Source organism: Streptomyces sp. NBC_00510 (assembly GCA_036013505.1).
Taxonomy (GTDB): domain Bacteria; phylum Actinomycetota; class Actinomycetes; order Streptomycetales; family Streptomycetaceae; genus Actinacidiphila.
In genome coordinates this window covers 8374539-8832935 of record CP107851.1, presented here as the reverse complement: position 1 = coordinate 8832935, position 458397 = coordinate 8374539, and the positions used below count along the sequence as shown (strand labels likewise).

At 70.0% G+C, this 458397-nt stretch carries 422 protein-coding genes, 1 tRNA gene and 18 pseudogenes (2 of these 441 running past the window's edge); 216 read left to right on the top strand and 225 right to left on the bottom strand.

Features of this window, described 5'->3' with window-relative positions; genetic code table 11:
* Positions 1-128, top strand: the 3' portion of a protein-coding gene (locus OG937_40175) for a hypothetical protein (GenBank protein WUD77492.1). 319 nt of this gene lie to the left of the window's left edge; 128 of the gene's 447 nt are visible here — the last part of the coding sequence; its start codon lies beyond the left edge, outside the window; the stop codon is at positions 126-128.
* A 48-nt stretch (positions 129-176) separates the two neighbouring features.
* The gene (locus tag OG937_40170; GenBank protein WUD77491.1) at positions 177-380 is read left to right on the top strand and encodes a hypothetical protein; all 204 of its coding nucleotides are present in this window, start codon (positions 177-179) and stop codon (positions 378-380) included.
* A 39-nt stretch (positions 381-419) separates the two neighbouring features.
* Here OG937_40170 and OG937_40165 read toward each other — a convergent pair whose 3' ends face one another.
* The 4 genes from OG937_40165 to OG937_40150 all read right to left on the bottom strand — a co-directional run bounded on the left by OG937_40165 (position 420) and on the right by OG937_40150 (position 2184).
* The gene (locus OG937_40165; protein ID WUD77490.1) at positions 420-635 is read right to left on the bottom strand and encodes a hypothetical protein; all 216 of its coding nucleotides are present in this window, start codon (positions 633-635) and stop codon (positions 420-422) included.
* Positions 636-743: 108 nt separating this feature from the next.
* Entirely contained in the window at positions 744-1121 is a 378-nt protein-coding gene (locus OG937_40160) for a helix-turn-helix transcriptional regulator (protein WUD77489.1), read from the bottom strand.
* A 266-nt stretch (positions 1122-1387) separates the two neighbouring features.
* On the bottom strand, positions 1388-1549 hold the full coding sequence (locus tag OG937_40155) for a hypothetical protein (protein ID WUD77488.1): 162 nt from the start codon (positions 1547-1549) through the stop codon (positions 1388-1390).
* Positions 1550-1575: 26 nt separating this feature from the next.
* Positions 1576-2184, bottom strand: a complete 609-nt coding sequence (locus tag OG937_40150; protein WUD77487.1) for a helix-turn-helix domain-containing protein — start codon at positions 2182-2184, stop codon at positions 1576-1578.
* 130 nt (positions 2185-2314) lie between these two features.
* Here OG937_40150 and OG937_40145 point away from each other — a divergent pair, with 130 nt between their 5' ends.
* The gene (locus OG937_40145; protein WUD77486.1) at positions 2315-3316 is read left to right on the top strand and encodes an alpha/beta hydrolase; all 1002 of its coding nucleotides are present in this window, start codon (positions 2315-2317) and stop codon (positions 3314-3316) included.
* A gap of 92 nt (positions 3317-3408) precedes the next feature.
* On the opposite strand, the gene OG937_40140 is transcribed toward OG937_40145, so the two are convergent.
* The 3 genes from OG937_40140 to OG937_40130 all read right to left on the bottom strand — a co-directional run bounded on the left by OG937_40140 (position 3409) and on the right by OG937_40130 (position 4504).
* Entirely contained in the window at positions 3409-3840 is a 432-nt protein-coding gene (locus tag OG937_40140) for a hypothetical protein (protein ID WUD77485.1), read from the bottom strand.
* A gap of 366 nt (positions 3841-4206) precedes the next feature.
* A complete protein-coding gene (locus tag OG937_40135) occupies positions 4207-4377 on the bottom strand; it encodes a hypothetical protein (protein WUD77484.1) in 171 nt (56 codons plus the stop codon).
* Positions 4378-4429: 52 nt separating this feature from the next.
* Positions 4430-4504, bottom strand: a tRNA-Trp gene (locus OG937_40130).
* A 394-nt stretch (positions 4505-4898) separates the two neighbouring features.
* On the opposite strand from OG937_40130, the gene OG937_40125 reads away from it, so the two are divergent.
* The 3 genes from OG937_40125 (at position 4899) to OG937_40115 (ending at position 8679) form a co-directional block, all read left to right on the top strand.
* Entirely contained in the window at positions 4899-6107 is a 1209-nt protein-coding gene (locus tag OG937_40125) for an acyltransferase (protein ID WUD77483.1), read from the top strand.
* 512 nt (positions 6108-6619) lie between these two features.
* Positions 6620-8314 carry a SpoIIE family protein phosphatase gene (locus OG937_40120; GenBank protein ID WUD77482.1) on the top strand — a complete coding sequence of 565 codons (1695 nt, stop codon included), beginning with the start codon at positions 6620-6622 and terminating at the stop codon, positions 8312-8314.
* Positions 8315-8460: 146 nt separating this feature from the next.
* Positions 8461-8679 (top strand): hypothetical protein, encoded by a 219-nt coding sequence (locus tag OG937_40115; GenBank protein ID WUD77481.1) that lies wholly within the window; start codon positions 8461-8463, stop codon positions 8677-8679.
* Between the two features lie 30 nt (positions 8680-8709).
* On the opposite strand, the gene OG937_40110 is transcribed toward OG937_40115, so the two are convergent.
* Positions 8710-8853 carry a hypothetical protein gene (locus tag OG937_40110; protein ID WUD77480.1) on the bottom strand — a complete coding sequence of 48 codons (144 nt, stop codon included), beginning with the start codon at positions 8851-8853 and terminating at the stop codon, positions 8710-8712.
* A gap of 669 nt (positions 8854-9522) precedes the next feature.
* On the opposite strand from OG937_40110, the gene OG937_40105 reads away from it, so the two are divergent.
* Complete coding sequence (locus OG937_40105) at positions 9523-10188, top strand: helix-turn-helix transcriptional regulator (protein ID WUD77479.1); 666 nt, start codon at positions 9523-9525, stop codon at positions 10186-10188.
* A 23-nt stretch (positions 10189-10211) separates the two neighbouring features.
* Positions 10212-11087 (top strand): NAD(P)H-binding protein, encoded by an 876-nt coding sequence (locus tag OG937_40100; GenBank protein ID WUD77478.1) that lies wholly within the window; start codon positions 10212-10214, stop codon positions 11085-11087.
* A gap of 96 nt (positions 11088-11183) precedes the next feature.
* Here the strand turns inward: OG937_40100 and OG937_40095 are convergent, their stop codons facing one another.
* Positions 11184-11774: a TetR/AcrR family transcriptional regulator gene (locus tag OG937_40095; protein WUD77477.1), complete on the bottom strand. Its 591-nt coding sequence runs from the start codon at positions 11772-11774 to the stop codon at positions 11184-11186.
* A gap of 160 nt (positions 11775-11934) precedes the next feature.
* Here OG937_40095 and OG937_40090 point away from each other — a divergent pair, with 160 nt between their 5' ends.
* The 3 genes from OG937_40090 to OG937_40080 all read left to right on the top strand — a co-directional run bounded on the left by OG937_40090 (position 11935) and on the right by OG937_40080 (position 14245).
* Positions 11935-12894: an SDR family NAD(P)-dependent oxidoreductase gene (locus tag OG937_40090; GenBank protein ID WUD77476.1), complete on the top strand. Its 960-nt coding sequence runs from the start codon at positions 11935-11937 to the stop codon at positions 12892-12894.
* 66 nt (positions 12895-12960) lie between these two features.
* Positions 12961-13722 carry an SDR family oxidoreductase gene (locus OG937_40085; GenBank protein ID WUD77475.1) on the top strand — a complete coding sequence of 254 codons (762 nt, stop codon included), beginning with the start codon at positions 12961-12963 and terminating at the stop codon, positions 13720-13722.
* A 22-nt stretch (positions 13723-13744) separates the two neighbouring features.
* Positions 13745-14245 carry a VOC family protein gene (locus OG937_40080; protein WUD77474.1) on the top strand — a complete coding sequence of 167 codons (501 nt, stop codon included), beginning with the start codon at positions 13745-13747 and terminating at the stop codon, positions 14243-14245.
* Positions 14246-14437: 192 nt separating this feature from the next.
* On the opposite strand, the gene OG937_40075 is transcribed toward OG937_40080, so the two are convergent.
* The 3 genes from OG937_40075 to OG937_40065 form a co-directional block, all read right to left on the bottom strand.
* Positions 14438-15043 (bottom strand): Fic family protein, encoded by a 606-nt coding sequence (locus tag OG937_40075; protein WUD77473.1) that lies wholly within the window; start codon positions 15041-15043, stop codon positions 14438-14440.
* Positions 15030-15728 (bottom strand): hypothetical protein, encoded by a 699-nt coding sequence (locus OG937_40070; GenBank protein WUD77472.1) that lies wholly within the window; start codon positions 15726-15728, stop codon positions 15030-15032. Before OG937_40070 ends, OG937_40075 begins: the two co-directional genes overlap by 14 nt.
* A gap of 152 nt (positions 15729-15880) precedes the next feature.
* Positions 15881-16063, bottom strand: a complete 183-nt coding sequence (locus OG937_40065) for a hypothetical protein (protein WUD77471.1) — start codon at positions 16061-16063, stop codon at positions 15881-15883.
* A 165-nt stretch (positions 16064-16228) separates the two neighbouring features.
* Here OG937_40065 and OG937_40060 point away from each other — a divergent pair, with 165 nt between their 5' ends.
* Both OG937_40060 and OG937_40055 read left to right on the top strand, forming a co-directional pair.
* Complete coding sequence (locus tag OG937_40060; GenBank protein WUD77470.1) at positions 16229-16396, top strand: hydrophobic protein; 168 nt, start codon at positions 16229-16231, stop codon at positions 16394-16396.
* 687 nt (positions 16397-17083) lie between these two features.
* Complete coding sequence (locus OG937_40055; GenBank protein WUD77469.1) at positions 17084-20485, top strand: S8 family serine peptidase; 3402 nt, start codon at positions 17084-17086, stop codon at positions 20483-20485.
* An 88-nt stretch (positions 20486-20573) separates the two neighbouring features.
* On the opposite strand, the gene OG937_40050 is transcribed toward OG937_40055, so the two are convergent.
* The 5 genes from OG937_40050 to OG937_40030 all read right to left on the bottom strand — a co-directional run bounded on the left by OG937_40050 (position 20574) and on the right by OG937_40030 (position 26475).
* Positions 20574-20774 carry a cold-shock protein gene (locus tag OG937_40050; GenBank protein WUD77468.1) on the bottom strand — a complete coding sequence of 67 codons (201 nt, stop codon included), beginning with the start codon at positions 20772-20774 and terminating at the stop codon, positions 20574-20576.
* A gap of 213 nt (positions 20775-20987) precedes the next feature.
* Positions 20988-22814 carry an acyl-CoA dehydrogenase gene (locus tag OG937_40045; protein WUD77467.1) on the bottom strand — a complete coding sequence of 609 codons (1827 nt, stop codon included), beginning with the start codon at positions 22812-22814 and terminating at the stop codon, positions 20988-20990.
* 121 nt (positions 22815-22935) lie between these two features.
* Positions 22936-23880, bottom strand: coding sequence for a patatin-like phospholipase family protein (locus tag OG937_40040; protein ID WUD77466.1), 945 nt, complete (start codon positions 23878-23880; stop codon positions 22936-22938).
* Positions 23877-24689 carry a thioesterase family protein gene (locus OG937_40035; GenBank protein ID WUD77465.1) on the bottom strand — a complete coding sequence of 271 codons (813 nt, stop codon included), beginning with the start codon at positions 24687-24689 and terminating at the stop codon, positions 23877-23879. The genes OG937_40040 and OG937_40035 overlap by 4 nt, the downstream gene beginning before the upstream one ends.
* Before the next feature lie 325 nt (positions 24690-25014).
* Positions 25015-26475, bottom strand: a complete 1461-nt coding sequence (locus OG937_40030; protein ID WUD77464.1) for a PLP-dependent aminotransferase family protein — start codon at positions 26473-26475, stop codon at positions 25015-25017.
* Positions 26476-26738: 263 nt separating this feature from the next.
* Between OG937_40030 and OG937_40025 the strand changes: the two genes are divergently transcribed.
* Together OG937_40025 and OG937_40020 are read left to right on the top strand one after the other, a co-directional pair.
* Positions 26739-27233 (top strand): GNAT family N-acetyltransferase, encoded by a 495-nt coding sequence (locus OG937_40025; protein ID WUD77463.1) that lies wholly within the window; start codon positions 26739-26741, stop codon positions 27231-27233.
* A gap of 71 nt (positions 27234-27304) precedes the next feature.
* Positions 27305-28114, top strand: a complete 810-nt coding sequence (locus tag OG937_40020; protein WUD77462.1) for a LuxR C-terminal-related transcriptional regulator — start codon at positions 27305-27307, stop codon at positions 28112-28114.
* Between the two features lie 376 nt (positions 28115-28490).
* Here OG937_40020 and OG937_40015 read toward each other — a convergent pair whose 3' ends face one another.
* Positions 28491-28853 (bottom strand): hypothetical protein, encoded by a 363-nt coding sequence (locus tag OG937_40015; GenBank protein WUD77461.1) that lies wholly within the window; start codon positions 28851-28853, stop codon positions 28491-28493.
* 388 nt (positions 28854-29241) lie between these two features.
* Here OG937_40015 and OG937_40010 point away from each other — a divergent pair, with 388 nt between their 5' ends.
* Positions 29242-29850: a DJ-1/PfpI family protein gene (locus OG937_40010; GenBank protein WUD77460.1), complete on the top strand. Its 609-nt coding sequence runs from the start codon at positions 29242-29244 to the stop codon at positions 29848-29850.
* Between the two features lie 52 nt (positions 29851-29902).
* Here the strand turns inward: OG937_40010 and OG937_40005 are convergent, their stop codons facing one another.
* The gene (locus OG937_40005) at positions 29903-30517 is read right to left on the bottom strand and encodes a TetR/AcrR family transcriptional regulator (protein WUD77459.1); all 615 of its coding nucleotides are present in this window, start codon (positions 30515-30517) and stop codon (positions 29903-29905) included.
* A 106-nt stretch (positions 30518-30623) separates the two neighbouring features.
* On the opposite strand from OG937_40005, the gene OG937_40000 reads away from it, so the two are divergent.
* A complete protein-coding gene (locus tag OG937_40000) occupies positions 30624-31325 on the top strand; it encodes an SDR family oxidoreductase (protein WUD77458.1) in 702 nt (233 codons plus the stop codon).
* A 669-nt stretch (positions 31326-31994) separates the two neighbouring features.
* Complete coding sequence (locus OG937_39995) at positions 31995-32645, top strand: cysteine hydrolase (protein ID WUD77457.1); 651 nt, start codon at positions 31995-31997, stop codon at positions 32643-32645.
* A 54-nt stretch (positions 32646-32699) separates the two neighbouring features.
* Here the strand turns inward: OG937_39995 and OG937_39990 are convergent, their stop codons facing one another.
* A complete protein-coding gene (locus tag OG937_39990) occupies positions 32700-33662 on the bottom strand; it encodes a helix-turn-helix domain-containing protein (protein WUD77456.1) in 963 nt (320 codons plus the stop codon).
* 113 nt (positions 33663-33775) lie between these two features.
* On the opposite strand from OG937_39990, the gene OG937_39985 reads away from it, so the two are divergent.
* Together OG937_39985 and OG937_39980 are read left to right on the top strand one after the other, a co-directional pair.
* The gene (locus tag OG937_39985; protein ID WUD77455.1) at positions 33776-34807 is read left to right on the top strand and encodes a saccharopine dehydrogenase NADP-binding domain-containing protein; all 1032 of its coding nucleotides are present in this window, start codon (positions 33776-33778) and stop codon (positions 34805-34807) included.
* A 73-nt stretch (positions 34808-34880) separates the two neighbouring features.
* Positions 34881-35390 (top strand): SMI1/KNR4 family protein, encoded by a 510-nt coding sequence (locus OG937_39980; GenBank protein WUD77454.1) that lies wholly within the window; start codon positions 34881-34883, stop codon positions 35388-35390.
* 212 nt (positions 35391-35602) lie between these two features.
* Here OG937_39980 and OG937_39975 read toward each other — a convergent pair whose 3' ends face one another.
* Positions 35603-36016, bottom strand: a complete 414-nt coding sequence (locus OG937_39975; GenBank protein ID WUD77453.1) for a hypothetical protein — start codon at positions 36014-36016, stop codon at positions 35603-35605.
* Between the two features lie 267 nt (positions 36017-36283).
* Positions 36284-36655: a DUF1801 domain-containing protein gene (locus OG937_39970; protein WUD77452.1), complete on the bottom strand. Its 372-nt coding sequence runs from the start codon at positions 36653-36655 to the stop codon at positions 36284-36286.
* Between the two features lie 538 nt (positions 36656-37193).
* On the opposite strand from OG937_39970, the gene OG937_39965 reads away from it, so the two are divergent.
* The 8 genes and pseudogenes from OG937_39965 to OG937_39930 all read left to right on the top strand — a co-directional run bounded on the left by OG937_39965 (position 37194) and on the right by OG937_39930 (position 44055).
* Positions 37194-37913, top strand: coding sequence for an alpha/beta hydrolase (locus OG937_39965; GenBank protein WUD79024.1), 720 nt, complete (start codon positions 37194-37196; stop codon positions 37911-37913).
* A 123-nt stretch (positions 37914-38036) separates the two neighbouring features.
* Complete coding sequence (locus tag OG937_39960) at positions 38037-38780, top strand: isochorismatase family protein (GenBank protein WUD77451.1); 744 nt, start codon at positions 38037-38039, stop codon at positions 38778-38780.
* Positions 38781-38815: 35 nt separating this feature from the next.
* A complete protein-coding gene (locus tag OG937_39955; protein WUD77450.1) occupies positions 38816-39160 on the top strand; it encodes a MarR family transcriptional regulator in 345 nt (114 codons plus the stop codon).
* A gap of 321 nt (positions 39161-39481) precedes the next feature.
* On the top strand, positions 39482-40285 hold the full coding sequence (locus OG937_39950; GenBank protein WUD77449.1) for a patatin-like phospholipase family protein: 804 nt from the start codon (positions 39482-39484) through the stop codon (positions 40283-40285).
* A 9-nt stretch (positions 40286-40294) separates the two neighbouring features.
* A complete protein-coding gene (locus OG937_39945; protein WUD77448.1) occupies positions 40295-41770 on the top strand; it encodes a phosphatase PAP2 family protein in 1476 nt (491 codons plus the stop codon).
* A complete protein-coding gene (locus OG937_39940) occupies positions 41767-42000 on the top strand; it encodes a hypothetical protein (protein ID WUD77447.1) in 234 nt (77 codons plus the stop codon). Before OG937_39945 ends, OG937_39940 begins: the two co-directional genes overlap by 4 nt.
* Before the next feature lie 131 nt (positions 42001-42131).
* Positions 42132-43358, top strand: coding sequence for an ABC transporter permease (locus tag OG937_39935; protein ID WUD77446.1), 1227 nt, complete (start codon positions 42132-42134; stop codon positions 43356-43358).
* Between the two features lie 154 nt (positions 43359-43512).
* Positions 43513-44055: pseudogene (locus OG937_39930) on the top strand (sigma-70 family RNA polymerase sigma factor).
* A 330-nt stretch (positions 44056-44385) separates the two neighbouring features.
* Here the strand turns inward: OG937_39930 and OG937_39925 are convergent.
* Entirely contained in the window at positions 44386-44985 is a 600-nt protein-coding gene (locus tag OG937_39925) for a TetR/AcrR family transcriptional regulator (GenBank protein WUD77445.1), read from the bottom strand.
* A gap of 192 nt (positions 44986-45177) precedes the next feature.
* Between OG937_39925 and OG937_39920 the strand changes: the two genes are divergently transcribed.
* Together OG937_39920 and OG937_39915 are read left to right on the top strand one after the other, a co-directional pair.
* Positions 45178-45843: a nitroreductase gene (locus tag OG937_39920; protein ID WUD77444.1), complete on the top strand. Its 666-nt coding sequence runs from the start codon at positions 45178-45180 to the stop codon at positions 45841-45843.
* A gap of 399 nt (positions 45844-46242) precedes the next feature.
* A complete protein-coding gene (locus tag OG937_39915; protein ID WUD77443.1) occupies positions 46243-47274 on the top strand; it encodes a magnesium and cobalt transport protein CorA in 1032 nt (343 codons plus the stop codon).
* A gap of 26 nt (positions 47275-47300) precedes the next feature.
* On the opposite strand, the gene OG937_39910 is transcribed toward OG937_39915, so the two are convergent.
* From OG937_39910 to OG937_39900, 3 genes are all read right to left on the bottom strand, one after another.
* The gene (locus OG937_39910) at positions 47301-47738 is read right to left on the bottom strand and encodes a hypothetical protein (protein WUD77442.1); all 438 of its coding nucleotides are present in this window, start codon (positions 47736-47738) and stop codon (positions 47301-47303) included.
* A gap of 93 nt (positions 47739-47831) precedes the next feature.
* Positions 47832-49046 (bottom strand): Ig-like domain-containing protein, encoded by a 1215-nt coding sequence (locus OG937_39905; protein WUD77441.1) that lies wholly within the window; start codon positions 49044-49046, stop codon positions 47832-47834.
* A gap of 680 nt (positions 49047-49726) precedes the next feature.
* A complete protein-coding gene (locus OG937_39900; protein ID WUD77440.1) occupies positions 49727-49936 on the bottom strand; it encodes a hypothetical protein in 210 nt (69 codons plus the stop codon).
* Between the two features lie 565 nt (positions 49937-50501).
* Here OG937_39900 and OG937_39895 point away from each other — a divergent pair.
* The gene (locus OG937_39895) at positions 50502-53879 is read left to right on the top strand and encodes a S8 family peptidase (GenBank protein WUD77439.1); all 3378 of its coding nucleotides are present in this window, start codon (positions 50502-50504) and stop codon (positions 53877-53879) included.
* A 66-nt stretch (positions 53880-53945) separates the two neighbouring features.
* Here the strand turns inward: OG937_39895 and OG937_39890 are convergent, their stop codons facing one another.
* On the bottom strand, positions 53946-54788 hold the full coding sequence (locus OG937_39890; protein WUD77438.1) for an SDR family NAD(P)-dependent oxidoreductase: 843 nt from the start codon (positions 54786-54788) through the stop codon (positions 53946-53948).
* A gap of 116 nt (positions 54789-54904) precedes the next feature.
* Here OG937_39890 and OG937_39885 point away from each other — a divergent pair.
* A pseudogene (locus OG937_39885) lies at positions 54905-55060 on the top strand (GNAT family N-acetyltransferase).
* A 39-nt stretch (positions 55061-55099) separates the two neighbouring features.
* Here the strand turns inward: OG937_39885 and OG937_39880 are convergent.
* From OG937_39880 to OG937_39860, 5 genes and pseudogenes are all read right to left on the bottom strand, one after another.
* Positions 55100-57412 carry an FdhF/YdeP family oxidoreductase gene (locus OG937_39880; GenBank protein ID WUD77437.1) on the bottom strand — a complete coding sequence of 771 codons (2313 nt, stop codon included), beginning with the start codon at positions 57410-57412 and terminating at the stop codon, positions 55100-55102.
* Between the two features lie 35 nt (positions 57413-57447).
* A complete protein-coding gene (locus tag OG937_39875) occupies positions 57448-57966 on the bottom strand; it encodes an SRPBCC family protein (GenBank protein ID WUD77436.1) in 519 nt (172 codons plus the stop codon).
* A gap of 215 nt (positions 57967-58181) precedes the next feature.
* Positions 58182-59675, bottom strand: a complete 1494-nt coding sequence (locus OG937_39870; GenBank protein WUD77435.1) for a PepSY domain-containing protein — start codon at positions 59673-59675, stop codon at positions 58182-58184.
* A 193-nt stretch (positions 59676-59868) separates the two neighbouring features.
* Positions 59869-60486, bottom strand: a complete 618-nt coding sequence (locus OG937_39865) for a hypothetical protein (GenBank protein WUD77434.1) — start codon at positions 60484-60486, stop codon at positions 59869-59871.
* Between the two features lie 105 nt (positions 60487-60591).
* Positions 60592-60797: pseudogene (locus tag OG937_39860) on the bottom strand (GNAT family N-acetyltransferase).
* Between the two features lie 314 nt (positions 60798-61111).
* Here OG937_39860 and OG937_39855 point away from each other — a divergent pair.
* Positions 61112-62089: a helix-turn-helix domain-containing protein gene (locus tag OG937_39855; protein WUD77433.1), complete on the top strand. Its 978-nt coding sequence runs from the start codon at positions 61112-61114 to the stop codon at positions 62087-62089.
* Positions 62090-62119: 30 nt separating this feature from the next.
* On the opposite strand, the gene OG937_39850 is transcribed toward OG937_39855, so the two are convergent.
* Positions 62120-63175, bottom strand: a complete 1056-nt coding sequence (locus OG937_39850; GenBank protein WUD77432.1) for a serine/threonine-protein phosphatase — start codon at positions 63173-63175, stop codon at positions 62120-62122.
* Positions 63176-63603: 428 nt separating this feature from the next.
* Entirely contained in the window at positions 63604-64125 is a 522-nt protein-coding gene (locus OG937_39845; protein WUD77431.1) for a cupin domain-containing protein, read from the bottom strand.
* A gap of 368 nt (positions 64126-64493) precedes the next feature.
* On the opposite strand from OG937_39845, the gene OG937_39840 reads away from it, so the two are divergent.
* Together OG937_39840 and OG937_39835 are read left to right on the top strand one after the other, a co-directional pair.
* The gene (locus OG937_39840; GenBank protein WUD77430.1) at positions 64494-65162 is read left to right on the top strand and encodes a TetR/AcrR family transcriptional regulator; all 669 of its coding nucleotides are present in this window, start codon (positions 64494-64496) and stop codon (positions 65160-65162) included.
* Positions 65163-65319: 157 nt separating this feature from the next.
* Positions 65320-66174 carry a SigB/SigF/SigG family RNA polymerase sigma factor gene (locus OG937_39835; GenBank protein ID WUD79023.1) on the top strand — a complete coding sequence of 285 codons (855 nt, stop codon included), beginning with the start codon at positions 65320-65322 and terminating at the stop codon, positions 66172-66174.
* Positions 66175-66200: 26 nt separating this feature from the next.
* Here the strand turns inward: OG937_39835 and OG937_39830 are convergent, their stop codons facing one another.
* Positions 66201-67370, bottom strand: coding sequence for an SRPBCC family protein (locus tag OG937_39830; protein ID WUD77429.1), 1170 nt, complete (start codon positions 67368-67370; stop codon positions 66201-66203).
* 4 nt (positions 67371-67374) lie between these two features.
* The gene (locus OG937_39825; protein ID WUD77428.1) at positions 67375-68169 is read right to left on the bottom strand and encodes a histone protein; all 795 of its coding nucleotides are present in this window, start codon (positions 68167-68169) and stop codon (positions 67375-67377) included.
* 453 nt (positions 68170-68622) lie between these two features.
* On the opposite strand from OG937_39825, the gene OG937_39820 reads away from it, so the two are divergent.
* From OG937_39820 to OG937_39810, 3 genes are all read left to right on the top strand, one after another.
* The gene (locus OG937_39820; GenBank protein WUD77427.1) at positions 68623-69279 is read left to right on the top strand and encodes a hemolysin III family protein; all 657 of its coding nucleotides are present in this window, start codon (positions 68623-68625) and stop codon (positions 69277-69279) included.
* 252 nt (positions 69280-69531) lie between these two features.
* Positions 69532-69987 carry an SRPBCC family protein gene (locus tag OG937_39815; protein ID WUD77426.1) on the top strand — a complete coding sequence of 152 codons (456 nt, stop codon included), beginning with the start codon at positions 69532-69534 and terminating at the stop codon, positions 69985-69987.
* A gap of 302 nt (positions 69988-70289) precedes the next feature.
* Positions 70290-71561: a SpoIIE family protein phosphatase gene (locus OG937_39810; protein WUD77425.1), complete on the top strand. Its 1272-nt coding sequence runs from the start codon at positions 70290-70292 to the stop codon at positions 71559-71561.
* 60 nt (positions 71562-71621) lie between these two features.
* On the opposite strand, the gene OG937_39805 is transcribed toward OG937_39810, so the two are convergent.
* The 5 genes from OG937_39805 to OG937_39785 all read right to left on the bottom strand — a co-directional run bounded on the left by OG937_39805 (position 71622) and on the right by OG937_39785 (position 74182).
* Positions 71622-72230: an alkaline shock response membrane anchor protein AmaP gene (locus OG937_39805; GenBank protein ID WUD77424.1), complete on the bottom strand. Its 609-nt coding sequence runs from the start codon at positions 72228-72230 to the stop codon at positions 71622-71624.
* 19 nt (positions 72231-72249) lie between these two features.
* Positions 72250-72780 (bottom strand): DUF6286 domain-containing protein, encoded by a 531-nt coding sequence (locus tag OG937_39800; GenBank protein WUD77423.1) that lies wholly within the window; start codon positions 72778-72780, stop codon positions 72250-72252.
* Between the two features lie 212 nt (positions 72781-72992).
* Positions 72993-73406, bottom strand: a complete 414-nt coding sequence (locus OG937_39795; GenBank protein WUD77422.1) for an Asp23/Gls24 family envelope stress response protein — start codon at positions 73404-73406, stop codon at positions 72993-72995.
* Positions 73403-73594: a hypothetical protein gene (locus OG937_39790; GenBank protein WUD77421.1), complete on the bottom strand. Its 192-nt coding sequence runs from the start codon at positions 73592-73594 to the stop codon at positions 73403-73405. The genes OG937_39795 and OG937_39790 overlap by 4 nt, the downstream gene beginning before the upstream one ends.
* 93 nt (positions 73595-73687) lie before the next feature.
* Positions 73688-74182, bottom strand: coding sequence for an Asp23/Gls24 family envelope stress response protein (locus OG937_39785; GenBank protein ID WUD77420.1), 495 nt, complete (start codon positions 74180-74182; stop codon positions 73688-73690).
* 152 nt (positions 74183-74334) lie between these two features.
* Between OG937_39785 and OG937_39780 the strand changes: the two genes are divergently transcribed.
* Genes OG937_39780 through OG937_39770 form a run of 3 tightly spaced genes read left to right on the top strand, consistent with a single transcriptional unit; the run spans position 74335 to position 75988 of the window.
* Positions 74335-74967, top strand: a complete 633-nt coding sequence (locus OG937_39780) for a sigma-70 family RNA polymerase sigma factor (GenBank protein ID WUD77419.1) — start codon at positions 74335-74337, stop codon at positions 74965-74967.
* A complete protein-coding gene (locus OG937_39775; protein ID WUD77418.1) occupies positions 74958-75617 on the top strand; it encodes an Asp23/Gls24 family envelope stress response protein in 660 nt (219 codons plus the stop codon). The genes OG937_39780 and OG937_39775 overlap by 10 nt, the downstream gene beginning before the upstream one ends.
* Positions 75614-75988 carry a hypothetical protein gene (locus OG937_39770; GenBank protein ID WUD77417.1) on the top strand — a complete coding sequence of 125 codons (375 nt, stop codon included), beginning with the start codon at positions 75614-75616 and terminating at the stop codon, positions 75986-75988. The genes OG937_39775 and OG937_39770 overlap by 4 nt, the downstream gene beginning before the upstream one ends.
* A gap of 56 nt (positions 75989-76044) precedes the next feature.
* Here OG937_39770 and OG937_39765 read toward each other — a convergent pair whose 3' ends face one another.
* Together OG937_39765 and OG937_39760 are read right to left on the bottom strand one after the other, a co-directional pair.
* Positions 76045-76446 (bottom strand): hypothetical protein, encoded by a 402-nt coding sequence (locus OG937_39765; GenBank protein ID WUD77416.1) that lies wholly within the window; start codon positions 76444-76446, stop codon positions 76045-76047.
* 214 nt (positions 76447-76660) lie between these two features.
* The gene (locus OG937_39760) at positions 76661-76867 is read right to left on the bottom strand and encodes a cold-shock protein (GenBank protein ID WUD77415.1); all 207 of its coding nucleotides are present in this window, start codon (positions 76865-76867) and stop codon (positions 76661-76663) included.
* A 286-nt stretch (positions 76868-77153) separates the two neighbouring features.
* Between OG937_39760 and OG937_39755 the strand changes: the two genes are divergently transcribed.
* On the top strand, positions 77154-77405 hold the full coding sequence (locus tag OG937_39755) for an SCO5918 family protein (GenBank protein WUD77414.1): 252 nt from the start codon (positions 77154-77156) through the stop codon (positions 77403-77405).
* Positions 77406-77418: 13 nt separating this feature from the next.
* Here OG937_39755 and OG937_39750 read toward each other — a convergent pair whose 3' ends face one another.
* Together OG937_39750 and OG937_39745 are read right to left on the bottom strand one after the other, a co-directional pair.
* Positions 77419-77850: a DUF5994 family protein gene (locus OG937_39750; protein ID WUD77413.1), complete on the bottom strand. Its 432-nt coding sequence runs from the start codon at positions 77848-77850 to the stop codon at positions 77419-77421.
* Between the two features lies 1 nt (position 77851).
* Entirely contained in the window at positions 77852-78103 is a 252-nt protein-coding gene (locus tag OG937_39745) for a hypothetical protein (GenBank protein WUD77412.1), read from the bottom strand.
* Positions 78104-79194: 1091 nt separating this feature from the next.
* Between OG937_39745 and OG937_39740 the strand changes: the two genes are divergently transcribed.
* Positions 79195-80484: a tachylectin-related carbohydrate-binding protein gene (locus OG937_39740; protein ID WUD77411.1), complete on the top strand. Its 1290-nt coding sequence runs from the start codon at positions 79195-79197 to the stop codon at positions 80482-80484.
* Positions 80485-80607: 123 nt separating this feature from the next.
* Positions 80608-80964 (top strand): VOC family protein, encoded by a 357-nt coding sequence (locus OG937_39735; GenBank protein ID WUD77410.1) that lies wholly within the window; start codon positions 80608-80610, stop codon positions 80962-80964.
* 142 nt (positions 80965-81106) lie between these two features.
* Here the strand turns inward: OG937_39735 and OG937_39730 are convergent, their stop codons facing one another.
* Entirely contained in the window at positions 81107-81280 is a 174-nt protein-coding gene (locus OG937_39730) for a hypothetical protein (GenBank protein ID WUD77409.1), read from the bottom strand.
* Between the two features lie 171 nt (positions 81281-81451).
* Positions 81452-81760, bottom strand: a complete 309-nt coding sequence (locus OG937_39725) for a hypothetical protein (protein WUD77408.1) — start codon at positions 81758-81760, stop codon at positions 81452-81454.
* 160 nt (positions 81761-81920) lie between these two features.
* On the opposite strand from OG937_39725, the gene OG937_39720 reads away from it, so the two are divergent.
* From OG937_39720 to OG937_39695, 6 genes are all read left to right on the top strand, one after another.
* Positions 81921-82916 (top strand): helix-turn-helix transcriptional regulator, encoded by a 996-nt coding sequence (locus OG937_39720; GenBank protein ID WUD79022.1) that lies wholly within the window; start codon positions 81921-81923, stop codon positions 82914-82916.
* Between the two features lie 747 nt (positions 82917-83663).
* A complete protein-coding gene (gene alr / locus OG937_39715; GenBank protein WUD77407.1) occupies positions 83664-84845 on the top strand; it encodes an alanine racemase in 1182 nt (393 codons plus the stop codon).
* Positions 84842-85894 (top strand): D-alanine--D-alanine ligase, encoded by a 1053-nt coding sequence (locus OG937_39710; protein ID WUD77406.1) that lies wholly within the window; start codon positions 84842-84844, stop codon positions 85892-85894. The genes alr and OG937_39710 overlap by 4 nt, the downstream gene beginning before the upstream one ends.
* On the top strand, positions 85891-86160 hold the full coding sequence (locus OG937_39705) for a hypothetical protein (GenBank protein WUD77405.1): 270 nt from the start codon (positions 85891-85893) through the stop codon (positions 86158-86160). Before OG937_39710 ends, OG937_39705 begins: the two co-directional genes overlap by 4 nt.
* A 65-nt stretch (positions 86161-86225) precedes the next feature.
* Positions 86226-87371 carry a histidine kinase gene (locus tag OG937_39700; GenBank protein ID WUD77404.1) on the top strand — a complete coding sequence of 382 codons (1146 nt, stop codon included), beginning with the start codon at positions 86226-86228 and terminating at the stop codon, positions 87369-87371.
* Positions 87368-88015: a response regulator transcription factor gene (locus tag OG937_39695; protein WUD77403.1), complete on the top strand. Its 648-nt coding sequence runs from the start codon at positions 87368-87370 to the stop codon at positions 88013-88015. Before OG937_39700 ends, OG937_39695 begins: the two co-directional genes overlap by 4 nt.
* 28 nt (positions 88016-88043) lie before the next feature.
* Here the strand turns inward: OG937_39695 and OG937_39690 are convergent, their stop codons facing one another.
* From OG937_39690 to OG937_39675, 4 genes are read right to left on the bottom strand one after another with little or no spacing between them, the layout of a single operon-like run.
* Positions 88044-89237, bottom strand: a complete 1194-nt coding sequence (locus tag OG937_39690) for an ABC transporter permease (GenBank protein ID WUD77402.1) — start codon at positions 89235-89237, stop codon at positions 88044-88046.
* Positions 89234-89947, bottom strand: a complete 714-nt coding sequence (locus OG937_39685; GenBank protein WUD77401.1) for an ABC transporter ATP-binding protein — start codon at positions 89945-89947, stop codon at positions 89234-89236. Before OG937_39685 ends, OG937_39690 begins: the two co-directional genes overlap by 4 nt.
* Positions 89944-91068 (bottom strand): efflux RND transporter periplasmic adaptor subunit, encoded by a 1125-nt coding sequence (locus OG937_39680; GenBank protein WUD77400.1) that lies wholly within the window; start codon positions 91066-91068, stop codon positions 89944-89946. The genes OG937_39685 and OG937_39680 overlap by 4 nt, the downstream gene beginning before the upstream one ends.
* A complete protein-coding gene (locus OG937_39675; GenBank protein WUD77399.1) occupies positions 91052-91648 on the bottom strand; it encodes a hypothetical protein in 597 nt (198 codons plus the stop codon). Before OG937_39675 ends, OG937_39680 begins: the two co-directional genes overlap by 17 nt.
* A 124-nt stretch (positions 91649-91772) precedes the next feature.
* Here OG937_39675 and OG937_39670 point away from each other — a divergent pair, with 124 nt between their 5' ends.
* Together OG937_39670 and OG937_39665 are read left to right on the top strand one after the other, a co-directional pair.
* Entirely contained in the window at positions 91773-92483 is a 711-nt protein-coding gene (locus tag OG937_39670) for a response regulator transcription factor (protein ID WUD77398.1), read from the top strand.
* A complete protein-coding gene (locus OG937_39665; protein ID WUD77397.1) occupies positions 92480-94297 on the top strand; it encodes an ATP-binding protein in 1818 nt (605 codons plus the stop codon). The genes OG937_39670 and OG937_39665 overlap by 4 nt, the downstream gene beginning before the upstream one ends.
* A gap of 45 nt (positions 94298-94342) precedes the next feature.
* Here OG937_39665 and OG937_39660 read toward each other — a convergent pair whose 3' ends face one another.
* A complete protein-coding gene (locus OG937_39660; GenBank protein ID WUD77396.1) occupies positions 94343-94918 on the bottom strand; it encodes a TetR/AcrR family transcriptional regulator in 576 nt (191 codons plus the stop codon).
* Positions 94919-95045: 127 nt separating this feature from the next.
* On the opposite strand from OG937_39660, the gene OG937_39655 reads away from it, so the two are divergent.
* Positions 95046-95894 (top strand): SDR family NAD(P)-dependent oxidoreductase, encoded by an 849-nt coding sequence (locus tag OG937_39655; GenBank protein WUD77395.1) that lies wholly within the window; start codon positions 95046-95048, stop codon positions 95892-95894.
* 948 nt (positions 95895-96842) lie between these two features.
* Positions 96843-98792: an N-acetylmuramoyl-L-alanine amidase gene (locus OG937_39650; GenBank protein ID WUD77394.1), complete on the top strand. Its 1950-nt coding sequence runs from the start codon at positions 96843-96845 to the stop codon at positions 98790-98792.
* Positions 98793-98904: 112 nt separating this feature from the next.
* Here OG937_39650 and OG937_39645 read toward each other — a convergent pair whose 3' ends face one another.
* The gene (locus OG937_39645) at positions 98905-99339 is read right to left on the bottom strand and encodes a VOC family protein (GenBank protein ID WUD77393.1); all 435 of its coding nucleotides are present in this window, start codon (positions 99337-99339) and stop codon (positions 98905-98907) included.
* Positions 99340-99654: 315 nt separating this feature from the next.
* Here OG937_39645 and OG937_39640 point away from each other — a divergent pair, with 315 nt between their 5' ends.
* Positions 99655-100722, top strand: coding sequence for a helix-turn-helix domain-containing protein (locus OG937_39640; protein WUD77392.1), 1068 nt, complete (start codon positions 99655-99657; stop codon positions 100720-100722).
* A 13-nt stretch (positions 100723-100735) separates the two neighbouring features.
* Here OG937_39640 and OG937_39635 read toward each other — a convergent pair whose 3' ends face one another.
* The 3 genes from OG937_39635 to OG937_39625 all read right to left on the bottom strand — a co-directional run bounded on the left by OG937_39635 (position 100736) and on the right by OG937_39625 (position 104953).
* Entirely contained in the window at positions 100736-101263 is a 528-nt protein-coding gene (locus OG937_39635) for a YbhB/YbcL family Raf kinase inhibitor-like protein (protein ID WUD77391.1), read from the bottom strand.
* 19 nt (positions 101264-101282) lie between these two features.
* On the bottom strand, positions 101283-102677 hold the full coding sequence (locus OG937_39630) for an NADP-dependent succinic semialdehyde dehydrogenase (protein ID WUD77390.1): 1395 nt from the start codon (positions 102675-102677) through the stop codon (positions 101283-101285).
* A gap of 74 nt (positions 102678-102751) precedes the next feature.
* The gene (locus OG937_39625; protein WUD77389.1) at positions 102752-104953 is read right to left on the bottom strand and encodes an FUSC family protein; all 2202 of its coding nucleotides are present in this window, start codon (positions 104951-104953) and stop codon (positions 102752-102754) included.
* A gap of 519 nt (positions 104954-105472) precedes the next feature.
* On the opposite strand from OG937_39625, the gene OG937_39620 reads away from it, so the two are divergent.
* Positions 105473-106483: an NAD(P)-dependent alcohol dehydrogenase gene (locus OG937_39620; protein WUD77388.1), complete on the top strand. Its 1011-nt coding sequence runs from the start codon at positions 105473-105475 to the stop codon at positions 106481-106483.
* A gap of 95 nt (positions 106484-106578) precedes the next feature.
* Here OG937_39620 and OG937_39615 read toward each other — a convergent pair whose 3' ends face one another.
* Positions 106579-107823, bottom strand: a complete 1245-nt coding sequence (locus OG937_39615) for an alpha/beta fold hydrolase (GenBank protein ID WUD77387.1) — start codon at positions 107821-107823, stop codon at positions 106579-106581.
* 289 nt (positions 107824-108112) lie between these two features.
* Between OG937_39615 and OG937_39610 the strand changes: the two genes are divergently transcribed.
* The gene (locus OG937_39610) at positions 108113-109477 is read left to right on the top strand and encodes a carotenoid oxygenase family protein (protein WUD77386.1); all 1365 of its coding nucleotides are present in this window, start codon (positions 108113-108115) and stop codon (positions 109475-109477) included.
* 77 nt (positions 109478-109554) lie between these two features.
* On the opposite strand, the gene OG937_39605 is transcribed toward OG937_39610, so the two are convergent.
* Positions 109555-110466 carry an NAD-dependent protein deacetylase gene (locus tag OG937_39605; GenBank protein ID WUD77385.1) on the bottom strand — a complete coding sequence of 304 codons (912 nt, stop codon included), beginning with the start codon at positions 110464-110466 and terminating at the stop codon, positions 109555-109557.
* 210 nt (positions 110467-110676) lie between these two features.
* On the opposite strand from OG937_39605, the gene OG937_39600 reads away from it, so the two are divergent.
* Positions 110677-111567, top strand: coding sequence for a phosphotransferase (locus OG937_39600; protein WUD77384.1), 891 nt, complete (start codon positions 110677-110679; stop codon positions 111565-111567).
* A 99-nt stretch (positions 111568-111666) separates the two neighbouring features.
* Here the strand turns inward: OG937_39600 and OG937_39595 are convergent, their stop codons facing one another.
* Entirely contained in the window at positions 111667-111789 is a 123-nt protein-coding gene (locus OG937_39595; GenBank protein WUD77383.1) for a hypothetical protein, read from the bottom strand.
* A 54-nt stretch (positions 111790-111843) separates the two neighbouring features.
* Here OG937_39595 and OG937_39590 point away from each other — a divergent pair.
* Positions 111844-112589, top strand: a pseudogene (locus OG937_39590) (SDR family oxidoreductase).
* A gap of 127 nt (positions 112590-112716) precedes the next feature.
* Here OG937_39590 and OG937_39585 read toward each other — a convergent pair.
* A complete protein-coding gene (locus OG937_39585; GenBank protein WUD77382.1) occupies positions 112717-116541 on the bottom strand; it encodes a S8 family serine peptidase in 3825 nt (1274 codons plus the stop codon).
* Between the two features lie 450 nt (positions 116542-116991).
* Between OG937_39585 and OG937_39580 the strand changes: the two genes are divergently transcribed.
* On the top strand, positions 116992-117540 hold the full coding sequence (locus OG937_39580; GenBank protein WUD77381.1) for a GNAT family N-acetyltransferase: 549 nt from the start codon (positions 116992-116994) through the stop codon (positions 117538-117540).
* Positions 117541-118096: 556 nt separating this feature from the next.
* Here OG937_39580 and OG937_39575 read toward each other — a convergent pair.
* A complete protein-coding gene (locus tag OG937_39575; protein ID WUD77380.1) occupies positions 118097-118450 on the bottom strand; it encodes a phosphoglycerate mutase family protein in 354 nt (117 codons plus the stop codon).
* 105 nt (positions 118451-118555) lie between these two features.
* Here OG937_39575 and OG937_39570 point away from each other — a divergent pair, with 105 nt between their 5' ends.
* Positions 118556-118942: a nuclear transport factor 2 family protein gene (locus OG937_39570; GenBank protein WUD77379.1), complete on the top strand. Its 387-nt coding sequence runs from the start codon at positions 118556-118558 to the stop codon at positions 118940-118942.
* Between the two features lie 256 nt (positions 118943-119198).
* Positions 119199-119609, top strand: coding sequence for a cupin domain-containing protein (locus tag OG937_39565; GenBank protein ID WUD77378.1), 411 nt, complete (start codon positions 119199-119201; stop codon positions 119607-119609).
* 107 nt (positions 119610-119716) lie between these two features.
* On the opposite strand, the gene OG937_39560 is transcribed toward OG937_39565, so the two are convergent.
* The 3 genes from OG937_39560 to OG937_39550 form a co-directional block, all read right to left on the bottom strand.
* On the bottom strand, positions 119717-120223 hold the full coding sequence (locus OG937_39560; protein WUD77377.1) for an MEKHLA domain-containing protein: 507 nt from the start codon (positions 120221-120223) through the stop codon (positions 119717-119719).
* Complete coding sequence (ilvC, locus tag OG937_39555; protein WUD77376.1) at positions 120216-121214, bottom strand: ketol-acid reductoisomerase; 999 nt, start codon at positions 121212-121214, stop codon at positions 120216-120218. The genes OG937_39560 and ilvC overlap by 8 nt, the downstream gene beginning before the upstream one ends.
* A gap of 341 nt (positions 121215-121555) precedes the next feature.
* Positions 121556-122185: a TetR/AcrR family transcriptional regulator gene (locus OG937_39550; GenBank protein ID WUD77375.1), complete on the bottom strand. Its 630-nt coding sequence runs from the start codon at positions 122183-122185 to the stop codon at positions 121556-121558.
* Positions 122186-122250: 65 nt separating this feature from the next.
* Here OG937_39550 and OG937_39545 point away from each other — a divergent pair, with 65 nt between their 5' ends.
* The 3 genes from OG937_39545 to OG937_39535 all read left to right on the top strand — a co-directional run bounded on the left by OG937_39545 (position 122251) and on the right by OG937_39535 (position 124989).
* A complete protein-coding gene (locus OG937_39545; protein WUD77374.1) occupies positions 122251-123138 on the top strand; it encodes an NmrA/HSCARG family protein in 888 nt (295 codons plus the stop codon).
* Positions 123139-123605: 467 nt separating this feature from the next.
* Positions 123606-123983, top strand: a complete 378-nt coding sequence (locus tag OG937_39540) for a DoxX family membrane protein (GenBank protein WUD77373.1) — start codon at positions 123606-123608, stop codon at positions 123981-123983.
* 91 nt (positions 123984-124074) lie between these two features.
* Complete coding sequence (locus tag OG937_39535) at positions 124075-124989, top strand: zinc-binding dehydrogenase (GenBank protein ID WUD77372.1); 915 nt, start codon at positions 124075-124077, stop codon at positions 124987-124989.
* Between the two features lie 406 nt (positions 124990-125395).
* Here the strand turns inward: OG937_39535 and OG937_39530 are convergent, their stop codons facing one another.
* On the bottom strand, positions 125396-126304 hold the full coding sequence (locus tag OG937_39530) for an NADP-dependent oxidoreductase (GenBank protein ID WUD77371.1): 909 nt from the start codon (positions 126302-126304) through the stop codon (positions 125396-125398).
* A 709-nt stretch (positions 126305-127013) separates the two neighbouring features.
* Here OG937_39530 and OG937_39525 point away from each other — a divergent pair.
* Positions 127014-127700: a TetR/AcrR family transcriptional regulator gene (locus OG937_39525; GenBank protein ID WUD77370.1), complete on the top strand. Its 687-nt coding sequence runs from the start codon at positions 127014-127016 to the stop codon at positions 127698-127700.
* A 78-nt stretch (positions 127701-127778) separates the two neighbouring features.
* The gene (locus OG937_39520; GenBank protein ID WUD77369.1) at positions 127779-129284 is read left to right on the top strand and encodes an MFS transporter; all 1506 of its coding nucleotides are present in this window, start codon (positions 127779-127781) and stop codon (positions 129282-129284) included.
* A 99-nt stretch (positions 129285-129383) separates the two neighbouring features.
* Here OG937_39520 and OG937_39515 read toward each other — a convergent pair whose 3' ends face one another.
* From OG937_39515 to OG937_39480, 8 genes are all read right to left on the bottom strand, one after another.
* Positions 129384-130073, bottom strand: a complete 690-nt coding sequence (locus OG937_39515) for a type 1 glutamine amidotransferase domain-containing protein (protein ID WUD77368.1) — start codon at positions 130071-130073, stop codon at positions 129384-129386.
* Positions 130074-130226: 153 nt separating this feature from the next.
* Positions 130227-131015 (bottom strand): alpha/beta hydrolase, encoded by a 789-nt coding sequence (locus tag OG937_39510; protein WUD77367.1) that lies wholly within the window; start codon positions 131013-131015, stop codon positions 130227-130229.
* Between the two features lie 80 nt (positions 131016-131095).
* Positions 131096-133372, bottom strand: a complete 2277-nt coding sequence (locus OG937_39505; protein ID WUD77366.1) for an ATP-binding protein — start codon at positions 133370-133372, stop codon at positions 131096-131098.
* Positions 133373-133495: 123 nt separating this feature from the next.
* Complete coding sequence (locus OG937_39500) at positions 133496-135397, bottom strand: MBL fold metallo-hydrolase (GenBank protein WUD77365.1); 1902 nt, start codon at positions 135395-135397, stop codon at positions 133496-133498.
* A 118-nt stretch (positions 135398-135515) separates the two neighbouring features.
* Positions 135516-136832, bottom strand: a complete 1317-nt coding sequence (gene nhaA / locus OG937_39495) for a Na+/H+ antiporter NhaA (protein ID WUD77364.1) — start codon at positions 136830-136832, stop codon at positions 135516-135518.
* Positions 136833-137006: 174 nt separating this feature from the next.
* Positions 137007-137771: an SDR family oxidoreductase gene (locus OG937_39490; protein WUD77363.1), complete on the bottom strand. Its 765-nt coding sequence runs from the start codon at positions 137769-137771 to the stop codon at positions 137007-137009.
* A 202-nt stretch (positions 137772-137973) separates the two neighbouring features.
* Positions 137974-138177: a hypothetical protein gene (locus tag OG937_39485; GenBank protein WUD77362.1), complete on the bottom strand. Its 204-nt coding sequence runs from the start codon at positions 138175-138177 to the stop codon at positions 137974-137976.
* 21 nt (positions 138178-138198) lie between these two features.
* On the bottom strand, positions 138199-139272 hold the full coding sequence (locus tag OG937_39480) for an alpha/beta fold hydrolase (protein ID WUD77361.1): 1074 nt from the start codon (positions 139270-139272) through the stop codon (positions 138199-138201).
* Between the two features lie 588 nt (positions 139273-139860).
* On the opposite strand from OG937_39480, the gene OG937_39475 reads away from it, so the two are divergent.
* The 3 genes from OG937_39475 to OG937_39465 all read left to right on the top strand — a co-directional run bounded on the left by OG937_39475 (position 139861) and on the right by OG937_39465 (position 144599).
* A complete protein-coding gene (locus OG937_39475) occupies positions 139861-140286 on the top strand; it encodes a hypothetical protein (GenBank protein ID WUD77360.1) in 426 nt (141 codons plus the stop codon).
* Positions 140287-140470: 184 nt separating this feature from the next.
* Positions 140471-141913 carry an NADP-dependent phosphogluconate dehydrogenase gene (gene gndA, locus OG937_39470; protein ID WUD77359.1) on the top strand — a complete coding sequence of 481 codons (1443 nt, stop codon included), beginning with the start codon at positions 140471-140473 and terminating at the stop codon, positions 141911-141913.
* Positions 141914-142148: 235 nt separating this feature from the next.
* Positions 142149-144599 carry a SpoIIE family protein phosphatase gene (locus OG937_39465; GenBank protein WUD77358.1) on the top strand — a complete coding sequence of 817 codons (2451 nt, stop codon included), beginning with the start codon at positions 142149-142151 and terminating at the stop codon, positions 144597-144599.
* On the opposite strand, the gene OG937_39460 is transcribed toward OG937_39465, so the two are convergent.
* The 9 genes from OG937_39460 to OG937_39420 all read right to left on the bottom strand — a co-directional run bounded on the left by OG937_39460 (position 144566) and on the right by OG937_39420 (position 154288).
* A complete protein-coding gene (locus OG937_39460) occupies positions 144566-145477 on the bottom strand; it encodes an endonuclease/exonuclease/phosphatase family protein (GenBank protein ID WUD77357.1) in 912 nt (303 codons plus the stop codon). The two genes, OG937_39465 and OG937_39460, sit on opposite strands and share 34 nt — an antisense overlap.
* Positions 145478-145565: 88 nt before the next feature.
* Positions 145566-146639, bottom strand: coding sequence for a D-alanyl-D-alanine carboxypeptidase (locus tag OG937_39455; GenBank protein WUD77356.1), 1074 nt, complete (start codon positions 146637-146639; stop codon positions 145566-145568).
* A gap of 152 nt (positions 146640-146791) precedes the next feature.
* On the bottom strand, positions 146792-148054 hold the full coding sequence (locus tag OG937_39450; protein ID WUD77355.1) for a HAMP domain-containing histidine kinase: 1263 nt from the start codon (positions 148052-148054) through the stop codon (positions 146792-146794).
* Position 148055: 1 nt separating this feature from the next.
* Entirely contained in the window at positions 148056-148715 is a 660-nt protein-coding gene (locus OG937_39445; GenBank protein WUD79021.1) for a response regulator transcription factor, read from the bottom strand.
* A gap of 232 nt (positions 148716-148947) precedes the next feature.
* Positions 148948-150276 (bottom strand): ABC transporter permease, encoded by a 1329-nt coding sequence (locus OG937_39440; GenBank protein ID WUD77354.1) that lies wholly within the window; start codon positions 150274-150276, stop codon positions 148948-148950.
* Positions 150273-150995, bottom strand: coding sequence for an ABC transporter ATP-binding protein (locus tag OG937_39435; GenBank protein ID WUD77353.1), 723 nt, complete (start codon positions 150993-150995; stop codon positions 150273-150275). The genes OG937_39440 and OG937_39435 overlap by 4 nt, the downstream gene beginning before the upstream one ends.
* Positions 150992-152353 carry a peptidoglycan-binding protein gene (locus tag OG937_39430; protein WUD77352.1) on the bottom strand — a complete coding sequence of 454 codons (1362 nt, stop codon included), beginning with the start codon at positions 152351-152353 and terminating at the stop codon, positions 150992-150994. Before OG937_39430 ends, OG937_39435 begins: the two co-directional genes overlap by 4 nt.
* Positions 152354-152367: 14 nt before the next feature.
* Positions 152368-153309, bottom strand: coding sequence for a hypothetical protein (locus OG937_39425; protein WUD77351.1), 942 nt, complete (start codon positions 153307-153309; stop codon positions 152368-152370).
* Positions 153310-153442: 133 nt separating this feature from the next.
* On the bottom strand, positions 153443-154288 hold the full coding sequence (locus OG937_39420) for a DUF3152 domain-containing protein (protein WUD77350.1): 846 nt from the start codon (positions 154286-154288) through the stop codon (positions 153443-153445).
* A 184-nt stretch (positions 154289-154472) separates the two neighbouring features.
* Here OG937_39420 and OG937_39415 point away from each other — a divergent pair, with 184 nt between their 5' ends.
* The 3 genes from OG937_39415 to OG937_39405 are packed head-to-tail and all read left to right on the top strand — an operon-like array spanning position 154473 to position 157353.
* Positions 154473-155162, top strand: a complete 690-nt coding sequence (locus tag OG937_39415; GenBank protein ID WUD77349.1) for a response regulator transcription factor — start codon at positions 154473-154475, stop codon at positions 155160-155162.
* A complete protein-coding gene (locus OG937_39410) occupies positions 155159-156766 on the top strand; it encodes a HAMP domain-containing histidine kinase (protein WUD77348.1) in 1608 nt (535 codons plus the stop codon). The genes OG937_39415 and OG937_39410 overlap by 4 nt, the downstream gene beginning before the upstream one ends.
* A complete protein-coding gene (locus OG937_39405; protein ID WUD77347.1) occupies positions 156763-157353 on the top strand; it encodes a hypothetical protein in 591 nt (196 codons plus the stop codon). The genes OG937_39410 and OG937_39405 overlap by 4 nt, the downstream gene beginning before the upstream one ends.
* A 27-nt stretch (positions 157354-157380) precedes the next feature.
* Here the strand turns inward: OG937_39405 and OG937_39400 are convergent, their stop codons facing one another.
* Positions 157381-158133, bottom strand: a complete 753-nt coding sequence (locus tag OG937_39400) for a glucose 1-dehydrogenase (GenBank protein ID WUD77346.1) — start codon at positions 158131-158133, stop codon at positions 157381-157383.
* 52 nt (positions 158134-158185) lie between these two features.
* Complete coding sequence (locus OG937_39395) at positions 158186-158623, bottom strand: TIGR03618 family F420-dependent PPOX class oxidoreductase (protein ID WUD77345.1); 438 nt, start codon at positions 158621-158623, stop codon at positions 158186-158188.
* Between the two features lie 323 nt (positions 158624-158946).
* Here OG937_39395 and OG937_39390 point away from each other — a divergent pair, with 323 nt between their 5' ends.
* Positions 158947-160269 (top strand): epoxide hydrolase 1, encoded by a 1323-nt coding sequence (locus OG937_39390; protein ID WUD77344.1) that lies wholly within the window; start codon positions 158947-158949, stop codon positions 160267-160269.
* A gap of 153 nt (positions 160270-160422) precedes the next feature.
* Here the strand turns inward: OG937_39390 and OG937_39385 are convergent.
* Positions 160423-160874 (bottom strand): annotated as a pseudogene (locus tag OG937_39385) (DUF6228 family protein).
* A gap of 300 nt (positions 160875-161174) precedes the next feature.
* Between OG937_39385 and OG937_39380 the strand changes: the two are divergent.
* The 3 genes from OG937_39380 to OG937_39370 all read left to right on the top strand — a co-directional run bounded on the left by OG937_39380 (position 161175) and on the right by OG937_39370 (position 163622).
* Positions 161175-162050: a glycosyltransferase gene (locus OG937_39380; GenBank protein WUD77343.1), complete on the top strand. Its 876-nt coding sequence runs from the start codon at positions 161175-161177 to the stop codon at positions 162048-162050.
* Between the two features lie 60 nt (positions 162051-162110).
* Complete coding sequence (locus tag OG937_39375; protein ID WUD77342.1) at positions 162111-162932, top strand: MBL fold metallo-hydrolase; 822 nt, start codon at positions 162111-162113, stop codon at positions 162930-162932.
* A gap of 288 nt (positions 162933-163220) precedes the next feature.
* Positions 163221-163622 (top strand): YciI family protein, encoded by a 402-nt coding sequence (locus OG937_39370; GenBank protein WUD77341.1) that lies wholly within the window; start codon positions 163221-163223, stop codon positions 163620-163622.
* A 50-nt stretch (positions 163623-163672) separates the two neighbouring features.
* Here the strand turns inward: OG937_39370 and OG937_39365 are convergent, their stop codons facing one another.
* Positions 163673-164017, bottom strand: coding sequence for a DUF6188 family protein (locus OG937_39365; GenBank protein WUD77340.1), 345 nt, complete (start codon positions 164015-164017; stop codon positions 163673-163675).
* Between the two features lie 259 nt (positions 164018-164276).
* Complete coding sequence (locus tag OG937_39360; GenBank protein WUD77339.1) at positions 164277-165059, bottom strand: DUF899 domain-containing protein; 783 nt, start codon at positions 165057-165059, stop codon at positions 164277-164279.
* 371 nt (positions 165060-165430) lie between these two features.
* Here OG937_39360 and OG937_39355 point away from each other — a divergent pair, with 371 nt between their 5' ends.
* Positions 165431-166912 carry a CoA-acylating methylmalonate-semialdehyde dehydrogenase gene (locus OG937_39355; protein WUD77338.1) on the top strand — a complete coding sequence of 494 codons (1482 nt, stop codon included), beginning with the start codon at positions 165431-165433 and terminating at the stop codon, positions 166910-166912.
* Between the two features lie 137 nt (positions 166913-167049).
* Here OG937_39355 and OG937_39350 read toward each other — a convergent pair whose 3' ends face one another.
* Positions 167050-167652, bottom strand: a complete 603-nt coding sequence (locus OG937_39350; GenBank protein ID WUD77337.1) for a VanZ family protein — start codon at positions 167650-167652, stop codon at positions 167050-167052.
* A gap of 273 nt (positions 167653-167925) precedes the next feature.
* Here OG937_39350 and OG937_39345 point away from each other — a divergent pair, with 273 nt between their 5' ends.
* The 3 genes from OG937_39345 (at position 167926) to OG937_39335 (ending at position 170616) form a co-directional block, all read left to right on the top strand.
* Positions 167926-169185: a histidine kinase gene (locus tag OG937_39345; GenBank protein WUD79020.1), complete on the top strand. Its 1260-nt coding sequence runs from the start codon at positions 167926-167928 to the stop codon at positions 169183-169185.
* On the top strand, positions 169182-169835 hold the full coding sequence (locus OG937_39340; GenBank protein ID WUD77336.1) for a response regulator transcription factor: 654 nt from the start codon (positions 169182-169184) through the stop codon (positions 169833-169835). Before OG937_39345 ends, OG937_39340 begins: the two co-directional genes overlap by 4 nt.
* Before the next feature lie 94 nt (positions 169836-169929).
* Positions 169930-170616, top strand: a complete 687-nt coding sequence (locus tag OG937_39335; GenBank protein WUD77335.1) for a hypothetical protein — start codon at positions 169930-169932, stop codon at positions 170614-170616.
* Positions 170617-170683: 67 nt separating this feature from the next.
* On the opposite strand, the gene OG937_39330 is transcribed toward OG937_39335, so the two are convergent.
* Positions 170684-171325 carry a DUF6518 family protein gene (locus OG937_39330; protein WUD77334.1) on the bottom strand — a complete coding sequence of 214 codons (642 nt, stop codon included), beginning with the start codon at positions 171323-171325 and terminating at the stop codon, positions 170684-170686.
* Between the two features lie 64 nt (positions 171326-171389).
* The gene (locus OG937_39325; GenBank protein ID WUD77333.1) at positions 171390-172208 is read right to left on the bottom strand and encodes a hypothetical protein; all 819 of its coding nucleotides are present in this window, start codon (positions 172206-172208) and stop codon (positions 171390-171392) included.
* A 247-nt stretch (positions 172209-172455) separates the two neighbouring features.
* Here OG937_39325 and OG937_39320 point away from each other — a divergent pair, with 247 nt between their 5' ends.
* Positions 172456-172983 carry a hypothetical protein gene (locus OG937_39320; protein WUD77332.1) on the top strand — a complete coding sequence of 176 codons (528 nt, stop codon included), beginning with the start codon at positions 172456-172458 and terminating at the stop codon, positions 172981-172983.
* Between the two features lie 184 nt (positions 172984-173167).
* Here OG937_39320 and OG937_39315 read toward each other — a convergent pair whose 3' ends face one another.
* Positions 173168-173668, bottom strand: a complete 501-nt coding sequence (locus OG937_39315; GenBank protein ID WUD77331.1) for an SMI1/KNR4 family protein — start codon at positions 173666-173668, stop codon at positions 173168-173170.
* A gap of 113 nt (positions 173669-173781) precedes the next feature.
* Between OG937_39315 and OG937_39310 the strand changes: the two genes are divergently transcribed.
* Positions 173782-174171, top strand: coding sequence for a hypothetical protein (locus OG937_39310; protein ID WUD77330.1), 390 nt, complete (start codon positions 173782-173784; stop codon positions 174169-174171).
* A gap of 75 nt (positions 174172-174246) precedes the next feature.
* Here the strand turns inward: OG937_39310 and OG937_39305 are convergent, their stop codons facing one another.
* From OG937_39305 to OG937_39295, 3 genes are all read right to left on the bottom strand, one after another.
* A complete protein-coding gene (locus tag OG937_39305) occupies positions 174247-174855 on the bottom strand; it encodes a hypothetical protein (GenBank protein WUD77329.1) in 609 nt (202 codons plus the stop codon).
* 32 nt (positions 174856-174887) lie between these two features.
* Positions 174888-178550: a S8 family serine peptidase gene (locus OG937_39300; GenBank protein WUD77328.1), complete on the bottom strand. Its 3663-nt coding sequence runs from the start codon at positions 178548-178550 to the stop codon at positions 174888-174890.
* Positions 178551-179001: 451 nt separating this feature from the next.
* Positions 179002-181932, bottom strand: a complete 2931-nt coding sequence (locus OG937_39295; GenBank protein WUD77327.1) for an AAA family ATPase — start codon at positions 181930-181932, stop codon at positions 179002-179004.
* Positions 181933-182344: 412 nt separating this feature from the next.
* Here OG937_39295 and OG937_39290 point away from each other — a divergent pair, with 412 nt between their 5' ends.
* Positions 182345-182719, top strand: a complete 375-nt coding sequence (locus OG937_39290) for a YidB family protein (GenBank protein WUD77326.1) — start codon at positions 182345-182347, stop codon at positions 182717-182719.
* Between the two features lie 230 nt (positions 182720-182949).
* Entirely contained in the window at positions 182950-183615 is a 666-nt protein-coding gene (locus tag OG937_39285; GenBank protein ID WUD77325.1) for a nitroreductase, read from the top strand.
* Between the two features lie 371 nt (positions 183616-183986).
* Here OG937_39285 and snpA read toward each other — a convergent pair whose 3' ends face one another.
* From snpA to OG937_39235, 10 genes are all read right to left on the bottom strand, one after another.
* Entirely contained in the window at positions 183987-184751 is a 765-nt protein-coding gene (gene snpA, locus OG937_39280) for a snapalysin (GenBank protein ID WUD77324.1), read from the bottom strand.
* Positions 184752-185238: 487 nt separating this feature from the next.
* Positions 185239-185727, bottom strand: coding sequence for a hypothetical protein (locus OG937_39275; GenBank protein ID WUD77323.1), 489 nt, complete (start codon positions 185725-185727; stop codon positions 185239-185241).
* Between the two features lie 247 nt (positions 185728-185974).
* Positions 185975-186646, bottom strand: coding sequence for a DUF4097 family beta strand repeat-containing protein (locus OG937_39270; GenBank protein WUD77322.1), 672 nt, complete (start codon positions 186644-186646; stop codon positions 185975-185977).
* A gap of 274 nt (positions 186647-186920) precedes the next feature.
* Entirely contained in the window at positions 186921-187856 is a 936-nt protein-coding gene (locus OG937_39265; protein WUD77321.1) for a hypothetical protein, read from the bottom strand.
* A gap of 278 nt (positions 187857-188134) precedes the next feature.
* Positions 188135-188380, bottom strand: coding sequence for a hypothetical protein (locus OG937_39260; GenBank protein ID WUD77320.1), 246 nt, complete (start codon positions 188378-188380; stop codon positions 188135-188137).
* Positions 188377-188523: a hypothetical protein gene (locus tag OG937_39255; protein ID WUD77319.1), complete on the bottom strand. Its 147-nt coding sequence runs from the start codon at positions 188521-188523 to the stop codon at positions 188377-188379. Before OG937_39255 ends, OG937_39260 begins: the two co-directional genes overlap by 4 nt.
* A gap of 235 nt (positions 188524-188758) precedes the next feature.
* The gene (locus OG937_39250; GenBank protein ID WUD77318.1) at positions 188759-189313 is read right to left on the bottom strand and encodes a hypothetical protein; all 555 of its coding nucleotides are present in this window, start codon (positions 189311-189313) and stop codon (positions 188759-188761) included.
* A gap of 66 nt (positions 189314-189379) precedes the next feature.
* Positions 189380-189799: an arsenate reductase ArsC gene (locus tag OG937_39245; GenBank protein WUD77317.1), complete on the bottom strand. Its 420-nt coding sequence runs from the start codon at positions 189797-189799 to the stop codon at positions 189380-189382.
* Between the two features lie 14 nt (positions 189800-189813).
* On the bottom strand, positions 189814-190542 hold the full coding sequence (locus OG937_39240; protein ID WUD77316.1) for an aquaporin: 729 nt from the start codon (positions 190540-190542) through the stop codon (positions 189814-189816).
* A complete protein-coding gene (locus tag OG937_39235; GenBank protein WUD77315.1) occupies positions 190539-190928 on the bottom strand; it encodes a metalloregulator ArsR/SmtB family transcription factor in 390 nt (129 codons plus the stop codon). Before OG937_39235 ends, OG937_39240 begins: the two co-directional genes overlap by 4 nt.
* A 103-nt stretch (positions 190929-191031) precedes the next feature.
* Between OG937_39235 and OG937_39230 the strand changes: the two genes are divergently transcribed.
* The 3 genes from OG937_39230 (at position 191032) to OG937_39220 (ending at position 193262) form a co-directional block, all read left to right on the top strand.
* A complete protein-coding gene (locus OG937_39230) occupies positions 191032-191565 on the top strand; it encodes a VOC family protein (protein ID WUD77314.1) in 534 nt (177 codons plus the stop codon).
* 157 nt (positions 191566-191722) lie between these two features.
* A complete protein-coding gene (locus OG937_39225) occupies positions 191723-192214 on the top strand; it encodes an RDD family protein (GenBank protein ID WUD77313.1) in 492 nt (163 codons plus the stop codon).
* 91 nt (positions 192215-192305) lie between these two features.
* Entirely contained in the window at positions 192306-193262 is a 957-nt protein-coding gene (locus tag OG937_39220) for a hypothetical protein (protein ID WUD77312.1), read from the top strand.
* A gap of 104 nt (positions 193263-193366) precedes the next feature.
* Here OG937_39220 and OG937_39215 read toward each other — a convergent pair whose 3' ends face one another.
* The 3 genes from OG937_39215 to OG937_39205 form a co-directional block, all read right to left on the bottom strand.
* A complete protein-coding gene (locus OG937_39215; GenBank protein WUD77311.1) occupies positions 193367-194290 on the bottom strand; it encodes an NADP-dependent oxidoreductase in 924 nt (307 codons plus the stop codon).
* Positions 194291-194428: 138 nt separating this feature from the next.
* Positions 194429-195682: an MFS transporter gene (locus OG937_39210; GenBank protein WUD77310.1), complete on the bottom strand. Its 1254-nt coding sequence runs from the start codon at positions 195680-195682 to the stop codon at positions 194429-194431.
* A gap of 85 nt (positions 195683-195767) precedes the next feature.
* Entirely contained in the window at positions 195768-196406 is a 639-nt protein-coding gene (locus OG937_39205; GenBank protein ID WUD77309.1) for an HD domain-containing protein, read from the bottom strand.
* A 137-nt stretch (positions 196407-196543) separates the two neighbouring features.
* Between OG937_39205 and OG937_39200 the strand changes: the two genes are divergently transcribed.
* Complete coding sequence (locus OG937_39200; protein ID WUD77308.1) at positions 196544-197521, top strand: DJ-1/PfpI family protein; 978 nt, start codon at positions 196544-196546, stop codon at positions 197519-197521.
* 288 nt (positions 197522-197809) lie between these two features.
* Here the strand turns inward: OG937_39200 and OG937_39195 are convergent, their stop codons facing one another.
* The gene (locus OG937_39195) at positions 197810-198556 is read right to left on the bottom strand and encodes an aminoglycoside phosphotransferase family protein (GenBank protein WUD77307.1); all 747 of its coding nucleotides are present in this window, start codon (positions 198554-198556) and stop codon (positions 197810-197812) included.
* Between the two features lie 104 nt (positions 198557-198660).
* Between OG937_39195 and OG937_39190 the strand changes: the two are divergent.
* The 4 genes and pseudogenes from OG937_39190 to OG937_39175 all read left to right on the top strand — a co-directional run bounded on the left by OG937_39190 (position 198661) and on the right by OG937_39175 (position 200627).
* A pseudogene (locus OG937_39190) lies at positions 198661-198884 on the top strand (IS5/IS1182 family transposase).
* A 69-nt stretch (positions 198885-198953) separates the two neighbouring features.
* On the top strand, positions 198954-199199 hold the full coding sequence (locus tag OG937_39185) for a DUF2283 domain-containing protein (protein WUD77306.1): 246 nt from the start codon (positions 198954-198956) through the stop codon (positions 199197-199199).
* A 324-nt stretch (positions 199200-199523) separates the two neighbouring features.
* Positions 199524-199862: a YciI family protein gene (locus OG937_39180; protein WUD77305.1), complete on the top strand. Its 339-nt coding sequence runs from the start codon at positions 199524-199526 to the stop codon at positions 199860-199862.
* 264 nt (positions 199863-200126) lie between these two features.
* Positions 200127-200627: a GNAT family N-acetyltransferase gene (locus tag OG937_39175; protein WUD77304.1), complete on the top strand. Its 501-nt coding sequence runs from the start codon at positions 200127-200129 to the stop codon at positions 200625-200627.
* A gap of 323 nt (positions 200628-200950) precedes the next feature.
* On the opposite strand, the gene OG937_39170 is transcribed toward OG937_39175, so the two are convergent.
* The 6 genes from OG937_39170 to OG937_39145 form a co-directional block, all read right to left on the bottom strand.
* Positions 200951-201304: a DUF1622 domain-containing protein gene (locus OG937_39170; GenBank protein ID WUD77303.1), complete on the bottom strand. Its 354-nt coding sequence runs from the start codon at positions 201302-201304 to the stop codon at positions 200951-200953.
* A 158-nt stretch (positions 201305-201462) separates the two neighbouring features.
* A complete protein-coding gene (locus OG937_39165; protein WUD77302.1) occupies positions 201463-202110 on the bottom strand; it encodes a cysteine hydrolase in 648 nt (215 codons plus the stop codon).
* A gap of 260 nt (positions 202111-202370) precedes the next feature.
* Positions 202371-202715, bottom strand: coding sequence for an SDR family oxidoreductase (locus OG937_39160; GenBank protein ID WUD77301.1), 345 nt, complete (start codon positions 202713-202715; stop codon positions 202371-202373).
* A gap of 151 nt (positions 202716-202866) precedes the next feature.
* Complete coding sequence (locus OG937_39155; protein ID WUD77300.1) at positions 202867-203088, bottom strand: helix-turn-helix transcriptional regulator; 222 nt, start codon at positions 203086-203088, stop codon at positions 202867-202869.
* The gene (locus OG937_39150) at positions 203088-203579 is read right to left on the bottom strand and encodes a DUF2975 domain-containing protein (protein WUD77299.1); all 492 of its coding nucleotides are present in this window, start codon (positions 203577-203579) and stop codon (positions 203088-203090) included. Before OG937_39150 ends, OG937_39155 begins: the two co-directional genes overlap by 1 nt.
* 144 nt (positions 203580-203723) lie before the next feature.
* Positions 203724-204170, bottom strand: a complete 447-nt coding sequence (locus tag OG937_39145) for a GNAT family N-acetyltransferase (protein WUD77298.1) — start codon at positions 204168-204170, stop codon at positions 203724-203726.
* Between the two features lie 185 nt (positions 204171-204355).
* On the opposite strand from OG937_39145, the gene OG937_39140 reads away from it, so the two are divergent.
* The 4 genes from OG937_39140 to OG937_39125 all read left to right on the top strand — a co-directional run bounded on the left by OG937_39140 (position 204356) and on the right by OG937_39125 (position 207179).
* On the top strand, positions 204356-204931 hold the full coding sequence (locus tag OG937_39140; GenBank protein WUD79100.1) for a hypothetical protein: 576 nt from the start codon (positions 204356-204358) through the stop codon (positions 204929-204931).
* Positions 204850-205416, top strand: coding sequence for a S41 family peptidase (locus tag OG937_39135; protein ID WUD77297.1), 567 nt, complete (start codon positions 204850-204852; stop codon positions 205414-205416). Before OG937_39140 ends, OG937_39135 begins: the two co-directional genes overlap by 82 nt.
* A 102-nt stretch (positions 205417-205518) precedes the next feature.
* Complete coding sequence (locus tag OG937_39130) at positions 205519-206493, top strand: GNAT family N-acetyltransferase (protein WUD77296.1); 975 nt, start codon at positions 205519-205521, stop codon at positions 206491-206493.
* A 218-nt stretch (positions 206494-206711) separates the two neighbouring features.
* Complete coding sequence (locus OG937_39125; protein WUD77295.1) at positions 206712-207179, top strand: GNAT family N-acetyltransferase; 468 nt, start codon at positions 206712-206714, stop codon at positions 207177-207179.
* Between the two features lie 70 nt (positions 207180-207249).
* Here the strand turns inward: OG937_39125 and OG937_39120 are convergent, their stop codons facing one another.
* Both OG937_39120 and OG937_39115 read right to left on the bottom strand, forming a co-directional pair.
* Positions 207250-207591 (bottom strand): cytidine deaminase, encoded by a 342-nt coding sequence (locus OG937_39120; GenBank protein ID WUD79019.1) that lies wholly within the window; start codon positions 207589-207591, stop codon positions 207250-207252.
* Positions 207592-207619: 28 nt separating this feature from the next.
* Entirely contained in the window at positions 207620-208210 is a 591-nt protein-coding gene (locus OG937_39115) for a GNAT family N-acetyltransferase (GenBank protein ID WUD77294.1), read from the bottom strand.
* A gap of 201 nt (positions 208211-208411) precedes the next feature.
* On the opposite strand from OG937_39115, the gene OG937_39110 reads away from it, so the two are divergent.
* Together OG937_39110 and OG937_39105 are read left to right on the top strand one after the other, a co-directional pair.
* On the top strand, positions 208412-209284 hold the full coding sequence (locus OG937_39110) for an NAD(P)-dependent oxidoreductase (GenBank protein ID WUD77293.1): 873 nt from the start codon (positions 208412-208414) through the stop codon (positions 209282-209284).
* A 129-nt stretch (positions 209285-209413) separates the two neighbouring features.
* On the top strand, positions 209414-209968 hold the full coding sequence (locus OG937_39105) for a TIGR00730 family Rossman fold protein (protein ID WUD79018.1): 555 nt from the start codon (positions 209414-209416) through the stop codon (positions 209966-209968).
* Here OG937_39105 and OG937_39100 read toward each other — a convergent pair.
* Positions 209961-211415, bottom strand: coding sequence for a PLP-dependent aminotransferase family protein (locus tag OG937_39100; protein WUD77292.1), 1455 nt, complete (start codon positions 211413-211415; stop codon positions 209961-209963). The genes OG937_39105 and OG937_39100 overlap by 8 nt on opposite strands.
* A 47-nt stretch (positions 211416-211462) precedes the next feature.
* Here OG937_39100 and OG937_39095 point away from each other — a divergent pair, with 47 nt between their 5' ends.
* The 5 genes and pseudogenes from OG937_39095 to OG937_39075 all read left to right on the top strand — a co-directional run bounded on the left by OG937_39095 (position 211463) and on the right by OG937_39075 (position 216229).
* Positions 211463-211963: a carboxymuconolactone decarboxylase family protein gene (locus tag OG937_39095; protein WUD77291.1), complete on the top strand. Its 501-nt coding sequence runs from the start codon at positions 211463-211465 to the stop codon at positions 211961-211963.
* 272 nt (positions 211964-212235) lie between these two features.
* Positions 212236-212775 (top strand): annotated as a pseudogene (locus OG937_39090) (aquaporin).
* Positions 212776-212913: 138 nt separating this feature from the next.
* Positions 212914-214176, top strand: a complete 1263-nt coding sequence (locus tag OG937_39085; protein WUD79017.1) for an MFS transporter — start codon at positions 212914-212916, stop codon at positions 214174-214176.
* Between the two features lie 71 nt (positions 214177-214247).
* The gene (locus OG937_39080) at positions 214248-215231 is read left to right on the top strand and encodes a nucleoside hydrolase (protein WUD77290.1); all 984 of its coding nucleotides are present in this window, start codon (positions 214248-214250) and stop codon (positions 215229-215231) included.
* 11 nt (positions 215232-215242) lie between these two features.
* Complete coding sequence (locus tag OG937_39075) at positions 215243-216229, top strand: TDT family transporter (protein WUD77289.1); 987 nt, start codon at positions 215243-215245, stop codon at positions 216227-216229.
* Between the two features lie 53 nt (positions 216230-216282).
* Here the strand turns inward: OG937_39075 and OG937_39070 are convergent, their stop codons facing one another.
* The 4 genes from OG937_39070 to OG937_39055 form a co-directional block, all read right to left on the bottom strand.
* A complete protein-coding gene (locus tag OG937_39070; GenBank protein WUD77288.1) occupies positions 216283-217311 on the bottom strand; it encodes an alpha/beta hydrolase in 1029 nt (342 codons plus the stop codon).
* 330 nt (positions 217312-217641) lie between these two features.
* A complete protein-coding gene (locus OG937_39065) occupies positions 217642-218838 on the bottom strand; it encodes an amidohydrolase family protein (GenBank protein WUD77287.1) in 1197 nt (398 codons plus the stop codon).
* A gap of 99 nt (positions 218839-218937) precedes the next feature.
* The gene (locus tag OG937_39060; protein ID WUD77286.1) at positions 218938-220128 is read right to left on the bottom strand and encodes an aminotransferase class I/II-fold pyridoxal phosphate-dependent enzyme; all 1191 of its coding nucleotides are present in this window, start codon (positions 220126-220128) and stop codon (positions 218938-218940) included.
* Positions 220129-220343: 215 nt separating this feature from the next.
* Positions 220344-221402 carry a TDT family transporter gene (locus OG937_39055; GenBank protein WUD77285.1) on the bottom strand — a complete coding sequence of 353 codons (1059 nt, stop codon included), beginning with the start codon at positions 221400-221402 and terminating at the stop codon, positions 220344-220346.
* 546 nt (positions 221403-221948) lie between these two features.
* Here OG937_39055 and OG937_39050 point away from each other — a divergent pair.
* Both OG937_39050 and OG937_39045 read left to right on the top strand, forming a co-directional pair.
* Positions 221949-224696, top strand: a pseudogene (locus OG937_39050) (multifunctional oxoglutarate decarboxylase/oxoglutarate dehydrogenase thiamine pyrophosphate-binding subunit/dihydrolipoyllysine-residue succinyltransferase subunit).
* Between the two features lie 108 nt (positions 224697-224804).
* On the top strand, positions 224805-225077 hold the full coding sequence (locus tag OG937_39045; GenBank protein WUD77284.1) for a hypothetical protein: 273 nt from the start codon (positions 224805-224807) through the stop codon (positions 225075-225077).
* Positions 225078-225111: 34 nt separating this feature from the next.
* Here OG937_39045 and OG937_39040 read toward each other — a convergent pair.
* From OG937_39040 to OG937_39030, 3 genes and pseudogenes are all read right to left on the bottom strand, one after another.
* Positions 225112-225509, bottom strand: a pseudogene (locus OG937_39040) (ATP-binding protein).
* A gap of 300 nt (positions 225510-225809) precedes the next feature.
* Entirely contained in the window at positions 225810-226826 is a 1017-nt protein-coding gene (locus OG937_39035; GenBank protein ID WUD77283.1) for a GlxA family transcriptional regulator, read from the bottom strand.
* A gap of 259 nt (positions 226827-227085) precedes the next feature.
* Positions 227086-227700, bottom strand: a complete 615-nt coding sequence (locus OG937_39030; GenBank protein WUD77282.1) for a TetR/AcrR family transcriptional regulator — start codon at positions 227698-227700, stop codon at positions 227086-227088.
* A 199-nt stretch (positions 227701-227899) separates the two neighbouring features.
* Between OG937_39030 and OG937_39025 the strand changes: the two genes are divergently transcribed.
* Positions 227900-228412 carry a hypothetical protein gene (locus tag OG937_39025; protein WUD77281.1) on the top strand — a complete coding sequence of 171 codons (513 nt, stop codon included), beginning with the start codon at positions 227900-227902 and terminating at the stop codon, positions 228410-228412.
* Positions 228413-228499: 87 nt separating this feature from the next.
* Here OG937_39025 and OG937_39020 read toward each other — a convergent pair whose 3' ends face one another.
* Positions 228500-229807 (bottom strand): UDP-glucose/GDP-mannose dehydrogenase family protein, encoded by a 1308-nt coding sequence (locus OG937_39020; protein WUD77280.1) that lies wholly within the window; start codon positions 229805-229807, stop codon positions 228500-228502.
* A 232-nt stretch (positions 229808-230039) separates the two neighbouring features.
* Complete coding sequence (locus OG937_39015; protein ID WUD77279.1) at positions 230040-230213, bottom strand: CsbD family protein; 174 nt, start codon at positions 230211-230213, stop codon at positions 230040-230042.
* 180 nt (positions 230214-230393) lie between these two features.
* On the opposite strand from OG937_39015, the gene OG937_39010 reads away from it, so the two are divergent.
* Entirely contained in the window at positions 230394-231245 is an 852-nt protein-coding gene (locus tag OG937_39010; protein ID WUD77278.1) for an RNA polymerase sigma factor SigF, read from the top strand.
* Positions 231246-231290: 45 nt separating this feature from the next.
* Here OG937_39010 and OG937_39005 read toward each other — a convergent pair whose 3' ends face one another.
* A complete protein-coding gene (locus OG937_39005) occupies positions 231291-231674 on the bottom strand; it encodes a VOC family protein (GenBank protein WUD77277.1) in 384 nt (127 codons plus the stop codon).
* Positions 231675-231799: 125 nt separating this feature from the next.
* Between OG937_39005 and OG937_39000 the strand changes: the two genes are divergently transcribed.
* Positions 231800-232276 (top strand): MarR family winged helix-turn-helix transcriptional regulator, encoded by a 477-nt coding sequence (locus OG937_39000; GenBank protein ID WUD77276.1) that lies wholly within the window; start codon positions 231800-231802, stop codon positions 232274-232276.
* A gap of 17 nt (positions 232277-232293) precedes the next feature.
* On the opposite strand, the gene OG937_38995 is transcribed toward OG937_39000, so the two are convergent.
* Positions 232294-232956: a TetR/AcrR family transcriptional regulator gene (locus OG937_38995; GenBank protein ID WUD77275.1), complete on the bottom strand. Its 663-nt coding sequence runs from the start codon at positions 232954-232956 to the stop codon at positions 232294-232296.
* A gap of 336 nt (positions 232957-233292) precedes the next feature.
* Here OG937_38995 and OG937_38990 point away from each other — a divergent pair, with 336 nt between their 5' ends.
* Together OG937_38990 and OG937_38985 are read left to right on the top strand one after the other, a co-directional pair.
* Positions 233293-233910, top strand: coding sequence for an ester cyclase (locus tag OG937_38990; protein ID WUD77274.1), 618 nt, complete (start codon positions 233293-233295; stop codon positions 233908-233910).
* Between the two features lie 156 nt (positions 233911-234066).
* Positions 234067-234834 carry an SDR family oxidoreductase gene (locus OG937_38985; GenBank protein WUD77273.1) on the top strand — a complete coding sequence of 256 codons (768 nt, stop codon included), beginning with the start codon at positions 234067-234069 and terminating at the stop codon, positions 234832-234834.
* Positions 234835-234938: 104 nt separating this feature from the next.
* Here the strand turns inward: OG937_38985 and OG937_38980 are convergent, their stop codons facing one another.
* Complete coding sequence (locus OG937_38980; GenBank protein ID WUD77272.1) at positions 234939-235889, bottom strand: oxidoreductase; 951 nt, start codon at positions 235887-235889, stop codon at positions 234939-234941.
* 174 nt (positions 235890-236063) lie between these two features.
* Here OG937_38980 and OG937_38975 point away from each other — a divergent pair, with 174 nt between their 5' ends.
* Both OG937_38975 and OG937_38970 read left to right on the top strand, forming a co-directional pair.
* On the top strand, positions 236064-236480 hold the full coding sequence (locus OG937_38975; GenBank protein WUD77271.1) for a MerR family transcriptional regulator: 417 nt from the start codon (positions 236064-236066) through the stop codon (positions 236478-236480).
* 129 nt (positions 236481-236609) lie between these two features.
* Positions 236610-237680, top strand: a complete 1071-nt coding sequence (locus tag OG937_38970; GenBank protein WUD77270.1) for a hypothetical protein — start codon at positions 236610-236612, stop codon at positions 237678-237680.
* A 146-nt stretch (positions 237681-237826) separates the two neighbouring features.
* On the opposite strand, the gene OG937_38965 is transcribed toward OG937_38970, so the two are convergent.
* The 3 genes from OG937_38965 to OG937_38955 all read right to left on the bottom strand — a co-directional run bounded on the left by OG937_38965 (position 237827) and on the right by OG937_38955 (position 240858).
* Positions 237827-238471 carry a dihydrofolate reductase family protein gene (locus OG937_38965; protein WUD77269.1) on the bottom strand — a complete coding sequence of 215 codons (645 nt, stop codon included), beginning with the start codon at positions 238469-238471 and terminating at the stop codon, positions 237827-237829.
* 473 nt (positions 238472-238944) lie between these two features.
* Positions 238945-240033, bottom strand: a complete 1089-nt coding sequence (locus OG937_38960; protein WUD77268.1) for a hypothetical protein — start codon at positions 240031-240033, stop codon at positions 238945-238947.
* Between the two features lie 237 nt (positions 240034-240270).
* Positions 240271-240858, bottom strand: coding sequence for a PadR family transcriptional regulator (locus tag OG937_38955; GenBank protein ID WUD77267.1), 588 nt, complete (start codon positions 240856-240858; stop codon positions 240271-240273).
* A 215-nt stretch (positions 240859-241073) separates the two neighbouring features.
* On the opposite strand from OG937_38955, the gene OG937_38950 reads away from it, so the two are divergent.
* Positions 241074-242066, top strand: a complete 993-nt coding sequence (locus OG937_38950) for an NADH:flavin oxidoreductase/NADH oxidase (protein ID WUD79016.1) — start codon at positions 241074-241076, stop codon at positions 242064-242066.
* Positions 242067-242221: 155 nt separating this feature from the next.
* Positions 242222-243454 carry an alkene reductase gene (locus tag OG937_38945; GenBank protein WUD77266.1) on the top strand — a complete coding sequence of 411 codons (1233 nt, stop codon included), beginning with the start codon at positions 242222-242224 and terminating at the stop codon, positions 243452-243454.
* A gap of 79 nt (positions 243455-243533) precedes the next feature.
* Here the strand turns inward: OG937_38945 and OG937_38940 are convergent, their stop codons facing one another.
* A complete protein-coding gene (locus tag OG937_38940) occupies positions 243534-244079 on the bottom strand; it encodes a hypothetical protein (GenBank protein ID WUD77265.1) in 546 nt (181 codons plus the stop codon).
* Between the two features lie 360 nt (positions 244080-244439).
* Between OG937_38940 and OG937_38935 the strand changes: the two genes are divergently transcribed.
* Positions 244440-245027 carry a TetR/AcrR family transcriptional regulator gene (locus OG937_38935; protein ID WUD77264.1) on the top strand — a complete coding sequence of 196 codons (588 nt, stop codon included), beginning with the start codon at positions 244440-244442 and terminating at the stop codon, positions 245025-245027.
* A 70-nt stretch (positions 245028-245097) separates the two neighbouring features.
* Here the strand turns inward: OG937_38935 and OG937_38930 are convergent, their stop codons facing one another.
* On the bottom strand, positions 245098-245970 hold the full coding sequence (locus tag OG937_38930; protein WUD77263.1) for an alpha/beta hydrolase: 873 nt from the start codon (positions 245968-245970) through the stop codon (positions 245098-245100).
* A 252-nt stretch (positions 245971-246222) separates the two neighbouring features.
* On the opposite strand from OG937_38930, the gene OG937_38925 reads away from it, so the two are divergent.
* From OG937_38925 to OG937_38915, 3 genes are all read left to right on the top strand, one after another.
* Positions 246223-246867, top strand: coding sequence for an aldo/keto reductase (locus OG937_38925; protein WUD77262.1), 645 nt, complete (start codon positions 246223-246225; stop codon positions 246865-246867).
* Positions 246762-247241, top strand: coding sequence for an aldo/keto reductase (locus OG937_38920; protein ID WUD77261.1), 480 nt, complete (start codon positions 246762-246764; stop codon positions 247239-247241). Before OG937_38925 ends, OG937_38920 begins: the two co-directional genes overlap by 106 nt.
* A gap of 177 nt (positions 247242-247418) precedes the next feature.
* Positions 247419-248207 carry a class I SAM-dependent methyltransferase gene (locus OG937_38915; protein WUD77260.1) on the top strand — a complete coding sequence of 263 codons (789 nt, stop codon included), beginning with the start codon at positions 247419-247421 and terminating at the stop codon, positions 248205-248207.
* On the opposite strand, the gene OG937_38910 is transcribed toward OG937_38915, so the two are convergent.
* Positions 248204-248599, bottom strand: a complete 396-nt coding sequence (locus OG937_38910) for a VOC family protein (protein ID WUD77259.1) — start codon at positions 248597-248599, stop codon at positions 248204-248206. The genes OG937_38915 and OG937_38910 overlap by 4 nt on opposite strands.
* 162 nt (positions 248600-248761) lie before the next feature.
* Between OG937_38910 and OG937_38905 the strand changes: the two genes are divergently transcribed.
* Entirely contained in the window at positions 248762-249196 is a 435-nt protein-coding gene (locus OG937_38905; protein WUD77258.1) for a VOC family protein, read from the top strand.
* A gap of 51 nt (positions 249197-249247) precedes the next feature.
* Here the strand turns inward: OG937_38905 and OG937_38900 are convergent, their stop codons facing one another.
* Positions 249248-249835 (bottom strand): TetR/AcrR family transcriptional regulator, encoded by a 588-nt coding sequence (locus OG937_38900; protein WUD77257.1) that lies wholly within the window; start codon positions 249833-249835, stop codon positions 249248-249250.
* A 353-nt stretch (positions 249836-250188) separates the two neighbouring features.
* Here OG937_38900 and OG937_38895 point away from each other — a divergent pair, with 353 nt between their 5' ends.
* Both OG937_38895 and OG937_38890 read left to right on the top strand, forming a co-directional pair.
* Positions 250189-250878 carry a hypothetical protein gene (locus tag OG937_38895; GenBank protein WUD77256.1) on the top strand — a complete coding sequence of 230 codons (690 nt, stop codon included), beginning with the start codon at positions 250189-250191 and terminating at the stop codon, positions 250876-250878.
* Positions 250879-251166: 288 nt separating this feature from the next.
* Positions 251167-251751: a 2'-5' RNA ligase family protein gene (locus tag OG937_38890; protein ID WUD77255.1), complete on the top strand. Its 585-nt coding sequence runs from the start codon at positions 251167-251169 to the stop codon at positions 251749-251751.
* Between the two features lie 319 nt (positions 251752-252070).
* Here the strand turns inward: OG937_38890 and OG937_38885 are convergent, their stop codons facing one another.
* Positions 252071-252694 (bottom strand): hypothetical protein, encoded by a 624-nt coding sequence (locus OG937_38885; GenBank protein ID WUD77254.1) that lies wholly within the window; start codon positions 252692-252694, stop codon positions 252071-252073.
* Positions 252695-252882: 188 nt separating this feature from the next.
* A complete protein-coding gene (locus OG937_38880; protein WUD77253.1) occupies positions 252883-254529 on the bottom strand; it encodes an alkaline phosphatase D family protein in 1647 nt (548 codons plus the stop codon).
* A gap of 402 nt (positions 254530-254931) precedes the next feature.
* On the opposite strand from OG937_38880, the gene OG937_38875 reads away from it, so the two are divergent.
* A complete protein-coding gene (locus OG937_38875) occupies positions 254932-256185 on the top strand; it encodes a DUF1624 domain-containing protein (protein WUD77252.1) in 1254 nt (417 codons plus the stop codon).
* Between the two features lie 67 nt (positions 256186-256252).
* Here OG937_38875 and OG937_38870 read toward each other — a convergent pair.
* Positions 256253-258781 (bottom strand): annotated as a pseudogene (locus tag OG937_38870) (phosphopantetheine-binding protein).
* A gap of 863 nt (positions 258782-259644) precedes the next feature.
* On the bottom strand, positions 259645-262098 hold the full coding sequence (locus OG937_38865) for a SpoIIE family protein phosphatase (GenBank protein WUD79015.1): 2454 nt from the start codon (positions 262096-262098) through the stop codon (positions 259645-259647).
* 275 nt (positions 262099-262373) lie between these two features.
* Between OG937_38865 and OG937_38860 the strand changes: the two genes are divergently transcribed.
* The 3 genes from OG937_38860 to OG937_38850 all read left to right on the top strand — a co-directional run bounded on the left by OG937_38860 (position 262374) and on the right by OG937_38850 (position 265405).
* Entirely contained in the window at positions 262374-263636 is a 1263-nt protein-coding gene (locus OG937_38860) for a helix-turn-helix domain-containing protein (GenBank protein ID WUD77251.1), read from the top strand.
* 489 nt (positions 263637-264125) lie between these two features.
* A complete protein-coding gene (locus OG937_38855; GenBank protein ID WUD77250.1) occupies positions 264126-264269 on the top strand; it encodes a hypothetical protein in 144 nt (47 codons plus the stop codon).
* A gap of 29 nt (positions 264270-264298) precedes the next feature.
* The gene (locus tag OG937_38850; GenBank protein ID WUD77249.1) at positions 264299-265405 is read left to right on the top strand and encodes a serine/threonine-protein phosphatase; all 1107 of its coding nucleotides are present in this window, start codon (positions 264299-264301) and stop codon (positions 265403-265405) included.
* Between the two features lie 56 nt (positions 265406-265461).
* Here the strand turns inward: OG937_38850 and OG937_38845 are convergent, their stop codons facing one another.
* Both OG937_38845 and OG937_38840 read right to left on the bottom strand, forming a co-directional pair.
* Entirely contained in the window at positions 265462-267459 is a 1998-nt protein-coding gene (locus OG937_38845; GenBank protein WUD77248.1) for a SpoIIE family protein phosphatase, read from the bottom strand.
* Between the two features lie 288 nt (positions 267460-267747).
* Complete coding sequence (locus OG937_38840) at positions 267748-268542, bottom strand: nucleotidyltransferase domain-containing protein (GenBank protein ID WUD77247.1); 795 nt, start codon at positions 268540-268542, stop codon at positions 267748-267750.
* 452 nt (positions 268543-268994) lie between these two features.
* Between OG937_38840 and OG937_38835 the strand changes: the two genes are divergently transcribed.
* Entirely contained in the window at positions 268995-272723 is a 3729-nt protein-coding gene (locus tag OG937_38835; GenBank protein WUD77246.1) for a S8 family serine peptidase, read from the top strand.
* Between the two features lie 103 nt (positions 272724-272826).
* Here OG937_38835 and OG937_38830 read toward each other — a convergent pair whose 3' ends face one another.
* Positions 272827-273837: a winged helix-turn-helix domain-containing protein gene (locus OG937_38830; GenBank protein ID WUD77245.1), complete on the bottom strand. Its 1011-nt coding sequence runs from the start codon at positions 273835-273837 to the stop codon at positions 272827-272829.
* A gap of 135 nt (positions 273838-273972) precedes the next feature.
* On the opposite strand from OG937_38830, the gene OG937_38825 reads away from it, so the two are divergent.
* Together OG937_38825 and OG937_38820 are read left to right on the top strand one after the other, a co-directional pair.
* Complete coding sequence (locus OG937_38825) at positions 273973-274938, top strand: hypothetical protein (protein WUD77244.1); 966 nt, start codon at positions 273973-273975, stop codon at positions 274936-274938.
* Positions 274939-275289: 351 nt separating this feature from the next.
* Positions 275290-276384 carry a serine/threonine-protein phosphatase gene (locus OG937_38820; GenBank protein ID WUD77243.1) on the top strand — a complete coding sequence of 365 codons (1095 nt, stop codon included), beginning with the start codon at positions 275290-275292 and terminating at the stop codon, positions 276382-276384.
* A gap of 140 nt (positions 276385-276524) precedes the next feature.
* On the opposite strand, the gene OG937_38815 is transcribed toward OG937_38820, so the two are convergent.
* The 4 genes and pseudogenes from OG937_38815 to OG937_38800 all read right to left on the bottom strand — a co-directional run bounded on the left by OG937_38815 (position 276525) and on the right by OG937_38800 (position 279495).
* Positions 276525-277412: an NmrA family NAD(P)-binding protein gene (locus tag OG937_38815; protein WUD77242.1), complete on the bottom strand. Its 888-nt coding sequence runs from the start codon at positions 277410-277412 to the stop codon at positions 276525-276527.
* 297 nt (positions 277413-277709) lie between these two features.
* Positions 277710-278273 (bottom strand): TetR/AcrR family transcriptional regulator, encoded by a 564-nt coding sequence (locus tag OG937_38810; GenBank protein WUD77241.1) that lies wholly within the window; start codon positions 278271-278273, stop codon positions 277710-277712.
* Positions 278274-278932: 659 nt separating this feature from the next.
* Positions 278933-279283 (bottom strand): hypothetical protein, encoded by a 351-nt coding sequence (locus tag OG937_38805; GenBank protein ID WUD77240.1) that lies wholly within the window; start codon positions 279281-279283, stop codon positions 278933-278935.
* 18 nt (positions 279284-279301) lie between these two features.
* A pseudogene (locus OG937_38800) lies at positions 279302-279495 on the bottom strand (IS5/IS1182 family transposase).
* Between the two features lie 432 nt (positions 279496-279927).
* Here OG937_38800 and OG937_38795 point away from each other — a divergent pair.
* Positions 279928-280743 carry an alpha/beta hydrolase gene (locus OG937_38795; GenBank protein ID WUD77239.1) on the top strand — a complete coding sequence of 272 codons (816 nt, stop codon included), beginning with the start codon at positions 279928-279930 and terminating at the stop codon, positions 280741-280743.
* Between the two features lie 271 nt (positions 280744-281014).
* The gene (locus tag OG937_38790) at positions 281015-281872 is read left to right on the top strand and encodes an alpha/beta hydrolase (protein WUD77238.1); all 858 of its coding nucleotides are present in this window, start codon (positions 281015-281017) and stop codon (positions 281870-281872) included.
* Positions 281873-282164: 292 nt separating this feature from the next.
* Here the strand turns inward: OG937_38790 and OG937_38785 are convergent, their stop codons facing one another.
* Positions 282165-283043: a helix-turn-helix transcriptional regulator gene (locus OG937_38785; protein ID WUD77237.1), complete on the bottom strand. Its 879-nt coding sequence runs from the start codon at positions 283041-283043 to the stop codon at positions 282165-282167.
* A 188-nt stretch (positions 283044-283231) separates the two neighbouring features.
* On the opposite strand from OG937_38785, the gene OG937_38780 reads away from it, so the two are divergent.
* The 7 genes and pseudogenes from OG937_38780 (at position 283232) to OG937_38750 (ending at position 292218) form a co-directional block, all read left to right on the top strand.
* Positions 283232-283993, top strand: a complete 762-nt coding sequence (locus tag OG937_38780) for an SDR family NAD(P)-dependent oxidoreductase (protein WUD77236.1) — start codon at positions 283232-283234, stop codon at positions 283991-283993.
* A 312-nt stretch (positions 283994-284305) separates the two neighbouring features.
* On the top strand, positions 284306-284653 hold the full coding sequence (locus tag OG937_38775; protein WUD77235.1) for a carboxymuconolactone decarboxylase family protein: 348 nt from the start codon (positions 284306-284308) through the stop codon (positions 284651-284653).
* A gap of 163 nt (positions 284654-284816) precedes the next feature.
* On the top strand, positions 284817-285230 hold the full coding sequence (locus OG937_38770) for an SHOCT domain-containing protein (protein WUD77234.1): 414 nt from the start codon (positions 284817-284819) through the stop codon (positions 285228-285230).
* A 170-nt stretch (positions 285231-285400) separates the two neighbouring features.
* A complete protein-coding gene (locus tag OG937_38765; protein WUD77233.1) occupies positions 285401-286990 on the top strand; it encodes an MFS transporter in 1590 nt (529 codons plus the stop codon).
* A gap of 75 nt (positions 286991-287065) precedes the next feature.
* On the top strand, positions 287066-287842 hold the full coding sequence (locus OG937_38760; GenBank protein ID WUD77232.1) for a YihY/virulence factor BrkB family protein: 777 nt from the start codon (positions 287066-287068) through the stop codon (positions 287840-287842).
* A gap of 97 nt (positions 287843-287939) precedes the next feature.
* Positions 287940-288269: pseudogene (locus OG937_38755) on the top strand (VOC family protein).
* A gap of 709 nt (positions 288270-288978) precedes the next feature.
* A complete protein-coding gene (locus tag OG937_38750; GenBank protein ID WUD77231.1) occupies positions 288979-292218 on the top strand; it encodes a glycoside hydrolase family 78 protein in 3240 nt (1079 codons plus the stop codon).
* A gap of 258 nt (positions 292219-292476) precedes the next feature.
* Here OG937_38750 and OG937_38745 read toward each other — a convergent pair whose 3' ends face one another.
* Positions 292477-293409, bottom strand: a complete 933-nt coding sequence (locus OG937_38745; GenBank protein WUD77230.1) for an SDR family oxidoreductase — start codon at positions 293407-293409, stop codon at positions 292477-292479.
* A gap of 164 nt (positions 293410-293573) precedes the next feature.
* On the opposite strand from OG937_38745, the gene OG937_38740 reads away from it, so the two are divergent.
* The gene (locus tag OG937_38740) at positions 293574-294131 is read left to right on the top strand and encodes a TetR/AcrR family transcriptional regulator (protein WUD77229.1); all 558 of its coding nucleotides are present in this window, start codon (positions 293574-293576) and stop codon (positions 294129-294131) included.
* Positions 294132-294357: 226 nt separating this feature from the next.
* Here the strand turns inward: OG937_38740 and OG937_38735 are convergent, their stop codons facing one another.
* Positions 294358-295398: an aldo/keto reductase gene (locus OG937_38735; GenBank protein ID WUD77228.1), complete on the bottom strand. Its 1041-nt coding sequence runs from the start codon at positions 295396-295398 to the stop codon at positions 294358-294360.
* A 119-nt stretch (positions 295399-295517) separates the two neighbouring features.
* Between OG937_38735 and OG937_38730 the strand changes: the two genes are divergently transcribed.
* Complete coding sequence (locus OG937_38730; protein ID WUD77227.1) at positions 295518-296069, top strand: TetR/AcrR family transcriptional regulator; 552 nt, start codon at positions 295518-295520, stop codon at positions 296067-296069.
* Between the two features lie 93 nt (positions 296070-296162).
* Here OG937_38730 and OG937_38725 read toward each other — a convergent pair whose 3' ends face one another.
* On the bottom strand, positions 296163-296963 hold the full coding sequence (locus OG937_38725; protein WUD77226.1) for a glucose 1-dehydrogenase: 801 nt from the start codon (positions 296961-296963) through the stop codon (positions 296163-296165).
* 87 nt (positions 296964-297050) lie between these two features.
* Between OG937_38725 and OG937_38720 the strand changes: the two genes are divergently transcribed.
* The gene (locus tag OG937_38720; GenBank protein ID WUD77225.1) at positions 297051-297902 is read left to right on the top strand and encodes a helix-turn-helix transcriptional regulator; all 852 of its coding nucleotides are present in this window, start codon (positions 297051-297053) and stop codon (positions 297900-297902) included.
* 4 nt (positions 297903-297906) lie between these two features.
* On the opposite strand, the gene OG937_38715 is transcribed toward OG937_38720, so the two are convergent.
* Positions 297907-298665: an SDR family oxidoreductase gene (locus tag OG937_38715; protein WUD77224.1), complete on the bottom strand. Its 759-nt coding sequence runs from the start codon at positions 298663-298665 to the stop codon at positions 297907-297909.
* A 353-nt stretch (positions 298666-299018) separates the two neighbouring features.
* Between OG937_38715 and OG937_38710 the strand changes: the two genes are divergently transcribed.
* The gene (locus tag OG937_38710) at positions 299019-299924 is read left to right on the top strand and encodes an RNA polymerase sigma-70 factor (GenBank protein WUD77223.1); all 906 of its coding nucleotides are present in this window, start codon (positions 299019-299021) and stop codon (positions 299922-299924) included.
* A gap of 34 nt (positions 299925-299958) precedes the next feature.
* Here OG937_38710 and OG937_38705 read toward each other — a convergent pair whose 3' ends face one another.
* Positions 299959-300711 carry an aspartyl/asparaginyl beta-hydroxylase domain-containing protein gene (locus OG937_38705; GenBank protein ID WUD77222.1) on the bottom strand — a complete coding sequence of 251 codons (753 nt, stop codon included), beginning with the start codon at positions 300709-300711 and terminating at the stop codon, positions 299959-299961.
* Positions 300712-301142: 431 nt separating this feature from the next.
* Here OG937_38705 and OG937_38700 point away from each other — a divergent pair, with 431 nt between their 5' ends.
* Genes OG937_38700 through OG937_38690 form a run of 3 tightly spaced genes read left to right on the top strand, consistent with a single transcriptional unit; the run spans position 301143 to position 310119 of the window.
* Complete coding sequence (locus OG937_38700) at positions 301143-308261, top strand: amino acid adenylation domain-containing protein (protein ID WUD77221.1); 7119 nt, start codon at positions 301143-301145, stop codon at positions 308259-308261.
* 9 nt (positions 308262-308270) lie between these two features.
* Positions 308271-309185 (top strand): pyridoxal-phosphate dependent enzyme, encoded by a 915-nt coding sequence (locus tag OG937_38695; GenBank protein WUD77220.1) that lies wholly within the window; start codon positions 308271-308273, stop codon positions 309183-309185.
* A 25-nt stretch (positions 309186-309210) separates the two neighbouring features.
* Entirely contained in the window at positions 309211-310119 is a 909-nt protein-coding gene (locus tag OG937_38690) for a fatty acid desaturase (protein ID WUD77219.1), read from the top strand.
* A gap of 70 nt (positions 310120-310189) precedes the next feature.
* Here OG937_38690 and OG937_38685 read toward each other — a convergent pair whose 3' ends face one another.
* A complete protein-coding gene (locus OG937_38685; protein ID WUD77218.1) occupies positions 310190-310924 on the bottom strand; it encodes a translation initiation factor IF-2 in 735 nt (244 codons plus the stop codon).
* A gap of 136 nt (positions 310925-311060) precedes the next feature.
* Positions 311061-311495 carry a VOC family protein gene (locus OG937_38680; GenBank protein ID WUD77217.1) on the bottom strand — a complete coding sequence of 145 codons (435 nt, stop codon included), beginning with the start codon at positions 311493-311495 and terminating at the stop codon, positions 311061-311063.
* A 325-nt stretch (positions 311496-311820) separates the two neighbouring features.
* Here OG937_38680 and OG937_38675 point away from each other — a divergent pair, with 325 nt between their 5' ends.
* The 5 genes from OG937_38675 (at position 311821) to OG937_38655 (ending at position 315429) form a co-directional block, all read left to right on the top strand.
* Positions 311821-312264, top strand: coding sequence for a peptidoglycan-binding protein (locus OG937_38675; GenBank protein ID WUD77216.1), 444 nt, complete (start codon positions 311821-311823; stop codon positions 312262-312264).
* Positions 312265-312664: 400 nt separating this feature from the next.
* Positions 312665-313168 carry a GNAT family N-acetyltransferase gene (locus OG937_38670; protein WUD77215.1) on the top strand — a complete coding sequence of 168 codons (504 nt, stop codon included), beginning with the start codon at positions 312665-312667 and terminating at the stop codon, positions 313166-313168.
* An 84-nt stretch (positions 313169-313252) separates the two neighbouring features.
* Positions 313253-313474, top strand: coding sequence for a hypothetical protein (locus OG937_38665; GenBank protein WUD77214.1), 222 nt, complete (start codon positions 313253-313255; stop codon positions 313472-313474).
* Positions 313475-313584: 110 nt separating this feature from the next.
* A complete protein-coding gene (locus OG937_38660; GenBank protein WUD77213.1) occupies positions 313585-314577 on the top strand; it encodes an MBL fold metallo-hydrolase in 993 nt (330 codons plus the stop codon).
* Positions 314578-315000: 423 nt separating this feature from the next.
* The gene (locus OG937_38655) at positions 315001-315429 is read left to right on the top strand and encodes a cupin domain-containing protein (GenBank protein ID WUD77212.1); all 429 of its coding nucleotides are present in this window, start codon (positions 315001-315003) and stop codon (positions 315427-315429) included.
* Between the two features lie 164 nt (positions 315430-315593).
* Here OG937_38655 and OG937_38650 read toward each other — a convergent pair whose 3' ends face one another.
* The 3 genes from OG937_38650 to OG937_38640 are packed head-to-tail and all read right to left on the bottom strand — an operon-like array spanning position 315594 to position 318845.
* Positions 315594-317294 (bottom strand): FAD-binding oxidoreductase, encoded by a 1701-nt coding sequence (locus tag OG937_38650; protein ID WUD77211.1) that lies wholly within the window; start codon positions 317292-317294, stop codon positions 315594-315596.
* A 12-nt stretch (positions 317295-317306) separates the two neighbouring features.
* Positions 317307-318014 (bottom strand): 1-acyl-sn-glycerol-3-phosphate acyltransferase, encoded by a 708-nt coding sequence (locus OG937_38645; protein ID WUD77210.1) that lies wholly within the window; start codon positions 318012-318014, stop codon positions 317307-317309.
* A gap of 39 nt (positions 318015-318053) precedes the next feature.
* A complete protein-coding gene (locus OG937_38640; GenBank protein ID WUD77209.1) occupies positions 318054-318845 on the bottom strand; it encodes an SDR family oxidoreductase in 792 nt (263 codons plus the stop codon).
* Positions 318846-319299: 454 nt separating this feature from the next.
* Between OG937_38640 and OG937_38635 the strand changes: the two genes are divergently transcribed.
* The 4 genes from OG937_38635 (at position 319300) to OG937_38620 (ending at position 323726) form a co-directional block, all read left to right on the top strand.
* On the top strand, positions 319300-320127 hold the full coding sequence (locus OG937_38635; protein WUD77208.1) for a hypothetical protein: 828 nt from the start codon (positions 319300-319302) through the stop codon (positions 320125-320127).
* Positions 320127-322439 carry an SDR family oxidoreductase gene (locus OG937_38630; protein WUD77207.1) on the top strand — a complete coding sequence of 771 codons (2313 nt, stop codon included), beginning with the start codon at positions 320127-320129 and terminating at the stop codon, positions 322437-322439. The genes OG937_38635 and OG937_38630 overlap by 1 nt, the downstream gene beginning before the upstream one ends.
* A complete protein-coding gene (locus tag OG937_38625; GenBank protein WUD77206.1) occupies positions 322439-323233 on the top strand; it encodes a ferritin-like domain-containing protein in 795 nt (264 codons plus the stop codon). Before OG937_38630 ends, OG937_38625 begins: the two co-directional genes overlap by 1 nt.
* Positions 323234-323315: 82 nt before the next feature.
* Positions 323316-323726, top strand: coding sequence for a hypothetical protein (locus OG937_38620; GenBank protein ID WUD77205.1), 411 nt, complete (start codon positions 323316-323318; stop codon positions 323724-323726).
* A gap of 56 nt (positions 323727-323782) precedes the next feature.
* On the opposite strand, the gene OG937_38615 is transcribed toward OG937_38620, so the two are convergent.
* A complete protein-coding gene (locus OG937_38615) occupies positions 323783-324208 on the bottom strand; it encodes a VOC family protein (GenBank protein ID WUD77204.1) in 426 nt (141 codons plus the stop codon).
* Positions 324209-324358: 150 nt separating this feature from the next.
* On the bottom strand, positions 324359-327088 hold the full coding sequence (locus OG937_38610; protein WUD77203.1) for a carbohydrate-binding protein: 2730 nt from the start codon (positions 327086-327088) through the stop codon (positions 324359-324361).
* A 431-nt stretch (positions 327089-327519) separates the two neighbouring features.
* On the opposite strand from OG937_38610, the gene OG937_38605 reads away from it, so the two are divergent.
* The gene (locus OG937_38605) at positions 327520-328119 is read left to right on the top strand and encodes a hypothetical protein (protein WUD77202.1); all 600 of its coding nucleotides are present in this window, start codon (positions 327520-327522) and stop codon (positions 328117-328119) included.
* A gap of 128 nt (positions 328120-328247) precedes the next feature.
* Here the strand turns inward: OG937_38605 and OG937_38600 are convergent, their stop codons facing one another.
* Positions 328248-329591 carry an MHS family MFS transporter gene (locus OG937_38600; protein ID WUD77201.1) on the bottom strand — a complete coding sequence of 448 codons (1344 nt, stop codon included), beginning with the start codon at positions 329589-329591 and terminating at the stop codon, positions 328248-328250.
* Between the two features lie 137 nt (positions 329592-329728).
* The gene (locus OG937_38595; GenBank protein WUD77200.1) at positions 329729-330394 is read right to left on the bottom strand and encodes a TetR family transcriptional regulator; all 666 of its coding nucleotides are present in this window, start codon (positions 330392-330394) and stop codon (positions 329729-329731) included.
* A 126-nt stretch (positions 330395-330520) separates the two neighbouring features.
* On the opposite strand from OG937_38595, the gene OG937_38590 reads away from it, so the two are divergent.
* Both OG937_38590 and OG937_38585 read left to right on the top strand, forming a co-directional pair.
* Positions 330521-331399 carry a shikimate dehydrogenase gene (locus OG937_38590; GenBank protein WUD77199.1) on the top strand — a complete coding sequence of 293 codons (879 nt, stop codon included), beginning with the start codon at positions 330521-330523 and terminating at the stop codon, positions 331397-331399.
* 37 nt (positions 331400-331436) lie between these two features.
* Positions 331437-333242: a sugar phosphate isomerase/epimerase and 4-hydroxyphenylpyruvate domain-containing protein gene (locus OG937_38585; GenBank protein WUD77198.1), complete on the top strand. Its 1806-nt coding sequence runs from the start codon at positions 331437-331439 to the stop codon at positions 333240-333242.
* A gap of 66 nt (positions 333243-333308) precedes the next feature.
* Here the strand turns inward: OG937_38585 and OG937_38580 are convergent, their stop codons facing one another.
* Positions 333309-334220: a helix-turn-helix transcriptional regulator gene (locus OG937_38580; protein WUD77197.1), complete on the bottom strand. Its 912-nt coding sequence runs from the start codon at positions 334218-334220 to the stop codon at positions 333309-333311.
* 210 nt (positions 334221-334430) lie between these two features.
* Between OG937_38580 and OG937_38575 the strand changes: the two genes are divergently transcribed.
* The 4 genes from OG937_38575 (at position 334431) to OG937_38560 (ending at position 338260) form a co-directional block, all read left to right on the top strand.
* Positions 334431-335408: an aldo/keto reductase gene (locus tag OG937_38575; protein ID WUD77196.1), complete on the top strand. Its 978-nt coding sequence runs from the start codon at positions 334431-334433 to the stop codon at positions 335406-335408.
* 82 nt (positions 335409-335490) lie between these two features.
* Positions 335491-336525, top strand: a complete 1035-nt coding sequence (locus OG937_38570) for an alcohol dehydrogenase catalytic domain-containing protein (protein WUD77195.1) — start codon at positions 335491-335493, stop codon at positions 336523-336525.
* A 53-nt stretch (positions 336526-336578) separates the two neighbouring features.
* Positions 336579-337433, top strand: coding sequence for an aldo/keto reductase (locus tag OG937_38565; GenBank protein ID WUD77194.1), 855 nt, complete (start codon positions 336579-336581; stop codon positions 337431-337433).
* A gap of 125 nt (positions 337434-337558) precedes the next feature.
* On the top strand, positions 337559-338260 hold the full coding sequence (locus OG937_38560) for a hypothetical protein (GenBank protein ID WUD77193.1): 702 nt from the start codon (positions 337559-337561) through the stop codon (positions 338258-338260).
* A 47-nt stretch (positions 338261-338307) separates the two neighbouring features.
* Here the strand turns inward: OG937_38560 and OG937_38555 are convergent, their stop codons facing one another.
* The 7 genes from OG937_38555 to OG937_38525 form a co-directional block, all read right to left on the bottom strand.
* On the bottom strand, positions 338308-339309 hold the full coding sequence (locus OG937_38555; GenBank protein WUD77192.1) for a LacI family transcriptional regulator: 1002 nt from the start codon (positions 339307-339309) through the stop codon (positions 338308-338310).
* A gap of 144 nt (positions 339310-339453) precedes the next feature.
* Positions 339454-342660, bottom strand: a complete 3207-nt coding sequence (locus tag OG937_38550) for a glycoside hydrolase family 78 protein (GenBank protein WUD77191.1) — start codon at positions 342658-342660, stop codon at positions 339454-339456.
* A gap of 272 nt (positions 342661-342932) precedes the next feature.
* Positions 342933-345140: a hypothetical protein gene (locus OG937_38545; protein ID WUD77190.1), complete on the bottom strand. Its 2208-nt coding sequence runs from the start codon at positions 345138-345140 to the stop codon at positions 342933-342935.
* A 157-nt stretch (positions 345141-345297) separates the two neighbouring features.
* A complete protein-coding gene (locus tag OG937_38540) occupies positions 345298-346560 on the bottom strand; it encodes an extracellular solute-binding protein (protein WUD77189.1) in 1263 nt (420 codons plus the stop codon).
* A 28-nt stretch (positions 346561-346588) separates the two neighbouring features.
* Complete coding sequence (locus OG937_38535; protein WUD77188.1) at positions 346589-349327, bottom strand: glycoside hydrolase family 78 protein; 2739 nt, start codon at positions 349325-349327, stop codon at positions 346589-346591.
* Positions 349324-350145, bottom strand: a complete 822-nt coding sequence (locus tag OG937_38530; protein WUD77187.1) for a carbohydrate ABC transporter permease — start codon at positions 350143-350145, stop codon at positions 349324-349326. Before OG937_38530 ends, OG937_38535 begins: the two co-directional genes overlap by 4 nt.
* On the bottom strand, positions 350142-351089 hold the full coding sequence (locus OG937_38525) for a sugar ABC transporter permease (protein ID WUD77186.1): 948 nt from the start codon (positions 351087-351089) through the stop codon (positions 350142-350144). Before OG937_38525 ends, OG937_38530 begins: the two co-directional genes overlap by 4 nt.
* Before the next feature lie 261 nt (positions 351090-351350).
* Here OG937_38525 and OG937_38520 point away from each other — a divergent pair, with 261 nt between their 5' ends.
* Positions 351351-352388 carry a LacI family transcriptional regulator gene (locus tag OG937_38520; protein ID WUD77185.1) on the top strand — a complete coding sequence of 346 codons (1038 nt, stop codon included), beginning with the start codon at positions 351351-351353 and terminating at the stop codon, positions 352386-352388.
* 205 nt (positions 352389-352593) lie between these two features.
* Here the strand turns inward: OG937_38520 and OG937_38515 are convergent, their stop codons facing one another.
* Both OG937_38515 and OG937_38510 read right to left on the bottom strand, forming a co-directional pair.
* Positions 352594-353319, bottom strand: a complete 726-nt coding sequence (locus OG937_38515) for an RNA polymerase subunit sigma-70 (protein WUD77184.1) — start codon at positions 353317-353319, stop codon at positions 352594-352596.
* 130 nt (positions 353320-353449) lie between these two features.
* Positions 353450-356266, bottom strand: coding sequence for an AAA family ATPase (locus OG937_38510; GenBank protein WUD77183.1), 2817 nt, complete (start codon positions 356264-356266; stop codon positions 353450-353452).
* Between the two features lie 459 nt (positions 356267-356725).
* Here OG937_38510 and OG937_38505 point away from each other — a divergent pair, with 459 nt between their 5' ends.
* From OG937_38505 to OG937_38465, 9 genes are all read left to right on the top strand, one after another.
* The gene (locus OG937_38505) at positions 356726-358453 is read left to right on the top strand and encodes an FAD-binding protein (protein ID WUD77182.1); all 1728 of its coding nucleotides are present in this window, start codon (positions 356726-356728) and stop codon (positions 358451-358453) included.
* 550 nt (positions 358454-359003) lie between these two features.
* Positions 359004-360212, top strand: coding sequence for an acyltransferase (locus OG937_38500; protein ID WUD77181.1), 1209 nt, complete (start codon positions 359004-359006; stop codon positions 360210-360212).
* Between the two features lie 337 nt (positions 360213-360549).
* A complete protein-coding gene (locus tag OG937_38495; GenBank protein WUD77180.1) occupies positions 360550-361779 on the top strand; it encodes an ROK family protein in 1230 nt (409 codons plus the stop codon).
* A 54-nt stretch (positions 361780-361833) separates the two neighbouring features.
* On the top strand, positions 361834-361986 hold the full coding sequence (locus OG937_38490; GenBank protein WUD77179.1) for a hypothetical protein: 153 nt from the start codon (positions 361834-361836) through the stop codon (positions 361984-361986).
* Positions 361987-362162: 176 nt separating this feature from the next.
* Positions 362163-363236, top strand: a complete 1074-nt coding sequence (locus OG937_38485; protein WUD77178.1) for an ABC transporter substrate-binding protein — start codon at positions 362163-362165, stop codon at positions 363234-363236.
* Positions 363236-364090 (top strand): ABC transporter permease, encoded by an 855-nt coding sequence (locus OG937_38480; protein ID WUD77177.1) that lies wholly within the window; start codon positions 363236-363238, stop codon positions 364088-364090. Before OG937_38485 ends, OG937_38480 begins: the two co-directional genes overlap by 1 nt.
* Entirely contained in the window at positions 364066-364845 is a 780-nt protein-coding gene (locus OG937_38475; GenBank protein WUD77176.1) for an ABC transporter ATP-binding protein, read from the top strand. The genes OG937_38480 and OG937_38475 overlap by 25 nt, the downstream gene beginning before the upstream one ends.
* Positions 364842-366176, top strand: a complete 1335-nt coding sequence (locus OG937_38470; GenBank protein WUD77175.1) for an LLM class flavin-dependent oxidoreductase — start codon at positions 364842-364844, stop codon at positions 366174-366176. The genes OG937_38475 and OG937_38470 overlap by 4 nt, the downstream gene beginning before the upstream one ends.
* Before the next feature lie 18 nt (positions 366177-366194).
* Positions 366195-367085, top strand: a complete 891-nt coding sequence (locus tag OG937_38465) for a TauD/TfdA family dioxygenase (GenBank protein ID WUD77174.1) — start codon at positions 366195-366197, stop codon at positions 367083-367085.
* Positions 367086-367236: 151 nt separating this feature from the next.
* Here the strand turns inward: OG937_38465 and OG937_38460 are convergent, their stop codons facing one another.
* Complete coding sequence (locus OG937_38460; protein WUD77173.1) at positions 367237-367977, bottom strand: SDR family oxidoreductase; 741 nt, start codon at positions 367975-367977, stop codon at positions 367237-367239.
* A gap of 95 nt (positions 367978-368072) precedes the next feature.
* On the opposite strand from OG937_38460, the gene OG937_38455 reads away from it, so the two are divergent.
* Entirely contained in the window at positions 368073-369038 is a 966-nt protein-coding gene (locus OG937_38455; protein ID WUD77172.1) for an AraC family transcriptional regulator, read from the top strand.
* Positions 369039-369194: 156 nt separating this feature from the next.
* Here OG937_38455 and OG937_38450 read toward each other — a convergent pair whose 3' ends face one another.
* From OG937_38450 to OG937_38435, 4 genes are all read right to left on the bottom strand, one after another.
* Complete coding sequence (locus tag OG937_38450) at positions 369195-369467, bottom strand: DUF3253 domain-containing protein (protein ID WUD77171.1); 273 nt, start codon at positions 369465-369467, stop codon at positions 369195-369197.
* A 250-nt stretch (positions 369468-369717) separates the two neighbouring features.
* Positions 369718-370533 carry a Fic family protein gene (locus tag OG937_38445; GenBank protein WUD77170.1) on the bottom strand — a complete coding sequence of 272 codons (816 nt, stop codon included), beginning with the start codon at positions 370531-370533 and terminating at the stop codon, positions 369718-369720.
* Between the two features lie 375 nt (positions 370534-370908).
* Positions 370909-371445, bottom strand: a complete 537-nt coding sequence (locus tag OG937_38440) for a hypothetical protein (GenBank protein WUD77169.1) — start codon at positions 371443-371445, stop codon at positions 370909-370911.
* A 410-nt stretch (positions 371446-371855) separates the two neighbouring features.
* The gene (locus OG937_38435) at positions 371856-372404 is read right to left on the bottom strand and encodes a GNAT family N-acetyltransferase (GenBank protein ID WUD77168.1); all 549 of its coding nucleotides are present in this window, start codon (positions 372402-372404) and stop codon (positions 371856-371858) included.
* 7 nt (positions 372405-372411) lie between these two features.
* Between OG937_38435 and OG937_38430 the strand changes: the two genes are divergently transcribed.
* On the top strand, positions 372412-372672 hold the full coding sequence (locus OG937_38430; GenBank protein WUD77167.1) for a hypothetical protein: 261 nt from the start codon (positions 372412-372414) through the stop codon (positions 372670-372672).
* A gap of 306 nt (positions 372673-372978) precedes the next feature.
* Here the strand turns inward: OG937_38430 and OG937_38425 are convergent, their stop codons facing one another.
* From OG937_38425 to OG937_38410, 4 genes are all read right to left on the bottom strand, one after another.
* Positions 372979-373419, bottom strand: a complete 441-nt coding sequence (locus tag OG937_38425) for a VOC family protein (GenBank protein ID WUD77166.1) — start codon at positions 373417-373419, stop codon at positions 372979-372981.
* Positions 373420-373429: 10 nt separating this feature from the next.
* Entirely contained in the window at positions 373430-373780 is a 351-nt protein-coding gene (locus OG937_38420; protein ID WUD77165.1) for a hypothetical protein, read from the bottom strand.
* Between the two features lie 198 nt (positions 373781-373978).
* Positions 373979-374542: a hypothetical protein gene (locus OG937_38415; GenBank protein WUD77164.1), complete on the bottom strand. Its 564-nt coding sequence runs from the start codon at positions 374540-374542 to the stop codon at positions 373979-373981.
* Positions 374543-374576: 34 nt separating this feature from the next.
* Entirely contained in the window at positions 374577-375029 is a 453-nt protein-coding gene (locus tag OG937_38410) for a hypothetical protein (GenBank protein ID WUD77163.1), read from the bottom strand.
* A 361-nt stretch (positions 375030-375390) separates the two neighbouring features.
* Between OG937_38410 and OG937_38405 the strand changes: the two genes are divergently transcribed.
* From OG937_38405 to OG937_38370, 8 genes are all read left to right on the top strand, one after another.
* Positions 375391-375897, top strand: a complete 507-nt coding sequence (locus tag OG937_38405) for a hypothetical protein (GenBank protein ID WUD77162.1) — start codon at positions 375391-375393, stop codon at positions 375895-375897.
* A gap of 193 nt (positions 375898-376090) precedes the next feature.
* The gene (locus OG937_38400; protein ID WUD77161.1) at positions 376091-376459 is read left to right on the top strand and encodes a hypothetical protein; all 369 of its coding nucleotides are present in this window, start codon (positions 376091-376093) and stop codon (positions 376457-376459) included.
* A 487-nt stretch (positions 376460-376946) separates the two neighbouring features.
* Positions 376947-377213: a hypothetical protein gene (locus tag OG937_38395; protein ID WUD77160.1), complete on the top strand. Its 267-nt coding sequence runs from the start codon at positions 376947-376949 to the stop codon at positions 377211-377213.
* Positions 377214-377353: 140 nt separating this feature from the next.
* Positions 377354-378706, top strand: a complete 1353-nt coding sequence (locus OG937_38390) for a hypothetical protein (protein WUD77159.1) — start codon at positions 377354-377356, stop codon at positions 378704-378706.
* 497 nt (positions 378707-379203) lie between these two features.
* Positions 379204-379548 carry a hypothetical protein gene (locus tag OG937_38385; GenBank protein ID WUD77158.1) on the top strand — a complete coding sequence of 115 codons (345 nt, stop codon included), beginning with the start codon at positions 379204-379206 and terminating at the stop codon, positions 379546-379548.
* Positions 379549-380324: 776 nt separating this feature from the next.
* The gene (locus OG937_38380) at positions 380325-380858 is read left to right on the top strand and encodes a hypothetical protein (protein WUD77157.1); all 534 of its coding nucleotides are present in this window, start codon (positions 380325-380327) and stop codon (positions 380856-380858) included.
* Positions 380859-381020: 162 nt separating this feature from the next.
* The gene (locus OG937_38375; protein WUD77156.1) at positions 381021-381257 is read left to right on the top strand and encodes a hypothetical protein; all 237 of its coding nucleotides are present in this window, start codon (positions 381021-381023) and stop codon (positions 381255-381257) included.
* 589 nt (positions 381258-381846) lie between these two features.
* Positions 381847-382638, top strand: a complete 792-nt coding sequence (locus tag OG937_38370) for a class I SAM-dependent methyltransferase (GenBank protein ID WUD77155.1) — start codon at positions 381847-381849, stop codon at positions 382636-382638.
* 303 nt (positions 382639-382941) lie between these two features.
* Here OG937_38370 and OG937_38365 read toward each other — a convergent pair whose 3' ends face one another.
* Complete coding sequence (locus tag OG937_38365; protein WUD77154.1) at positions 382942-383322, bottom strand: hypothetical protein; 381 nt, start codon at positions 383320-383322, stop codon at positions 382942-382944.
* The gene (locus OG937_38360) at positions 383319-383675 is read right to left on the bottom strand and encodes a hypothetical protein (GenBank protein WUD77153.1); all 357 of its coding nucleotides are present in this window, start codon (positions 383673-383675) and stop codon (positions 383319-383321) included. Before OG937_38360 ends, OG937_38365 begins: the two co-directional genes overlap by 4 nt.
* Before the next feature lie 681 nt (positions 383676-384356).
* On the opposite strand from OG937_38360, the gene OG937_38355 reads away from it, so the two are divergent.
* Entirely contained in the window at positions 384357-384905 is a 549-nt protein-coding gene (locus OG937_38355; GenBank protein WUD77152.1) for a hypothetical protein, read from the top strand.
* A gap of 108 nt (positions 384906-385013) precedes the next feature.
* Here OG937_38355 and OG937_38350 read toward each other — a convergent pair.
* The 3 genes and pseudogenes from OG937_38350 to OG937_38340 form a co-directional block, all read right to left on the bottom strand.
* Positions 385014-385196: pseudogene (locus OG937_38350) on the bottom strand (NUDIX hydrolase).
* A pseudogene (locus tag OG937_38345) lies at positions 385195-385449 on the bottom strand (4-hydroxy-2-oxovalerate aldolase). The pseudogenes OG937_38350 and OG937_38345 overlap by 2 nt, the downstream one beginning before the upstream one ends.
* 18 nt (positions 385450-385467) lie before the next feature.
* Positions 385468-386010: a hypothetical protein gene (locus OG937_38340; protein ID WUD77151.1), complete on the bottom strand. Its 543-nt coding sequence runs from the start codon at positions 386008-386010 to the stop codon at positions 385468-385470.
* A gap of 640 nt (positions 386011-386650) precedes the next feature.
* Between OG937_38340 and OG937_38335 the strand changes: the two genes are divergently transcribed.
* Together OG937_38335 and OG937_38330 are read left to right on the top strand one after the other, a co-directional pair.
* The gene (locus OG937_38335; GenBank protein ID WUD77150.1) at positions 386651-387421 is read left to right on the top strand and encodes an aminoglycoside phosphotransferase family protein; all 771 of its coding nucleotides are present in this window, start codon (positions 386651-386653) and stop codon (positions 387419-387421) included.
* A gap of 49 nt (positions 387422-387470) precedes the next feature.
* A complete protein-coding gene (locus OG937_38330) occupies positions 387471-387614 on the top strand; it encodes a hypothetical protein (protein WUD77149.1) in 144 nt (47 codons plus the stop codon).
* A 195-nt stretch (positions 387615-387809) separates the two neighbouring features.
* Here the strand turns inward: OG937_38330 and OG937_38325 are convergent, their stop codons facing one another.
* Positions 387810-388985, bottom strand: a complete 1176-nt coding sequence (locus OG937_38325) for a GTP-binding protein (GenBank protein WUD77148.1) — start codon at positions 388983-388985, stop codon at positions 387810-387812.
* A gap of 5 nt (positions 388986-388990) precedes the next feature.
* On the bottom strand, positions 388991-389161 hold the full coding sequence (rpmF, locus tag OG937_38320; protein WUD77147.1) for a 50S ribosomal protein L32: 171 nt from the start codon (positions 389159-389161) through the stop codon (positions 388991-388993).
* 416 nt (positions 389162-389577) lie between these two features.
* On the opposite strand from rpmF, the gene OG937_38315 reads away from it, so the two are divergent.
* The 3 genes from OG937_38315 to OG937_38305 all read left to right on the top strand — a co-directional run bounded on the left by OG937_38315 (position 389578) and on the right by OG937_38305 (position 392299).
* On the top strand, positions 389578-390507 hold the full coding sequence (locus OG937_38315; GenBank protein ID WUD77146.1) for a zinc ABC transporter substrate-binding protein: 930 nt from the start codon (positions 389578-389580) through the stop codon (positions 390505-390507).
* Positions 390508-390587: 80 nt separating this feature from the next.
* The gene (locus OG937_38310; protein ID WUD77145.1) at positions 390588-391400 is read left to right on the top strand and encodes a metal ABC transporter ATP-binding protein; all 813 of its coding nucleotides are present in this window, start codon (positions 390588-390590) and stop codon (positions 391398-391400) included.
* Positions 391397-392299, top strand: a complete 903-nt coding sequence (locus OG937_38305; protein WUD77144.1) for a metal ABC transporter permease — start codon at positions 391397-391399, stop codon at positions 392297-392299. The genes OG937_38310 and OG937_38305 overlap by 4 nt, the downstream gene beginning before the upstream one ends.
* Before the next feature lie 206 nt (positions 392300-392505).
* On the opposite strand, the gene OG937_38300 is transcribed toward OG937_38305, so the two are convergent.
* The 3 genes from OG937_38300 to OG937_38290 all read right to left on the bottom strand — a co-directional run bounded on the left by OG937_38300 (position 392506) and on the right by OG937_38290 (position 395104).
* The gene (locus OG937_38300; protein ID WUD77143.1) at positions 392506-393015 is read right to left on the bottom strand and encodes a hypothetical protein; all 510 of its coding nucleotides are present in this window, start codon (positions 393013-393015) and stop codon (positions 392506-392508) included.
* Between the two features lie 745 nt (positions 393016-393760).
* Positions 393761-394312 carry a hypothetical protein gene (locus tag OG937_38295; protein ID WUD77142.1) on the bottom strand — a complete coding sequence of 184 codons (552 nt, stop codon included), beginning with the start codon at positions 394310-394312 and terminating at the stop codon, positions 393761-393763.
* 198 nt (positions 394313-394510) lie between these two features.
* On the bottom strand, positions 394511-395104 hold the full coding sequence (locus OG937_38290) for a DUF6193 family natural product biosynthesis protein (protein ID WUD77141.1): 594 nt from the start codon (positions 395102-395104) through the stop codon (positions 394511-394513).
* A gap of 380 nt (positions 395105-395484) precedes the next feature.
* Between OG937_38290 and OG937_38285 the strand changes: the two are divergent.
* Both OG937_38285 and OG937_38280 read left to right on the top strand, forming a co-directional pair.
* Positions 395485-395709, top strand: a pseudogene (locus OG937_38285) (pyridoxamine 5'-phosphate oxidase family protein).
* Positions 395710-395912: 203 nt separating this feature from the next.
* Positions 395913-396173 (top strand): hypothetical protein, encoded by a 261-nt coding sequence (locus tag OG937_38280; protein WUD77140.1) that lies wholly within the window; start codon positions 395913-395915, stop codon positions 396171-396173.
* 185 nt (positions 396174-396358) lie between these two features.
* On the opposite strand, the gene OG937_38275 is transcribed toward OG937_38280, so the two are convergent.
* From OG937_38275 to OG937_38220, 12 genes and pseudogenes are all read right to left on the bottom strand, one after another.
* Positions 396359-397555: a beta-lactamase family protein gene (locus OG937_38275; protein WUD77139.1), complete on the bottom strand. Its 1197-nt coding sequence runs from the start codon at positions 397553-397555 to the stop codon at positions 396359-396361.
* 56 nt (positions 397556-397611) lie between these two features.
* A complete protein-coding gene (locus OG937_38270) occupies positions 397612-398397 on the bottom strand; it encodes a response regulator transcription factor (GenBank protein WUD77138.1) in 786 nt (261 codons plus the stop codon).
* Positions 398394-399617: a histidine kinase gene (locus tag OG937_38265; GenBank protein ID WUD77137.1), complete on the bottom strand. Its 1224-nt coding sequence runs from the start codon at positions 399615-399617 to the stop codon at positions 398394-398396. The genes OG937_38270 and OG937_38265 overlap by 4 nt, the downstream gene beginning before the upstream one ends.
* Positions 399617-399894, bottom strand: a pseudogene (locus OG937_38260) (SAM-dependent methyltransferase). The gene OG937_38265 and the pseudogene OG937_38260 overlap by 1 nt, the downstream one beginning before the upstream one ends.
* A gap of 326 nt (positions 399895-400220) precedes the next feature.
* Positions 400221-400784, bottom strand: coding sequence for a dihydrofolate reductase family protein (locus OG937_38255; protein ID WUD77136.1), 564 nt, complete (start codon positions 400782-400784; stop codon positions 400221-400223).
* A 357-nt stretch (positions 400785-401141) separates the two neighbouring features.
* Positions 401142-402338 (bottom strand): MFS transporter, encoded by a 1197-nt coding sequence (locus tag OG937_38250; protein ID WUD77135.1) that lies wholly within the window; start codon positions 402336-402338, stop codon positions 401142-401144.
* 398 nt (positions 402339-402736) lie between these two features.
* Entirely contained in the window at positions 402737-403123 is a 387-nt protein-coding gene (locus OG937_38245; protein ID WUD77134.1) for a nuclear transport factor 2 family protein, read from the bottom strand.
* 588 nt (positions 403124-403711) lie between these two features.
* Positions 403712-405097, bottom strand: coding sequence for a dihydrolipoyl dehydrogenase (gene lpdA / locus OG937_38240; GenBank protein WUD77133.1), 1386 nt, complete (start codon positions 405095-405097; stop codon positions 403712-403714).
* Positions 405098-405321: 224 nt separating this feature from the next.
* Complete coding sequence (locus tag OG937_38235) at positions 405322-405882, bottom strand: TetR/AcrR family transcriptional regulator (GenBank protein WUD77132.1); 561 nt, start codon at positions 405880-405882, stop codon at positions 405322-405324.
* 338 nt (positions 405883-406220) lie between these two features.
* Complete coding sequence (locus OG937_38230; protein WUD77131.1) at positions 406221-406562, bottom strand: N-acetyltransferase; 342 nt, start codon at positions 406560-406562, stop codon at positions 406221-406223.
* 98 nt (positions 406563-406660) lie between these two features.
* Positions 406661-407573: pseudogene (locus tag OG937_38225) on the bottom strand (NADP-dependent oxidoreductase).
* 430 nt (positions 407574-408003) lie between these two features.
* A complete protein-coding gene (locus OG937_38220) occupies positions 408004-409047 on the bottom strand; it encodes an alcohol dehydrogenase catalytic domain-containing protein (GenBank protein ID WUD77130.1) in 1044 nt (347 codons plus the stop codon).
* Between the two features lie 733 nt (positions 409048-409780).
* Between OG937_38220 and OG937_38215 the strand changes: the two genes are divergently transcribed.
* Positions 409781-410410: a TetR/AcrR family transcriptional regulator gene (locus OG937_38215; GenBank protein ID WUD77129.1), complete on the top strand. Its 630-nt coding sequence runs from the start codon at positions 409781-409783 to the stop codon at positions 410408-410410.
* Positions 410411-410441: 31 nt separating this feature from the next.
* Here OG937_38215 and OG937_38210 read toward each other — a convergent pair whose 3' ends face one another.
* Entirely contained in the window at positions 410442-410747 is a 306-nt protein-coding gene (locus OG937_38210) for an N-acetyltransferase (GenBank protein ID WUD77128.1), read from the bottom strand.
* Between the two features lie 575 nt (positions 410748-411322).
* Between OG937_38210 and OG937_38205 the strand changes: the two genes are divergently transcribed.
* Positions 411323-413287 (top strand): SpoIIE family protein phosphatase, encoded by a 1965-nt coding sequence (locus tag OG937_38205; protein WUD77127.1) that lies wholly within the window; start codon positions 411323-411325, stop codon positions 413285-413287.
* A 284-nt stretch (positions 413288-413571) separates the two neighbouring features.
* Here OG937_38205 and OG937_38200 read toward each other — a convergent pair whose 3' ends face one another.
* The 3 genes from OG937_38200 to OG937_38190 all read right to left on the bottom strand — a co-directional run bounded on the left by OG937_38200 (position 413572) and on the right by OG937_38190 (position 416153).
* Entirely contained in the window at positions 413572-414588 is a 1017-nt protein-coding gene (locus OG937_38200) for an alpha/beta hydrolase (protein ID WUD77126.1), read from the bottom strand.
* A gap of 352 nt (positions 414589-414940) precedes the next feature.
* The gene (locus OG937_38195; GenBank protein ID WUD77125.1) at positions 414941-415609 is read right to left on the bottom strand and encodes a peptidase E; all 669 of its coding nucleotides are present in this window, start codon (positions 415607-415609) and stop codon (positions 414941-414943) included.
* Between the two features lie 130 nt (positions 415610-415739).
* Complete coding sequence (locus OG937_38190; GenBank protein ID WUD77124.1) at positions 415740-416153, bottom strand: hypothetical protein; 414 nt, start codon at positions 416151-416153, stop codon at positions 415740-415742.
* A gap of 400 nt (positions 416154-416553) precedes the next feature.
* Between OG937_38190 and sigJ the strand changes: the two genes are divergently transcribed.
* Complete coding sequence (sigJ, locus tag OG937_38185) at positions 416554-417402, top strand: RNA polymerase sigma factor SigJ (protein ID WUD77123.1); 849 nt, start codon at positions 416554-416556, stop codon at positions 417400-417402.
* A 144-nt stretch (positions 417403-417546) separates the two neighbouring features.
* Here sigJ and OG937_38180 read toward each other — a convergent pair whose 3' ends face one another.
* Together OG937_38180 and OG937_38175 are read right to left on the bottom strand one after the other, a co-directional pair.
* The gene (locus OG937_38180) at positions 417547-418533 is read right to left on the bottom strand and encodes an aliphatic nitrilase (GenBank protein WUD77122.1); all 987 of its coding nucleotides are present in this window, start codon (positions 418531-418533) and stop codon (positions 417547-417549) included.
* A 367-nt stretch (positions 418534-418900) separates the two neighbouring features.
* The gene (locus OG937_38175; protein WUD77121.1) at positions 418901-419350 is read right to left on the bottom strand and encodes a MarR family winged helix-turn-helix transcriptional regulator; all 450 of its coding nucleotides are present in this window, start codon (positions 419348-419350) and stop codon (positions 418901-418903) included.
* 349 nt (positions 419351-419699) lie between these two features.
* On the opposite strand from OG937_38175, the gene OG937_38170 reads away from it, so the two are divergent.
* Positions 419700-420770, top strand: coding sequence for an alpha/beta fold hydrolase (locus tag OG937_38170; GenBank protein ID WUD77120.1), 1071 nt, complete (start codon positions 419700-419702; stop codon positions 420768-420770).
* A gap of 232 nt (positions 420771-421002) precedes the next feature.
* Here OG937_38170 and OG937_38165 read toward each other — a convergent pair whose 3' ends face one another.
* Positions 421003-421371 carry a hypothetical protein gene (locus OG937_38165; protein WUD77119.1) on the bottom strand — a complete coding sequence of 123 codons (369 nt, stop codon included), beginning with the start codon at positions 421369-421371 and terminating at the stop codon, positions 421003-421005.
* Positions 421372-421902: 531 nt separating this feature from the next.
* Between OG937_38165 and OG937_38160 the strand changes: the two genes are divergently transcribed.
* The 12 genes from OG937_38160 (at position 421903) to OG937_38105 (ending at position 435105) form a co-directional block, all read left to right on the top strand.
* Positions 421903-422121: a PLD nuclease N-terminal domain-containing protein gene (locus OG937_38160; GenBank protein WUD77118.1), complete on the top strand. Its 219-nt coding sequence runs from the start codon at positions 421903-421905 to the stop codon at positions 422119-422121.
* 731 nt (positions 422122-422852) lie between these two features.
* Positions 422853-423377: a cupin domain-containing protein gene (locus OG937_38155; protein ID WUD77117.1), complete on the top strand. Its 525-nt coding sequence runs from the start codon at positions 422853-422855 to the stop codon at positions 423375-423377.
* A 153-nt stretch (positions 423378-423530) separates the two neighbouring features.
* Entirely contained in the window at positions 423531-424373 is an 843-nt protein-coding gene (locus tag OG937_38150) for an alpha/beta hydrolase (protein WUD77116.1), read from the top strand.
* A 409-nt stretch (positions 424374-424782) separates the two neighbouring features.
* Positions 424783-425889 carry an amidohydrolase family protein gene (locus OG937_38145; GenBank protein WUD77115.1) on the top strand — a complete coding sequence of 369 codons (1107 nt, stop codon included), beginning with the start codon at positions 424783-424785 and terminating at the stop codon, positions 425887-425889.
* A 213-nt stretch (positions 425890-426102) separates the two neighbouring features.
* Positions 426103-427320 carry a hypothetical protein gene (locus tag OG937_38140; protein ID WUD77114.1) on the top strand — a complete coding sequence of 406 codons (1218 nt, stop codon included), beginning with the start codon at positions 426103-426105 and terminating at the stop codon, positions 427318-427320.
* A gap of 586 nt (positions 427321-427906) precedes the next feature.
* Positions 427907-428701: an isocitrate lyase/phosphoenolpyruvate mutase family protein gene (locus tag OG937_38135; protein ID WUD77113.1), complete on the top strand. Its 795-nt coding sequence runs from the start codon at positions 427907-427909 to the stop codon at positions 428699-428701.
* An 81-nt stretch (positions 428702-428782) separates the two neighbouring features.
* Positions 428783-429412: a nitroreductase family protein gene (locus OG937_38130; GenBank protein WUD77112.1), complete on the top strand. Its 630-nt coding sequence runs from the start codon at positions 428783-428785 to the stop codon at positions 429410-429412.
* 52 nt (positions 429413-429464) lie between these two features.
* The gene (locus tag OG937_38125; GenBank protein WUD77111.1) at positions 429465-430382 is read left to right on the top strand and encodes an NADP-dependent oxidoreductase; all 918 of its coding nucleotides are present in this window, start codon (positions 429465-429467) and stop codon (positions 430380-430382) included.
* 127 nt (positions 430383-430509) lie between these two features.
* Positions 430510-430893, top strand: coding sequence for an MmcQ/YjbR family DNA-binding protein (locus OG937_38120; GenBank protein ID WUD77110.1), 384 nt, complete (start codon positions 430510-430512; stop codon positions 430891-430893).
* A gap of 55 nt (positions 430894-430948) precedes the next feature.
* Entirely contained in the window at positions 430949-431836 is an 888-nt protein-coding gene (locus tag OG937_38115) for an SDR family oxidoreductase (GenBank protein ID WUD77109.1), read from the top strand.
* 523 nt (positions 431837-432359) lie between these two features.
* A complete protein-coding gene (locus OG937_38110; GenBank protein WUD77108.1) occupies positions 432360-433499 on the top strand; it encodes an NADAR family protein in 1140 nt (379 codons plus the stop codon).
* A gap of 442 nt (positions 433500-433941) precedes the next feature.
* A complete protein-coding gene (locus OG937_38105; GenBank protein ID WUD77107.1) occupies positions 433942-435105 on the top strand; it encodes an IS701 family transposase in 1164 nt (387 codons plus the stop codon).
* A gap of 592 nt (positions 435106-435697) precedes the next feature.
* Here the strand turns inward: OG937_38105 and OG937_38100 are convergent.
* Positions 435698-436111, bottom strand: coding sequence for an Imm10 family immunity protein (locus OG937_38100; protein ID WUD77106.1), 414 nt, complete (start codon positions 436109-436111; stop codon positions 435698-435700).
* Between the two features lie 458 nt (positions 436112-436569).
* Here OG937_38100 and OG937_38095 point away from each other — a divergent pair, with 458 nt between their 5' ends.
* Complete coding sequence (locus tag OG937_38095) at positions 436570-437454, top strand: GNAT family N-acetyltransferase (GenBank protein ID WUD77105.1); 885 nt, start codon at positions 436570-436572, stop codon at positions 437452-437454.
* A 389-nt stretch (positions 437455-437843) separates the two neighbouring features.
* Here the strand turns inward: OG937_38095 and OG937_38090 are convergent, their stop codons facing one another.
* Complete coding sequence (locus OG937_38090; GenBank protein WUD77104.1) at positions 437844-441179, bottom strand: S8 family peptidase; 3336 nt, start codon at positions 441177-441179, stop codon at positions 437844-437846.
* Between the two features lie 515 nt (positions 441180-441694).
* Positions 441695-442318 carry a helix-turn-helix transcriptional regulator gene (locus tag OG937_38085; protein WUD77103.1) on the bottom strand — a complete coding sequence of 208 codons (624 nt, stop codon included), beginning with the start codon at positions 442316-442318 and terminating at the stop codon, positions 441695-441697.
* 112 nt (positions 442319-442430) lie between these two features.
* Between OG937_38085 and OG937_38080 the strand changes: the two genes are divergently transcribed.
* Positions 442431-443270: an SDR family NAD(P)-dependent oxidoreductase gene (locus OG937_38080; protein ID WUD77102.1), complete on the top strand. Its 840-nt coding sequence runs from the start codon at positions 442431-442433 to the stop codon at positions 443268-443270.
* Positions 443271-443487: 217 nt separating this feature from the next.
* Here the strand turns inward: OG937_38080 and OG937_38075 are convergent, their stop codons facing one another.
* The 3 genes from OG937_38075 to OG937_38065 all read right to left on the bottom strand — a co-directional run bounded on the left by OG937_38075 (position 443488) and on the right by OG937_38065 (position 445436).
* Complete coding sequence (locus OG937_38075) at positions 443488-443802, bottom strand: hypothetical protein (GenBank protein ID WUD77101.1); 315 nt, start codon at positions 443800-443802, stop codon at positions 443488-443490.
* Positions 443803-444007: 205 nt separating this feature from the next.
* Positions 444008-444532: a GNAT family N-acetyltransferase gene (locus tag OG937_38070; GenBank protein ID WUD79014.1), complete on the bottom strand. Its 525-nt coding sequence runs from the start codon at positions 444530-444532 to the stop codon at positions 444008-444010.
* Between the two features lie 103 nt (positions 444533-444635).
* The gene (locus OG937_38065) at positions 444636-445436 is read right to left on the bottom strand and encodes a DUF2470 domain-containing protein (GenBank protein WUD79099.1); all 801 of its coding nucleotides are present in this window, start codon (positions 445434-445436) and stop codon (positions 444636-444638) included.
* A gap of 66 nt (positions 445437-445502) precedes the next feature.
* Here OG937_38065 and OG937_38060 point away from each other — a divergent pair.
* Positions 445503-445728, top strand: a pseudogene (locus OG937_38060) (Cro/Cl family transcriptional regulator).
* A 238-nt stretch (positions 445729-445966) separates the two neighbouring features.
* Here OG937_38060 and OG937_38055 read toward each other — a convergent pair.
* The 4 genes from OG937_38055 to OG937_38040 form a co-directional block, all read right to left on the bottom strand.
* Positions 445967-446107, bottom strand: coding sequence for a hypothetical protein (locus OG937_38055; protein WUD79098.1), 141 nt, complete (start codon positions 446105-446107; stop codon positions 445967-445969).
* 50 nt (positions 446108-446157) lie between these two features.
* Complete coding sequence (locus tag OG937_38050) at positions 446158-446655, bottom strand: transmembrane transport protein (GenBank protein WUD77100.1); 498 nt, start codon at positions 446653-446655, stop codon at positions 446158-446160.
* On the bottom strand, positions 446652-447134 hold the full coding sequence (locus tag OG937_38045) for an RNA polymerase sigma factor (GenBank protein WUD77099.1): 483 nt from the start codon (positions 447132-447134) through the stop codon (positions 446652-446654). Before OG937_38045 ends, OG937_38050 begins: the two co-directional genes overlap by 4 nt.
* A gap of 481 nt (positions 447135-447615) precedes the next feature.
* Positions 447616-447987 carry a hypothetical protein gene (locus tag OG937_38040; protein ID WUD77098.1) on the bottom strand — a complete coding sequence of 124 codons (372 nt, stop codon included), beginning with the start codon at positions 447985-447987 and terminating at the stop codon, positions 447616-447618.
* 127 nt (positions 447988-448114) lie between these two features.
* Between OG937_38040 and OG937_38035 the strand changes: the two genes are divergently transcribed.
* Positions 448115-448438, top strand: a complete 324-nt coding sequence (locus tag OG937_38035) for a hypothetical protein (protein ID WUD77097.1) — start codon at positions 448115-448117, stop codon at positions 448436-448438.
* 133 nt (positions 448439-448571) lie between these two features.
* Here the strand turns inward: OG937_38035 and OG937_38030 are convergent, their stop codons facing one another.
* Together OG937_38030 and OG937_38025 are read right to left on the bottom strand one after the other, a co-directional pair.
* Positions 448572-449231, bottom strand: coding sequence for a response regulator transcription factor (locus OG937_38030; protein WUD77096.1), 660 nt, complete (start codon positions 449229-449231; stop codon positions 448572-448574).
* On the bottom strand, positions 449228-450412 hold the full coding sequence (locus OG937_38025; GenBank protein ID WUD77095.1) for a histidine kinase: 1185 nt from the start codon (positions 450410-450412) through the stop codon (positions 449228-449230). The genes OG937_38030 and OG937_38025 overlap by 4 nt, the downstream gene beginning before the upstream one ends.
* A 209-nt stretch (positions 450413-450621) precedes the next feature.
* Here OG937_38025 and OG937_38020 point away from each other — a divergent pair, with 209 nt between their 5' ends.
* From OG937_38020 to OG937_38005, 4 genes are all read left to right on the top strand, one after another.
* On the top strand, positions 450622-451221 hold the full coding sequence (locus tag OG937_38020) for a DUF308 domain-containing protein (protein ID WUD77094.1): 600 nt from the start codon (positions 450622-450624) through the stop codon (positions 451219-451221).
* Between the two features lie 575 nt (positions 451222-451796).
* Positions 451797-451997 (top strand): hypothetical protein, encoded by a 201-nt coding sequence (locus OG937_38015; GenBank protein WUD77093.1) that lies wholly within the window; start codon positions 451797-451799, stop codon positions 451995-451997.
* The gene (locus OG937_38010; GenBank protein ID WUD77092.1) at positions 451997-452578 is read left to right on the top strand and encodes a sigma-70 family RNA polymerase sigma factor; all 582 of its coding nucleotides are present in this window, start codon (positions 451997-451999) and stop codon (positions 452576-452578) included. The genes OG937_38015 and OG937_38010 overlap by 1 nt, the downstream gene beginning before the upstream one ends.
* Positions 452578-453396: a hypothetical protein gene (locus tag OG937_38005; GenBank protein WUD77091.1), complete on the top strand. Its 819-nt coding sequence runs from the start codon at positions 452578-452580 to the stop codon at positions 453394-453396. The genes OG937_38010 and OG937_38005 overlap by 1 nt, the downstream gene beginning before the upstream one ends.
* Positions 453397-453989: 593 nt before the next feature.
* Here OG937_38005 and OG937_38000 read toward each other — a convergent pair.
* On the bottom strand, positions 453990-454997 hold the full coding sequence (locus OG937_38000; protein WUD77090.1) for a hypothetical protein: 1008 nt from the start codon (positions 454995-454997) through the stop codon (positions 453990-453992).
* A 296-nt stretch (positions 454998-455293) separates the two neighbouring features.
* Between OG937_38000 and OG937_37995 the strand changes: the two genes are divergently transcribed.
* Positions 455294-455887, top strand: a complete 594-nt coding sequence (locus OG937_37995; protein ID WUD77089.1) for an AAA family ATPase — start codon at positions 455294-455296, stop codon at positions 455885-455887.
* A gap of 128 nt (positions 455888-456015) precedes the next feature.
* The gene (locus OG937_37990; protein ID WUD77088.1) at positions 456016-456501 is read left to right on the top strand and encodes a hypothetical protein; all 486 of its coding nucleotides are present in this window, start codon (positions 456016-456018) and stop codon (positions 456499-456501) included.
* Between the two features lie 195 nt (positions 456502-456696).
* Here the strand turns inward: OG937_37990 and OG937_37985 are convergent, their stop codons facing one another.
* Both OG937_37985 and OG937_37980 read right to left on the bottom strand, forming a co-directional pair.
* Complete coding sequence (locus OG937_37985) at positions 456697-457362, bottom strand: epimerase (protein ID WUD77087.1); 666 nt, start codon at positions 457360-457362, stop codon at positions 456697-456699.
* 16 nt (positions 457363-457378) lie between these two features.
* The gene (locus tag OG937_37980; GenBank protein ID WUD77086.1) at positions 457379-457933 is read right to left on the bottom strand and encodes a TetR family transcriptional regulator; all 555 of its coding nucleotides are present in this window, start codon (positions 457931-457933) and stop codon (positions 457379-457381) included.
* Positions 457934-458101: 168 nt separating this feature from the next.
* On the opposite strand from OG937_37980, the gene OG937_37975 reads away from it, so the two are divergent.
* Positions 458102-458397: the 5' portion of an aldehyde dehydrogenase gene (locus tag OG937_37975; GenBank protein ID WUD77085.1), read on the top strand. 1138 nt of this gene lie beyond the right edge of the window; 296 of the gene's 1434 nt are visible here — the first part of the coding sequence; it begins with the start codon at positions 458102-458104; its stop codon lies off the right edge, out of view.

The window sequence follows — 458397 nt, the reverse complement described above, 5'->3', positions numbered from 1 at the left end:
TCGGATTCGCCCTGGGTACGGTGGTGGGTCTGCCCCTGGGGGCGGCTGTGTTCGTGTGGAGGATCAACCATCGCGGCCGGGAGGGGAGCAGCCCCCGCCCGGTCCTGGAGGGGAGCCGTCCCGGGTGAGGGGGCGCCGCCGTGCGCCCATCGCGGTCGCTGTTGCAGGCTGGGGTTATGCGCACCGAGGGACCGCCGGTGATCGTGGAACCGCCGGTCGACGGACGAAGGGTCGTGATCCGGGGCGAGTACTTCGGCACCGCGCACTCCCTGGCGGACCTGTTGCGGTACCTGTGGCTCGCCGGGTACGACGCGGGGACGGTCAGCTTGGCCGACCCGGGTCAGGTGGAGTGGCATGGGGGCGGCCCGGAGGCGTGGTGACGGCGCCCGGCGCACCCGTGAGGGCGGGCGGGCGCGGGGTCAGCGGGGCGAGCTGTAGCGGGAGCCCGGCCGTAGGCGTACGGCCCTGACGCGCTGCTGCTCGGTGAGCCCGTCGTCCTGGCAGTCCCCGCAGAGTTCGTGTCGGCCTTGGTCGGTGATGACGGTTCCCCAGCCGAAGCAGGCTCCGCATTCGCGGGCCAGGTCGACGTTCGCGCGGGGAGTGGGGTACGGCAACCCCTCTGCTCCTCGGATCATGAGACACCCCTCTGCACTACCTCCGGAGATTTTGCGTGGTTATTACCCACTCGCCACGACATACACCCATTTCGGGTGATTTCTGTGGCAGCGGTCCGTCCTCCCCTGCTACCGGGCGCGGCGCAACCGGCGTGCGCTCCACTGCGCGAGGGGCTGCAGGGCGGCGATGAGCGCCTGGCCGTCGGGGGCGAGCGCGTAGCGGACCTGCACGGGGGTGCTCGGGATGACGGAGCGCTCGATGAGGCCCTCGGCCTCGAGTTCCTTCAGGCGCTGGGCGAGCAGCCGGTCGGAGATGCCGGCGATGACGGCGCGGTACTCGCCGAACCGGCGCGCGCCCTGGGCCGCCGCGGCCAGGATCGCGCCCGTCCAGCGGCGTCCGACGAGCTCGACGGCACCTTGGAAGCTCGGGCACGCCTCGTCGTGGACCGAGCCGCGCTCCAGGCGCAGCGGCTGGGGGCTGATCGTCTCGTGGGATCGCGTGGTCATCCCTCGGAGCGTAGTTCCGCCCTGCCGCCCGGGCGGCCGTCGTGCCTGGTAAGGCCGGCACCAGGACGGGTCTTCCCTGGCGGCCGGGCATGTTCGCGCCGCAGCCTGGGAGCCGCCCGGCGCCCGGGCCCGGCGCCGTACGGCGAGCCGGACGGCACACCCCGCCTCCGTCCGTGACGGGTGACTCCCGTACCCGGGTGTCACACGCGCGGGCCCGCCGGTGTCCTCATGCAGCACGGCCCGACGGGCCCACGGGATATGGGAGGTCAGCCGGTGCAGCCGGGGACGGGAACGGGCCCACCGCAGTTGTTCGGGCGGTTGTTGCGCACCGTGGAGCCGGTCAGTGTCACCGTGCCGTCCTTGTGGTAGATGCCGCCGCCGTCGGTTCCGGCCGTGTTGTCGGCCACCGTGGAACCGATCAGCGTCACCGTGCTGTCGATGTCATTCCAGCACCTTAGAGGCGGTCGTAGGGGGCCGTCGGCTGGACGCGGGGACGTAGGCGTTCGCCTTGAGGCCCGTACATGATCAGGTATTCGACTGGTGCGCCGAGACCGGCGTTGGCGAATCCATGAGGGGTGCGGGTGTCGAACTCGGCGACCTCGCCGGAGGTCAGGACGAGGTCATGGTCGCCGAGTGCCAGCCACAGCCGCCCCGACAGCACGCAGAGCCATTCGTATCCTTCGTGCGACGACTGGCGCGGCCGTGGGGGCTGTTCGTCGGTGGCCGGCAGGACGTGCTTGTGCGCGTGCAGCCCCCCGACATAGCGGGTCAGCGGCAGTACCGCCTTGTCGTCGACGCCACGCTGCCGCGCAGAGCTGGACGGCTTCTGCGTCGCTGCGGGGGTGGTGCCGGCCAGCGCGTCCAGGGAGACGCCATACGCCTTCGCCAGGCGCAGCAGCAGTTCCAGATTCGGTTTGCGCAGGCCGTTCTCGACCCGTGAGAGCGTGCTGGAGGCGATCCCGGTCGCCCGGCTGACCTCAGAGAGCGTGTCTCCGCGTTTCTCGCGCGCGGCCCGCAGGCGCGGCCCCATGGCGGCCAGGACTGCGGCGACGTCGTCCGCCATCCCACTTCACCTCCCTCGCGTATCTCCTGACCTGCCATTTTGCCAGTTTGTCAACGCCGCTCGCATCCCCGTCCGTCGACAACGCATGATCGACGGGTACCACGGCCACCGGGGAACCCGAGGAGAAGCCATGCACCAGCCCACGCCGTCCGGCGACCTGCGCCACCACACCGTCGACGCGCCTGCCGGACGGCTGCACCTGGTCGAGCAAGGCAGGGGGCCGCTGGTCCTGCTCGTCCACGGCTTCCCGGAGTCCTGGTACTCCTGGCGCCACCAGCTCCCGGCCCTGGCAGCGGCGGGATACCGGGCGGTGGCGCTGGACGTGCGCGGCTACGGCCGCTCCTCCAAGCCGACGGAGACGAGCGAGTACCGCATGCGCGCCCTGGTGGAGGACAACGTCGCCCTGGTGCACGCGCTGGGCGAGGAGACAGCGGTGGCCATCGGGCACGACTGGGGTTCGAACATCGCCGCCGCTTCCGCCTTGCTGCACCCCGGCGTGTTCCGCGCCGTGGGCCTGCTCAGCGTCCCCTACGCCCCGCCCGGCGGACCGCGCCCCAGCGACGTCTTCGCGCAGATGGGCGGAGACCAGGAGTTCTACGTCTCCTACTTCCAGCAGCCGGGCCGGGCCGAGGCCGAGATCGAGCCCGACGTCCGGGGCTGGCTCGCGGGCTTCTACGCCGCCCTGTCCGCCGACACGATGCCGGCCCAGGGACAGCCCGACCCGCACTTCGTCAGCGACGGCGGAACCCTGCGCGACCGCTTCCCCGCCGACCGGCTCCCCTCCTGGCTCACCGAGGCCGACCTCGACCACTACGCCGGGGAGTTCGAGCGCACCGGGCTCACGGGAGCACTCAACCGCTACCGGAACATGGACCGCGACTGGGAGGACCTCGCCCAGTTCAACGGCGCCCCCCTCACCCAGCCGTCCCTGTTCATCGGAGGCACCCTGGACGCCTCCACCACCTGGATGTCCGACGCGATCGACGCCTACCCGACCACCTTGCCCGGCCTGATCTCCTCCCACCTCCTGGACGGCTGCGGCCACTGGCTCCAGCAGGAACGGCCCCAAGAGGTCAACCACCTGCTGACCACGTGGCTCGCGGCACTGCCCCAGCCGGCACTCCGGCGATAGCGGATCAGGACGCCGGCGAGGCCGAAGCAGGCGAGGAAGCGCTGCACTCGGCCTGGCTGCCGTTACTCACCGAACGGGATACGGAGCCCCGTTCAGTGGCCGCCGCTGGACCCTACGTGGAACCTGGTCAGCGTGAACACGATGATGAGGTCCAGAACCATCACAGGAATCGCCCATGCGGGGTAATACGGAACGAACATGAACTGCGTGATCAAACTGATCCCTGCCACAGCTGCGCCGGCGCCGCGACCCCAGCTTTGGTTCATCAGGACACCGAACCCCGCGATGACGAGCGCCACTCCGATGACAAGGTGGATGACTCCCCAGGCGGTCAGGTCGAACTCGTAGGCGTAGTGGGACGACGTGACGAACAGCGTGTCCTTTGCAATGGCGGCTGCACCCATGAGGATGCTGAGCGGCCCGCTGAGCATCAGCAGGGACCCGGCGGCCACGGACGCGCCACTGAGCGTTTCGCCGCTGCCCTTGCCCCCGTCTCCTTGCCGTGCTGTGGGCATCGCTGTCATGACCGCCGCCTTTCCTGTACGGCGCGGCCACCGACGCACACTGCTTGTGCGAGAGCGGCCACGCTGTCTCTGACAGCATCACCACAAACGTCCGCTACCGCGACCGGATGCGTCCGCAGGGGTTTTCGGCGATTCGCGGGAGGTAAGGCGACCCGAGGAGCCGCAGCCCTCCTGCCCCTACCGCGTTCCCCAGAGGGCGGCGCCCCGCCCCTTCGGGCCCCGATCGGCGAGGAGGGCGTGACGGACGGGAAAGCCCACACGCCCCGGGGGAGAAAGCCACGTTGGCCGACGTCATAGCAGCCCGTTGCCGCGACCTGTCGCCGACTGAAAGCGCTGGGAACGCGGCCAGGTGTCAATCGCGCCGGTTCACAGTCCGGCCATGACCCGGGCGGCCGACTTGTCGCTGGCATGGCCTTCCAGTGCGGCCCACTCGGCGACGTCGAAGGGCCAGCGCGTGTCGGCGTAGGCGATGACGACGTGGCGGCCGTCCTGCCGGACGGTGTGCTGCGGGTCGCCTGGCTCGGTCCCGGCGGGCAACTGAATGTGCGCCGTCCGCCGCTCTCCGCCCCGGACGCACGGCTGGGTCGGGCGAAGCCGACCGGATTCGAACCGGCGTCCTCGCGATTTTGGAGACCGCGCGCGACTACCTCTGCGCTACGGCTTCGCCCGGCTGGGATCCTAGTCCCGCCATCCGTGCGCGGGGCGTACGGGCGCTCTCCGCCAGGACCCCACACGCTTTCCGAGTTTGTTGGTGCATGTCAGCGGCCGGTCTGTGGCCGTTCGCCTGCGTCACCTCTGTTCGGTGACGGTGAACGGCGCTGCTGCCATGTCGAGTTGAACGAGCCCCGGGGCCAGCGAAAGAGAAACCGTGCCGGGGGGCGTCGTTCGATGACCCGTGGGTCCGGAGCACTGAAGTCCGGCGGATGGCGCCGACAGAGGTAGGACCAGGGCGTGTATCGAAAGTCGATCTTCGAGGTGAGCGGAGTCCGTTGCGGGGGTGGCGCCCGGCGGCCGTCTTTCCAACACTGGTGACGTACAGGCGACGGGGGGGCACAGACATGGCGACGCGCACAGAACCGGCGCAGGCACCGCTACCGGAGCGGCGGCCGGAGCTGGACGCGATCCGGATGCTGGTCGTGATCGGGCTGGTCTTCTTCCACTCGGCGCTCGTATTCGCTGCCGACGACGATTTCTACGTCAAGAACGCCGAGACCACCGAAGCCATCATGATCATCGCCGGGTTCGGGGTCGTCTGGGCCATGCCGCTGCTGTTCCTCATCTCCGGCCTCGGTGCCTGGCACTCGCTTCAGCGCCGCGGCGCGGTCGGTTTCGCCAGGGAGCGGCTGCTGCGGCTCGGCGTTCCGCTGGTCTTCGCGACCCTCGCACTGAACCCGCTGCCGCAGTGGCTGCGGCTGCGCTCGGCCGACACCGACTACCACGAGTCGTACCTCGGCTTCCTGCCCCGCTTCTACGACGTGCACCTGGAGCCCGAAGAGTTCCCCTTCCTCCTCCAGGGCGAGCACTTCGAGACCGGCCATCTTTGGTTCGTCGTGCTCCTCCTGACGTTCTCCCTCATGCTGGTGCCGTTCCACCGGTGGTTGCCGCGCGAGCACGTCCGCCGCATCGGCGACCGGGTGGCGGAGGCGACCCTGCACCGGCGGGGCGTCGTGTTCCTGCCGGCCCTCGCCTTCGCGGCGATCTGTGCCTTCGCACGGCTGGAGGAGGACTACGCGGGCTGGCACCGCTGGTCGTACCTGCTGTTCTTCGTCGCCGGCTTCGCGCTCGCCACCGACGACCGCTTCCGCACCGTGATGCGGCGCGACGCCGGGACCACAGCCTGGCTCGGCGCCCTGCTGTTCGCGGCAGCCGGCCCCGGCTTTGCCCTGGCCGACGAGCCCTTCACGGAGATGACCGCCCTGGCCACCGCCTCACGGGCGCTGTTCGGTGCGGCCGGATGGTGCCTGGTGGTGGCCATCCCGGGCCTCCTCGACCGTCGGCGGCCAGAGCAACCGCGTGCGGCGCCAAACCCGACTCCAACGACGCGTCTGCGCCTGTATGGCTATCTCGCCGCAGCCGTGCTGCCGCTGTACGTCCTGCACCAGCCGATCGTGGTCGCCGTCGCGTACTTCGTGATCGGCTGGTCTGCGCCGATCCTGGTTGAGTACGCCGTGCTCGTGGTGATCGCCCTCATCCTCACCCTCACCGCGTACGAGCTGCTGGTCCGCCGCACGCGGGTGACCCGCTTCCTGTTCGGAATGCGACCCTAGGGGCGTCTCGAATGTGCTGGTCACAGCCACTCGTTGACAGCCGCTACGAGGACGGACGCCTCGTGGCGGGTAGGCGCGGTTCTTGCGGGAGGCGTACGCCTTGTCGGCGCGCACCCGCCTCGGCCGGGTGCGCGGTGATCGTCGGGCTCGGTGGCGACACCGCCGGTCAGCTCCTTCTGCAGGTCCCCCCTTTCCCGCGCTCCGGCGGGGCGTGCTGGTGGGCCCGCCGCACCTCGTAGGCACCCGATCGGGTGAAGCGACGCGTCCCCGGAGCCGCGGCACGTGTGGGCCGCGCAGGCGCGTGCGGCCTCGACTGAGGCCGTGCCACGACGGGTTCGTCCCCGGGTCGCGCACCGGCCGAGGGCCGGAGGCGTGCGCGCCGGCGCACCGTCGTGTCGGCCGCGGTCGGGCTCCCACAGGCGGGACCATGGAAGGACGGTCGGCATGCGCGGTGTCCCCTATCCGGGCAGACGCTCTGTGTGGCGAACGGCAGGGGCGATCAGGGAGGCGCGGTGTCGGACGGTGCTGGTGAGGGTCGGCAGTGGGCGTCCCAGCCGGGTTTCTGGCGGCAGGTCGTCGAGCATCTGGGCGTGTCCCTGGTCGTGATCGACCCTGCCGGGCGCGTCGTCGCGGTCAACCCGGCCGCCGAACGGCTGCTGGACCGCGCCGCCGACGCGATGGTCGGCGAGGACTTCCACGACCTCGTGCACCGGCACACGGATCGTGAGCGCGCCGGGGCCCGATGCAGGCTGCTCGAAGCCCTGACCCTCAAGGGTGCGGGGCGTGCGGACGGCGACAGGTACCTGTGCGGTGACGGCAAGCTGGTCGAGGTCTCCTGGTCCGCGGCGCCGGTGACGGACGGCACCTCGTTCAAGGGCACCGCGATGCTGTTCGCCGGCCTCACCAACTACGGCAGTGAACGTGCCGAGCAGATGAACGCCTTGGAGGACCTGACCGGCCGCCTGACGCTGGTCGCGCAGATCACCGCGGTGCTCGGCCAGACGCTCGAGACCGACGAGGCACTCGCCCGCCTCGGGCGCCTGCTGGTCCCCGGCCTCGCCGACTGGGTGGCGGTCGACCTGCTCGTCGACGACAGCGAGACGCACCGGGTGGCGGTCACCGGACCCGGGGGCAGGGACCGTGGGCAGGAAGGCTGGCGCGCCCAACTTCCCTCCGCGGGCGAATCCCGTTCCCCGCTGGTCCAGGCGGTGCGCGGGGCGGTGCCCGTCCTGCAGGACCCAGCCGGCACTGCCGCACGGCCGGACTCTCCACTGGCCGCCCTGTACAACGGCTTCCTCCAGGCGGTGGGCGCGGCATCGGCACTCACCGTGCCGCTCGGCTCGGGAAGGAATTCCACCGGCGCCCTGACCCTGGTCCGCACCGACCCCGCCAACCCCTTCGGCAACGACGACCTGCAGGTCGTCGTGGACATCGGCCGCCGGGTCGGCCAGGTCCTGGAGAACACCCGCCGTTTCGGCCGTCAACGAGACGTCGCCGAGGCCATGCAACGCAACCTGCTCACACCCCTGCCCCAGCCCGGACGGCTGCTCATGTCCGCGCGCTACGAGCCCGCACCTGCCGCGTCCCAGGTCGGTGGCGACTGGTACGACGCGTTCCAGCTCAAAGACGGCGCGACCGCGTTGGTCATCGGCGACGTCGTCGGCCACGACCTGACCGCCGCCGCCGGGATGGCTCAACTCCGGGGCATACTGCGGTCCTTGGCGTGGGATCGCACCGAACCCCCCGGCGCCGTCGTCGACCGCCTCGACGACGCCATGCCCGTGATCACCACCGTTCCCATGGCCACGCTCGTCCTCGCCCGCGTCGAAGGCCCCCAGAACGGCCCCTGGACCCTGCGCTGGACCAACGCCGGACATCCCCCGCCACTGCTGCTCACCCCGGACGGCCCAGGCCGCTACCTCGACGACGCACGAAGTCCGCTGCTGGGCGCCCGCATCGGCGTCCGCGAGCCCCGGCCCGACGCCACCACACCCCTGCCGCCGGGGTCCACGCTCCTGCTCTACACCGACGGCCTCATCGAACTCCCCGGCGCCGACCTCGACACCGGCCTCAGCCGACTCCGCCGCAACGCCCTCGCACTGGCCGACGAGCCGCTGGACGACTTCTGCGACCAGCTCCTGAGCCGCATGCCCCCCGGCAACGTTGACGACATCGCCCTCCTCGCCCTACGGCTGCCCCCGTCATGACGGGCATCCCCGGTCCTCCCGGACCGCAGGGACCGGCCGGTCCCGCAGGTCCCCCCGGCCAGAGCGGCCAGACCGGGCCCGCCGGGCCTCAGGGCAACCCCGGTGTCGCGGGCGCCCCCGGCGGGCTCTCCGGTGCCCATACCCTGATGTTCACGTACACGGCGGACGGCGCCGACCACACGTTGTGCTGCCCCACGGGCGAGTTGGCCATCAGCGGCGGATTCCAGGTCACCAGGGCCACGATCGTGACCAGCGTCCCCTTCGCGAACCCCTCCACCGGGTGGACGGTGAACGCGGTGCCCTCCGGAGTGGGCCCTCACACCGTGACCGCGGTCGTCGCCTGTGCGCTCAGGGCCACGCCCTGACATGAGCCGGACGGGCCCGGCCGGTGCGGGTCAGGCGTTGCGGAAGGCGTCGCGCAGCCGCATCTCGTTGTGGCCGTTCTGGTCGTAGTCGTCGGAGTACGTCAGCGCGAGCCGGCCGCTGGGCGCGACCGTCACCGCCGGGCCGCCCTGGCCGCCGCCGGTCACGACGTTCATCGACGTACGGACCGCTGTCGGAGCCGTCCGGCGTGGTCCGCTGTTCGGCGGCCGACGGCGTGCCCGCGGCCGACCAGAGCCGGTGGTGGACCCGCTCAGGACGGACGAGCGTGCCGGTGCCGGTGGTGTACTCGTCGGTCCACGCGGCGACCAGTCGTCCGTCCGCGGTCATCGCCACGGAGGGCCTGGTCTGCCGGCCGTCGGTGAGGGTGTTGGCCACCCGGCGGGTGAGGCGGAAGGTACCGGTCGGGGTGAGTTCGGCGAGGCCGACGTTGATCCCGCCGTTGCCGTCCGCGTCCTCCTCCCACACGACGGCGGCGTTCCCCGCGCGTCGATCGCCACGTCCGACCGCCTGTTGGAGCCCGCCGCACCGGAGTTGATGGTGCTGACCTGCGCGTCGCGGTAGCGCTGCGCGCCGACGGCGTCCCAGCTGCTCGCGAAGACCTGGTTCAGCGTCGAGCCGTCGGCGGTGTTCTCCGGTCCGGGCATTCGTTGACGAGTGAACAACTCGCGAAGGGCCCGCAGGTCCCCCGCCCCGTGTTCCGGCCCACCGGCACACGGTGCGGATTGATGCCCGCGTTCGGGAAGACTTCGGCTTGCCGCTCAGTTCTAAAACACGTAGCTCTGACTACGTGATGTAGAAGTGCCAGCGCTCCTGGAGGAGGCCACATGAGCCGCTCTTACGAACAGATCTGCCACATCGCCCGGGCACTGGACGTCCTCGGGGAGCGATGGACACTGCTGATCGTGCGAGAGCTCACCTTGGGGCCCCGCCGCTACAGCGATCTGCTCGACGCCCTCCCGGGGATGGGCACCAGCCTCCTCGCCGCACGGCTGAAGCACCTGGCGGATCACGACGTCGTACGCCGGACCACGCTGCCCGGCCCGGGGCGTGCTGCGGCCTACGAGCTCGGGGCCCGAGGTGCGGCCCTGATGCCCCTCCTGGGCTCCCTCGCCGAGTGGGGCGGAGGGCTGGAAGATCCACCGCCGGGATACGCCGACCGCGCCGCCTGGAGCGTGGTGGCCATGCGCCTGACGGCGCCGGGCGAAGCGGCAGGATTCGCCACGCTGACGGAGCTGGTCGTGGGCGAGGAGACCTTCTGGCTCCAGGGCGACGGTGAGCGGGTGCGGGCGGAGATCGGGGCCGCACCGGTCACGCCCGGTCTGCGGCTGACCTGCGAGAAGGAGACCTTCTACGCCCTGGCCAAGGGCCGGGTGTCCGTCGGCGACGCGATGGCGTCCACGGACCTCGCGGTGGACGGCGACCCCGGAACCGCCCGGCTGTTCTTCGAGCTGTTCACCCTGCCCGACGGCCATCCCACGACCGCCCGATGACCTTGTACGAACAGGAAGATGCCATGACGAACCGCACACTTCTGGTGATCGGAGCCACCGGCCAGACCGGCAGGTACACCACCGAATCGCTGCTGCAGCGCGGCCACCGCGTCCGCGCCCTGGTCCGCCGCGTCGACGGACGTTCCGAGGCGCTCGCCGAGCTCGGCGCGGAGGTCGTGGTCGGCGACGTCCACGACCTCGACTCCCTGGCCCACGCGACCGAGGGCATCGACGCCGCCTACTTCGCGTACCCCATCTTCCCCGGCCTGATGGACGCCACAGCGAACCTCGCCCAGGCGGCCGAGGAGAACGAGGTGGGAGCGATCGTGAACATGTCGCAGATCTCCGCCCGCCGCGAGGCCGCCAGCAACGCGGCGCGCCAGCACTGGGTCGCCGAACGCCTGTTGGACCGCTCCCCTGTCGCGGTCACCCACCTGCGTCCCACCTTCTTCGCGGAATGGCTGACCAACATGTGGAACGGGACCGGTGAACTGCGCTTCCCCTTCGCCGACGGGCGGCACGCCCCGATCGCCGCCGAAGACCAGGCGAAGGTGATCGCGGCCATCCTCGAGGACCCCGCCCCGCACGCCGGCAAGATCTACCCGCTCTACGGAGCCGTCGAACTCGACCACTACGAGATCGCCGAGGCCATGTCACGCGACCTGGGGCGTCACGTCGGCTACGTGCCGATCGACCTCGACGAATTCGCCGCCATCCTGGAGAAGCGCGGCGCCTCCCCCCACCTCATCCAGCATCTCCTCGCCGTCGCCCTCGACTACCGCGACGGCGTCTTCTCCGGCATGAACGACCTGGTGAAGCGGATCGGCGGCGACGACCCCCTGGACGTCGAGAGCTTCGTCCTCCGGCACCGGGCCCTCTACGACGACCACTCCGCCTGAGCCTGGTCGAGCCGTCCGCCGCTCCGGGGACGCGCGGCAGCGCGCAGCCGTACGGCATCCGGCCCGACCCGCACCGCCGGGCCCGGCCGCGGCGTATCAGCTGCGCACGATGCCGTGGAGCAGCAGGTCGATGAGCCGGGTGGCCAGGTCGCGGTGTTCCTCGCTGGCGGCCATGAGGCTGATCCCGCCGAGGGCCATGAGGACGTCCTGCGGGTCGACGTCCGGGCGGGCCATCGGCCCGTCTCCCCCGCCCCTGGGGGCGAGCAGGTGGGTGATGGCCTCGGCGAGCAGGGCCCGGGTGTGCATCTTCTCGCTGTCGTCGGTCAGCACCACGCGCAGCGCGTCGGCCATGCCGTGCTTGGCGGCCATGAAGTCGATGAAGGACTCCATCCAGGTGCGCAGGGCCTCCTCCGGTGGGTGCGTGGCCGCCAGGTGGGGCGCCGCCTCGCACAGGCGCTGCACTTCGTGCCGGTAGGTCGCCTCGACCAGCAGTTCCTTGGAGGGGAAGCGGCGGTAGAGCGTTCCGACGCCGACGCCGGCGTCGCGGGCGATGTCCTTGACGGAGGCGCCGATGCCGTCCTGCGCGAAAGCCGCGGCCGCCGCCTCCAGCACCCGGTCCTCGTTGCGCTGCGCGTCGGCGCGCAGGGGTCTGCCGCGCCGTGCCGGGGCCTCGTCGTCGCCGGTCAATCCCGTCTCCCTTCCCGCCGCCACTTGCAAGCGGAACCGGTTCCGCTTACAGTCCTGAAGCGAACCGGAACCAGTTCCGGATACGAGAGTACGGCGGCACCGTGCCCGTGCGCCACCGGCCGCACGCGTGCCCCGCATCACCGCCTTCCTGGAGAACGTCATGACCGACCAACTCATCACCACGCCCTTCGGAGCGCAGACCACCGCCGCCGACGTGCTCGCCGGCGTCGACCTCGCGGGCCGGCGTGCCATCGTCACCGGGGCGGCCTCCGGCATCGGCCGCGAGACCGCGCGCACCCTCGCCGCCGCCGGGGCCGAGGTCACCATCGGCGTCCGCGACCTGGCCGCGGGCACCCGGGTCGCCCGGGAGATCACTCCGGCGAGCGGCCCGGGAAGCGTGCGCGCCGCCCTGCTCGACCTCGCCGACCAGGGATCCGTGCGTGCCTTCGTGGATTCCTGGACGGGACCGCTGCACGTCCTGGTCATCAACGCCGGGGTGATGGCCTCGCCGCTGGAGCGGACCAAGGAGGGCTGGGAGCTGCAGTTCGCCACCAACCACCTCGGCCACTTCACCCTCGCCACCGGCCTGCACGACGCCCTCGCCGCGGCACGCGGGGCACGCGTGGTCGCCGTCAGCTCGGTCGGCCACGTCAACGGCGATGTGCTGTTCGACGACTTCCACTTCGAGCACCACCCCTACGACCCCTGGGCGGCCTACAGCCAGTCCAAGACCGCCAACGTCCTGTTCACCGTCGAGGCGGCCCGCCGGTGGGCAGCGGACCTGATCGCCGTCAACGCCCTCAACCCCGGCCGGATCACCACCACCCGCCTCGGCCGCCACATCGGTGACATCTCCAACAGCCCCACCACCTTCGATGCCACCAGCACCGACGTGTCCTGGAAGGACATCGAGCAGGGAGCCGCCACCTCCGTGCTGCTCGCCGCATCGCCGCTGGTCGAAGGGGTCTCCGGCCGCTACTTCGAGGACTGCAACGAGGCCGCCCCGCACACCCCCGGGGTACGCCGCGGCGTCGCCGCCCACGCCGTGGACCCCGACCGGGCGGCGCTGCTGTGGCAGGTCTCCCTCGACATGATCGCGTCCTCCGTGACCAGCGCCTGACACCACCTCCGCACGAGCGGCGGGCCCGCCCGGGAATGGGCGGCCCGCCGGGAAGGGCACCACGAGATGCCTGACGAATTCAACGGCACCACGGCCCTGGTCACCGGCGGCGGCACCGGCATCGGCCGGGCGAGCGCCATCGCCCTGGCGGCGGCCGGCTGCACCGTCACCGTCGCCGGACGCACCCCGGCGACCCTGGAAGAGACCGTGCACCTCATCGACCGGGCCGGCGGCACCGCACGCGCCGTCGAGTGCGACGTCACCGACGAGGACTCCGTGGCACACGCCGTCCGTACCGCTGTCGGTGAGACCGGACGCCTCGACTTCGGGGTCAACAGCGCCGGCATCAGCGGCGGCGACGACCTGCGCACGACCGCCGACTACCCCACCGGCACGTTCGACCGCATGATCGCCACCGACCTGCGCGGGACGTTCCTGTCCATGAAGTACCAGCTGCGCCGGATGCGGGCCCAGGGCTTCGGCTCCGTCGTCAACATCGCCTCCGGGGCCGGTGTCGTCGGCGTCGCGGGCTTCGCCGGGTACACGGCCGCCAAACACGGTGTCATCGGGCTCACCCGCACCGCGGCCCTCGACCACGCGGCCGACGGCATCCGCGTCAACGCCGTCGTCGCCGGACTGGTCAGCACCCCGCTCATCGCCGAGGGACGTTCACCGGAGGTGATGGCGGCCCGGGTGGCGGCCCACCCCCTCGGCAGGATCGCCGAACCCGAGGAGATGGCCGACGCCGTGATGTGGCTGTGCTCGCGGCGGTCCAGCTTCGTCACCGGCGCCGCCCTGCCCGTCGACGGCGGATACACCGCCCGCTGAGCCGCACGGAGGACAACCCGCCATGACCATCCGCTCGTCCTTCCACCACATCGGGCTCTCCGTCGCGGACCTCGACCGGCAATGCCGTTACTACACCGAGGCGTTCGGCTTCCAGGAGGAGTACCGCACCGTCATCCCCGAGGCGGGCGTCCGGATCTCCTTCCTCACCGGCCCGGGCGGCGCGGCGCTCGAACTCACCGAACGCGCCGGGTCCACGCCCCAGCGGTTCGGCGACCCCCTCGACGGCGCGGGCACCCAGGGGTACTTCCACTGGGCCCTGACCGTCGACGACCTCGGCGCCGTCCTCGCCGCCGCGGCCGCCCACGGCGGCCGCACCGTCACCCCGCCGGCCCCGGCGCTGCGGCCCGGAACCCGCTTCGCCTACCTCGCGGACCTCGAGGACAACCTCATCGAACTGCGGCAACCCGCGCGATCCCGCGGCGGGAGGAGCACTGCCGGGGCCCGTCACGGTCTCGTGGCACCTGACCGGTCCGGACGTCCCGGCGCTCGCCGTCGGCCCTGACCGATGAGCGGCCTCGCCGGCCAGGGCGGAAGGTGGCGAGGCCGCACGTCCAGGATGCGGCGCCATCGGCTCTCGGGCACGCTGGAGAGGCGAGCCGGGGCATAGGCTCGCACCGGTCGGCGCGTCGACGGCGACCCCTTGGAGCCCTTCGAGGTCCCGGCGGCGCGCCGACCTCGCCATCCCGCCCTCGCGCTACCAGCGCCGGTTGAGCACGCCGATGAGCGTGGCCAGGTCGGCGGCGCCCGCCGGGTCGTCCGCGTAGCGGGTCGTCTGGAGCGGGCCGACCTCCGGGAGGACGATGTCCTCCCGGGCCAGGACGTGGACCAGGGTCAGCAGGGCCGCACGGGCATTGCCGTCGGTGAAGGGGTGGAAGAACGCCACGTCGAGGTACGCGCGGGCCGCGCGTGCCGCCGGCGGGATCTGCGGGTCGGTCGCCTCGCGCAGGCAGGCGGCGAAGTCGGCCTGGGTCGTCGACGTCAGGCCGTAGCGTTCGCGGCCGGCCTTCGCATGTGCGTCCGTCTCGCGGAACGGCGCCTGTCCCCCGCCGAAGACCTCGCGCTGCCAGCCGGCCAGCAGGGCGAAGTCCAGCGGGGCCCGGCGGGCGGCGTCGGCGCGGGCCAGGGTGTGGGCGGCGAGCAGGCGCTCCGCGCGGACGGGGTCGTGCCGGCGTACCGGCCCTTCGCACCAGGCGCGGAACCCGTCGCGCGCGGGCTGCACCCGTCGCAGGGCGGGTGCCTGGTGCCAGGCGGACTCGCGGCGTACGCGCAGCCAGGTCGCGAGGCTGTCAGGAGCGGTCATGGCGGTCCTCCAGGTCCGCTCGCTCACGGTGGTCCTGGTAGGGGGCGTGGCCGGTGAGGCCGACGGCGAGGTCCTCACCGACCGATTCGACCAGTGTCCGCGCAGGGGCGACCCAGCTCTGGAACCGGCCGCCGATCGCGGCCTCGACCGCCCGTCCGGCGTCGGCCTGGCTCATGCCGTTGGTGGTCAGGTACCAGCGCAGGAGCAGACCTGCCTGCCCGTGCCAGCCGCCCTCCGCGCCGGAGTCGAGTGCGTACGTCACGAGCCGGACGCAGGCCCGCTCAAGATGCCAGCTGAGATCCTCCGGGGAGGCATCCGGCGGCGGTGCCAGCTCGACGAAGCGCCGAGCCGTCGTCTCCAACCACTCCCGCCACTCCAGCAGCGCGGCGACGACGCGGGCGGCGGTCTCGTCGGGGGTCGTCACCGAGCCGGCTCCGGTGACCCAACTGCCGATCACCCCGCCGTACCGGTAGCACCAGTTCCATCCCTGCGCCCAGGTCCCGTACCGCTCCCGGATGATCGCGTCCACCTGGCGTTCGCACCAGTGCTCGCCCTCCCACCAGCCCGCCATACCGGAGAGCACGGGTGGCACCCATTCACGGACCAGCGCACGGAGACGGGCCTCCTCTTCCTCGTCCCAGGCGAAGGGGTGGCGACCCGGGTCGAGATCGGCCCAGTCGTGCATGCTCGTGAGGGAGGCGGGAGGCACGCGGTTCTCGGGAAAGGGAAGGGTGTCCCGGTTGTACGTCAGTTCCGGCCCCGTTCTGTCCGTCCGGCGTGATGAGCCCTTCAGTCTCGGCCCTCGGTCACCAGGTCGACCAACGGTTTTCGCGGGGCTCAGGCGAAGTCGTCCCTGTCGACCGCCGCCTCCTCCATCGCCTTGCGGAGGGCGTCCCCGACGGTGCCCTGCTCACGGGGCGAGGAGTCGCGGCGTCCTTCGTCCTGGGATTCCGTACGGGGTCGCAGGGTGACGTCGTCGGTCCTGGCGCTCTTCCGGCGGTCTTGTTCTGGCGTGGCCATGAGTCCTCCTCGGTGCGTGGCCGGTGACGGCCATGACCTGCCCCTTTCCGGCCCTTGGGGTTCCATGCCGAAAACGGCGGGCCCGTTCGCACGCCATCCGGTGCCCTGTGGTTCACGCATGGCGATCGCGCGTCGGGGCAGACGCGGGGTCAGGAGGTTGACGACATGGTTCCTTTGCTTCTCGTCCTGCTGCTGGCCCTGATCCTGTTCGGCGCCGGGTTCGCCCTCAAGGCCCTGTGGTGGATCGCCATCATCGTGCTGGTGGTGTGGCTGCTCGGGTTCGTGTTCCGGGCCGCCGAGGGCGGCGGGCGCCGCCGCTGGTACCGATGGTGACCTGACGCCTCTCCCCCGTGCCAGGGTGGGGTTCGCGCTGCCGGAAGGGCCGCGAACCTCACCCTTTGCACTGCCCGGACGCGTCGCGGTAGGCGCGCCACGGGTGGCTCGCCGGCGCCACGTTCGCCATCAGTGCGGAGCCTCCCCGGCGGCCACACCGCCGTTGGAGTGACAACCACCCAGCACCCCGCCACGCCGCCCGGTTTCACACCTGCTGATCGGGTTGACTCGGAATGCCGCATCGGTGGCGATGACCACCGATGCACATGGCCCTGTGAGCGGTGGGTTGCAACTGCCGGCCACCCACCGCCGCAGGCAGCCACCCGAAGGGCCGCTCGCCCTGCGCGCGTTGGGCGCCAGGCTGCCGGGCCAGACCCTCCCGTTCCAACGGCCGCGGCCTCCCCCTCCTTCGGGTTCATGCGGCCCGTTCCGGGATCCGTCGCTCACCTCCGGGCCGGCCTGCGCCCTGACCAGCGGTAACACACGCTCACCCCTATGCATCCTTGATCAAGTGTGGTTTTCTCATCGCTCGTGACCAAGGACTCGGTCGGGCGTTCGACCTGAGGGGCAACTCGCCCCGGCGCAGGCCTGCCCAGGCCGTCTCCCGGGTGGCCGGCGACCGCCGGGCACCTCTCTGTCCGCCGCCCGCGTCCCAGGTCTCCCCGGGCGGCCAAAAGGTACTCATACATGCGTATACGAGCCGGATGGGCCCTGGCGTTGGCCGGGCTGGTCGCCGGCGCCGTACCAGGCGCCGCGCAGGCATCCCCGAACTCCGCACCGCCCGTACCCGTCCTGGGCTCCGCCTCGCCCAGTGCCAAGGCGGTCCGCACCCTGACTCTGATCACCGGTGACAAGGTCACCGTCACCCGCGGTGCCGGCGGCGTCCCCGCGGTCAGCGTCACACGCGGCCCGGGCCGCGACCGCATCGGTTTCGACATGTCCCACCAGTGGAAGGGCACGGACCACCACATCCTCGTGGTCCCGTCCGACGCACAGCCGCTGTTGACCGCCGGGAAGCTCGACCCGCGTCTCTTCGACGTCACCGAGCAGCTCGACGCCGGCTACGACGACGCCTCGAGCGACTCACTGCGGCTCATCTACTCCAGCCGCAGCGCCTCTTCCTCCGCCGCTCGTGGAGCGATCCAGCGGCACGGCGCCAGGATCACCCGGACCCTGGACGTCCTCCACGGAGGCAGCCTCGCCCCGGCCAAGCGCGACGCCACCGCGTTCTGGACGTTCGTCAGCGGGACGCAGGGCCTCCGCGGCCCGCTGGACAAGCTGTGGCTCAACGGCCGCAGCCGCGTCGCCCTCGCCGAGAGCACCGCCATCATCGGCGCCCCGAAGGTCTGGGACAGCGTCGACTCCACCGGCGCGCACATCACCGGGCAGGGCGTCACCGTCGCCGACCTCGACACCGGCTACGACCCCACCCACCCCGACCTGTCGGACACGGCCTCCACCGGCGAGACCAGGGACTTCACGGGCACCGGTTCGGTGGTGGACGGCAACGGGCACGGCACCCACACCGCTTCCACCATCGCGGGCACCGGCGCTGCCTCCGCCGGCAAGTACAAGGGCGTCGCGCCCGACGCCGAGCTGCTGATCGGCAAGGTCTGCACCGACGACGGCTTCTGCCCCGACGACGCCGTCATCAACGGCATGACGTGGGCGGCCGAGGCGGGCGCCAAAGCCGTCAACCTCAGCCTGGGGCAGGCCCCGTACGCGAAGACCGACCCGCTCACCGAGGCGGTCGACACGCTGACCGCCGAGCACGGCACCCTGTTCGTGATCGCGGCCGGCAACGAAGGCGCCCCCGCGGCCGACTACTTCGGCGGCACCGTGGGCTCCCCCGGCATCGCCGACTCCGCGCTCACCGTGGGCAGCACCACCAAGCAGGACACGCTCAGCACCTTCTCCAGCCGGGGCCCGCGGATCGAGGACTTCGCCGTCAAGCCGGACATCGTCGCGCCCGGCCAGGACATCACCGCGGCCCGCGCGACGGGCACCACCATGGGCGACCCGGTCGGCTCCTCCTACGTCACCGCGTCCGGCACCTCGATGGCGACCCCGCACGTCACGGGAGCGGTGGCGCTGCTCGCCCAGCAGCACCCGGCCTGGAAGGCCGCCGACTTCAAGGCCGCCCTCACCAGTGCCGCCAAGGGCCTGCCCGGCCTGACCGCGTACGACCAGGGCACCGGCCGGCTGGACGTCGCCCGGGCCAGCGCGCAGAACGTACGCGCCACCTCCGGCAGCATCAGCCTGGGCAAGGCCGACTACCCGCACCAGGACGTCACCCGGACCGGCACCGTCACCTACACCAACGACGGCGCAGCCGACGTCACGCTCCACCTCTCCGTCGACGCGTACGGGCCCAGAGGCACAGCCGCTCCCGCGGGGGCCTTCGCACTGTCGGCCGACACGGTGACCGTCCCGGCCGGCGGCACCGCCTCCGCCACCCTCACCGCCTCCGTCGACGACACGATGGCGGGTGCCTACGGCGGTTCGATCGTCGCCACCACGGACGACGGCACGACCACCGTCCGCGACGCCTTCGGTGTCTACGCCGAGCCGCTCACCCGCGCCCTGTCGCTGACCGTCCTCGGCCTCGACGGCAAGCCCGTCGGTCCGGACATCAACGTCGCCGCCTTCGACAGCCGGACCGGTCTGCAGTACAACGCCTCCACCGACACCGACGGCAAGGTCGCGATGCAGCTGCCCGAGAGCGAGTACGACATCTCGGCGAGCAAGTTCGACCCCGTCGCGCAGACCTCGGTCCTCTTCTCCCGGCCCGGCGTGGACCTCACCGTCGACACCACGCTCGTCCTCGACGGCCGCACCGCGAAGCCGGTCAACCTCACCGTCGACAAGGGCACGGCGCAGAACGACGGCATCTTCGCCAGTACGACGTCGATCAGCGCGGACGGCCGTTACGGCACCCAGAAGTTCGTGCTGGGCTTCCCGGGCAGCCGCGTCTACGCCACCCCGACCACGACGAAGGTCACCAGCCACCCGTTCTGGTTCCTCGCCACCCAGCGGTGGAGCGGCACCGTCCCCAGGACCGCCACCAAGCCGGCCTGGAGCTACGCCTACAACCTGGCCGTCAACACCAAGGGCAGCGTCCCGGCCACCCTCACCCGCCCGATCCACGACAGGTCCCTCGCCCGGGTCGAGGAGACCTACGCCGACCAGGGCGGCAAGCCGCTCGGGGTCCGGATCGACACCCCGGTCCCGACCTACGGCGCCATCACGTTCGTGGACGGCAACCAGATCCCGGTCCCCGGCAGGCAGACCCGCTACTACACCGACGACTCCGCGATCGTCTGGGACCGCACCCTCGGCATGCGCGCCCAGGGCACGGCGGGCTACGACGAGATCCAGTTCGCGGGCACCACACGATTCACCCCGGGCAAGGCCTACACCCGAGGGTGGAACCAGGGACCGCTGCGTGCCCGGTCGGTGGACGCCCTGCGGCTCGAGGACGGGCTGTACCTCACCCCTGGCCTGTTCTCCACGGCCGCCGAGAACACCGCGACGCACTCGGGCGAGGCCCGGGACACCACGGGCTCGTCGACCCTGTACCGCGACGGCGAGAAGATCGCGTCGCTGGACTCCCTGGGCCGGCTGCAGGCGGCGGTTCCCTACGAGAAGGCGACCTACACCCTGACGTCGTCCGGCACCCGCAAGGTCGGCTGGTCGAGTCTGGGCAGCAAGGCCTCCGCCACCTGGACCTTCACCTCCGGACGCCCGACCGGCCCGGGACCGGCCGAGCTGCCGCTGATGAACGTCCGGCTGGGCGGCCCGCTGAACGCCTCCGGAACCGTCACGGGCGGCCGCACGTACCTCTTCACCGTCGCCGCCGAGCGCGGCAGCAAGGCCGTCACCACCTCGCTGGGCCTGCGGGTCTCCTTCGACGACGGCAGAAGCTGGAAGGCCCTCAAGGTCTGGCGCGCAGGCGACCGCGGCTTCGTGAAGCTGACCACGCCCTCGGCAGGCGGTTACGCCTCGATCCGCCTCACCGCCAAGGACGCGGCGGGCAACGCAGTCGACCAGACGGTCATCCGTTCCTTCCGGATAGCCCCCCGACGGTAGGGGGACTCCCGCACGAGGCGGCCTCGCCGACGGCCGGAAACCGTGGGCGAGGCCGCTTCGTGTCCGTGCTGCATCGGCAGCACCAAGGTCAGCCGCGGACGATGTTCTCCGCCTGCGGGCCCTTCTGCCCCTGCGTCACGTCGAACGTGACACGCTCACCCTCCACGAGCTCGCGGTATCCGGTGCTCTGGATGTTGGAGTAATGGGCGAACACGTCCGGCCCGCCGTCCTGTGCGATGAAGCCGAAGCCCTTCTCCGAGTTGAACCACTTCACAACGCCAGATGCCACTGAGTTCGTCCTTTTCATGCTGCTGAGGCGCGCCCTTGGTGCGCCGGCGGACCCCCGTAGTCGGGCCACCAGGGCACTAAATACCGCATGTCCCTGCCACAGCGCTACCGAATACGCCGATGCAGGACCAAGTGGTCGCTCGAGTGGCCTGCCACCGCGCACCGACAACGTACCGACCCGGGAGGGGCGCAATCGGGACGATCGGGGCGCAGGTCAAAAAGCCGCTTCGGCCAGTTCCATCAGCGAGCCGTCGACGGACTCGGCGCTGCGGCGGGCGGCGGTGACCTCGGGCAGGATGTCGGCGGCGAAGAACTTCGCGGCGGCGATCTTGCCGGTGTAGAACGCCTTGTCCTCGGTGGACGCCTGCGCCAGTTTCGCCTGCGCCACGGCCGCGCCGCGGAGCAGCAGGTAGCCGACGAGCACGTCACCGGACGCCATCAGCAGGGGGGTGGTGTTCAGGCCCACCTTGTAGATGGACTTCACGTCCTGCTCGGTGGCGGCGAGGTCGGTGAGCATCTTGCCGACGATGGCCTCCAGATCGGCCGCGGCCTGGGCGAGCCGGTCGCGGGCGGCGGCCAGCTCGTCGCCGCCGGTACCGGCCGCCAGGAACCTCTCGATCTCCTCGGTGAGGGTGTTCAGCGCGGCGCCCTGGTTGCGGACGATCTTCCGGAAGAAGTAGTCCTGGCCCTGGATCGCCGTGGTGCCCTCGTAGAGGGTGTCGATCTTGGCGTCGCGGATGTACTGCTCGATCGGGTACTCCTGCAGGAAGCCGGAGCCGCCGAAGATCTGCAGAGACTGGGCGAGCTGCTCGTAGCCCTTCTCGGAGCCGTAGCCCTTGACGATCGGCAGGAGCAGGTCGTTGACGCTGTGCAGGGCCGAGGCGTCCTCGCCGGCTGCTTCCTTGACCTCGATTTCGTCCTGCACGGTGGCGGCGTGGAGCACCAGCGCGCGCATGCCCTCGGCGTACGCCTTCTGCGTCAGCAGGGAGCGCCGTACGTCCGGGTGGTGGGTGATGGTGACCTTGGGCGCGCTCTTGTCCCTGAAGTCCGCCAGGTCGGTGCCCTGGACGCGGTTCCTGGCGTACTCCAGCGCGTTGAGGTAGCCGGTCGACAGCGTCGCGATGGCCTTGGTTCCGACGGTCATGCGGGCGAGCTCGATGATGCGGAACATCTGGCGGATGCCGTCGTGCTTGTCGCCGATGAGCCGGCCCTTGGCGGGGTGCTGGTCGCCGAAGGTCATCTCGCAGGTGTTGGACACCTTGAGGCCCATCTTGTGCTCGACGTTCGTGGCGTAGACGCCGTTGCGCTCGCCCAGCTCGCCGGTCTCGACATCGAAGAGGTACTTCGGGACGAGGAAGAGGGACAGGCCCTTGGTGCCGGGGCCGGCCCCCTCGGGGCGGGCGAGGACGTAATGGAGGATGTTGTCGCTGAGGTCGTGCTCGCCGGAGGTGATGAAGCGCTTCACGCCCTCGATGTGCCAGGAGCCGTCCTCCTGCTCGACGGCCTTGGCGCGACCGGCGCCCACGTCCGAGCCGGCGTCCGGCTCGGTGAGGACCATCGTGGAGCCCCACTGCCTCTCCACGGCGAGGGTGGCGATCCTCTTCTGTTCTTCGGTGCCCTCCTCGAAGAGCACCATGGCGTAGGCGGGGCCGGAGACGTACATCCACACGGCCGGGTTGGCTCCCAGCACCAGCTCCGCGTAGGCCCACAGCAGGGAACGGGGAGCGGGGGTGCCGCCGATCCGTTCGGGCAGGCCGAGACGCCAGTAGCCGGAGTCCATGAAGGCCCGGTAGCTGTTCTTGAAGGTGTCGGGCAACGGTGCGCTGCCGGTGGAAGGGTCAAAGACGGGCGGGTTGCGGTCACCGTCCTCGAAGGACGCGGCGAGGTGGTTCTCCGCGAGACGGGCGACCTCTTTGAGGATGGTCGTGGCGGTGTCCACGTCCATCTCCGCGAACGGGCCGGTTCCGTAGACCCTTTCGCGGCCGAGGACCTCGAAGAGGTTGAACTCGATGTCGCGGAGATTCGACTTGTAGTGCCCCATGGTGCGAGCTCCGTAAGTGTCGGGAAGGCCCTGAGGAGGGGCCCGCCGGTGGGTGTCGGGGGCGGGGGGTTGTCCAGGTGTGCGTCGAGGCGCCACCGCGGCCCGCTGATGGTGCGTCGGTTCAGCCCGCTACCAGGGGCTCCTCGTTGCAGCCCGCCAGTGCGTCCAACGCCGCCTGCCGGCCGGTGTCGACCGCTGCACGGAGCGGGCCCGGGCGTCGTTCGGTGTTGCCGATCGGCACGCTGCCGAGAGGGGGGCGGATCTGCAGGGTCGCGGGGTGCGAGGCGAGGAGCCGTTCCTCCTCCGTCCTGATCGCCTCGCGTTGCAGCCATGGCATGAGGGCTCCCGGTGCGCGCCGGGCGAACCAGCGCGACATCACCAGGCGTTGGCCGAGCGGCGGGGCGGACGGGGTCTCGTCCGTACGCCGTGTGCGCAGGGCCACGATGTGGGTGGCCTGCTGCGCGAGTGCCGTGCGTACGGGGACGGCTTCGCTCACGCCGGCGTCGACGAAGGACCGCCCGTCGATTTCGACGGGTTCGCCCGCGAGGAGGGGCATGGCGGCCGACGCGCGCAGTGCTGCCTGCAGGCTGGCCTGGTCACGGATCTGCTCGTGCAGATCCGTGGGCCGGCCGGTGAGGGCGTCCGTGGCGATCGGGTGGAACTCGACGGTGCTGTCGAGGATCTCCTGGAACCCCATCGGCATGATCTCGGTGTACACGGTGTGGACCAGGAAGCGGGTGTCCACCACGGGCCGGCGGCTCAGGGCGCGCCGTGGGTTGATGGTCGCCCTCATGATCATCGGAGTCCACCAGGCGTGCATGGTGGACTCGGCGCGTCCGCACAGCAGCCACGCCGCGTTCAGCGCTCCCGCGGAGCTGCCGTAGACGGCGTCGAACAGGGGCAGGAGCCCGAGTTGCTCGATGGCGATCGCCATGCCGCTGGAGTAGGCGCCGCGGGAGCTTCCTCCTTCGACCAGGAGGACCAGGCGCGCGTCGTCGCGGCGGTGTCCGGGGGTGCTGCCTTGCCGCTGACGCTCGCGCAGCAACTGAAGGACGGTTTCGCTCATCGTTGGCTGCCTTCCCGCGGGCGGACGGTGAGGATCTGCTGGACGTGGCCGACCGGGCCGCCGGCGTCGTGGAGAACGGCGCTGGTCAGGCCATGCCCATCGGGGCCGAAGCTGACGGTGGTGTCCAGGCCGGTCCAGCTCCCTTCGGGCCGGCGGTGGAAGTGGAGGGTCATGTCCACGTTGGGGTACGTCCACTTCGTGGGGGGCTGCTGCACGGCCATGCCGTTGACGACGTCCACGCGGGCGACGAACGCCGCAAGGGAGCTGCTCGGTTCGCCGGCGACGAGGCCGACGTGGCTGCTGACCCACGCGGCGGCACGGCCCGCCTGGCCGGATGCCCGTCGGCGGACGTGAAGGGAGCGGGTGTAACCGCAGTCCCACAGCTCGCTCATCGCCCAGGGAGCGAAGGTCTCGGGTGGGGCGAGCCGTTCGAAGGGAGTGTCGGCGACCGCGGCGGTGTCGAGGGCCGTGAGGAGCCAGGCACGGGCCCGGATCACCGGACGTCCCGCCACGGCGACGACGGCCTCCACGAGTTCGACGGTGCGGCCGGGACGGATGGTCTGCACGGTGATCTCGCACTCGTCGAGGGCGAGGAAACCGAGGATGTCGTAGCTGATCCGGGCCAGGACCAGGTCGTTGGCGGGGCCGGCAGCCCGGTGCCCGTCGATCGCGTTGACGACGATACCGGCCAGGGGACCGAAGTGGTGCTCCCCCGCGTTCCAGGCGCCTTCCGCGTGGGTGGTGGGTGTGTAGCGATGCTCGCCCGTGCGGTGGTAGTAGCTCTCACCGGGAGCGGCGGTCGGGGTCAACGGGTGTTCTCCTCAGCTGAAGCACGGGGGCGAGCAGGATGAAAAGGCTCGCCGCGGCGGGGCCGGGATCGAAGGACCGGCAGAGCGAGCGCGGCTCCCCACACCCCTTGAAGGGGTCGCCGGTTGTGCCGCCTCAGCATCGGAGACAGTGAACCTACTCGCGGGTAACGCGCACTTCAATGAGTGTCCGCCGGCAAATCGCTACTGTCAAATAGCAAATTTTGAGTAGCGCTATCAAAAAATACGTGTAGCGGTATGCGGTGAGGTCGCACCCTGGGCAATTCCGTCGCATTCCACGACGTCGTTCCGGCCATAGGCCATCGCGTCAGACACCGGTCGCGATACCGGAGTCGGCGCAGACGGCGGCGATGCGGTGAATGCCCTCGGCGATCTCCTCGGTGCCGGCGATGTCGGCGAAGCTGAGCCGGATGTACGGGCCCGGTGCCTCGGCGGCGAAGTAGGGGCGGCCGGGGGACACGGCCACGTCGGCCCGGAGAAGAGCGGCGGTGAACGCGGCCTCGTCGGTGCCGTCCGGCAGGCGGAGCCACAGGTGGTAGCCGCCCGCGGGAGCGCGGACGCCGGCGGCGACACCCGGCAGGTAGCGGTGCAGTGCGGCGAGCATGGCTTCGCGGCGCTCGTGCAGGGCGGAGGTGATCGTGCGCAGATGACGGGGCCAGGCAGGGGTCCCGACGAGTTCGAGGGCGGCCTCCTGGAGCGGTCGCGGCACGAAGAAGCTGTCGACCAACTGGATGGCGCGCAGTCGCTCCATGACCGGACCGCGGGCGACGAGCGCGCCGACTCGCAGGTTCGGCGAGGCCGGCTTGGTCAGCGAGCTGACGTGCACGACGGTGCCGTAGGCGTCATCGGCCACGAGCGGCGGAGGGAGTTGCCCGCCGTGGCCGAGACGGCGCGCGAAGTCGTCCTCGATGATGAAGGCGCGTGCGGCGTGCGCGATCTCGGTGATGCGGCGGCGCCGGTCCGGAGCGAGGACCGCGCCCGTGGGGTTGTGGAAGAGCGGCTGGCAGTAGAAGACGCGCGCGCCGGTGGCGGCGAAGGCGTCCTCCAAGAGGTCGACGCGCACGCCGTCGTCGTCCATCGGCACCGGCACGGGGCGCAGCCCCGCGGCCCGGGCGGCGGCCAGCATGCCGGGGTAGGTGGGCGACTCCACGAGCACCGGGGAGCCGGGGGGAGCGAGCGCCTGCAGGGCGGTGGTCAGCGCGGCCTGACCGCCTCCGGTGATGAGCACCTGTGAGGGGATGACGCCGCCCGCTGATCCGCCCACCTCGCGGGCGAACCAGGTGCGCAGCGCGGTCAGGCCCTCCAGCGGTGGGCGCACCCACGCGTCGGGACGGCGGGCGGCGCGGGCGAAGGCCGCCCCCAGGGCTTGTTGGGGCTGGAGGGAGGAGTGCAGGTAACCGCCGTTGAAGGCGATCACGCCTGGAGGAGGAAGCGCGAGGCCGGCGAAAATGGAGGAGGCGTCGACGATCCGCGGGGCGGGCTCGGCGTGTTGCTGGTCCTCGGCCGTGAGCGCGATCTGCTGCCAGGACGTGTCGACGGCCCTGGTGTCGACGACGCTGTGGTGCGCACGGTAGGCCCCGGCCCCGGGCCGGGTGATCACCAGCCCCTCGGCGGCGAGCGCGGCCAGCGCGCGCGAGACGGTGACCGGGCTGACCGCGAAGCGCTCGACGAGGGCCCGGCTGGACGGCAGCTTCTCTCCCGGGGAGTAGCGCTCGAGCTCCTGCCGCAGGGTCGCCGCGATAGTGTCGGATCTGCTACTTCTTTTCATGACAAACAAGGATAGTGCTTCCGATCACACGCGCGATCGCGTAGCCGCCTTGTGGTCGGTGTCCGACCTGCGGCGCCATGGTTGCAAGTTGACACGTGTCCATCAATACGCCTACCCGCTTTTGAGGGGAGCGACGGGCCCGCCCGTCGCCGCGTGGCCCACATTGGGAAAGCGCCAAGGGTGGGCCCCGGTTCGGCGGGCCCGCGCTGCGGTCTGCGGCGCGGAGGATCTTCATCGCTCTGCGAAGGGGAGGCACGGGCGTCATGGCGGCCGAGTCGGAACATATGGACCGGATCTCCGTGCGGCAGGCCCGCCACCAGGATGGCGAGTCGGTCGGCGCGTTCCTGGCCGGGCTGTCCGTGGACAGCCACCACCGGCGGTTCTTCTCTCCCATCCGGCATGTCAGCCCCGCTCTGGTCCGGAAGTTGGTCACCGTCACGCCCCGTCAGTTCGTCCTGCTCGCCCTGGACGGGGACGCGGTCGTCGGGCACGTGATGGCGGCCCGCACCGGCGAGCGCACCGTCGACGTGGGGATCGTCGTCGCCGAGGCGTACCGGTACCGGGGGATCGGTCGCCGGCTGGTGCGTGAACTGGGCAGCACCCTTGAAGCGTTGGACTGCACGCAGGTGTGCTGCGACGTGCTCGGCGAGAACCGCTTCGTGCTGGAGTGGCTCCGTCGTTTGATGCCGGACCTTCGGCTCGAGCGCAGCGGCGCGACGGTGACCGTACGCGGCAGTCTCACCCCGCACGCCGCTTGACAGGGCACAGGCGCTATCATTTTTTATGAGGCTTATGAGTAGTGCTACTACTGCGATGCGGGTAGCGGTCGGTGGACGAACGTATTGAGGCCCGGCAGCTGATGGACGCGCTGCTGCCCGAGTGGCTGGAACGGCTGCGGGAGGCGACCGGCGTGCCGGTCGCCCTCGGAGGCACCACTCGGCACAACGTCAAGGGCCTGTGCCTGGTGCTCGACTGTCTCCTGGGCACGGTGGGCGACTCGTTGCGTGGACTGGTCGTGCAGTCGGGCAAGGGGCTCGGTGGGTGCGTATTGCGTCGCCGTGCTCCGCTTCGGGTCAACGACTACCTCACCACCATGGCGATCACCCACGAGTACGACCGGGTCGTACGGGATGAGCGCCTCACCTCCGTCTTCGCCGTACCCGTGCTGATCCGGGGCGAGGTCGGAAGCGTCCTGTACGGCGCGGTGCGCGGCCGGAGTCCCCTCGGCGAGCGGGCGCTCCGCACCGCCGCCGTCGTGGCCGACCAGCTGCGGCGTGACGTCGAGGACCGGCTGAGCTTCACCCCCGGGGCGGGCTCCCCGCAGACCCGCGGCGCACTGGCCGAGCTCGCCGCCGTCATCCGCGACACGGGCGACCCCGCGCTGCGTGCCCGGCTGGTGCGGATCCAGCAGGTCCTGTCAGGTCAGTCGGCGCGCGGTGAGGTGAAGCCGCTGCTCTCGCCCCGGGAGACCGACGTGCTCCGGCTGGTGGAAGTGGGGGCGGGCAACGTGGAGATCGCGGACCGCCTCGGGCTGAGCCTGGAGACGGTCAAGACGTACCTGCGGTCGGCCATGCGCAAGCTGGAAGCACGCAACCGTACGGCCGCGGCGCACCGCGCGCGGCTGAACGGACAGCTTTGACGCCGGCTCCTCAGCAGAGCGGCCGGCGGTGATCCGCGCGGACGGGGCCGGTCAGGGCGGCGGGAGCGGGGTGCCGGCCTCGTCGCCCTTCGAACGTACGCGCCGACCGCTCGCGGCCGCTGAGGCGGCTCACCCGTGTCGGCGGTTCAAGAGACAGGCCCCCGGCGCTTCACAGCGGCGGGGGCCCGGCTCTCGGCCGAGGGGACGTCTGGGGGAGGTCGACGGACCCTCAAGCACGAAGCCAAGCCTTGCTCTCGCCACCCACGGTTGCCAGTCGAGAGGGGCAATCGGGTGAGGGGCGGCCCCACACTCACGGGCCATGTCTCATCGGACGTGGGGTCGCCACCACTCCAGGATGCACCTACTTGCGCTCAGTTCAGCAGCAGCGATGGCGCGCCGCTTTCATCTCCGCTTCGTAGAGATGGTCGCGCCCCTCGGCGAGTTCGGCGAGCAGGCGGCGTTCCAGATCCACGAACGGTCGGTAGTACGTGCGGTTGTAGGCCTCGATGATCTGAAAGGTCCAATGCCCGGGGATGACGTTCCGCCCGAGGATCTCGCGCTCCACGGCGTCGGCTTGTGACCCATGACCGGCCTCCCGCAGCAGACGCACAGCGCGGTCCAATTCGAGGTCCGCGGTACCGGTCAATTGGTGGAAGCCGTACAGGTGCCCGCGGGCGCGCTCGGTGGTCTCCAAAGCCTTCGACAAGGACCCGAGGGCCTCGACCGTCAGGTCGTCCACCCCTGCCGGACGCCGGTGCGCGGCGTCCGGCGGCTCCCGCTGTGCCTCTGGTTCTTCGCTCACCCCTGCCGTATGCCACGCGAGGAGGCAGATCTATCCCCCGCCTCACCCGCAGGGCGGTGTCGAGGTGGCCCCCTCCCCCAGCTGAGCTGTGGCACTTACGGTGCCGGCCATGCGGACCATCGTGCGGACTGTCCTCGCCCTGGTTCTCACTGGTATGCGGACAAGCCCTGACCTCGGACTCACGGAATCGCCCGGGCCTGAAGGACAGCGGGGGCCCTCGGCCGTGTGGCGACCGCCATACGCCGGGTCCTCCGCCTCCTCCTAGACTCGGCTCTGGTGAAAACCCGCTGACTTCTGGCGGTCGCCGATGCCCAGAGGAGTTGCGATGCAGGTAGCCGTGGTGACGTTCGACGGGTTCAACGAGCTCGACAGCTTCATCGCCGCCTCCTTGATCAACAGGTGCCGCAAGGACGGCCTGGAGGCCTTCATCACGACACCGACGCCGGTGGTCACGTCGATGAACGGCGTCGAGGTGACCGGGCAGCGCCCGATGGAGTTCGTGCGCGAGGCCGACGTCGTACTCATCGGAAGCGGCGTGAGGACGCGCGACGTGGTCGCCGACGACCGGTTGCTCTCGATGCTGCCCCTCGACCCTTCGCGACAGCTGATCGGTGCGCAGTGCTCCGGCGCGCTGGTGCTGGCGCGCCTCGGGTTGCTGGGTGACATGCCGGCGTGCACCGACAAGAAGAGCAGGCCTTTCGTCGAGGCCTGCGGCGTCACCGTGCTGGACGCGCCGTTCCACGCCGAGAGGAACATCGCCACGGCGGGCGGCTGCCTGGCGTCCCAGTACCTCGCGGCATGGGTGATCAGCCGGACGCTCGGGGCGGACGCGGCGCGCGGCGTCATCGACTACGTGGCTCCGGTCGGTGAGAACCAGGAGACCGTCGAGCGCGCCATGCGGGCCGTCCGCGCGGGCGAGGTCGCACTGCACTGACACCCCACGGTCCGCGGGCTTCGCGCCTGAGGGCCCGAGGGCGCGCGGGCGCTCAGGCCATGCCTGCCGCGTCCAGCATGGCCGCGGCGGTGGCGACGGCCAGCCCGCCCAGACCTTGGGTCTGGGCTACGGCGCGGGAGCTGGATCCGTCGAAGGCGATGGTGAGCTGGCGGGCCAGCACATCCGGATCATGCGCGTCACCGCGGCTCGCCTCCTCACGGAAGAAGTCGGTGAGCGCGTCCTTGTAGCGTCGCGCCACCACCCTGGCGGGGTGGACGGGGTCCTTGAGTTCGAACGCGGTCGCCAGGAAGGGGCAGCCCAGGTACTCCGGCGACGCGGACAGCGACTCGAGCCGTTCGAAGACGTGCATGATGCGGCCGCGCGGTGGCAGGTCGGCCCCGGGGGCGGGCAGCAGCTGGGCCAGGTAGCGGGACCCCGCGCGCTCCAGGCTGGCCGCGAGGACGTCGTCCTTGCTCGTGAAGAGCTGGTACATCGACCGCTTGGAGACTCCGGCCGCCCGGCACAGCGCCTCGACGCCGATGTTCACGCCCTCCCGGTAGAAGAGCGCGGCTGCGGCGTCGAGGAGCCGCTCACGGCTTGGGCTCGTCGCAGCCGCAGCCGCAGCCGCAGCCGCGGAATCGGACGAGGCCCGTGCGGTCGAAGTCATACGCCACAGGCTACGCCCGCTGCTTGCCAGGGAGAAACCGATCGGTTTACGGTACAGAAAACCGATCGGTTTCCACCGTCGGCCGCAACGCAACTGGGAGCAGCTCATGACCGCAATCGCAGGTTCGACCGTTCTCGTCACCGGGGGGAGCCGGGGCATCGGCAAGGCCCTGGTCGAGTCCCTGTACGCCCGGGGCGCCAAGAAGGTCTACGCCACCGCCCGCGACCCCCGCAGCGTCACCCACCCCGGCGCGGTCGCACTGCCCCTGGAGGTCACCGACCCCGCGTCGGTCGCCGCCGTCGCGGCACAGGCACAGGACGTCACCATCCTGGTCAACAACGCCGCGGCGGCCGTGGCGGCGTCCTTCCTGACCGCCCCGGTGGACGACGTCCGCCGCGAGTTCGAGACGAACTTCTACGGCCCCCTGCAGATGACCCGGGCCTTCGCCCCGATCATCGAGGCCAACGGCGGCGGCCACCTGCTCAACGTGCACTCCGTCCTGTCCTGGGTCGCTCTCGCCGGTTCCTACAGCGCCTCCAAGGCAGCGCTGTGGTCCCAGACCGACTCGCTGCGCCTGGAGCTGAAGCCACGCGGCGTCAACGTGACCGGGCTGCACGTCGGTTACGTCGACACCGACCTGGCGGCGCACATCGACGCCCCGAAGTCGTCGCCGGAGAGCGTCGCCGAGCAGGCGCTGGACGGCATCGAATCCGACGCCTATGAAGTGCTGGCCGACGATCTGTCCCGCCAGGTCAAGGCGGGCCTGGCGGCGGGCCCCGCCGCCCTGTACCCGCAGCTGGCTTCCTGAGCGAACGCCTTGAGCGGCGGACCAGCGTAAAAGCATCGGCCCCGGCGGCGTCGGATCGTCGACCTGTAGGAGTTTCCTCACCGAACGAGGTCGGTGAGATCGTGTGCGACGGAAGCGGCTGCGCCTGATCCCCGGCGGGCGCTTCGACCCGTACGTCGGCCGGTTCGAGCAGGCGAGCGCCACCGCCCTCGCCTGGTTCGGTGAGCACCTCGCCTGAGGGGCGACCGCCGGTCGTCTTGCGACGGGCCGGATGGGGCGCCCTCCTCGTGCAAGGTCAGGGCAGCTCCCTGAGCTGGGCGTTTACATGGCCCAGAGCGCCGGTCGATGACCGGCTCAGCGCGTTCGGCGATGCGGTCTACGCCCCCTCGGAGCGCCTGCATGTGCGCCGATACCGTGAGCCGCGGGACGCATGATCACCCGCACAACCGGCGGAGAGCGGGCTCATCGGCACCGTTTTAGACTGAGATTTCGGGCATCACGGCGTTTCCCACGTCGCGTATTCGGGTTCCAAGCCGGGTGCGCCGTGTCACGACGCTCGCGATGTGCTCACTCCATCGCGACGCACCAAGCGAAGAGCCCCGTCCTCAGCCAAGGGAGTGCACTTCAACCTCATCGGTCACATTGGTGCGCAGGTGCCGGCATCTGCGACGAGACAGGAGCGAGGAAACGATGGACGTCCAAGCGAACACCTACGCGCCGGACGAGACGGCCCTGCTGATCATCGACCCGTACAACGACTTCCTGTCCGAGGGCGGGAAGCTGTGGCCGGCCGCCAAAGAGGTGGCGGAAGGCATCGGCCTGCTCGACAACATGCGCGCCATGCTCGGTGCGGCACGTGACCTGGGCTTCCACGTCTTCATCGTGCCTCACCACCAGACGACACCCGACGACTACCGCACGTGGGACCACCTCTCCCCGACCCAGCAGCGCGTCGTGCAGGGGCAGACCTTCGCCGCCGGCAGCTGGGGAGCCGAGTGGCACCCCGACTTCGTGCCGCGCGAGGACGAGCTGGTCATGCGCCAGCACTGGGCGTCGAGCGGCTTCGCCAACACCGACCTGGACATGCTGCTCAAGCAACACCGCATCCAGAAGGTCATCTTCATCGGCATGAAGGCCAACACCTGTGTCGACACCACCGCGCGCTTCGGCCAGGAACTCGGCTACCACGTCACGCTCATCCGCGACGCCATCGGCGCCTTCAACTGGGACGAGATGAAGGCGACGTTCGACATCAACGGTCCCGCGTACGCGCACGCCATCCTCACCACCGACGAATTCCTGACGCTCGTGGGCAAGCAGCCGCAGGCCATGGCCATGTGACCCGGCTCAGGAGGCCGGGCGCCGGCTCCGGGGTCCGTCTTCGCGCAACGGCGGTCAACTGCCGTTCGGGGCGGGACGGCTGCGCAGACGGAAGGTGCGGCGGTAGGTGTCGGGAGGCACGCCGACCGTGCGGTGGAAGTGCCGGCGCAATGTTGTGGCGGTCCCCATGCCGGTGGCCGCCGCGATGGAGTCGACGCTGTCGTCGGTGGTCTCCAGCAGCACCTGGGCGTGGCGGATCCGCTGGGTGAGCAGCCACTGCAGTGGCGTGGTGCCGGTCACCGACCGGAAGTGGCGTCCCAGGTTCCGTGAGCTCATCCGTGCCCGGCGGGCCAGGTCCTCCACGGTCAGGGGCTGGTCGAGCCGTTCGATCACCCAGGGGAACAGTTCGGCGAGGGGGTGATTGTCCGGGGCGGGCGCCGGGGCCGTGACGAACTGGGCCTGTCCGCCGTCCCGGTGAGGTGGCACGACCAGGCGGCGGGCGACGGCGTTGGTGACCGACGAACCGTGGTCCAAGCGGACGATGTGCAGGCACAGGTCCATGGCGGCGGCCTTGCCCGCGGAGGTGAGCACGCTGCCGTTGTCCACGTAGAGGACGTCCGGGTCCACCGTCACTTTCGGGTAGCGGGCGGCCATGACCTCGGTGTGCGCCCAGTGCGTGGTGGCGCGCCTCCCGTCGAGCAGGCCCGCGGCCGCCAGTACGAACGCGCCGGTGCACAGGGAGGCCACGCGCGCGCCGGCCTCGTGCGCCGCGCGCACCGCGTCGACCAGTTCGGCGGGCGGGTCCTCGTCGACGTCGGCCCAGCCCGGGACGATCACGGTGTCGGCGCCCGGGAGCCGGTCGAGGCCGTGATCCGGCTCCAGCGCGAACCGGCCGGCCCGCACGGCGCCCGGCCCGCAGACGACCAGGTCGTACCAAGGACCTGCCACGCCGTCCGGGGCGGAGCCGAAGACCTCGTACGCGAGGGAGAGTTCGAAGTGCAGCATCCCGTCGGTAACGGCCAGCGCCACAGTGCCCATGTCCGGAATTGTACGGGGCATGGCGTTCCGGACACTCACGTTCCGGTGCCCGCCCCGGACAGGATGTTCCTCGGCCGATCGCAACGGATCATTCCCATACGGGGGAGGAACCCATGGGTTCAGGGCTCAAGGTGGCGGTGTTCGGCGCGTACGGACACACCGGGCGCTTCGTGGTGGCACATCTGCGGGATCGCGGGTTCGTCCCGGTGCTTTCCGGGCGCGACGCCGACAAGTTGAAGGAGCTCGCGACATCCGGACCCGGGCTGGACGCCCACCAGGCGTCGGTCGACGACCCGTCCTCCCTCGACCGCGCACTTGCCGGTACGGCTGCCGTGGTCAACTGCGCCGGGCCCTTCGCGACGACCGCCGCCCCCGTGATCGAGGCGGCACTGCGCGCCGGAATCCCGTACGTGGACGTGGCCGCCGAGATCGAGGCCAACGCCGATACGTTCGCGCGCTTCAACGGCCGCGCCCGCGCGGCGGGGACTGTGATCGTCCCTGCCATGGCCTTCTACGGCGGCCTCGGCGACCTGCTGACCACCGCCGCCATGGGCGACTGGACGGCGGCGGACGAGGCACACGTCGCGTACGGGCTGAACAGCTGGCACCCCACCGCCGGCACGCGTGCCGCGGGCGCGGTCTCCCGGCAGCGGCGGGGCGGGCGACGCGTCCGTTTCACGAACGGGCAGCTGGAGTACCGCGACGACGCCCCGCCGACCCTGACGTGGCCCTTCCCCGACCCGATGGGCCCGCGCACCGTCATCGGGGAGTTCACCATGGCTGACGTCGTCACCGTTCCCAGCCACCTGTCCATCCCCGAAGTGCGCACCTACATGACGACCGAGGCGGCCACGGACCTGGCATCCCCGGACACACCGTCGCCGGCCCCCGTCGACGAGCGCGGGCGGTCCGCGCAGACCTTCCTCGTCGACGTCGTCGTGCGCTCCAAGGGCGACGAACGGCGCGCCACGGCGAAGGGCCAGGACATCTACGCCGTCACCGCGCCGCTGGTCGTGGAAGCGGTCGACCGCATCCTCTCGGGACGGACCACGACAGTCGGTGTCGCCTCCGCCGGAGCGATCTTCGACGCGCCCGACTTCCTCCGCGCGCTGTCCTCATACCTGTCCGTGGACCTGGACGCGTAGCGGTCTGAACCGGTGGCTCCGTGCACTGCGCCCTCAATCGGCGGGCGTGACGTTCACCCCTAAGCTCAACCCCATGACCGCGCTCGACGACCTCACCCGCCTCGTCCCTCCGCCGTCGCAACCACTGTGGGCGAACGGAGACTGGAATGAGGTGGAGGCAGCACTTGGTAGGGAACTCCCCGCGGACTTCAAGCAGTTGGTCGAGGGCTATGGGGCCTACCACTTCGCCGAGTTCTTGACGCCGCTGACGCCCTTCGGCGGACGGAACCTGCTCGTCGGCCCTGCGAAGCGGCTGCTGGACCAGGAACGCAACTTCCGGGACAGCCACCCCGAAGACTGTCCGTACCCCTTCTACCCGGAGCCGGGCGGACTCCTGCCGTGGGCAGGAACCGACAACGGGGACCGCGTGTGCTGGCTCACCGACAGGAAGCCGGACGAGTGGACGGTCGTCTGCTGGAATCCGCGAGGCTGGTATTACGACGCCCATCCTGTGGGGGCGGTCGAGTTCCTGGTCGGATGGCTGTCAGGACACATCAGCACTCACGTCTTTCCTGATGCCGCCGAGTTCGGCGAGGAGGACTGATTCGCTGCCATGTTGGCCGGTGAGCGCCACTGAGCCGGACGAGCCGGCCGTTCAAACAGATCTTCGGCAGGTACGCGAGGGCGAGCCGGGCGGTCTCGATGCGGACATGCAGGTAGGACCCGATACGCTCCGTCACCTGGAAAAGCCTCCGCCGAGCGCAGGAACAGGGACCGCCACAATCCTCTATCTCCCTGATCAGGGGCACTTTCTGCTCACGTGATCGCCTGCCGGACCGGTCCACTCGAAAGCCCGAGTTGGAAGGGGCGCGGCACCTGAACCCAGATGATCGTGATCAGCACCAGGTGGAGCAAACACACGGCACGTGCGGTCTTCCACCTGCGCGAGACCACCGCCGTGGCGGCGAGAATCAGGCTGGACAGGGCCAGGCAGAAGTAGGCACCGGCCGCCGTGTCGGGGTCACTCGTCGGAGTCGTCTCGGCGCCCACGGCCGGGAGGCTCAACGCCAGCACGAATGCCGCGACGCAGTACAGACCGGCGCCGAGGATTCCCCGCAGCCACAAGCCCATCGTCTGGTTCCCGACTGTCATTTCATTCCGTTCTGAAGTGCGACTGACATGCGGGGTGTGCAGGAACGCAGGTCCCAGCACGTCCGGGTCCTGCGCCACGGGGCCAGCGCCTCCGATATCGCCCGGCCCAGACGGGTATTGCGGACCGTCTCACCAGCAGTACGGCTCCCAGGGCCCCGACCTGGGGAAACACGGACAGCCCGGCTCATGAAAGCGCGAGGCTGGTGAGTGACTACGGATGCCTTCTCTTGGGACTTGTGGGCAGCCGCAGAGCGGATCTTCGACGGTTGGTGTTCGGACGACGCCTGGACGTGATGGCGGAGCCGACGCAACTGCCGTGCCGGCTCACCGAAGACGGCGTTGTGGTCACATCCACAGCACGGCGTCGTCCTCGTGCTCACGGACGCGGTAAGCGATCATGCGGCGGAGGAGGTCCGTCGGCACCGGGCTTCCGTACGGCAGCTTGACGGTGCCCTTGCCGGTCCCGAAGTCGGTGAGTTCGGCGTCGAAGGCTTCGCGGGTACTGGGGGTGAACGCGAAGTTCGCGTGCTTCGCGTGGCCGCTGATCACGAACAGGATCGTTCCCGAGGGGTGCACCCACGCGGGGTGGCCCCATTTGACCGCCTCGTTCGCCTCTGGCACGGTCTCACGCGCCAGCACATGCAGCTGCTCGAGCAGCTCGCGGGCCTGGCCGCCGAAGCCCTCGATGTACTCGTCGATCGTCTGGGGCCTGCTCATGGCATCAGTCTGGCAGGCGGCGCGCCCGGCCGGTCCCCGCCACTGCGGGTGGACAGGCGAGGGGCGCGTACGACTGAGTACGCCCTCATACGGGTGACGCTGAAGGGTGAAGATGGGCGCTGCGCCTCGGTCCGATCGGGGACACCCACCGCACCGCTCCTTCTCTCCGGCAGGGTCCGGATCCCGTCGCCGGAAGGCTTTCGAGGCTCTCGGCCGCGGCGCGGCTCCTGAGCGACCTTCGCGCAAAATCGCTGTCACAGGCGGGAAAGCGGTCTTGTCGTCTTTGTGGACAGTCCCCGCTTGGAGGAATGCATGAGCCCAAACCGCTCACACCTGCCCCCGGGCGTCGAGGTGTCCTCGCGCGAGGACACCGTGATCATCTGCTCGTCGCCAGGAAAGGCCTTCTGTGAACCGTCCCTCTCAGTACCGGAACGTCAGGACCCCCCTCTCCCCCATGGCCGCGGTGTCCGCCACCGCCGGTCTCCTCTCGGTGGCCGTGGATCCCGCGGAGGCCGCAAAAGGTGAGGAGGGCGACGCCATGCAGAACGGCAAGCCGACGGTCGTCCTCGTCCATGGCGCGTTCGCCGACTCCTCGAGTTGGAACGACGTGATCAAGCAGCTCAAGCGGCACGGCTACCCGGTGGTGGCCGCGGCCAATCCGCTGCGCGGGCTGACCGGTGACGCCGCCCACATCAGGAGCCTCTTGGCGAGCATCGCCGGTCCCGTGGTCCTCGTCGGCCATTCCTACGGCGGCGCCGTCATCACCAATGCCGCCCACGGCTCCGACCAGGTCAAGGCACTGGTGTACATCGCCGCCTTCATCCCGGACATGGACGAGAGCGCCGACGACCTGGCGAAGAGGTTCCCGGGCAGCTCGCTCGCCGACGCGCTGCGCCCTGTCCCGTGCACCCTGCCCGACGGCTCGGCGGGCGTCGACCTCTACATCGACCAGGACAGGTTCCACCATCAGTTCGCCGCGGACGTCCACCCGTACACCACGAACCTCATGGCGGCCACCCAGCGCCCCGTGACCGTCGCGGCGCTGGAGGAGGCCTCCGGCGAGCCCGCGTGGAAGACGATCCCCTCCTGGAGCCTGGTGGCCGGGGAAGACCTCAACATCCCGCGTGAGGCCCAGATGTTCATGGCCAGGCGCGCCGAGTCCCACATGGTCGTGATCCACTCGTCCCACGCCCCGAGCGTGTCCCACCCGGGTGACGTCGCGGACATCATCGAGCGGGCGGCGCGCTCGGTCCGCTGAACGAGCGGCTCCACGGGCGGGGCGCCGACGTGACACCCGTGTCATGCCTGTACGGGCCGTCGCCATCACCAACCGCACATCCGTCCTGGCCCGATCCGGCCTCAACGAAGAGGAAGAACTCCCGTGCCGTACACGCCCAACGCCGGCCCCTACGACAGTCTCACCCCGGACAACGCGATCGTCCTGCTGATCGACCACCAGATCGGCCTGATGCAGCTCATCGACGACATGCCCCCCGAGACGGCGAAGAACAACGTCATCGGCCTCGCCCGGGCGGCGAAGACCTTGGGCCTGCCCGTCATCCTCACCACCAGCCGCGACTGGGGTCCGAACGGGGCTCTGCTGCCCGAACTGGCCTCACTCTTCCCCGACGAGGAGGTCGTCCGCCGACCCGGCGTGATCAACGCCTACCGGTGGCCTGCCTTCCGCGAGGCACTGGAGGCCACCGGCCGGGAGAAGGTCATCATCGCCGGGGTCACCGATGCCACCTGCCTGTCGTTCCCTGCTTTGGACATGGTCCTGGACGGCTACGAGGTGCATGCCGTCATCGACGCCTCCGGCGCCGAGGCACCCGGCGAGATCGTCCGCGACGCCGTCGTGGCGAACCTCTCGCGGGCCGGAGTGCACATTAAGTCGTGGTTCGGCGTGGTCGCCGAACTCATCGCCGACTGGCGCCGTGACGAGGCGAAGGGCTGGCCGCTCGCCGTGGGCGCGGTCCACGACCATCTGCCCAGCTGGGGCTACCTCCTGGACACCGACATGGCCTACGGGACGGGCCGGATGACGCCGCCGGAGTGGTTCGTGGCGGGCGCGTCCGAACCGACCGGCCGCACTCCGGCGGTCGGCACCGCGGAGCGTGGCGACTGACCGGGTCCGTCGGCCACGGGTCGGAGCGGCCGCTCTTGGCCGTCGCCTTACTGCTGCGCCGGACGCACCGGCGCGCGACCGCGATGATGGACGACGCGCTACGGCCACTGGGCGTCGAATCGCGGCATGTCACGGTTCTGAGAGTGCTGGTCGACCACGGCCCCGCGGCACAGTGGGATCTCGGGGCGGCCACAGGGTCCGACAAGACCACGATCATGCGCATCGTGGACGAGCTGGTGCGCAGGGGACTGGCCGTGCGCAGGCCCATCCCTGGTGACCGTCGGGCGCGGGCCGTGAAGGTCACGCCGCAAGGAGCCGGGGTGGCCGACGCGGCGCATGCGGCCGCCGGGCAACTGGCCGAGCGCAGGTCACCGAACTGAGCCAAGGGCAAGCGCGCGCAGTACGTCGATCTGCTCATGCGCGTCGCCTGTCCCGCGAGTGGCACGACGTAAGCACGCCGGATCACCTTGCAGGTGTGCGCGCATTCCTCCCCTCAGTAAAAAAACGAATGTTCGGCTTGACGGGAGGCCACTTGTGCCACAGGATGGGCACCGCAAAACGGAATGGTTGTTCTCGGAAAGGGAGGAGGCGCCGTGGAAACCGTGCACACCTTGGGGTCGTCACTGACCGCATGCCGGGTTGCGCGGGATGGCGGGGCTCCCGCCTCACCTTTGCCAACCGGGCCCACCCCGCCTGAAACCGTGGCGTTCGTGCTGCAGGGCGGTGGCAGCTTGTGTCCATCACAGGTCGGCGCGCTGCGGGCGCTCACACAGGCGGGCATCACGCCCGATCTCATAGTCGGGTCCTCAGCCGGCGCCCTCAACGGCGCCGCTTTCGCGTCCGACCCGACCGCCGAGGGCGTCGACCGGCTGGAAACGCTGTGGCTGAACATCAAGCGGCGGCATGTGGCGCCGATTTCGCCATGGACCGTGATCCGGGCCGCGCTGGGTCACGGCGAGGCCGCGGTCTCGAGCACCGCGCTGCGGCGGGTACTGAGGTTCGGGGTCGGCGTCGACCGCCTCGAAGACGTCGCCGTGCCGGTGCACGTCGTGGCGACCGACGTGGAGACCGGCGCTGCGGTGGTCCTCTCCCGGGGCGACGCCGTATCGGCCCTGCTGGCCTCAGCGGCCGTCCCGGGCCTGTACCCCCCTGTGCGCGTCGGGCAGCGTCACCTCATCGACGGCGCCGTATCGGCGGACACGCCCGTCCTCCAGGCAGAGGCACTGGGTGCGACGACCATCTACCTCCTGCCCGCCGCCGTTTCCGAACAGGCCGGCCGCCGGGCACGGACGGCCCTGCTCGCCGCCTACCAGGCGGTGGGAAAGATGCTGGAGGAGCGGGAACGCCGGGACGTGGCGGCGGTGCGCGGGTCGGTTCTACGGCTGCCGGCCGTCACCACGCCCGTGGTCAGCCTCATCGACTTCCACGACACCCCGCGGCTGCTCCAGGCAGGCCACTCGCTCACCCGGGACTGGCTCGCCCGGCAGCCCGCGGCGATGGCCTGAGGACGTCCGATGGCCAACACGGCCCGCTTCATCCGGCAGTTGCTTCCCCGCGCCTCACGTCCACCGAGCAGCCGCGCGCCGCGGTGGTGGGCGGAACTGCTGCTGGTCGGGGTGCTCTACGCGGTCTACGAAACCACCCGCGGGCTGCAGCGGGGCTGGGACGCCACCGCGGACAGCAACGGCCGGAACATCCAGCGCTGGGAGAACGCCGTACACATGGCACCGGAGCAGTCCCTCAATCAGGTGCTGCACCAGCTGCCGGTCCTGGCCGTCGCCGCCGCGTACTTCTACGCCACGCTGCACTACGTCGTCACGCCTGCCGTCCTCATATGGCTCCACCGCCGGCACCCCACGCACTACCGCGGCGCACGCACCTGGCTCGCCACGGTGACACTGGCCGCGCTCGTCGCGTACTGGCGTTTCCCGACCACGCCGCCCCGGCTGCTGAGCGACGGCGGCATCCACGACATCGTGGCCGACGTCGAGCACTGGGGGTGGTGGAGCGGCGAGACCAGCGCGCCGCAGGGGCTTGGCAGCCTCGTGAACGAGTACGCGGCCATGCCGTCGCTCCACGTCGGCTGGGCGGTGTGGTCGGGGTGGCTCCTCTTCCGGCATTCCCGCCGGAAGACGCTTCGGGGCTGCGGCCTCGCCTACCCCGTACTGACCACTCTCGTGGTCGTCGCGACGGGCAACCACTATCTCGCCGACGCCGTCGCGGGCGCCCTCCTCATCGTGCTCTTCGGCTCGTTGACCGGTCTCGTGCACAACGTCCGCGTGCGCCCGCCCGGCACGAGCACCGGCTCCGCCGAACGTTCCGCCCGGAACGGCGCACGCCGTGTCCGGCCGGACCACCCGGATCCCCACTCGCAACTCCCCCCAAGGCAGTCCGACATGCCCCACTCCCCCCTACCGCCGCCTCCGGGCGACGGAGATCGCCCGAGCGTCGCGCGCACGACACCCGACAGCGGACACGGCACCGGGAAGGCCGGTGGCTGGCTGCGCAGTCGGCGCCCGGGTCAGACCGCCTCACACCTCACGTTGCACTTGGGGGAAGCCTTCCTCGTCGGCGACGACGCCGAGGGATCGACCGGGGGCCTGGTGCGGTTTCGGATATCGGACGCCGTCGAGGAGGGTCGGCCGCGACGCTCGTGGTGGCCCCGGACGGACGTGGGGCGCCACCTCGGCGGGTCCACGGGGGAGCTCCGGCTGGTCCGTAACCACGGCCATGACGGGACCACCGCCCCGCAGGCACTCATCGCCATGCTCACCCTCAACGGCATCACCGACGTCGTGCCCCTCGTACGGTTCGACATCGCGGACACGCTCCCGCACGTCGCCGACGCGGACTCGGGCCGTGCCGCAGCCGTCGGCGTCGACGTGCACTTCTTCGCGGGTCTGTGGGATCTGCCGATCCCGGCCCGCACGAAGTGCCGGGTGCACCTGGAGGGCTCGGCCCGGCTGCTGCCCGACTGGCCGGGGCGATGAGCGACGAGGACGGGACCGAGGCCGACGACCGGGCGACGGGGCCGGGCGACCGGGCGGGCCACGCCCACCACCCGTGCGGCACGCTCACCGCGCTACCGCGCTTGCGGCGACGTGCCGCGCTGATCGTGGGCGCCATCGCGGTGTTGCTGGGCGCGGACGGGGGCCTGGTCCTCACCCTTCACGACGGCGGGGTACCCGCCGGTGACACCACGACGGTCCGGAAGACGTAGCCGAGCAGGTCCCGCCCGGTGCGGCATCTTCTTGACAAAAAGAAAACGAATGTTCGGCTTGACGTTTTCCCACGACAACCCCACACTGGAGCAGTAAATAAAATGATCATTCGTCTTTGTGGAGGCATGGCGTGAAAAAGCCATCGACGGGGCTGCAGTCATGGCACAGGACCGTCATCGCGACCGTGGCGTTGCCATTGGTGATCTCTCTGGCCGTGATGGCGTTCGCGTGGCCCGCGTCGCGGATCGCGCCCCGCGATCTACCCGTAGGGGTCGTCGGCACCAGCGCGGCCAGCCAGAAGGCGGTCGAGGGACTGACGCACGGCAAGCCGGACGGATTCGACTTCCACCTCTACGCGGACCAGGCATCGGCGCGCTCAGCGATCAAGCACCGGGAGATCTACGGCGCCTTCGTCATCACTCCGGGCCACGTCACCGTGCTGGAGGCCACCGCCGCGAGCATGCCCGTCGCCCAGCTGCTGACCACGTCCGGCCAGCACCTGGCGGACCAGGCGGCGAAAGCGGCGAAGGCGGCGGCGAAGGACCCGACGCCGCCGAGCGACGCGTCCGTCCGGTCCACCGCCGCGAAGAAGGCCGCCGCAAAGAAGGCCGCCGCGAAGAAGATCACCAAGGTGAAGGTGAAGACCGTCGACATCGTCCCGATCTCCGCGAGCGACCCGCGCGGCGTCGTCTTCGTTTCGGCCCTTCTCCCGCTCACCGTGTGCAGCATCATCATCGCAGCGCTCATCGCGCTGACACCCGGTCGCGTCTCGGTACGCCGCAGGCTGGTCGACCTGGTCGCCGCGTGCGCCGTGACGGGACTCGCCGCCTACCTCATCGCCCAAGGCCTTCTCGGTGCCCTGCCGCACCAGCACGTGGCCACCTGGGCGGCCCTGTCCTTCACCCTGCTCGCCATCAGCGCGACCAGCTTCGGCCTGGTCACCCTCATCGGTCCCCCCGGGCTCGGACTGAGCGTCGCACTCATGGTCTTCGTGGGGAACCCCTTCTCCGGCAGCACGTCCGCACCGGAACTGCTGCCCAAGGCCGTGGACGAAATCGGCCAGTGGCTCCCGCCGGGTGCCGGCGCGGGCCTTCTGCGCAGCACTGCCTACTTCGACGGGAACGCATCCGCGGGACACATCGTCGTCCTCGCCCTGTGGAGCGCCCTGGGCCTGGCCGCAGCCCTCATCGGGGGCCGACGACGCTCCGCGGTCGCGAACGGCACCTTGGGGGAGGACCGGCTCGACGCCGACGACACGAGTGCGGTCGCCCCGGACACGGCCGGCACCACGACGACCGTGACGCCCGCACCGGTGTTCCGCACGCACTCGCACGCCCGGCACGCCGCCCACGGATGAGGAAGGCGGCTCGTCCTCGCCTCCGCGCGGGAGACGGCGACAGCCGGCCAACGCACCGAACGCAAGGAAATGAACCATGTCGTCGAAGTCCGCGGAGCGCACCGAGGACCTGATGGACGCGCAAACGGCGTTCCACGACGTCCGCAACATCACGTTCGGGATCGCCTACCGGATGCTCGGCAACATCGGCGACGCCGAAGACGTCCTCCAGGAAGCCTGGATCCGCTGGCAGACCTACGACCGCTCCAAGGTGCAGAACCCCGATGCCTTCCTCACCACGATGGTGACCAGGCTGACGATCAACGTGCTGCAATCCGCGAGGGTCCGCCGGGAGAACTACGTCGGCGACCAGCCGCCGGAGTCGCCCGACCCCATGAGTGATCCCGCACTGGGCACCGAGAAGGCGGAAGCGCTGAAGGTCGCGGTGCTGATGCTCATGGAGAGGCTCACGCCCGCGGAACGGGCGGCGTACGTGCTCCGGGAGGCGTTCGAGTACCCCTACGGGCAGATCGCGGAGGTCATCGGACAGTCCCAGGTCAACGTGCGCCAACTGGTGAGCCGCGCCCGCAAGCGACTGGCCGCGCAGAAACGGGCCAGCGTCTCAGCCGCCGACCACCAACGGTTTCTCGTCTCCTTCCTGGTGGCGGCCCGGGCGGGGAACGTCGCCCCACTCGAAAGGCTGTTCGCGGAGGACGTCGCCTGCCCCGGCGGAGGAGTCATGCGTTCGGAAGGGCAACCATGCCTGCGAATAGGTCTTTTGAGCAGGCGTCACGTATCCGCGTGACCGTACGAGGTGGGTAGTCCCGTGGCTCCGACGACCGGCCGGTCGTCGGAGCCACGGGACTGCCCGCTCGCCGCCGGGGCGCGCCGGCACAGCCGGATGCGGGACGGGCGTGCGTGGCCCCGTCGGCCCACCGATGCCGGGAAGCAGATGACACTGGGCCATGGGCGACGGGGACGTGCGGTGGCGCGTCCGGATCGTGATCCGGACGCGGAGCGGCCACGAGGCCTGCGGCGGGCCCGCGCGTCAGGACGTCGCCGGAGCCGGCCAGAGCGCTCGCAGGGCGCCTGGCACTCCGTCCAGCGCGGAGTCGTCCATCGCCAACTGGAGGATGTAGCCGGGAAGCATGCACATGAACGCGGCGGCCATCGCCTCGGGAGAGACCTCGCGCGGGAGGGTGCCGCTCTGCTGGTGCTCACGGATGACGTCGGCCAGTGCCGTGCGCATCTGGGCCATCAGATCGTCGAGTTGCCTGGCCAGCGAAGGGTTCCGCAGCGCCTCGGACCAGGCCAGCACGGAGAGCCCGGCGATGCTCTGCTCAGCGGTCTTGACCTTCACGACTTCCAGGACGTCGGCCATGAGGTCCCCGAAGGAACCGCCGGGCCGGTTCCTCGCGACGCTCTGGACCATGGCGAGGACATCGCGCACGCTCTCCTCGACGATCGCCGTGATCATCTCGTTCTTGCTGGCGAAGTGCCGGTACACGGCGCCGGCCGACAGGCCCGACTCGGCGAACAGATCTTGCATGGACGTCGAATGGAACCCATCGCGCAGGAAGCAACGGCGCGCCGCGTCCAGGATCTGCTGACGGCGGGCTTCCATGTACTCCGGCGTGACCTTGGGCATGGATCCATCCTCCGCACGAAAAACGAACCTTCGTATTAACTTATCACGCCGGGCTTGGCCCGGGCCGGCTCCACAGAGGGCAGCCGCAGCAGTCTCAGCCTCCTCGCACGACGAGGACGGCACCCATGTGTCACATTTCGACTGCTTTAGCTGTCAATCATGCGAGTTAACACTATTTGGAGGTGGTTGGTCATGGATGTCTACGAGGCGGTCACGAGCCGACGGGCAGTCCGCGCCTTCACCGACCGGCAGGTCCCCGGCGAGGTGCTGGAGCGCGTGCTGGCTGCCGCCGCCTGGTCCCCCTCCGCGTCGAACCTGCAGCCGTGGCACGTCTACGTGGTGACCGGCGGGCCGCTGGCCGAGCTCAAGAAGCGCGCCGGCGAACGGGTGATCGCGGGCGACGCCTGGGACGAGCCGGAGTACGAGCAGTATCCGCCGGCACTGCAGTCCCCGTACCGCGAGCGCCGGGCCGCCTTCGGGGAACAGCGCTACAGCGCCCTCGGGATCGAGCGCCATGACCTGGAGGCGCGCCAAAGGGCCGCCGCCGCCAATTGGGACTGCTTCGGCGCACCCGCCGCCCTGTTCTGCTACGTCGACCGCGACATGAGCAAGCCCCAGTGGTCCGACGTCGGCATGTACCTGCAGTCCGTCATGCTGCTGCTCCGCACCGAAGGACTGCACAGCTGCGCGCAGATGGCATGGGCGAAGTACCACAAGACCGTCGCAGAGGTCCTCGCTCCCCCGGGCGAGCTCATCCTCTTCTGCGGCATGTCCATAGGGTTCGAGGACGTCACCGCACGTCACCCCCGCCCCGCGCGGGCGTCACTCACCGAGACGGTGGAGTTCGTCGGCGATTAGACCGCGGCGCACCCCACGCGGCGTTCCGCCGGTCATGTCGAACTGCCGGACGCGGGCGGTCCGTGTCACAAGACGACGCGCTACCCGGTCTCTACGTGTGCAGGCTGGCCCAGGGCAGGGAGTCCGTGGGGCCTTCGGGCCAGTCTGCACCTGACGCACGCTCGTCGTCACCCCGCTCATGTGCTGCATGAGGCCTGGCCGTGACGCGACGTCCGTGCGGGTCTCCTCCCCGAAGTAGTCGTCCACGAACTGGCCGGCCCTTCCGACGAACCGCACGACGGCTCGACCCTCGCCCCCTGGCGAGGGGTGGCACCACGGGCCTGGCCCGCTGCAGTGGGGGCGGATCACTGCCGCGGAAACGCCGCGTCGGAACGTCGGACTAGGAGTCGGGGACAGCGGATGGCGCAACAGGACAGGGACGTATCCCGGCTGCCGTCCGCGGTCGAGTACTGCGCCCTGTACGAGGACGGCCGTCGAATGCCCGGCCGGTTGGATCTGGACGCGCTTGTGGAGCGGCGGGACGGTCAAGCCGGGCGGTTCGCATGGATCGGTCTTTACGAGCCGACCGCCGACCAGATCCAGCAGGTCGCCGACGCCTTCGACCTGCACCCCCTGGCCGTGGAGGATGCCGTCCACGCCCACCAGCGGCCCAAGCTGGAACGCTACGGCGACACACTGTTCCTGGTCCTGAAGACCATCGTCTACGTCGACCACGAGAAGGTCACCGCGACCAGCAAGATCGTCGACACCGGCGAGATCATGGTCTTCGCCGGCCCCGATTTCGCCATCACCGTCCGCCACGGCAGCGCTCCGCCCCTCGACCACGTGCGCCGCCAGCTCCAGGCCGACCCGCAACAGCTCGGCCACGGACCGGCTGCCGTCATGCACGCGGTCGCCGACCTGGTCGTCGACCGCTACCTGGAGGTCGCCGACGCCTTCGACGGCGACATCGACACCCTGGAGAGCGAGGTCTTCTCCCCCGACCTCCCCGTCGACCCCGCACGCATCTACCAGCTCAAACGGGAACTTCTGGCGTTCAAGCGCGCCGTGATGCCGCTTGCCCCCGCCCTGCAGCACCTCAGCGAGCAATCGATCCCGCACGTGCCGGGCCAGGTGCCCGCCTACTTCCGCGACGTTGCCGACCACCACCAACGGGTCGCCGAGCAGATCATCACCTTCGAGGAACTCGTCACCGGCATACTCGGCGCCAGCATCGCCCAGATCAACGTCCAGCAGAACGCCGACATGCGGCGCATCAGCGCCTGGGCGGCCCTCGTCGCCTTCCCCACCTTGATCGTCGGCATCTACGGCATGAACTTCGACCACATGCCCGAGCTGAGGGCCACTTACGGCTATCCGGCAGTCCTTGCCGTCATCGCCCTCATCTGCACCGTCATCTACCGCGCCCTGCGCCGCAACAGATGGCTCTGACCCCGCCGCGCAGCCGTCGCTGCTGATCAGGCGAGAGGGGTGAGCTGTTCGCGCACCCAATCCGGGTCAGGGTTCGTATGCGGCCGGCCGGCCACGACGACGGTCGGCACGGTCTCGTTGCCGTCGTTGGCCGCCCTGACCGCCGCGGCACCGGCCGGGTCGCGCCAGATGTCGACCCAGTGCAACTGGTGGGCTCTCCTCCCCAGGCGGACGCGCAAGCGCAGGCAGTACTTGCAGCCGGGCCGCCAGAAGACGACCGGGCGGCCGTCGACCGCGCTCCGGCGCTGCGCCTCCGACGCACTGATGCCTCTGGGGAAGACCAGCGGCGAGTTCACGCATGCGAACAGCACGAACCCCACGAAGAAGGCTGCGGCCTCACCGGGGCTCCCCCTGCGGACCAGCCCGGTCGCGACAACCGAGCCGCAGACCACGAGCAGCATTGGCAAGATCCACGCACGCGTCATGTTGGCGGAGCCTATCCGTGAGCCGAAGGCCCGCTCGACCGGGCTGCCGCGTTTGGGGCTTCGCCGTGCGCGTGGCACCCCGCGGCCGCGGTCTCAGACCGCGCTGCCGGCCTTCCAGGCGCTCCAGTTCATGTTCCAGCCGTTGAGGCCGTTCGCCGGGTCGACGGTCTTGTCCTTGGAGTTCTTCATGATCACGATGTCGCCGATGATCGAGTTCGTGTAGAACCAGTAGGCGTCGGTGGAGGTGTCCTTGGCGCCCTTGGTGTCGTTCAGGCCGATGCAGCCGTGGCTGGTGTTGGCGTTGCCGAACACCGAGTCGGCGCCCCAGTAGTTGCCGTGGATGTAGGTGCCGGAGGTGGTGAGGCGGATGGCGTGCGGTGCGTCCTTGATGTCGTACTCGCCCTTGCCGTCGTCGTCGGTGAAGCCGACGGTGGCGCCGTTCATCCGGGTCTCGGTGAACTTCTCGGACATCACCATCTGGCCGTTGTAGGTGGTGTTCTCGTCCGAGCCTGCGGAGATCGGGATGTCGCGGATGACCTTGCCGTCGCGGACGACCTTCATCCGGTGGGTCGAGGCGTCGACCGTGGAGACCTGGCTGCGGCCGATCTTGAAGCTGACGGTCTTCTCCTGGACGCCGTAGACGCCGGAGGAGCCCTCGACGCCGTCGAGGTTCAGCTTGAGGGTGACGGTGGAGCCGGCCTGCCAGTACGACTCGGGGCGGAAGTCGAGCCGGGTGGAGTTGAACCAGTGGCCGACGACCTCCTGGCCGCTGCTGGAGGTCACCGCGATCGCCGACTGGACGGCCTTCTTGTCCTCGATCGCCTTGGTGAAGTTGATCGAGACCGGCATGCCCATGCCGACGGTCTGGCCGTTCTCGGGCGTGTAGTAGCCGATGAAGCTGTGCGCGGAGGTGACCGTGGTGAAGGTGGAGTTCTCGGCGGCCTTGCGGCCCTTGCCGTCCTCCGCCTTGGCGGCGATCTTGTACTGGGTCTCCCGCTTCAGCGGGCCGTCGGGCGCCCAGCTCGAGCCGTCCGCGGAGATCGTGCCCTTGACGTCGGAGCCGTCGGCGACCGAGGTCATGGCGACGGAGAGGAGTTCCCCGCCCGTGACCGAGACCCTGGCGCCGCTGATGATGCTCACATCGCCGGCCCCGGTCTTGGGACTGATCGTTATGCGGGCATCGGAGGAGTCCTCGGCGGCCGCGGCGTCGACGGAAGCCTGCGGCTTGGCGCTGTTGTCGGAACCGGCCGTGCCCGCCTTGTCTCCCCCGCAGGCGGTCAGCGTGATCGCCCCGACGGCGAGCAGCACCGCCGCTGCCGACCCTGCTCGCCGTTTGCCGGACGGTCGCGGGTCGGTGGCTGTTCCGGTATCTGCACGCTTCACTCAGGTCTCCAATGTCGTCGGCAGACGCGTTTCCTGCGGTCCGCGTGCGTCGCGGGCCACGGCCCTCCGGCCCTCGATCGAGCCTTGCTCTGCGTACGTACGACCTGCCGGGGTCGTCGGTCCGTGACCGCATCCCGGGAAGTGTGGGGCAGAACACGTGCGTGACAGGGGTGCGCTATCGCCTCCCGTGCGCAACCCCTGACCCCGGCGCGAGATCATCCGCGGTGAGGCTCCCGCCCGCACGCACGACACGGAAATCACCGCCTACACACCAGTCGGATTCCACTGCGGGCTCTGGCTATTTCCTGGCCGGCCTATCAAATGGCCGAGGTGCGGAAGACCAGCGCAACCGAGGCGGCTCTCAAGCGCACGCAGAAGAAGAGCGGCGTGACCGCCGACGGGCAGTACGGCCCGTACACCCGAGACAGGATGCTGCACGCCAGCACTGGGCCGGTGAATGCTTCAGATTCGACGGACCCGGCGGCTACTGACCTGAGCTGCCTCGGCTCCCTGCGTCTCAGCGGCATCGGCCCTCGGGCGCAGGGCTTTGCCCCTCGGAGGCTGTTGCCGCAGCGGTGTCGGCCGTCGCACCTCGGGGGAGCGCGTCATGTACGACTGCGGGACGGCGGCATCGCCAGGTCGCCGTCGGCGGCCTCCCCCTCGGTGCCGAGCGCCGCCCCATCGGCGTTCTCCCGGTCGGCGGTGAAGTAGCGGGGCGCGCAGCCGACGGAACCCGACTGGGCGGGGACGAAGAGAAGCCCAGTCGGGTCGGTTTCGGCGGGTTCGGGGTCTTCCCCGTACACGTACAGGCACATGGTGTTCCTCCTGGAGCGAGGGAAGTGCGCGACTCGGGCACGGGCCCGCGTCCGCTAATGAGGCTATGCCCGCAGGTCAGGCCGCGATCTCGCTCCGCGGCAAACCCTGACGCCGCCCTGACGGTGGGGAGCCGCGCCTGGGCCTCAGGGGAACCCTCCCGAAGGCCCAGGCGCGGCGGAAGGGTCGGCGGCCTGCGGCAGGGTGCGCGGCAGATCGTGTGGACGGGCGGGACCGAGGGTGCGGGGAAACCGGTCCGGGGAAATCGGGAACTCGGCGGACGGGGTCGACAGGTAACAGGGGACCGCGACCAGTGCCCGGCCCGTATGGGGAGGAACCGATGAGAGCAGATCACTCCCGGCGGAGCCCGGCCGCGTGGGCAGGCTGATTCCCGTGTCGTCACAGGCCCGGCGACGGTCTCCGCTGCGCCGGGTCTGACCGCCGCCAGCACCGCATCCGTCTCCGTGCGGGGCGGGAAGAAGTGGCCGTCCGACGGCTGTTCCCGCTGCCTCCGCACTTTCCCACTGACACCGGCCGCTTCGCCGTGCCCGGTAAGAAAGGCATGCCTTGACGCACAAGAGACGAGCGCCGGTTGCGGCGTTCGCCCCCTTCACCGCCATCGCCATCGCCGCTGCCCTGCTGAGCGGAACGGTCGGCGCCGTCCAGGCCGCGCCGGCCGAGGGCGCGTCCCATACCCGGTTGAGTCCCGGGTCCGCGTTCGGCGCGGGCTCCGACGCCACCAGGCGGACGGTCACCCTCGTCACCGGCGACAAGGTGGCGCTGGACGCCGCCGGCAAGGTCCTCGGCGTCACGGCCGCCACGGGCCGGGAGGGCATGGCGTTCCGGATATCCCGCGCGGCCGACGGTGACACCTACGCCGTGCCGCGCGACGCCGAACGGCTGATCGCGGACGGCACCGCCGACCGGCAACTGTTCGACGTGACGCGGCTGGTGAGTTTCGGATACGACGATTCCTCACGGCCCGACCTGCCGCTCATCGTCACCTACACCAAGGGCGGTCCCGTCGCGGCGCGTACGCTGTCGGACTCCGGCGCCCGCGTCACCCGCGACCTGCCCAGTGTCAACGGCGACGCCCTGCGGGCCCGCAAGTCCGAGGCCGCGGCGCTGTGGCGGACCCTCACCGGCAGTGGCGCGAGCGCCCGTTCGTCGGCCGCCGCCACCTCGGCGAAGGTCGAGAGGATCTGGCTCGACGGCAAGGTCACGGCGAGTCTGGACCGCAGCACGGCGCAGATCGGCGCCCCCGCGGCCTGGGCGTCCGGTTACGACGGCGCCGGTGTCACCGTCGCGGTGCTGGACACCGGGGTGGACGCAACGCACCCGGACCTGGAGGACCGCGTCGACGCGCAGGTGAACTTCTCCGAGTCACCGGACACCGTCGACCGCGTGGGCCACGGCACGCACGTGGCCTCGACCGTCGCGGGCTCCGGGGCCCGGTCGGGTGGGAAGTACAAGGGCGTCGCGCCCGGCGCCCGCATCATCAGCGGCAAGGTCCTCGGCGACGACGGATCGGGCAGCCCCTCCGGCATCATCGCCGGCATGCAATGGGCCGTCGCCCAGGGCGCGAAGGTGGTCAACCTCAGCCTCGGCAGCGACGGCACCCCGGAGACCGACCCGGTCGAGCAGGCCGTGAACGAGCTGTCGGCGGACTCCGGCACCCTCTTCGTCGTCGCCGCGGGCAACAGCGGCCCCGCCGCGGGCACGATCGGCTCCCCGGGCAGCGCCGCCGCCGCGCTCACCGTGGGCGCGGTGGACCGGACGGACGTCATCGCGGAGTTCTCCAGCCGGGGCCCCACCGCCGACGGCTCCCTCAAGCCCGACCTCACCGCCCCCGGCGTGGACATCGTCGCCGCGAAGGCCGCGGAGGGCGTGGAGGGCGACCAGGCGGCCGACGGCTACGTGTCGATGAGCGGTACGTCGATGGCCACCCCGCATGTGGCGGGCGCCGCCGCGATCCTGGCCCAGCAGCACCCGGACTGGACCGGCGAGCGGATCAAGGCCGTCCTCACCGGTTCCGCCGCACCGGCCCCGGACCTGGCCGCGTTCGCTCAGGGCACCGGCCGCACCGACATCGCGCGGGCGATACGTCAGCACGTGACCAGCAGCCCCACCTCGCTGGACTTCGGCACCGCCCGGTGGCCGCACGCGGACGACGAGCCCGTCACCAAGGAGATCACCTACCGCAACGACGGTGACGGTCCGGTCACCGTCGACCTGGCGACCGAGGCGTTCGGCGAGGACGGGAAGCCGGCCGCCGAGGGCATGTTCGACGTCTCGCCGAAGCGGCTCACGATCCCGGCGGCCGGCACCGCGACCGCCGCGGTGACCGCCGACAGCCACGCGGGCACGGCCGACGGCGCGTTCGGCGGCTCCGTGACCGCGACGGCCCGGGACACCACCGTGCGGACCGCCATCGGCGTGAACCGCGAGCAGGAGTCGTACAACCTGACGGTCAGGCACCTGGATCTGGGGGGCAAGCCCACCGCCGATTCCGAGACGGGCGTGTACGGCCTGGACAATGACATCTGGCGGGACTACTCCGACCGCACGGACGGAGAGTTCACGGTGCGGCTGCCCAAGGGCCGCTACGCCCTCGAAGGCCGCGTCTCCGCCGGGGCGGGCCCCGACGACGGGAAGCTGGCCCTGCTGCTGCACCCGAAGTTCTCGCTGACCCGGGACACCACCCTGGTCATGGACGCCCGCAAGGCCAGGCCCGTCCGGATCACCGTGCCCGACCGCGCGGCCGAGAACACCGACGCCACACTCAACTTCGGCGTCAGCGACAACGGATCCGGCTACACCTCCACCTACGACATGGGCGGCTTCGGCAACCTGCGCGTCGGGCAACTCGGGGCCCCGCTTCCCGCAGGCGAGGCGTTCGCGCAGTACAACGGGACGTGGACCCACGGCACGGTGAACTACCGACCGGCCTCGAACCGCACCGGCGATCTCTCCGGATTCACCGCGAAGCTGCGACGCCAGGACTTCGCCAAGCTCGCGCTCACCCTCGGCGCGCCCGCCGCGGGCAAGACCGGCAGCCTCGTCGCCGCACCCCTGACGCCCAGCGGCAACTGGTTCGACTTCCACCCGGAGGAGGGCGCCCTGCCGCGCACCGTCACCGACTACGTCCTACCGGGCGTGAAGTGGCAGTACGCCACCGGCCAGTACGGCGCTCCGGGCGCGGACGGCGAACCCGTGTGGGACGGCGGCCAGACCGTCACCCGGGCCAGGGCCTACGCCGCGGGCACGACGTACGCGCAGCGCTTCAACATCGGCGTATTCGGCCCGCACCTGTACACCGCGGGTGGGGAGGCGTCGGGCGCGGTCCGTCTCGGCGACGACTTCAGCGCCTACGTGCCGCTGTTCTCCGACGGCGCGGGCCATGTCGGCGTCTCCGACTACACCAAGGCCACGAGCGCGCTGTACGCGGACGGCACGCCGGTGTTCACCTCGGACACGCCCCTGGACGGCGACACGCACACCCTGCCCGCCGAGGCGCGGGCCTACCGGCTCACCACGGACGTCTCCCGCGCCGCGTCGCTCTCCGCGGTCAGCACCCGGGTGACCGCCGAGTGGACCTTCCGCTCCGCCCATGTCTCAGGCGACACCATGACGTGGCTGCCGCTGTCGGCGGTGCGCTTCACGCCCAAGCTCCAGGCGGCCAGCACGGCCACGGCGGGCAGGGCCTTCACCGTCCCGTTCACGGTCGAGGGCGCGGCCACCGCCCGCACCGCCCGCAAGCTGGCGTTCTCGGTGTCCTACGACGGCGGCAGGAGCTGGAAGCCGGCCAAGGTCACCGACCGTGAGCGGCTCGAACTGCGCCACCCCGCCCGCCCGGGCACCGTCTCCCTGCGCGTCGTGCTCACCGACGCCGACGGCAACACCGTGAAGCAGACGATCTACCGCGCCTACCGCATCACCGCGTAGGCATTCCGCTCCATGCGCGAGCCCCGGGCCGTCGGCCCGGGGCTCGTCCGCTCCCGACGTCCGGGGTCACGCGTCGACCGCGCGGGTCGTCCCGGCCCAGCCGTCCAGGTCGGCCAGGCGTGCGGTGAGGGCGGTGCGCATGGCGTCCGCGCCGAAGACGCCGAGGGCCAGTCGCAGGGGCGGGGCGTCGCTGTCCGCGGCTGATCGGATGCCCGCTGCGATGCGGGCCGGTGACGAATAGGCGGACGCGGGCTGTGCGCCGATGGCCTTCTGGACCTCGCGGACGGTCTGGTCGTAGTCGTCGATGGCGGCCGCGACGTCGAGGTTGTCGAGGAAGGCCGTGGCGGTGGGACCGGGCTGGACCATGGTGACCTTGATCCCGAGCGGGGCGAGCTCGTCGGCGAGGGCGTCCGACAGACCTTCGACGGCGTACTTGGTCGCCGCCAGGAGACCGACGCCGGAATGGGCGCACTGCCCGTAGAGCGAGGAACCCTGGAAGATGTGGCCGGAGCGCCGTGCGCGCAGCACGGGCAGGGTCGCGCGAAGCACGTTCAGGACCCCGAAGACGTTCGTGTCGAAGATGGCGCGGGCCTGCTCGTCGGTGGCCTCCTCGACGGCGCCGAAAAGGCCGTATCCCGCGTTGTTCGAGACCACGTCGATCCGGCCGAACCGGTCCACGGCCTGCTCCACCGCCCCCGTCACGGCTTCCTGGTCGCGCACGTCGGCGTCGATCAGGAGCAGCTGCTCGGGGTGCGCCGCACGCAGGTCGTGCAGGGACGCGGTGCTGCGGGAGAGCGCGGCGACGTTCTCGCCGGCGTCGAGCGCCTGGATGGTCAGCTCGCGGCCGATGCCGGAGGTGGCGCCGGTGATCAGCCAGGTGCGCGAGTGGGTCTGGGATGGCTGCGTCATATTAACGACGGTAATCCGCCGCTTCGGCTTCTTCGACCGCACCTGAATCCATGCGGCCTCGGCCTCACAGACCGAAGGCACCGCCCTCGATGAGGATGAGCAGGCCGATGGCGATCCGGGCCATCATGCGGGGCCTGCTCGACTGGTTCCGGGAACGCGACGTCGCCCGCGTGGACCTGTACGCGTCCGAGGACGGTGAACCGCTCTACCGGGCCCTGGGGTTCACCGACCACCCCGACCCCTCGCTCTACTGGCGCCCGGCGGGCGTTTAGCAGCCGTGCCCTCTCCGGCGCCACACCCGGAGCCCTGGCTCACAGCGGCGAGGCGTCCGGGCGGGTACCCGAGGGCTCCAGCCGGACGACGATGCCCTTCGAGGTCGGCTGGTTGCTGGTCTCGGCCACGCTCTCCAGCGGCACCAGGACCTGGGTCTCGGGGTAGTACGCGGCGGCGCAGCCCAGCGCGGTCGGGTAGGGGACCACCTCGAAGCCCTCCGCACGGCGCTCCACGTCGTCGGACCACACGCTCACCAGGTCCACCGACTGTCCTTCGCGAAGGCCGAGTTCCGTCAGGTCCGCGGGGTTGACCAGCACGACGCGGCGGCTGCCGTGGATGCCCCGGTAACGGTCGTTGTTGGTGTACGGGATGGTGTTCCACTGGTCGTGGGAGCGCAGGGTCTGCAGCAGCAGGTGCCTGTCCGGGGCTTGCGGCATGGCCCAGGCGTTGCTGGTGAACATGGCCTTGCCGGTGGCGGTGGCGAAGACGCCCTCGTTGACGGGGTTCGGCAGCCTGATGCCGCCCGGCCGGACGACTCGCCGGTTGAAGTCGTGCAGCCCCGGCAGGATGTGCGCGATGCGGTGGCGGATCGTGCCGTAGTCGGTCTCGAACTGCTTCCACGGGATGTCGGTCCTGCCGTCGAGGGTGTGCCGGGCGATCCGGCACAGGATGGCGATCTCGCTGAGCAGCAGCTTGGAGGCCGGTTCGAGGCGTCCCCGGGAGGTGTGCACCTCGCTCATCGAGTTCTCGACGGTGACGAACTGCTCGCCGCAGGGCTGGACGTCCCGTTCGGTGCGGCCCAGGGTCGGCAGGATGAGTGCCGTCCGTCCACAGACGGCGTGTGACCTGTTGAGCTTCGTGGAGATGTGGGCGGTCAGACGGCATCGCCGCATGGCCTCCTCGGTGACCGCGCTGTCGGGCGCGGCCCGGACGAAGTTGCCCGCGAGGGCGAGGAAGACCTTGATGCGGCCCTCCCGCATGGCCTTGATCGAGTTCACGGAGTCCAGACCGTGGGCGCGTGGCGGGTCGAAGCCGAACTCCCGCTGCAGCGCGTCAAGGAACGAGTCCGGCATCTGCTCCCAGATGCCCATCGTGCGGTCGCCCTGGACGTTGCTGTGCCCGCGCACCGGGCAGGCGCCGGCTCCGGCCCTGCCGAGGTTGCCGCGCAGCAGAAGGAAGTTGACGATCTCCCGGATGGTGGGGACAGCGTGTTGATGCTGCGTCACGCCCATGGCCCAGCAGACGATGACGCGCTCGCTGCGCAGGACGTCGTCCCGTACGTCCTCGATCTCCTCGCGGGTCAGTCCCGTCGCGGGGAGGATCTGTTCCCATCCGATGCCGCGGGCGTGCTGCGCGAACTCCTCGAAACCGCTGGTGCTGGAGCGGATGAAGTCATGGTCGAGCACGGTGCCCGGCCGGGCGTCCTCCGCCTCCAGCAGCAGCCTGTTGAGTCCCTGGAACAGCGCGAGGTCGCCGCCGCTGCGGATGTGCAGGAACCGGTCGGCGATCTGGGTGCCGTGCCCGATGATCCCGCGCGGCTTCTGCGGGTTCTTGAACCGCAGCAACCCGGCTTCCGGGAGCGTGTTCACCGCGATGATGCGGGCGCCGTTGCGCTTGGCCTCCTCCAGGGCGGAGAGCTGCCGCGGATGGTTCGTACCCGGATTCTGGCCCACCAGGAAGATCAGGTCGGCGTGGTGAAGGTCGTCCAGGCTGACCGTTCCCTTGCCGGTGCCGAGGGTCTCGTGCAGGGCGCTGCCGCTGGACTCGTGGCACATGTTGCTGCAGTCGGGCAGGTTGTTGGTGCCGAACGCCCTGGCGAAGAGCTGCAGGACGAAGGCGGCCTCGTTGCTGGCCCGTCCCGAGGTGTAGAAGACCGCCTCGTCGGGTGAGTCGAGCGAGTTCAGCTCCGCGGCGATCAGCTCGAAGGCGTCGCGCCAGCTGATCGGTTCGTAGTGGTCGGAGTCGGGCCGCTTGACCATCGGTTCGGTGAGCCGGCCCTGCTGGTTCAGCCACAGATCCGACCCCCGGCCCAGCTCGGAGACCGAGTGCCGCCGGAAGAACTCGGCGGGGATGCGCCGCGTCGTGGCCTCGTCGTTGATGTGCTTGGCACCGTTCTCGCAGTACTCGTTGCGGTGCCGGTGGCCGGGAGCGGGATCCGCCCAGGCGCAGCCGGGGCAGTCGATGCCGTCCACCTGGTTCATGGTCAGCAGCGTCACTCCGGTGCGCGCGACCGAGGTCTCCTCGAGGGAGTACTCCAGCGCGTGCCGCACCGCGGGCACTCCCGCGGCCCATTCCTTGGGCGGAGTCACGCCGAGCGTTTCGTCCGGCTCTTCTCGGGGGGCCTTCTTCATGAGGTGCGTCCCTCGTTCCCTCGTCCGCGGATCGCTTACCCGACCGGCCACCGCGGGACCCGGCTCCGTGGCGGTTCCGGCTCCAGCGGCCGCACGTGTCCGTTGTGGATGGACGCCCGCCAGGCCCCGCTCTCCTCGCCGATGCCCTCGATGTACTCCTTGAAGTTGCGCAGCTCGGCGCGGACGACGCGGCGCGTGACCCCGAGGGCACTCGTGACGGTGTCCGCGAAACCGCGGCGTGTGGCCTCGATGCGTACGGTCACCTCGGTGCGGTCCGGTGCCGCGGGGCGGAACGAGACCGTGCCCCGGTGGTAGGGGCTGCGTTCCAGGCTCTGCCAGACGAGGTGCGAGTCCGGTCGCTGCTCGACGATCTCCGCCTTGAACTCCCGGTGCAACGGGCCGATCCCGATGACCCAACGGGTGACCGCGGGATTGATCTGCTCGACCCTCTTCACCGCGGACATGAACCGCGGAAAGCTTTTGAACTGGGTCCATTGGTTGTACGCGGTACGTACCGGGACCGCGATCTCGACCACTTCTTCGACGGTCGTCATGGCCCACCTTCTTCAGGCGACGCTCTCTCCAGTGTCACCGCCCGGCCGGGACGTCGCATGTGGGTGAGCGGGGTGAGGGGACGCTGCGCCCGGCTCCCGTCACGTTCGGTGGCGACCGCGTCTCCGGCGCTGCCGCTCAAGACGCGACTGCCGCCGGTCCGGCACGGTGGGCGTGCCGGACCGGAGGCAGTTCGCGTTGCGTCTCCCCTTCGACGCTAGGCGGTGCGGTTCCGCCGGACGAGCCCGACCGCCGTGTCGACGACGAGGAATCCGAGCAGCGTGATGCCCAGGAGGGGCAGCGCCCAGCCGAGCGCGGCGACGCCCGGGACGCCGATGATCAGCACCGGCAGGGGCAGCTGCCGCCACGTCCCCCGTGCGGGGGCCTTGCCCAGTGCCGCCGTGCGGTCGCCACGCGTGGGCCGGCGCTGCCACCACATCCGGTAGCCCCACACGATGACGGCGATCAGGCCGAGCGCGATCAGCGCCAGCAGGATCTGGTTGACGATGCCGAACAGCAGGCCCATGTGGCCCTGGACGCCGAGCTTGCTGAGCTTGGCCAGGACCGGGTAGTCGGCCCACCTGCTCTCCGAGGTGACCTCGCCCTTGGCGGCGTCGACGGCGACCTGGTCGTAGTGGACCGGCCACAGGTCGTCGTCCTGGGCCACCGTCCAGGCGGCCGCGTCGTCCGTGGGCGGCGTCAGCTCCACCCGGCCGCCGAGCCCGGCGTCGCGGGCCACCCCGAGGACCGCGTCGAAGTCGGCGGGGTCCGCCGACGCCGCGCCCTGGTCCGTGCCGTGTCCGGCGTGCCCCGCGCGCTCGCCCTCCGTCGCCTCGGCTCCGCCGGGCAGCGAGGTGACCAGCTCGGGGGCGTGCCCCTTGGCCGCGTCCAGCAGCTGCCCGAACCGGTCACCGGCGTAGTGGGACCAGGTCAGCCCGGTGGCGCTGAGAGCGAGCAGGCCGACGGCGATCCACACGCCGGTGGCCGCGTGCCAGCTGCGGGTACGCCGTACGCCCCGGGCGGAGCGGTCCGGCAGCAGTACACCGCGCGCCGAGGCGGCGCGCTGCCCGCGGGCGCGTCCCAGCCACAGGACGAGACCCCCCGCCACGATCACCCACAGCCAGCTCGCGGCGACCTCCGAGTACAGACGCCCGGTCTCACCGAGGTGCAGGTTGCGGTGCAGGTCGTCCAGCCACGTGGTCAGCGGCGTCGAGCCGTACCACGTGGTCAGCTCACCCTTGACCTCGGCCGTGTACGGGTCCACGAACACCGTGCGCTGGTTCTCGCCCAGCTCCGGCAGGGACAGCACCACCCGCGTGGTCTCCTCCGGGCCGGACGGAGTGATCACCGAGGACAGCGTGCCCTCCGGGTGGGCCGCCCGGGCGGCGGCGATCTGCTCCGCCAGGGGGCGCGGTTCGTCACCCACCTCCGCCACGCCGAGCTGGTCGCCGTAGACGAGCTGGTCGAGCTGGGGCGTGAGGGTGTAGGCCAGCCCCGTCAGGGCGGCCACGAGCAGGAAGGGGGCGACGAACACCCCCGCGTAGAAGTGCAGCCGTACGAGCAGCGCCCGTACGCCCTTCCACGAACGGCCGGGTTGTACGGGACCGGTCCCCGAGGTGGCCGGTGGTACGGCGGGGCCGTCGGCCTCCGCGACGGCCACCGCGGCTTCGCCGTGCTCGTCTCTCGGCGTGTGTTCCTGTGTCGAAGTCATGCGTGCATCCCCAATCGGCGCCCGGCGCGCAGGGCGCGGGCGCTCGTGAAGTCGACGATTCGGTCCGCCTTCACGGCGGTACGGCGTGACGGGCCTGCCGCTCCGGCACCGGGCGCGCGTGGATGCGCCGGGCGGGCGGTGTGCGCGGGCACGCCGGACTGCGCCCGTCATCGCGACGGGGCGTGACGGACGGTCAGGAGCAGATCGCCGGCTGCGGGGGGCCGCGCCGTGTGACGCTGTGCCACAGGGCCGCCTGGTGGTCCAGGCGTGGGGGGACGTGGAAGGACGCGGGCGTCGCGGGGGCGGGTGAGGTGACGACGGCTCGGACGCGCGAGGCCCGGCGCAGTGGGGCGAAGAGGAAAGCGGCCAGGGATCGGCCGAGTTGGAAGGCCGCGGCCTCGCCGCGCCACAGCCACAGCCCGCACAGGACCGCGGCCAGTGTGTGGGCGGAGAGCATGCCGGTGGACCAGCCGCCCATGGCGGCGGTGCTCATGGGCATCGCGGCCGCGGCGGCCGAAGACCGATGTCCGGCCGTCATGTCGGCGGGGGCGGCGGCAAAAGCCTGGGCGAGGCTGAACCAGCCGTGCAGGGCGAACTGGGTCGCGACGGTCGCCACCATGACCGCCGGGGCACCGCGCTCACGGCGACCCGCCAGCCACCACGCTCCGGCGGTGGTGGCGGCGAACCCGTACCCCACCGCCCAACCGGGAACCGCCCGCGACATCAGGGCGTGTCCGAGACCCGTCACCGCCACGCACACGGCCGCGAACACCGCGGCACGCGCGAGGCGGAAGGCGGGCCCGGATGTCATGGGCAGCAATGATGCCATTGACCACCCGAATGAGGGACGGGGCACGCGGAAGCACCGACGGCGCACGATGGCCTGTGCTGGCTACGCGCCGTCAGACCCCGCGTCCTACAGCTCTGTCGAGCGAACCATGCCGAGGGACCGCAGCCCCTCGCTCCCGCACAGCCGGTCCGACGCGCCACCGACCACCGTCCGCAGCGGCTGGTACGGGGCGCCGTGGACGCTCCCCTGGTGCATCGCCGCCACCTCAGCGCGCGGCCGTAGCCCCGATCGCGGTGCCCAGGTAGGACCCCGAAGTACTGGGGCATGAGCCGGCGGGCGGCCCGCCGGCGTACCGGCGGGCCGCTCCATCCCCACAACCTGGCGGCAGGCGCTTTCCGCCCGATCGCGCCCATGACCTCCCCACAGGTTGATGCAGCGACCCTACATATTGCTTGACACAGCAAGCAAGTTGCAGAGGGGTCGCAAGGATGTGCCCTGCGGACAAACCGCAGTCTTTTCCCGATTCGGCCCGTATCCGGATGAAACGATTTAGCATGCCCATGTTGGAGCTGGCGGCGACCTTGGGCACGTCACAGAGAGTGCCCGGGCCGTCATCAGGTTTTGCTTTCGCTGACGCGGTGACATCGTGAACCAGGCATTTCGCACGGACATCCTTCCGCCCCACGAGAAGGCGGAGTACTGGACGGACGCAGTCCACCAGGCAGTCACCAGGCTTGAGATCCGGCCCCCCGAGGACGGCACGTTGTGCGGATCCCTCTGGCTGGCCTCGGTCGGTGCCATCCATGTGGGCCACGTCGAGGCAAGCCCTCAACGGATGGCCCGGACCAGAGGGATCATCGCCAACGACGCCGGCAACGCGCTCATCGTGAGCCTGCAGGAAGCAGGCAGCAGCGTCGTGGCGCAGGACGGACGCGAGACGCTCCTCACCCCCGGAGAACTGGTCCTGCTCGACTCCCGGCGACCCTTCTTCAGGGACTTTCCCGGCAGCTTCCGTCAGAACATCGCTTCCATCCCACTCGAGATGCTGGACCTGCCCGATGCGTATCTGGCCCGTGTCATCGGCCAGCCGTATCGCCCCACCCATTACATCGGCGGAATCCTCGCCGCGTACGTGACCAGGCTCGCCGCGGCGGCGGAGTCCGAGACCTGCCTGGCAGGAGCACAGCAGTACCTGGAGCGGGGGATGCTCGACGTGCTGACCGCGCTGGTGGCACACGACGGCCGACTCAACGCCGACGTCACGCCCACCGCCGAGGAGACGATGCGGCTGCTCGTCCGCGACTACATCAAGGCCCACCTCGGCCGACCGGAACTCTCCCCGGCCGTGATCGCGGCCGCGCACCACATCTCCGTGCGCTACCTGCACAAGTTGTTCCAGGGCGAGGACATGACCGTCGGCCGATGGATACACCACCAGCGGCTGGAAGCCTGCCGCGAGGATCTCGCACGTCCTGACCTGGCCGGGTTGACGGTGGCGACGATCGCGCAGCGATGGGGTTTCGTCAGTCCCGCGCACTTCAGCCGGACCTTTCGTGCCGCCTACGGCATCTCCCCGGCCGCGTGGCGCCGAATGGCCCTCACCGGTCTTCCCGGGCACCTTTGAGCGGCGGCTACGACGAGGCACCGTTCATGATCAGCGCCATCGCATGGGCCTGACGCCTTCCGACGGGTCGGGGTCCGCCGGGCAGGGAAGGACCGCCCCGCCCCCCTCTCCGTGGCGGGCCAGCGCGATCATCGCGAGATCGTCGGCCGGCAGGGCACCGCAGTGAGCGACGATGTCCTCGAGGATCTCCGCCAGGACGTTGTGCAGGCGCTCGTGACACAAACGGTGCTGGTCATGCCACGTCCACGAGGTGGCGCGTTCCAGGAGCGGGAAGGACATCCCGCTGCAGTCGCGGGCCTCGATGAGACCGTCGGTGTACAGCAACAGCGTGTCGTGGGGGCCGAGTTCGAAGGCGTTCTCGTGGGCGCGGATGTCGCACAGCGGGCTGAGCCCGAGCGGCGGGCAGGGCGTGCCGGGCAGCAGGACCAGTTCTCCCGAGCGTGCCCGCACCGGGGGCGGATGGCCGAAGTTGACCATGCGGGCATCGGGCTCACCGTCCGGCACCTCCAAGATCAGCGCCGTCGCGAAGCGTTCGTCCACGTCGCAGCGTGCGTCGTCGTCCGCGTCGGCCAGGTACCGCAGGAAACTCTCCTCCAGGCGGGTGGACAGCTCGACCAGGGAGACGGGCTGCGGCGCCCATTCACGGAAGGCTCCGAGGATGGCGATGACGTCGAGGAACGAGGGCAACCCTCTCCCCCGGACGTCGCCGATGATGATGCGGGTCGCCGCGTCGGCCCGGGCGACCGCGTAGAGGTCCCCGCCCACCCGGGCCTGTCCGCCGCAGGCGCGGTAGACGGAAGCCAGATCGAGGCCGCCGACACGCGAGGGAAGCGGTCGCAGCAGCACACCCTGCACGGCGTCGGAGACGGCGAGGGCACTCGCCACCCGCCGGCGGTACAGCCGGAGCAGCCTGCCGTATGCCACGGCTGCCGCCGGTGCCGCAACCAGCTGGAGGAGACGGCAGGCGGTCTTCACCCGACCGCGCAAGGGAACGGCCGCGCAGATCGTGAGTACCCCCAGCAATGCCCCCGCGATGGGCACGAGCCGTACCACTGGCATGTCGTCGAATTGCTCAAGGTCAGTCATGCCGCACCTCTCCTTTCCCACGCGCCCGCCCTGTCGGTTGGGAGGCTGCGGCGGCCGCCGGGGCGGGCGCTCATCGGGGGTCCGGTGGTCGTCGCGCCACGACCGTAGGCGAGGCGGAGCAACGAAGCTTGCGCGGCGGCGCATGAGATCTTGACCATGCACGCAGCATCCCGAGGGTGGCGCCTCGAAGGCGGCCCGCGACTCGTGCAGGAAACACGTCGCCAAGGGCGGGCCGGGAGCGACAGGCGGTGCTGAGGCCGCGTCACGCGATGTTCGTGCCGCTGCACACGCTGCTGTGGGGCGAGGCCGGTTGGCCGATCCCCCCGCCCGCCTACACCCCATCGGCGCACGGGTGGATCGACCACGGCGAAATAGGCGACTGGCCATCTATTACGCCCGAGGAGTTCACCCGGCCATGGGCGACCAGATCAGTTTTCCGGCATCACGGGCGAGTCGATGTCCAGATCGCCGAGCGATTCCCCGTACTCGGCGAATCGCCGGGCGTCCCAGACGGGGGCCGGCACACCGGGTACGGGCTCGTCGCCCCTCATGAAGAGGACCTCAGGGCCGCCGGGGGTGAACAGGAAGAGAAGCTTGGCGTGGCGGGTGCTCTTGTTCAGGAAGCGGTGCCGGGTGCCCGGCGGAACGTACAGGAAGTCCCCCGATCGCGCGATGATCTTCTCGTCGCCGTTGAGGAACTCGAGTTCACCGTCGAGGAGGTAGAAGGCCTCGCTGTTGCGGTTGTGGACGTGCGCCACCGGCCCGGCGCCGGGCGGTACGTCAGCCTCGACGAAGCCCAGGTGCCCGTCGGTGACGCCGGTGTGGACCTTGACCGAGTAGACGTTGTCGGACACCCACTTGGTGATGCCTTCGCCGGCGGGCACGTGGATGGCTCCACGCTTCGTCCAGCGAGGGTCGTCGGCGTCTATCTGCAGCATGGGAAGACTCATCAGAACTCCTGACAGTGGTAGCAGGCGCGGTCGACCCCGCCGCCTGACAGTTGTCAGACTAGCCGGTCCTGACAGCTGTCAGGCAAGCGGGTCCGTGCCTCCGGTCGCCGCCGGCGCTCGGTTGCCCGGGTTCCCGGCACGCGTCGCACCCGCGCGCTGAAGCGTGTTTCCCGGCGCCTGGCCCCTGCGCGGGCGGGTGGGCTGCTGTGCGCTCCTGTCGACGCACGACGGTAATCTTTCAACCGGATGCCGCCTCTCGTAGCCGATCCGACCCCTCAATCCGTCAGGGCGGTTGCGGGCCGCGGCACAGGTGACGTGCTTCCGACCGCCGGCAGGGATTCCGTCGCTCGGCCGAGGAAACCAGGAGGATGGGCGAGGTGTCAGTGGCGGAACACGGCGAGATGGACGACAGGCAGGACCGCCGCCGTCGGGTGAGAACGCCACAGGTCGACCTCACCGATTCCGAGATCCTCCAGCGCGGACTCGAGGCTTTCGCCGAATTGGGCTACCCGGGTGCGTCCGTGCGCGAACTGGCCAAACGCCTGGGGGTCAACCACAACTTCATCAACGACCGCTTCGGTTCGAAGGAAAAGTTCTGGCGCGCGGCGGTCGACCATGCCCTCAGGGCTCCCATCCAGCAGCTCATCACCATCCTCGAGGGTGACCTGGACGATGTCGAGAAGTTCAAGTGCGTCGTTCGGACCTATCACTCCCTGGCCGCGAACATGCCCCACGCGAACCGCATAATTTCCGATGAGTCCGTTTTCGAGTCCGACCGTCTGAACTATCTGTACCGCGAGTACACCGGCCGATTCCTGGAGAAGCTCGAACCGCTTGCGCAGCGGCTCATTGCTTCAGGCCGGATGCCGGCCATGAGTTTGGACGTACTGTTCAGCGCACTCACGGGACCCGCAGTCGTCATGGCCCAAAATCAACTCGTGCGCCGCATGAACGAAGCGGGGGATCCGCGGACCGACGAGTGGCGGCAAAAGACGGACTCTTTGGCCGAGGTGGTCATTCGAGGGCTGCTCAGCTAGAGATCCACCTCACTCGGCCCGCTCAAGGGCCTGCGGATGGGGATCGTGGACGTGCGGGCCGGCATGAGACCGGCGGTTCGGGGCACACGGTGACTGACACGGCGGACAACTCAAGGGTGATGACGTGACGACATCCACGCGGCAGTCCACGGACGTCATCGAGCCCCCTGCGGGATCGCTGCCCACACGGGCCCTCCAGGACGCGGCTCTGCCGTGGATCGCGGACGCCGGCCACATCGCGCCGAAGGATGCCCGCCAGTTGTCGAAGCTGTTCTTCGACCGGCTGCAGAGCATTGAAGAGGGCACAGCCGAGTACAGCTACGCGCGCAACACACTGATCGAGATGAACGTGTCTCTGGTCCACTTCGCTGCCCGTCGTTTCCGCAGCCGTGGTCCCGAGGAGCAGGAGGACATCCTGCAGGTCGGCACCATTGGCCTGATCAAGGCCATCGACCGGTTCGACCTGAGCCGCGAGGTCGAGTTCACGACCTTCGCCGTTCCCTACATCGTCGGAGAGATGAAGCGGTTCTTCCGCGACACCTCCTGGGCCGTGCACGTGCCGCGGCGCCTGCAGGAGTTGCGGGTGGAGCTGGCCAAGGCCCGTGACCACCTCACTGCGGTCCTCGACGCCCCGCCCGGTGTGGCGGAACTGGCGGCGTACCTGGAGATCGGCGAGGAGGAGGTCATCGAGGGTATGGTCGCCGCCAACGGCTACAACGCCGGCTCCCTCGATCTGCCCACTGACGAGGAGGGTGAGGGTGGCAGCCGCTCCTACGCCGACACGATAGGTGCCTGCGACCCGGCGATCGAGAAGGTCGAGGACCTGCGGGCGCTCGCCCCCATGCTGGACCAGTTGGGTGAGCGTGAACGTGTCCTCTTGCAGATGCGGTTCGGCCAGGAGTTGACCCAGTCCCAGATCGGCGTCGAACTCGGGCTCTCCCAGATGCACGTATCCCGGCTGCTTTCGCGGCTGCTGTCCAAACTCCGTGCGGGGATGCTCACCGACTCCTGAGCCCGCGGCCTCCTGGGAGTGGCTGATCATCGCCGCCTGCGGCCGCCACGTGCCCGCCCGGAGGAGCGATCAGGACTCTGCTCATCGTCCTCCTCTTCGTCGCCCTCCTCTTCTTCGTCCTCCCCTTCCTCATCGCCCTCCGCGTACTCGTCCTCCTCTTCTTCTTCGTCCTCCCTGTCCTCTTCTTCCTCGGCGTACTCGCCCTCCTCTTCTTCGTCCTCCCCTTCCTCTTCGTCCTCGGGGTACTCGCCCTCCTCTTCTTCTTCGTCCTCCGGGTACTCCTCTTCCTCGTCCTCCCCCTCTTCGCCCTCGGGGTACTCGCCCTCCTCTTCGTACTCGTCAGGCTCCTCCGAGCCTTCCTCTTCGGCGGCCTGCTCTTCTTCCTCGATGGCTTCCTCGTGCGTCCGGACCACTTCGCCGTCGCGAATCTCGCCGCGCCAGCCGTCCGCTTCCTCGTCGGTAAGGGTCACGTAACGCTGGAAGTGCTTGAAGTCCAGGCGCAGACGACGCCCTTGGGCGCGCCAGACGTTTCCGGTCTTCTCGAAGAAGCCAGAGGGGTAGTACTCGACCACGAGCACGATGCGGGTGAGGCTGGGTGCCAATTCGTGGAAGCTCACGCAACCGCGCGTGGTGCCCTTGGCGCCCTCCGAGGTCCAGACGATGCGTTCGTCCGGCACCTGCTCCTGCGTCGTGGCCTTCCACCCGCGTGTCGACGGACCCACCTTGACCTTCCAGTCGCTGTCCGCCTCCTTGCCCCGTGACGCACTGCGGACGCCCTTGGTGAAGCTGCTGAACTTCTCGTACTGAGTCCAGTGGTCGTATGCGAAGCGCAGCGGCACACCCACGTCCAGCACTTCAATGATGTTCATGACCTTGGACGTACCGGACTTACGGCCCTTGCCCCCTCCGCCGCCGAACACCCCCTTGACCTTGTCGACGACGTTGTCCTTGATGCTCTTCGCCTTCTCACCGATCAGAGCCTTGACCGGTGAGTCCCCTTGGAGCATTCGCAGACCCGCCTTGGGGAGCACTCCGCCCCCGTCAGCCACACCCTGGAGCCCGCTGGTGACGTCGCCGAGTTTGTCCGTGGCCTTGTCCGCCAGATTCTGTACCTGGGCCCCCAGGAAGTTCGTGAACGCGCCGCGCAACTGGTCGAGCCCCGAGCCCTGTTCGCCTTCGCGTGTCGTGCCGGCCATGGGCCTACCTCCGCCGTGTGGATGCCTTCTTCGCCGCCGTCTTCTTCGCCGCCGTCCTCTTGGCCGGAGCGGAGGACTTCTTCGCAGCTGCCGTCTTCTTCGCGGGAGCGGAGGACTTCTTCGCCGCCGTCTTCTTCGCGGGAGCGGAGGACTTCTTCGCCGCCGTCTTCTTCGCGGGCGCCGTCTTCTTGCCTGTTGTCTTCCCGGCCGGCGCCTTGTGGGGAGCCGCCTTGGCGGGGCGGCGGGTTCCACCACGGCTGCGCGAACCCTCATCCCGGCCCGCGTCCTTGCGAGCTGCCCGGCGACGCCTGGGCTCGGGCTTCTCCGGCTCCTCCTCTTCCGTCTCTGCCTCACCCTCGGATGTTTCCCCTTCTTCTTCCTCCTCCTCGGGCTCCTCCTCGGGCTCCTCCTCTTCCTCCTCTTCCTCCTCTTCCTCCTCGTATTCGTCCTCGGGCTCCTCCTCCTCTTCCGGCTCCTCTTCCTTGCGCTTGCCTATGCGCTCAGTGCGTGCTTGCAGGGAGTCGGCCAGCGCCGAGAGCTTGCGGTCGGCAACCGCGCCCATCGCCTGACGGCCGGCTTTCAAAGCCTCACCGCGTAGCTGCTCGCTGAGTTCTTCGAATTGAGGCAGTTCACGCAGCCTCTTGACCCCTTCCGTCAGCAGCTGTTGGGGTTCGAGGCCGACCCGCCGTCCGGCCAGGTAGGTCGCGATGCCGAAGGCCAGCCGCCCCTTCTTGGTCCGGCCGAGGATGTAACCTCCGGCGACCGCGACAGCAAGAGCGACTTTGGGTACGTCGTTCATCGAGTTTCCCTTCGATGAGGGTTACCGAGCTGGTGTTCCGGCTGGCGCCCGCCGTCGCCGGGAACGGGGGCTCGCTCGTCAGGGCGAAGCGTCCGCATGGGGTGGCGGGCAGTGGCCGCGCTGCTCGCTCCGCTATCTCCAGTCTGGGTTGTGACGTCAGCAGGCGCATGCGGAGAGCGGAACGCCATGGAGAATTGCGGCCACCCGATCCGCGCCTCCGCGGTCCGTGAGTCGCCTTGCCACCTCATGCGCCGACGTGGGCGGGCTCCTAGCATGGGGTGTATGTGCGCAGATGACGTCCAGCGGCCTCTGAGGCAGCCGGACTTCACGGCCGACGCCGTGCCCACCAGCGCAGTTCCTGGTCACAGGGCGAACGGGACGCGTCAGCGAGCGGTCGGTCTCGCCGAGGCGACCGGACACGGAGCCGCGGGAGCCGCCCACCAGGTTGGCGAGATGGCGGAGGCGGCCGCCGGGGCCATGGAACCGCTGAAACCCAGACTCCGCGGCTGGTTGCACGCCGGCATGTTTCCGGCCTCACTGATCGCGGGCATCGCGCTGATCTGCCTTGCACGCACAACTCTGACGACGCTCGCCTGTGGAATCTACTCCGCCTCCGCGTGGCTGCTGTTCGGCACCAGCGCGCTCTACCACCGCGGCACCTGGCGTCCTCGCGGGGAGACGGTCCTGCGCCGACTGGACCACGCCAACATCTTCGTGATCATCGCCGGCACGTACACACCCCTGACCGTGGTCCTTCTTCCCCAGCACAGACGAGCCGTCCTGCTGGGACTCATGTGGGCCGGCGCACTCGCCGGAGTCGCCTTCCGGGTGCTGTGGGTGGGGGCTCCCCGCTGGCTGTCCACCCCTTGCTACCTTGCGCTCGGCTGGTCCGGCGCCTTCCTCCTACCGGACTTCATGCGCGTCGGCGGGCCCGTGGTCGTGATCCTGATCGTCACCGGCGGAGTTCTCTACACCGCAGGCGCAGTGGTGTACGCGACGAAGCGACCCGACCCCTCTCCGCGCTGGTTCGGGTTCCACGAGGTCTTCCACACCTTCACCCTGGCTGCTTTCACGACCCACTACGCGGCGATCGCCCTGACCGCCGTCTGACCGGCATGTGACCTGCGGTTCCTGGCGTGCGCAGCGGGGTCCGTGGAGCGTAGCGTGGGAAGTGTCCGCCCGGCCGGCCGTGTGAATACCCCACGAGGCCCGGGCCCCAACCGGGCGGCCCAGGCTGTCCGCAGCGTCGATCCCTTCCGGCATGCCGCGGCCGAGAGGCCGGCAGCAGGGGGACGCACGCCTTCACGCGGGAGTGGATTCCGGCCTCTGATCAGCAGTGGCAAGCCTTTACGGGAGGAGCTCATGGCCGTACAGCACCGTTTGGTGGGCGGATCCCCAGAGGAGGTGTGGGCCGCCCTCGCCGACGGCTCCCGCTACGGCGAGTGGGTCGTCGGCCCCTCGCATTCCCAACAGACCGACGACCGGTGGCCGCAGGTCGGGTCCTGCATCGAGTACAGCGTGAACATGGGACCCCTGGTCGCGGAGGGGAAGACGGTCGTCCGCGTCTGCCGGCCGCCCCGGCAACTGGAACTGGAGGCCGAGGCCGGATGGCTCGGCACCGCTCGCATCGCGATCGAGCTCCGTCCATGGGGCGAGGACACCCTGATCATTCTCGACGAACATCCGCTGCGGGGCCCTGGCGGCCTTCTCCACAACGCGGCGCTTGACGCATTGATCCAGCTCCGGCACCGCAGCATGCTCGGCAGGCTGGCCGACGCCGTGGAGAACGACGTCAGCGAGCGGGAGAAGGCGAGCTGACCCGGGGTTTGCGTGCGCGTGCCGGCGCTGACGGTGCTCCGAGGCGTCCCTGTTCGCAGCGAGGACACGAGCCTCCATGGTGGTGCCATGGACGGCAGCACCGCCGCCCCACACCGGCAATCGTCCTCCTTGTCCCCGGCGCCGGACCGCTGGTGGCTACGGTAGTCGTGTGACCGTCCATTCGATGACGTTGTGCGATCGATCCAACACTTTCTGATGTACCGGAGGCGGTCGTGGGGGCACGGAGACGTTTGCATGAGGGCCTCGCGATCCCAGGTGAGACGCGGCCTGACGGCCTGCCCGTGGCACTGTCCGACCGACGGCGGCTGGCCGCGGTGGAGGCGACCGGGTTGCTGGACACCGGCCCCGAGGCGGCATTCGACGACCTGGCCCAGCTCGCGGCCTCGGTGACCGGCTGCGGGCGGGCATTCATCACCCTGGTCGACGAGCGTCGTTCGTTCTGGAAGTCCTGCGTCGGGGTGGACGCCGGGGAGGTGGCCGAGCGGCAGATGCCCGTCCGGGAGAGTTTCTGCTCCTTCGTGGTCGGCCGGCACGGGGAGCCGTTCGTGGTCGCGGACGCCGTTGCCGACCCCCGCACGAGCGGTCATCCCGCGGTCACGCGGATGAAGATCGGAGCCTGGGCCGGGTACCCGATCCTCGCCCCGGGCGGGGAGGTGCTGGGCAGCATGAGCGTGGTGGATGAGAATCCGCACGCCTGGCAACCCCAGGAACTGGCCGAACTGGCCACGATCGCCCGCGCGGCCAGCAACGAGATCAACCTGCGCACCTCGCTGGCCGTTGCCCAGGACGCCCTGGAGACCGCTAGCACGCTGGCCCGCAGCCTCCAGGACAGCCTGCTGCCCCCGGTACTGCAGAAGGTCCCAGGCCTGGAGACGGCCGCCTCGTACTTGCCGGCGGCCGGTGGCAGCACCGTGGTGGGCGACTTCTACGACCTTTTCCGGGCCAAGGGGCCTTGGTGGTGCACCGTGATGGGCGACGTGTGCGGGAAGGGCACCGAAGCGGCCAAGGTCACCGCCCTGGCCCGCTACACGCTGCGCGCCGAGGCCACCCAGCACAAGTCCCCCGCCTCAGTGCTCGATCACCTCAACTCCGCCCTCATGGAGCAGCGCAAGGGAGAGCGGTTCCTGACCGCCGTCTATGCCACTTTCCGCACCACACCCGCGGGAATCGCGGGGCGGCTGTGCACCGCGGGACACCCCCCGGCCCTGATCCGCCGGGCCAACGGCCGTATCCAGGAGGTCGGACGGTCCGGAAGCCTGCTGGGCATCCTCGCCGACGTCAGGCTGACCGACGTCCCGTTCCGGCTCGCCCCGGGCGACGCCCTGCTGCTCTACACCGACGGCGCCACCGAGGCCCGGGCCCGTCGCACCGCATCTTCCGTCGCCCGGCCGCAGTTCGGCGAGGAAGCACTGGCCGCCGCCTTCGCCGGCTGCCGAGGAATGGATGCGCAGGGCATCGTCACCCACCTCGGCGACCTCATCGCCGAGCACACGGGTGACTGGGCCAGCGACGACACCGCCCTCCTCGCCCTGCGCGTCCCCCCGCGTCCCTGACGGGGCGTGGGACAGGGCGGGCGGCCTTGCCGGTGTCCTACCGTGCCCGATGAGGGCGCCCTATTCGACGCGGCGCGCTTTGTGCCTGCCGACGTCGAAGCGCGCCCGGGTGGGCAGTTCGGTCAACCCGGTGCTCTCGCGTGCGTGCGCGATCGGGCCGTGACACAGCGCCTGCAGGACCGGGGCGGGTGCGGCGTGATCCGTCAGCGTGACGGCCACGTCGAGCCGGGGGTGCGCCGGGCGTCCGGTCATGTGGGCGCCCGCCCGCCCGACGCCGGGCAGAGCGCTTGCTTCGGCGGCCACGGCGTCGCTGAGGGCGCGGCCGCGCAATTCGACACCATCGGGCGGAGGTGTTCCGCCCAGGTGCACCGAGCCGGGACGTTGACGTCGGAACTGGGCGAGCAGCCACAGGAGCGCCAGGACGGTCGCCAGGGTGAGGCCGGCGATGACGGCGGGCCACCACCACCAGCCCTGGTCGCTCCAGCGGATCCGGTCGGCGTTGCTGAGCAGGACGTCATTGTGCGTGGTCAGCGGCCAGCCGGCGGGCGCAGCCACGTGAACCCGACGGTAGAGGTCGAGAGCTGCGGTGAGGATCAGCAGCCCGCCACCCAGTAGCACCAGGCCGCTGATGGCCAGGAGGAGGCGGTTGAGTGTGGATCGGCCGTTCATGGCGCGCTCCCGGGCGGGGTCAGCGGGTGTGGTGTCGTAGGCGGACCGCCAGCCGTGGGGCATGTGCCAGAGCGAGCTGGCGGCACTGGTCCTGCAAGGCCTGGGTGAGGTCGTCGCGGACGGTCGCCGGGTCGCGGAAGCGGACGTCCGCTCGGGCGATGACGCGGCGGCGTCCGACCCGGACCCGGGCTCGGGCTATGCCCGGGACCCGCATCGCGGCGTCGCGCAGCACCAGTTCGGCTCCCCGACGGTCCAGCCAGGCCCGCAGTCCGGTACAGCCGTCGGGGGCCCGCAGCGGCAACTGCCGGCGCAGGCCTGGGGTGAGCGCGAGGACGAGCAGCCACAAGCCGAGGAGGACGGCGACGGAGGCGCCGAGCAGCAGCCACAGGTCGTCGACCGGGCGGCTGGCCAACTCGTCGGCGAGGCGCGTGCGCCACGCCCCGGCGCGCTGCCCGGCACGCACGGCGATCACGTCGTACAGCACCACCCCAAAGGCGCAGACTGCCACCAGGGCCACCACGGTGGCCGGGATGCGACGTGTCGACCACAAGCGAGGTGACCTCGCCCCACGGCTGTCGCGCGCCGGCGACCTCGCCGCGGGAGCACGGATGCCGTGCCGGCCCGAGCCTGCGTCTCTTTCGGTCTTGGGCCGCGATGCATGGCGACCGGGCGGTGCGATACCGGAGGGGAGAGTCATGGGGGGCTCCTTGGTCTGCACGTGACGACGGCTGGTTCCGTCCGGCGCCGCTGAGGCGGCGGGGGTCACTGAACGCGGTCCGGTCCGCCGACGGTGGCCAGGCGCCGGATCGTCAGCGTGACGTCGCGGACGTCCAGCCCGGTCAGTTGGGCCACCCGTTCGGCGACCTCGCGCTGCAGTTGCCGGCAGGTGACGGCGATGTCAGCGGGGTACGGAAGGTCCACCGACAACGCCAGTTGTGCCGTCCCGCCGTACGTGGTCACGCGAGCCCCCGGTGCGGCCAGCTCCGTGCGCGGCTGCCTCGGGCCGACGAGTCGGCGCAGCGCCGTGCCGGCGACCCGGACGGCGATGCGGGCCACGACCCGGTCGGGTATCACCGTCGCGCCACGCGCGGCAGGCGGCACGCGGCCGTGGACGTCGTCCGCAGGCTCGCCGGGGGGACGGCCGGACGAACCGGCGGCACGGGTGGTGGTGTTCACCGTGGCCGCCGGGCGGACACGTCCCGCTGCCGCCGGGTGAACACGTCGGCGTCACCCTGCAGGACGAGACCGACACCCAACCCCACGGCGCCCAGGACCGCTACCAGGAGGAAGGCCCAGAACCCGCCGAAGAAGCCGGCGAATCCCAGTGCCATTCCGGCTGCCAGACCCACTGTCGCTGTATTCATGATTCACTCACCTGTCCCGCGCCGGCGTGTGCCGCCGCCTCGGGCGCGCTTCGTGCCGCGTGGGTGGACCCACTGACGGCCCACTGACGGAGTTCATCGGACGCGGCCCTCGCCCGGCTCGGTTTCGTCTTCCTCTTCCTCGTCGGGCAGCTTCACGTCGTCGACGACGAGGTTCACCTCGACGACCTCAAGGCCGGTCATGCGTTCCACGGCGGAGATGACGCTGACGCGGACCTCTGCTGCCACATCGGGGATGGCGTAGCCGTACTCGACGACGACGTCGAGGTCCAGCGCGGCCTGGCTCTCGCCCACCTCGACCTTCACCCCGCGGCTTACGCTTCCGGTCCCGCCGCCGGGGACGCGTTCGCGCATGGCGCCCATGGCCCGGGCCATGCCCGCACCGAGGTTGTGGATCCCGGGGACCTCGCGAGCGGCAGTTCCCGCGATCTTGGCCACGACGCCGTCGGCGATGGTGGTCTGGCCCCGCGTTTCGGGGGAGGTGTTCGCGCCGGTCGGCCCCTTGAGCATCGTCCCGGTCCCGGCGGAGCCGTCCTGTCCGGTGAAGGGACGGTCGGTGGTGTCCGTCATGGCAGTCGCCTCGATCAGTTGCTGCGGGCACCGGTACGGCGCCCGTCACAGGTTTGGACACATCCGGGAGGCAATTCGTCATGCATGTTCGCGAACCGGCATCACATGCCTGAAGCCGGGCACGCGTAACACCGCAGGGAGGAGGTGCGGTCATGACGCACAGCGCCGGCACTTCCCCGCGCCGATCGGCCGTACTCGGCACGCCCCCGAGCCCCGTTCCCCCAGGCCTGGCCGACGGCCTGCCGTCCGCGCCGGACGACCTGCTGGCGACCCGGGCCGGCGAAGGCGACGAGGAGGCATTCGCGATCCTGGTGCGGCGTCACAGCCGCCCGCTGCTCGCCCTGGCCTTCCACACGCTGGGCAACCTGCAGGACGCCGAGGACGCCGTCCAGGACGCTTTCATCAGCGCCTGGCGGCGCCTGCCCGATTTCCGTCACGGCGCGGCGTTCAGGACCTGGATGTACCGCATCACCGTCAACCGCTGCCTGAACTCCCTGCGCCACCGGCCGGCCCCGGTACCGTTGAACTCGGTGGCCGAACCCGCCGCCCCCGGAATGCGGAGCTCGCCGGCGCGGGCAGCCGAACAGGACGCCCTCACCGACGCTCTGGCCGGTGCGCTCGGCGCGCTGGAACCGCAGCAGCGCATCTGCTGGATCCTGCGGGAACTGCACGGACTCCCCTACTCCCAGATCGCCCACGTCACGGGCACCACCGAGCAAACGGTCCGCGGGCGACTGTACCGAGCACGACGAACCCTGAAGGAGGCACTGGGCCCATGGCGCTAGACGACCATCCCCCCCGGCCTCCGGCGGACGGCTGCCCTCTCGACGAGGTCCGCCGTCACACCGGCGACGAAGTGCTCACCTGCGGGCGCACTCTCAGTCACGCCTGGGAGCAGGCCAGGGACACCGGTCCGCCCGTAGACCCCCACGTCGCCGAGTGCCCTTACTGCCGTGATGCCGTCGACGGCCTGGCCGCACTGGACAGGGCGACGCAGGCGCTGCGGGAGCAGGAGCCACCCAGCACACAGAGCCTCGTCTCCCGCGTCATGGACATCGTCCGCAACGAGGTACTGCTGGGGCCGATGCTGCCGCTGGGCGACCCCACGCGCACTCTGCGGATCGCCGAACACACCGCGGCCGGCGTGCTGCGGAGCGCCGCGGACTCGGTACTCGGCGTCACGACCGCAAGTTGCCGCCTCACCCGCGCCGACGAGCCGACGGGCATACGCGTGAGCATCGCTCTGGCCGCCGCTCTGAACCGCCCTCTGCCTGAGACCGCGGCACTGGTGCGACACGCGGTACGGGACGCCGCCGACAACGCACTGGGCCTGTTGGCGGCCGCGATAGACGTCACGGTGATCGACGTACGCTACGCCGGATGGTCGCCGAGCATCTCGGAGCCCGCGCACGGCGGGCCGGAACCCGCCCCATGACGGGTTGCGACCCTGCCGACATTCGCCGGAGCGCCGCCGAGGCCGCCCTCGGGGTCGACGGGGTGCTCGGCTTGCAGCCCACTCTCGCCAGCCGCCTCGCCCGAGCCGCTTCACGCCCGGTTCCGGGAGCGGCACACGACAGGTTCGCCTCGCCGCTGTCGGGCATCCGCGTCGCGCGCGACCCGGACGGCTCGGGCTGGCAGGTGGAGATACGCTGCGTCCTCGCCGAGGGTCACCGAGCCGTGGACGTCGCCCGCACGGTCCACGACCGGACCCGGGCGTCACTCATGCCGCTCGTCACGGCCCACGGGAGCGGGGAGGCCCTCACCGTGACCGTCACCATCACCCGGATCGCACGGACACGTGCGTGATCCGGCCCCGAATGGGCCCGCGTCCATCGTCGTTGCTGCGAAACGGCGTCGAGAGACTAGGGATTCGTCTCCCTCTTCCCGCGAGGAGGCCCGCCAGACGGCTCCTGCGGGTCCACCCCGGTGGTTTCCGAGGCGTCTTCCGTCCCGCTGGGACGTCCCGAGGGGCCCCGCCGCCCCGTGTCCCGGATGCCCCTCTTGCCGGACTTCCCCGACCGTTCCTCGCCACTGCGGGAGATGCCTTCCACGGGCGTGCCCTCCAGCGAGTCCTCTATGTCCTGCCGGCTCGGTTCGCGGTTCTTCCCGCCCGGCGCATAGGTGTCCGGATGGAAGGAGCGATGCGCGCTCGGGTTCTCCTCCTGGCGGGTCGCGTCCACATCCTGCGACCATCCGTGCTGGTCATCGCCCTTGAACCGGCTCGGACCCTCGCCCTGCCGACCCTTACTGTGCTTCTTCTCCATGACAGCCTTCCTTCATCAACCCCCAGAGGAATGATTTGCCCTATCTGCAACCATGCCCAATATTGGACACTCAAACGGGCAGGCGTGGGGCCACAGGGCAACGTCGCCGTAGCGACCGACGAAACCTGAGAGCCGCCGCCAGTGGGACTATCGGGGAATACGGAAGGGGCCGGCCCCCGAAGGGTGCCGGCCCCGACCCTGATGCTTTCCGACGTCAGCCGATCGGAACGATGTTCTCGGCCTGCGGGCCCTTCTGGCCCTGCGTGACGTCGAAGCTCACCTTCTGGCCCTCCTGGAGCTCGCGGAAGCCCTGGGTGGCGATGTTCGAGTAGTGGGCGAAGACGTCAGCGCCGCCGCCGTCCTGCTCGATGAAGCCGAAGCCCTTTTCCGCGTTGAACCACTTCACGGTGCCAGTTGCCATGATGAAGCATCTCCTTCTGGAGCAGTTGCCTGAAGTCCACACTGCGCGGACTCCTGTCGCCGCAATGACCCTCCGGAAGGACCGGAAAAACAAAAATGCACCTGTGGGTCAGGTGCACATAACGTTCATGGGTACCAAAACTGCAACACAACAAAGCTAACACACATGCTCCGCCGGCGGTGGATCACGGAGACCGAATTATTCGTGTCCTTCTCCTGTCGCTCCGGCAGCCTTACTGTGCGACGCTGACCCCCCGAGGTACATCCGACCATCGTGTGGAGACCCAGTGCGCTGCATCATCGCCGGTTACCCCTTCGACCTCACCCCCAGCGAGGTGCAGCAGGCCATGAGCGGCGTCTCCCCCGAACCCCTGGCCGGCGAGTCCGTACGTATCGGGCAGCAGTACTACCCCGTCAAGCAGGTGGGCGCCGTGATCACCCGCCAGGACCGACGGGACTTCACCGCTGCAGAGGTCACACGTGCCATGACGCGCCTCGGATTCACCTGCCACACCGTCACCGCCGCCACCGACGTCTGATCGTCGGCGGCCCTCACCTCGGCGGGCACCCGGCGCGGGCTCCGTCGGAACCGACGACGGAGTCCATGAGACGGCGCGCCTCATCAGGCGTCGCGCCCGGAGGCACGACCAGGAGGTCGCAGCGGCCGACCCCGTAGGACACCAGACAGATGGTGTTCGGCCGCGGGGTCGCGGCGGCCCGGTTGATGTGTATGTTCCGGCCCCCGAACCGAAACTCCTGCGGCCCCATGCGCCACATCGGACCGCTCACCGTGATGCGGCTGATGCCGGGCCAGCGTTCGTCCAGGGCCGCCAGCAGACCGGGCAGGCCCTTGCCGAGATCGTGGCTCCGCGGCCACCATACGCCGTCGAGCCAGTGCGGCCCCAGGTCACGCCGGACCAGCCTGACCCGGACGGGCCCCTCCTCGGCCCCGGGGCGGGTGGCCTGCATGCTGCCGATGGGCATCTCAGCCACCCGTCCGTGAAGCGGCGGCGAGCCACCGCTGGAATCCGCTGTGCAGCTGCGGTGTGTGGGCGGTGTCCACCGTCAGATGCAGTCGGGTACCACTGCCCGTGACGCCGGCGGGGTAGCTGCGTTGTTCGGTGCTCGCGAACCACGTACGCAGTACCTCAGCCACGCGTCGTGCCACTTCGGGAGAGGCGGCGGTGATACGGACCTCGGCGAGTTCGCCCTCCGGGAGCGATGCGTCGGTTCCCATGTGTGTCTCCAGTCTTCTCGCGACGGACCCGCAGCTCACCGGCCGCCTTCGCCCTCACACGCCGTTTCCTGGCCGTGGGTTTCCGGAGTAGCGGCCTGCTCGTGGTTCCTTCGCGTGATCCACGCCTCCGTGGCGGTCCGATCGAGAGGACGAAAGCCGCGGGCCAAGGCGAGTTCGGCGGCACCGGTTTCCGAGTGGACCCTGGAGCGCGGCCACCATGCTCGGGCCCACCCGTCTAACCGCGATCTGCCAAGTGTGAGGCACAACCCTGCCCCGGCCGGAGGGCACATGTGGGCGTGCGTCGCCCGAATCGTCGTCGCGGCCATGACGCCGCCTTCCGGCCCGGCTGGTGCGCCGGGCATGCCCATTTCCGACGACGACGCCAACGCTGATGCCAACGCACGAAATGCCTTCGGTGCCCCCACCGTACTCCCGATTACCGACGATCAAGGTTGCCACGGCTCTGACCAGCGAGAACGGAGGCTCCACCCCACACAGGAGCCGCCTGCCGCCCATCGCGGGTAGTACGCGCCGCTCCGGCGACTGCGGGCGCGGACCGCCCGCCGCTTGTCGCGGGCATCGCCCACGAGAGCCAGTCCCACGGCGAGCAGCTCACCGTGCTCGGGCTGGCGGAGGACGCCGTGGGACGGCAGGTCGACATCGCCATATCGTGCGGGCTCGGACACCGCTCCCCGCAGGAAGCCGAGCGAGCGGTCGCCCGATGCCCGCCCGCGGCGACGCGGGCGCCGGAAGCCCGGGCCTCGGCGCCGGCAACCACGCTCTCACGGAACGCGCGGCGTCGAGGAACTGAACCGAAGCGAGGCAAGCCGTCAGGTCCGCCACGAGATCCGTGACGGCTACCTCCGTGATTACCTGACCTCCCGACGTGGCCGACGTGCCGTCAGGACGTAACAGGCCAAGGACGTTTACGTCCATTCGCCTTCTCTTCCAACCCGCGTGACCTGCGGCGAAAGTAGTTCCTGCCACCGGGCGTCACACCCGAGACATCCTTCACAGCTGCACCTGCAGGGCAGCTGTTTGGGCCGGGGATGTACCGCCGCCCGCTCGTACTACCCACCGCAGGAGAAATCATGAAGCTGAGCCATGCCCTCCGCCGTACCACCGCCGCCGTGGTCGCCGTCAGCGCGATGTCCCTCGGCTTGGTCGCGACCACCGCCGGAGCCGCGCACGCCGTCGCGTCGTGCACCGGTGACGTGTCGATGTACGGCACGCTGTCCGACGGCCGGCTGACGTACACGCAGATCGAGCCGAACACCGGCGACCGCGTCAAGACGCTCATCGGCCCGAACCTCGGCTTCACGCCCAAGACGATGGCGGCCCTCAACTTCAACACGGTGCTGGTCACTTCGACCACCGGCGACCTCTACCGGGTCGACGTGCAGACGAACAACACGTCCCTCACGCTCGCGGGAGTCGTCAAGATCTGGGACGGCGGCTGGACCTTCGACAAGTTGGTCTACGACGGCGCCGGTCACCTCTACGGGACGGTCGACGGCCAGCTCCACCAGTACTTGGTGTCGCAGGCCAAGCCCGCAGGGTCGGCCCACATAGGCCAGCACGTCGTGATCGACACCGGCTTCGTCCTCAAGACGCTCGCCGCCGCGGGCGACGACCGCATCATCGCCTCGACCTCGGACGGCCGACTGCTCAGCTACAAGATCAACGGCGTGAACGACTGGGACAGCTCGGTCCTGAAGCCGAGCGGCTGGTCGGCGGTGGACTCGCTCTCCTCGCCGGGCGGCGGTCTCTACTACGGCCGTACCAACGGCGGCATGTACTGGTACCACGACTCGGACCCGACCGACGGTGACGGCAGCGACATCGCGTACCACTCCGACGACCCGGTGGACGCGTCCGGCTGGACCCAGAGCCTGCTGTCGGCCTACGCGAACAACTGCGCCTACGTGGCGCCGGCCCCGCCCAAGTCCGTGCAGGGCGGCACCATCTACCGCAACGAGGTCATCGCCCGGGCCAAGGACTGGTACAACCGCAACATCCAGTACAGCCAGAGCGCCTACGCCACCGACGTCGACGGCGACCACTCCTACCGCACCGACTGCTCCGGCTTCGTCTCCATGACCTGGCACCTCACCACCTCGCTCACGACCGAGACCCTCCCCAGCGTGAGCACGCAGATCAACAAGGCCGACCTCAGGCCCGGTGACGCGCTGAACGACTACTCCGACCACGCCGTCCTCTTCGCGGGCTGGAAGAACCAGGACGCGGGCACCTTCTACTACTACGCCGAGGGCAGCACGGCCACGGACATGAACTACTCGACCGCGAACGTCTACAGCGGCGACATCGGCGGCCACCCGGCCTCGTCGTACGTCGCCCTGCGGTACAAGAAGATCGCCTGACGCCCCACCCGACGCCTCGAAGGCCCCGCCGGTCCCCGCGGGGCCTTCGAGGCGTCCTCGACCCGGAGCTCCGAGCGCTTCAAGCGCCTGCGTGCGAAGGGGCGGCAGGCCTACACTCGGAAGATGACCTTGGAATGGGAACAGGTAATCGTTCACTCGGTGGATCCGGTGGCCTTGGGGCAGTGGTGGGCCGAGGCTCTCGGCTGGGTCGTGGTCCACTCCTCCGACGACGAGTTCGAGATCCGGCCGGAGCCGGATCGCATGCCAGGGTTGGACTTCGTCCGGATCAACGAGCTCAAGCAGGGCAAGAGCCGACTCCATCTCGACTTCAGGCCCGATGACCAGGACGCCGAGGTGTCCCGTCTCGAGGCCCATGGCGCCAAGCGTGTCGACATCGGCCAGGGTGACCAGTCGTCGTGGGTCGTCATGGCGGACCCCGAAGGCAACGAGTTCTGTGTCCTCGGCAACCGACGTCAGTGAGAACCCCCGCGCCTGACACCGATCCACTCAGGCGGACCGCGGCGGCCGACGCCCACCAACCATAAAGGGCGGCGCCCCTTCGCTTCGAAGGGGCGCCGCCCTTTGCACGGGCCGCCGCGAGTGGCTGTCGGTGGCAGGCGGCCTACTGCCAGCCGGCGTCCGCCGGGGCGACCTGCCAGCCGGCGTCGGCGACAAGGACGGAAGAGGAAGGAACCGCGTCGGCCGTGGACGGGGGCGTGACCGCAGGGGCGGCGAGAGCCGCAGCGACGACGAGGGAGCAGACCGCGGCGACCTTGGCGATTCGGATGCGAAGCATGCCTGTTTCCGTTCCTTCCGGAGGAAAAATGCGGTGTCCGGACCGCCCTCGCGTCCCGCGGTGACGCTCGGCCCGGCCGGTGACCAATAGGTTCGTCGCAGCTCAAGCCTGTGGAAAGGCTTCAGGGATGGACGGAAAGGGCCTTGGACTGATGCGTCCACACGGGCCGATTCAGTCCACCGTCTCGGGCAGGAAGGCCAGCGGCATCAGCGGCACCCCCGCGCCGGTCAGCCGCGCCGTGGCCAACTGCGGTACGTCGCACAGCAGTCGGCAGCAGACCCGAAGGGCCCGTTCCTCCGCCTCATCGAGCCCGCCGGCCAGCAGATAGAAACCGAGTGTGAGTTCGGAGGGAGAGGTCGGGTGCACGGCGACGTGCTCGACGCGGTCACGGGGGACGATCGCCGATCGCACCAACGCCTTGACGTTCTGCGGCAGCTCCTCGTCGGAGGGGAGTGCCAGATGTGCATGGACCAGGTACATGCGCTCCAGAGTCTCAACCGAAATCGCGATCAAGCCCGTTTGCACATTGGACCGTTGGGGCCCTGGCCGGTTCCGTCCTGCCTCCGTGACGATCCCCCGTCGCTCTGCGAAGATCGCCGTCGAACAGGGGACGCCGTACGCAGGAAACCAGGGGGACCAGATGCTGACCGCTCTCGGACTCGATTCCGTCGCGGAGACGGTGTACCGCGCCATGCTCAGAGACCCGAACGCCGGTGTCGCGGCCCTCGCCCACGCCGTGGAGCTCTCCGCGGAAGAGGTGGGCGAGGCCCTCGACACACTGAGCGAGCTGGCCCTGGTACGCCCCGCCGCCGGGGACGCGGGCCGCCTCCGGGCCGTCTCACCGGACGTCGGCATGGAGGTCCTGATGGGCCGCCAGCAGGCCCAGCTGGCCGCCCAGCAGCAGCGCCTCGAAGCCTCGCGGGCCGCCGCGGCCCAGCTCATCTCCGAGTACGCCGAGCTCCGTCCCGCCACCAGCCATCCCGGGGTGGAGCATCTGGTGGGCCTCGACCGGATACGCGACCGGCTGACCGTGCTCACCCGCGAGGTACGCGAGGAATTCCTGACCTTCGCCCCTGGCGGTCCGCAGACCGCGGAGAACATGGCCGCTTCACGGCCGCTCAACGAGGATCTGCTCGACCGCGGGGTGCGCATGCGCACGATCTACCTCGACAGCGTCCGCACCCACCGGCCCACCGTCGAGCACGCCACCTGGCTGGCCGGACTGGGCGGCTTGATCCGCACGACCCCGTCCCTGCCGACCCGGATGATCATCATGGACCGGCTGACCGCCATGATCCCGGTCAGCAGCGACGACACCGCCGCGGGCGCCGTCCTGCTGACCGGCCAGGGCACGCTCACCGCGCTGTGCGCGCTCTTCGAGACCACCTGGGATGCCGCCCAGCCGCTCGGCGAGATCGTGCCCACCGACCCGCACGGGCTCACCGGCCAGCAGGCGACCACCCTCCGGCTCCTGGCCGAGGGCCACACCGACGAGGCGATCGCCAAGCGGCTCGGGGTGTCACACCGCACGGCCCGGCGGATCGCCTCCGAGCTGATGGACCGCCTCGACGCACGCAGCCGTTTCGAGGCCGGCGTGCGCGCCGTGCAGCGGGGCTGGCTGCCGGCCCGGTTCTGAGGCCCAGGCCAGAGGTACCGGCCTGGTGGGCCTTTGCGGCGCGTCGGCCGCAAGACCACGTCGGACGGCGTGGGGTGTGGTTACGCTTGTGGAGTTGTCCGCGGCCACCACCGCGGGCACGGCCCGAGGGCCCCGATGGCGACACGGGGCCCTTCTCCATGTCCGGGCGGCCCCGGCCAGGGGGCATCGTGAAACACAGGCCGGAGCCGCTGCTGATGGGGCGATCGCGGCCGGCGGAACCGCGTCGGGAGCCCGTCCGGCCCCGTGCACCATCACCACACGCAACCGGGCGGGCGGCTCCGGCAGGTCGCCTAGCCTCACACGCGCTTCCGAAACCCCGGAGAACCAAACCCTTACGACGAATCGGACTCCGGCGGGGCGGCGATCCGCCCGTGGCGCGGTCCCAGCTCAGGCTCGCACACGAGCGACCCGCGCAACCGGCTGCGCCTGCGTCCGCTGCCCTTGCCGCTCTCGTCTTTCGGTGGCGGCCGCGTTCAGCCGAAAGTCGTAGCGGCGCCCGAAGAGGTCCGACTTCCGCCCGAAGCGGACGGCCATCGGCTCTTCATAGCCTTCCGGGCATGAGCTCCGGCTCGTGCACCGCATCCGCGGGCGGCCTCGCCCGGGCTGCAGGGCCGGGCCGAGCGCCCGGACCGGCGGGGGCTCAAACCTCACCCACCTGCGGTGATGCCCTGAGCCTTTCCGGTCGCAGGGTACCGGCCTGACTGTGACACCTCCGAAGGGCACCCCATGCACTGCGTTCCACCGATCGGTTCCGCCGTCCGTACCGCCGACCCACTCCGTACGCTGCCCGGCCACCGGGCCGGTCCGGAGCTGCGGGTGGATCTGACGGCGATCGCCGCGAACACCCGGGCCTTCGCGGCGCGCGCCGCCCGCGTGATGGCCGTGGTCAAGGCCGGCGGCTTTGGACACGGCGCTGCGGAGGCCGCTTCCGCCGCCCTGGGCGCGGGGGCGACCTCGCTCGGTGTGACGTCCGTCGAGGAGGCGCTGCACCTCAGGCGCGCGGGATTGCGGGTGCCGATCCTGAGCTGGCTCAATCCGGTCGACGCCGGTTTCGAGGAGGCGCTGCGGGCGGGTGTCTCGCTGGCCGTTCCCGGGCCCGAGCACCTGGCCGCCGTGACCCGTGCCGCGTCCCGGACGGGCCGGACCGCCGACGTCCACCTCCAGGTGGACACCGGGATGGCCCGCGAGGGTGCCGACCCCCGGGAATGGGCCGATCTGTGCCGCCTGGCCCGGAACGCGGAGCGTGCGGGTCTGGTCCGGGTGGTCGGCGTCATGAGTCACCTGGGCTGCGCGGACACCCCGGGCGACCCGTGCACCGACCAGGCCCTCGAGCTGTTCCGGGCTGCGACGGTCACCGCGGCCGAGGCCGGTCTGCGGCCGGCCCTCCGGCACGTGGCCGCCACCTCGGCGACCCTCACCGACCCGCGGACCCGGTTCGACCTGAGCCGTGTCGGCGCCGGGCTCTTCGGCATCGATCCGACGCGGACGACCCCGCTGCGGCCCGCGCTGACGCTGACCGCCCCCGTGGTCTCCATCCGCACGGTCACCGCCGGGACCCGGGCCGGCTACGGGCACACGTGGAGCGCCCACCGCGGCACCCACCTGGCACTGGTGGCCGTCGGATACGCCGACGGGCTTCCCCGCGCGGCGTCCGGCCGGGCCGAAGTGCTCCTCGCCGGGCGCCGCCGCCCCGTTGTGGGGCGGATCTCCATGGACCAGATCATCGTCGACACCGGCGAGCATCCGGCCGCCCCCGGCGACGTCGCCACCGTCTTCGGCGCCGGTGACCACGGCGAGCCCACCCTCCGGGACTGGGCCCGCTGGTCCGGCACCATCGAGCACGAGATCGTGACCGGCCTGGGCGCGCGACTGCGCCGCACGGTGCAGCAGCCGGCGGTGGCCGCGTGATCCCCGCGTCCGAGGCCCGGCGCGTCCGGGTCGCCGTGATCGGCGGCGGGCGGAGCGACGAGCACGAGGTGTCCCTGGCCTCCGCCGCATCCGTCGGCGCGGCACTCGATCCCACCGCCTACGACGTGCTGTCCCTCACCATCGGCCGGGACGGCGTGTGGCGGGACTCCGCCGGGCACCCGCTGGCGGGCACGCCCGCGGCGAGCCTGTCCGCGGCCCTGACCCTGCTCGCCGGGTGCGACGTGGTGTTCCCCGCGATGCACGGCCCGCAGGGCGAGGACGGCACGCTCGCCGCCCTGCTCGACCTCGCGGACCTGCCGTACGTCGGCGCCGGTGTGCGGGGCGGCGCCCTGGCCATGGACAAGTGGGCGACCAAGCTGGTGGCCGAAGCCGTCGGTATCGCCGTCGCCCCGGGCTTCCTGGTCACCGCCGGCAACGCCGACCAGGTGCGCTTCCACGGCCCGGTCGTCGTCAAGCCCGTCGCCGCGGGGTCCAGTCACGGAGTGGCCCTCGTCACCGAGGCGGCAGAGCTCGCCCCGGCCATCGCCGCGGCGCTCCGGATCGACGACCGGGTCCTGGTCGAGGACCTGGTGAGCGGACGGGAGGTCGACCTCGCCGTGCTGCAGCGCGCGGACGGCCGCCTGACGGTCGGGCCGCCGCTGGAGATCCTGCTGGACGACGGCCGACTCTTCGACACGGAACAGAAGTACGACGGCGGAGCCCGGTTCCGCATACCCGCCGCCCTTTCCGCCGGCGAGCTGGACCGGCTCACCGAGGCGTCCCTCGACCTGTTCACCGCCCTGGGGTGCCGCGGAGTGGCCCGCTGCGACTTCTTCCTCACGCCCGACGGTCCCGTGCTGAACGAGGTGAACACCATGCCCGGCATGACCGCCCGGTCCCAGGTCCCCAAGATGTTCACGCACCAGGGCCTGAGCTACCCCGCACTGCTCGACGAACTGGTCCGGGGGGCGCTCGCCGCACCGGAGGCGTCCTCCCCGGCGCAGGGTCGCGGCCCGCGCGCAGCGGCCACCGCGCAGGTGCGGCCGTGACCGGGCAGCACCGCCTCACCACCGACCAGGGTCCCGCACCCGCCGCGATCCACCACGAGAGCAACGGAGGGCACCACCGCATGCACCACCTGCTGCGCACCGCCCGGGTCTACGCCCAGACCGTCTTCGACGTCGTCGTCCTGGGCACGGGAACGGACGACATCCACACCAAGCCGGAGCGCACACCGCCCCCGCCCCCGGAGCCGGACGCGGCCACACCGATGGTGCGCGGGGATGGATCCGGGTCTTCCGGGGCGTATCGGTGACACTGGAGGCGACACCCGGAGCGGTTTCCGCTCGGCAGGCGAGCGGAAGTGGAGACGACGAGAACGTGGGCACCACAGCGGACGGCGTCTTCGAACGGGCGGTGCGGGGCATCGGGTGGCTGGCGGCAACCGGGGCCCTGCTGGTCCTGGGCATCCTGGACGTGAGCCTGAACCAGGCCCATCCGTTCACCGTCCTCCTGGCGATCGTGGTCGCCCTGGTGACGCCACGGCTGGCCGCCGTCCCGCTGGGTACGGGCGCGCTGTGGCTGGGGGCGCTGGTGCTGCTGGCGACGCTCACCACTCCGCCCGCCGACTACAGCACCGTGCCGTTCGGGTTCACCGCCGCCGCCGTGACCATCCTGGTCATCGGGGTGACCGCATGGCGGGCCGAGCCCATGCGCGCCTCCTTCGCGGTCATGCTCCTGCTGGCGGGGCTGGTGCTCGAACCCCTGAAGTCCCACCAGCGCATCGCGTTGGCCCTGGCCCTGGCCTTGGCGCTCGGCGGCGTGATCGCCGCCGCCACGGGCCTGTCCGTACGGATGCTCCAGACCAACCGACAGCGCCAGGTGACCGCCGCCCAGCTGGCCCAGCGGACGGGCATCGCGTCGGACCTCCACGACTACGTCGCCCATCACGTGACCGGCATGGTCGTGCTCGCCCAGGCCGCGCAGACCGTGGCGGCGAGCAAGCCACAGGCCGTGCTTCCCGCCCTGGAACGCATCGAGGCGGCCGGCGACGAGGCCATGACGGCCATCCGCCGCATGGTCACCCTGCTGCGCGAGCCCGACGCCCAGGCCCGCCTGTCACCGCCGGGCACGATCGCCGACATCGCCTCCCTCGCGGAACACTTCACCTCCGAGACCGGTCCGGAGGTGAGGCTGCGCATCGAGGGCGACTTCGACGACATCGCCATCGACGTCCAGTCGGCGGTGCACCGGGTGGTCATGGAGGCCCTCACCAACGTGCGCAAGCACGCGGACGCGGTCCGCACCCTCGACATCCGCGTGCGCCGCCGGGACCGGCCCGACGCGGTGACCGTCGAGGTCACCAACGACGGCCGCAGCCGTGGCGGCGACCACCCCGACGGCGGCTACGGCCTGGCCGGCCTGCACGAACGCGCCGCGGCACTCGGCGGTTCCCTGACCGCCGGCCCCCGGCTCCCGGAGGGCTGGAGCGTGCAGGCCCGGATCCCCGCCGGGGGCGCACGATGACCATCCGTGTCCTGCTGGCGGACGACCAGGCCATGGTCCGCACCGGGTTCTCCCTCATCCTCGGCGCGGAGGACGACATCGAGGTCGTGGGAGAGGCGAAGGACGGCGTCCAGGCCCTGGAGATGTCCCGCACGCTCAACCCCGACGTCGTCCTGATGGACATCCGCATGCCGCGCATGGACGGCCTCCAGGCCCTCCGCGAACTCAACCGCCCCGGAGCCGGCGACGCCCCCAAGATCGTGGTCGTCACCACCTTCGACGACGACGAGTACGTCTACCAGGCACTGGACAACGGAGCCTCCGGATTCCTCCTCAAGGACTCCGGCCCGGCGCTCCTGACCGAGGCGGTGCGCGCGGCGTACTCCGGGGAAGCCCTGGTCAGCCCCGCGATCACGATCCGGCTGCTGCGCGGCATCAAGCCGCCCCGACCCGCCGCGCCGGAGGCCTCCGATCTGTCCTCCCGCGAGACGGACGTCGTCCGGCTGGTGGCCGAGGGCAAGACCAACGCGGAGATCGCGGCCGAACTCTTCGTGTCCCTGGGCACGGTCAAGACCCACCTGGGCAACGTCCAGACGAAGCTCTCCGCCCGCAACCGCGTCGAGATCGCCCTGTGGGCCTGGCGCACGGGCCTCGCCGGCGGGTAGGGCCCTGCGTCGGCTCGCCGAAGTCACGTCAGACCGCCGACAGGGCCTGTGTCGGGGGCAGGCGCGAGGCGCGCAGGGCGGGGTAGACGCCGGCGACGGCGCCCACGGCGATCGCGCCGGCCATGCCGGTGGCGAGGGCGAGGGGCGGCAGGACGGGCGGCCAGGACTGGGAGATCGCGTATGCGGCCGTGCCGGCCGCTCCGAGCAGGGTGCCGCTGAGCCCGCCCAACACGGACAGCATGACCGACTCCGTCAGGAACTGCCCCCGTATCTGGCGGCGGTTCGCGCCGAGGGCGCGGCGCAGACCGATCTCGCGGCGTCGTTCCAGGACGGAGACGAACATGGTGTTGGCCACGCCGATGCCGCCGACCAGGAGAGCGACACCCGCGAGTCCCAGGAAGAGGGCGGAGAAGGCGTGCTCGGTGGCGCGCTTGGCGGCCAGGGCATCCGAGGGCCGGCTGACCTGGACCAGTCCGGGCAGCTCGGGGTTGACGGAGTCGGGCAGGACCGCGCGTACCGCCTCGATCCGTGACTCGCGTGCCTTCACGTAGACCACCGTGGGGTGCCCGTCGAAGGCGAGGACGTCGCGCGCCGCGTCCCAGCCGACCAGGACGGAACTCTCCAGGTCGGGGGTGAGCGGCATCGGATCGAGGATGCCGATCACCGTGAACCGGTGCTCGGCGATCGTCACCAGCGGCTCCCGACCCGGGACGACCCGGCCGATGCCGAGCCGCGACGCGGCGCGCGTGCCGAGGACGGCTGTCGGGAAGCGCTCGGTGGCCCGGCCGAGGAAGTGGCCCGCGCGTACGGTGCCGCCGACGGTGGTCAGCAGGTTGGTCCTGGCGGCGAGAACGGTGATCCCGATGGAGTCGTTGGGGTCGGCCAGGTCGGAACGCCGCACGGTCGCGTGGGTGTTGGCGACGGCGGTGGCGCTGGTCACCGGGCCGATGCGGGCCGCCATCGCGTCCGCCGCTTCCGGCAGCCGGGCCTTCTGGTCGGCGTCGGGCTGGGGCTGGGCGCGCAGCATGTTGGTGCCGAGCGCGGACAGTTCCTCCATGAGCGCCCGCTGGCTGGAGGCGGGGATGCCGGTGACGACGACGAGCGTGGCGATGCCGATCGCGATGCCCAGGGCGGACAGGGCGGCGCGGGTCCTGCGGGTGCGCAGGCCCAGCAGTCCGAGCCGCAGGACGTCGAGGGGGGACAGCCGGATCGGTCGGTTCATGCCGGGCTCCCGGCGGTCGTGCGGGTGGCGGTGTCCGAGGCGACGCGGCCGTCGCGCATCTCGATGCGGCGCGGCATGCGGGCGGCGATGTCCCGGTCGTGGGTGATGACGGCGATGGTGGTGCCTTCCTGGTTCAGTCGTGTGAGCAGGTCGAGGACGGCCTGGCCGTTGGCGCTGTCCAGGGCTCCGGTCGGTTCGTCCGCGAGGACGAGGGCGGGTTCGTTGACCAGTGCGCGGGCGATGGCGACCCGTTGGCGTTCGCCGCCGGACAGCTGCTGGGGCAGGTGGCGGGTGCGGTGCGCCAGGCCGACCCGGGCCAGCGCCTCCTCGGCGCGGGGGCGGCGCAGCCGGGACGGCACGCCGGCGTAGAGCAGGCCGGTGGCGACGTTCTCGGTCGCGTCGAGGCCGTCGGTGAGGTGGAAGTGCTGGAAGACGAAGCCCAGCAGCCGTGCGCGCAGCGCGGAGAGCCGCCGGTCGGACAGTCCGGCGGCGGCGTGGCCGGCGATCTCGACCGTGCCGCTGGTGGGCTGGTCGAGGGTGCCCATGATGTGCAGCAGCGTGGACTTCCCGGAGCCGGAGGGGCCCACGATGGCCAGGAGTTCCCCCTCCGCGACAGTGAGGGTGACCCCGTCCAGGGCCGTGACACCGCCCGGGTAGGTCTTGGTCACCTCGCGCACGACGAGGGCGAGGGCGGGTTGCCCGGAGTTCATGAGGAGGTCACCACCGTCATGCCCTCGCTGACCCCCGTGCCGCGTACCTCGACCAGGCCGTCGGCGAACACGCCTGTCTCCACGGCCACCAGGGAGGAGTCGGGCCGCTGCAGGGCGTAGCCGCCTTCGCTGAGTGCGAGGAGCGCGGTGACGGGGACAGCCAGGACGCCCTTGCGGTCGGTCGCGGTGAAGCGGACCTGGACGGAGGCGGAGTCCAGGGCCTTCACGTCCGCGGGCCGCTGGGGCGTGATGGTGACGGCGACCGTGGGCGGGCCGGTCTGGGCCGTCTGCTCCTCGGTGGATCCGCCCTGGACGGCACGGGCGACGGTGGTGATCCTGCCGGGGATCTCGCGGCTGTCGGGCAGTGTGATCGTCACGCTCTGCCCGGTCCGGAGTGCGCCGACCTCGGTCGCGTCCACGCTGACCGCCACCGACTTCGCGGTGGTGGTGTACGTCAGCACTTCCCCGGCGACCGGGTCACCGAGGGCGGCGGTGACGGTGTTGACGCGCGCCCTGCCCGGCAGGACCAGCGCTTGTCCGGGCTTCAGGGTGCCGGTCGCCGTCTGCCCGGTGTCGTGCTGCCAGCGTCGGAGGGCGGCGCTGAGCGCGGGGGTGAATTCGGAGCCGCCGGTCGTGAGGCGGGAGGGGCCGCGGTCGGCGGTGTACCCGATGTCGTAGCCGAGGGCCCGCAGGTTGTCCGCCAGCACCGTGACGTCGTGGCCGTGCAGCCCGGGCTTGTCCAGTGCGCGGAAGAACGGGGTGTCGCCGAAGAAGACGGTGACGGGCCGGTCGTCCACCCAGTACAGGGCCTTGCCGCGCGCGGCTGTCGCGCCCGGCGAGGGCAGTTTGGTGATCACTCCCGTGCCGTTGCCCTTGAGCGTCCGGAGCGGGCCGTAGCCGAGGGTGCCGGGCAGGGTCCGGTCGGTGGAGAGGTCGGTCTTGACGACCTTGACGGTGTGGAGCGGGATCGGGTGGTCCGGCGCGGTCTGCGGGCTGCCGTGGCGCGCGCTCCAGGCCGCGGTGGCCCCTCCCGCGCCGCCGGCGGTCAGGAGGACGGCCAGCGCCACGGTGAGCCGGCGCCGTCGCCGTCTGGGGAGGCGGTGGTCAGCGGTCCTTGCCACCGAAGGCCTCCATCGTGCAGTTCTTGTCGACCTTGGTCTGCTCGGTGTCGCTCATCGTGGTCTGGCCGTCGTAGGTCCAGCCGGAGTTGTCGGGCAGCGCGACGACCTTGAGTCCGCGGGAGTTGAGGCACGTGACGTAGGCGCGGTAGTCGTCGTCGTAGTGCGGGTTCCTGTCGCGGTCCAGTTCGGGGGGCTGCAGGGGGAGTTTTCCGGCGCAGGTCTTCTGCGCGGCCCGGGCGGTGGGGCTGTTGTCGTTCTGGTCGATGGAGTAGGGGCCACGGGACAGGATCATCTTGTGCCCGTGGTCCTTCAGGCAGGTGGCGTACGCGTTCCAGTAGCGGTCGCGTTCGGCGTCGGAGCTGTCCAGGCGCAGTTGCGGACGGCCTTCCTCGGCGCTTCGTGAGGGCGCGGCACCGGACGCCGTGGCGGACGGCGAGCCCGTCGTCAGGGACGCGACGTCGCGCTTCCCGGACTCGGCGTCGGTGTGCCCGGCGGACCCGCCGCACCCCGCGAGGAGGGTGGCGCACGCGAGCGCGGCGGCCGCGCCGAGGCAGCGGTGAGGCAGACGTGAGTGGGTCATGCCGCCGGATCGTGGCCGACGGATGTCAGCATCCTGTCAGGAAGTGTTCGTGATCCGGTGGCCCCGGTGCGGACGCCGCCCGGGGCGCCCGAATGCGCCACTTGGCCTACTTATACTCCCGGTCATGAGCGCCCACATATTGGTTGCCGAGGACGACGAGAAACAGGCGGAGCTGCTGCGGGTCTATCTCGAGCACGAAGGGCACTCCGTGACCGTCGTCCACGACGGACGTGCCGCTCTGGAGGAACTGCGCCGCAACCCCCCGCAGCTCCTCGTGCTGGACGTGATGATGCCGAGGGTCGACGGGCTGGACGTCTGCCGCATCCTGCGCCGCGAGTCCGACCTGCCGGTCCTGATGGTGACCGCCCGCTGCACCGAGGACGACCTGCTCCTCGGCCTCGACCTGGGCGCCGACGACTACATGGCGAAGCCGTACAGTCCACGGGAGCTCACCGCCCGGGTGCGCACCCTGCTGCGCCGTGCCCGCCCCGCCGCGCCCCGCGTCCCCGAACCGGAACCCGGACCCGATCCGGTGCTGATCGTCGCCGGCCTGAGCATCGACCCGTCCCGGCACCAGGTCACCTGCGACGGCGCCCCCGTGGACTGCACGCCCGGGGAGTTCCGGCTGCTGGAGACGCTCGCCGCCCAGCCGGGCCGGGTCTTCACCCGGGAGCAGATCCTCGGGCACCTGCACGGCACGGGGCGCTACTTCACCGTGCGGACGGTGGACACGCACGTCATGAACCTGCGCCGGAAGATCGAGTCCGATCCCGCCCAGCCTGTGCGCCTGCTGACCGTCTACGGTATCGGCTACGTCCTGTCCGACAGCGCGTGAACGCCCGCTTCCACCGCAGCCTGGTCGTGCGGCTGCTCGCGCTGTCGGTGCTGATCTCCGTGTGCTCGATCGCGGCCACCGCCTGGCTTGCGGTCCGCACGACCGCCCGGGCGATCCGGCAGGAGCAGGGCCAGGCCATCTCGGACGACTCGCGGATCTACGAGGCCCTCGTGGCCAGGGCCGCGACGCACCGCGACTGGCAGGGTGTGCAGGCGCTGGTGGACCGCCTCGCCCGGGAGACCGGACACCGCGTCGTCCTCACCACCCAGGACCGCCGGCCGATCGCCGACTCCGCCGACGTCGACGTCGACGCCGGCTCCGGCACCGGCTCCGGCCGGAGGGCCCCGTTGCCCGACCGGGCGTCGGCGACCGTGGACGCGCTGTCCGTCGACGCCGGCGTCTCGGGCTCCCGTGGCCGCGACCGCATCGACTCCCGCGCCGTCGGCCCGTTCCGCCTGACTTCGGCGGAGCGCACGGAACTGACCGCCCTCGCGCAACGCCGTGTCAACTGCCTCAACCAGATCCCGGGCATTCGCGCCACCACCGCCACGGCCCCCAACGGACGGCCCCGCGTGGACGCGCCGGGCTACACGGGAAGCAGGTGCGCCAACGACGTCCTGGACCGGCCCACCCGCACCGAGGCCCGTGCGCTCGCCCAGCTCGACACCCTGGTCGGCACCTGTCTGAGCCGCCGCGGCAGCGGTCCGGTACGGCTGGCGCCGGACCTGACCTGGACGGGCACGGGAAGCCGTATCCCCGTGGACGATCAGCTGGTCTCCTCGTGCCTGGACAGCGCCCGCCGCGAGCAGCTCGCCCCGTACGTCGCGCCGGCCGCGCTCCTGTTCATCGGCTCCCCGGACCAGGCCGCCGCCGTCTCACCGTTCGACCTGTCCGCACCCAACCGCCTCCGCATGGCCGCCGTCGTCGGCAGCGTGCTCCTGCTCACCGTCGCCGTCACCGTGGGCCTGGGCCTCCGGTTGGTCAGACCGCTGCGGGCCCTCACGACGGCCGCCCACCGCATGAAGGCGGGTGACCTCGCCGCTCGCGTCCAGGTGACCGGCAAGGACGAGATCGGCCGGCTCGCCGAGGTGTTCAACGAGATGTCCCGGCACCGCGCCGAGCTGGAACGGCTGCGGACCGAGATGGTGGGTGACATCGCCCATGAGCTCCGCACTCCGCTGAGCAACATCCGCGGCTGGCTCGAGGCCGCCGACGACGGCGTCGTCCCGGCCGACCGCGCCCTCGTCGGCTCACTCCTCGAAGAGGCGCTGCTGCTCCAGCACGTCGTGGACGACCTCCGGGACCTCGCCGCCGCCGACGCCGGAGCGTTGCGGCTCCACAAGGTGCCGTGCGACGTCGCCGAACTCCTCCAGCAGGTCGTCACCGCCCACCGCGGACGCGCCGACCACGCCGGCGTCGTCCTCTGCGTCGAGGACGGCGTCGGCCTCGGCACCGTCGACGCCGACCCGGTCCGCCTCCGTCAGGCGGTGGCGAACCTCGTCTCCAACGCCGTCCGCCACACCCCGTCAGGCGGCACGGTCACGATCCGGGCTCACCGGGACGACGTCACGGTCGTCATCGCCGTGGCCGACACCGGCGGCGGGATCCGGCCCGAGGACCTGCCCCGGGTCTTCGACCGCTTCTGGCGTGCCGAGAAGTCCCGCAACCGCGGTACGGGCGGCAGCGGTCTCGGTCTTGCCATCGTGCGCAACCTCGCGCACGCGCACGGGGGTTCCGTCACCGCCGAGAGCACCTACGGCGAGGGCTCGCTGTTCACGCTGCGTCTGCCGGCCGGGGGTGGGCGTCGGCGTTAGTGCGGCCCGGTCTCCCGCCGGACCGGGCGGAGCCGAACGGCGCCTTCACGTGCCGTTCGCCGCCAAGGCCTCGACACCCGCGCGCAGGAAGGTCATCGCCGCGACGACGTCGTCACGTGTCGGCGTGGGGCCGAGGGACGAGCACAGCGCGGCCGCCGCGGCGGCCGTCATGCGGGCGTCCCTCTCGTCGGGAGGCGTGTCCATGTCCTCGACCAGGCGACGTGCCCCGGTCTCGACGATCTCGGCCATGCGCGCCTTGTGGGGACCCAGGAGCTGCGGGTTGAGCGCGAGCATGCGCTCGGTGAGTCCGCTCAGTTCCTGCGGGTGGTCCAATTCGCCGTACAGCCAGTGTTCGACGGCGTCGATGATGCTCCAGCCCGGTTCGCGCTCGCTGATGGCGGCGTGCAGTCGTGCTTCGAGCGCGTCGAGGTGGGCCAGCGCGAGGCTGAGTTTGGTGGGGAAGTACAGGGTGACCGTACGCCGGGAGACCTCGGCCCTGTCGGCGATGTCGGTGATCGTGGCCGCCTCGTAGCCGCGTTCGGCGAAGAGCTCGTGGGCGGCACGCAGGATCGCTTCCCGCTTCCTGTGCTTGTTCCGTTCCCTGAGCCCGTCCGCCGTCATGAGCCGGACTCTACCATCCGAGCAATTTTGCACTTGGTGTAATCATGCCTACAGTGTAGGCATTCGGATGATCGGTACGGGAGGAAGCCGACCCGCGGTCGCACGGGGGCTTCCCGGAGGAGTGGGCATGGATCGACCGCTGGTCGGCAGGATCGCCGTCGTCACAGGCGCGAGCCGTGGGGTGGGCAAGGGGATAGCGCTCGAACTGGGCGCGGCCGGTGCGACGGTCTACGTCACCGGGCGCAGCGTCACGGCCGGCCCGCTGCCCGGCACCGTGAGCGAGACCGCCGAGGAGGTGACCGCGCCGGGCGGCAAGGGGGTGGCCGTCGTCTGCGACCACCGCAGTGACGAGCAGGTGGCGGACGTGTTCGCGCGCGTGCGCGAGGAGTCCGGGCGGTTGGACCTGCTGGTGAACAACGTCTTCTCGTCGCCGGACCTCGGGGCCTGGCTCGGCAAGCCGTTCTGGGAGTTGCCCCTCGCCGCGTGGGATCAAGTGCTGGACATCGGCACACGGTCGCACTACGTGGCGAGCGTCTGTGCGGCACCGCTGTTGTTCGCGGCGGGAAGGGGGTTGATCGTCAACGTCTCGTCGGCAGGCGCACGCCAGTACTCCCACACCACCGCGTACGGCGTGGGCAAGGCCGCGCTCGACAAGATGACGGCGGACATGGCCGTGGAACTGCGCCCGCGGGACGTGTCCGTGGTGTCGGTGTGGCCCGGTCTGGTCCGGACCGAGTTGGTCGACGCCGCCGCACGCGGGGCCGGCAACGGCCGTTCCGAGATCGAACTCCCGGGCGAGGGCAGGTTCGACGTCGGCGCGGCGGAGTCGCCGCGTTTCGTCGGGCGGGGCGTGGTGGCGCTGGCAGGCGACCCCGCGGTACGGGACCGCTCGGGATCCGCGGTGTCGACGAGCGACCTCGCACTCCACTACGGCTTCACCGACGTGGACGGCTCCATGCCGTCCGCCGTGCAGTAGTCCGTGCCACTCCGGCCCTGTCCGGTCGTGGCGTCAAGGTTCTATACAGCACCCCGCTTCACCTGATCGGATGGTGGAGCCGTTACGCGGAATGCCCCGTGCGCTGCCGTGGCGGTGAATCGCCGAATGTGCGCAAGCGGAAAGCCAGTGGGGAAGGTCCGCCGTGCCCGGCATCGTCAAAGAGAACACCGTCGCAGTCGTACCGTTTCGGCACGATCCACGTGATTCTCAACGCTGACGGTTTCGGCGACCGAATTGACCCTTGGCGGCCGGTCACATGCCGGCCGGCCGCCAGGAGTTGCAGGGGTTGACGCCTCTCCGGTCACGGCGGGGTCGGCTCAGCCGACGCCGCTTCATCCCGCCCTCCCCAGGGGCCGGAGACCGTCGTGCCACCTGCACGGCAAGGGGCCCGCAACGCTCCCCCCGGCGTTGCGGGCCCCTGACCGCGCACGCCTGACGTGCCGCAGCCGCGGTCGATGGCCGCCTCGGGCGGGAGCCCCCCGTGCGCCGCGGCGCCTTCACACGAGCCCCCCGACGTCCGGCGTCAATGTCGCGCCCGCCGGACGTCGGGGACCGGAAATGTCATCTGCGCGCCTCGTGGCAGAAATCACCGGCAGGGGTCGACAAATGACGTCGGCACGCTCGCGGCGAACTGACGACGCGAAAGGCCCAAGCGGTCTGTCCCTGAAAAGGATTCACGCCATGTTCACAACTTCCGGGAATTCTCCCGGTGGCACTGTCTTCTTTGATTCCGTCCGGCGCGCTCTGCTAGCGTCACCAACCGTCCTCAGGTCGATTGCGAGCGAACGCCGGACGCGGTTCGGCGCCGACAGACGGCAGGCACACCTCCGTAGAGAGTCCGGAGTGCCTCGCAGAACGGCTCATGCCGTGTCAGTCAGCTCGCCCACAGGGCGACATGACCGTCTCAGACACACTCGGGAATAATTGATGACGACAGAGAGAACGACTCGCCGGCGGCATGCCGAACGGCGTCGGCCGGTGCTGCTCGCGGCCGCGGCACTGGCGGTGGCCGGTGCGGTGGCGGTACCGGTGGTGGCACAGGCGACCGGCGAGAACTCCCCCGCCACGTCCACGCGGCAGGCCGACTTCACGGCCGCGGCCGCGGAGTTCGACGTACCGGAGCAGGTGCTGCTGGCGGTGGCGTACCAGGAGTCGGCATGGGACGCGCATGCCGGGCAGCACAGCACGGATGGCGGCTACGGGCCGATGCATCTCACGGATGTCACGGCGGCGATGCTCTCCGCCGGTGACGCCGGCATGGCCGGCCGGGCGGACGTGGCCGAACTGGCCGCGGACCCGGCGCTGCACACGCTCCAGGCCGCGGCGAAGCTCACCGGTCTGTCCGCGAAGGACCTGCGCGACAACGCGACGGCCAACATCCGTGGCGGGGCCGCCCTGCTGGCCTCGTACCAGGAGGCGACCGGCGGGAAGGCTTCGGCGGCTCCGGATGACTGGTACGGCGCGGTGGCCCGCTACAGCCAGTCCACGCAACGGGAGGGCGCCCGGGCGTTCGCCGACCGGGTCTACGCCACGCTGAAGAAGGGCGTGAAGCGCACCACCGCCGACGGTCAGCGGGTGGCGCTGGCGGCCGGGACGGGAGTGACCCCGGCCACCGGTCAGCTGGACCGCCTGCGCCTGACCTCGGCGGCGACGACCGACACCGAGTGCCCCACCACCGTGGACTGCACCTTCGTGCCGGCCGCCCCGTCCAACGGCCAGGTGTCCAACCGCCCGGCCAACGGGATCCGGATCGACTCGATCGTGATCCACGACACCGAGTCCTCGTACGAGTCGGCGATCGCCACCTTCCAGACCGCGGGCGGGAGTTCCGCGCACTACGTGATGCGGTCCGCCGACGGTGCGGTCACGCAGATGGTCCCCACGAAGGACCTGGCGTTCCACGCGGGCAACTACTCCACCAACATGCACTCCATCGGCATCGAGCACGAGGGCTACGCCGCCCACGGGGCGACCTGGTACACCGAGGCCCAGTACGAGGCCACGGCGGAGCTGGTGAAGTACCTGGCCGAGCGCTTCGACATCCCGCTCGACCGGCAGCACGTCATCGGTCACGACAACGTTGTCGGCCCGACGTCGGCGACGGTGTCGGGCATGCACTGGGACCCGGGACCGTCCTGGGACTGGGAGCACTTCATGGCCCTGGTCGGCGCCCCGCTGACCGGCAGGCACGGTGTCGGCGTGGTCGGCAGCGTCGTCACCATCGCTCCCGGCTTCGCCGGCAACCGGCAGACCGTCCAGATCTGTCCGTCCGACGACCCGACCGGCGCCACGCCTGCCTGCACGGAGGTCGAGCAGCCCGCCAACTTCGTCTACCTGCGCACCGCGCCGGACGACACCGCGCCGCTCTTCGGCGAACAGTCCATCCACCCCGGCGCCGCCGGGACGAACCGGATCAACGACTGGGGCAGCACCGCCCAGGCAGGCCAGCAGTTCGTGGTCGCCGGCAAGCAGGGCGTCTGGACCGCGATCTGGTTCAGCGGCAGCAAGGTCTGGTTCCACAACCCGAAGGGCCGGAACACCGTCCCCGCCCACGGCGTGACCATCGTCAAGAGCGGCAGGACCTCCGACACCCCGCCGGTGAAGGTGTACGGCTCCAGCTACCCGGACGCCGCGGAGTACCCGGCCGGGTACGGCGCCTCCACCCAGGCCCCGCTGAGCATGTACACCATCCCGTCCGGCCAGGCGTACGTCGCCACCGCGCCGCCCGCCCTGACCGACGACTACTTCAAGGCCGACGGCAAGGTCGTCTTCGGCGCCAAGAAGATGTACACCGTCCAGTACAACCACCGCACCGCGCTGGTCTACGAGGGCGACGTCACCGCCAAGCGGCCGGTCAACCCTCCCAGCCACGGCTGACGCACGGCACGGCACCGCATCCGTGGTGGTGTCCGGGGCATGCGCGCCCCGGACACCACGACGCGTGCTTGTCTCGCAGCCCGTCCAGGTCCCGTCGCCGTACGGGCGTCCGTCAGGCGAGGGCGAGGAACTCGAGCTGGAGGTTGTCGGGGTCGCGGAACACGACGGTCGAGTAGGCGAACGGCTCCGTCTCGTCCCTGATGGGTGTGTGTGCGATGCCCAGCTCGTCGAGCCAGGCCATCCAGGACTCCAGGTCGGTGCGCGAGCCGACCTGGAACGAGATGTGGTCAAGACCGGTCCGGGATTCGAGGAAGCCCTCGTGCTGGTTGCCCGTGTTCTTGTGCAACCCGATCACCAGGCCGGAATCGGGGGTGACCAGCAGCACCCCGTACCCCGTCGATTCCCGGTAGAGGTGGTTGAACTTGTAGTCGACGCGTTCGGCGCCGAACAGCCGCTGGTACCAGTCCAGGCTGTCCTCCAGGTTGGACACGGTGAAGGAGAGGTGGTGGACCCCGGTGATCCTGGGGCCGGCGATGACCTGGGCCATGGCATACCTCCGGTAGCGAGTCTTCAGCCCGTCCGTTCCCCTATGGATCGATTGTCGGCGGGCGCCGCTCGGGGGTGCCAATCGTGTGGGATTCGGCGTGGACGGTCTGCGGCAACGCATAAGCCCTTCTGAAAATGTGTGCCACGTCATGGAAAATCCGTGCCACCGACGTACCGGATCCATTCCGCGGAACGCGTGGCGAGTTGTTGAATTCCGAACGAGTAGTACACTTGAGCAGGCACGGATCAGTTGGCGAGGCATCGATCACTCGGCACCTCCGGCGGAGGATCCCGAAGCGATCGCGAGAGGGTGCAGGTGGAATACGAGCGATCGGCAGGCTTTGCGACCGCCACGCCGAGTCCCGACAGCACCATCACCTACCGGGCCGGAATGCGCCTCACCGCCGAACAGGCCGAATCCTCCGAGCGGCATTTCCTGCACCGGGAGCACAACCCGTTCGGAGAGAACGGCCCGTTCTCGCATCTCACACGCCTCGCCGTCCCGCACTCCGCCGCCTCTCGCGGATTTCGCTTCGGCGCACATGGCCAGCTCATCGACGGACTGCTGTCCGCCCAGGTCTACGTCGATTCCCTGACAGGGGTTTCCGGGAAGAACCTGCCCCAGGATCCGATCGTCGCCGACGTGGTGGCCTCGGGCTGGATCGAGTTCCTGGCGGGCAAGAAGACGTACCACGTCAAGCCAGGACAGATCTGCATTCGCGACACGAAGGCCTCGTGGCGATTCTCCTGCTCGTCGGCCACGAATGTGCACGTCATCTCCATTCCGCGCCACCTGGTGCTTCCGCACATCGGGTCGGGGAAACAGCTGGGACAGGCTTACGTAGCCGACACCGCGGCACCCGAGGTGCGATTCCTCCTCAACTACCTCGAGGCGGTGCGGAGCAGCAGCCGGGAACTGGAGACGTCGGTCACGGCCCGGCGCATGGCGCGTGATGCCTGCGCGGCCCTGTTCTCCGGCATCTTCTCGGAACGTCCCGGTCCGGCGCTCGACGACCACCCCCGGGCCATCGTGGCGGCCGCCAGGAACGTCATCGAAAGGCATCTCGAAAGCGGTGACCTGTCTCCGGCGATGGTCGCCGGGCACGTGGGAGTGTCCCTTCGGACGCTGCACCGGAGCTTCTCGGCCGCGGACGACTCCGTGATGGCCTGCGTCCGCAGGCGGCGTCTGCAGAAGGCCCACGACGAACTCATGGACCCGGACGCCACGGCCGGGATCGCCGAGATCGCGGCACGCTGGCGCTTCTCGGACACCAGTCACTTCATCAGGAACTTCAAATCGGGCTACGGGGCCACTCCCGCCGCATACGTCAGGGATCGCCGAGCCGTAGGCGGTGGCCCCGACCAGGGCCACGACATCCTGTAGGGCCGGGGCCCTCTCACCGCTCGAAGGTGCCGTACATGGTCGCCCGCGCAATCGCGTGCGTGAACAGCTGGAACTCCATGAGGGCGGGGGCCGTCGCCTCGGACACGTCCAGCTTCTCCACGTCGACGGCATGCACCACGAGGAAGTAGCGGTCCGGGCCGTTCCCCGGAGGAGTCGCCGGACCGAGGTACCTTCGGTAGCCGGCGTCGTTGGGCAGCGTCACCGCTCCGCCCGGCAGCGCGCTTCCGTCTCCCGCCCCCGCCGGCAGGTCGGTCACGGAGGCGGGAAGGTTGGCCACGGCCCAGTGCCAGAAGCCCGAGGCGGTGGGCACGTCGGGGTCGAACATCGCGACCGTGAAACTACGGGTCCCCTCGGGGAAGCCGGACCAGCTCAGCTGCGGTGAGACGTCCGATCCGCCCGCCCCCAGGATGCCGCTCACGTGCTCGCGCGCCAGTTGCCCGCCGTCGGCCAGGGACTGCGAGGTCACCGAGAAACCCGGGATCGGCGGCATGAAGTCGTAGGGGGCATAGGGCTTGATCATGACGGTCCCTCGCTTTCGGCTACGACGTGCCGCCCGCGCTCCCGCCGATCCAGACGGTCTTGGCGTTCATGAACTCGCGCATGCCCAGGTCCGACAGTTCGGGTCCGTACCCGCTGCGCTTCACGCCGCCGAAGGGGATCTCCGGGTAGCTGGTCGTGTTGCCGTTGATGAAGGCCATGCCCGACTGCACGTCACGTACGAACTGCGCCCGGTCCGCCTCGTCCTCGCTCCACAGGTTGGAACCCAGCCCGTACGGGTGGCCGTTGGCGATCCGGAGTGCCTCCTCCAGCGAGGACACCGTCCACACCTGCGCCACCGGACCGAAGACCTCCTCGTGGAACATCTTCATGTCGGGCGTGATGTCGGTGAGCACCGTGGGAGGGTAGAACCAGCCGGGCCGGTCCGGTCGTTCCCCGCCCACCAGCACCGTCGCCCCCTTGCTCACGGCATCGTCCACGTAGGCCTCCACGTCACGGCGGCCGGACTCGGTGGCCAGCGGGCCGACGTCGGTCCCGTCGTCCATCGGGTCGCCGACGACCAGCGCGCCCATCTTCGCGACGAACATCCCGATGAAGGCCTCGGCGATGTCCGCGTGGACGAAGAACCGCTTGCCGTTGATGCACGACTGCCCGTTGTTGAGGCATCGTGCCCTGATTGCGGCGTCGGTGGCCCGCTCCAGGTCCGTGGACGGCATCACGATGAAGGGGTCGGAACCGCCGAGTTCGAGGACCACCTTCTTGATCGCGTCCCCCGCGATGGCGGCCACCGACCGTCCCGCGGGTTCGCTGCCGGTGAGCGTCGCGGCCGCCAGGCGCTCGTCCCGCAGCACCTCCTCGACCCGTCCGGAGGAGATCAGCAGGGTCTGGAACACGTCGTCCGGGAAGCCCGCGTCACGGAACAGCCGCTCCATGTAGAGAGCGGTCCGGGGCACGTTGGAGGCGTGCTTGAGCAGGCCCACGTTGCCCGCCATGAGCGCGGGCGCGGCGAACCGCATCGCCTGCCACAGCGGGAAGTTCCACGGCATCACCGCCAGGACCACACCGAGCGGCTGGTAGGTGACGTACGTCTGCCGCGCGCCGACGCTCGGGCCGTCACCGGGCCGGTCCCGCAGGAAGGCGGGTGCCTCCGCGGCGTAGAAGCGCAGCCCGCGCACGCACTTGACCACTTCCTCCCGGGCGGCCCTGAGCGTCTTGCCCATTTCCGTGGTGAGCAGCCGGGCGACGGCGTCGGCCTCCTTCTCCAGGTGGTCGGCGGCCTGTTCGACCCATCCCGCTCGCTGCTCCGGTGTCGTCAGGCGGTACGACGCGGCCGCGGCGGCCGCCCGGGCCAGTTTGTCCTCGAGTTCCTCGGGGGTGAGTTCGTCGAACCGCTCGAGGACCTCGCCGGTCACGGGGCTGATCGTTGCGATGGCCATGCTTCCACGCTAGGACCGGCTATTCCGACCGGCAATTCAGGCCGCGGCCCAAGGCAACCGGCGTCGCGGGGACGTCAGCGCCATGGGGAGGCCGTCGTGCCGGCCGCCGTGCGCGGCGAGCGGGCAGCGCCGATCGCGCGCCGCAGACTGGCCAGCCAGATGGCGGCGTCCACGGCGTAGTACAGCAGCGGGTCGGGGGACCGGCCGTGCGACGCGAGGCAGACGTCGTGGATCACGGTGGTGTCGGCCGGGGCGTCGCCGGTGGTGCCGTCCACCGGGGCGGCCTGCTTCTCGCCCGAGCGCAGTGCCTGGCTGAACGGCAGCGTGGACAGCCGTAGCCTGTGGGCGGCGTCGCGTAGATGCGTGGCGCTCCGCGGCCAGGCGGACAGCGCGCCCGGCGGGCAGTTGTCGAGCAGGACCTGCCCCATCGTGATGACCCGGTTGCCCACCAGCATGATCACCTGGAAGTCGGTGTCGGAGGCCGCGCCCTCGCGCCGCGGGGGGTGTCGTTCGGTGGCGTACTCGGCGTAGCTCGCCTCCGCGATCCGCTGCGCGAGCCTCGCCCTGGGCAGGGCGTCGGTGACCCGCACGCCCTCGGTGATGGTGCCGGTCACGTCCGTGACCGCGCGGGTGCCCTCGTCCAGCACGCGCGCGCAGGCCCTCCGTAGCTCCCCGGTGCCGCCGTGAGGCCACGCGAGCAGTCCGACGGCCGCGCCGATCAGCGCCCCGGCCAGCACGTCCAGCACCCGGGCTGCCGCCAGCTCGGGCCCGCTGGGGGCCACCTGCGCGAAGGCCGCCGCCACGGTGAGGGTGAAGAACGCCTGCCCCCACCCCGGGCCCAGCACCGTGCCCGACGCGAACGCCAGCAGCATGCAGGGCGGCAGCATCACCGCGTACACGGGCGGCGCGTCCGCGGCGAAGTGCAGGATCAGTGCCGCGACGACCGCCCCCGCGAGTGTCCCGCGCAACGCGGGCCGCAGAGCGGTACGGGTGTCGGCGGCACTCGTCCGCATCACGGTCAGTGTCGTCAGCAGCGCCCAGAAGCCGTGCGCCAGGCCCAGCTGGCCCACGACCAAGCGCGCCGCCGCGAGGGCCACCGCGATGCGCACCGCGTTCTGGAAGCACACCGACCGCGGGGTGAGATGGGCGAGCACCCGCCGGTAGTACAGCTCCACCGTCGACCGGCCCGCGTACCAGAAGGCGCCACGCACCTCCGGCGACGCGGTCCCGGCGGGTACCGGGGCGCCCATCGCGATCCGGGTCGCCGCCACCACCAGGTCCGCCGTGTGCGTGATGTCGAGGGCGATCGCGCCGTTCCGCACCATCGTCGCCGAGTCCGTGCCCGCCTCGCGCGGTTGGCCGCGATGGGACTCGAACGCCCGCACCGCGTCCCCGCACAGGGACGGCATCGGCGGCGGCGCCTTCCCCGTCAGGGCCCGCTCCACGTCCTCGCATGTGGCGGCCGACGCCAGCAGCAGCCCCTTCGCGACGGGTTCGCCCAGTGCCGCACCCTCGGCCGCCGACTCCTCCAGCTGCCGTGTCTGCGCGAGCAGATGCCGCATGTGCCCGGCGCCCTCGGACAGCGCCCGGTCGCGCGCCGACGCCGACACCGGACGCTCGTCGGCGGGTACGTGACTCATGCGCAGCGCCTGCGACACCTCCAGCAGCAGCGCCGGGTCGGAGCGCCGCGGCGGATCCGCCGCCAAGCCGTACAGGGCATCGGCGGCCACCCGCCCCGCCCGCGCCAGCCGGTCGTGGTAGCGGCCCGGACACGCCGCCGGCCACAGCCACAGCTCGGCGGCCGCCATCAGGACCATGCCGGCGACCAGGCCCGTGAGCCGCAACCCCAACGTCGACTGCGCGTACGGCGGGAAGCACGGCAGGATGTAGAACAGCTGCAGCCCGTTGGCCAGCCCGACGAACTTCGGCCCGCCGACCCCGCTGTACGTCACGAGGAACCCCACCACGAGCATCCCCAACGCCGCCGCCCACCCGTACACCGCCAGCCATGTACCGAGCGTCACCAGCGCCATCGCGAGCGGCAGCACCGCCAGCAGCGTCACCGCCCGCTGACGCGGCGTCCCCGGCACGGACGACAACCCACCCGCCGCGACGGCACCGAAGAGGGCGTAGATCGCGACCGTCCGGTCGCCCAGCCCGTACCGCGCGGCATAGAACCCCGCGCACGCGACCACCGTGACGCGTGCGGCACGACGGACCGCGGCCGACCCGGGATCCCGGGCCCGCAGCCACTCCGTCCAGCGCCGCACTCCCACCGGTCAACCGTAGGCCTCGGTGGGTGGCCGGGCGACCGCGCGCCTGTTCAGCGGACGTCGAACGTCCCTCCGGCGCCGGCGGCAGACAACGGCACGCGCCCGCTTCGGCGCGCCGGTGCCGCCGTGCGACCACGCGTCCGGCGTGGCACTCCCATCCACCAACCGTAGGTCCCGCCCGGGCACCGGGCCACCGCGCGATCGTGCGGTGCCGCGGTGCCGCCGCTCCCGCCCGGAGGGCGTGAACTGGCACGCACATTCAACCGAGTTGCGGTCAGCGACCGGACGGCGACGGATCGCACTCCCCCACCCTCTGCTCCGGATGCGCGGCGACGGCAGGCGCAGGACCCTGGAGATGTCCGAAGCGGAGCGGCGGCCACCTTGACCGGCGCAGCATTCCGAGATCGTCACGCTGCACCGGCACGTAGTGCTGCCCGCCGGCGAAAGCGAGGCACCCCCATGCAGATGCAAGCAGCTCGGATGCACGGATACAAAGAGCCCCTGCGAATCGACGAAGTGCCCATGCCCGACCCCGCGCCGGACGAGATCCTGCTGAAGGTCGCCGCGACCGGCATGTGCCGCAGCGACTACCAGCTCCTCAACGGCTACTTCGAGGGCCCGTTCCCCGTGGACCTCCCGTACATCCCCGGCCACGAGGTCACCGGCCGGGTGGCCGGCCTGGGCAGCGCCGTACCGAAATCGGTGGGGTACTCCGAGGGCGACATGGTCGTGGTCAACCCCAGCTGGGGCGACGGCACATGCCGCCAGTGCCGGGAGGGCAACGAACAGCTGTGCAGCGGCAACGGCAGGTGGGTGGGCTTCGGACCTCCCGGAGGCTTCGCCGAGTACATGGCCGTGGAATGCCGCCACGCGATCCCCGTCTCGGAGAACGCGGCGAAGGTGCCCGAGGTCCTCGCCCCGATGACCGACGCGGGCATGACCCCGTACCGCGGGATGCGCAAGCTCCGGGACACCGGCAAGCTCGGCCCCGGCCGCACCGTGGCCGTCACGGGCATCGGAGGCCTGGGCAGCTACGCCGTGCAGTACGCGAAGCTGCTCGGTGGCGGAGCGACCGTGGTGGCCCTCGCCCGCAAGGACAGCAAGCTGGACGTGGCGAAGGAGAACGGCGCCGACCACGGGATCAACGTCCGCGACAAGTCCACCGAGACCATCCAGGACGAGCTGGAACAGCTCACCGGCCGCAGGACGATCGACGCCATCCTGGACTGCGTCGGCAGCAACGCGTCGATCTCCATGGGGTTCGACCTGCTGGGCCCCGAAGGGGTACTGGCGGCCGTCGGCCTCATGAGCCACCACGTGGAGCACAAGCAGTTCCCCTTCGTGGGGACGGAGCTGACCTACATGGGCTCCTTCTGGGGCAACCACCTGGACCTGGTCGAGGTGCTCTCCCTCGCCGAAGCCGGCCTCGTCAAGCACAACGTCACCAAGGTCAGGCTCGAGGACATCAACGACAACCTGGAGGCCCTCGGCCGCGGCGACGTCGTCGGGCGCCAGGTCATCGTCTTCGAATGACGCCCGCGCGGTAGGCAGGCGGGCCCGCCGACGGCACGGCTCACGTGCGCGCCGCCCGCCTGTCTCAGGTGGGCGGCGCGCACGCTTGCGCCGTCTCAGACCAGGGCCGCGGACCTGGAGGTGTCCGCGACGGGCATCCGGTCGGCGAGCCAGTCGTAGATCTTCCCGAAGGCGTACCGCTGTCCGCCGACGTGGCAATGCGCGCCGGCTCCCTCGGCGTCGGTCAGCCGCAGCAGCGTCTTGTCGGTCGCCGTCAGATGGCCGAACACTTCCTCGGGTTGCCCCTTGAAGAAGAGGTCGTCCTCGGCCTCGCAGATCAGCACGGCGCAGTCGATCCGTTCCGCTATGCCGTCGCGCACGTTGAAGTCCATCGTCCGTGCGGCGTACTCGCGCGGTGTGTCGCCGCCCATGACGTACATGCCGTGGGTGACGGCCCAGCGCGCCGTGGGGCTCGATTCGACGGCGGCGGCGAGTTGCTCGTCGATCTCCGGGGCTTCCGGTGCCTTGAGCGCCGCCCGCACCTGCTCACGGTCCCCCTCCAGGAAGCGGGTCATGAGCCGGCTGAAGTCGTACACCCCGTCGACGGCCATGACGGCTTTGATGCGCGGTTCGAACGCGGCTGCCCGAAGGCAGAGTTCACCACCGAGGCTGACCCCGAGCAGGGCCACCTGATCGGCGTCCACACCCGGCAGTTCGGACACGTGGTCGATCACCGGCCTGACGACGTTCTCCCAATCGGGACGGAAGAGGAGGCCCTGGTGCTGGCGTGCACCGGGCTGGCCCGGCCCGTCGAAGGTCAGCGCGTTGTACCCGCGCTCTTGGGCGGCCACCGCGCCGAAGAAGTGCATCTCCTCCGCGGTTCCGTCGAAGCCGTTGTGCATGACCACCACGGGCTGCTCGCCCGGAAGCGGGCTCGGATAGAAGTACCCGTGGAGCGTGGCGTCCTCGAAGGGGACGGCCACGCGTTCCACGGAGGTCCCGCTCAGCTCGACGAACTTCTGAAAGGCACCGACGGCCTTGTCATAGGTCGCGAGGATTCGCGGGTCCAGCGGATTTCCGTGCAGGAAGAACTCCGCCGTGCGGTAGTAGTTGGAGGCCCGCAGGTAACTGTCCCGGGCGGTGTTCTCGTGCCCCCGCGAACGGGCCTCGTCCGCGAAGTCACTGATGCGCTCAGCGGTGCCGAACCACTCGTCGAACCAACTGTCGTAGTTTCCCGGGCTGATCCGCTCGGCGGTGGCCTCCACCTCACCGAAGTCGGCACCCCCGTAGGCGATATGCCCCAGCGAACGAAGTGTCTCGAACCAGAAGTTCTCGTCTTGGGCGAAGAGCAGATGACGCACGTTTGCTCCTGACGTGGCTTGCTGTGATGCCGAGCCAGGCGCACGGAGCACGCGCTCACTGGTGCATGGGAACACCGACGTTCTGTCCCAGCTCGTCTGGTGACGGCGAGGTCCGCTGTGCCTTGCAGCGGAACCATCACTCGGCTCGGGAATGGCGTGTTGATATCAGCGTAGTGCCGGTGGAAGCCTTCCGCAGAGGGTTCTCCGGGTTCAGACGTTCTGAATCTCAATATGCCAGGCCGGAACGTCCTGGCCGTACCGTTGGTGTGTACGGTCGAAGGGAACCATCATGACCAGCGAGAATTTCACCCATCGGTATCTCGGCGCGGGCAATTACGCCCCTCTCACCGAGGAGGTGAGCGCGTCCGACCTGCCCGTCACCGGCGAGTTGCCGCGCGAATTGAACGGGCGCTACCTGCGGATCGGACCGAACCCGCGGGGCGAGGTCGACCCGGCCACCCACCACTGGTTCAACGGCGCCGGGATGGTGCACGGCATCCGGCTTCGCGACGGCAAGGCCGAGTGGTACCGCAGCCGCTTCGTCGAGAGCGAGCAGGGCGCGCCCAACACCAACGTCCTCAGCCACGCCGGGCGCATCCTCACGCTCATCGAAGCGGGCAGGCCGCCGGTGGAGATCAGTCCCGACCTCGCCCGCATGGCGGTCTGGGACTGCGACGGCGCACTCGACCGCGGCTTCACCGCGCATCCGAAGGTGGACCCGGCGACCGGCGACATGCACGCCATCACCTACAACCTGCGGTTCAGCTCCCTCCGGTACGTGGTCCTGGGAGCCGACGGCAAGGCCAGGCACAGCAGTGACATCGAGGTCGACGACGGCCCGATGGTGCACGACATGGCGCTGACCGAAACACGCGTCGTGGTGCTCGACCTCCCGGTCACCCTTGCCGCCGCCAAGCGTCTCGCGCAGGCCGGCGGGCCCATGACCAGGCTCCCCCTCACCTGGGACGACCGGCACGCGGCGCGGATCGGGGTCCTGCCGATCGGTGGGACGGCCGAGCAGGTGCAGTGGATCGAGGCGCCGCGCTGCTTCGTGTTCCACGTCCTCAACGCCTTCGACAACGCCGACGGTTCGCTGACGATGGATGTCGTGCGGTACGACCGCATGTTCGTCCACGACGTCTGGGGGCCCAGCGAAGCGACCCCGACGCTGGTGCGCTGGACGGTGAACCCGGCGCTGCGCACGGTCACTGAGGAAGTGATCAGCCAGTTCCGCGTGGAGTTCCCGCGGATCGACCCCGCACTGACCGGCCGGGCACACCGCTACGGATGGTTCGCCGGCTTCAGCGCACACGGTCTGATGATCACCGACGACGTCGAACGCGACCCCACCGACGGCTTCGGCACCGGACCGTTGATCAAGGTCGACACCCACACCGGAGTCACCAGCGTCCACGACTACGGTCCCGGACGCGTCACGATGGAGCCCGCGTTCGTACCGCGGCCGGGCGCCACGAGCGAGGACGACGGCTGGATCCTCTCGGTCGTCCATGACGCGAACGTCAACCGCGGCGAACTGGTCGTCCTCGACGCAGCCGACCTCACCGCCGCTCCGATCGCCAGGGTGCACCTGCCCAGCCGTGTCCCCTTCGGCTTCCACGGCAACTGGATCGACGACAAGAACATCTCCGGCTGACCGCCCATTCATAGTGGTGGGCCGGCCGGACGGGCGTGGTCGCCCGGCGGGATCACCGGCAGGTCGTCAACGGGGCGTCACCAACCCGCCGGAGCCGCCGCCTGAGCGTCGACGGGGATGTCCAGCCGGCCGGCCACGGAGGTGAGGGCCGTTCCCAGCGGGAGCTCGACCCGGGCGAGGGCGTACTGGTCGCCGCGGGTCGGGTCCCGGTTGACGATGAGCACCGGCTTCCCGGCCTGGGCCGCCTGCCGGACGAACCGGAGGCCGGACATCACCGTCAGCGACGATCCCAGCACCAGCAGCGAGGACGCCTGACGGACCAGCTCGCGGCACCGCTCGACCCGTCCCGGGGGAACGGCTTCGCCGAAGAACACCACGTCCGGCTTGAGGACGCCGCCGCAGACCGTACAGGGCACCACGCGGAAGTCCCCGACCTGGTCGTCGGTGAGGTCGGCGTCACCGTCGGGATTGATCCCCGCGGCCACCGGCTCGAAGCCCGCGTTGGCCTCCTCCAGCCGCCGGGCGAGTTCGCCGCGCGGGCTGAGGGCGCCGCAGGAGAGGCAGACCACCCGGGCCAGGCTTCCGTGGAGCTCCACCACGTCGTCGCTGCCGGCGGCCTGGTGCAGGCCGTCGACGTTCTGGGTGATCGCACCCGAGAGCAGGCCGTGCCGCCCGAACGCGGCCACGGCCTCGTGCCCGGCGTTGGGGCGGGCGCGGCCGAAGGTCCGCCAGCCCAGGTGGCTCCGCGCCCAGTACCGGCGCCGCGCCTGGGCGCTGCCGGTGAAGTCCTGGTAGGTCATCGGGGTGTGCCGGCTCAGGCTCCCGCCCTCGCCGCGGTAGTCGGGGATGCCCGACTCCGTGGAGATGCCCGCCCCGCTGAGCACCAGCACCCCGCCGGCCCTCAGCGCATCGGCGACCGGCTCGAGATCCGTGGTGCCCGGCGGTAGGTCCTCAGGAGGCGTCCAGCTCAGGGTGGGGCGCATGCGCATGCCGCAAGGGTACGCAACGGCGTTCCTTCGGCCGCTCCCGCCCATGGGCGTGGTGACGCACCGTGCCGGTACGGCGACCCGGTGTCCGTCGCTTGCGTGGCTTCACCTGATGCCCGACGCCCATGGCCGACTACGATCACCCGATCGAGGGTTACTTGCTCGCGCCGGACACCACGGGGAGCCATGTCTGCGGACATCGACGATCGAGCAGTGAGTGACTGGTGCGTCGAACACCTGGGCTGCCCGGTTGCCGAGCGCACTTTCACGGCGGGGAACCTTTCCGCGGTCTACGGGCTACGGCTGGCAGACGGCCGCGAGGTGGTGCTGAAGGTCCGCGACGTCGACGCGCGGTTGGAGGCCTGCACCCACGTGCAACGCCGGATGCGGCAGGCGGGCTTCCCCTGCCCGGAGCCACTGACCGGTCCGTTGCCCCTGGGCAGGAAGGCCGCCAGTGCCGAGACGGCGCTGCCGGGGGGTGAAGCACCCGAACCCGCGGATGCCCCACGCCTGTTCGCCGGCCTGCTGGCCGACTTCGTGACCTGTGCGGAGGGTTTCGGTCCCCAGCCGCCGCTGCGGCCCGCCCCCGCCTGGGTCCACTGGTACCACCAGGAGGGCGGGGTCTGGCCGGTCCCGGATGACCGGGACGTCGACCTCAACGCCGAGGGGTGCGCCGTCACAGCGTGGGTCGATGAGCTCGGCGCGGCCGTGCGCGAGCGGCTTGAGGAGGTCCGCGACGCCCCCTGCGTCATCGGACACGGGGACTGGGACGGCCGCAATGTGAAGTTCCGCGACGGGCGGCCGCTCGCGGTCCACGACTGGGACAGCGTCGTCCACGAGCCCGAGGTGGTGATCATCGGCCAGGCCGCCGCCATGTTCGAGGGCGGGCCCACCGGTGCGGGAGCCTCGGTCGACCGGACCGAGGCCTTCCTGGAGGAGTACCAGATCGCGCGCGGACGAGCGCTGAGCGACAACGAGCTGCAACTGTGCTGGGCCGCAGGCCTGTGGGTGCGTGCCTTCAACGCGAAGAAGTTCCACCTGGACGGCTTCGACGCCCTGGGGCGGGACGAAGCCGAGACGAGGAAGAGCCGCGCCGGGATCTGACGTGACGACGGCCGCTGCCGCCCGCTGTCCCTGATCGTCCTGCCGGAACAGCGGGCGGGCTGTGCTCAGTTCAGGGCGCCGGTATGGCGAACCCGGTCGCTACGGGATGATCACGGCCTTGAGCGGCTCGCCGCGGCCGACGGCGTCCAACGCGTCCTGCGCCTGCTCGAGCGAGAGGCGGTGCGTGACCATCTCGGCGAGCGGGAACCGCTGGTGGCACATCCGGGTGATCCGGATCGTGTCCTACATGTGCCGCGGGGTCGTGTAGAAACCGACATGACAGTCCTCCAGACCCACACCGGCCGCGTGGCCGTCGTCACCGGCGCCGGACGCGGCATCGGCCAGGCCATCGCGGTCGACCTCGGCGCGCGCGGCGCGACCGTCGTCGCGGTCGACCTCAACAACCCCGAGGAGACCGTCGCCCTGCTCACCGAGGCGGGCCGGTGCTCGGCCTCACGGCCGACGTGTCCAGCCCGGAGCAGACCGCCGCCGTGGGCCAGGAGGTCGCCGACCGTTTCGGGCGCAACGACATCCTGGTCAACAACGCCGGTGTCTTCCCCTTCCGCACCTTCGAGGAGCTGGACTACGACACCTGGCGGCGCGTTCTCGCGGTCAACCTGGACTCGCAGTCCCTCATGGCCAAGGCGGTGCTGCAGACCATGAAGAAGGGCGGCTGGGGCCGCATCGTCAACCTGACCTCCAACTCGATCGTCACCAGCGTCCCCGGCCTCTCGCACTACATGGCGAGCAAGAAGGGCAACATCGGGTTCAGCCGCGGCCTGGCCAACGACCTCGCCGCCTTCGGCATCACCGTCAACGCCGTCGGCCCGACCCTGACCATCACCCCGGGCTCCCGGGAGGTCCACCCGCAGGAGGCGCTGGAGACCGCCGCGCAGCCACAGGCCATCAAGCGCAACGGCGTGCCGGAGGACCTGACCGGCACCGTCGCCTTCCTCACCAGCGACGACGCCGCCTTCGTGACCGGCCAGACGATCATGGCCGACGGCGGCTACGCCCGCTGAGGGCCGCCTGGCGGCCCTCAGCCCCCTACGGCGAATGGCGAACGGCGGGTGCCGGGGGGTCGTACCCCCGGCACCCGCCGTGATGGCTCGGCCGGCGCCTCCGCGGGGTTGCCGCGGAGGCGCTTGCTCACTTACCGAGCAGGTAGGCCCGCTCCACGGTCTGCTGCACCGTGTTGCCCGCCTTGTCGGTGGCCGTGACCCGCAGGGTCACGTACGCGCTCTTCCGCTGGTCGCCCGGGCGCTCGATGGTCGCGGTGAAGCGGTTGTGGCCGCGGTCCTCGACGCGGACCCGCCCGTTCCAGCTCTTGCCCTCGTCGAAGGACGCCTCGACCTTGAGCTTGACCCCGGTGGGGGCGGCGAGGCCGTCCTGGTTGCGGACGGTCAGGGCGAGTTCGTGCCGCTTCCCGCCGTCGACGGTGTTCCGCACGTCGGCCGGGACGCCGTAGTCGACCTGGAGGAGCGGCAGCAGGGTCTCCTTCGCCGCGGTGTCCGAGCGGAAGCCCCAGGACGTGAAGGTCCTCGTACCGGTCCGCCAGTACTCGGTGTCACGCCCGGTCGTCAGCTCCAAGCGGTAGCCGGCCTGGCCCGCGGGGACGGAGAAGTTCCCCCAGGCGCCCGCGGACTCGCCCACCTTCTTGCCGTCGCGGTAGAGGACGGCCGTCACGCTGTCCCCCTGCGGGTAGGTCGGGTCGTCCAGCGTCCCGGGCGTGCCACCGACCCTCCCGATGCCGCCCCCGGTGGAGGGGTCCTGCTTGCGGGCCCAGTGGCCCGCCGCGTCGGTGTACTCCGGGATCGCCACGGTGAACAGGTCACCGGTGCGGACGGCCGGACGGCTCCAGCCGCGCGGGATGGACGGCCGGACCACGGCCTTGTACCACTCCTCCGAGGCCTTCTCACCGGTCCTGAAGGTGCGGGGGGTGTCCCGCAGGCCCGACTGCAGCGCACCGCTGTAGAACAGGTCGGGGCCGGCCATGAAGTCGACGTAGTGCATGAACTGCGTGTCCCCGGAGGTGACGTACTCCGTGCGGGTCTTGCCCGTCGGCGCCCAGCGCGAGGTCTCCCAGGCGACCTGCGCGTAGGAGCGCCAGCTGAACCGCTGCTCGCTCGTCCAGTGCAGCGTGCCGTTGTCCGCGTAGGAGGCCTTCACCTGCGCGGTGTTGCGGTCCGTGACGGTGTACGTCACGTCCTGCGGGATCTGCTGCTGCCAGTGCGCCGCGATGTCGTACAGGTACGGGCTCTCGACCGTCCCGGAGACGTCGACGACGGCCTTGTGCTTCTTCATGTACTGCAGCAGCTTGGCGCCGTCGTCCCCGGTCATCCGGATGACGGGCACGGCGGAGCGCGTGTCCATCGGCTTCCAGTTGGTATAGGCGAGGAACCCCTGGGGCAGGACGATCACGATGCCCTTCGCGCCCGCCTTCGCGGCGGTCTCCGCCAGGTCGTACCCGTCCATGGCGTAGTCGTCGCGGATCACCGCGAGCTTGCCCCGCACGGTGGCGGGCCGCAGGTCCGGCTTGTCCCTCGTCCCGGCGTCCACCGCGACGAGCCGCTCACCGTCGGGGTCGAACGGCGTGGACTGCTTGGCGTAGAACGACTCGATGTCGAAGTCCGCGCCGCGGACCTCGGTGATGAGGTCGGGAGCCGTCATCTCCCAGCGGGAGTTGAACTCGAACTCGCCCTCGGTGACCTTGGACGTGGGGTTCACCCACAGGTCGACGTCACCGCCGCCGTCCTCGTAGTAGATGCCCATGGTCTGCTCGACGCCGTCGATCTTCCGGTACATCTGGTAGGTCAGGTTGTTGCGCCGCTCGGCGGGCTTGGGCGTGCGCACCTGCACCGGCTTGGCCTTGCGCGCGTCCAGGGTGACGGTGGTGTCCTTGGCGACCTTCACCTCGGGATTGATGACCTGGATCACCCGGACGCCGTCGCCGCCGTCCTCCACCAGCGTGCCGCCGATCAGGTAGGTGCCCTCCTCGACCTGGGCGACCCCCGAGTCGGTGAACTGGACCTCCGTGTCCCCTCCGAAGACGTCCAGCAGGGCCCACGCCGTGGGCTCTCCCTCCAGTCCGAGGGAGTCGATGGTCAGCTTGTGCATCGGAGCGCGCACCCACAGGCTGAGCGTGGTGTGCACCGAGACGCCGCCGGTGGACGTGGCGGTGACGTAGCCGTAGTAGGAGCCGCGGCCCGCCTTCGCCGGGTCGACGCCGACCGGCACCTCGACGGTCGCGCCGGGGGCGATGCGGACGGTGTCCGAACCCAGCGTCAGCGCCTGCGCGGGGAGTTCCTTACCGCCCTTGGCCGTCAGTGCCGCACGCAGGCTCAGCGAGACCTCGTCGCCGGAGTTGTTGGTGTAGCGGAGCACCCCGGCTCGCTGCACGGGCGATGCGTCCCGGTCGAACGGGCCCAGGATGATCGTGCCGGTGGCGGTGACGGGGGAGGTGAACGCCGCCTTGACGTCGACGCGGCCGCCGCCCTGCTCGGTCGGCACCTGGCCGGACACCGTGTGGGAGGTGCTGATCAGCGCGTCCTTGAGCTGCTCACCCGTCCAGTCGGGGTGCTGCCCGGCGATCAGGGCCGCCGCACCGGCCACGTGGGGCGTGGCCATGGACGTGCCACTTGCCGCGATGTACTGGTCGTCGACCGGGTCGCCCATGGTCGTACCGGCGGCGCGGGCGGCGACGATCCCGACGCCCGGAGCGGTGATGTCCGGCTTGGCCGCCTTGTCGCCGAAGCGCGGGCCACGGCTGGAGAAGGAGGCCAGCGAGTCGTCGCGGTCGACGGCGCCGACGGTGAGGGCGGCGTCGGCCGCGCCGGGCGAGCCCACCGTCATCTCACCGAGCTCGCCGGTGTTGCCCGCGGCGACGACGAAGAGCGCGCCGCTGCTGCGGGAGATCTCGTTCACCGCCTGGCTCATGGGGTCGGTGCCGTCGGTCTGCATGTCCGCGCCGAGGCTCATGTTGACGACCCTGGCGCCCTGCGCCGCGGCCCACTCCATGCCCGCGATGACCTGGGACTCGCTGCCGGAGCCGTCGTCCCCGAGCACCTTGCCGATCAGCAGGTCGGCGCTGGGCGCGACGCCCTTGCGCAGGCCCGCGGAGGCGGCGCCGCTGCCGGCGGCGGTGGCGGCGACGTGCGTACCGTGGCCGAAGTGGTCCTGGGTCGAACCGCTGTCGCTGAAGTCCTTCGCCTCGCTGACGCGGCCCGCGAGGTCCGGGTGCGTCTGGTCGGCGCCGGTGTCGAGGACCGCGACCTTGACGCCCTCGCCGTGGAGGCCGGCCGCCCATGCGGCGGGCGCGTTGATCTGCGCGGTGCTGCGGTCCAGCGTGGGACGCACCTTGTGGTCCAGCCAGATCTTCGGGGTCGCCGCGGCGACGCTCGCGACGGACGCACCGGCCGCGGGGGCGAGTTGCTTCCAGAACGCGGCCAGGTCCTCGTCGGGCACGCGCAGCGTCTGGGCGTCGATGCTCGGCAGTCGCTGCGGCTCGGCCGAGTCGTCCTGGAACTTCGCGAGGGCGTCCGCCCGCTTGGCCGCCGCACGCGCCGAGCCCTTGGGCGCGGACACGATCAGGGGCAGGGCATCGGCGCGCGCCTCGTCGTACCCCTGGGCCACCAGGCCCGCGACGTCGAACAGCCCCTCGTCCAGCTGCCCCGTGCGAACCAGCATCGCCGCGTCGGAGGGCAGCACCGTCAGGGCGCCGCCCTTCTCGGTCATCTGGAAGAAGACGTTCTCGCGGCCCGGCGCGCGCTGCACCGACGCCGTCTTCTTGCCGTTCGGCGCGTCGCTGAGGGTGACCCGGTCCCCGGTGATCAGGCGGACGGTGGTCGTGCGGTCGTGGGTCGCCGGCGTACCCGCACCGGTCTCCGACGAGGACTGGGCTGCAACGGGCGTGATCGCACCCGTCGCCACCGTCGCCGACATCGCTATCACCGCCCAGAGGCGGATGCGTCTCATTGGTGTCTACGGCCTTTCTGTCATCCCGGCATCCGGGTGGGGCGCCTGAGAGTGCGCGTCATGACGCGTCGTGGCGAACCCGGCCGTGTTCGACGGCGTCGCAGGTTCGGGCCGGGATCGCCGCCGCTGGGCACACTCCCGTCGGGAGCAAACCCCCTGTACAACTGCGGTTCACCGGACCTTCGGAATCATGCGTCGCACCCACCGGGCCTGTCACTGATCCCGCCTGGCACAACTGGGCCATGTCCCAACGGCGACACGGAGCCTTCTCCGACATGTCCCGGAAACGGCGGAGGTTCCCCTGGGGGCCGCCCCGCCTCAGATGCGAGCGGACCGCCCCGGCGTGGTCCTAGGCCGTCCGACCCGACAACGTACCCGGGGAACCAGGGAGTGCGTCGGAAAAGGATCACTCTCGTGACCTTCTGTTCCGAAGAGGCCTAGCATTGCCGCATGCCCCACATGCCGTCACGAGTCGAACTGCGCCCGCTCACCCTCGCCGACCAGGATGAGTTCTGCTCGCTCGTGAGGGCCAGCACCGAGCTCTACGGGCCGTGGATGCAACTGCCCGCGTCCGCGGAGGCGTTCCAGGACTGGATGCACCGCTTCGACGACGGCATCAACCAGGGCTTCATGATCCGCGTCCTGGAGACGGGCGCGGCCGCCGGCACGGTCAACATCAACTCGATCATCCGGGGCCGCTACCAGGGCGCGTCCCTCGGCTATGCGGCTTTCGCCCCGTCTGAGGGTCGGGGTTACATGACCGAAGGGGTCGCCGCAGCGATGCAGCACGCCTTCGAGGACCTGCGCCTCCACCGGCTGGAGGCCAGCATCCAGCCGGCGAACAAGGCGTCCTTGGCCTTGGTCCAGCGCCTGGGCTTTCGCTACGAGGGCCTGTCCCCCGACTACCTCTACATCAACGGGGCCTGGCGCGACCACGAACGGTGGTCCATCACCGCGCCATCCCCGTGGACGCCCGATCCTTCGCTTCCCGAGGTCTAGGCACCATCGGACCGGGACCGTACACGAACACCCCGAGGGCGGCCCCGCCATCGGGGCCCGGAGCGGGCACTCGAAGCGAAGCCGCCCGGGGCCGCACGGACAAAGGGGGTCAGTCGCCGATGCGGGGCGGGGTGCCGGTGCCGTGCACGCGCTGTCCGCGGCGGGCGCCGTGGGAGCCGTGATCGTCGCCCTCACCGCTCACCGCGAGAAGTGAGTTCATCGTCCTTCTCGCACCGGCCTGGTACTGCCAGTCCCCGGAAAACCGGAGCACTGGCAGCTCCGGCGGCCAATACGTCCCCTGGTCGTGGGTGGGGATCGTCGGCCACCGGCGCGATCTCCACCGCCAATCGCCTCATCACCGGGGCCAACCGTCAGACTCTGCTGCCGCCGTGGTGAACGTCTCCACCGGACTGACACGCATCACTGCCCCGGGCCACACGGCTTACGGCGCGATCAAGGAGTGATGCCGGCCGGCCGTCGAAGCGGGTCGGCTTGAGGTCAGCCACTGTGGGCGGAGTCGAGATGGCGGGTGTCACCGAGACTGAGGACTTGGCGGTTACGGAAGAAGTCGTCCTCCTCCGACAGCCGGCGGTGGGACGAAGCGCCGGTCCAGCCACTCCTGAGGCTTTCCCCCCGCCTCACCGTAGGACTTCTCCCGCAGTCTGCGATCCAGGATCGGCTTCACCCCGAACAGTTCGGCCACCTCCTCGGCCGTCCGCAGGGTGCGTTGCAGATCCGACGTGAACAGCTCCACCTCGGCGCCCTCCGGGATCCGGGCCCGCAGTGCCTGGGCGATGGAGACCGCCGCACGGACGCCCGCAGGCGTCAGCTGCGAGTCATGCCATCCGCCGACGACCCCCTCGGCGTGGTGCGTCGCCTCGGGGTGGGTTACGACGTAAAGAGTGCGCATGAGCGCGTGCCCTCCTGAATCGGGTTCTTCGGCACGTGCCCGGGTGCCGGCAAGGCGGTAGGTGTCAGTGCCGGTCTCCATGATGGTTCCGTTGAGGATGGCTGCATGAACAGAGAGACGGACGAGGTAAGTGAAGCGATTGCGGGCGAACTGCGGCTGATGGACCCCAGCGTGCGCGTCTCCCGTTCGCTGACCCGACAACTCCTTGATCCGGAGTTCGTCGAGGTCGGCGCCTCGGGCCGGCGCTGGACGTACGAAGAGATGCTCGCCGAGCTGCCCGAGATGGACGGTGCGGCAGCAGACGGCCCGCGTTATGAGCCCTCGGAGCTGGACGCGGTCATGTTGGGCCCTGGGCTGGTGCACCTCACCTACGTGACCACGATCGGTGGGGTTCAGGCGCGGCGTAGTTCACTCTGGCGCAGGCAGAGCACGAGTTCGAGGTGGCAGATGTACTACCACCAGGCCACGCCCATTCCGCCCGAGGGTCTGTGAACGCAGCCCCCCCGCCTGATGGCTGTGGGCGAGCTTTCACAGGGTCGCTCCGGTACCGCCGGTGCGGCCGCAGGGTGGGGCCAGCGGAAGAACGATGACCTGGAGGCAGCTTCCGCCGGTCTGCGAGACGCCTTGCGGCAGACAGCGCACACCTCCCTCCGCCGCGACGTCACCGCCGATCGAAGCCGGGCCCCTGTCACAGCCGGGGACGCCGTCTTGTCCTCACTGCGGACAGTCCACGTTGCTGGAGGAACACATGAGCGCAGACCACGCACACCTGCCCCCGGGCGTCGAGGTGATCGCGACCCTGCCGGATGCGCAGCCCCGGATCCCGCAGGGCTCCGAGGCCAGGACCATCCGGGTCACCCTGCAGCCCGGCGACGCCGGCGCCCCGCCGCACCGGCACCCCGGGCCGCTCTTCGGCTACGTCACCCAGGGCGAGATCCTCTTCGAGCTCGAAGGCCAGCCGCCCCGGGTGCTCAAGGCCGGCGACGCCCTGTTCGAGCCCGGCGGCGACGTCATCCACTACCAAGGCGCCAACAACCTCCAGGACGCACAGTCCCAGCTGGTGGTGACCATGTTCGCGCCTCCCGGCACGCCCGTACTGACCGTGGTCGGCGCGGACGAGCTGGCCGAGCGGCGGCACCTGCGGTACAGCCAGTCCTGACGTCCGGGAGGGCGACAACCTCGCCACTCCGTGCACGTACGTAAGCGCAGCGGACTGTGCCCATCGGGACGTCCCGATGGGCACAGTTGCCGGCCGTCACACGTGAGCTAGTCCGCGGATGGTCCAGGCCCGGCCGGCGGACGGAACACGGCGGCCTGACCGTGGTGTGTTCCGTCGGAGTCCTCGAGGTTCCACATGCAGACGTCCTCGATCCGGAATATCCGGCCGTCCTTGTGCTGCCGCAGACCCTGGTATCCGTCGGCGTAGCCGCGTTCGTCCACCGATGCGAGCAGCGCGTCCCGGTCCTGCTGTGCGTCCGGCGCGGCCGACCGGCGCGACGGGAGGCCGATGAACTCCTCCCAGGTGTAGCCGAAGGACCGCTGCGCGGTGCGGTTGGCGTAGACGAACAGCGGGTCGGCCGACACGTCATGCGCCAGCAGCCCGAAGGGCGCCTCCTCGTACAGCCATTGGGCCGCCTCGGCGTCCGATGCCCACACCGGCGGGCACAGGTGGACGCCCACCAGGCGTCGGTAGCTGTCGAGGAGGAGCATGGCGAAGCGCGGATCCCCGCGCCGGTCGGACAGCGCGGGGATCCGCGGGGACGGGTCAGTCACCGTTCTCGACCCAGCTCATGAGCTTGCGGAGCTTCTTGCCGGTGGTCTCCAGCAGGTGGTTCTCGTCGGCCTTCTTGTACTCGTTGTACCGGGGCAGGCCGGCGTTGTACTCGGCGATCCAGTTGTTGGCGAAGGAGCCGTCCTGGATCTCACCGAGGATCTTCTTCATCTCCGCCTTGGTGGCGTCGGTGATGATGCGCGGACCGGTGACGTAGTCACCCCACTCGGCGGTCTCGGAGATCGACCAGCGCATCTTCTCCAGGCCGCCCTCGTACATCAGGTCCACGATGAGCTTCAGCTCGTGCAGGCACTCGAAGTACGCGATCTCCGGCTGGTAACCCGCCTCGGTCAGCGTCTCGAAACCGGCCTTGACCAGCGCCGCCGTACCACCGCACAGCACCGCCTGCTCACCGAACAGGTCGGTCTCGGTCTCCTCGGTGAACGTCGTCTTGATGACACCCGCACGGGTGCCGCCGATCGCCTTGGCGTAGGACAGCGCCAGCGCGAAGCCGTTCCCGGTCGCGTCCTGCTCCACGGCCGCGATGCACGGCACGCCGCGGCCCTCCTCGTACTGACGGCGCACCAGGTGACCCGGGCCCTTGGGCGCGACCATGCACACGTCGACACCGGCCGGGGGCTTGATGAAGCCGTAACGGATGTTCAGGCCGTGACCGAAGAACAGCGCGTCGCCGTCCTTCAGGTTGTCCTTGACGGACTCCTCGTACACCCGCGCCTGGATCGGGTCCGGGACCAGGATCATGATGACGTCGGCCTCGGCCGCGGCCTCCGCGGGGGTCACCACGCGCAGGCCCTGCTCCTCGGCCTTCGCCTTGGACTTGGAGCCCTCGTGCAGGCCGACCCGCACGTCCACACCCGAGTCGCGCAGCGACAGCGCGTGCGCGTGCCCCTGGCTCCCGTAGCCGATGACCGCGACCTTGCGGCCCTGGATGATGGACAGGTCGGCATCGTCGTCGTAGAACAGCTCAGCCACAGGTGAAGCCTTTCCATGCCGCAAGCCTCCTCGTCGCGTCGAGGAGACTCACTCAAAGGGTGTTGATGTCCGTCCGCTCGCGGCGGACTCGCATGTCGAATCTACGGGGAGAGCCTGCCGCCCTCGGTGACGGGGCGGCGGCCACGGGATGGCGGCAGCGCGACGAAGGAGTGTCCGCCGGCCGCCCTGCTCCCTGGCGACCCGGCTCGCGGAGAGCTGCGTCGTCAGGTCGGAACGGGATTCAAGACGACCGGTCGCCTTCAGTACGCGAGGTGTACATATTTGCCTAGTGCATGTAATTTACGCGGCTATCGCAATGCGGGCCATGGCATGTCGGGGTTTCAGCGACTGCGCCCGGCAGGCCCGTACGCGGCGGTGGAAAGCAGGCGGGCAGCGAGATCCGAGGCCTCCGACGCCTTCTCCGCCGCCCAGGCGAGCCCCAGGGCGAGGTCGATCACTTCGGTGAGGGATACATCCAACCGCACACTGCCGTCCTTCTGCGCTCGCTCCAGGAGCAGCCCCCCAGCGGTCTTCATCTCGGCGCAGGTCGCATGCAGGCTGGATTCGTCGTCGGCCAGGGCGTCCCGGATGGATTCCGGCAACCCCTGGTAAGTGGCAGCGCCCGCGGTCATCTCCCGCAGCCACGCCAGGAACGCCTCGCCGGGATTCCCGGAGGTGAGCAGCTCTTCCGCCCGCGCCTGCAGCGTCACGAAGCTGGACTCGAGCAGCGCCTCGAGCAGGGCCTCGCGGTTGGGGAAGTGCCGGTAGAGCGTGCCGATGCCCACGCCGGCGCGCCGGGCGATCTCGCGCAGCGAGGTGTCCGTCCCGTTCTCGGCGACGGCTTCCTTGGCGACCGCCAGGAGCAGGTCACGATTGCGGAGCGCGTCCGCGCGGTTTGCCTGCGGCAAGATCAACACCTCACTGGAAGCGACGCAGCGCTCTCCGATTTGACTACCGGAGCGCTGCTCCATATGTTCGAGCCGTTCACATCGTACCGGAGCACTGCTCCTTGGCGAACCATCCCTGAGGGAGGACGATGACCTCGCAAACCGCGACCGTGCTGGTCACAGGGGCCACCGGGCGGCAGGGCGGCGCCACCGCACGGCACCTCCTCGCCGACGGCTGGCACGTGAGAGCGCTCGTCCGCGACCCCGCCACACCCGCGGCCAGGGAACTGGCGCGACTCGGCGCCCACCTCATCCAGGGCGACCTGGACGATCCCGCATCCCTGGAAGCGGCGACCCTGGGGGTCTACGGCGTGTACAGCGTCCAGCCCTCATTCATCGCGCCCGACTACGCCGACAACGAACTGCAGCGTGCACTCAACCTCGCGGAGGCTGCCGCACACGCCAACGTGGAGCACCTCGTCTACTCGTCCGTGGCAGGCGCCGAGCGCAACAAAGGCATCCCGCACTGGGAGGTCAAATGGCGGATCGAGCAGCACATCCGCTCCCTGGACATCCCCTCCACGGTGCTGCGGCCCGTCATGTTCATGGAGGTCCACGCCGACCCGCTGTACGGACTGACCGGCGAGCAGGCGATGATCCGTAACATCGCGGCCCATGGCACCGTGCAGCTCATCGCGGTGCGGGACATCGGCGCCTTCGGAGCACTCGCCTTCGGCTATCCCGAGCACTACGTGGGCAAGGCGATCGAGATCGCCGGTGACGAGTTGACCGCGGAGGAGTTGCTCACCGCGACGAGCCGGGCCATCGGCCGTTCACTGCCCCCACTGCACGGCTCGACGGAGCCGAGTGGACGAACGGACGTCGGCCAGAACAACTCGTTCGCCGGCTGGCACGCGGACATCGCGGCACTCCGCGAGCAGTACCCCGCCCTCTTGGACTTCAATACCTGGCTGGCAGGAGAAGGCGCGGCCAAGATCAGGGCGCTCCTCGACCAGCACCGACGCCACGCCCTCTGAACCACGCGCGTCGCACTCCCCCGGCGGTGCGCCAAGGCCGCCGTTCCTCCGGGAATCTTCTCGGCGTTTCCACGGGGCATAACTTGAAGCTTCAACTCCCTACCGCTCGGAAAGGCGGGACTCGTGATACCGCATGACGCCCCGCAGACGTCCACCTCGACCCCACAGCCCCGGCAGGCAGTTCCCGCCCGCCAGGAGCACGCCGAGGGCGCCGCCCCGAAGCAGCCGCTCTGCGCGAATCCCGACTGGCCCGTAGACGGCCCGCCTTGGGTCCTCAAGGCACTGGGCGGCCTGGCCGCCTGATGACGACACCGGTCTGACGCCCTTCCTTGTCTCGCTGTTGCGCAGCCCCGATACCGCGCGCGACCGATTGAAACCCACCTCCAAGAAATGCGGTCGTCCATGTCCCCTACACCCAGCAACCCGCCGGGGAACCCAGCCTCCGCCGCCTCCTCGCTACGCGAGCCATGTCCGCCCACGGGGCAGCTCTTCACTTCGGATACCCATCGGGCAAGACGTTCGCAGTCGTCGCCGGGCTGAGCGAACTGCTCGGCGGCCTGGGCCTCGCCGTGGGTTTCCTCACCCCCATCGCCGTCGCGGCACTCGTGGGCAGGATGGCCAACGCCATATCGGTGAAGTGGCACGGCCTCTTCCTAATCCCGAACGGTACGGAATGCGAGCTGGTGCCGGCGGCGGGTGCGACAGCACTCGCCTTGACGGGGCCGGGCCGACTGGTGGCCGATCGCCATGTGCCTGGAGTGCGGGACCACCGGATCGGATTCGGCGGCCTGTCCGTCGCCTTCGGCCTGCTCATCGCCGTGGTCGTTCTGCTGCTCCGCACCTGAGCAGCAGAACGACCCCGGCGGCATCTTCCCTTTGTCCGCAGCGCGGGGCCGCCGATTCCACACCATCCGACACCAAACAGAAGGACGCAGCATGCGTGCGCTCATCATGACCCGCCCAGGAGAGGCGAACGGCTTCACCCTCGAGCTCCTGCGCGACCCGCGACCTGCCCACGGCCAGATCCGCATCAAAATGGCGGGGGCGGCGGTCAACCCAGTCGACCTGCACGTCCTCGACATCTGGGCCAGGGGGACAGTGGGAGCGGTTCCGGGACGCCTCCCGGGGCTGGGCATGGACGTGGCCGGTGTCGTCGACATGGTGGGCCCCGCTGTCCGCGGCTTCCTGCCCGGCACACCGGTCGCGGCACTGCACTTCCCGCACGCGCCGAACACCGTCGCCGGTGCGGCTGCCGAGTACGTGGTCGTCCCCGCCGCGCACGCCGCACCGATCCCCCCCGGCGTCGAACTGGTCGACGCCGCAACAGTGCCGCTCAACTCCCTGACGGCCGCCCAGCTTCTGGCGCCCCTTGGCCCCGCCGAAGGCCGACGGCTCCTGGTCACCGGGGCAGCCGGAGGCGTAGGCGGGTACGCGGTCGGCCTGGCGGCGCACACCGGCTGGGCCGTCACCGGTCTGGCACGAGCATTCGACGCGGACTTCCTGAGCCGCGCCGGAGCGGTGGACATGATCACAAGTCCGGCGGACGCACGTGGCTTTGATGCGGTCCTGGACGCCGCCCTCCTCAACGGGGCCGCTCTGCGCGCTGTTCGCGACCACGGAACGTACGTGGGGGTCTATCCCGGCGCCGAGCCTGAGGTGGAACGCGGCATCACGATCACCACAGGCGTGGTCACGCCCGACGGCGGACAGTTGCGCACCATCCTCGAGTTGACGGCGCAAGGAGTGCTGGAGGCACGCAGGGCCGGCAACGTGCCGCTGCATCAGGCGGCGCGCGCCTACCAGTCGCTGCGCAGCGGCGGACAGCGCGGCAGATGGGTCCTGACCCCCTGATCGCCCACACCGCGACGCGCCGACGCCATCCCTGGGTTGCCCCCTGCGTCGCGCACCTGCCGGATGCATCCCGGCCTCTCGGGAGCCGGCTAAGACACCGGGGCGTGCCGGGCGATCAGGCTTCCCAGAGAACGAATGGTTCCACACCGAAGGGAACGCTCGTTGGAAACCCTTGCGGTACACGGCGGCTCGATGTTCGACGCATTCACACAGCCGGGCCCGGCCTCGGTGTACGTCACCGGCGATCGCATCACCCGCGTCGACCGGGAGGGGAGACTGCATCCACGGCGCCACCCTCCCCGTCGACGGCGGAGCCCTCGCTCTCTGAGCGAACGCGTGCGGCCTCATCCACGATTCCGTGGGTGAGGCCGCACATTTCTCGCTACGCCGGCCTTTCGGCGACCGGTCAGGTGAGGAGCACGATCTTGCCCCGGGGGTGGGGGCCGGCAAGTTCGTCGTACGCCGCGCGTACTCGGTCCAGCGGATAGGTCGCGGCGATCGGCACGTCCAGTTCGCCCGAGGCGGCCAGTTCCGCAAGCTCTGCGAGAACGTCGGCGGTCGCGGCGACCCTGCTCGCCTCCGTCTTCGCGCCGAGTCGCGCGGCTCCGGAGTAGTCGACGAGCGTGTTGATACGGCTGGGCGCCACGCCCAGGGCGACTGCGAGGTCGAGGTAGCCATCACCGTAGGTGTCGATGAACGCGTCGACACGGTCGGTTACTTCGCGCAGCCGGTCCGCGACTCCTTCTCCGTAGGCGACGGGTGTGACGCCGCGCTCGGAGAGCCACCGGTGGTTCGCCGGTCCGGCGATGCCGATCACGTCGGCCCCGGCCCGCCGGGCCAGTTGGACCGCCAGCATGCCTACACCCCCGGCGGCGCCCGAGACCACCACCGTCTCGCCTTGCCGCGGGGCGACCGCGCGCACGGCCGCATAGGCCGACGTGCCGACGACGAACAGCGAACCCGCGACCTCCCACGGCAGCCCCGCCGGTTTGGCGATCAGGTTGGCGGCCTCGACGACCACGTAGTCGGCCTGACTGGCGTGCTGCCAGGTGAAGCCCACGACGTCGTCCCCGTCGGCGAACCCCTTCACACCGGGTCCGGTCCGCACCACGACTCCGGCCAGGTCGATGCCCTGGCCCGCGGGAAACGTACGGGGCATCAACCTCCCCGCCCGCGTCTTGGCCTCGCCGGGGTTGATACCGGCCGCCTTCACCCTGACCAGCACCTGCCCCTCGGCTGGTTCGGGTATGTCCACCTCCACCACCTGCAGGACCTCCGTCCCGCCGTACACTCCGTACTGCACCGCCCTGGGCATGGTCTGCTCCCGTCTCCTCGCTGAGTGTTCTCCGGGTCCCCGTCCGGCCCCGCGCGTCCGGCTCCCGGTCCGGTGCTGTGAACGGGATCCTGAACAGGACGGACCACGGCGTTGTCGCCGGGACGGTGCCCCACGCCGACGTCGAGACGGATTCGCGCGACGAAACGCTCGACCGGTCCGGATCCGTGGGGGCAGCAGCGCACGGTCCTCACGAAGAGACACCCATGTGCTTGACACGGCAATCATATGCGGGCAGACACGCGCGTCAACTCCCCCGAATCCCGCACCACACGCGAGCGACCCGCCGGAGTGACCGGCGGGCCGCCATGCCTCCCTGGACCTGACGCTGGACCCTTCTCCGCTCGATCACGCCCGACGTTCACCAAACAGATTGACGGTTCAACAAGTCATTGCTTGACGCCGCAACCAAACGCGACAGTTCCAGAGGTCTGGCGAAGCCGCCGTTCGCGGCCCTTTTGACCGCCGGAGCGGCGCTCCGTATATTGGGGCACACACGCCGGAGCATGGCTCCGTTTTTTCTCGTCCGGCGCAACTGGCCGGACCGGTGTGCACGACCCGACTCTGGAGAACCCATGCAGCCCACAGAAGCGAAGGCGTCGCTGTACGACCCGTCCGGGCCCGGCGCCGAGCCGGGCAGCGGCCCCACATACGACCACGCGTCGCTCCACGCAGCAGCATGAGGTGTCCCATGGCCGAGCCGCAGACCGTCACGACCGCCGGCGGGCCGGCCCTGCACGAGAGGCCCCGGCCCCGTGCGGACGCCGTACGCAACCGAGAACGGATCGTCGCGACGGCCCGCGAGGTCTTCGCCGAGCGCGGGCCCACCGCCCCACTCGACGAGATCGCCAGACGCGCCGGGGTCGGAAACGCCACGCTCTACCGGCACTTCCCCGCGCGGCGGTCGCTACTGAACGCCGTACTGCTGTCCGTGGTGAGCCGTATGGCAGACCAGGTGGAGCGGGCCGCAGCAGATACCACCGACGCCTTCGCCGCGCTCGAACATTTCCTGCACGACGCGGTGGACCAGCGGCTCGGAGCGCTGTGCGGACTGCTGCTCGGTAAGGGCGAGCAATTTCCGTCGGAGCCGGCGGCGCAGTACGCCCGCGTGGAGACCGCAGCCGCCCAGCTGATGGACACCGCCCGGGAAGACGGCCGGCTCCTGGCCGACGTCACGTTCCATGACGTGCTGGTCACCATGTCCCTGGTGGCACGCCCCCTCCCCGGCACCGACCACCACGACACGGACGTCCACCGCCGCCTGCAACTGCTCGTCAACGGACTCCGCTTGCCCACCCGGGGACGTGCTCGGGCGCCCTTGACGAGTCACCGCGACATCACCAACGCGGGCGACGCCGCCGCGGCCCGGCGCCTCTGACTCACCCCCACACACCCACGACATCCCCCACTACACGTTCTTCTTCCGTGCGTCTCGCACGCCTAGGTGGATACCCCTATGTCTCATACAGCCGATCACGTCACCTCCGACCCCGGGCGCTGGAAGGCCCTGGTCTTCATCTCCCTCGCCCAGTTGATGGTGGTGCTGGACGCGACCATCGTGAACATCGCCCTGCCGAGCGCCCAGCAGGCCCTCGGGATCTCCGAAGTCAACAAGCAGTGGGTCATCACGGCCTACGCGTTGGCGTTCGGCGGCCTGCTTCTGTTCGGCGGCCGGGTCGCCGACCTGTGGGGCCGCAGGCGGACCTTCGTCCTCGGACTGTCCGGCTTCGCTCTGGCGTCCGCGGTGGGCGGTGCCGCCAACCACCAGGAGCTGCTGCTCGGCGCCCGTGCGGCGCAGGGTGCCTTCGGCGCGCTGCTCGCGCCGGCGGCCCTGTCCCTGCTCGCCGTGCTCTTCACCGACGCCAAGGAACGCGCGAGGGCCTTCGGCATCTACGGCGCGATCGCGGGCGGCGGCGGGGCCGTCGGTCTACTGCTCGGCGGCGTTTTGACGGAGTACCTCAACTGGCGCTGGACGTTCTTCGTCAACATCCCCTTCGCGGTCGTCGCGGCGCTGGGCGCCTACTTCGTGGTGCGCGAGCCGCAGGGCGGCCGCAACCGCTCGCCGCTCGACATCCCCGGTGTCGTGCTCTCCACCCTGGGCCTGGTCGCGCTGGTGTACGGCTTCACCCGCGCCGAGACCAATGGCTGGTCCGACGGGTCGACGATCGGTCTGTTCGCTGGTTCCGGCGTCCTGCTCGTCGCCTTCACGCTCGTCGAGTCGAAGGTGAAGGCGCCGCTGCTGCCGCTGCGCGTGATCGCCCACCGCACCCGCGGCGGCATCTACCTGTCGCTGGGACTGGCAATCATCGGCATGTTCGGCGTGTTCCTCTTCATGACGTACTACCTGCAGGTCGTGCAGGGGTACTCCGCGATCAGGACCGGCTTCGCCTTCCTGCCCATGGTCCTCGGCTTCGTCGTCGGCTCCACACAGCTCGGGGCCCGACTGGCCACGCGGCTGCCGGCCCGTATGATCATGGCTCCCGGTTTCGCTGTCGCAGGCATCGGCCTGCTGCTCCTGACGCAGCTGGACGTCGACTCCTCCTACTGGTCCCTGGCCGGCCCTGGCCTGGCACTGGCGGGCATCGGCATGGGCGCCGCCTTCATGCCCGCGTTGTCGCTGGCCACGTACGGCGTCGAGGCTCAGGACGCGGGAGTGGCCTCGGCAATGGTCAACACCTCACAGCAGGTGGGCGGGGCGATCGGCACCGCGCTGCTGAACACCGTCGCCGCGTCGGCGACCACCACCTACCTCGTGGGACACGCCGCGGGTGCCGGCAACCAGAAGTTCCTCTACGCGCAGGGTCTGGTGCACGGGTACGCACACGCGACCTGGTGGGCGGTCGGTATCGAGGCCCTCGCCGCGCTCATCGCCCTCGTCTCCATCAACGTGGGACGCCCCGGATCCACGACGGTCGCCTCCGGCGTCGAGGACGAGGCCATCGCCCCTGCCGTCATGCACTGACGCACCGGCCGGCGCTCCCGGACCACGGGGCCCGGACCGGCAACGACCGCCGGCCCGGGCCCCGTTGGGCTCCGTCGCACCCGAAGGGACCGAACTCCGCTAGAGGACCTTGAGCAGGCGTTCCGCCAGGGCGGCCGCGGAGGCGGGGTTCTGGCCGGTGAACAGGTTCCGGTCCACCACCGTGTAGGGCTTCCACATCTCGCCCTTGGTGAAGTCGACGCCCATGTCGATGAGTTCGGATTCCACCAGCCACCGCGCGCGCTTGGCGAGGCCGACCGCGTCCTCCTCCTCATTGGTGAACGCCGTGACCCGGTAGCCCGCGAACGGGGACTGGCCGTGGATCCTGGTCGCCAGCATCGCCGCGGGGGCGTGGCAGACGACCGCGAGGGGCTTGCCGGAGGCGAGCGCCGCGGTCAGCAGCCGGCCGGCGTCGGGGTCGACGCACAGGTCCTCCATGGGCCCGTGGCCGCCCGGGAAGTAGACGGCGTCGTAGTCCTCCACGCGGGCGTTCGCCAGGTGGATGGGCCGCCGCATCACCTCCGCGGAGCGGATGATCTCCTCCAGGTCGAGGGCGATCTGCGCGCTGCCGGCCATGTCGGGACGCAGGCTCATCATGTCCACGGTCGGGATCACCGCGTTGGGCGTGGCGACCGTGATCTCGTGGCCGGCCTCGCTGAGCGCCTTGTACGGGGCCGCGAACTCCTCGGCCCAGTAACCCGTCGCGTGCCTGGTGCCGTCCTTGAGCGTCCAGTACGTCGCCCCGGTCAGAACGAAGAGCAGCTTCGCCATCGGACCATCGCCTCCCTGTCGGTATCCGACACGGTTAGGGGCCATGTGTTACTTAAAGCATGATGCGCCGCGAGGAGGTCCGCCAGGTATGGCCTGCGCGCGGCGCCGGGTGTCCAGCTGACCTGCGCCTTCGATGAGCTCCGCGCTCCACCCTCACGTCAGGAGCCGGGCGACCTCCGCAGGGTGGGCGAGGTGCGGGAAGTGGCCGCTGCCGGGGAGGACGGTGACCGTGACGCCGGGCAGGGCCTTGCGGAGCCAGATGAGGTAGTCCGGGTCGGGTTCGGCGCCGGTGATGTAGTGGTACGGCGTGTCCTGGGACGCGATGCGCTTCAGGCGGGCGGCGTTCCGCTCCTCCAGCAGCGCGGGCGGGGTGGTCAGCAACTCGTCCCAGTAGGCCAGCAGTAGGTCACGTGCGGGCGTCGCGTCGGGCCGGGCGAGGGCGCGGGCCTCCGGCGGCAGGCCGTCGATGCCCATGCGGCCGAGCAGGCCGTTCCAGATCGTGGCGTGGTGCGGGCCGCGCAGCACGTCCGCGTTGCGCTGCAGCAGGTCGGCGAAGCCGCCCACGCGCAGCGGCTGGTCGATGTTGACCACGCCCCGCACCGGGTGGGTCGCGGCGTAGGCGGTCGCGATGGCGCCACCGATGGAGTGCCCCACCACGACCGGCCGGGTCAGGCCCGCCTCGGTGACCGCCTGGTGCACCACGGCGGCGACGTCGTCCAGCCCGTGGCGGTCCAGCGGCGGCGACTGCCCGTGTCCCGGCAGGTCCACGGCGAGGACGCTCCGCCCCGGGTCGGCGGTCTCCAGCTCCCGCAGGAGCGGGCCCCACCGGTGACGGTCGTAGCTCAGGCCGTGCAGCAGGACGAGCGGCGGTCGGCCGTCCGGCTCGCCGCGGCGCTCCGCCCACAGACCCGCGTACGTCAAGGGGGCTTCGCCCGTGCTCATGTGGTGTGTCCTTCCTGTGGTGCGTGCCGTGCACAACAGGAGGCGTAACCCCGCGGGGAACGATCCGTTCGTGACCGGCGTCACACCTCCCAGCGTCCGGGGCCGCCGGGGGCCGGCTGATACCGCATGAGGCGGCCCGTGCGCAGGGACGCCCGCAGGTGGGCGCCGGCGAGCGGCGCGGCGGCCTCGATGCGCCGGACGGTCCCCCACAGCGCCCGCGTGGCACCGACCCGGGCCCGTTCCGCCGCGTCGCCGTGGGCGCGGGGGCGGCCGCCGAGGCCGGTCGCGCGCCGGAGTTCCGCGAGGAGCGCTGCGCGCTCGGCCTGCACGGCCGCTGCAGCGTCCACGTCACCGGCCCGGTCGGCGGCGTCGAGCCGGTCGTCGAGCACGGCGAGCCGTCGGCGGTAGGAGGCGCGTGCCGTGTCGTCCAGCAGGGGGTCGGCCGCCGGGGCCGCGAGCCCGGGGCCGCCGGCCACCAGATCGAGCGCGGGGATCTCCTGGCCGGGCGCCGCCAGCAGCGTGCGCAGGTGACGGGGTCCGCGCCCGTCGGGCACCCGGGCCGTCTCGCCGCCGGCCTCCAGCCGCCAGTCGCGCCCGTCGAGCACCCAGCGCCACCGGCCGTCCGGCGGACCGGCCGCGGGAAGGGTGGACAGGAGACCGTCCATGCCGAGCCGCTCCGCGATCGACCGGGCCTGCGCCACGTCCTCCGCCGCCCTTTCCCGGTCCCCTGGGCCGTCCCGCCGGGTGCGGACCTCCGCGCGTGCCGCCAGGGTGCGCGCGAGCCAGGGGAGGGCGCCGGTACCGCGGGACAGCTCGGCTGCCGCGTTCAGGTGGCCGAGGGCGGCGTCCGGCCGGTCCAGGCGCGCCGCCACGCGGCCCAGGTAGTCGTCGACGGGTCCGGTGACGGTGTTGGCGCCGCCCCACACCACCAGCCGTCCCTGATAGGGCAGCAGCGCGTCGTACAGTCCGGCGGCCGCCGCCGGGGTACCGGTCCGCGAGGCGACGACCGCGAGGTCGGCCAGCGCGCCGATCCACCGCGGGCCGGTGCCCGCGAGCACCGAGGGCAGCAGCCGTTCCAGTTCCAGACCGGCCTCGACCTCGCGTCCCGACTCCAGCATCGCCCGGGCCGCCGTGGCCTCGAAGAAGTGCCCGGGCAGTCGGCGCGCCATCCGCTGCCAGGGCTCGACCGGGGTCTCGGTGCCGCCCCGCACGACGGCCAGCTGGTGGCGCACCGAACCGGCCAGCCGCTCGGTGTCGCTCACCCCCGCCTTGTGCCCCGCGACGAGGATCCGGTCCGCGAGTTCCCCGGCCTCCTCGAACCGGCCCCGGACCGTGGCGAGCATCGCCCGCCGGGCGAGCGCCACCACGTGGGCGTCGGTGTGGCCGGCCTGTTCCGCGGCGCCGACGTACACGGCGAGCGCGCCCTCGGCGGCCGTCAGGTCCCCGGTCTCGGTGTACGCCATGAAGCGCCAGAACAGCCCGCGGCACTCGGTCGCCGCGTCTCCCGCCCGGCGGGCCTGCGCGACGATCTCCCCGGCGGTGGCCAGGCGTTCGGTGGTGGCGGCCGGGTCCCACAGCGCGTGCAGCCGGCTGTCGAGGACCTCGGCGACCGTGCCCGGGTCGCCGGATGCGCGGGCCAGGCCGAGCGCCGTGTCCGCCAGGTCGCGGCGGCGCGCCAGGGCTGTGGTGTCGGCCAGCAGCTCGCGTGCGAGCCGGGCCAGCACCCGGGCGCGGACCGCAGGGGCGACCGGTCGCTCGGCGGCCGCCTCCAGCAACCGGACGAGTCCGAGGTCGAGTTCGAGGAACTGGGCCCGCGACGGGGCGACCAGCGCGAGGTGCACGGCCGGGTCGGCGTCCCCGGGCAGGCCCTTCAGCCGTTCGGCCAGGGAGAGCGCGGGACCGGGCAGCCCGCCGGAGACCAGCCACAGGGCGTGGACGGCGTCGGGCTGCAGCCCGGGCACGAGGGCGGCGAACCGCGCGCCCGACAGTCCGCCCAGCCTCATCTCGGTCCCGTCCCCGGTGTACCCCCGGGCGGCGGCCAGCAGTGCCCGCGGTCCCGGGGGCGCGCCGGATCCGGGCAGGTCCTCGGCCGTGCCCTCGTCTGCGAGCAGCAGAACGGGCTCCCCCGGTGGCCCCGGTGGGTGCGGCGGAACGGCAGGCGCCGAGAGCGCGCGGTGCCCGATGTGCTCGACCCGGATGCCGCGCTCGGCCGCCAGCTCCGCCGCGGCGGCCAGCAGCGCGGTCTTGCCCGCCCCCGCCGGCCCGGTGACGACCAGGCGTTCGCCGACGCCGGCACGCAGCCGGTCGAGGAGGGCCCCGATCGCGGAAAGCTCCTGGTCACGGCCGATGAGGGACACGCCTCAGCCTAACCGGCACCCGCCTGGAACCCCCGCGGTGCCCGCCCCGGCCCGGCCGGAGGCCCGAGGCCGCCGCGCGTACCCGCGGGTAGGACCCGGCCGGTCCCGTGCAGCCGGGGGCGTCTACGGAGTGACGATCGCGAAGTCCGGGTCGGGTTCGCCGAGGTGCGCGAGGAGTTCGGCGAGCCTGCCGGGGTCGCCCGACACCTGGATGCCCGCTCGGGCCGCCAGGTCGGCTGCCGGCAGGGTTCCGAGGAGGACGGCCCGCAGATCGGCTTCGGGGAGGGTGATCGCCAGGTCGGGTTCGGTGGCGGCGGGGCCCTCGCCGGGCACGTGGGTGAGCACGCCGTTGTGCAAGCGCCAGGTGATGGGCTCCGAACCGTGGACGTTCCAGCGGATGGTGATGTCCGCGTCCCAGCCGGCGGGGCCGTCGACGCGGATGGCGAGGGAGTCGAAGAGCTGGTCGAGGGAGAGCGCGGAGATCACGTCGGGCGACGCGGTGACGGTGGGCGTGCCGACCGTGCCGTGGCGCAGTTCGAGGGCGCCGGTGAGGAAGAAGTTGCGCCATGTGCCGTTCTCGCTGCCGTAGCCGAGCTGGGTGAGGGCGTCCGCCTGCAGCTCTCGTGCCTCGGTGTTGCCGGGGTCGGCGAACAGCACGTGGTTGACGACCTGGGCCACCCAGCGGAAGTCGCCGTCCGCGTAGGACCGGCGGGCGCGCCGCAGGACCTCGTCGGCGCCTCCCATGAAGTCCACGTAGCGGGTGGCGGCTTCGGTGGGCGGGTGTTCCCACAGGTGGGCGGGGTTGCCGTCGAACCAGCCCAGGTACCGCTGGTAGATCGCCTTGACGTTGTGGCTGACGGAGCCGTAGTAGCCGTGGGTGTGCCAGACGTGTTCCAGGGCCGGCGGCAGGTGCATCCGTTCGGCGATCTCCAGGGCCGTGAGTCCCTGGTTGATCAGGCGCAGGGTCTGGTCGTGCAGGTACGCGTACAGGTCGCGTTGGTCGGACAGGAAGGTCAGCACCCGTTCGCGGCCCCAGGTCGGCCAGTGGTGCGAGGCGAACGCGACGTCGGAGGAGGCGCCGAAGAGCTGGATGGTCTGGGTGAGGTACTGCGCCCAGACGCGTGGGTCCCGGACCTCGGCTCCGCGCAGGGTGAGCAGGTTGTGGAGGTTGTGGGTGGCGTTCTCGGCCATGCAGAGCGCCGCGCGGCCGGGGAAGTGGATGTTCAGCTCGGCCGGCGCCTCGGTCTCGGGGGTGAGCTGGAAGACCATGCGGATGCCGTCGACGGTGTGCGTCTGGCCGGTGCGCATGATCTCGACGCTGGGCGCGATGAGGCTGACCGTGCCCGTGGAGGTCGTCTGCCCCAGACCTGCCCCGATCTGGCCCTGCGTCCCCTTGGGCAGTGCGGCGCCGTACATGTAGGCGGCGCGGCGTGCCATCGCCGTGCCCGCGTACACGTTCTCGCTGACGGCATGGGCAAGGAAACCCTGGGGGGCGATGACGGGCAGTCCGGCTCCGGCCTCTTCGGCGGTCACGACGCCCTTGACGCCGCCGAAGTGGTCGACGTGGCTGTGGGTGTAGAGCACGCCGCTGACGGGGCGGTCGCCGCGGTGGTGCCGGTACAGGGCCAGGGCGGCTGCGGCGGTCTCGACGGAGAGGAGGGGGTCGATGACCAGGATGCCCCGCTCGCCCTCGACGACCGTCATGTTGGACAGGTCGAAGCCACGTACCTGGTAGATGCCCTCGGCCACCTCGAACAGCCCGTGCCGGGCGACGAGAGCGCTCTGCCGCCACAGGCTCGGGTGCGCGGTGTTCGGGCAGTCGGCGTCGAGGAAGCCGTACGCGTCCAGGGACCACACCACGCGACCGTCGCGGTCCGTGATCTCCCGCTGGCCGACGGTGCCGAGGAAACCACGGCCGGCGTCGTCCAGGTCGCGGCTGTCCTCGAACGGCAGAAGGCTTCGTGCGGCCTGGTTGGCGGCGACGATCGCCGGTTCGGGGCCCTTCAGCGCGGAATCGGCGGACATCGTGTTCTCCTTCGAGACCGGTACCGGCATCACGCCCACACGGGATGAACCCTCTGCCAGCCTCGTCAGGACGGCGTCCGCATGCCAGCGGGAGTACGCCGCCCGGACGAACCGGCGATCAGTCCGCCTGTTCGGCCGTCGCCGGGCTCGCGCCGCCGCGCTGGTAGATGTCGGGGATGCCGTCCCCGTCGGCGTCGGCGTCCTCCTCGGCGCACAGCCGCCGGTACAGCCGGTTGCGGCGGTGCAGGAGCAGCGCGGCCAGGCAGGCCGAGATCACCGAGGCCACCAGGACCGCGGCCTTGACGTGCTCGCCTTGCGCGGTCGCGGGGAAGGCGAGTTCGCCGATCAGCAGGGCGACGGTGAAGCCGACGCCACCCAGGGTGGCGAGGCCGAACACGTCGGCCCAGGCGAGGTCCGGATTCAACCGGGCCCGCGTGAAACGGGCGGCGAGGTAGGTTCCGGCGAAGATCCCGGCGATCTTGCCGAGCACCAGGCCCACGACGACGCCGAGCGGTTCGGGGCTGGTGAACACCTCCCCCAGGGCACCCGCGGAGACGCCGACCCCGGCCGCGAACAGGGCGAACAGGGGGACGACGACACCGGCGGACAAGGGGTGCAGCAGGTAGCCGGTGCGCTCGGCGGGCGAGGTCACCTCGTCCTCGTCGCGGGTGGTCCGCAGGATCAGGCCCATGGCCACCCCGGCCACGGTGGCGTGCACGCCGCCGTTGTACATCAGCGCCCAGATCGCCACACCGAGCGGCACGTACCACCACCAGCCGGTGACCCGCAGCCGCTGCAGCACGTAGAACACCGCGAGCCCGGCTGCCGCACCGAGCAGCGCCCAGAGGTTGAGGTCGGAGGTGAAGAACACCGCGATGACCAGGATCGCGCCCAGGTCGTCGACCACCGCGAGGGTGAGGAGGAAGGCTCTCAGCGCCGCGGGGAGGTGGGTGGAGACGACGGCCAGGACCGCCAGCGCGAAGGCGATGTCGGTGGCCATCGGCACCGCCCAGCCCCTCGGACTGCCGCCCCCGAGTGCCGCGACCACGGCGTACAGCCCGGCGGGCACCACCATGCCGCACACGGCCGCGATGACCGGCAGCGCGGCGGTCGCCGGGGTGCGCAGTTCGCCGACGACGAGTTCGCGTTTCAGCTCGATCCCGGCGACCAGGAAGAACACCGCCAGCAGCCCGTCCGCCGTCCAGTGCCCCACCGACAGGTCCAGCCCCAGGGCGGGGATGCCGAAGCGGAAGTCGCGTATCGCCTCGTACGCGCCGCTGAACGGACTGTTCGCCCACACCAGGGCCACCACCGCCGCGGCCAGCAGGACCAGGCCCCCGACCGTCTCCGTCCGCAGGGCGTGGGCGACGGCCCGCCGCTCCGGCCACGGGAGTACGCCGAGGAACGGGGGGCGGGAACGGGGGGCGGTGGCCATAAGGGCGAACCTCCGGGGCGTCGACGGCAACGGGCACACGGCCCCTCACAACGCCGACCAGACTTCCCGGCACACCGGGCGCCTCTTCTTGACGCCTTACTGACACCCTAACGGCGGCACATCGGTGGCCCACCGTTCCTGGTACCTCCCGCACCCGGCGCCCGCGTCGTGACGTCAGATGAGTTCCAGGCCACCGTCGACGGTGATGACCTGCCCGGTGGCCTGGCGTCCGGCCGGCTCGGCCATGCGCAGGATCCAGTGGGCGATGTCCTCGACGTCCCCGATGCGGTGCGTGGGGATGCGGTCGCGCTCGTAGGCGTACATGTCGTTGATCGCCTCGGGGGTCAGGCCTGCGGCGACCATGACGTCGGTCCGGGTGGGGCCGGGAGCGACTGAGTTGACGCGGATGCCCTCCGCCGCGAGCTCGAGGGCCCAGCTGCGGGTCATCTGCTCGATCGCGGCCTTGGTGGCCGCATAGTGGGATCCCCCGGACATGGGGCGGTGTCCGTAGGTGCTCGACACGTTGACGATGCTGCCGGAGGACTCGCGCAGATGGGGCAGGGCCTCGTGCGCGAGCATGCTCGGCGCCACCACGTTGAGGGCGAACAGGTCGGCGATGACCTGCTTGTCCGCCTCGGCCAGGGGCATGACGGCCGTGGCGCCGGCGTTGTTCACCAGCAGGTCGAGCCGTCCCCAGCGCGCCACGGCGGTGTTGACGACCTGAGCGGGCGCGCCATCGTCGACGAGGTTCACGGACAGGGCTTCGATGTTCGGGTGGGCCTTGGCTGTTTCCTCGAGGGCGTCCATGCGGCGGCCGACACCGAGCACGTTCGCCCCGGCCTGCGCCAAAGCGTGTGCCGTCGCGCGGCCGATGCCGGACCCCGCGCCGGTGACGATGGCGACGTGACCGGAGAAGGGCAGGTGGGATGTGGTGGTCATGGACTCTCTCCTTTGTTCGATGTTCGGCGAACTACGAACAAGGTACACGCGTGTGAAACGCTTTGGTGGGAAAGGTGAGGCGTGACACGCGCCGCAGGTCGCTCCGCCGATCGCTACACGACGCCGCGCCCGCGCCCGTGCCGGAAAAGCGCAAGCGGCCCACCGCGTTCGACAGTGGGCCGCCTGTGGGCGCAGCAGGATGTCAGCGGAACAGCCGACCGAAATTGCGCACCTCCTCCGCGAAGATCTTCGGCTGCTCGAACGCCGCGAAGTGGCCGCCCCTGCTTGCCCGATTCCAGTAGACGAGGTTGGAGAACGCCTTCTCGGCCCATGCGCGAGGCGGCGTGTAGAACTCCTTGGGGAACAGTGTCACACCCATGGGCACGTCGATCTTGACTGCGTTCATGGTGATGTCCGAGTTCTCCCATTAGAAGCGTGCGGCGGACTCCGCCGTATTCGTCAGCCAGTACAGAGTGATGTCGTCCAGCATCTCGTCCAGGGTGAGGACCGACTCGGGGTTCTTGTCACTGTCGGTCCAGACACCGAATTTCTCGTAGATCCAGGCGGCCTGCCCGACCGGGGAGTCCGCCAGAGAGTAGGAAACGGTCTGGGGCCTGGTCATCATCTGGAGCTGATAGCCGATCTCGTTCTGCTGTTGTGTGTTCAGCTGATTCATCGCGACCCGCTCCTCCGGAGTGAGGCGCTTGGGGTCGAGATCAGGGGGAACGATCTGAGGGAAATTCACGTGGATGCCCAGCAGCCCCTTGGGACGCAGGACACCCAGCTGGACATTGACGGCAGCGCCCCAGTCCCCTCCTTGGGAGAGGTAGTGATCGTAGCCAAGGCGAGGCATGATCTTCGCCCAGGCCTTCGCCGTCCTCACGCGACCCCATCCCACATCGTCCGGCTGATCGGAGAAGCCGAATCCCGGGAGGGACGGGGTGACGACGTGGAATGCGTCACGCGCGGATCCACCGAACTCGGTCGGGTGGGTCAGGCGCCGGATCACCTTGCGGAATTCCAGGATCGAGCCCGGCCAGCCGTGCGTGAGCATGATGGGCATGGCGTCGCGGTGCGGTGACCTGGCATGCAGGAAATGGATGCTCACGCCGTCGATCACGGTGCGGTACTGCCCGAATCCGTTGAGCAGCGCCTCCACCCTGCGCCAGTCGTAGTGTCGCTGCCAGTGGTCCACGAGTCGCTTGACCCGCCACAGCGGAGCCCCCTGGGACCAGTCGTCCACGAGCTCTTCGGTCGGCCACCGAGTCATGGCCAGGCGCCGCCGCAGATCGTCCAGCATGCGCTCCGGCACGTGCAGCCTCATGGGCACGACCGCGCCGTCGCCTGGAGGCGGCGTGAACAAGCCTGCAGTCGTGGCACCCGTTCCCGTGACGGCCTCGGCGACCCCGGACGTCATCGCCGCCGCGGCGGTTCCCGCGCCCAGCGCCCCCATGGCGTACAGCAACCGTCGACGGCTGAGATTGCTCGCTCGACTCGTCATGCGTTACTCACTCCAGTCAGTCTTTTCGATGCCGCAGAACTGCCCGGCGCGGACCCAAGGGGAGTGCGGCGGCCCATTTCGCGCAGGCAAACGGCCACCCCTGCGAGGCGGTAGCCAATGTTGCGTTGATTTCGTGTGGGCACAGTGTCACGCCGCCGCTCAATGGCGGGTGGGGCCCCTTCGCGCACGACAACAGGCGGGATGTACACCACGTTCGCCAGTCATCGAACTTCGCTTGCGACCGTACACCGGCCATTCACCGACCGGGAATGTCGTGAAGGTGGCATAGCTCACGACCTTCGTTCTGACTCATGGGCGACACCGTGTGCACTTGCAATGAGAGCGCCGTCACGCCGATCGCAACGTTCAGGGCGAAGCCGGCCGTGTTAGGTTGTTCGGCATACGTCGAACGATCATTTTTCGGCGTTCACGCAGGGCCAGATGCAGGTGTCGGCCAGAGTCCGAGTGAATCCTTGCCAGGCCATCCACAAAGTGTCGTCGAGGTGCTCCTCGCGATGCCGCCGCCGGTCGGCCGTTGACCGGAGTGACCGGCGGCGTACCTCAACACCCAGCAGAAGGAGAAAAGCCATGAGTGCCATCACCACTGAGATGCAGGAATTCATCTCCCGCGTCGTGCACGACGGCAGCAACTACCGCATGGACGCCATGGAGAAGCTCTACACGGACGACATGGCGATCCTCTTCCCGACCCGGGAGGGAGCTATCGCGGCGGCTCCCCGCAAGGAGGTCTTCGCGGAGTTCGCCGCCCGGGGGCAGGCGGGTGAGGCGCCCCTGTCCACCGAGTACAAGGTCCTGCACACCGAGGACCAGGGCGAGTACGCGACCGCGCTTCTCTACCGTCGCATGAGCGACACCGCCGCCCCCTTCCTCTACGAGCTGCGCCTGAAGCGGGGCGGCGCCTACGGCTGGCTCGTCGCCGGGGAGACCGTCACACCGTGGCCCGACCCGGAGACCGCCGGTGCCTTTCTTCCGCCGCGACAGGCCGCCGCCTGAAGTCACCGAAACGACAGGACCCGGCTTCGGTACCCGCGCCGTTGGACGGGAGTGCGCGCGCACCAAGGGGTCCGCGTCGTGGCCACCGCCGGCCGCCGGCCCGAGCCGGCGGTGGCCCGCCTTCCCAGAGACGACTTCGCGAGTCGCACCGCAGACAGCCCGTCAGAAACCCGAAGGACGAACCATGTTCCCCACCGCACAGATCGGCGTCACCGGCCTCGCCGTGATGGGCCGCAACCTCGCCCGTAATCTGGCCCGGCACGGCTACACCGTCGCCGTCCACAACCGCACCCCCGCCCGCACCCGGGATCTGATCGACGGCTTCGGTCACGAGGGCACCTTCATCGCGGCGGACTCCGCCAAGGAGATGGTCGCCGCGCTGCAACGCCCCCGCCGCCTGATCGTCATGGTGCAGGCCGGCCGGCCCACCGACGACGTCATCGCCGAATACGCGCCACTGCTCGAGCCCGGCGACGTCATCGTCGACGGCGGCAACGCCCACTTCGCCGACACCCGCCGCCGCGAAGCCACCCTGCGCGAACGCGGCATCCACTTCCTGGGCACCGGCGTCTCCGGTGGCGAGGAAGGCGCACTCCAGGGCCCCAGCATCATGCCCGGCGGCTCCCAAGAGGCCTACCGGCTCCTGGCCCCCGTCCTGACCGACATCGCCGCCACCACCCCCGACGGCACTCCCGCCGTCGCCCACCTCGGCCCCGACGGCGCCGGCCACTTCGTCAAAATGGTCCACAACGGCATCGAGTACGCCGACATGCAACTCATCGCCGAGGCCTACCACCTGCTCCGCCACACCACCGGATGGCACCCGGCACGGATCGCCGAGGTCTTCCGCCAGTGGAACACCGGCCGGCTGAACTCCTACCTCATCGAGATCACCGCCGAAGTCCTCGCCCACCACGACACCGACACCGGCCTCCCCTTCATCGACGTCATCGCCGACGCCGCCGAGCAGAAGGGCACCGGACGCTGGACCGTGCAGACCGCCCTCGACCTCGGCATCCCCGTCTCCGGCATCGCCGAGGCCGTCTTCGCCCGCTCCCTGTCCGGACACGCCGCCCTGCGCGCCACCGGCGCCGCCCTGCCCGGCCCCACCCCCACCGTCCTCGGCGAACGCGACGCCGCCCGCTTCACCGACCAGGTCGAACAGGCCCTGTACGCATCCAAGGTCATCTCCTACGCCCAGGGCCTCCACCAGATCCAGGCCGCCGGCGACACCTACGGCTGGAACACCGACCTCGCCACCGTCGCCGCGGTGTGGCGCGCCGGCTGCATCATCCGCGCCGCCTTCCTCGACCGCGTCCGCGACGCCTACGCCACCGACCCCGCTCTGCCCAGCCTCCTCGCCGACCCCGGCTTCGCCAGGGAAGTCGGCGACGCCCAACTCCCCTGGCGCCTGGTCGTGGCCCACGCCACCCGCGACGGTGTCCCCGCACCCGCCTTCGCCGCCGCCCTCGCCCACTACGACACCCTGCGCACCCCGCGGCTCCCCGCAGCGCTGATCCAGGCCCAGCGCGACTACTTCGGCGCCCACACCTACCGCCGCACGGACCGCCCCGGCAGCCACCACACCCGCTGGGACACCGACCGCACGGAAGAAGCAGTCAGCTGACCGAGCGGGCAGCCGCACGCCCCGGGTCGAGGTACGTCAGGTGCTCGGCCGGCGCCTGTCCAGGGGTCGCCAACGGAAAATCCGCAGGTCACGGCGCCGCCCACAGGGGGCTGTCACAAAAAGGATGCTTGCCCGGTCAACTGTTGAAACCGGGGCAAAAAAGCTCCACGCCCCTGTCGTACCCATCCCCCATCCATCCGAGGGCAGCCACTTGGCGACCACATTCAGCCCCTACATGTCTCTTGGCAAACAGCTGAACACGGCCGAGATATCCGACACCGCCATCGCCCTGCTCGACGAGCGGGGGACCGTGGTCGGATGGACACAGGCCGCCCGGCAGCTCGTCGGACTCTCCGCGGGCGACATGGTGGGCCGGTCAGCCGCCCACGTGCTGCCGTCGTACGGGTCGGCGCCGTCGATGTCGGCCTTCGTCGAGCAGTGCCGCGCCCGGAACGGCTGGCCGGGCGTGACGGCGGTGCGCCACCGGGACGGCCGCGTGGTCGACACCACTCTGCGGATCTCCATGGTGCAGGGGCATGACGGCGAGACGCAGTGGCTCGCCTCCCTGATCAATGCCGGCACCTCGTCCGCCGGCTCCATCAACGAGTCGGTGCGGGGATCGTTGCTGACCCGCGCGCCGATCGGCGTCATCATCCGTGATCGGCAACTGCGGTGCACCGGCGTGAACGACACGATGGAGAGCCACGACGGCCTTCCCCGTGACGGGCGCCTCGGGCGCCGGTTCCCCGACATCCGGTCCGGCGCCGAGGCGCGGGCCATCGAGGCGCTGATGCGGCAGGTGCTGCGGAGCGGTACGTCCAGGGTCCACGAGTACCGCACCTGGCTCCCGACGGCTCCGGGCCGGGAGCGGCCGTTCGCGGTGTCCTGTCAGTGCCTCCTGGACGCGAACGACCAGGCACTGGGAGTGTGCGTCATCAGCGCGGACGTCGTCGAGGGCCGGCGGGCTCACGAGCGCCTCGCCGTCCTCGGCGAGGCCGGTGCGCGGCTCGGGAGCACCCTGGACGTGATGCAGGCCGGCCAGGAGCTGGCCGACCTCGCCGTGCCCCTGCTCGCCGACTACGTCGCCGTGGACCTGGAGCAGTCGGTCTCGTTCGGCGAAGGCCCCCCGGTCCGTGTCGGCACCGCGGGCAAGCGGCTGCCCGGTTTCCGGCGTGCCGGGCTCGCCTCGATCCACCCCGGGGTGCCCGAATCCCCGTGGCTGCGTGGTGAACCGATCGGCGTACCGCTCGTCTCGCCCCTTTCCGACGTGCTGCGTTCCGGCAGGTCCCGTCTGGAGCCGACGCTCGACACCGCTCCCGGCAGCTGGCTCGACACCGCACCGGAGCTGGCGCGCCGGCTCCGCGGCAACGGCGGGCATTCGATCATGATCGTGCCCATCCGGGCGCGTCGGACGCTGCTGGGAACGGCGTTGTTCCTGCGCACCGAGAATCAGACGCCGTTCCAGGACGTCGACCTGCTGCTGGCCGAAGAGCTCGTCGGCCGCGCCGCCCTGTCGCTGGACAACGCACGCCAGTACGCCCGCGAGCACACCGCGGCCCTCACCCTGCAACGCACGCTGCTCCCCCGCCAGTTGAAGGGCGGAGCAGCGGTCGAGACGGCATCGCGCTACCTGCCCGCCGACGTGGACCACTGCGTCGGCGGTGACTGGTTCGACGTGATCCCCCTGTCGGGCGCCCGGGTCGCCCTCGTCGTCGGCGACGTCGTCGGGCACGGCCTGCACGCCGCAGCGACCATGGGCAGGCTCCGCACCGCGGTCCACACCCTCGCCGACATGGAGCTGCCCCCCGACGAACTGCTGACCCGTCTCGACGACACCCTCCAGCGGCTGGCGGAGGGCGACGACCACGCGACCCCGGCGGTCATGGGCGCCACCTGCCTGTACGCCGTCTACGACCCCGCCACCCGCCGCTGCACCATGGCGGGGGCCGGTCACCCCCCGCCCGTCATCGTCGACCCGCAGGGCCGGGTCACCTTCCCCGACCTGCCCACCGGGGCCCCGCTGGGCATCGGGCTGGGAGACCCGTTCGAGGCCGTGGAGGTGGAGCTGCCCGAGGGAAGCCTCATCGCCCTGTACACCGACGGCCTGGTCGAGAACCGGGACCACGACATCGAGGAGGGCATGCGCCGCCTGGGCACCGCCCTCGCCCGGCCGGGCCGATCCCTGGAGGACCTCTGCGGCCTCGCGACGGAGACCCTCCGGGGCCAGGCCGCGTCCGACGACGTCTCCCTGCTCCTGGTCCGGACCCGCTCCCTCGCCCCGGACCAGGTCGCCTCCTTCACTCTGCCCGGCGACCGGACTGCCGCCCGCCAGGCCCGGGACATGACGGCCCGTCAACTGACCGCGTGGGGTCTGGACGGGCTCGAGGACCCGGCGAGGCTCATCGTCAGCGAACTGGTCACCAACGCGCTGCGTCACGGCGCCGGCCCGGTCGTGCTGCGCCTGATCCGGCATCAGGTCCTCACCTGCGAGGTGTCCGACGCCGACGGGTGCTTCCCGCGGCGGCGTCGCGCACGGTCCCTGGACGACCACGGCCGTGGCCTCTACCTGGTGGCCCAGTTGTCCCGCCGATGGGGCTGCCGGCCGGTGTCGGGCGGCGGCAAGGTCGTGTGGGCGGAGATGGACCTGCCCGCCTACAGACGGACCGATGCCGCAACCGGCAGGTGATCGCTGCCCGTGGCCGGGAGGGTCCAGGCCGACCGCGGTTCCATACCGCGCACCAGGATGTGGTCGATCCGGGCCACGGGGAAGGACGCGGGCCAGGTCAGGCCGAACCCGGCACCCGACTCGGTCTGGGCCGAACGTAGTTGGGACGTGACCGCGGACAGGGCCCGGTCGTCCGTGGTGCCGTTGAAATCGCCCATGAGCAGGGTGCGGGGCAGGGGTTCGGCGCGCAGGGCACCGGCCAGAGCGCGCGCGGCGGCGTCGCGTCCGGACGTACCGAAGCCGTACACGGGGGTGAACCGGACGGACAGCAGGTGGGCGACGTAGACGGCGACGGGCCCCTTGGGGGTGCGGACGGTGGCACGCAGGGCACGCGGCCAGGGCGCGATGTCGACCGTCCGGGTGTCGGTGAGCGGGTAGCGGCTCCACAGGCCGACCGTGCCCTGCACCGAGTGGAAGGGGTACGCGGCGCCCAGCGCGGTGCCGTACGCCTGCGCGTTGTCGCCCACTTCCTCGATGGCCACCAGGTCGGCGCCGGAGGCCGCCAGGGCACGGGCGGTGCGCGCCGGGTCCGGGTTCTGCTCGTTCGCGTTGTGCGTGACGACGGTCAGGTCCCCGCCGGCCGCCCGCTTGTCGGCCAGTGCCCCGCCGAAGAGCGAGCACCAGACGACGGCGGGCAGCAGGACGGCCACGGCGGCGGTCGCGGAGCGCCGCAGCAGCGCGCAGAGCAGCAGGAGCGGGACGGCCAGGCCGGTCCAGGGCAGGAAGGTCTCGACGAGGCTGCCGAGGTGGCCGGGCCCGTTGGGGACGTGGGTGTGGCCCATCATGACGAGGGCGGCCGACGCCGCGAGGGCGGCGGCGACGCGTCCTCGTCGCCACATGCCGGGGCACCTGCCCGGCCGTCGTCCGCGAGCGGGTTCGGGTTCCGGCGGGGCGCCGGGTACGCGGAGGAGAGTGGTCACGGCCGGCTCACCGGTCCCCCGACCGGGCACCGGCCGCGGACGCGGGGTCCGTCCCGGCGACCCATCGCCGTACGCCCTCCACCAGGGTGTGGCTGGTGCCCAGGACGGCGTTCAGGCCCTCCTGCGGGCTGGTGCCGGGACGCTGGTGGAGGACGACGCCGAGGGCGAGATGGCCGCGTCCGCGGCGGTCGGGTGCGGTGGCCGCCCACATCAGGGCGCCGCCCGCAGGGGTGCTGGAGCCGGTCTTGAGCCCGATCACGCCGGACGTGCCGAGCAGGGTGTTGGTGTTGAGGATGGTGCCGGGCACTCCGGGGACGGTGGTGCCGGGCAGGGCGACGACGGCTGCGAACACCGGGTCGCGCATGACCTGCCGGGCCAGCTTCAGCTGGTCGCCGGAGGTGCTGGTGGTGGTGGCCTCGATGCCGCTGGCCCCGGTGTAGGTGGTCCGGTCCATGCCGAGGTGGTCGGCGGCCCGGTTCATCTTGGCGACGAACGCCTCCTGCGAGCCCGCGTCCCAACGGGCCAGCAGCCGGGCGACGTTGTTGCCGGAGGGGATCAGCATCAGCTCCAGCAGCTGTCGTTCGCCCAGCCGCTGCCCCTGCCTGAGCGGCACGCTGGACTCCACGCCGGACACGGACTCGTCCGCGGCCTGCTGGTCGACGGTGACCCGGGGGCCGGTCGCGCCCTCGCGCAACGGATGGTCGCGCAGGATCACGTAGGCGGTCATCACCTTGGCGACACTGGCGATGGGCACCGGGTTCTGCGCGCCACGGTCCCCCAGGTCACCTCCGTCGCCGAGCCCCTCGACCAGCACGCTCGCCTGCCCCTCGTGCGGCCAGGGCAACGACACCGTGGGGCGGTGCTCCGGCCGCCGGCCGAGGAGACCGCCCGTCCGGGACCCGTCGCCTCCGTCGCCGTCGTCGCCCGTGGCGACGACCAGCGCGCCCAGCACGATCAGGGTGACCAGGGCGGCCGCGCCTGCCACGACGGGCACGGGGATACGTCGTGCACGGAGCGACCGGCCCGCCGCGGACCGCGGTCCACCGGTGTCACGTTCGCGGGGTTCGGGGACTGGGCGCATGGACGGGGCACCTCCACGGGATCACGGCGTGGCTCTCACGCACACCGCCCACCGTGGGGCGCGCTGGTGTCGGCCCGGCCGTGACCGTGCCTCCGCCACCGCTCGGCCGGTCATCCGTCGTGTATCAACGCCGTCCGGCCGTGCGCCGCGCCTCAGTCGGCCGCGGGCAACCGGAGGGTGGCGAGGGCCCCGCCGTCGGGCGCGTCGGCGAAGGACAGCGACGCGCCGATGACGCGGGCCTGCCCGAGCGCGATGGTCAGCCCGAGGCCGTGGCCCCGACCGCGCTCCGAGGCCCCGGTGCGGAACCGCTGGGGCCCGTCCGCGAGCAGCTCGCGCGGGAATCCGGGGCCGTGGTCCCGTACGGTCACCGTGGTCCCCGCCACCTCGACCTCGACGGGCGCGCCGCCGTGCCGGTGGGCGTTGACGACGAGGTTGGCCACGATCCGGTCGACCCGGCGCGGGTCGGTCCGTGCGTACACGGTGCCGTCGGAGGCGAACCGTGTCCGTAGCCCGGTGCGGGCCAGCGCGTCCTCGACGACCTCGGTGAGCGGGACGGGCCTGAGTTCGGCCCGCTCGGCGCCGGCGTCGAGCCGGGAGATCTCCAGCAGGTCCTCCACCAGGTCACGCAACACCCCCACCCGGTCCCGGACCAGGTCGGTGGCCTCCCCTTCGGGCAGCAGCCCGCTCGCGGTGACCAGGCCCATCAGCGGGGTGCGCAGTTCGTGGGCGACGTCGGCGGTGAAGCGCTGCTCGGCCGTCAGCCGCCCGAGCAGGCTGTCGGCCATCGAGTCGACGGTGGCCGAGATCTCGGTGATCTCGTCGCCGCTGCGGGCGCCGCGGCCGTCCGTGGTCCTCGCGGCCAGGTCACCGGCCGCGATCCGGCGCGCGGTCCGCGCCACGCGCCGCAGCCTGCGGTTGGGCAGCTCGGCCGCGAGCGCCGTCAGCGGTACGACGACGGCCAGCGCGGCCAGGGAGTACTTCCACATGTGCCGGTCCAGGGCGCGCCGGGTGAGCAGGTCGGACGTCATGTCGGTGCTCATCGCCACCGGGCCGCCCCGGATCATCTGCGCCGCCCACATCTCCGGGTGGTCCCCGGGGCTGTCACCGTCGTACCAGGTGGCGTGCCCGGTGCTCGGCCCCTGCCCGTGCCGCAGCCGGTCGAGCAGCTCGGCGGGCATCGCGGCGGGCGACGTCTCCAGCCCGTCGGGCGGCACGCCGTCGCGCCGGTACTCCTCCACGGCCCGGTCCAGCTGCTCCGTGGCCTTCGCGCCGCCGTCGTTCATCGACCGCTCCAGGGTGCTGCGGTGGACCAGCACCCCCACGGTCAGCGCGATCGCGCAGCAGGCCACGGCCACGAGGAGGGCGATCCTCCAGCGCAGCGAACGCCAGTTGAGCAGGTCCCGTACGGTGTCCACCTCAGCGCCGCAACTTGTAGCCGAAGCCGCGGACGGTCTCGATCCGATCGGCTCCGATCTTCTTCCGCAGCCGCTGCACGCAGAGGTCCACCACGCGGCTGTCGCCGTCCCAGCCGTAGTCCCACACGTTGCGCAGCAGGGTGTTCCGGTCCAGCACGACGCCCGGGTTCGCGGCGAACTCCAGGAGCAGCCGCAGTTCGGTGGGGGCGAGCGCGACGGGTGCGCCCGCCCGGAACACCTCAAGACCGGCGGTGTCGATCGTCAGGTCACCGAAGACGAGCCGGGCGGAGTCCTTCGGCCGCTCCACCGGGTCCGCCGGGGGCGGGACCGCGGCGGGGGCGGAGACGGGGGTGAAGGTCGCCCGGCGCAGCAGCGAGCGGATCCGGGCCACCAGCACCGCGGTGTCCACGGGTTTGACCACGTAGTCGTCGGCGCCCGCCTCCAGGCCGGAGACGACGTCCAAGGCGTCGCCGCGCGCGGACATCATCAGGATCGGGTCCATGCTGGTCTCCCTGACCCTGCGGCACAGCCCGATCCCGTCCAGGCCCGGCAGCATCACGTCGAGCAGCAGCAGGTCGTGGCGGCCCTCCCGGAACAGTTCGAGCCCGGTCAGACCGTCACCGGCCGACGTGACGCGGTAGCCGTAGCGCTCCAGTGCCATGGTGACCGACCTGCGGATCACCTCGTCGTCCTCGACGAGCAGGACCGCCACGGGCGCCGCGGCGGCCCCCTCTGTCACCAAAGCCGGCACTCTCTTCCCATCGGACGCAGGTACGGGGACTCCCATCATGCGCGAGGCGGGTGCCCCGCCGGGTGTCCGGTGGCGCTCGGCCACGCATCAACCGTGTATCAGTACGCGCTCACGCCACGGCCGCCCCACACGACCACCCGTCTCAGGACCGCAGGGCGTCGACGGGCTCCATGCGGGAGGCCCGCAGGGAGGGGTAGAGACCGGCCAGGAGTCCGACGAGGGCTCCGGCAACCGGGGCGCCGAAGGCGAGCCGGACGTCGAGGACCGGGGTCCAGTCCCGGACGGCGGAGACGGCCACCACGACGACCATGCCCAGGGCGGCGCCGACGACGCCGCCGAGGAGTCCGATGGTCGTCGACTCCAGCAGGAACTGGCCGGCGACCTGGCGTCGCGAGGCACCGAGGGCGCGGCGCAGTCCGATCTCCCCGATCCGCTCGATGACCGTCACCAGCGTCACGTTGGCGATGCCGATGGCCCCGACCACCAGCGAGACCAGTCCGAGGACCAGGAACAGGCCGTTGACGTCGCCCTGTACGCCCTTGCGTGCCTTGGCCGGGTCGGGCGGTGCCGTGACGGCGAGGGCGTCCTGCGCTCCGGGGGCCAGCGCGATGGGCGCCTGGTGGGCCACCTGGTTCGCCGCGCCGAGCTCGGTGTTGATCAGTACCCGGGTGACCACTCCGAGGCCGAGCTGGTCCCGCGCGGTCGTGGGCGGCAGGATCACGGCGGCGGAGAGCTGCTGTTCCCGTTCGGCTCCGCCGAGGATCCCGATGACGGTGTAGGCCTGGCCCTTGAGGAAGACGGCCGGCGAGTCCTTGACCGAGCCGATGCCGAGCAGCCGTGCGGCCTGGTCGCCGATCACGGCCACCCGGCCGTGCCGGGCGACGTCCCCGTCGTCGAAGAAGCGTCCGGCGGTCATCGTGCCGCGCACCGCGGCGGGCAGCGTCGGGGACGCCGCGACGACCGCCATGGTCTGGCCGGTGACCTCCCCGGGTGCCACCACGTCGTTCGCCCGTACCTGGACGCTCGCGGTCGCCTGGGATTCGGCGATGGCCGCCGCCGAGTCGACCCCGGCCAGCCGCCGGACGGCGTCGACGCCCGACCAGTCCACGAGCGGGACGGGGTCGGCCGACGGCGGCGGCGCGGGCACGACCACCGTGACCGAGGTGGCGGTGAGCGCGTCGAACCGGCCGACGATCTGGTTGCCCGCCGTGGACGAGACCCCGATGGTGATGACCAGGGTGGTGATGCCGAGGACGGTGCCCAGCGTGGTCAGGGCGGAGCGCGTGGGACGCGCGAGCACCCCCGCCAGCGCCTCGGTCCACAGGTCCCGGAAGTCCATCCAGGGGTGCTCGATGCCCCTGGCCCTGCCGCGGCGCCGGGCTCGTCCCCGGCGGGCGGTGTGCCGTCCGCCGGGGGGCGGCCCGGCGATCGGCGGAGCGGCCGGGGCCGGGACGCGTACCCGGGTCCTCATCGGTCCTCCTCGGTGAGGCGTCCGTCGCTGATCCGCACCCGGCGGTCGGCCCGCGCGCTGACCGTCTCCTCGTGGGTGATCACGACCAGGGTCATGCCCTGCTCGCTGAGCTGGTCGAAGAGGTCCAGCACCGACGCGGTGTTCTCACTGTCGAGGTTGCCGGTGGGTTCGTCGCAGAGCAGCAGCGCGGGCTCGCTCATCAGCGCCCGGGCGATCGCCACGCGCTGCCTCTCGCCACCGGAGAGCCGGTCCGGCCGGAAGCCGGTGCGGTGCGCCAGGCCCACCCGTCCCAGCGCCTCCTCGGCCCTGGCGCGGCGGCCGGCCCGGCCGCGCCCGGGGCGCGGCCGGCGGTAGGCCTCGGCGAGCATGACGTTCTCGTCCACCGTCCGGTAGGGCAGCAGGTGGAAGGACTGGAAGACGAATCCGATCCGGCTGCCGCGCAGCGAGGTGCGCTGGAGGTCGCCGAGCGTGTTGGTCTCCACGCCGTCGAGCCAGTACGCGCCCGAGGTGGGGCGGTCCAGCAGCCCCAGGGTGTTGAGCAGCGTCGACTTGCCGGAGCCGGACGGGCCGACGATCGACAGGTGCTCGCCGCGCCGGACGGCCAGGTTCACGTCCCGCAGGGCGTGCACCGGCGGTTCGGAGTCGAAGGTCCGGTCGACGGAGACCAGCTGGATGACGGTGTCCGCGTCGGGCACCACCGAAAGCGCCGGGCCGGTCATCGTCCGACCACCACCGGATCGCCCGCCGTGAGGTCGTCACCGGACGGGGTGACCTCCACCTGACCGTCCGCGGACAGGCCCGCCTTCACGGGGACGTCCACGACCTTGCCGCCCCGTACGACCTGCACCCTGGCCTGCCCGCCGGCCGATGTGTGCAGCGCGGCGATGGGCACCGTCAGCACGTCACCGTCGGAGGAGCCCACCTCGATGGTCACCATCGCGGAACCGTTGGCGTTCTTGGCCAGCTTCCCCGACGGGACGGAGATCTGCACCGGTACCGGAGCCGCCGCGTCGCCGCCGCCCCCCGACGTCCCCGGCGCGTCCTTGCCGTCGCCCGCGTCGTCCTTCGGGACCTCGTCGCCGAGCGCCACCAGCCGTCCCCGCACCTTCGTGCCGTCGGGGGTCTCCACCTGGGCCGTCATGCCCTTGTGGAGCAGCTTGGCGTCGCTGCCCGGCACAACGGCCTGCACCACGACCTTGGAGCTGGTCACGGTGCCGATCGTTCCGGACGGGGTGTCGCCGGTCTTCAAGGACACCTTGTCCAGCCGGGCCGGCAGGTCCGGCAGGAAGACCACCTCGCCCGCCGGGATCTTGGTGCCGTAGCCGGCCTGGAAGGCGGAGAGCGCGGCGTTGGCCGCGTCCAGCTGCTGTTGTGCCGCCTTGAGCCGCAGCTTTCCGGATTCGCCACCGGCGCCGGATCCGCTGCCGGGGTCCTGTGCGTCGAGGAGGGCCTGCTGCGCCGTGGTCACGGCCGCTTCCAGCGTCCCCAGCTGCTGCTTGTCCGCGAATCCGGGCTCCTCGGCGCGGAAGCCCTTGCTCTTGTACCAGCGGCTCACCGCCGCGGCGTCGGACTGCCCATACGTCCCGGTGGTTCCGCCCGGGTTGAACCCGAGGCGGGCCAGGGCGCGTTCGAGCTGCTCGACGTCGTCGCCGGAGGCGCCGGGACCGAGCGTGCGGTACATCGGGACGGATCCCCTGAGCACCAGCACCGGCCGGCCGCTCACCTGCATCAGCACGTCGCCCTCCGCCACCTCCGATCCGGCGACCGGTGCCTTGGTGACGCGCTGGACGGCGGCGTCGCCGGCCCCGGAGTCCCCGGCGCCGGAGTCCGGGGACCCGACCGGCCCGGCCAGCGCCAGGCTCTGCGGTGAGGCGAACTCCACCGAGCCCTGGGCCACCACGCTCGCGGTCAGCGACCGCCGTTCCACCGCGACGGTGACGGGTCCTGCCTTCGGCGGGCGGTGGGCGGCGGCCGCGTCGGCCGGCGACTGCATCTGCGATCCGGCGAACCAGCCGCCCGCGCCCACCAGCCCCACCCCGGCGACGATGACGCCCAGTTGCCTGGGCCGGCTGCTCACCTTGCGGCGCTGCCTCACCCGGCACCGCCGCCGCTGGTGGGGGCCTTGAAGAACTTCGGGAAGTAGGCGGCCCGGAAGGCCTTGCCGCATTCCAGGTCCTGCATCGCCAGGTCGATGTCCTTGGTGAGCAGGGGCATGGCCTCGTCCTTGCCCATGGGCTTCGTGGAGGTGCCGTCGGCGTTGGCCTCGGCGACACCGGCCATGGCGCCGGGGGCGGCGGAGGTCATCGCCTGCAACTTCACCATCTCCCCGATGCCGGTCGGCTGCGTCGTCGTGACGGGGATGCCGTGGTCCTTCAGGCACGAGGCGTAGGACTGCGCCAGGGTGACCAGCCGGGAATCGCCGTTGAGCGCCTGCGCGTTCGCCTGGTTCCGCTGCGCGGTCGTGACGCTCCGCTCCTGGGCCGAGGCGTTGCCGTAGACCTGCTTGTTCGCCTCCCCGTCGCATCCGGTCCACTGCTTCTCACCGGTCTTCGGGTCCGGGGGGCCTCCCATGGCCTTGTCCCAGGCGGCCTTCTGCGCGGACGTGAGCGTGGCGACGTAGTCCGCGTTGGGCGAGAGGTTCGCGTCGTCCCGGGCGGCCTCGCTGCCCGGCGCCTGGGGATCGTCGGGGTAGACGACGCCCGCGTAGACGCCGAAGCCGTACTTCTGCCGGTACTTCTTCGTCAGCCCGTAGTCGGCCCCGTCGGTGGCCCAGGAGGCCGCGGGGTCCTCGGGGGCGACGGGGGTGTAGGGGAAGCCCTTCTTCTTCATGCAGGCCGCGATGGCGTTCTGCAGGCGGTACTGCTCCTTGAGCTCCGCGCCGGCGTCCGCGGGGACGTCGAGCTGTCCCCGCGCTCCGGCCGGGTCCTTGCCGCCGTCCGCCGGGTGCGATGCCGCCTGCGCGCCGCAGGCCGCCAGCAGCGGCAGGAGGCTCACCGCCGCGGCCAGTCTCCGGACAGTGCGGGATCCAGACATGCTCATCCATCCGATCGGGGGAGAAGGGAGGTTGCCGCCCCTGAGGCGGGGCGTCACCGGGTTCGTGCGTCCAAGGCTGGCGTCCGCAGGTGATGGCCCCTGGCCCGGATCATGACCGACCTGTAACGCCGGTTCACTGCGCGTGCGGGCCGGTGACGAAGTGACCGTTCCTGTCGTAGGGCCAGGCGTTGGCGACGCATCCGTGCAGGCCCTTGATCTGCTGCATCATCACCGGGGCCAGTTGTCCGGGGCCCGCGCAGGTGGTGTGCGTGTAGTTCAGGAAGTGCCCCATCTCGTGGTTGATGATCAGCGCCCGGTAGTCGTGGATGGGGCCGTTGAACGTCGGCGAGCCCTTGACCCAGCGCTTGAGGTTCACCACGACCCCACCGGGGACCTCGCAGTTGTACTCGCCCTGGGTGTCCTGCTTGATGCCCGTCCAGCACAGGGCGTCCGCCGTGCCCGGCGTCGCGATCCGCACCGTGAGGTCGTGGGGTTGTCCCGCGCTCACCAGCTGGAACGCGAAGGCGGGGTTGTGGGTCCAGCCCCGGGGGGCGGCGAGGATGTCGGCGATCTCGTTGGCCGCCTGGTCCGGCGAGATGTCGAGGCCGGTCTCGACCTTCACCACGTAGCGCAGTGGACGGGGACCGCGACCGACCTTCTCGCCGCCGGCCTGCGCGGTGACGAAGGTGCCGCTGCCCGTCGCGGGGACGTCGATCTCGGTGGGGGTCGGCGTCGGCGTCGGGGTGGGGGTCGGTGTGGGGGTGGGCGTCGGAGTGGGCGTGGGGGTGACGTGCACCACGCTCCGCGGGCGCGGGGCGCCGCTGGACGCGTCACTCCGCCCGTCGTCCAGGAAGAACGCGACGGAGCCGAGCAGCCCTGCGACCACCAGCGTGGCGACCAGATAGCCCCGGCCCCGGCGGCGCGGACGGCGCCTGCGACGGGAGGACCGGTGGCGTCCGGCACGGTGGGATGAATGCATGGCAGCTCAAACTGGTCATTTCAGATGATCGCCATGAGCCCGCACCATCACGAAACGATAACGAGCGACCTTCCGGTGACCCACCGGCCGGCCTCACACCCCACGTATGACCCTTCTGTAACAGCTCCCGGGAGGGCCCCTTCCCCGGCCCGGTCACCGATCGCGATCTGCTTACACTGTCGGCGTGCCACGAGTCCTTATTGTCGAAGACGACCCGGATGTCCGGAAGGCCGTCCAGCTGGGGCTGCGCCACCAGGGACACGAGGTCTTCGCCGCCGGAACGGGTGAAGAGGGATTGGAACAGCTCCGCCCCTTCCACCCGGACGTCGTCGTGCTCGACCTCATGCTGCCGGGGATGTCCGGTCTCGACGTGTGCCGCCGCATACGCGACCGCGACCAGGTGCCGATCATCATGGTCACCGCCAAAGGCGACGACATCGACGTGGTCGTGGGGCTCGAGGCCGGCGCGGACGACTACGTCGTCAAGCCCGTGCAGGCCCGGGTGCTCGACGCGCGCATACGGGCCGTGCTGCGCCGGCAGGACGCGTCGGTCTCCGACGCCGTCCGCCCCAGGGCGGAGTCCCACGGCGAGCTGGCCATCGACCGGGCCGGACTCGTGGTGACGCACCGAGGTGAACCCGTCGCGCTCGCCCCCTCCGAGCTCCGGCTGCTGCTGACCCTGTCGGCCTCGCCCGGGCAGGTCTTCAGCCGCCAGCAACTGCTGGAAGCGGTCTGGGAGCACAGCTACTACGGCGACATACGCCTCGTGGACGCCTGCGTGAAACGACTGCGCGGCAAGCTCGGCGAGCTCGGGGGCGCTCCCCGGTACATCCAGACCGTACGCGGCTTCGGTTACCGCTTCGGTACCGCGTGAGCCGCCGGGGATCCGCACGGCCGCGCAAGGCCGTGCGGCAGCGCGAAGCCGCGGCGACCGGGCAGGGCCCGAGGTGGACGCGCTTCCACCGCGCGGCGCTGGCGAAGCTCCCGCTCCCACTGCGGGGCCTGCGCTCCCGGCTCGTCGTGGCCTTCGTCCTGGTGACCATGGCCGGAGCACTGAGCACCGGAGCCGTCACCTTCCGGGAGGCGCGCACCGGCGTGCTGCAGCAGAGCCAGGACGCCGTCATCCAGCAGTTCCGGGCCAGCGTCGACGCCGTGGCCGAATACACCCCCACGAACCCGGACCAGTCGGACCTGCAGACGGCGGTGAACCAGGTGTTCCGCGCCAACCAGTCCCAGGGCTGGCGGGTCATGGCCACGTACGGCGACCTCCGCGCCTGGGTGGTGGGCGCCCAGTTCGACATGCTCAGCCCGGAACTGCGCCGGAGCGTGGCGACCAAACGCGCCGCGGTGTTCCAGCGGGTGACCACCGACGGTCGTCCCTGGCTCGTCGTCGGGCTGCCGGTCACGTACACCAGCGGCGAGTACAAGGAGCCCCAACTGTCGGGGCTCGTGATGTACCTGGTGGTGCCGCAGGACACCGAGCAGGCCTACGTCAGTGCGATGGTCAGCGCCATCGAGCACGCCTCCCTGGTCGCGCTGGGCCTCGCTGTCGTCCTGGCGCTGCTGGCCGCGCGAGGTGTCCTCCGTCCGGTACGGGCGCTGCGCGGGGCGACGCGCCGGATGGCCGAAGGCCACCTCGACGTCCGCCTGGCCGTCAACGGTTCCGACGAACTGGCCGACCTCTCGGAGTCCTTCAACCACACGGCGGCCGAACTGGAGCGTTCGGTGGCGGAGTTGCGCCGCCTGGAGGCCCAGGCGCGCCGCTTCGTCGCGGACGTCTCCCACGAACTGCGGACGCCGCTGGCGGCGATGACGGCGGTCACCGACGTGCTCGACGAGAACGCCCTGCGGCTGGACCTGGAGACCGGCGAGGCGCTGCGGCTGATCAGCGAGGGGACCAGTCGGCTGAGCGGGCTGGTGAACGACCTGATGGAGATCTCCCGCTTCGACGCGGGCGCGGCCGAACTCAACGTGGACGAGATCGATCTGGCCGACTTCGTGCACCACTCCCTCGCCGCCCGCGGCTGGCAGGGCCAGGTGGAGACCCATCTGCCCCCGCCCGGTGTGCTCCGGACCCGTGTGGATCCGCGCCGGCTCGACGTGGTGCTGGCCAACCTGGTCGGCAACGCGCTGCGGCACGGGGCGCCGCCGGTACGACTGACCATGAGCGTGCGGGAGGAGCGGCCGGACGTGGCGTGGGCCGTCATCGAGGTGACCGACAACGGGAAGGGCATCGCCGAGGACGCCATGCCGCACATCTTCGAACGCTTCTACAAGGCGAACAGCACACGGACCAGGAGCGAGAGCAGCGGTCTGGGCCTCGCCATCACGGCGGAGAACGTGCACCTGCACGGAGGGCGCATCACCGCGGCCAACCTGCCCTGGGGCGGCGCGGCGTTCACCGTCGAACTCCCCCTGCACCGCGACTCGGCGGCCGACGGCGACGACACCGACGACGTGATCGAAGGTGCCCGGTGAAGGGCGCGCGCGTCGCGGCGCTGACGGCCGGGCTCGCCGCCGTACTCACGCTGGCGGGCTGCGGAGTCCCGCCGTCCGATGTCATCGAGGCCGGCGCGCCGGCGAGCGGGATGTTCTCCGCCGCCCCCGAGCCCGTGGTGGCAACCCCCGTCTCCCTGTATTTCCTGCTCAACGGCGATCCGACGCCCGTCGGCCGCAAACTCGCCGACCCTTCGGACGTGGCGGCCGCCGTGCGCTTGCTGTTCGCCGGACCGGCCGGGGGCGAGGCCGACAAGGTCACCACGGAGCTGCCGCACCTCGCGGTCGCACCGGAGGTGACGGTCGGCAAGACCGGCCTCGTCTCCGTCCGGCTCCCCGAGGGCATCCCTCCCCTCAGCCACCCGGCCATGCTGCAGCTGGCGTGCACCGTGTCCCACGTGGGTGGCGCCTCCGCCACGCTGCCCTCGGTCTCGGGCGGAGGCGGCGCCCCCGCGTCTCCTTCCGTCGCCGTGCGGGGCTCCCTGGCGTACAAGGGCGTCGATGTGCGCGGGGACGGATGGACGATGACGCAGTCGGCCGACGCCTGCCCCGACGCCGACGGCTCGTAGGCAGGGCCTGCGCTCCCCCGGCCCTGGTCAGACCTGGACGGTGCCGCCGTCGACGAACAGTTCCGTGCCCGTGACGAAGCGGCTCTGGTCGGACGCGAGGAAGAGGACCACGTCGGCGACGTCGTCCGGGACGCCGATGCGGCCGAGCGGGATCCTGGAGACCAGGAGCTCCTTCATGCGTCGCCCCTCCTCCGTGCCCGCCCCGAGCGCCTGGTCGAGCTGGGGCGTGTCGATCGTGCCCGGGCTGATGGCGTTGACGCGGATGGCCCGGTCCTTGAGCTCGTTGGCCCAGGTGCGCGCGAAGGACCGGATCGCCGCCTTCGTGGCCGAGTAGACGCCGAAGCCCTCGGGGCCCTCGACCGTCCAGATCGAGGCCGTGAGGATGACGGACGCACCGTCGTTCAGCAGCGGCAGGACCTTCTGCACGGTGAAGACCGTGCCCTTCACGTTCACACCGAGGAGGAGGTCGAGGTGCTCCTCGGTGACCTCCTCGAGCGGAGCCCGCTCCCCCACCCCGGCGTTCGCGTGCAGGACGTCGACCCGGCGGCCGTCCGCGGCGATGCGCTCGCAGAGCCGGTCCAGGTCGGCGGGGACGGCGACGTCGCCACGGACGCCGGTCGCCGCGGGCCCGATGAGCGTCACGGCGGCGTCGAGCTCCTCCTGCCGCCGGCCCATGACGTAGACGTGGGCCCCCTCCTCGGCGAAGCGACGGGCGCTTGCGAGGCCGATCCCCGTCGAGCCGCCGGTCACCACGGCCGTCTTCCCGTCGAGTCGTCCCATCAGGTCCTCCTCAGCCGGCGCGAGGTGTCACCGCACTCCTGGCGGCAGGCGTTCAGACGCCGTAGATCCGTTCGGGCCGCACCAGCACGGCCGCCCGGCGTTCGGCGGCCATGACCTCGTCGTAGGCGTCCCAGTCGTCATGGGTGCCGCCCGCCGCGGTGAAGATCTCCCGCAGCAGCAGGCGCCTGCCGTCCGCGTCGACCGCCGGATGCGGGTCGTCGGGACCGATGATCTCGGCGTCGCCTTCCACCGTCAGCCAGTGCCATCCGGAGCGGACGCACGCGGCGAGCCGGGGACGCCCCCTGAGGTTGGCGAGCTTGACCTTGCCGTAGGTCACGAACGCCACCACGTCCCGGCCGGACACCGGATGCCTCATGACCCCGAGGTTGACCACGGAGGACTGGATGCCCTGGTCGGCGCGCAGCGTCGACACCACACCGAGGCCCTGCTCGGCGCGGGCCAGCTCCGCGAAGTCGTTCAACGTCGCCACTGTCGTCCCCTGCCTGTTCCGTGCGCTCCGGGGGAAGGTTCCGGCGCACGCCGGAACAACGATGACACGCGATCGCGACGCGGACCTGCCGACGTACGCCCGTGCCGCCCCGAGCCGGGCCTGATCCTGAGTTGCGGTGCCATAGGGCGCCACATAGCGTCTCGTTTCATTGCAATACCCTCATATCGGATATCGGCTCAGCTCCGCTGCCCCGCACCCTGTGGTCAACGCGCATTCCGTGCGGCATTTCCCGCCGTCTCCGACGAGGTACGTCTACGCCCACGACGCTTCCCTCCCGGGAAACGGACGACCGGAGATCTGCCATGCCCGACCTTGCCCGTCTGCTTTCCCGGCGAAGGCTCCTGCTCACCTCCGCCGGCGCGATGACCGCGGCGACCACGGGGGCCGTCGGCATGGCCTCGCGGACGCCGGACGCGGTGCAGGAGCGGGCGGCGGAGGGCACGGGCATCCGGCCCTTCCACGTCGACATCCCGGAGGCGGATCTCGCCGAGCTCCGGCGGCGCGTCAACGGGACCCGGTGGCCCGACCGCGAGACCGTCCCCGACCAGTCGCAGGGCGTCCAGCTGGCGACGATGCGCGACCTCACGCGCTACTGGGGAAGCGACTACGACTGGCGGAAGATCGAGGCGAAGCTCAATTCCCTGCCGCAGTTCAAGACCAGGATCGACGGGCTCGACATCCACTTCATCCACGTCCGGTCCCGCCACCAGGACGCGCTCCCGATGATCCTGACCCACGGCTGGCCGGGCTCGGTCCTGGAGTTCCTCAAGGTCATCGACCCCCTGACCAACCCCACCGCCCACGGCGGCCGCGCGCAGGACGCGTTCCACGTCGTCATCCCCTCGATGCCCGGGTACGGCTTCTCCGAGCGGCCCACCACCACCGGCTGGAACCCCGGTCGCATCGCCCGCGCCTGGGCCGTACTGATGCAGCGTCTGGGGTACACGCGCTACGTCTCCCAGGGCGGCGACTGGGGCGCGGTGGTGTCGGACAAGATGGCGGCGCAGAAGCCTCCCGGGCTGATCGGCATCCACGTCAACATGCCGGCCACGGTGCCGCCGGACATCGCGAAGAAGCTCGCTTGCGGCGACCCGACCCCGTCCGGCCTGTCCGCCGACGAGAAGGCGGCCTACGGCAAGCTCAACGCCTTCTACAAGACCGGCTCGGGCTACTCCGCGATGATGGTCACCCGCCCGCAGACCGAGGGGTACGGACTGACGGACTCCCCCGCCGGGCTGGCCGCCTGGATGTACGACAAGATCGCCGCCTGGACCGACAGCGACGGCGACCCGCAGCGGGTGCTCACCAAGGACGAGATCCTCAACGACATCAGCCTCTACTGGCTCACCAACACCGCGGTCTCCTCCTCGCGCCTCTACTGGGAGAACAACGCCAACAACTTCAACGCCGTGTCGATCTCCCTCCCCGCCGCCATCACCGTGCTCCCCGGCGAGATCTACCAGGCGCCGCTCAGCTGGGCGGAAGACGCGTACCACGACCTCATCTACTACAACAAGGCTCCGCGGGGCGGCCACTTCGCGGCCTGGGAGGTCCCGGACATCTTCACCAGGGAACTCCGCGCCGCGTTCTCGGCACTGCGCAACCCCGGAACGCCGGGCAAGTAGCCGTCACGGCCTCGCGGTGGCTCATCACCGCGAGGCCGCATCCCCATGTCCCGAGCAAGGGGGTCCCCACCCGCAATGCTTGCTCGGTCAAATAATTGAACAGCACGGCATAAATACGTTCAAGTAGCTTGACCCGCCATCAACTCGTGCGACTCACGCCGGAGGCTCGGCCTCCAGGAACGCGCGCAGTTCCATGGCAAGGTTGCGCATGTCCTCTCCAGGGGCGTGATCGGTCGTCGCCTCGAAATGCCACTCGTCGTCGGGCAATCGGTCGTGCAGCCCCACGTCAACCGGACCCGCGATCCCGTGTGCTCGGCCGACAGCGTCAGGTCCCGCTCCAGTGATCGCCACGTCCGGGCACCGGCCCACGCGCGGAACCCGTCCGCCAGCTCGGCCAGGAAGTCGTGCAGCCCGTCGCCGCCCCACGTCCTCACCATGACCTCGACCCGGACCCATGCGCCCTGCGCCGTCACGAGGAAGTCGCGCATCGGATCGTCCCGCTCCAATGGGAAGGAACGCGTCAACCCGTGGAAGCGCAGCTCGACCGCCCGGAGGCTTTCCCCGCCCACGCGGACGGCGGGACCCGTTCCGTCGTCTTCGGCCATGACCGCAGGCTACGGGCATCCGGAACGGTGATGGAGTGGGGGGCGTCGGGTCTCCCGACCGCACGGCGCGGCAAGCCGGCGGGTCAGCGGTGCCGCACCCACACGTTCGGCTCCACCAGCGTGCCTCGATCAACGCCGTGATCGACACAGCGCTGGAGCGTACGCCGCGCCGAACGCCGGGCGCCGGGATTCTCGGCGACGCCCTGTGGCGCCGGTGGTGGCCGGTACCGCACAAGGGGTGTGCGGAGCGTGGGGCGGTTAGCATCGCGAGGACCACTTCCGGACGAACGGAGTTCACCCGTGGGCCACCTGCGCATCGGCGTTGCCGTCCTCACCATGGGCAACCGGCCCGCCGAACTCGATGCGTTGCTGGCCTCGGTCGCCACGCAGGATCTGCCGCCGGCGCGGGTCGTCGTGGTGGGCAACGGGTCCCCGCTGCCGGCGCTGCCGGACGGGGTGACCGGGGTGGTCCTCCCGGAGAACCTGGGGGTGGCGGGTGGTCGCAACGTGGCCCTGCAGCGGTTGCGGCAGTTCGCGGATGTCGACGTGGTGGTCGACCTGGACGACGACGGGCTGCTGATCGCGGCCGACGTCTTCCGCCGTTTGGCGGAGCTGTACCGCCGGGACGCGCGGCTGGGCATCGTGTCGTTCCGGATCGCGGACGAACTCGGCCGCACCCAGCGGCGGCACGTACCGCGGCTAGGGGCGTCGGACCCGATGCGCGGTGGTCTGGTGACGACGTTCCTCGGCGGAGGGCACGCGTTGTCGATGCGGATGCTGGAGGAGGTCGGCGGCTGGCCGGACGCGTTCTTCTACGCCCACGAGGAGACGGATCTGGCGTGGCGGGCGCTGGATGCAGGCTGGCGGATCCGGTACGCGCCGGAGCTGGTGCTGCAGCACCCATGGACGTCGCCGACACGGCATGCGGTGTTCTACCGGATGGTGGCCCGGAACCGGGTGTGGCTGGCCAGACGGCGTCTACCGACCGCCTTGGTGCCGGCGTACCTGGGGGTGTGGGCGGTGCTCACGGTGCTCAAGCGGCCGTCACCGGAGGGGCTTCGGGCCTGGTGGGGCGGCTTCATGGAGGGTGTTCGGACGCCGTGCGGCGCCCGCAGGCCCATGCGGTGGCGCACCGTCGCGCGGATGACCGCCCTGGGCCGCCCCCCGGTGGTGTGATGTGATCACACAGGGCCCGGCGACGGGCCCCGCGACAAGCACGACAGGAGAGGTGCCCTCATGAACGATCTGGTCAGCCCCGCCCGCCGCCCCGGCGCGGTGAGCGTCCTCGGGGGGCCCACCACGGTGATCGACATCGGCGGGCTGCGCCTGGTGTCGGACCCCACCTTCGACGACCCGGGCGACCACGGGTACCTCACCAAGACGGCGGGGCCCGCCGTGGGCGAGGACGCCCTGGGGCCGGTGGACGCGGTCCTCGTCAGCCACGACCTCCACCCCGACAACCTGGACACCCGCGGCCGTGCCTTCGCCCTGGGTTCGCCACTGGTGCTGACCGGGCCTGCCGCCGCGCGGCGTCTGGGCGCCCCGGCCCAGGGGCTGTCGGCCTGGGACCGCGTGGAGCTCCCCCGCCCGGCCGGCGGCACCGTCACCGTGCACGCCGTCCCCGCCCAGCACGGTCCCGACGACGGTGAACGCGACGAGCAGGGTCATGTGAACTGCGAGGTCACCGGCTTCGTCCTGACGGGTGACGAGCTGCCCACCGTCTACGTCAGCGGCGACAACGCCTCGCTCGCGGTGGTGGCCGAGATCGCCCGCCGCATGCCGCCCGTCGATGTGGCCGTCCTGTTCGTGGGCGCGGCGCGCGTCCCGTCGAAGATGCGCGGCCGGCCTCTGACGCTGACCGCGCAGCGGGCCGGTGCCGCCGCCTCCGTACTGGGGTCCCCGGTGGTCGTCGCCGCCCACTGCGACGGATGGGCGCACTTCAGTGAGACCCGCGCCGACATCGAGCGGGCCTTCGACGACGCCGGGCTCTCCGGGCGGCTGCGTACCGCGGGCAACGGCGAATGGATCGACCTGGGTGAGGCGGTCGCCCAGCGCTGACCGGTCGGCACGCGCACCACCCACGGCGACCTGGCTTTAATTTGCGCATTTAGCCGTGATAGCTTCTGGTCCGGCAGGGGGACGGGTCGACCGATTGAGACGACCGGTCACTTTCATCCTGGGTGACCTCGTTTTCAGCCGCTACGGGCAACGCGGCAGTCGGCGGCCTGTTCCGCTGTCTCCGAGGCTCCAAAAATATCGGGCGGTGATGTCGAGAACCCGTGACCGGCTCCGTCCCCGGGGTGAAGGCGACCACAATGGGTCGCACCGGCACCAGGGAGAACCACGATGGCCAAGTACCTGCTCCTCAAGCACTACCGCGGCGCACCGGCCGCCGTGAACGACGTGTGCATGGACCAGTGGACGCCCCAGGAGATCTCCGACCACGTCCGGTACATGCAGGACTTCGCCGCCCGCCTGGAGAAGACCGGCGAGTTCGTCGACGGCCAGGCCCTCGCCCCCGAAGGCACCTGGGTCCGCTACGACGGCGAAGGCCGCCCGCCCGTCACCGACGGCCCCTTCGCCGAGACCAAGGACCTCATCGCCGGCTGGATGGTCATCGACGTCGACACCTACGACCGTGCCGTCGAACTCGCCGGAGAACTCTCCGCCGCCCCCGGCGCCGGCGGCAGGCCCATCCACGAATGGCTCGAACTCCGCCCCTTCCACGCCGCCCCGCCGGCCCCGTAACCCAACGACCCCTAGCCGGGGCCGGGGCCGGCTCACCGAAGGGATCCGCTTCACGCGCCGGACACGTGTCGCACGTCGAACTGCGCGTCCGCGACGATCCACAGGAGCGCACCGGCGTCGAAGGCGATGAGGAACGAACCGTCGGCGACCACCTCGACGTCCGTGACGGACTGGCCGAACAGGTCGAGCACCGGGGCGAGGGCCGAACCCGTTCCGGGGTGCATGTCGTGGTACTGGCCGTCGTCGTCCCGCAGGCGGAACCCCGTTTCCAGGACCAGTTCCGTGGTGCCGCCTGACGTCTCGCCTCCGTCCGCAGGGGCGAGACGCAGGCGCACCCGGTCGTCGCACGACGTGTCCTGCACCCGACTGCCGACCAGCGCTTTGAGGCTCTTCACCGCATGACTTCCACATCGCTCTGATGGCCCGGCAGGTGCTCCTGCCGAGCAGGGCACCCCCGCGGTATGCCGCTCGGACAGGCCGCCGGGCTCGGGGAACCGCCACAGATCCGGGGCTGGTGCCGCCACCCAGGGCTGACAACGTTGTCCACCCTACCCCCAGCCCGCCCGTAGATGATAACGATCATCCAGTCGCCCCATCAAGCTCACGTTCCGTGGCCGTCCGGCCACGCCGCCGACGCTCCTCGACGACGGCGCGTCAGTGGTGGTGGCCGTTCCGACCGAGGGTCTCCACGGGGGTCGCGCCCGGGCGGGTCCACTGCGGCACCGGTCGGCTGGTCGGGCCCCAGGTGGCGTTCCCGTCCGCGTCCGAGCGCCAGGACCAGCAGGCGTCGCCGCCCTTGGGCCAGCCCTCGGGCTTGTCCTCCCACGCCTCGCCGCGACCGTAGGGCGTCAGGTCGAGCAGGGCCATGGACCCGTTGACCGCTTCGTTGCCGCGCCCCGTCGTGGAGTAGGTGAGGAACACCCGGTCGCCGTCGCGCAGGAAGCAGGTGAGGTACCCCATGCCGCCGCCGGCCGGCCCGTTCACGTCGCGCACCGAGTACCAGGGCTGGGCGTAGCCCATGAACGCGACGTACGAGGCCACCTCGTCCCACCGGCCCGTGGTCACGACGGCGAACGAGACGCCGCGGGCGTTGAGGTAGACGGCGTCCTTCAGGTGCCAGGCCGTGGTGGTGCAGCCCTCGCACTGCCCCTGGTGCGGCGCGCCGTCGTGCCACATGTGCTTGTAGACCACGAGCTCGTCGCGGCCCTGGAACAGGTCCAGGAACAGGACCGGGCCGTCGGGTCCGACGACCTCGACCGACCCGTCGAACTCCACCATCGGCAGCCGGCGGCGCGCCGCGGCGAGGGCATCGCCCTCGCGGGTGTGCGCCTTCTCGCGGACCAGGAGCTCGTCACGGGCGGCCTGCCAGGTGGCCAGGTCCACGACCGGCGGGCGGCCGGGCAGCGCGGTGGTCGGGTCGTCCGGTGTGGTCGTCATGGTGTCCTCCGTGGTGTCTGGTGCCGGGCAGCGTCGTACGGCCGTCGTACGGCATCCTGCGACGGTCACCGGAACAGACTCCCGCCGCGGCCGGAACTCATCGCGCCGGGCACGAACACGGTGGCTCCCGGCATGCGGGTGATCCAGCCCACGACAGTTCGGGACACGCGGCAGGCACTTCGGGCCGCCGGGCTCCCAAGCGCCCTTTCGTGCCGATCGGAACCGTAACTTCGATATCAGCAGTCGCGCGCTCCCGGGCCGGGGGCGTGTCCGTGGACAGGACCGCGGACCTCCGGCTGCAGTCAGGGTCCGTGAGGTGGACGACAGGAACCTCACTGCCCGCCGCCGTCACCTTTGGAGGAGTTCCGCCGATGAAGACCGTCACCCACTGGATCGGTGGCAAGCCCTACGGAGACGCCGCAGGCGCTTCCGGCACCTGGGGAGCCGTGACCGACCCCGCGACCGGAGCGGTCACCACCCAGGTCGCGATGGCCGGCGCCGAAGAGGTCGACGCCGCGGTCGCGGCGGCGAAGGAGGCCTACGCCACCTGGCGCACGTCCCCGCTCGCGCAGCGGATCGCGATCCTCTTCCGCTACCGCGAGTTGCTGGACGCGCGCCGCGACGACCTGGCCGCGCTGATCACCGCCGAGCAGGGCAAGGTCCACGCGGACGCGCTGGGCGAGGTGGCCCGGGGCCTGGAGATCGTCGAACTGGCCTGCGGGCTCGGCATGGCGCTCAAGGGCGACACGTCGACCGAGGTGTCGAGCGATGTCGACGTGGCGTCGATCCGGCAGCCGCTCGGCGTGGTCGTGGGCATCTCGCCGTTCAACTTCCCGGCGATGATCGGCATGTGGATGTTCCCCATGGCGATCGCCTGCGGGAACACCTTCGTCCACAAGCCCAGCAGCAAGGCCCCGTCCGCATCCATGCTCCTCGCGGAGCTCGCGGCCGAGGCGGGCGTGCCCGACGGGGTGCTCAACATCGTGCACGGCGACGAGGTCGCGGTGAACGCGCTGCTCGACCACCCGGACGTGGCGGCCGTGTCCTTCGTGGGCTCCACGCCGGTCGCCCGCCACGTCTACCGAAGGGCGTCCGCGAGCGGCAAGCGCGTCCAGGCCCTCGGCGGCGCGAAGAACCACATGCTGGTCCTGCCCGACGCCGACCTCGACGCGGCCGCCGACGCCGCCGTGAACGCCGCCTACGGCTCCGCGGGCCAGCGCTGCATGGCGGTCTCCGTGGTGGTCGCGGTCGGCTCGGCGGGCGACGCGTTGGTGCCGCGGATCGCCGAGCGGGCCACGAAGGTCACGATCGGCCCGGGCGACGACCCGACGTCCCAGATGGGCCCGCTCGTCACCAAGGCACACCGTGACGAGGTCGCGGCGTACGTCGCGGGCGCGGCCGCCCAGGGCGCCGATGTGGTGCTCGACGGCAGGGACTTCACCGTCGAGGGCCGCGAGAACGGGCACTGGATGGGCATCTCGCTCCTCGACAACGTCAGCACCGACTCGGACGTCTACCGGAACGAGATCTTCGGCCCCGTCCTGTGCGTGCTCCGCGCGGAGACCTACGAGGAGGCCATGCGCATCATCAACGGCTCCCCGTTCGGCAACGCCGGCTCGGTCTTCACCCGCGACGGCGGCGCGGCCCGCCGGTTCCAGCTGGAGGTCGAGACCGGCATGGTCGGCGTGAACGTTCCGATGCCGGTGCCGGTGGGCTACCACTCCTTCGGTGGCTGGAAGGACTCGGCGTTCGGCGACCACCGCATGTACGGCAGCGAAGCCGTGCACTTCTACACGCGCGGCAAGGTCATCACGAGCCGCTGGCCGGACCCGGCCGAGCTGACGGCCGGCTGACGACCTGAGCTTCCCCTCGTCCCGCTGACCGCCCCCCACACGCGGCCGCACCGGCTCCCCTTCCGTGCCGGTGCGGCCGCCGGCCCTTCCCCGCGGTGACCCGTCCGACAAGTCGCCGGGGTACGGCTCGCGTTCGCTCATGCCGCGACACGGACCCGCGGTTCCGCCGCGAGTGCGGAACCAGGCAGCGCCCAGCGCCGCACCACGCCTTCCAGGAGGCCGGTCCCGGCCGCCCACCGCACGATCGCGTACCCCAAGGCGCAGCCGAGGGTGTTGACGAGCACGTCGTTGACGTCGGCGCCCCGGTAGTTGTTGAAGACGACGCACCCGAGGACCTGCGACACCTCGATCGTGAAGCTGAAGACGGCGCCCGCGACGGCGGCCCGCCGCCATGAGGTGACGCGTCCCGACATCAGGGGCAGCAGCATGCCCAAGGGGATCGTCATGACCACGTTGGGTACGGCGCTCGGGTCGAGCGAGATCAGGAGCAGCCAGTTGATCTGGTCGTACCAGACGATCTCGTCCGCGTACCTGCCGTACATGATCTGGAACGGGAAGAAGGTCAATCCGAGGACGCCCGCGAGGTACACCGCCGCGACGACCCGGATCGGCACGTACCGCCAGCCCCATCCGGCCCCGCCCTTCCCGCGCAGCGCCCGTACGGCGAGGAAGACGCAGAAGGCGGCGACCAGGGGCACGAAGACCGGTAGCGCCTCGAACCGCAGGTTGACATCACCCATGAACTTTTCTCCCCAGGTACGTGTGAACGGCGGCCGATCCGCCGGGCAGTCGGCGTACCGACGTGGACGACTCTGCGGGAGCCGCGCGGGTCGGCGGATCCGGCGAAAGGCAGATCTTGCGCGGTCGGCTCTGTCTTTCGGCCGACTGACGGACGGTGAGGCGGCGCGCTCGCGACGGCGATCCGGTCCGGCCCCACGAACCACAGGTCAGGGGGGTGCCGGCCCGGGCGGACCCGACGTGGATCGCCGGACCCGTGGCATGCTCCTGCTGTGATGGACCGCGAAACCCTGCCAAGCGCCGCGCCTGCCCGCGGCAACTCCGCCCGCCCCTTCCCGTGGATCTTCGTGCGGCGTGCACTTTCCTGGGCGGCATGGCTGGTGTGGTCGGCGGTCCTCTGTGAGGCGCTGTGGTTCGACTGGGGAGCCGGTCTGTCCGGGACGCGGGGCGTCGAGCTCACCAAGCTGCTCGTCGCGCTGTTCGCCGTGGCCGCGGTCGTCCTCTCACCGTGGCTCGGGGCGCGGACGCTCCCGGTGGTCGCCGGTCTCGCAGGCGCGGCATCCCTGACGGTGTCGGCGGCCCTGCACGCCGGGGCCGGCGGTGCGGCCGATGCGGACGTGGCACTCGGCTTCGCCGAGCCGGCGGCGCTGTTGTGGCTGCTCCTGCTCGTCCCCGTGCGCGCACGGCGGTGGTGGGTGTCATGGGCCGTCCCGCCGTTCCTATGGGCCGCGATCGTGCTGCGACCGGTCTCGGTTGCTCCGGGGGACACCACCGTCGCCGTCGCCCTGTTCTTCGCCGTGGGTGCCACGGCGGTGGCAGGCGCCGGCGCCGCCTGGCGCCTGGTCCGGACGGACCGGCGACGCCGGGCTGAGACGCTCCGGGCGGAACAGCGCACCGAGTTCGCCCGCGACCTGCACGACTTCGTCGCCCACCACGTGACCGGCATCGTCGTCCAGGCGCAGGGGGCACTGGCGATAGCCGAGCGACGACCCGAGCTCGTACGGCCCTCGCTCGAACGGATAGAGCAGGCCGGGGCGGAGGCGCTGGCCTCCATGCGGCACATGGTGGGCATGCTCCGCGACCCCGGCGGGGACGAGCGGGACCCGGCCCTGGCGCCGCTGGCGGGCATCGCGGAACTGCCCGCGCTCGTCGAGGGGTTCGCGGCGGTGGGCGGCGCGCGGGCCCGGCTCACGATGGAGGGCACGTTCGACGACCTGCCCGTGGAGGTCGGCACCACGGCGCATCGTGTGGTCATGGAGGCGCTGACCAACGTGCGCAAGCACGCCCACCGGTGCACCGAGGTGCGCGTCGAGGCGGTACGGACGGCGGACAGCGGCGTCGCCGTCCGGGTCGTCGACGACGGACGGGTACGCGGCGGCCGCCACCACGCCGGCGGCGGCTTCGGGCTGAAGGGCCTGACCGAACGGGTCACCCTGATCGGCGGACGGGTCCACGCGGGCCCGGCCCCCGGGGGCGGCTGGAGCGTCGAGGCCACGCTGCCGCCGGTCCCTGTCACGGCAGGAGCGGCCCGATGACGATCCGTGTGCTGATCGCCGACGACCAGGTCATGGTGCGGGCGGGGTTCGCGATGCTGCTGTCCGCCGAGGACGACATCGAGGTCGTCGCCGAGGCCTCGGACGGACTGGAGGCGCTGGAACTCGCCGCGCGGCACCGCCCCGGCGTCGTGCTGATGGACATCCGTATGCCGCGCCTCGACGGGCTCGAGGCGCTGGCTCGTCTGACCCGCCCCGGCGTGGTCGATCCGCCGAAGGTCGTCGTCGCCACGACGTTCGACGACGACGAGTACGTCCATCGCGCCCTGCACGGCGGCGCCTGCGGGTTCCTCCTCAAGGACTCGGGACCTGCCCTGCTGGTGGAGGCGATCCGCGCGGCGGCCTCGGGTGAGGCACTGGTCAGCCCCTCCGTCACCGTGCGCCTGCTGGAGAAGCTGAGGAACACCGCGACGACCCGGCGCACCGCGCAGAGCGCGCTGTCCGGCCGCGAAGGGGAACTCGTCCGCCTGGTCGCCCGGGGACTGACCAACGCCGAGATCGCCGCGGCGCTGTCCATCTCGGTCGGCACGGTGAAGACGCACCTCGCCAACGTGCAGACCAAGCTGGCCGCCCGCAATCGCGTGGAGATCGCCGCCTGGGCGTGGGAGTCCGGTCTCCTGGGCCGGCGTTGAGGATGCATCAGGGGAGCTCGTGTCCAGAGATGTCGTGACGGTATGCCTTCCGCCGACTCACGTCGGCGATGTTCAGGACGCACTTTCCGCAGCCATGTCGAAGTTCGACATGAATCGGGAGGACGTACCCGTCTCGCAAGGCCGATGGGACTGGTGGCATGTATTCGGAGGGCACGATCGGAAAGGTCTTCCCGTACGGGCCGGGAGCGAGAGCGATCCGAGGATCATTCGCAACCCGGTGTTCTCGAACGGTGAGTCCAGGACGTGGCGGCCCTCGCTGTGTGATGGCGGCCCGGTGGCTCTCCTCGACCTTGAGGGGGCTCGGTCTGCGGTAGCCATCCGCGCCGAGGAGGCCTGGGAGGAGTGGAGGTACGCCAGACTGCGGTACCCGGCTTTTCAGACGATAGGTTCCCTCCACGAACGCGCCAGGTCCTCCGAGGGAAAGTACTCGTTTCACCAGGCTTCCGTCGACTACAGGAACCAGTCCCTCGTCAAGCGCTTGCACGGGGTTCTCGAGGCGGCAGGCCTTCGCCCGATGCTCGGTGATCCGTTGGGGCACTTCGGGGACGACCCGAACCGGTTCATCCGACTGGAGGTCGCGCATGCCATCCCGACGAACGTGCTACTGACACTCGACGGAAGGTGGATCGACGGTACGTTGCTGACCTCGCCCGGTGAAGGCCATCCCATCGACGACGAATATTTCGTTTTCGCGGACAACTATCTGTCGACGGCCCTCGACCCCGACTCCTACATGGTCAGGGTCAGATTCCATTCGTAAATCGACCGCGGATCGACCCTCGGGCAGACCGGCACCTGGGTCGCGCTGCGGCAAGCGGCCGGACCGGTCAGAGGAGGGCGTCGAGGACGAAGACCTCCGCCAGGTGGAAGACGGCAGCACCCACTGGCGCGAGTGCGGCGCACAGCCAGTAGCGACGCACCCCGGCGCGCGCCAGGTAGACGGTCAGGAGGACGGTGAGCAGCGCGCCGACGGCCAGGAAGACGGCCGCCTCTCCCCAGTAGTGGAGTACCAGGCCCAGCCAGAGCCCCTCCCCCGGCACCACCATGGCGATGACGGCCCCGGCCACGGCCCGTACGTCGCCCCGTCCGCGCCGCACGGTCCAGCCCGCCCACCCCAGCAGGGGCCCTCCGGCCAGTCCTGCCGCGCCCCACACAGCGGCGGTTCCGAGCCCGCCGGCACCGAAGGTGTCCCCGAGCGTGGATGCCGTGTAGTAGCCGCAGCAGGTGGCGAGCATCATCGCCGCGCCGCCCCAGACGGCATGGGAGCGAACCCGCATCAGCGCACCGGCCGCGGCGGTCCAGATGATCCACGTCGACGACGAGTTGGTCGCCCGTTCCAGCAAGGGTGTCGTCCCGTGCAGGGCATAGGTGGCCCAGCCGAGCAGCAAACCGAAGGCCACGGTGACGGCGAGGACGGCAAGGACGGTGAGGCGGTGGTTGACGGACCGTGACGCGAGTGCGGTAGCCATGCGGCAGCACTATACACATCACGTATACACTCTAGGTATACTCTCCTCGCCCTGGGCCAGGCCCTCAGGAGCGGCCGAACCTGCGGAGCTTGGCCCAGCGCCGGGTCGCGGCGCCGTCCGCCGAGGCCACCGACGGGTCGTCGTACTCCCGGGAGATCACCTGTACCTGACCCGACTCGACGTCGTGGCGCACCGTGTCCAGGCCCTGGCGGTCCAGTTGGGCGATGGCGTCGGCGTGAGTGGTGGTGTTCAGGGCGAGCATCCCGACCTTCGGGTGTCTCCGGCCGAGCTTCACTTCCTCGCGGAGCAAAATCTGCGTCAGGCGGCCCGCGGAGGCCGAGGGCAGGTCCTCGTCCACGGCGATGTGCAGCATCAGGTGTTCCTCGCCGCCGTCCTGCCACTGGACCTGCGCCACCCAGACCGAACGGACAGCGGGGAACTCGCGGATCCGCCGAACCAGTGCGTCGCGCAGGGCGACCGCCACTGGGTCGGTGGACCATTCGAGCTTCATTTCCGCCCCGGGCCCGTAGGCCGCCCAGTCCCGCAGCACCTGCTCGGCCAAGATCGCCTGCCCGTTTCCGGAGCGGACCCCGAGCACGGCGACGCCGGTCTTCTCCAGGATGTCCCTCAGCCGCGCCGCGTCGCAGTGCACCATCCCGGCCGCCGCCGGCAGCAGTTGCGCTCCGAGCGCCGCGTCGGTGAACCCGAGCAGCGTGGGCGGCTGCTCGTCGTCAGGGAGGAACATCACCGATCCGGTGTCGGTGACGGGAACGAACACCCCGCCCTCGAACAGCGCGGCGAGCACCGCCTCCGGCGCGGGCTCGTGCCCGTCCGCACGGCGGTCGAGAAGGTCGGCGAGCCGTACGTTGGCATACTCGATCACGCGTGCAGCGTAGTGCCGGACGGCCGCCGTCGGCCCCTCGTGGTCCTGGCGGACCGGGCCAACTCGTCGAGGGCCAGGGCCGCGACGGCGGCCGCCCGCGTGCCTTCGACCACGAGGCGTGCAAGGGCCGTCCCGCAACTGGCGGTGTCCCGTCCCGGTGAGGTTCGGCCGATGCCGTTGAGTGCGAGCGGGTGCTGAGCGACAAACCAAGTCGACGTAGGTCAGTGCGGTACCCGATCATGCGTTCATGCCTCTGGGAGAGACCCTTGCCCGCATCGATGTAGACCTGGCCGCCGGCCGGGTCCCCGTCGCGCGTCAGCGCTTGCGCGGTCTCATCTCGTCCTTCCCGCACAACCTGACGCTCCGCCGCCGTCTGGCCGAGGTGTACCGGCTCTACGGCGACGCCGCCGAGGCTGGGCGCTGGATGTACCTTGAAGATGACCGGGACGCCGACGAGACCGCCGCCTTCGAGGCGCGGTACGGGTCTCCCGGACGGCGGATGAAGGCCCTCGCCTGGCACGGTCCCGAAGCGATGGCCGCCACCGCCTTCGCGCAGGGGCAACTGGTCGCGGTACGGACCGCCTGCACCGAGGAAGTGGGGCACCCCGTCAACTGGGACGACCCCGCCTCCTACCGGGACAGCCTGGATGAGCAGCACGAGGCGCCCTCCGAGCCGTGGTCGGTCGGCGGTGTGCTGGCGGGCGTCGGCTGCCTGGTGGCGGCCCTTGTGTTCCTCGCGATCTGGGTGAATGGACTCGTTGCCCTCTTCGGCTGACTCAGGTCACCTGGGCCGGTGAGGAGCGCCGCTCATGGTTCCGTGAGACCGGCCGTCCAGAACTGCCGTGCGCGGGACGCCCGGTGACGAGTGGAACGAACTCGCGGCGTCTGGTGTGATCACGGCTTCGGAGCCCCGGGACCATACCGTGACGGAGATCAATGACGGGACGGCTCTTGGCCCGTCACAGGCTTCCGGGCTCACGCGTCAGCCCCTCTATGAAGGACCGGAAGTCCGGGGCGAGGTGCAACTCCGTTTCGAGTTCCGCGTCGAACCAGGTCACGGAAGGCTCCCCGTGCTGCCCGCAGACCCGGTAGTCCAGCCCGATCCAGCAGGGGCCGTCGCCCGAGACCAGCACCACCGCGGTCGGGAGCCCCCATTCCCGGACCAGGTACGGACCGTCGAGCATGGAGAGTGCCGCCGCGCGGTGCCCGATGCCCATGAGGAGGTCGACCGGGACGTGATCGGCACTCCACGAGGTCGGCCCGCTCGTGGGGAAGGCGTTCCGGTCGGCCGCCACCGCGCCTCCGTTCTGATGGCGCAGCAGATCGAGCAGGGAACCAGGGACCGTGACGCCCAGCGAGCGCTCGGCCTCCACGATCAACCGGTCGGTCAGGGGCTCCTGAATTCCGTACCGGCTCTCGGTGTCCCAGAGGGAGCGGCGAAGGTCCTCGAAGCGTGCCATGGCCGGAATCGTAGGAGCTGCGATTCTGATGTGGCGCTTCGTCCCGTGGCACGGGACGGGCGGCCCGGTCGCCGGTGGGAACACGGGCTCCGAGCACCCAATAGAATCCTGGCATGCTGCTTTTCCACTTCACGCGGCCGGAGCTGTGGCCGCTGATCCTGGCAGACGCAGAGATCAAGGCGACCTGGCCGACGGCTCAGGAGGACAGGCAGGAGCTGGCGGGGACCGTGCACCTCACGTCCGATCCCAGCCCCGCCTCGCTCCCCGGGCCCTTCCGGGACTGCACGGTGCGGTTCACCGTGGAAGTGCCGGCCCCGGAGGCGCAACGGTGGCACGCGTGGGCGGGCACCAGGCTGCCGGCCCAGACCGTCCACGTGCTGACGGCGACGCACTTCGGGGAGCGCCCCGACGAGTGGTTCGTCGTAGAGCGGGCCATCCCGTCGGCGGAGTGGGTGTCGGTCGTGGATCTGCAGGTGCAGAAACCCCTGTGGCCCCAGCCGTAGACGTCCACAGCCCGAACAGGGCGGGGCGAGACCCGGTCTCGCCCCGCCCTGTTCAGGTGTTCCCGGCCGTGCCCGTCAGCGCAGCGTGTACGCGGTGGGGATGGTCTGCCTGACGGTGTTGCCCTTGCTGTCGGTCGCGCTGATCCGCAGTCCGACGCCCTTGGCGGCCTGGTCCCGCCGAGGGTTCTTGATCGTCGTGGTGAAGGTGTCCTTTCCGGTGGCCCGGGTGGTCGCCGGGTGCCAGGTCTTGCCCCCGTCGAAGGTGGTCTCCGCCTTCAGGGACGTCACCTTGGGCAGGGCCGTGAGGCTTTCCTGGTAGTAGCCGACGACGGTGATCTCGTGGTTCTCCCCGGCCTTGACGGTGTTGTCCAGGGCCAGATCGAAGTCGTAGCGCAGGAAGATCAGCGGCTCCGGGCGGCAGGCCGCCTGGTTGCTGCCGACCACCTCACCGATGCACGGGCTCAGCTTCGGGGCGTCGTCCTTGGTCGCCTTGGCGGAGGTGTACTGCCACACCGTCTTGACGTCGTTGGTCTCCGTCTCGAACGTGTACCGGGCCGACTTCGCCGGAAGGTCGTAGGAGACGAGGTCACCGCCCTTGCAGCCGGAGAGCGCCAGCATCGCCGCGGCTGCGAGCACCACGAGGGCCCCTCTGCGGCGCCGTGCCGATGGCACAGGGGTGTTCATCGTGTCGGTCTCCTTAGCGGTGTCGAGTGCCATCACAGGGTCGCCCAGGTCTCGTCCGGGAGGTGCTGCGTGTGACGCTCGATCTCGTCACCGGACGCGTTCAGCAGCTTGAAGTCGCAGGTGGAGTCGAGGTTCGGAATGGTGGGCGAGGGAACCGTCCCGCAGGAGGGGATCTCGAGGAACTCGTGCTGGAGCAGCTCGTCGTCGACGATGCCGATCAGGGCCTGGCGGCCGCCGCCGCTGCCCGTCAGGTAGACGGTGGGGTAGAAGGTGTCGCCCTGCCGGCAGCCCGAGCACGGTCCGGCCTCGACCGAGAAGCCGGACTCGGTCCGCACCTGTGGCACGGCCCCCGGTACGGCGGGCCCCGAGTTCCAGTGGATCTCGTCCCTGCCGGTGAGGACCATGTCGTTCATCTCGGTGCGGTTGTGCGCCAGGAAGGAGTCCGCTCCGACCTCGGCCCAGGAGGCGGTGAACCGGCTGATCGCGTTGTCCTCCTGCTTGACGAAGGTGGTCATGGTCTGCCGCGTGGCCGGGTGCGGCAGGGACACCTGCGACGTGACGGGGGTGGCCTGGAGGGACTGCCTCCAGCTCAGCTGGTGCACCTCACCGGGGCGTGACGCGTGGAAGGAGAGGTCGACCCGGTCCAGATCGCCCTTTCCGGCCTTGTAGGCGTTCGGCCGGATCTGTCCCTCGTCGTGGTACCTGGCGGCGTACGCCCTCGGCACGACGCTGCCGCCGAGGCTGATCTCGACGTGCTTCCGGTCGGCCTTGATCCGCTTGATCAGGCCTTCGGCCTCGGCGTAGGGCACGCTCACGATGGGCAGTGCGGCGTACGGCTGGATCGCCGGGCAGCTCTGCGGCCCGTCCACGCACTGGTCCAACTCCGAGGGGCGGCCCAGCGAAGTGAGGCCCGGTGCCGCGACCAGCACGCCGACGGCCCCGGCTGTGGCAGCGGCCGCCACCCGCTCGTCCCGGAGCTTCGCGTAGTCGCAGGTGCCCTGACAGATGTCGGTCGGCGTGAGGAGTACGAGCTTGCCCCGGGCGTCGACGTCCGCGAGTTCGGCGGCGGTCCCGGTGCCGGCGTGGACCACCGGCAGGTGTCCCTTGACCGGCAGGCGGGGAACCTGGATCGCGGCTTCGCGGGTGCTCGGGTCCCCGTTGTCCCGCAGCCACGCCTGCGTCTCGGTCAGCCCGCCGTCCGGGGTCACGTAGCGGGCGGACAGGCTGGAGGGGGCACCGCCGCCGGTGGCGCGCATGGTGACGACGGGAGTCGTCCGCGAGCTGTAGAAGTCGTGGGTGAAGGTGCCCTCGCTCACCTTTCCGGTGGGCAGCACCCACCAGTTCGGCTCGCCGGCCTTGTAGTCGTACGTGAGCGCCGTGCCCGTCGTCCATGCCCCGGTCGCGGAGACCCGGTTGACGACGTCGGTCGCGTTGTAGGTCTCGGTGGACTCCGGGTACTGCACGCTCAGCGGCTTGGCCTTGCGCAGGTCCAGCGTGACCGTGCTCGCCTTGGTGAGGCTCACCTCCGGTGCGATCGGCTGGGCCTGCTGCCACTGGCCGGTCGCGTCCCGCCAGGTGACCGGCATCTGCACCGCGTAGGTGCCGCGGAAGAGCTGCTCGGTCACGGTGTCCGCGCCGACTTCGAAGACCTGGCCCGCATGCAGGTGGACCTGGTCGTCGACCGGCATGAAGGTGGCGGTGCCGTAACGGACGTCGGTGGCACCCGCCGGGGGCACGACGTTCAGGGTCAGCGGGAACTTCTGGGCTTCGACGAAGGTGTGGATCCCCGAACTCAGCCGTATCGCGCCGGAGTCGTCACGGGCGCTCAGCAGCCCGTTGTAGCCGCCGTGGGCCCCGTCCGTGCCCAGCACGCTGCCGTCGAGCGTCACCGACACCTCGGCGGACCCGCCTGCGGGAACGACCACCGTGTCCGTGCTGAGGGTGAACAGGCCTGCCGCGGCCGGCTTGCCGTCGGCGAAGGAGACCGGCATCGTCAGATGCAACGTGGTCGCCTTGTCGCCGCGGTTGGTGTACGTGATCTTCTTCGTCACCGCCGACTGCGGGTAGGCCAGGCGGCCGAAGTTCAGGTTCCCCTTCGGGACGATCTGCGGATTGGTCGCGGTCGCCAGGTCCACCAGGCCCCTGCCCTGGGCGTACATGTCGTGCCCCAGGTCGCTTGCGGTGTCCATCAGCAGCGCCTTGATCTGCTGACCGGTCAGCTCCGGGTGCTGCTGGGCGACGATGGCCGCGGCGCCGGCCACGTGGGGCGTGGCCATCGAGGTCCCGTTGGACGACGTGTAGTACTCGTCCACCACAGTGCCCATGGCCGTGCCGGCGGCGCGTGCCGCGACGATGTCGACGCCCGGAGCCGCGATGTCCGGCTTGGCGGCGCCGTCCCCGATCCGCGGTCCGCGGTTGGAGAAGGTGGCCATGTCGCCGCTCTTGTCGACGGCCGCGACGGTCAGGGCGTCGTCGGCGGAGCCCGGGGAGACGACCTTCTGGGCGACGAAGCCGGAGTTTCCGGCCGCGACCACGAACAGGGTCCCGGTGGCGCGGCTGAGCTCGTTGAGCGCCTGGCTCATCGGGTCGGTGCCGTCGGTGGGTTCACCGCCGAGGCTCATGTTGACGACCTTGGCCCCCGAGTGGGCGGCCCAGTCCATGGCCGCGATGATCCCGTCGTCGGGGCACTGCCCGTTGTCGTCGCAGACCTTGCCGACCAGCAGCTTGGCGCCGGGGGCGACGCCCTTGCGCAGCCCCTTGGACGCGGCACCGCTGCCGAGGACCGTGGACGCCACGTGGGTGCCGTGTCCGTGCCCGTCCTTGGTGCCCGTGGGACTGCCGGTGAAGTCGACCTGCCCGGCGATGCTGCCGGACACGTCCGGGTGGGTGGCGTCGATACCGGTGTCCAGCACCGCCACGGTCACGCCGGTGCCGTCGTAGCCGCGCTCCCAGGCGACGGGCGCGCCGATCTGCGGCACCGACTGCTCGAGGTCGACATGCGACATGCCGTTGAGCCAGACCTTCTTGACCCCGGCCAGGGAACCGGCGGACCGGGCGGCGGCGGACGTGGGGTCCGTCTTGCCCCGTACCCCCTGCCACCACCGTCCGCCGTCGGCGATTTTCATCGAGCGGCCGTTGATGCTCGGGAGCGCCCTGCCGCCCGACGCGCCGGCGACCTTCCGGGTCTTGTCGGCGCCGGCCGTTCCGGTGTAGGTGACGAGCACCGGCACCGCGTCGCCCTTGCCCGCCGCGACGAGGGTCACCAGCTGGGACAGGTCGAAGAGCCCCCAGTCGAGCAGTCCCTTGCCGACCAGCGCGAGGGCGTCGTCCGGCACGACGTACACCTTGCCCTGGCGGGTGATGGTGTGGAACACGCCCGGGGGTCCATCGGGCCGATCCGCGCTGTCGATGTCGCGGACGACGGGCTTGCCGTCGTCGTCGACGCCGACGTGCACCTTGTCGCCGGTGATCAGCGTCACCGGGACGGATCCGCCGGACGCGGAGACGATCCGTGCCAGGTCGTCGTTGGCGATCATCGTCGGGCTGTTCGTCTGTACGACCCCGGGAAGCGGCGACTTCCGGGTCGGCTCGGCGGCCTGGGTCGCCGTGGTCGACACGACCATGCCGAAGACGGTCAGACCGACGGTCACCGCGCCCAGGCGTCTACCGAGACGCTTCCTTGAGCTTCGCCTCATCTATGAGTCTCCTGTGAGATGAATGACGGGGGATATCGGGGGTGGGGGGACGTGCAGGACGTCTGCGATCGGACTCCCCGTGCGCGAGGACTCCGCGCCCCCACCAGGTGGACTGGCTCGGGCGGCGCCCCGCGCCACGGGCGATCACGGTCCGCCCCTGGGCCTCCGCGCTAGAGCGGTTCGTACTCGCCGGCAACGGCGGCATCACCCGCGTCCTCGGTGGTCGGGGCGTCTGCCGGATCGGCCTGCGGTCCTGCCGGTACCGGTCCGTCCTTCGCACGGCGTGCCGAAACGGCCGGGTCATCTGCCGGTTCGGGTGTCAGCGGTTCTGCGGGCAACATGGGGACGAGTGTGCAACCGGGGTCGGCACCGGCTCGATTGGTCAGATGCGGGATTTAACTCGTCGTTCGCCCGTGCGCCCTTTTTTTCGTCCCGGGCGACGGCGGTGAATTCACTCGTCGCCCGGCGGTGTTTGCCCCTGCTCGCCCACGATCCCCAACTCCACGACCCTGAGGGCGAGTCCGGTCCGCGACGTCACCTGCAGTTTGCGCATGGCCGACTTCACCTGGCTGGCCACGGTCTGCGTCGACACCACCAGCACGTCGGCGATCTGCCGGTTCGTCCGGCCGTCGAGCAGCAGGCGGGCGACTTCCAATTCGCGCGGGGAGAGGTGGTTGCCGTAGCTGGGCCGGCCCCGGCCGCGCGTCTCGCGGGTGTCCCCACCCCGCTCGTTCAGGGTCCGTGCCACCCGGTCGGCGTCGTGGTGGGCGCCGAGCTCCGACAGTGCTCGCCGGACGTCGGACAGCACCGGCAGCGCGGCCTCGTCCCGGCCGTCGGCGAGCAGGCAGCGGGCGTGGCGCTCCCGTGCGAGCAGGGCGTCGTAGGGGCGCGGCAGCGCCTGCCAGGCGTCGGCCGCCCGGGCGAACAGCGAGGCGGCGTCGGCGAGCCGGCCGCCGGCTTCGGCCAGGATGGCGCGGCACAGCACCACGGACGCCCGCGGCGCCGGGGCGTCCCTGTCGCCCAGGGCCCCCTCGAAGGTGTCGGCCAGGTCGGCGGCGCGGCCGAGCTGACCGGCGGCGACCAGGGCCGCGACCCGTGCCGGGGCGAACTCGACGGCCCGGGACCAGATGCCGCCGCTGACGGCGATCTCGGCCGGCTGGTCGGTGAGGCGGAGCGCCTCCTCGACGTCGCCGTCGCGCAGGCACAGCTGCGCCAGCGCGGCCGCGGCCTCGATGCGTTGCTGGTCGTCGCGTCCGGCGAAGCGCAGGCGTGCCTCCGCTGCCTCCCGGTCCCCGGCGGCGGCCTGGATCAGGCCCGCCACGAGCGCGGCCTCGCACCGGTCCTTCAGCCGGACGCCGTCGTCGTCGTCGACCAGCCGCGCCGTCCGGTCGGCGAGTCCCGCCCAGGCGCCGGTGAACCAGTCGAGGTGGGCCCGGGAGGAGGCGATGCTGTCGAGGTAGTCCAGGAGCTGGTGGCGCTCGGCGAGTGCCTGGGCCGTGGCCAGCCGTGCCCTGGCCTCGTCGTACCGGCCCCATCGCGTCGCCTCCTCGCCGACGTTCGTGTGGCCTATCGCGACGATGGCCGCCGCCCGGGGGTCGGAGACGTCGTCCGGGATCTGCCGGGCCGCGTCCCAGCCGGCCTCCTCGCCGAGCATGAGCAGCGCGAAGGCGCGTTCCACGAACAGGCGCAGCCGGTCGTGGGAGGCCATCGCCTGGGCCAGCGGCGGTGCTTCCTGCAGCCACCGCAGGTGTTCCGCGACCGGGCGTGCGTTCCCCAGGGGCAGGGCGAGCAGGATGCGGGCGCGCGGCGCCTCAGGCGAGTCCGGTGCGAGATGGGGCACCGCTCGCAGGATCTCGAGGCGGCCCGCCTCGATCTCTCCCGCCACCATGAGGACCCGTCCGACCTGGAAGCGGACCAGGGCCTGCTGTCCCGGCGTCAGGACCTGGCTGCCGAGGGCCGCTCGCAGCGCGTCGATGGTCTTCGAGTACGGGTCGGAGCCGGACAGCGCCTGGAACTGGATCTTCGTCACCAGCCGTACCAGCGGTTCCGCCGGGAGGGCCACGGTGGTCACCAGGCTGTGCAGCAGCAGTGCGGAGGTGGCCACGTCTCCGGACTGGACGCAGAGGTCGGCCGCCTGCTCGGTGTACCGGCACGCGGCGTCGACCTCGCCGGCCAGCCGGAAGTGCCGGGCCAACTGCGCCACCGGCGGCATCGGCCATCGCTCCAGTGCCCGGCCCGCGCGCAGATGCATGGCGCGCCGCTCCTCGGCCGGGATGGCGTCGTACACGGCGTGACACGCCAGCGAGTGGCGGAACGACCACTGCCCGGGCCTGTCCTCACGCAGCAGGCCGCAGCCGAGCGCTTCTGCCGCCTGCGCGGCGAACCGGTCCTCGGGCAGGCCGGTCACGGCCCTCAGGGTCGCGTGGTCGGCCGGGCCGGACAGTACCGACACCGCGTACAGGACGGTCCGGTCATCGGGCCGGAGCCGCTGGACGCGTTCGAGCATGGCGTCGCGGATCGTGGGCGGCACGTCGATGCGGTCCAGCCGGCGCCGCGCCCACCCGCCGTCCTGGCTGATGAGGTCGGCCCGGTCGTGCATCAGCCGCACCGACTCCTCCACCGCCAGCGGCACGCCCTCCGTGCGTGCGTGCAGGAAGGTCGCGAACTCGGTCGAGACGTGGCCGCCCGCCAGCATCGACGAGACGAATGACGCGGTCTCGGGGATGTCCAGCGGCTGCAGTGTCAGCCTGACCAGGTGCGCGTCGGCGGGCGGGCGGGAGGACAGCCGCAGCAGCAGCGAGTCGGCGGGCACTTCCTCCCGCCGGTAGGTCAGCACCACGCTCAGCGTCTGCGGTCGGCGGGAGACCAGGAACAGCAGGAACTCCAGCGTCGCCTCGTCCGCCCAGTGGACGTCCTCGATCGCCAGCACCGCGACGTCGAGCCGGCCGAGGACCTCGACGAACGCGCGGAACAGCCGGTGCCGGGCGGCGCTCGCGTCCTCCAGCGGCTCCGGTGCCGGAGGCAGGTCGTCGGCCCACTCGGGGAAAAGGGGGCGCAGCGCACCGCCCAGCCCGCTCAGCCCCAGGATGGCAACGTTGTCAACGCCGTCGCGCACCGCGTCCACGACCGCACCGAGCGTGTACGGCACCCGCAGCTCCGGGCAGGCCCCGACGAGGACACGACGTCCCCGCTCGGCCTGCGACCCCAGGAATTCACGCAACAGCCGGGTCTTGCCGATACCCGCCTCACCGTCGAGCAGGACGACCGCGGGGGCCGGCCCGAGCGCCCCGTCCAGGGCGGCGAGCTCCCGGTCCCGGCCGACGAACCGCGGCGCGGAGAGCGCCGGATGCCGACCGGCTTCGGTCTCGGTCCGTCCAGCCACCGTCCGCTCCCTTGGTCGATCAGCGCTACGCCGGTGCTGACTTTATCCGGGAGAGATCATTTGGGTGGCGGTATCGGCTCGGACAGTTGAACGACGAGCGGTTCCGCGGCCTCCTCGTACGGGGCCGCCATGGCGTCGAGCATGTTCCCGGCACCGACGCCGCGCCTGCCGGTCGCCGGCCCGGCCCGGCACCACGCCGACACGCGCCGGGGGGCCACCTCGCCTCACCCGAATGGGCTAATCGCACGGCGGCCGCGGACGTCTCGTGCTGGCCTGGAGAGGGGTGTACGAGCGAGGCGACACCATGTGCGACCTGCGGCAACAGTATGTCGGCCCCACCCCATCGCCGACCGGCGCAGCATCCGAAATCGCCGCGTGTCGCCCGCACAGACCACAACCACGGGAGTAACCCATGGCTGACCCCACGAAGAGCAGCGGCGGCGGCATGATGGACGAGCTGCAGGCACTGCTCGAGGGTGCGACGAAGCTCCTGAGCGACAGCGGCCTGAAGGGCGTCGTCGACTCATGGCTCGGCAACGGTCCCAACGAACCGGTCACGACGAGGCAGATCGAGGACGCGTTCGGCGCCGACAAGGTGGCCGAGGCCAGCAAGCAGGCCGGCGTGAAGCCCGACGCCCTCGCCGCCGAACTGCCCGAGGTCATCGACAAGGCATCTCCCGACGGCAAGATCGACATACGCAGTAGCAGCATCGAACCGTCCTCCATCGACGCCCGCAAGGAATCGGTCATCGACGTGCTGGGCCACACGATCGAGCGCCGCGGGTGACCACCGGCGACGACAGTCGCAGGGCCGGCGCTCACCCGTAGCGCCGGCCCTGTCCGTTCCGGATCACGAAGCCGGAGCAGCCCTGCCCGAAGCGCCCTGCCGCGCGCCCGATCCGCATCGCGGACCGGGCGCGCGGCATCTGCTCGGCATGTCTGGTGTGCGACCCGGCGACTCGCACGTGCCGAAGACGGTAGAGAGGTGGTCGTCGTGGAGTGAGAGGGCGGGAAGACGTGGACGTGTACGAAGCCGTGGACAGTCGCCGGGCCGTACGGGCGTTCAGCGACGCGCCGGTGTCCAGGGAGACTCTGGAGAGAGTGCTGGCCGCGGCGACGCGTGCTCCGTCGAGTGGCAACCTCCAGCCCTGGCATGTGTACGTCGTGACCGGCGGGCCCCTGTCCGAACTGAAGCGGCACGCGACGGCCCGGGCCCTGGCGGGCGACCCGGGTGACGACCGGGAGTACCCGATGTACCCGGCCGAACTGACCTCGCCCTATCTGGACCGCTTCTCCGCCGCGGCCGCCCAGCGGTACGAAGCGCTGGGGATCGCGCGCGACGACCCCGACAGGCCCAGGAAGATCGCGGCCTTGAACTCGGAGGCGTTCGGGGCGCCGGTCGTCCTGTTCTGCTACCTCGACCGGACGATGGGGCTCGGACAGTGGGCCGACGCGGGGATGTACCTGCAGACGGTCATGCTGCTGCTGAGGGCGGAAGGCCTGCACAGTTGCCCCCAGGTGATGTGGACCCTGTACCGCAGGACCGTCAGCCAGGCCGTCGGGGCCCGCGACGGCCTCGTGCTGTTCTGCGGCGTCGCGGTGGGCTTCGAGAAGGAGGGCGTACCTCGACTGCGCACCGGGCGCGCGGACATCACGGAGACGGTGAGCTTCGTCGGGGCATGACGCGGCCCTTCACCGGGCTCGCGTGCGGGACCGGCACTGGGACGGCCTCGCTTGGACGAGGCCGAGGCGGCTGTCCGTCCATGTGCGAGGCCCGCCGTCCCAGCTCCGGGGGTGCCTATATGGGCGAGGGCGGGTGGCGAGAGAGCCGGCTTCTGCTGATCGTGGCCAGGCTGGCAGTGCCGGCGACCAACCCGCCCTGTTGGCCACGTTCAAGGTCACCAACCAGTGGGGGGGTTGGCTTCGCCTTCCCGGGACAGCCGTACAAAGCACCAGCGCCTGTCGGCCAGCCGGCACGAGTGCTCAGACGACCGTCTTGAGCATGCGGCTGACGCCATCCTCGACAACGGGGCGCTTCCCCCTTGGGGACACGATCAATTCCAGGGCGTGCTGTTGCGATGACGCCCCGGACCGTGGCCCGGCGTCACGGTCCCCGCCGGCGGTGCAGGGCTCAGCTGGTCACCGGGCTGGTTGAGCGTGCCCGGGGCCTGCGCGAGTCCGGTGGCCCACAACTGGTCGACACGCGAGCGCTCGGTGGCGTTCGGGTAGCGGTTGGTGCAGGACGGGCCGGGGCCGCCGCCCGACATCAGCTCACTGCACGGCCCGCTGTAGTTGTCCGGCAGGCCCAGCACGTGCCCGGTCTCATGGGTGACGACGCGGACCGAGTCGTCCTGCTGGTTCTGGGTGTAGTCGAGGAAGATGTAGCCGCTCCCGTGGCCGTTGGTGGAGGCGTAGGACCCGCGCGAGTCGTTGCCTTCGTAGTAGGAGAAGTCGGCACCGCTCGAGGCCTCTTGGAGCTTGACGTTGGACTCGGAGCTGTTCCAGATCGAGGCCGCGCTCGATATCTGCGAACGGAAGCTCGGTGCCTGGGAGGCGTCGTAGTAGACGGTCACCGCCTGCGCGGTGGGCTGGGCGGCGCGCTTCTCGGCGACCGACTTGAGCACAGCCTTGAAGAACGCCGTGTTGTTCGCGGTCTCCGCAACCGACCCGTCGTACCGCGCCACGGAGGTACCGGTGGAAGCGGGCGGGGTGGCGGGCGTCTGGGCGCTCGCCGGCACCGCCACGCCCAGCGCGCTGGAGGCCAGACCCAGGCCGAGAGCGACGGCGAGGAGCCTCGCGGAGGTTCGGGACGACTTCATGTGAGGGGCTCCTTCTCACTCGGTGACGTCGAGCGCCCGGTGCGCGGTCGACTCCGCGTGAACACCGGTTCCGAACTGCAGCGACGTCCTGTGAGGGGTCATTGTTAGAACGCCTCGGCAGGGAGCGCAAAGGGGTCCCGCCACTACGTCGCCTCGTAGGTCCCGGGACCTCGCCAGGACAGTGCGCGTGCCTCCAGTTGGCACATGGCGGCGGGAGGGAAAGCTGTCGCGACGTCAGAAACCTTGCACCGCAGGGCAACGGGCCTGCGGGTCGGCCGGGCGTAATTCCGGGACGCGCTGCGGGATCAACATCCAGGCAAAAAGGGACAAACCCTCAGGTATCTGCCACGCCGTGTCTACTAAGTGCGCCAGTTGGTTGGCGGAACGCTGTGACCGACATCATAGAATTATGCGGTTCCGTCTCTTTCGCGCCGCACCGGCCCCGAGTCGCCCCCCAGGGAGTCATCCCTCGGCGCTGAGCCGCCGCTCAGTCCTGATCGAGATGGAAGCCGGGCCCGCCGTGCGGCGCGAAGGAGAGGTAGTCGGTCGGTTCCTCGCCCGCCTCCGGGCCTCGGGGAAGCATGTAACCCCGGTTCACGCAGTAGTACGAACCATCGTCGTTGCGCCCCACGCTGTCGTACGTCCAGCAGTGAAGCGTGGGCGCGAGCGTCCACATCCGCAGTGCCGCGAGAGCGCCGACGCAGGCGACAGCAGCCCATCCGCCGTAGGACCGCCAGCCGGAGAGCGCCAGTCCGCCGACGGCCACCAGGGCTGCGAACACCAGCATGGAGACGATCAGCGGCCCCCTGTTCTCCCGCAGCCCGGGAAACGACTCCATCTCGATGGTGCCCGCGAAGCTGAACAGCACCACGAGAACGGCAAAGGCGAAAACGAGGGCGGCCGTGCAGCCGCGGGCTGCGCGATCGTACGGCCCGAGCGTGACCTCGTCTCGATCGACGGAGTGCTCCTCGTCCACGGCACATCCTCGTCTGCGGGTGAGCCGCGATCGTAACGGGTCGACAGACACGGCAGGAGGCGGGCCACCGCGCGCACGAACGGGGCGGCGCACTCCGACGGGTGTCGGTGTACGCCGCCCTGGGGTGTGGCGAGTTACGGGAGACGGCCCGCGTTGCCATGGCGGTTACTTCGCGTCCTGGTCGCAGGACTTGCGGAGCAGGTGCGCCGCGATGGCCAGGTTGCTCATGAGGGGTGCTCCTTCGCGATCACAGGCTGCGGGCGGTGATGTCGCCGTAGGAGGTGGTCGCGTGGATGTCCAGGTCGGCGGCGGCACCGTCGGTGTTCTTGAGGGTGTTGTCGATCCGGCCGTAGGCGGTGCCGGCGTCCAGGGAGGCGGAGACTCCGCGGGCGGCGCCCACCGAGATCACGCCGTGCTCGGTCCGCAGCGTGACGGTGCCGCGCACGGCTTCGGTGATGACGAGGTCGCCCTTCTGGGTGCTGATCTCGGCGGGGCCGCCCAGGCGGCCGACCGCGATGTCGCCGGCGAGGACGGAGATGCGGGCGCTCTCGGCCTCGTCGAGCTTGACCGTGGCCTGCTGGCCCTCAATGACGACGTCGCCGAGCCGTCCCACGCCGCGGAGTTCGGCGGCGGCCGCCTTCGCCTCGATGCGCGAGCCGGTGGGCAGTTGGACCGTCACGTCGATGGACCCGGACGCGCCGAGGACCCGGCTCTTCGCCGCCGGGACCTCGATCCGCAGCACGCCGTCGCGGTAGGCGACCTCGGCCTGCTCCGCCGCCTTCACGTCGCGGCTCTTCGAGGCGTCCGCGGCCAGGACCTCGACGGTGGCGTCGCCCCGGTCGGCGGCGATGAACCGGATGCGTCCGGCGGGGACGTCGAGGACGGCCAGGATCGGGGCGGGGGTGTCGAACTTCTGCATCGTGCTCTCCTTCGTCTCCATCGGGCGCCGGTGCGTCCCGGTGTTTCTGACATAGGAAACGCTACGTTGCGTTCGTCGATACGGCAACAGGATTGTTGCGCAACTAGCACATATCCGCAGGTCATTGCAGAGAATTCGTTGCAATGGCCGTGAATGCAATGCAACACCTCACCCTTGATGCATTGCAATGAATGAATGGTGAACGCTACAGAGAAGAGTCCGCGGTCCACGAAGGAAGCCGCGATGGCCGGGAGGCCGACCCGTCGCTACGGCCTCAGTCCGTTGCGGCCCGCCGCCAGGCGGAGTCGAGGGCGATGCGCTGGAGTTGCCGCGTGGTCAGGACGGGTTCGGCCCGTGATGCGGGCAGCTGGTAGGCGGGCGCGTTGACCGCGGTGATCACCACGCGCAGGCCGTCGGGGCGCAGCGTGTCGACGGTCCATTCGACGGCACCTGCTCCACCGTGCGACGACGGAGCCGCGTGGATGCCGTCCGGGAGCGTGCGGGCGGAGTGGAACAGCTCGTCGAGGGCGGGGCTCCCGGCCTTCCACTGCTGGACGTTGACGGCGATGAGGCTCTTGCCCCGGCCGTCGTCAGCTGTGAGGTGGCCGAAGCCGAGCGACCCGTCCTGCTGTGCGATGCGCAGCGCCGGGGGCAGCAGGTCGGCGATGGTGTCCGTGATCTGGCGGCCGGTCATCCTGGGGACGAGCGATGATCCGGGTGGAGCGGTCCGCGGGACGGGCGTGGCGGGCAGGACGGGCTTCCAGGCGGGGGAACCGGCGATGGCCGCGAGATCCTTCGCCGTCAGGGGAAGCGGGGCCTCCCCGGCCGTCGGGCTCCCGGTGGCACCAGGGGCCTGCGAGACGAACACCTGGGTGCCGTCCTTGTGGGTGAGCAGCGTGGTCAACACGTGCGCGCCCGACGGTCGTTTCTCATCCACCGGGGACCGGTCCTGCGTGAGCAGAGCTCCGTCGGACAGCCGGGCCTGCGTGCAGTGGCTGTACGGGTGGTAGGCCGAGTCGGGGCACGTCGAGAACTGCTCGGGTACCGGAAGCGAGTACCGGTTCAAGGTGACCGTGAGCCGTGCCGCCCGCCCGTCCCGGGCGAGGACCACCTGGGCGGAGGGCGGCCGGCCGGTATTGCCGTCCGGTCCCTGACCGTGCTGCTCCGAGACGGTGCCCTCGGGCAGCACGGTTCGCAGAATGCTCAGCATCTGCCGAGCCGACCCCTGGGTGGGCGCGGAAGCGTCGGGCTGCTTTCCCGTGTGCGGGGAGCCGCATCCGGCGAGCGCGAGGACTGCCAGGCCGACGGCGAGGAGCGTCCTCGCGGCCGGGCCGTGCAGTCCCCCGCCGGGGTGCCGGCCGCCAGCGGCAGGTCGTGCCTGCGGGGCGGCGGCCCTTGACCGTCCGAGTCGCCCTTTCGTGACGGGGAGCCCGACGGTCGCACGGTGTGACGGTCGCGCTTCATGGGGTCGGTCGGCATCGCTTCAGGTCAGATTCCGGGGTGGGAGATCGAGCTGTTGGCGTCGCTGTACGGGTAGCTCAGGTTGCTCCACTGCGAGTTGGGGCCCCAGTAGCCGTAGGTGCCCTGGAAGTTGTAGTCGTTCCAGGTCTCCATGGCCTGCGTGCCCGTCCGCAGCGACTGGATGTTGTCGTTGAGGTCGATGCTGATGGTGGTGATCTTGGCCAGGCGGGGGACGTCCTTGTAGCCCCGGCTCGGGCCGTTGGTGCAGTTCACGAAGCCGGGTCCCTGCACGGGCTCCAGTTGCCCTCGCCGGCGGCCGGCGCGGCGGCGGCGGAGCCGGCGGCGGCACCGAGGGCGCCGGCGGTCAGTGCGAGCCCGGCGGTGGCCCCGAGCAGGCCCTTCATGAGGCTTTCCATGAAACGTTCCTTGTCAACGGTCACCGCGTGGGCTCGCAACGGGCGGCCCACGCCGTGAATTACTTGCAGTAACAAGCATAGAGAGTTGTTGCTGCGTCAAGTTTCTCGTGTGGAGGGTCGCTTCGGCACCGGCGCGAGAGTGCCGCACCTCGGGCGAGCGCAGGGGCTCCTCAAGGTCTGCGTTCGTTGCCGCAGGCGGGGCCCGGCGACGTCGCCCGGCGCCGGCGCGTCCGGCTCAGATCTTTCCCGTGAGCACGCGGAAGCGGTGACCCAGCGCCTGCCCGAAGGCGGCCGTGAAATGAGGGTGAAGGGGCGGCCAGTCGTCGAACTGGAAGCCCACGTAGGCGAAGGCGAAGTAGTCGCCGGTCCACTCCCAGTCGGGAAGCGGCGTGGGGTGGGCGCACGCCGGGCAGTCGAGGTCGGCGGCACCCGTGGTGTACCAGGTGTCGACGGTTTCGACGGACCAGGCGGACGTGGAGCACTGGCAGCGGGGGCAGATCGCGGAAGGGAGTTCGTCCGGGCCGGCGACGAAGACCGTACGGCCCGTGACCACCTGGACCTCGCCGCCGGGTTCCTCCTCCAACTCCCTGATCCGGGCGCGCGAGTCCCAGGGGACCAGGTCGACCGCCTCCCGCCAGCGCGGGCCGGCCAGATACGCCACACCGTCCCGCCATGGCACCGGGCGGATGAAGCCTTCGGCCTCGAGCCAGTCCCTGCCACACAGGCCCCGCACGTCCGCCTCCTCCGCCGAGGCGTCCAGGTCCACGACGGTCTGCCGGTAGGTCCCCACAGCCCCTCCCCCCCCTCGCGTCGTACGGTCGAGCTTACGGACGGCGAAGGTCAGGTGATCCGGCGGTCATGACCGCGTCTCGACACCGAGTTCGGTGAGCAGCCCCACGATGCGCTGCTCGATCTCGTCGCGGATCGGGCGGACGGCGTCGACGCCCTGACCGGCGGGGTCGTCCAGCTGCCAGTCGAGGTAGCGCTTGCCGGGGAAGTACGGGCAGGCGTCCCCGCAGCCCATGGTGATGACCACGTCGGAGGACCGCACCGCTTCGGTGGTGAGGACCTTGGGGACCTCGGCGGAGATGTCGATCCCGGCTTCCTCCATGGCCTCGACCACGGCGGGGTTGACCGCGTCGGCGGGCGCGGAGCCGGCCGAGCGGACCTCGACCCGGTCCCCGCCGAGGTGGGTGAGGAAGGCGGCGGCCATCTGGGAGCGGCCGGCGTTGTGGACGCAGACGAACAGCACGGACGGGACGGCGGGAGTGCTCACGAGGTCTTCCTTGATCAGATGCTGGTGGCGGCGAGTCCGGGCTCGGCGACGGGCGCCGAGGCCGGGGCGGTGCGTCCGAAAAGGACGGCGACCAAGGCAAGGCCGAGGGCGGCGCCGGCGAACTGGGCGGCGACGAAGGGCCCCACGGAGGCGGGGGCGATGCCGGCGAAGGTGTCGGAGAAGGCGCGGCCGATCGTCACGGCGGGGTTGGCGAAGCTGGTGGACGAGGTGAACCAGTAGGCGGCGCCGATGTAGCAGGCGACCGCTGCCGGCGCGAGGCGCTGCTGCCCGGTACGGCCGAGGCCGAGGACGAGCAGGATCAGGCCCGCGGTCGCGACGACCTCGCCCAGCCACAGGTGACCGGCAGACCGGTCGTGCGCGGACCAGGCCACCAGGGGTTCGGCGAACATCGCGTCGGCCAGGACCGCACCACCGACGGCGCCGGCGACCTGCGCGGGCACATAGGCCGCGACCTCACGCGAACAGGGCCCGCTTCCGGTGGCGCGGCCCGTCCACCAGGCGGCTACGGTGACGACCGGGTTGAAGTGCGCGCCGGAGACGGGTCCGAGCAGCACGATGAGCACGCCCAGGCCGAACACCGTGGCAAGGGAGTTGGCGAGCAGCTGCACGCCGACGTCCCGTGAGAGCTGGGTGGCCTGGATGCCCGAGCCCACCACGACCGCGACCAGGGCGGCCGTACCCACGAACTCGGCCGCGACGCGGCGACCGAGGGAAGCGGTCATCCGAGGACCCCGGCGGCAGCCGGTTCGGCCGGTGCCTGGAGGAGCGCGGAGAGCCGCGCCAGCGCGGGCGGCAGCACCCAGTAGTAGACCCAGGTGCCTCGCCGCTCGGAGCCGACCAGCCCGGCTTCGCGGAGCACCTTCAGGTGGTGCGAGATCGTCGGCTGCGACACGTCGAACGGCCCGGTCAGGTCGCACACGCAGGCCTCGCCGCCCTCGTGGGAGGCGATCAGCGACAGCAGCCGCAGCCGCACGGGGTCCGACAGCGCCTTGAACATGCGCGCCAGGTCGGCCGCGTCCACCTCGCCGAGGGGTTCGCGGACCATCGGCGAGCAGCACACGGCGGCCCCGTCGTCCTGTCCGAGGATCCGCAGCTCTGATTTCGACATGTGTCTATGTTGACACCTGTCGATCCAGCTGGCAACCTCGGGCTTGTCAAGCTGTATCGATGAATGTCGATACAGAGGCATCTGGCAGATGAGGAAGACCGTCATGTCCCGTGTTCAGCTCGCCCTGCGCGTCGCCGACCTCGAGGGGTCCATCGCGTTCTACTCCAGGCTCTTCGGCGTCGAGCCCGCCAAACTCCGCCCCGGCTACGCGAACTTCGCCATCGCCGAGCCTCCGCTCAAGCTCGTCCTGATCGAGGGCGAGGACGGTCGGGACACCCGCCTGGACCACCTCGGCATCGAGGTCGCCTCCACCGAGCAGGTCGCCGCAGCCACCGGCCGGCTCCAGGAAGCCGGTCTGGCCACCTTCGAGGAGAACGACACCTCCTGCTGTTACGCACTCCAGGACAAGGTCTGGGTCACCGGCCCCGGCAAGGAGCCGTGGGAGGTCTACGTGGTCAAGGCCGACGCCGACACCCTCGGCAAGAGCGTGGAGGGCGCTCCGGCCACCTGCTGCACCTCCGGGGAGCAGGCCGAGGCCGCCCAGGACGGCAGTCCGGCCGCCGAAAGCGGCGGCTGCGCCTGCGGTCCCGGCACCACCCCTCATCGCGGTCGCCCGGCGATGACCGGCTGCTGCTGAACTTCGCCGCCCCGCGCTGCCTTTCCCCTGTCGTGGCGTCATGTGCGCGGCCTCAGGCGGCCGTACCAGGCCAGGCGCTTTACCTTACGATTGCACTTTCATCAGAGGGCCGGGAACCGACGGAACTCTCCGTGCGATCAAGGGAGCCGGTACGAGCATGTTCGGACAACTGGCGGCCGGTAACGATCTCTACTCGCCCGCTCCACGCTCGGGCCCCGGGACCCCCGCGAGTCTGTGGCAGCGTCTATGGGCCGCCGGCATCGATCTTTTGATCGCCTGGCTTGTCATCCTTGTGCCGCTGCTGGCCTTCGAGAGGATCGTCCTCGCCGGGGTCGGAGATGAGGGCGCCACCATCTGGCAACTGGTCGCGGCCTTGTGGGTTCTGGCCTTCTTGCTGACGTACTCGCCATTCAGTACCCACCGCTGGGGCCGTACGCCGGGCAAACGCGTCATGGGACTGAAGGTGGTCAGACTCGGCAGCGCCAGCCGGATCAGTTACGGGCGGGCGCTCATACGTCACCTCGCCAACGTGGGGATAGGGCTTGTCCCGGTGATCCTCATCAAGAACGTCACCTCGATCGGCACGGACGCGCACCGGCAGGGGATGCACGACCGACTCGCCCGCAGCACGGTGATACGAACCCGCTGAACCGCGCCCGGGTCATTACCGAGCGGGTGGACGGAAGGGGGATGTGGTGGCGTCACTCGGATTCCCAGGGCTGCGGGAACGCGTGAGGGAGTTGTCGGACGAGCAGCGGTACGCGGACGCGTACCGCCTCGTCACGGACGAGGGGCCGCAGTTCACCGAGAACGAATCGGAGGTCTACTACCTGCGGTCGTGTGCGGCGGCACGGATGGGCGACGCTGACCTTGCCGTGGCGCTCTTGCGAGAGGCCCTGGAGCGGGGCCACTGGTACGGCGAAGTGTTGCTGCGTCAATCGCCGTCCTGGGAGCCCTTGCAGGGCACGGCCGACTTCGAGGTGGCGGCGCGTGAGAGCACGGCTCGCCGGCGGGCCGCCTCCGTCCCCCCTCGCTACCTCGCCGTGGGGCGCGAGGCCGGTGTGCAGCCGCATCGCGCTGTCGTCGCTCTGCACGGCAACGGCGGGAACGCCCACGAATCGGTGAGCGCCTGGCGAGGGTTCGTGGGCGAAGGCCGACTGCTCGTGGCCCTCCGGTCCTCGCAGTGGATCGCGCGGAATCGCGCTGTCTGGGACGACGAGGCCTTGGCTTTGCGGGATGTCCGCGAACAGTACGCGGCGCTGACGACCGATCACCGGTTGGACCTGGATCGCCTGGTCGTCGCAGGGTTCTCGATGGGCGCCGAGACCGCCTTGCGCCTGGCGCTCGAAGGGAGTGTCCCGGCGCGTGGCTTCGTGCTGCTGGGGATGGCCGGGCCGCGTACCGCCCACCCTGCGTCCTGGTTGCCGTCCATCGAGAAGCGGCATCGGAGCGGCCTTCCGTTGCGTGGCTTCTTCTTGGTGGGCGCGGACGACGACGGCGGCGTGCGGTACGGGAAGCTGTCCGCACTCGCCGGTTTTCTCACCTCGCAGGGAGTTCCCTGCGAGGTGGAATTGCTGCCGGGACTCGGGCACGAGTATCCGGGCGACCTTCTCCCCCACATCAGGCGGGCACTCGCCTTCATCGACTCGGACGACCGGGGACACACCATGGCCGACGGTCCTTCGCCTGCTTCGTAGGGCGCACCAGCACGCCCAGGGAGAGGTGCCCGGCGTCACGGCAGGCCGGGCGCCACTCCCCCGCGCGGCGCGCCCGGCCTGCCCTTGCGGGCGTGCGCCCGCACTCAGCCTTCCGTGATCCTGATGATCGTTTTGCCGGGGATCCGGCGCCCCTTGTGGGTGAAGGCCGCGGGTGCCTCGGACAGGGGCAGCACATCCCCGACGATCGGCTTGAGCCGTCCGTCCCGGACACGCTGGATGAGGTCCGCGAGACGCGCCCGGTCGGCTTCGACGACGAAGAACACGGCCCGCCCGTCTTCGGGCTGGACGGAGGGTGGCTCTGCGATGGTGACGAGCGTGCCGCCGGCACGGACCAGCGCCGTCGAGCGTTCGAGGATGTCGCCGCCGAACACGTCGAGTACGAGGTCGACCTCGCCGACGTCTTCGAGCCGGTCGTTCTGCAGGTCCACGAACGCGTCCGCGCCGAGATCGAGCGCGGTGCTCCTGCCCGCGGCCCGGCCGGTGCCGATCACCCGGGCACCCGCCTCGCGTGCGAGCTGCACGGCGATCGACCCGACCCCGCCCGTGGCACCGTGGATCAAGACGGTCTGGCCTGTGCCGAGGTGCCCGTGGTCGAAGAGGCCCTGCCACGCGGTCAGCCCGGAGATCGGCAGCGCGGCGGCCACCGTGTGGTCGACGTCCGCCGGGAGCGCAGCGAGATTGCGGGCCTCTACCGCGACGTACTCGGCCAGTGAGCCGTTCCGGGCCCAGTCGGCCAGTCCGAACACCCGCTGCCCCACGGTCAGGCCGGTGGTTCCGTACCCCAGTTCGGCCACGACGCCCGACAGTTCGTGCCCGGGCACGCTCGGCGTCCGGTCACGGCCGGCCCGGTCGGTCCAGGTTCCCGGCCAGTCGAGTTCCCCCGGTGTGAAGCCCGCGGCGTGCACCCGCACGATGACGTCGTTCTCCGCGGCGTGCGGGTGGGGCATGTCCGTGAGCGAGAGCCCATCGGCTCCGGCGTTCCGGTCCCGAGCGGTGACGGCTTGCATGACAAGTCCTTTCTTGAAGAAATTCACACATCGGAGTTTCGCCGACGTGAAAAGAATTGCACACTGTTCGACGCGCACGAGGATCCATGACCACACCAAGATATCCGCGCCATCGCAGACAATTTCCCTGTGCTTTTGTCATGAAATTCCTCTGTCATCAAAATGCACTCGGTGACGGATCCCTTCGCTGTGAGGTCGGCGCCGGCTGCCGGTCTGCGAGGCCGCGCCTATCCGGCCGCCAAGAGGGCTGTGAGCGCGTGGCCGGGCGGCGCGGAGGGCGGCACCGATGGACAGCACCCCGACGAAGCCGACGTAGAGGTAGCCCGTGGTCTCCAGTCCCCAGAAGGGAGCCGCGAACCCCGCCGCGAGGGCGGGGAGACTCAGCGCCGCGTAGCTGATCACGTAGACGGCGGAGAAGACCTCCGACCGCGACGTCGCACCCGTGACCTCGCTGATCGCGCGGAGGTTGCCGTTGAAGGTCAGTCCGACCCCCAGCCCCGCGACGACCGATCCGCCCGCGTAGACGACCGGTGACGCGAGGGCCATCGCGACCGCCAGTCCGGCCGCGCCCAGGGCCAGGAGCACCGCTCCCAGCAACGTGGCGAGCCGAGCCGTGTGCCGCACCGACCACAACCCGCCCACGCTGTTGGCCAGGAACAGCGCGGCGATGCTGAGCCCGCCCGCGGCGCCGGACCGCACGTGCAGGACATTGCTCACCAGCGACGGAGTGAGCGCGAGGAACAGCCCCGTGACGGACCACCCTGCGACGAGGGCGGGAATGGAGGCGAGAAACGCCGGCCGGGCTTCCCGCGGAACCCGGACCCTGGGTCGCAGCAACGCCAGCCCACCGGCGCGTGGGGCGCGCGTCCCGGGCATCGCGAGGACGACCGCGGCCAGAACCACGAAAGTACAGGTGAGGACGGGAAAGACGTACGCGTCGGGACGTGAGGTCAACGGGACCAGCAACCCCACCGTCCCCGCGCCGGCGGCCATGCCGAAACTCGTGCCCACCGCCGTCATCGTCGGCCCCAGATGCGGACGTCCCGTGGGCGAGAACTCGACCAGACCGGCGGCGAGAGCGCCCGTGGCCGCCCCGGTGGCGATGCCCTGCACCACCCGCGCGGCCAGGAGGGACACGACGCCATCGGCCGTCCAGAAGATCGCCGTGCTGGCCGCCGCCACCAGGAGGGCGGCGGCCAGCACCGGACGTCGGCCCATGTGGTCGCTCAGCGATCCGACCGTGAGCAGCGCGCCGAGCAGACCCACGACGTACACCGCGAAGATCACCGTCAGCATCGTGACCGACAGTCCCCAACGCGCCCGGTACAGGGGGTAGATCGGTGAGGGTGCGCTCGCCGTGGCCATCATCACCACGTTCGCGGAGACGAGCACGGTGAAGGCAGCACCTCGTCCGAGACGAAGGCCGCCGTGAGGCCGATTCACACGTTTCATCACGTTGTCTTCTGCGGCTCTCCGATCAGCTCGGCCAAGGCGCGCCCAGGATGCGCTCGACCGTGGTCGTGCGGCGGAAGCCGGGGATGAAGTGCTCCAGCACGTCCGCGTTCACGGTCCCGTTCGTGGTCTCCGGGCGGTGCTGGAGTCCGTCGACGAAGGCCTGCAGGAACTCGTTCTTGAAGTCGCCCCGCGGATGGAGGGCGATGACCTCTTCCACCTGGGCGCGATCCAGCTCGTCCAGGCCCAGGCCGAGCACGTCGGTCAGGACGCCGAGATTCGTGATGGCGATCTCCGGGCCCATCCGGTGGGGAATTCCCGGTGTCGTGTGCAGCGCGATGGCCGTCCAGACCACATCGGCGGCCGTGGCCGGGAAACCGCGTTCCAGCATGAACTTGCGCGCGTGGTCGGCCCCGTCGACCTCGAAGCGCTGCTCCACGTCGGAAAAGGGCGTCATGAGGCCGGTGTCGTGGAACATGGAGGACAGGTAGAGCAGCTCCGGGTCGGGGTCAAGGCCGAGCCTGCGGGCATGAATGGCGCCGAAGACGAAAACACGCCGGGAGTGATGGTAGATGAGGGGGCTGGTCGTCTCCTGAATGAGTCGAGTGGCTTCGGCGACCGCGGCTGTTTCGGGAATCTCCACGCCGGCGATGATCTCGGTCATGACCTCTGCGCTTTCTGATATCGGTGTGTTATGAAGGAACGGTGCCTCCGACTTCCACACTGCCGACCACCGGGCGTTCGGCGCCACCGCAGTCCCGCCATGAGTCACCCGAATCCGGACGGGCGGAGAATGGGGGTGTGGACTCTGCCGCGCATCAGGTCGTGATCCTCGTCTACGACGGGGTCACGCTGCTGGACGTCGCCGGCCCCGCGGAGGTGTTCGCGGAAGCGAACCGGTTCGGGGCCGACTACCAGGTCGTGCTGGTGTCACCGACCGGAGACGACGTCGCCTCGTCCATCGGGGCCCGGATCGCCGTCTCCGGCGCCGCCACGGAGCTTGCCCCCCATACGTTCCTGGTGGCCGGATCCGACCTCTACCCGCGCAACGCCGTCGCCCGTGACCTGCTCGAAGCGGCGCAGACGCTGGCCGTCAAGGCCGACCGGGTCGCGTCGATCTGCACCGGGGCATTCGTCCTCGGCGCCGCCGGTCTCCTGGACGGCAAGCGTGCGACCACGCACTGGAAGGTCACGGACCAACTCGCGGCCCGGTACCGGGCCAGCCGCGTCGAGCCCGACGCGATCTACGTCCGTGACGGCACCACGTACACCTCGGCGGGCGTGACCGCCGGCATCGACCTCGCGCTGGCACTCGTCGAGGAGGATTACGGCCCTGATCTGACCCGCGACGTCGCCCGTTCCCTGGTGGTGTATCTGCAGCGTTCGGGCGGCCAGTCGCAGTTCTCGGCCCCGCTGCAGGGACCACCGCCCCGCTCTCCGGCCATCCGGAGGATCACCGACCTGGTGACGGCGGATCCCGCGGGCAATTACTCGGTCGGTGAGCTCGCCAAGCACCTCAATTTGAGCTCTCGGCATCTCACGCGGCTCTTCCGTGACGAACTCTCCACCACGCCGGCCCGGTACGTGGAGACGGTCCGGTTCGACATGGCGAAAGCCCTGCTCGACCAAGGGCACACCGCGACCCAGGTGGCTTCCCTCGCCGGATTCCCGAGCTACGAGAGCATGCGGAGGGTTTTCGTCAGGAAAATGGCGATAAGCCCTGCCGCGTATCAGCGCCGCTTCAGGACCGCGCGCCGCGCCGAAACAGGACAGCAGTGAGAATTCATCTCATTTACTGCAGTTGATATGTCGGATCCGCCGGACAACGGCACCGGGGCTCCGGTGGTGACCCTAGCGGGGATTCGGCTCGGGGATGACCTGCCGGCGACGGCTGCGCGACTGGGCGCGACGACATCCACCACGCGTTCGTCACCCTCGGCTGCGCCGTCGTCTGCCGGCGACGACTGCGCACCCCACTGTGTCGGGAGTAAGCGCAGGCGGTACGTCCCAGGGGATGGCCCGCTCGATGCGTCAGAACGCATTCACAGAAGTCGCGCCCGCGCAGCCTCACATCCGGGATCTCAGCACGTCGACCTCACAGCCCGGCGCGAACGGGTCGAAGCCGTGCTCGATCAGCCAGCGAACCACCAGCAGGCTTCGCAAGGACCACCACGCGTGGATCACGTCGAGGTCGATGTCGGTACCGTAGCCGGCGACGACGTCATCGAGGTGCTCCTCGTGTCCGAGCGTGAAGGTGGCGAGGTCGTACAGGGCATCACCCCGGCCCGCCTCGGACCAGTCGATGATGCCCGTCACCTCGTCGCCGTCGACGAAGACGTGCGCGATCTGCAGGTCGCCGTGCGTGAACGCCGGAGTCCACGGCCGGAGCGCGGCCTCGGCGACCTGGCGGTTGCGGGTGACCAGGTCAGTGGGCAGGACGCCGTTCGTCACGAGCCACTCGCACTCGTCGTCGAGTTCCGCCGCCAGCGCGACGATGCTGCGCCCGGCCCGGCCGGGCCGGGGCGGCAACGGCGCGTCGTGCAGCTTCCGGATGGCGGCGCCCGCCGCGGCCCACGCCGCCGGTGACCCGGTCGACCGCCCACCGAGGCGCCCAAGCGTCGTCCCCGGGAGCGCGGCGATCGCGAGCACGGGCGGCTTGCGCCACAGGACCTCCGGCGTCGGGACCGGCGCGAGGGACATCACCTCGACCTCGACGTCGATGCGCGCCTGATCGGCGTCCACCTTCAGGAACACGTCGCCGACGCGCAGGGTCGCGCGCTCGGAATGGGCAACGACGACCTCGACCTCGTCCATGGGCGACCAGTATCCCGGGGCGGATCGCCGACGTCGCCGGGTTTATCGCGTGCGATGACGCGGCAGACCGCGTCCCGATACCCGGCGGCCGCTGACCGCAGCCAGGGGCTCGGGGGACGATCCGGGTGCCTTACCGGGGCCGATGGAGCACGCTCCCAACTGGCAAGTGGGGCGGTGAACTCCTCGCACGCCAGGATCCGAGCCGTCGGCGAGCAGGCCAACGCCACCCTGAAGAGTTGACGGGCTCCTTCGCAAACTCCGTTGCAGCACCACCCGCATCACCGACATCGTCAAGCCCGTCCTGGCCTTGCACCTCGCCCCGTCAGCCAGACGACGGTGCGGCCTGGGGCGTCGACCAGGACAGCGCCGCCGGCAACCGACAGCAAGGGGGCCCACTGTGGCAAACGTCCGAGTGACCTACGACAAGACCGTGAACGCAGCGTACGTGTACCTCACCGAACCGCAGGCCCGCGTGAAGTCCGCGCGCATGTATCCCTGCGATCCGGTGGACGTCGACGGCATGATCAACCTCGACTTCGACGAGCAGGGCCGCCTCATCGGCATCGAGGTGCTGGCAGCCAGTTCAAAACTGCCCGCGTACCTGCTCCAGTCCGCGGAACGGCTGGACACCGAAGACTCCTGAACAGCCGAGCGCCGCCCCGGCGGCGACCGCGGTGCGACGTGCCGCGGGTTGGAAAGGGCTCCACGTCGGGACGGCAGGCGCGGTGCGACCGTCGCGCCCGGGATGCCGCAGCGAAGACGCCGTACAGCAAGGAAGTACGGCAACCACAGCAGCCGCCCTCGACCAGTGGTGCTCCCACGAAACCATGAAGCGGCCGACATGGACCTCGCTGACCGACCCGGCCAGGCCCTGTTTCGGAAGCCAGGGGAAGTGTCGGTTCTGAGGGAGACGTTCGTCGTAAGGTGAGGGGCGGCCGAAGGAGGCCAACGGCCAAGGGAGCCATCTATGACGCGGTACCTGATCTCGTTCGATGACGGCGCGATGACCTTCCCCGAGGAGGAGTTGCCCGAGGTGGCCGAGGCCTCGCACGAGGTGGTGCGTAAGGCTCAGGACGCCGGTGTGTGGGTCTTCGGCGGTGGACTGGAAAGGCAGCGGGCGAGCGTCGTGGCCACCGACGGGACCGTCACCGACGGCCCGTACCCGGAGACCAAGGCGGTGCTCGGCGGGTTCTCGATCATCGATGTGCCCTCACGTGAGGACGCGCTGGACTGGGCTGCCAAGATCGCTGCCGCATGCCGCTGTGCGCAGGAGGTCCGGGAGATCATGCCCGACTCGACCGTCTGATCGAAGACGACCCGCAACGGCTGAGGCCTGGTTCGGAAGTGGCTTGTGACCTGCGGGATCGGCATGCCGGCCCTGCAGAACGCTCTGTAGAACGCCCGACCGGTACCCACGTTGCCGTGCCGTCGGTGAGGTCGTCGGCGGCCCGATGCCAGAGGGGCTGCTTGGTACTCCAGCGTTGGATCGTGCTGTGCCATGGTCTTGGGGCTGTCTGCCGCTGAGGGAAACTCAGGTGGCCTCGGCGCGCGGCCCGGGTAGAGTCGCGCCGTGCCCGAGCTGAAGCAGCTGAATGCCGACCATGCCGCGGCGGTCCTCGCCTTCGAGCTGGCGAACCGCGCCTACTTCGCAGCCTCGATCTCCGACCGGGGCGACGAGTTCTACGACCAGTTCGCCGACCGGCACAGCGTCATGTTGGCCGAGCAAGAGGCCGGCGGCTGCGCCTTCTATGTGCTGGTCGCCGCGGACGGCTCGGTTCTGGGCCGGTTCAACCTGTACGACCTCAAGGACGGCACTGCCGACCTCGGCTACAGGGTCGCGCAGCACGTCGCCGGCCGCGGCGTTGCGACCGCGACCGTCCGGGAGTTGTGCCGGCTGGCGGCGGCACGACACGGGCTGCGCACACTGCGCGCTGCCACCTCCCACGCCAATGCCGCCTCCCAGAGGGTGCTGACCAAGGCCGGGTTCGTCCTGGCCGGCCCGGCAGACCCGGCCGACCTCGGCGGTAAGCCGGGCACCTGGTATCAGCGCGACCTGGCCCTCCAGCCGTAGACCGCGATCTTGCGGCACGCCTGCACTCCGTATCCGTGGTGCGCATGTCCGAGGTCCACGCGATCCGGCTTCTGGACGCATTGCACGGGGACGCCCCCCCTTCAGCCGGTGGCTTTGCCAACCCAACGGCGAGGAAAGCTCGCTGGGCTGGTCAACGCGGATCGAGCGCGAGGCCGAGGCCACCGGAACACCAGCGATCGAGCTGTTCTTCAGCCTGCTCGACCAGTTCCGAGCCCAGCACGATCAAGCGGCGCGGTAGGGCTTTCCCCACCTCGTCACGGCAGGGATGGCGTCGCTCCGCCGGCCGCCGGCGCCACGCGGGGTCAGTCTTCGGCTTCGGCCACCGGCTTCTGCCATGGCCACCGCCCGGTGATCTCGAGCTCGAGAGAAAAGCTGAGGAAGGTGCGGATGCCCACGATCACGGCCAGCACTCCGACGCTTGCGTACGTCGGTGCGACGGCGACTGTGCGGATGATATCGCCGGCTACGAGGAACTCCAGTCCCAGCAGGATCGACCGCCCGACGCGACGGCGATAGCCGCGGTACACACCCGCCTCTCGGCGACTGAGCCGGATAGCCGCGAGAACGGTCGCGTAGAGCGTTCCCACGACGATGACGGCTACGCCCGCGGCGTCGACGGCTCGACCGGCCAGCTCCACGATGTGTTGGAGCTCCACAGAATCCCCTCTCGCGCCGACCCGAATCCGCTCGTCTATGGTCCGCAACCTCTGTTACCACCGCACTCCCCGCGCAGCAGACCGGCGACCGTCGACGGCGCCTGTTGAAGGCGTAACTATCGGACGGACGTGAGCGCTATTTCACGGCTGCGAGTTCCTCAATGCATTCCATCGAGTACTTCGTCGGTCGACAGCAACGCATGGGCGAAGAAACGGTAGTTGATGATCGCCGCCTGATAGCCGTCGCCCCAGACCGGGTGCCGGGGTCCGGCTGTTGCATCCCTGACCACGGCGACCTCGAATCCTTCCTCGATGAGGTGACGCATATGGGACTCGACGCACATGTTCGCCAGCATCCCGCCAAGGATAATCCTTTGCATTCCCCTCTTGCGCAGTTGCAGCACCAAGTCGTTGGACTCCGGCCCGAATACCTTGTGCGGGCTGGCGACCACCGTTCTGCCGTCTTCGATGTAGGGCTTGAAGCGGTCCAGCCAGTCTGCCCCGGAGTTTCGGAACCCCGTCAGATCGAGCTGTCCCGTCCGTGCGAACGTGTGGGTCTCCAGTTCGCTCGTCTCGAGCGGCCCGTTCATTCGCCATCCGTTGTCGGTCGGGTAGAAGTAATGAGGCGAGATGAATACCTCATATCCGCCCGCCTTCGCCGCCTCGAAGATTCTCTCCATATTCTCGACGGTCCTGTTCTCTGTGACGCTCGCTCCCACCGCGTCCCAGTTCGCTCCGCTCTCGCTCAGCACGTCGTTCTGTGGGTCAATGAACACGACCGCCGTGTCGGTATTCTTGATTTCCACCTGGCGCTCCTCACGCGATAACGAACCACTGGCGTGATAAGTATCGGTACAGCGCATGTCCTTCCGAAGCAGATTCCGGTCCTGAGACGCGAGGTCCCTTCCTGCGGAGGCGCTGTCCCGGTCATTCGGCCCTCCGTTCCACTTTGCCCCATCGCGGAGGGTTCCGCATCGGTGTATTGCTGCACCTCGGTCGTCGTCCCTGCCCTCCCCGGCGAAGCGCGGGCGGCCGTGAATCCTGACATCACTTGATCAGCGGCTGGTCACATATGACGGCCGCCGGTCACCTCGATGACCGTCCCCGTGAGGTACGACGCGAGGTCCGATGCGAGGAAGAGCGCCACCGAGGCCACCTCCGACGCCTCGCCGGCGCGTCGCATCGGGATCTCGGCGAGTTTCGCGTCCCAGATGTGGGCCGGCATCGCCTCGGTCATCGGCGAGCGGATCAGACCCGGGGCGGTGGCGTTCACCCGCACGCCGTGGTGGGCCGTCTCCTTGGCCGCGGCCTTGGTGAGCCCGATGATTCCGGCCTTTGCCGCCGAGTAGTCGGTCTGGTCGGCCGGTGGCCGTCGCGGGACCTCGACACCGCCGGGCGTATGGCGCGCCATACGCCGCTCCCTCCCAACGACGAACCCCCGCCCTTCCGCGCTGGGAAGGACGGGGGTTCGTCGTTGGGAGGTCACATGCGCAGGTGCGTGATCCACGTGCCGTGTCACGGGCCGGTGATGCCACGCGTTTTCACGCCCGACCCGGGGCACGTCATGCGCCCGCGGCGTCCTCGGCCTCCCAGCGCAGCAGGTCGCCCGGCTGACACTCCAGCACCTCGCAGAGCGCGGCGAGCGTCGCGAAGCGCACCGCCTTGGCGCGGCCGTTCTTGAGCACGGCAAGGTTGGCGGGCGTGATCCCGACGCGGTCCGCCAGCTCGCCCACGGACATCTTCCGCCTGGCCAGCATCACGTCGATGTCGACGGAAATCGGCATCAGATCACCTCGTCCAACTCGGCCCGCATCCGCGTCGCCTCGACGTCACGCGCGACGGCTTGGGCGAGCAGCATCCGCAGCACGAGCACCATCAAGGCGACCCCCAGGATGGCCACGCCGACCCCGCCCATGATGACGGTGACGCCCGGGTCCTCCCGCTGGCCCGGCGCGTTGATGGCCGTGACCGCGAACCACACGAGGGCAGCCGCCACGATCGCGCCGATCATGACGTCCACGTACCGGAAGGCGGCGTGGGAGAACACGGTTCCGCGTTGCACCATCCCCACCAGCCGCCATACGCACACCAGGGCGACCTGGGCCGACAGCATCCCCAGGATCGTGATCAGGCGCAGCGGGGTCAGCGGGAGCGACCCGTCCTCCGGGTCGTTGCCCGACACCAATACCCACACCATCCCCGCCTGTACGAACACGGTGCCGGCGAACACCACCACCAGCACGGCGCGCAGTGCACGCACGGTCAGCTTTCCCATGACTCACCCTTCCATCGACTTACGATGGAAACCTATCGAATCTCGATAGGTGAAGCAAGGGCGAGGATGGAGGGTCGGCGGCACGTTCACGCTGCGGCGGAAGGCTGTGGCGGTTCCGCGAAACCGGAAGAAACGGTTGATTGCCTATGAATTCGCGTCACGCCGGTAGGTGTAGAGGATGAAGCCCTCGTGGAACTTGCCCACCTTGTCGTACAGCGCGCGAGCCGGGGCGTCTTCCAGGGTGTTCCAGTAGAGGCCCGGGGCGCCGTGTTCCTCCGCGTCGCGCGCGACCCATTCGATCATCGCGGTCGCGACACCCTGCCGCCGGACTTCCGCGTCCACGAACAGGTCCGCCAGGTAGCACTTCCCCGCGTACCAGACGCTGGCGTGGAACAGGTAGTGCGCGATGCCGACCATCCTGCCGTCCAGCCGTGCGGCGATCCCGCGTATCCGCTCGTCGTCGAGCAGGCGTCGCCATGTCCGTTCGTAGCTGTCGTCGTGGCGTTCGACGTCGAAGTACGTGTCCTTGCCGCGGGCCAGCACTTCCCAGCAGACGCGGTCGGACTCGGTCAGGAAGCTGATCTCCACCATGGTGCCCATCCTGCCGTGCGGCCGGATCGGCGATGGGCATCTGCCGGCAAGCCGGCGTCCGGCCGTCACCGGGGCGGGACGTGACGCCGGGTGCGGCGTCGGCTGATCGCTTGCCGCTGTCCGGGCACGGTGAGATCATCTGGCGCGCACGCCGCAGCGGGGTGCTGTGATGGGGGACGATGTCAATGGCCTGCACGGCGACGGTCCGGGGCCGGACCGCCGGGTATCTGCTCCTGTGCGCCGTCCTGCTCACCGCAGGCGATGCCGTCTCCATGAGGGCGGCCGAAGGCAGGGTTTCCCCCAACGCCGCGTCGAACGGCATGTCCCCGCAGGCGCGGGCCTATCTCGATCACGCGCTGGGCCTGTTGCAGGAGTACTCCATCGCCCGCGAGCACACCGACTGGGCCGATCTGCGGCAGTGGACCTATTCCCTCGCCGAGGGCGCGCAGACCACCGGCGGCACCCATCGTGCCATCGACGACGCGGCGCGGTACCTCAACAAGCACAGCAAACTGGTGGCTCCGGAGGTGGTGACCGCGAATCAGGCGGTCCCGCCCGCCGAGGTGCCCGTTCCGACCGGCCGCGTCGTATCGGGCCGACTGGGACTGTCGTCCTGCCCGAGAGGCTTCTCGGATCGTCCACGGCGAACCGGCGGTACGTCCAGGCCGGTCGGGCCGCGGTGCGCAGGCTTGACCGCACCGGCGTGTGCGGGTGGATCGTCGACCTGCGTGGAAACAACGGCGGGAGCATGGACCCCATGATCGCCGCCCTGGCACCGCTGTTCGGTGACGGGCGACTGGGTCAATTCGTCGGCCCGAACGGCGACGTCCGAACCTCCTGGGGCATCCGCGGCGGGCAGTATCGCGACGAGTTGCCCGAGGGCGGCCAAACGGAGACCTTCGGTACCTCCCCGTACCGGCTGGACCGCGCGGACCCACCCGTGGCCGTACTCACCGACGACGGGACGGCGAGCGCGGCGGAGGCCACCGCGATCTCCTTCCGCGGACGCCCGCACACCCGGTCCTTCGGCTCCTCCACCGCCGGAGTGCCCTCGGGCAACATCACGTTCCCGCTGAGCGACGGCGCCCAACTGGTCATCACCAGCGTCGCCGAGGCCGACCGCACCGGTCACCGCTACGACCCCGACTCCCCGCTGGCACCGGACCAACCGACCCGGCCCGACCAGGCCGAAGCCGCGGCAAGAGCATGGCTTCAACAGCAACCCGGGTGTGTCCCGGAGGGCTGAGCCGGGGCCGCCGAAGGCCTTGAGCTCCCGTCGCATCCACCCCCTGCCCGCGTCGGGAAAACAACGCGACAGCCTGCGGCCGGAGTCCGTACTGTCGCGGCCATGGACGCAGAATCCACCACCCTGACGTGGCGACCGCTCACCACAGGCGACGCGAAGACGTCGGCCGACCTCCTCAACGCCATGGAGGCCGAGGACAAGATCGGCGAGAACTACGAGGAGGCGGACACCCTCCAGGAACTGGTGGATCCATACGCGGACTTGGAGCGCGCGAGCCTCGCCGCCTTCGACGGCGACGTGATGGTCGGCTACATGAAGGCCACCTACAAGCCGACCGCCGAGGACGTGCACCGGATCATGGTCGACGGCGGCGTGCACCCGGACTACCGGCGCCAGGGTGTCGGCACCGTGCTGCTGAAGGCCGGGATAGCGGGCGCGAAGGCGTTGCACGCACTGCACCAGCCGACACTGAAGCTCGAGGTCCAGGTCCAGAACTGCGAGCGCATCGCCGGTGCGGCCGAGCTCTTCCGCTCCCAGGGTTTCGCACCCGCCCGCTACTACCACTTCATGGAGCATCCGCTCGGTGACGCGATCCCGGACGCGGCGATCCCCGACGGGCTGCGGGTCGAGCCATGGTCCGAGCAGAACGACGAGGAGTTCCGGATGATCCGGAACGAGGCGTTCAAGGACCACTGGGGTACCGTGCCGGTGCCCGTGGACGCCTGGAAGAACAAGATCACCAATCACACCTTCCGGCCCGCGGTCAGTTTCCTGCTCCGGGACGTGGCGAACGGGGCCCCGGCGGGCATGCTGGTGACCATGTCGTGGGAGGCCGACACGGTGGCCACCGGCGTGCGCGAGGCGCACTTCATGCTCATCGGGACGCTCCGCGACTACCGGAAGCGCGGCGTCGCCGGCGGCCTGATCCGGCACGCGCTGCGCAGCGCCGCCGACCAGGGCTACGGGAAGGCCAGCCTGAGCGTGGACTCGACCAATCCCAGCGGGGCGTTCGGGATCTACGAGAAGGCCGGGTTCACACCCAAGGAGCGGTACGTACGCTGGGCGCTCGACGTCTGACGGCTTCGGTCCCCGGTGCTGTGACCGGAAATGTTCACCGGGGGCTCGGCTCGAATGAGTGAAGTGAGCCGGTGGGGCATCGACCACTCCGAAAACCGCTGGACACGCTCCAGGGCGCTCCGCAATCATCCGGCGCTGTGACAGATGAACCCACCCGCCGTTCCCCGGCCCCAACCGGCCTCAGGTCAGTGAGATTCGTTGATCTCACGAGCACGGCCATGACCGCCCTGCTGGACGACGACCTCGCCCGGGCCAGTGCCGAAGCAGGAGTCGATCTCACGGACTACTTCCTCACTGATCAGGCGAAGTGGGTTTGGCGGTATCGGCTCAACCAGCTGGCCTCGGACCCGGGCAGCGCGGGGTGGCTCACCCGAGCCGTGGTGACCGAGCCCGAAGGCGTCGTCGTGGGGTACGCCGGGTTCCACGGGCCGCCCGATGGGACGGGCATGGTGGAGATCGGCTATTCGGTGGCGCCGGGCCACCGTCGCCAGGGGTACGCCAGGAAGATGTTGACCGAGTTGCTGCGTCGCGCCGCCGCCGAATCCGGAGTCAAGACCGCGCGGGTGACGATCAGCCCCGAGAACACCGCATCTCTGGCCACGATTTCCGGGTTCGGCTTCGTGGAGGTCGGAGAGCAGTGGGACGAGGTGGACGGCCTCGAGCTCATCTTTGAAGTCCCGGTCTGAAGGGGCTGCCGCAGGTAGGCGGCTCTCCGCCCCAAAGCGCCGTACGCGCCAACCCGGTTGGCGTTTCCGGTCACAACACCGGTGTGCTCTCCTCAGCGTCGAGCTGGTGGTCCGCCCAGACGTAGCTTTCGGGAAGCAGGCCGGTGACGGGCACCGTTCGGAGGCCGTCGTCCGTCCCGACGATCACCTTGAGCGCCGGGAAGTAGTCAAGAAGGACCTGGCGGCAACGGCCGCACGGCGGCACGACGCCTCGGTCGCGGTCACCCACGGCGACGATGATTTCGAGGTCATAAGCGCCCTGGGCGGCAGCAGCGCCGATGAGCACCAGCTCCGCGCAGGGGCCTACGGTGAAGTGATAGGCGTTCACCGCGGTGACGATCCGGCCGTCCCGGTCGCGGGCCGCAGCCGCCATGGTGTGGTTGTCGCCCCGGAACTGCTGCTCATTGCCCCACCCCTCCACTCCGGGCACGGTGTTGGGCCCGGGTCAGCAGGCTGTCGGCCTGGGCACCCCGCTCAACGGGAGCATGACCTGCACGCTTGCGTTCCAGCAGTGTGACCGTGACGCCGGGCGCGACGTGGCGCTCGCCGACAGGGATGAATCCGCGCCGACGGTAGAGCGCGACCGCAGGCAGGTTGGCGGTCGCCGTGGAGACGACGGTCGACTCCGCGAGCTCGATCGAATCCAGTGCGTCGAGTAGTGCCGTTGCGACGCCGCGGCGATGCGCGTCCGGATGGACCACGAGGCGGCAGATGTCCAGAGCACCGTTCGGCAAGCGGGTCCAGCCGACCGCTCCGACGAGCCTCGACCCGTCGCGAACCCCGAGGAAGGACTCGTCGCATGCGCGCAGCTGCTCAAGGGACTCGTGCAGGGGCGGAATGCCGTCGAACCCGATGAGGCGGGCTTCGACGGCGTATGAGATCCGCTGAAGGTCCCACAGATGACGCAGGGTGCCGGGATCGGCCAGGTCGAACCGGACCGGTTCCGCGAACGGCCGGTGGAATTCGGTGGCGGGGTGGGGTTGGCCGGTCATGCTGCGATCCTCTCAGAATGCCCGGCCGGGACACCGCTCTCGAACCGCGTGGAGGCCCGAAGATGCACCGCGGAATTGGTCCGCCGACACAACCGCGAAATGGATCCGGCTCCGGTACCACTCACCGCCTAGCGTTGCAGGTACGACAAGGGACCGTCCGCCCCGATGGGACGGCCCCGCCTGATCACAGGAGAGTGGACCATGCATGTCTTCGTTGCCGGTGCCACGGGCGCTGTCGGCCGTCAGCTCGTTCCCCTGCTGCTGGCCGAGGGGCACCGTGTCACGGGAATCTCGCGCAGCTCGGCGGGTGCCGAGCGCATTCGGCAGCAGGGTGCGGCAGCCGTCCAGGCGGACGTGTTCGACCGGGAGGCGCTGCACCGGGTCCTGGCGACCGCTGCGCCGGACGCGGTGATCCATCAGCTCACCGACCTGTCGGATGCGGACGGGGAGGCGACCAACCGGCTGCGGCGCGAGGGGACGGGCAATCTGGTGGACGCGGCGGTGTCCGCCGGCGTGACCAGGATCGTCGCCCAGTCGATCGCCTGGGCGTACGCGCCCGGGGAGGGGCCGGCCGACGAGGGCACACCGCTGGACGTCGGGGCGGCGGCGCCGCGCGGGGGGATGGTGGAGGGCGTCCGGGCGCTGGAGGAGAAGGCCGCCGAGGTGGAGACGGCGGTGCAGCTGCGGTACGGCATCCTGTACGGCCCGGGCACCTGGTACGCACCCGGAGGGCCCGTCGCCGCGGCGCTGGCCGGAGATCCGTCCGCCCGCTTCCTCGGGACCACCGAGGCGGACCTTTCGGTGATGTCGTTCCTCCACGTCGCCGACGCCGCCCGGGCCGCCGTCGCCGCGCTCGCCTGGCCCTCGGGTCCCGTCAACATCGTCGACGACGAACCCGCGCAGGCCCGCGAGTGGCTGCCGGCGCTGGCCCGTGCCTTGGGCGTTCCGGCCCCCGAGCCCGTATCCGGTCGCCTGGACTGGGCGCGCGGCGCGTCCAACGGGCTGGCCCGGTCACGCGGGTGGCGACCCGGGCATGCCTCGTGGCGCTCCGGCTTCGCGGCGCAGATGGCCTGACGCGGGCCGGCGGCCCGCCACGGGTCGCGGGCCGCCGAATTGGTCCGGTGTTCCGCGCGGAGAATGGACCGCGTGTGAGGGTGCACGCCCGCGTACGTTCGGGCCATGACCGCTGAAGCGCCCGCACCCATGAAGATCTGTGTCTTCCTCTCCGCCGCCGACCTCGACGAGCGCTACACGCGGCCGGCCCGCGAGTTCGCGGAGCTCGTCGGCGCGGGGGGCCACACCCTGGTGTGGGGCGGGTCGGACACCGGCCTGATGAAGGTCGTCGCCGACGCCGTACGGGAGTCGGACGGGCGGCTCGCCGGGGTCTCGGTCGGCTTCCTCCGGGAGTGGGCCAGGCAGGACGCCGACGAGATGGTCTTCGCCGAGGACCTCGCCTCGCGGAAGGCCCGGCTGCTCGCCTCGTCCGACGCCGTCGTGGTGATGGCCGGCGGCATGGGGACCCTGGACGAGGCGACCGAGGTCCTGGAACTGCGGAAGCACGGTCTGCACGACAAGCCCGTCGTGCTGCTGAACACGGCGGGCTTCTACGACGGGTTGATCCTGCAGCTCCGGCGGATGGACGAGGAGGGGTTCCTACCGGTGCCGCTGGCGGATCTGTTGCTCGTCGCCGACACCGGTGCCGCCGCGTTCGCGCAGCTGGAGGCCTCCCTCGTCCTCGCGGCAGACACCCTCAACTGAGCGCCTGGGGCAACACGCTGCACAAGGTGTCCAGTGCGCCCTTCCACGCGCTGTCCGAGGGCGCCGCGTAGTTGACGACCAGGGCGTCCCGCTCGGGCAGCTGCCAGCCGGAATCCTGCGCCTCGTGGCCGAATTCCCTCAGCCCGCTCACCGCGAGACCCTCCCGGGCCGCCGCCTGGACGACCGCGTTCTCGGTTCCCGCGGGGAGTTCGAGGACGACCTGCAGCCCGGCCGCCATGCCGGCCGCCCGGACACCGGGCGCCCGCTCCGCAAGGGCTGCGACCAATTGGTCGCGGCGACGCCGGTAGCGCTGTCGCATCGACCGCACATGCCGGTCGTAGGCGCCCGAGGTGATGAACTCCGCGAGCGTGAGCTGCTCCAGGGTGCTGGACATGTAGTCGCCGTATCCCTTGGCCTCCACGACCTCAGGGACCAGTTCGTCCGGGAGCACCATCCAGCCGAGCCGCACCCCCGGGGCCAGTGACTTGCTCGCCGAGCCGAAGTACACCACGCGCCGGGGGTCGAGGCCCTGCAGAGCGCCCACGGGCTGGCGGTCGTACCGGAACTCCCCGTCGTAGTCGTCCTCCAGGATCAGCCCGCCCGTGTCCCGTGCCCAGGCGACGGCCGCGGTGCGCCGCTCCGGGCACAGGGCGACTCCCGTCGGGTACTGGTGCGCCGGGGTCATCAGCACCGCGCCCACCCCCCGCAGGCCGGCCAGGTCGTCGGTGCGTGCGCCGTGCTCGTCGACGTACAGGGGCGGGGTCCGCAGGCCGGCGTCGGTCAGCAGGTCGCGGTAGAGGTCCAGGCCGTACGCCTCGACGGCGACCGCCCGCGCCTTGCGGACCCTGAGGACCCGTGCCATCAGTGCCAGTCCGTGGTGGAAGCCGGAGCAGACGACGATCCGGTCCGGCTCGGCGTACACCCCGCGGGCCCGTGCCAGGTAGTCCGCGAGCGCGGTGCGCAGTTCCGGACGGCCGCGGGGGTCGCCGTAGCCCAGGGCGTCGTTCGGCGCGGCGGTCAGGGCGCGGCGTGCGGCGGCGAGCCACTGGGCGCGGGGGAACCTCGCGAGGTCCGGCGAACCGGGCTGCATGGCGTACCTGGGGCGGGTCCGGGCGGGTCTGGCGCGGGGAGCGCCGGTCGGGGCGCTGTGGGACTCGGCCCTGGGGGCCACCCGGGTTCCGGAGCCCTGCTGGGCGGTGAGCCAGCCCTCGGCGACCAGCTCCGCGTAGGCCTCGACGACGGTGTTGCGTGAGACGCCCAGGTCCGCGGCGAGCGAGCGGGACGGCGGCAGCCGGGTGCCGGGCGCCAGGCGCCCCGTGCGCACGGCTTCCCGCAGCGCGTCGGTGAGCCCGGTGCGCAGTTTGGTCCCGCGCAGTTCCAGATGGAGGTCGGCGCCGATCGTGGACGAGGGCGGGTCTGCGGCGGAATTGGTCCGGGAATCCCTCATGTAATTGGACCATACTCCAGTACCACCCGATGCGTAGCGTTGCGGGCATGACGATGAACGAAGCACATGAGCACACCCCCCGTCTTCCGGAGCACACGGCGCGCATGGACTGGGCGAAGCTCGCCCCCGAGGCCTTCAAGGCGCTGGTCCGACTGGACTCGGCCGCGGGCCGCGGGGTCGACGCCGGCCTGCTGCACCTGGTGAAGGTCCGCGCGTCGCAGATCAACCACTGCGCCTTCTGCCTGGACATGCACAGCAAGGACGCCATGGCCGCCGGCGAGTCCGCGGAGCGCGTCATCCAGCTCGGCGCCTGGACGGAGGCGAAGCACTTCTACACGGCACGGGAGATCGCGGCGATCGAGCTCACCGAGGCGATCACCGTCGTGACGGACGGATTCGTCCCGGACGAGGTGTACGCCAGGGCCGCCGCGCAGTTCGACGAGACCGAACTGGCCCACCTCATCGCCGCGATCGTGGCGATCAACGCCTTCAACCGCATCGGCGTCTCGACCCGCATGGTCCCCGGCCACTACACGCCGAGCGCCTGAGCCTGATACGCCCGTCCGGCCGGGCCTGGTACCCACCCCGCGCCAGCGGAGGTCCGGGTCCCCGCCCCGCCGGGCAGGCCCGGCGTCCGACCGCGTCCCCCGAGCGTCGCTCCTCCCCCGGCAGCAGACGTCAGGGGTGCCCCGCCGGCGACCACCCCGACTAGGAGATCCAGGTGGGTACCGCTTCCCCTCCGCCACGCCGACCGGCCCTCGCCCGTGCCGCCGACGAGTTCGTCCTCACGACCGTCCTGCTGTTCCTCGCGGTGACGGTCGTGCGATGGCTGCGTGACCCGCACTCGCCCCTCTACATCGCCGACCTGCGCGTCGCCCTCGTCGTGATCGGCGCCGTCAGCGGGGCCATCCTCACCGGCCTGATCCTCAGCCCTCCCGGGCGGCGCAGCGGCGGCCACACGAACCCCGCCGTCACCGTGGGCCTGTGGCTGATGGACGCCTTCCCCGGCCGCCACGTCCTGCCGTACGTGCTGGCCCAGCTGGCCGGTTCCGCCGCCGGTACGGGCCTGGCACGTCTTGCCTGGGGTCCGGCGGTGGCGCTCCCGTCGGTCTCGCACGCCGCGATCCGGCCCGCCCCGACCTGGCAGCCCGTGCCGGTCCTCCTCGCGGAGGTCGGGGGCATGCTCGCGCTGACCCTCGTCGTCGCGTTCTTCGTCGCCCGCCCCCGGTTCATCCGCGGCCTGGCGCCCGTCATCGGGCTGTCCGTGGGGATCGTGATCGCCACCCTCGGCCCGCTCAGCGGGGGCTCGGTCAACCCGGCCCGTCAGCTCGGTCCGGCGGTCTTCTCCGGGCAGACCACCGACCTCGCGATCTACCTGGTCGGGCCCATCATCGGGGCGGTACTCGGGGCCGGGGCCTACCGGTTGCTCGTCCGGGCGCGCCGCACCCGCGTCACCGCGGCGGCCGCCGCCGCGCCCGCCGCGCCCGGCACGCGGCGTGTGCAACTGCTCGTCGGCGGCGCGTTGTTCGTGTCGGCGTTCAGCCTCCGGCCCGCGATCACCAGCCTCGGCCCCCTGCTGGAGGAGGTCCGTGCCTCCCTCGGCATGAGCGGCACGGTGGCGGGCCTGCTCACCTCCCTGCCGGCCCTGTCGTTCGCCGTGTTCGGCGCCGCGGCGCCCCGGCTGTCCCGCCGGTACGGTCCGGCGGCCGTGATCTGCGCGGGCATGGCACTGGTCGCCACCGGCCTCTTCCTGCGCCCCTTCACCGGGCGCACCGTGCCGTTCCTCGCCGCCAGCGCACTCGCCCTGAGCGGCATAGCCGTCGGCAACGTCCTGATGCCCGTCGTCGTCAAACGCTGGTTCCCGCACCGCGTCGGCACCATGACCGGCCTGTACGCGATGGCCCTCTCCTGCGGTACGGCCCTGGCCGCCGCGCTCAGCGTCCCGGTGACCGGCGCCCTGGGTGGCGACTGGAGGCTCGGCCTGGCCGTCTGGGGCGCGGTCGGCGCCGTCGCCGTGCTGCCCTGGCTGCCCCTGGTACGGGACCGGTCCCGGCACGCCGCGGCCGCTGCCGGCGCGTTCGCCGGCACTCCGGCCGCGTCCACGGGCCGCATCACGGGCAGTCCGACGGCCTGGGCGCTCACCGTCTACTTCGGGCTCCAGTCGGCCGCCGCCTTCGTCGCCATGGGCTGGCTGCCGCAGATCCTCCGCGACGCGGGTGTCCCGGCCTCCGCCGCCGGCCTGATGCTCGGGGTGTCGATGGCGGTGGGCGTACCCATGTCCTTCGTCCTGCCCGCGATCGGCGGACGGCTGCCCGGCCAGGGACCTCTCGTCGTCGTCCTGGGCCTGTCCGGGGCCGTCGGCTACACGGGGCTGTGGACGGCGCCCGGTGCCGCGCCGTGGGTGTGGACCGTGCTCATCGGGGTCTCCAACTGCGCCTTCTCGCTGGCCCTCACCATGATCGGGATGCGCGCGCGTACCGGCCCCGGCGTCGTACGGCTCTCCGCCTTCGTGCAGTGCACCGGTTACCTGCTCTCCGTCCCCGCGCCGATCCTCATCGGAGCCCTCTACCAGCACACCGGCGGGTGGGACCTGCCCGTCGCCGTGATGCTCCTGCTGCTCGTACCGCAGATCGCCGCGGGCGTGCTGGCCGGCCGGGACCGGACGGTGGAGGACGAACTCCGGCACGGCGCAAAGGCCCCCGCCCCTGCGCAACCGGTGCGCCGTCCCCAAGGCGCCCGGCTCGGGCCCCGCGACGAGTAGCCGCGCCCTCAAAGCGACGAACCGCGGGGAAGCCCGCACGCAACAGCCCGACACAACGAAGGAGACCTCCTGTGCACGACGCCGACGGCCGGCCGATCCCGGTGATCATCGACTGCGACACCGGCATCGACGACGCCCTGGCGCTTCTGCTGGCGGTCCGTCATCCGGGCCTCGACCTGCGCGCGGTCACGTGCGTGGGCGGCAACACCGACGTGGACGCGGTGGTGCGCAACACCTTGACCGTGCTGGAGCAGGCCGGGGCCCCCGACATCCCCGTCGCCCGGGGCGCGGAACGTCCGCTGATCGCACCCCCGCGCACGGCCCACCAGGTGCACGGCCAGGACGGCATGGGCGACCTGGGGCTGCCCGCGCCCACCCGTACGCCCGTCGACGTGGACGCCGTGACCCTGCTGCGCCGGCAGATCCTCGCCTCCCCGCGCCCCGTCACGCTGATCCCCACGGCGCCGGCCACCAACATCGCGCTGCTGCTGCGCACCCACCCGGAGGTCACCGCCAACATCGAGCGGATCGTCTCCATGGGCGGCGCCGTGGGCAGGGGCAACGCCACCCCGGTCGCGGAGTTCAACGTCTGGCACGACCCGGAGGCCGCCGCGATCCTGTTCTCCGCCGGAGTGCCGGTCACGATGTACGGACTGGACGTGTTCGAGCAGGTGATCGTCCCGTCCGAGCACGTGCGCAGGCTGCTGAAGAGCGAGGAGCCCGGAACACGCCTGGCCGGGCGCCTGCTCGCCCACCGCGGTCTGAACCCCGACGACTCCGACCCCGGCGGCGGCCTGGGGGACGCAGGCGCGGTCTGCGCGGTCGCCGACCCGCGGGGGCTGACCACGCGCCGTCTGCCCGTCGAGGTCTCGCTCGGCCCGGGACCCGGCAGGGGCCAGACCGTCGTCGACCGCCGCCTGCGCGTCGGCGAGTCCGAGATCCACGAGGGGGCCCGCGTGGCGCTCGGGGTCGACGTCGTGGAGGCCGTGGAGCGTGAGGGGCCGGGCCCGTCCGGTCATGCGCCGCAAGGACCGGTGAGGGAAGAAGTGGGATAGTTTCCCATACCATGAAAAATCGGCCGATTCCCCTGAACTTCTTCGGCATGCCTTTCGGCCTCGTCGGCCTGGCGGACGCCTGGCTGACCGCCGCCGAAGCCGGTCGCGTGCCACGGGGCGTCGGGGACGCGCTGCTGATCCTGGCGGCCGCCGTGTGGTTGCTGGTGACGGTCGCCTATCTCCACCACGCGGTACGGGCACGGTCCCTGGCACGGGACCTGACCGATGCCGCGGCCGGACCGTTCGCGTCGCTGTGCGTGATCGTCCCCATGGTGATCGCCGCGAACGGCCTCTACGTCCGGGCGCCCACGGCCGGGCGGGTGCTGGTGGACGTGTTCCTCGTCCTCACCGTGCTGCTCGGCGCCTGGTTCACCGGTCAGTGGATCTACGGACGGATCGACGTCGACCGCTTCCATCCCGGCTACTTCCTGCCCACGGTCGCCGGCGGCCTGCTGGCCGCGGCGTCGGCCGGGGTGGTGGGGCAGCAGCGACTGGGTCAGGTGATGTTCGGCCTCGGCGTGGTCTGCTGGATGATCCTCGGCTCGGTGATCATGGGACGGTTGTTCTTCCGCCCCCTGCCGCCTCCGCCTCTTCTGCCGACCCTGGCGATCGAGATCGCCCCCGCGGCCGTGGCCAGCACCGCCTACTTCGCGCTGTTCACCGACTCCATCGACGGGGTCGCGGCCTTCCTCGGCGGTTACGGACTGCTGATGGTGCTGGCCCAGCTGCGGTTGCTGCCCGCCTACCTGAAGCTGCCCTTCATGCCGAGCACATGGGCGTTCACCTTCAGCTGGGCCGCGGTCGCCGCCGTCGCGATCCACTGGGTGGAGCGCCAGCGTCCGCCCGGGGCCGGCGCGTACACCTACGTGTTCCTCGCCGCCATCACCGTGTTCATCGGCGGCATCGCCCTGCGGACCCTGGTCGCCCTGACGCGGCACGAACTGCTGCCCCCGGCGCCGGCTCCGCAGCCGGCCGAGCCGCAGGGCGGCGGCGCCTGAGGCGCCGAAGGCACCGTCACCGTCGCCGCGGGTCCCGCCGTTCGCGGCAGAACTTACCTCTGCAGGAAGGACTGCAGCAGGTTCGTCACTTCCTGGGGCTTCTCCTCGGTCACCCAGTGACCCGACCCCTTGACGACCCGGCCCTCGACGTTCACGGCGTAGTCACGCCATTGGTCGGCGATCTTGCCGCCGAACGACGCCTGGCCGCCGATCGCCAGCACCGGCATCCGCAGCCTGCCTTCCGCCAGGAACTTCTTGTTCTGGTCCACGTCCCCGCGGAGCTCGCGGTACATCTTCATCCAGGCCACCGTGCGGCCCGGCTCCTTCAGGTAGTGGGCGTAGAAGTCGTAGTCGTCCTTCGTGAACGCCGATTTGTCGGCCAGGAGCTCCTCGATGAAGCCCTGGACGAAGACGCGCTCGTGACCGTCGATGAGCTGCTCGGCGAGCGGCAGCTGGAACAGGCCGAAGTGCCACATCGAGGGGGTCTTCGGGTTGGCCTCCAGCGCCGGGAAGCGGTACAGGCTGTCGTCCGGGATGGGAGCCTCCATCACGGCCAGACGGCGCACCTCCTTCGGCCACTGGGCCGCGTAGGCGTAGCTGACCCACAGACCGACGTCGTGCCCGACGACCTGGACGCCGTTGTTCAGCTTCAGCTGCTTCAGCAGCTCATGCACGTCCTTGGCCATCTGCGCCTTTGCGTAACCGCCCCTGGTGACCTCGGAGTTGCCTGCGCCGCGAAGGTCGACCGCGATCACGGTGTGGTTCTTGGAGAGCGGGCCCATCTGTTCCCGCCACTCGGCCCACGACTGGGGGAAGCCGTGGATCAGCACGACCGGTGAACCTTTGCCGCCTCGCAGGTAGTGCATGCGGAAGCCGTTCACTTCCGCGTACTTGGACGTGAAACCGGGGGGAGGTTTCGCCTGCGGGAAGGACGACGGGGAGGGAGACTCTCCCGCCGCCGTGTCCTGCCCGCGGCTGTCGTCCCAAGCTCCGGCGCTCGCGCTCGGGCAGACCAGCAGGGCGGCGGCAAGCACTGCGATGAGCGCGATGAACCTGCCGGTTTTCCTGGTTGGTGTATCCACGATTCACCCACCTGAAGTGATTCGTATGAGGGAAGTCAAGGTGTTGCCGCAGGCCACCGGTGCGCGCGACCAAGGAGAAGCGACAGCGGTGGACGCTGTTGCACCGGCGACGCCGCGCACGGCCCAGCGGGCCATAGCATTTCCCCCAGCGGCAAGGAGTGCGGACAAGGCGGATCGCGTGCCCTCCAGGCTGTACACGCCGGCGGGGGCAGAGCTGAACGTCGGCCCTACGCGACCATCATGAGCACAGCACGCGGGGATACGCCATTGGGGGGACGCAGGACGGCGGCCGCCCGCCGACGCACGGGAGGCGCTGCCGTCCGGCGGAGGTCAGCGCACCCGGATGCCGGCGCGGAAGACGGCCCGCACGTCCAGCAGGGCGGCGGGGTCCTTGACGGGATCGCCGTCGACGGCCAGCAGGTCGGCGTCGGCACCGGCGGTGATCCTTCCCTTGCGGCCCTCCACACCGCACAGCCGGGCGGCCAGGCTGGTCACGGAGATCAGGGCGTCGGCAGGGGCCACGCCCAGACGGACGAGGGCGCCGACGCCGTGCGGGAGGACGTCGTGGGGCTTGTCGGGCCCGATGCCCGCGTCGGAGCCGATGACCACGTTGGCGCCCGCGGCGTGCAGGTTGCCGAAGGTGTTCAGGATGGTCTGGACGTGTGCGGCCAGGGCCGGGGGCGGGTTGAACGCCGCACCGGGGGCCATGCCCAGGGTGAGGCTGGCGAACGTGCCGCCGGCCACGATGGCCGCGGCGAGGGCGGGGTCGTACGTGGCGCCGTCGGCGCCGAGGAAGGTGACGTGCTCCAGGCTGTCGACGCCCGCGTCGAGGGCGTCCTTGATGGCCTGGACACCGTGCGCGTGGGCGGCCACCGGCAGCCCGAGACGGTGTGCCTCGTCCACGACCGCGCGCAGGTCCTGCGGGCCGTACTGGGAGGCGTGCGGGGGCACGGAACCGGGCGTCATGTTGCCGCCACTGGCCATGATCTTGATGACGGCGCAGCCGCGGGCGTGGCGCTCCCGCACCGCGGCGCGCAGTGCCTCGGTGCCCTCGGCCTCGCCGCCGAAGAAGTGGCAGTGCCCGCCCGGCGTGGTGAGCGGGGGGCCCGCGGCGAGGATCTCCGGCCCGTTCTCCGGGGCCCGGGCGAACTCCTCGACGAGGGTCAGCGAGAGGTAGTCGCGGTCACCGAGGTCGCGGACGGTGGTGATGCCGGCCCGGAGCGCCGCCTGGGCCGCGGCCCGCATCTGCGCCAGCAGGTCCGCGTCGCCGGTCGCGGCCAGGGAGGTCACGGGGTCGGGGCTCGCGTCGAAGGCGAGGTGTGTGTGGCTGTCGATGAGGCCGGGCAGCAGGCATGTCCGCGGGCCGAGGTCGACGACCGGGGTGCCGTCGGTCGGCAGCGCGCCGGTGCGGTCCACGCGGATGATGCGGTCACCTCTGACATGGACCGTGGCGGGCCCTGAGCGGGTGAACCCGTCGAACATCGAACCGGCGTGTATGGCGGTGGTGTTGAGCAAGGTGCTTCCCATCGAAGAGCAGTGCCGGCCCGCTGGACGTGAGGCCCGCGGGAGGGCGTGCGTCGTCACGGAGACGGCGAGAATCGAGCGGCGGCCCGGGGCCGGCCGGGATCAGGCCAGCGTGCCCATCCGGCGGACGGCTTCGGTGAGGATCTCCGGCGACGTGGCGAAGTTGAGGCGTACGTGCCCCGCGCCGCCCGTGCCGAACTCCAGGCCCGGGGAGAGGGCGACCCGGCCGCGTTCCAGGAAGGCGGCCGCGGGATCGTCGCCGAGTCCGAGGGCGCGGCAGTCCAGCCACGCCAGGTACGTCCCCTCGGGCCGCTGGTACCGGACCCCGGGAAGGTGCCGCTCGAGCAGTTCGCCGAGGAGGCGGCGGTTGTCGTCGAGTCCGGTGAGCAGCGCGTCCAGCCAGCCGCCTCCGAGCCGCAGGGCGGCGGTCTGGGCGATGACGCCGATGCCGCTCAGCTCATGGGCGACGCTCAGGGGGATGTGCCGCAGGGCGTCGTCCGCCTCCTGCGCCCAGGCGAGCATCCCGGCGCGGAAGCCCGACAGGTGCCATCCCTTGGAGGCGGAGTAGACGGCGACGGCGTCCTCGGCGCCGGGGACCGAGAGGTACGGCACATGGCGCGCGCCGGCCGGGACGAGCGGCGCGTGGATCTCGTTGGAGACGACCCGCACCCCGAACTGCCGCGCCAGCCCCGCCACCGCGGCCAGTTCCTCCGCCGTGTGGACCGTCCCGGTCGGGTTGTGGGGGCTGCACAGCAGGAAGACCGTGGGGCGACCGCCGTCGACCGTCCGGCCGAACGCGGCGCGCAGGGCGTCGAGGTCGATGCGGTGGTCGGGCCCCAGCGGGGCCTCCACGACGCGGCGGCCCAGTCCCTCCGCGATGTGCCGGTGGAGCCCGTACCCCGGGGAGTTGACGACGACCGCGTCCCCGGGCGCCGTCGTCACCTTGAGCGTCTCGGCGATGCCCGTCAGTGCGGAGGGGACGACCATCGTGCGCTCCGTCGCCATGCGCCATCCCCAGCGCTTCGCGGCGAATTGGTCCCAGGCCTCCGCCATCGTCGCGTCGAAGGGCGGGTAGCCGGTGTCCCCGCGTTCGAAGGCCAAGGACACCGCGTCCACGACCGCGGGGGCCGGGGTCGCGTCCATGTCGGCTATCCACAGCGGCAGGACGTCCGCCGGATGGTGACGCCACTTGACGCCCTTGCGGCGCCGCAGTTCGTCGATCGTGAGCCGGCGCAGCGGATTGCCCGCCCGCCGTGCCGTGTCGTCGAGTGTCTCGAATCCTGCGGGTGCCATGACCTTCCTCCGGTGGACGTGCGACGCGGTCACGCGCGGATCCGCCGGGACGGACCATCACCGGAGACCGTGAGCGCGCCTTCCGGACTCCGCCCGCTCCCGCGCGGCGAACACGGCGCGTGACCGATTGCCGCGCCCACCCTAGCAGGGTGTTTGACGAGTCAAGGATGCTGCGGCCGCCGCGCCGCACCCGGCGCGGGCGAGCGCTCGCCCGTTCACGTCCGGGCTTCCCTCCGGACGACGTGGCCGGCGGCGTGGTGCAGTGAGCGCCAGGTCACCACCGCCCAGGCCGCCACGAGCAGGACGTAGAGCACGACGGCGGTCCAGACGAAGGGCTGTGATCCGGTGCGGGTGGCGAGGGCACCCGTGCCGGTGACGCAGGCGCCCAGCGGGAAGATGAAGGACCACCAGCTGGGCGCGAAGGGGAGTCCCGCTCGCAGCTGCCGTACGGTCAGCGCCGCAGCGAGCACCAGCCACAGCATCGCGAAGCCCCACAGCCCGGTTCCGCCCAGCAGCGCGAACGCCGCCGCGGCCCGGGCGTACGGCGCGGGCAGCGCGCTCGGCGCCGCCGTGGCCAGCGAGCCCATCGCCGTGACCGCCTGGTCGACGGCGCCCAGGCCGATCCACACCGTGGGCACCACCGCTCCCGTGGGTGCGTCGTGGTGGACCAGCCGGCTGAAGACCATCGCCAGTACCAGCAGGACCGCCACCAGGCCGAGCCCGAGCATCGCGTAGCAGCCGAGCAGCAGGGCCAGCCGCGGCTGTCCGGCCGGTGTGTGCGGGACCAGCAGGGCGCCCGTCGCCGCGGAGACCAGCGGCGGCACCACCGGCATCAGCCAGCCGCCGAACGCCGCGTCCGGAGCGAAGCGGTGCCGGGTGACCATCACGTACGGCACCGCGCAGGCCGCCGCCAGGCCGAGTACGGTGCCCAGTGACCACAGCACCCAGTCCGCGTTCAGGGCCGTACGCGCTCCGAGCACCTGCCGGCCGAGCAGCTGCGCGCCAGCACCGACCGTGAGCAGTGCCATCGGCGGGGCCCCGAGGAACGGCGCCAGCATCGGATCGCCGGCGTGCACCCGCAGCGTCCGCTGCCTGAGGTAGCCGGCCGCGAGGACGACCAGCAGCAGCGCGGCGCCCGCCCAGACCACCGTGGCCGCGTCGCGCAGCCAGGCGGAGCTCCGCGGCAACGTGACCGCCGCGTTGGCGACGATGCCGGTGCCCATGACCGCCGCGAACCAGCTGGGGCCCAGGTGCGGACGTCGCGTCCCGGTCAAGGCCGGCAGCCGGGGACGTGCGTGGGTGGCGTGCCGGGGCCCCGAGTCGCTCCGGGGCGGGAGGGACCGGGTATCGCTGGGGTCGGATGTCACGGCGGAGAACGCTTCTTTCCTCACATCGGGAATCACCGTCGGCAATCGGCACACCGGCCCCCAGGCCCAACAGCTCACGGGCCGCGGCCGCAGCCGTCGGCTCGTTGGCCCTACGACGTTACGGTGACGTTGGGCTCCCTCCGCATCACTACGCGTGCCAAGACGCCCTCACATCAGGACGTCCGGCCCGCGGAACCCAGCGGGCGCCGTACGCACCGGCGCCGCACGACGCGGGGCGACGTCCTGATGTGACGCCTCCCCGGCACCTTCGGCCCTCGGCGTCGGCCCAGCACCGTCGTAGCGTCGGTGGTGCCACACGGTCAGCGATGCGCGCACCCCACCGGCACGGAACCGGGGCCGCTCCCCCGCCGGGAGCGACGCGCGGATGACGGGCCCCTTGCGACGGCGCCCGCCATCGGCTGTCCCGAATGAGGAAAGAAGGCGATCCACCCAGTGGCGTCGACATCCAGCGCCGAAGAACCGGCACTCCAAGGACCGGAATTCGGCCTCAACAAATGGCTCGTGGACGAACTGTACGAGCGCTACCTGCACGATCCCGGATCGGTCGACGAGCAGTGGAGGGACTTCTTCGTCTCCCCCGCCGCCACCGCCGGCCGGCAGGAGCGTGCCGGAACGCCGTCCCCGCATGAGGACGCGCGAGAAGCGGCCGCCAAGGCCGTGCGCGTCGCCGCGCTCATCCACGCGTACCGCGTACGCGGACACCTGGTGGCCGACACCAACCCCCTCGCGGCCGGTCGGGTGAACACGCACCCGGAGCTCGACATCGCGGCCTTCGGGCTGCGCGACGAGGACCTGGAGGCGGAGTACGTCGTCGACGGCTTCGCCGGGCGCGACACCATGACGTTGCGTGGCGTGCTGGACGTCCTGCGCGGGTCCTACTGCGGGACGGTGGGCGCCGAGTACATGCACATCCAGGCGTTCGAGGAGCGCCGCTGGGTGCAGGAGCGGATCGAGGCGCCTTCGCCGCGGCCGGACCGTGCCGACCAGTTGCAGGTCCTGTACCGGCTGGGCGCCGCGGAGGCCTTCGAGACCTTCCTGCAGACCAAGTACGTCGGCCAGAAGCGGTACTCGCTCGAAGGGGGCGAGTCGGCGATCGTGCTGCTCGACGCCCTGCTGCTCCGCGGCATCAGGCACGGGATGCGGGAAGCGGTCATCGGGATGGCCCACCGGGGCCGGCTCAACGTCCTGGCCAACATCATCGGCAAGTCGTACGGGAACATCTTCCACGAGTTCGAGGACGCGGTGGACATCCTGTCGGTCCAGGGGACCGGCGACGTGAAGTACCACCTCGGGGCGGAAGGGACCTACCACGCCCTGGACGGCGGCGCGATCGCCGTCTCCGTCGTGGCGAACCCCTCCCACCTGGAGATCGTCGGTCCGGTGGCCGAGGGGGTCGTGCGCGCCAAGCAGGACCTGGCCGACGGCGACGGCGCGGCGTTCCCCGTCCTGCCGGTCGTCGTCCACGGCGACGCCGCGTTCGCCGGGCAGGGCGTGGTCTCCGAGACGCTGAACATGTCGCAGCTGCCCGGCTACCGCACCGGCGGGACGGTGCACATCGTCATCAACAACCAGCTCGGTTTCACGACCTCGCCCGCCAGCGGCCGTTCCAGCACCTACGCCACCGCCGTCGCGCGGACGGTCGAGGCGCCGATCTTCCACGTCAACGCGGACGACCCCGAGGCCGTCGTGCGGATCGCACGCCTGGCCTTCGACTACCGCCAGGCGTTCCACAAGGACGTCGTCATCGACCTGATCTGCTACCGGCGTCACGGGCACAGCGAGGTCGACGACCCGTCCATCACCCAGCCGGCCATGTACGACCGCATCGACGCCACGCCTTCGGTGCGCAAGCTGTACGCCCAGTCCCTGATCGACCGGGGGGCCATCGACGAACGGCAGGCCGAAGGCGCCCTGCGGGACTACCGGGAGCGCCTGGAGCAGGCCTTCGCCGAGACGCGGGCCCTGACCGCGGCTCGCTCCCCGAAGCCCGCCACCCCCGCGGAGCACCGGGACGACACCGCGGTGCCGGTGCCGACCGCGATCACGGAGGCGGCCGCCCGGCACGTCATCGCCTCCCAGACCGGGCAGCCCGCGGACTTCACCGTGCACCCGCGCGTCCTGCCGCAGCTCCACCGGCGCGCCACGATGCCGGACGCCGGCACGATCGACTGGGCCACCGCCGAGACGCTGGCGATCGGCTCCCTGCTGATGGAGGGGGTGCCGGTGCGGCTGTCCGGGCAGGACTCCCGCCGCGGCACGTTCGGCCAGCGTCACGCGGTGCTCACCGACCGGCGCACCGGCGCGGAGCACACCCCGCTGAACGGCCTCGGCGCGGGCAGCGCGGACTTCTCCCCCTACGACTCCATGCTGTCCGAGATGGCGGCCCTGGCCTTCGAATACGGCTACTCGCTGGAGCGGCCCGATGCGCTGGTGCTGTGGGAAGCCCAGTTCGGCGACTTCGCCAACGGCGCGCAGAGCGTCGTCGACGAGTACATCGCGTCGTCGGAACAGAAGTGGGGCGAACGCTCAGGGGTGACGCTGCTGCTGCCCCACGGGCTGGAGGGCCAGGGTCCCGACCACTCCTCCGGCAGGATCGAGCGGTTCCTCCAACTGTGCGCGCAGGGGAACATGACCGTCGCCGTCCCGACGCTGCCCGCGAACTACTTCCACCTGCTCAGGCAGCAGGCGCTCGGCGAGCGCAGGAGGCCCCTGGTGGTGTTCACCCCCAAGTCGATGCTGCGGCTGAAGGAGGCCACCTCCGGGCTGGTGGACTTCACCACGGGCTCCTTCCGACCGGTCGTACCGGACCGGGACGTCGACAGCGCACAGGCCCGGCGCGTACTGCTGTGCTCGGGGAAGGTCTCCTACGACCTGGACGCGTACCGGCGGACCGCCGGCCTGCGGGACACGGCGATCATCCGGCTGGAGCGTCCCTACCCCTTCCCGGACGAGGAACTCGGCGCGGAGCTCGCCCGCTTGCCCCGTGACGCCGAGGTGCGGTGGGTGCAGGAGGAGCCGGAGAACCAAGGGGCATGGTCCTTCGTCAGGCCGCACGTGGAACGGCTGGCGGGCCGCCCCCTCGGATGCGTCAGCCGGCCGTCCGCCTCGGCCCCGGCGGTGGGCTCCGCCCGGCGGCATGCCGCCGAGCAGAAGGAGCTCGTGGAGTCGGCCTTCCGCTGACCACTCCCGCGACGGCGCACGACACCCCTGGGACCGTCCTCCCGGGGGTATCCGTCGTAGGAGGGCCGCAGCGACGGCGTGTCGGCCGATGGCCGTACGATCCGGCGCATGATCCGGATCTCCTGGGCCCTGATGGCCCAGCACGTGGACGAGTGGTCGGGAACCGACCTGGACGAGGGCGCCGCGGTCCTCCAGGACAGGGTGCGCGCGGCGGTCGCCACGATCGGCCTCAAGCCCGAGGCCGTGCAGCATTGGTGGGCGGACTTCCTCACGCCCGTGGTCGATTCACTGCGTACGGAGGGCGCTGCCGCTCTCGCCCGGGGCGAGTCGTGGAGCAAGGCGGCGGGACCGTTCCTCGCCTGCGCCTCCCAGGTCGGCTGACCGGGCGGAGCCGCGGCGCGGAGGTCGCAGGTCGCTAGGCGGCGAGCAGGTCCGCCCAGTGGGTGAATCCGGCGTGGTCGGAACGGACGCCATTCCGGGCCGACAGGGCCCTCACGATGCCGAGGCCCCGGCCGTGCTCGTCCGGATCGATGGCGCCCGCCGCCGCGCGGAGCTCTGCCGACGGACCCGAGTCGGTGACTTCGACGCGCAGGGCGCTGCGCCCTTCGACCTCGGTCCACGACAGGCGCAGGCCCGCAGGGCCGTCGGTGTGCACGATGGCGTTGGTGGCCAGCTCCGCTATCACCAGCAGCACGTCCTCGGCGACGGCGGGGCCATCTCCCACTCGGCCAGGATCCTCCGCACCCGTCGTCGCATGACGGACAGGGCGCTGGGGAAGTGCGGCAGCGTGCAGGCGTGTTCATCGTCGTTCAGGGGCGTCGACTCCGGATGCGCCGCCTCGGTGTCCTCCACCGCGCTCCGCGCCCGCGGCACTTCTGCTTCGAGGCAGTCCGGCGCACGCCGCCCGCGCCGATCGGGTTCGGGAGTCGGACCGATGGAAGTCATGGTGATCGCCTTCTGCTCGCTCCGGGCCGCCGACGTCCGCCTGCGACTCCTACCCGAGATGGAGGCTTCACAACGGCCGAGGGCCGCTGTTTCCCAAGCGTTCAACTCCCGGAAGCCTGTTGCCCGTGGCCTCACTCGCGGCCGGCCATGACCCACATCGCCGGTGTGCTACGCGCCCGCCGTCGGGCTCAGGTCCCCCGCGCCCAGGCCGGTCGTCCGGAAACTGGCCCGGAATGCCGCCGGCGTCACGCCCAGGTGTCGTACGAACGCCCGGCGGAGGGACTCGGGCGAGCCGAATCCCGTGCGCCGCGCCACGACGGCCATGGGGTCGTCACCGGTCTCCAGCATCGCCTGGGCGGCCTCCAGCCTGACCTGCTCCACGTACCGCCCCGGACTGGTGCCCACCTCGTCGTAGAACAGCCGCGTGATGTGGCGGACGCTGACGCCGGCCCTGCGGGCCATGGCCGTCAGGGAGTGGTTGCCGCCGGGGTTCTCCGCGACCGAGTCCAGGACCTCGCGGAGCATCTCCTGACGCGGATGCGGCAGCCGGGAACGGGCACTGAACTGGGACTGGCCACCCGGTCGCTGCATGAAGACGACCATGTCCTTGGCGACCGCCCGGGCGACCTCCGCCCCATAGTGCTCCTCGACGAGAGCCAAGGACAGGTCGATGCCGGCACTGACGCCGGCCGAGGTCATCATCTTCCCGTCCCGGACGAAAATGGCGTCCGGCTCGACCTTCACGGACGGGTAGCGCAGGCCCAGTTCCCGGGTCTGCCTCCAGTGCGTCGCCGCCCGCCGGCCGTCCAGCAGCCCGGACGCTGCCAGCAGGAAGGCTCCCGTGCACACCGATGCCGTGCAGCGGGCCTTCTCGCTCAGTCCCCGTACGGCGTCCAGCAGGGCGTCGTCCTTGATCACGGTTTCCCATTCCGGGCCGCCCGGGACCACCAGGACGTCGCACGTCTCGTGCACGTCGGCGACGGACAGGTCGGCGCTGAGACGCGTCCCGGCGGCGGTGACCACCTCCGCGCCGTCCTCGGACACGACCTGCACCCGGTACGGTCCGCCCCATTCGTTCGCCGAGGCGAAGACTTCGATGGGGCCCGTCACGTCGAGCAGCCGCACCCCCGGGAAGACGAACACCAACACCGTGAGCGGACCCGCTCCAGGCTGCTTGTGAAACATGGGACACCTCCCGGTCATGCGCCGCGCGGACCGCGGTCGCCGCGGTTCCCACCTGAGTCCCCTGAGTCACATGCGCCCCAAGGGCCCCAGGACGACGACGGCGGAACCGCCGCTCCCCCGTTTTCCACCTGCCATCGTGCGCCCGCGACCCGCACCGGTGCCACGACCTGCTTGCTCCCTCCTGGGAGGCACAACCTCCCAGACCGCGCACCGGCACCACGACCCTCGACGGGGGGAGCCCGGCCGCCGCCCCGCCGTCTCATGCGGCGGGCGCCTGAGGACTGCGGGCACCCAGCAGCGCAAGGCAGTTGGCCCACAGCGGGCCGAGCTGCGCCGTGTTGTTGTAGAGCTTGGCGAACAGGACCCGGCCCTCGAGCTGTGCCATCACGGAGCGGGCGGCCGCCCGTGTGTCCGAGACGGTCACCTCGCCCCGCCGCAGGGCCTCGACGACGACCGACTCCACCATGCCGATCTGTGCTTCGAAGATCTCCCGCAGGCGTTCGCGGACAACTTCGGTCAGTTCGCCCGCCTCCACCGCGAAGTTGGCGAACATGCAGCCCGCGATGGTGCCGCAGTCGCGCTGTCCCTCACGCTGCTGGACGCTGGTGGCCTCGAAGAGCCTCCGCAACCGCGACAGGGGTTCCGCGTCGGGATCGAGGAGGCAGAGCCAGGCGCGTCGTTGCGCGTTCCAGTGCTCGTCGATGACGCTGAGCGCGAGGGCCTCCTTGGAGGCGAAGAAGTAGTGGAAACTGCCCCTGGGCACTCCGGCCGCCCTGCAGATCTCCGCCAGCCCCAGCGCCGAGTAGCCACGTTGGTCGAACAGCGCGTGAGCGGCGCTCAGAATCCTCTCCCTGGCACCACTGGTGCTTCCCATACGGGGAACTATACGACCGGTCACCTATGGACGCGCCGCCCCTCCGCTGTACGTCCGGATGTGAGGGCCCGATGGCATGTCCCTCCGCTACGGCCCTCTCCCCCCGCCGTGTTGCACCTCATGGCACGGGACGAGGACGGACCGCGCGAAGCAGGCGTCCGTCCTCGTCCGAGCGCAGACGGACCCGGAAGGAACCTGCATGACCCCCACGCAGTACACCGACGGCTTCCGACCGGAGCTGGTCGTCATCCCTTGCGGCTCCCGCAAGTTGGACCACCGGGCCAGGGCGGCCGACCTGTACATCGGCAGCTACCACCGCGCGTGCCGGAAGGCCGCCGAGGCGCTGCAACCGGACCGGCTCGTGATCCTCTCCGCCCGGTACGGCCTGCTGGACCTCGACGACGAGATCGACACGTACGACACCCCGCACGGGCACGCCGACGCGGTGACCGACGCAGTGCTCCGCGCCCAGGCGGAAGACCTCCGGATCGCCGCCGTCGACCCCGTCGTCATCCTCGGCGGCGCCCGTCACGTCGCGCTCGCCAAGGCCGTGTGGCCGCACGGCCTCACCCCGCTGAGCGGAACCAGGGGCATGGGTGAGCAATTCGCGCGCCTCGCGGCGATGGCACGCGCAGAAGCCACGCGACCCCCCGCCACGGCGAAGACACGCGATGCGCGACGGACCGTGGCACTGCGCCGCCTCAACAGCTGATCGGGCGATCACGCCGGCGCGGTCGGCCCGGGGTCCCGGCGCTCCGGCCCCGTGGGCCGTCAGCCGTCAGCCGTCAGCCGTCAGCCGTCAGCCGGAGACCGTGCGGCGGCCCACGCTCATGTACGTGAAGCCCAGCCCTGCCATGCCGTGCGGGTCCAGCACGTTCCTGCCGTCGAACACCAGCGGCCGGCGCATGACGTCCCTGGCCTGCTCCCAGGGCACTTCGGCCAGTTGGGGCCACTCGGTGACGATCAGTGCCGCGTCGGCCCCGGTCATCGCCTCCAGAGGGGAGGCGTGGCGGGTCGTCGACGACCACGGTTCGACGTCGCCGGGCTGCGCGAGGGGGTCCCAGGTCCGGACCGTGGCGCCCTCGGCCAGCAGCCGGGACGCGATGACCGTGCTGGGGGCCTCGCGCATGTCGTCCGTGCCGGCCTTGAAGGCCATGCCGAGCAGGGCGACCGTTGTGCCGCCCAGGCCGTCCAGCTCCGCCTTCAGCCGCTGGATCGCCCGCCGCGGCTGCAGGTCGTTGACCTCGATGACGGCGGTCAGCAGCTGGAAGGCGTAGCCGGCGTTGCTGGCCATCGCCCTCAGCGCCCGGGAGTCCTTGGGGAAGCAACTGCCGCCGTAGCCGAGGCCCGCCTGCATGAAGTAGGGGCCCAGCCGGTGGTCCAGGCCGATCGCGCGGGTCACGTGCTCGATGTCGGCTCCGGTCGCCTCGCACATCGTCGCGATCTCGTTCGTGAACGTGATCTTCGTGGCGAGCAGGGCGTTCGCGGCGAGCTTGACCATCTCGGCGGAAGCGGTGTCCATCACCTCCACGGGGCCGTCGATGCCGTCGTGCAGGCTCCTGACCAGGTCGGCCGTGGCCGGGTCGTCGGCGCCGATGACGATCCGGTCCGGGTGCAGGAAGTCGCCGACCGCCTTGCCCTCGGCGGTGAACTCCGGGTTCGAGGCGTAGCCGACGTGCGTCAGGCCGGCCCCGTCCAGCGCCGCACGCACCCGCACCGCGGTGCCCACCGGCACCGTGCTCTTGACCACGACCGCCGCCAGGTGCGACGCGGTCTTCAGCGCGTCGATCACCGACCACACCCGCGACAGGTCCGCGTCCCCCGACGCCGTGGGCGGGGTGTCCACGCAGACGTAGGCGACCTCGGCATCCCTGACGGCTTCCTCCGCGTCCAGGGTGAACGTCAGCCGTTCCTTGTTGCGGGCGATCAGGTCTCCCAGGCCGGGCTCGTAGATCGGCACGTCACCCGCCTCAAGGAGACGGATCCTCTCCGGCTGGATGTCACGGACCACGACGTCGTGACCCAGTTCGGCGAAGCAGGCCCCGGTCACCAGGCCGATGTAGCCGGCGCCGAAGATGGCGATACGACGTGGGGACAGCTGAGGCATGCGCGGTGTTCCGTTCGTTCTCGAGGCGAGCCCCGCGCCCGGGTGGGGCACTCGCTCCCGCTGGGACCGTGGCCGGGGGCCAGGGCCGGTGCCCTGGATCCCGTCCGGCTCTCTGGCTGGTGCGGGGCAGCATAGCCCCTCGCGGACGCCTGCCTGACGGGCCGTGAGACCGGGTACGAGCGTGGGGCGACCCGCTCGGGCCGCCCCACGGACATGAGCTCGGTGCCGGTCGTCAGTGCCGGCCGATGTCCTTGATCTTCTCCTTGGCCTGGCGCGCGTCGCCCTCGGCCTGCTCCATGCGGCCCTCGGCGGTCAGCCGCTCGTTGCCCACGGCCTCTCCAGCGGCCTCCTTGGCCTTGCCGACGGCCTGCTCGGTCTTCGCCTTGGCCTTCTCATTGGCGGCCATGCTGCTCACCTTCCCAGGTATCGAGGTCATGTTCCGTGGCTTCGCCTGACCGCTGGGCGGCGTCGCAAACACCACTCACGCCGTATGCGGGAACGCGTGGACTGCCGGGCTTGAGCGGGGGTAGGCGGGTGACGCGCTGAGGGTGCAAGCTGGAACGTACCGATGAGGAGGGTTGCTGAGATGCAGATCGCAGTGGCCGGTGGCAGTGTCGCGGCGACGCAGGAGCACGGCGCTGTGGACGCGCTTCCCGAGGTGTCGGGAAGTATGACGCCGCCCGAGATCCGGGAGGTCTCCAAGGTGATGTTCGCCCGGCTGCAGGCCCTGGAGGAGGGCACAGCCGAGCACCAGTACGTGCGCAACACGCTCATCGAGATGAACACCTCTCTGGTGCACTTCGCGGCCCGCCGGTTCTCCCAGCGCGCGGATCAGATGGAGGACATCGTGCAGGTGGGCACGATCGGCCTGATCAAGGCGGTCGACCGGTTCGATCCCGCCTACGGCGTGGAGTTCGTGACCTTCGCGGTGCCGACCATCGTGGGCGAGATGAAGCGGTTCTTCCGCGACACCAGCTGGTCGGTCCACGTGCCCCGGCGCCTGCAGGAACTCCGCATCGACCTGGCCAAGGCCACCGACGCCCTGGAAACCGAGCTGGACCGGGCCCCGACGACGGCCGAACTGGCGACCCGCCTGCAGATCACCGAGGAGCAGGTGCTGGAGGCCCTCACGGCTGCCAACGCCTACTCGGCCGCCTCCCTCGACGCGCCGGCGACCGAGGACGACGACGGCAGTACCGCCTGGGCGGAGCGCCTGGGCTACGTCGACGGCGCCTACGGCAAGGTCGACGACATCGAGGCGGTCAAGCCCCTCATCCGGCAGCTGTCCGAGCGGGAACGGCTGATCCTCTCCCTCCGCTTCGGGCACGACATGACCCAGGCCGAGATCGGCGCCCACCTGGGCGTCTCGCAGATGCAGGTCTCCCGGCTCCTGTCGCGGATCCTCACCCGCCTGCGCGCCCAGGCTCTGACTCGTTGAGTCGACGGCACCCGGCTTTCACCTGCCGCCCCGGACCCCGTGGTGTCAGAGAGGCTGGAGCCGGCGGCGCAGGAGGCAGAATTCGTTGCCTTCCGGGTCGGCCAGGACGTGCCAGTTCTCGGTGCCGGTCTGGCCGACGTCGGCGGGCCGTGCGCCCAGCGCGAGCAAGCGCTCCAGCTCGGCGTCCTGGTCGCGGTCGACCGGGTTGACGTCGATGTGCAGCGGGAGCCTCCCGGTCCTCGGTTCGCTGCTGGGGCTGAGGATGAGGGTGGGCTGCGGGCCGCCGAAGCCCACGTCCGGCGGCCCGATCTCGATGCTTCCGTCGTCCTCCCGGCCGAGTTCGACGTAACCGAGGACCTCGCTCCAGAAGGCGGCGAGCCTTTCGGCGTCGGTGGCGTGGATGACCAGCTCACTGATGCGGCATGCCATGCCCGGGAGTGTAGGCAGCCAAGGCGCACCGCGCGATCGCCTTCCGCTCGGCGGCCGCCGTGGATGCGAGCCGCGTCACCGCGAAAAAGCGTTCGCTTACTTTGCGGAGCAAGTAATCTTGAGGCATGTCTGACGTCATGCCGCAGCAGGAAGCAGCCCCCGAGGGAATCGCGCCCCTCAGCCCGGATGAAGAGGCGGTCGTCCGGTCGCTGCGCCGCGTCATCTACGCCCTGCCCCGCGCCATGGATGCCGATCTGGTCCGCGAGCAGCGGCTTCCGCTGACCGAGTACATGGCCCTGATGCACCTGTCCGAGGCACCGGAGCGGCAGATGCGGATGAGCGATCTCGCCGTCGCCTGCGAGCGGTCGCTCAGTGGGATGACGCGGGCCGTGTACCGGCTGCAGAGCGACGGGCTCGTCCAGCGCGTCAAGGACACCCAGGACGCCCGTGGCTGGAACGCGGTCCTCACCGACGCGGGCCTCGCCCGGCTGCGGGAGGCGTGGCCGACCAATCTGGCCTCCGTACGGCGTCGCTTCCTCGACCACCTCGACGGCTTGGACCTCAAGGCGCTCGCCGCGGCCCTGGCAAGGATCGCCTCCTGACGCGACCGCCCCGGTCGTCAGGTCCGCCCGGGCCGGGCGGTGACGGGCGCATGGTCCGAGGGCGGAAGCAGGCCGTGCAGGACAAGGGCGGAGAGCGCGTCGGCCATGGCGTTCCTGTCGTGCTCCGCCGTCGGGAGGTCGTCGGGGTTGAGCCGGTCGGCGATCGGGTCCTGTGCCAGGGCCAGCGCGGGGCCCGTGACGGCGAAGTACAGGATGTGCGGCGGGACGCGCGGCATGCGGCCCGCTGCCATGAGGCCGTCGACCGTCGGCTCGATGCTGTCCCAGAACGGCTTGATGAACCGCTGGTGGAGATAGTCCAGGCGACCGGAGTCCCGGGTCGACTCGTCGGTGAGCAACCGGTTCATGGCGGAGTCGTTCGCGGCGAGGCGGTACAGGTGGACGATGACGGCCCGTAGGCGTTCGCCGTCGTCGTGGCATTCGACCAGAAGCCGGTCGAGCGCGGGCTGGGCGTCCCGCAGCGCGAAGTCCACCACCGCACGCCAGAAGTCGCCCTTCGACCCGTACCGTTCGTGGACGAAGTTGTGGCTCACGCCGAGCCGCCGGGCCAACTCCCTCATGGTGGTGGCGGCGTAGCCGAGCTCGGCGAAGGTGTCCAGGCCCCGCCGGAGGATCTCGCTCTCGTGCAGCCGGACGGGGGCGTACTTTCCGCGCGCCGTCACTGCCGGCGCCTGATCCGGTGTTCCGTCGGTCACTCTGGCATCGCTCCGTTCGGCGTCGGCCGGCCTGACGTCGATCGCACTCCCTCTCGGCCACCGCGCCGGTCATGCCCCCGGTACTGGCGCATCGCGCCTGGTGGGCGGCGCGCGCGTCCCGGATCCCCGGCGGGATGGCGAGGCGATCGCCGGTGATCCAAGTCTTCCATGCCCGTCACCGGCCGGGGGACCCCGGGAGGGCCCCACCGGAAACCGCTTGACGCTTGTCAAGCTCAGGAGGATGCTTGACACGTCAATCACTTCGGTGCTCTCGGGCACCGATGATCAGCTGAGGAGTGCCCCGTGTTCTTCGACAAGACCCGTGAGGCCGCATCCACCCCCGCCACTCCCACGTCCATGGGACGCAAGAAGGTGCTGGGCGCCATGACCGGCCTCGCCGTCGCCGCCGCACTGACCGCCGTGGCCGTCCCGGCCGCGGCCCAGAGCCCGGCACCGAACGCCGCGTCGGCCGGCCACGCGGCCCACCACCACTACCTCTCACCGCTGCAGGTCACCTCGGCGTACTACGCCGGCTACAACGGCGACCTGGCCGCCGGATTCGACCGCTACATCTCCAAGGACCTGGTGCTCCACGGCTTCAACGGCCCCGAGAACCGGGACGACTGGATCAAGGGCGACCTCAACATCAAGGCCGGGCTCACCGGCTTCAAGATGACCGTCCTGGACCAGATCGTGGAGGGCGACAAGGTCGTCACCCGCTGGAGCTTCGCGGGCCGCCATACCGGCACGATCTTCGGCATCCCCGCCTCCGGCCGCGACGTCCAGCTCAGCGGCATCTCCATCGACCGCGTCATCCACGGCCAGTCCGTCGAGCACTGGTCGGAAGGCAACTTCGGGGTGTTCCTTGACGAGCTCCGCGGTGGGACGCCTCCCGGCACCGTTCACCCCACCACCAAGTAGCGCTCGCACGGCCCGCTTCACCAGGCCGCGGCACGCACCCCGGCAGAACGCCGGGGGACGGACCCCCGGGCGCACCGCCTCCAGCGAGCGCCCGGGGCCACGGCATCGCACACACCCACCCGCACACCGCACCCCGCACTGACCAGGAGCACTCCCATGACACCTCTTCTTGACGGCAAGATCGTGCTGATCACCGGCACCGGCGGAGGCATGGGCCGCGTCGCGGCCCAGGTGTTCGCCAGAGAAGGCGCCAAGGTCGTCGGAGCCGACATCAACCCCGACGCCAACGAGGAGACCACCGAACTCGTCCGCCGCGCGGGCGGCGAGATGACCGGCATCGCTCCGGTCGACCTCACCGACCCGGAGCAAGTGCGGCACCTCGTCGAAGGTGCCACGGCCGCCTACGGCGGGCTCGACGTCGTCTACAACAACGCGGCTTCGCTGCGCTTCGGCCCGCTGCCCGACTTCTCCGTCGAGGACTGGCACGCCACCATCACCGGCGAACTCGACATCCCCTTCTTCGTCTCGGAATTCGCCTGGCCCCACCTGGTGCGCCGCGGGGGCGGCGTCATCATCAACGTCGCCTCCATGGCCGGCATGATCGCCGGGGCGAACCCCCCGATGGTCGGGCACACCGCGGCCAACGCCGGCGTCATCGGCATGACCCGGCAACTCGCGCTCGAAGGCGCCCCGCACGGGATCCGCGCGGTGGCCATCAGCCCCGGCCCGGTCCTGACCCCCGCCAGCGACCGCGACCTCGGCGACAACCAGGCCGCCCGCGACGCGATCACCGGCAAGACCCTCCTCAAGCGCTTCGCCCGACCCGAGGAGATCGTCGAACTGGCCGCCTTCCTCGCCTCCGACCGAGCCTCCTACATCACCGGGGCGAACTACGCCGTCGACGGCGGCGCCAGCGCCTGGTGACGGAGCACACCCGGCCCCACCCCTGAAGCTCCGGGGTGGGGCGGAACACGCACATGCCCGGTTCACGGCCCGCAGCGGGCGGTCCGCGGATGGCCCGGAAGGACTCAGGCGGTGTGCCAGCGGACGCCGGTCAGCTGCTGCGAGCGCTCCCACAGACGGCGTCCGAGTTCCGGGTCCTGCGCCGCCGCAGACAGTTGCACGGGGACGGGATGCCCGGATCGTCCGCCCTTGCCGTCAGGTCCGATGTAGGAGCCGGCGGCGAGATCGGACTCGGTCGCCGCGTAGAGCTGGGGCAGAGCTCCCATCTCCGGACTCTGCGCGAAGAGCCTGCCGGACACGCGCATGGCGATCCCCATGGGCCCGGTGCCCTTGCTCTGCATCGGCGTGTTGCTGTAGCCGGGGTGCGCGAGAACGCTGGTGATCGGCGGCGACGACGACCGCTCGCGCCGGGCGAGCTCCACGCCGAAGACCGCGTTGGCCAGCTTCGATGCCGAGTAGGCGGCGAGGGGCGTGTACTTCCGCGACCACGCGACGTCATCCAGGTCGATTTCCCCCTTCTCGTGCATGTACGACGTCACGGTGACCACCCGCGGTGCCGGCGACCGGCGCAGCACCGGTTCCAGCAGCGCCGTGAGGGCGAAGTGGCCGAGGTGGTTCGCGGCGAGGTGGCGCTCGGCTCCCTGCGCGGTCACGGAGTGCTCGACCATGGAGATGCCCGCGTTGTTGACCAGTACGTCGACGGACTCCTCCTCGCCGATCTCCTCCGCCGCCCGGCGGATCGAGTCCACGTCCAGCAGATCGACCCGGCGCACCGCGACCTCGGCCCCGGGATACGCCCTGCGCAGCGAGGACGCCACCGCTTCTCCCCGTGCGGTGTCACGGACGGCGAGCAGTACCCGGCCACCGTGCGCGGCGAGCTCGCGCGCCGTCACCAGGCCGAGACCGCTGGTCGCGCCCGTCACGACGAAGGTGCGGCCCTCCTGTGGGGCGATGCGGTCAGCGGTCCATCCGTCACTGCCCCGCTTGCTCGGATGCGTGCTGGAACCTGTCGGCATCTTTGATCTCGCATTCTTCTTGACACGGTCCCGGTCACCCCGCGCCGGTAGGTCCGGGGCCGTGCAAGAAGCTAAACCTTTCCATTAGTGTGAAGGTCAAGCGGCGACGACGGTCGCCCACGGTGCGACGGTGGGGCGCACCGTCCGTACGGATGCCCAGCCAAGGAGGGCGATGTGAAGATCGGGGACCTGGCCGCGAAGACGGGTGTCGCGCCGCGGCTGCTTCGCTACTACGAGGAGGTCGGCATCCTCCACCCCTTCCGGAGCGCCAACGGATACCGCAGTTACGGCGAGCCCGCCATCGACCGCGTCCTGCAGGTCCGCGAACTCCTCGAAGCCGGCCTGACGACGGAGATGATCCGCGAGGTCCTGCCCTGCCTCGATGCCGCGAAGGAGGAGACGGAGGTCCGGTCCTGCCCGGCGGCGAAGGACCTGGACGGACTGCGACGTCAGCTCAGCGGCATCGAGCGACGCATCGAGGTGCTGCAGCGCAACCGGCACGCGATCAAGGCGTACCTGCGCGCCTGGGAGGACGCCGGTGCCGCGACGCCCGCGGCCTCCGAAGAGGTTCGGGGTGCGGTCGCGGGGTGACCGGCGGCGACACGCCGCGAACCGCCGCCGACGATGTCTCCAGGGCCTCCGTGTCAGTGGGCGCGCCTAGGGTGCCGGACATGATCACCGGCAGAGCGCCGGGCTGTTCGGATCCTCGTGGGGGCTGGGATGTTCTGGCGGAACAAGAAGCCGGAAGAGCGGGCACAGTGGGAGCTTGATCCGCTGGTGGGGGTGGGTCCGCTGCGGTTCGGGATGAGTCCCGACCAGGTCGGGGCCGCGTTGGACGGGGCGGACGTCCACGTGTCGCGGAGCAGGGAACGCGTCTTGTCCTGGCAGCGGTACGGGGACCTGGGGGTGAACGCGATCTACGGGCCGGGGACGCGGCTGGTCGCTGTCGCGATCCAGGCGCACGACGGTCCGCGAGTGCGGCTGCGGGACGTGGAACTGATCGCCCGAGCCCCGTCCGAGGTACGCGCGGGCATCCACGATCTCGCCCGTAGCGAGGGGGTGGAGGTCCGGGTGAACTGGAGCGGTGATCCCGAGGTCGCCGCGTGGGGCGTGTCCATGGGTACCGCGCTGGAGTGGGGGCAGGGTCCGGAGGGGTACGCGGTGCGGAGGGACGCGGTGATCACCGACGCCCTGCTCGTCGGCCCGGAGTTGGCCGCGGACCCGTACGGGGCCGATCCGGTCATCCAGTGGTGGGACGTCCGCGAACGGGAGACGAACCCGGGTGCATGGCCGGTGAGGGCCGACCAGGACAGACCGCACTGGGACTTCACTCCGCTGGACGGCGTCGGTCCGCTCCGGTTCGGGATGCTCCCGCAACAGGTCGTGGCCGCCTTGGGCGGCGAGGTACCGGCCGAGCGGCAGGGCCACTATCCGTGGCCGGTCCACAAGAAGGCCGGGCATTGGCACCTGGGGGAGGACCGGTTTCACGACGCCGGGGTGACCGCCCACTACTGGCACCAAGAGGGGTTCCCCACCTTGGCGGCCGTGACCGTGCACGGACGCACCGGCCCCCAGGTCACCTTCGTCGGAATGGAGTTGATCGGCAGGCCGCTGTCCGCGGTCGACACGGACCTGACCCGGTACATCGAGAAACAACGGATCGACCTGCTCATCGGCTGCGGCGGCGACCTGGGACCGGACGGGGCCCATATGTACGTGCGGGCCGCCAGAGCCGGGGACACCGTGGTCAGCGAGGCCCGGTTCTTCGTGGAGGACTGGGACGACCACTGATGCCCCACGAGGCGCCGTCCTGCCCGGCGGCGAAGGAGCCGGCCGGACATCCGCACCACTTGCCCGCGAACACATCGTCACGGCGTCGGCAGCTCGAACCGTCGACGCCGTGACGGAATGCCGACCCGGCGGATGCACCGGCGACGTCAGTCGTCGCGCCCGACGCCGCGATCGGGCGCGCTCATGTCCCCTGTGCCGGGCGTGCCGTCGGCGAGCCCGTAGCGCAGGTACACGGTGCCGGTCGGGCTGGCCGCCGGCGGCTGGAGGAGGGTGACGTTCGTGGGCACCGCGCCGCCGTCGAACACCTTCTTCCCGACGCCGAGCACGATCGGGTGCACCCAGAGGTCGAGACGGTCGAAGAGCTTCTCGCGCAGGAGGGTCTGCACCAGGTTCAGGCTCCCGACGACCTTCACGTGCTCGTGCCGGTCACGGATCTCGCGCACCGCGCCGGCCAGATCCGGGCCGAGTTGCGTGGACCCGGCCCACGAGAGGTCGGGCCTGCCGCGGGAGGCCACGTACTTCGGGACGCTGTTGAAGAGCGTGGCGATCTCGCCGTCCTCGCCGTCCTTCTGGTGCGGCCAGTAGGCGGCGAAGATGTCGTACGTCCGCCGGCCGAGCAGCAGGGCGTCCGTGCCCTCGTACGCGGCACCGACCTGCGCCCCGGACACCTCGTCCAGCAGGGGCGCCTGCCAGCCGCCGAACGGGAATCCCTCCGGGTCCTCGTCGGGACCGCCGGGCGCCTGCCCGACGAGGTCGAGGGTCGCGAACATTTCGATGTGGATGAGGCCCATGTCCGACTTCCGATGCGTTGGTCGTCTCGGTCGGGAGGTAGACCGCTGGGCGCCTGGGAACTCATCGCTGCGACGGCATCCGGCTTCGTACGCCTGCGGGCGGCAGCCGGGCGGAGTCCGGCCGGTCGTCGGCGCGGGCACGACGAGGCCCCCGGTCGGGCTGCGCCCGACCCGGGCAGGTCGGCCCTGTTCGGAACGGTGCGGCTCATGCCCGGCCCCAGGGGCCGTACTTGTCAGGCATGCCACACCCCTTTCCGTAGGCGCGCTAACAGAAGGACGACGTCACGTTCTCCCGTGTTTCCGGGAGTCGACCAAAACGCTAATCCCCTCCCTGTGACGTGAGATAAAACCTCGGCGACAACTTGCCAACCCATTCACGACGGTGCCTCAGACTGTGTTTGAACGGGATTCATGACCCGCTGCCGGTCGAGTGCGTGGCCGGGCCGCCCCGAGCTCGCCTCTTCCGCCCGCGGTCACGCCGTCTCGGCGTACCGCTCCCCCGCGTACGCGCGCAGCACCGGGACGACCGCCTCCGCCCCTCCGGGCAGGCGGTCCAGCCGGTCCAGGACGTAGGCCCGGTGGCCATCGGACAGGTGGCTGGGGTGGTCGCCCGCGTGCGTGCCCGGCAGCGGCCACACGGTGAGGCAGGGGCGGGGGTCGGGGCCGTACGGCCGCCGTCCGACCGTGACGGTGGCTATCTGCGACCACCGGAAGTACCTCTCCTCGCCGGACTCCTCGCGCATGCCGATGCCGTCGGCCCCGATCCGCAGCCGCAGCGGCTTGCGCCAGCGGACGTAGGAGAAGCGCGTCTGGATCCAGAGGACGAGCGCCGCGAGCGCCGACAGCGTGACGGGGATGCCGGTTCCGGCTTCGTAGTCGGCCTGCTCGGGGTGGTGGAGGAAGTACACGTCGAGCGACACGAACACCGCGCTGCACAGCAGTGCCAGCCCGGCCCGGACGACCGTCCGCCGGCCGGCGCCCTCGTCGGCCGTGAAGGCCCGCTCCCCGCCGGGGACGGTCCGTTCGGGTCCGGCGACGGTCACCGGGATCGGCGGTCGCACGGCGCGCGGCGCGGTCTCGAAGCGGGCGCCGCCGTGCTCGGCGAGTGCGGCGGTGAGCTGCGGGACGCTCTGGTCGAGGTCGGCGCAGTTCACCAGGATGTAGCGGTTCCGGACGTCCCTGGTGCGGTCCTGCTTGCGCGGCAGCGTCACACCCGGCGCCGTCCAGAGCATCAGCCGCGGCTCGGGGGGCGTGGTGTCGCTGTCCGCCGCCGAGTCGTGCCACAGGGCGACCGCGTCGATCTGCTCCCAGGGCAGTTCGGCGTCGTGCAGCGTGATCCCGAACCCGTCGATCCGCAGCCCGAACGGCCGCCGGGCCCTGCGCAGTTCCCTCCACCCGTACCAGACCGCCAGCGCGGCCGGGATGCCCACGGACGCCGGGCCGGGGACGCTGCCGCCCCGGGAGCCGATCAGCCACACGAGCGCGCCCGTCAGGGCGACGAGCCCCCAGCCCGTCCATCGCCTGCCACGTCTTCCCACCGTCCGCCCGACCGTGAACTCCACTGCTCCGTACCCCCCTTGTCGTTCACCGACGGCACCATGATGCGGCCCTTCGTCGGCACCCTCCGCCCCGGGAATGGGCCGGTTGCCCTTCCGTGACGCCCCTGGGACACCGGCCCCTTCGCGCCCGTCCCTCGCCACCGCTTGTTCACCGCCCCGTCGCCCCGCGGTGGGCACGTCCGCCGGGTCCCCTCGCGCCGGTCGGCGCAGACGGATGCGACACGCGACGGCCGCCGTCGTTCACGCCTCCTCGGCGCCCTCGCCGAGGAGGTCGGCCGGCGAGGCGGCGATCTCGTGCCAGAAGCCGATCATCATGCGCTCGAACCGCAACCCCACCTCCACCGTCGCCCGCTGCGGCGAGCCCGCGGGCAGCAGTCCGGAAGTGACGAGCTGCCGGTACTCGGCGAGTTGGCCCTCGTGGGCCTGGATCTGCTCCGCGGCGAGTCGGCTGATCGCGTCCACCGTGTCCGCATCGCCGGGAGCGTCGGCGTCACAGGCCTGCGGCTGGAAGTACAGCCTCAGCAGCCCCTCGTCGTGGATCTCGGTGATCGCCCGCGTCGGGGCGGCGAGCCATCGGCACAGCTCCCGTCGCCCCTCGTCGGTGAGTGACAGGGTGCGGCGATGGCGGCCGCCCTCTTCCTGGTGCTCGACGACCAGTCCGCGCCGCACCAGGCGTCCGGCCTCCGCGTACAGCTGCGAGCGGGGGAAGACCCAGAAGTACCCGATGCTCTGGCGGATCCTCTGGTCGAGTTGATAGGGGGTTGCACCGTCTTGCCTGCTCAGCAGGCCGAGCACGACGTAGGCACTGACTGGCAGCGCGGTCGGCATCACTGTCTCCCGATTCGAACCATCTGGATCTCAATATTCCGGACATAACCGTCCATACCGTACCGTGAAATGTGACGGTTGAGAGGGACCGACGCGACCGGCGCAAGCCGCACCGATGGACGCCTCACCGAGCGCGATACGTCCGGGTGTTCGCCCGGTACCCACTCCCCCATCCAGCAGGAGGCACCTTCGTGAGCACCACTTTGTTCGAGCCCATGACCCTCCGGTCACTGACCGTCCCGAACCGGATATGGATGGCCGCCATGTGCCGGTCCACCGCCCCACCGGACGGCGACCAGGCGGGCGTGCCGGACGACGGGCACTTCGCTCACCTGGCGGCGCGGGCCACCGGCGGCACCGGGCTCATCCTCACCGAACCCATCGCGGTCAGCCCCGAGGGCCGGACCGCCCCGTACGACCTCGGCATCTGGAACGACACCCAGGTCGCGGCCTTCCGCCGGATCACCGCCTTCCTGAAGTCCCAGGGCACCGTGCCCGGCATCCAGCTCGCCGCCGGGCACCGGGACGCCACCGAGGGGACCTGGGTCGACCGCAGGTTCCCCGGCGCCCCCGGCAGGCAGTACGGCTGGGCACCCGGCGGTCCCACCGCCGTCCCGTTCGGCACCGGCTCCACCGTGCCGGAACAGCTCACCACCGAGCAGATCGGCCGGATCGTGGCGGACTTCGCCGACGCCGCCCGACGCGCCCTGGACGCCGGCTTCCAGGTCGCCGAGATCCACGGCGTCCACGGATACCTCATCGACCGGTTCCTCTCCCCGCACACCAACCGCCGCACCGACGGCTACGGCGGAGACTTCGCGGGCCGCACCCGCTTCGCGCTGGAGGTCGTCGACGCCGTACGCGCCGTCTGGCCCGCCGACCTGCCGGTCCTCTTCCGCATGTCCGACCCCGACTGGAAGGAGGAGATCACCGACGACACCCTCCGCCTGGCCAAGGAGTTGCAGGCCCGGGGCGTGGACCTGATGGACGTCTCCACCGGCGGCGACCGCGTCCGCAACCAGACCGGCATGCCCGTCGCCGCCGTCGGCCCTCTCATCGAGCCGGCCCAGGCACAGGCCGTCGTCCGCTCCGGCAAGGCCGACGCCGTCCTCCTCGGCCAGGAGTTGCTGCGCGACCCGTACTGGGCGCTCCGCGCGGCCACCGTGCTGGGCGGGAAGGTCAACTCCCGCCGGTACCAGGCGGCGTAGGTCACGAGTCGACGCCGGAACGCACATCCGACCGCCTCACCGTCCGGCGAACCGCCAGGTCCCCGGCGTCACACCTCCAGGCCCCGCAACCGCCTGGCCTGCACCTTCACCACTCCTCATCCCCATCCCCATCCCGTTTTCCCGGAGAAGAAACCATGCACAACAGCCCCCTGTTCGACCCCGTCCAGCTCGGCGCCCTGCCCTTGTCCAACCGCTTCGTCATGCCCCCGATGACGCGCAGCCGCGCCTTGCCGGACGGCAGCCCCGGCCCCTCCGCGCCGCTGTACTACACCCAGCGCGCCTCGGCCGGACTGATCATCACGGAGGGCACCGTCGTCTCCGCCGAAGGTGTCGGCGGCCCCGGCATTCCGGGCCTGTGGAGCGACGCCCAGGTCCAGGGGTGGAAGCGCGTCACCGACGCGGTGCACGACGCGGGGAGCACCATCGTCACGCAGCTGTGGCACACCGGCCGCGCCTCGCACCCCGTCTTCCAGCCCGACGGCAAGACCCCGGTCGGCCCCTCCCCCATCGCGATCGACGGCCTGGTCTTCACCGACGAGGGCCGCGTGCCGTTCGTGACGCCGCGACCGCTGGAGATCGACGAGATCCAGGCCGTCGTCGCCCGGTTCGCCCAGGCCGGCACGAACGCGCTGGCGGCCGGCTTCGACGGCGTGGAGGTCCACGCGGCCAACGGCTACCTGATCGACCAGTTCCTCCAGGACAGCGCCAACCGGCGCACGGACCGCTACGGCGGGAGCGTCGAGAACCGCGCGCGCCTGCTGCTGGAGGTGGTCGACGCCCTGATCGAGACGGTGGGGGCGGACCGGATCGGCGTCCGCATATCCCCGAGCAGCGTCTTCCAGGACATGGCCGACTCCGACCCGGAGGCCCTGTTCGGCTACGTCGTGGACGAGCTCGCCGCTCGCGACCTCGCGTACCTGCACCTGGTGGAGCCGGGCATCATCGGCAACGACGACTCCGCGGCCGAGCGCCGGCCGGCCGACACCATCGACAGCGCTTGGGCCCGCAAGCGTTACCCGGGCCGCCTGATCGCGACCGGCGGATACGCGCGCGAGGAGGCCCTGCGCGCCGTGGAGAACGGCACCGTCGACGCCGTCGGCTTCGGGCGCGACTTCATCGCCAACCCCGACCTGCCGGAGCGCCTGGCCCGCGACGCGGAGCTGCGCGAGGCGCTGCGGGCCACCTTCTTCGGTGGTGACGACCGCGGCTACCTCGACTACCCCTCCCTCGAGGCCGAGCGCCTCCTCGCCGAACTGCGCGAGGGACGCCTCGAGCCGGTGCCCGGCCTGGAGCTGAACTCCGAGACGCCGCTGGACACATGGCACCTGGCCTGGGCCCAGCAGCAGCACAGCGCCGCCCGGGACTGACCCGGACGGATCCCGCACCCGGACGGGGCGCCCAGCGCGGCGCGCCCCGTCCGGGCCCCGGGTGCCGGCACGGGGTCCCTCAGCCCGACGACGCCTGGCTCAGCTTCTTGAGCTGGGCGTCGATGACCTGCCGGGGGACCTTGGTGGGTTTGCCGTTCACGCCGAAGAGGTTCGAGGCGAACGTCGTGACGGTCGTTCCGCTCCGGACCACCACGTAGGTGAAGACGACGGAATGCGCGGGGCCCATGTCGTCCGCGGGCATGTCGAGCGTCATGCGGTACGAGAGCGCGTCGTCCCCCAGCGAAGGATCCGGCAGCTTGCGGATGTCCGAGTACGTCCAGCCTGTGGCCGAGGACCCGGGCGGCGCGAACTTCGTGCAGGTGTCCAGCGCACCGCGCAGGTCCGTCATCATCTTGACCGATTCCTGCTGCCGGTAGGAGTTGAGCGCCACCGTGGTGGACGACGTGTCGCCCTCATCGGACGTGCGACTGACGATCTTCGCGACCTGCCACACGGGCTGGTACCTGCCGACGAACGCGGTCATGTCGTAGAGCGGCTTGCACCGCGCGGGGGCGGGAGCAAGCGGGCTCACCACCGGCTGACCGGCCCCCACGTCGCCCACCACGGGGCCGACGCTGAATCCGTCGACGTCCCCCGACCCCAGAGCGGTCCGCTCCAGTTCCCGATGACCCAGGACTTTCGCGGGTGCCGCGGCCTGCCTCGCGGGGTGCGAGGCCCCCGAACCGTCCCGGCCCCCGTCCCCGCCCCTGTGCCCGCATCCGACAACGGCCACGGTCAGCACGCACACCGCCGCGGCTGCCCGCGCCACCCCTCTGCCCACGTTCCCCACCCGGTTCCGAAGACGCACCGGCACGGAGCGGCAGTCCCGCGGCACCGGCGATGAACAGCGCATGCTCCCACGCGGGTGGCGCCACAGCAACGAGATCCACACCCGGAAGTAGAATGACCGTTCTATGCTGTAGCCATGTCGAACGTTACGCACGCATCCGCGCCGGTCCGCCGCTCCGAGGCCCGTGAACGGTTGCTGAGCACGGCGAGCCGGCTCTTCTACGGCGAGGGCATCCGGGCCGTGGGGGTGGACCGTGTCATGGCGGAGGCGGACGTCGCCCGGGGCACCTTCTACCGGCATTTCGCAGGCAAGGACGACTTGGTGCGGGCCTACCTCGAGGCGACGGATCAGCACATCCGGGACCGGATCACCGCGGCGGAGGCAGGCATCGGTTCACCTTCCGACTTCCTCGCCGCCGTGGCGCACGGCATCGGCGAGGAAGTGTGCGGCGCCGGGTTCCGGGGCTGTCCGTTCATCAATGCCACGGCCGAGTACCCGGACCGCGAAAGCCCCGTCCACCAGGCGGTGCTGCGACACCGCGCCTGGTTCCGTCAGGTGCTGCGGGACGCCTTCCAGCGGCTCGGGGCGGCCGATCCCGCACGGGCTGCCGACTCCATGGTGGCCATGCGGGACGGTGCGATGGTGGCCGGCTACCTCGGCGACGCCCGGGCCGCGGGTGCCGTCCTGGAGCACGGGGTCGCCGTGCTCATGGCCGCGGCCTGAGTCCGGCTCCTGCGCACGGCGGCCGGCCGCCTCCCATGGGTGCCGGGAGGAGGCCGGGGGCGGGGGTGGCTCAGCGCGCGGTCGCGGCCTTCTCGACGAGACGCGTCACGGCCTTGGGATCGGTCAGGTGGACCGCGTGCGGGCCGTCGACCTCGACGGTGTGGGCGTGCGCGCGCGACGCCATGAAGCGCTCGGCGGCGGGGGGTATCGTCCGGTCGCCGCGGGCGACGAGGTACCAGGAGGGGATGGTCTTCCAGGCCGGAGTCGCGGCAGAGGGCTCGCCGACGGCCTGCGCGGTGACGGGGCGCTGCGTGGCCGCCAGCGCGGCGGCCTTGCTCTTGCTGACGCGGTTGCTGAGGAAGACGTCGCGGAACTTGTCGGGCTTGATGTAGAGGTCGACGCCGGTGCCGCCGTCGGCCTGGGTGAAGGGCACCGCGTTCAGGGCCGTGGGCAGGGGGGCGTCGGGGTCGTCGCTGAGGTGGCTTCCGGGGAACTTGCCCACCAGGTCCGTGACGCTCTCGCCCTTGTCGGGGGCGAAGGCGGCGACGTACACGAGGGCCTTGACGTTGGGGTTGCCGGTGGCGGCATCGGTGATGACCGCACCGCCGTAGGAGTGGCCCACCAGGACGACCGGGCCGTTGATCGTCTTGAGGTAGTCGGCCAGGTAGGCGGCGTCGCCGCCCAGACCGCGCAGCGGCGTGGCGGGGGCGGTGACCGCGTAGCCGTCGGCCTGCAGGCGCTTGGCGACGCCGCTCCAGCCGGCGGAGTCCGCCCAGGCACCGTGGACGAGGACGACGGTCGGCTTGGGCTCCGGCTTGCCTGCCGGCTTGGCGTGATGGTCCTGGGTGGCCGAGGCGGTCGTGGCCAGTCCGGCGGCCAGGGCGAGGCCGGCCGCGCTGACGACGGCGAGACGGACGGGGCGAACGGGACGACGGTGGGACATCGCTACTCCTTCAATGATGCGGGCGACGGACGTTAGTAGATAGAACGTTCTATCTACTACAACCTAATGTGCGACTTCCACCGGGGGCAACCAGGAGCCGGGAGTGGTGGGTCACATCGCGGAGCGTGCGCGGCGCGGGCTCGGCTGCCGCATGCTCCGCACTTGCTTGTCCTCAGGCGAGGACTTACCTTTGTCCACACCCGAGGACATCGCGTCCTCACTGCTCACAGCGGCAGAAACGCCGGCCTCGCCATGCCCATCCCTGTACGTCACCTCGGTCCCGCGAAACTCGCCGTCGGCGCCGTCGGCTACGGCGCCATGAGCTACGCCAACCCCTACGGACAGTCCGGCTACGACCCCGAGCGGGCCGCTCGGGAGATCGTCGACCGCGCGCTCGAGATCGGCGTCACGCTCTTCGACACCGCCGAGGGCTACGGGGACAGCGAGGAGACCCTCGGCCGGGCGATCGCCGGTCGCCGCGACGAACTCGTGCTCGCCACCAAGTTCGGCATCGTTTCGGGTCCGTTCGGCGGGGCGGAGGCGCGGATGGACGGGAGCCGCGGCTACATCCGCGAGGCCGTCGAGCGCTCCCTCAAGAAGCTGGGCACCGACCACATCGACCTCTACTACCAGCACCGTGTCGATCCCCGGACGCCGATCGAGGAAACCGTCGGCGCGATGGCCGAACTCGTCGCCGAGGGAAAGGTCCTGCATCTCGGCCTCTCCGAGGCCGCACCGGACACCCTGCGTCGCGCCGCGGCCGTACACCCGATCACGGCGCTGCAGACGGAATGGTCCCTGTGGGAGCGCGGAATCGAATCCGAGATCCTGCCGCTGTGCCGGGAACTGGGCATCAGCGTCGTTCCGTACAGCCCGTTCGGGCGCGCGGCGCGCTGACCGGCACCATCACCTCACGGGACGGTCTGGCGGAGAACGACCACCGCCGCGGCCTGCCCTGGTATTCGGAAGCGAATTTCGACCGCAACATGCGGACGGTCCAGGCGGTTCGCGACATCGCCGAGCAGCACGAGGCGACGCCGGGGCAGGTGGCCCTCGCCTGGCTGCTGGCCAAGGCCCCGGACGTCACCCCCATCCCGGGTACCCGCCGCGTCGCGTTCATGGCCGAGAACGCCGCGGCCGCCGGGCTGTCCCTGACGTCGGAGCAGTTCGCCACCCTCGATGCCCTCACCGTCACGGGGGACCGGGAGGCGGCCTCCGCGATGACCGCGACCAACTGGTTCAACGGCGTCACGCCGCCGGCGCGGCACTGACCGGCCGCCAGCACCTGTCGCTCGGCGCAGGACGAGGGCTCGGTCGTCGATCCCGGTCTGCAGGTACACGGCATCACAGGGCTACGCGGCGTCGACGCCTCCGTCATGCCCGTCATACCTCATGCCGTCATACCTCGGACCAGGAACCGAACTGTTGCGGCCGACGTCCCTCGCACCATGACTTCTGACGAGCAGCAAGGGCACGCAAGCCACGACGGGCGCACCTCGCCGTCCGCCGTGACGGTGGATCCGCCGAAGGTCAACGACTACACCAGCTTCGCCGAGGCGTACACGAGCGAGAACGAAACCAACCTCATCAATGCCCACTACGAGCGTCCCGCGATGCTGGCCCTCGCCGGGGACGTGGCCGGCCGGCGGATCCTCGACGCCGGCTGCGGCGCCGGGGCCCTGTCCGCGGCGCTGCGTGACCGTGGCGCCCTCGTGAGCGGCTTCGACGCGAGTTCCGGAATGCTGGAGCTGGCCCGGCGTCGGCTCGGCGAGGGTGCGGACCTGCGGGTGGCCGACCTGGGCAGTCCCCTTCCCTACGCCGACGACACGTTCGACGACGTCGTCGCGTCCCTGGTGCTGCACTACCTGGAGGACTGGGGGCCGGCGCTGGCCGAGCTGCGGCGCGTGCTCAAGCCCGGCGGGCGGCTGATCGCATCCGTCGACCATCCCTTCGCCATCGCCACCATGCACCGCGAGGCCGGCCGCGCGGCCGAGCACGGCTATTTCGACACCACCGCCTGGACCGACGAGTGGACCTTGGGCGGCCAGACCGCCCTGATGCGTCTTTGGCACAGGCCGCTGCATGCGATGACCGATGCGTTCACCACGGCAGGCTTCCGGATCACGGCCATCAGCGAGCCTGATCCCGACCCCGCCGCCCGTGAGCTGTTCCCCGAGGCCATCGCGGCCCAGCCCCGCTTCCTCTGCTTCCTGTTCTTCGTCCTGCAAGCGGACTAGTACTGCGGTGCCAAGGTGCGCAGGACGTCGAACTCGTTGCCCTCGGGGTCTGCCATGACCACCCAGTTCCGGTCTGGGCCCTGGCCCACGTCCACCTTGACGGCGCCGAGAGCGAGCAATCTGGTCACCTCGTCCTCGGTGCTGCCGTCGATCGGGCTGACGTCGAGGTGAAGCCGGTTCTTGACGGCCTTGTCCTCGGGCACACGGATGAACACCAGGGTGGGCGGCATCTGGCGGGCCCGGACATCCTCGACTGTCGGCACCCAAGAGCCGATCTCGACCTTGCCCTCGCTCCGGTCGACAACCTTGAAGTCCAGGACCTCGCACCAGAAGGCCGCGAGCCTCTCCGGATCGTGGCAGTCAACGGTCAACTCGGTGAACCTGCTTGTCATGCTTCTCCCAGATAGTGCGGACGGGGCCCAGCGTAGGTCGCCCGCCCGACGGATCCGAGATCTTTTTGCACAGGGACATCAGACGGGCTTGATCCGGAGGAAACCCCCTGGCCGGCTGGAAGGAGCCGTGGAGCCCGATGTGGGCGCTGCTACGGTGGCCCGATGGCATCGATCAAGCACATCCAAGTCACCTTCGACTGCGCGGAACCTGAGCGCGTCGCCCGCTTTTGGTGCGAGGTGCTGGGATACGTGGCACCGACGCCACCGGAGGGGTTTAGCACTTGGGACGATTTCAACCGCACGCTGCCGCCCGAGGATCAGGGTGCGTGGTTCGCCTGCAGCGATCCCTCAGGTGTGGGCCCGCGACTGTACTTTCAGCGCGTTCCCGAAGGGAAGGTCGTCAAGAACCGGGTGCATCTCGACGTGCGGGTCGGCACCGGACTCGTGGGCGAGGAGCGCCTGGCCACGCTTGAGGCCGAATGCGCACGCCTGGTCGCGCTCGGCGCGGTGTGCGTGAAGGTGCTGCATGCCGATGAGGACAACGAGTCCTGCATCGTGATGCAGGACGTCGAGGGCAACGAGTTCTGTCTCGACTGAGCCTCGACCGAGCGTCCTCCGGTGACGGCCCCGAGGTGGCCGCTGACGCGTTCAGCGGCCGGACTCGGGTGCGACGGCGACGGCGTCGAGCGCCTTGTGGAGGAGGGGGATCAGGTCCTCGGTCTCCGGCTGGTTGAGCTGTGTGTTGCCGAGGATCAGGCGCGTGAGCAGGACGCCTGAGCAGATGGCGACCAGGAGTGCGGCGCGCCCGGCGGTCCGCTCGCCGGGCAGGGCGCCTGCGAGGACATGCTGGTAGTTCCGTTCGATGACGTCCCGCATGATCTCCGCCGCCCGCGGGTTGGCCGCGGAACGCAGGGTCAGCAGCAGCCCTTCCACGGCGGACTGATCGGAGTCGAGGAGCAGCGCGCGGGCCGCCTCGGCGTTCAGCTCGGGCGTCATCATCAGCGACTTCTGGTACGCCAGGTCGACGACTTCCGCGAAGAGCTTCTCCTTGGACCCGAAGTAGCGACCGATCAGCCGGGGATCCACTCCCACGGCGCCGGCGATCTCCCGCACACCCGCGCCGTCGTAGCCATGCTCGACGAAGAGTCGCCGGGCGGCCTGGAGGATCGCCGCCCTGGTCGCGGCGGCGTCCCTGCGTCGGGTGGCGGCCGGCTGGACACCGTCGTCGTCATGCATGCGGCCAGGATACGGAGTGCCCCGGGGTCCACCGCGTACGGACATCCACGATCGTGGACATGGCTTTCCCGAGGTTCACGGTCGGGCGTCACAGGACGGCCGGCTGTCCGGTCTCACCGTATGCAGGCTGACCCGGGGCCGGAAGTCTGTGCCGGTGCCCGGGCCGCCTGCACCCCGGCACGGGGAACCCGCGCCCCGGGCTCCGCGCGAGGCAGAGTGCGTGCGAGCCCGGCGGAGCGGCCGGACGCCCGCCCCACGGCGGTGGGGCGGGCGTCCGGTCCTGAGGTCCCGCGGGGCGGGCATCCGTCCACGCCGATCCGGCGGGAACGGGCCGCCGGGTAGGGTTCGGGATCATGGCGACGGAATTCAGTGACGCGTTCCTGTACGAGGCGGAGCGCCACGCGGCGTGGGGTGCCGAACAACTCGAGGCGCTAACCGGCTTCCTGCCCGATGGGCCGTGGACCGCGGACCTGCCCTCATGCGTCTACCGTCAAGGCGGCCTCGAGCTGCGCGTCGCCGTGTTGGGTACGTACGACGCGGAAGAGCAGTCGTGGATGTGGGGCTGGGCCAACCCGGGCTTGCGGGGCACCCCGGTGGTCGCCCTCGCCGAGGAGGCCGAGCGCTTTGGACGCGCCCACGGAATCGCCGAGTTCACCGCCGAGGTGATCGACCTGTCCGGCTTCGCCGACCCATGGCGCGCCGCGGAGACCCTGGCCTTCGCCGGGATGGGCGTGACCCGCTCCCCCGGGTACATCGGTGTGGCGGCCGGTCCCGGCACGCGTGTCTACTTCCTGCCCGACGACCCCCGGGTCCCGCGCGCCGCCCTGGACCCCGTCGCCCTGCCCCGGACGCTGATGACGGGCGCGGGCCTCATCGGCCGCTCGCCCCGCCAGGTCGTGACCGGCTACCTCGATCACCACGGCGTACCGCGCCAGGAGACCGACCGCCAGGTCGTCGCCGCCCTCCCGGACGGCAACGCGGCCGAGATCGACTTCGACTCCGCCGGCCGGATCGCCGCCGTCCGCCTGGCCATCGGGCAGTGACCCGCCGGGGCGTACTCCGAGAGGGACCGCGTGTCGGCCGCTGGTACTCCAGCCGCAGGTTCCTCCCATCCGGCAGGGCGGGCCAGGAAGCGGTCATTCCTCGTCGGTGGCGTCTGGGTCGCGTAGCGGGCGCAGGCCGTCGGGCAGGTCAGGAGCTGGACGGAGTACCGGCCGAGCATGCCTCCGTCAGCCGCTCACTTGGGCCGACGGCCGCCTAGTGCAGCTCCGCAGAAGGCGTGGAGGTCGTGATCTTGCTGACGGGGGTCGACTGGCTGGCATCATGTCGCCATGGCGGCAGACGGCGTGGGTCAGTATCGGGCGGGCGAGACAGCGCTGATCGTCAAGGTGCCCGAGGCCGAGCCGGTCGTGGGCAGTTGGCGTGAGCGGTTCGACGCGTCGGTGGGGGCCGGGGTCCCGGCGCATGTGTCGGTGCTCTATCCGTTTCTGAGCCAGGACCGCGTCGGTGATCAGGTCTTGGGTGTCCTGGGTGAACTCTTCGGATCCCACAGTGCTTTTGATCTTCATTTCCGGAGGTGCGGTCACTTCCCCGGGGTGCTTTACCTCGCCCCGGAGTCGGACGATCAGTTCCGGGCGCTCACCCTGGCCGTCGCTAACCGGTGGCCGGAGGCGCCGCCGTATGGGGGCCGGTTCGCCGAGGTCATTCCACATCTGACGGTGGCGCATGGCCAGGAGGCGAGTGTGTTGGACGCCGTTGAGGCCGATCTGGCGGGTCGGCTGCCGGTCACAACGCACGTCAGTTCGGTCCAGTTGCTGGTCTTCGATGGCATCGTGTGGCGTGAACGGGCGGACTTCGCCCTGCGTGCGCCACGGGTCGATGCCGGTCAGGCGGCTTTGAGCGGGCTGCCGTCGTAGGTCCACCTGCCCACCGGACTGCCCTTCGGCTCACCCGAAGACGCCCTGGACTGGGCCTGCCTCCTCTATCCCGGCGGCGACCTGACCCCGCGCTTGACCCCACGGGGCTTCCTCACCGGTGCCGGGTCGTCGGTCTACCTGTGGCGCTGTCTGTTCAGTGGGCCAGGGGCGAGGCGTTGTGCTTCCGGACCACCCCACAGGCGAGGTGGCCGCTGGCGCGGCCTCGCCACCAGTTATGACAAGACCGCCACCATCCACCTCGCTGGGCTCCTCGTCGCCGCCATTCACTTCTGGAGCGCGAGGTGACCGAAGAGACGGCCTAGTCCTCGACCAGGGCCTTCTCCTCGTCGGTGAGCCGGTCGAAGCAGGCCTCCTCCGTGGCCACGACGGTCACGCGGTCGAGGGCGGACGCCTGGGCGTGCCGGGCGTTGAGGAACCAGCCTTCCTTCTCGTGCGACGCCATGAAGTAGGTGCCGTCGTCGCCGAGCGGGGCCTCTTCCGACGGCCTGGTCTCCTTCCAGCCTCGCTGTGCCAGGGCGGACAGCACGACGCCCAGTTGCCGCCGCGTGTCGGCCGGACCGGCGCCATCCGGGGAGAAGTGTTCTTGCGGGGGCGACCAGGAGACGGCGCAGGGGGTAAGCCGGGTGACGAGAGCGGCGGCCCTGCGTTCCTTGTCGGTGTCAGCACGAACGAGATTCTCCTGCGGCACGCCCAACCCGGCCTCCACGGTGCTCACCGTCAGTCCGGCGGCCGCGACGGCTTCCCGTAGGTCCCGCAGCACGGTCTTCTGGCCGAAGGGCACCGCATCCGGGGAGGACGGCGCGGTGGGGGCGGAAGCGGCGGTCGGGGCGGAAGTCCCGGCGCCTTCGCCGCATCCGGTGGCGAGAATCGCCGCTATGGAGACGGCGACCGTCCGTCCGGTGCTGATCGTGCTGGTCCGCATGCGCTCTTCCCTTGACGCGTCGACCACCGGCGAACGCTCGATCGGCCCGGTTGGTCGAATCCTGACGCCGGATCTTCGCACGTCAGCGTCATGCCGTCACTTTTCCGCACGCTGGTGGCCGGCCGAAGGGCACGGGACCCCGGGGAACGTCCCCGGGGTCCCGCTGCCTGCGACGGCCTGTCAGTGGATCAGGCCGGCTTGAGCCCCGGGTCGCCGGCCTCGGTGACGAAGGAGGCGGCCGTGGTGATGGGGGCGCCGGGCGTGGTCACCGCGGACACCGTCTTGAAGTCGGCGCGCGCCGCGTCCTTGCCGAGGGTGACCACGGCGTAGCCGCGGCGGCCGTTGTAGAACTTCAGGTGCGGGTTGGCCTGCATGTAGGTGGCCCAGTTGGACGGCTTGTCGGAGCCGTCCTTGCCGCTGGTGATCGAGCTGGTGACGATCTCGGTGCCGAGGGTCTTCGAGGCCGGGTCGTCGAAGTCCTTCTTGATGTCGAAGCCGTAGTGGACGTGGACGTCGCCGGTGAGGACGACGAGGTTGTCCCGGCCCGCGGACTCCCAGCCGTCGAGGAGGCGCTGCCGGGAGGCGGGGTAGCCGTCCCAGGAGTCCATGGAGACCTTGAAGTCCGGTGTCGTGCGGTCCTTGCGCTGGGCGAAGGTGACCTGCTGGGGGACGACGTTCCAGGTCGCCTTCGAGGTGCGCCAGCCGTCGACGAGCCAGCGCTCCTGGGTGGCGCCGGTCATGGTGCGGGCCGGGTCCTGCGACTCCGGGCCCGGGACCTGCCAGCCGTCGCCGTACGCCTGGTCGGAGCGGTACTGGCGGGTGTCGAGGATGTCGAACTGGGCGAGCCGCCCGAACTGCAGGCGCCGGTAGAGCTGGGCGTCGGGGCCGTGCGGGAGCTGCCGGCGCCGCAGCGGCTGGTTCTCCCAGTACGCGCGGTAGGCGGAGGCCCGCCGCAGCAGGAACTCCTCCGGGGGCACGTCGTTCTCGGGGGTGCCGTCCGCGTAATTGTTCTCGGTCTCGTGGTCGTCCCAGGTGACGACGAAGGCGTGGGCCGCGTGGGCCGCCATCAGGTCGGGGTCGGACTTGTAGAGGGCGTACCGGAGCCGGTAGTCGTCCAGCGTGAGGGTCTCGCGGTTGAAGATCTCGGGCAGGACGCGGTCGGTGTACGCACGGGCGCCCCCGGTCGCGGTGACCGCGTACTCGTAGAGGTAGTCGCCGAGGTGGAAGACCGCGTCGAGGTCCTCGTCGGCGAGGTGGCGGTAGGCGGTGAAGTAGCCGTCGTGGTAGGCCTGGCAGGACACCGCCGCGAGGCGCAGCTCGGTGAGCCGGGCGCCCTTCGACGGGGCGGTGCGGGTACGGCCCACGGGGCTGACCCACTGGCCCACGCGGAACCGGTAGTAGAGGACGCGGTCGGCGTCCAGGCCGCCCACCTCGACGTGCACGGCGTGGTTGTACTCCGGGTGCGCGTCGACGGTGCCGCGCTTGGTGACGCGGGTGAAGCGCTCGTCGTGGGCGAGTTCCCAGCGGACCTTGAAACGCTTCTGGGGCAGGCCGCTCCCGGTCTCGTAGGGGCGGGGGGCGAGCCGGGTCCACAGGAGTACCGAATCGGGCATCGGGTCGCCCGAGGCCACGCCCAGCGTGAAGGGGTTCTCGGTGATCTGCACGGCGCTCGCCTCGGCCGCCGCGGCGGTGCCGCCGAGCGGGATGTTCGCGGCGAAGGCCAGCGTCGCCGCCGCCCCGGTGACGGTCAGGAAGCGGCGTCTGTCCAAGCGGCGTACGGCGTCACGCAGTTCGGCGGAGTGTCCGGACGGAGACGGTGATGCGGAAGGCTGCATGTGGGTGCGCAATCCCTGGCGTGCGGAGTACGGCCGTGAGGCCCGGTTGGTGGTGCCAGGGCATTGCAGTTGTGCAGGGCGGCGTGCAGTTGCCGGATGGTTGGCGCGTACATGGCTGGAGGGTGACCGTTGGTCCTCCCCGTCACCTCGGGGCCGGCTCTTCACGGTTCCCGCACGGAACGGCCATTCCCGGAGGGTTGCCCGACGCGGCACACCCCCGGGCCCCCGGGGTCGGGGCGGCGTCGGAGCCCTCAGGGATGGCCTCGTTCACCGGGAGCCGTCGGCCGCCGGGAACGTCACAGCGGCGGGGCGCGGAAGGGGCGCGGGCCAGCCACTCGGCGGGGGGAAATCCCGACACCCGCCGGATGGCGTGCGACCCGTGGCGTCACAAGTCTGGGGCGCATGACCCACGCAGCACCCGTCGCGGCCGAGGATTCGCCGGCGCTCGACAAGAAGGTCCCGGCGGCCCGCTCCCCGTTCCGTCCCGCGGGGGCGGGGCGGTTGATCGGCGTCGACCTGGCGCGAGGTCTGGCCATCCTGGGGATGTTCGCCGCGCACGTGGGTCCCGACCCCTCGGTGGGCGGCCCGCTCGGCTGGGCGATGGAGCTGGCCCGGGGCCGGTCCTCGGCGCTGTTCGCCCTCCTCGCCGGGTTCGCCCTGGTCCTGCTCACGGGCCGGCCGGAGCCGCGTACCGGCCGGGCGGGACGGCAGGCCATGGGCCGCGTGCTGATCCGGGCCGGCCTGCTGATCGTCCTCGGGTACCTGCTGACGGACCTGGGCACGTCCATCGACGTGATCCTGTCCTACTACGGGCTCGCCTTCCTCCTCGTCCTGCCCCTGTACCGGTTGCGGGCCCGCACGCTGGCGCTGATCGCGGCGGCCACCGCGCTCGTACTGCCACAGGTCCTGTACGTCCTGCGGGTCGCCGTCGACAACGGCGGCTGGAGCGACACGGTGATCGCACACGATCCGCTGGCCCGGCTGACCGGCTCGGACGGCTTTTTGGAGCTGCTGGTCACCGGCGACTACCCGGTGCTGACGTGGGTGTCCTTCCTCATCGCCGGGATGGCCGTGGCCCGGCTCGACCTGCGGCGGCCCGGCGTGCACGCGAAGGTCGCCGGATGCGGGGCGGCACTGGCCGTGCTCGGCTACGGCGGCTCCTGGCTGGCCCTGCACCTGGATGCCGGCGCGCGGGCCGCGATCAGCGCGGCCACGGACGGCGCTCCCACGGCCTCGGCCTGGTGGTCGGACGCGCTGTCCCAGGCGTACGGGGACCAGGTCGTCGACACGCCGTCCTGGTTGCTGGTGGCCGCGCCGCACAGCCAGACGACGTTCTCGATCCTCGGCAACACCGGGGTCACGCTCCTGGTGCTGGCCACCTGCCTGGCGGTGGTCGAACGGTCGGCGCGCGTGCGGTGGGCGGCCACGCCCGTGATCGCCGTGGGTTCGATCTCGCTGACCGCGTACGTCGGCCACATCGTCGCCATCAAGGCCCTGGGCGTCGACGACCTGCCGGACTCCGCCGCCCTACCGGTCCTGCTCTCCTTCGCCGCGGCCGCGATGGTCCTTGCCTCGGCCTGGACCCGGATCTTCCGGCGAGGGCTTCTGGAGGTCCTCATGCACGCGGCCACCACCCCGGCCCGGCTGATCACCTGAGCGTCAGCGGGGCCACAACGGGTGTGCGGGGACGGTCCGGCGCCGTCCCCGCACACCGCCCCCGCGGTCAGACAGGCTGAGCGTCGACGGCGGCGAGCGCGTCCCGATTGCCCGGCGTCCTCGTCTCAGGAGCGCCCGACGGCGGGGTGCGCCGGGCACCCGGCAGCTGGTGGACGGCGGCGGCCTTCCGGGCGGGGTTACCGCCCCACTCCTCGCTGGAGGGGACTTCCTCGCCCTTCATCAGGAAGGAGTCGGCGGCCAGCACGGCCCCGTCGCCCACGGTGGTGCCGTAGTGGACGAATGCCCCGACCCCGAGGGTCACACCGGCGCCGAGCCTGGCGTGGTCGGACTTGAAGGCGCCGTCCTCCTGGGAGTGGCACTGGATGACCGTGCCGGTGTTGAGGGTGCAGCCGTCGCCGATGGTGACCAGGCCCCGTTCGACGAGTGAGCAGCCGTCGTCGAAGACCCTCCTGCCGATCCTGACGCCGAGGAGCCGCCAGACGACGTTCTTGAACGGGGTGCCGTTGAAGAGCTGCATGTACCGGTGGGTGGTCAGCTTCCAGAAGCGCTCGTGGCGCCAGAAGGACGGCTCGTAGATCGAGCAGTACAGGGGCTTCAGCGGCCGTACGCGGGTGACGACCCGCTCGACCAGCGCGTAGTAGGCGACGGTGAACATCAGGGTGATCAGGCCGGCCAGGGCGACCGGCGCTGCGCCGTGGACGTGGTAGAGGTCGACGGCGGTCATCGCCACGAGGGCGACGACGTAGAAGTGGAACCACTGCATCAGCACGTACAGGAGCGCGGTGAGGGCGTTGTGCCTGTTCTTGCCCGCCAGACGGCGTCGCCGCTCGTCGCCGGTGGCGAGGTGGTCGAGCCGCTGGTCACGTTGCACGGTGCGCGGGATCTCGAAGCTCGGCGAGCCGAGCAGGCCGACGCCTTCCCGCGTGGGGCCGTCGATGGGGACCATGACCTTCGTGGCGAGCAGGCAGTTGTCGCCGGCGCGGCCGTGCGCGGGGTAGACGATGTTGTTGCCGAGGAAACTGCCCGCGCCGATCGCCGCCGGCGAGAGGCGGAAGGACGTGCTGGAGAAGTCGGCGTTGATGACGGACAGGCCGTCGGCGACCATCGTGCCGTTGCCCACCTCGCACAGGTACGGAGTGTCGTGCTTGACGAGCGAGCCGAAGTTCGAGCCCGTCTGCTCGACCCGGCGCAGGCCGTACCCGAGGCAGCGCAGGTAGTGGACGATGGCGGAGCTGTCGCCGAAGAGCAGCACGAAGAACCTGATGTTGGTCATCCGCGCGAGGGCCCGCTGGACACCGTGGTGGAAGCCGTACAGGGGGTAGGTCCTGCCCGGTTCGATCGTCCGGTGGAGCAGGCGCGGCAGGGCGTTCACCGCCACCAGGGAAGCCAGGAGACCGCCGAAGAAGGCCACCAGCGAGGCGGTCAGTGCTTCGATGTGGAACGCGGGACTGGTGAAGGCGTGCTCGGGGGCCGACACCACGTCCAGCTGCGGCAGGGCGGCGAACAGCAGGGCGAGACCGCCCACCGCCACCGGCAGGTACAGCCCGAGCAAAAGCGCCAATTGTGCGGCCGTGTAGAGGGCCTTGCGCAGACTGCCGCACGCGAGCGGCTCGACGACCCGGAAATCGGTGCCGCTCGGCTGGGCGGGGGAACCGTGCCAGGAAGCGCCGGTGGGAACGGCCTGGCCGCTGTGGAGCGCGGAGGCGTGGGCGAGCTGGGCGCCGTCGCCCATCGAGGTGTCGATGTCCAGGACGGCCTGCTCGCCGACCGTCACGTTCCGGCCGAGCGTCACCGGACCGGTCTCGATCATTCCGGCACGGGCGCGGTAGCAGGAGAAGAGCGCGTCCTTGCGGATGACGGTCCCCTGCCCGACTGTGAGCAGGTCCGTGCACACCGGCACATGGTGCGAGAGGACCACGCTGTCGCGTCCGACACGCGCTCCCAGCGCCCTCAGGTAGAGCACGTACAGCGGGGTGCCGGCGAACAGGCGCATGGGGCTGGTGCGCATCAGGGCCTTCACGCACCAGAACCGCAGGTAGGTGAGGCTCCACACGGGGAAGCGCCGTGGCCGGAAGCGCCCCATCAGGATCCACTTGGCGGCGACGGGCAGGGCGCAGAGGCCGGTGAACCCCGCGCCGGCGAACAGCACGGACCGCAGGTACGCACCGGCGAATCCCGAGCCGTCCCGGATCCACTCGTATCCGCGGGTGACCGCGAGGGCGGCCACGAAGGACATGCCGAGGAACGCGAGCAGCTGGAGCGCCCCGCAGAGCACGTACCGCGCGGCACCCGTCGCGACGGGTGCCGCCGCACCGGGTACGCCGGCGCCTGATCCGGCCGGAGGCTCTTCGGGCCTTTCCGCCCGCGGCTCCAGGGCGGCGGCGAGGCCGCGGATGGTGGGATTCCGGTAGACGTCCTTCATCGAGACGGTGGGTAGGTCGTCGCGCTTGCGTACGCGAGCGCAGAAATGAGCCATCAGCAGAGAATCCGCGCCCAGGTCGGTGAAGAAGTGACCGTCTGCCGGTACCTGCTCGGTTCGCAGGACACCCGCGAGAACTTCGGCAAGAAGTGTCTCGACAGAATTTTCCTCTCCGGATCCCGAAGCGCCGGCCACGCTCTGCGAGCCGGCCGAAGCCGCAGTGGACTGCTCAAAGCTGTTGCAGGTCACGGCCGTTCCTCCTGCCCGTGGGGACAGGAGGAGCTCGCGGATCGTGGCTCGTGATTCCAGTGCATGGTCGTTCACCCACAGTCGGTGCGGTCTGCAGCCGGGATTCCTCCGGGGCTACGGGCCGTGATATCGGGTCGATGGCAGAGGCGGTGGTGGAAGTCTCCACTTTTTCCTTCCGGAACGCCTCGCATTCCATTCGGCCCTACCGTTCGGATTCTGTCAGGTCACTCCAGTTCGGGGCTTGACACGGAAAGAGGAATTGGATATGCAAAATCACCGCTATGCATCGATGACGCCACGGAGGTACTGCACGACGAACAGGCATAGCGTCCCCCACCAGACACCCGCCTCTTGACGGTGACCAAATCTGCTGGGCAGGGGCAGCCGAAGCGGCGCCTCAGGGGCGCCGGTGTCGTGCGGCTGGCGATTCGTGTGAACGGCGAGAATCTGTCCGGGTCCCTCGTCTCCCTACGTCCAGCTGACGGGCCGTCGGTGGGCCGTTGTGACTTCATCCCCCCGGGCGTGACCTCTCCGCCCGGCCACTCGGCGTCCCTGGGAGGGATGTGACCCGGTTCCGTATTCGTTCCCCGCTGGCCTGGCTGGTGGCCGGCTTGCTTCTTGCTGTCGGCTGGTTGGCCGGCTGCGGCGACCGAGCGCCCACCGGACACTCGCACTCCATCAGCCAGCCGGCGCCGGAGGACGGCTCCTTACCCAGTAGGGTCTCGAGCCCGAAGGCCAGACGGATGTATGCACGGCCCCGGTGTCGACGCTCAGCCGTGTCCGGGCAGATCCTGTTCCGCCCAGACGACCTTGCCGCCGGTCGTCCAGCGGCTGCCCCACCTGTGCGAGAGCTGGGAGACCAGGAGAATGCCGCGACCGCCTTCGTCGCTGCTGCAGGTGTGGCGCAGGCGCGGGAAGGACTTGCCGGCATCGGAGACTTCGCAGGTCAGCAGCCGATGTTTGATCAGACGAAGGGAAACGGGTCCGCTGCCGTGACGGATCGCGTTGGTGACCAGTTCACTGGCGATCACCTCCGCGTCGGCGGCCAGGTCTTCCAAGCCCCACTGGGTCAGTTGCCGGGTCACCAGTGCACGGGCGCGGCAGACGACGGCGGGGTCGCGGGGCACGTCCCATGAGGCGGTCTGGACGGGGGTCAGCGAATGGGTCCGGGCCACCAGGAGCGTGATGTCGTCAGAGGGTGACCGGGGCGACAGCGCCTCGATCACCGCGGAGCAGAGCGCTTCCAGAGACCGCCGGGGCTGGGCCACGAGGGTCGCGCCCAGCCGCCGCATCCCGGTGTCGATGTCACTCTCGCGGGCCTCGACCAGGCCATCGGTGTACAGGGCGAGCAGGGACCCGTCGGGGAGGTCCACATCCACCGATTCAAAGGGCACCGATCCGATGCCGAGGGGAGCCCCTGTGGGCAGGTCGGGAAACGTCACCCGGCCTTGCGGATCGACGATCGCGGGCGGGGGGTGCCCGGCCCGTGCCATCGTGCACCGCCGGAAGACCGGGTCGTAGACGGCGTAGAGACACGTGGCGCCGACGGCGGCGCAGGCCCCGTGGTCGGCGTCGGCATCCTCGTCGGCCTGGTGCCGGACCGTGTCGTCGAGATGGGTCAGCAGTTCGTCGGGAGCCAGGTCCATGTCCGCGAGAGTGCGTACGGCCGTCCGGAGCCTTCCCATGGTCGCCGCGGCGTTGATGCCGTGCCCGACGACGTCTCCGATGACCAGCGCCACCCGGGCGCCGGAGAGGGGGATCACGTCGAACCAGTCGCCCCCGACACCGTTGCCCGCATCGGCCGGCAGGTAGCGTGAGGCCGCCTCGATCGCTGCGCCGCTCCTCGAGCGCTGGGGCAGCAGGCTGCGCTGCAGTGTGAGAGCGGTGGCGTGCTCGCGCGTGTACTGGCGGGCGTTGTCCAGCGACAGCGCGGCCCGGGTGACCAGTTCCTCCGCAAGGAGCAAGTCGTCCTCCTGAAACGGCTCGGGATCCTCGCTACGGATGAACAAGGCGACCCCCAGCACGGCATGACGCGCCAGGATGGGCACGAGCATCATGGAGTGCATTCCGTGCTCACGGATCGCCCGCGCCCGCGCGGGGTCGTGGTCCACCCAGGTGCCCGGTGAGGTGTCCAGGACCGGTTCGAGGTGGGAACTACCGGAGGACAGCACCTTGATCCAGGGCGAGGTCGGCGGGACGAGGATCGAGTCCCCACGCGCCCACGGCGACTCCGGGGTGCCCGAGTGGATCGAGGCCAGGCCCGCGCGGCGGAAGGTCTGGCGGCGCTCCCCCGTCGAATGGACCGGGACCGTCGGCTCTTCGCCGAGCGGGACGAACTCCGCGAGGTCGACGACTGCGTAGTCGGCCAGGAGGGGCACGGCGAGGTCGGCCAGCTCCTGGCCGGTCCGCATCACGTCCAGGGTGCTGCCTATCCGGGTGCCGGCCTCGCTGAGGATGGCGAGACGCTCGTGCGCCCGTTGATTGCTGGTGACGTCCGCGGTCAAGGAGCACACCCCCAGCGGTCGACCGTGGCTGTCGTGGAGGCAGAAGAACGACGCCGCCAGGGCACGTTCCCGGGACTGGTCGTTCACGGGCGACGCCCGGTATTCGTACGCCGCGCGAATGCCGCTGTTCAGCGCCTGCCGCATCACCGCCTCGAGCGCTTCGGATTCGAAGCCAGGTCGCGCATCCGTAAGGCGACGTCCCAATCGCCGGTCATGGGGTACGCCGTCCAGCCGTTCCATGACCTGGTTGACCCAGGTGCAGCGCAGTTCCAGATCGCGGACCACGACGCCGATCGGCGTGCGCATGAGAAGCGACTCGCGCACCGATCCGGTGGTCGCCGACGACGAGAGCGCGGCGATGTCGGTGCCGGAGACGAGCCAGTGGAGATTCCCGTCCAGTCCCCACAGCAGCGAAATCCGCACCCCCACGTGGAGCGTGCGGCCGTCGCGATGTCGAACCGCCGTGGTGCCGGACCAGCCGCCCCGCACGCGGCACTCCTCGACGAACGCCTGTACCTGCCACATGCTCCGGGACAAGGGCATCACGAACCAGACGGGTTGGCCCACCACCTCCCGGGCCGAGTAGCCGACGAGCCGTTGTGCGGCGCTCGTCCACGCGACGACCCGCCCCTCGGAATCGACCATCGCGATTGCGGAATCGGTCGTCTCGAGGGTCGTGTACTGCTGCGTGCTGAGGCTGCCTCGGTAGGTGTCGGTCACTGAGGACCATCTCCTCGAATGGATCTGTCTCGAAGCGAGGGCCGGCGTGCGCCGACCGCCGCAGAACGGATTCGGGGCGATCCCGCCAAAGGACGACGCTAAGGGTGGGAGGCACGGCAGCCACTGGGCGCGCAATACGACCTTCGCGCGGAATTTGGTGCCGTTGAACCAATCCACATGAGCGGGCTGCGCCCGTACGCGCTGCCGGGGGCATGCCTGTCCATCACCGGGCAGAAGAGCAAGAAGATCATGAGGCCCGCTGTAGAATCGTAGCCATGGTTGCGGAATATCCCGGCGCAGTAAAGCAACTGTCCGTGGTCGCGGAGAACGTAGGGTCACACCTGTCGGCGGTAAGCCGCGACATAGGGCAGAATCTGATTGCCGAGATCCCGGATCTCAGGGGCGACGAGACCGTCGTCAAAATTCTCCAGGCGAGCGTCACGGAAAACGTCGCCACCTTGCTGCACGTTTTCGAGAACGACATTCCGCTGGACAACGTCGAGGGGCCCGTGGCCGCCTCGGAGTACGCCAGGAGACTCGCGCAACGGAATGTCTCCGTCAGCGCGCTGGTTCGGGCCTACAGGATCGGCCATTGGCGGTTCATGCAGTGGTGCCTCGATGAACTTGACCGGCAGCGCGCCGACAGGGATCTGTGGGCCGCCACCAATCGGCACATGCTGCAGGTGAGTTTCGGCTACATCGACCGGGTGACCGAGCACGTCATCGACGTGTACCAGTTCGAACGGGAGCACTGGCTGCTCAGCCAGACCGCCGTGCGCGCCGCGCGGGTGCGGGACATCCTGGCCGAGCAGGATGTCGACCTCGACTGGGCGGAATCGGCACTTGGTTACCGACTCCGGCAGCATCACCTCGGAATGGTGGCTTGGCTGCCTCCGCTGACCGGTGAGGGAAATGGACTGTCCCGGCTCGACCGGATGGCCCATGTGATCGCCAAGGAATTCCAATGCCCCGCCAGGCCGCTTTTCGTCCCTCGCGACGAGATTCTTTCGTGGGTCTGGCTGCCGTTCGGCTCGCGTGTCGACGTTCCCTGGGATCGGCTGTCGAATATCGCCGAGCGCGGTGATCATTCCGTGCACGCGGGTTTCGGTGGCATGGGATTCGGAATCGATGGATTTCGCTCTACGCACCGGCAGGCACTGCACAGTCAGGAACTCGCGTCCATGGCCGACCCGGCACCGCGGTTCACCGAATACTCCCAAGTCGCTCCGGTCGCCCTCATGGCCGGGAACATCCAGGACTTGCGCACCTGGGTGCAGGGCGTCCTGGGTCCGTTGGCCACCGACAACGAGAGCTGCGCACGGCTGCGGGAGACCGTGCAGATCTTCCTGAACAACGGTTGCAGCTACACCGCGACCGCCGGCGCCCAAATTCTGCACAAGAACACCGTGCAGTACCGCATCCGGAAAGTCGAGGAGACGCTGGGACACCCTGTCCAGCTGGGGCACACCGATCTGGAGGTCGCGTTGCTCGCGGTCCAGTACCTCGGCTCGACCCTACTTCGCCCCAGCCCCGCATGACCGCCGGATCGGTGCCCGTGAGGTGTGGGCCACCGACTTCGTACGGTGAGACAAGGCTGTGCCTGTGGTCGCGGGCTCTTGGCTCGGGCCATGAGCGGACCTGTGCGCGGCAGGGCCGGAGTCAGCGGCCCTGCCAGTTCGGCCGTCGCTTCTCGACGAAGGCGCGGGCGCCTTCCTGCGCGTCCTGCGATGACAGGACCGTCCGACGATCCGGTCCTGGTCGTTGAAGGCCTCCTGGTCGCCGAACGCGGTCCGTTCGTCGACGACACGCTTGACGGCTGCCATGGCCGGCGGGGCGATGCGGGCCGTCTCTGGACCACCCTAGGCTGCCTCAACAGAGGTCAACCACGACCGACGACCCTCCGACGAGTGATTGTGCGTTGGCAACAAGCTGTCGCCATGGATTCGTACGGTCAGGACATGGTCGCCGCCTCACCTCCTTCACACGCTGGACGGTCCAGGGCTGGTGAAGCGAGGAGGCTGATCGCGATGAATCCGGAGCTCGGCGCGCGGTTCGGGAACCACCACAGTGAGATCTTCATCGACGTGCTGTCCGGCGGGCTGCCCACTAGGCCCATGGTCGGGCAGAGCGCAGGCCGCGCCGGCGCCTTCGCCTCTGTCGGGCGTCGCTGATGGCGCGGCCGAGTGCACCGCTCACTCAGGTGATCGCCCAGAAGGGGCTCTCCCCGCGGATTTGGGAAGAGGGCCGGCCGTTCTCGCCGGCGCTCCTGATTCCGCTGCTCGTGATCGTGCTGGACACGGCGACCGCAGCCTTCACGCCCCACCTGCAGTTCTACCGGTTGATCGGGGCAGCGCCGGCGCTGGCCGCCGCGATGTTCTCCGTGGCCGGCACGCTGGGCATCGGGCTGCTCGCCCTGATGGCCGGGTTCGCCATCTCCGCCGCCGACCACACTCTGGGCCGGACACCGGGCAATTTCACCGTGCTCGCAATCATTGTCGTCACCCTGGCCGCCGCTTACGCCAGCCGGGTACGGCAGAACCGGGAGCGCACCCTCGCCGAGGTCCGCTCCGTGGCGGAGACCGCGCAGCGGGTACTGCTGCGCCCACTCCCGCAGCACCTCGAAGACATCGACGTCGAGGTGCTCTACCAAGCCGCCGCCGCGCAGGCCCGCATCGGCGGCGATTTCTACGAGGCGATGCAGACACCGCACGGGGTGCGGCTGATCATCGGCGACGTCCGCGGCAAGGGACTTCCGGCCGTCGAGGTCGCCTCGGTCATCCTCAGCACGTTCCGGGTGCTGAGGATGAGCGCGCCCGACCTGCCGTCCCTGGCAGGACACATGGAGACCGTCATGAGCCACTACTCCCGAGACGTCCCCGACGACGCGCTGGAGCGCTTCGCCACCATCGTGCTCGTGGAAATCCCCGCCGGAGAACCGATCGCGCGCGTGCTCAACTGCGGCCACCCTCCGCCACTGCTGTTGCACGGCGACCAAGTGCGCGAGGTGGAACCCAGCGCGCCGTCGCCCCCCATCAACATGGCGGACCTCCTCGAAGACCGCTATCGGGTCGACACCATTCCCTTCGCCGCCGGCGACCGCCTGCTGCTCTACACCGACGGCGTGAGCGAGACCCGCGACCGTACCGGGACCTTCTACCCCCTCGTCCAGCGCGTCCGCCGATGGGCCCTCGCCCCGCCCCGCCAGCTCCTCGACCTCCTCCACCGGGACCTGCTCGCCTACGGTCACGGCACCCAAGACGACGACCTCGCCGCCCTCGTCGCCCTGCGCCTCCCTCCACACCCCTGACGCACCCCGGCACCCACGTGGGGGCCGTACAGAGGGTGCGCGAGGAGCGGGCGCCGTCACGTGCGCTGGATGACCAGCACGGCCACGTCATCGGCGTGGTCCACCGCGACCGCGGCGTCGAGGATGCGGTCGGCGGTTTCCTCGGTGTTCAGTCCGTCGTGGAGGGCTGCGCCGGCCAGTGTTCCGGCTCGCTCCAGTCCGGCTTCCAACGTCAGGCCCGGTCCTTCGACGACGCCGTCGGTGACCATGATCAGCGCGCTGTCCTTGTCCAGGGTGAAGGTCTCCTCGCGGTACTCGGTGTCGGGCACGACTCCAAGGAGCGGCCCGCCCGGCAGTTCGTGGATGCTGTGGCTGCCGTCCTTGTACGCGCACAACAACGGCACGTGGCCGGCGCTGGCGCCGGTGACCTGCCCGTCGTGTGGGTCGAGATGCAGCATGGTGCAGCTGGCGAATCGTGCCGCCTGCATCGTGACGAGCAGTTCATTGGTGCGCGTCAGCACGGTTGCCGGATCCGGTTCGTGAGCGGCGATCGCACGCATGGACAAACGGACCTGCCCCATGAGGGCGGCAGAGGCCACGTCGTGCCCTTGGGCGTCGCCGATCTCCACTGCGATGGCGCCGTCGGACATGACGAAGGCGTCGTACCAGTCCCCGCCGATGTCCAGCCCGTGCCGGCTGGGCCGGTAGCGGGCGGCGACCTCCAGGCCCGCGAGGTGCTCGGGCAGCGTGGGGAGCATGGTCTGCTGCAGAGCGGTGGCCAGCTCGACTCGTGCCTGCTGCAACCTGATGCGCCGCAGTGCCTGGCCTGCCAGGTCGGCCAGCGTACCCATGAGGGTCATCTCGTCCAAGGACGGCCGGTATCCGCTGCCATGGGTCACCAGCCACGCCCCGAGTGGCTGATTGCCGGCTTCGCTGAGGGGTGTGATGGAGACGGCGTAATCGGAGCCGAGCCGGGCGAGCCGCGGAAATTCGGCCCCCTGCGGCCAGCGGTGGATGTAGTCCCTGAGACCGGCGATGAACTGTGGCGTGCCGGTGCGGATCGCTTCGGGCACCGGGCTCGGATGGTCCAGCGGCAGGCCGTGCAAGGGGCCGGCCTCCCACATGGCTATCCCGGCATCGGTGGAGACGCGCAGGCGGCCGTCGTCGACGAGCGCGAACAGGGCACCGGTGGCGCCGAAGGTTGCGGCGAGCCGGGTCAGAGCGATCTGCTGCAGTTCCTGCTCCGTGGCTGCGGTGATCAAGGCGGAGGAGAAGTCGGCGATGTCTTTGGCGCGCTGCCGCTCGGCAGTCAGTGCGGCCTGCGCCTTCTCCTTGCGCTTCGCCTGCTTGGTGTCGTCGCGGACCACCCCGAAGATCCGCTCGGGTCCGCCGTATCCCAACTGGATTCGAATGGTCTGGGCGGCCAGTTGGTGCCAGGCGTCGTGCTGGGGGAGGTACCGCAACTTCACCCAGGAGGGTTGCCGGGTGGAGGTCGAGCGCAGGAGCTGCCGCAAGGCCTCCCGGTCGTCAGCGTGCACTGCCGAGATCACACGGGAAAGCGACACAGTGGGTGCCGGGAAGAGCGCGGCCAGGGAGGGTGCGCCACCGAGCCACTCCAGCTGGCGTCCCTGGGGTGCGTACATCCACAGGCCGAGATCGGCGGCCTCGGTGGCCAGCCGGAACGGGATCAACAGGCTCGCCAGGTCGTTCCGCGCATCCAGGGCGTGCACCCAGACCAACGGCTCGTCCCTTGCGGGATCCTTCACCTGCCGCGCCTCGATCAAGCAGGCAACGGGTGCGTCGCCCGGGCCGGGGAACTCCAGCACCCGCATCGCGACCGCCTTCGACCTGGCGGCTTGGGCCACGAGGCTCTCGGCCGACATCCGCTGGCTTGCGGGCAGCAGATCGCCGAAGTCACCTCCCAGGCGCTGCTCATCGAAGTCACGTCCCAGGCACTGCTCCTCCGGCCCACCGAGCGCTGTGGCCATCGCAGCGTTGAGGCCGAGGATGGCACCGTCCAGCGTCAGAAGAGCCGCCGGGTCAGCCCCTCGAAGGAGTTCGTCCAAGGCATCCATTTATGGCTCCCCGACAAATACCAAAACGTCCTCTTCTCCATTTTCGCTCATTTCTCCACGACTTCTTGGCGGAAGATGTGTTTGACCACTTACGTCGAGTGACGGCGGCAGGGACTCCGCCGGAAGGCGGTAAGCCGCCCCGCCCCTCCCTTCATGCAAGGCGGCACTGCACACTCGCGGCCACAGGTGGCCCCGCCTGGTGCAACGCCTGGAGCAGCCGTACGCGGTCGACTGCGGTCTCCGGGTACTGCCGCCGGCCGCCGAACAGTGCACACCGAGGAGACCGGCTCAGCTCGTCTGGTCGATGACGTCGCGGAGGTACTGCACGGCGAGCTTCTCGGCGTGAGGGTGACGTTCGATCGCCACTCCGGCCTCCTCGAGCCACCGTGTGTAGAGCGTGACGCCGGCGAGGAGGGCCCGGCCGGCGTCGTGCCGGTCGTAACCGCACAGGGTCGCCCGGAGGTCACGCGCCTCGTCCGGCGCGATGGATTCGAGGTGGCGGACGCCACGGGGGGCCGCACCCACCCGGCGGGCCGCCAGGGGGCCCAGTACGGCCTCACGCAGGTAGCCGAGGAGGCCGACGACTTCGAACAGTTCACCGCGGCCGAGTTTCGTCGCGCCGTAGTGCACCCAGGTCCAGAACCGGTCCTCGATCCACTGGAGGTCGAACGACGGGGTGGTCGGAGGATGCTCCGCGAGTGAGGTGGCAAGGCGGCCGTCGCGGTCCCACAGGATGTCCGGGTCCTCGGTGCGGTCGGCGAAGTCGGAGCCCCGCACGAACTTGAAGTCGACATGGAGGAGGGGCGGCCCGACGAGCGTGATGATCAGGCGGGGTTCGCCGACGTGTTCCCCGGTGAATCCGGCCACGAGGGCTGCCCAGGAACCGATCAGCGTGAGACGCTCCGCCATGACCGAGTCGAACGCCTCGTCGTCGATGACCACGATCAGGTCGACATCGGAGTAGATGTCGGGGTGTCCACCGGCGATCGACCCCGCGATGGCAACACCACTGACACGGTCGTCCTGTTGGATCCGGGGAAGCACATCGCCGAGGAACCGGCTGTGCAGGGAGGGGGCGTCCATGGCATTCCTTCCGATCGGGACAAAGTCTTGCAACGTAGCAGGCTGTTGGACCGGATCTCCAAGGAAATAGCGGCACGGACACCCCGGTGGCAGATCTCCACTCGCCCGCGCCGACACAAACACGATGAGGCACACTGTGACCAGTGTTTCCACCATCAGCCTCCCGCGCGGAAGACGAAGGACGCGGCCCGCGCTCACCCCGGCCGCCGCCTCCATCAGCCTTTGCCCGGGGACCACTTCTGCCGCAGACGGGACCGGGCGGAAGGGCTGCGCGCCCGCTGCGCGCAACGCATCGTTGCCGTGAGTTTCACAATGTGCAGGCACCACTCTTCACAGTGAATTCATACATGCATATGATCACGTCGCCCAGGTGGCGCCAACCCGCTGCGGTGTGACGCCCCTGGACGGCAGGGGGCGATCGTCCCCTGCCCGGACCCCAACCAGGGACACCCTTGAAGCGACACCACAGACGCTGGAGCGTGCCGGTCATCGCCGGCGCTTCGGTACTCGCCCTCACGAGCCCGATCACGGCTCAGGCAGCCGCCCCTTCCGACACTCCCGCTCCATCACCCGCATCCGCATCCGCTGCGGACCATGTGCCCACAGGCGAACACACCGTCACACTGATCACCGGCGACGTCGTGACCACCAGTCAGGTCGCCCGGGGCGGTGGACAGTCCGGGGGCACCGTCACCGTCCGCGGTGCCGACGGACTGCCGGCGCGGACCCGCATCATGACGTCGGGCGACGACCTCTACGTCTACCCCGAGTCCGCCCTGCCCTTCCTGGCCCAGGGCACGCTGGACCGGCAGCTGTTCAACGTCACGGCCCTGATCGCGGACGGATACGACGACGCGCACCGCGCCCGGCTGCCGCTGATCGTCTCCTACACGCAGCCCGGCGCCGCACGCCGCTCGTCCGCCGTCCCCGAGGGCGCGGCCCGGGTGCGGAACCTGGACAGCATCCAGGGCGCCGCGCTGACCGCGGACCGCTCCCGCGCGGACGACTTCTGGAAGTCCGTGGCCGGTGCGGCGGCGAACGACGGCGCCCGGGCCCGGAAGGCCCAGCCGTCCTTCGGCGGCGGCATCTCGCACATCTGGCTCGACGCCCCCATCCACGCCGACCTCGCCGACAGCACCACGCAGATCGGCGCCCCGCAGGTCTGGCAGGGCGGCGACACCGGGCAGGGCGTGGACGTCGCCGTCCTGGACACCGGCGTCGACGCCGGCCACCCGGACCTGGCGGACCGCATCGCGGCGCATCAGAGCTTCGTCCCGGACGAGAACACCGACGACCACGCCGGACACGGCACCCACGTCGCGTCCATCATCGCCGGAACCGGTGCGGCTTCCGGCGGCAAGGAGAAGGGCGTCGCCCCGGGCGCCCGCCTGAGCATCGGCAAGGTGCTGGACAACAACGGCGGCGGACAGATCTCCTACGCCCTGGCCGGCATGGAGTGGGCGGCCGTCGACCAGCACGCCAAGATCATCAACATGAGCCTCGGCACCAGCCAGGTGTCCGACGGAACCGACCCGATGAGCCAGGCCATCGACCGGCTGAGCGCCGAGACCGGCGCGCTGTTCGTGGTCGCCGCGGGCAACTTCGGTGAGGATCCGAACACCATCGTCGCACCGGGGGCGGCCACCTCGGCGCTGACCGTGGGCGCGGTCGACTCCACCGACGCGCTCGCCTCGTTCTCCAGCAGGGGCCCCCGTATCGACGGCGCGCTGAAGCCGGAGATCACCGCCCCCGGAGTCGACATCCTGGCGGCCAACTCCCGGTTCGACGGGAACGACCAGGGCGCCTACCAGTCCATGAGCGGCACGTCCATGGCCACACCGCACGTCGCGGGCGCCGCCGCCCTGCTCGCCGCGGCCCATCCGGACCTCACCGGGGGCCAGTTGAAGGACCTGCTGGCCAGCAGTTCCCGGCAGACCCCGACGTACGACGCCTTCGAGGCCGGCAGCGGCCGACTGGACGTCGCCGCGGCAGCACAGGCCGGGGTCTTCGCCTCGGCGACCGCCTATGCGGCCCAGTACAAGGGCGGCGCCCTCCAGCGCCCGGTGACGTACACCAACGTCACCGACGCGCCGGTCGCGCTCTCGCTGTCCGTCGACGCGGCGGGCGCCCCGTCCGGGATGTTCCGCCTGTCAGCCTCCCAAGTGGTCGTCCCCGCGCACGGCTCCGCCAAGGTCACGGTGACGATCGACGGCTCGGCGGGCACCGCCAAGGAGCACTACTCGGGCCAGGTGCTCGCGACGGACACGGCCGGCAGGGCCGTGGCGCACACCGCCGTCTCCCTCGGCTTCGCAACGATGCACAAGCTGACCCTGACGTTCAAGGACTCCGAGGGCAATCCCACGTCCGGCGACGTCATGCTGATCAAGGCAGGCAGCAAGGACCCCGTCCCGGTCGGCGTCGGCCCCTCGGGCACCGTGGAGATCTTCGTGCCCGACGACGTGTACTCGGCCCTGTCCTACCAGGAGGTCCAGGGCGTCCACGGCCCCCATTCCAGGGGCCTGGCGCTGCTCGGCGACCCCGACGTGCTCGTGGACCGGGACACCACCGTCACGTTCGACGCCTCCAAGGCCAAGCGCATCGACATGACCACCCCGCAGCGCGGCGACGTGACGTTCCAGAAACTGGGCTACAACCGCGTCATGAACGGCGTCAGGTCGGGTCTGTCCGCCGAGAGCGTGTACTACGACAGCATCTGGGCGCAGCCGACCACCCACAAGGTCACCCACGGGGACTTCCAGCTGACCGCCCGTTGGCGCGCCGAGAAGCCGGCACTGGCCGTCGCCACCCGCACGACCGAGTTCGCCGGCATCCTGCGCCAGGAGGGCATCACGCCGCTGGCCAGGGGCACCTACAAGCTGCCGCTGGTCTTCGCCGGCCAGGGGTCGAGCGAGGACTACGCCCACCTCGACGCGCGCGGCAAGGCCGTGGTGGTCCGCCACAGCGACGACGTCGGCGACATGGACCAGGCGGCCAACGCGATCGCCGCGGGCGCGAAACTCATGCTGGTCGTGGAGAACGGCTACGGCCGCCCGATGCGCTCCTACGCGCCGCTCGGTCAGCGGCCCGTCGCCCTCGACGTCGGCCTGCTCGGCACCGAGGACGGCGAGAAGCTCATCCGGCAGGCCGTGGACGGCGGGGCCAGGATCACCGTCGACTCCGAGACCGCGAGCCCGTACGTGTACGACCTCGCGCACGCCTGGCAGAACGAGATCCCGTCGAAGATGACGGTCAAGGGCGACACGAAGAACCTCGCCCGGATCGACGTCACCTTCGCCAGCCCGAAGCCGGACGTTCCCGGCGCAGAGTTCCGCTTCGAATGGCTCGACGGCGTCGACTGGTCCTCCGGCCCCATCATGCCGGAGCCCGCGAACGGCAAGCGGACCGACTGGGTGTCCACCGACGGTGTCCGCTGGCACCAGGAGGTGTTCGCCGAGTCCATCGGGTTCGAGGAGGGAGCGAAGACCGCCTACCGGGCCGGAAGCAGGCAGTCCGAGGAGTGGTTCAAGCCGATCCAGCGCCCCTTCCTGAACGACGCCTTCTTCAACAACCTGCCGCCCACCCGCAACGGCAGCCTCCTGTACATCGACATCCCGGCCTGGGGCAGCGGCAACCACGTCGGGTGGAACCAGGACCCGGCCGTGACCCAGCAGCAGACGCTCTACCAGGGCACCACCCAGCTGGGCCAGGGGAACTTCACGAACGTCTGGGGAGACGCCCCCAGCCGCGGCAAGCTGCCGTACAAGCTGGTCGTCACGGGTGAGCGGGACGTGACCTACACCCCGTACTCCTCCCGTACGCGCACCGAGTGGGACTTCACGTCGGCGCAGCCGACCGATGCCGCCACCGTGGTGCTGCCGCTGGTGCAGCTCGACTACCGGATCGGCACCGACGCGGCAGGGCGCGCCGGGCGGCACGACACCCTGTCCGTCACCGCCGCCCACCTGCCGGGCGCCAGCCTCGCCGGCAAGCTCGGCGCGGTCGGCGTGGAGCTGTCCTACGACGACGGCCGGACCTGGCACAAGGCCGCCTGCGGCAGCGACGGGCGGTTCCGCCTGGACGCCCCGAACAAGGCGTCCTTCGTGTCGCTGAGGGCGACCGCCAAGGACTCGGCGGGCAACTCGGTGCACCAGACGGTGGTCCGGGCCTTCGGCCTGCGCTGAGGCGCGGCCGTTCACGGCACCCGCCACGGGTGCGGCCGGTCCGTCCGCGGTGGTTCGACCACGGCGGACGGACCGCGCACACGCTCGCGCCCGAACCCGTCGCCTAGCCGACCGCCGCGGGTGGCTCGCCGGACAGCAGGGCCGTGCCGAGCGGGGTGAGGGTGTGCAGGACGGCGATGCCGATCCGGGTCGTGCGCACCAGCCCCGCGTCGCGCAGGACGCCGGCGTGCTGGCTGGCAGTCGCCAGCGAGACCCCGAGCCGCTCGGCGAGCGCGGTGGTCGTCGCCGGATCACGCAGGGCCTGGAGAACGGCTGCCCGGGTCCGCCCGAGCAGCGGTCCGAGGGCAGCCCCGGGTGGGGCGGCCGGGTCGGTGGAGGGCTCCTGCAGGTGCATCGGGTAGGCCAGCACGGTCGGTTCGCCGGGCTGGTACCTGATCATGGGGCCGGTCGCGAACCAGGACGGCATGAGCAGCAGGCCCCGGCCGCAGAGCGGGATGTCGTACGTGTTCCGGGACGGCAGGTGGAGCACCGGCGGTTCCCAGCGCCAGGTGGGGCCGAGTGTGGTCAGCAGGGCGTCGACGCCGCCGCGCAGCAGCATCTCGGCCCGCAGGGCGCGGTCCGCCGCGCCGTCGGTGCGGACCCGCGGCCACAGCGGGGCGATCGAGGAGGCGAAGTAGCTCCGCAGGTCGGCTGTGAGGACACGCCGTGCGGATGCCGATCCGGCGGCGAGTTCGAGCGACCAGCGGCTGGGCGGCTCCTGCGCGCCGCCCCGACCGCCGGGGTCCCGCGGGAGCCGCAGGTCCTCGGCGATGCGGGCGGCAGGGGTGCGCCCGGCCAGGTCGACGGCCGTGGCGAGGTCCCCGGCGGCGGGCTGGAGCAGGAAGTCGGGCACGTAGCCGTCACGGGGCACCAGGTCGAGCAGGACCCCGGCGCGGTCGGCGAAGCTGCCGTTCACCTGGCGGCGCCACCGCCCGGCGGCAGGATGCGCCCGGCCCGCTCCGGCGGTCGCGGTGCGCAGGCCGCGCACGCTGAGGACCGCCTCCCACAGGGCGTTGGGCGCCGGGGCGAGTGTGATCCGGCGCAGGTCGGCGGCATCGAAGTGTAAGCGGATCACGCCGACCGATTATGGGCCAGGCGAAGCCTTTCGCCTAGACGTGAAAGGCGATGCGGCCGCCGTACGGCCCCGGGCAGGCTCTCGGACGTCCCCGCGTCGCGGGGGCGTCCACCACGCACCCCGGAGGTAGCCACGATGCCCGGCTCCACCCGACTTCCGCGGCTCGGCGCCGCGGCCCTGCTGGCCGGCCTTGCGGCCCTGCCCGTCGTCCCTGCGAGCGCGCACGAACTGCCACGCACCTACGTCGTCTCCGAGGCTCCCGGGGTGCTGCCGGAGGGAATCGCGATCGACCGCGACGGCACGATGTACGTGTCCTCCGACGGCACCGGCGCGCTGTACCGGGGCGACGTCCGCTCCGCGCGCCTGCGGTCATTTCGCGCTGACGGCCTGGCCAACCGCCCAAGCACGCTGGGGGTGCACACGGACGGCCGGGGGCGGGTGTACTCCGTGGGGGGAGGCGAACTGACCGTCCACGACCGCCGCGGCCGACTGCTCGCGACGCGCACCGCGCAGGGCGGTCCGCTCGGCGCGCCGGACCTGAACGACCTGGTGATCACCGACGACGCCCTCTACGTCACGGACTGGGCCAACCCCGTGGTGTACCGTGCCGCCCTCCGCCACGGCAGGCTCGGGCCCCTGGAACCGTGGCTGGACATCCGCTCCGCCTTCCCGCAGTTCCCCGCGCAGTACTGGCTGCTCAACGGCATCGTCGCGGACCGGTCGGGCAGCACACTGCTGGTGGCGTCCAACGGGACCGAGGCGGTGTGGCGGGTGGACGTCGCCACCGGTGAGGTCGTCCAGCTCGATCTGGGCGGCGCGTCCTTCGGGGCCGATGGGATGCTGCTCCGCGGACGGACGCTATACGCGGTGCTCAATTACGGCGCCCCGAACGGCGTCTACATCGCCGAACTTGACCAGGGGCTGCACGCAGGCACGGTGACGCACCGCATCACCGGCGAGCCATTCGACCTGCCCACCACCCTGGCCCGCCACGGCTGCCGGCTCTACGTCGTCAACAGCCAGAACGACGACCCGCCGGGACAGCCCCCGTACACCGTGAGCGCGGTCGACGACCCGGTATGCGCGGAGGCGGCCCGGTAGCCGGCCTGTCAGCCCCTGAAGTCAGCCAGTTGATCACTCGCTGAGCCACAGCCTGATGAGCGGCAGCGGCCCGTACAGAGCGAGCGCCGCGCTCAGCATGGGCGCTGGTGTCGCAACCACGCCCCCGGGTCGCCTACCCCCTTCACCGGCGCGGGGCCCTCCCTGTGCGGCTACAGCTGCAACTGCAGCTGCGGGTGGCACGTCAATTTCGCAGATCAGCCGTGCCGGACATTCGACGGTGCGATCGGCGCCGCACTGGGGCAGGCTGAATGCATGCGGTCACCGTCCTGCTCGTCTCCCGGGCCGGGAGCGGGCGGCCATAGCGGGGTCCTCCTGACACTCACGCAGGCTGTGCCCTTCGTGATAGCGCTGGGCGTGCTGGGGATCGAACTGTCTCCTGCGCATTTCTTGATGACCGGCCCCCTTCTCACCGCCGTGCCGGCGCTGGCAGCGCTGACGATGGGCCCGAAGGGCACCCTGTCGGCGGCGGCCGTCGCCTTGGTCGTCAACCTGACCACGGCCACCTACAACCATGCGTGGGGAACCCATCTGGTCTTCGGCAACCTCGTGGGTCTGCTGGTGGTGTCGGTGGCCAGTGTGATGCTGAGCAAGGCGGTGCGTGCGCGTCGGCGCAGCGAGCTCGATCAGGTTCGCCGTATCGCCGTGGCGGCACAGGATGTCATCCTGCGGCCTGTTCCGGCGCGGCTGGGTCCGGTACGGGCGGCCAGCTTGAGCCTCGCGGCGGGGACGGGAGCGCAGGTCGGCGGTGATCTGTACGAGGCGGTGCTGACACGCTACGGCGTCCGGCTGATCGTGGGAGACGTCCGCGGCAAGGGGCTGAACGCCATGCGGGCGGTCGCAGTGGCACTGGGCGCCTTCCGGGAAGCCGTGCACTACGAGGACGACCTGGTGAAGGTCATGAACCACTGTGGGGCCGCGCTGCTGAGGGAGGTGGACGTGCCGGGGGCCTTCGGGCAGGAGGTCGCGCTCGAGGGATTCACCACCGCCCTGTTGGCCCAGGTGCCGGACACCCCGGGTGAACATGTGGTGGAGCTGATCAACCGTGGCCACCCGCCCGCGCTGGTGCTGCACCAGGGCAAGGTGCGGGCCCTGACGCCCTCCTGCCCCCTGCCGCCCTTCGGTCTGGAGGACCTCTGCACCGGACCTCCGCCCAAAGCCGAAAGCTATCCGTTCCTCCCCGGCGACCGGATGCTGCTCTACACCGACGGCGTCATCGAAGCCCGCAACCGCGACGACGAATTCTTCGCCCTTCCCGAAGCCATGGAAGCGCTGCAGGCCACCACCCCGAAGGAGTTCCTCGAACAACTGCACCAGCAACTGCTCCACCACACCGAGGGCCACTTGAGCGACGACGTAGCAGTGATCCTCGTCGACCTCCCCGACGGCGACTCCGACGATCCCGCCCACCGGAGAGGAACGGGCTGACCACTGGGGTTCGCCACGTACGGTGCCGGCGTCGGATGGCTCACCGTGCTGCGGGCGGCATCGTCCGGCACTGGAAGAGGGGCCAGTGACCGTGGTGGATGTCCTTGGGGGCCTCGGCGCCGTGATCTCGGGCCGGCCGACTACACGCTCGGCTTGGTGTAGTCGAGCTCGAACGCCGAGCGGTGTTCATTGACGAACTCCTCGACCGTCGTGAGCGCCTGCCCGTTGATGCGCGGGGCCGTATCACTGACGCCCGCCAGGCGGCCCTCCCGCTGGTCGAGGGTCACAGCCTCGAAGTGCTTGAGCTTCGCCATGTCCTGCCCGATACCGAGCATCTCCAGGAAGGTGGCCACGGTGACCTGCTCGTACGGAAGGTCCTTGCCCAGCACCCGGCTGACCTCGGCCGCGAGCTCTTCGTGGCTGTATTCCACAGGGCCGGTAAGGGCGTAGACCTGCCCACCGTGCTCTTCGGGCGAGGCGAAGATGTTGGCAGCGGTCAGCGCGATGTCGCGGCCGGCGATCGGGGCGAAGCGGCTCTCCTTGTCGAACGGCATCGCGTAGCGGCCGTAGCGGATCAGCCCGGAGATGTAGAGCAGCCACTGCATGAAGAACGTGACCCTCAGGTGAGTGGTGGGGACTTCCGACCAGTCGAAGATCTGCTCGGAGAGCCAGTGGTTCTGCGTGGCCTTGCTCCGCGCGTGGGGCCGGGACTGGAAGTGCGACATGTTCACGATGAGCTCGAGGTCCTCCTCCTTGGCGGCCTGGGCGAACATCACTGCGGCCTCCACCAGTCCCTCACCGACCGGGTAGTTGAAGTAGGCGCGCTGGACGCCCTCCATGGCCTTGCGAACGTCGCGGAGGTTGAGCAGGTCTCCGAATACGACGTCGGCGCCCTTGTCACGCAGTCGCTGTGCCCGCTCGTCGTCCGTGCGGACCATGGCGCGCACGTGGAAGCCCGCCGTGAGCAGGTAGTCGACCATCGGTCGGCCGGTCTCGCCGTTGGCTGTCGTGATCAAAATCGTGGTCATCGAACTTTCTCCATTGCTTCGCTGGTCCGGCCGGTGCACGGGGCCCGGGCTTGGTCCGACAGGGTCAGCAGGCCCTGCAGAAGGGCGGCGGTAGCGAGCACACGCTCTGCCCGTGCGGGCTCGGGATCTCTGACGCCACCCGCGCGAGGTCGGTCGTACGGAGACCGGTCACGTACCGAGGAAGCAACCTCCACGGGTGGATGTAGCCGCCTGCGGCCGGGCCTCACAAAGATAGATTAGACATGACATGCCATCTAAAAAGGGCAAGGGCCACCACCTCCGACGGGCGGTGCGTGATCAGTCGCGCGCCGACAGGGCCTCACGTGCGACTTGGAGGAGCTTGTCGGACAGCGGGGAGCCGTGGGTGGCCCGGGCCAGGAGCAGAGCCCCCACCATGATGGACAGGCGGACCAGGCCATCGTCCTCACTGTCGACGGCGAGCCACTCCGCGAAGTCACGCACCCCGTCGTCGTACACCCGATGCGCCGCCGAGTCGCCCGCGTCACGGGCCATGTCGACGGCGAGCCCGGCGGAGGCGCAGCCGTCGGCGGGGTCGTCACGATGCCCAGCCGACAGGTACCAGCCGGTCAGTGCCCGGCGTGCGGCGTCGCGCTGCCCGTCGTGCTCATCGTCCGCCTGCGTGCGGCGCCCCTCCAGGTCGGCAAAGGCCCGGGCGGTGGCCTCACCGACCAGCGCATCCTTGGAGGCGAACTGCTTGTAGAACCCGCCATGGGTCAATCCGGCCGCCTGCATCACGTCGGCGACGCTTATGCCAGTGCCCTTCTCCCGGAACAGCCGAGCAGCGGTGACCACCACGCGTTGCCGGTTCTCCTGCGCCTGAGCCTGCGATACACGCCCCATCGGATACCCCTCGGGTAATTAGATTTCGAGTGTCACCTATCTTACGGTGCTCCGGCAGAAGCGGGGCCCGGCATCGCACAGCCCGCCGCACGTCATGCCGCCGCCCCAGCGCGGGATGTCGGGTGGCGCCGCCGGTGCCCCCGCCGTGCCGGAGGACCGCAGGTCCGGCTCCCGGGTCCGGCAGACCGCAGGGGAACGCCTTCCCGACCCAAGGATCACGCACCGTAGCCGGAGCCCCCGCGGATACCGGTTAACATGACCGCACAGTGGGGCCAGGCCGTGCCGCACACAAACGGGCAGCAGCCCTTGCACGTGAGGTAGCCCGATGACATCAGTGCTGGTCTACGCGATTTACGCAATAGTCGCGGCGTAGTACGTCTATGCGCTGGTCGACTGCATCAGGACCCCCGCGGCGCGCATTCGAACGCTGCCCAAGGTGGGCTGGCTGGTCATCATGGTCCTGTTGCCCGTTCTGGGCGCCATAGCCTGGCGAAACCTGGGCAAGCGGCCCGCCCCTGCCGAGGTCCGGCCGTCTACGGCCTGAGCTCGATCACTCACCACTTCCTCGTCTGGTTGTAGCGCCGATCACAGCATTCGCTCATGACGGCGACCAGTCGGGCGATCACGCGACGCCACTCACCAGTGAGCCCGTCCGGGCCTTACGAGGATCCGGCGCCCGCGCCCGGGGTTTCGGACGGAGGATCCCCGGCGGTGATGCGGGCCAGCAATTCCCGCGCTTCGCGGATGCGCGGATGGGTGGGATGGAGGAACCGCTCGCACTCGCCCAATGCCTGACATGCGGCGGCTTCCGCTTCGTCGCGGCGGCCCAGACCGTGCAGCGCCGCGGCGACCATGGCAGACTGCCCGCTCCCGGCGCGGGACGCGGGAAGCGTCGGCAGTTGGGACTCGGCAAACGCCTCCTCGTACCGGCCCTGCCCGTTCAGGCTGTGGACCAGCAGAGCCCGCAAGGAGGAGGCTCGGTTCTCCTCCGCACGGGACAGATACCCCACCGCCTGAGAACTCCCTGATCACGCGAAGTTTCGCCTGGTGAGGTGGCGGTAGCCGATCAGGGCTGCTGCGATGTCGAGGACAGCGAGGTGCCACCCGGCCTCACGTTCGCGGCGGCGGTGCAGGCGTCGGCAGCCGGCCAGGACACGGTCCGCTCTGTCTCCCAGCGATGCCGGCCAAGCCGCGTCGAGGACTCGATGTCCCTGCGTGCGATGCAATAGGGGATGCTTCGGGTCCCTCGGAATACACAGTCTGCGATTTGCCAATGAGGCAACCTTCAGTGCTCGGTGTCACACTCGCCGGACCTTCCCGGTCATCGATTGGAGATCGAAACGCCGGGACAGAGAGGTGGTGGAGGCTCATCGCGAAAGCGACAAGGGAATCTTGCTCGACCTTTCTGCGCCGGCTTGCGGTCAAGTCGAACCGGCCTCGACGGCACCGGAAACGACGGCCACTTATCGCCGGCAAAAACCAAAGACGTGCCCGTCGGCCTGTCCCCTTGTGGGTTTCGTCCAATGGCCGCCACCCAAAGCGCAGCCAGCGTCGAGGGGTGAGCGGCCCCAACTGTGGGGCAGTGCGCAAGAGCGACTCGCGTCGACCTTCGACAGATCACGACCAGTCATAGGCCCCGCCAAGGAGCACACTGATGCAACCCGACACCATCGTCCTCGTCCACGGCTTCTGGGTGACACCGCGGGCCTGGGAGAGTTGGATCGCCCACTACGAGAACAAGGGCTTCCGTGTCATCGCGCCGCCGTACCCCGGATTCGAGGGGGAGGTCGAGGCCCTCAACGCCGACCCGACTCCGATCGAGACGGTAACCGTTCCGGCGATCATCTCCAGCCTCGAGAGGCTGATCACGGGGCTGAACCGGCCGCCCATAGTCATGGGTCACTCCGCCGGCGGTGCTTTCGCCCAGATCCTCCTGGACCGGGGCCTCGGCGCTGCCGGAGTGGCGCTCAACTCCGCGCCGGTCGAGGGCGTGCCGGTCGTACCGCTGTCCCAGATCCGGTCCCTCTTTCCCGTCCTGAAGAACCCGGCCAACCGGCACCGCGCCGTCGGGCTGGACTTCGACCAATGGCGCTACGCCTTTGTGAACACGTTTCCCGAGGACCACGCCCGCGCAACCTATGAGCGCTACCACATCCCCACGCCAGGCAGCATCGTGTGGAGCAGCGCACTGGCCAACCTTCGCCCCGGTCACACCGATACGTACGTGGACTTCCACAACGCCGACCGGTCACCCCTGCTGTTCGTCTCCGGCGAGAACGACCATCTGATGCCGCCGGGGGTCCAGTTGTCCAACGCCAAGCACTACAAGGCCGAGGGCACCGTCACGGAGGTCAAGGTGTTTCCCGGCCGCTCTCACCTGATGCCCGTTCAGGACGGTTGGCAGGAGGTCGCGGACTACGCCCTTGACTGGGCGCTCGCCCACTCGCGGGTCCTGCCTGCCACGCGTTGAGAACGGCGCTTCTTCGTTCCGATCACTGAAAGGGCACGCCACACCCGATTCGGACGACGTGGCAGATCAAGGACGAAGTTCCCACGATCAAAGCCGGGATTTTTCTGGGCCCAATCTGCCTGACTCCGCGACGGGTTGTGTGCCCGTTGCGGCAAATCGGCATTGTCCCCTGCCACATGTCGTCCAGCCATCTCATCAAAATCGTCTCCGGCCCCGGGGAACTCCAGGCCGCCGGAGGTCGAAAGCCGCCCATCATCCCTTGGAGGAAACCATGTTCACTACGTCCAGGCGCTCGCGCCGCGCTCTTCTCACCACTCTGACCGTCGCACTCGGCACGGCCGCGGTGGTCACCCCCATGGCCACCGCAGCCCCCGGGCAGCACCCGGCCAAGCCCCGGCCGACCGTCGTCCTGGTCCATGGCGCCTGGGCGGACTCCGCCGGTTGGGACGGCGTGGTCAAGCGACTGCAGGCGGACGGGTACAAGGTGACCGCCCCGGCCAACCCGCTGCGCGGCCTCGCCGGCGACTCCGCCTACCTCGCCGCCTATCTCAAGACGATCCCCGGCCCGGTCGTCCTGGTCGGCCACTCGTACGGTGGCGCGGTGGTCACCAACGCGGCCACCCAGAGTTCCAACGTCAAGGCCCTTGTCTACGTGGCCGGCCTCGCCCTCGACAAGGACGAGAGCGGCAACGAGATGTTCGCCAAGTTCCCGGGCTCGCACCTCACCGACGACCCGGCCGCGCCGGTGCCCACCGCGCTCAACGCCGTGCCGTTCCCCCAGGCCGACGGCACGACGGGGGTCGACCTCTACATCAAGCCGGACAAGTTCCGCGACGTCTTCCTCAGCAACCGTCTCAAGACCGCCACCGCTGCCTCCCTGGCCGCGACCCAGCGCCCGATCAGTGCCCAGGCGGCGGGGGACGTTTCGGGGACCCCGGCCTGGAAGACCATCCCCTCCTGGTACCTGGTCGCCAGTAAGGACCACGTCATCCCGCCGGCCGCCGAGCGTTACATGGCCAAGCGCGCGCACTCCCGCACCATCGAGATCGACGCTCCCCACGCGGTCCATGTCAGCAACCCGGACGTCGTCACCAGGCTCGTCGAGCGCGCCGCATCCCAGGTCCGCTGAGCCCAGGGCCCCGCCGCGGCGTACGGGCAGCCGTCGCCGGTCCCGACCGGACAGGTGAGGCGCGGCGGCGCGCCGGACCTCACCGCCCTGTCGGGACTACGGTCAGCCGACTCTACGGCGGTGCCGCAGCGAGCCGGCACGGTCACCGGGAGATCAGGACCGTGCCGGCTCCGGAGGGGTTCGCGGCATGTCGGCGTTGAACACGGTGTCCCAATACCGCTGGCCCCTTCCGCACAGGCGATGATCGCTGTCAAGCACGACGCGACCGCCTGGGACGCCACCGGCGCGGCCGCTACTGCGACCTACTGTGCGGCGTATCCGACGGCCGGTCGGGGGCTGTTCCGGTGGCGGCGGACCCGGTGCGTGAGAGTGCGGCAAGGAGCTGCAGCTTCTCGTCGCCGTCCGTGTCCTTGTCGGGGTAGTAGACGACGAGGATGACACCGTCGATCGGAAGTTTGTCGCGGTGGAGGCGGAGTTCGCCGACGACGGGGTGGTTCACCGTGGTCGTGCCTCCGTCCAGGTTGCGGACGTCGTGGCGGGCCCAGAGGGTGCGGAACCGCTGACTGGACAGTGCGAGCTCTCCGACGAGCTCGACGAACCGGGGGTCGTCGGTGTCGTCGCCGATGGTGGTGCGGAGGGCGGCGACGAAATCGGCGGTGGCTTCCGTCCAGTCCTGCTGGAAGGCCCTTTCTTCAGGATCAAGGAGGAGCGAACGCAGCCGGTTCTGGCCGGGCTGCAGGCGGGGGGAGAGCGCGACGGCCATCGGGTTGGAGGCCAGGACGTCGAAGGCGCGCCCTTCGACGAACGCGGGGATCCGCAGGTGGGCGAGCAGCTCGTGCACCCGCGCCGGCACGTGCTCGGGCCGCCTGCGGCGCGGCGCCCTGGGGCGTGACGCCGCGAGGCCGAGCAGGTACGTCCGCTCGATGTCGTCGAGCTGCAGGACGCGTGCCAGTGATTCGAGGACCTGCGACGAAGGGTTCTTGTCACGGCCCCGTTCCAGGCGCAGGTAGTAGTCGGGACTGATTCCGGCGAGCAGGGCGACTTCCTCACGGCGCAGGCCCGGTACCCGGCGGTTGCCGCCGGGCGGGAGCCCCGCCTGTGCCGGGGAGACCAGCTCGCGCCGGGCACGTAGGTAGCTGCCGAGCCGGTTGCCGGATTCCTCATCCTTCATACCGACACCGTAATGCGGTGCGTGCGTCTCGGAGGGGGCCCTGGCAGGACCAGGGAAGACGGGGGCACTGCCTCGCTCGGCGGATGCCGTCGAGACTTCCTAGCGCTGTCTCGAAAGAGACAGCGGACATCGCTGTCTGCGCCGCGGCCCTGAATTCCGTTGGCGCCCTGCACTGAAGGGAAGATCTCGTGGATCTCTCCAATCGCATCGTTCTCATCGTCGGCGGGACCTCGGGAATCGGCCGGGAGCTGGCCCGCCGGTTCGCCGCGGCGGGCAGCACCGTGGCGGTAAGCGGCCGCAGCCCGGAAGCGCTCTCGGAACTCGCCGAGGAAGGCTTCGGCACGTTCGGCATCGACGTCACCGACGGTTCCTCCATCACAGCTGCCCGTGACGCCGTACTGGCCCGGTACCCCGAGCTGGACACCGTGGTGACGATGTCGGGCGTCATGCTCCTGGAGGATCTGCGCGACCCCGCACACTTCGAGGCGACGGAGACGACGATCGACACCAACCTGCTCGGCACCATCCGGGTCATCGACGCCTTCACTCCGCACCTGGTCCGGCGCGGCGCCGGCACCTTCATCACGGTCACCTCCGGCATCGCCTTCCTGCCGTTCCCGCCCATGCCCAGCTACGCCGCGTCGAAGGCCGCGGTGCACGCCTACTCCGAGGCACTACGCGCACAGCTCGACGGCACAGGTGTCGGCGTCGTGGAGCTCGTTCCCCCGGCCGTCGCCACTGCGGGCCAGGAGAAGGTGAACCCGCACGCGCTGCCGCTCGACGACTTCGCCACCGAGGTCATGCGACTGCTCTCGGAGGACCCCACCCCCCACGAAGTGCTCGTGAAGGGCGTCCTCATGCACCGCTGGGCCGAGCGCGACGGCACCTACGACGGCCTCGTCGCACAGCGCTCTCAGGCCCTGGCCATGCTCCCCGACCGGGAAGACTGACGCCCTTTCTGCGAGCTGTCGCCCTCATGGCAGCCGCGCGGACGGAGTGCCACAGCCTCAGAGGCAGGATTCAACGCAGCACAGCGCCTTCCGGTCCGACGGCCCCGGACCGGTTTCGGCGCCGGTATCGGCAGAACGCCTCGATCAATGCTCACAGTTCGTCCGAAACGATCCCACTTGTACGGGTTTACGACCAGAGCGAAGAGGAATCACACAGATGAGACTAAATGGTACATCTGTGCCGCATGGTCTCAAGCGCTGGCGCATGACCCCGCGCGTCCAAGGTCGCATCAAGTGAGAAGGTCGCCGATCATGACAGCAGAAGCTCCCGAACGCACCCTGGGTGCAATGGCACACGGCGAGTTGCCAGTCTTCGAGCAGATCGGGCGCATGAACATCGAGACGCTGCCGAACTCAGGCCTCGACGAACGCACGTACCACCTTGTCCGGCTGGCTGCGCTCATTGCGATGGACGCCGCCCCCGCTTCGTACCTGGCGAACCTCAGTGTGGCGAAGGAAGCCGGACTGACCGTCGAGGACGCCAAGGCCGTCTGCGTGGCAATCGCACCGATCGTCGGCAGTGCGCGAGTGGTGGACGCGGCAGGCAACGTGCTGCGCGCACTCGGCTTCGCCGACCTCGTGAGCGAGATGGAGATCTGACACCGGCGGTAGCCGGAGGCAGGACGGCACAGAAGAGGCCTCGGGCGCGTTGCTCGGGGCCTCACCCTCGTCGCAGTCAGGCCGAGCCCCGCGACGACCCACCATGCCTGGTCGGCAGTCAGTGCTAACGCAGATCGGCACTGTGCGCAAGAGGAGAAGCGACATGACCGGTCACGTGAACCTGGCCTACGACTATCCACTGCTGGGCGCGTTCTGGACCATGATGTGGATCTTCCTCTGGATCATCTGGATCTTCCTGCTCGTGCGGGTCTTCGTGGACATCTTCCGTGACGACTCCCTGAACGGGTGGGCCAAGGCAGCGTGGGCCGTCTTCGTGCTCGTCCTGCCCTTCCTCGGCGTCTTCGTGTACCTCATCGCCCGCGGCAAGAACATGGGTCTGCGCGAAGCGGAGCAGGCCAAGGCCAAGCAGCAAGCCTTCGACAGCTACATCCGCGAGACCGCCGGCACAGCCAAGCCGAGCGCGACCGACGAACTTGCGAGGCTCTCGGAGATCAAGGCCAGGGGCGACCTCACAGACGAGGAATTCCAGCGGGCCAAGGAGAAGATCCCGCGCTGAGCGAAACAGGCCACACAGGAGCAACTCCACAACTCTGAGGGCGATCCCGTCAATGCATCCCGGTTTCAGCAGCAGATGTACCGAAAGCGCGTATACATCTGCTTTATGGTGATCTGAGAGGTTGCGCGCACAAGCCGTGACGCACACCGGAAACTCTGGAGGTGCAAGCGGTGAGGCGATGGCGGGCTCTGATCATCCTCGGTACGGCCCAGTTCCTGATGGTGCTCGACACCTCGGTCATGAACGTCTCGATCAGTCAGTTGGTCGAGGACTTCGACACCGAGGTCACCTCGATTCAGGCCGTCATCACCCTCTACACCCTCGTCATGGCAGCCCTCATGATCACGGGTGGGAAACTCGGAGACATGCTCGGACGCCGCAAGGTGTTCGGCATCGGGCTGATCGTGTACGCCACGGGCTCCGCCCTCACCGCTGTGGCCCCGGTCCTGTGGGTGCTCACCGTCGGCTGGTCGGTGATCGAAGGACTCGGCGCGGCGCTGGTCCTTCCGGCGCTCGCCGCTCTCGTGGCCGGGACCTACCAGGGCCGGGACCGGGCCGTCGCCTACGGGGTCGTCGGCGGCCTGGCCGGGGCCGGCATCGCAGTCGGACCTTTGGTCGGTGGCTGGGTCACCACCTACCTCACCTGGCGTCTCGTCTTCGCCGCCGAGGTCGTGCTGGTGGCGGCCATTCTCTTGGGCATGCGCTGGATCGAGGAACAGCCCCACCGCGGCGCCAGACCGCATCTCGACAAGGTCGGGGCCGTGCTGTCCGCCGTCGGCCTGGCTTTGGTGGTGCTGGGTGTCCTGCAAAGCAGCAACTGGGGTTGGCTGCGTCCCCGCGACTCCCCCGTGACCGTCTTCGGTTTCTCCCTCACCGTCTTCGTCATCGCTGCAGGGGCCGTCGTGTTGTGGTTGTTCCGGTTGTGGGAGCGACGGCAGGAGGCTCGGAATCATGAGCCCCTGGTCCGGTTCTCGCTGTTCGGCGTGCCCGCTCTACGAGCCGGCCTTGCCGCGTTGCTCAGTCAGAACCTGATCTTGCTGGGCCTGTTCTTCATCATCCCTCTGTACCTCCAGATCGTGCAGGGCCTCAGTGCCTTCGAGACCGGGCTGCGTCTGCTGCCGGTGTCGATCAGCATGCTCGTGGTTTCCATGAGCGGCCCCCTGCTCGGCCGATTCGCCTCCCCCCGCACGGTGGTCCGTGCCGCTCTGCTGATTCTCATCGCGGCGATTCTCTGGCTGCTGGCCACCATCACTCCGTCCCTCAACGATCTTTCGTTCGCTTGGGCGATGGCCTTGCTCGGCACGGGCATGGGCCTGCTCGCTTCCCAGCTCGGCAACATCGTCCAATCGAGCGTCGGCGAGTCGGAACGCAGCGAGGTAGGCGGTCTCCAGTACACCGCCCAGAACTTGGGATCCTCCCTGGGAACCGCCCTCATCGGCTCGCTTCTCATCGGGGCACTGGTGCACGTGTTCACGACACGGATCGAAGACAACCCGGAGATCTCCAACGCGGCGCGTCAACAGGTCGGCATCACCATCGAGGCGGGTGTCAGCTTCGTCGGCACCGACCAGGTACGAGCCGCGGCAGAGCGCACAGGCCTGGCCAAGCCCGAGGCCGACGCCCTCGTGGCCGAGTACGCCGAAGCACAGCTCGGCAGCCTCAAAGGCGCCGTACTCGCCACCGCCGGCATCGCGCTCGCGAGCTTCCCGTCCACCCGGCACCTGCCAACAGACCGGCTCTCCCGGCCATCGGCTGCCTGACGGCCTCGTTCCATGAAGGGTCACGACAGAGCCCCCGGCCCACACGGGGAACGCCGGCGCAGGTTCTTGAACCGGATGCGCATGGACCGTAGCCGCTGGACGGCGGCCCAGCGGCTGCGAACAGGCGTGGCGGGGACGCTGTGGAGTCAGCTCACCGCGGTCGACTTCTTCGGTCACTCGTTCCAACTGGCCGCCCTGGCATTCCTGTGCTTCTTCCCTTTCCTCATCGTCATCACCGCCGCTGTGGGCCGCGACGCCGCCGCTGTGGTCGCCGGCTGGCTGGGGCTGGACCGACCAGCCGCACAAGCCGTGGCGTCCCTGTTCACGCCCGGTCAGGGGCAAGGCGCACTCACGGTGCCGAGCGCCTTCCTGCTGGTGCTCGGGGCCATGGCTGTCTCCGGCGTCTTGCAGGGCTGGTACCAGAAGGTTTTCGACGTCCCGGCCCGAGGCTGGCGGGACATCCGTACGCAGCTCTACTGGCTCGCGGCACTGCTCACATACGGTGCGGCGCAGGCCGCCGTGGGTAGAACACTCGGCGGGCCGGTGCTGCAGAGCCTGGTCGGCTTCGCCTTCGCGACGCTGTTCTGGTGGTGGAGCATGCACGCGCTGCTGGCCGGAGCCGTGCGGTGGCCCGCCCTCTTCCCGGCGGCCCTGGTCACCGGTGTCTGCTGGACAGGTCTGGGAGTGTTCTCCTCCCGCTACTTCTCCTCGGCGATCGTGGCCAACCAGCAGAAGTACGGCGCCATCGGCGTCGTCATGATCATCTTGTCCTGGCTGGTGGCGGTGGGCGTGGTCATCCACCTGGGAGCGGTGGTCGGCCGCCTCTGTCTCGACCGCCGTGCACGACCGTGAACGGTGCGAAGGCGAACCAGCCAGCGGCTGGCCGTCAGCCCGGCACAGGCAGCCTTGGTGCACCGTACATGCGCCCATCCCGGAACAGCGCGACAGTGGACTCGTGGGGGACCGCACCGTCGGACTCGACGGCGTCCGGAGCGACATCGCGATGATGCGGACCCCGGACGGCCACAGCAAGCTGGAGCTGACCAAATTCCACACCCCCGCGGTATCCGACGCCGAGCCGCGGAACCCTCCGCCCAACACGCTGGGCCTGCATCGCGTCATGTTCGCCGTCGACGACATCGACGACACCATCGCCCGCCTGCGTGCACACGGCGCCGAACTCCTCGGCGAGGTGGCGCATTACGAGAACATCTACCGGCTCTGCAACCTCCGCGGCCCCGCGGGCATCATCGTCGCCCTGGCCGAACAGATTGGCTGACGCGGGCCTGCCGCACGGAGCATGTCGACGGTCAGCACCGCTATGACGCATCTGCGACAGGGGCGCCGCAGGCTGCTGTACGAGCCCGGGGATTCCGCCGGCGGACGGTGTCGGGCGCGGGGAGGACTTCGCGGACCCGCACGGCCGCCCGGCCGCCCGGCCGCTGGTGCGGAGGCGGGAAGTCGGCGTAGCGGTCAGCGCTGACCGTGCGGGCTGGACGAGCGGCTCACCCGGCAAGCGACTGCTGTGGCGGCATGCGATGGCCGTGGGTCAGCGGACCGTTCACGCCGTACAAGCCCCACCGGACACCGGCTTGAAACAGCGTCCGAGACACCCCACCGGACGCCGGTAACCCCGACGACCTCGCCACGCCACGACGCCAACGCGCTCTCATCCGCCGCGGAACAGACCTGCACCTCGGCGGTCGGACTCACCGCGGAGGTCCGAACAGACCCGGGTGGTGAAACAGGGTAACGGGCCTTCTGGTGACCGCACGTATGACGCGTTCACACGGACGCCTTCGTCGTCGTCCTGGGGGGCATCTGGCGCGCAAGGCGGGCCACCGCGCCGGGTGGACAGACCCGCTGACGACACCTTGTCTCCCTCCTGACAGCTGTGGTTGAGTAACAACGCGAAACAACTGAAACGATTCATTACCGGCCTGCGTGCGCGCCGCATGCCGAACCGTGCGTGATCGATGGGAGCAAGCGTGAGGAAGCGAAGAATCGCTGCCGGGCTGGTGCTGTCACTCGCGGCAGTGTGGGGGCTGGAAGCGGCGCCCGGCGCGGCGGGCGCGCCCGTCCCGGACCTCCAACAGGGCCCGGCCGCGGGCGGGTCGGCGCTCGCGGTGAGCGGGCTCGAGGTCGAGCACCAGGTCCAGCCCCTGGGGGTCGACGTCCCCCGGCCGAGGCTGAGCTGGCACGTGGCACCGGGCCATGGCGCAGCCGGTCGCACCGCCGCCGGGCAAGTGGCCTACGAGGTCAAGGTGTCCACGTCCCGCGGCGGCCGGGCGGACGTCTGGGACAGCGGGCGCGTGCGCTCTTCCCGGTCCTTCGACGTGGCGTACGACGGCCCCGCTCTCGCGTCGCGTTCGGGCTACTACTGGCGTGTACGGGTCTGGGACGGGTCCGGAAAGGCGTCGCCGTGGAGTGGTGAAGCGCGATTCGAGACGGCCTTCGTCAACCCCGGTGACTTCCAGGGAGCCTGGATCGGGGCCCACGACAAGGCGCCCTCGCTGCGGCTCGACGACGCGAGCTGGATCTGGTACCCCGAGGGCGACCCGGCCGACTCGGCTCCCGCCGGGACGCGCTACATGCGCCGGAACATCGATGTGCCCGCTGACGCGCAGATCACCTCGGCGGAGCTGCAGCTCACCGCAGACGACCGCTTCTCGCTGTACGTCAACGGCACCGAGGTGGCGAGCTCTCCGCGCGTCGCCGACTCCTGGAGGACGGCGAGCGTCATCGACATCGCCCCCTACCTGCACGCGGGCACCAACGTGCTGGCGGTCGAGGCGACGAACACCAATCAGGGGCCGGCCGGCGTGCTCGGAAGCCTGCACTTCCAGGGGGCGGGATCGCCCGCCGACCTCGTCACCGACAGCGGCTGGAAGGCCTCGGCCTCCGCGGGCGACGGGTGGGAGCAGCCCGGGTACGACGACGCGGCGTGGCCCAACGCGCGCGTGGCCGCACGCTACGGCTCGGGCCCCTGGGGCCGGTCGGTGTCGGCTCCGCCGCCGCCCGAGACGCTGCTGCGCGACGAGTTCACGGCGAAGAAGCACGTGGCGTCGGCGCGCGCCCACATCGCGGGCCTGGGCTACAACAAGCTCTACCTGAACGGCCGGCGCATCGGCGACCGGGAACTCGAGCCCGGGTTCACGGTGTACGACAAGACCGTCCTGTACTCGACGTACGACGTCACCGACGCCCTGCGCACCGGTGGCAACGCCATCGGGGTCAGCCTCGGGCGCGGCTTCTACGCGATGACCGACCCGGACGAGTGGAAGGCGTCGTCCTGGTGGGGCGAGCCCAAGCTCAAGCTGGAGCTGGACATCACCTACACCGACGGCACGCACCAGCAGGTGGTCAGTGACGACTCCTGGAAGGTGTCCGACGGGCCGACGACCACCCAGTCGCTCTGGTTCGGGGAGGCCTACGACGCCCGCCTGGAGCAGTCGGGTTGGGACCGTCCGGGCTTCGACGACGGCCCCTGGCGCCGTGCGCTGACGGTCGACGGCCCGAAGGGCACGCTCCGCTCGGAGAGCTTCCCGCCCGTCAAGGTGACCGACCACCTCAAGGCCGAGCACACCAGCACCCCGGCCGACGGCACGCACGTCTACGACTACGGCAGCCCCACCGCCGGCTGGGCGCGCATCGGGGTCCAGGGACCTGCCGGGGCCACGGTCACCGTCACCTACGGCGAGAAGCTGCGCGCCGACGGCACCGTCGACAACACCGGCGCCTTCGGACTGGGCCTGCAGAAGTACTCGTACACCCTGAAGGGCGAAGGGGTGGAGTACTACCAGCCGAGCTACAGCTACGCCGGTTTCCGCTACGCCCAGGTCGTCGTCCCCCAGGGGGTCGCCCTCCGGTCGGTCGACGGGATGAGGGTCCACACGGCGGTGGCGTCCACCGGCGACTTCACCAGCTCCAGTGACCTGCTGAACCGCTACCAGGACGCGCAGGCCGACACGATCCTCAACAACCTGCACTCGATCCCGACCGACACGCCCATGTACGAGAAGCGGCCCTACACGGCCGACGGCTTCCTGTACGCCGACTCGGCGATCGCGAACTTCGACATGCAGAACTTCTACGACAGCTGGCTGCGCTCACACCGCGACGACCAGAACGAGGACGGATCCATCGGGCCCACGGTGCCCACCACCGAGTCGGGCAAGCAGGTCAAGGATCCCATCTGGTCCGCCAGTTTCATCCTCGGTGCCTGGGACCTGTACTGGTACTACGGCGACACCAAGGCGGTCGCCGAGAACTACGACGGCATGAAGGCCTGGCTCGAGCACTACGAGCACGACATCGCCGGCACCGGCGGCATCTACACCGGCTTCAGCTACGGCGACTGGCTCTCCCCGGAAGGCGCCAACGCGCCGGAGGGCATCCGGCTGTCCGGAACCGCGTACATCTACCTCACCGCGACGCGGCTGGCGACGATGGCGAAGGCGCTGGGCCACGACGCGGACGCCCGTCACTTCCGCGCCTTCGCCGCACAGGTCAAGGACACCTTCAACGCCACGTTCTACGACCAGGACAAGGAGGCCTACTACGACAACAAGGCCGCGGGCTACCGGCAGACGTCGAACCTGCTGCCGCTGAGCTTCGGCCTGGTGCCCAAGGAACACCGCCAAGCAGTGGTCGACAACCTCGTCGAGGACATCCACGCCCGCGGGGACCACCTGGACACCGGCGCCCTCGGCACCAAGGCGCTCCTTCCGGTCCTCACCGACGCCGGGCACGCCGACCTGGCCTACACGGTGGCCACCAACCCGACCTACCCCGGCTGGGGTTACTGGTTCGAGGGCCTGGGCGCCACGACCATGTGGGAGGAGTGGAACGCGAACTCGCGCTCGCACGACCACGCCTTCATGGGCACGGTGGACGACTGGCTCTACCAGGATGTCGCCGGCATCGAACCTGCCGCACCCGGCTACACGAAGGTGACGATCCGCCCCCACTCCGTGGGCGACCTGACACACGCCTCCGCCCACGTCGAGTCACCCCTCGGCCGGATCGCGTCGTCGTGGACCCGGACGCACGGACGCTTCACCCTGCGCGTCGACGTGCCGGTGGGGTCGACCGCCGAAGTCCTCGTACCGGTGAGCGGCGTGCAGACGGTGCACGCACCCGCGGCCGCGGCGGCCGGCGAACGCAGCGGCGGCTACGCCCGCTTCACCGTCGGCCCGGGGAGCCACCAGTTCCGCGTCACGGGGTAGGTGTGTCGTCCCAAGTGGTCGGTGACACGCGCGCCCGATGATGGAGCAGGCGAGGGCCATCCCGGTTCGGTGGGGATTGCGACATCCACCGCCGGCCGGCGCGGTTCTCGCCGCGCCCCGCGCTCGTAAATCCGAGCGCGGGGCGCACCCGTGAGCACGCGGGCGGCTGAGCGCCCACACCCCGCGAAGGCCTCAAGACCGGGGGACTCGAGGGAGCAGGGTGGCGGAGAGCGGGTGTGCGGGATGTGCGGGGCGCGCTCAGGCGAAGTAGTGGCCGTCCTTCAGGTCGGCGATCAGTCCGGGACGGGTCGGCTGCCACCCGAGCAGGTCGCGGGTGATCTGCGACGAAGCGGGGCCGTCGAATCCCCAGAACCCGCCGAGCCAGCCGACGTATCCTCCGGCCTGCTCCGGGGTGACGGAGACGGCAGGAACGTCGAGGTTCGCGGCGAAGACCTCGGCGACCTGGCGCATCGGTACGCCCTCGTCGCCGACCGCGTGCAGCACCGACCCGGCCGGGGCGGACTCCAGCGCGAGGCGGAACAGCCGTGCCGCGTCGTCGCGGTGGACGGACGGCCAGCGGTTGGTGCCGTCAGCGACGTAGGCCGCGGCGCCCTTCTCGCGGGCGAAGCTGATCGCGGTCGGGATGAACCCGTTGTCGCCGTTGCCGTGCGTGGCCGGCGGGAGGCGCACGACGGAGGAGCGGATCCCGTGGTCGGCGAGCGCGAGCGTGTGGTGGGCGTTGGCCATCCGCCCGCCGGCACCGCTGATCGGTCCTGTGCGATCCCCGCTCCCGGCCAGTCCGTCGCGTTCGGTGGCGACTGCTCCTGGCGGGAGTCCGAGTACGCCGAGGATGCCGGAGGCGATGACGAAAGGCTTGCCGGTGCCGTTGAGTGCCTCGCCGAATGTCTCGATCGCCGCACGGTCGGCTTCGGTGGCGCCGACGTAGTCACCGGCGAAGGCGATGTCGTGCTTGAACGCGAGGTGGATGACCCCGTCGGACGACGCGGCGGCCCCGCGCAAGGTCTCCAGGTCGTCGAGTGACCCCGACCGAACCTCGGCCCCCGCGGCCTGAAGGGCTCGGGCCGCGGCAGCGGAGCGGGCGAGCCCGACGACTGTGTGACCGGCGGCGATCAAGTCGGGAACGAGCCCCCGGCCGATCCAGCCCGACGCTCCGGTGACGAAAACACGCATGCGGAACCTCCAGGACGCGGGCGCTCACCGGGCGGATCCGCGGCGGGCGGCCCTTGAAGTCGGCCACTATTCTTTGTACGGTCGTACTAGAAAAGTCAAGTCGTGAACAGCATCCGGAGGCAGTGATGGCGGGGCGGCCCGTAGACCACGAGAGGCGGGCCGAGTTGCTCGACGCCGTGGTCGACTACACGGTCGAGTACGGGTTCTCCGAGCTGTCGTGGCGGCCCGTCGCCGCGGTCCTGGGGGTTTCGCCCACGACGTTGGTGCACCGCTTCGGCACGAAGGAACGGATGCTGCAAGCCGTCCTCGGGCGCCTGCGGGAGCGCATGTTCCAGACCACCCGCGACACGGCCGGCGACCAGCCAGACCTGGCGACGGCCGTGCGCGCGGTCTGGGAGCGGGCCTCCGACCCTCAACAGGGCGCCGAGTTCAGGCTGTTCTTCGCGGTCTACGGGCGCGCTCTCCAGGCGCCGGATCAGTTCGCGGACTTCCTGGAGCACGTCGTGACCGACTGGATGAACGCCCTACGCGACGCGCAGGGCGCAGACACCGACCCGGCGACGGCAACGCGCACGGCCACCCTGGTGATCGCCACGATCCGCGGTCTCCTGCTCGACCTCCTCGCCACCGGCGATCGAGACCGCGTCCACGACGCGGCCGAAAGCTTCCTCGCCATGCTCGAGCACAAGACGCGGCCACCTGCGGGCACCGGACCAGACTGAACCGTCGACCAGGCGACGGTGGCACATCCGCGGCCCCTGCACGGTGACCACCGGGCGGTTCATCGCCTGCGGCGGGCGCCGAGTGCCTCGCGGGAGCCCTGCACCGGCCCAGGACCCGATCTCAAGGTCTCTCGTTCGGGCGATCTGTCCACGGACCGGGTCGACGTGGGCAGGAGCGGTTGCTCGACTCGGGGCCGACAAGGCCTCGGCGCGGCCGGGCGCGGCGTCAGACGTTGGCGTAGCCGGGGATGCCGGCTTTGATGCGCTCGAGTTCACGCACGTCGGAGATGCCCTGGAAGTCGTGGCGGGGGGTGTAGGGGGCTTCCAGGCGGCGGGCTTCCTCGTCGGTGATGTCGAGGTCGAGGGACGCGACGGCGTCGTCGATCTGCTGGATGGTGCGGGCGCCCACGATGGGCGCTGCGACGACGGGGTTGCGGCGCAGCCAGGCGAGGGCGATCTGCGCGCGGGTGCGGCCTCGGGCGGCGGCGATGGCGCCGACCTCGTCGATGATCTGCCGGTCGCTGTCGGTGTTGCCGTAGAGCGTGTCGGCGTAGGCGCCGTCGGTCGCGGCGCGCTCCCCGGCGCTCGCCTGGTCGAAGGGGCGGGCGAGGCGGCCGCGGGCCAGGGGGCTCCAGATCACGGTGGCGACGCCCTCGTCGGCACAGAGCGGGAGCATTTCGCGTTCCTCCTCGCGGGCGAGCAGGTTGTAGTGGTCCTGCAGGGTGACGAACCGGGCCCAGCCGTGACGTTCCTGGAGGTGTAGGGCCTTGGCGAACTGCCAGGCGTGCATGGAGGACGCGCCGAGGTAGCGGGCCTTGCCGGACTTCACGACGTCGTGCAGCGCCTCCAGTGTCTCCTCCAGCGGCGTGTCGTTGTCGAAGCGGTGGATCATGAAGACATCGACGTGGTCGGTGCCCAGGCGACGGAGGCTGTGCTCGACCTCGCTCATGATCGCCTTGCGGGACAGGCCACCGCCGTTGGGGCTGCCGGGGCGCATGACGTGGCGGACCTTGGTGGTGATGACGACGTCGTCGCGGTTCGCGTAGTCCTTCAGCGCGCGGCCGAGGATCTCCTCACTGGAGCCGTAGGAGTAGAGGTTGGCGGTGTCGAAGAAGTTGATGCCCGCTTCCAGGGCATGCTTGATCAGCGGCCGGCTGGCCACTTCGTCCAGGGACCAGACGGGGTGGCCGCGGTCGGGTTCGCCGTAGGTCATGGCGCCGATGGCCACCGGGGAGAGGCCGGTGCGGCCGAGCTTGATGTAGCGCACGAGGTGACTCCTACAATGGAGGACGACACTAAGCGGAGAGCTCTCCGCTTGACCTCGGCCACGTTAGCGGAGAGCTCTCCGTTTCGCAACGGACGGCCGTCCGCACGCCAGGAGGACCCATGCCCGACGCCGCACGGCAGCGCTCCGATGCGCTGAAGAACCGGGAAGCGATCCTCCAGGTCGCCCACGACGCGCTCGCCGAATCCCCGGACGCCTCGCTCAACTCGATCGCCAAACGCGCGGGCGTCGGCGCCGGCACGCTCTACCGCCACTTCCCCACCCGGGAGGCGCTGATCCTGGAGGTCCACCGTCGCGACGTCGACCGCCTGGTGGACTCCGTGCCGGGCATTCTCGCCACCCATGCCCCCCTGGACGCGCTGAGGCACTGGTTCACCACCCTCGCCGCCTACGTGCGCATCAAGCACGGTCTGGGAGAAGCACTGCACTCCGCCGCCGCGCAAGAGGTCGTCAGCGCCTCGTGGCCGCCTGTCACCGCGGCCGTGGGCCGGCTCCTCGACGCATGCGAACACGCCGGCGAGGTACGCCCCGGCATCGACCCGGTCGACGTCATCATGCTCATGAGCTGCCTGTGGCGCACCCCCGACAATCCCGAAGGCGCCGCCCAGGCCAACCGCCTGCTGGAACTGGCGATCGACGGCTTCCGGCCGTAGAGCGGTTCCGTTCGCCAGGGGACGCGGTGGCGGGCGGGAGGCAAGCCGGCCCCCGGACCCGCCCGCGACCGGTCATTCAGGCGTGTCCCGGGCTCATGCCTGCATGCCGCCGTCAACCGGGAGCACGGCCCCGGTCACGTAGGAGGCGCGGTCGCTCAGGAGCCAGGCGGCGGCCTGGGCGATCTCGTCGGGGTCGGCCGCACGGCGCAGTGGGGTGCGCGCGTTGAGCTGGTCGACGACGCCGGGTGCGCGGTCGTTCCACTCACGGATCATCTCGGTCAGTGTGGTGCCGGGGGCGATGGCGTTGACGCGGATGCCCTCCGGGCCGTAGGTGACGGCGGCCGACTCTGTGAGGCTGTTGACCGCGCGCTTCATCGCACCGTAGGCGGGCAGCGTGGGATTGCCCCTCAGGCTGCCGACGGATGAGTTGTTGACGATCGCACCCGTGCCGGCGGTGGCCCGGATGGCGGCGACCTCGGCGGACATGGCCAGCCACGGACCCTTGAGGTTCACGGCGTAGACGTGGTCGAAATCCACCTCGGGCACTTGGTCCATCGGGGCCGGCGGCACGCTGGTCGCCGCGTTGTTGAAGGCGACGTCGAGCCGGCCGTACAGGTCCACGGCGCGGTCGACGGCGGCACGGACACCGGCTCCGTCGGCCAGGTCGCACACCGCGTACTCGGCGGTGCCGCCGGCCGCCCGGATTTCCTCGGTCACCGCCTTGAGCTGGTCCTCCGTGCGGGCCGCGAGCAGCACCCGGGCGCCCTCCCGGGCGAACAGCCGCGCTGCGGCGGCGCCGATACCGCGACCGGCACCGGTGATGAAGGCGACTTTGCCGGCCAGCAGGCCCATGGCGGCGGGGATGGAGGTGTCGGTGGTCTGTGCGTTGTCCATGGCATCGAGCCTGCGTCCGGCCGCGGAGCCGATCCAGGCACCGGCGGTACCTGGATCGGCTCCGAAGCACCGCGCACACTGGGGGACGTGGACAGACGAGAGCTCGCAGGCTTCCTGCGCAGCAGGCGTGAGCGCATCACCCCTGCCGACGTGGGCCTGCCCGCCGGGCCTCGCCGCCGCACCCCGGGGCTGCGCCGCGAGGAAGTGGCGCTGCTGGCGTTCATCTCGACCGAGTACTACACCCGGCTGGAGCAGGCCCGCGGCCCGCGCCCGTCGCGCGAGGTGCTCGCCGGTCTGGCCCGGGCCCTGCGCCTGTCGGACGCCGAACGCGACCACCTGCACCACCTCGCCGGCGCCCCGCCCGGCCCGCCGGCCGGGCCCCCGCGTGAAGTACGGCAGAGCATCCTCGACCTACTGCGGCGGCTGCCGCACGCCGCGGCGATCGTGCTGTCCGCGACATACGAGGTGATCGCCTGGAACGACCTGGCGGCAGCCCTGCTGGCGGACTTCTCGGCTCTGTCCCGGCCCGAGCGCAACCTGGTCCGCCGTGCCTTTCTCGCACCGCGATCGCGTGAGGGGCTGCTGTACGACCGATCCGAGGCGGAGGCGTTCGCCCACGCCGCGGCCCGGCACCTGCGTGCCACCGCCGCCCGCTACCCCGACGATCCCGAGGTGGCGACGCTGGTGGAGGACCTCCTCGCCGGCAGCGCGGAGTTCGCCCGGCTGTGGGCCGCCCACGACGTGCGCGCCGAGCCCACCCTGCGCAAGACCGTCCACCACCCGCTGATCGGCCGCATCACCGTGAACTGCGATGTCCTCGACATCACCGACCGCGACCAGCAAGTCGTGATCTACACGGCAGACCCTGGCTCTCCCGCCGAGGAGGCGCTACGGCTCCTGTCGGTGATCGGCACGCAGCGCATAGACGTGTCCGGCTGAGCCGCTAGCCGAGGGCGATACCACCGTTGACCTTGATGCGTTCGCCGGTGATGAAGCCGGCGTCCGGTGTTGCGAGGAAGGACACGGCGGCGGCGACGTCTTCCGGTCGGCCCATGCGTCCCAGTGGCACTTCGGCCGCGTATGCGGCCAGGGACTCCGGGTCGGCTCCGGCATGCCGTTCGACCGGGATCCAACCTGGGGCGACGGTGTTCACGGTGATCCCGAACGGGCCGAGTGCTTGGGCCCAGGACTTGGTCAGGCTGTGCTGGGCGGCCTTGGCGGCCACGTAGGCCGACATCTCGGGCACAGCGCGCTCCAGCACATCCGAGCCGATCTGGATGATCCGGCCGCCACCGCGCTCGCGCATGGCCGGCAGCACCGCCTGCATCAGCAGTGTGGGGCTCTTGACGAAGAACAAGAGCTGGGCGAGATGGTCCTGCCAGGTCACCGCTGCCGGATCCACATCGGGCTGCGGGCCGGTTGCGTTGACGACGAGCGTGGCAACGGGGCCGAGGCGGGCCGTCACGTCCGCCACGAGGTCGATGACGGCGGCCTCGTCGGTCACGTCGGCGGCGAAGGCCTCGGCGGTGCCGCCCGCGGCGCGTACGTGCGTCACCACCCGGCGAGCAGCTTCGGCCGCCGATCGGTACACAACGGCGACCGGGTGTCCGTCGGCCGCGAGACGTCGGGCGATCACGGCGCCGAGGCCACGCGAGGCCCCGGTGACCAGCGCGGTACCGGTGATGGCTACACCCTCAGACATGGATGCAGCGTACATGGAGGGATGAGCGTGACCGGCTCGCGCGGGCACGACGTGACACGGCAGACAGTGAGCATCACAACAGTGTCATGGAGGAACCGCATCAAGAGTGGGCAGCCCTCCCCCGAAACGACGCCAGTAGCGCGCCCATATGCCCGTCCACCTGGCGCGATGCCTACGTCTACCCGGGCAAAAACGCCGTCCATCGTGATGATCGGACAGTGTGATACGTTCATCCGGCATTGAGTTCAGGGGGCGGTCCGACCTGGATCCTGCGGTAAGCAGGACCACACCGCTCAGCGCGCGTCCCACTGGGCCTGCCATCAGCCGTGGTGATGCGAAATTGGAGGCCACTCATGCCTGCGGGTGATGACGCGGATTCCCTCGAGCAGACCGCGAGGGAATTCATGGCGGCGCGTCCCCGACTCTTCGGTATCGCCTACCGCGTGCTGGGCAGCGCCGCGGAGGCCGAGGACATCGTCCAGGATGCCTGGCTGCGGTGGCAGACCGTCGACCGTGCCGGCGTCCAGGATCCGACGGCGTTCCTTGCCACGATCACCAGCCGTCTCGCGATCAACTGCGCCAAGTCGGCCAGGATGCGGCGCGAGTCGTACGTCGGGCCCTGGCTTCCGGAGCCGGTCGACACCAGCGTGGATCCGCACTTGGGAGCGGAACGGGCCGAGGCGCTCGACATGGCGGTTCTCTTCCTGCTGGAGAAGCTGAACCCCGTGGAGCGGGCCGCCTACGTGCTGAGGGAAGCCTTCGACTATCCGTACAAGCAGGTCGCGGACATCCTGGAGACCAGCGAAGCCAATACGCGCCAGTTGGTGAGCCGTGCCCGGAAGCATCTGGCGGCGGAACGCAGGGAGCCGGTCAGTTCCACCGCACACCGGCGTCTGCTGAAGGCGTTCGTATCGGCGGCGCGAACCGGTGATCTGGCGGCACTTGAGGAACTTCTCGCCGCGGACGTCGTCAGTTACGCCGACGGTGCGGGCATGCGCGGGGCATCCAGGATCCCGGTCGTCGGGCGAGCAGACGTCTCCAGGACCCTTGTCGCCTACTCCCCGCGCTTCTGGCCTGAGACAGAGATCCGCTGGGTGGAGGCCAACGGCAGGCCGGCTGCGCTCGTCTCGAACCGTGGTGACGCGGTGGCGCTCGTGACCGCCGATGTGTCGGAGCGAGGCATCGAACGCATCATGTGGGTGGTGAGCCCCGCCAAACTGGCCCCCTATGTGGCATCACTGGCGCCCACCCACCGGTAGCGGCGGGTGTTCACCACCTCCATCCCGCACACGATCAGCCCATCATCTTGCGGATCTCCGTCATGAGCGTGACCAGCGCGGCCCGTTCGGGCAGCGTGGTGTCCGGGTGCCAGAGGTCCACGAGGAGGCACGTCCGGGTCCGCGTTCCGTGGTTCCACGCCTCGTGCTCGAAGGAGTAGTCGAACAGGAGGCTCTTGCCCTCCTGCCACTGCCGTGTCTCGCCTGCGACACGTATGCCCGCGCCTTCCGGGATGTCGATGGCCAGGTGCAGGTTGATGCTGAAGTTCCACAGGTCGCAGTGGGGTGCGATGGAGGCGCCGGCGAGCAGCGTCGAGAAGTGCGACTCCAGAAGTGGGCAGATGATGCCCGGCTTCACGGCGTTCTCCTCGAGCACCCGGAACGCGGTCGGCGCTATCGGTGCGGACTCCTCCACGAGAGCACCCTCACGGTAGAGGTACAGGGCCTGCCAGTTTCGCTGGCGGACCAGGTAGTGCTCGTAGTCGGAGAAGCTCTCCCGCCGCCGTGCCCAGGCTTCCTCCTGCTCGGCCTTGATCTGCGCGTGGTTGCTCTCCAGCGCGCGGACCAGCGGGAGCAGTTCGGGGTAGGCGTACGGGTCGTGCCACGGGATCTGCGGGATGCCCGGCAGCACCCACTTCGCCGCCTGCTGGAGCGGGTGGCGCTGTTCGGTGAGGCCTCGTGGCTCCAGCATCTGCTCCACCCGGGCCAGTGAGTCGGCGCCGTGTTCCGCCTTGATGGCGGCGAAGTGCTCGTCGATCTCCGGTGTCACTGCTCTCTCCCTGGGGCTGTTCGTCACCGCGTTCACCATGTGTGTCACCTCGCCTCGAGGTGCGCACCATGCGGGAATCGTCGCGCTCGGGAAGCCGTGGGCAGGGGCGCGCCGCAAGCCCCGGTACTTCCACGTCAGTTGATCGCGCGCTTGATGCACTCATCCTCTGCATGCGTGAGGCCGGGGCGTGAACGGCGCTCGCACACAAGGGAGATGGGGAATGAACGCCGGGGGGGCGGTCGTCGCGGGCCGCCCTCTTTCCTTCGGAAGTGCGTCACGCTCGGGATGTCCATGGCCGGGTCCGTGAACACTTCCCCAACCACTGCGACGCGCCCCGACATTACATGTTTCTTTCGGTGTCACACCGTGTTGGTCAAGATCACCTCTATGGTTGCGCGGAATCCGATCACCCGAATCAGTGAAGGAGTTCCGTGAGCGAGGCAGTCGTCGGTCGTGCGGCCGCACCGGAGCACGATGATCCGGTCGACATCTGGGCGGCCGTCGCCGCACGGGCACGTCGTGCTCCTGAGGCGGTGGCGATCGTCGAGCAGGCGGACGTGACGACGTACGCGGAGTTGGTCGAGCAGGTCACGGCCCTTGCGGCGGAACTCGACGGCGCCGGGGTGCGGGCCGGGGATCTGGTCGGGATCCGCCTGCCACGTGGCCGCCGGGCGATCGTCGCGATGCTGGCGGTCTTGCGGGCAGGCGCCGGATACGTGCCCTTGGATCCCGCGTATCCGGCGGAGCGCACGCGGATGATGCTCGAGGACACCCGTCCCCGCGTCGTCGTCGACGAGGACGGGACCTCCGGGTACGGGCCCGCCGGGACCGGGCCTGGGCCCGGACAGCCGGGCACGGCGTACGTCATCTTCACGTCGGGCTCGACGGGCCGGCCCAAGGGTGTCGCGGTACCGCGGACCGCCCTCGACGCTTTCTGCCGCGCCGCGGTGGACCGGTACGGCCTGGACGACCGCGATCGCGTGCTGCAGTTCGCGTCCCTGAGCTTCGACGCCAGCATCGAGGAGATCTTCCCCGCGCTCGTCAGCGGCGCCGCGATCGTGCTGCGCGACGAGGACATGATCAGCCGACCGGATCTGTTCCTGAACCGCTGCGCGGACCTCGCGGTCACGGTCCTCGACCTGCCGACCGCCTACTGGCACGAGCTCGTGACGGCCCTGGTCCGCGGTGAGGCCACCCTCGCGGCGACGGTCCGGCTGGTGATCATCGGCGGCGAGGCGGCCCGCGCCGAACTGGTCCGCGGCTGGCAGGACGCGGTCGGCACCTCCGTGCAGTTGCTCAACACCTACGGGCCGACCGAGGCCACCGTGGTGGCCACCGTCGCCGAGCTGACTCGGTGGAACGGCGACCAGGTGCCGATCGGTCACCCGCTGCCGGGCGTCACCTGCCGTGTCGTCGACTCCGAGGGCGGGCAGGCGGACACCGGAGAACTGGTGATCGGCGGCGCCGGCGTGGCCACGGGCTACCTGCACCGGCCCGACCTCACCTCGGACCGGTTCCGCCCCGGACCCGACGGCGGCCGGGAGTACTGGACCGGTGACCGGGTCAGGCAGGCGTCCGACGGCGGCCTGGTGTTCCTCGGCCGGCTCGACGACCAGGTGAAGATCCGCGGCTTCCGTATCGAACCGGGCGAGGTCGAGGCCGCGTTGCGCGCGGACGACACCGTGGCCGACGCCGTCGTCCTGGTGGAGGAACGCGCCGGGCAGCAACGCCTGGTCGGCCATGTCGTCGCGCTCCCGGGGACCGACCTCGCGGCGGTGCGCACCGGGCTCGGCCGCCGCCTGCCGCCGTACATGGTCCCCGCCGCGCTGACCGGGCATACGTCGTTCCCGCTCACCCCGCAGGGCAAGATCGACCGGCGGGCTCTGTCGGAGGTGACCGACGAGGCGCCCGCGTCCTCCCAGGGCCTGACGCCGGCGCAGGCCGAGATCGCCGAACTGTGGGGCGCCCTGCTCGGCGTCGGTGAGATACGGCCGGACGACGACTTCCTGGCACTCGGAGGCAACTCCCTCGCGGCGGTCCGGCTCATCGGCGCCCTGCGGCAGCGGTACGGAGTGGAGTTGACGCTGAGCCAGCTGTTCGCAGCGCCGACGCTGGCGGCGGTCGCCGAGCTGATCACCGGACCTGCCGAGGTCGAGCAGAGCCCGGCCGACGGCCTGCCCGAGGGGGTGGACCTGGCGCTGACCCCGCTGCAACGCGACTTCTGGGTGGCCGAACGCATCTGCGCCGACCTGCCCGCGCACACCCTCGGCGTGCGGTTCCGGTGGAACGGCCGCATCGACATGGCGGCGATGACCAGGAGCCTCGACGCACTCGTCCGGCGGCATCCGCTGCTCCGCGCGCGCTTTCCCGACGACGGGACCGAGCCGCGGATGGTCATCGGCGAGCACGGGCGCATTCCGCTCACCGAGCGTTCCGGGGCGGACGGCGCCGTCACGGTCGACAAGACCGACCTCGTCGACGGGCCATTGGCGCGGGCCTTCGTCGTCCGCAGCGACAACGACGACGAACTCGTGCTGCTCATCCACCACCTGGTGTACGACGGCTGGTCCGGGACGGTCCTGTGCGACGAGCTGGCCGCGCTCTACGATGCGGCGCTGAGCCACCCCCGGGCCGCCGACGGACTCAGTTCGACCGCGGGGCTGCCCGCGCCCGTCGCCGTGCCCGACCTGGCCGCCCGTTCCGCCACCGCCAGGGAGGACGCCGGCCTCGCGGCGTACTGGAGGGACCGCTTCGACGGCGCCGACCTGGAACTGGAGTTGCCGGCGGACCGGCCGAGGCCCGCGGCCCGCTCCTTCGCCTCGGCCCGCATCGGCCGACGGCTCGACCCGGAGCTCCTCGAGCGGCTCACCGACCGCGGCAAGGCCCATGGCGCCAGCCTGTTCATGGTGGTGCTCACCGGCCTGCAGGCCCTGCTGGCCCGCTACACCGGGCGTACCGACATCACGGTCCTGTCGCCGGTGGCCGGCCGCAGCAGCCCCGACCTGGAGGCCGTGGTCGGGCCGCTGCTCAACATCCTGCCGCTGCGGGGTGACGTCGCGGGTGACCCCTCCTTCGCCGAGCTCCTCGCCCGGGTCCGCGACGCCACGCTGCGCGATCTCGATCACCAGGCCCTCGCCCTGCCCGACCTGGTCGGCACGCTGGGGCAGCCCGGCAGCGGAAACCGTAACCGCCTCAGCCCGGTCGTGCTCACGGTGCACAACATGCCCGCGCCGCGGCAGCAGGCCGTGCGCTACGTCGGCGAGGTCGCTCCGGCCGCGACCCTGGTGGACCTCTCCGTCAGCCTGGACTTCCCCGCCGGCGGACCGGAACTCAGCATCGACTACGCCACCGAACTGTTCGACGCCGCCCGCATCGAGGCGCTGCTCGGGCACCTGCTGACCCTGCTCGAAGCGGCTGCCGCCGACCCTGGAGCGGCGGTCGCCCGTCTGCCCCTGCTCCGCGCGGACGAGCAGCAGCGGATCCTGCACGACTGGAACGACAGTGCCATCGCCCTTCCGGACGCGACCGCGTTGCACCAGCTCTTCGAGCGCCATGCCGCGGTCTCTCCGAACGCACCTGCCGTGACCTTCCGCTCGGCGACCATCAGCTACGGCGAGCTCAACGGCCGCGCGAACCAGGTGGCCCGCAGGCTGCGGGCCGAGGGCGTGGGCCCCGGCGACCGGGTCGCCATCAGCCTGGACCGTGGCATCGACCTGTTCGTCGCCATGTGGGCCGTGCTCAAGTCCGGCGCGGCGTACGTACCGCTCGACCCGGCCTATCCGCAGGACCGCCTCGACCACATGCTGCGGGACAGCCGGTCGAAGGTGCTTGTCGACGCCGAGTACCTCCGCGGACCGCTCCCGTCCGACCGCGGCGACCTCACGCTGGTGAACAGCGGCTCCGACGCGGCGTACGTGATCTACACCTCCGGTTCGACGGGCAAGTCCAAGGGCGTCGTCGTCAACCACGGCAACCTGGTGCACGCGGTCGCCATGTGGCAGCACGCCTACCGCCTCGAAGCGGGGTGGACGTACCAGCAGGCGGCCAGCTTCTCCTTCGACATGTTCGTCGGGGAGACCCTGCGGGCCCTGTGCACCGGCGGCCGGCTGGTCGTCGTCCCCCGGGAGACCCTCCTGGACCCGGCCGAACTGTACGACCTGATGCGCGCCGAGGACGTCCGGTGCACGGAACTGGTCCCGGCGGTGCTGCGCAACCTGCTCGCGCACGTCCAGCGGTCCGGGCGGAGCCTGGACTTCGTGCGCCTGCTCATCGGTGGCGGCGAGAAGTGGCACGTACGGGAGTACGAACTGGCCCGGCGGCTGGTCGGACCCGGAAACCGGGTCGTGAACGCGTACGGGGTCACCGAGGCGACGGTCGACAACGTGTACTTCGACGGCCCGGTGCACCACCTCGCCGACGAGGCCCCGCTGCCGATCGGGCGGCCGTTCCCGAACAACCGGGTCTACGTCCTCGACGCGCACGGCCGGCCGGTGCCCCCGGGCGTGGTCGGCGAGCTCTACCTCGGCGGTCTGGGCGTGGCGGCCGGATACCACGACCGCCCCGAGCTGACGGCCGACCGCTTCGTGCCCGACCCGTACGCTCCCGAACCCGGCGCCCGCATGTACCGCACCGGCGACTCCGCCCGCTACCACCTCGGCGGCGACGTCGACTTCCTCGGGCGTCTCGACGACCAGGTCAAGGTGAACGGCTACCGGGTGGAGCTCGGTGAGGTCGAAGCCGCGCTCGGCGCGCTCCCGGACATCGTCGCGTGCGCGGTCGCGGTCCATCCGCTGCCCTCCGGCATCGCCCAGCTCGTCGGGTACGTCGTCACCCACTCCGCCCAGCCGCCGGACGAGACGCTGATCCGCGACGCGCTCACCGCCACGCTGCCCGTGCACATGGTTCCGGCCCGGCTGATGGGCCTGCAGGCACTGCCGTTGACGCCGAACGGCAAGCTCGACCGCCGCAAGCTGCCGCCGCCCGGCGACGACGGCGGCAAGGCGTCCGGCACCGCGCCCCGCACGCCGCTGGAGGGGCGGATCGCGGCCGCGTGGAGCGAGGTGCTCGGCATCGACGGGGTCGGCATCGACGACAGCTTCTTCGCCCTCGGCGGTGACTCGTTCGGTGCCCTCCGGCTCATCAGGCGCATCGAGCCCGCACCGACCCTGGTCGAGCTGTACCAGCACCCCACCGTGCGCCGGCTCGCCGCCCTGCTGGAAGCGCGTGATCCCGCGGTGGCCGGGGAACACAGGCTGCTGCACCGGCTGACGCCCGCCGACGCCGACCCGTCCACCGGCGGGATCACCGTCGTGGCCGTCCCGTACTCCGGGGGCAGCGCCATCGCGTACCAGCCGCTCGCCGCCGCCCTCCCGGACGGCTGGGCCCTGCACGCCGTCGAGTTGCCGGGCCACGACCTGACCCGGCCCGACGACGCGCTGCTGCCCGCCGCCGAGGTGGCGGAACTGGTCCTGACCGAGATGAAGGCGATCGAGGGACCGGTTCTGCTGTACGGCCACTGCCTCGGCGTCGCGGTGACCGTCGAGCTGGCCCGGCGGGCGGAGGAGGCAGGTCTGCCCCTGGTCGGCGTGGGGCTCGGCGCCGGCTTCCCCACGGCCCGGCTGCCCGGCCGGTTCTTCGACTGGTTCTACCGCCTGGTACCCACCGACCGGTTCACCTCCGACCGCGAGTACCTCGCCTACCTGCGCGGGCGTGGCGGCTTCACGGACGTGGACGACCCGGAGCAGGAGGCGTTGGTGCTGCGCAACGTGCGCCACGACGCCCGCGATGCCGAGGAGTACTTCACCGCGGCGTACGGGACCCGCGCGGAGCCCCTGAGCGCGCCGATGCTGGCTGTCGTCGGTGCCCGCGACCGGGTCACCGAGCACTACCAGGAACGCCACCAGGAGTGGCGGCACTTCTCCGCCGACGTGGACCTGGCCGTCCTCCCGAAAGCCGGTCACTTCTTCGTCAAGAGCCATGCGGAGCCACTGGCGCGGGAACTGGTCTCGTTCGCCGCACGCTCCACGCCGGCACCGCACGAACCGCAGGCGGCGGACCACGTACCGGGCCCGGACCGCGAGCTCTGGCCGGACCGCACCTCTCACGCGGACGGCACGTCTGAGGGGGACCGCACGTCCCAGGGGGATCACGCTCCTGAACCGGATCGCCCCTCCCCCGCCGGCCTCGGCCTGCGGGGGAACCGCTCGCTCGAACCGAGCCTGAAACGGTTCGCGCTGGTGGCGTTCGGCCAGTTCGTGTCCATGATCGGCAGTGGGCTCAGCGCGCTGGTCCTCGGCATCTGGGTGTTCCAGCAGACCGGATCCCTCACCGACTTCGCCACCGTCAACGCGATCGGACTGCTGCCCGGCATCCTCGCCGGGCCACTGGCCGGAGTCGTCGCCGACCGCTGGGACCGGCGCACGATCATGCTCGCCTGCGACGGTGCCGCCGCGGCGGCCATCGGCACCCTCGGCGCCCTCATGTTCACCGGCGGGATGCACCTGTGGCACGTCTACCTCGCCGTGTCGGTGACCTCGCTCGCGGGCGCGTTCCAACGGCCCGCCTACCTCGCCGCCGTCGCCCAACTCGTACCGAAGCGGTACCTCGGGCACGTCAGCGGCGTCACCCAGCTCGGCATCAACGTCGGACTGGTCTTCGCCCCCATGCTCGGTGCCGGCCTCGTGGGCCTGATCGGCGTGCCCGGCGTACTCGTCATCGACATGCTCACCTTCGCCGTCGGCGTGCTCACCCTGCTGCCGGTCCGCTTCCCGGACCTGATGTTCCGCCGCCGTGAAGAGCCGTTCCGCACCGAGGTCACCGCGGGCTGGCGCTACATCGCCCGGCGACCGGGGCTGCGCGCGGCGCTGCGCTTCTTCGTCATCGACCACGCCTTCTACACCCTCGGGTTCGCCGTCATCACGCCGATGCTGCTGATCGAACAGAGCCCCGCTGTCCTGGGCCTCGCGCTGGCGGCGGGCGGCCTCGGCGGGCTGGCCGGCAGCCTGCTGATGGGCCTGTGGGGCGGCACCGCACGGCGCGCGAACGGGCTGATCATCTTCATGGGCGTCGGCAGTCTGGCGATGGCGGTCGTCGGCGCCGGAACGACACCCGCCCTCGTGATGACCGGCATGTTCCTGGTGGCTTTCGGTGAATCCCTCGCCGAGGGCCACTGGATCGCCCTGGTGCAGAGCAAGGTCGGCTTCGAGCTCCAGGGCCGGGTCCTGTCGATCTTCATCACGGTGATGCTGCTGACGATGCCGCTCGGCTACCTCGTGGTCGGACCGCTCGCCGAACGCTACGTACAGCCCCTGCTCGAACCCGGCGGCGCGCTGGCCGGCACCGTCGGGCACCTGCTCGGTACCGGACCCGGCCGCGGTCTGGCACTGCTCGTCGTCATCAGCGGCCTCCTCCAGCTGGCGTGGGCGGTACGCGGGTGGTTCAACCGCCGGCTGCGGCTGCTCGAGGACCACCTGCCCAACGCCGTCCCGCCCGCCGAGATCGGCTCCCGCGACGACCTGCAGCGCGAAGCCGACGCCCTGCTCACCCGGTAAGGAATCCCCTTGTCCCTGTACGAACTGTCCTCTGACGCGCCCGTCGACGCCTACGGCACTCCGCTCATCGACGCCGGGGAGCTGGTGCCCGGCACCCGGGTCCTGATCAAGGACGAGACCCGGTACGCCTCCGGCAGCCACAAGGAACCCGCGGCCCGGGCCGTCGTGGAGCGCGCCGCGGCCGACGGCTACCACCGGATCGTGATCGCGACCTGCGGCAACTACGGCCGGGCCATGGCCATGGCCAGCGCCGCAGCCGGAATGGCCTGCACCGTGGTGCTGCCGGAAGGCTGGAGCGACGGCGGCGCCTTCATGCGCGCCGCCGGCGCGGACGTGCACCCGGTCCCGGGCACCTACGAGGACGCCGTCGACGCATCACGCCGGCTCGCACTCCTCGACGGATCGGTCGACGGCAACGTCGACGGCCCCTACGTCGACGCGGTCCTCGCCGGACACGGCGTCGTCGCCCACGCGCTGCACCAGGAACTCGGCGAGCCCCCGGCGGCTCTGTGGATCCCCGTCGGCAACGGCACCACGATCATCGCCGTGCATCGGCAGCTTCGGGCTCTCGGCTGGTCGGTGCCCATCCACGGGGTCGGCTCCGCCGCCAACAACCCCGTCGTCACCAGCTGGCCCGGGGAGTACCGGACCCTGCCGCCCGAGGGCGTCGTCACCACCGACCACAACCAGCCCCTGGTCAATTGGCACGCGCTGCAGGGGCCCGAGGCGATGGCGGCGGTCGCCGACTCCGGCGGTGCCGTCCACGGAGTCGACGACGACCAGCTGCGCGCCGCCGCGGTGCTGCTCGCCGCCCGGGGTGCCCGCCCCACCGCCGCCGGATCGGTCGCCCTGGCGGGACTCCTCCGCCATGCCCGGACCACCGCCCTTGCCGGAATCCACGTCGTGCTGCTCAGCGGACGCTGAGTGAACCCCTCACGGAGAATGTTCGATGACCCACGTGGCACCGTCCCCCACGTTGCTGTTCGCCCGGACGCGAACGGCCGCCGGGGACGAACGGATCTTCCTTGCCAAGCTGGCCCTGCTGGCCGCGCTGACCATGCTCGGCGCCACCCTCGCACTGCGGTCCGAGCCGCCGGCCGTGGTCATCGGCGTGGTGCTCCTGGCCGCCATGTACACCCACGCCGTTGAGCTGCAGCACCAGGCCCTGCACCACTCGGCCTTCCGGCGGGCATGGCCGCACCGCCTCGTCGGAGTGCCGCTCGGCATCCCGATGCTCGTGGTCTACAGCCACTACCGGGTCCGGCACCTGCAGCACCACCGCTACCTCGGTACGCCGCAGGACACCGAGTTCTTCGGCTTCGACACCCGTGAACCCCTGACGAAGGGGATGCTGCTGCGCGGACTGTTCGACTACCGGCGGCTCGCGGTGGTCGTCCGCGACGTCGCCCGTGCGGCAACCGGTCGCTGGCAGTACGAACTCGGCGACATCAGCCGGAAGATGCGCCGCCGGGTGATCAACGAGCACCTCGTCCTCGGCGGCGTCATCGCCTCGGTGGGCGTCCTCAGCGCCGCCGGCTACCACGAGGAAGTGCTGCTCTTGTGGCTGCTGCCCCTGATGCTCGCAGTGCCGATGCACTTCCTCGTGGAACTGCCGGAACACATCCTCTGCGACACCGACACCGCGGATGTCCTTCGTAACACCCGTTCCATCCGCGGGAGCTGGTTCAGCACCTGGTTCACCAACGGCAACAACCTGCACATCGAGCACCACGCGGCGATGAGCGTCCCGATCAACCGGCTTCCCACCCGCCACGCGGAAACCGTCCGGTACGCCGTGCACGTGGAACGGACCTACCTCGATTTCTACCGCGCCCTGTGGCAGGCGGTACGGCGCTGAACCGGCGGCAGCCGAAGGTACGTCCTCCGGCTGCCACCACCCGGCTTTCCGCCTTTGGCAGCAACCCCGTTCAATGCGGTGGCGGTGCCGGGTCCAGGGCGTTGCCGACGGCGCAGCCGCCCTCTCCGGGCATCCGCTGGATCCGGGGCGGCACCCACACCTCGGTGACGCCGGGGCCCACGCGGGCAAGAAGGCAGTCCTGCGCGTCAAAGCCGTTGCCCTTCACCGACAGGAGAACGCCGACCAGGCCGCCGTCCGCCTTCACCTCGGTACGGATCGCCGGATCCAGGTCCAGGGCGGCAAGCGTACGGCGCACCTCAGCCTCGTCCACCCGGCCGCCCTCCGGCAGCCGGGGAAGTTTCGCGCGGAGCTCCTCGTACGGCAACCGGGGCGGTTCGGGTGGTGGGGCGAAGGTCAGCGGAATGCCATCCGGGCAGTCCACGTCACGGGGATCCTCACGCCACTCCGACCTGGGCGACACCCGCACCGCAAAGCAGCGCCGCACGACGACCTCCTCGGGGTCGAGCCATCCGTTGTACGCCGAGCCGGACGTGCGGACGACCACGTCGACGCCGTCCCCGTCGTGTGTCGAGGTACCCGTCACCCTCATGACCTCCACGCCGTCGATGCCGGAAGCGGCGCGCCCGACCTCCTCCGCCGTGCGCGGACGCTGGCCGTAGAGCCGCTCACCCGCATTCCTGGCCACCTCCCGTGCGGCGTCCGTCGCCTCATCCTCGGAGGACTGCACCACCCCGCAGCCGACGGTGAACAGCAACAGTGGGGCGAGCAGCAGTAGTCGGCGCATGCATCCACCCTTTCGGCGCCGCACGCGGCGGGTAACCGTTCGCGTACTCAGACCGGCGTAGGTGATCGTACTCAGCCGGTGCGGCAATCAGACGTGGGCGCACCCCGTGAGGTTCCGGCGGCGCGTGTGAGAATGCTCAGTCGATACAGAATTCGTTTCCCTCGATGTCCAGCATGGGGATGCACGACTCGTTTTCCTCATCGGCATAGAGCGTTTGCACATGGGTGGCGCCGAGCGCGACCAGTCGTGCGCACTCAGCTTCGAGCGTGGCGAGGCGCTCGTCCCCCACGAGCCCGGTGCCGACCCGGACGTCGAGGTGCACCCGATTCTTGACGATCTTGCCTTCGGGGACGCGCTGGAAGTACAGGCGCGGGCCCACGCCTGAGGGATCACTGCAGGCGAACCATGAACCCCGCTCCCCAGGAGGCAGGGTGCCGTTGAAATCCTCCCAGGTGGCGAACCCCTCCGGTGGCGGCGGTACGACATACGCCAGCACCTCGCACCAGAAACGAGCGAGGCGCTCAGGTTCCGCGCAGTCAAAGGTGACTTGGAACTTCTTGATCGCTGACATCGGCGCACCATAGCAGGCGGACTCGCGGACTCCGCCGCTCATTTCCCCAGACGGATCCGCCCGCCACCCGTCGCGCCGCGGGTCACCTTGGACACGGCCGACGCTCCAGTCGTCGAGGGGTGAGATGCCCGCACCCGGATCGCCGACCGACGGCCACAGCCCGCACTTGCTCGGGGATCAATGCAACCGCCGTGCAACCGCGCTGCAAGTGACGAGGTGGAGAGTCCGTCTGCGGATGTACCTGCCGTGGGCCCCTGCGTTGGGGGCGGAACGTGAGCGTGCCGGTCCGGCAGGAGTGTCGGGCCGACTTCTTCGAGGAGGACTCGTGAGACGGAGCATCACCAGCCTTGCCGTAGCCCTGCTGGCCCTCGGCGGCGCGGCCGTGAGCACCACCCCCGCGGCGGCGGCCCCACCCACGTGCAACGCGGTCAAGGCGGTGCCGGGATACAACGGGATCTACTTGAAGGCGCTCGTGTACTCGGGGACGGGATCCACCACGTGTGCCCTTCAGCAGGGCAACTCGGGTGCGGCGGTCAAGGAGCTGCAGATCGCCCTGAACAAGTGCTTCTACCTGGCCTACGACAGAACCGCGTTGTACTGGCCGCTGAAGGAGGACGGCGACTTCGGCCCCAACACCAAGAAGGCGCTGACCGAGGCGCAGGACTACTTCACGAATGTGCCTGCCGACATCGACGGGGTGTACGGGCCGATCACCCGGGACCTGCTGTTGTGGAGGCTGAACAGCGGCAACGGCTGCTGGTTCTTCTAGATGACGGCTGCCAAGGGTTGGCGATCGTAGGCCGTCAGAAGGGGTAGGACGGTGCGGCGGCCGGGGCCGGCGGTGCGTGGACCGGCCTGCGGCCACGCGCGGCAGGGACAGGTGCGGGTCGGTCCGCGGCGCCGGGGTCGGCATCACCGAGGGTCAGCGCCCAACGGCAGACGGCCTGCCCGAGCAAGGCCCCGCCCGCTCCACCCGGTGCACCAGACTGCCCGATTCGCGCGGCTGTCCGCACGCCGCTTCCCGTCCCCCTTCTCGTGGGTCCACGGCGTCACAGAAGGGGGAGGGCAGCGGTGGGTCCCCGGCGCCTCCGGTGGCAGCTGTACGGTGCCGGCGACGTGCCCGGTACTCCAGCCGCAGTGCGTGATGAGCCGTGGGGCAGAGTAGGGGCATGTCTACGTACGAGACGATGTCGTTCCACCTTGAGACCGAGCGGCTGATACTGCGACCGTGGGCCGAGTCGGACGCCGCTGAGTTCAGCGCCCTCCTCTCCGAACGCGGCAACGGCACGCCCACGGTCGAGCGCATCCGGACGGCCATCGCGGAACTGCTCACCGCAACGGAGAGCACGGGGATCGCCCTGCTGCCCATCCAGCGTCGCGATGAAGGCGACTTCATCGGCTATTGCGGGTTGATCATCGGCCGCTCCACCCTGGACGAACCTGAAATCGCGTATGAGTTGTTCCAGCGCGCGCATGGGCAGGGTTACGCCACCGAGGCGGCCCGCGCGGTGCTCGACGCCGCTATGGCGACCGGGCGGAAACGGCTCTGGTCGACCGTCGGCACGTGGAACACACCGTCGCTCCGTGTCCTTGAAAAGCTCGGATTCGAGCGGGACCACGTTTCCACGGAGGACAACGGAGAAGTGGTCTGGCTCACACGCTCGTTGCCGTGAGTGCCAACCGCCGGATCAGACGTCGGGGTTCGACCCGCATGAACAGTCCCGCGATCCGGTCCGTCAGGGCTCCGGACGCCTCCTGTGGCACCCTTCGACGACCTCCTCGCCGAGTACTTCGAGGTCTCCCCCGCCGATCTGGCCGCCAAGTCCGCCAGCGACCCCTACGGTTCCGTCCGTGTGGACGTCGACATCATCCAACGGGACGTCCGCAGGCCCGGCTTCCTGGTCTCCGGCCTCGTGTACGACGTCTCCTTCGGAACGGTCGAGGTCGTCGTCCCGCCCACCGCCGTCCCGACGGCCTGATCCCAGCCTCCCCTGCAGCACGAACGGACATCGGACTGCCATGTGCGACACCACCCGCGCCTCCGCGCGACGCGGAACTGTCCGCCCCGCGACCGGTCTCCGGCAGCGCCGTGGACCCGATCACCCTCCAGCCCGTCGACGAGGTCCGCGTCACGGTCTTGATGGACAACACCTTCGATGCCCTGCTGGTCGGCGACGAACACACCACCAGGACTGGATTCGGCCCCGCGACCACCGCGGCCGGCCAATTCGAAACGGGCCACACGGCAGTGGGGCTGCTGGTCGAGCACGGCTTCTCCGCCCTGGTCACGGTCCGCCGCGACGACCGCGAGACCATGCTGCTGTTCGACGCGGGTCTGTCACCGTCAGGCCTGGTCACCAACGCCGACCGGCTCGGAATCGGGCTGGGGAACCTGCAGGGCGTGGTCCTCAGCAACGGCCACTTCGACCACGCGGGAGGCCTCGGCGGGCTCGCCCGCAGGCTCGGCGACGCCAGGATGCCGATGGTCGTCCACCCTCATGCCTGGACCCGACGCCGTCTCCACACCCCGCAGAGCACCTTCGACATGCCCACCCTCAGCAAAAGGGCGCTCAACGCGGAGGGATTCGAGGTCGTCGAACGCAGTCAGCCCTCCCTCCTCGTCGACCGGAGCGTGCTCATCACCGGAGAGGTGGACCGCACCACCGATTTCGAGCACGGCATGCCGGCCGCACACCAGGCGTGGCGCGGTGACCACTGGGAGCACGATCCGCGCGTCGTGGACGATCAGGCTCTGGTGGTGCATCTCAAGGGCCGCGGCCTGGTCGTACTGACCGGCTGCGGTCACGCGGGAGTCATCAACGTCGTCCGCCACGCGCAGGCTGACCGGCGTGCGGTCCCTCCACGCCCTGCTGGGCGGCTTCCATCTGACGGGCCCCGCCTTCGAACCCGTCATCGCTCCCACGGTCAGCGCACTCACGGACTTCGCCCCGCATCTCATCGCCCCGGGGCACTGCACCGGCTGGCGGGCCCAGCACGTCCTGCGGCGGCCATGCCGGACGCGTGGGCCGCCGGCAGCAGCGGCACCACACACCGCCTCGCTTCTCAGGCGTCCGCTCTTTGAGCGCTGCTGTGCGGCAGGGCAACCGGTAGTGAGGCCTCGGCTGCCCTGGGCTGCGCCGGTGGGGACGCTCAGGCTTCGGGCCCTGCCATCGACCAGCCAGGTGCATTGGGTGTCCAGTGAAGCCCTCGGCCGTCGATGCCTTCCCCGCAGACGCCGCACACGGTGGTCGGCTGAACGCGGTGACCATGGTGTTCCACGATCACGGGAGGCTCGCTGACCGCCCAGCGATCGCCCCAGGCCAGGAGACTGATGAGCAAGGGGAAGAGCTCCGTGCCGGCCTCAGACGGACGTGGACAGGCGGCCGGCCCGGTCGTGCACTCGAAGGATGGGTGTGAACCTGGAAGCGGGTACGGCCGCCGCGCAGTGGCACGGACGGCGGATGGTGATACACGGAGGTGCAGCACCGTGTCGGATGAGACATCAGTGGACAGGACCGATGAGCAGCCCCGCTCGGAGCTGTGGAAGTCGCAGCTGAAGACGCTGCAGGACGTCAAGCCGCCTTTCGTCCCGGAGGGCGCCACATCCATGACCATCATCGTCTGGCGGGAGCCCGGCGATCCCGGCGCTCCTCCGCACCGGCACTCGGGACCGGCTTTCGGCTACGTCACCGAGGGTGCGGTGCGTTTTGAGCTGGAGGGCGAGCCGGAGCGCGTGATCAAGGCCGGTGAGACGTTCTGGGAGCCGGGCGGGGACGTGATCCACTACCAAGACGGCAATGCCCTGGACGACGAGCGAACCGAATTCGTCGTGACCATGCTCTGCGCGCCGGGCCAGCCGATGCTCACCGTGGTCGATGAGGATGAGCTGGCCCAGCGCGCCCATCTGCGTGCTCCGCGCCCCGCCGCGGGCTGACACGCGTTGCTCGGGGTGGTTCCCTCCGTAGCGCCGTCTGAACGGTCAGCGCGCCAGGTAGCCGCGAATCCGCCGGCACCGCGCTCGTGGCGTGACTGCCGACCCAAGCGAGGGGGCGGGTCGTCGTGCCCGCCTTCCCTCACACAAGGACGTCAGTCCGCGGCTCAGACCACGATCTTGCGCGGGTTGAAGTTGCCACCCGGGTCCACGGCGTCGAAGAGGCCCGACATGACCGCGACGCCCTGCGCCGAGATGTCCTCCTCCAGCCAGGGCGCGTGCTCCAGGCCCACCCCGTGGTGGTGCGAGATCGTGCCGCCGGCGTCGACGAACGCCTGCTGGATCGCGCGCTTGACCGTGTCGTACTCGCCGAGCGGGTCGTCGCCGAACACGAAGGCGAAGGTGAAGTAGAGGCAGGCGCCGGAGTGGTACGAGTGCGACATGTGGCACATCGTCCAGCCCTTGCGACCGAGCTTCTCATAGGCGCTGTCGGCCGCGTCGTAGACCGCCGCATGGATGCCACGGAGCTTCGACCACGGACCGGCCGTCTCGCTCACATCGCCGGCGGCACCATGGTCGAGCAGGAAGTCGCGGATGTACGGCGTGTCGAACTTCTTCTGGTCGTAGAGCGCACCGGGTCCCTTGCCGACGCCGATGCCGTGGTGCTTGCGCACGATCCGGTCGACGATCGACTTCTGACGCTTCGCGTGCGCCGTGCCTCCTTCGAAGCCGATGAATGAGAGACAGATCTCGTCGAGGTCCCAACCACGCCGCTTGAGATACGCCATGAGGCCGGCCTGCGCCTTCTTGGCGACACCCTTCGACTCCTTGGTCGTCGCGAGCGAGAAGCCCGTCTCGTGCGCGTCCGAGATACGGGTGACCGAGGGCGAGGCGTCGCTCTCGGCGATCTCCTGCATCGCGGCGAGGCCGTGGTCGAAGTTCTTGAAGAAGTAGGCGTAGATGCCACGCCTCTCGGGGAGCCGGTGCACCTGCACCGTGACCTCGGTGATGACGCCGAGCCGCCCCTCCGAGCCCACCACCATCTCCCGCACGCTCGGCCCGGTCGACGCGCTCGGAACGGCACGGATCACGAGGACCCCGCCGGCCCGCACGACACGCAGTCCCTTGACGATGTCCGCGATGTCGCCGTACTTGTCCGACTGCATGCCCGACGAGCGCGTGGCGACCCACCCGCCGACCGAGGAGTGGGTGAACGAGTCGGGGAAGTGCCCCATCGTCCAGCCGCGCCGGTTGAGTTGGGCCTCGAGATCAGGGCCCAGCGCGCCGGCCTGGATGCGCGCCAGGCCGGAGTCGGTGTCGATCTCCAGCACGCGGCCCAGGCGGCCGAGGTCGAGCGAGACGACCACCCGCGACTCGTCCGGGTGCGGCTCGAGGCTGCCCGCGATGTTGCTGCCGCCCCCGAAGGGAATGATCACGGCGTCGGCCTCGACGGCCGCGTCGACGACGCTCTGCACCTCCGCCTCGTCGGCCGGGTAGACGACCACGTCGGGAGTGCGCGCGATCTCACCGGCTCGGAGGCGGACCAGGTCACGCAGGCTCTTGCCGTACGTGTGGACGACCCGGGACAGGTCGTCGGCGACGGCGTTCCCGGGCCCGACGATGCCGCTCAGGACCGCGACGAACTCCTCCGGCGCCGTCGAGGCGGGCACCTTCAACTGCGAGAAGTCGGGCCGCTCGGTGCGCTCGCCCGCCCGGAGGTCGAGACCGACGGCCTTGTGCACGAACGGCGCGAAACCGGGCTTGTCCTCGTGGTGGAAGCCGACGCCTTCCACGCCCCAGCCCCACCACTTCATGTGCCTCACATCGCCGGTACGCATTGCGTCGGTGCGGGAGGTGGGTTCGGTCACGGACGGTCTCCTTCAGATAAAACGACGTGAGGTGGCATGGGCGCCGAGGATCCGGTCGGAGTTCTCCTCGGTCAGGCTGACGATCGCCGAGCGGATGCGTGCGGTGAACTCGTCCACCGACTCTCCGGGAAGGGCCGTGAGCGGTTCGCCGAAGACCACCCCGACCGGCAGGCGGCCCGGTTTCGGCCAATTCGATCCGCGGGGGTGCGCCGCGTACGCCCCGATGACCGCGACGGGAAGCACCGGCACCTCGGCCGACGAGGCGAGCGCCGCCGCCCCGGGCTTGAACACCCCGAGCGATCCGTCGCGCGAGCGGGTGCCCTCGGGGAAGATCAGGAGGGGCACTCCCCGGTTCAGCAGAGCCCTGGCGCTCACTCTGCGCGCGCTCGCTCCGGTGCGGTCGACCGGGAAGGCGTTGAAGAAGAGGGCCGTGAGGCCGCGCCGCCGCCACACGTCGAAGAAGTAGTCGGCGGCGGCTCCCACCGCGAGGTAACGCGCCAATCGGCGGGGCAGCGCACCCATGATGAGTGGCGTGTCGAGGTGAGACGTGTGGTTGGCGACGACCACATAGGCGTCCTCGACCTTTTCCAGGCACTCGCGCCCCAGTACCGTCACGCTGGTCACACTCCACACGACGGGCTTCAGCAGCCCCCGCTGCGCGACGAAACGCGCCGCGGCGTGAGAGCGTGAGGTGAAACGGTCGCGCATCGTCGCGGGCATCCGCTTCCTTCCGGTGCGGGCTCGCCCGCACTGCTTCTTTCAGTGGGTGGGACTGTCGTTGCGGCTGGACGAGATCCGTCGCGAGATCCACCGCACGGTGTGGCGCGGAAGATGACGTGTGAACCAGATGAGCAGCCGGTACCGGAGGCTCGGCATGGAGATCACCCGTCCGCGCCGCACGTCGCGCAGACTCGTCTCCACGAGTCGATCGGCGTCGAGCCAGAGGAAGTCCGGAATGCTCGACGACCGGATTCCGGCCCGGGCGTGGAATTCCGTGCGGACCCAGCCCGGACAGAGCGCCGTCACGGTGACGCCCGTTCCGTGCAGTTCGTTCGCCAGTCCCTCGGTGAGCGAGGTCACGAAGGCCTTGACGGCCGAATAGCTCCCCATCGTGACGAAGCCGGCCGTGCTCGACACATTGACGATCGCACCGTGTCCGCGTTCGCGCATGGCCCGCCCGGCGGCGCCGGCGAGCACCAGCACCGCGCGTCCCATGACCTCGACCGCCCGGTCGTGGGGAGCGGTGTCGGCCGAGGTGATCGATGCGTGCACGCCGAAACCGGCGTTGTTCACGAGCATGTCCACCGGACGGGCGGGGTCTTCCAATCGCGCGACGACACGTTCGACGTCGGAGCGATCGGACAGGTCGGCGGGCAGCACCTCGACGGCACGGCCCCGGGATTCCAGCTCGACTGCCATCCGGCCGAGCCGCTGCCGGTCGCGCGCCACCAGGACGAGGTCCCATCCGCGGTCTGCCAGAGCGCGCGCGAACGCCGCTCCGATGCCCGACGTCGCACCGGTGACAAGTGCGACTCCCGTCGGGCTCAGCATGGTTTCCCATGCCATCTGCTCGGCATCCGAACTCCCCGCTCGTAGCTTTCCCATGGGTGGCGAGCGGGTTCACGCCGTCGGGCCCGGCAGCAGCCGATGGCTGACTCCTCGCGCCTGACGCACCCTTCTTTTCCCGGCTCATGACGTACGACCGGGCACGCATCAACCGTGTGACACGAACTTTCCGCACATGCTCATGCGGACGCAGGCGGGCCGCAGGATCCCTGCGTCACCGCCCACCGATCATCGACACCGGGCGAGCAGTCACCCATCGCGATCTGATGATTTGCCCTGAATCATCCCTACGGCCGCGCCATCCGCCTTCAAGCGGAACCAAGCCACGTGTCACACATACGCATGGTTCCCGGTCGGACGTCATAGCCCCCGACAGCCTTTCGCACGTCCCGGGGCCGCTACAGAGTTGCCCCCTCCTCCGGCCCCAGAAAGCCCGCGCATGAACTCAAACGACGAGGCGACGACCGCGCCGCCCGGGACAGCGGGCTTCGACATGCGTGAGTTCGCCCGCACGGCACACGGCAGCCACCGCGGAAGGCTCGACCTCGGGTCGCTCGCCGAAGAGCCGCTCGACGCCGAATCCGTCCGGCTCGTTCGCGCACTGCGCGACATGGAACGTGCGACGCTGCACCGCGTGCGCGACCTCCTCGTGACGGCGACGCACAAGGACGCCCGGGTCACCGCGTTCCTCACCACGTGGATGTTCGAGCGATTCTGGATCGCCGACGCCCTCGACGCCGTCCTGGAGGCCTCTCCGGCCGCCCGCGGCCTCCCTTCGAGTGCCGGCCCGGCACGGTGGGTACTGGCGGAGCGGCGCGAGCGCCGTGGCCCGATCCGTCGCTCCCTCATCGCCAACATCACCGGCACGCAGATCGTCGCCGAACACGTGACGACGAGCCTCGTGGACGAATGGATCACACAAGCGGCCCACCGGCGTCTGGCCGGGGTGTCGCCCGCCATGGCGTTGATCATCGACCCCATCGTGGAGATCAAGCAGCGCCACATCCACTTCCTCGCCGAGGAAGCGGAACTGCGGCTCGGACGCTCGGTCCGGGCCCAGCGCATCACCCGCCGCGCCCTCCGGCACTCCGCCTGGCCACTCGGCTCGGTCGATCGCTCCCGGCACGAGCGCACCTTCTTCGAACGCCATGTCTTCGGCGACCAGCGCGGAAGGGCCGAGGCGGGCCGGATCCGCGCGATGCTCGCCGCGCTCCCCGGCATCGGTCCCGGTGTCGCATCCACCGTGGAATCGAGGCTCCTTCCGTAATGCCGCACATCGCGAAGACCGAACTCGGCAACGCGCACGTCCTGCTCACCGGCGCGACCGGCTTCGTCGGGCAAGCCGTCCTCGAGCGGCTGCTCACCGATCACCCCGCCACCCACATCTCGCTCCTCGTGCGCAGGAAGGGCAGACAGACCGGGCAGGACCGGCTCCGGCGGCTGCTGCGCAAGCCCGTGTTCGAGCGCTGGCGAGATGCGGTGGGGGCCGAAGAGACCGAGCGCATCGTCCGTGAGCGGATCACCGTGCTCGACGGCAGCATGACCAGCATTCCCGAGCTGCCTTCCGACCTTGACGTCGTGATCCACTCGGCGTCGACCGTCTCGTTCGACCCGCCCATCCACGAGGCGTTCGACACGAACGTCAACGGTGCCGTGAGCCTCTACCAGGCCCTGCTCGCCTCCGGATCGGACCCGCACGTCGTCCACGTGTCGACCTGCTACGTCGGGGGACTCCGTCGCGGTGTGGTGCCCGAGGCCAGGCTCGAGCACGACGTCGACTGGCGCACCGAGTGGCGCTCTGCGACACAGGCCCACGAGCGCACCGAGCTCACCTCGCGGGAACCGGCGCGGCTCGAGCGGTTCATGTCCCGCGCCCGCGGCGACCACGGCAAGGAGGGCCCGATCGCGGCGGCCCGCGCGAGCGAGGACGCGCGGCGTGAGTGGGTGCGTTCCCACCTCGTCGACGCCGGCCGGCGGCGCGCCCAGAGCCTGGGCTGGACCGACGTCTACACACTCACGAAGGCACTCGCGGAACGTGCCGCGGAAGACCTGTGGGGCGAGGCCGGGCACCGGCTTTCGGTGGTCCGGCCCGCGATCATCGAGAGCGCCATCCGGCATCCGTTCCCCGGCTGGATCGACGGCTTCAAGGTCGCCGATCCGCTGATCTTCGCCTACGGCCGCGGCCAGCTGCCGGACTTCCCGGGGCTGCCCGACTCGATCCTCGACGTCATCCCCGTCGACTTCGTCGTCAACGCCATCCTCGCCACGGCGGCCAACCCGGCCCCCGTCGACCAGCCGGAGTACTTCCACATCGCCTCGGGTGCGTCGAATCCGCTGCCGTTCCACCGCATGTACGAGAACGTGCGCGACTACTACCTGCAGCACCCGCTGCCCAAGGACGACGGTTTCATCGAGGTGCCGACCTGGAAGTTCGCGGGCGAGCGCAAGTTCAACCGGCGTCTTCTGCTGGCGAAGAAGAAGGCCGACCTGTGGGACGCCGGTCTGCGGCTGATGCCGAACGACGAGCGCAAGCGCGCCCTCACGGCCCAGAACGCCAAGCTGCGCGCCGGCATTGCCACCCTGAGCAACTTCACCGATCTCTACCGCGCCTATGTGCAGGCCGAGATCATCTTCGACGACCGCAACGCCCGCGCGCTGAACAACGCCCTTCCGGCCGAGGTGCACGAGGACCGTGGCTTCGATGTGGAGCGGATCGACTGGGAGGAGTACCTGCAGAAGGTGCACCTGCCCTCCCTGAGCGAGCTGACAGCGGCCCACCGTCGCCGGAAGGCCGTGGCCGCCCGGCCGGCGAACGCCCGCCCGAGACCCGCGCTGCCGGAGCGTACCGACGTGCTCGCCGTCTTCGACCTCGAACGGACCGTCGTCGACTCCAACATCGTCGAGCAGTACCTCTGGGTGCGTACCTCGGGCTTCCGCAAGGCGGCCTGGCCGAAGGAGGTCGCGGACCTGCTCGCCTCGCTGCCCGGCTACCTCCGCGCCGAGAAGCGCGACCGCGGCGAGTTCATCCGTGCGTTCCTGCGCCGCTACCGCGGCCTGCCCGTCGCCCGTCTCGAGGAGGTCGTGCGGCGCGGCTACGCCGACACGATGCTGCGGCACACGAGCGCGGACGCCCTGGCACGCATCCGCGAGCACCGTGCGGCGGGTCACCGCACCGTCCTGGTGACCGGCTCCATCGGCCTGCTCGCCGCTCCGCTCGCCGGCCTGTTCGACGAGGTCGTCGGGAGCTCCATGCACGCGAAGGACGGTGTGCTCACCGGCTACCTCGCGAAGCCGCCGCTCGTCGACGAGGCGAGGGCCGCGTGGCTCCTGCGGTACGCCGAGGAGGGCGGCTACGACCTCGCCGCCTCCTACGGCTACGGCGACAGCCACTGCGACCTGGCGTGGCTGTCCCTGCTGGGCAAGCCTTCGGCGATCAACCCCGACGCCGAACTGGCGCGCGAGTCGCACAAGAGGAACTGGGACATCCACCGCTGGAAGAGCGGCGGTTCGGGTGTGCGCAGCGAGGTCAACGCTGCACGGGTGACGATTCCGGCGCGGACCGACGAGGAGAGTGCCTGATGGCTTTCGACATAGACAAGTACGCGAAGAACTCCACCGGGGTGCAGTGGTCCGACCTCGACTTCGACGAGTTCGAGCGCAACCCGCTCCCCGAGGGGACGCTGCGCACGCTGCGCTACATGTGCGACATCGAGTACCACACGGTCTGCTACATGCGTGATCTGCTGACGACCCCGTCCCACAACGAGCCCGCGGTGGGCACTTTCATGACGATGTGGAACCGCGAGGAGTTCTGGCACGGCGAAGCGCTCGCGGCCGTGCTCGAGCGCCACGGCGTCCGCGTCGACTTCGACGAGCTCAAGGCGACCCGTCTGAAGCTCGGCTGGAAGGACCGCTTGGGGACGGTGAAGCAGACGGCGATGAGCCGCCTCATCGGACATGACTTCGTCGCGGTGCACATGGCGTGGGGCGCGGCGAACGAATGGTCGGCGCACGCCGCGTACCACCGGCTCGCGGCACTGGAGAGCCACCCGGTACTGGTGCCGCTGCTGAAGCGGATCGCGCAGCAGGAGACGAAGCACGTCGCGTTCTACGCCTCGCAGGCGCGTGACCGGCTCGCGGCGAGCAAGAAGGCCCGTGTGGTCGCCCGGTTCGCGCTCGAGAAGGCCTGGGGCCCGGTCGGCTCGGGCGTCATGCCCGAGAGCGAGGTCACACACGTCATGACCCACCTCTTCGCAGGCGCCGAGGGCCGCCGACTCGTCCGCGACGTCGACTCGCACATCGCGAAGCTGCCGGGCTTGGAAGGGCTGCGCATAGTCGAGGACTCCATGGACAAGCGCGGCATCGCCGCCTGAGTCCGCGGACGCCACGCCCCAGGGCGAAGAGCGAGGCCGAATGCAGTGGCCTTGAGGTAGCCGGGTAGGTATCTTCCACCAAGTGATCACTGTGTCGAACGATGAACTGATCGCCGCCGCGGAGGCCGTACTCCATCCGCACAGGGTGGGCGACCGGCTGTTCGGCAACGTGGGCTCCACGCTGGTCACCGATGCCGGCAACCTGTATTCAGGCGTGTGCATCGACACCGGGTCGGGCACCGGGTTCTGCGCGGAGCACTCGGCCATCGCCGCCATGGTGACCGCTCGCGAGTACCGGATCGCGAAGGTGGTCGCCGTGTGGCGGAACGACGAAGGTGCCTTGCACGTCCTCCCTCCGTGCGGCCGGTGCCGGGAGTTCATCCGCCAGATCGACCCGGCGAACCTGGATGCAGAAGTGGTCCTGGGACGCCACAAGACGGCGAGGCTCCGCGACCTCCTGCCCGCCCATGAGTGGCCTGACCCGTTGGACTGATCTGTGACGGTGTCAATCCAGGCCCCCGGATACCGCGCCTGGAACCATGCGCTGCATCAAGACGGCCCGTCCGGGTTCTGACCTGCGGCCGGTCGCGCCATGGACTGCACAATCTGTACGGGGTTGCCGTCGGGGTCAGCCGTCCAGGCGATCAGCAGTCGATCGAGCCAGGCATGCGGGGGCGCGAGGGCGGGTGCTCCGTCCGCGACGAGAGCGTCGTAGGCCGCGGTCGTATCGTCCGTCCAGAGGATGACGGCCGCGCGCTGGCCGTGGACGAGCGGGTCCAGGCCGTGGTCATCGCGGGTGGAAGCAGCGGAGGCGATGCCGATCTTGTATCCGTCCAGCATGAGATCGACGTGCATCGGCTCGCCCTCCGTGGGCACGCGGAACGTCTCGGTGAATCCCAGCCGGACGTAGAAGGCAACGGCCCGCGGGAGATCATCACTGAACAGAATCACTTGAGGCGTCCGGAAGGCCGACATGGGGCGACCGTACCGGCGGCGCCCGGCGGGCGCATCAGCGGACATCGGCGATTCCAGGACGCTCCCTGCGGTTCCATGGGCCCGGCCGGACATCGGCCGAGCCCATGGAACCCGACCGGGGGCGCGTCCCGCCCTCGGTCCACGGGCGTCCTACGGCGTGATGCGCAGGGCGTCCACCATCCCCACCGAGGCGCTGCGGTTGACGATGCGGATGGTGTGCGTTCCCCGGGTCAGGCCGCTGCGTTGCCAGACGGTCTGCTGCACCTGCCGCGCGCCGGAGACGCGCAGGTCCACCGTCGCCTGGAGGGCGCCGTCGAGATAGACGTCGACCGGTCCCATGTCGCCGTTGCGTTCGGAGATGTAGGCGACTCCCGTACCGGTGAAGGTGTACTGGGCCACGGCGTTCACCGTCGTGCTGTGGTGGGTGTCGTCGTTGTAGTCGCCGTAGCCTCGCCCGCTGGTCGCGTGCCAGTTGCTGTCGTAGGTCAACTGGGTGTTGTTGATCATGGGGTTGGGGGTCTGGGCCATGCCCAGGGTGGAGGTGGTGCCGCTCAGGGCCTTCTCTCCCTGGTTCGCGGATCCGGTGAGGCGTACGGGGGAGTAGGAGGACAGCGGCTTGGCGGTGCGCTCCACCACGTACACCCTTCCGGCGACCGTGGGGAGGTCGAACTCGGCGGCGCTGGTGGTGAGTACGGTCGTGCCGCCGGAGACGTCGCGGACCCTGACCTGCTGACTCCCCCACGGGTTCACGATGCGCGTGGCGTTGCCGTACAGGCTCTTGATGCCGATGTACTTCACCTCGCCCGCCTCACGCTCCGAACTGACCGTGAAGCCGCCCTTGGCCAGCAGGGTGAATCGTCCCGTGAACGAGGAGTCGCTCGGCGCCGCGGGGAAGACCCGGATCTTGTCGTTGTAGGACTGGAGCAGCGACTCGTTGAGGGCCGCGAGGTGCACCCCGAGGTATTCGAAGACGCCGTTGGTGTTGTCGGTCATGCCGTTGGGATAGGTCTGGTACTTGCGGAGCATCGTCTTCATGCCCTGGTACGCCTGGTCGCCCAGCCCCAACCGGGCCGCCTGCACGGCGTCGTTGGCCCAGACGTTGCCGTACGGGAAGGGACGTGCGTTGAAGGTGTTCACGGCCTTCTGCTGGTCCGGGTAGCCGATGCCGGTCCGGTCGTAGGGCCAGATGATCTCGGCCGCGACGTTCTCCCCGTTGCGGGTCTGCGCGAGCGGTGGGGTGTGCGGCAGGTAGACGTCCGCGGTGGACGGGTAGGCGATCAGGTTGTCCACGATCCGCTGCCACTGCGGCCGCAGGTCGGCGTCCAGGCTCAGCGACTGGGACGCGCGGATCGCGAGGGGGAACAGGGTGCGCACCGCCGCGAGGTCGGTGATCGCGTTCGGTACGTTCCAGTACGTCTCGTGCGCGTGCGAACTCGCCACGTAGTACGTGCCGGAGGCGGAGTCGTAGGACAGCTTCGCGGCGTAGAACTTCACCACGTCCCGCATGAAGGGATAGGCGGTGTTCCGCAGGTAGGCGGTGTCGTTGGTGTACGCGTACTGGAGATACATGTTGTACGCGGCCTCGGTGCCCGTCGACCAGATGTTCTTCGTGAAGTCGCTGTTGACGGTGCCCCGGGCGTTGCCGTCCCAGCCCATGGTCTCCGGCACCCACAGCCCGTCGACGTTGTAGCGGGTCCGGGTGTACGCCTTCAGCGCAGTCGCGTTGCGGCTGTAGAGGCGGTTGAAGCCGGCCAGCAGGTCGACGTGGTTGGAGGCGAGGAAGGAGTTGTAGACGTCGCGCTGGTTCCAGAACCAGTAGGCGTTGCTCCACTTGGTCTGGTCACCGGTGGCCCGGAACACGCCGTTGATGAAGTGGAACGGATTGGTGCCGTACCCACCGGCGGCGATCATGTACGTGCTCAGGTAGTAGACGTTCTCCAGGTAGTCCGCGTCCCCGGACAGCCCCGAGTACTGCACGAACGACTTGCCCCAGAAGTCGTGCCACCAGGACCGGAAGTCGCCGAGCGTCGCGCTGTATCCTCGGCTCTTGGCCGATGCCAGCGCGCGCTTCGCCTCGGTCGCCGAATCGTGGGAGGGCGCGTTGAGGCGGCTGCTCGCGGTGAACCAGACGGTGTAGCTGCGTGATGGGGTGATAGAGAGCCGGACGGTCCGGCCGTCGACGACCCGTGCGTTGTAGGCCGCTCCCTCCACGCTGGCCGCCAGGGTGTAGCCGAAGTTCTGCGCGTCGGACTGGCCGCGGCTGAGTCCGGCGCCCGCGGAGTCGGCGTACGTCGAGACCGTCTTCCAGGTGTTGAGGTCGGGCACGTCACCGCTGTTGCCCAGCTGGGAGGTGTCCCACAGGCTCAGGTCGAGGTTGACCGCGGAGACCCCGGAGCGCGAGTCCTCGACGTGCACGCCCATGACCTCGGAATTGGGTACGCCCATCACCGTCACGGTGCGGTTGGCGTCGTACGTGGTGGTCAGGGTGCCGTCGTAGAGCGACAGGCGTTGCTGATAGGTGCTGTAGCCGCTCTCGAGCGCCGGGGTCGTGGACAGGTTGAGCAGTCCCGCGCCGAACGCCGTCTGCTGCGAGGTGTCCACACCGGACACCTGCATGGTCAGCCCGTTGCTCTGCCAGGCCATCGCACCCGTACGGCCGTTGCCGACGGTTAACCCGTGCAGCGGGTTGGTGGTGGGCCGGTTGTAGACGAGGTCGTGCTTGGACAGGTAGGCGGCGCGATCCACGTTCAGGGCTCCGGTGGCGGAGTCGAACGCGGCGTCCGTCGGTGCCGCCACGGCCGGGGCCGAGAGGCCGACGGCGGTCGCGGTCATGATGCAGACGGCTGCGAGCGCGGCTCGCACGAGTCTGCGCAGTCTCATCGAATGCCCTCCCTGCTGGTCATGGGGGCGACGACCGGTGCCAGGCGGCGCGGGGCTGGAGTGCGACCGGTCGACGCGGAACTCGATTGATCGGATGACTTGGTCGGACTGCTTCTTCGGCGCACTCGCTTCCCCGTGCCGTACGAGAGCACAAAGAAGCGGCGCGCCGAGCAGGACATGTAACCGAATGCCCAAAGCCAGACGCACGATGACTGCTCGCCTTCGAAGCGCCTACGACAAGCGGAGGTACGGCGTGCGGGTACAGCACGACATCGGCATGGCCGCGTCAAAGGAAGTGAACATCGGATGTCTTGGCCGGTCAACACTCAGCGCAAAACGTCCGGCCGATAAGGTCGGCCGGACGTCGCCGGCTCCCTCGCGCCCACGACCCGGCTCCACACCGGGGACGCCTGTTCGGGGAGTTCCAGGGTGTGCACGGGCTGAGACGTGCCTGCCCTCCGTGTGGAGGGCAGGCGGGCTGGGCTCCCTCCCGTACCCACGGTGCACAAGCACGGGAGCCCGAGCCGAACATCGCCACCCAGACCACGTACCCCAGCTACGGCTACCGGCAGTCGCTGGGCTGGACCGGGCTCGGCGAGTACTGGGAGTCCACCAGCCGTACCCGCAACCATGAGATGTTCGGCTCCATCGGCCGGTGGATGTTCGAGGACCTCGCCGGTATCCAGGCCACCGCACCCGGTTACAAGGAGATCGCCATCAAGCCGCTGGTCGCACCCGGCCAGGGCATCGACAGCGCCTCGGCCACCTACGAGTCCGTCAACGGCAAGATCGCCTCGTCGTGGTCCCAGAGCTCCTCGCGGATCACCCTGAAGGTCACCATCCCCGCCAACACCACCGCGAAGGTGTACGTCCCGGTCACCAATCCGGCAGCGGTCCAGGAGAGCGGCAGCGGCAAGACCTACGCCGCCGCCAAGGCCCCCGGCGTCAAGCTCACCGGCACGCAGGGCGACGCGGTCGTCTACACGGTCGGATCCGGCACCTACACCTTCACCGCCTCGCTGAGCCGGTAGCAGTCCCCGGCGCGTCATCAACAAGGAGGGCCACCACACACTGACACGGACAACACCACGTGCGGCCGGGACGGATTCGTCCCGGCCGCACGCTTGCTCCGCCTGCCTCGGTGTGGACGGCAGGCGGGTCAGACCTCGACCGTCATCCGGCTGGATACGGGGTGGGTGTCGTGGAGGCCGAGCCGTTCGGTGGGCACCTTGTGGGTCTCGCGGGCGGTGAGCGCGGCAAGTACCGGGGGCACGCAGAGGGCGGCGGTGAACAGGGCGACCGCGCCCCAGTCGTCGCCGTCGGGGCCGGCGATCTGCGCGGCGAAGGTGACCGCGAACCCGGCGATGGCGAAGCCGATCTGGGTGCCGATCGCCATGCCCGACAGGCGGACGCGGGTGGGGAACATCTCGCCGTAGAAGGACGGCCACACGCCGTTGGCGGCGCTGTAGACGACGCCGAAGGCGAGCACGCCGAAGAGCAGGACCAGCGGGTACGAGCCGGTGGAGATGGCCCACAGGTAGGCGCCCATCATCACGGCGCTGCCGGCCGCGCCGGCCAGGTAGACGGGACGCCGGCCCACGCGGTCGGAGAGGTGGGCCCACAGCGGGATGGCGCCGAGGGCGACGAGGTTGGCCAGGGCTCCGACCCACAGCATGTCGGAGCGGTCCAGGCCCACCGCGTCACCGGTCGCGTAGGCCAGCGCCCACACGGTGAAGATGGTGCTCACGGAGGCGACGAGGGCACCGGCGATCACCCGCAGGACGTCCGCCCAGTGGTCGCGGAGCAGGACGAGCAGCGGCAGCCTGGCGACGCCCTCGGCCGCCGCGGCCTGCTGCACGAAGGCGGGGGTCTCCTCAACGTCGCGGCGGATGAACCAGCCGACGACGGCGACCGCGACGCTCAGCCAGAACGGTATCCGCCAGCCCCAGGTGAGGAGTTGGTCCTCGGGCAGGGAGGCGACGGCGATGAAGACGAGGGTGGCGAGGAGCTGCCCGGCCTGGGTGCCGTTGAGGGTGAAGCTGGTGAAGTAGCCGCGGCGGCGCGGCGGTGCGTGTTCCAGCGTCATCGAGTTGGCGCTGGCCTGCTCCCCGGCGGCGGAGATCCCCTGCAGGACGCGGAGCAGGACGAGGAGCACCGGGGCCGCGCCGCCGATCTGCGCGCGGGTGGGCAGGCAGCCGATGAGGAACGTCGACAGGCCCATCAGCAGCAGCGTGAAGAGCATGATCCGCTTGCGTCCGAGGCGGTCCCCGAAGTGGCCGAGGAAGAGCGCGCCGAAGGGGCGGGCGGCGTAGGCGACTCCGAACGTGGCGAGCGAGAGCAGGGTCGCGGTGGCCGGGTCGGACTCGTCGAAGAAGACCTTCGGGAAGATCAGCGCGGCGGCGCTGCCGTAGATGAAGAAGTCGTAGTACTCCAGCGCGCTGCCGATCCAGGCCGCGAGTGCGGCCTTGCGCGGCTGGCCCTGATGGGCTGCGGGGACGGTCACGGCGGGGCTCCTTCGGGAGGGACCAGCCGGGGCGCGGACGAAGACCCCGGCTAATTAACCCACTGGATAGTTAATAGCGGGTGGCTACGGATGGTGGGGCAGCCTCTCCCGGGTGTCAAGGGGTCGCGCAGGGACGATCAGCCGGCCGGGTGCTCCGCCGTCAGATAGGCGACCACCATGTCGCCGAGCATCGTCCGGTAGTGCTCCCGGCGGTCGGCGGCGACCAGGTCGCGGTCGAACAGGGCGCCGAAGGTGTGCCGGTTGGCGACCCGGAAGAAGCAGAAGGAGCTGATCATCGCGTGCAGGTCGACGGCGTCGATGTCGGCCGTGAACACACCGGACCTGCGGCCGGCCGCCAGGATCCGGCGGAGCACGTCGATGGCGGGCGAACTGAGGGCGCTGAGCTGCTCCGAGGCGGCCATGTGCTCGGCCTCGTGGATGTTCTCGATGCTGACCAGCCGGATGAAGTCCGGGTGCGCCTCGTGGTGGTCGAAGGTGAGTTCGGCGAGCCTGCGGATGGCGGCCACCGGGTCGAGGTGGTCCACGTCGAGGTCCTGCTCGGCCTGCCGGATCACGGAGTACGCGCGCTCCAGCACGGCGGTGAACAGCTGCTCCTTGCCGCCGAAGTAGTAGTAGATCATCCGCTTGGTGGTGCGGGTGCGGGCGGCGATCTCGTCGACCCGGGCGCCGGCGTAACCGGCGCGGGCGAACTCCTCGGTGGCCACGTCGAGGATCTCGGCCTGGGTGCGGGCGGCGTCGCGCGTGCGCCCGCCCGTCCGCGCCGGCTGTTCGGCAGTGGCCATCCGCTTCCTTCGCTCGGTCTTGTGTTCGCGATTGTAGAGGGGCAGCCCCACCCCTCGGTCTTCCCTGCTGCGCCACGTCCTGATATGAGTAACGAACCAGTTCGTACATTACGCGGAGGAGCCAAGGTGCCCCAGGACTCGTATCTCGTCGGCCTGATCGGCTCCGGCATCGGCCCCTCCCTCAGCCCCGCGCTGCACCAGCGCGAGGCGGACCGCCAGGGCCTGCGCTACCTCTACCGGCTGCTCGACCTGGACACGCTGGGGATCCGGCCCGCGGCCGTGGGCGGCATCGTGCGCGCCGCCCGTGACACGGGATACGACGGGCTGAACATCACCCACCCCTGCAAGCAGCTGGTCGTCGACCACCTCGACGCGGTGTCCCCACAGGCCGAGGCGCTCGGCGCGGTGAACACCGTGGTCTTCGAGAACGGCCGTACCACCGGCCACAACACCGATGTGACCGGCTTTGCCGCCTCCTTCGCGCGCGGCCTGCCCGACGCCGCCATGGAACGCGTCGTGCAGCTCGGCGCGGGCGGAGCCGGCGCCGCCGTCGCCCATGCCCTGCTCACCCTCGGCACCGAACGCCTCACCGTCGTGGACGCGCTCGCCGACCGCGCGGCGGATCTCGCCGCCTCCCTCAACCGGCACTTCGGCCCCGGCCGTGCGGTCGCCGCCGCGCCCGCCGCGCTGCCCGCACTCATGCCCGGCGCCGACGGCCTGGTGCACGCCACCCCCACCGGCATGGCCGCCCACCCCGGCCTGCCGCTGCCGGCCCGGCTGCTGCGCCCGGCACTGTGGGTCGCCGAGGTGGTCTACCGGCCGTTGGAGACGGAACTGCTGCGCACCGCCCGCGCGCTGGGCTGCCTCACGCTCGACGGAGGCGGCATGGCGGTCTTCCAGGCCGCGGACGCCTTCCGGCTCTTCACCGGCCGCGAGCCCGACAGCGCCCGGATGCTCGCGGACATCACGGAACTGACAGCCGGCACGGCAGACGCCAGGAACTGAGAGAGCCGGGACACGACAGGCACCCAGGAGAAGCCCCATGCGCACGTCCATCGCCACCGTCTCGCTCAGCGGCCCCCTCACCGAGAAGCTCAGCGCGGCCGCCCGCGCCGGATTCCAGGGTGTGGAGATCTTCGAGAACGACCTGCTCGCCTCCCCTCTCTCCCCCGGGGAAATCCGGTCCCGCGCCGCCGACCTGGGCCTGTCCATCGACCTCTACCAGCCCATGCGCGACATCGAGGCGGTGCCCGAGGACACCTTCACCCGGAACCTGCGCCGCGCCGGGCACAAGTTCCGGCTCATGCGGGAGCTCGGCACCGACACGATCCTGGTCTGCTCCAGCGTCTCCCCGCTCGCCGCGGACGACGACGCGCTCGCCGCCGCCCAGTTGCGCAGGCTCGCGGAGCTGGCGCAGGAGCACGGCGTCAAGGTCGCCTACGAAGCCCTGGCGTGGGGACGCCACGTCAACACCTACGACCACGCCTGGCGCATCGTCGAGGCCGCCGATCACCCCGCGCTCGGCGTGTGCCTGGACAGCTTCCACATCCTGGCCCGGGGCTCGAACCCCAAAGGCATCGAGGACATCCCCGGCGAGAAGATCTTCTTCCTCCAGCTCGCCGACGCCCCGCTCATGGCCATGGACGCTCTCCAGTGGAGTCGCCACTACCGGTGCTTCCCCGGCCAGGGCGGCTTCGACATCCCCGGCCTGGTCGGGCACGTCCTGCGCGCCGGGTACCAGGGCCCGCTCTCCCTGGAGGTCTTCAACGACGTCTTCCGCCAGGCCGACGCGGGCCGCACCGCCGTCGACGCCCAGCGCTCACTGCGACTGCTGCAGGAGACCGTCGGCACCGCCTCCCCGCCCGCACCCCCAGCCCCCACCGGCGTCGCCTTCGCCGAACTCGTCACCCCCGACACGGAACCGGTCGCCGCGCTGCTGGGCGCGCTCGGCTTCACCCGTACCGCACGGCACCGCGGCAAACCCGTCGAACTGTGGCAGCAGGGCGAGGCCCGTATCCTGCTCAACACCGCCTCCGCGGCAGACCGGGAGGGCCAGAGCCTCACCCTCGCCGCCATCGGCCTGGAGACTCCCGACCCCGCCCGCGCCGCCCAGCGTGCCGAGGCCATGCTCGCCCCCGTCCTGCCGCGCCGCCGCGCCCCCGAGGACGCACCTCTCGACGCGGTGGCCGCGCCCGACGGCACCGAGCTGTTCTTCGCGGCCACTGACCCCGCCGGCACCGACGGCTGGCTCGCGGACTTCCCCCCGCTCCACGCAGTCGAGGACAAGGGCACAGGCATCCAGCGCATCGACCACCTCGCGCTCACGCAGCCGTGGCACCGCTTCGACGAGGCCGCGCTCTTCCACCGCGGCGTCCTCGGCCTCCACCCACAGGAAAGCATCGACGTCGCCGACCCCTACGGCCTGCTCCGCAGCCGCGCCGTCACCACCACGGACGGCACCGTCCGCATCGTGCTCAGCGTCGGACCCACCCCCGCCGACGACCGCACCGCCCATGCCCAGCACATCGCGCTCGGCACGGACGACCTGCTCGCCACGGCCCACCACATCCGCGCTGCGGGCGGCCGCCTCCTGGCCGTGCCGGCGAACTACTACGACGACCTCGCGGCCCGCTTCGGCCTCTCCCCCGACGAACTGGCGGCCTACCGCGAACTGGGCATCCTCTACGACCGCGACGCACACGGCACCTTCCTGCACTGCTACACCGAAACGGTGGGACGCGTCTTCTTCGAGATCGTCCAACGCGACGCCTACCGCGGCTACGGCGCTCCCAACGCCCCCATCCGCCTCGCCGCGCAGCACGGCGGTCGCCTTCTTCCCGCGAGCTGACGCAAACTCCGCGCACTTGAGGCGTCATCACGGCCTGGGTAGCGAGCCCGGCGCTCCGGTTCAGGGCTACCGGCGGGGCTGCTCCGCGTCCGCCCCGGCTGGTTGCTGCGCCGGCTGGGCCGCGGTCATGTCGAGCAGGAGCAGGGCGTCGTGGTCGGGGGTGCCGGGTTCGGCGGTGTAGACGCCGATGCGCTGACCGGGGGTGCCCTCCAGTTGCATGGACTGGGAGGTGAGGGTGACGGTTCCGACGCGGGGGTGGTGGAAGGTCTTCTGCGCGGGCTTGCGGCCGGTGACCTCGTAGCGTTCCCAGAGCCGGGCGAAGTCGGGGCTTTTGAGGAGGAGTTCGCCGACCAGGTTGGTCAGGTCGGGGGCGTCGGGGGCGGTGCCGGCGACGGCGCGCAGCCGTGCGACGCAGGCGGTGATCTGGCGGTCCCAGTCGGGGAACAGGGTGCCGGCGGCCGGGTGGAGGAAGAGGTAGCGGGCGAGGTTGCGGTGCTTGGCCGGCCAGTCCTCCAAGCCTGCGTACAGGGCGAGGCCGCCGGGGTTCCACGCCAGCATGTCCATGCTGCGGCTGATGACGTAGGCGGGGTTGGGGCGCAGCGATTCCAGCACCAGCTTCAGGTGCGGGCGCACGGTGCGGCTCGGTGCGGGTGGTGTCTCGGGCGCGTAGCGGGCGGCCCGCGCGGCCAGATCGCGCAGGTGCTGGTGTTCCTGGTCGTCCAGGCGGAGCGCGCGGGCGAGCGCGTCGAGCACGGACGGGCTGGGGCGGGTCTCCTTGCCCCGCTCGAGGCGCACGTAGTAGTCGATGCTGATCCCGGCGAGCGTGGCCAGCTCCTCGCGGCGCAGCCCCGGGGTGCGGCGCAGCCCCGGACCGACGGTGAGACCGGCCTGCTGGGGGCTGGTCTGGGTGCGGCGTGCGCGCAGGAAACGGCCCAGCTCCGCGCCTTCACTACCGCCGGTGGAGTGCTCGGATGCCATGGCACCAGTGTCACACCGGGTGGCCGCGGGGTGGGGGGCCCTGTCATTACCCCCGAACGGCTCGCCCTGCCTGCGGCCGCGGAAAAGCACGAGGGTGAAGACACGACGAGCTGCGTCCACAGGCCTCACCACGTCGGGTTGAACGATCACGAGGTGGTCTGCGGGCGGGGTGGGCACAGCGCGTAAGACGACGGAGAGCGGAGAGAGCGGATGCGGTACCTCAAGCTGCGTGACCTGGAGGTTTCCCGGATCGGACTGGGTGCGATGGGCATGTCGCACGGTTACACCGGTTCCGGCACCGATGAGGCGGAGTCGGTGCGGACCGTGCACCGGGCGCTGGAGCTGGGCGTCACGCTGATCGACACCGCCGAGATCTACGGCCCCTACACCAACGAGGAGCTCCTCGGGCGGGCGCTGAAGGGCCGCCGTGAGCAGGTGGTGCTGGCGACGAAGTTCGGCCTCGTGTCACACGCGGGCGAGGGGGCGTGGAATCCGGACAGCAGCCCCGCCAACATCCGCACGGCCGTCGAGGGCTCGCTCAAGCGGCTGGGCACCGACCACATCGACCTGTACTACCAGCACCGTGTCGACCCGAGCGTCCCGATCGAGGAGACGGCCGGCGCGGTGGGCGAACTGGTCGCCGAGGGCAAGGTCCGGTTCCTCGGCCTGTCCGAGGCCGGTCCGGACACCATCCGCCGTGCCGATGCCGTCCATCCCGTCACCGCGGTGCAGTCGGAATACTCCCTGTGGACCCGGAGCGTCGAGGAGCGGGTGCTGCCGGTACTGCGCGAGCTGAACATCGGCCTGGTGCCGTTCTCGCCGCTCGGGCGCGGCTTCCTCACCGGCACGATCCGCTCCACCCACCAGTTCGACGAAGACGACTTCCGGCGCGGCAACCCGCGCTTCACCGGAGAGAACTTCCAGCGCAACCTGGCGATCGCCGACGAGGTCCAGGCCGTCGCCGCCGAGGTCGGCGCCACACCCGCCCAGGTCGCGCTGGCCTGGCTGCTCGCGCAGGGCGACGACATCGCGCCCATCCCCGGCACCAAGCGCGTGACCCGGGTCGAGGAGAACACCGCGGCCGACGGCCTCACCCTGACCGCCGGGCAGATCGCCAAGCTCAGCAGTCTGCCGGTCGCCGCCGGCGAGACCCACACCGAGGCCCAGGCGCAGTTGCTCGAGCGCTGATCCGCCGGGCACCGCCCCCGGCCGGGAACGCCCGGCAGGGATCTCCCACCGCAACACACTTTTCCAGGCAGGAGCAGCTTTCATGCGCGCAGCAGTGATGTACGGAGCCGGCGACGTCCGGATCGAGGACCGTCCCGACCCGAAGATCCAGCAGCCCACCGATGCCGTCGTCCGTGTCGTCCTGTCCTGCGTGTGCGGCAGCGACCTGTGGCCGTACGCGTCGATGCCTGCCGCCGGGACCGGCCGGCCGATGGGGCACGAGTTCCTCGGTGTCGTCGAGGAGACCGGCTCCGAGGTGCCGGGACTCCAGGCGGGCGACCTGGTCGTGGCACCGTTCACGTACTGCGACAACACCTGCGACTACTGCGCCCGGGGCCTGCACATGTCCTGCCGCAACGGCGGCCGGTACGGCTTCGACGGCGTGGACGGCGGTCAGGGCGATGCGGTGCGCGTCCCGCAGGCCTCCGGCACCCTGGTCAAACTGCCCGTCGACGCCGACTCCGCTCTGCTGCGCTCGCTGCTCACGCTCTCCGACGTGATGGGCACCGGTCACCACGGCGCCGTCACCGCCGGTGTGCGCCGCGGCGACTCGGTGCTGGTCATCGGCGACGGCGCGGTCGGGCTCTGTGCGGTGATCGCCGCCAAGCGCCTCGGTGCCGAGCAGATCATCCTCATGGGCCGGCACACCGCCCGCACCGACCTTGGGCGCGAGTTCGGGGCCACCGACGTCGTCGCCGAACGCAGCGAGGAAGGCGCCGCCCGGGTGCGGGAGCTGACCGGCGGCGACGGAGTCGGCAAGGTCATCGAGGCGGTCGGCACCCGCCAGACCCTGGAGACCGCCCTGGCGGCCGTCGACGACGGCGGCACCATCAGCCGCCTGGGCGTCCCGCAGTACGAGGACGGCCCCGTCGGCCCGTCGATGATCATGCGGAACATCACCCTGACCGGCGGCGCCAGCCATGCCCGCGCCTACATCGAGCAGCTCCTGCCCGATGTCCTGGACGGCACCATCACCCCCGGCCGCGTTTTCGACCAGGACTTCTCCCTGGACCAGGTCCCGCAGGCCTACCAGGCGATGGCCGACCGCCGCGTGCTGAAGGCCCTCATCGCCCTCTGACCGTCCGTCCATCCATCAGCCCGCTGTGGCTTCCGAGCGACAAGGAAGATCCCGTGCAGACCGTCACCCTCAACAACGGCGTGCAGATGCCGATCCTCGGCTTCGGCGTCTACCAGATCCCGCCGGAGCAGACCGAGCAGGCCGTCTCCGACGCCCTCGCCGCCGGCTACCGGCTCCTCGACACCGCGGCCGCCTACGGCAACGAGGAGGCCGTCGGCCGCGCCATCAAGGCCAGTGACATCGCGCGCGAGGAGCTGTTCGTCACCACCAAGCTGTGGGTCCAGGACGCCCCCGCCCAGGACAACAACACCCGGCGCGCCATCGAGACGTCCCTGAAGAAACTGGGCCTGGACCACCTCGACCTGTACCTGATGCACCAGCCCTACGGCGACGTCTACGGCCAGTGGCGTGCGATGGAGGCCGCCAACCGGGAAGGCCTGGCCAGGGCGATCGGCGTGGCCAACTTCTACCCTGACCGACTCCTGGATCTCACCTTCAACAACGAGGTCCCGCCCGCGGTCAACCAGATCGAGACGCACCCGTTCTTCCAGCGCACCGCCGACCACGACCTGATGCGCGAGCACGGCGTCCAGCACCAGTCGTGGGGCGGATTCGCCGAGGGCAGGAACGACCTGTTCGCCCAGCCCCTCCTCAGCGAGATCGGCGCGGCGCACGGCAAGTCCGTGGCGCAGGTCGTACTGCGCTGGCTGATCCAGCGCGGCATCGTCACCATCCCGAAGTCGGTCAACCCCGACCGGATGGCGCAGAACATCGACGTCTTCGACTTCGAGCTCGCCGACGACCAGATGGCCGCGATCGCCGCCCTCGACACCGGAACGACGCTGTTCTTCGACCACCACGACCCCGAGATGGTCGCCTGGCTCAGCAAGCGCCGCCTGGACGGCTGACCGGCAGGGGTCGCGGCAGCGGCCCCCTGCCGGAACCTCAGCTACCGCCAATCGCGAGTCCCGACGCAGGCTCGGGGCATCCCCTGGCACCGCCCTTCCCGTCGGTTCACCGGGAGCCGTCCACCGTGATCACGCCACAGCACCGCACTGCCATGCCGAGCCGGCGCACCGTCCTGCGCCGGGCACTGCTCACAGGAGCCGCCGCTGTGACCGGGAGCCATCTGACGGGCTGCTCCCCTTCCTCACCACAGCCGGAAACCTCCGCGCCCTCCCAGTCGGCTGCTGCGACCGGAGGCAGCGGAAGGCGAGTCCTGCTGGTCTACTTCTCCCGGCCGGGCGAGAACTACTACTACGGCCGCCGCACCGACTTGAAGGTGGGCAACACCGAGGTCCTGGCGAGGAAGATCAGCAGCCGCATCACCTGCGACACCTACCGCATCCAGGCCGCCGACCCCTACCCGAACGACTACGACGCGACCGTCCGGCGCAACGTCCGCGAACAGGACACCGACGCCCGGCCGGCCATCGCCGGCCGCCTGCCCGCTCTCAACGGCTACGACACGATCCTGCTGGGCAGTCCCATCTGGAACGTCAGAGCACCGATGATCATGACGACGTTCACCGAAGCCCTCGTTTGGCGCGGCAAGACCGTCCACCCGGTCACCACCTACGCCATGAGCGGCCTGGGAACGACCGACCGCGACTACGCCGCCTCCTGCCCCGGCGCCACCATCGCAGAGGGCCTCGCGGTCCGCGGCGAACAAGTCGAACGCGCCGATTCCGACATCGAAGCATGGTTGCAACGCCTCGGGATTCCCCGCGCATGAACGCGCCCTCGGCGTGAGGGCTGCCCCTGTGGGTCAGCGCAGTGGGGCTAACCAGTGGATACCAGCGACACGATCTCCGGGGCGAGTTGTACGTGAGGGCAGGTGAGAGCGCCAGACGTGGTTCCCCCCTGGTGGGACTGGGAGATCTGGTCGAAGAGCAGGTTCACTGCCGCTACGCCCATCTCCCGGTGGGGAACCCGTACGGCCGTGAAAGGTGCCGCAGCCAGGGGCGCCAACGCCGTGGCGTCGTAGCCGACGATGGCGACGTCCAGAAGCTCTCGCGTGCTGGGCCCGGCGGCAAAGACCTGGGCCACACCGATCGCCAGAATGCCGTTGACGCAGAAGAGGCCATCCGGCCGTTCCTCGTGTGGCCTTTGGGCGATGGCCTCGGCGCAGGCGACTCCCGCGTTCAGGGTCCCGTTGGTTGCGCGAACGACCTCCAGGGCGACGCCGGGCGCGGAGCCGAGAGCCTCTAGGGCACCGCGGAGTTGGTCTTGGACCTGCCGGTCGTCGAGGTCGTCCGTGACGAAGCCAAGTCGTCTTCTGCCCTGGCCGATGAGGTGCTGCACGGCGATGCGGCCTCCGAGGGCATGATCCGTGGAGACGGACGCCTGGGCGGTCGATGTCGCCTGCTGTGTGATGACGACACTGGGAATGCCGTGGGTGCGGATCCTGGCGAGTTCGGATTCGACGTCTCCGATGGGCGCGATGATGATGCCGGCCACTCGTTGCTGCTCGAACAGGCGTAGGTAGGACCGTTCGCGCTCCTCGGAGCTTCCATGAGCCATGAGGAGGTGCATGTTCTCCTTCGCGATCCGCTGCTCGATGGCGTGAGCAGCCCCGGATGCCCCCGCGCCGACGGGTTCGGCTGTGATGTACCCGATCACGGGGTTCGTTCCCGTGCGGAGCATGCGGGCTGCGTCGTTGGGGACGAAGCCGAGGGCTTCCACCGCCTGTTGAACGCGTGCCTGGGTGGCGCTGGTGAGTTTGTGCGGGTAGTGGAAGTAGTTCGAGACCGTGGAGGCGGACACGCCGGCTGCAGCGGCCACATCACGGATGGTCGGCTGGTTCAGCCGATTCTCCCGGGGTTCAGGGCGGCGCCCTGCCGCGTGGGGTGCGAGGCTCGCCGCCCGCTGACGGGCGGCGAGCCTCGTGCGATGGCGTTGGTCGGGCTTCGTCGAGGTGCCGGGAAGCTACTGCCCCGCGTGTACGTCCCGGGCGACGAAGACGTAGGTTCCCGAGGGCACGTGGTAGACCGCCCGGTCACCCTCGATGCGCCGGAAGGTTGCGCCCTTCGCGACCTCGTGCGGTGTGCGGCCGCCCTTGGGAACCCGGACCTCGGCCGTGGTGTTCGCAGGCACGTCGACCTTCAGCCGGAAGGTGCCCTTCTTGAGGGACCACTCGGATGCCACCTGTCCCTGGGGCGTCTCATAGCTGCCTTGGACGTGGGTGAGGTCTCCGACGATGCGGGGGTCGATCACCAGGTACCGGTACCCGGCGGTACCGCGGGCCTGGCGGATGCCCGCAAGGCCGCTGTGGAACCACTCCTCTATCTGCAGGAGGATCATGTGGTTCTTGGAGTTGCCCATGTCCCACTGTTCGGGATGGGTGGTGAGCCCCTGCGGGTTCGCGGTGGTCGGGGCCAAGAAGAACCCGTAGCTCGGCCGGGTGTCCTCCTGCAGCGCGTCCCACAGGACATCGTCGCGGCCCCCGTCCATCAGGGCCCGGACGATCGGGGCGAGGCCGATGGTGCCGCCGCTGAAGTGCGGTCCGCCGCCGAACGGCTGGAAGGCATAGACGAGTTCGACCAGCGCGTCCAGCACTCGCTGGCGTTCGCCCTCGGGGACCAGGCCTTCGTCGAGGGCGAGGGCCTGGGCGGCCTGGGTGGCACCGGTGGTGCCCGCGTTGCCCTGGCTGGTGTAGCGGCCGAGGGTCGTGTTGTAGAAGGCGTCGTTGAAGGCGGTCTTGATGTTGGAGGCGAGGCTCCGGTAGTCGAGGGCGTCGGCGTGACGGCCGAGGAGGTCGGCCATCTTCGCCATGCGGTCGGCGATCTGGTGGTAGCCCCACGTTCCGGTGATGCGGCCCGAGGTGTTCTCGGCGGCGATCCAGTCCGCCAGAGCGGCGTCCACGATGTAGGCGTCGGCGCCCGTGCCCACCTTCTGGGTCCTGATGTAGTTCATGAACGCCTGCATCTGCGGGTAGTACCGCGCCATGGTCTGGGTGTCGCCGTAGACCTCGTAGAGGAACCACGGCACCAGGACGATCCCGTTGCCCCAGTTGATCTCGTCGCCGAACCTGCCGGTGTATCCCCAGTCGTACACGGGTGCCTTGAGGGCGACGTTGCCGATGTTGTCGCCCGCCTTGGACTGGCCCTCGGCCAGGTGGCGCTCCATGGTGCGCAGGTAGGCGTTGTAGCCGAAGTTGCGGTGCAGGGAGCCGAAGGGCTGGAGGTAGTCCGCGGGGTAGGCCAGTTTCTCCCGTCCGGGGCAGTCGGTGAAGGTGGACATCATGTTGCTCATGATCGAGTACCGCGACATGCGGTGGATGCGGTTGATGCGGTCGTTGGAGGTCGTGACGGTGCCGGCGGTGGGGGTGGCCGCGTGGAGCTGCAGGCCGGTGATGGTCGAGGCGGTGGGTGTGTAGCCCTCGGGCAGGCCGGTCACCTGGACCCACTGCATCCCGAAGTAGTTGAAGCGGGGGTGCCACGTTTCGCCGTGCCCGTTGCCGCGGGTGGTGTAAGTGGCGAACACGTTGGTGCCGCGGCTGCTGCCGCCGCCCATGATGGAGGCCTGGTTGACGGTGCCGTCCGCGGCCAGCGACTCGGCCGGTTTCAAGGTGATGGTCGTGCCTGCCGGGACGGTGCCGTCCACGGCGAGCTCCGGCCAGCCGGCGATGTTCTGCCCGAAGTCGAACACCCACACGCCGGGGGTCGGCTGGGTGATGCTGACGGGGTGGATCCGGTCGGCGACCTTCACCGGCTCGCCGACGCGCCACACGAGCTCGGTCGTCAGGTTCGGGGGCGGCGCGATACCGGCGGGTGCCCATCCGGCGGCGCTGCCGTCGCGGCGCTTGGCCGTGGACGACAGGTCGGCGCCGGGGGCGTTCCATCCGGGCTGTTCGCGACGGGCGTCGTAGTCGGTCCCGGAGTACCAGTTGTCGGTGGTCGTCGGGCCGAGTGAGGTCTTCCAGGAGTGGTCGGTGACGATCGTCTGGACCGAGCCGTCGGCCTTGGCCAGCTCCAGGCGGGCGATCAGCCGGGGGGAGACGGCGGCCCCGGCGCTGGGGTCGGTGCCGGCCAGGGAGTTCCCCGAGCCGGTGACGGCCGCGTCGGCCGCGTGCTGCCTGGTCAGGGCCGGGGTGAAGGTGATGCCGGTTCCGTCCGCGCCGGCCGTGCCGATGGCGGTGATCGTGCGCGGCTCCAGGCGGTCGCCGCCGTCGCCGGTGTCGATGTTGATCGTGCCACCGACGTGGTAGCCGCTCACGCCGCTCAGCTTGACCGCGGTGTCCCCGGGCACGGCCGGGGCGGCCAGGGTGCCGCTGCCCTTGAACTGGCTTTGCCACCAGCCGTAGGGCGCGGTGCGGCCGGTGGCCGGGTTGGTGACGGAACGGGTGACCAGGGCCTGACCGTGGCCCACTTCGACGCCGAGGGTGTTCGCTCCGGAGCGGATGAGGGGGGTGACGTCGTACGCGCGGTATTCGACGGACAGCTGGTAGTTGGAGCTTCCCGGTGCGAGGACCTCGTCGGTGACGGCCTGTCCGTTGAGGCTGGCCTCGTGGAGGCCGACGCCGGCGAGGTACAGCCGCGCCTCGACGACCTTGCCGCTGTGCCGGTTGTCCACGTCGAAGGCGCGGGCGAAGATCGGCAGGGGGTCACCGACCTTCCGGCCGGGGTACTCGATCCACTGGGCCGGGTCCCAATCGGCGCGCTTGAGCAGCCCCATCTCCCATGCGGCGGGGCTGCTCCACGGCGTCACGTCGCCCCGGGTGTCCCACAGGCGCACCTGCCAGACGACGCTCTGGCGGGACCTGAGGGCCTTTCCCCGCCAGGGGATGTCGGTCTGGGCATCGGAGTGGACCTTGCCGGAGTCCCACAGGTAGCGTCCGCGGGCCAGGTCCGCGGAGGTGGCTGCCGCGCGTACCTGGTAGGCCTTCTGGGCCCAGTTCGCCGGGGCGCTGGTGACCTGCCAGCCCAGACGGGGAGAGGGATCGTCGACGCCCAGGGGCGCGTCGGTGCGGCCGTCGATGCTGAGGTGTCCGACGGTCACTTTGCCGCCGTGCGTGTGGGAGGTGGTGGCGGCCGCGGGGCTGGTGACCCCGATCGGGAGTGCCAGCCCTCCCGCCCCGGCCACCATGATCCCTACGACGTGTCGGCGACTCGGACCACGTGGTGCTTCGGACATCAAGAAACTCCTGTCGATCTAGGCAAGTCACAAGTGGTGTGCGGCGGCCGACGCTGCTCGGTGAGGAGCCGCCTCCGGCCACCGCGTCGTGCGGAGCAGGAGAGGAAAAGGGGGTAGTACTCCCCCGCGCTGCCGGGTCCGCGGCCACGTTGGGCCGGCGGGCAGTTGGCTGTCGTGATGCGGTGGGCCAGGTCGTGCTGCCGGCTGGATGCCGAACCGGCAGGGGCCTGGTCCCCGTCCGCGGGGAGGCACGGAGACCAGGCCGATCACCGTCAGCCGCGGCTGACGGTGATGTCGTACGTGCCGCCGGGAACGGTCAGCTGGGCGTAGCCGTCGGCGATGGTGCCCTGGTAGGCGTTGCAGCTTCCTGCCGTGCACACGGTGCGGCCGTTGATCTTGACGGTGGACCTGCCGTTGACCGGGACGGCGATCGTGCCGGCGGTGTTGCGCGGCGTGCCGGCGTGGAGGGTGAACGTGGAGTCCTTGGCCTTCGACTGCCAGTTCACCGCGATGTCGCCGTACTTGGTCGGGACGGAACCCTGGGCCCACTCGAGGTTGCCGGTGTGGGGCTTGATGCTCCAGGTGGCGTAGCCGGCGTTGACCGGGGTGACGCCGAGGACCTGCTCGGTGAGCTGGACGGTCGGGGAGGCCGCCCAGCCGTGGGCGAGGCTGGCGGTGGCGCGGTTGACACCGCCGTCGTTGTTCTTGAACTCCCAGAACGCGCCCGTGTAGAGCGGGTCGTTCTTGTCGACCATCTGTCCCCAGGTGCGGCGCATCAGGTCGAAGGCGCCGTTGGCGTCGCCGACGGTGAAGCGTCCGGCGGTCTCCATGCCGTTGCCGAAGGGCTCGATGGTGTGGCCGGTCGGGTCGACCAGGCCCGGGCCCATGATCGCGCCGTGCGGGGTCCACAGCGTCTTGAGGGCCTTCAGCACGCTGTCGCGCCGGTCGGCGGGGACGAAGCCGTACTGCAGGGCGAGGGCGTTGGCGTCCTCGACGAGCACGTCGGGGTGGTCGATGCTCTGGCCGTAGGCGCCCAGCTGGGGGTTCCACAGCTTGGCGTTGACGGCTTCCTTGATCTGGTCGGCCTTGGTGTCGTGCTCGCCGGCGATGGCGGCGGAGCCGACCTGCCGCTCCAGCCAGGCCATCTCCTTGAGCAGGATGTAGTAGTCGATGCTGTACTTGGTGACCTCGCCGGTCTGGCTGGCCTGCCAGTAGTCGCGGTCGTTGGAGGCCACGAGGTGGTTGGTGGTCAGGGACTTGTCGTTGTAGGCGAGCTCGGCACGCAGGGCGGGCAGGATCTTGGTGATGTAGTCCTTGTCGCCGGTGTACCGGTAGTAGTCGATGGCGGCGCGCGCGCCGTAGCCGGAGTAGTTGTTGGAGTAGAACAGCGGCGATCCGGCCGGGTTGCTGCCCTTGCGGAAGTCCGGCGAGCCGGGGATGGCCCCGTCGGCGCGCTGGGTGGCGAGCAGTACGTCGATCGAGGACTTGACGTAGCCGGCGCCCTCGTCACCCAGAGTGGAGATGGCGGTCGGTCCCTGGACCAGGAGGTCGCCGGTCCAGATGCTGCGGTCCCGCTTGGCGCCGTCGTAGATGCGCTTGTCGGCCAGGCCGTTGAGCCCGGCGGGCTTCAGGTTCAGCTGCAGTGTGTACGCGCCGGAGTACCACATCCTGTTGAGCTGGTCGTCGTCGGACAGGAACCAGCCCTTGTAGTCGGCGGGGGTGGCCCGGACGCCCTGGAAGTCCACGCTGGCGGCGGAGATGGAGATGCTGCCGGGCGAGGTCAGGGTGAGCAGGGCGAAACGGAAGCCGGGGTGGTAGCCGGCGGAGATCCGGCCCGTGGCGGTGGGCCGCAGGGTGTCGATGCCACCGACGCCCGCCAGGCCGCGGGACTCGTCCGAGCTGGGCGCGCCCGGGGCGCTGACCGCCGCAGTCGGGGCCGGGACGTCTCCGGTCAGGGCGGGCTTGAAGGAGATGGTCCTGGCGGTGGTGTCGAAGGCGGTGATCGTGCGGGTCTGCGCGGTCGTGCCGGTACCGAAGGTGATCTTGTTGCCGACCTCGAGGTTCGCCGTCGATGCGACGGTCACCTGCGTGTCGCCTGACGCCGCGGCGGCGGACACGGTGGTCGACGCAGGCGTGCGGATGTAGCGACGGGCCTCAGCCGTGGCAAGCGACAGGGTCGGATTGCCGTCGAGGGCGGTGACGTCGAAGTAGGGGGTCCCGGCGATGTCCTTGCCGAAGTCCAGGAGGACCGATGCGGGCGCGCCGCCGGTGACCGTGGTCAGGGTCGTTGCCTTCGGCTTGCCCTTGTCCTCGCCCTTCACCAGGGTCTTGGCGTGGGTGACGTCGCCCCGGGTTTCCACGTCGACCGGCTTCACCTGAGGGGTGGACGGGGCCAGGACGTAGGACTGCCAGTCGGGGTGCTTGGGCGTCGAAGCCTCGGCCTGGACCCCGACCGAGCCCACAGTCGCGAGCACTGCCACGGCAACGACGAGGCGAGAGCGCCTGAGGCCGCGGGAGGAGTCTGCACGAGCAGGTATGAATCGTTTCAACATGAGGGTGTGATCTCCCTTGGAAGAGGTGTGCGAAATGAGCGCCCGAACGGCCGGGGCGGAGCCGTCGCCCCGGCCGGGGTCAGTGTTAGGAGCCGGACGTGTAGTCGGCGTCCATGGCCTGGAGAATCTTGTCCGGTGTGGACTGGGCGCTGAAGATCTCCTGCAGGCCGCTGAGCATGGTCTGCTGCACCTTGGGGTTGGGCCAGAGCTGGTCCATGAAGGGCACGGTGCGGTCGTCGTTGACGAACGTGGACAGCTCGGTGAGCGACGGGTCGGGGGTGAAGCCGGTGTCCGACCGGGTCGGAAGGCCTCCTTGCGTCTTGACGAAGAGGTTCATGCCCTCGGGCGACATGACGAAGTCGACGAACTTCAGCGCGAGGTTCCTGTTCTTGGCCTTGGCGTTGACTCCGTAGCCGGTGCCCCCCGCGGCGGGCATGAAGAACTCCGAGGGGGTGTCGGTGGCCGGCAGTGCCTTGAGATGGAACTTTCCGCCGGGGTTCTTGCCCTTGAGCAGGGCGATGACCCAGTTGCCCTGGATGATGCCGAGGGTCTTGCCGGTGGCGGCGAGTTCCTGGCTGGCCTCGTAGCTGGTGCCCAGCGGGTCCTTCTGGAAGCAGCCGGCCTTGTCCATCTGCTGGTACTTGGCCATGGCGGTGGTCCACGGCGAATCCGCGAAGGTGGCCTGGCCCGCCTGCATCTTCTTGTCGAAGTCGGGGTCGGGGCCGTAGACGGTGGTGGCGGCCAGGGCGTAGAGGACGATCTGTGTGACCCAGTTGTCCTGGATGCCCAGGGCGAAGGCGGGGGTTCCCTCGGCGTTCGCGTCCTTGCAGAAGTCCAGGAGTTCGGTCCAGGTGCCGGGCGGGGTGAGGCCCGCCTTGTCCAGGGCGTCCTGGTTGTAGACGGCGCCGATGCCGTTGAGCCCGAAGACCCCGTTGTAGGTCTTCCCCTGGTACTGGGAGACGGTCTTGACCGCGTCGGGCAGCTTGGAAGCCCAGGGCCGGTCCGACAGATCGAGGAGGTAACCGGGCTTGGCCAGCACGTAGGTGGCCGCGGGGTTGCCGTTGCCCGGCCAGACCGACATCACGTCCGGACCGGTGCCGGAGGCGAGCTTGGTGCGGATCTGCTGCTGGTACTGGTCGGCGCTGCTGATGGTGAGGCGCACGTCGATGCCGGGGTTGGCCTTCTCGAAGGCCTTGACGACGGGCTCGATTGATCCCTGGTCCTGCGAGGCGATGGTCAAGGTGGTGGAGGAGTTCCCGCCGGCGGCGTTGGTGCCGCCGCTGCAGGCTGCCAGCAGGCCGGCAGCCGTCAATGCCGCTGTCACGGCGGACAGTCTGGTTCTGATCATGGTGTCTCCCGCGGGGAAGGGGCGGCGATCACGAAGGGACCGGTGAAGTCAGCTCCGGCGCAACGGCGCTGATGACGTAGTGGCCGGAAGCCAGCCGAACGGCGGCTCCGGCCGGGTGGGGTTCGACGGCGAGTACGCCGGGCCGGCCGGCCGCGGGCGCTCCGCCTTCCCGGACGCTGCCGGGGTCGGGCGTGGGCATGAGCAGCGTCGCGGTCGCGCCGGGAGGCACGGTGCAGGTCACCGTGAGCAGACCGTCGGCCAGGCCCCATCCGCAGGTGACGTGTCCGCGTGCGGTGTCCTGTTCGGCGCGGGCCCAGGTGAGCCGCCCTCCGGGCTGAGGGCGCAGGAGCAGTTCGCTGTAGGCGACCGAGGAGGGTGTCTGGTCGATGCCGGCGACGCGGCCGAAGAGCCAGTCGCCGACGCTGCCCAGGCTGTAGTGGTTGAAGGAGTTCATCGCGGCGGACTGGAAGCCGCCGTGGTCGGTCCACCCGTCCCAGCGTTCCCAGATGGTGGTGGCGCCGTGGCGGATCGAGTGTCCCCAGGAGGGGTATTCGTCCTGGTGCAGCAGGGCGTAGGCGAGGTCGGCCCGGCCGTGGTCGGCCAGGACCGGGCAGAGCAGGGCGGTGCCGACGAAGCCGGTGGTCAGGGTGGTGTTCCGCTTTTCGATGTCGGCGGACAGCTGGCCGACGGCGGCTTCGACGAGGGGTTCGGGCAGAAGATCGAATGCCAGGGCCAGCAGGTATCCGGTCTGGGTGCCTCCTTCGATGCTGCCGTCGGCGTGGACGTAGGACTCGACGAAGGCCGTGCGGATGGCGGCGTGGAGCTTTCGGTAGTGCGCCGCTTGCTGCGCGCGGCCCAGGACCTGGGCGGCGTCGGCCACGATCCGGGTGCTGTGGGCGAAATAGGCGGTCGACAGCACATCGCGTGGGGTGGTGACGCCGATCTGCAGCCAGTCGCCGTAGGAGTTCCCGGTCCGGTGGCGCCACCGGAGGTCGGGGTTGTGGCGGTGGATGTGTTCCACCCACGCGGCCATCGCGTCGAAGGAGCCTTCCAGGGCGCGCAGGTCGCCGTAGGTGCGCCACAGGTGCCAGGGGATGATCACTCCGGCGTCGCCCCATGCCGGTGCCGCCTCACGGTCGAGCGTCATGACGGGGGCGACGTCCCGGAAGGCGCCGTCGTCGTCCTGTCCGTCGAGCACGTCGCGCATCCAGCGGGCGAAGAAGGCGCAGACGTCGGCGTTGCGGCTCGCGGTCGGGGCGAAGATCTGGGCGTCGGCGAGCCAGCCGAGGCGTTCGTCTCGTTGCGGGCAGTCGGTGGGGACGGCGAGGAAGTTGCCCCGCTGTCCCCAGGCGATGTTGGACTGCAGCTGGTTGACCGTGGGGTCGGAGCACTCGAAGGTGCCGGTCCAGGGTGTGTCGTTGTGCAGTACGCGGGCCGTCACGTCGGCAGCGGCGAGCTCGCCGGGGTAGTGGTCGATCTCGGCGTATCGGAAGCCGTGGAAGGTGAACTGCGGCTCGAACAGCTCGGTGCCGGTGCCACCGGTGATGTAGATATCGGTGGCCTGGGCGCGGCGGAGGTTGTCGAGGTACAGCTCGCCGTCGTCGAGGACTTCGGCGTGGCGCAGGACGATCCGCCGCCCTCGCTCGGCGTCGCGGATGGTCAGCTGGACGCGGCCGACCAGGTTCTGCCCGAAGTCCACGATGTAGCGGCCGGGGCCGCGGTGGTGGAGGACGGCTGCCGGCAGGTGCCGGGTGACGCGGATGGGGTGATCGGGCTCGGCGACCAGCGGTCCGGGGTCGGTGTCGAGGACGGCGGCCGGGCGGAATCCGGCGGGGTCCGGGCCGGGTGCGTCCCAGCCGGGTGTGTGGCGGCGGGTGTCGACGGTCTGGCCCATGAGCAGGTCGGCGGAGCGGATCGCGCCGGGCTGTTCGGTCCATTCGGGGCCGGTGGCGACCACTTGGCGGGAACCGTCGGCGAAGTCCAGCACCAGCTCGGCCAGGAAGGCGGGGCGGTCGCCGTAGTGCTGTGCGGCGCGGCGCGGGTCGAAGCCGATGTATCCGCTCCACCAGCCGTCGGCGACGACGGCGGCCAGGACGTTGGGGCCCTCGGTGACCAGGTCGGTCACGTCGTAGGTCTGGTACTGCAGCCGGCGGTGGTACTCGGTCCAGCCCGGGGACAGTTCGGCGTCGCCGATGCGGGAACCGTTCAGACGCGGCTCGTACACGCCGCGCGCGGTGGCGTACAGGCGCGCCCGCACCGGCCGGCCCGGGGCCTGGAAGGCACGGCGCAGCTGCAGGGGCGGTGACAGCAGGGCCGAGTCTTCGGGGTCGTCGTCCTCGGGCGGGTCGAAGTGGGGGAGGTTGACCAGGTCCCGGCCCACCCACACGGCCGTCCAGTCGTCCGGGTGCAGCAGGCCGGTTTCGAACCAGGACTGCGCGCTGTCCCCGCGGGCGCCGGTCTCGTCCCAGACCTCGACGCGCCAGTGGTAGCGCGAGGCCGAGGTCAGGGCGGGTCCGTCCCAGCCGATGAGCAGGGTGTCGGACGATGCGCGACGGCCGCTGTCCCAGAGCAGGCGGGCTGGGTTGTCCAGGTCCGCGGGGCGTCCGGCGACGGTGATGCGATAGGCGCTCTGGGCGGCCGCGCGGCGGCGGCTGTGGAGCTTCCAGGACAGCCTCGGGTGTCGCTCCCCCGTCCCGAGGGGTTCGGTGCGCTGCTCTGTCTGCAGTGCGTAGGGGGTCAGGAGCGGCGGGTTCACTGCGTCGGTCATCCCTTCAGCCCTCCCGCGAAGCCACTGATGATGCTGCGTTGCAGCGCGAAGTAGACGGCCAGGATGGGCACGATGCTGATCGCCAGGGCGGCGAAGACGAGGTTCCAGTCGGTGACGTACTGGCCGAAGAAGCCGGCGATCGCCACGGGCAGGGTTTGCTGGGTGCTGCCGCTGAGGTACAGCAGCGGGGTGAAGAAGTCGTTCCACACCGCGACGGCGTTGAGGACGAGCGCGGTCACGGTGATCGGCTTGAGCATGGGCAGCACCACGTGGCGGAACCCCTGTGCCGGTGTGCAGCCGTCGATGAGGGCGGCGTCCTCGAAGTCGCGGGGCAGGGCGCGCAGGAATCCGGTGTAGAGGAAGGTGGTGAAGGGGACCTGCAGGCCGGAGTAGAACAGGATCAGTGCCCAGGGGGTGCCCAGCAGGCCGAGGTCGCGCATCGTCTGATAAAGCGGCAGCGCGGCGAGCTGGAAGGGCAGGATCAGTCCGAGCATGACCAGCAGGAACAGTCCGCGTGACCAGCGTGCGGTCGACCGGGCCAGCGGGTATGCGGCGAACGATGACACGGCGAGGATGACGACCACGCTGCCGGCGGTGACCAGCATGCTGTTGAACAGCGCGCCGCCCAGTCCGCCTTGCTGCCAGGCCTGGGTGAAGTTGTCGAAGGTGGGCGAGGTCGTCGGCCGGATCGGCGAGGAGGTGTCCGATGTCGGCCGCACGGCCAGGTTGACCAGGACGTAGACCGGGAAGGCGACCACCAGGGCGACGGCGATCACGGCCAGCTCGAGCGCGAAGGTGCGCTTGCGGTAGCGGTTCACGAGGCGGCCCTCTCTCCGCGGGCCAGCACGAGGTACTGCCCGGTCGACGCCACGGCAACGATGATCGTGAGGACGACCGCGAGAGCGATGCTGTATCCGAACTCGCCGAGGGTGAAGGCGTCTTTGTAGATCAGGGTGGACAGCGTGTCGGTGGCGTGGCCTGGGCCCCCGCCGGTCAGGGCGTAGACCTGGTCGAAGAGCTTGATCCCGCCGATGATCGACAGCATCAGATTGATGGTGAAGGCCGGGGCCAGCAGTGGACGGGTGATCGACCAGAACCGGCGGATCGGGCCGGCGCCGTCGATGTCGGCCGCCTCGTGGATCTCCTTCGGCACCGACTGCAGCCCGGCCAGGAAGATGACCATGGAATAGCCGCCGAACTGCCACACGATGACCCCCACGATCGACCACAGGGCCAGTTGCGGGTCACCGAGCCAGTCCTGCCGCAGGGAACCCAGGCCGACCGCACCGAGGAGGCTGTTGACGGCGCCGGTCGGGCCGAGCAGGTTGCGCCACAGGTAGGCGGTCACGATCGGGGTGATCACCGCGGGCGCGAAGAGCAGGACCCGAAGCACGTTGCGGGTCTTGATGAGGCTGTTGACCCCGAGTGCCAGCAGGAGCCCGAACGCGTTCTGGATGAGGGTGATCGACACCGCGATCAGCAGGGTGTGCCAGATGGCTTGCACCGCGTCCGGGTCGTCCAGCAGACCGGTGAAGTTGTCGAAGCCGACGAAGGAGAAGTTCGGGTCGAGGCCGTCCCAGTCGGTGAAGGCGTAGTACACGCCCCGGGCGCTGGGCACCAGGACGACGAAGGCGAACAGCAGCATGGCCGGGACGGCGAACCACCACGGGGAGGTGGCGCGGCGCCGGCCGGGCAGGCGGCCGGGGCGTCCGGGGACGACAGCGGCCGGTGGCGACAGCTGATCGCGCGAGGTTGCAGGCACTGGCGGCGCCCCCTTTCTTAAACGTTTCAATCCGATGGGTAACGTTTCCCAAAACGTGCGACAGACCCTAGGGAGGGGGGCGACGTAACGTCAAGATGTCGGACACGATGCACCGCAGTTGCCGAAGCCCAGGCTCACACTCTTCGGCTACGAACTGCGCAAAGGCACTGCCGGGCGGTACGGTTCGGCGGTGGGAAGGCGCTCGAGTGCGCTGTCCGTACACTGGGCAACGTTTCCCACATGTGTCCTGGAGGGAGCCAAATGGAACCGCCCGCGCAGCCCAAGCGCGTCACGATCGTCGACGTCGCGCGGCACGCCCAGGTGTCCACGACCGCGGTGTCCAAGGTGCTGCGCAACGCCTACGGAACCAGCCCCCAGATGCGTGCGAAGGTCCGCCAGGCCATAGACGACCTGGGGTACCGCCCCTACGCCGCGGCCCGGGGCATGCGCGGACAGACCTACACGGTCGGCGTGATGCTGCCCGACATCCGCAACCCCTTCTTCCCCGAGATCCTCGACGGGATCACCGACGCCCTGTGGGACACCGACTACCAGGTCCTCATGGCCCCGGGCCGCAACGGCGAGGAGGCGGAAGCGAAGGTCACCGAGGCCATGATCGACCGCGGTATGGACGGCATGATCCTTGTCGCGCCCGTCTCATCGCGATCCCACCTCGAGCGCGTCGCCGGCATGGTCCCGACCGTGGTCGTCGGCCGGCACGGCCAGTCCGCCGCCTACGACACCGTCTCCGACGACGACCTGGCCGGAGCCGCCTTCATCGTCGACCACCTCGCCGACTTCGGGCACCGCCGCATCGCGCACATCGAGCACGACGAGACCGACCCCCGCCGCATCGCGGAGATGCCCAACGCCATCCGCGCCGAAGGCTATCGGCGTGCCATGCGGGCCCGCGGCCTCGACAGCGAGATCGACATCGTCTCCACCACCTACACCCAGCAGGGCGGCTACCTCGGCGCGCAGCAACTGCTCGCCCGCACCCCGCGACCCACCGCCATCTTCGCCGGCGCGGACATCGTTGCCATGGGCGTGCTCCAAGCCGTCTCCGAAGCCGGCCTCAAAGTCCCCGAGGACATCTCCATCGCCGGATACGACAACACCACCTTCGCCGCCCTCGGCCCCATCTCGCTGACCAGCGTCGACCAGGCCGGACGCCACATCGGCACGAACGCCGCCCAACTGCTCGTCGCCCGCATCAGCGACCGGACCCGCCCCACCGCCCAGATCACCTTCTCCCCCACCCTCGTCGCCCGTCACACCACCGCTCCCCCGCCCAGCTGACCCACCCTCTGCCTGTCCGCAGAGAGCCTCTGCAAGGCCGCAGGCAGCGAGACACCCGCCTCGCGAGTTGAGCGCCCCTTCGATGCCGCTGAGTTCCTGTCGCGCGGCGTCGGCTCGGTCCTCGACGTCATGCGCGTTTCCGAACCCCCCAGGCTCGCCGAGAGAGTCTCCCTGCCCGCCTTGCCACCTACTCTCACGCAGTGCGTCAGCCCGGCCGGTGGCCCAGACGAGGCGACCGAGGCGACGGCAAGCGGTGCACATGGCCGTCGGGGGCGAGCAGCTGTGTCAGATCTTCGAGGTCGCCGGTGACAGCCGCGGTCTGGAAGGCAGCGACGAGGCGACGGTGTGAGTCGGAGGGGACTGGCCGCTCGCGGTCACTCCGCAGGCGGGCCTGCGCGCGGTGGACCAGTTGTCGTGCGTTCGGGGCGTTGGTCCGAAGCACGCCCGCAAGCTCGGCATAGGTGTAGTCGAAGCCCTTGCGCAGCACGTAGGCGGCCAGTGCGTCCGGCGTCAGCTTCGCCATGAGCAGGGCCAAGGCCTCGTTGATCGCCGCGGCTTGCTCGGCACGCAGCAGGGGATCCTGGGCGGCCCGGTCGACGCGGTCGACCAACTGCCACTCGGTCGGGGTTTCGTGGCGGTGTCGCGCGGACTGGATGACGTTGATCGCCAGTCGGGTCGTGGCCGCGGTCAGGAACGCGGCCGGATTCTCGATCTTCGTGCGGTGGGTGCGCTGCCAGCGCAGCCATATCTCCTGGACCACGTCTTCGGCTCCTGAGACGTCGCCGAGAACGTGGTAGGCAAGACGGAACAGTCGCGTCCGCTGGGCCAGGTAGATGTCGAGTGCGACGTCCAGGTCGTCCAGGTCGTCCGGGGCGGACCGGGCGACCGGGGGTTCGGTCGGCGTGGTCGTCTCCAGGCTGGGCGCGGACATTGAGGACTCCTCTTCGTGGGCAGCGCCCATCGAGGGCGATGCCTCCACCCTCGGTTCGCGGGACCGCTCACCGCGCCCTGGAAGTCCGTGGTCGAGTCCGTGGGGATCCCGGGGGGTCCCGCACCGGATCTCAGCCGGAGCGCACCGTGCCCGCGCCCTTGGTGTCCGTGGCCGGGGCCTTCGTGAGGGCACCCGGCAGCGCGCGGCGTGAGCTGATCCCGAGCTTCGTGTACACCTTCCGCAGGTGCCACTCCACGGTGTGCGGGCTGATGAACAGCTCCGCACCGATCTTCGGGTTCGTCATGCCGGCGGCCGCGAGGGTCGCGATCTGCGACTCCTGCGGGGTCAGGGCGCTCTCCGGCTGGGATTCCCTCACCCGGACGTGCTCGCCGGTGGCGAGCAGCTCGCGGCGGGCTCGCTCGGCGAACGCCTTCGCCCCCATTCCGTCGAACATCTCGTGGGCCGTGCGAAGGTGCTCCCGGGCCAGCGAACGGCGACGGCTCCGGCGCAGCCACTCGCCGTACAGCAGGTGGGTGCGTGCCACCTCCACCGCCACGACCACGCGGTCACGGCCGAGCTCCTCGATCGCGGTCCGGTACAGGCCGTCGGCCTCGTCGCCGTCGGTGAGGAGAGCTTGGCTGCGCGCGGTGACGCCACGGGCCCAGCCGGAATCGGCGGCGCGGGTGAGGTCGACCAGCCGGGCGAGCGAGGCCCGGGCCTGACCGAGCTCGCCGCACCGGGTCGCGGCCTCGACGTGTTCGACCAGCGACAGGCCGGTGAAGTTGAACCCGTCGTGCTCGATGCCCGAGCGAGCGGCCACCAGGGCCTGGTCGTAGCGTGCCAAGCCGTTGAACAGCACGCCTTGGATGTAGCCCGTGACGCCCAGGAGGGACACCTCGCCACGTTGCGCGGCCCTCTCCTTGGCCTCTTCGATGAAGGGGGCGGCAACGTCCTCGTCGCCCCGCCACGCGGCCAGGACAAGCGTCGCGTATTTGTGCGGGGCGTGGCCGGTCGCGGCGGCGATCGCGTCGGCCTCGTCGATCATCCGCTCCGCCTCGGCGAATTCACCGGTGTGGATGTGCACCCCGCTGGCGTAGATCAGTGCCGGGGGCAGCGCGCCGAGCGCTCCGATGTCGCGAGCCAGGCGCACCGCGCGAGTGGACAGCGTGTCCCACGCGCCCAGGTCCCAGGCGTAGTGGATGAACGCCTCCAGCGCGACCGGGGCCAGGAGGAGCCAACGCATCGTCGCCTCGCGGGTGCTGACGTCCTCGTGTGCGAGGGGCTCCAGCGCGCGGCGCAGTGCCCGGCCACCGGCCTGGTGGTCGTCCGCGAGGAGCGTGGCCACACCGTCCAGGAGCAGGTCGGCGGCGTTGGAGCCCGAGGGGGGCGCCCCGGACCCGCGGGCCGCGATCGCTGCCGCCTGGGCACCTGCCGGACCGTGGACCCTGCCTGCGAAGATGGTCGCGCTGATCGCCTCGAGGTAGGTCTCCCCCGCCAGAGGCGATCCGGCAGCGGTGAACTGTGCGGCGGCGTCGAGGAGCAGCGGTGCCGCTTCGTCGCTGCGGCTGCGGGCGAAGAGGATCCTGGCACGCAGGCGCGCCAAGCGGGCGCGGTCCAAGGGGCTGAGGGGACTCAATTCGGCCAGCGTCGCCTGCTCCGTGGCGCGGTCAGGGGAAGCGGCCGAGAAGTGCGCCTCGGCGGCCGCGAGAGCGCGGCGTCCCCGGGACCAAGCGTCCGGCGTCACCTCGGCCGCGCGCTCCAGCAGCACCGCCTCGGCCGCCATGCCGCCCCGCTGCCGCGCTCGGCCGGCTGCCTGCTCCAGACCTGCGGCGACCTCCTCGTCCGGCCCGTCGACGGCCTGCGCGGCATGCCAGGCGCGCCGGTCGGGATCCAGGACCGGGTCCGTGGCCTCGGCCAGCGCCCGGTGCACCGCGCGGCGTTCTTCGGGGTCGGCCTGGTGGTAGACCGCCGAACGGACCAGCGGGTGCCGGAACCGGACGGACTCACCGAACTCGATCAGGCCGGCCGCCTTGGCCGGTGCGGCATCGGGAGTGATCTTCAAAGAGGCGGCTGCGCGGACCAGCAGGCGCGCGTCACCGACCGGTTCCGCCGCGGCGATCAGCAGCAGCGTCCGGGTCGGCGCGGGCAGCGAACCGAGCCGGCTGGCGAAGTCCCGTTCGATCCGGCTCGACACCGCGACTGGGACACTTGGGGAACTCGAGTCCAGCCCGTAGGCCAGATCGGCGGCGCTACGGCCGCGGGAGAACTCGAGCAGCGCGAGTGGGTTGCCGTGCATCTCGGCCACGAACCGGTCCCGGACCCGCTTCTCCAGCCGCCCACCGACGGCGGCCTCGAGGAGCTCTCCCGCCGCGGCGGCGTCGAGACCGCCGATCCGCATCTCCGGCAGACCGACCAGTGCGGCCCGCCCCTCGGGGTCGCGTACGGCGAACGCCATCGCGACCGCCTCGGCGAGAAGGCGCCGGGCCACGAACTCCAGTGTCTGCAGGGAGACCTGGTCCAGCCACTGGGCGTCGTCGACCACGACGAGCACCGGTCGGGTCTCCGAGGCCCGGGTGAAGAGAGTCAGCACGGCGAGGCCGACCAGGAAGCGGTCAGGCGGGTCTCCGGCCGCCATCCCGAATGCGACGCGGAGGGCATCGCGCTGGGGTCCCGGCAACGCTTCGACCTCGGTCAGGAACGGCGCACACAGCTGGTGCAGACTCGCGTAGGGCAGTTCCATGTCGGCTTCGATACCTCGCGCCCGGGTCACCGTGACCCGCGACGCCTGGGTGGCCGCGTACTCCAGGAGCACCGACTTTCCGATGCCTGCTTCGCCACGGATCACCCATACGCGGGACTCACCTTTGCGCAGTCCGACCAGCAGGTCGTCGATTGCCGCACACTCGCGATGCCTGCCAACCAGGACGGGAAGCGGGCTGGCGGTCATGCGGTGCGGCTCCTAGAGGTTCCTGGGACGGCTCCCACGACGGTTGCCGGGACGACCGTCGAAACCATACCTGGGGCGACCGCCACTTTCACACTTCGTGTCACACTATTGTGAAGAGTGGGAGGGTGTGCCGAACGCGTGGGCCTGGAGCGGGCCACGCCTGAGGCCGGTGATCCGGGTCCCTGTCCCGCGAAATTCGGTCTCGCGGGTACGTTCCAGAAACCGCGTGCGGCACCGGCGTACGCCTTCGACCGGCACAGGATCCGGCGGACCTGACGACGGTGGGACTGCTCCGCCTCGGCGATACGCCGCATCACCATCACGGCGTCGGCATGCCCGGCTGGGGATCCCCAAGCGTGTGACTTACTCCACAGCGAAAAATTTCCCGGGGCTGTCACGGACGGCGCCGCTATCGGGTCAGGCACTGCCTATCGTCCGTCCGCTGTCCCAGGAGGTTCCATGTCATCGCCCGGACACCAACTCGCGACGTCCGTTCTCGTGGTGGGGACCGGTGGGTCAGGCCTTCGAGCGGCCATCGAAGTCGCCGAGGCCGGTGTCGCGGTCATCGCGGTGGGCAAGCGCGCGGCCGACGATGCCCACACCGTCCTGGCATCCGGCGGTGTCAACGCGGCGCTGGCCACCACCGACCCCGCCGGCACGTGGGAGCAGCATGCGGCTGACACGTTGCGGGAGAGCCACTCGCTGGCCGACCCACGCACCGTGCTGGTCGTGGCCCGCCACGCCGCGCGGGGAGTCCACGACTTGGAGCGCTACGGCATGCGTTTCGACCGCCATGGCGACGGCCGGATCGCTCAGCGCCACTTCGGCGCCCCCGCGTACCGACGCACCGCACTCGCCGGCCACTCCCCCGGCTCGGAGGTGCAGCGAGTGCTCCGCGAACGCGCGAACCGGCTCGCCATTCCCATCCTGTCGAACCTGTACGTCACCCGACTGCTGGTCGACGACGGGACGGTGTTCGGTGCCTATGGATTCGACCTCGTCGACGGCTCGCGCTACGTCGTGCATGCCGACGCCGTGATCCTTGCGACCGGAGGGCACACGCGCATCTGGCGGCGTGCGTCGTCGCGTCGCGACGAGAACACCGGCGACTCCCTCCGCCTGGCCGTCGAGGCCGGTGCCCGGCTGCGTGACGCCGAACTGGTGCAGTTCCACCCCTCCGGGCTGGTCAATCCGGAGAACGCGGCCGGCACGCTCGTCAGCGAGGCTGCGCGCGGCGAGGGCGGGGTCCTGCTCAACAACCTCGGTGAGCGGTTCATGGCGCGCTATGACCCCGAGCGGATGGAGCTCTCCAGCAGGGACCGGGTCGCGCTGGCGTCCTACACCGAGATCAAGGAGGGCCGCGGAACCCAGGCCGGCGGTGTGTGGCTCGACCTGTCCCACTTGCCGCGCGAGACGGTCCTGACGCGGCTGCCGCGCGTGCACCGGACCCTGTTGGACCTGCAGATGGATGTCACTCGCGATCCGATCGAGGTCGCACCGACCGCTCACTACTCGATGGGCGGTGTCTGGGTCCGGCCCGAGGACCACAGCACCGATGTCAACGGGCTCTTCGTGATCGGGGAGGCCGCCAGTGGTCTGCACGGCGCCAACCGGTTGGAGGGAAACCCCCTGATCGAACTGCTCGTCTACGGCCGTATCGCCGGCCGGGCCGCTGCGGAGTACTCGGCCGAGCTCACCGGCCAGCAACGGTCGCTGGGGGCGATTCGTGCCGCGGAGGCGGAGGTCAACCGGCTTCTGGCCGCAGACGGCGACCAGAACGTCCGCGGGCTGCAACGGTCGGTGCGGCACCTGATGACGAAGCACGCCGGCGTCGTACGGGACGAGGCCGGACTCGCCGCCGGACTCGCCGGACTCGACGAGATCGAGACGCGAATGGCGGACGTGGGTGTGCACGTCGACATCAGCGGCTTCCAGGACCTCGCGTTCGCCTTCAACCTCCGGTCCACCGTTCTCGCCGCTCGAGCGACACTGGAGTGCGCTTTGGAGCGGCGCGAGACACGAGGCTGCCACAACCGGTCCGATTACCCCGACCTCAACCCGGACCTGACGGTCAACCTGGTGTGGTCGCCGGAGACCGGGGTGCGCCGCGAAACCGTACCGCCGATCCCCACCGACATCGCGGAGTTGATGCAGGACGTGTCAGCCGACGGCACGGTGCTCGAATAGGGGGCTGAGCCCTGCGGGCACCGCTACCCGGACCGCGCCATCGCGCCCGGATCCGCCGCGGAGGACCGGGCTGTGGCTCCAGCCGTGCCGCTCGAGCGGGGTGAATGTCCCCTGTCTTGAGTCGTGTGAACACTGTGAAGCGGATGCCGTTCCTGCTCGGTCCCGACCGCCTTCTCTCCGGATTCCCGGCGCCGATGCCACCGCGCACGCTTCCGCACGAAGCCGACGCCAAGACGTCGGATACCTCCCTCACCCCCCAGAAGTCCCAGAAGAACCATGCCTGAGCGGTAGAAATCAACGCTCACGTGCGGTCGACATGCGGCTTCCGATGGCGTCGACGTCCTGACCCCGCCGATGAAGGTGTGGAGAGCGGGAGAAGAAACACACTCCTATACAGCGTGTGTATACATGGCATGTATAGTCCTGGGCGTGCTCACCGGTCACACCGTCCTTGGTTTCCATCTGAGCGCCCAACCAATGTGCGGCCATGCCCTGTTCTCCCTGGGGCTCATGGCCTGCGACGAACGATCCACGAAGAGGGGCACACGGCATGAGCGTGCATCCTGGTAAGGAACGACAGGCCCGGAGTCACGGCCACCGCACCGCCGAGATCAGCGGGTCCCTCGACTCCGGCCGGCCGCAGAAAGGGCCGGTACGGCTGGCCGCCATCGACGGGCTCCGCCTGGTGGCAGCGGCCATGGTGGCCGCCTACCACTATCTGGGCACGCCCACCCCACACTTCTGGGGAAAGACCGAACTCAAGGACACCATCCCGCTCCTGCACACGATCAGCGGTTACGGCTGGCTCGGCGTCGAGTTCTTCTTCGTCATCAGTGGATTCGTCATCTGCATGAGCGGCTGGGGACGTACACCCGCGCAGTTCACCGTCTCCCGCATCTCACGCCTCTTCCCGGCCTACTGGTGCACGGTGCTCCTGGTGGTTGCGCTCCTCGTGGTCGCGCAGCTGGGTCACTGGGATGCCGCCCCGCGCATCGACACCCGTACGGTCCTGGGAAACCTGACGATGGCTCCGGGCCCACTGGGCCTTGATCTGGTCAGCGGCGTGAGCTGGACGCTCTGGGTGGAGGCCCGCTTCTACCTCCTGATGGCCGTGCTGCTCATCTTCGGGCTGACCTATCGAAGGATGGTGGCGTTCTGCGGAGCCTGGCTCCTGGCCGGTGCCATCGCACTTGAAGTTGACTCGCCGATACTCAACGAGTTCGTACTGAGCCGGTACGCCGGCCTCTTCGTCGCCGGAATCGTGCTCTACCTGATGCGCAGGTTCGGCCAGAACCTGCTGCTGTGGCTGCTGCTGGGTTTCGCCTGGTGCTACGCACTCACCGTGCTGGAATTCCGCGTGGCAGACCATGCCAGTGGCGAGGGACGGCCCTCCTGGGCCATGTGCGCGGTCATACTCACCCTCTGCCTCGCGCTGCTGGCGCTGGCCGGTGTCGGACCGTGGGCTGGAGTGCGGTGGCGTTGGCTGATCACAGCCGGAGGACTGACGTATCCCTTCTACCTCGTCCACCAAAGCATCGGGATCCCCTTGGCCAAGGGACTGCTCAAGGCAGTGCCAGGGCTGGGACTACTGCCGTCGATGACGGTGTCTCTCCTCTTTGTGCTTGGTCTCGCCGCGCTCATCTACACACAAGTGGAACGACGGTTGGGACGCCTCCTACGACACCGCCTCACGCTCGACGTCGACATGCCCGGCCGGACGGCAGGGGCGGCAAGAGCGGCAATCCCGGCCGCGCGGTAACACACCGAAGCCCGGCCGGTGCCGGCGGTGGACCGGCGGCCCGTCGAAGACGACGCACGGTCCCGGTCGCCGGACCCGGCGACCGGGACCAGGACGACTGACCGACCGGTGGTTCTCCGTCGATGGCCGTCCGAATCGGCGGCACCTGGGCAGCGGCGGCCTCATTTGCTAGCTTCGAGCCATGGTCGCCCAGGCTGAGAACTTCGCGTCGCGTCGCTATGTCGACCTGCGACGCCAGGGCACGGCCACCTGTCGCCACAGCTAGGCCGGCCGGAACGAATCCGGCCGCCGAGACGCAGACGGCGCAGTGTCGGACCAGTTCCCGAGGAAGTTCCCCATGCCTCGCTCAGCGGTACCCATTCCCCAGGTCGCCCTTCCCTCTCCCCCGGCCCCCGCGGTGGCCGGCCGGGCCTCGGACGGCGCCAGGCGCAGGAGAAGCGCCAGTGTCGTCCTGCGGTCCGTGCTGGAGCACGGGCCGGTCGCGCGGAGCACCATCGCGGCTCTGACCGGCTTGTCCCCGGCCTCGGTGTCCGATCACTGCGCCCAGTTGGGGGCTCTCGGTCTGATCCGGGAGGCCGCCGTGCCCCGGCGGTCGAAGGGGGTCGGGCGCCCGCACATACCCGTCGACCTGGACGCCTCCCGGTTCGTGGTCGGCGGGGTGCACGTGGCGGTGCCCTACACCACCGTCGCCCTTCTGGACCTGCGCGGGCGGGTGCTCGCCGAACGGCGACTGGGTCACGGCGACGGCATTGAGCCGGGCCGGGTCCTGGCGAACGCCGCGGACGGGCTCGGTGCGCTGCTGAAGGAGGCCGGCGACCGTACCCCGCTGGGCGTCGGCGTGGCGGCCGGGGGCTGGGTGGACCGGGAGTGCGGGACCATCGTGGAGCACGGGCTGCTGGGTTGGCGTGACGTTGCCGTCCGGGAGGCGATCGGCGTGCGCACCGGCCTGCCGGTCCATGTGGACGGGCACGCACGGGCGTTGGTCAACGGGGAGCGGCTGTTCGGGCAGGTGCGGGGCGCCCGGAGCCTGCTGCACCTGTTCGTGGGGAATGTGGTGGACGCGGCCTTCGCCACCGGCCACGAGGTGCACCACGGCCCCCGCTCGCAGGCCGGGGCGATCGCCCACCTACCGGTGGAGGGCGGCACGGAGCCGTGCGGCTGCGGCCGTACCGGGTGCCTTCAGGTCGAGTTGAGCGAGCGGACGCTGTGCCGCCGGGCGCGCGAGCGGGGTGTCATCCGCACCGCGAATCCGATGCACGTGGTGGACGCCGCGGCCGACGGCGACCAGGTGGCCGTACGGCTGCTGATGGAGCGCGCCCGGATGGTCGGTCGGGCGGCCCGGCTGCTGCTCGACGTGCTCAATCCGGACACGGTCGTGGTCACCGAGGTCGGGGTGATGTACCGGGAGGACTGCCTCGGTGCGCTGCGTGAGGCGGTGGGGCCGGAGAGGGGGGCGGTGGTCGTGCCGACCAGTTTCCCGGACTCGGTGCTGGCCGTGGCGGGCGGTTCGGTGGCGCTCGACGTGCTCTACCGGGATCCGCTGGGCGCGTCACCGGGGCGGACTTAATTCAGAAACTCCGAATGTTGACAGGGGTTGCGCGTGGCCAGGAGCATCCTGTGCATGAGCAGCGCGCAGGGCTTTTCCCCGGTGTTCCGGTCGCGGCAGGGCCGCGACCGGAACACCGGTGTCGCGCTGACGCCGTCGCGGCAGGTCAGGCTGACCAAGTGCCGTGTCATCGACCTGATGCGGGTCGGTCGCACTCTGTGTTGCTGAGTTGTTGACGCGTTGCCGCGTTGAGGCATTGACGTTGACGCGCTGACGACGCCGTACTTCCTTCTTTTTGCCGCGCCTTCGGCGTGTGCCTGTTTCTGCGCGCGATTTCCCTTCCTGGCTTCGCCCTGCCCGGAAACACGCGCGTTTCCCGTCCCATGAACTCCCGGAGTGCTCCCATGCCACCTTTGTCCCCCTCCCCATCCGGCGTCGACCGGCGGCTGTTCCTGTCCTCCCTGCTCGGCGTCGCCGCCGCTGCCGGGCTCGCCGGCTGCGCGGGAGCCAGCGCCGACGTCGCCCGGTCCAAGGGGGCCGCGTCCGCACCGCTGGCTTCCCAGGTGCCCTCCGGGACGAGCCTGAAGATCGCCTCCTACCAGGGCGTCCAGCAGCTCCAGTTCAAGCTGGCGGGCCTGGCCGACCTGCCCTTCACCGTCGCCGACTGGCTGAACATCGGGGCCGGTCCCGATGTCATCAACGCCTTCCGCGCCAAGTCCCTGGACCTCGCCAACAACGCCGGGATCCCGCCGATCCAGGCGCATTTCCAGGGCTACGACGCGAAGATCGTCGCGATCAACATCACCCGCAAGCCCACCTATGCCTTCGCCACCAAGCCCGGCAGCGACATCCAGGACGTCCAGGGCTTTCGGGGGAAGAAGCTGGCCTTCTCTCAGGGGCAGGCGCAGGGCGTCGTCCTGCTGCGCGCCCTGAAGAAGGCCGGGCTGAAGTACGACGAGGTGAACCTGGTGCCGCTGACCAGCAACCAGTTCCTCACCGCGCTCCAGGCGGGCCAGGTCGACATCGCCCCGCTGGCCAACCAGCAGGCCCCCGCCTACATCCAGCAGTACGGCTCCAAGGGCGCGCGAACCATCGCCACCGACGTCGTGGACCTCCTCAACCTGCTGTGGGCGCCCTCCTCCGTGCTGGCCGACCCCGCGAAGGCCGCCGCGGTCGCCGCGTACATCCCGCGCTGGGCGAAGGGCCAGGTGTGGGCGTACGAGCACCCGGACGCCTGGAACCGGGAGTTCTACGTCAAGACCCAGAACCTCACCCTCGTGCAGGCCCGGTCGATCACCGCGCTCACCAACAAGCCGCTGTTCCCGCCGAGCTGGGACGAGGCGGTGAAGTGGGAGCAGGAGACCGCGGACCTGCTGGCCGAGGGCGGCTTCGTGAAGGGGTTCGACGTCGACTCGCTGTTCGACCGGCGCTTCGAGGGCATCGCGGCGAAGGCCGTCCCTGCCGAGTACCGGAGGTGATGACCATGACCGCCACCGAGACGGCACCCGTGGTGACCCAGCCCGCGACGAAGGCTCCCGCGGTACGTCGCACCAAATCCCGCCGCCTTGCGCCCGGCAAACGGCTGCCCGCCTCCCGACTCGTCGGCCCGGGCCTGTTCGTCGCCCTGTGGGCCGCCGCGTCCGCCGCCGGTCAGCTCGACCCGGGCGCGATCCCGGCCCCCTGGACGGTGCTGCGCACCGCCGGCCGGCTGTGGACCGACGGGACGCTGCCCACCGACGTGCTCACGTCGCTGGAACGCGCCGGATACGGGTTCGCCCTCGGGCTGACCGCCGGCGTGGTCCTCGCCCTGGCGGCCGGGCTCAGCCGGGTCGGCGAGGCCCTGATCGACGGTTCGGTGCAGCTGAACCGTGCGATCCCGACCCTCGGTCTGATCCCGCTGTTCATCCTGTGGCTCGGCATCGGTGAGACCTTCAAGATCGCCATCATCGCGATCGTCGTCTACATCCCGATCTACCTGAACCTGCACGCGGCACTGTCCGGCATCGACCACCGTTACGTCGAACTCGCCGAGGTCCAGGGCCTGTCCCGGATCGCCTTCATCCGGCAGATCGTCATCCCCGGCGCGCTGCCCGGCTTCTTCGTCGGCCTGCGGCTCGGAGTGACCGGGTCCTGGCTCTCCCTGGTCGTCCTGGAGCAGATCAACGCCACCAGCGGCCTCGGATACATGATGTTCCAGGCCCAGAACTACGGACGCACCGACACCATCCTCGTCGGCCTGCTGATCTACGGCGTCTTCGGCCTGGTCTCCGACAGCACGGTCCGCCTCATCGAACGGAGGGTGCTGTCGTGGCGACGCACGCTGAGCAACTGACCGATGTCGAGGCCGCGGCGGTCCGGCTCACCGGGCTGACCCGCTCCTTCGACGGCCGTACCGTCCTCGACGGCATCGATCTCTCCATCCCGGCCGGACAGTTCACGGCCCTGCTCGGCCACAGCGGCTCCGGCAAGAGCACCCTGCTCCGGGCCATCGCCGGGCTCGACCACCACGTCGTCGGCAGCGGCGAACTGACCGCCCCGGAAAGGGTCTCCGTCGTCTTCCAGGACTCCCGGCTGCTGCCCTGGCGCCGCGTGCTCGACAACGCGCTGCTGGGGACGGACGGCAAGGAAGCCACCGAACGCGGCCGCGCCGCCCTCGCCGAGGTGGGTCTGGCCGGCCGCGAACGGGCCTGGCCCAACGAACTGTCCGGCGGTGAGGCACAGCGCGCCGCGCTGGCCCGCTCCCTGGTCCGCGACCCCGAGCTGCTGCTCGCCGACGAGCCCTTCGGCGCCCTGGACGCGCTCACCCGGATCCGGATGCACGCACTGCTGCGCGCGTTGTGGGAACGCCACCGGCCCTCCGTACTGCTCGTCACCCACGACGTGGACGAGGCCCTCGTTCTGGCCGACCGGGTGCTCGTGCTCGACCGGGGGCGCATCGGCCTGGATCTGGCCATCGAGCGCCCGCACCCGCGCTCGCACCGCGACCCGCTCCTGGCCGAATACCGCGAGCGCCTGCTCACCGCCCTCGGCGTCACCGAGCACCGCCACCACCAAGAGCACCCGAACCTCGGGGAGGAACACCAGTGACCGGGCGCCAACTACACCTCAACGCCTTCCTGATGAACACCGGCCACCATGAGGCGTCCTGGCGTCTGCCCGAGAGCGACCCGTACGCGAGCGTCGACCTGGACCACTACCGCAACCTCGCGCGCATCGCGGAACGCGGCACCTTCGACTCGATCTTCCTCGCGGACGGCCCGGTCCTGTTCAGCGAAGTCGGCCAGCGCCCCTCCGGTGCTCTGGAACCCCTCACCCTGCTCACCGCCCTGGCCACGGCCACCGAGCACATCGGGCTGATCGCCACCGCCTCCACGTCGTACAACTCCCCCTACAACCTCGCCCGCCGTTTCGCCTCCCTGGACCACGTCAGCGGCGGCCGCGCGGGCTGGAACATCGTCACCACCGCCGGCGTCGAGGCCGCCCGCAACTTCGGGCTCGACGACGAGCCCGCCCACGCCGACCGCTACGAGCGCGCCGCGGAGTTCCTGGACGTCGCGCTCAAGCTCTGGGACAGCTGGGAGGACGACCTGATCGTCGCGGACAAGGCGGCGGGAGTCTGGGGCGACGAGCGCAAGATCCATCCGCCGCGCCACAAGGGGAGGTACTTCAGCGTCGAAGGCGCTCTCAACGTCCCCCGCAGCCCGCAGGGTTACCCGCTCCTGGTGCAAGCGGGCTCGTCGCAGGACGGCAAGCGGTTCGCGGCCCGGTACGCCGAGGCGGTCTTCACCGCCCAGCAGACACTGGCGGACGCACAGGCCTTCTACGCCGACCTCAAGGACCGGTCGGGCGCGGTCGGCCGCGACCCCGACCACATCAAGGTCCTGCCCGGCATCGTCCCGGTCATCGGCTCCACCGAGACCGAGGCACGCGCCCACGAGCAGGACCTCGAGGACCACATCGTCCACGAACACGGCCTGAAGCGTCTGGAACACCTCCTGCACCTCAAACCGGGCGTCCTCGAACTCGACGCCCGGCTGCCCTCCGACCTGCCGCCGGAAAGCGCCATCGAAGGGGCCAAGAGCCGCTACACCTTGGTCGTGGAGCTCGCCCGACGCGAGCACCTCACCGTTCGGGACCTCATCGCCCGCCTCGGCGGCGGCCGCGGCCATCTGACCTTCACCGGCACGCCCGAGCAGGTCGCCGACACGATCGAGAAGTGGTTCCGGCTGGGAGCCGCCGACGGCTTCAACATCATGCCCGCCGTCCTGCCGTCCGGCCTCGCTCTCTTCGTCGACCACGTCGTGCCGATCCTGCGCTCCCGCGGCCTGCTGCGCACCGAGTACGGCCCGCGGCAGACCCTGCGGCAGCGCTACGGCCTCCCGCATCCCGCCAACCAGCACACCGCCGCTCTCGTCTGAACCCGGAAGGACGCGCCCATGCCCGAGATCGAGATCCGCAAGGTCACCGCCCACATCGGCGCCCAGGTGTCCGGCGTCGACATCGCCAAGCCCCTCGACGACGACACCGTCACCGCACTGCGTGCCGCCCTCAACGAGCACAAGGCACTGGTCTTCGACGGCGTCGACCTCGACGACGACGGCCAGCAGGCCTTCGCCCGCCACTTCGGCGACCTCACCACCGCCCACCCCACCGTGCCCTCGGTGAACGAAGCACCGAACGTGCTCCCCGTGGACAGCGAACGCGGCCGCGCCAACCACTGGCACACCGACGTCACCTTCGTCCTCAACCCGCCGCAGGCCAGCACCCTGCGCAGCATCACCGTCCCGCCATACGGCGGCGAGACCCTCATCGCCAACGCGGCCGCCGCGTACCGCCAACTGCCCGAACCGCTGCGGCTGCTCGCCGACACCCTGTGGGCCGAGCACACCAACGACTACGACTACGCGCTGCCCGACGAGGAGATCGACGAGGAGAAGGCCGAGCAGCGCGCCCAGTTCACCTCCATCGGCTACCGGACCGCCCACCCGGTCGTCCGGGTGCATCCGCTGACCGGTGATCGCGGCCTGTTCATCGGCGGGTTCGCGCAGCGGATCGTCGGCCTGTCGGTGCCGGAGTCCCGCCGGATCCTCGACCTGCTCCAGGCGTACGTCACCCGGCCGGAGAACATCCTGCGCTGGCGCTGGTCCCCGAACCAGCTCGTCCTGTTCGACAACCGGATCACCCAGCACTACGCCATCGACAACTACGACGGTCTGCCGCGCCGCCTGCACCGCGTGACGGTCGCCGGAGAGGTGCCGGTAGGCGTCGAGGGCAAGGCGAGCTACTCGATCAAGGGCGACGCCTCGCACTACACGTCGGTCGCCTGATACGCGGGTGAGCCGTAGCGTTCGCTCCGCATCGACCGTGCCCGCCTGAGCGGTTGGCCCCTCCGCCCGCGCGGAGAGGCCAACCGACAGTTCGTTTCACCGCGCAGCCCACAGGCGGTGGGGCCTCCCCCGACGCGTCACTTCCTCCGTCTCACTGCCGGGCGCCCTCCCGGTCACCATGAGTTCCTGACTGTGTGAGGAGCGCGCCGTACGTCTCGCCCGGGTCTGCGCTGAGCGCCGCCTTCGCCAAGCGGGTGTCCTCGTCCGCGAGGACTTCCAGCTCGCCGGCCTCGAGTCCGTCCAGGGCTTGGCGCACGACATCGGCGGGGTCGTTCTTCGGGATGTCCCACCCGCTCATCATGTCCGTGTCGGTCGAGCTCATCAGCAGGCCGGTGACCTGGGTGCCCTGCCCCGCCAGCTCCAGGCGGACGCCGTTGGTCAGGCTCCAGGCGGCCGCCTTGGCGACCGCGTAGGAGTTGGCCCCCGGGTAGGAGAGCCACGACAGACGCGAGAGAACGTTCAGGATCGCGCCGCCGCCGTTCGCGGCGAGCACCGGGGCGAAGGCACGCACGACCGACAGGGTGCCGTAGAAGGAGGTGTCCAGCTCGCGACGGATCTTGTCCAGGTCACCGGTGACGAGGTCCTGGTAGAGGCTGATGGCAGCGTTGTTGATCAGCAGCGTGACGTCCGATGCGGCTGCGGCCGCAGCGGTGACGGAGGCGGGGTCGAGGAGGTCGAGGCGCAGGCGCTCGGCGCCCGCGATGTCCACGCGCTCGGGGTCACGTGCGGTCGCGTACACCTTGGCACCGCGCGCGAGGAGTTCCTCGGCGAAGTGACGGCCGAGCCCGCGAGAGGCCCCGGTGATCAGTACAGTGCTTCCCGAAATCTTCATGGCCTCACCGTATGACGCAGACCCTGAGTGGAACGATGGCTCAATAGCGCAAGAACATGTCTGTTTGCCTCACTGCACTCGAGTAGACTGCATTCATGGATCTGCTCGCCGAGGTACTGGCCCTGTCGGATGTTCGGGGAGCTGTCGGTGCGCGCATCGAGGCCGGCGAGGACTGGGGCTGGTGGTGGACCTCCGCGACGCCGCGCGCGTCGCTTCACGCGGTCACCGGGGGAACGGTCTGGGTGGGTCTGCCCGACGGCCCGCCCCTGCAACTGATGCCGGGTGACGTCGTCCTCCTGCCCGGCGGGGCCGCGCACGCACTCGGCAGCGACCCGGCAGCAGTGACCCGCACGGGGCCCCGCACGTTCGACGACTGGCATCTCACCGGCTCCGGAACCGTGTCGATCGGCACCGGACCGGTACGTGCCCGCATCCTGTGCGCCGACTACGACCATGATCGGACGGTCTCGACGCAGGTGCTCACTCTGCTGCCCGACGTGGTCCACCTGCGCGCGGGCGACGACCCGGACGGGCTGGCCCAAGACACCGTGCGCCTGCTCGGCCGCGAACTCGCCGCTCCGCGAGCGGCCACCGGCGTGGTCCTTGACCGACTCGTGGACGTACTGCTCGTCCAGGTGCTCCGGTCCTGGCTCGCCTCCGGAGGTACGTCCGTCCCCTCCTGGCTCGGGGCTCTGGACGACCCGGTGGTGGGAGCCGCCGTGACCAAGCTCCACGAGGAACCCGCCAGGCCATGGACCACCGCCGCCCTGGCCCGTGAGGTCGGAGTCTCGCGCGCCACTCTCGACCGCCGCTTCGCCACCGCCACCGGCGAGTCGCCGGGCGCATATCTCACCCGCTGGCGCATGGACCTCGCCGCGCGGCGCCTGCGCGACACCCACGACAGCCTCGACACGATCGCCGCCTCGGTCGGCTACTCCTCCGGCTACGCCTTCAGCCGGGCCTTCCGCCGGGCGCGCTCGCAGCCGCCGGGCCAGTTCAGGGCGACCGCCCGCACCGAAGGCAACCCGGCCCCGGCAAGCGCCGCCACCACAGCCCTCTGATCACCGCGTCCAACCGGGTGCCTCCCCCATACGACCAACGGACCACCGGACCACGAGCAGCGGGTTGACCCGGTGGGAGCTTGACCCGGGGTGGCTGGGGCCCACACCGAGTACCCGAGACGGCGACCCACACTCTGTGGTGTGGCCCCGAACAGGTCAGCGGAGACGGCGGATACGGATGGGGCCGCGGGCCTTGGCCGCCTCGACGGGACGGCCGGCCTGCGTAATCTCCACCTCGCCGGCTGCGGCCAGCCGCCGGGCCGCTCGCCGGGCCGGTTCCATGAGCGCGCGCCAGCCGTCGTCATCCCCTTCATAGACCGCCCGCGCGGCGTCAGAAGGGCAGATCGTCGCGGTCGGCGCACGACGGTCCAACAACTCCAGGATGGCTCGCTCCAGGCGCTGGTCCGTCTGCCGTTCCTTGTGCGGCACTCAACCAGTGTCGCAAGGCCGATGAGCGGTCGCTTCAGCGGCCGTCGCCCCGACGCATCGCTGACCGGAGTCGCTCAGCTCTGTGCCTTCCGCCTCATCCTGGACCTGCCGTAGGCGACCACCGAGACCACGACGATGAGCATGACCGTGTCCTCGGACAGGGTCCGCGTAGGTGATCCTGGTCACCAGCCCGGAGAGGTGGAGACCCAGGCGCGGCGCCGGACGCCCAGGTGTCGTTCTGCCGGCCGGCCTAGGAGCCGAGGGCGCCGAGGCTGCGTCGGGTATCCGCGCGGTGGACGTCGATGTACCGGGCGAGCATCAGTGCGTCCTGGGGGTCGGCGGCCTGGAAGGCGATGCGACGCAGCAAGCTGACCCCGTTCAACGCGACGCCCTCGCGAGCGAGTACGAAGACGAGGGCGAGGAACGCGGACCGGGCGTTGCCGTCGTCGAAGGGATGGAAGAAGCAGACGTCGAGATGGGCGCGGGCGGCTCGGGCGGTCAGGGGCAGAGGCTGCTCGCCGCCGGCTGCGCTCTCGGTCAGGCAGGCGTCGAGGCGGTCGCGGGTGCCCGGGCCGATGCCGTAGCGTTCCCGGCCGCCCTTGGCGAAGGCGGGCAGGGTTCGGAACGGTGGCGGCTGCGCTGTGTCCAGGACGTGCTGCTGCCAACCCTGCAGTAGTTCGAAATTGAGTGAAGCACCGCGTGCCGCGTCGGCCCGCAATTGTTCCAGGGCGGCGAGCAGGCCATCCGCCCTCGTGGCGTCCACAGCGCCGTCGAAGGCGCGGATGTCCTCCGCCGCGCCGTCGCGGGCGGGAACGACCGGGCCGTCGGTGACGCCGTCCGGCGCCTTCAACGGGTATGCCTCGAACCACCCGGCGAGACTCTCCAGCCATCCGCGCCACTCGCACAGCGCCGCGACAACCCGGGCGAGCGTCTCCTCCGGGGTGGTGATCGAGTCACGGGGGCAGCACCAGTTCCCGACCGGCCCGCCGTCGAAGTCGCCCTCGTCGTGCGCCCAGCGCCAGCCCACGGCCCAGCGGCCATAGCGCTCCACGAGGGCATGCGACATGGCGTCGGCCCAGAGTTTGCCCTCGCCGTGGCTCCAGGCACTCGTTGCCGGGTCGGCCACAGCAACGTCAGGGCGGCGGGGCACACGCCCGGCCGGCCCGAGCGAGCGCACCACCTGCGCTGCCGACGCACTGTCGAAGGGATGACGGGTGGGGTCCACCTCGTCCCAGCTCAGAAAGCCAGGGGACAGCACGGGAATCACCGCGCAAGCCTGGACGTCCACCGGCGCCCGCTCAAGTGGATTACCGCACAGCGCTGCTCGTCACCGTGGCGTCGACCTGCCGTACGCGTCCCGGTCGGACCGCCAGGCCCGTCCGCTCGGCTCGGCGAATCCGCGCGAGCCCGCGGCCAGGGCGATGATGAGAAACGCGGGGCGTCACACCCGGGTTCGAGTGACCTCGACCACCACGACCGTTGGCCGGTCGGGGATCACCGCACCTTCAGCCTCGTCGTGCGCGGTGTAGACGCCGTAGTGGGAATCGCCGTACCCCAGAACGTCGGTCTGCACATCAAGCTCCGCGTTGTATCCCCAGGGTCCGGTCAGCCGGATGAGGGCATGGATCCTGGCCGGTGCGGAGTGTGTGTTGACGACCCTGACGCCGACCCGGAAGGCGTCGCCGGTCTCCTTCAGCACAGGCTCACGCACGATGACACCGTCCTTCGAAGCGGCGGTCCCCGCGTCGCCGGTTCCGTCGTCCCCCTCCGGGCCCCCGCCCTGCAGCTCGGCTTCGGACTGCGACGGGCTCGCGTGAGCCGTCACCACGACGAGCGGGGACGATGGCGTCGTGCGTGCCGTGGACGGCCTCCCCTCCGACGGGCCGCATCCGGCCGCGAGAGCGGTCGCGGCGACGACCGCCAGCGACAGGCCGATGCAACGGCCGGCATGGCGAGACACCGCGGTGTCGAAGTCCAACGTGGTCCCCTCGGTTACGGAAGCCGCCTTCGGCCTGTGGTCACCGGCCCGGTATGGGCGCTGAAGCCGCCCTGGCCGATGCCACGACGGGGTGCTCCCCGGCGATGGGCAGGCCGATGCCGATCCGATGCTGCCCTCAGGTGATGGGAGGCCTGACCCCCTTGATCATTCGGAAAGGGAGATTACGGGAACGCTTGTTCGCACCGGAAGTGCGTGGCCGCACCGATACGGTCATCGGCCGGTTCTCGTTGATCGGTGGCCGAAAGGCGGATCCCCATGCCTCCCCGCAGACGGCCGGGCCCATAGGAACTCTCGCTGCGAAGCCCTGCGAGTTCTCATCAGGGCGAGTTGGCATCTTCTCATGTCACGGCCCGACCGGGACGTTTGCGATGTCCGCCGCGGCCGTACAGCTACTCGGCCTGGATCGCGTCTGCCGGGACCTCGAAGACGAGCTCGCGCCCGTCGCGCTCGTTCCCCTGCTCGCCGACGCACGTGAAACCGAAGCCCGCGATGGTGGCCAGGGAGGCGTTGTTGTCGGATCTGATAGTGGCCCGCACGGTCCTGACACCGGGTTCGGCGGCGGCCCTGACGAGCAGCGCTGCCAGCATGGCGCGGGCGTAGCCCTGGCGGCGGTACCCGGGAACGACGGTGTAGCCGACCTCGACCATGCCGGCCTCGTCCGGCGGCCCGTGGAACCCGGCGTCGCCGACGACGGTCCCGTCCGGCTCGGACACCGCGGCCCGTACGATCCAGGGAGCGACAGACGGGTCCTCGGCGAGCTGGCCGGCGCGGTAGCCGAAGATCCCGCGGGCCCGGTCAGAGACGAAGTACTCGTCAAGGGCGACCCCGGCCTCGGCGCTGCCGCCGGCGAGGTCACCCTCGGCAAGCGCTCGCAGCGCCTTTGCGCTGAGCTCGACGAAGCGGACGCGTTTGGGGGCGGAGAGAGGTTCGCTAGTCATCGCGGAGATGCTCGCCCAGCACCGCAAAGCTGTCCACCGCTTTACGGCCTCGGCGGACACGGTGATCGTCCCGGTTGGATCGCCCGCGACACCGCTTGAGTGCCTGACCGCGTCCGCGGTTGCGGCCCCGTCGCCCAGCCCGGTCAAGGCCGAGGCGGTCGTGGCCGCGATGGCGAAGGGCCAGCCGGACACGCCGGGGAAGCCGACGGAGAACCGGGCGCGGACCGCGGAGGCCCCGGCGAAGGCGTCGCCGCTCGGCTGGGGGTGAGCCTGGCGTCCGCGCGGGAAGCGGTCAAGGAACTGTGCGCGCTGTCCGACCGGCCGGGCGGCGTCGACCCGGACAGCACACCGTTCGCGGCGATCGCGAAGCAGCTCGGGGTCAGCGCTGACCGCTACGCCGACTTCCCCCTCCGCGCCAGCGGCCGTGCGGCCGTGCGGGTCCGCGAAGTCCTCCCGGCGCCCGACACCGTCCGCCGGCGGAATCCCCGGGCTCGTACAGCAGCCTGCGGCGCCCCTGTCGCAGATGCGTCATAGCGGTGCTGACCGTCGACATGCTCCGTGCGGCAGGCCCGCGTCAGCCAATCTGTTCGGCCAGGGCGACGATGATGCCTGCGGGGCCGCGGAGGTTGCAGAGCCGGTAGATGTTCTCGTACTGCGCCACCTCGCCGAGGAGTTCGGCGCCGTGTGCACGCAGGCGGGCGATGGTGTCGTCGATGTCGTCGACGGCGAACATGACGCGATGCAGGCCCAGCGTGTTGGGCGGAGGGTTCCGCGGCTCGGCGTCGGATACCGCGGGGGTGTGGAATTTGGTCAGCTCCAGCTTGCTGTGGCCGTCCGGGGTCCGCATCATCGCGATGTCGCTCCGGACGCCGTCGAGTCCGACGGTGCGGTCCGCATAGAGGCCTTCGATCTGCGCCTTTCCTTCCAGCTCCATGCCGAGCTCGGTGAAGAAGGCGACAGCCGCGTCCAGATCGTCGACGACGATGGCGACGTTGTCCATCCGCAGAAGAGTCATGCCTCTGAGCCTAACGACTCGATACGCGGTAGCGCGGGGTCGGTGGTGACATGACGACGGCCGCACAGGTGAGTGGATGGTGACGTCCTTGTCGGCCCGCGCGGCCTTGTCGCACCCAGCCTTCTGCGGCCTTGATCGTGCACATCTCGGCGACTTGATCGAGGAAGTGGCCGACCGGGTCGAAGGGCTCCCATTCGGTCCGGGCGTGGTCCGCAGCCTCTTTGATGGCGGCGTGGGTTGGGCAGTGCTGCTTGTGCCAGCACAGGTGCTCCGCGTACGGAAGGACGGTCAGGACATAGACCGCCATCACCTCCTGGACGGTCGGGAGCCGACCATCACCGGGGCGCAGGAACGGATCCACCAACTCCAGTCGCCACGTGCCCTCGCGGCCCAGAACCGGCGGCGTGTACAGGTGTGGGCCACGCCCCGAAGGTGCTCGAGAGGACCGGGGGCGAGGAAGCGCGCGTAGAGCAGGCCGATGACCCGCAAGATCACCGATACCCTCGAAGCCGCTTGACGGGACACGGGGCCGGAACGGTTCGAACCGGCGCCCGGCCACTCACGATTGCTTCTCGACATCCTTCACCGAGGACGGCCCCAACTGCTTGGCGCTGGCGTACTCCGGCATCGTCATGGGCTTGTCGAACAGGAAGAACGACTGGTTCGTGCCGACCGTGAACTCCATGTACGCGTTCGTCGTCGCGTCAAAGCCATAGTAGGCGTTGCAGGTCGAACCGGAGGTGTACGTGCCGTCCATGCCGGGCTGCGCGAGGACCGCGACGCCGTTGGAGGTGGACTCCACCCGCTCCGTCGGCGTGAGCATCTTGCAGCGCGGCACCGGCAGGCCCTTCATGATGAAGTACCCGTACTCGCCGTTGGCGTTCTGGATGTAGACGTAGGAGAGTTTGCCCCGCTGCCCCCACGTCTTGACCCACTGGTTGATCGCTTCGCGGGTCGGCGAGTACTCCATGCGGCCTGCCGGCTGCTGGGCCACGAGGCGGTCGTAGTTGTCCTGCTTGGCCTTGTTCTCCTTGTCCTGGCTGGACTCGGTGCAGGACGTCAGGACGAGGCCCACGACGAGCGCGACGAGGGTGGCCAGGGCCATGCGTGCGAACTTCTTCATGCGATGCTGCCCTCTTCCCGGAATGAGGTGCGGATCAGTTGGTGCACGTGGTGCGCTCGGCGGTGGCATCCAGCCGGTACGGCAGATCCTTGTCACGGAAGGGCGCGCGGTGCTCCTGGGCGGCCTTCGAGTTGTAGGCGTTGACCGACTCGATCCGCGTGGCCTTCAGCGCGGTGATCGACTGGTCGATCTGCGTCGTTCGGATCTCCGAGGCGGCCTTCCGCTCCTCCTGCAGTGCCTGGATCGTCCCTTCGGCGTTCTGCACGGCCGCGCACAGATCGAAGAACTCCTCGTACGTGGTCTGCCGGAACTCGCCCGAAGCGACTGTGTTCTCGCGCTCGTCCGCCTCACCGCGGAACGGGGCGGTGATCCACCCCGCGCCGCCGAAGGCGAACACCCCGATCACGTACAACACCGCCAGGGCGATGACTCCGCCGACGGCCCATGCCCCTAACCATGCCCCCTCGCGTACCTGACCCATGGACATCCCCCTTCACGTGTGGCTCCGCGGCGTCGAACCACCTATTGCGGAGGAGGACACGGCGCCCGGGTGAAACGGTTCCGCCGGCGCGAGCGTCAGGAAGGGGTTGCCGGCGCGGTCGAGCGACTGCCGCACGCGGTCACTCGGCCAGGCGGCCCCCGGCACGTGTTACGCCCGGCGTCCCGTCAAGCCTCGCCCACTGCTGGTGGATTGGGGGCGGGGTGGCTGCGCATCGGCCGGGAGGCTGCCATAGGGTTCGGCGCGGACCGGCGTGTTCGGTCAGTTGCGGTACAGGGCAGTTCAGTTCAGGTCAGATCAGGTCACAGTCAGGCAGTCGCCCGACGGGCACGTGCAGGGGAGCACCAGCGTGAGTCTCATCAAGAAGGCATTCGAAGTCATCGAGAAGGGCTTTGACGCGGGCGGTGACGCCATCCACGACTTCACCGTCAACCGCCGCACGGCCGAGCTCTTCCTGAAGCTGGGTGTCGCGGTCTACGCCGAGCAGCGCCTCGGCGGCTCGCACGAGCCGGTGGAGCGGATGTTCGAGGCCCTGGAGGGCCACGTCGCCGAGAACGGCGAGGTGGAGCTCGACCACCTCAAGGAGGCCCACGAGGTCCTGGGCGAGGCGTTCGTGGCCAAGCACACCGCGGAGATCGAGGCGGCGGAGGCCGCCGAGGCCAAGGCCGTCGAGGAAGCCAAGGCCGCCGCTGCCGCTGCGGCCGCCGCCGTGACTCCCGCGGCTCCCGTCGCGGCCCCCGCGGTTCCGGCGCAGGACGCTCCTGCCGCTCCCGTGGAGGCGGCCGCCGCCCCCGTCGCCCCGGCGGAGGCCCCCGCCCCCGCCCCGGCTCCGGTGGAGTCCACCCCCGCCGGCTGACCCATGCGCGAAGGCTCGGCAGACGTCGTATGGCGGATTCCAGGGATCGCCGCAACACGTGATCATTGGCGTGTGCGGCCGGGAGTGTAAGCAACGGCTCGGCCGGGAGTTCCCGGCCGAGCCGTTGCCGCATCGTCGGCGGGAATGCTCCCAGAGCCCCGTCCCTCCGTGGACAGGGCAAGAATGAAGGCTCATGAATGGCGGATCGGACTGGCCGAAGGACAAACTCTCCGCGCTCCGCCTCGGCAGGAGGCTGGTTGCGGAGGTCCCGGCATCGCGGCCGGATCGTCGCGCGTTCATGGACATCCGCCCCCAGCAGACCGAGGCCGATGCCCAGGCGCGGGACGAGGGATGGGTTCGCAGCGATGTTGACCGTAGCTTCCGGCTTGACCACTGGGAGTACGACCGAGAGCGCGTCGACGGCTTCGACTACGACATCGACGCAGTCCTCATCAAGTCCGCTGAGGCCCCGGACGAGTCTGAGCTGATCACCGTGCTCAACACATGGGGCGTCCGGCCCGACCTCTTCGGCTATCCCTGGGACAGCGACGATCCCAGGTAGGGGAAGTGCAGTTCAGGGAGCCATCAGCTCGTGCAGACAGGTAGCAGAGCATGCCCAGCCGAGCGTTGTGCCAGGCCGGGTGTTCAGCTCGGCCGCGACCGCGCCAAGGTGATCGCGGGGGGGCACCGACAGGGCAGCGTCCTTGGGGAGTACCAACACTAGCCAAACGGACGGAACCGCGCCCGCGGGCAGTTGGTCGGGGTGGAGCGGAGCGGGAGTGCTGCCGGGACGCTCGTACCACTCGACGCGGTTCCCCACAGGTATCGCACCGGCCGCCGTGCGCGGACCGCGGGAGCAGAGCCAGATGGGTCCCAGCGGCGCCGAACCGGAGTGCGCACGGTGGCGCGCTGTTCTAGTGTCGGATGAAGGGGTGGTCTGCCGAGCCGACAGGGACGGAGCCCGGTTCCACGGTCGTACACCGGTCGTATCCGCTGCTCGGCGCCTTGGATTCCCGACCAGCCCCGGAGAGCAGGTGCCTTCCATGCACATGTCGATCCGAACCGCCGGTTTCCTCACCGGTCTGACCATCGCACTCGGCGGCGCGGCCTTCGCCTCACCCGCCGCCCACGCGGACATCCCGTCCTGCACGAACATGGTCCGGCAAACGGGCGTCGAGGTCTCGGACGCGGTCACAACGGCGTGCACCCTGGGGGTGCACGGTGACCTGAAGGGCTGTGTCAGCGGCCTGACCGGCGCCGGCGTGCCGGGCGGTGCCGCCACCGGCGCCTGCCGGGCAGCGGCCAACCCGCCGTGACGGCGCCTGTCGGCGCAGCCGGTCGTCACACCCTCCGCAGCACTGCACGCGGCTTCACGAAGTGAGGCGACGGCACTCGCCGCCCTCGCGGCCCCCGGTACGGCGAGCGGGTGTCAGTGGGGGGGGCCTAGGGTGCTCCCGTGAATGTTGATGATCTTGAGTGGCAGCGGGTTCATCTCGGCGGCGTTTCGCCGCGGATCGTGGACGAGATCCTCGAACACGGCGGCCTGGAGCCGCTGATGGAGGCAGCGCGGGAACGCGGGGACTGGTTCTGCGCCGAGGGCGCGGTCCGCGGGCTGTGCACCGAGGGCGAGTTCGAGCGGGCCTGGGATGTCATCGAGCCGTTCGCGGCCACCGGCTGGCAGCCTGCGGTCCGCCTTGGCGCCGACGTCCTGGCGGGGTGGGGCCGTATCGACCAGGCATTGGAGCTGGCGGACCCCGAGGCACGGGACGAGGAGACGCGTGACACGTGGCCGGACTACGCCGAGGTGCTGGTCAAGGCCGGGCTGGTGGACGAGGCGATCGACGTGCTCGTGCCGCACCTGTGCAACGCGTGGGTGCTCCGGTCCCTGGTGCGGATGACCGAGGGCCAAGGGCGCGACGACCGGGTGCTGGAGCTGCTCGCCCCGATGGCCGAGGAGTTTCGGCGCGGCCAAGAGCAGTGCAAGTGCGGCGGCCATGGCCTGTGGGACGTCCTGCCCGCACAGGCTCTCGTCCTGGAACGGTCCGGCAGGGTGGATGAGGCGATCGGATTGCTGGGCGCGGATGTGGCCGCGCGCCGGTACGGGCCGCAGAACACCGTCGAGTTCTATACCGAGCTGCTGGCGCGGCACGGGCGGATCGAGGAGCTGCACGAGCTCGCGACCGGCACCCAGATGTCCGTCGCCGCTCGCCCCTACGTGACGGCCCTGGAGGCCCTGGGGCGGGCCGGGGACGCGGAGGCGTACCTGCGCCGCCTCATCGACACCGGCGAGTATCCGGCCAGGTACCGGAGCGAGCTGCTGGAGCTGCTGGTCCGCCAGGGCCGGTTCGAGGAGGCCATCGAGGCGGTGGCGCACACGTTCGACGACCTCCACGAGAACCTCCTCCAGCCGGCGATGCTCCTGCTGGCCGAACACGGGCACCCGGACAGAGCCCTGGAACTCACGGAGGGGCGCAGCGCCGAGTTCCTCAAGGGGAGCGGGCACTGGCTCCCTTCCAACCGCTGGTGGCTGATGGGCGAAGTGGGACGCTGCCGTGAGGCCATCGCGGAGATAGAGGCGCTGCCGCCGGACGAGGTCGACGACCGGGACGTCACCATCGCGCTGCTGCTCGCGAAGGACGGCCGCGAGGAGGAGGCCATCGCCCACCTCCGCAAGCAAGTGCCCGGCCGCTGGTCAGCGACCGAGCTGGCCCGCTTGTTGGTCCAGCAGGGCCGCTGTACGGAGGCCATCGCCGCGATTCCCGATGTCACCGCCCAGCGAGACGAGCAACGGCGCGCCTGGGGCAAGTGAGAAACACGCAAGAAGGCGGCCGGAGGCAAGGTACGACCGTCCTGCGGCTGCCGGACCCAGGTGTGCGGTCCACACTCGGAACGTCGGGCTGGCCACGACAGCGGGGATGCGGCCGTCCGCCGAGGGATTGACGCAACCGGCGTCGATGCCTCCATGGTCGAGGTGCACTCCATGACCAGGAACGAGGCCGATCGACAGGCTCAACTACCGCTCGGCATCGGGAGTTCGTCTCCGTGGCGGAGGTCGCGCAGCGCCTCGGAGTCACCCGGCAGCGCGTGGATCAACTCCTGGACAGCCGCCCGGACTTCCCGCAGCCCTCATCCGCGCCGCGGTCGGCAGCCCGCCACAGCGGCCCGGAGCTCCTTCGGTGGGGTTCCGGGCCACCACGCTACGCCGCGGCGCGGCTCAAGGGGAACGGAAGTTGAGGCGCTGGCAGTCGCGGGAAAGCCCGCCCTACCCTGGTCCAAGGGGGCGAGGCGCGCGCGGTGGGGGCGAAGATGAAGCGCATGGTCGGAAGATTCGCGGAAGCGGCTTACGTGGTGCTGATCGGAGGTCTGGCCGTAGCGGGAGCCGTCGATGAACGAGCTGCCTTCTACCTGGCCGCCGTCGCGTTGACCCTCCCCTCGGGCGCCATCGCTTTCCCGGCGATGTACGCGGGTTATGCGGCGATCTCGGCGATCGGCTCGATCTGGGGTTCCGCCGCAGCCCCGGACGGGACGGAGGCCGGCTGGCTGAGCCTCGGCAGCGCAACGCTGAACGTGGCGCTGTTGACCTGCGCCGCGATCGCCAATGTCGCCTTGCTGGAGCGTCTGTCGCGCCTTCGGCGCCCTTCTCACCGCTGAGCCGCTCAACCACAGGCAACTACTCGACCAAGCCTCCGAGGCCATCGGGGAGACGGCCCTCGGCCGCTTCGGCCCGGGACCTCCCTGGTGGCGTTCCGGGCCGCTCTGCCACGCCCGAAGGGAGGCCCACCGATGTGACGACCATCACCAGGAGGCGCCTCTTCCGCCATCTCCATTACCCCAGTTATATGACGAATATGGACGACGTGGATCTGCCGCCGTTGGTGACGGTAGACGAGGTACCTCGGCGATGCTGGACGCGCTGGCGCCCGTGGCAGCGCCGTCCTCTCGAGTACGACCCCCGCAACGCGAGGCATGTATGGATCGCGGGAAGGCTCGCGTCAGCGGGACTGCGGGACCGCATGCGGGAACACTTGGTCATCGAGGCACTCCTTCGCGACCTAGCCAGGGCGGACACCGAAGAGCCGCACACCAGGGACGACGCCAGCGAGTAGGTGTGGCGCGCCACAGCGACTGAAAGGCGACGGATCTCTGTCGTGCGCGGTCGAGGCTTGACGGTCTAGCGCCGGGTGACGCCTGACGTCCGCCCTAGACCATCATGAAGCGACCGCAGCGCGGTAAGACTTTCTCTACTTCATCAAGACACCCGGCGTCGCTCACGCTCCGCCGGGCGCGCGGCCCGCGTCCGGCCGCACCCACGCTCCAGTCTGCGCCCCGCTCGGCGCGCCGTCCGCCACCGCGCGCCAGCAAGGGAAGGCCGAGGGCATGAGGTGAGAACCGCGCTGGCCGGGGGCACCGATTGCCGGAGATGTGAAATGCAGATGACCTTGTCCAACCTGGACGCAGTCCAGCTGCGTGCCTGGCATCAGAGTCTCACCGCGCAGCTCGGCCCCATGGTGGCCTCATTCGAAGCCATCCACGGCTACCCGCCCGGAGACAACGAGATCACTCTGGCCGGCCCCGGCCACCGGATGGCAGCACGTGAGCTCAGTGGCCATTCGGCGGTCCCGCCCTCGCTGGTTGCGTTCTACAGCGTGATCGGGGACGTGTCGTTGGGCGACGTAGGAAACGGCTACTTCATCCACTCTCCCGAAAACGTTCTCGAGGAACTCACCCGTGAGGGACCGGCTTACTCATCCATTTCCTGCGATCAAGTCGCTGTCGTGTTCGCCAGCGATGGGGGCGGCTCGCTGTTCGCCATCGATCGGCAGGGAGTGGTCTGCAAGTCGCAAGGCGCGAGCCGAGACGTTGACTTCGTACCGGCTGCCCAGGATCTGGTCACCTTCTTGGATCTACTCAGCCGCTCCGTCACTGACTTCATCGCCACCGGTCAGGCAGGACATGCCTAGAGCATCGGGCCGTCTCTGGGCCGTCCGTGACGAACCGACGTTGACGGACGATGACAACAGGTCACGGCGTCGGCGCGCGTCAGCGGCCGGGCAAGCCGCAGGTGGGCGCGTTGCTCACCACTTCCACAAGAACTGACCGTTGTGGGGAGGAGATGAACGACCATGAGTGACGTGACGCTGGCCGGAAAACGCTTTACCGTGACTCGATTCACCAACATCATCGATGACTGCTGGACCATGGAGTACGCGGAGCGGGGTGGCGATCTAGCGATTACTGTGTCGCGCCCATTCGAAGCACCCGATGACCAACTGGAGGTCTGGGCGTCCACAGAACTGTCTCCCGCCCTCACAGAAGCTGCACTTGAGGACGCCCGATCCTGGCTCTCTGATTCCGACTGACTGCCGCCAGATCCGGCGGGAAGCTCAGCTCAATGCCCTCGCAGCTCAGCGTCCAGAGTTCGCGTCGAGGGGATCGGGCGTGCCACAGCCGTGCCAGGTGAGGCGGTGCCGAACGGGGACCCACGGGGAACAGCGGTGACGGGGGCGCTTTGCTGCAGGTCAGCGTCCGCCCAGGTGAGGGATGGTCCGCAGCCTCAGCCTTCCAAACTGGTGCTCCAGGACGTGGGCAGCGACGCTTGACTGGGCTACTGTGCACCAACCGCCGCTGACAGGAGGAGCCGTGCGGCGGAGGCCAGGACGGCGCCGCAGCCTCAGGATGCACGGAATCCCAGGCAGGAGCACGCTGGACACCGCGTCGGGTGGTCGTCCTATCACCAACCGGGTCTTCAAGACCATCGCCCGCGACGCCTACGGCTTCCGCAACCCCGGCAACCAGCGCTTACGCACCCGCTGCGCGACCACCCGTCGAGCCCGTTGACACCTCGATGCCCGCTAATTTCGTTGAGCCCGCACCCTGCAATCGTGTTGGCTAGCGGCACCGAACTGTCCGTACCGCAGGTGTCCGCTGGGCTGTAGCAGGGAGTTAAACGTGCAGGACATTGTTGTCGACCCCGTTGCCCACAATCGGGCAGCCTGGGACAAGTGTGTCCAAGAGGGCAGCGAGTGGTCGAGGCCGGTGAGTGCTGAGGATGTCGAGCGCGCCCGCATGGGCGACTGGTCGATTGTTCTCATCGGGCGTGAGCCAGTCGACCGCTCCTGGCTGCCGACGGACCTGACCGGCAAGGACGTGTTGTGCCTGGCCTCCGGCGGTGGCCAGCAGGGTCCGATCCTCGCCGCCGCAGGGGCGCGGGTCACCGTATTCGACAACTCACCCCGCCAGCTCGGCCAGGACGAGATGGTGGCGGCGCGCGACGGACTCGAGCTGCGCACCGTCCTAGGCGACATGCGCGACCTCAGCGCCTTCGGCGACGCAACATTCGACGTCGTATTCCATCCGGTCTCCAACCTGTTCGTACCAGACTTGGCACCGGTGTGGCGTGAGTGCTTCCGCGTCCTGCGACCGGGCGGAACTCTGCTCGTGGGCTTCCTCAACCCTGATGTGTACTTGTTCGACCACGAGGCGCTCGACGAGCGCGGCGAGCTGATCGTCGTGCACAAGCTGCCCTACAGCGATGTCACGCAGTACTCCGCCGAGGAACGCGCCACGAAGTTCGGCGCGGATGCCCCTCTTGAATACAGCCACACCCTCACCGACCAGATCGGCGGGCAACTCGCCGCGGGGTTCGTCCTCACCGGCTTCGCGGAAGCGCCGCACCAATCCAACGCATCCGCTCAATACATGTCGCACTATTTTGCGACGCTGGCGGTCAAGCCGGGCTGACCCAGCCGTGGGGCTGGCCGAGACGGCCGTGTCTCCGAATGGCCAAGTGGAGCGCTGTGCCAGCCCGACCCCCACTCACTTCGCTGAGCCCTCATTGGGGGGCACGCTCTACAGATCAGTCACCATCCGCCACAGAGACGCCGTCACCCAAACCGGCGAGTGGCAACCCGTCTGGGACGCCATGAAGGCACTGGCGGCACAGCACGGTGACGACAACGTACGCCGCGTCGTGTGGTTCGCCGACTGAGCAAGACGCTGCGGCCGCCTATCGCTGAGCGCCCCTTCCGGAACATCTGAGGCCGGTCAGCCCATCCGGGCCAGCACGTTCCTGGCGATGAGCGCCACCGTCGTGACGTCCCCGAGCGCCTCAACCCGTCCTACGCCCCACTCCCGGTTGGGGTAGGCCGCGGAAAGTTCGCCATCGTAGAGCGCCGCACGTGCCCGGGGTACTGCCCGGTCCGCGAGCACCGCGAGTGCCGCCCGGTACCGGTCGGCCGACAGTGTGGGCAGGTTGAGATGGCGGCCGCTCTCACCGGGACCATCGTGCCGGGGAACGATCGTGAGTTCCCCGGGGTCGGGCACCTCCTCGCGGAGGACGTCGACGATCAGGTTGAAAATCGGCTCCTTGCCGGAGTACATGAGCCAGCCGTATTCGGGAGAGATGGAGACGCTGTAGAACTTCACCCGGCGCTCCCGCCGTCCAGTTCGCGCAGCACCTCGGTGGCCATCATGGCCAGGATCTCCAGGTCGTGGACCGCACCGACGATCTGGGCCTCGGACAGCGAACTGCGTTCACGAGCCCATGCCCCATAGGCGAGCGGGACCTCTTCGGCCAGAACGTGCAGCACCTCGTGGCGGCCGGGCTCCGGGAGGCGGTGCACCCGGAAGTTCTTCAGCACCTCGAACCCGTCCTTGTCGGCGTAAGCCCAGACGGACTCGTCGGTGACCCGTTCCTTCAGGTACTCCACGATCCACCAGAACGTGCCGGAGGACGTGGGCCAGACGTACTCCTCCGAGACACTGATGTCCCCGCTCATACACCCCACTTCCTTCCCATCCGTGAGCGCCCCGCCCTGACCGTAGTGCCCTCAGAAGACAAGAAGCGATCCAGGGTCTGCTGTCCTGGGTCCGCGTAGACGATCAACACTGTGACCTGCGATCGAGCGGTCAGCGGTTGTCAGTGTTGGTCGTCGTTGTGTGCCCTCGGACGACCCAGAGGCCGCCCTGGCCTGGCCCCGGTCGCTACGACTCATGGCGTGCCTCGGTGCCTTGGATCGTTGCTGCGGCGCCCCTTCAAGCTGATGGCCGGTCCGGCAGAATCTCTGCGTGCCGGTATTCCTCTGCGCGAGCTGCCAGAAGCCCATCTCGTGGCGGTGATCGCCACGGCCTTCGTTGAGCAGCCACCGGCCTCGTAGACATGCGATGAGTCAGGCAATGGTCCCCCACCACTTTGGGAGCGAGGTGGGGCGAGTTGGGGCCTGACCTGCGGCACGCCGACATCGACGGACACGGGAGCGGAGCACCGTTGGTGACCGCAGTTTCCCGTGACTCCCCTCTCAATCTGTCGCGGTTGTGGTACGGGGAGCATCTGATCTGTAGCTCACCACAGAGCGGCCATCCGGGGTGTCATCGCGGTTGTCACGCAGCCTCTGGTGCGTCAGTTTTCGGAGCCGGTTGCCTGGGAGGCGGTACTTCGCTGCTGTGGAACATCGCGTGTGATGATGCTGATCACGGATTCGGCATGTTCACGGTGGGTGCTTATGTGGTGGTGGGAACAGAAGATTGTTCCGGACGTGGACCGGCTGCAGTGGACGTGGGTGCCGCTTGAGAGCGTGGGACCCCTGCGCTTCGGGGCAAGTTGTGATGATGTGATCGAGGCTCTCGGCAGTGCTGCCTCAACCGGATGGGACCAAGAACATCGGTGGGCAGACTTCGACGACCTGGGCATCCGCACCTACTACGAAAGGCATGAGGACGGAGGTTTGATGGCTGTCATCGCCGATGTCCTTTACGGGCCCCAGGTCCACTATGACGGGACCACTTTCACGGGGCGGCCCCCCTCGGAGCTAAACCTGTGGATCGAGAAGGTCGCAGACACCGAGCCGGTCCACACCAGCGTCTACGGGGAACCCAGCTTCCCCTCTCTCGGTCTGGTCCTGCGCTCCACGGCAAACGGCGACCGCACGTTCAGCCGGCCGGTCTTCACCAGCCGGGCATGGATCCAATGCGCACATCCGGAAGAGCTTCTTCCACCGCCCTGGGCTTGACCAGCACCACCGCTCTTCACGCCCTGCCTCTTCTGGTGCCTCCGTGCCCCGTGGGGCTGTGAAGTTCATCGATTCGCCGCGGCCGGCGGTTGTTCTGCCCGTCCTGTGTCATGCGGACTCCTTCAACTGCTTGCCGTCGTGGCTGCGGACGTGGGGGCCGCCCCAGTCCAGTGCGTCCGAAAGCCGGATCGCCTGGACCTCGGACATGCGCTCTACGATCTCTTCGGGTGTGAGCCAGTCGACGGCTGTGGACTCGGCGGAGGTGCGCTCGGTTCCACTGGAGGGCTTGCAGAGCGGTATCCACGATTATGTCTTCTTGCCTGCCGCCCGGTCGCCCGACCTCGCGAAGCAGGTACCTCACGTCGACCCCGTAGAGGGCAGTGGCGGCTTCAGCGTGCCGCGGGAACGAAGAATGCACACCGGTGTGGCCGAGCGCAAGCGTCCGGTGATCCGCCTGAACCGGCCGGTCCCACAGCGGGCGCACCAGGTCCTCGGGGGCATCGTGCCGGCAACACAGGTCGCAACCGTGTTGCCGGTCCTGCAGCGCCACATGCTCCGCTGATCAGCTCGCTGCCTGCCACACCGTACTCAATGAATCCGCCGTCGTTGACGCATGCTGAATTCCGACCACCCGCCACCCCGCGGACTCCCGAGCCACTTCGAAATGGACAGCAAGACGTTCGATCTCGCTGTCGTCCACACGGCGACGTGACCAGATCACCTCGATCGCGACCCCGGCATCGTGATAAAACACCATCCTGCTGTCGGGTACGGCGGTGTACGAATATCCTTGCGCCCGCAACGCGGCTTGATGGCGTTCCAACCAGCCGATGACGGCGTCACCGTCGAGTAGCGAGTCACGCGACGCCGGCCCACTGATATGCAGCGGCGCCGCCCAGTAGTCAAGGATGAACTCCGGCCCCCGGGGAATCGCACCGCTGCCCACTGCTACCCAGGTTGGCAAGTAATCATCGAAGAACCAGTGCCCGACCTCGTCGCGGACAGCATCCTCACGAGAGCCGCCCATGTCAGTGCCACCTTTCATCTCGGCAGCGTGCACCTTCGGGTGCGCGCCCGGCTGAGACGGGATCGCTTCCGAGGACAAGGAGAACCTTTCCCTGCCTGCCCATCTGCTCCGCCCGGACCACGGCGTCACCGACCTCGTCGCGAGGGTGGCGGTTTGTGCCGTTTCGTGCGCTGTAATCCGGGTTACTCCATCTGATGGCGCATGCCATCAGATGGAGTGGCCCACGCTCGTGGGACGCCACTCCTGGCGGCCCTCCCGAAAGGAGGAAGGCCATGGCCAGAGGGTACGGATACTTGATCACGTGGATAGGAACGGCCGTGTGTGCTCGCGGCACGGAGTCCGATACCCCGGTTCAAGCAGTGTCGTGCGGAGTCTCCGTGCCTTGGCAGGACGCACAGCTCTTGCCCAACGTTGAACGGCATCATCCCAACGCACTCGGCATGCGCTGGTAACCACCATCGTGAGCGGGTGGGCTGGGCTCTCAGGAAGAGTTCAGTCTGGCCCCCTGCGCGGCCTCGAGGTCGACCCGGCTCATCGCCCTCTCACCCGCGGCATTCGACGCAGGTCAGCTGTACGCGAGTGAGCGACTAGCCTTCGTGGCGACGAGACAGGGGCCGGGCCTCGGCGACACGGGAGAGCATTCATCATGAGCGGCGAAGTACCCGCGGACTTGCTGGAGATTGTCGATGCGCTTCTGCCGGGCGCTCCCCTGGATCGGATGCGTCTGGCTGCCGATGGCAACGTCCATCATGTCGTGCTGCTGTCCGGCATCGCGGCCGTGCGGATCAGCAAGCGTCCGTCGGCGGCGGAAGCCCTGCCACGCCGGATGGAACTGCTGCAGGCGATCGGGGCCGCCGGTCTGCCGTTCGCCGTACCGGAGCCGCTCACGCCGGTCGCGGTCTTCGACGGCCGTGCCGCCGTTGCCGTGTCCTGGATCGACGGCGTCGCACTGCCTGAAGGAGAAGGGGACCCGGAGCAGATCGGAGAACTCCTGCGGGCCCTGCGGGAAGTCCCCCTTACAGCGGACCTCCGCCAGGCCCTGACCGCTGCCCAGGACCAGACCCCCACACGGGGCTGGGCCGGCATCCTGGCCGAGGACGTCATCCCCCGCCTGCCCGCACGGTGGCGCGACGACGGCCGGCGCCGCCTCGACGACGCGATCGCCCTGGAACCCGTACCCGACGCACTCGTCCACGGCGACCTCGCAGGCTCCAACGTCCACTGGAGCCCCGACGGCAAACTCATCGGCGTCCTGGACTGGGACCTCGCCCTGCCCTTCGACCCCGCCATCGACGCCGCCTGCATGGCCTGGCACGGCTGGGACACCATCCACGACGCCGTCGACCACGACACCTACAGGCGCGCCCGCATCTGGGACCAGATCTTCGGCATCGAGCACCTGATCGCCGTCCTGCCCGGCAAACCCCTGTCCAACATCGACAGCTACATCAACCACATCGTCCCCTGGCTCGAACGGCACACCCACTGACAGTCCCACCACAGGACTCACCGGGTTCTGCCCGACCGCACTCGCCTTCATGGGCCTCGGCCCCATGGTCGACCTGAAACTCATCGCCCTGCAGTCCGGCACGTTCAGCCGCGCCTTCGCCTTCCGCTTCCCCGCGGTCACCTGGACCACGGCAGTGCTCTGCGGCGCGAGCGTCGGATGGTGGCTGCTGTGAAACGCCCGCGAACCCGGCCCTGGATGCCGTACGGGTCCAGCGAGTCGACTCCCTCGCGAACCCGTACATGGCTGTCGCCAATACGCGAACCCAGAAGTGATACCAGGGACACGGCGGCACCCCGCAACGTCAGGCCGGGCGAAAGGGCCCGTGACCGGGCAGTGCCGTGGCTGCGACCACTGCCCGGCCCGGGAGTTAGGGGGACTGCGTCAACTGGCCTGCGTGCTCGTGCTCGCAGGCGTCGGTCACCTCGTGGACGACCCACTCGGGAAAAGGGTCGGTGATCGCGACGTCTCCCCCGTCGGCCATGAGGCAGGCCGACAGCGCCGCGTGCAGGGCTTCCGGGCGCAGGCCCACTCCGATGAAGACCAGCTCCTGAGCGTGGCTCGAGCCTGCCTCCAGCGTGCCTGATGGTTCGAACCGTGCGATGGAACCGGCCTGTGACCACAGCCCGGTCACCTGCGGCCTGCTGGCCAGGCGGAAGAAGCCCTTGGAACGCAGGACCTGTCCGAAAGCGCCACTGTCGAGGGCTTCGGTGACGAAGGCCCACAGGCGGCCTGGGTGGAAGAGGCGTTCGGAGCGGAAGACGGTGCTGGAGATCCCGTATTCCTCGGTCTCCGGCACATGGTCGCCGTTGAGTTCCATGACCCATCCCGGAGCTTGCTGAGCTCGTTCCAGGTCGAATCGCCCGGTGCCGAGCACCTCACGCAGGTCGACCTGCCCGTGCCGGGCCGGCACGACGTGCGCAGCTGGATTCAGGCGCATGAGCGTGGCCTGCAGTCGGGCGGCGGCGTGGTCGTCTACGAGGTCCAGCTTGTTGACGACGATGACGTCGGCGAACTCGATCTGATCCGTGAGCAGGTCACTGACCGTACGCTGATCGTCCTCGTACTGGTCGAGTCCGCGTTCGACGAGACCGTCCCCACCGGTGAGTTCGGGCAGGAAGCTCGCGGCGTCGACCACGGTGACCATGGTGTCCAGCTGAGCCAGATCGCCGAGCGTTGCGCCGTCGTCGCGGGGGAAAGCGAAGGTGGCTGCTACCGGCATCGGCTCGGAGATGCCGCTGGACTCGATGAGCAGGTAGTCGAAACGGCCTTCTCCGGCCAGCCGGGCGACTTCCTCCAGCAGGTCGTCCCGCAGCGTGCAGCAGATGCAGCCGTTGGTCATCTCGACCAGGCGTTCCTCCGTGCGAGACAGGGCCGCCTGGCCACCGTGCACCAGCGCGGCATCGATGTTGACCTCGCTCATGTCGTTGACGATCACCGCGACGCGAAGGCCGTCACGATTGCGCAGCACATGGTTGAGCAGCGTGGTCTTACCCGCGCCCAGGAAGCCTGACAACACCGTCACGGGCAGTCGGTCGTGTGCCACGCGAGTCAGCTCTCCGGTCGCAGCAGGCCACGCTCGTAGGCCTTGGTCAGCCTGCGAGGAACCCGGTACACCGAGCCGTCCACCACGACGGGGACCAACTCGGCAGGGATGGCTTTCCACTGAGCCCGACGGTGGCGGGTGTTGCTGCGAGACATCTTGCGCTTCGGGACGGCCACGACAGATCACTCCTTGGGAAGGTCGAGGCCACGCTATATGAAAATGGTTTCCGTTTCAAAAACCGGCTGCACGGGGGCTCGGGGGCAGGGTTCGCCCTGCCGCTTCCGACCGTGGGCGGGGGTCGACGCTTGACCAGCCGAGGGTGCAGGAGCGAGGGAGCGGCGACAGTTGCCGTCACGTGCCGGGCAAGGGGCGACGAGCAGCCCGACGGCCACAAGCCGCCCACAGTTCCGGTCCGGCCGGGCTTGGACCGCCCGCGCGCCATTCGCGCACTCAGGCCGTGCGGGGCGACCTTCAAGATGCTCTTGCCTACCCCCTGTCGAAACTGGTAGTCATTTTCATCTAAGCTGCTCGTGAGCGTGTGACCGTACGCCCCCTCAACAGCTCCCCCTCGCAGCCCTTGGAGGCTTCCTTCATGTCCCAGTCCTCTTCCCGCCTCGCCATCCTGCTGGCCGGTGCCGCATCGCTCAGCGTGCTGACCGGCTGCGGCGGTTCCTCCGGCGACGCTGCAAGTGCCAAGAGCAGCGATTCCGCGTCCAAGGTCACCGTCGTCGCCTCCACCAACGTCTACGGCGACATCGTCGAGCGGATAGGCGGCGACCGGGTCGACGTCACCTCGATCATCAGCGACCCCGACCAGGACCCGCACTCCTTTGAGGCCGACACCCGCAACCAGCTCGCCCTGTCCAAGGCGAAGGTCGTGGTGGAGAACGGCGGCGGGTACGACGACTTCGTCGACCGGATGCTGGGGAGCGGCAACGCCTCGGCGGACGTCATCAACGCCGTCGAGGTCTCGGGCCGGACCGCCCCGGCTGGCGGGGAACTCAACGAGCACGTCTGGTACGACTTCCCCTCCGTGAGCAAGATCGCCGACCGCATCGCCGATGCCCTGGGCAAGGCGGACCCGGACCACGCCGGCACCTTCACCGAGAACTCCGCCGCCTTCAAGAAGAGCCTCAGCTCCCTGGAGAGCAAGGAGGCCGCCCTCAAGTCCGCGCACGACGGCGAGGGCGTGGCGATCACCGAGCCGGTGCCGGTCTACCTGCTCGAAGCGTCCGGCCTGGCCAACCGGACACCCGAGGAGTTCAGCGAGGCCATCGAGGAGGGCGACGATGTGTCCGCCAAGGTACTCAAGGCCACCCTGGACCTCTTCTCCGGGAAGAGGGTCAAGGCCCTCGTCTACAACGAGCAGACTTCCGGCGCCCCGACGGAGAAGGTCAAGTCGGCGGCCGAGGCGGCCGGTGTGCCCGTGGTGCCCGTCACCGAGACCCTGCCCGAGGGCAAGGACTACCTGACGTGGATGAGCGACAACGTCGACGCGCTCGCCGACGCCCTGAACAAGTGACCTGGCAGCCCTCGCCGCCGGTCCCCGGGCCCCGCACCGGGAACGCGGACGTTCACGGCAGTCCGGCACCGCTGATCCAGATGAGGAACGGCGGTCTCCGGTACGGGGACCGCACCCTCTGGAAGGATCTCGATCTGGACGTCTCGCCTGGGGAGTTCTGGGCGGTGCTCGGACCGAACGGCTCCGGCAAGACCAGTCTGGTCCACGCCCTTCTGGGGCGCCGGCCGCTCTCCTCAGGCACCCTGCGTGTGCTCGGCGACGATCCCCGGCGGGCCGCGCGCCACATCGGGTACGTGCCGCAGCAGGGAACGGCCACGGCGCACGACATGGTGCGGGCCCGCGATGTGGTGGGCTACGGCCTGGACGGGCACCGGTTCGGGCTCCGCCGACGTGGTGCCGCCAACCGGCAGCGTATCGACGCCATCCTGGAGTCCGTCGGCGCGTACGCGTACGCGAACGCGCCCCTCGGCACCCTCTCGGGCGGCGAGCGGCAGCGCGTGCGCATCGGCCAGGCCCTGGCCACCGATCCCCGTGTGCTGCTGTGCGACGAGCCCACGCTCTCCCTGGACCTCCACCACCAGCGGGCGGTGACCGAGCTCATCGACCGCAGGCGCCGGGACCACGGGACCGCCGTGATGTTCGTGACCCACGAGATCAACCCCGTCCTCGACCTGGTGGACCGGGTCCTCTACCTCGCCCCTCACGGACACCGCACCGGTACCCCGGAGGACGTGCTGACGTCTGAATCCCTGTCGGCCCTGTACGACTCCCAGGTCGACGTCCTGCGGGTGCGGGGCAGGATCGTCGTCGTCGGTACCCATGACCAGCAGGCCGTGCACCACCCGGGACTCGACGCCGCGGACGCACACGAATCAGACGGAGCGCTCCCATGACGGCGGCCGAGATGTGGCAGCAGATGTTCAACTTCCAGGACTACGGCGCTCTGCTCGGCCTGGTGCGCAACTCCCTCATCGTGGGTGGCGTGCTGGGGCTGGTCGGCGGACTGGCCGGCGTCTTCGTGGTGCTCCGCGACCTGCCCTTCGCCGTACACGGGATCAGCGAACTGTCCTTCGCGGGCGCGTCGGCGGCCCTGCTGCTCGGGGTGAACGTGGTGGCGGGCTCGATCGTCGGATCGCTCGTCGCCGCCCTGGCGATCGGTGTTCTGGGCTCCCGCGCCCGCGACCGCAATTCGGTCATCGGCATCCTCATGCCGTTCGGGCTCGGCCTCGGAGTCCTGTTCCTCGCCCTCTACAAGGGGCGAGCGGCCAACAAGTTCGGCCTGCTGACCGGCCAGATCGTGGCCGTCGACGACCCGCAGACCGGATGGATGCTCACCGTGTCCGCGGTGGTGCTGATCGCCCTCGCCGTCATCTGGCGTCCCCTGACCTTCGCGAGCGCCGACGCGCAGGTCGCCGAAGCACGCGGCCTGCCCGTCCGTGGGCTTTCCGTGGCCTTCATGCTCCTCCTGGGAATCACGATCGCCCTGTCGGTGCAGGTCGTCGGAGCGCTTCTCGTCCTCAGCCTGGTGGTCACTCCCGCGGCGGCGGCCGGACGGGTCACCGCCTCCCCCGTGCTCCTGCCGCTGTTGAGCGTGCTCTTCGCCATCCTGGCCGTCGAAGGCGGCATCCTTCTCGCCCTCGGGAGCAGCATCCCCATCAGCCCCTACGTCACGACGATCTCGTTCCTCGTCTATTTCGCGTGCCGGCTTGCCGGAACACGGCGTGCTCGGCAGCGGCGCACCATCCGCGCCGTGACAGGGCCGCGGGCGAACCGGGAATGGGCTGAGGCCTAGAGCCCCAAGCGAGTGTTGTTCTGCCGCAGGGCTTGAACGGACGTCTACCGCCACCGCAAAGCGAGCCATCGTCGGGGCGCCGGCCCGTGCAGCGGCCCTGTGAGCAGGCACCGGAACTTCATCCTGTCGGGGCCAGCCCGATGGCCGTGACCGGTCCACCACTGGTCACAGTCATCGGTCTGCTTGCCGGTTACCGGCCCAGGCTCCTAGCAGTAGTTGTCGTAGCTGGTGCGGTATGCGAGGTCGTACGCGTCCTTGTAGTCGTCCGTGGCCTTTGCCGGAGCGTACGAGTGCCGGTAGTCGCACTTGAGGGTGAGAGCGTCGCGCTTGCCGTCCTTCGCACCCTTCGCCTTGCCCTCGGAGGCGTTGTTGGCACCTGCGGGCGTATTGGTAGCCGTCTCACCACGACAGTAGTTGTCGTAGCTGGTGCGGTACGCCAGGTCGTACGCGTCCTTGTAGTCTTCCGTGGCCTTTGCCGGAGCGTACGAGTGCCGGTAGTCGCACTTGAAGTTGAGGCCGTCCCGCTTGCCGTCCTTCGCACCCTTCGTCTTGCCCTCGGAGGCGTCGTCCGCAGGAAGGAGCGCGGCTCGCGAGGTCGTCGTTGCCGAGATGGTTGTGGTGTCGGCTGCCGCCTGCGTCATCAGCGCCGGCGAGAACGCCAGTGCTGCCGCGGCGACGGGGCTCGCCATGATCGCGATGCTTCGCTTCGCGCGCATAGCTATCCTCTTTCTTCGAGACGGTACGTGCACATGGCGCCTGAACCTGGCCAGGGCACATCCCGGGTGCGGGTTGCGATCCGGGGAGCGGTATCTACACCGCGATGCGCTGGGCACCATGAGGGCCGGTGGCTTCCGGCTTGCGGCGCCAACTTCCTCGCGTGCGCAGTTGGATTAAAGCTGCATTTGTGGCGCCTGTATTTCGACCGTATCGAGCGATGCGTGCGGTGTCCACTTATGGCCTAATGGGACATGATTGACGCCTCAACTGCCGTGAGAACACAGCGATGACCAGCAGAAATCTCCGTGTTCCCATTGATGCCTGCGGCAATTGTCAAATCCTCATCCATGCACGGCATGGCACTTCTGCACACCTTCCGACATCACGCGGATGGCGACGTGCCCCTCCCTTTCCGGGCGGCCCCGGGAGCGGTCCCCCGGGCGTTGGCGCGATCTTTGGCCGATACCCTGCTCGAGCAGGCGTCGAGCATGGCCCGGGGGCCATACGCAGGCGGTTGCGTCCAAGGAAATGGTGTACGGGTTCCTACCTGATAGGGGCGTTTTCCCGGGCGTCGGAGTGAGTCCCTGGATATGAGAACGTCGAGTTGATCGCGCCCGCACCCGAGACCACGGCGCGCGTGCTCCTGACACCCGCGCAACTCAAGATCGCGTTACGACCCCTATGGGCCGGGACGGTCGCCACGAGAGGCGCACGAGGGCGTCCCGAGTGGCGGCGGGGACGCGGTCAGCACTGCCAGAGGAACGCGGCCCTCTCGCAGGGACGGCAGACGAAGGTGTAACCCATGCCGCCGCCGCCGAAGTTCGCGGAGGTGGTGTGGTCGTGGCCCTCCTCCAGTTCCGCCGTGAACGCCATGGGTGCGGCGCAGGAGGGACAGGACGGGGTCTCGTCGCTCTGCAGCCAGTCCGGCTCGCCGCCCAGCCGTCCGAGGACGGGCGCCGTCGTGGCGACGCCGACGGGCTGCGGGCGCAGCGCGGTGACGGCGCCGAGCAGCGTCTCACCCTCGGCGGGGACGGCGGCCGGACCGAGCGGGCCGGTGAACAGGTAGGCGCGGTTGCCACCCGCGGCGGCGTCCCAGTCGTCGCACATGCCCGGGTCGTTCTGGCAGAAGAAGACGGCGACCGCCCCGCCGTCGACGGGCAGGTGCGCGAGGAACTGCAGGGCCCCGGCGCAGTTCCGGCAGGTCGGCCACACGAAGCCCACCGGGACGAGCGGGACTCCGCCGGTACGGAGGACGGGCGCGTCAGGGGCGGCCTCCCCGTCGTGGATCAGGAGCACGGCGACAGCCTAGATGATTGAGTCCGCTGTTCTCAGTGGTCGTGGGCGGTCAGGAGTCGTTGGATCTTGGCGTCGCCAGTCGTGCAAACGCCGACCGTGTCGCGTGGATTTCCCGTGTTGCCGAGTGGAGGCTCCCGGTGAGGTCTGCTGGGCAGTGGCTGCGGCAGTCATGTGCCAGGGCCCTGGCGCTCGGTAGCTTCATCCGCCGAGCGCGACTGGCGCCACCCCGGGAGGTAGATGGTGCACGGCCAGTGCCACAGCCTCCTTCGCCGTGGTGAAGACGCCGAGGTCCTCTTTGGCGATGCTCCTGCCCACTCCGTACGTGCCATCGCCTTTCGCGGCCAGGTACGGTCCAACGACGGTCAGGCGCGGGCGGGTTGTGGTCGAAAAGCGCAGCGCCCAGTGGCTGGTGAACGGGTAGAGGGCGCGCAGGGCCGGCTCGGCGTACGCCGCCTCGATCAGGGACTGGTGCGTCTCGTGCCAGTCGTACTCCATTTCGGCCGCCTCGAGGCGCAGGCCCTGCCACTCGGATTCCGTCAACCGCTCGGGATCGTGGTCGGGTACCTCGAGCCGTCCGGTCAAGTGCACAAAGGGTGCCGCTCGGCGGATGTCGTGCAGGGCCGCCCCATCGTGCCACGCCCGGGCGGCAGTGGCGATTTCTGCCAGGTTTTCTGTCCTGCCGTCGATGAGCGCCAGGCTCTGGAACGGTTCTGTGCCCCGGATCGACCAGCGGCGTTCGTACGACCAAGCGCTGATCTCCAGCGGTTCTCGGTGCGGCAAGGTGCTTGGCACGACCGCATGGACCAGGTCCGAGGACCGGACGGGAACGGCGTCAAGGCGACCTCCCGCCGCGGCCCGGAGCGCTGCGGCAAGGCTGCCACAGGCCGCGACGTCGGGGTACAGGACAGCGGGGTCAGGAGGTGTCGGCACGGCTCTGATTGTGCCTGAGCCCCTGGTTCCCTGGGGCGGACGCAGTCGCCCCGGAACCCCGATCGAACTTGTGAGGCGGTGGTTCCCGGTGATCACGGCGTCCGGTGCGTTGGCTCTGTCGGCTCTGCCGCGTGCTCCATCGCGGAGGTAGCGTCGTCATACTTGCCCCGTCCTTCTTCGGGACCGCGCCCAACTGGCACGTGATCGCGCCACTGAGCGGTCCGGGACACCGATTTCGGGTCATGACTCACGGACCAGCGCCTCGCCACCGCCCGCCGAAGCCATCTCCGCGCTGCTCGGCGAGCAGTAGTTCGGCACACTCGCCACTGTCGGACGCAGTGGCCACCGCCACCTGACCACCATGCTGTACAGCTGGAACTCCGAGGCCCGGTTTGTGTGTTCTCGACGACGGCCGATCGCATCAAGGTGGGGCACTGCGCCGTGACCCGCGAGCGGCGCTGCATGTGTAGGGCGGCGACGCGTGAGGAACTACACCATTGACGCGCATATATGACTATTTGAGCCTGATGAGAAATTGAATTGCATTTCATGAGAAGCGGTGTTCTGCGGTGATTTGGCGGCTTCGGAGGGTGAGGATCAGTGCATGCCCGGCCGAACGGGCCGGGCAGTCCCGGGGCGTCAGCCCCGGTTCGTACGGAAAGGCCTGAACATGATCAACGGGTTGAAGAGGGCCGCGGCCTTGGGCGCGGCAACGGTGGCCCTGGCCGCGGGCGCGGTCGTCGGCACGGTCGGTACGGCGTCGGCCGCTCCGCAGGACCACCGGCCGCCGAAAGCGTCGCACCACTGCGCGAAGGTGGGGGGCCACTGGGCACGGCAGTGGCACCCGGGGTTCCGGGACCGGCACCACCGCTGGCACCCCGGCAAGTGGACCCGCGTCTGGCGCCCCGCCCATCAGGAGTGCCACCGCTGACCCCGTAGCCGACGCCGGCACCGGCCCGTAGGGGTGGCGGCGACCCGAACCGGAACCGGCCCCGACGCGCCTCCTCGACGGCGTGGTGGGGCCGGTTCGTCGTGCCACACCCCTCTTCGGGCTTGCCCCGGGCGTGGCGAGGAGGCGCCATCGCGATGACTCCGGGGCGCGGAGCGCCACCGGGCTCAAGCGGACGGAGCCCCGAACGCAGCCACTACCAAGGCCAGTTCGGTGGAGTTCATGTCCTCGCCCTTCGCGTCCGTGGCACCGACGTTCATCACCATCGTGCGGGACAGGTCGCGGGTGGCGGCGATCACGCTGGTGTAGCCGTACCGGCTGCCCGTCTTACCCCAGACCTCGCGGCCGCCAAGATTGATCTTGGACAGCCCTGCGCTGTAGGAGGCCGGGGCGCCCGAGCCGTACTCACGCACCGACGCCTCGGGCAGGGTGAACATCTCCTCCAGTTGCGGCCGAGGCACCAAACGACCTATGAACAGCGCCTGCAGGAACCGTTCCAAGTCGGCGGTGGTGGAGATGATGTCGCCCGCCGCGTAGCCCTGCGTCTGGCCCCACACCGTGACGTCGCGGAGCTCGGTCGAGCCGTCGGGGCGTGGAAAGGCCTGGTAGCCGTGGTTGTGGGGTCCCTCGATGCGCGGATCGGTGCCGGGGTACGAGGTGTTCTGAAGCCGCAGCGGCCTCAGAATGCGCCGGCCGACCTCCTCTTCGTAGGCATGTCCGGTGATCCTCTCGATCAGCAGACCGAGCACGGTGTAGTTGATGTTGAGGTAGTGCTGCTGGGTGCCGGGCGCGAACTCGGTCGGCTTCGCGGTCGCGTTCTCCACCATCTCCTCGGGCGTGTAGAGATCGAACCGGTGGGCGTAGGCCTCCTCGATGGTGTCGCCCGGCATGTCGGCCGCCGGGATGCCGCTCGTGTGGTTGAGCAACTGCCGCACGGTGACGTCCTTGTAGGCCGTGGGGATCAGTGTCGGCAGGTAGTGGCGTGCGGGCGCGCTCAGGTCCACCCTTCGCTCGGCGGCGAGCTGCAAGACCACCGCTGCCGTGAACACTTTGGTCACCGAGCCGGCCCGGAAGCGGCCGTGCGGATCGGCTGGACGTCCGCTGTCCAGGTCGTGCACGCCCGCGCTGCCGCGCCACGTGCCGTCCGTGCCGCCGACGCGTACGAGCGCGGCGGTGGTGTCGGAGTCGGGCAAGGTGCCGAGCGCCGCGCACAACGCCTCGGTGTCGAGCCCGCCCGTGTGCGCGGCGGAAGTACAAGAGGCCGGCGACAGGGGCGGAGTGGCCACAGCCGGTTGGGCCGCAGAGAAGGCCACGGCGGTCAGGGCGAGGAGAGCGGGCAGGGCGGCACGGGTACGGGCGTTCATCTTGTGATCTCCTGACGACGGGAAACGGCGCGAGCCGTTGCCTGCCATCCTGTTGATCACAGCCCCCGAGCGGATCGCCCGGGCGAGCGGTCTTGGTGCGCACGTCGACTCGCCCCCACGGGGGAGCCGGCGGGCCCGCCTCCTCCGGGTGAGGGATCGCGTACGGGGAGCCCGGCGGCGGCCGGTCCCCCCGCGGTGACGAGTCCGGTCTCGTACGCGCAGATGACCGCCTGGATGCGGTCCCTGAGCCCGAGCTTCGCCAGCACGTTGCCGACATGGGTCTTCACGGTGTGCTCGCTGACCGTCAGCGCGGCCGCGATCTCGGCGTTGGACAGTCCCCTGGCGAGGTGCAGCAGGGTCTCGCGCTCGCGGGCGGTCAGCGCGTCGAGCCGGTCCGACGCGGGCGCCCAGGCCGGCCGGGGCCGGCTCCTGTACTCCTCGACCAGCCGGCGCGCCACCGTGGGGGCGAGCAGGGAATCGCCCTCGGCCACCACCCGCACCGCGTGGACCAGATCGTCGCGCCTGACGTCCTTGAGGAGGAAGCCGCTCGCCCCCGCATGGAGCGCCTCGTACACGTACTCGTCGGAGTCGAAGGTGGTGAGCATGATCGTTCGGCAGTCGGTTGCCGCAATGATGGCGCGACACGCCTCGATCCCGTCCGTGCCCGGCATCCTGATGTCCAGGAGCGCAACGTCCGCGCCGTGGAGCCGCACGGCTTCCGCCGCCTCCTCCCCGTCAGCCGCCTCCGCGACCACCTCGATGCCGGGCTGGGCGTCGAGGATCATGGCGAAGCCGCTGCGTACCAGCTCTTGGTCGTCGGCCACCACCACCCGAATGGTCACCCGTCCACCTCCATGAAGACATCAGCGAGCGGGAACCGCACTCTCACCCGGAACCCTGTGCCGTCCGGGCCCGGGCCCGTCTGGACGGTCCCGCCGTGCGCCGCGGCCCGCTCTCGCAGCCCGATCAGACCGTGCCCCGTGCTCCCGCCCGGCCTGCCGCCGGTGCCGAGGGCGGCTCCCCTGCCGTTGTCGGTGACCGTGATCTCCACGGTCTCGGCGCCCAGCTCCACGCACACCGTTGCGGATTCCGCGGAGGCATGTCTGACCACGTTGGTCAGCGACTCCTGCACGATCCGGTAGACGGTCGCTTCGGTGGCCGGCGGCAGGGACCCCGGAAAACCCACGGTCACGTACTCGACGGCGAGACCGCCCGAGGCCACCTGCTCCACGAGCAGCGGAAGATCGGCCAGAGCGGGCAGGGGTTTGCGTGACGCGGGCTCCGGGGCCTCCGTGTCCTGCCTGAGCACCCCCAGCATCCTGCGCAGCTGCGTCATCGCGTCCCGCCCGGTCTCGGAGATGGCCTCGAACGCCGCTTCGGCACGCTCCGGCGCCGTACGGACCGTGACGGGGCCGGCCTCCGCCTGCACCACCATCAGGCTCACCGCGTGCGAGAGGATGTCATGCATCTCCCGTGCGATCCGGGCCCGTTCGGCCGCTGCCGCCTGCTCCACCTCGATGCGGTTCGCCCGCTCCAGCTGAGTTGCCCGGTCCTCCAGAGCGGCCGTGTAGGCCTTCCGGGTGTGCGTGAGCCGGCCGAACCCGTACGCCGCGCCGAAGAGGAACAGCGAGAACAGCAGTTCCCTGGCCTCACCGGAGTTGAGCGCCACCGAAGGGAATATCAGCGCAAGCGTTCCGGCAGCCACGGGGATGCGCCACCTGGCCGGGGTCAGTTCGGCGACCGTGTAGAGCGCCACCAGCGCGTTGTACGGCAGGGGCTGCCCAGGTCCGTCGAGCGTGAACCGGTAGAGCACCTGCGCGGCGAGGACCGCGGTGAGCACGGTCACCGGCGCCCGGCGCCGCCATAGCAGGGGCAGCACGCCGAGGGTCGTGAGGCCGTACGACGCCCAAGTGGCGGGCGGCAGTGCCGGCGCGCGCGGGACGACGAACGGGATGGTCTCGGCGGCCTGCACGAGCAGCATCAGCCCCGCGTCCACCGTCCAGGGACTGGTGAGCGGCTGACGGATACGGGAGGCGAGGAGCCTCAAGTGGCCGCCCATCATCAGGGTTTTCTGGCGGCCAGGCCGAACTGCGCCACTTCCGGGCCCTGTTCGGCCTGGTGGTCCGGGCGCCGGCGCGAGCAGAACACGATCCCGGGCTCCAGCAGGTCCAGGCCCTCGGCGAAGGACGCGACCTCTGCCTGGCTGAGGGCCACGATCGAGGAGTGGCACGGTCGCTCCAGAACCTTATCGCCTCCTCGTTACCGGCGCCGCCGGGTTCGAGTGTCGGATGGCCCAGCACGAGGTAACTGCCGGATGGAAGGGCATCGAGCAGAGTCCTTCGCCTCGCCGGTGGAGGGGGCGGAAACCGCCGATCGTCGGGCGAGCCCACGCACTCATATTGATCCGAAACGCTTTGTGTTCGATCAGGTCCTATCCGAGGCCGAGCAGGCGCGCGAGGGAACACCCCTCCGGCTGCGGCTCAGGCCGGCTCCGGCACTGCGCCGTCACGGGCGACCGCGTACAGCGTGACCCGCAGCAGCGTCCACACCCGCTCCGGTACCCGCAGCGGCTGTTCTTCGACCGCGAACTACTCGCCGACGGTATGTGGACGTGACCCGATCCGTCGCTGGTCGTCGTCGATGTCCCACCGCTCGACCAACGCGTTCAGCGCCTCGTCTCGTACCTGGTCAGGACCACGCCGCCGGGAAACGTCCGTGTCTCCACCAGGTTCAGCTTCGTCCAGCTGTCCAGCGCGGTGAAGAACGGTGTGCCGCTACCCACCAGGACCGGATGGGTGACGATCGCGTACTCGTCGATCAGCCCGGCCCGCATCGCTGCCCCGGCGAGCGCTGCGCCACCGACCCTCATCGGCCCACCGTCCTCGGCCTTGAGCCGAGTGATCTCCGCGACCGCGTCGACGGTGACCAGACGAGTGTTCCAGTCGACCTTGTCGACCGTCGAGGACAACACCACCTTCGGCGTGTCCCGCCAGTTCCGCGCGAACTCGATCTGCGCCGGGGTGGCGCCCGGCTGCTGGTCGCCGGTCGGCCAGTAGGCGCTCATGGTCTCCCACAGCTTGCGCCCATACAGCAACAGGCTGATCGCCCGCTCCTGGTCGAGCCACCACTGGAACAGCTCGTCGCTCGGCTCGCTCCAGCTGAGGTCGTCGCCGGGCGCGGCGACATAGCCGTCGAGGGACAGGTTCATGCCGTAGAGCAGTCTCCGCATGGCGCCAGCCTTCCGTCAGGTAACAGTTCTCGCTTGTCCCCGTTTTGATGTAGTGGGGGTCTCCGTTGTATCCACGACCTTAGCGAACCTGGTTGACCGTCTTACCTTTGTCACCTCGGTCGATTTGAAGGCGGTGACGATTCGGCCGGCCGAGCGACGGCGCCGTTGTTGGTACGCGGCCGACAATCCGCAACTTGCCGGACAGCTACGTCAGGTCGTTTGGGTCTCCCAGAAATCGCGTACGACGCCGGGGACACGTTGGCCCTGCCGACCGCCTCGAGCGCCGCGTCGAGACAATGCGGGGCGCCGATCCGGTTCTGGCTCCTTGCGCTGATCCGTGCGGCCATCGACATGCGTCTACATGTCGGTGTGCGGGTCGCGTGCAGCCAGGACGCTGAAGAGGGTGGCGACGATGGCGAGTACGGCGTATCCGAGGGCGATCTGCGGTAGCGAGAAGGCGTTCGAGAGTTGGCCGGAGATGAGGCTGGGGAAGGCGGCTCCGCTGTAGCAGAGGAGGTAGATGGCGCTGAAGATCGGGGCCCGGTCGGCGAGGGTGCTGCCGTGCAGTAGGCCGCGGGTGGCGGAGCTGATGGCGATGCCTTGACCGGTGCCGGCGACGATGGTTGCGGCGATGAACAACGCCAGTGTGCCTATGGCGATCGCTGTGATGATGCCGATCCATCCGGTCAGGAAGATGATCATGCCGATTCGTTGGGCCGCCGCGGATGTGAACCGGCCGCCGATGGGAGCGCCGAGAACGCTGGGGGCCATGTAGAAAGCGAACAACAGTCCGAGGATGAGCGGGCTGTGGGTGTGGAATTGATCTGCGACCAGTGCGGGCATGAAGGCCTGGTAGAAAGCCCCTGTCGCCCAGGTCGCGAGGAACACCGCGGCGGCGACAGGGAGCAGACGCCTGACCCGGGCCGGTATGCGGACCCGCGGTAGCAGTGATTGCCAAGCGCCCGGTGTCGGCTTCGCGGTTTCCGGGCTGATGACGACAAGTGCGGCAGACAGTACGAGGAAACCGGCGCACGCCACGTAGATGAGGTGGCGTGGCCAGGGGCCGAACTGGACCAGGGCGCCGGAGGCGATGGCGCCCAGGGTGAGGCCGAGCATGGGTCCCTGGCTGGAGGCGACGGAGGCCAGCCATTCCGGTCTGGTGGGTGCGGCGTCGACGATGTAGGAGGTGAGGCTGCTACTGGCCACCCCCGTACCGACACCCATCAGTAGCCGACCGGACAGCAGGGTCACGATGTCGTGCACGTTCAGCAGCAGCAGACAGCCCAGCAGGAGCAGGCCGAGACTGGCGATCGCGGTGGGCCGTCGGCCCAGATGACTGGACAGTCGTCCCAGCACCAACAGTCCGGCGATGGTGCCGACGGAGTTGCTGACGACAGCCAGCGAGATGCCGGCGTTGGTGAACCCGTCCTCGGCCCGGTAGGTGTTGAACAAGGGGATCGGTGCGGCCGACGCGGCAAACGAGGCCACCAGGGAGACCACCGCAGAGGAGAATGCCAGGTGGAGCGGTCTGCCCCGGCGGGTCAGGTTGATCACTGGTGCCACGTCCTGCATCGAACAGTGCCTTTCCATGAGTCGGTAAGTCAGGTCCCGATGTCGGTCGTGAACGCTCTGGTCTGCGCGAGCGCGGCGCGCTGCGTAATGCCCGCCTCGTTCCCCGACCGAAGTCCTCGGAAGCTGTGCGTCTGCCTGCGGCCGGGTGTGCGAGAGGACTACGGGGTCGTGGCCTGTTCGCATGCGGACAGCGCCGGCGTGGCCGACGGCGTTGGCGGCCGCACCGGCGCCGATTCCGCTGGTGGTGTTCGTAATCTGTACGGACTTGGGTGAGTACTGGAGTGAGGTCACGTCGTCTCGGCCTATTGCCGTCTCGTGACTTGCCTGTGGGCATGGTCCGTGCCTGCGGCGCGACCAGCAGCCTCGACCGCGTGGTCGGGTCAGGTGCCCGGAGCGATCGCACAGGCCGAGACGCAGACCCAACCACCCTCACGCTTCTGGTAGGTGTCCGTGTACAGGGCTTCCTGAGCCGCTCCGTCGGCGAGCATGGTGTACGTGGCGCGGCCGTGGACCAGGGCAACGTCACTGAGGATGCGGACCTTGACGTCGTGCACAGCGAGATCCTTGAAGGGCCGCGGCTTGGCGATGTACTCGAGGAACTCGGCACGGTTGCGCGTGACACCCGGAGTCTGCACGACGAAGTCCTCGGCGAGCAGCTCGCTGAAGCGTTGGACGTCGTTGAACTGGTCGGAGTGGACGTAGTCATTGTTGAGCTGCTCGAGGATCGCCAGATCTTCGATGGACTGCTTGGTGTTGGTGTCGTTCACTTTCTTGTTCCTTCCCTGCGTGTTGCGGCGTCGCTGCAGGTGGGCTGTTGTTTCGGTGCCGTGTACGCCGTGCCGGCGCGCACGGTTGTGGTCTGTCGATCAGGTGCTGGTCGACGCGGCGAACGAGCCCATCAGGGAGACCACCGCAAAGGGGAATGCCTCGCGTTCGCTATGGAATGCAGCCGTCGCGATCTGGGTGAAGAGACGGACGGCTTTCGCGCGCCACGGCCTCTTGGGAGCCCGGGCTTGGGCGTAAGCCGGGCAGCTCCTGCTCCGACCGAAGGCCACTGTTGCGACGCGCTTTCATCAAGCCTCTCAAAGGCAAAACGGGACTGTCAAGTCCTCTTATCCTTGGAATTGCCGATCACTTTCCGAGAAACACGCAGTTCAGAGGCGCAACGCCTGGGCGCAGCGCCGTGGAGTATGGACTGGTTAGCTCTTCGGAAAAAGAGGTGACAGTGGCTGGCGAGATGTGGCGGCCTGCGGCCGGCCCGGGCGCCTGCGCAGTGCTGGGACGACGACTGAACGGTGGCCGGTGACGGGCTTGGCTGCTACGCAGCGTGGGCGCCGAGCGGCGCTTTCGCAGGGTCAGACTTGCGAGTGCAGCGGTTTGCCTGTCAGCGCGAGAGCTGCCTCACCGAGCGCCTCACCCTGTGTCGGGTAGGCGTGGACGAGGCCGGCAACGTCCTGAGGACGCGCTTCCCAGTTGTAGATGAGCTGCGCTTCCCCGATCTGCTCACTGATCCGGTCGCCGATCATGTGAACACCGACGACTGCCCCGTCCTTCCTCCGGATGACCTTGACGTGCCCTTCCGTTCTCAACGTGCGGCTACGAGCGTTGGTTGCGAGGTCGTAAACGACGAAGTCGATGTTCTCGGCCCCGTACGCCTGCTTGGCTTTGGCTTCTGTCAGGCCGACCGACGCGATCTCAGGGCGGGAGAACGTGACGCGCGGGACGCCGTCGTAGTCGATCGGCACAGCGGTCCCCTTGGCCACTCGGTCGGCCACGAGGATGCCCTCGGCGAAGCCGACGTGTGCAAGCTGCGGAGTGGGGACCAGGTCGCCGATAGCGGAGACGGTGGGGACGTTGGTGCGCATGTACTCGTCAACCAGCACGTGGCCCTTGTCCATTACGACACCCGCCTCTTCGAAACCCAGGCCTCGCGAAGCAGGGCCTCGTCCGACGGCCACGAGCAGGAGGTCGGCTTCCAGCGCCTTGCCGTCTGCCAGGCGGACGCGGATGCCGTCCTGCGTGTACTCGCTGCTGACGAAGGGGACACCGAGGTGGAGGGTGATACCCCGCTTGAGGAACTCCGTCTCCAACCGGCTGGAGACGGTCTCGTCCTCCGTCGGGACAAGGTGTGGCAGGGCCTCGACAACGGCGACCTGGGCTCCGAACGACGACCACGCGGAGGCGAACTCGACGCCGATTACTCCGCCGCCGAGCACGATCACGGACTTGGGGACGTAGTCGAGGGTGAGAGCGTGGTCCGACGAGATCACTCGCCGTCCGTCGATCTCCAGTCCGGGCAGGGTTCTTGGAACGGACCCGGTAGCGAGTACGACGTGGCGGCCCGTGAGTCGGCGGCCTCCGACATCGACAGAGGTCGCTGATGACAGTCGGCCCTCTCCTTCCACATAGGTGATGCCACGTGCGTCGACAAGGCCGGTGAGCCCATTGCAGAGGCTTGAGACGACGCTGTTCTTGTAAGCGTGCAGGGCGTCCATGTCGATGCCTTGAAAAGACGAGCGCACCCCCACGTCGCGAGCGTGGCGGGCCTGATCGGCCAGTTCTGCCGCGTGCAGCATGGCTTTGGTCGGGATGCAGCCGTTGTGGAGGCATGTGCCCCCGAGCTTGTAGCGTTCGACCAGGGCGACGCTGAGCCCGAGCTGGGCTCCGCGCAATGCGGCTGCGTACCCGGCGCTGCCGGCCCCGAATACGACCATGTCGTAGGGCTCTTCGTTGTCGCTCATGTCATTGCTCCTTTATGGTCTGCCGGGCGGTTGCCCGGTCGGCGCCGCCCCCCGGTTGTGGCGGCACCGCTCCTATGGCACTCCGCCCCGAAGGACTGATCAGTCCATGGTGCGAGGAAACGGCAAGACCTTCTTGGGGGGAGAGAGGGGGGAGGACCGGACGGCGGACGGCAAGCCCGCACGTCCAGGCCGAGCAGTTCTCGTGCTGCCTCGTGCACCGCGTATCAGCCCACGGTGTACGTCTTCACGTGGGCTAGCGCCATATCCATGGCGATGCGCATCGGTTCGACGTCGCGTGTCATCTGGGCGAGCAAGTAACTTCCCTGCAGTGCGGCCATCACGGACACAGCGAGCTTTGCAGGATCGGCCTCCTCCTTGAGCGAGCCGTTCTCCTGCATCCGGCACAGGCCTGCCGTGATCAACTCCTGCCATTCGCAGAACTTCTCAGCGAGCAGGTTTCGGGCCGCGGGATCCTGAGGCGCGTGGGATCCAACGAGCGCACCCAGAGCGCACCCGTAGGCTCCGTCCTGGAGAGAGTTGAGGCGGATGATCGCATCGTTCCAGCGTTCCAGGGCCTGGAAGGAGCTCATCTGTTCCAGGTGCCGTCGGTCGCGATCGAGAATCTGCTGGGCACGCAACTCGATCACACTGTGTACAAGCTCGTCCTTGTCTGGGAAATGGCGGTAGAACTGGGACTTGCTGGTCCCGCTCACCGCTCGCACGTCATCCAGGGTCACCGAGTTGACACCCTTGACGTAAAAGAGGTCTGCAGCGGCCTGGATCATGCGAACCCGTGCTATGGATCCGCTAGTGATCGCCATTCTCTGCCCCTTCTGAGAGATTTGGAATCGATGGCGACGCGTGAGGGCGCAGTCCGGGGCATACCGTTGGCGCCGGCCATCAATGCCATTGGCACCCGGTTCCATCTCCTGCCTTGCCGGCCATGGGTGATTTCCTCACCGACACCGGCTCGTCGGCGGCCTCTCTCGGCTCACCGCTCGCCGCCGTCACTGCCCGCTCGCTCGGAAATGGCGACGAGGCCTTCGGCGGCCACGCTTGCGCATGACGCTAGGCCCAGCGCGAGAGAACCCCGCCGCACCTCGTTCCGCCGCAGGCGGGCGCCTCAGTTGCGGGCATCGTTGACGGCCCCCGACCCGGGATCGAGGATCTCGCGGAACTGGGGGTGCTTCTCGATGTAGCGATCCACGACGGGGCACCGGTTGGTGACTGCCGCGTCTTCCTTCACCAGGTCGGACAACGCCTCGCGGATCAATGCGGTCCCCAGGCCGCGGCCACGGTAACCCTCCTGGACGTACGTGTGCGTCAGGCTGTACTGAGCGCCCTTGCGCTCGTAGGCGAGCAGCCCCGCATAGTTGCCGTTCTCTTGAACCTCGTAGAACCTGTTGTCTTCGTCCTTGAAAACTCTGATCGAGCCGCTCGTGTCAGTCCACAGCACCTTGGCCATCGCTGTTCCTGTATCTGTGCTGGCTCCGTCTGGATGACGGGGCAATCCTGTCGATCACCTAGTGGACTAGATCGTCCTCTTGGAGGGTTGATGAGCCTTCAGCGAACGCGGATGATGGTCTTTCCCCTGACCCGCTCGGTCGGATTGAAAGCCGCGACCGCATCATCGAGGGTCGCGACGTTGCCGATGAGCGTACGCAGCCGTCCGTCCCGCACCCGCTGGACCACCTCACGCAGCTGCGCGATCAGACTCGACAACAAAGTCGATGGCCAGGCCGTCCGCAGGTCGCGCCTCCGGCGGGCCGGCGATGGTCACCAACGTTCCTCCGGCTCGAATCAGGCTCGCGGATCGCTTTCCTATGTCGCCACCGATGACGTCGAAGACCAGATCAACTCCGCCGGCGTCTTCCAGCGTGTCGTTGTCCAGGTCGACGAACTCCGTCGCGCCGAAGTCGAGCACCGTCTGACGATCGGCGGCACGTCCGGTGCCGATGACGTAAGCACCCGCCTCGCGCGCCAGTTGCGTCACCATCGATCCGACTCCGCCCGCCGCACCGTGCACGAGGACGCTCTGCCCCGGCTGAAGACGCCCATGCTCGAACAGGCCCTGCCACGCCGTCAGGCCCGAGATCGGCAGACTCGCGCCTACCGTGAAGTCGACATCGCCGGGCAGCGGCGCGAGGTTGCGCGCTTCGACGGCCGCATACTCCGCCAGCGTGCCGTCGCGGGTCCAGTCCGTGAGGCCGAAGACTCGCTGTCCCACGGACAGCCCCGTCGTGCCATAGCCGAGGGCACTGACCACTCCGGCGAGCTCATGACCGGGGATCGACGGTGTGCGGTCGCGGCCCAGGCGGTCCGTCCAGTTCGAAGGCCACGTCAGCTCCCCTGGGGTGAATCCGGACGCATGAACCTCAACAAGCACATCGTTCCCCGCCGCCTCGGGCGTGGGGCGCTCCGCCAGCCTCATTCCGGCCGTTCCCGCGGCCTGATCGGTCACAACAATCGCCTTCATCGGGTACTCCCTGCATCCCGTCATCGTCCGCGCGCCACGCACGCCCAGCTGCGAAACTAAAGTGAACTAAATGGTCCACAACTTTGGTCTGATCTGGACTCTAACAGCATACTCAAGTCGATGACTGGTCGAGATAGTCCCGTTCAAGGAGCCGGGCCAGCCCCGCTGGCGCCTGCAGCCGGGTCTCCGGGACGATGGCGACGACGGACAGCCCTGGGGACCGACCCGCCGCCCATGCGGACGGTGCCTCAGGCAGCCGGCGGATCGCACTCGCGCTCCATCGGTCTCCGCGGCCGGCCTGCCCGCGGCTGCGTACCATGCGGCGCCGACGCGCGGGCGGCTGGCCACCGGGGCCGACACGGAATCCTGCGAGGGCTCGACTCGCAGCAGGTGGGGTGGGGACTGCGCCGCCCCCCACGCGTGTCCGGGGTCAGGGCTTGATGAGCACCTTCAGGCTCCTGCGGTCCGCCATGTCCTGGTAGCCGGTCGGGACGCCGTCGAGGTCGGTGGTGGCGTCGAAGACCTTCCCGGGCTCAATGGTGCCGCTCAGGACGTCGGGCAGCAGTCCTTCGATGTAGGCGCGGGCCGGTGAGGGGCCGCCGGCCAGGCGGATGTTGTGGCGGAAGAGGCTGCCGATGCCAATGGGTGCTTCCTCGTACTGAGGGGCGCCAACCCGGCTGATGACTCCGCCTGGCCGGATGACGGCGAGGGCTTGATCGTAGGCGGGCCTGGTGCCGACGGCCTCCAGGACCGCGTGCGGACCGTAGCCGCCAGTGAGCTCGCGGACAGTTTCGGCGCCTTCCTCGCCGCGGGCGGGGACGACATCGGTGGCGCCGAACTCGCGGCCAAGGTCGGTGCGCGCCTGATGGCGGCCCATGAGGACGATCTGTTCGGCACCCAGCCGTTTGCAGGACAGGACCGCCATCAGGCCGACGGCCCCGTCGCCGATCACCGTGACGCGGGTGCGCTCGTTGACTCCGCCTGACACGGCAGCGTGGTAGCCGGTACAGAGGACGTCGGAGAGCGTCAGCAGGGAGGGAATGAGCGCCGAGTCCGCGGTGACGGGGAGCTTGACGAGAGTGCCGTCGGCCAGAGGGACGCGGATGGCTTCGGCCTGAGCGCCCTCGTCCGCCTCACCGTCCCAGAAGTTCGCCTGTGGGTGGACACAGGAGCTGTGCAGGCCCTCACGGCAGAACTCGCACGTGTTGTCGGAGATACTCCAGGGGGAAACGACCATGTCGCCGCGCTCGATGGTGGTCACCTCCGAGCCGGTGTCTTCAACGATGCCGATGAACTCGTGGCCCATCCGTGCGGGACCGTCCTCGGGCTTCAGCGAGGCGTACGGCCACAGGTCCGTGCCGCAGACACAGGATGCGGTGATCCGCACCAGGGCGTCGGTCGGGTTCTTGATGACGGAATCGGGCACGTTCTCGACGCGGACGTCGCCGGCGCCGTACATGAGTGCTGCGCGCATCAGTGATGCTCCTATTCCAGGTGGTGCCTGCGTGAGTGGTGGTGCGTTTCGGCTGGCCGCCGACCGGAGAATGCTGCTGATGGGCTTGTGGCGGCCTTCCATGTCGGGCCGAGTTCGCCCCTGCTCCGCCATCGCACCTTTTCCAGTGACCACACAGCGCTAGCGTTGATTACGGAACAGAGTCGTACTGTTCCGATGGGTGTCGTGGCCGAGCGGTCTGGACGCGCACTCGTTGGTGCGGAGCAACAGCCGCCGGTTGGACTGCGCAGCCTCTCGACCACTGCTAAAAGAATTGTCACTCCACTCAGAACGCCAGCGATAATCGTCGGTTATCAACTCCATAAGACGTGGAGCCCGCCGTCCTCTTCCGTTATAACGCAAACGAGAGGACCATGTAGTCCATGGAGTGACGCCTGTGAATGTCGCCATCGTCGGGGTCCTCACCGTGCCCACGGGGACCTGATGCGTGTCGGCGCGGGCTGCTGCCCAGAAGTCATCGTGAGGGGAAGTCGGGCCCACATTCGAGCGTTCCCCGGTTCGCATCCAGTGAGAGGCAGAGGTGGTCCATGTGACAGGCAAGTCACGCAAGTCACGCGCACCTGCGAAGGCCGCACCTCATGCGCTCGACGCTCCGGTGGGCACGGAGCAGCCGACTGGTACCCCCAAGCGCGGGTCGGCAGCGCTCTCAGACTCTTCCGCAGACCCGATGATCGCGCGTAGTAATATCGGGCACATGTCCGTAGATGATGCTCCTAGGCAGGAGCGGCGCCTGACCCCACGTGGGGCTGTCACCCGCGACCGCATTGTTCAGGCCGCTGCCGACCTTTTCTATGTGAGGGGCGTCAACTCGGTCTCACTCGACGACGTACGAGCGACAAGCGGGACGAGCAAATCTCAGCTTTATCGCCACTTCGCGGACAAAGACGAACTTGTCCACAGTGTCATCGAGCTGCGGGCCGATCAAGTCCTGAACCGTGACCGCCAAATGCTGGAGCGGATGAATTCCATTCGCGCGCTCGAGCGATGGAGCGACAAGGTCATCCATCTCAACTCTTTGCAGAACGGTGCCTACGGGTGCGCGTTGGGCTCGCTGGTCAGCGCGCGGGCGGCGCAGGACCCGACGTCGAGGAGCAAGCTTGCCGAGACGTTCGCTGAGTGGCAGCAGCTCATCTCGGCAGGCTTGAAGCGTATGCAGGAGAACGGCTCGCTGCGTGAAGAGGCAGATCCGCAGCAGCTCGCCACTGCTGTCATGGCTGCCTTGCAGGGCGGCTACTTGCTGGCTCAGACCGCGCAGGACGTTGAGCCGATGCGCGTCTCCATGCAGATGGCGTTGAACTACGTACGCTCCTACGTCGTGGACTGAGTCGGGTCCTCGGCGTTGGCGGCCGACTCGGTCAGCTCGATGAAGGCGAGACCCAGGTGCCTGAATGTTTCGCGTCGACCAGACTGATGTATTCGGGATTCTTGTGTATGAACCTGTCGACGACTGGACAGTAATTTGAAATGGTGTTTCCGCGGATGCGCAGAAAGTCCAAGGTGCTCTTGATGAGGACGTTGGAGAGACCGCGCCCTCGGAATGTGTCGTAGATGACCGTGTGCATCAATACGCGTCGATCGCCAATTTCCCGATAACCCATGTGGCCAGCCGTCTCACCGGCTACGGATATCTCGTAGCGATGCTCCTTCTCGTTGTTGCTCACCGCCACGGACGATTCCGCGTCTGAAAATATAACGTCAGGCATCTCAGCCCTCCAGTCCGTCACGAAGGCCCCATAGTGGGAAAGTTGCCAGAAGTCGATCGGCGGCCGCCGTGAAGAGGCCCAGCCTTGACCGAGTCGGCGTAAAGGCCCCCTGCCCCGGCTCTGGCACAGCGTGTTTCAGCCTAAGTGAAGTGGACGAAACAGTCCAGTCTTAGTCCCGGGCCGGCATCCCGTCGGCGCATGCTGCGACGCGCGAGGGAGGGGAGGCTGCCCCCTTGCCCGCATGCAGTGCTCCTCACCAGCGGCGCTCTGCCCTGTTTGGGAAGGTTCACCCCTTCGGATCCTGCACGGAGCGGCACCGGACGCCCCATCCATGGCAAGCAGACGGCGCACCGGCCATCGCGGGTACGCATACCGCGGTCATGCCGCTCTCGACAACGCAGGTAAACCTGCTGTCGGCTGGGCTACCGCTCAGCTTCACACCCGGCTCCCCGGGGACGCGACCTGCTCTGCGACAGATAGGATTATTACCCCCATCGGGGTCATATCGCTCGATGATGGTCAGGGAGCGGCAGATGGACGCCTCGGACGAACTCCTACAGAGGGCCACACCGTCGGCTCTTTTGACCCTGGACGGTGTCATCCGCTGTCTCAACGCCGCAATGGCCTCAGCGCTGGGCAGACCAGAGGAACAGTGCGTAGGCCGCGGCTTCAGTGACCTGCTGTCCGAAGATCAGCGGATCTCGGCTAGGAGCCTGCTGGCGCACGGGGCCACGACGAAGAGGCTCGCAATGCGGGTGCTGGAATTCCCTGGTACGGGCGAAGCGTCCGTGGTCTGCCTGGTCGAGGCGCGGCCGGTAACGGACCCCGCAGATGGCGAGCGGCTTGTGTGGGTGCACTCGCTGGACGCGCGACATGACCTCGGCGGCCTGCTGATCCCATTCGACCTTGCAGCCAAGGCCGCCGGCCTTGGCCTTTACATGTGTTCACCCGATGAGCACCAGATCGAGTGGCTGGGTGGCGAGCCCGCCCTGGCCGCACTCTTCCCGCAGGCGTCGATGTCCCTGCCCATGGTGATCCGGCGAGTGCACCCTGAGGACCGAAAGGACGTGCAGCGGCTTGTGCGCTCGTCCGTCGCCCAGTCCCCGTGGATCAGGTCGCGGTTCCATACCGAGCACGACGGCTGGCGCATGCTGGCCAGCCAAGCGCGCCGGATCACGCTGGGATACGGCGGTCCCGAACGGGTCTTCGGGATGATCCGCGACGAGTCCAAGATGGAGGCGCACCGAAAGGACATGCTGGCTGCGGTGAGTGCTGAGCGGCAGCGCGCCGATGAGGTCGCCGCGTTCTCCTCCGCCCTGTTCACTGCCGCCACCGAGCAGGAGTTGCAGCAGGTAGTCCTGACTCGGCTCGCCGCGGCTTACGGCGGTTTCGGCGCCCTCTTCGCGCTCGTCGACGACGGGCGTCTGCGCGTCTCCTCGGACGCCGGGATCCCCCCATGGCAGACCGATGCCCTGCTCGGTCTGTCGCTCGACGAGGACCGGCCGTTGCCCTGTGCGATCCGTACCGGTCAGCCGCAGTTCATTGCCAACCAGGAGGAACTCGCGCGGTGTTGGCTGAGTGATACCAGTGCGGCTCAGGCACCGCCTGGCCCCGATGTCGCCATGTCGATCACTCCCCTCGGCCCGCCGGGCGACCGGCCACTCGGGGCCTGGGCAGTGACGTACGACAGTAAGCGCCCTCCGTCCCTGGAGAAGCTCGCCTTCATGACCACTCTGGCCGATCTGGCAGGCCAGGCCCTGAGGCGCATCAGGTTGCAGCAGGCTCACGTCGAGCTGTCCACGGCGGTCCAGCAGAGCATGCTCCCCACGCTGCCCGAGCACCTCCCGGGCCTGGAGGTCGCCGTCCGCTATCAGCCCAGCCGGGACGGGCTCGATATCGGCGGAGACTGGTACGACGCGTTCTTCTTGCCCGATGGTGCGGTCGCACTCGAGATCGGCGACGCCCAAGGGCACGACGTCGATGCCGCGGTTTTCATGGGACAGGTGCGCTCGTCCATGCGTGCGATCGCCGCCCACGAGCCCGAGCCAGGAACGGTGCTGACACGCACCAACGAGTTGCTCACCACGATGGACGCACCACGCTTCGCCAGCTGCACCATGCTGCATGTCGATCCGCGCGACGGTCAGGTCATCGGCACCAGCGCAGGCCACGTTCCGCTGCTCCACGCACGCGACGACGGCAGCCACTGCATCCGCACACTTCCCGGAGGGCCCGTCCTGGGAGTCCTGCCCGATATCGACTACCCCGAGGAGACCTTCACTTTGGAAGAAGGCACCGCGCTGGTCATGGTCACCGACGGCCTGGTCGAAGGGCCGGGCCTGACGCTGGAAGCCGGACTGGAGCGAGCGGGAGCGCTGGCCGGCCGCGCCCTCCGGGACCGCCTCGACGTCGAGGCCACGGCAGACCTCATCCTCGACGCCGTGGTCGCCGTAGACCACCTCGACGACGTGGCCGTGCTGGTCATCCGGCGCACCTAGGAGGTGCTCAGCTCGGGAAGGATCGCGGCGGTTGGGCGCAGGCGACCCACCGGCGCTACGCCCTGCGCCGGGTGCTGGGGGCGAGCGTCCTGCCCTCGCTCTTCGTGAACGTGGTACAACCGACCGACGATGGCCGGGTTGTAGCGGCGCGGATGTCGTCGCCGTCCGCCTCGGCACGAAGCCGTACTGATCCACCGGCCTGCACCAGGGCGGTCTCGCCGGCCCCGAGCAACCCTCTGACCAGGACAGACGACAAGTTGGAAAAGGCTTTTTGGCTGTGAAAGCTAATTCTGCAGGAAGGATTGCAGCATGACTGTCACTTCCTGCGGCTTCTCCTCTGTCACGAAGTGTCCTGAATTTATCAGGACTCGTCCGTCGACGTTCTCGGCGTAATCACGCCATTGGTCGACGATCATTCCACCGAAGGAATCCTGCGCGCCGACGGCGAGGATGGGCATCTTCAGTTTGCCTCGGGCCAAGAACTCCTTGTTCTGCTGAACGTTCGCGCGGAGCTGACGGTATACACTCATCCACGCCGTCGTGCGGCCGGGCTCCTTCAGGAAGTGGGCGTAGTAGTCATAGTCCGACGGCGTGAACGGTGACTCGTTGCCCACCAGGTACGCAGTGATCATTTCCTGGATGAAGACACGCTCGTGACCGGCGATGAGGTGTTCAGCGAGAGGCATCTGGAACATGCCCCAGTGCCACGGCGAGGGCTTCTTCGGGTCAACGTTCAGAACGGGGAAGCTGTAGGCGCTGTCATCCGCAATGGGGGCTTCCATCACGGCCATGCGGCGCACCTCCGACGGCCACTGCGCCGCGTAGGCGTAGGCGACCCACACGCCAACATCGTGGCCGACTACCTGGATGCCGTTGTTGAGTCCCAGCTGCTCGAGCAGTTGATGCACGTCCTCAGCCAACTGCGCTGCCTGGTAACCACTCTTCGTGACCTGTGAGTTGCCAGTGCCACGCAGGTCGACGGCGATCACGGTGTGAGTCCGGGAGAGCGGACCCATCTGCTGCCGCCACTCGGCCCACGTCTGAGGGAACCCGTGGATCATTACCACGGGCGCGCCTTTGCCGCCCTGCATGTAGTGCATACGGAAGCCATTTACTTCCACGTACTTGGACTGAAAACCAGCGGGTGGTTGAGATTGCGGGTAAGTCGATGGCGACGGCTCCACCATTGAACTATGTCGGCGGCTTTCGCCCCATCCTCCGGAGCCCGAGGTGGCGGAGATTGCCAGGAGGGTCTTCAATGCCGTGATGAGCCTGTTAGTCTTTCCTATTCCGATGCTCATTGATGCACCTACTTGGAGTCGCTATCTCGTTATTCCACACTAGACGTGTGAGTACGGTGCAGCCACCCATCGGTCCGGCGCGGTACCTTACCGAAGGTCTCACGCCACAGGCCGTTCAATACCCCTCGGAGTCACTGCCCGGCGGGTGCGGGGACTGGTACGACGCGTTCTTCTTGCCCGATGGCGCGGTGGCGCTGGAGATCGGCGACTCCGTGCACGTTGACCGGATGGGTGTGGCCCGGTTGGCGCCCCTTTCCAGTGCCTTCAGGACTCGAGCCCTGCATCAGCTCCGCATCAGTGCGGCCCGTGGGCGCCGCACTGACCTGTCCGGAACTCTCCACCGGGAGCTGAGTCACGGATGGAACCGCCACCGGCCTTCAGATACGACATCCACCTTGCCGTCCCTGACACGAACGGCTGTCTCGTCGTCGATGAAGTAGATCGGAAAGTCTGCCCGCGCAACGATGCGATCAGCCCAGGCGTCATCCCGTTCGGGAAAATCCGGCGAGTACAGGTGGGGCTTGAGATACCAGTCGAAGAGGCCGAACGGCGGCTCCACGTTCGTCGCGCCGAGCACGTGGAGGTCCGCAGTGTCCCCGATGACGTCGGCGGAGTGCCCGGTGAGATGACGACTGAAGATCATTGATCCGGCGCTGACCCCCACATAGACCCGGTTCTCCAGCGCCTCCAGGAAGCCCTCGGCCAAGCCGTTGCCGGTGATGCTGCGCGCAAGGTGGTAGTGGCTGCCGCCCTCGACATAGACGACGTCGGCGTGGAGCAGCCGGTCGAGCACCATCTGCCGGGGCAGGCCGTTCAGCTCCAGGACGTCGAACTCCCGCCAGCCGAGATCGTGCAGCCGGTTCATGTCCTCGACAACCCACCCGTGGTCCCCGGGCTCGGCGACCGACGCCGTGGGAACGAACACGACGTTCGCCGATCCGAACGGCTTTCCCAGCATGTCCCGCAGCGCATCCCGCAGCGTCTCGTTGCGCAGGCCACTTGCCGTCAAGAGAAGGTCCATCGGGCGAGCCAAGCACGACTGGCGGGCGCGCGCAACGAACCTAGGATCCACCCCCTCGTGGCCGACCGGGCGGACGGCCCAAGAGGCCCCTGGGCTGGGCACTGAGAGCCGTCGGGGGGGGGCCATCGTCTCAGGACTCGTCGGCGAGGAAGTGCTCGGCGAGGGGGGTACCGGCGAACTTCTTGTTCATCTCGCGGGAGAAGAGCAGCAGCGTGTTGCGCGGCCGATGGAGCACCGCGAGTTCCTGGGCCTGTCCGGCGGCGTCGCAGGTGACCGTGACGACGACCTTCATAGGCTCGCCGAGGACCGCGGCGTCGTAGATCTCGAGGAAGCCGTTGTCACCGAAGTCGCCGGTGAAGCTGAAGTCCTGGAAGTCGTACAGTTCGCGGGCCTTGACCACGATGGCGCGAACCGCTTCCGCGCCACGCGCGGTGCCGTTCATGGCGGCGCCTTCCAGGGTGACGTCGTCGGCCAGGTTGTCCAGCCACCACGGGTAGTAGCTGAGTCCCTGGCGGTCGGTGTCACTGCTTTCCGCGTTCGCCATGTCGTGTCTCCTTCGAAGATCCGGCCGGGGCGGCTTGCCTATCGATCGGTTGCCGATGATTCCGGTGAGCAGATAGGAGCATATGCTCCTATCTTGTCGAAGGCAAGCCTGCGATCCGGCTCGTGCGGGAGCGGACCGTCGGGGACCTCGACGCTAAGCGTATATGCTCCTATTGCTGGGGCCCGGCGAAACCGCTGGTCACATATCGCTCGGCGTTCCGGCACAGGCGCAGGCTGCCGCCGAGGCGACATGTGCGCCGAGCCCTCGGGCGCGACTGGCAGGTCTGCACGACGTGGGCCTCTCTCAACATGTACTCCCCGTGCAGGGAGGTGCTCACCTGAACACCGGGGCGAAGGAGGCCACGTCCATGGACGTGACGCGTACACCCAGGCCACCTGGGATGCTCGAGGACGAGTGGGAAGCCCTCCGGCCCGCCGTCTTCGGAGCGGCGTACCGCTTGCTCGGTAGCGTGGTCGATGCCGAGGACGTGGCCCAGGACGTATGGCTGCGGGCAGCCACAGCCGACCTAAACGACGTCCGTGACCTGCGGGCCTGGCTGGTCACGGTGGCAGCGCGACGGTCGTATGACATCCTCAAGTCCGCCCGCGCCCGCAGGGAAACCTATGTCGGGCCGTGGTTGCCGGCGCCCCTGCTGACGGGGCCGGACGCCTCTGAGCCGGTGTTGGTCGACGAATCCGTCGGATCCGCGATGCTCCTGGTGATGGAGGAACTGAAGCCGCCCGAGCGTGTGGCCTTCATCCTCCATGACGTGTTCGGTCTCGAGTTCAGCCGCATCGCCGACGTGCTCGGCGTCTCCGTGGCGGCCGCCCGACAACTCGCCTCACGAGCACGGCGGAAGGTGGCCGGGGCCAGGCAGCGCACCGTAGACGCCTCCCGGGCGGAGCGCGAGCGCCTCATCGCCGCCTTCCGCAGCGCCTACGAAGCGGGGGACATGGCCGGCCTGGTGCGTCTGCTGCACCCCGATGCCGTATATGTCACCGACGGTGGCGGCAGGGTCGCCGCGGCACGCAAGCTCATCCGGGGCGGCGCGCGCATCGCCATGGTCATGATGCGGGCGGGGCGCCTGTTGCGCGCGGACAGTATCGAGGTCATCGAGGTCGGAGGCGAGCCGGCGCTCCTCCTCCGCAGGGATGGGCGAGCCGTCTCCGTGGACACGGTGGAGATCAAGGACGGCCTGATCACCGCCTACCGCAGGGTCCTCAACCCGGACAAGCTTGCGCACGTGTGATCCTCACGCCGGGCGGGGTGCTCCAAGGACACACGGAGCTCTGCTTGACCGGTACTCTCCGCGAGGCCGGCCGGCCCGGACGTGCCCTGGCACCGGGCAGGAGGCGTGCCCACCAGCGGCAACGCCTCCTGACGCGGGGTGGCCTCAGACTTCCGAGTGCAGGCCGTCGTTGGGTATGTGGACGCGCTGGACCGGCGTGTGGGTGCTGCGGTCAAGCAGCGGTGCGGTGGGCGTGCGGTCGATCTGCAGGTTGAGGAATTCGGGTCGGCTGTAGTGGCCCCGGGCGTCCATCAGGCGCTTGCGCCGGTCGATCATCGTGAGGTCCAGGTCGGCGATCACCTCTCCCTCACCCGAGGTGAGCGGCTCGCCGATGATGCCGCCTTCGGGGTCGACGATGGCGGTGAAGAACCCTTGGGAGAACACCCCGGCCGGGGCACCGGTGTCCGCCGCGAGCTGCGCCCGCTGGTCGGCGTCGAGCCATGCGGTGGCGTTGACGACGAAAGCGGCTGCCTCCAGCGCGTGCTGACGGATGGCCACCTCCATCTGCGGCGCGAACAGCGGACCCCCGAACGCGCCGGGGAACATGGCGGCGTGGATCTGCTCACCGTCGGCGATCAGGGCGTAGCGGGCGAGGGGCTGGTAGTGCTCCCAGCAGGCGAGCTGGCCGACGCGCCCGACGGCACTGTCCACGGCACGCAGCCCGGAGCCGTCGCCCTGACCCCAGACCATGCGCTCGTGGTACGTCGGCGTGATCTTGCGGCGGCGCTGGAGCAGAGTGCCGTCGGCGTCGAACAGCAGCTGTGTGTTGTACAGGGAGTCGCCATCGCGTTCGTTGACGCCGATCGAGACGACCACTCCGGCTTCCCGGGCCGCCGCGCCGATCGCATCCGTGTCGGCGGACGGCACGGTCACCGCCTCCTCCATCAGCCGCAGGTGCTCCTTGGCCATGGTGTAAGGCGGCTGCACGAAGGAGAAGTAGGGGTAGTACGGGACAACGGTCTCCGGGAAGACCGCGAACCGGACACCTTTCCGTCCCAGCTCACGGATCTTCTCCACCACCTTCCCGACCGTGCCCGCACGGCTGTAGAGCACGGGGCTGATCTGGACGGCAGCTGCCTTCACAAGGGTCATGACGTGGTTCCTTCTCGCGATGCGGGGTCAGCGATCTCTCGGCGGTTGCGATGACCGGAGGCGGGGCTCGGCAGGCACTGGAACCGGCCTCTTCAACGGGCCTGGAGCCGGGGAAGGCGCTGAGCTGCGCGCTGACCAGCCTCTTCAGGTCCTGCGGGCCACCATGTCTTTAATAGGAGCATATGCTCCTATTAAAGGAAGGGCAAGGGAACGACACGTCCTTGCCGGCCTTCACCCGCCATGCCGGGTTCGAGGTTCACAGCATGGCCGAGGCACGGCAGCACCACACTGCCACGAAAGACCTCGCCTGTGCGCGACGGACCCAAGCACAGCCGCACGAGCGCCCAGCTCAGCCCAGTCGCAGTGCTCACTCAGCCCAGGGATCGAAGCCGGTGTCGAGGACGGCATCGAGGAAGGCGCGCATCCGGGCCGCGTTCTCGGCACCGAACTTCTTCTCGAATTCGGCCTGCACCCCTTCCCACCGCGGGAGTGCCGCCTTCATCCGGGCCAGGCCGGCGGGCGTGGCGGCGACGATGCGTGCACGGCGGTCGGTTGCCGACGGCTCGACGGTGACGAGTCCCTCGCGAGCGAGGGGCTTGAGGCTGGAGGCCATGGTCGTACGGTCCATGGCGATCACGTCGGCGAGGGCGGTGATCGTCATCTCTTCGTGAACGCCGAGCTGCTGCAGGATGCTGAACTGCGTCGCCCGAAGACCGAGCGGGGCCAGCGCCTTGTCGTACGTCGCGCCGAGGTACCGCGACGCCTTCCGCAGCGCCAGGTTGTTGCACAGGTCCGCCTTCGACGTAGCACTTGTCATCGCGTCCTCCACAGGCTTCCCGTGCACTATACGAGCATCTACTCTTAATTGGGAAGGTCCACCATCCACGCCGGCGTGGGGCCGGGCCCCTCCTCCGGAATGACCCAGAGCACACCGCATTGCCCTCCCAGAAATAGGAGCATATGCTCTTATTCGTTCCTCGTGCGTGCACGCATGCCGCATGCAGGGACGCAAGGCGGCTCGTACAGGCGCAACGTCACGCCATCGGGCACTGGCCGCGCCCCGTCGCCGGGCGCCTTGCCCCGCCGGCGCCGTTTGATCACCACCGCAAAAGGAACCGAGTGTGAACCCCTCCCCCATCGAACCGCCCGGCCAGCTTGGTCCCGGCATGCCGTCATCGCACCCGGACCAGCCGCCGCGCCAGGTCTCCCGGCGCGCTTTCGTCGGCGGCGCGGCAGCCGTCACTGCCGGTCTCGCGCTCACCGGTGTCTCCGCTCCGTCCGCCACGGCCGCTCCGCGGCAAACCCCGAAGGGCTTCGGATCCGTGTCCGGTGTTCCCGGGCTCCCCGAAGGATTCCGTCGGACGTTCACCAGCCGGCTCATCCAGGCCGGTGGCATACGTCAGCACGCCGTCGTCGGCGGCGACGGGCCGCCCCTGCTCCTGATACACGGCTGGCCGCAGAACTGGTACGCCTGGCGCATGATCATGCCGGTGCTGGCGCGGAACTTCACGGTCATCGCCGTGGACCAGCGCGGCATCGGGCTGACCGACAAGCCCCGCGACGGCTACGACACCGCCACCCTCGCGAACGACCTGGCCGCGCTGATGGACACCCTCGGCCACGAACGCTTCGCGGTCGTCGGCCATGACACCGGCATGCCGATCGGCTACGCGCTCGCAGCGGACCACCCTCACCGCGTCGACCGTCTCGCCGTCGCGGAAGCCGTCATTCCCGGTGTGACGCCCTCGCCGCCTCTGCTCGGCCCCGCCCAGGCCAACAACATGCTCTGGCACTTCCCCTTCAACCGGCTCGACGACGTCAACGAGCTCCTGGTCGCAGGCCGGGAGGACGTCTACTTCGGGTGGCAGCTCGACACCAAGGCGGCGCGAAAGCTGCCCGACTACGCCGTCCGGTACTACATCGAGTCCCTCACCTCGCATCGCCACGCGCTGGGCGGCAGCTTCGGCTGGTACCGCGACCTCGACGCCACCTTCGCGCAGAACGCCGACCGTGTGAAGCGACGCCTGAGCATCCCCGTCCTCGCCATCGGTGGAGCGCAAAGCGTCGGAGAGGGAGTGACGACCACCATGAAGCTCGCGGCCGACGACGTGCGGTCCCTGGTCATCCCGGGCAGCGGCCACTGGGTTGCCGAGGAGGCCCCACAGGAACTGCTGGCGGCACTCACCGCTTTCCTGGCCCCCTACCGCGCCACCGCCGCGGCGAGGAACCACCGGTAGGCGCCGCAAGGGCGACCTGGACCGTCTGTCGCGTGCTCGATGTCCCACGGGGCCGCGTGCGCTTCTGACAGGGTGCGGGTGCCGGGGTCCAATACCCCGGCACCCGCCGCGACTTCAAGAGGTACGAGTCGACGCTACGGTCCCTGTCACCGTGCGCCGCCGTGCAGGTAGGCGCGGTCGATCGTCTGCCGGACGGAGTTGCCGGCCGCGTCCTTCGCGGTCACGCGCAGCGTCACATACGCGTCGCCGTGCACCTTGGCCGGCCGCTGCACGGTGGCGGTGAAGCCACTGCCCTTGGGGGCCGTACGTGCCGTGGCCAGGTCTTCCCGTCGTCGTAGGAGGTCTCGACCAACAGCCGCACGCCGCGCGGCGTCGCCATGCCGTCCTGCATCCGGACGTTCAGTCCCAGGTCGTGCGTGCGCTGCGAGCCGACCGCGTTGCGGGCGTCGACCGGCACCGCGTAGTCGACCTGGGGCAGCGGCAGCAGCGACGTGTCGGCGGCGGCACCGGAGCGGAACGTCCACGAGGTGCGGGTGCCGGCGTGGCGGGCCAGCAGACGACTCCCCGGCGCCCCAGCCCGAAGTGCCGCATTGCCGGCCACGTTCGCTTCGACGCCTACGAGTTGGCCAGGGCGTGGGGTCGCCCGGCCGCGCGTCGACCCGGGACGGAGGGCCTCATGGACCGGGCGGAGGAGACCTCGACCTCGCCGATGGACACCGCATGACACCGACCGTCGCTCGCACCCGGGGAACGGCCGGCACCCACCCAAGGGATCGCGTCGCCTCCCTTGGCCGGCACACCGGCCCCAGGGATGTTCCGTCTCCTGCCGGGCCGCGCTTGGCCGATGGCACGCAAGCGCTCCCTCGTCACCAAGTCCCTCCGCACCCGTCACATTGGCGGTGGCTGTCTCGTCCACCTGAGGAACTGGCAGCGGAGCGAGCCTGCGGATCACGCCGCCCGGCCAACTACTGACCGTATTCGCTCAAGGGCAACGAAGTTGCCCGGCTGCGCACTGAGCCACCCGTAACGATCACAGGAAGGGCGGAATCATCGTGACCACAACTACCGGGCACGACAGGGGATCTGCCGGACTGGCTGCAGTAATCACTTCCGCGGCACAGGAGATAACCCCATGACGGCAGTGCTGGAATACGCGATATACGCGATAATCGCGGTTTTGTACGTCTATGCTCTGGTTGACTGCATGAGGACACCCGATGCCCGCATTCGAATGCTGCCCAAGGCGGGCTGGCTCGTCATCATGGTCCTGACCCCGCTCCTGGGCGCCATAGCCTGGCGGAACCTGGGCAAGCGGTCCCTTCCTGTCGAGGGCCGGCCGTCCACGGACTGAGCTCGGTTACTCGCCGCTCCCTGTCGGGTCGCAGCGCCGATCACACCCTTCGCTCATGAATGCGACCAACACGGTCGCTTCGCGGCGGACGGTGGGCTGTCGCGCCTTTGCGCGGCTCACGACCGTATCCGAGGACGGGTGACGAAGGCGCCGGGCAGTGCCCCGAGCCATCCGTAACACCCTCGCGCGCCTGCGTAGGCGCCCTGCACGACACGACCTCCAATCACAATGACTGAAAGGCCGCGAATGAGACTCCGTAAGGTAATTGCCAGGACCGGTTGGGGCGTTGCCGGGCTCCTGTGCGACTTTGCGATCAGTTACGGGGTCATACCTGCTTCATGGGACGGAACTCGGTGCGAGATTGCTCGTGACGCGTGACTCCATCACGGGAGTTCGTCAGGCCGCCCGCCGTTCGGCAGGTACGACCCCTGTCCCGAGCGGCTGCGGAGCCGGACGGCTCCTCGCGGTCACGCCCGGGATGGTCGACGATACGCATGCCTTGATCGCGGAGACTCCGGGCACGGGGTTGCCCTACAGATCCAGATGTGATCACTCCGCGCATCCTCCTTCGGAACACGGGCTGTTGGCGGATCGAAGGCACTCCCCTCCGCCGAAGAGCCCGACGCTCCGCCTTCCCGGCCCGCGGGCTGCCCAGTTCACGATGCGTCACAGGCCCGCACGCACGGCTGTGGCGTCTTCCATGACAATCCCAGCCAGACTTCGAGGAACCGATGACCTTTTCCTTGGCCGATCTCGACTCACACGACCCGCACTGGGACAAGCGCGGCGCGTTCCATGTGCCGTCAGGCAAGGGCCCGACGGTGTGGGCCGCGGGTGACGTCTACACGATCAAGGCCACTGGTGCGCAGACCAACGGCGGGATGGGCTTCATCGAGGCCACGGTTCCGGCCGGCGGCGGACCCGTTCCTCACGCGCACCCCGAGCAGGAAGAGACGTTCTACATCCTCGACGGGGAGTTGGAGTTCCTCGACGGGGACCATCTCTTCACCGCGGTCGCGGGCGACTTCGTTCACATCCCCCGAGGGGTCCGTCACCGCTTCAAGAACAAGGCCAGCCACGCCGCAAGGATGATTTTCATCTTCACGCCTCCGGGCCTGGAACAGATCTTCGTCGATCATGCCCTCCCCGCCAGGCCCGGTGAGGCGCCACCGTCGGTCATCGACGACGACCAGCTCGCCCGGTTCGACACCATGGCCAGCCTGGCGAAGTCGATCATCCTTCCAGAACCCTCCTGAAGTCCACACCACCCAACGGCCCGACCGCATCGCGGAAACGAGGGCGCCAGGTGCTCGTCATGCACGGGGGCATCCGCCAGCAAGGCCGGCGCTCACCTGGTCATGGCCCGACTTCCGGGCAAGTGACCACCATCGCACACAGGAGAACCGAACATGCTCGAAGGATTCGAACACGGCTACGCCGAGGTGAACGGCACCCGGCTGCACTACATCACCGGAGGCGAGGGCGAGCCGCTCGTCCTCATGGACGGATGGCCGCGCACCGTGCACGCTCTGCGCGACCTCCTCCCCCCACTGGCGCAGCGCTTCCGCGTCATCGCCGTGGACTACCGCGGGCAAGGCGCCTCGGAGAAGCCCGCCGGCGGCTACGACAAGAAGAACATGGCGCAGGACGTCTACGAACTGATCCGCGGCCTGGGCCACGAGCAGGTCAACATCGCCGGCGGGGACATCGGTGCCATGGTCGCCTACAGCTTCGCCGCGAACCACCCCCAGGCCACGAAGAAGCTCGCCATCTGGGAGGGAGGACCCTTCTCCCAGATATTCCTCGACGTCATCAGTCCCTTCCCCACCCCGGAACAGCCGAACGCCTGGTGGTATCCGCTGAGCCAGGTCGACGGCCTGCCCGTCAAGCTGCTGGCGGGACGGTTCCGGCACATCATCGACTGGTCGACCGAACACCTGGCGCTCCACCCGGAGCGGATCAGCGAGGAGAGCCGTGCCCTGTACGCCGCGGCTTACGACGCGCCCGAAGCGGTGGCCGCGGCCTTCGGCGTCTACCGGACGTTCCACCAGGACCTGGCCGACAACAACTCCTACCCGCCGCTGACGATGCCTGTCCTGGGACTGGGTGGCCAGTACCTCGCCGTGGTGCAGGCGATGATGGAGGGCAAGGCCACCGACATCCGCTACGCCACCATCGCCGACAGCGGCCACTACATCGCGGAAGAGCAGCCTGCAGCACTCGCCGCCGAGCTGGAGAAGTTCTTCGGCTGACGCCTTCGCACGCTCACGGCGCGTTGTCACACCAGTGGGGGCCACGTCGTCTTCTTGACGGGGCGCAGACCTTACGAGGGTATCGGGGACGGCGGCACCAGCCTCACAGGCGGCAGTCCTCGCCGACCGTGAGTCCCAGGCGGCGAAGCATCGCCCGATCAAGGAGCGGCCCCCGCACTGCCGAAGGGGCGCCGCCGCTGTTCGCCGTTCGACTGTCGGCGGGGCTCCCGTGCGAACTCCCTCGTCGACCTGGCCAGAGTCGAATTTCGCATGTGCCGAGGCGCCGAGCGACCCACGCCTTCCGATCGGAGAAATACTGTTGAATTCCTTTGCCCTGCATGCCGGCTCGATGTTCGACGGATACACCCTGTCGGGTCCGGCCACTGTGCATGTTTCGGGGGACCGTATCGTGCGCGTCGACCGAACCGGCACGCTGCCCGCCGACGGCAGCGAGGTCATCGACTTCGGCGCCTCAGCCTGTCTGCTGCCCGGCCTGATCGACACTCACGTCCACCTTGCCTTCGACGCCGGACCGGACCCCGTGACGTCCCTGGTCTCCGCCTCCGACAGTGACCTGCTCGCACACATGCGGGAGGCCGCCCAGTCCGCCCTACAGGCCGGCATCACCACGATGCGCGACCTCGGCGACCGCGGCTACCTCTCGCTGACTCTCGTGGAGGAGATGACCAAGCACCCGGAGCAGGGTCCGGAGATCCTGGCCGCCGGCCCTCCGCTGACCACGCCCGGCGGCCACTGCCACTTCCTCGGCGGCGAGGTCGAGGGCGCCGAAGCGCTCCGTGCCGCCGTCCGCGAGCGTCACACCCGCGGCTGTACCGTCATCAAGATCATGGCCAGCGGCGGCCACATGACACCCGGTTCGGTGCCGCCGCACGCGTCCCAGTACAGCCTGGACGACCTGCGTGCCGTCGTGGACGAAGCGCACCGCCTCGGGCTGCCGGTGGCTGCCCACGCCCACGGCATCCAGGCCATCAGGGACGCCGTCGAAGCGGGCGTCGACAGCCTGGAACACGTCTCCTTCCTCAGCGCCGACGGCGTCGCCACCGACCCTGATCTCATCGACACCATCGCGAGGAAGGGAACCTTCGTCAGCCTGACGCTGGGCCTGGCCCCCGGACAAGCCGTGCAGCCGCCCAAGGCCATGACCGCACATGCCATGTCCGCACATGTCAACAGCGTCTTGGACACGTACCGCAACCTGCACAAGCACGGCGCGCATGTCGTCATCGGATCGGACGCCGGCATCGGGCCCTGGAAGCCCCACGATGTCCTCCCCCACGGCGTGGCCGACCTCGCCCGGCTGGGCGTCGCGCCGCTGGACGCGCTCAGGTCCATGACCAGCTTGGCGGCCCGCCTGTGCCACGTCGAGGGCCGCAAGGGCCGCATCTCCGTCGGTGCCGACGCGGACCTTCTCGTCGTGGGCGGCGACCTTGCGCATGATCCCGCAGCCGTCCTCGACGTACAGGCAGTCTTCCGCGCCGGTACCCGCGTGCGGTGAGCTGACGGTCTTCCGCCGGACCGATCTCTCCAACATCCGGCCGACGCCGCTCGCCGAACGGACAGCAAGCACCGTTCGCCTGCGAGCGGCAACCGGCCACCACCGCCCACCAGCCAAGACGACGGCGCGGCACCTTGGCCAACGTGCAAGGACCGGCTGCCGCGCAACCGCGCAGGAAGAGGCCTTCCAGGTCGCCCGTCATAACGAGACTTCGTGAACGAGCTGGACCTGCGCCGACAGTTGCTGGACCACCTCACGGCCGACGGCAGTGTGCGCTCGCCGCAGTGGCGGCAAGCCGTCGCGGTCACCGGGCGGCACGAGTTTCGTCGCGGAGGCTTCTTCCGCCAGGTGCCCCGCTCGACCCCCACCGCGTGGGAGCCGGTGATGCCTGGTGACGAAGACTGGCTGTCCGGCTGCTACACCGACGTCTCGCTGGTCACCCAGATCGCCGCGACGATCGTGCCCGGCGACATCCGCGGCCGGATCTTCCGGGAGCCGACCAGTTCCAGCACCGCCCCCGGCCTGGTCGTGCGCATGCTGGAAGACCTCGAGATCGAAGACGGCATGCGGGTGCGGGAAATCGGCACCGGCACCGGCTACTCCACCGCGCTGCTGCGCCAACGCCTCGGAGACGACCTGGTCACCTCCATCGAGGTCGACCCCGCGGTGGCGGCCGCGACCGCAACCACGCTGGCCACCCTCGGCCACGCCCCCGACCTGGTCACCGGCGACGGCCTTGCCGGACACAAGGACGGCGCCCCGTACGACCGGGTCATCGCCACCTGCGGCGTGCTCACCATCCCAGAGCAGTGGATCGCCCAGACCCGCCCCGGAGGCCAGATCCTCGCCGCCCTGTCCGGGTGGATGCACGCCTCTGAACTGGCCCGCCTCACCCTGACGACGGCACCGCGACCGGACGGCTCCTGGACGGGCAGGTCGCCTTCATACTCGCCCGCCGCCACCAGCCTCCGCACCTGGGCATGCTTCCCGACACCGACGGCGGCACCGAACGCGACACCGTCATCGACGCCGGCATCGACGCCGGCATCCTCGAGAACCGGGCAGCCCGGTTCGTCGCCCAGACCACAGCACCCGGGGCACAACGTCTCGACCTCGGCAACCAAGGCCAGCTACTCGTGGACACCGACGCGGGAAGCTGGGCCCTGCTCCAGCCCGGCCCGCACGGTTGGCGGGTCCGCCAAGGCGGCCCCGAACGCATCTGGGACCCCATCGAAGACCACCTCCTACGGTGGCGCCACGACGGATCCCCCGCCCTGCACCAGTTCCGCATCACCATCACACCCGACGGGCGCCATTCCTTCGCCTGGTCCCACACCCGGTGACACGGGCCAGGCCCAGCCGCCGCCAAGAAGGAGCACCAGGAGAGCCCGACCGCTGCCGCACGACGCTCATGCGCGCCGAAAGCCATAGCCGCACCGGAGTTGAGCTGCCCCCTAGGGCGAGGCGGCGCCGCGAAGTCCCGGTTCTGCGTCACACGGGGTTTCGTCGCGGTCTCCGTGCGGGACCGCACTTCCCCCGACGGGCCAAGGCGGCCCAGCGGGGTGAGTGACCGCATCAGGACGCTTTCGTCCACTGAATCCTGCGCCTCAGCCGCCACAGACGGTAACTACCTGCATAGAAGCTGGACGCCTCGCAGGGATGAGAGGACTATCCAGTCCGAAAAAATCGCCGATCTGCGGTACGTTTGGGGAAGGCGGTTCCCTGCGGACGGCCAAGCAGCGATACCTCACAAGGATCTCCAGGGCGGTAGCCACCATGCATGCAGGCGTCGAGTTCTCAGTGCTCGGCCCAGCCCGGCTGCACAAAGAGGGGGTCGAGGCCAGATCCAGTCAGCCGAGGCACCGCGACATCCCCGCCGCCGGCTCGGCCGGTACGCCCGGCTGATTGCCGGGACCCCCGTCGAGGCTGCGCACACAGCCGGTGAACCCCTCACCGCCCAAAAACGATCACTCGGGAAAGGTTCGATATGCCGGGCTCCGACCTCTATGAGAAATTCATGGCGCTGCACACCCGCGACGGCGGCCTCGTCATGCCGAACGCATGGGACGGCCTATCGGCGCTGATGCTGGCCGACGCCGGCTTCGAGGCGATCGCGACGTCATCGGCGGCACTCGCCACGACACTCGGCCGGCCCGACGGGCGTCACGAAGTCACCCGTGGTGAGCACCTTGAGCACGCGCGGCTGCTCGGCCGTCTCACCGGGCTCCCCGTCAACGGGGACTTCGAGGACGGCTACGGCGACACGCCCGAAGACGTCGCTGCGACCGTGGAAGCCGCCGTCGGGTCCGGCCTGGCCGGTATCGGGATCGAAGACACCTCGGGCAATCCCGATCAACCGATCCGCGACTTCGACGAGGCGGTCAACCGCATACGGAGCGCCGTCGAGGCTGCCAAGGGGCGCATCGTCGTCACCGGCCGCACCGACAACTTCATCCAGGGGCGGCCCGATCTCGACGACACCATCCGGCGTCTGACGGCCTTCGCGGAGGCCGGCGCGGATGTGCTCTACGCCCCTTACCCACCCGACCTCGACGCACTCGTCGCGATCGTCACCGCCGTCGCGCCGACACCGGTGAACGTCCTCATCTCGCCGGCGGACAAGGTGCTGACCGTCGCTGAACTGCAGAAGGCCGGGGTCAAGCGCATCAGCGTGGGTCCAGCGCTCTACACCCACGCAATGGAGGCACTCGACCAGGCCATCAAGGCTCTCGTCGCGGGTGACCTCACCACCGCGACGACGGGAACCAGCTTCGAGCGCATCAGCGAACTACTTGCCCGCGGAACGAAATAGCCCAGACCCTGCGAATCACCGCTCGCTCATCACCCACCTATCGCAAGAAAAAGGCATATTCACATGAATCTCGATAAGCTCATGAACAAGCATCTCACCAGGTATTTCGATCCCAGCAAGACCATTCCTGGGGAAACCCTTCAGCAGCTGCTGCGATTCCTGCGTTCCGCGCCGTCATCGGTGAACGTACAGCCCAACCACTTCTACGTCCTCGCCACGCCCGAAGGCAAGGAGCGGCTCGCCGACAACCTGGGCGAACGATTCCGGGACAACGCCGAGAAGATCCTCAACGCGTCGCACACCATCATCCTCACCACCCGGGCAGATCTGCCCGACACCCACCTCGAGGCGGTGTTCGCCAAGGAGAGGGCCGATGGCCGGTTCCCTGATCCATCCAAGCAGGAGCTGTGGGAATCCATGACCCGGGACTTCCTCAACCTTCGCAACTACGGCTACAAGGACCTGAACCACTGGATGGAGAAGCAGACCTACATGGCGGTGGGCCTGACCATGATGGCGGCCGCCGAGCTCGGCGTCGAGGCCACGCCGCTGGAGGGGTTCGACCCGACCAGCGTCGACAAGGCCTTCAAGATCCGCGAGAACGGACACACCACGACGGTGCTGCTGGCCCTCGGCTACCCCGACCCGGAGAGGGTGTACACCACCCCGATCTCGCGCTTCGACCCGGACCAGCTGTTCACCTTCGTCTAAGAACCCACCCGGAAACCAAAACTCACCACGCCTACCAGGAAGAGCCATTTCGATGAAAGCCATTGTGGTCACCGACCAGGCCGCGGGAACGGCCGGAATGACGCTGACGGAACGGCCTGAGCCGCTCCCAGCGATCAACGACGTCATCGTTCAGATCCACGCATCGGGCTTCGTCCCCACAGAGATGGAGTGGCCGTCCACCTGGGCCGATCGCGCCGGCCGTGACAAGACACCGTCGATCCCCGGCCACGAGCTGGCCGGAGTGGTCACCGCTCTCGGCTACGGCACGACGGGGCTCTCGGTCGGGCAGCGGGTGTTCGGCCTCGCCGACTGGCACCGCGACGGCACCCTCGCGGAGTACGTGGCGATCGAAGCACGCAACCTCGCACCGCTGCCGGGCGACGTCGACTTCACGGTAGGCGCGTCCCTGCCGATCTCAGGTCTCACCGCGTGGCAGGGCCTGTTCCAGCACGGGCGCCTCCAGGCCGGCCAGGCTGTCCTCGCCCATGGCGCAGCCGGGGCAGTCGGGACGATGGTGACCCAGCTCGCACGTGAAGCCGGCGCTTACGTCATCGGCACCGGACGCGCCGCCGACCGCGCGAAGGCGCTCGACTTCGGCGCGCACGAGTTCGTCGACCTCGAGAACGACACGCTGAAAGACGTCGGCGGCGTCGACCTGGTCTTCGATGTCATCGGTGGCGACGTTCAAAAGCAGTCCGCCGCCCTGATCAAGGCCGGAGGAACACTGGTGTCCATCGTCGGCCCGGTCGAAGCACGGCCCGCTGACGGCCTGGCCGTGGACTTCGTCGTCGAAGCCGATCGCCTCGAACTCGGTGAGATCGTGCAGCGGGTGCGGGACGGACGGCTGCGGACCAACATCGGTGACGTCGCGAGCCTCGACGATGCCATCGGCGCCCTCAACCCGACCACCCGGCGCCTCGGGAAGACAGTCATCCGCGTCCTCCCGTAGGTGGTGGACGGCCACCGTCCGGGCGGCAGGTCATGGTCCTGATCTACGCCACGGCCATCGGGCACCGACCGGCGCAACGACCCGAACCGACACACGCCAGTCACTCGAACCAGAGGAGTTGATCACCTTGGACGGACAAGAAGTGCAGAAGATCGCGGGCGACTACACCGCGGAACTGCCCGGCACCGACCAGGAACACCGTTTCGGCCCCGACTGGGAGCTCCACAAGGTGGGCGGCAAGGTTTTCATGCTCATGACCGATATGCCCGGACGCCCCGTCCTGATCCTGAAAGCCGATCCTGACGACGCCACAGCCCTGCGTGAGCAGTACGCGGGCATCACCCCCGGCTACCACATGGACAAGAGGCACTGGATCACAGTGGAAGGCGGAGACACCATCGACGACAAGCTGGTGAAGGAACTCGTGACCGACTCCTACCGTCTCGTGGTCGGCGGGCTTCCCAAGTCCAAGCAACCCGTGGATCCACACACCTACAACCACCACGCCTGACCCTCGCCATGCCCATCCTGCGACGCAGCGTCGCAGCAGTCATCTGGAGCCTCCCATGCGCGTTTTCGTCACTGGCGCCAGCGGCAGCATCGGCTCGGCTGTCGTTCCCGAACTCATCGCCGCTGGTCACGAGGTCCTCGGCCTCGTCCGCTCCGATGCCGCGGCTACGGCCGTCGCCGCCGCCGGCGGGACGCCGCTCCGCGGCGACCTCACCGACCTTGACAGCCTCCGTGCCGGCGCCGCGCAGGCCGACGGTGTCATCAACCTGGCCTTCAGCAACGACTGGAGCAACTTGGAACAGGGCATCGACGAGGAAGCGCGCGCCGTGCAGACCCTCGCGGCCGCACTCGAAGGCAGTGGCAAGCCGTTCGTGCATGCCGGCCTCACGCCGATGGTGCCGGGCCACACCTCCACCGAGGAGGACCGCGACACCACCAACGGTCCGGTCGGTGGCCGCGGCCGTACTTCCGACGCGGTGCTGACCCTGGCCGCCCAGGGCGTCCGGTCCTCCGTCGTGCGGCTGCCGCGCTCCGTGCACCAACGCGGGTCGGCATACGGCTTCTGCTCGGTGCTCATCGCCGCCGCGCAGAAAACGGGCGTGTCAGCGTACGTCGGCGACGGCACACAGCGATGGCCGGCCGTCAACCTGCTTGACGCCGCCCCCCTGTTCCGCATCGCACTCGAGGACGCTGCACCGGGCACGGTCCTGCACGCGGTAGCCGACGAGGGCGACACCATGAGGTCGCTGGCCGAGGCTATCGGCAGCGTTCTCGCGGTGCCGGTCGAGTCGGCGCCGCCTGAGCGCTTCGGCCCCATCGGTCGCGTGTTCGCCCTAGACATGCCATCGTCGAGTGCACAGACCCGGGAACGGTTCGGCTGGGAGCCCACCCACCCGCGCCTGATCGACGACCTCGTTGCCGGCGACTATCCCGCCCTGGGCTGAAATCCTCGGGATGCCGCCGGGACCGGACAGGGTGAGTGACTACTCACCTTCCGCACACACCGGGCCTCCCTTGCCTCCGTCCGAGCGCTCGGCCAAGGCGCTGACTGCACCACGTCCGGTTCAGTCCAGAAGCGGCAACCGACAGCGATGAACACCGGCCGCTCCAGCACGAACCAGCCGACTCGGTCGGCCAGCAGTAGGCGCGGAGCAACTGGACGAGGGACCTCGAATTCCACAGACTCTTTCTGCCAGGGCGCTCGTGGCGGGGAGGCACTGAGCTTCGGAATCACCGTTGCAATCAGCATCATTGGGCGGTTGAGCAGGGGGAACTTCCCGCTCGACGACTGGCGCAGCGTGCTCCATATCCCGTTGGTTGACCGCGGCTGACCGCCCGTTCTGGCACGGATCTGGCATGCGAGGCCGGCCACGGAAGGGGAGTGGACGCTGCCGGGAATTGCTGATCCTCGCACCATACGGCGGTCGGCCCGATTGGGCTCAGGATCGACCGGGCTAGGCTGCGGGCATGGTTTGGACGAGGCCGACGTATCGCCTGGTGGATGGGGAGCGGATCGACGGGGCATGGTGCCACGTGTGGACCAAGTCGTACGCGGGCTACCACCCGGCTGATCTCTTCGTCTACGCCGACAGCGCGATCCGCTGCGTGGGTGAGATGGATCTGCAGGGGCTCCGGGAGCGGCTGACGTCCGGATTGATCGCTCTCAGCGACCCTGAACGCCTGGCCCCAGCGCCGGCCCGGGAGGGTCCCCGGTGGTCCGCCCGCTATCCGGAACCGCTGACGGACGAAGGCTTCGTGGGCGAGGTGCAGGACGAGATCGAGTCGTTGAGCGGGCGGCCGACCAGTTCCGACCGGTGCTGGGAGGCGATCAGGCACTATCTGGAGGAGCCCACCGAGGGCAACCGCCAGGATGTCCGGGCGGCGTATCTGACCATTCCGGCGCATCGGCGGGTCTATGTGCTGGGCGACATGGACCTACAAGACGTCCCTTTGCGGAAGCTGATCACCGATCTCGGCGAGCCCGTGGGTGGCGACGGCCCGATTGCTACGGCGGAGATGCACCGCGAGGTTCTGGAGTACTTCCGTGCCGGCGACCGGGGCGTGGAACGAAGCCGTGAGCTGTACGGAATGCTGCATGCCGATGATCCGCAATGGGCGGGGGTTCCCGCGATCACGTCGAATGAACGGGTCAACCCACCGAACGAGCCGCCGGAGCGAGTGGACTTGTTCGTCTTGCGTAACGAGTTCCCGGCGCCGTTCTTGTACCGGGGCCAGCGCTATCCAACGGTGCTGCACGGCTACTGGGCCTTGGCGGCGGCCGACCGCTCCGACCACGATCACATCCGTGAGGCAGCCACGGCTCGCGAGGCCCATGAGACCGGCGGTCGCATCCCGCTGCGGCCCGAATGGCTTCTCGTCCGCACCGCTGTCATGGCCGCGCTGTTGCGTGCAAAGTTCACCCAGCACCCGGAGCTCGCCCAGGTGCTGCTGTCCACGGGCGACGCCAGAATCAGCTACACCGGGATCTCGGAGTCGCCGCACTGGACCGACCGCGGTCCGCGGGAAGGCCGGAACTGGGTGGGTCGCCTGCTCGAACTCACCCGAGCTGAACTCCTGTCAGATCGGGTTGTCAACGAGGGAGGGTAGCCAACCCGAGCAACCGTGCCGGCATCCGGGTCGGCGAGCGCGACCCGGTACGCACGCGAAGCGATGCCAAGTCGAGCTAGGGCACTGACCTCTTCGTCCCGAAGCCGCGCTGCGCCGGGCGACATCACGGCAGGAATCTCAGTAGCGGTAGTTCGTTGAATTCGGTGGTGGTGTGGGTTGACGGTAGCTCCGGTTGGTCGTAGGCCGGTGGTAGGGGTCAACTGCCGTGCTGGGGGCTGAAGATGACCGCTCGCCGTCCGTGTCCGCCCGCGCCGGGGCCGTTGGAGGAGTACGCGGCCCGGTTCGATGACCTCTTCTTTAGCCTGGCCCAGCGGCGAGGGTTCCGCGAGTACCTGACCGGGCTGCTGGCGCCGCGGGAGCGGAACAAGACGATCACCTGCCTGGCCGGGGCGGAGCCGGTGGCCGGTGCGGGGATGCCGGGGTGCAGCGGCTGCAGTTCTTCCTGTCCGAGTCGCCCTGGGAGGCCGAGCAGGTCAACGACCGGCGGCTTGAGCTGCTGCGTGAGGAGCCGGCGACGGCTCCGCACGACGGCGGAGTCATCGTGATCGACGATTCCGGGGACCGCAAGGACGGCACCGCGACCGCGCACGTGGGCCGGCAATGGCTGGGCCGGCTGGGCAAGACAGACAACGGCATCGTCACGGTGACCACGGTGTGGACCGACGGCCGCGTGTACTACCCGCTGCATGCGACGCCCTACACCCCCGCCCATCACTTCACCAGCGGCCGCTCCGATCCGGCCTTCCGTACGAAACCGCAGCTGGCCGCTGCTCTCGCGGTCCGCGGGAAGGATGCGGGCTTCGGCTGCCGGGCGGTGGTCGCCGACTGCGCCTACTCCGTCAGCGACGACTGGTACCTCGCACTGCGCGAGGCGGGCCTGGCCTACGTGGTGGCGCTCAAGCCGCACCGCGGCACCTGGGCCCGGGCCGGTCAGCCGCACACCCCCATCGAAGCCGCCCACGCCCTGACCTGGAAGGATGCCAAGCATCCCGGGGACTGGAAGGCCGTGGAGCGTCACTTCCGCGACGGGCACACCGAGACCTGGTGGGCCGCCGACGCCCGGCTGGGCGGCTACGGACCTGACTCACCCTGCCGACTGGTCGTGGCCACCACCGACCCGGCCGGCCTGCCGGAGAAAGCCACCTGGTACCTGGCCACCAACCTGCCCCACCCCGACACACCCCACGCCACGGCCGGCCCGCACCCGCCAGCCGACCTCGCCGAGATCGTCCGCCTCTACGGCCTGCGTCCCTGGATCGAGCAGAGCTACAAGCAGATCAAGGACGAACTCGGCTGGGCCGACTTCCAGGTCCGCTCCGCCCGCGCCATCCGCCGCCACCAGACCCTGATCAACTGCGCTTTCTCCTTCTGCTGGGATCAATGGTTCGCCCCACCCGGACCGCTGGATGCCACCGCGCCGGACCCCTGCCCCGAGGAGGGGCCAGAGAGGGGGACCAGACATACCCCACCAGGCCCAGCAGCCCTGCTGGCCCAAGGCCTTACGCGCTATCCGGTCCTGGCTCACCCCAGCCATCACCCTCACCCGATGGTGGCAAGCATGGACGGACACGGATCCACCCCATGAGCTCCAGGCCCTGATCGACGCGGTCACCAACGGACACGGCATCGATCTTTACCTCCGGATTTAACGAACTACCGGTAGACACTCACCGTTGTTGCCCGTTGATTCCCGCTCGATCGGGCATACGGTGGATACGACGGAGTCGCCAGGCGTGGATCTCGCCATAAAGCACGGATGCCACAAATATGGAGAGCATGGTCTCCATGCTCGCTGACCACGGTTCAGGCACCCACCAGTGACCTATGACCGCCCACCCAGCGAGGATCGGCACGGCGAGGAGGTAGCCGCGCAGCCGCACACGCAGCCGACGCACATCATGCCGTGGTTCAACTGCCATCATGGCCCTGTGTCATCGCTGGATGATGCCTGATCACAAGCGTATGCTGCTCACCTTTGCCGGGTAGGTCAATGCTCCAGCAGGGACTCGGTGCTGGATCACGTATCGGCTAGTTCTTCTGGAAGTGGTGAGCGAGCGCCCCACCTGCGCGCTTCCATCCCCCTGCCTCCGTTGACCTGCGTAGACGCGCTCGTGGCTGTCATCGCTGGTCAACGTCGGTTCGCCTTGGACGGCCCAGGAACGGCCCGACCATGCCTCCTACAGGGAGATCACCAAGGGACGGGCGTCGCGTCGCCCGTAGGTCAGGATGCGCGCAAGAACTTCGAGCATGCGAGCCACATCCGGAGCCGGCGCGCGTAGGACGGCTTCGACTGTCGGGTCCTCCAGCCCCAGCGCATCCACGGACTCGGGGTCCAGGGTGATCCGCAAGACATCGGCGTCCAGTTCGACCCGGCGCACACACCCGTACGCAGTGTTCTGGTCGGGCGTGACAACACAGTGCGAGTCAAAGCCGAGACGCACGTCCTGTTCGTCGGCCTCGTCAAAGCGACACATGAATGACAGCGAGAAGTCCTCCTCGTCGTCGGACTCGGCAATCCCAGCGCTCATAGTGCCGTCCGGCTCGGGATCGTCGAACCCGAACGCGATGTGTGCTTCAAATCTGAAAGTCATGGGGCGTGTTCTACCAGCGGCCGCTGACACCGAGGGGAACTCCCGCGTGGGGTCGCTGGAACGGATTTGGGCTGGAGTCTCAATGGCTGAGGCGACCCGGCCGGCGCCGTGCCCCTCGATGCGAACTATGGGCACGACGGTCGCTGAGGTCTGCTGGGCACGCCAGCCGGCCGCCTGGGAGGGGTGGCGGTCGGGTATGGGCGCAGAGGTTGCTGTACTTCGTTGCTGTACAGCACTGTCGCGGGTGACTCGTCTCAGTGAGGTTTGACCGTTCGCTGTCGTACGTTCGAGGCTGCTGGGCTTGTGAAGGGCAGGACGACGGTGGCCACACGGAGACGAGGAATTTTCGGCAATTCGGCAAGGTCGTCAACCGCGTGTAAGTCGACTGGGAGATCGAGCACTTCGCCAAGAGGATGCCGGAGCGGATGCTCGCCCTGCCGTAGGGGCAGGATGGGCGCATGATCCTGCGCCCCTTGCGCGACACCGACGAGGACGCCGACGCGATAGCGGTCATGGCCGCCGCCGCGTTCGGCGCCTCCGATGCCCTGCCCGGTGGCGGCCCGCCCGAGGAGATGCCTCCCGAGCTGGCCGCTCTGCTACGGCGGCGCAACCGGTACGTCGCGCGTACCGACCCCGGTGGCTGCTGGCTGGCCGTGGACGAGACCTCCGGCATGCCGCTCGGGGTCGCCCTGTCGACGCGCCGCGAGGGGACGTGGGGGCTGTCGCTCCTTGCCGTGCTGCCCTCCGCGCAGCGGCAGGGGGTCGGACGCGAACTGCTCGCCGCCGCCCTTGCCTACGGGCGCGGCTGCCTGCGCGGCATCATCTGCAGCTCCCCCGACCCGCGGGCGGCGGCGACCTACCGCCGGGCGGGCTTCGCGCTGCACCCGGCGATGCGCCTGGAAGGCGCCGTCCGCAAGGGCGACCTGCCTGCCCCGGACGGCGCGGTGCACGAGGGCTCGGCCAAGCACCGCGACCTGATGGACTCCGTCGACCGGCGCACCCGGGGCGGCGCCCACGGCCCCGACCACGACCAACTGCTCACCGAGAGCGACCTGCTGATCGTCGACGACCTCGCCGGCAGCGGCTACTGCTACATCGACCAATACGGGAACGTACGGCTGCTCGCCGCCACCTCCCCCAGGCTGGCGACCCGGCTGCTCACCGCCGCACTACTGAGCCTGCCCGAGGGCACCCCGGCACAGGTCGCCAATTTGACGGCCGAGCAGCAGTGGGCCGTGGATGTGGGGCTGACCGCCGGACTGGAACTCAGCACGTACGGCTGGGTCTGCCTGAGCGGGATGCGGCCACCGGAGCCGTACATCCCCTCGGGATTCTTCGGGTGACGTTGGAAGCACTTGGGGCGCCTACCCTGCCCCAGGCGCTTGAGTTCGTTCGACGTCAGACCTTGGCGAGGACCGGCTCTCGCTCGGTCTCGTCGTTGCCGGCGTGAACAGAGCCACACGTCGCCGACCGGGGCGTCGGGCCGCAGTCGCCGCTGAACTCAACAGCCGTCCATCCACGCAAGACGCTCGGCTGGGAAGCCCCAGCCGAGCGTCTGTCCAAACTGCTTGCGGCTTGATCAACTCACCGCGGTGTTGAATCGACCCCAGGAATGCGCCTGGGGCGGGCGCCTTCGCGTCGTTGCACCGAGGTCCGCGGAACCCGGAGGGGGCCGCAGGCCGGAACCGCGGTGGGTGCGAGCCCTGGACCGTAGTTCCGGCCCGAGCGTGGGCTACTTCGTCAGGTAGGCGTCGATGATGGTCTCGTCGACGGTGTTGCCCTGCTTGTCCACGGCTTGGGCCTTGAACGAGACGCTGCCGCCGGCCTTGGGGTTGGTGATCCGGACCCGGCCGTCGCAGACGTTGAGCTTCTGCCAGTGGGCTCCCTTGTCGTAGGAGGCCCACACGCTCAGGGACTTGAGGTTCCGGCCCGCGGCGGTGCCCTTGACGGTCACCGGCACCCACGTCTTGGCCCGGGCCTTGCCCGTGTTGTCGAGGGACAGGGCGGGGGTGAAGCGCACGACGGAGGTCGGGAGCTTGGTGATCCCCGGAGCGTACTCGGAGGAGAACGTCCAGCTCGTCGTCATGCTCGTGGAGATGTCGGCGACCGCACCGCGCTTGACCGAGACGGTCAGCCGGTAGTCGGCCCTCTCGTTCTCCGCGATGTAGAAGACGTCCATCGGGTAGATGCTGGAGTTGACGAGCTCACCGTTGCGGTAGAGGGACGTTCGCGCGCTCTCGATCGGCGAGTTGTTTTCGCTGATGTTCCCCTCGCTGTCCGAGAAGAGCGGAAGCCGTCCGTCGATCGCCTCATCCGCCCGGAGCAGCCCGATGAGGCCGGCGCCCTCCGGGAGATCCGGCCCGAAGACACCGACGTTGAACACGTGCTGGTAGGAGCGTCCGGGCTTGAACGTCCTCGGCAGCGCGTCGTAGCTGGTCTCGTAGGCGTCGTTCGCGTCGACCTGCATGAAGCCCAGCTGCCACGAGGTGTTCCCCGAGAGCAGGTGCAGGGTGCCGGTGTAGGGCAGGGCGTGCACGGTGCCGAGTCCGGCACCGCCCTCGGTGCCCGGCGTGATGAATCCGAACTTGCCCTTGGCGGGTGCTCCGAGCTTCGCCTCGACCTTGGCGAACTCCCGAGCCTTGGCGTGGTGGGTGAAGCCGGTGAGGTACCTGTCGCCGGTCGGCTGGTACACCAGGTGGTACTCGTCGTGCCCGTTGACGCCGGTGGAGAAGGTGGTCATGAGCTGCTGGGTCAGCCGGTCGCCCGCGGCCGCCTTGGGGCCCAGGTGGCCGGTGCGGTACTGCGCGAGGGAGTCGGTGAAGACCCCGTAGCGGGTGCTGTATCCGTCGGCCAGTTCGATGCCCGCGCTGAAGAAGCCGAGGACCGGCTGGGCGGAGCGGTCGGGGACGGTGATGTCCAGCGGCTTGGCGGTGCGCGCGTCCACCGTCACCGTGGTGTCCTGGGTGACGTCGAGGTTGGGCTGGTTGAACCAGTCACCGCCCTGGTCGTACGAACCCGCCGGGTCGACCCGGACCATGCTGTTGAGGAAGTACCGGCCCTTGGGGACGCGTACCGAGTGCGTGTCGCCGCTCAGCACGGTGTTGGCACCCTTGGCGGGTCCTTCCAGGCCCTGCAGCTGAGCGTCCCAGGCGGGGGCGGGCGCGGGCTCGCCCTTGCGGTCCAGCGGCTTCACCGTGACGGTGTACATCTCCGACTCGCGGTCCACGGCCAGCGCGGTGCCGACGGTCTGCCCGTCGCCAGTGGCCGTGACGCGTCCGGTGAAGGCACCGGTCGTGTCACCGCCGAGGCGGGTGTCGGCGGTGACCTTCACGGTCGCCTCGCCGTGCGCCGGGACGGTGACCTGGCCGTCGGTGGTGAACATCCCGGCGGGCGAGGGGGTGCCGTCCGGTCCGGTGGCGTCCACGGTCAGCTTCAGGGTGACCGGGGCACTGCCCGTGTTCCGGTACGTGAGGTCCTTGGTGAGCGGCTGGTCGTCGGTGTGCGGCCACTGCGCGACACCGTACGAGAGCGAGGTCTCGCGGGCGACGACGGTCTGCTTGATCGCGTTGCGCAGGTCGACCCGGCCCGAGCCCTGCTCGAAGGGCGTGTACCCGCCGGGCGTCGTCGAGGAGACCAGCGCGTCCTTGATGTCGTCGCCGGTCCAGTCCGGGTGCTGCTGGGCGAGGATGGCGGCGGCGCCGGCGACGTGCGGGGTGGCCATCGAGGTGCCGTTGAGCGCCATGTAGCCGTCCGCGACGGAGGGCGCGACACTGGCCAGGTAGCTGTCGTGCGCGGCCGCGGCCCCGATGGCCACACCGGGCGCCGTCAGATCCGGCTTGATGCCACCGTCACCGACACGCGGGCCGGTGCTGGAGAACGGGGCCAGCTTGTCCTGCTTGTCCACCGCGCCGACGGTGAGGGCGGCGTCGGCGCTGCCCGGCGAGCCGACCGTGCCGGGGCCCTGCTCGCCGGTGTTGCCCGCCGCGATGACGAAGAGGGTTCCGCTCTCGGCCGACAGCCTGTTGACGGCCTCCTCCGCCGGATCGATCTCCGGTGAGTCCCAGGTGCCCAGGCTGAGGTTGACGACGTCCGCCTTCTCGGCGACGGCCCACTCCATGCCCGCGATGATCTGCGACATGCTGCCGCTGCCACTGTCACCGAGGACCTTGCCGCTGAGGATGCGGGCCCCCGGCGCCACACCCTTGTACGTGCCACCGGACTTGGCTCCGGTGCCGGCCGTGATCGACGCGACATGCGTGCCGTGACCGAACCGGTCCTCGGCGTCCGGCGAGTCGGAGAAGTTCCGCTCGACGACGACCTGTCCGGCCAGATCGGGGTGCGTGGTGTCGACACCCGTGTCGAGAACGGCGATACGCGTACCAGTGCCGTCAAAACCGGCCGCCCAAGCCTCCGGGCCGCCGATCTGGGGGACGCTCTTGTCCAGGCTCGCCTGCACGACGCTGTCCAGCCACACCGAGGCGATACCCGGAGCGACGGTGCGCTTCGCGGCGCCGGCCGCCCCGTCGGTGACCGCCGCCCACAGTTCCGCGGTGCCGTTCGCGGGCGCGGCGACGGCGTCGGCGTTGACGCTCGGCAGCGTGCGCTCGACCTTGGCACCGCCGGTGGAGCGCAGCGCCGTCCTGGCCGCCGGACGGGCCGCGTCGTACATCACGATGAGCCGCAGGTCATGGCGCTGCTCGTAGGCCGGCGAGCTCAGTGTGGTGATGTCGAACAGACGCCGGTCCACCCGGCCGCTCTGGACGAGGCTCCGGGCGTCGTCGGGCATGGCGTAGGTGTGGCCGTCGCGGGTCTCCACCCGGATGGGTATGTCCTCCCGGCCCTTGGCGGGACGCGCGGCGACGATCTCGCCCTTCGCGTTCACCGCGATGCGGTCACCGGTGATCAGTGGAATCCACCGGTGCGCGCCGGTCCCGGCCGGAGTCCCCTTGATCTCGGGACCCGTCGCGAAGGCCGAGGCCGAGGCCGAGAGCTGTGCGGCCGACGATGCCGTGCCGGTGGGGGCGGCGAGTGCCAGGGACGCCGACGGGGTAGCGGCGACCAGCAGCATGCTGATTCCCAAGACCGTGCCGATCGCAGGTCTCTTGGACGTGAATTTCACGGTTTCCTCTCGTTCATTCACCCCGCGCCGACGCGTGGGTTTCACGGTGGACTTGGGGTGCGCCGCACAGCGAAGCACCAGCCCCGAGAGGGTGTCAATGGGTTGATCTTGGATGGCGAGCTGGTATACAGGTCACCAACTGGTGAATTATGCCCGGCATTAGCGCACTTTTCGCCCCCAATGCATCCGCCGTCCGGCAAGACAGGCACAGACGGCGTGCCACCTGCCGCGATGCATGCACCGAGACACTGGGAGCCGGTCACCGCGCACGAGGGTCGGCAGCCCTCACCCCGCCCTCGTGGGGAATCCGTCCGGAATTCGAAATTTCCCGCCCTCCCCATTCGGTTCGGCCGGATTCGAAGGGCTGCAATTCGCTGAGGGCGCGGACCCGGCGATAAGAGGCCTAACCTTCGGCGAGCGACTCAGGCTACCGAAGGAACCTCGGCAGGTTCGGACCGCCGTCCTCACGGCAGGCTGGCGCGTCGCAGCTGGTCGACCAGGGTGCGGGCGGGGTCGTCGTCGCGGCGGCCGACGGCGGCCCGCAGGTCGGCGACCAGGGCCCGCGACTCGTTGGCGTGGTCCTCGACCGGGTAACCGCAGCGCGTGCCGGGGTCGGTGAACCAGCGGTAGATGATGCTCGCTTCGGGGCCGCTGCGGCCGGTGAGTTCACCGAACACGGCGCGGGCGAGGTGGTTCTGGGCCAGCGTGTCACCGAGGTCGGTCATCACCTGGGCGGGCACGTCGTAGAGCCGGTCGAGGACGGCCAGCAGGGCCGGGGCGACGTGCCGGTCACCGCACCGGCGGTCCGGCACGTTCAGCCCGGCGAGCCGGTAGAGGTGGTCGCGTTCGTCCAGGCTCAGCCGCAGCGCACGGGTCAGCGCGCGCAGCACCGACTCCGACGGCGTCGCCGTGGCCCGCTCCTGTTCGAGGCGGGTGTAGTAGTCGGTCGAGATGCCGGCGAGCCCGGCCACCTCCTCCCGGCGCAGCCCCGGCGTACGCCGCCGCCCGGCCGCGGCCAGGCCGACGTCGGCGGGGCTGAGTGCCTCGCGCCGGATGCGGAGGAACTGGGCGAGCTGCTGGGTGTCCATGCCGAAAAGTCTGTGCTTCCAACGACGCGGTAGCCAGGGACAACCTCACTCTACCTACCGCGCGCCCGACCACCGACGCTGTGCTGCACCGACTCACGTACGGAGAAATCGCATGGCTACTGCCCGCACATGGTTCATCACCGGCGCCTCCCGAGGGCTCGCCGCGCTCTGGGCCGAGGCGGTCCTCGAGCACGGCGACCAGGTCGCCGCCACTGCCCGCGACGCAGCGGTATTCAAGCCGCTCGCCGACCGCTACGGCAGCCGGCTGCTGCCGCTGGAACTCGACGTCACCGACCGGGCTGCCGTCGACGCAGCGGTCCACACCGCCGAACAACACTTCGGCGGCATCGACATTCTGGTCGACAACACCGGGCACATGCTCCACGGCGCGGTCGAAGAGGTCAGCGCCGAGCAGGCCCGGGCGCAGATGGACGTCAACTACTTCGGTGCGCTGTGGACCACCCGGGCCGTGCTGCCCGGGATGCGCGAGCGCCGCTCCGGCCGGATCCTGCAGGCCTCCTCGATCGGCGGGCTGGTCGCCTACCCGGCGCTGGGCATCTACCAGGCCTCCAAATGGGCCCTGGAAGCCATGAGCCAGTCCCTGGCCGCCGAGGTCGAGGTGTACGGCATCCACGTCACTTTGATCGAGCCGATCATGTTCCCCACCGGCCTGGCCGCAGCCTCCCCGCAGTCGCAGCCGAACCCGGCCTACACCCACGCCAGGGAGGCTTTGTACGCCGGTGCGAGTGCGAGCGGTTTCGTCCCGGGTGATCCGGCCGCGACCTCGGCGGCGCTGCTGGCGGTGGCCGACGCCCCGAAGCCGCCGCTGCGGGTGCTGTTCGGCGCAGGCGGCCTCGATGCGCTGCGCACCGAGTTCGCCGGCCGGCTCGCGGGGCTGGAGGAGTGGGACCACATCTCCCGCCTCGCCCAGGGCAACCCGGCGGGAAAGTGAACGCCATGACCCGCACCGTTCACGAGCAACTCGCCAGCGTCGTTCCGCCGCTGTCCGCCCTGCACCGCCGCGCCGACCGGGCCCTCCACACCCTGGACCAGCCCCTCACACCGCCACCATCAACCGCCCCAATGCCAGGGGTGCGAGCGACACCCGCCGCACCCTGATGGCGATTCTTGGATCGGCTCTGCCCGGAGTTCCGGAACTGGTCGGCCGGTCACTCCGGGTAGACCGCCGCAACCCGGGGCAGTCGGGCGGCGACCTCGCTGTGGTCGCCGAAGTCGAAGTTCCAGGCGGGGTCGAGTTCGGGGTAGTTGATGGTGAAGGCATCGCCGGGGAGTTCTGTACCGGTTGCGGTCTCGTAGGCGTTCCAGCCGATGCTCAGGGTTCGCTCGCCCTCGAGGTCGATGCCTATGGCTGCTGCTGCCTGGACAGCTGGTATGTCAGCGAGGCGGTCGGCATCCGCCGTGATCTGTTCCGGACTCGGGGTGCCTCCCGTCGCCCGAAAGGACACTGACGTCCAGGTCAGCACGCCGGGGAGCCGTCCGAGTCGGCGCGCAGCTCAGCCGTCGCGCGCTGGAGCGGCCGCAGCCCGGTGAATCCAGGCGCCGCCTCCTGTGGGTGATGTCCACGTCCTCCCGCCTCCCCGCCGACAGCCAGGCCCCGACACGTGATCGAAGGCAATCAGGTGTAAGAAGGAGTTGGGGCACCGACGAGGCGAATGCCTGGACGATGGATCACTCCGGGCGTCCGGACGCTTCCACTGGCCGCCAAAGGGACCCGGCCGATCGGGTCAGGATCCTCGACCCTCGACGTGGGTCCAGTGTGGCCAGCCAGGCGGCAGGTGCGGTGGTTGCGTCGCAGTAGCGGAAGGCGTGCCGGAGGAACAGGTCACCGTTGCCTGTGGTCGCGGTGAACACGGGTTGCGTTCCGGTTCGGGAGAGTGCGGCCCGCAACAGGGCCGAACCGATGCCACGGCCCTGGCTACCGGGTGCGACGCAGAAGTTGTAGAGGACCGCGGCGGCGCAACCGGATCCCGCAGGACCTGCCTGCCGGAGGCTCCCGTACGCGGGCGGTCGTTCCTGGTAGCGGTGCACCGCGACACAGCCCTCGACCTCCCCTGCTTCGTTCTCGGCTACGAGGAAGTCGCCCGTATGACGGGCATAGTGGCCGAGCGGGCGCTCTCGCAGCGCGCCGCCGGGGATGAACGCCGAGGACAGTTGATGCAGAGCCCCGGTGTCCGCAAGGGTGGCGGTCCGCACCGCGCCCGGACGGCCGAGGCGGCCGGTGAAGTCGGGCGCAGCCGTGGTCAATGCCGTCTCGCTCTCATGACGTCGGGGGAATGCAGAGGGGAATGCAGAGGGTTCACGAACTCCGCGAGGAGATCGCCCTCCGGCACATGTGTCGGGCGCCTTGTCGCAGGCAGTGATCGATCTGTTCACCGGTGATCGGCGCGGCACCGACGGGAGCCGCCACGGGCCAGGGCCATGAGGTGTGCGACCCGTTGACCGATGTCGGCTGCGCTGCGGGCCGGGGAGTGGAAGGCGACCCGGACGTCCTGGCGCCCCGGGCGTACTCGCACCGCAGGGTAAGCCCGTGGCGATCCAGTGCGATCGGGCGCAGATGAACGACGTCTTGCAGGACGTTCCGGTCGACGAGCCTGCCGAGTTGGGCGATCACATCGCTGTGGTCCCGGTCGAGATGGGTGAGCAGCGCCGTCTCTTCGATGGCCAACGGGTCGGTCTGCGCGGCGGCCAGTTCGTCAAGGTCGACGCCGACGGTCGTCCCGTCCCGTTCGATGGCGGCGCGGGCAAGATCGAGGCGGAGCACAAGCACCTCGGGCGTGTCCTGGATCTCGGCTGGGGTGAGGAAGCCGGCAAGGGACACGCGGGCCCGGACCCGGTCGCGGACCGCTGTGGGGGCAAGGTCGGTGAACTCGACCAGACTCGCGAGAATGCCGCGCGGGGTGAACGCGGCTTCGTCGGCAAGCAGGCTGTCCGAGGGGACGTGCAGTCGCAGCGTTCCGCTGCTGTCGACCGTGTGCATGGAAATCAGGTCGTAGCAGTTGCCATCGGTCGTAAGACTCAGGGAGTCGGAACGCGCCAGGACCGAACGGATCCGCTCTGCGTTGGTGGGGTAGGCCGCCTGGACGAATGCAATGGCCATCAACGCTCTCTCCTTAGGTTAGCCTCACCTAAGTTAGCATGCACGGCTAATGCGTCCGCTCATGGACTCCGGCTGGCCGAGGCCTTCGGCATCGACCCCGGCTTCTTAATCCGAGCGGGACGCCTCCCGTCTGGTGGCCGATCCACGTGAAGACCTCGCAGGAGAGGTCGTCCCGGGCCGGGTGTCCGCATCAGACCTGTCGGAGTTGGCGTCCCGTATGCCCACGGTCGCCGAACGCCTGCTGGACCTCGTCCGCCGCTCGCAGGCGCTGCCGGAACGCCTGGCCGCGGCCGCGAGTCGGGCCACCCGGCATGTGGCGTGCACGGCTTATCACTGTCACGGTCTGCGGCACGAAGCCCTCAGGACGCCAACGGCAACGGCGTCGCCTACTGGAACATCTCCGTCAACCGCACCTCGACGCCCGTTGCCGGGTTCCCGTTCGAGCTCAAGGCCGGCGACAAGGTCGGCTTCACCTGGACCGTGTTCCAGCCTGCACTCCCACAGGCTCGCCGTCCGCCCGGGTACGTGGCTCAAACGGTCAGCAGCAGGCCGATCCCGAACAGCAGGGCTGTGCACGCCAGCGCCGCCACCATGAAGACGGTGCGCCTGCCCGTGCCGCCGAGGCGTAGAGCGAGAGCCAGCGGGCCGACGGGAGGGATCTTGCTGTTCACGGCAGCCTCCGTGAGCCATGGATGAGTCCGGACGGATGCATTTCAGGGGTTCAGGAGGCTTCCCGTCGCAGCGCGTCCCGTAGCCGCAGGAGTTCGCGACGTCGGCGCCGGGCCCGGGCGAGGACGAGTGCCGCTGCGGCGACGAGCAAGGCACCGGTCAAGGCGGTGGCCAGTGTCCCGGCCGCGGTGGCGCGTGCCGCGGCCAGTGCTGTCCCTGCCATGCCGGTCACCACGGTGACCAGGAGCGCGAGCCGCGCTCCCAGCACCCGGTCCTGCGCGAACAGCGGTCGGCGCCTGCTCAGCACCCAGGTGGCGAAGGCGGCCCAGGCCAGCCCGATGGCGATCAGCGCGGCGAAGGCGGCCTGGGTGCGCGCAGGAAGCGGATGCGGCTCGGTGGCCCACAGCACCGCGAGCAGTGCCGCCGCGGATGCTCCCGCCAGTCCCACAGCCGCGTGGCGCATCCGGGAGCCCAGCGAGGCCTCCGCGGCGAGCGCGCGCTCGAGTTCCCTGGGCACATCCCGCTGAGCTGCGGGGTCCTGCTCACTCATGCCTCGTATCCCCTCTCGGCAAGTACGCTCCGCAACATGCGGCGCGCGCGGTGCAGTCTGCTCTTGACGGTGCCGGGTGGTACGCCGAGCACCTCCGCGCAGGCAGCCAGAGGCAGATCCTGCAGATGGAAGAGGATCAGCACTTCGCGCTCCGGGAGCGGCAGCCCGTTGAGGCCGGCTTCCACCTGCATCGCGGTCAGCACGCCGCTGAGGGAGTCGCCGTCGTCGACAACCACGGTGCCGGCCTCCTCCACGGACGTCTCCGAAACCCGGTACGCCTGCCGAAGGTGGTCGGTGACCGCGCGCCGGGCGATGGTGAACAGCCGCGGGGGCGAACCGTTCGGGCTGCCGCAGTCTCGGCAGCCCCCGCAGCACGGCGACCCACGCCTCCTGCGCGAGATCGTCCGCGAGGTGCGGCGAGCCGACCATCCCCCGCACGTAGCGCCACAACGGGGCGTGCCAGACGCGCACCAACTCACGGAACGCCTCCCGCTCCCCGAGCTGGCAGCGCACCACGAGCAGCTCGTCGCGTCGCCCGTTACCGCACCTCCCCTGTCCAGCGGTACCCGTCACCAAGTCAGTCGGCTCGTGGCGGAGAAAGGTTCACGAGACCAGGGCGAAGGTTCACGTGTCCGCTCGGCCACGCGCGAGACCTCCCGGGGTCCCGGGCACGAGTGGCCGAGTGAGGTGGGTCGTCCTCGTATCCGGGGCAACGGTGAAACCCAGACCGTCGCTGCCGCCCTGGATCCGGCGTTCGTCCCACATACCCCGCTCCACGGGGTTGTCATCCGCTGCCTCGGCCGGCGGATGACACACCGTCACCCATGCCCCTGCCATCCGCCCCTCCCCATGCCACGCCAACGAGCAGCACGATCGCACGCCTGCCGATGCGCTCGATCGGCTCGGCCAGGGCACGAACGGAGGGTGGCTACGCTGAGTTCGTCGTCCCAGCGACACCGGTCAAGCGTCCGCGCCTCGTGGCAGTTTGAGTCCGGCCCCCAGTACAGCGGCCGTGCAGGCGCACACGGCGGCGACGGCGAAGGCGTGCTGGTAGTTGCCGATGGGGATGACCGCCCGTGACCCTGTGGTGCCGGCTGCCAGGATGGCTGACGCGGCGGGCGCGCCGGCGGCCTGTCCGATCGTGCGGATCACCTGGTTCAGTCCTCCGGCCGCAGCCACCTCGTCTACGGGTGCGACACGGGCGATGACCTGGGATATGGCGGAGAATCCCGCGCCGATCCCGATGCTGACCTCGCAGAAGGAGTGGAACAGGGACCACAGAGCGGCCGGCCAGATCGTGAGGCCGAGCGCGCCGAGGCCCATGAGTCCCATGGCGGTGATGACGCTGGTGCGGGGTCCGGCGGTACGGAGTAGGGCAGGAGCGAGCGGCCCGGCCGCCGGCGAAGACGCACAGTGCGGAGGGCAGGAGGACCAGTCCGGTGTTCAGGACGTTGTATCCGTGACCGTAAACACCGCGGAGGTCCACGCCGCGGCGGACCGCATGCGCGACGCGCTGCAAGGCGTCGCCGACGCAGCGAAGTCCTGCGGTCAGATCCCGGCGGACTACGGACCCACCAACATCCTGCTCGTCGTCATCCACCTGCGCGGCGTCATCCCGGGGAACTCCGGCAGGGTGCTGGGCTACAACCGCAGGATCCTCAGGCCCCTGCTCGCCGGTCTTCGGGCTCTGGCATCCCCTGACGCGCAAGGCGAGGACGACGCTGGTGACGCGCCGCGATGGGACGAGTGGATCACGCTCTGGAGCGGAGAAGCCGCAGACTGACGCGACCGGGTGTCACTCGCCATGGACCGCGAGACCGCAGCATGGGCCAAGGTCCCGGAAGTCGGCTGCACGCGCCCGGTGACCACCACACCGGACGCGAGCGCCCTCGCACGGCGCGGATGACGCGCCCCGCTCAGGGGTAGAGACCGGCCCGGAAGGCGAACGAGACGAGCTGCGCCCGATCACGTGCGCCGACCTTCGTCATGGCCCGCACCGCATGCGTCTTCACGGTGAACGGCGACACGGACATCTGGGCCGCGATCTCGTCGTTGCCGAGACCGCTTGCGATGAGAACGACCACGTCCCGCTCCCTGGGTGTCAGAGCGCCGAAGCGTCGCAGCAGCTCCTGGTCGATCACCGGGGGCGGTCGGTCGGTCATGTGACCGATGAGCGCGGCGGTCGCGGCGGCCGACAGCGCACCGCCACCGCCGACGACCTCGGTGATGCCGGCGACGAGTTCAGCGGGGCTCACGGTCTTGCTCAGGAAACCGTTGGCGCCCGCGCGCAGGGCGGCGAGAACGATGTCGTCCTGGTCGAAAGTGGTCAGCACGATCACCCGCGTCTTTTCGGGTGGATGCTCTGCACGGATCCGGCGGGTCGCTTCGACACCGTCGATGCCGGGCATCCGGATGTCCATCAGGACCAGGTCGACGGGGTGCTCCCGGAGGAAGGGGACGACCTGGAGTCCATCGGAGAGATCATCCACGACGACGAGACTCGGGTCGAGCCGGAGCATCGCCCGGATCCCGGCCCTGATGTCGTCCTGGTCGTCGACGATCAGAATCCGCGTCATCGGACGACGGCTCCCAGGGGGCTGAACTCCGCGTGGACCCGGAATCGCCCGTCGTGACTGTCGATCGTCAGCCGCCCGCTGGAGGACTCCACGCGTTCGCGCATCCCCACGAGTCCGAGTCCGCTGCCCGAGTCGGAGCCGCGGGGTGAGCGACCGACGCGGTTCTCCACGGTGACGCAGATCCTGCCGTCGTGCTCGCGCACGTCCACCGATGCCGTCCCCTCTCCATGCCGGTAGGCATTCGTGAGCGCTTCCTGAACGACCCGGTAGACCGTCACGCCGACGCTGGGCTCCACGAAGCCGGCGGGGATGTCGATGGAGGGTCGGATGTCGAGGCCGATGCTCTCGAACGAGGCGATGAGTCCTTCCAGGCCGCTGAGCGCCGGGGTCGGCCGCAGCGCCTCGTCGTCGGAGACATCGTCCCCGAGGCGGAGGAGCGCGAGGATGCGTTGCGTTTCGACGATGACGGTGCGGGCGCTGGACCTGGCTGAGACGAGGGCCTGCCGGGAGGACTCGGCGTCTTCGGGCAGCCCGATTTCCGCTGCACCGAGGTGCAGGCTCAGCATCGCGACCTGGTGGCCGATGACGTCGTGGAGGTCCCGGGCGATGCGGAGTCGTTCTTCGGTCACTCGTCGGGTGGCTTCGATCTCGCGGGTGGCGATGGCGCTTTCGGCCCGCTCCTCCAGGGTCCACCAGTGGTCTCGATGGATGCGGAGCGCGGCCCCTGTCGCACCTCCTGCCACAGCGGAGAAAACGGCGGCGACTCCCACGACCGCACCGCCGCGGAATCCTCCGACCGTCATGAACGCCCCCAGGAAGAACGCCGCCACGATGCCGGTTCCGGCCAGCGGCTGCTTTCCCCTGAGGGTGACCGAGAACAGCACGAGCACCGCCATCATCCACACCGACAGGGGGTCGTGGCCCACCGCTGTGACGGCGAAGGACGCCGCGCTCGTCACGACCAGTCCCGCCCACGGCTTCCACCACGAGAGGGCGACACCGCCGCCGGCGAGGAGCACGGACAGGGCCGTCGGCCAGTCCGCACCCCTCAGGATCACCGCCACGATCTGACCGGTGAACGCCAGCGCGGCCAGCGCATAGGCGACTCGGTGCAGCACCTCGGGGCGGCGGACCCACAGCGGTGCCGCGAGCCCGTCCTGACTGTTCTGCGCCATCACCATGAGCCGATTCTCGTTCACATGTGCGGCCGCCGTGTACTTCGAATGATGTAGACCGCGCAGTTGCTTCGGTCGATCGGGACGGCAGAGCGCCTGCCGTCGAAGCGGATGGCAGAACTACTTCGTTCGAAGTACACGGCGCCTCCCGAGGCCCCTGAGACTCGTCATCGAGGCGACCGCCTCACACCGTCACGATCACCACGGGACACCCGATGACTCAGACCACCGTAACCTCGGCCCCTTCGACCACGGCCGCGACGACGCCTTCCGGGCTCCGATCGCTCCACCTGATCCGAGTCGTCTTCTCCCTGATCTGGGTGGCACTCGTCTTCACGACCTCCGCCTCGCTCGTGTCGGCGGACAGGCCCACGGTGATCGCGGCCGTGCTGCTCGTCGTCTACCCCCTGTGGGACGCCATCGCCACGCTCCTCGAGCGTCGCCTGGCCGGCACCGGCTCCGCGAACCGCGTCAGTACCGTCAACATGGGTCTCGGCCTCGCCACCACCGCCGGAATGATCATCGCCGTGTTCTCCACCATCGGGACGGCCCTGCTCGTGTTCGGCGTCTGGGCCCTCCTGTCCGGAGCCATCCAGCTCGTCGTGGCGATCCGACGCCGGCGCACCGTCGGCGCCCAGTGGCCCATGGTCATCAGCGGTGCACAGTCCGTACTCGCCGGCGCCACCATCGCTGCCACGTCCGCCTCGGCGACGAGCAGCCTGTCCACCGTCGCCGGATACTCGGCCTTCGGTGCCTTCTGGTTCCTCGTCTCCGTCATCGCCCTCAGCATCCGCAGCCGACGCGACAAGCGTTGACCACCGCCGTAGCAGCCACCGCCTCTCCCGGAGGCGCGGCGTCTTCATTGGAGAGGCATCCTGCTCGTCTCGGCCCCCGAACCCTGACGCGGTCGGCCGGCACGCTGCCGGGGTCGTTGTTCTTGCGAGGCGGGCATCGCTTCCCATCAGGTGGCACGACGGGCCTGAGGAGGGCGCAGGGGCGGGCAGTGTCCTCAGAAGCGCGGCACAGGCCGAGCCCTAAAGATCACGAGGAGCCTGCCAAGGGCGGTGTGAGGGCATCAACGAGGACCCGTACCTGCAGCAGGGGGCTGTTGGTCACCACACCTCGCACCTACGGGATGACCCGGACCACAAGTGCGAGCAGTGCACAGGGGCGGCATGTGACCGGGCTGCAAGTCCATGGCTGGCCTCTGGGTGGGCCTCAGGCGCGGGGGGGCGCAGCGGGGGCGCACGCGTGATCATGTGCGCACGCTCGGTGAAATTGGTGGGGTTGGGCGTGCACACTTGCGGGTCTCGTTCGCTTGGCTAGGAGCAAGGCGAAAGCGCTCGGTGCCGGGCGGGGGCTGCATCGGCCGACGAAAGGACACCAGCCAGTGGATCTCGATATGGCTGTTCACGTGGTGACGGGAGCGGTCGCGCTCCGGGTCTTCGCGGGAGATATCCGCGCCCTGGGAACGCGCCTGCTCGGTGCCGGGGTGCGGGTCGGCGCCGCCCAGCTGGCGGCGCAGCACCGGCGCGGGGAGGCGGCTGCCTCAAACGAAGGTACCGACGTGCAGCCGCTGGAGCGCGACTGATGAGCGGCCACCAACCGGATCCGTGGGCCGACCAGGCCGTGCGCGACGATCTGACCGCGGTGCTACCGGACACCTTCACCGCCTTCTACTGCCTGCACCACAAGGCCTACCTGCGGTACGCGCACCTGCAGCTGGACAGCCGGCCCGAAGCCGAGCAGGTCGTCGAGGACGTGTTCGTGCAACTGGCCACGGTGTGGCCGCACGTGCTGCAGCAGCCGAACGTGGATGGCTACGCCTGGGCGGCGTTGAAGGAAGAGGTCGCCCGGCGCCTGGAGATACAAGGCCGCTCCCCCGCCTTGGTGGAGACCGCCGCGTTCGAGCAGATCCGGCGCAAGAGCCGCAAAACCTTCGCCGCACTGGAGTCCAGCCTCGGCCTGTACACGGCGATCGCCCGCCTTCCGGAGCGGCAGTACGACGTGATCGTGCTGCGGTTCGTGCTCGGTTACCCGATGCGGCAGGTCGCCGAACTGATGGGCGTCTCGTACGGGACGGTCCGCAGTCACGTGCGCGGTGCCCGCCGGCGGCTGGCCAGGGATCTGGGGATCGACTGGGGCGCCGAAGAGATGAACGAGGAGGATTGATGAACCGGGGGAACAAGCGGAGCGATCGCATCGAGCACGTGCTGGCCGACGCGAAGGTCCTGGCCGATGAATACGCCGACTTCGATGAGCGGGCGGCGTTGGACCGCATCGCGCGGCGGGTGGTGTGGCACAGGGCCGAGTCGATGGAAAGCCGCGCCCGGTGGATCCGCACCACATCCGGCGCCGACACCCGCCCGGCCGACGCACACGGCGGCCTGCCGGCCGCCTTGCACGAGCAGGCCGCCACCGAACTGGGCGTGCTGTCCTCACAGGTGGTCCGGGACCCGCAGGCGATCGCCGCCATGGCGCTGCTCGTCGACGACCGGGCCACCATCGAGCCCACCGGCGCACTCGCCTTCGCGTGCCTGCTGTATCTAGCCGACCGGCACGAGGCGGCCCAGTTCTGGTGGCAGTTCGCCGCCGGCGCCGACTCCCCTACCGCGGCCCACTGCCTGTTCCTGCACCATCTGCAGCACAGCGAACTACGCGACGCGCAGCACTGGCGCAGGCAGGCCTTTCTGTTGCGGCACCTGGGAGAGGATCCGCTGGCGCACACCGCGTGGTCGCAGGCGACGACCGATCGGGCGCTGACGCACTGGCTCTGGGCGCCATCGCCGTCCCGGACGGCGATGGTCCCCACAGTGGTCACGGTCGATGTCGTCCACCGCGCGTGCCGGCCCGCATCGTCCCTACCGCTGTCGAACTCGCTCACCAGGGCCGTGCAACGGCTCGAGGCGCAGCCCGATGAGGACTTCGGCACCATCCCCAAGCCCGACCCGGAACTCGCGGCCGAGCTCGTGGACTGTGCGGCTTCATGACGAGCGCCTGCGTCTTCGGGGCAGGCATGGCGGGAGGCCGGTCGCCACCGATGGGCCTTCTGGTGAGCGGCTGGTCGGCTCGAGGATCGCCCTTGAGGCCTTGCGTCGGTGGTGGTGGTAGATGGCCCGCAAGGAAGCGACCCAAGACGGGCGTTGAAGGCTCTGGCAAGCCGGGGCACGGCGTGGTGTCCTGGGTATGGACCAGGCGTTGTCAGCTGCGATCGCTGTCGGGGGAACGCTGCTCGGTATGGCCCTGACGCACTGGTTCCGGCGGCAGTCCGCTCGGGACACCGAGAACAGTGCGCGGCAGCATTACCTGCGGGGCGAGCGCGCCTCGGCGTACAGCGCGTTCGCGGCCGCGGTCACCCAGCTGCCGCGGGCGCAGCTCGACCGATGGCACCGGCCGCGCGAGGCACCCGCAGACCCAGAGAACTGGCGGGCGAGGCGGAGGAGGGCCTGGGTGTGGGTCTTCCCGCGGGCCGTGTGGAGTACCGGTAGTTCTTGGACTGCTCGGCGACGACATGGTCGCGGGTGGGGACCAAGGTGCCGTCCACGCCGAACCCAACGTACAGTTCCTCATCGCCCCTGACGGGTCAGCAGCGCCGGTCGTAGATCGCCCGCAGCCATGGTTCCCTGACGGCGGGCATCCACGACAGCGTGTACCGGAACGCCTCCCTAGACGGCTGGAACGGGTACCACCGATGCGGCGGCAGCGGGTCGTCCCGCTCCACCCCTGCCGGCAGTCCGCCGACCACCGGCAGCCGGGTCCGGTGTGGAGGGAAGGCGAGCTCGGCCCAGAGCGCGGCATCCATGGGCACCGGCACCGCCCCGGCACGCGGCTGCCACATGTCTCCGGTCTGCGGATGTACCGGCACCAGCACCAGGTCAGCGGCCGGCTCGCCGAACCCCGGTCCCGCCAGGTCCAGCCGCTTCGCACCGTCCCCGGCGGGCAGCAGCGCGCCGAGTGCCCGGCCGAAGAGCTCGGCCACCGGCCCGGGCGCCACCTCGACCGGCGCGCCCCCGGCGGCCACCACCACGTGGGCGAGGGCCGCGCCCGCCGGGATGTCCCGGTACTTGCTCAGCCGGTGCCACAGCGCGCCGGTGGCCAGCAGCTCCGCCCAATCCATGACCGGCCGCTCCGGCGGGCCGGGCAGCCGCACTACTGCCTGCGGGACGAGCCGGACGACCTGCCAGCACCCGCAGTCGTCCATTCTCGTTCCGACCGGCAGATCGCAGCCCAGGCAGGCAAGGTTCGGCCCGTCCCTCCCGTCGATTCCCATGCAGTAGCCCCCGGCCCGCTCGACGATCAGCCTGGTGCCGCGCATGTCGCCGGGCGCGAGCAGGACGGTGCCCGACGGTCCGTCGGACAGCGCACCGTAGGGCGCGAAGCGCCCCCGCTCCGCCGCCTCGCGCGCCCCGACCTCGTCCCATTGCCGCCATGGCGGCCCGTACGGCGCAGGGTCGACGGAGTAGGACCCGACCTCCAGCAGGGGCGGGTGCAACTTCTCCCAGTGGGTGTCGGCCAGGTGGATCGGCAACGCCACCTGCGACACCGCCTCCGTCAGGACCGCACCGCAGCCCGCACACCCGAACACCGCCAAGCTGTCCCCTCCCGCCGTCGAAGCCCCTGCATCCCACCAAGCAGGCAAACCGGGGAGCAACGGGTTTTCAGACGACGCTGAACGCCCCGCCGATAGGCGGAGCGGGCCTCGACGTCCCGGTCGCAGCCTCAGGAAGTGGCAGCATCCGATCAGCACTTTGGAAAGCAGCGTGATCCGAACGGTCAAGGGTGGAACGAACGGCAGGTGATGCGGCAGCGCGGGCTCCCCGGCCTCGGGATCGTGATGCGAAGCCGTTGCCCTTCTCTTGAGGCGCCTGCTGTGATCAGAATGCCGCTATGACGACGATCTCCATCGGTGCTGAAGAGGTTGCCGCCGCCATCGACGCCCGAAGCCGCCAAGGAGTGTTCCTGGTCGCGATCGATGGCATGGGTGGCTCTGGCAAATCGACCTTGGCGACGGCCCTGGCGGAGTCGCGCGGCGCTGCGGTGGTTCACGGTGACGACTTCTACCGCCCCATGGACCCGGAGGAGCGTGCCGGGCTGGGTCCCGAAGAGGGCTACCACCGCTACTTCGACTGGCAGCGGCTGCGCGAGGAAGTGCTTGTCCCACTCGCATCCGGCCGTGATGCCACCTACCGGCGCTACGACTGGGCGACCGGTGATCCGGCCCCGGACGAAAGCCATGGTGTTTCCGCCTGCGGCATCGTCGTCGTGGAGGGCGTGTACACCGCCCGGCCCGAACTCGCCGACCACTACGACCTCCTCGTTTACGTTGACACCCCGCGGGAGGAATCCATGCGCCGACTGCGAGAGCGCGGTGACGACCACGGCCCGATCGACTGGGAGTCTCGCTGGCGCCTGGCCGAGGAGCACTACCTGGCCCTGACCCGTCCCTGGGAAAGGGCCCACCTCGTGGTCTCCGGGCACTGACCTGACCCTGGCCATCCTCCGTCGTGCCAAACTCGACATGATGTGAGGTGGGTGCTCAGCGCCCTGGGTGAAGGAGAGCGTCGGCCGGGCCGAGAGCCGGACATCGGTGGCCCCGCTACGATGCGCCCATGCCTGAGCAGTTGTTCGACCGCACGAGCCGCGGTTGCACGGTTGAGGATCTGGATTCCCGGTCGCGTACGACGATTCTGGCCGTGGCCGAGACCGAGCTGCTCGGTGATGCCGCGTCGGCCGCGATCACCTGCGTGGAAACCCGCAGTGTGCCCCGGCGCCGGCCCGGCGTCTTCGCGCGCTTGCTCGGGGGCGGCCCACAGCGTGAAACGCTGACTGCTGCCGTGTTGCTGCCGGGGCATCTCTTGGTCTCGGTCACCGACATGCGCACGGGGAAGACCACAGCACATTCCGGGCGGCTGGCTGATATGACCGTCACCGAGGTCGATCAGCGACTGGCCATTGACCACGGGGTGTCGGTCTTCACCCGCTGGTCGAACCGGTCCGAGGCCGAGTCGATGCACATCGCGCTCGGTGATGATCCCGCAGGCGTCTCGTTCAAGGCCATGCTGCGCCACGCCGTCCAGGCGGCACAGAGCGGTTGAGCGGATCGTGACGTCCTCACACCCTCACCGTCGTGCCGAAGAACGCCATCGGCACCGGAGCCTGCGGAACCACACCGCCCGCACGGCCAACCGCGGTCGTCGGCGGTACTGCCGCCTATCGGAACGTCCTGCAGGACCAAGGGAGAGGCGGCAGCCAGGCGCCGGTGAGGGCATGCCCGCATGCCGCCGGCGGCGCTACGCGCCCAGGTGGTTGATGTCCCGGCTGTGGAGGATCCGCTGGGCAGAGGTGCCGGGGCGGGTGACGGCGAGCATGGCGCGGCCGAGGTGATCGGTGGTCGTGGTGTGCTTCGGCGCGATGCGGTGCAGCAGCGGGTAGAGCCAGGAGGTGAGGGCGTAGGTGAGGCGGTATGCGGGGGTCTTGGAGACGGCTCCGTGGCGGGGCTGGATGTAGCCGGGGCGGAACATGTAGGCGTCCATCGGCATGGCCAGCAGGGCGTTCTCGGTGCGTCCTTTGACACGGGCCCACATGGTGCGGCCGTCCTCGCTGCTGTCGGTGCCTTCGCCGGAGACGTAGGTGAAGGTCAGGCCAGGGTTGGCGGTGGACAGCGTGTTCGCCGCGGCCACGGTGTAGTCGAACGTGATACGGGTGTACTCGGCTTCACTGCGGCCGGTGGAGGAGACTCCGAGGCAGTAGAAGCAGGCGTCCACGTCCGTCAGTTGCTCGGCCAGTCCGGACAGGTCGGCGAAGTCGTGGTGGATGATCTCGTGCAGCTTGGGGTGGGTGACGCCGAGCGGGCAGCGGTTCACCACCAGGATGCGGGCGACCTCGGGATCCAGCAGGCACGCGCGCAGCACACCATGTCCGACCATGCCGGACGCGCCGAAGATGACGACGTTCACGAAGGGGTCCTCCTGGTCAGGCGCGGATGATGGCCGCGGCGGTGGCGACGATGGTGGCGCGGCGGCGGTCGCGATCGGTCTCGGATGCGATGGTGGGCATCAGCGGGGTCTTGCTGACGGAGAGCAGGACCATGAGGTCGCGCAGTTCCTCGGCGGGAAGCGTGGCGGGGATGACACCGGCCTTCTGGGCCTGCGCGATGCGCTCCGCCTTCTCCCTCTGGGCGTCGTGGACGACCTGCGGCACGGCGTGCTCGGGTCGCTCGAGCAGCTGCCAGGCGGCCAGCCGCACCACGTGGGGGTGGTCCTGGTAGTAGTCGAACAGGCGCCCCACATAGCCGGGCAGGTCGGCGGGGTCCAGCGGGACGGCGTCGACGATCTCGGTGACCAGGTCACTGTAGGCCTTGTCGAACAGGTCGACCTTGCTGCCGAAGTACCGGTACAGCAAGGCGTTGTTGACCCCGGCGTTCTTGGTGATGCGCTCCACCCGGGCGCCGGCGATGCCGTACTGGGCGAACTCCTCGGTGGCGGCCTCCAGGATCTTCCGCCGGGTCTCGTCTGCGTTGCGTGCCATGGGTGCAGTGTAAGTAAGTAGGCAGTCACTTGCAAAACGCTGAAGTCCGCCCTACCGTCGAATGTAGGTAACCACTTACATTCCGTGGGGCGGAGCCCCGGGCACCCACCGTTCGCGCCCCCAGCCCCTCACCCAGCGGACGCACGCGACAGAAGGCATCAGGAAATCATGATCAATTACGAGAAGCTCTACATCGGCGGTCACTGGGTCGCCTCCTCCACCGACGAACCGATCGAGGTCCACTCCCCGCACGACCACACGCTGGTCGGACGCGCTGCCCAGGCAACACCCGCCGACATCGACGCCGCGGTCGCCGCCGCACGCCAGGCATTCGACGAGGGCCCATGGCCGGCCCTGCCGCCCCAGAAGCGCGCCGCGCTGGTCTCCAGGTTCAACGACCTGCACGCCGCCCGCGCCTCAGAGATCGCCGCCCTGATCACCGCGGAGAACGGGACCCCGGCCTG

What these genes read in the sequence shown, in the direction of transcription:
- OG937_38520 (WUD77185.1), top strand. Translation starts at nt 351,351, where the DNA reads ATGGAACCGCCCGCGCAGCCCAAGCGCGTCACGATCGTCGACGTCGCG.
- OG937_39350 (WUD77337.1), bottom strand. Translation starts at nt 167,652, where the DNA reads ATGGGTGATGTCAACCTGCGGTTCGAGGCGCTACCGGTCTTCGTGCCC.
- OG937_39435 (WUD77353.1), bottom strand. Translation starts at nt 150,995, where the DNA reads ATGACCGGCCCGGCGCTTTCGGTGGTGCCCGACGCGGACACCGTCATC.
- OG937_39580 (WUD77381.1), top strand. Translation starts at nt 116,992, where the DNA reads ATGCCCCACATGCCGTCACGAGTCGAACTGCGCCCGCTCACCCTCGCC.
- OG937_38585 (WUD77198.1), top strand. Translation starts at nt 331,437, where the DNA reads ATGCGCACGTCCATCGCCACCGTCTCGCTCAGCGGCCCCCTCACCGAG.
- OG937_39500 (WUD77365.1), bottom strand. Translation starts at nt 135,397, where the DNA reads ATGTCCGCCGATTCCGCGCTGAAGGGCCCCGAACCGGCGATCGTCGCC.
- OG937_40115 (WUD77481.1), top strand. Translation starts at nt 8,461, where the DNA reads ATGTTCACGTACACGGCGGACGGCGCCGACCACACGTTGTGCTGCCCC.
- OG937_39510 (WUD77367.1), bottom strand. Translation starts at nt 131,015, where the DNA reads ATGAGCACGGGCGAAGCCCCCTTGACGTACGCGGGTCTGTGGGCGGAG.
- OG937_38855 (WUD77250.1), top strand. Translation starts at nt 264,126, where the DNA reads ATGAATCCGGAGCTCGGCGCGCGGTTCGGGAACCACCACAGTGAGATC.
- OG937_38080 (WUD77102.1), top strand. Translation starts at nt 442,431, where the DNA reads ATGGCTACTGCCCGCACATGGTTCATCACCGGCGCCTCCCGAGGGCTC.
- OG937_38255 (WUD77136.1), bottom strand. Translation starts at nt 400,784, where the DNA reads ATGCGGAGACTGCTCTACGGCATGAACCTGTCCCTCGACGGCTATGTC.
- OG937_38030 (WUD77096.1), bottom strand. Translation starts at nt 449,231, where the DNA reads ATGACGCGGATTCTGATCGTCGACGACCAGGACGACATCAGGGCCGGG.
- OG937_38910 (WUD77259.1), bottom strand. Translation starts at nt 248,599, where the DNA reads ATGACAAGCAGGTTCACCGAGTTGACCGTTGACTGCCACGATCCGGAG.
- OG937_39205 (WUD77309.1), bottom strand. Translation starts at nt 196,406, where the DNA reads ATGACCGAGATCATCGCCGGCGTGGAGATTCCCGAAACAGCCGCGGTC.
- OG937_38190 (WUD77124.1), bottom strand. Translation starts at nt 416,153, where the DNA reads ATGGCGAACGCGGAAAGCAGTGACACCGACCGCCAGGGACTCAGCTAC.
- OG937_39255 (WUD77319.1), bottom strand. Translation starts at nt 188,523, where the DNA reads ATGGAAAGCCTCATGAAGGGCCTGCTCGGGGCCACCGCCGGGCTCGCA.
- OG937_39490 (WUD77363.1), bottom strand. Translation starts at nt 137,771, where the DNA reads ATGACCACCACATCCCACCTGCCCTTCTCCGGTCACGTCGCCATCGTC.
- OG937_39440 (WUD77354.1), bottom strand. Translation starts at nt 150,276, where the DNA reads ATGAGGACCCGGGTACGCGTCCCGGCCCCGGCCGCTCCGCCGATCGCC.
- OG937_39115 (WUD77294.1), bottom strand. Translation starts at nt 208,210, where the DNA reads ATGACCGGCCAACCCCACCCCGCCACCGAATTCCACCGGCCGTTCGCG.
- OG937_38890 (WUD77255.1), top strand. Translation starts at nt 251,167, where the DNA reads ATGGCGGCAGACGGCGTGGGTCAGTATCGGGCGGGCGAGACAGCGCTG.
- OG937_39765 (WUD77416.1), bottom strand. Translation starts at nt 76,446, where the DNA reads ATGGAGAAGAAGCACAGTAAGGGTCGGCAGGGCGAGGGTCCGAGCCGG.
- OG937_38110 (WUD77108.1), top strand. Translation starts at nt 432,360, where the DNA reads ATGGTTTGGACGAGGCCGACGTATCGCCTGGTGGATGGGGAGCGGATC.
- OG937_38905 (WUD77258.1), top strand. Translation starts at nt 248,762, where the DNA reads ATGGCATCGATCAAGCACATCCAAGTCACCTTCGACTGCGCGGAACCT.
- OG937_40125 (WUD77483.1), top strand. Translation starts at nt 4,899, where the DNA reads ATGGCGACGCGCACAGAACCGGCGCAGGCACCGCTACCGGAGCGGCGG.
- OG937_39235 (WUD77315.1), bottom strand. Translation starts at nt 190,928, where the DNA reads ATGTCGAAATCAGAGCTGCGGATCCTCGGACAGGACGACGGGGCCGCC.
- OG937_39425 (WUD77351.1), bottom strand. Translation starts at nt 153,309, where the DNA reads ATGTCTGGATCCCGCACTGTCCGGAGACTGGCCGCGGCGGTGAGCCTC.
- OG937_38785 (WUD77237.1), bottom strand. Translation starts at nt 283,043, where the DNA reads ATGAAGGATGAGGAATCCGGCAACCGGCTCGGCAGCTACCTACGTGCC.
- OG937_38945 (WUD77266.1), top strand. Translation starts at nt 242,222, where the DNA reads ATGCACAACAGCCCCCTGTTCGACCCCGTCCAGCTCGGCGCCCTGCCC.
- OG937_40160 (WUD77489.1), bottom strand. Translation starts at nt 1,121, where the DNA reads ATGACCACGCGATCCCACGAGACGATCAGCCCCCAGCCGCTGCGCCTG.
- OG937_40075 (WUD77473.1), bottom strand. Translation starts at nt 15,043, where the DNA reads ATGACCGCTCCTGACAGCCTCGCGACCTGGCTGCGCGTACGCCGCGAG.
- OG937_39770 (WUD77417.1), top strand. Translation starts at nt 75,614, where the DNA reads ATGACGGGTTGCGACCCTGCCGACATTCGCCGGAGCGCCGCCGAGGCC.
- OG937_39465 (WUD77358.1), top strand. Translation starts at nt 142,149, where the DNA reads ATGTCTCTTGGCAAACAGCTGAACACGGCCGAGATATCCGACACCGCC.
- OG937_40065 (WUD77471.1), bottom strand. Translation starts at nt 16,063, where the DNA reads ATGGCCACGCCAGAACAAGACCGCCGGAAGAGCGCCAGGACCGACGAC.
- OG937_38435 (WUD77168.1), bottom strand. Translation starts at nt 372,404, where the DNA reads ATGACTAGCGAACCTCTCTCCGCCCCCAAACGCGTCCGCTTCGTCGAG.
- OG937_38670 (WUD77215.1), top strand. Translation starts at nt 312,665, where the DNA reads ATGTCTACGTACGAGACGATGTCGTTCCACCTTGAGACCGAGCGGCTG.
- OG937_39005 (WUD77277.1), bottom strand. Translation starts at nt 231,674, where the DNA reads ATGGCATGCCGCATCAGTGAGCTGGTCATCCACGCCACCGACGCCGAA.
- OG937_39825 (WUD77428.1), bottom strand. Translation starts at nt 68,169, where the DNA reads ATGAACGACGTACCCAAAGTCGCTCTTGCTGTCGCGGTCGCCGGAGGT.
- OG937_37995 (WUD77089.1), top strand. Translation starts at nt 455,294, where the DNA reads ATGACGACGATCTCCATCGGTGCTGAAGAGGTTGCCGCCGCCATCGAC.
- OG937_38155 (WUD77117.1), top strand. Translation starts at nt 422,853, where the DNA reads ATGACCTTTTCCTTGGCCGATCTCGACTCACACGACCCGCACTGGGAC.
- OG937_38460 (WUD77173.1), bottom strand. Translation starts at nt 367,977, where the DNA reads ATGAAGATTTCGGGAAGCACTGTACTGATCACCGGGGCCTCTCGCGGG.
- OG937_38410 (WUD77163.1), bottom strand. Translation starts at nt 375,029, where the DNA reads ATGTCCATGGGTCAGGTACGCGAGGGGGCATGGTTAGGGGCATGGGCC.
- OG937_38920 (WUD77261.1), top strand. Translation starts at nt 246,762, where the DNA reads ATGGTCCCTGTGGGAGCGCGGAATCGAATCCGAGATCCTGCCGCTGTG.
- OG937_39570 (WUD77379.1), top strand. Translation starts at nt 118,556, where the DNA reads ATGAACAGAGAGACGGACGAGGTAAGTGAAGCGATTGCGGGCGAACTG.
- OG937_39015 (WUD77279.1), bottom strand. Translation starts at nt 230,213, where the DNA reads ATGGCCGCCAATGAGAAGGCCAAGGCGAAGACCGAGCAGGCCGTCGGC.
- OG937_38845 (WUD77248.1), bottom strand. Translation starts at nt 267,459, where the DNA reads ATGGATGCCTTGGACGAACTCCTTCGAGGGGCTGACCCGGCGGCTCTT.
- OG937_39130 (WUD77296.1), top strand. Translation starts at nt 205,519, where the DNA reads ATGGACGCAGAATCCACCACCCTGACGTGGCGACCGCTCACCACAGGC.
- OG937_39750 (WUD77413.1), bottom strand. Translation starts at nt 77,850, where the DNA reads ATGCCCATCGGCAGCATGCAGGCCACCCGCCCCGGGGCCGAGGAGGGG.
- OG937_38580 (WUD77197.1), bottom strand. Translation starts at nt 334,220, where the DNA reads ATGGCATCCGAGCACTCCACCGGCGGTAGTGAAGGCGCGGAGCTGGGC.
- OG937_39065 (WUD77287.1), bottom strand. Translation starts at nt 218,838, where the DNA reads ATGGGAAGCACCTTGCTCAACACCACCGCCATACACGCCGGTTCGATG.
- OG937_39550 (WUD77375.1), bottom strand. Translation starts at nt 122,185, where the DNA reads ATGGAGCAGCGCTCCGGTAGTCAAATCGGAGAGCGCTGCGTCGCTTCC.
- OG937_39735 (WUD77410.1), top strand. Translation starts at nt 80,608, where the DNA reads ATGACCTTGGAATGGGAACAGGTAATCGTTCACTCGGTGGATCCGGTG.
- OG937_39840 (WUD77430.1), top strand. Translation starts at nt 64,494, where the DNA reads ATGGGCGAGGTGTCAGTGGCGGAACACGGCGAGATGGACGACAGGCAG.
- OG937_39685 (WUD77401.1), bottom strand. Translation starts at nt 89,947, where the DNA reads ATGAACTCCGGGCAACCCGCCCTCGCCCTCGTCGTGCGCGAGGTGACC.
- OG937_38795 (WUD77239.1), top strand. Translation starts at nt 279,928, where the DNA reads ATGCAACCCGACACCATCGTCCTCGTCCACGGCTTCTGGGTGACACCG.
- OG937_38770 (WUD77234.1), top strand. Translation starts at nt 284,817, where the DNA reads ATGACCGGTCACGTGAACCTGGCCTACGACTATCCACTGCTGGGCGCG.
- OG937_39230 (WUD77314.1), top strand. Translation starts at nt 191,032, where the DNA reads ATGTCCCGTGTTCAGCTCGCCCTGCGCGTCGCCGACCTCGAGGGGTCC.
- OG937_39035 (WUD77283.1), bottom strand. Translation starts at nt 226,826, where the DNA reads ATGTTTCACAAGCAGCCTGGAGCGGGTCCGCTCACGGTGTTGGTGTTC.
- OG937_38745 (WUD77230.1), bottom strand. Translation starts at nt 293,409, where the DNA reads ATGCGTGTTTTCGTCACCGGAGCGTCGGGCTGGATCGGCCGGGGGCTC.
- OG937_39670 (WUD77398.1), top strand. Translation starts at nt 91,773, where the DNA reads ATGAGCGCCCACATATTGGTTGCCGAGGACGACGAGAAACAGGCGGAG.
- OG937_40070 (WUD77472.1), bottom strand. Translation starts at nt 15,728, where the DNA reads ATGCACGACTGGGCCGATCTCGACCCGGGTCGCCACCCCTTCGCCTGG.
- OG937_39145 (WUD77298.1), bottom strand. Translation starts at nt 204,170, where the DNA reads ATGGTGGAGATCAGCTTCCTGACCGAGTCCGACCGCGTCTGCTGGGAA.
- OG937_38200 (WUD77126.1), bottom strand. Translation starts at nt 414,588, where the DNA reads ATGAGCATCGGAATAGGAAAGACTAACAGGCTCATCACGGCATTGAAG.
- OG937_40005 (WUD77459.1), bottom strand. Translation starts at nt 30,517, where the DNA reads ATGACTTCGACCGCACGGGCCTCGTCCGATTCCGCGGCTGCGGCTGCG.
- OG937_40165 (WUD77490.1), bottom strand. Translation starts at nt 635, where the DNA reads ATGATCCGAGGAGCAGAGGGGTTGCCGTACCCCACTCCCCGCGCGAAC.
- OG937_39890 (WUD77438.1), bottom strand. Translation starts at nt 54,788, where the DNA reads ATGACGCAGCCATCCCAGACCCACTCGCGCACCTGGCTGATCACCGGC.
- OG937_38310 (WUD77145.1), top strand. Translation starts at nt 390,588, where the DNA reads ATGAGGAACGGCGGTCTCCGGTACGGGGACCGCACCCTCTGGAAGGAT.
- OG937_39215 (WUD77311.1), bottom strand. Translation starts at nt 194,290, where the DNA reads ATGCAAGCCGTCACCGCTCGGGACCGGAACGCCGGAGCCGATGGGCTC.
- OG937_38610 (WUD77203.1), bottom strand. Translation starts at nt 327,088, where the DNA reads ATGAGACTGCGCAGACTCGTGCGAGCCGCGCTCGCAGCCGTCTGCATC.
- OG937_39785 (WUD77420.1), bottom strand. Translation starts at nt 74,182, where the DNA reads ATGACGGACACCACCGACCGTCCCTTCACCGGACAGGACGGCTCCGCC.
- OG937_38790 (WUD77238.1), top strand. Translation starts at nt 281,015, where the DNA reads ATGTTCACTACGTCCAGGCGCTCGCGCCGCGCTCTTCTCACCACTCTG.
- OG937_39480 (WUD77361.1), bottom strand. Translation starts at nt 139,272, where the DNA reads ATGACGAGTCGAGCGAGCAATCTCAGCCGTCGACGGTTGCTGTACGCC.
- OG937_39875 (WUD77436.1), bottom strand. Translation starts at nt 57,966, where the DNA reads ATGACGACCGTCGAAGAAGTGGTCGAGATCGCGGTCCCGGTACGTACC.
- OG937_38690 (WUD77219.1), top strand. Translation starts at nt 309,211, where the DNA reads ATGACCCACGTGGCACCGTCCCCCACGTTGCTGTTCGCCCGGACGCGA.
- OG937_40085 (WUD77475.1), top strand. Translation starts at nt 12,961, where the DNA reads ATGCCTGACGAATTCAACGGCACCACGGCCCTGGTCACCGGCGGCGGC.
- OG937_38860 (WUD77251.1), top strand. Translation starts at nt 262,374, where the DNA reads ATGGTTGCGGAATATCCCGGCGCAGTAAAGCAACTGTCCGTGGTCGCG.
- OG937_39060 (WUD77286.1), bottom strand. Translation starts at nt 220,128, where the DNA reads ATGGCACCCGCAGGATTCGAGACACTCGACGACACGGCACGGCGGGCG.
- OG937_39315 (WUD77331.1), bottom strand. Translation starts at nt 173,668, where the DNA reads ATGGCACGCTTCGAGGACCTTCGCCGCTCCCTCTGGGACACCGAGAGC.
- OG937_38510 (WUD77183.1), bottom strand. Translation starts at nt 356,266, where the DNA reads ATGACCGCCAGCCCGCTTCCCGTCCTGGTTGGCAGGCATCGCGAGTGT.
- OG937_38915 (WUD77260.1), top strand. Translation starts at nt 247,419, where the DNA reads ATGACTTCTGACGAGCAGCAAGGGCACGCAAGCCACGACGGGCGCACC.
- OG937_38970 (WUD77270.1), top strand. Translation starts at nt 236,610, where the DNA reads ATGTTCTGGCGGAACAAGAAGCCGGAAGAGCGGGCACAGTGGGAGCTT.
- OG937_38685 (WUD77218.1), bottom strand. Translation starts at nt 310,924, where the DNA reads ATGCGCCGACTACTGCTGCTCGCCCCACTGTTGCTGTTCACCGTCGGC.
- OG937_39635 (WUD77391.1), bottom strand. Translation starts at nt 101,263, where the DNA reads ATGATCAAGCCCTATGCCCCCTACGACTTCATGCCGCCGATCCCGGGT.
- OG937_38385 (WUD77158.1), top strand. Translation starts at nt 379,204, where the DNA reads ATGAAGCGCATGGTCGGAAGATTCGCGGAAGCGGCTTACGTGGTGCTG.
- OG937_39125 (WUD77295.1), top strand. Translation starts at nt 206,712, where the DNA reads ATGACCGCCCTGCTGGACGACGACCTCGCCCGGGCCAGTGCCGAAGCA.
- OG937_39240 (WUD77316.1), bottom strand. Translation starts at nt 190,542, where the DNA reads ATGACCGCTTCCCTCGGTCGCCGCGTCGCGGCCGAGTTCGTGGGTACG.
- OG937_39790 (WUD77421.1), bottom strand. Translation starts at nt 73,594, where the DNA reads ATGAATACAGCGACAGTGGGTCTGGCAGCCGGAATGGCACTGGGATTC.
- OG937_38965 (WUD77269.1), bottom strand. Translation starts at nt 238,471, where the DNA reads ATGGGCCTCATCCACATCGAAATGTTCGCGACCCTCGACCTCGTCGGG.
- OG937_39910 (WUD77442.1), bottom strand. Translation starts at nt 47,738, where the DNA reads ATGACGCGTGCGTGGATCTTGCCAATGCTGCTCGTGGTCTGCGGCTCG.
- OG937_38125 (WUD77111.1), top strand. Translation starts at nt 429,465, where the DNA reads ATGAAAGCCATTGTGGTCACCGACCAGGCCGCGGGAACGGCCGGAATG.
- OG937_39610 (WUD77386.1), top strand. Translation starts at nt 108,113, where the DNA reads ATGACCAGCGAGAATTTCACCCATCGGTATCTCGGCGCGGGCAATTAC.
- OG937_39045 (WUD77284.1), top strand. Translation starts at nt 224,805, where the DNA reads ATGATCCGGATCTCCTGGGCCCTGATGGCCCAGCACGTGGACGAGTGG.
- OG937_38630 (WUD77207.1), top strand. Translation starts at nt 320,127, where the DNA reads ATGCCGCACATCGCGAAGACCGAACTCGGCAACGCGCACGTCCTGCTC.
- OG937_38445 (WUD77170.1), bottom strand. Translation starts at nt 370,533, where the DNA reads ATGTCGCATGCCCTCGTGGAGCGCTATGGCCGCTGGGCCGTGGGCTGG.
- OG937_38640 (WUD77209.1), bottom strand. Translation starts at nt 318,845, where the DNA reads ATGCTGAGCCCGACGGGAGTCGCACTTGTCACCGGTGCGACGTCGGGC.
- OG937_39305 (WUD77329.1), bottom strand. Translation starts at nt 174,855, where the DNA reads ATGAACACCCCTGTGCCATCGGCACGGCGCCGCAGAGGGGCCCTCGTG.
- OG937_39605 (WUD77385.1), bottom strand. Translation starts at nt 110,466, where the DNA reads ATGCGCATGCGCCCCACCCTGAGCTGGACGCCTCCTGAGGACCTACCG.
- OG937_39525 (WUD77370.1), top strand. Translation starts at nt 127,014, where the DNA reads ATGGCCGAGCCGCAGACCGTCACGACCGCCGGCGGGCCGGCCCTGCAC.
- OG937_38680 (WUD77217.1), bottom strand. Translation starts at nt 311,495, where the DNA reads ATGTCAGCGATCAAGAAGTTCCAAGTCACCTTTGACTGCGCGGAACCT.
- OG937_39375 (WUD77342.1), top strand. Translation starts at nt 162,111, where the DNA reads ATGAACGATCTGGTCAGCCCCGCCCGCCGCCCCGGCGCGGTGAGCGTC.
- OG937_39945 (WUD77448.1), top strand. Translation starts at nt 40,295, where the DNA reads ATGGCCAACACGGCCCGCTTCATCCGGCAGTTGCTTCCCCGCGCCTCA.
- OG937_39965 (WUD79024.1), top strand. Translation starts at nt 37,194, where the DNA reads ATGCAGAACGGCAAGCCGACGGTCGTCCTCGTCCATGGCGCGTTCGCC.
- OG937_39140 (WUD79100.1), top strand. Translation starts at nt 204,356, where the DNA reads ATGGCCTGCACGGCGACGGTCCGGGGCCGGACCGCCGGGTATCTGCTC.
- OG937_38160 (WUD77118.1), top strand. Translation starts at nt 421,903, where the DNA reads ATGACGGCAGTGCTGGAATACGCGATATACGCGATAATCGCGGTTTTG.
- OG937_39780 (WUD77419.1), top strand. Translation starts at nt 74,335, where the DNA reads ATGACGCACAGCGCCGGCACTTCCCCGCGCCGATCGGCCGTACTCGGC.
- OG937_39985 (WUD77455.1), top strand. Translation starts at nt 33,776, where the DNA reads ATGGGTTCAGGGCTCAAGGTGGCGGTGTTCGGCGCGTACGGACACACC.
- OG937_40140 (WUD77485.1), bottom strand. Translation starts at nt 3,840, where the DNA reads ATGACAGCGATGCCCACAGCACGGCAAGGAGACGGGGGCAAGGGCAGC.
- OG937_39870 (WUD77435.1), bottom strand. Translation starts at nt 59,675, where the DNA reads ATGACTTCGACACAGGAACACACGCCGAGAGACGAGCACGGCGAAGCC.
- OG937_39915 (WUD77443.1), top strand. Translation starts at nt 46,243, where the DNA reads ATGGCGCAACAGGACAGGGACGTATCCCGGCTGCCGTCCGCGGTCGAG.
- OG937_38360 (WUD77153.1), bottom strand. Translation starts at nt 383,675, where the DNA reads ATGAGCGGGGACATCAGTGTCTCGGAGGAGTACGTCTGGCCCACGTCC.
- OG937_39995 (WUD77457.1), top strand. Translation starts at nt 31,995, where the DNA reads ATGGACGTCCAAGCGAACACCTACGCGCCGGACGAGACGGCCCTGCTG.
- OG937_40145 (WUD77486.1), top strand. Translation starts at nt 2,315, where the DNA reads ATGCACCAGCCCACGCCGTCCGGCGACCTGCGCCACCACACCGTCGAC.
- OG937_38925 (WUD77262.1), top strand. Translation starts at nt 246,223, where the DNA reads ATGCCCATCCCTGTACGTCACCTCGGTCCCGCGAAACTCGCCGTCGGC.
- OG937_38415 (WUD77164.1), bottom strand. Translation starts at nt 374,542, where the DNA reads ATGAAGAAGTTCGCACGCATGGCCCTGGCCACCCTCGTCGCGCTCGTC.
- OG937_38715 (WUD77224.1), bottom strand. Translation starts at nt 298,665, where the DNA reads ATGTCTGAGGGTGTAGCCATCACCGGTACCGCGCTGGTCACCGGGGCC.
- OG937_39390 (WUD77344.1), top strand. Translation starts at nt 158,947, where the DNA reads ATGCCCGACCTTGCCCGTCTGCTTTCCCGGCGAAGGCTCCTGCTCACC.
- OG937_39345 (WUD79020.1), top strand. Translation starts at nt 167,926, where the DNA reads ATGGACCGCGAAACCCTGCCAAGCGCCGCGCCTGCCCGCGGCAACTCC.
- OG937_40025 (WUD77463.1), top strand. Translation starts at nt 26,739, where the DNA reads ATGGCGGCCGAGTCGGAACATATGGACCGGATCTCCGTGCGGCAGGCC.
- OG937_38810 (WUD77241.1), bottom strand. Translation starts at nt 278,273, where the DNA reads ATGGGGCGTGTATCGCAGGCTCAGGCGCAGGAGAACCGGCAACGCGTG.
- OG937_39370 (WUD77341.1), top strand. Translation starts at nt 163,221, where the DNA reads ATGGCCAAGTACCTGCTCCTCAAGCACTACCGCGGCGCACCGGCCGCC.
- OG937_38130 (WUD77112.1), top strand. Translation starts at nt 428,783, where the DNA reads ATGAACAAGCATCTCACCAGGTATTTCGATCCCAGCAAGACCATTCCT.
- gndA (WUD77359.1), top strand. Translation starts at nt 140,471, where the DNA reads ATGTTCCCCACCGCACAGATCGGCGTCACCGGCCTCGCCGTGATGGGC.
- OG937_39850 (WUD77432.1), bottom strand. Translation starts at nt 63,175, where the DNA reads ATGACTGACCTTGAGCAATTCGACGACATGCCAGTGGTACGGCTCGTG.
- OG937_39520 (WUD77369.1), top strand. Translation starts at nt 127,779, where the DNA reads ATGTCTCATACAGCCGATCACGTCACCTCCGACCCCGGGCGCTGGAAG.
- OG937_38760 (WUD77232.1), top strand. Translation starts at nt 287,066, where the DNA reads ATGCGCATGGACCGTAGCCGCTGGACGGCGGCCCAGCGGCTGCGAACA.
- OG937_39830 (WUD77429.1), bottom strand. Translation starts at nt 67,370, where the DNA reads ATGGCCGGCACGACACGCGAAGGCGAACAGGGCTCGGGGCTCGACCAG.
- OG937_38875 (WUD77252.1), top strand. Translation starts at nt 254,932, where the DNA reads ATGACCCACGCAGCACCCGTCGCGGCCGAGGATTCGCCGGCGCTCGAC.
- OG937_40010 (WUD77460.1), top strand. Translation starts at nt 29,242, where the DNA reads ATGCAGGTAGCCGTGGTGACGTTCGACGGGTTCAACGAGCTCGACAGC.
- OG937_38505 (WUD77182.1), top strand. Translation starts at nt 356,726, where the DNA reads ATGTCATCGCCCGGACACCAACTCGCGACGTCCGTTCTCGTGGTGGGG.
- OG937_38595 (WUD77200.1), bottom strand. Translation starts at nt 330,394, where the DNA reads ATGGCCACTGCCGAACAGCCGGCGCGGACGGGCGGGCGCACGCGCGAC.
- OG937_40040 (WUD77466.1), bottom strand. Translation starts at nt 23,880, where the DNA reads ATGAGCGAAACCGTCCTTCAGTTGCTGCGCGAGCGTCAGCGGCAAGGC.
- snpA (WUD77324.1), bottom strand. Translation starts at nt 184,751, where the DNA reads ATGAAGTCGTCCCGAACCTCCGCGAGGCTCCTCGCCGTCGCTCTCGGC.
- OG937_38725 (WUD77226.1), bottom strand. Translation starts at nt 296,963, where the DNA reads ATGGACAACGCACAGACCACCGACACCTCCATCCCCGCCGCCATGGGC.
- OG937_39000 (WUD77276.1), top strand. Translation starts at nt 231,800, where the DNA reads ATGTCTGACGTCATGCCGCAGCAGGAAGCAGCCCCCGAGGGAATCGCG.
- OG937_39485 (WUD77362.1), bottom strand. Translation starts at nt 138,177, where the DNA reads ATGAACGCAGTCAAGATCGACGTGCCCATGGGTGTGACACTGTTCCCC.
- OG937_40000 (WUD77458.1), top strand. Translation starts at nt 30,624, where the DNA reads ATGACCGCAATCGCAGGTTCGACCGTTCTCGTCACCGGGGGGAGCCGG.
- OG937_38955 (WUD77267.1), bottom strand. Translation starts at nt 240,858, where the DNA reads ATGCCGACCGCGCTGCCAGTCAGTGCCTACGTCGTGCTCGGCCTGCTG.
- OG937_39515 (WUD77368.1), bottom strand. Translation starts at nt 130,073, where the DNA reads ATGGCGAAGCTGCTCTTCGTTCTGACCGGGGCGACGTACTGGACGCTC.
- OG937_39025 (WUD77281.1), top strand. Translation starts at nt 227,900, where the DNA reads ATGACCCCCACGCAGTACACCGACGGCTTCCGACCGGAGCTGGTCGTC.
- OG937_38500 (WUD77181.1), top strand. Translation starts at nt 359,004, where the DNA reads ATGAGCGTGCATCCTGGTAAGGAACGACAGGCCCGGAGTCACGGCCAC.
- OG937_38050 (WUD77100.1), bottom strand. Translation starts at nt 446,655, where the DNA reads ATGAGTGAGCAGGACCCCGCAGCTCAGCGGGATGTGCCCAGGGAACTC.
- OG937_39865 (WUD77434.1), bottom strand. Translation starts at nt 60,486, where the DNA reads ATGACATCCGGGCCCGCCTTCCGCCTCGCGCGTGCCGCGGTGTTCGCG.
- OG937_38455 (WUD77172.1), top strand. Translation starts at nt 368,073, where the DNA reads ATGGATCTGCTCGCCGAGGTACTGGCCCTGTCGGATGTTCGGGGAGCT.
- OG937_39695 (WUD77403.1), top strand. Translation starts at nt 87,368, where the DNA reads ATGACCATCCGTGTCCTGCTGGCGGACGACCAGGCCATGGTCCGCACC.
- OG937_39330 (WUD77334.1), bottom strand. Translation starts at nt 171,325, where the DNA reads ATGGCTACCGCACTCGCGTCACGGTCCGTCAACCACCGCCTCACCGTC.
- OG937_39775 (WUD77418.1), top strand. Translation starts at nt 74,958, where the DNA reads ATGGCGCTAGACGACCATCCCCCCCGGCCTCCGGCGGACGGCTGCCCT.
- OG937_40170 (WUD77491.1), top strand. Translation starts at nt 177, where the DNA reads ATGCGCACCGAGGGACCGCCGGTGATCGTGGAACCGCCGGTCGACGGA.
- OG937_38895 (WUD77256.1), top strand. Translation starts at nt 250,189, where the DNA reads ATGGCGACGGAATTCAGTGACGCGTTCCTGTACGAGGCGGAGCGCCAC.
- OG937_38730 (WUD77227.1), top strand. Translation starts at nt 295,518, where the DNA reads ATGCCCGACGCCGCACGGCAGCGCTCCGATGCGCTGAAGAACCGGGAA.
- OG937_38205 (WUD77127.1), top strand. Translation starts at nt 411,323, where the DNA reads ATGGACGCCTCGGACGAACTCCTACAGAGGGCCACACCGTCGGCTCTT.
- OG937_38775 (WUD77235.1), top strand. Translation starts at nt 284,306, where the DNA reads ATGACAGCAGAAGCTCCCGAACGCACCCTGGGTGCAATGGCACACGGC.
- OG937_40030 (WUD77464.1), bottom strand. Translation starts at nt 26,475, where the DNA reads ATGAAAAGAAGTAGCAGATCCGACACTATCGCGGCGACCCTGCGGCAG.
- OG937_38025 (WUD77095.1), bottom strand. Translation starts at nt 450,412, where the DNA reads ATGGTGATGGCGCAGAACAGTCAGGACGGGCTCGCGGCACCGCTGTGG.
- OG937_38100 (WUD77106.1), bottom strand. Translation starts at nt 436,111, where the DNA reads ATGACTTTCAGATTTGAAGCACACATCGCGTTCGGGTTCGACGATCCC.
- OG937_39900 (WUD77440.1), bottom strand. Translation starts at nt 49,936, where the DNA reads ATGTGCCTGTACGTGTACGGGGAAGACCCCGAACCCGCCGAAACCGAC.
- OG937_38090 (WUD77104.1), bottom strand. Translation starts at nt 441,179, where the DNA reads ATGCTGCTGGTCGCCGCTACCCCGTCGGCGTCCCTGGCACTCGCCGCC.
- OG937_39475 (WUD77360.1), top strand. Translation starts at nt 139,861, where the DNA reads ATGAGTGCCATCACCACTGAGATGCAGGAATTCATCTCCCGCGTCGTG.
- OG937_39180 (WUD77305.1), top strand. Translation starts at nt 199,524, where the DNA reads ATGACGCGGTACCTGATCTCGTTCGATGACGGCGCGATGACCTTCCCC.
- OG937_38220 (WUD77130.1), bottom strand. Translation starts at nt 409,047, where the DNA reads ATGCGCGCAGCACTCATGTACGGCGCCGGCGACGTCCGCGTCGAGAAC.
- OG937_39460 (WUD77357.1), bottom strand. Translation starts at nt 145,477, where the DNA reads ATGTGGCGACGAGGACGCGTCGCCGCCGCCCTCGCGGCGTCGGCCGCC.
- OG937_39880 (WUD77437.1), bottom strand. Translation starts at nt 57,412, where the DNA reads ATGAAGAAGGCCCCCCGAGAAGAGCCGGACGAAACGCTCGGCGTGACT.
- OG937_39730 (WUD77409.1), bottom strand. Translation starts at nt 81,280, where the DNA reads ATGCTTCGCATCCGAATCGCCAAGGTCGCCGCGGTCTGCTCCCTCGTC.
- OG937_38465 (WUD77174.1), top strand. Translation starts at nt 366,195, where the DNA reads ATGCCCGAGATCGAGATCCGCAAGGTCACCGCCCACATCGGCGCCCAG.
- OG937_39155 (WUD77300.1), bottom strand. Translation starts at nt 203,088, where the DNA reads ATGCCGATTTCCGTCGACATCGACGTGATGCTGGCCAGGCGGAAGATG.
- OG937_38135 (WUD77113.1), top strand. Translation starts at nt 427,907, where the DNA reads ATGGCGCTGCACACCCGCGACGGCGGCCTCGTCATGCCGAACGCATGG.
- OG937_39545 (WUD77374.1), top strand. Translation starts at nt 122,251, where the DNA reads ATGACCTCGCAAACCGCGACCGTGCTGGTCACAGGGGCCACCGGGCGG.
- OG937_39645 (WUD77393.1), bottom strand. Translation starts at nt 99,339, where the DNA reads ATGGCCCAGGTCATCGCCGGCCCCAGGATCACCGGGGTCCACCACCTC.
- OG937_39150 (WUD77299.1), bottom strand. Translation starts at nt 203,579, where the DNA reads ATGGGAAAGCTGACCGTGCGTGCACTGCGCGCCGTGCTGGTGGTGGTG.
- OG937_39075 (WUD77289.1), top strand. Translation starts at nt 215,243, where the DNA reads ATGAAAAATCGGCCGATTCCCCTGAACTTCTTCGGCATGCCTTTCGGC.
- OG937_39290 (WUD77326.1), top strand. Translation starts at nt 182,345, where the DNA reads ATGGCTGACCCCACGAAGAGCAGCGGCGGCGGCATGATGGACGAGCTG.
- OG937_40055 (WUD77469.1), top strand. Translation starts at nt 17,084, where the DNA reads ATGCGTATACGAGCCGGATGGGCCCTGGCGTTGGCCGGGCTGGTCGCC.
- OG937_39675 (WUD77399.1), bottom strand. Translation starts at nt 91,648, where the DNA reads ATGACCCACTCACGTCTGCCTCACCGCTGCCTCGGCGCGGCCGCCGCG.
- OG937_39310 (WUD77330.1), top strand. Translation starts at nt 173,782, where the DNA reads ATGCTGCTTTTCCACTTCACGCGGCCGGAGCTGTGGCCGCTGATCCTG.
- OG937_38885 (WUD77254.1), bottom strand. Translation starts at nt 252,694, where the DNA reads ATGCGGACCAGCACGATCAGCACCGGACGGACGGTCGCCGTCTCCATA.
- OG937_39740 (WUD77411.1), top strand. Translation starts at nt 79,195, where the DNA reads ATGAAGCTGAGCCATGCCCTCCGCCGTACCACCGCCGCCGTGGTCGCC.
- OG937_38195 (WUD77125.1), bottom strand. Translation starts at nt 415,609, where the DNA reads ATGGACCTTCTCTTGACGGCAAGTGGCCTGCGCAACGAGACGCTGCGG.
- OG937_39320 (WUD77332.1), top strand. Translation starts at nt 172,456, where the DNA reads ATGCCTCTGGGAGAGACCCTTGCCCGCATCGATGTAGACCTGGCCGCC.
- lpdA (WUD77133.1), bottom strand. Translation starts at nt 405,097, where the DNA reads ATGAGCGACAACGAAGAGCCCTACGACATGGTCGTATTCGGGGCCGGC.
- OG937_38330 (WUD77149.1), top strand. Translation starts at nt 387,471, where the DNA reads ATGGGCCTCGGCCCCATGGTCGACCTGAAACTCATCGCCCTGCAGTCC.
- OG937_38645 (WUD77210.1), bottom strand. Translation starts at nt 318,014, where the DNA reads ATGCCCGCGACGATGCGCGACCGTTTCACCTCACGCTCTCACGCCGCG.
- OG937_38430 (WUD77167.1), top strand. Translation starts at nt 372,412, where the DNA reads ATGCTCGCCCAGCACCGCAAAGCTGTCCACCGCTTTACGGCCTCGGCG.
- OG937_39095 (WUD77291.1), top strand. Translation starts at nt 211,463, where the DNA reads ATGACGATGAACGAAGCACATGAGCACACCCCCCGTCTTCCGGAGCAC.
- OG937_39745 (WUD77412.1), bottom strand. Translation starts at nt 78,103, where the DNA reads ATGGGAACCGACGCATCGCTCCCGGAGGGCGAACTCGCCGAGGTCCGT.
- OG937_38315 (WUD77146.1), top strand. Translation starts at nt 389,578, where the DNA reads ATGTCCCAGTCCTCTTCCCGCCTCGCCATCCTGCTGGCCGGTGCCGCA.
- OG937_39920 (WUD77444.1), top strand. Translation starts at nt 45,178, where the DNA reads ATGGATGTCTACGAGGCGGTCACGAGCCGACGGGCAGTCCGCGCCTTC.
- OG937_40080 (WUD77474.1), top strand. Translation starts at nt 13,745, where the DNA reads ATGACCATCCGCTCGTCCTTCCACCACATCGGGCTCTCCGTCGCGGAC.
- OG937_39720 (WUD79022.1), top strand. Translation starts at nt 81,921, where the DNA reads ATGCTGACCGCTCTCGGACTCGATTCCGTCGCGGAGACGGTGTACCGC.
- OG937_39195 (WUD77307.1), bottom strand. Translation starts at nt 198,556, where the DNA reads ATGGACGAGGTCGAGGTCGTCGTTGCCCATTCCGAGCGCGCGACCCTG.
- OG937_39650 (WUD77394.1), top strand. Translation starts at nt 96,843, where the DNA reads ATGACGACAGAGAGAACGACTCGCCGGCGGCATGCCGAACGGCGTCGG.
- OG937_40090 (WUD77476.1), top strand. Translation starts at nt 11,935, where the DNA reads ATGACCGACCAACTCATCACCACGCCCTTCGGAGCGCAGACCACCGCC.
- OG937_39160 (WUD77301.1), bottom strand. Translation starts at nt 202,715, where the DNA reads ATGGCGCGCCATACGCCCGGCGGTGTCGAGGTCCCGCGACGGCCACCG.
- OG937_39565 (WUD77378.1), top strand. Translation starts at nt 119,199, where the DNA reads ATGAGCGCAGACCACGCACACCTGCCCCCGGGCGTCGAGGTGATCGCG.
- OG937_39725 (WUD77408.1), bottom strand. Translation starts at nt 81,760, where the DNA reads ATGTACCTGGTCCATGCACATCTGGCACTCCCCTCCGACGAGGAGCTG.
- OG937_38535 (WUD77188.1), bottom strand. Translation starts at nt 349,327, where the DNA reads ATGACCGACGCAGTGAACCCGCCGCTCCTGACCCCCTACGCACTGCAG.
- OG937_38235 (WUD77132.1), bottom strand. Translation starts at nt 405,882, where the DNA reads ATGATCCAGGCCGCTGCAGACCTCTTTTACGTCAAGGGTGTCAACTCG.
- OG937_38400 (WUD77161.1), top strand. Translation starts at nt 376,091, where the DNA reads ATGAATGGCGGATCGGACTGGCCGAAGGACAAACTCTCCGCGCTCCGC.
- sigJ (WUD77123.1), top strand. Translation starts at nt 416,554, where the DNA reads ATGCTCGAGGACGAGTGGGAAGCCCTCCGGCCCGCCGTCTTCGGAGCG.
- OG937_39575 (WUD77380.1), bottom strand. Translation starts at nt 118,450, where the DNA reads ATGCGCACTCTTTACGTCGTAACCCACCCCGAGGCGACGCACCACGCC.
- OG937_39630 (WUD77390.1), bottom strand. Translation starts at nt 102,677, where the DNA reads ATGGCCATCGCAACGATCAGCCCCGTGACCGGCGAGGTCCTCGAGCGG.
- OG937_38515 (WUD77184.1), bottom strand. Translation starts at nt 353,319, where the DNA reads ATGTCCGCGCCCAGCCTGGAGACGACCACGCCGACCGAACCCCCGGTC.
- OG937_38710 (WUD77223.1), top strand. Translation starts at nt 299,019, where the DNA reads ATGCCTGCGGGTGATGACGCGGATTCCCTCGAGCAGACCGCGAGGGAA.
- OG937_38840 (WUD77247.1), bottom strand. Translation starts at nt 268,542, where the DNA reads ATGGACGCCCCCTCCCTGCACAGCCGGTTCCTCGGCGATGTGCTTCCC.
- OG937_38215 (WUD77129.1), top strand. Translation starts at nt 409,781, where the DNA reads ATGTCCGTAGATGATGCTCCTAGGCAGGAGCGGCGCCTGACCCCACGT.
- OG937_39660 (WUD77396.1), bottom strand. Translation starts at nt 94,918, where the DNA reads ATGACGGCGGACGGGCTCAGGGAACGGAACAAGCACAGGAAGCGGGAA.
- OG937_39455 (WUD77356.1), bottom strand. Translation starts at nt 146,639, where the DNA reads ATGCGCCCAGTCCCCGAACCCCGCGAACGTGACACCGGTGGACCGCGG.
- OG937_38900 (WUD77257.1), bottom strand. Translation starts at nt 249,835, where the DNA reads ATGCATGACGACGACGGTGTCCAGCCGGCCGCCACCCGACGCAGGGAC.
- OG937_38815 (WUD77242.1), bottom strand. Translation starts at nt 277,412, where the DNA reads ATGACCACGATTTTGATCACGACAGCCAACGGCGAGACCGGCCGACCG.
- OG937_39655 (WUD77395.1), top strand. Translation starts at nt 95,046, where the DNA reads ATGGATCGACCGCTGGTCGGCAGGATCGCCGTCGTCACAGGCGCGAGC.
- OG937_39445 (WUD79021.1), bottom strand. Translation starts at nt 148,715, where the DNA reads ATGGCACTGGAGCGCTACGGCTACCGCGTCACGTCGGCCGGTGACGGT.
- OG937_38280 (WUD77140.1), top strand. Translation starts at nt 395,913, where the DNA reads ATGATCAACGGGTTGAAGAGGGCCGCGGCCTTGGGCGCGGCAACGGTG.
- OG937_38150 (WUD77116.1), top strand. Translation starts at nt 423,531, where the DNA reads ATGCTCGAAGGATTCGAACACGGCTACGCCGAGGTGAACGGCACCCGG.
- OG937_38495 (WUD77180.1), top strand. Translation starts at nt 360,550, where the DNA reads ATGCCTCGCTCAGCGGTACCCATTCCCCAGGTCGCCCTTCCCTCTCCC.
- OG937_39270 (WUD77322.1), bottom strand. Translation starts at nt 186,646, where the DNA reads ATGCAGAAGTTCGACACCCCCGCCCCGATCCTGGCCGTCCTCGACGTC.
- OG937_38115 (WUD77109.1), top strand. Translation starts at nt 430,949, where the DNA reads ATGCGCGTTTTCGTCACTGGCGCCAGCGGCAGCATCGGCTCGGCTGTC.
- OG937_40100 (WUD77478.1), top strand. Translation starts at nt 10,212, where the DNA reads ATGACGAACCGCACACTTCTGGTGATCGGAGCCACCGGCCAGACCGGC.
- OG937_37990 (WUD77088.1), top strand. Translation starts at nt 456,016, where the DNA reads ATGCCTGAGCAGTTGTTCGACCGCACGAGCCGCGGTTGCACGGTTGAG.
- OG937_39020 (WUD77280.1), bottom strand. Translation starts at nt 229,807, where the DNA reads ATGCCTCAGCTGTCCCCACGTCGTATCGCCATCTTCGGCGCCGGCTAC.
- OG937_39400 (WUD77346.1), bottom strand. Translation starts at nt 158,133, where the DNA reads ATGGGACGACTCGACGGGAAGACGGCCGTGGTGACCGGCGGCTCGACG.
- OG937_40045 (WUD77467.1), bottom strand. Translation starts at nt 22,814, where the DNA reads ATGGGGCACTACAAGTCGAATCTCCGCGACATCGAGTTCAACCTCTTC.
- OG937_40060 (WUD77470.1), top strand. Translation starts at nt 16,229, where the DNA reads ATGGTTCCTTTGCTTCTCGTCCTGCTGCTGGCCCTGATCCTGTTCGGC.
- OG937_38395 (WUD77160.1), top strand. Translation starts at nt 376,947, where the DNA reads ATGTCGATCCGAACCGCCGGTTTCCTCACCGGTCTGACCATCGCACTC.
- OG937_39010 (WUD77278.1), top strand. Translation starts at nt 230,394, where the DNA reads ATGCAGATCGCAGTGGCCGGTGGCAGTGTCGCGGCGACGCAGGAGCAC.
- OG937_38550 (WUD77191.1), bottom strand. Translation starts at nt 342,660, where the DNA reads ATGTCCGAAGCACCACGTGGTCCGAGTCGCCGACACGTCGTAGGGATC.
- OG937_38425 (WUD77166.1), bottom strand. Translation starts at nt 373,419, where the DNA reads ATGACTCTTCTGCGGATGGACAACGTCGCCATCGTCGTCGACGATCTG.
- OG937_38005 (WUD77091.1), top strand. Translation starts at nt 452,578, where the DNA reads ATGAACCGGGGGAACAAGCGGAGCGATCGCATCGAGCACGTGCTGGCC.
- OG937_39595 (WUD77383.1), bottom strand. Translation starts at nt 111,789, where the DNA reads ATGTGCCACCAGCGGTTCCCGCTCGCCGAGATGGTCACGCACCGCCTC.
- OG937_38375 (WUD77156.1), top strand. Translation starts at nt 381,021, where the DNA reads ATGAGTGACGTGACGCTGGCCGGAAAACGCTTTACCGTGACTCGATTC.
- alr (WUD77407.1), top strand. Translation starts at nt 83,664, where the DNA reads ATGCACTGCGTTCCACCGATCGGTTCCGCCGTCCGTACCGCCGACCCA.
- OG937_39360 (WUD77339.1), bottom strand. Translation starts at nt 165,059, where the DNA reads ATGACGACCACACCGGACGACCCGACCACCGCGCTGCCCGGCCGCCCG.
- OG937_39815 (WUD77426.1), top strand. Translation starts at nt 69,532, where the DNA reads ATGGCCGTACAGCACCGTTTGGTGGGCGGATCCCCAGAGGAGGTGTGG.
- OG937_39970 (WUD77452.1), bottom strand. Translation starts at nt 36,655, where the DNA reads ATGAGCAGGCCCCAGACGATCGACGAGTACATCGAGGGCTTCGGCGGC.
- OG937_38540 (WUD77189.1), bottom strand. Translation starts at nt 346,560, where the DNA reads ATGATCAGAACCAGACTGTCCGCCGTGACAGCGGCATTGACGGCTGCC.
- OG937_38275 (WUD77139.1), bottom strand. Translation starts at nt 397,555, where the DNA reads ATGAACGCCCGTACCCGTGCCGCCCTGCCCGCTCTCCTCGCCCTGACC.
- OG937_39530 (WUD77371.1), bottom strand. Translation starts at nt 126,304, where the DNA reads ATGCCCAGGGCGGTGCAGTACGGAGTGTACGGCGGGACGGAGGTCCTG.
- OG937_38980 (WUD77272.1), bottom strand. Translation starts at nt 235,889, where the DNA reads ATGCCGACAGGTTCCAGCACGCATCCGAGCAAGCGGGGCAGTGACGGA.
- OG937_38040 (WUD77098.1), bottom strand. Translation starts at nt 447,987, where the DNA reads ATGGGACTCATGGGCCTCGGCGCGCTCGGCCTCACGATCTGGCCGGCC.
- OG937_38880 (WUD77253.1), bottom strand. Translation starts at nt 254,529, where the DNA reads ATGCAGCCTTCCGCATCACCGTCTCCGTCCGGACACTCCGCCGAACTG.
- OG937_38575 (WUD77196.1), top strand. Translation starts at nt 334,431, where the DNA reads ATGCGGTACCTCAAGCTGCGTGACCTGGAGGTTTCCCGGATCGGACTG.
- OG937_39335 (WUD77335.1), top strand. Translation starts at nt 169,930, where the DNA reads ATGTCGAAGTTCGACATGAATCGGGAGGACGTACCCGTCTCGCAAGGC.
- OG937_38935 (WUD77264.1), top strand. Translation starts at nt 244,440, where the DNA reads ATGTCGAACGTTACGCACGCATCCGCGCCGGTCCGCCGCTCCGAGGCC.
- OG937_39980 (WUD77454.1), top strand. Translation starts at nt 34,881, where the DNA reads ATGACCGCGCTCGACGACCTCACCCGCCTCGTCCCTCCGCCGTCGCAA.
- OG937_40150 (WUD77487.1), bottom strand. Translation starts at nt 2,184, where the DNA reads ATGGCGGACGACGTCGCCGCAGTCCTGGCCGCCATGGGGCCGCGCCTG.
- OG937_39925 (WUD77445.1), bottom strand. Translation starts at nt 44,985, where the DNA reads ATGCCCAAGGTCACGCCGGAGTACATGGAAGCCCGCCGTCAGCAGATC.
- OG937_38010 (WUD77092.1), top strand. Translation starts at nt 451,997, where the DNA reads ATGAGCGGCCACCAACCGGATCCGTGGGCCGACCAGGCCGTGCGCGAC.
- OG937_38825 (WUD77244.1), top strand. Translation starts at nt 273,973, where the DNA reads ATGCCCGGCTCCACCCGACTTCCGCGGCTCGGCGCCGCGGCCCTGCTG.
- OG937_39420 (WUD77350.1), bottom strand. Translation starts at nt 154,288, where the DNA reads ATGCATTCATCCCACCGTGCCGGACGCCACCGGTCCTCCCGTCGCAGG.
- OG937_39540 (WUD77373.1), top strand. Translation starts at nt 123,606, where the DNA reads ATGTCCGCCCACGGGGCAGCTCTTCACTTCGGATACCCATCGGGCAAG.
- OG937_38085 (WUD77103.1), bottom strand. Translation starts at nt 442,318, where the DNA reads ATGGACACCCAGCAGCTCGCCCAGTTCCTCCGCATCCGGCGCGAGGCA.
- OG937_39585 (WUD77382.1), bottom strand. Translation starts at nt 116,541, where the DNA reads ATGAGACGCATCCGCCTCTGGGCGGTGATAGCGATGTCGGCGACGGTG.
- OG937_38335 (WUD77150.1), top strand. Translation starts at nt 386,651, where the DNA reads ATGCGTCTGGCTGCCGATGGCAACGTCCATCATGTCGTGCTGCTGTCC.
- OG937_38305 (WUD77144.1), top strand. Translation starts at nt 391,397, where the DNA reads ATGACGGCGGCCGAGATGTGGCAGCAGATGTTCAACTTCCAGGACTAC.
- OG937_38485 (WUD77178.1), top strand. Translation starts at nt 362,163, where the DNA reads ATGCCACCTTTGTCCCCCTCCCCATCCGGCGTCGACCGGCGGCTGTTC.
- OG937_39110 (WUD77293.1), top strand. Translation starts at nt 208,412, where the DNA reads ATGCATGTCTTCGTTGCCGGTGCCACGGGCGCTGTCGGCCGTCAGCTC.
- OG937_37980 (WUD77086.1), bottom strand. Translation starts at nt 457,933, where the DNA reads ATGGCACGCAACGCAGACGAGACCCGGCGGAAGATCCTGGAGGCCGCC.
- OG937_38300 (WUD77143.1), bottom strand. Translation starts at nt 393,015, where the DNA reads ATGCGCGCGAAGCGAAGCATCGCGATCATGGCGAGCCCCGTCGCCGCG.
- OG937_38020 (WUD77094.1), top strand. Translation starts at nt 450,622, where the DNA reads ATGACTCAGACCACCGTAACCTCGGCCCCTTCGACCACGGCCGCGACG.
- OG937_38480 (WUD77177.1), top strand. Translation starts at nt 363,236, where the DNA reads ATGACCATGACCGCCACCGAGACGGCACCCGTGGTGACCCAGCCCGCG.
- OG937_39940 (WUD77447.1), top strand. Translation starts at nt 41,767, where the DNA reads ATGAGCGACGAGGACGGGACCGAGGCCGACGACCGGGCGACGGGGCCG.
- OG937_39845 (WUD77431.1), bottom strand. Translation starts at nt 64,125, where the DNA reads ATGAGTCTTCCCATGCTGCAGATAGACGCCGACGACCCTCGCTGGACG.
- OG937_38950 (WUD79016.1), top strand. Translation starts at nt 241,074, where the DNA reads ATGACCCTCCGGTCACTGACCGTCCCGAACCGGATATGGATGGCCGCC.
- OG937_39820 (WUD77427.1), top strand. Translation starts at nt 68,623, where the DNA reads ATGGCGGAGGCGGCCGCCGGGGCCATGGAACCGCTGAAACCCAGACTC.
- OG937_39805 (WUD77424.1), bottom strand. Translation starts at nt 72,230, where the DNA reads ATGAACGGCCGATCCACACTCAACCGCCTCCTCCTGGCCATCAGCGGC.
- OG937_39105 (WUD79018.1), top strand. Translation starts at nt 209,414, where the DNA reads ATGAAGATCTGTGTCTTCCTCTCCGCCGCCGACCTCGACGAGCGCTAC.
- OG937_39760 (WUD77415.1), bottom strand. Translation starts at nt 76,867, where the DNA reads ATGGCAACTGGCACCGTGAAGTGGTTCAACGCGGAAAAGGGCTTCGGC.
- OG937_38175 (WUD77121.1), bottom strand. Translation starts at nt 419,350, where the DNA reads ATGACAAGTGCTACGTCGAAGGCGGACCTGTGCAACAACCTGGCGCTG.
- OG937_38170 (WUD77120.1), top strand. Translation starts at nt 419,700, where the DNA reads ATGCCGTCATCGCACCCGGACCAGCCGCCGCGCCAGGTCTCCCGGCGC.
- OG937_39535 (WUD77372.1), top strand. Translation starts at nt 124,075, where the DNA reads ATGCGTGCGCTCATCATGACCCGCCCAGGAGAGGCGAACGGCTTCACC.
- OG937_39265 (WUD77321.1), bottom strand. Translation starts at nt 187,856, where the DNA reads ATGCTGAGCATTCTGCGAACCGTGCTGCCCGAGGGCACCGTCTCGGAG.
- OG937_39990 (WUD77456.1), bottom strand. Translation starts at nt 33,662, where the DNA reads ATGGGCACTGTGGCGCTGGCCGTTACCGACGGGATGCTGCACTTCGAA.
- OG937_39225 (WUD77313.1), top strand. Translation starts at nt 191,723, where the DNA reads ATGTTCGGACAACTGGCGGCCGGTAACGATCTCTACTCGCCCGCTCCA.
- OG937_38180 (WUD77122.1), bottom strand. Translation starts at nt 418,533, where the DNA reads ATGACCCTTGTGAAGGCAGCTGCCGTCCAGATCAGCCCCGTGCTCTAC.
- OG937_38065 (WUD79099.1), bottom strand. Translation starts at nt 445,436, where the DNA reads ATGGCCATTGCATTCGTCCAGGCGGCCTACCCCACCAACGCAGAGCGG.
- OG937_40110 (WUD77480.1), bottom strand. Translation starts at nt 8,853, where the DNA reads ATGAACGTCGTGACCGGCGGCGGCCAGGGCGGCCCGGCGGTGACGGTC.
- OG937_39300 (WUD77328.1), bottom strand. Translation starts at nt 178,550, where the DNA reads ATGAGGCGAAGCTCAAGGAAGCGTCTCGGTAGACGCCTGGGCGCGGTG.
- OG937_38095 (WUD77105.1), top strand. Translation starts at nt 436,570, where the DNA reads ATGATCCTGCGCCCCTTGCGCGACACCGACGAGGACGCCGACGCGATA.
- OG937_39120 (WUD79019.1), bottom strand. Translation starts at nt 207,591, where the DNA reads ATGGCGGCTGCGGCCCGCGACCGGGACGGCCGGATCGTCACCGCGGTG.
- OG937_38635 (WUD77208.1), top strand. Translation starts at nt 319,300, where the DNA reads ATGAACTCAAACGACGAGGCGACGACCGCGCCGCCCGGGACAGCGGGC.
- OG937_38930 (WUD77263.1), bottom strand. Translation starts at nt 245,970, where the DNA reads ATGTCCCACCGTCGTCCCGTTCGCCCCGTCCGTCTCGCCGTCGTCAGC.
- OG937_38570 (WUD77195.1), top strand. Translation starts at nt 335,491, where the DNA reads ATGCGCGCAGCAGTGATGTACGGAGCCGGCGACGTCCGGATCGAGGAC.
- OG937_39690 (WUD77402.1), bottom strand. Translation starts at nt 89,237, where the DNA reads ATGAACCGACCGATCCGGCTGTCCCCCCTCGACGTCCTGCGGCTCGGA.
- OG937_38615 (WUD77204.1), bottom strand. Translation starts at nt 324,208, where the DNA reads ATGTCGGCCTTCCGGACGCCTCAAGTGATTCTGTTCAGTGATGATCTC.
- OG937_39620 (WUD77388.1), top strand. Translation starts at nt 105,473, where the DNA reads ATGCCCGACCCCGCGCCGGACGAGATCCTGCTGAAGGTCGCCGCGACC.
- OG937_39340 (WUD77336.1), top strand. Translation starts at nt 169,182, where the DNA reads ATGACGATCCGTGTGCTGATCGCCGACGACCAGGTCATGGTGCGGGCG.
- OG937_38985 (WUD77273.1), top strand. Translation starts at nt 234,067, where the DNA reads ATGACACCTCTTCTTGACGGCAAGATCGTGCTGATCACCGGCACCGGC.
- OG937_38490 (WUD77179.1), top strand. Translation starts at nt 361,834, where the DNA reads ATGAGCAGCGCGCAGGGCTTTTCCCCGGTGTTCCGGTCGCGGCAGGGC.
- OG937_38230 (WUD77131.1), bottom strand. Translation starts at nt 406,562, where the DNA reads ATGGCCAAGGTGCTGTGGACTGACACGAGCGGCTCGATCAGAGTTTTC.
- OG937_38265 (WUD77137.1), bottom strand. Translation starts at nt 399,617, where the DNA reads ATGATGGGCGGCCACTTGAGGCTCCTCGCCTCCCGTATCCGTCAGCCG.
- OG937_39100 (WUD77292.1), bottom strand. Translation starts at nt 211,415, where the DNA reads ATGAGGGATTCCCGGACCAATTCCGCCGCAGACCCGCCCTCGTCCACG.
- OG937_39030 (WUD77282.1), bottom strand. Translation starts at nt 227,700, where the DNA reads ATGGGAAGCACCAGTGGTGCCAGGGAGAGGATTCTGAGCGCCGCTCAC.
- OG937_39355 (WUD77338.1), top strand. Translation starts at nt 165,431, where the DNA reads ATGAAGACCGTCACCCACTGGATCGGTGGCAAGCCCTACGGAGACGCC.
- OG937_38380 (WUD77157.1), top strand. Translation starts at nt 380,325, where the DNA reads ATGCAGATGACCTTGTCCAACCTGGACGCAGTCCAGCTGCGTGCCTGG.
- OG937_38625 (WUD77206.1), top strand. Translation starts at nt 322,439, where the DNA reads ATGGCTTTCGACATAGACAAGTACGCGAAGAACTCCACCGGGGTGCAG.
- OG937_38355 (WUD77152.1), top strand. Translation starts at nt 384,357, where the DNA reads ATGATGCTGATCACGGATTCGGCATGTTCACGGTGGGTGCTTATGTGG.
- nhaA (WUD77364.1), bottom strand. Translation starts at nt 136,832, where the DNA reads ATGGCCACCGCCCCCCGTTCCCGCCCCCCGTTCCTCGGCGTACTCCCG.
- OG937_40105 (WUD77479.1), top strand. Translation starts at nt 9,523, where the DNA reads ATGAGCCGCTCTTACGAACAGATCTGCCACATCGCCCGGGCACTGGAC.